Source organism: Enterobacter sp. 302C9 (assembly GCF_034106085.1).
Taxonomy (GTDB): domain Bacteria; phylum Pseudomonadota; class Gammaproteobacteria; order Enterobacterales; family Enterobacteriaceae; genus Enterobacter; species Enterobacter asburiae_B.
On the sequence record NZ_JAWNBW010000001.1, the window covers coordinates 1 to 461,373 of the forward strand.

A 461,373-nucleotide genomic window follows, 5' to 3' on the forward strand; every position below is an offset into this window, starting at 1 on the left:
TTAGCGCGGTGGTCCCACCTGACCCCATGCCGAACTCAGAAGTGAAACGCCGTAGCGCCGATGGTAGTGTGGGGTCTCCCCATGTGAGAGTAGGGAACTGCCAGGCATCAAATTAAGTAGTAAGCCGGTGCATAAATCCGGTGGTTACAGCAGTCTTCGGTGGAGCGGTAGTTCAGTCGGTTAGAATACCTGCCTGTCACGCAGGGGGTCGCGGGTTCGAGTCCCGTCCGTTCCGCCACTTATTAAAAGCCCTGAGCTCACGCTCAGGGCTTTTTTCTTATCTGACGTTTAATTATTGCGAAATTAGCAAAAATCCTCTGCGTTTTGCGATCTTTTTCTCTATAACAACGCCAGCGATAATCTTCCTCAGTTTACGAACATAATGATTGAGGAATAGTATGACTCTCCCTGCATTTGGTCTGGGCACTTTCCGCCTGAAAGACGACGTTGTTATCGCATCGGTTAAAACCGCACTCAAACTGGGTTATCGTGCAGTTGATACGGCACAGATCTATGAAAACGAAGCTGCCGTTGGACAAGCTCTCGAAGAGAGTGGTGTACCGCGTAAAGAACTGTTTATCACCACGAAAATCTGGATTGAGAATCTCAGCAAAGATAAGCTGATCCCTAGCCTGAAAGAGAGTCTGAAAAAACTGCGTACTGACTACGTAGATCTGACCCTTATCCACTGGCCTTCACCGAATGATGCCGTCTCAGTAGAAGAATTCATGCAGGCGCTGCTGGAGGCGAAAGAGCAGGGCTTAACCCGCGAAATTGGGATCTCCAACTTCACCATTCCGCTGATGGAAAAAGCCATTGCTGCTGTTGGTGCAGAAAATATTGCGACTAACCAGATTGAGCTGTCGCCATACCTGCAAAACCGTAAAGTCGTGGACTGGGCAAAACAGAACGGGATCCACATCACTTCATACATGACGCTGGCCTACGGTAAAGCTCTGAAAGATGAAGTAATTACGCGTATTGCAGAGAAACATAACGCCACTGCTGCGCAGGTGATTCTGGCATGGGCAATGGGTGAAGGTTATGCAGTGATCCCATCATCAACTAAGCGTGAAAACCTGGCCAGCAACCTGTTAGCAATGGATCTTCATCTGGATGCTGACGATAAAAAAGCGATCGCAGCGCTGGAGTGCAACGATCGCCTGGTAAGCCCGGAAGGTTTAGCTCCTGACTGGGATTAAGTTTGACCCACCCTCTGTAACCTGAACCCTCACACAGCTCCTCCGGGAGCTGTTTTTATATGTTCACTCAGGAAGTCAATAAAGGCACGAATGCGCGTACTCACCGCTCTGTCACTGTAATACACTGCGCTAAAAGGCATTTCTACCGGCAGACGTTTATCGGCCATTAGCTCCACCAGTTCACCCCGGGCTATCTCCTTATCAATCATATAGTCTGACAAGCAGGCGATACCATTTCCTTCGAGACACAGCTGCTTCAGCGTTTCCCCGCTGTTTGACGATAATCCGCAGGTAATTTCATGAAGTTGACCATCATGACAGGCGACAGGCCAGGTGTTCAGCGACACCGGCTCCGTAAAGCCAAGGCACAGATGCTGCTTCAATTCTTCAACCGTCTCCGGTTTACCATGTTCGGCAATATACTCTGGCGATGCGATAATTTTGCGGTAGCTGGCAAACAGAGGGCGGGCACGCAAGCTTGAATCTGTCAGGGTTCCCGCCCGGATAGCCACATCCACTTTCCGTTCGATGAGGTTGATAAACGTCTCTGAGGAGACCAGCGATAGCGTCATCTCCGGATAGCGTTCGCGGAAAGGTTTGATCAGCGGCATCAGAAAATGGAGCACAACCGGCGTGGCCGCATCAATGCGCAGCAACCCACGCGGCGTGCTGCGGGTCTCCATAATCTCCGTCTCCGCTGCAGCCATCTCCTGCAATACCGACTGCACGCGGCGGAAGTAACGCTCTCCCTCTTCCGTCAGGCTCAGCTGCCGCGTCGTTCGGTTAAGCAGACTCACTCCAAGCTTCATCTCCAGTTTTTTTACCGAACGGCTGATGGCTGAGTTAGCCTGACCCAGCTGTTCGGCCGCGCGGCTAAAGCTGCCGCTTTCAACGACGGCGACAAAGATTGTCAGCTCTTCCGATGTTGCTTTCATTTTTGCACCACCTGCAAAATTCTATTGAGATTTTGACCATTTTTGTTATTTAAGCACTGGCGCATACTGCCTGTCATCTTAATCCTGATGATACGGAGTATTTTATGCCACTGGCGCTACTTGCCCTGACGATCAGTGCCTTCGCAATTGGCACGACCGAATTTGTTATCGTGGGTCTGGTTCCCACTATTGCTAACCAGCTTGCGATCTCGTTGCCTTCCGCCGGATTGCTGGTGTCTATCTACGCCCTGGGCGTCGCCGTCGGTGCGCCAGTGCTGACGGCCCTGACCGGACGTTTTCCGCGTAAGCAGCTGTTAGTCGCGCTGATGGTGCTGTTCACCGCTGGCAACATTCTGGCCTGGCAGGCGCCGGACTACACCACGCTAGTGATTGCGCGTCTGTTAACCGGCCTTGCACACGGCGTGTTCTTCTCGATTGGTTCCACCATTGCAACCAGCCTGGTGCCCAAAGAGAAAGCGGCTTCAGCGATTGCGATCATGTTTGGTGGACTGACCGTCGCACTCGTTACGGGCGTACCGCTGGGAACGTTTATCGGACAACACTTCGGCTGGCGTGAAACGTTCCTGGCCGTCTCCTTACTGGGTGCCATCGCCCTGGTGACCAGCCTGCTGCTGGTACCGTCGAATATCCCAGGCCGGGCGAGCGCCAGCCTGCGCGATCAGCTGAAGGTGCTCACGCATCCGCGTTTGCTGATTATCTACGCGGTAACTGCATTGGGCTATGGCGGCGTATTCACGGCTTTCACCTTCCTGGCGCCGATGATGCAGGACCTGGCAGGCTTTTCACCCAATGCCGTGAGCTGGATTTTGCTGGGATACGGTATTTCCGTTGCTATTGGCAATATCTGGGGCGGCAAGCTTGCGGATAAGCATGGTGCGGTACCGGCGCTGAAATTCATCTTCGCCGCCCTGGTGGTTCTGCTGATGATTTTCCAGTTCACGGCTTCGGTACACTACGCCGCGCTGGTCACTGTGCTGGTCATGGGGATCTTTGCCTTTGGTAATGTCCCCGGGCTTCAGGTTTACGTTGTCCAGAAAGCCGAGCTCTATACGCCAAATGCGGTGGATGTGGCGTCCGGTCTGAACATTGCCGCATTTAATATCGGCATTGCGCTGGGCTCCATCATTGGCGGACAAACCGTAGCGCATATTGGATTAGCCCAGACCCCGTGGATTGGCGCGGTGATTGTCCTGGTCGCCTTCCTGCTGATTGGCCTGAGTGGACGTCTCGATAAGCCAGCCCGGGTCGCGCTGGGGTAACATCAGTAAGTGCTTGCTTACAAAACTGGAAAGCGGTTTCTCAGAAATTGCGTTGAAAGTATGACCTAAAGTCCCTATAACATTAGAACCAGTCCGTTTTCCGGGCTGGTTCATGTTACAGAGGCTGTTTCCAAAAGTGCGAAAAAATACCTATGCCATGCGTTATGTTGCCGGAATGCCCGCGGAGAGGATCTTGCCTCCGGGGTCATTTGCGAGCATAAGCCAGGCATTACCCGCCGGCACACCGTTAAGCAGCGATGAGAAAATCCGTGTACTGGTGTGGAATATCTTTAAGCAGCAGCGTGCCGAATGGTTATCGGTACTCAAGAATTTTGGAAAAGATGCCCACCTGGTTCTGCTCCAGGAGGCGCAAACTACTCCTGAGCTGGTACGGTTTGCCACCACGAACTATCTTGCCGCCGACCAGGTGCCTGCATTTGTCCTGCCGCAACACCCCTCAGGTGTGATGACGCTTTCAGCAGCACATCCGGTCTATTGCTGCCCGCTGCGCGAACGTGAACCTATCCTGCGTCTGGCAAAATCGGCGCTGGTGACGGTCTATCCGCTGCCGGATACCCGAATGCTGATGGTCGTGAATATCCACGCGGTAAACTTCAGCCTGGGCGTGGATGTCTACAGTAAGCAGTTACTTCCGATCGGCGATCAGATTGCCCATCACAGCGGGCCCATCATTATGGCCGGCGATTTCAATGCCTGGAGCCGTCCGCGCATGAATGCGCTGTATCGCTTTGCGCGCGAAATGTCGCTGCGTGAAGTTCGTTTTAGCGATGACCAGCGCAAAAAAGCCTTTGGTCGTCCTCTCGATTTTGTCTTCTATCGTGGTTTGAGCGTGCACGACGCCTCGGTTCTGGTGACGCGCGCCTCGGATCATAACCCTCTACTAGTCGAATTCAGTCCCGGCAAACCTGATAAATAATGGTGTGTCAGGTCTGCCGTGGGGCAGGCCTGTGCGGGTGCTGCCCTTTATTTTTCACTCACAAAGGACAGTACGATGACAACAACACGCTCCCATCATGACAACGTAGAAAAACAGTTTGGTTCTCAGGCAAGTGCCTATCTGAGCAGTGCCGTGCATGCTTCTGGCCGCGATCTGGTGCGTCTCGGCGAACGTCTGGCGGCGTTCCCGCAGGCGCACGTGCTGGATTTAGGCTGCGGGGCAGGGCATGCCAGCTTTACGGCTGCGCAGCAGGTCGCGCATGTTACCGCGTATGACTTATCGAGCCAGATGCTGGACGTCGTTGCCGGGGCGGCAAAAGCGAAAGGGCTGAACAACATCGATACGCGCCAGGGCTATGCCGAATCCTTACCGTTCGATGATGCATCGTTTGAGGTGGTGATCAGCCGTTATTCCGCGCACCACTGGCACGATGTCGGCCAGGCATTGCGCGAGGTCAAACGTGTTCTGAAGCCGGGCGGCACCTTCATCATTATGGATGTGATGTCTCCCGGACACCCGGTGCGCAATATCTGGCTGCAGACGGTAGAAGCGCTGCGCGATACCTCGCACGTGCAAAATTACGCCAGCGGAGAGTGGTTGTCGCTTATCACTGAAGCGGGGCTGATCGCGCGCGCGTTGATTACCGATCGTTTACCGCTGGAGTTCAGCTCCTGGATCGCGCGTATGCGCACCCCGGAAGCATTGAGCCAGGCGATCAGACTGTATCAGGAGAGTGCGTCCGCGGAGGTAAAGGCGTACTTTGAACTGCAGGACGATGGCTCGTTTACCAGCGATACCATCATGGCTGAAGCGCAAAAAGCGGAATAAACAAAAAAGGCACCGAGGGGAATCGGTGCCTTTTTATCTTTCGATCGTGCTATCAGGAGTCTGGCGTCGCGCTGTTCTTCACAAACAGCGTCAGCTGGTCGCCAGGTTTCAGATTGTCAGTATCATTGTTCCAGCGCATCACATCCTTGATGTTCACGCCGTGCCGTTTTGCGATACTGGACAGTGAATCGCCCTTGCGCACGCGATAGGTAATGCTATCGCTGTTGCTGGCGAGACGCTGTGCGCTGCTACCTGCACCTACCGTCAGAGTCTGACCCACTTTCAGGCCGGAACTGCGCAGATTATTCCACTGCTGCAGATCTTTCGCATTCACGCCAAGACGTGACGCAATGCCCGAAAGCGTATCACCTGAACGAACTTTATAGCTGCGGCTGTTAACTGATGATGCATCCGCGATCAGCGTTGACTGAACGGCGGCGATTTCACCAGAAGCTAAAGACTCGCGTAACTGCTCAGCATGTTTCTGCGGAACCATTACATACTGCGGGCCACTTGCCCCCAGGGTTGAGCCTTTAACGCCAGCATTAAAGGTTTTCAATTTACTTACCGACATACCCGTCATATCAGCAACCTGTTGAATATCAACCGGATTACTGAGGCGAACACGCGCCAGTGCACGACTTTCGTCTGGTGTTGGCAGTTGTACACCGTAACGCTTGCTGTTCTTGAGTATATCGCTCAATGCCAGCATTTTCGGTACGTAAATCTTTGTTTCCTGTGGCAGTGAGAGCGACCAAAAATCGGTGGATTTACCCCGTGCTTTATTCGCTTTCATTGCCTTCAGTACACGACCTTCGCCACTATTATACGCTGCGACCGTTAACAGCCAGTCGCCGTCAAACATCTTGTTCAGACGTTGCATCATGTCGAGAGCGGCTGTCGTTGAAGCGACAACATCGCGACGCGCATCATAGTTGCGGGTCTGTTTCAGACCATAGTTTCGCCCGGTGCTCGGAATGATCTGCCAAATGCCTGCGGCATTGGCGCCAGACGTCGCGTGTGGGTCAAAAGCGCTCTCCACTATGGGTAGGAGTACCAGCTCCATAGGCATGTTACGTTTCTTAACTTGCCCGGCTATCCAGTACATATACGGCTCTGCCCGTAACGTTACATCGTGGAGATAGCTCTTATTACTTAAATACTTCTGTTTCTGTTCGCGAATCCGGGGATTTTCCGGAATTCCCATCTTTAGCTCGTCGCCAATAGAGGTCCACAAGTCTTGATCCTGCGCGTAAGATGTTCCATCGTCCATCCAGCGCGCCGAACTTGCAAACTTCCCTGCTTCCCCTTGACCAGCTGCAGAAAGGCTCTGTGCGTGCTGTTGTACGTTGCTGCCGTTTTGCGACTGGCAACCTACAAGCAGGACAGAGGCGAGTAATATCGCTTTTGCCTTCATGTGTGTGTCAATAGTTGCTTAAAAGACGAGCGATGATAACGGCGAAATTTTGAAAAGGCAACCCGCAATTATCTGAAGTTATCTTTCTTTGACCTTAACCATGCAAATCGTTGTTCTGGTTGTTGCAAATTTGTTTCTTGGTTAATTTTGTTAATTAAATCAATATCATCTGTGCGTAAAAATAAATTAATTTGGCGCTCATTTTTCAGAATTACGGGGAGTGTTTTTTGGTTTTTTGCACGTAACTCCTTCACTTTGTGATAATAATCCTGAATCGCTCGATCCTCGGGTAAGAGGCTCACTGCAAACTTCATATTTCCTAATGTATACTCATGGGCGCAACAAATGACCGTCTCATCGGGTAGCGCGTTAATCTTTTGTAAAGACTGATACATTTGAGATGACGTGCCTTCAAACAGTCTTCCGCAGCCTCCGGAGAAGAGCGTATCGCCGCAAAAAAGATAAGGCTTACTGTAGAAACACAGATGTCCCAAAGTGTGACCCGGTGTGGCAAATACGGAAAACTCCCACTCGCGTATGAGGATATTTTCGCCTTCTTCGACTACATGCGTGATTCCCTTATCTTGTGCCTCTGCCGGTCCGTAAACCACAAGATGCGTAAAATGAGCGCGCAGTTCAGGCACGCCGCCAGTGTGATCGTTATGATGATGCGTCAACAGAATGGCTTCTGGCTGCCAGCCGTTCTCTTTTATGGCGTGCAGTACAGGGGCGGATTCTCCGGGATCGACAATGACGCAGCGGCGATCGTCGTCAACCAAAACCCAGATGTAATTGTCCTGAAACGCTGGAATACTGATAAGATTCATACATTACCTCTTAGAGCGTGGCGGGTGTTTTGATGAAACCGGCAAGGATACCTCAGACTGTCGCAGCACCGGAACGTTGGGCGGAATTGCCCTGGGGTGAATACTATCGCGAAGCGTTAGAACAGCAGCTGAAGCCCTGGCTCGCGAAAATGTATGGCTTTCACCTGCTTAAGATTGGCAATCTCAGCGCGGAAATCAATACCGAAAGCTGCGCTATCTCGCATCAGGTTAACGTCTCTCTCGGCGGATCGCCGGTTCAGGTGAAAGCAGACCCGTTGCATCTGCCGTTTGCGGAAAAATCCGTCGATGCGTGTTTGCTCGCACATACGCTACCCTGGTGCAGCGATCCGCATCGTCTGCTTCGCGAAGCCGATCGCGTGCTGATTGATGACGGCTGGCTGGTACTTAGCGGATTCAATCCGCTAAGCCTGATGGGCCTGCGTAAGCTGGTACCGGTGCTACGCCGGACTCCACCTTACAACAGCCGAATGTTCACGATGATGCGTCAGCTCGACTGGCTTTCACTGCTGAATTTTGAAGTGCTCTGCTACGGTGGTTTTCAGGTGCTGCCCTGGGCGCGGCAGGGGGGCGTGGTACTGAGCACCCACCTCCCCGCGTTGGGCTGTTTGCAGTTTATCGTTGCGCGTAAGCGAACCATTCCCCTTACGCTTAACCCCATGAAGCAGAGCAAGTCGAAAACGCCCATCCGCCAGACCGTGGGCGCCACGCGGCAGTACAAAAAAACCGATTAGACGTCGGGCTGATAGCCCGCATCTTCATGTGCGGGATTGGATGCCGCAGCACGCGCCAGTTCGTCGCAGCGTTCGTTTTCCGGGTGGCCTGCGTGGCCTTTAACCCACTCCCACTTAATCTGGTGCTGGCCCAGCGCAGCATCAAGACGTTTCCAGAGATCGACGTTCTTGACCGGCTTCTTATCGGCGGTTTTCCAGCCGCGTTTTTTCCAGTTATGGATCCACTGGGTGATCCCCTGACGCACGTACTGACTGTCGGTGCTTAGCACCACGTCACAATGTTCTTTTAACGCCTCCAGCGCCACGATGGCCGCCATCAATTCCATTCGGTTGTTGGTGGTCAGAAAATAGCCTTCGCTAAAGGTTTTTTCGTGCTGGCGATAGCGCATAATCGCGCCGTAGCCGCCGGGTCCTGGGTTACCGAGACAAGATCCATCGGTGAAAATTTCTACCTGTTTACGCATCTCTGGTAGACTTCCTGTATTCGAAACGTTCAGTTAAACGATAAGTCTGACATAAATGACCGCTATGAGCACTGCAATTACTCGCCAGATTGTCCTCGATACCGAAACCACCGGTATGAACCAGATCGGCGCGCACTACGAGGGGCATAAGATCATCGAGATCGGTGCCGTTGAAGTGGTGAACCGTCGTCTTACGGGGAACAACTTCCACGTCTACCTCAAACCCGATCGGCTGGTGGATCCGGAAGCATTCGGCGTTCACGGGATTGCCGATGAGTTCTTGCTGGATAAGCCGACTTTTGCGGATGTCGCTGACGAGTTCCTGGAATACATCAAGGGCGCCGAGCTTGTCATCCATAACGCATCGTTCGATATCGGCTTTATGGATTATGAATTCAGCAAGCTTAATCGTGATATTCCGAAGACGAACACCTTCTGTAAGGTGACGGACAGCCTGGCGCTGGCAAGGAAGATGTTCCCCGGCAAGCGTAACAGCCTGGATGCACTCTGCTCGCGCTACGAGATAGACAATACCAAGCGAACGCTCCACGGGGCGTTGCTCGATGCCCAGATCCTGGCCGATGTCTATCTGACGATGACCGGCGGGCAGACGTCAATGAAGTTCAGTATGGAAAATGAATCCCAGCAGACGCAAGGCGAAGCGGGCATTCAGCGTGTTGTCCGTCAGGCCAGTCGGTTGCGGGTTATTTTAGCCAGTGACGAAGAGCTTCTTAACCACGAATCCCGGCTTGATCTGGTCCAGAAGAAGGGCGGCAGCTGTTTGTGGCGCGCCTGAAAAAACGCCTTAATGCCTGTAAAATCATCGTTTGGGCGATTTTTGCAGCAAACGATTCAAAACGTGAGAAAAAGCGTTGACGAGATCGGAGGCGCACCGTAATATGCGCCTCGTTCCCCAAACGGGAACAGTGGAGCGGTAGTTCAGTCGGTTAGAATACCTGCCTGTCACGCAGGGGGTCGCGGGTTCGAGTCCCGTCCGTTCCGCCACTATTCAGGAGGCCTGAATCAGAAATGATTCAGGCCTTCGTCGTTTCAGCCTTCAGTAATCTCATTCTCTCCCTTATCGTTAACAAAAAGTTAATACTCATAGTGCAATTTATTAACAATTGCACGGATATAGTGCATAATTTGCACTGTAATTGTGCATTTCTCCATCACTCCTCTCTTCGCACCTCATTCAGAATGTTTCTTTCTGTTAAAATAATTCACGCAGAATCATCTGGTTATCTCCTGCTTTCCAAAAATATACCGAACCAATTGCGTATTGGTTTGGTTATTGCTTAATCATTAGCACGATAAGCTTCATTCCATATCAATAACTTATCGTTAATAAAAATAAAGTCATGATGAAAGCGAGCGAACCAATATGGAAAAACCGTCACGGTTTCTGGCCAATTCCAGCACCGCGCTTGAGCAGTTGCGCGGGCTTATCAACCAGCATGAGTCAACACCAGGCATACCGCTGCCCACGGAACGTGAGCTGTCGGACACTCTCGGCGTAGGACGACGTGAAGTGCGTCGTGCGCTGGATGTGCTGGAAGAAGAGGGGCGCATCTGGCGTAAGCAGGGCAAAGGGACCTTTATTGGCCCGGCGGCACCTGTTGAACCGCTGGCCCTTCAGGGATTGGTTCAGCAGACCAACCTTCTGGAAGTGATGGAAGCTCGTCTACAGCTCGAACCCGGCTTAGCCCGGCTTGCGGCACTGCGTGCCACCAGGGAAAACCTCGCGCTTATGCAGCGCATGCTGGAACGCATCGACAAGGTCAGCCCGGACGACCGCGATCTCAACGAACTCTGGGACAGCGCCTTTCACCGGGCGATTGCCGAGGCGGCGGGCAACCGTCTGATGCTCGGCCTGTTTGATGCCATTGATGCCGTTCGGCGCGAACCGGGCTGGCAGCATCTGCGCGAATTAGCCCGCACGCCCGAACGTGTCGACAGCTATAACGACCACCACCATAAGATCATGTCTGCGATTATCCATCGCCAGCCTAATGAAGCCGCGGCCGCCATGCGCGAACACCTGCTCAGCCTGCAAACCGCCCTGATTCAGGCGATCCACCTTGAGGACGACTTCACGCCATGACGACAATACCCTTTAAGGACGCCACACCCGTATTGCGGGTGCAAAACCTCAACGTTACGTTTGCTGGCTCGCCGGTTAGCGTGCTTGATGGTATCTCGCTGACCGTCAGGGCGGGCGAAACGCTGGCGCTGGTGGGGGAGTCCGGCTGCGGGAAAAGTATTACCTCACTGGCGCTGATGGGGTTACTGCCCGCCAGCGCGCAGATTGTCAGCGGTGAGATGCAGTTTCGCCGCCACGACCTTCGAAAGCTCTCACCGCGCGAGTATGCCGATCTGCGCGGCAGCGAGCTGGCGATGATTTTTCAGGAGCCAATGACCTCGCTCAATCCGGCGTTCACGCTGGGGGATCAGCTGAGCGAAGCGGTCATGCGGCACCAGAACGTCTCGCGCGCAGAGGCGATGAAGGTCGCGCTGCAGATCCTCGAGAAGGTGCAGATCCCGGCGGCAGAGATGCGCCTGAAAGCATATCCCCACCAGCTTTCCGGCGGCATGCGCCAGCGCGTGATGATTGCGATGGCGCTGATTAACCACCCTAAACTGCTGATTGCCGACGAGCCGACCACAGCGCTCGACGTCACCATCCAGGCGCAAATCCTCGCCTTGCTCAACGCCTTAAAAGAGGAAACCGGCACGGCGGTGCTGATGATCACCCACGATTTGGGCGTGGTGGCAGAAGTCGCCCAGCAGGTCGCGGTGATGTATGCCGGGCAGGTGGTGGAGCAGGGGAGCGTGGAGGCAATATTCGCCGATCCGCAGCACCCGTACACCATCGGCCTGATGGGGTCGATCCCCTCGCTGGGCGCACGCAAGGGCCAGCTCTCCACCATTCCCGGCGCGGTCCCGCTCCCGGAATCCATGCCGAAAGGCTGCCGTTTTGCCACCCGCTGTCCGTTTGCGCAGTCGCGTTGCCATGATGAAAAACCGCAGCTCACCGCGCTCGGCGCGGGCCATCAGGTCGCCTGCTTCCGCGTGCCGCTCGAACAGCACATTGCCCTGGGAGAAATCGCATGACCACGCCCATTCTTGAAGCCCGTGACCTCAGCAAGCTTTTCCCCGGCCCCAAAAAACTCTTTACTCCGGCACGCTTTGTCACGGCGGTCGATCGCGTTTCGCTTGCCGTGATGCCGGGCGAAACGCTGGCGATTGTCGGCGAGTCCGGCTCCGGGAAATCTACCCTCGGCCGCCTGCTGCTGCGCCTGCTGGCCGCCAGCGAAGGGCGCGTGTTTTACCAGGGTGAAGAGTTCACCGACGCCTCCGGTGCCCGCCTGAACCAGCTCCGGCGCGAGCTGCAGATTATTTTTCAGGATCCCTTCGCCTCGCTCAACCCGCGCATGACGGTGGAGCAGATCGTCGGTGAGCCGCTGTGGCTGCACCAGAACATGAAAAAAGCGGACCGTCAGTATCGCGTTGCCGAGCTGCTTAAAACCGTGGGCCTGCCTGCCGCCTGGGCCGGGCGCTATCCGCACGAGTTTTCCGGCGGGCAGCGCCAGCGTATCGGCATTGCGCGCGCGCTGGCCTCGGGACCGAAGCTGCTGCTGGGCGATGAGCCGGTATCCGCGCTGGATGTGTCCGTTCAGGCGCAGGTGGTTAACCTGCTGGAGAGCCTGAAGCACCAGCTGGGGCTGACGATGGTGATTGTCGCCCACGGCCTGGCGGTGATCCGCCATATGAGCGACCGCGTGGCGGTCATGTATCTCGGGCAAATCGTCGAGCTTGCCAACGTCGACGAGATTTTTGACGCGCCGCTGCATCCCTATACTCAGGCGCTGATCGCCTCGGCACCGCAGATGCAGCCGGGCGTTGAGCGCGACGCGCTGCTGCTGCAGGGGGATCTGCCCAACCCGGCCAGCCCGCCGTCCGGCTGCCGTTTCCACACCCGCTGCCCGTACGTCACCGATGAATGCCGCCAGGTTGAGCCGATCAATCAGGTGCTCGACGGCGGGCGTCAGGTTGCCTGTCATCGCTGGCAGGAGATCAACCGCGATCGCAGCGTTATTCAGATCGCACCGCCATCCGCCGCCTTTCTGCGCCGCCGCGCGCTGTTTGAACACGCGGCCACTCACTCGTCCCTTCCTTCAAGGAACTCATGATAATGACAATGCGTAATTCTCTTTTGACCGTACTGGGAAGTGTTATGTTGCTTGGCGCGGCGCTGCCCGCCCATTCTGAAAGCGTGCTGCGAATCGGCCTGGGCGCTGACCCGGACATGCTCGACCCGCATCTGGCGCGCACCTACTATGGCCGCTTCGTCTTTGCCTCCCTGTGCGACAGGCTGGTGGACGTGGATGAAAATCTGAAGGTCGTCCCCGGCCTGGCTAAAGACTGGGCGTGGGGTGACGACGGTAAAACCCTGACGCTCAATCTGCGCGAAGGCGTCACCTTCCACGACGGTGAGAAATTCGATGCCGCCGCGGCAAAATACAACCTCGACCGCGCCCTGACCCTGAAAGGATCCCTGCGTAAGAGCGAGATCTCCTCCGTTGAATCGGTCGAGGTCACCGGCCCGATGCAGATTGCGCTGCACCTGAAGACCCCCGATGCCGCGCTGCTGATGCAGCTCACCGACCGCGCCGGGGCAATGATGGCCCCGGAGGCGGCGAAAAAGCCGGACTTTGCCGCCCACCCGGTCTGCTCCGGCCCGTATAAATTCGACAGCCGCGTGTCCCAGGACCGCATCGTTCTGACCCGCTTCGACAACTACTGGAACAAAGACGCCTACCACTTCGACAAAATCATCTATCTGCCGATCCCGGATGCCTCCGTGCGCCTCGCGAACCTGCGGGCGGGCGATCTTGACCTGACCGAAGGCATCGCCGCCAGCGACGTTAAAACGGTCGAAGCCGACAGCAAGCTGGCGCTGGCGAAGGTAACCGGTCTCGGCTATCAGGGCATTACCTTCAACATCAACAACGGCAAGGTGCCGGCCAACGATCCGTTCAAGGACGCCCGCGTGCGCGAGGCGTTTTCTCAGGCCATCGACCGCGATGCGTTAAACCAGGTGGTCTTCGAAGGGCTTTACACCCCGGCAAACCAGGCGTTTTCCCCGGTCAGCCCGTATCACGTTAACCTGCCGGTCCCGCCGCGTGACGTTGACAAAGCCAAAGCGCTGCTGAAGGCGGCAGGCGTCGCCGCGCCGCTGACCGTCAACCTGCTGGTGCCGAACAACCCAACCTCGCAGCAGGTGGGCCAGGTGCTGCAGGCGATGGTCGCCGAGGCCGGATTTAACCTGAACCTGCAGATGACCGAATTCGCCACGCTGCTCGACCGCCAGCAGAGCGGCGACTATCAGCTGAGCTTCTCCGGCTGGTCGGGACGCCCGGATCCGGACGGCAGCATCTACGGCTTTATCAACAGCAAAGGCACGCTCAACGACGGCCGCTACAGCAACGCGCAGGTCGATGAGTGGCTGACCCAGGCGCGCCAGAGCACCGACCAGGCCGCACGCCAGCCGCTGTACGACAAGGTGGTGAAGCAGCTGCAAACCGACATGCCGATTGCCTACCTCTACTTCGAGCCGCGCATTTTCGGGCTGAACAAAAGCGTGCAGGGCTTTAAGCCGTACCCGGACGGCATCGTGCGTCTGGCGGGTTTAACGCTGGCGAAATAAAGGTCCTGAGGAGAACCCATGCTGGAAATGATTTGCAAACGTCTGCTGCTGGCCGTCCCGACGCTATTGCTGGTAAGCATGATGGTGTTCGGGCTGCAAAAGCTGCTGCCCGGCGACCCGCTAATCGCCATGGCCGGGGAGGAGCGCGACCCGGCGGTCATCGCCCAGCTGCGCGCGGAGCTTAACCTCGATGCGCCGATCCCCGTGCAGTATTTCCACTGGCTGACGCGGGCGCTGCAGGGCGATCTGGGCGTCTCCTTACGCACGCACGAACCGGTGACGCAGCTGATCGCCAGCAAGCTGCCGGTCACGCTGGAGCTGTCGCTGCTGGCGATGATTATCGCGCTGGTGTTTGGCATCAGCATGGGGATCCTCGCGGCGGTGAACAAAAACAGCTGGGTCGATCACGGGGCGAACTTCGTGGCGATCTCGGGGATCTCGATCCCGCACTTCTGGCTGGGGATCCTGCTGATTCTGGTCTTTTCGGTGAACCTGCAGTGGCTGCCCGCGTCCGGCTACGTGCCGTTCAGTGAAGATCCGCTCCAGAACCTGCGCACGCTGCTGCTGCCCGCGTCCGTGCTCGGAACGGGCCTTGCGGCGACGCTGATGCGCCATACCCGCGCCTCGATGATTGCGGTCCTGAAGGCGGATTACATCCGCACCGCGCGCGCTAAGGGGCTGCTGCCAAAGGCGGTGATCCTGAAGCACGCGTTTCGCAACGCGCTGGTGCCGGTCATCACCCTCACCACGCTGCTGTTTGGCGAGCTGCTGGGCGGCGCGGTGCTGACCGAGCAGGTCTTCACCATTCCGGGCTTCGGCAAGATGATCGTCGACTCGGTATTTAACCGTGACTACGCGGTGGTGCAGGGCGTGATGCTGATCGTGGCGATCGGCTTCCTGATGCTCAACCTGCTGGCCGACGTGCTCTACGTCCTTATCAACCCGAAAATGCGAGGTTAACCATGGCGGAACTGACGACGCAAACCGTTACGCCCGCGCTGCCGCGCGCGCAGAACCGGGTGCTGAAGAAATTCCTCGCCAACAAAAGCGCGGTGATTGGCGCGGTGGTGGTGGGATTCTTTGTGCTGGTGGCGCTGCTGGCGCCGTGGATCGCCCCGTTTGACCCGGTCAAAGCCAACTTCCTGGCGGTGCGCAAAGCGCCGTCGGCGATGTACTGGTTCGGCACCGACGAGCTGGGGCGCGACATTTTATCCCGCATTATCTGGGGTGCGCGCACCTCGCTGATGGCAGGCTGTATGTCGGTCGTTATCGCGGTGGTCATCGGCGTGCCGCTGGGGCTGGTGGCGGGTTACTTCCAGAAGATGTGGGACGGCGTGATCTCGCGGTTTATCGAGGCGCTGCTGGCCTGTCCGTTCCTGATCATGGCGATCGCGCTGGGGGCGTTTTTGGGCCCGAGCCTGACGAACGCCATGATCGCCATCGGTCTTTCGGCGATGCCGATCTTCGCCCGCCTGACGCGCGGCCAGGTGATCGCCATTCGCAACGAAGAGTATATCGACGGCGCGCGGGCGATTGGCCTGCCGGATCGCTGGATCATCATTAAATACGTCCTGCCGAACGTGATGTCGCCGATCCTGGTGCAGGCCACGCTGGCGATTGCCTCGGCGATTATCGCCGAAGCCAGCCTGTCGTTTTTGGGGCTGGGGCAGCAGCCGCCCAATCCGTCCTGGGGCTCCATGCTCAACACCGCGAAAGGGTTTCTGGAGCAGGCGCCGTGGATGTCCGTTTTCCCCGGCGTGGCGATTTTCCTTGCCGTGCAGGGCTTTAATTTACTCGGTGACGGGCTGCGCGATGCGCTCGATCCGCGCCACGACTAAGGAGTCATGATGACCAAAGCGCTTGATTTTACATCCGGTTACGCTTCACGCCGCCCGCCAATGATGGGCCGTAACGCCGTCGCCACGTCGCAACCGCTGGCGGCGCAGGCGGGAATGAAAATGCTGCAGCTGGGCGGCAACGCCGTTGATGCGGCGATTGCCACCGCGATGGCGCTGACGGTGGTTGAGCCGACCGGCAACGGGATCGGCAGCGACGCCTTTGCCATCGTCTGGGACGGCGAAAAGCTGCACGGCCTCAACGCGTCCGGTCGTTCGCCTGCAAGCTGGCATGCGGATCTGTTTGCCGGTAAAAACGCGGTGCCGGAAATTGGCTGGGACGCGGTGACCGTGCCGGGTGCGGTATCCGGCTGGGTCGCGCTGGCGGAACGCTTCGGCACGCTGCCGCTGACCACGCTGGCGCAGCCAGCCATTGACTACGCGCGCAACGGTTTCCCTGTCTCCCCGCTGATTGGCCATCTCTGGCAGCGCGGCTATAGCAAGCTGAAAGATCAGCCGGGCTTCAGCGCCTGCTTCGCGCCGGAAGGCCGCGCCCCGCGCGTGGGGGAAATCTTCCGTAACCCGGCGCAGGCGAACTCGCTGGAGCTGATTGCCCGCACCAACGGTGAAGCCTTTTACCGCGGCGAGCTGGCGCAGAAAATTGCCGCTTTTGCCAAAGAACACGGCGCGCACCTGACGGCTGAAGATCTGGCAAACCACCGCGTGGACTGGGTAGAGCTGCTGTCGCGCGACTTTGCGGGCGGTTCGGTGCAGGAATTGCCGCCAAACGGCCAGGGGATCGCCACGCTGATTGCGCTCGGCATTCTGGAGCAGTGCGGCATTGAGAAGCATCACCCGGATTCCGTGCAGTCCCTGCACCTGTCCATTGAGGCGATGAAGCTGGCGCTGGCGGATCTCGACCGCTACGTGGCGGATGAAGACCATATGGCGTTCGCGGCGAAAGAGCTGCTGAGCGACCATTATCTGAAGTCGCGCGCGGCGCTTATCAATCACGAGCACGCCTCTGATTTCGTTTACGGTTCCCCGACGCAGAGCGGCACGGTCTACATCAGCACCGCCGACGCCAGCGGGATGATGGTTTCGTTTATTCAGTCCAACTACATGGGCTTTGGTTCAGGCATTGTGGTGCCGGATACGGGGATCAGCCTGCAAAACCGGGGCTGCGGGTTTGTGCTGGATCCCAATCACCCGAACGCGCTGGCGGGCAGCAAGCGACCGTTCCACACCATCATTCCGGGCTTTGCGATGGACGGCAGCGGCCAGCCGCTGATGTCTTTCGGCGTGATGGGTGGCCCGATGCAGGCGCAGGGGCACATGCAGATGGCGCTGCGCATTATGCTGCACGGGCAAAACCCACAGGCGGCAATCGATGCCCCGCGCTGGCGCGTGGTGCAGGGCAGGGAGGTGATCGTTGAATCGACATTCGATCGCAATACTATCGCCGCGCTGCGAGAGCGGGGGCATCAGATCGTGGTGGAAGATCCGCTTCAGGATTACAACTTCGGCGGGGCGCAGGTGATTTATCGCCTGCCGGAAGGACACTACGTGGCCGCGACGGAAAGCCGCAAAGACGGGCAGGCGCTGGTGAGTTAATGTTTTATCCTCCCTCTCCCGTTGGGAGAGGGGCGGGGTGAGGGGAAAATTTCAGCCAATGCTAAACGGATCTGCATCCTGCCAGGCCGGAAACTTCTCGCGATACTCCTGCAGCGCCGTCAACGACAGCTCGGCATCAATGCGCGTCGCCTGATGCGGCTCGGCGGTGGCAATGATCTCGCCCTGCGGGTTCACCACCCGGCTGTCGCCGCGGTAGTGATGCCCGTTGCCGTCGGTTCCCACGCGGTTACAGCCCACCACGTACGCCTGGTTCTCAATCGCGCGCGCTACCAGCAGCGACTGCCAGTGGAGGGAGCGCGGTGCAGGCCAGTTGGCAACATACAGCGCCAGGTCGTAATCGTTGCGGTTGCGCGACCACACCGGGAAGCGCAGGTCGTAGCAGACCAGCGGCAAAATACGCCAGCCGCGCCACTCGAACACCACGCGCTCGTGACCCGCTTCATAGTGATGATGCTCATCCGCCATGCGGAACAGGTGGCGTTTATCGTAAAAATGCACTTTCCCTTCCGGCTCCACCAGCAGGAAGCGGTTCACCGGCCCGCGATCCGTTTGCAGGGCAGCGCTCCCGGCGATCAGCGCGTTGGTCTGCTGCGCTTTGGCATGCATCCAGGCGACAACCTCATCATGAGGCATTGACTGTTGTGCCGCTTCCATGGCGAATCCGGTGGTGAACATTTCCGGCAGGACAATCACATCACGCCCGGTAATCTCTTCCAGTTGACGATCAAAGTGGCGCAGGTTGGCGGGGCCATCCATCCACACTAAAGGTTGCTGCAAAATAGAAATCTTCAAACCAGGCACGATACAGACTCCTCAAAAGACCGCTTTTTGACACTGTAGCACGTCATTACGAGAAAATGTGGCAATAAAAAACCCCGCGCGAGGCGGGGTTTGTATAAGCGAAACGCGTTACGCCGCTTCAGGTTTGCGGTGCTTCTCCGGCAGCTTTACCGGCTGCGTCGCCAGCTCGTCCGGCTCGAAATCATCCACGTTAATGCTGCGCAGACGGCTCTCTTCGGCTTTCACCAGCAGCGCGGCTTCATCTTTATTGATAATGCCGCCGGCCAGCGCCTGTTTTGCCAGTTCGTCCAGACGGGTAAACGGCAGGTTTTTGCCCAGCTGTTTACAGATTTTCTGATGAATCGGATCGGCAGCCATCACGTCCAGCAGCGCCTCTTCCAGCAGACCCACCGGGTTATGCGGCGTCGGCGTCAGATACTGACCACGACCGATACGGGAGCGGGTTGCGCTCGGTACCTGCAGGATCTTCGCTACCTTGTGGTCCAGCTTGTCGGACGGCGCAAGGTGGTGACGTCCGGTCGGGAAGATCACCGCGCGCAGGGCTCCCGCCACGAAGCGGTTCGGGAAGTTCGCCAGCAGGTCGTCAATCGCCTGTTCAGCCTGATACATCGCATCCTGAACGCCCCAGTGCACCAGCGGCAGATCCGCTTTCTGACGGCCTTCGTCGTCGTAGCGCTTCAGGACCGCAGAGGCCAGGAAGATCTGGCTCAGCACATCCCCCAGACGGGCAGAGATACGCTCGCGACGCTTCAGGCTACCGCCCAACACCGCCATGGAGACGTCAGACAGCAGAGCCAGGTTGGCGCTCAGACGGTTCAGATGCTGATAGTAACGTTTGGTCGCATCGCCGGTCGGCGTCGCGCTGGTAAGACCGCGCGTCAGGCCCAGCCAGAAGCTGCGTACCTTGTTGCTGCCCACGTGACCGATATGTTTGAACAGCAGCTTATCGAAGGCATCCACGTCGTTGTTCTGCGCGGCAGCCATCTCTTCCAGCACGTACGGATGGCAACGGATTGCGCCCTGACCAAAGATCATCATGCTGCGGGTCAGGATGTTTGCCCCTTCCACGGTGATGGCAATCGGTGCGCCCTGGTAGCCGCGCGCCAGGAAGTTGCCTTCGCCGAGCATAATGCCTTTACCGCCTGCGATATCCATCGCGTCAATGATCGACTGCTGCGCGCGGTGGGTACAGTGGTACTTCACAATCGCGGACAGCACGGCCGGTTTTTCGCCCAGCATAATGCCGTAGGTAATCAGAGAAGCCGCGGCATCCATTACGTAGGCGTTGCCCGCGATACGCGCCAGCGGCTCTTCGATACCTTCCATCTTGCCGATGGAGATTTTGAACTGACGGCGGATGTGGGCGTAAGCGCCAATCCCCATCGCGACCGACTTCAGACCGCCGGTTGAGTTCGACGGCAGGGTAATGCCGCGGCCCACAGACAGACATTCCACCAGCATGCGCCAGCCCTGACCGGCCATTTTCGGGCCACCGATGATGTAGTCAATCGGCACAAAGATGTCCTGACCGCGGGTTGGACCGTTCTGGAACGGCACGTTCAGCGGGAAGTGACGGCGACCAATTTCAACGCCTGGAGTAGAGGTTGGGATCAGCGCACAGGTAATGCCCAGATCTTCTTCACCGCCCAGCAGTTTTTCCGGGTCAGAGAGCTTAAAGGCCAGACCCAGCACGGTGGCGATTGGCGCCAGGGTGATATAACGCTTGTTCCAGGTCAGGCGCATGCCCAGCACCTGCTCGCCCTGCCACTCGCCCATGCAGACCACGCCGGTATCCGGGATCGCGCCTGCATCGGAACCCGCTTCCGGGCTGGTCAGCGCGAAGCAAGGGATTTCCTGACCGCGTGCCAGACGCGGCAGGTAGTGATCTTTCTGCTCTTCCGTACCGTAATGCTGCAGCAGTTCGCCCGGGCCTAAGGAGTTAGGCACGCCAACGGTAATCGCCAGGATCCCGGAGACGCCAGCCAGCTTTTGCAGGACGCGAGCCTGAGCGTAAGCGGAGAATTCCAGGCCGCCATACTCTTTCTTGATGATCATCGCGAAGAAGCGATGTTCTTTCAGATACGCCCACAGCTCCGGCGGCAGATCGGCCATTTCATGGGTGATGGCAAAGTCGTTTGCCATACGGCACGCTTCTTCCACCGGGCCGTCAATAAAGGCCTGCTCTTCAGCGGTCAGACGCGGCTGCGGATAGTTATGCAGCTTTTTCCAGTCCGGGTTGCCCTGGAACAGATCGCCTTCCCACCAGGTGGTGCCCGCGTCAATCGCTTCTTTTTCAGTACGCGACATGGGCGGCATCACTTTGCGAAAGCCCTTGAACACCGGCGCAGAGATCATTGATTTACGCATCGGGGCCAGGTTAAACGGCAGAAGAATGATGGCAAGAGGGACTAAAAGCCAAATATTCCAGAGACCTGCGACGCCAAGCGCAGCCGTCCAGGCCAGAAGAATCAGGCTGCTCAGGAATAAACTTACGCGGTGATAGAACAACACACCGAGCAGAACAACGGTTGCGAGAATGCTCAAAATCATCATAAAGAAAAGCTCCCTTGCTTGTAGGAGGTCTGACCACTTGTGATGATATGGTTGTAGTTGATGTTATTTCCTTTAGCAATGTGTTTACAAAATAATTACAACCTGGTTCACATTGTTCGCGTTTTAGCCGGCACAAAAAATCAAAACGCCGGACGATTCGCATGGCTTTAGCTTCTCGCTTTTCCCGCTATCCGGTACACTCCACTGTGTTATTTCATCAATACTGAAGGATTATCCTCATGTACCAGGATCTTATTCGTAACGAACTGAACGAAGCGGCGGAAACGCTGGCGAACTTTCTGAAAGATGATGCCAATATTCACGCTATTCAGCGCGCAGCGGTCCTGCTGGCCGACAGCTTCAAAGCCGGTGGCAAAGTGCTTTCCTGCGGTAACGGCGGCTCCCACTGTGACGCTATGCACTTCGCAGAAGAGCTGACCGGACGCTATCGCGAAAACCGCCCGGGCTACCCGGCGATTGCGATTTCAGACGTAAGCCACATCTCCTGCGTAGGCAACGACTTCGGTTACGACCACATCTTCTCCCGCTACGTTGAAGCGGTAGGCCGTGAAGGCGACGTGCTGCTGGGGATCTCTACCTCTGGTAACTCCGGCAACGTGATCAAAGCGATCGCCGCCGCGCGTGAAAAAGGGATGAAGGTCATCACCCTGACCGGTAAAGATGGCGGTAAGATGGACGGTACAGCGGATGTCGAAATTCGCGTTCCGCACTTCGGTTATGCTGACCGTATTCAGGAAATTCACATCAAAGTGATCCACATCCTGATCCAGCTGATCGAAAAAGAGATGGTTAAGTAAGACTTCGCTGGGGGGCTCCGGTGCCCCCCGCTGTTGTGGAGGTGTTGTTATGTGCGAACTGCTCGGGATGAGCGCCAATGTGCCAACCGATATCTGTTTTAGCTTCACCGGGCTGGTTCAGCGCGGTGGAGGAACCGGGCCGCATAAAGACGGCTGGGGCATCACCTTTTACGAAGGCAAAGGGTGTCGCACGTTCAAAGATCCACAGCCCAGCTTTAACTCACCGATTGCCAAACTGGTGCAGGACTATCCCATCAAGTCCCGCTCGGTGATCGCCCACATCCGTCAGGCTAACCGTGGCGAAGTAGCGCTGGAAAATACCCATCCGTTTACCCGCGAGCTGTGGGGCCGTAACTGGACCTATGCACACAACGGGCAGCTCACGGGCTATAAGTCGCTGGAGACGGGCAATTTCCGCCCGGTCGGCGAGACGGACAGCGAAAAAGCCTTCTGCTGGCTGCTGCACAAGCTGACGGAGCGCTATCCCCGCACGCCCGGCAACATGACTGCCGTGTTCAAATACATCGCGACGCTGGCATCTGAACTGCGTGAAAAAGGCGTGTTCAACATGCTGCTCTCTGATGGCCGCTATGTGATGGCGTTCTGCTCGACGAATCTGTTCTGGATCACCCGCCGTGCGCCGTTTGGCGTTGCGACGCTGCTCGATCAGGATGTGGAGATAGACTTTCAGAAGGAGACCACACCGAACGATGTGGTCACTGTTATCGCAACGCAGCCGCTGACGGGCAACGAAACCTGGCAAAAGATTATGCCAGGCGAGTGGGTGCTATTTTGTCTCGGGGACCGTGTAATTTGATGCCAGCTGTGGATGGACGACTTCGTGGCTCAGCGGTTTGCTGACCACGTAACGGCCATCGACGATAGAGACCACGGGTGGCTTGTGGGTCTGCTCAAAGTAGTCGTAACCCGGCTTCAGCTGTTTCCAGAAATCCGCGTAGTATGAGTACTTGTGACGCGTCATGTTGGCGTCCGTCATGCGGAACGGATAGATGCTGACCTGTACGTTAGGCTGCCCAAAGACCAGCGCGCCCGTCACGAACTGGAAAATCTCATCAATGCCGGAGTCGGTCATCGCATAACAGCCGATAGACACGCAGGCGCCGTGGATCATCAGATATTTACCTTCATAACCGTGTGCACGGTCATAGGCATTCGGGAAGCCGATGTTAATGGCTTTATAGAAGCGGCTGTCAGGCTTGAGCTGGCTGCGCTGAACGTTGTAGAACCCTTCCGGACTTTTGAAGTCGCCCTGACGCTGTTTTGGCCCCAGTCCGCCGGAGTAGTTACAAATTTTGTAACTATCAAGCAGCTGATATGTCTCGCCCATTTTGACAAACAGATCGAGAGTGCGCTCTTCCTTGAAGATCTGAATATAAACCGGCGATCCCATTAACTGCTGTTTATATTCCTTGCTGACCGGCGTCGTTGAGCTATTACTGCTGAGCAGTCCGGCAAACGACATGCACGGCATCAGAAGCATCGCAATGAACAATGCGATTTTACGCATACTACTAGTTCCTTGATAAAACCATGACCAACTTGCCAGGACGGCAAAAGAGACCCGAAATCAGATTATTCTGTTAGGAGCGCTCACATTAGCACCGCTATAGATTTTCGCAAGAGCCGGGCGGTGAGTTTACAAATTAGTTTTACTTTATAAACCATCAAAATTGCGATGGCTCCAGGAACTTTGCGCATTAGCTCGCAATTTGGCGCGCGTGACGGCGGATTCCCTGCCCGCGTGAAGGGGAAAATGTTACACTTTGCGCCCACTGGATTGTTGTTCATGGAAACCTGCTAACCACATGTTTAAAATTAAAAAAGGACTTGATCTGCCGATTGCAGGCGTGCCAGCGCAGCACGTTTCGACAGGCGCAAGTGTCCGTCATGTCGCCATTTTGGGCGAAGACTACCTGGGTATGCGTCCTTCAATGCTGGTACAGGAGGGCGATCGCGTTATCAAAGGACAGCCGCTCTTTGAGGACAAAAAAAATCCCGGCGTGATGTTCACGGCCCCCGCGAGCGGCACCGTTGTGGCCATCAACCGTGGCGAACGGCGCGTTCTGCAGTCGGTGGTTATCCGCATTGAGGGCGATGAAAAGCGTGAGTTTGCCCATTACGACACCGCAGAACTCGCGTCGCTGAACCGTGACGCCGTTCAGGATCAGCTCCTGGCATCCGGTTTATGGACCGCGCTTCGTACGCGTCCCTTCAGCAAAACCCCTGTTCCGGGCACGGAGCCTGCCGCGATTTTCGTCACGGCCATCGACACCAACCCTCTCAGCGTGGACCCGGAACCGATTATCCTGGCGCAGCGAAAAGCTTTTGATGCTGGTCTAACCGTTTTAACCCGCCTCACATCCGGAAAAGTGCACGTTTGCCAGGCCGGCGGCGGCAAGCCTGGCGGGCATCCGCTGGGGCAGGTCACGTTTAATGAATTTTCTGGCCCGCATCCGGCGGGGCTGGTCGGGACGCACATCCATTTCCTTGAGCCAGTCAGCCTGACGAAACAGGTCTGGCACCTTAATTATCAGGACGTCATCGCCATCGGTAAGCTCTTTACTACGGGTGAACTCTGCGCTGAACGGATAATCGCCATCGGCGGACCGCAGGCTGCAAATCCGCGCCTGGTGAAGACGCTGCTGGGTGCTGACATCAATGAACTGCTGGTGGGGGAAACGAAAGAGGGCGAAAACCGCCTGATTTCCGGCTCGGTCCTCAGCGGCCGCCATGCGGCGAATGCGCACGCGTACCTGGGACGCTTCCATTTGCAGGTCAGCATTGTGCAGGAAGGGCGTGAAAAAGAGCTGTTTGGCTGGGTTCTTCCAGGCGCGGAAAAATACTCCGTCACCCGAACCACGCTGGGCCACTTCCTGCGTAATAAGCTGTTTAGCTTCTCAACCAGCACGCACGGCGGCGAGCGCGCCATGGTCCCGATTGGCAACTACGAGCGCGTCATGCCGCTGGATATTCTGCCCACCGTGCTGCTGCGCGATCTGCTTGCTGGCGATACCGACGGCGCGCAGGCTCTGGGCTGTCTGGAGCTTGACGAGGAAGATCTGGCGCTCTGTACCTATGTCTGTCCGGGCAAATATGAGTATGGACCGGTATTGCGCGAGGTGTTAACCCGCATTGAGCAGGAAGGATAACCGATGGGCTTAAAACACCTCTTTGAAAAAATTGAGCCGCACTTTACCGAAGGAAAGCTCAAAAAGTACTACCCGCTGTATGAAGCAACGACGACCATTTTCTACACGCCGGGGCTGGTGACGAAAGGGGCGGCGCACGTTCGCGATGCCATCGACCTGAAACGCATGATGATCCTGGTGTGGTTTGCGGTCTTCCCCGCGATGTTCTGGGGAATGTACAACGTCGGCCTGCAGACCATTCCGGCGCTGCACCACATGTACGATGCACAGCAGCTGGCGCAGGTGATCCAGTCCGACTGGCACTACCGTCTGGCCCAGTCGTTAGGGGTAAGCTTCGCTGCAGACGCGGGCTGGCTGAGCATGATGACGCTGGGCGCGGTGTTCTTCCTGCCGATTTACATCACGGTATTTATCGTGGGCGGCTTCTGGGAAGTGCTGTTTGCCATCATCCGTAAACATGAGATCAACGAAGGCTTCTTCGTGACCTCTATTCTGTTTGCCCTGATTGTTCCCCCAACGCTACCGCTCTGGCAGGCGGCGCTTGGCATCAGCTTCGGCGTGGTGATTGCCAAAGAGATCTTCGGCGGCACCGGGCGGAACTTCCTCAACCCGGCGCTGGCGGGACGCGCGTTTCTGTTCTTTGCTTATCCGGCGCAAATATCGGGCGACCTGGTGTGGACGGCGGCAGACGGTTTTTCCGGCGCGACGCCGCTTTCACAGTGGGCGGCACACGGCGGCGAAACGCTGGTTAACAACGCGACAGGTCAGCCAGTCACCTGGTTTGATGCCTTTATTGGCAACATTCCGGGCTCCATCGGAGAAGTCTCTACGCTGATGATTTTGCTTGGCGGCGCGATCATTCTTTTTGGTCGCGTGGCCTCCTGGCGGATCGTTGCGGGCGTGATGATCGGCATGGTGCTGACCGCCACCCTGTTCAACGTTATCGGTTCGACCACCAATCCGATGTTCTCCATGCCCTGGTACTGGCATCTGGTGCTGGGTGGCTTCGCGTTCGGCATGATGTTCATGGCGACGGACCCCGTATCTGCCTCGTTTACAGACAAAGGTAAATGGAGCTATGGCGTGCTCATTGGCGCGATGTGTGTCCTGATCCGCGTGGTCAACCCGGCGTACCCGGAAGGGATGATGTTGGCCATTCTGTTTGCCAACCTGTTTGCGCCGCTCTTCGATTACCTGGTGGTGCGGGCCAATATCAAGCGGAGGAAGGCGCGTGGCTGAGGTTAAAAATAACGACAGCATCAGCAAAACGCTGCTGGTGGTGCTGGTGCTCTGTCTGGTCTGTTCTATTGTCGTGGCCGGCTCTGCCGTGGGGTTAAAACCCCTGCAGCAGGAGCAACGTGCGCTGGATAAACAGCGCAACATCCTGGCCGTCGCCGGGCTGATGCAGGAAGGAATGAGCGCGGACGAGGTTTCGGCCGTCTTTGCTGAACGTATTTCGGCGCGTCTGGTGGATTTAAAAACGGGTGAACTGCTGGATAAAGACCCGGCAAAATTCAACCAGGCGCTGGCGCTGAAAGATCCGCAGATGAGCCTGACGCTGGAGGCATCGCAAGATCCCGCCGGGATTAAGCGTCGCAGCAACCTGGCCGAAATCTATCTGGTTCGCGACCCCCAAAAACGTATTCAGGAAGTGGTACTGCCTATTTACGGTAACGGTCTGTGGTCAATGATGTATGCCTTTGTGGCCCTTGATACCGATGGGCGCACCGTAAAAGGCATTACGTATTACGACCAGGGCGAAACGCCGGGGCTGGGTGGCGAAGTTGAGAACCCTAACTGGCGGGCACAGTTTGTCGGCAAGAAAGTGCTCGACGATAACGGCCAGCCTGCGCTGAAGGTGATGAAAGGGGCGGCACGTCCCGGTGACGACTACGCCGTTGACGGGCTTTCCGGCGCCACGCTCACCTCAAAAGGCGTGCAGCACAGTTTTGATTTCTGGATGGGCGAGCTGGGCTTTGGTCTTTTCCTGAAAAACGTACGTGAAGGAGCGCTGAACAATGGCTGATACCGGTGAACTGAAAGAAGTTAAAAAGGTGCTCGTTGGCCCACTGTTAGCCAATAACCCGATCACGCTCCAGGTGCTGGGTGTCTGTTCTGCTCTGGCGGTGACGACCAAGCTGGAAACGGCAGTCGTGATGACGCTGGCGGTCACGCTGGTCACGGCGTTCTCCAGCATGTTTATCTCGATGATCCGCCACCACATCCCCAACAGCGTGAGGATCATCGTGCAGATGGCGATCATCGCCTCGCTGGTGATCGTGGTCGATCAGCTGCTGCGCGCCTTTGCCTATGAAACCTCCAAACAGCTCTCGGTGTTTGTCGGGCTGATTATAACCAACTGTATCGTCATGGGGCGTGCGGAAGCCTACGCCATGAAAATGCCGCCGCTGGCGAGCTTTATGGACGGCATCGGCAACGGCCTGGGCTACGGCGTGATCCTGCTGACCGTGGGGTTCCTGCGCGAGCTGATTGGCAGCGGCAAGCTGTTTGGCATCACGGTGCTGGACACGGTGCAGAACGGCGGCTGGTATCTGCCAAACGGCCTGTTCCTGCTGGCCCCTAGCGCATTTTTCATTATCGGTTTGTTGATCTGGCTGATTCGTACGCTGAAGCCAGAACAGCAGGAAAAGGAGTAACCGACGATGGCTCATTACCTGAGTTTGTTTGTGCGGGCGGTGTTTGTTGAAAACATGGCGCTCGCGTTTTTCCTCGGCATGTGTACGTTCCTTGCGGTTTCCAAAAAAGTGTCGACGGCATTTGGTCTCGGTATCGCGGTCACCGTGGTGCTCGGCTTATCTGTACCGATCAACAATCTGGTGTACAACTTTGTGCTGCGGGACGGCGCGCTGGTGGAAGGGGTTGATCTCAGCTTCCTGAACTTCATCACCTTTATCGGGGTGATCGCGGCGCTGGTGCAAATCCTCGAGATGATCCTCGATAAGTATTTCCCGTCGCTCTACAACGCGCTGGGGATCTTCCTGCCGCTGATCGCGGTGAACTGCGCCATCTTCGGTGGCGTCTCGTTTATGGTGCAGCGTGATTACAACTTCAGCGAATCCGTGGTGTACGGTTTTGGTTCCGGCATCGGCTGGATGCTGGCGATTGTCACCATGGCGGGGATCCGCGAGAAAATGAAATATGCCAACGTGCCTGCGGGTCTGCGTGGCCTGGGGATCACCTTTATCACCACCGGGCTGATGGCGCTGGGCTTTATGTCCTTCTCCGGTGTGCAGCTATAAGGGCAAACAGATGGAAATTATCCTTGGCGTGGTGATGTTCACGCTGATTGTACTGGTGCTGTCAGGGCTTATTCTGGCGGCGCGCGCGAAGCTGGTAAATTCCGGCGACGTGGTCATTGATATTAACGACGAGCCGCAGAATCAGATCCGCACGCCGGCGGGAGACAAGCTGCTCAACACGCTCTCCGGTAACGGCATTTTTGTCTCCTCAGCCTGCGGCGGCGGCGGTTCCTGCGGACAGTGCCGCGTGACGGTAAAAGAGGGCGGTGGCGATATTCTGCCAACCGAACTGGCGCATATCACAAAGCGTGAGGCAAAAGAGGGCTGTCGTCTGGCCTGCCAGGTCGCGGTGCGCCAGAACATGAAGATTGAGCTGCCGGAAGAGATCTTCGGCGTCAAAAAATGGGAGTGCGAGGTTATCTCTAATGATAACAAAGCCACCTTTATAAAAGAGCTGAAGCTGCGGGTGCCGGAAGGCGAGCATGTCCCGTTCCGCGCCGGAGGCTACATTCAGATCGAGTGCCCGGAGCACGCTGTGGCCTATGCGGACTTTGACGTGCCGCATGAGTACCGCGCCGACTGGGACAAATTCAATCTCTTCCGCTTTGTATCTGAGGTGAAAGAGCCGACGCTGCGCGCCTACTCGATGGCCAACTATCCGGAAGAGAAGGGCATCATCATGCTCAACGTGCGTATCGCCACGCCGCCACCGAATGTGCCGGATGCACCGCCGGGCGTCATGTCGTCATACATCTGGTCGCTGAAGCCTGGCGATAAGGTGACGATCTCCGGCCCGTTCGGGGAGTTCTTCGCGAAAGATACCGATGCGGAAATGGTCTTTATCGGCGGCGGTGCCGGTATGGCCCCGATGCGCTCGCACATCTTTGACCAGCTCAAGCGGCTGGGGAGCCAGCGTAAGATCAGCTTCTGGTACGGGGCGCGCTCGCTGCGCGAGATGTTCTATGAAGATGAGTTTGAACAGCTGGCGCGTGAAAACCCGAACTTTACCTTCCATGTGGCGCTTTCCGATCCGCAGCCGGAAGATAACTGGACGGGCTATACGGGGTTCATCCACAACGTGCTGTATGAAAACTACCTCAAACAGCACCCGGCGCCTGAGGACTGCGAGTTCTATATGTGTGGTCCGCCGATGATGAACGCCGCCGTGATTAAGATGCTGAAAGATCTCGGTGTCGAAGATGAGAACATCATGCTCGATGACTTTGGAGGCTGATGATGCTGACGTTTCTGGCAACCTTTGTGGTGTTTGTGCTTGTCGTCTTCGGCATGTCGTTAGGCTGGATCGTTAAGAGGAAAAGCATTCAGGGTAGCTGCGGCGGTATTTCATCTATTGGGATGGAAAAGGTTTGCGACTGTCCGGAACCGTGCGATGCGCGGAAGAAAAGGATGGCCCGCGAACAGCAGCGCATTATTTAATTTTTTGCAGGCCGGGTAAGGCAAAGCCGCCACCCGGCGTTCTCACATCTGCTTCTCAACCCTCATTTGTTTACTGTATACTTATCCAGTGATGAGTGAGGGCTTACTATGCGCAAAATAATCCATGTCGATATGGACTGCTTTTTTGCCGCAGTGGAGATGCGTGACAACCCGGCGCTGCGGGATATTCCCATCGCCATTGGCGGCAGCCGCGTTCAGCGTGGTGTCATCAGCACCGCCAACTATCCTGCGCGCAAATTTGGCGTGCGCAGCGCGATGCCAACGGCGATGGCCTTAAAGCTTTGCCCTCATCTCACGCTTCTGCCCGGCCGGTTTGAAGCCTATAAAGAGGCTTCCCTCCATATTCGGGAAATCTTCTCCCGCTATACCTCTCTGATAGAGCCGCTGTCGCTGGACGAAGCCTATCTGGATGTGACCGACAGCGTGCACTGCCACGGCTCCGCCACGCTGATGGCGCAGGAGATCCGCCAGACGATTTTCAACGAGCTGAATCTGACGGCGTCTGCGGGCGTCGCGCCCGTTAAATTCCTCGCCAAAATTGCCTCGGATTTAAATAAGCCCAACGGCCAGTACGTCATCACGCCGGAAGAGGTGCCTGCGTTTTTGAAAACGCTGCCGCTCGGCAAAATCCCCGGAGTAGGAAAAGTTTCCGCCGCAAAGCTGGAAAGCATGGGGCTACGGACCTGCGAAGACGTGCAGCGAAGCGATCTCGCTATGCTGCTCAAGCGCTTCGGGAAGTTTGGCCGCGTACTGTGGGAGCGCAGCCAGGGAATTGACGATCGCGATGTGAACAGCGAGCGGCTGCGGAAATCCGTCGGCGTTGAGCGCACCCTCATTGAAGATATTCATGACTGGTCCGAATGCGAAACCATTATCACGGAACAGCTTTACCCGGAGCTGGAACGACGCTTAAGCAAGGTGAAGCCGGATCTGCTCATTGCCCGTCAGGGCATCAAGCTTAAATTCAACGACTTCCAGCAGACCACGCAGGAACACGTCTGGCCGCGTCTGAATAAAGACGATCTTATCGCGACGGCGAAAAAGGCATGGGAAGAGCGCCGGGGCGGGCGAGGGGTGAGGCTGGTGGGGTTGCACGTTACGCTGCTGGATCCGCAGCTAGAGCGCCAGCTGGTTCTGGGGTTGTAAAAAAGCCCGGTGGCGCTACGCTTACCGGGCCTACGTTTTTCACCCTCTCCCTGTGGGAGAGGGCTGGGGTGAGGGTATTACTTAACTGGGATCGCTTTCAGCAGCTCAGTCAGCAGCGTCCAGTAGTGACCGACGCTTTCGATATGAACCTGCTCATCCGGCGAGTGCGGACCGGTAATGGTTGGCCCGATGGATACCATGTCCATGTCCGGATACGGTTTCTTGAACAGACCACATTCCAGACCGGCGTGGATCACCTGAATGTTCGGCGTGCTGTTGAACAGACGCTGATAGGTTTCACGCACCAGCGCCATCACCGGAGAACTTGCATCCGGCTGCCAGCCCGGGTAGCTGCCTTTGGCAGACGTTTTTGCGCCCGCCAGCGTGCCCAGAGATTCCAGCATGCTCACCACGTACTCTTTACCGCTGTCGATAAGGGAGCGGATCAGGCAGATGATTTCCGCGCTGTCGTCGCTCATGGTCACCACGCCCACGTTCAGTGAGGTTTCCACCACGCCTTTCGCCACGTCAGAGTTGCGGATCACGCCGTTTGGCGTCGCGTTCAGCAGCTGAACGAAGGTGTCACGAGACTGCGCGGTCAGCGCGGCTTTATCTGTAGAAACAGATTCCAGCACCACGGTCAGGTTTTTCTCTTTCGCCGACAGTTCGTTTTTCAGGATATCCAGATATACGGTGGAGAGTTTTTTCAGCTCGTCCGCTTTTGCCGCTGGAACCGCTACGGTGGCGAACGCTTCGCGCGGAATCGCGTTACGCAGTGTACCGCCGTTGAAGTCTACCAGACGCAGATCCAGCTCGGCCGCATGGCCTGCCAGGAAGCGCGCCAGCAGCTTGTTGGCGTTACCCAGACCCAGGTGAATATCACCGCCGGAGTGGCCGCCTTTCAGCCCTTTCAGCGTCAGCTTGAAGGTCTGGAAGCCAGCAGGAATCGCTTCGCGCTTCAGCGGCAGGGTAGAGATGAAATCAATCCCGCCCGCGCAGCCCATGTAGATCTCGCCTTCTTCTTCAGAGTCGGTGTTGATCAGGATGTCCGCCTGCAGCCAGTTCGCCTGCAGACCAAACGCGCCGTCCATGCCCGCTTCTTCGGTCATGGTCAGCAGCACTTCCAGCGGACCGTGTTCAACGCTGTCGTCGGCCAGCACGGCCAGCGCAGAGGCCATACCGATGCCGTTATCCGCGCCCAGCGTGGTGCCGCGTGCTTTCACCCAGTCGCCGTCGATGTACGGTTGAATCGGGTCTTTGGTGAAGTCGTGAACGGTGTCGTTGTTCTTCTGTGGCACCATGTCCAGGTGCGCCTGCAGCACAACCGGTTTGCGGTTTTCCATGCCTGCGGTAGCCGGTTTGCGGATCAGAATGTTGCCAACCTGGTCACGTTCAGCATGCAGACCTTTTTCCTTCGCCCAGCCCATAATATGTTCGGCAAGCTGTTCTTCGTGGTAGGAAGGGTGTGGAATGGAGCAGATTTTCGCAAAAATATCCCACAGCGGCTGCGGAGATAATTGAGACAGTTCAGACACGATAAGTCTCCTTGTCGAGGCGCTGCAAACAGGGTTGCAGGTCACAGGGTTAGCAGGTTAATAGTTACCACAAGTCAGGCTTGCGAGATGAAACTGAGAATACCACTTTCTCTGCTGGCTGGTAGCATAAAGCATGTAAAAACTCAGGCAGAGGGCGCTAAACACTGGTTTTTAGTGCGTCAGATCTCTATAATCTCGCGCAACCTATTTCCCCCTCGAACACTTTTTAAGCCGTATAAAAACAGGCTGGGACACTTCACATGAGCGAAAAATACGTCGTCACCTGGGACATGTTGCAGATTCACGCACGCAAACTGGCTGCGCGTCTGATGCCTTCCGAACAGTGGAAAGGCATTATTGCCGTCAGCCGTGGCGGTCTGGTACCGGGGGCGCTGCTGGCACGTGAGCTGGGTATTCGTCATGTCGATACCGTTTGCATCTCCAGCTATGACCATGACAACCAGCGCGAGCTGACCGTGCTGAAACGTGCGGAAGGCGACGGTGAAGGCTTCATCGTTATTGATGACCTGGTAGATACCGGTGGTACTGCGGTCGCTATCCGCGAAATGTATCCGAAAGCACATTTCGTCACTATCTTCGCGAAGCCTGCTGGCCGCCCGCTGGTTGACGATTACGTGATTGATATCCCGCAGGACACCTGGATTGAACAGCCATGGGATATGGGCGTGGTCTTCGTACCGCCTATTTCAGGCCGTTAATACCAGTACGTAACATTACACGCCCGAATATGTCGGGCGTTGTTCTTTTTGGCCTGCCACGCGTTACAATAGTCTCTATACGACGTATTCATGGAGGCAACGCAATGACGCAGGCGAATCTCACCGAGACTCTCTTCAAACCCCGTTTCAAACACCCTGAAACGTCGACGCTGGTGCGTCGCTTCAATCCGGGTACCCAGCCTGCCGTCCAGTCCGCGTTAGACGGAAAAAACGTGCCTCACTGGTATCGCATGATTAACCGCCTGATGTGGATCTGGCGCGGTATCGACCCCCGTGAAATCCTCGATGTGCAGGCACGTATCGTGATGAGTGAAGCCGAACGTACCGACAGCGAACTCTACGATACGGTGGTGGGCTACCGTGGCGGAAACTGGATCTACGAGTGGTCTAAACAGGCGATGCTCTGGCAGCAAAAAGCCAGCCAGGAAGAGGATGCCACGCGCAGCGGCAAGCACTGGCTGCACGCCGCTAATCTTTACGGCATTGCCGCTTACCCCCATTTAAAAGGGGATGAACTGGCGGAGCAGGCTCAGGCGCTGGCGAATCGCGCCTATCAGGAGGCGGCTCAACGTCTGCCGGGCCGGATGCGTGAACTTGAATTCACCATTTCAGGGGGCGCGTCCGTTACCGGATTCCTGCATATGCCTGAAGGTGAAGGTCCGTTCCCGACCGTCCTCATGTGCGGCGGGCTGGATTCGCTGCAAATTGATTATTACAGCCTGTATGAGCGTTACTTCGCACCAAAAGGGATCGCGATGCTGACGCTGGATATGCCTTCAATCGGTTTCTCATCCAAATGGAAACTGACTCAGGATTCGAGCCTGCTGCACCAGCATGCGCTCAAAGCGCTGGAAAACATTCCGTGGGTTGACCACACGCGCGTGGCGGCATTCGGCTTCCGTTTCGGCGCGAACGTCGCGGTGCGTCTGGCTTATCTTGAATCTTCTCGCCTGAAAGCCGTCGCCTGCCTCGGCCCGGTCGTACACGCTCTGCTCAGCGATCCTGCACGCCAGGGGAGCGTACCTGAAATGTACCTTGATGTGTTGGCCAGCCGCCTTGGCATGCATGATGCATCAGACGAAGCGCTGCGCGTTGAGCTCAATCGTTACTCGTTAAAAACGCAGGGGTTGCTGGGACGTCGCTGCCCAACGCCGATGCTGTCAGGGTTCTGGAAAAACGATCCGTTCAGCCCGGAAGAAGAGTCGCGATTAATCACTTCGTCATCTGCGGATGGCAAATTGCTTGAAGTGCCGTTCAGCCCGGTCTATCAGAATTTCGACAAATCGCTGAAAGAGATTACGCGCTGGATCGCTCAGAGATTGTGTTAATAGATTGCTAAATTTCGCTGGTTTGGTAAAACAGTGGCTTCACAAAAGGAGATCGCAATGACGTTACCGAGTGGACACCCGAAAAGTAGACTGATTAAGAAGTTTATGGCTCTCGGCCCGTATATTCGAGAAGAGCAGTGTGAAGAGAATCGCTTTTTTTTCGACTGCCTGGCTGTATGCGTCAACGTGAAGCCTGCACCCGAAAAACGTGAATTCTGGGGCTGGTGGATGGAAATGGAAGCAGAGGAAAAACGCTTTACGTATAGCTACCAGTTTGGCCTGTTTAATAAAGACGGCAACTGGCAGGCGACCACGATTAAAGATCAGGAAGTTATTGACCGCCTGGAATATACGCTAAAAGAGTTTCACGATAAGGCACGCGCACTGCTGGCTACCCTGGATCTCAAGTTCGAACCGGCGGATGACTTTTCCAGCGAAGCGGTGAAGCTGACTGCCTGATGGTGTCACAGCGCCGGGTGGCGGCTTCGCCTTACCCGGCCTACAAATTCTGCCTCTCCCTGTGGGAGAGGGGCGGGGTGAGGGCACCAGACCGCATTAATCCCGACAATAAAAAAACCGGCATCAAGCCGGTTTTTTTTATTTCACATCATCAGAACTGGTAGGTCATACCTACAGCAACGATGTCATCGCTGCTCACGCCCAGTTTATTTTTGTCGTCAATCTGGTTGATTTTATAATCAACAAAGGTGGACATATTTTTGTTGAAGTAATAGGTCGCGCCAACGTCAATATATTTCACCAGATCTTCGTCGCCAATACCTTCGATATCTTTGCCTTTAGACTGGACATAGCCCAGGGACGGGCGCAGACCAAAGTCGAACTGATATTGTGCGACAACTTCAAAGTTCTGCGCTTTATTTGCAAAGCCGCCGGAAATTGGCGTCATATTGCGGGTTTCAGAATACATTGCAGCCAGATAAATATCGTTCGCATCATATTTCAGACCGGTTGCCCAGGCTTCTGCTTTCTGACCCTGGCCACGTGCCAGCAGGTTCTGAGCATTGGTGCGGTCAGAGTTGGTGTAGGCGCCGCTGACGGCGAAGTCGCTGCCGCCGAAGTCATAGGTCAGAGAGGTACCAAAACCGTCACCGTTCTGTTTTTTGGCGTCACGGTTTTCGTTTTTGCCCTGGTACTGCAGCGTCATGTCCAGACCGTCAACCGCGCCGAAGAAATCGGTGTTACGGTAGGTGGCCAGGCCGGTAGCACGCTTGGTCATGAAGTTATCGGTCTGCGCGGAAGAGTCGCCTCCGAACTCAGGGAACATATCGGTCCATGCTTCGACGTCATACAGGGCACCCAGGTTACGACCGTAATCCAGTGAACCAAAGTTTTTCAGCTTCAGGCCCGCAAACGCCAGACGCGTTTTCTGAGTAGAGTCGCTCTCGGCTTTGTTACCTGCAAATTCAGATTCCCAACGGCCATAGCCCGTCAGCTGATCGTTAATCTGCGTCTCGCCTTTAAAACCGAAACGAACGTAAGTCTGATCGCCATCTTTGGTGGCATCATCACTGATGTAGTGCATGGCTTTCACTTTGCCGTACACGTCCAGTTTATTACCATCTTTATTATAAACTTCAGCTGCGTGAACGGATGCAGAAGCCACTACGCCCATAACCATTAATGCCAGAGTGCTCTTTTTCATTTTCGATCCTGTCTTATAAACGCGCTAAAAAATTCGCTGGACGATAAGCTCATGCTTAAGTCCCGTGAAAAAACAGGAAGGGTTTTATCGTTCTGGAATGAAACTTTTATGACAAACTAAGAATAATTTTAAAAAACTGTGATTTATTATTTCGGTAATAAAATTGTCAAAATTTCCCGCTAGGCTTCCTGATCCCGCGCAACAAAGTGTTTCGCGATGTGCTAAGGCAGTTGGCAACGGGGCTGACTCCTGTTAAAACGTTCGTTCGACATTACTTTCCCTTATCGTTGAACGGCAGAGAATCATGAGTGACAGCCAGACGCTGGTGGTAAAACTCGGTACCAGTGTTTTAACAGGCGGATCGCGCCGCCTAAATCGCGCCCACATTGTTGAGCTTGTACGTCAGTGCGCTCAGCTACATGCCGCAGGGCATCGTATTGTGATTGTGACCTCCGGGGCGATTGCCGCCGGGCGTGAACACCTGGGTTACCCCGAACTCCCCGCGACGATCGCTTCCAAGCAGCTGCTGGCCGCCGTGGGGCAAAGCCGACTCATTCAACTCTGGGAACAGTTGTTCTCCATCTATGGCATTCACGTCGGCCAGATGCTGCTGACGCGTGCGGATATGGAAGACAGAGAGCGCTTCCTGAACGCCCGCGATACCCTGCGCGCGCTGCTGGACAACAACATTGTTCCGGTCATTAACGAGAACGATGCCGTTGCTACCGCTGAAATCAAAGTGGGTGATAACGATAACCTCTCGGCGCTGGCCGCGATTCTGGCCGGTGCCGATAAATTACTGCTTCTGACCGATCAGCAGGGGCTGTTCACCGCCGACCCGCGCTCGAATCCGGAAGCCGAGCTGATTACCGACGTTCAAGGCATCGACGATGCGCTGCGCGCTATCGCCGGTGACAGCGTTTCAGGCCTGGGAACGGGCGGTATGGGGACCAAGCTGCAGGCCGCTGACGTCGCATGCCGCGCCGGTATCGACACCATCATTGCGGCGGGCAGCCGCCCCGGCGTGATTGGCGACGTGATGGAAGGCATCTCCGTCGGCACACGCTTCCACGCCCAGGAATCCCCGCTGGAAAACCGCAAACGCTGGATATTTGGCGCGCCTCCTGCTGGTGAACTCGTCGTCGATGAAGGGGCAACCGCCGCGATTCTGGAACGAGGAAGTTCATTACTTCCTAAAGGAATTAAAAGCGTGACAGGCAACTTCTCCCGTGGTGAAGTGATCCGTATCCGTAACCTCGAAGGCCGCGACATCGCCCACGGCGTAAGCCGTTACAACAGCGACGCGCTGCGCCGCATCGCGGGTCACCACTCGCAGCAGATCGACGCCATTCTGGGCTATGAATATGGCCCGGTTGCCGTGCATCGCGATGACATGATTATTCGTTAAGGAGCCAGAACATGCTGGAACAAATGGGCGCAGCCGCGAAGGCTGCCTCTTACAAACTGGCGCTCCTTTCCAGCCGCGAGAAAAACCGCGTGCTGGAAAAAATCGCTGATTATCTGGAATCCCAGTCTCAGGAAATTTTGCTTGCCAACGAGCAGGATCTGCTGGAAGCGCGTCGTAACGGCTTGAGCGAAGCGATGCTCGACCGTCTGGCGCTGAATCCGGCACGCCTGAAAGGCATCGCCGACGATGTGCGTCAGGTCTGCAATCTGGCCGACCCGGTAGGGCAGGTGATCGACGGCGGGCTGCTCGACAGCGGTTTACGCCTGGAGCGCCGTCGCGTGCCGCTCGGCGTCATTGGCGTTATTTATGAAGCCCGTCCAAACGTGACGGTGGATGTCGCCTCCCTGTGCCTGAAAACCGGTAACGCCGCTATTCTGCGCGGTGGGAAAGAGACCTGGCGCACCAACGCCGCGACGGTGAAAGTCATTCAGCAGGCGCTGGAGGAGTGTGGCTTACCGGCGGGGGCCGTACAGGCGATCGAGAGCCCGGACCGCGCGCTGGTCAACGAAATGCTGCGCATGGACAAATATATCGACATGCTGATCCCACGCGGTGGCGCGGGCCTGCACAAGCTGTGCCGCGAGCAGTCGACGATCCCGGTGATCACCGGCGGTATCGGCGTGTGCCATATCGTGGTGGACGACAGCGCTGAGATTGAACCGGCGCTGAAGATAATCGTTAACGCGAAAACCCAGCGTCCAAGCACCTGTAACACCGTTGAAACGCTGCTGGTGCATCAGGATATTGCAAACACCTTCCTGCCGGCCCTGAGCAAACAGATGGCAGAGAGCAGCGTGACGCTGCATGCTGACGCCAATGCGCTCGCACTGCTTCAGGATGGCCCGGCTAACGTTGTTCCCGTAAAAGCGGAGCAGTATGACGACGAGTTCCTGTCACTGGATCTAAACGTGAAAATCGTTGCCGATCTCGACGACGCCATTGCGCACATTCGTGAACACGGCACGCAGCATTCTGACGCGATCCTGACGCGTACCCTGCGCAATGCCGATCGCTTCGTGAACGAAGTGGATTCTTCAGCGGTATATGTGAATGCCTCCACCCGCTTCACCGACGGCGGCCAGTTCGGCCTCGGCGCTGAGGTGGCGGTCAGCACGCAGAAACTTCACGCGCGCGGCCCGATGGGGCTGGAAGCGCTGACCACGTACAAGTGGATCGGCTTCGGCGACGATACGATTCGTGCGTAAATAATCACGGGTGATGCAAAAATAGCCGTTTGATTCAAAAGGGCATTGACGCATCACCCGGATAGATCTAACCTTTTGCCCCGTGGTTACGCTCGTAACCGGCCTCTCAGGGCCGATATAGCTCAGTTGGTAGAGCAGCGCATTCGTAATGCGAAGGTCGTAGGTTCGACTCCTATTATCGGCACCATCCTCAATTCACACACGATTAATCCCACGCTTTGCGCGGCCAGAGACGGATTAAAGAGCTTATGGATGCTCTGCCACCGGACGAGCGACAAAAAGCATTAGAACTTCTACTGGCAGCCAAAGAGAGCCAGTGAACGGTTCGCCGGGAGTAACTAAAATTTTCCTGGTTTCGGTTCATTAAATTTCAGCTGCTTAAGAAAAAATGTATATAAGAATCAGTTTGTTAACTTTTAAGTGTACCGTTAGTTATCATGAAAAATCTCACTTAAAATTTTATATCTATTTACTATCAATGGTTTAACTAAATTGATGACGATGTTGAAGTAAAGCAAAACTGAAAAACCTGAAATTCCTTTCACTCTTTTCACCCTGCTCGCTGTATATCCCCTGTTGTGGCGCGGTCTGGCGCTATCATTTGTAAAAAATCCCAACTGAAAAATTTTTGCGATCTGAAAACCGCAGGCGAGTGCGGTGTAGTGCGATTTTGGTCATAAAGAGAAATTTTGGGCATGATTTTCTTGAGTGCCGGATGTAAGCTATTAAAAGTTATACTCACTTAGCAACAAGTCGAAGCGCTTATAAAAAATAATCTAGTTTTCCAAAAAATGTTTGGAAGGGAATAAATGAACATACAGCAAAAAGAACAAGTTTTAGGGCTTTTAGATGCTTTTGATGCTATTAACTTTAATGACAAAGTGGCTGAGTCATTTAAAGATAGCGGAGATATATCGCAAATTAATATTGGTGATATTAGTTTAAATGATTACGTTACTCTCGTGAATAAAGTTAGACATCATTTTAGGCAGGAATTTGATGGCTTAAATTATGTAACATTGCCATTCTCTTATAATTTTGGTAGTGAAATTGGTTCGGGAAATCTACAATCTGATCTTTCCAATATGAATGCATATATATCAGGTGCAAATTATATTAATTCACTCTCATATGTATATAGATTGGCAAACTATCAGAGGGTTAACGGTTTCTGGGAGTTGAATACTAGAAGGTCTTTTAAGAAGACTGAAAGGAAACTTCAAGAAGAATATGAACTTCTCGAAATGAAGAAGTCACTAATTGAACAAAGGATATTAGAGTTAGATGACTTTGTTGGTAAGGTAAGGGATGCTGAAGTTCGTGTGAATACATTTCTTGAGGAAAGTCACTCTCAAATTAAAACGTATGAGGCTTTGCTTCAAAATTTAGTATCGCAAAACGATTCTATTAATAATATGTTCAACTCCTCAACAGGTGTTGTTGAAAAGATAAACTCACAATTAGCTCTCGCTGAGAATAAAAATAGTAGCATTGATAAGATCTTTGATGATTCAGAAAAAGCATTGGATGCAATTAAGTTAAATATTTCGCAGTACAAAGAAGAATATGGTGAAATTAGTAAGAAGCTGAACGCACTAAATAGCTCATTTGATGAGAAATTAGCTTTTGTTGTTGGCAAGGAAGAGTACTTTAAAGAACGAAATGATTATCTAGATGCTCTGATTGGAAGAGAAGTTGGTGCATCACTTTTTGAAACGTTCAAACAACGGAAAAATGAACTTGCACCTTCTGTCAATTTTTGGAAGATCACGGTGCCTGTTCTTGCAATTGCAACGGTGCTCTGGATATTTTTCTTGTTCCATTTATCCGAAGGGCAGACTATGGATTATAAACTGATAATAATAAATTCTATCAAGGCATTACCTGCAATAGGCTTGCTGCTCTTTGGTATTTCGCAATATAGCAAGGAACGAAATTTTCAAGAGGAATATGCTTTCAAATCGGCTGTGGCATTGACATTAAAAGCATATTCTGAACAACTGATAAGTGAAGAGAATAAAGATGCTTTAATTCTATCGTCTGTTTCGTCGATATATAAATCACCAATATATCATTCTAAATTAAAAGTTGAGGATGGTAAAAATGCTATAGATTCAGTTTCAGATTTACTAGGCAAATTTAAAGATATTAATTTAACAAAAAAATAGGCGCTATAAAATAATTGTCTTTTTTTAATATTGTGAGTAGGGTGGGTTATGATTGATGAACTAAAAATATTAAATAAATTCAACTCCTTAACTGAGGATGAAAGAGAGTCTATAAATTTAAAGTATGCTGAGAAAAGCCATCGGCAGTTTAATGAATTTAAAAGTGCATATGTTAACGATGAATGTTACCTTTGTGGGAAATCGTTTAAAACGATTAGTAAAGAAACGCCATGTCTTCATTGGCTTTTAAGACGTTGCAAATTCAAGACGAAAGATTTCCCACTGCTCTATAATAAATTTGGATATGTAAATATTGCCGCTTTTTTACGATGGTGCGCTAATATGGAAAAACCATTGGTCAATATAAATGATCTTCCATTGGAAATGCCGAAAGGTAAAGTTTTATCTAGCACCATCAAATGGAAGAATATTGAATGGACTTTTGATTGTTCTGAATCGGATTTTAGAGGCCATGCAGGAACAGCAGTAGAATATCCGCATTATCATTTCCAAATGAGAATTGATGGTATGCAGTTTATAAACTTTAATACGTTTCACTTACCTTTCAGCAATGATGATTTATTTGCACTAACTATGGGACGTAACCATCCCGATAAATTCACTCATAACTTCGGTCAATTCGGAATGGGTATGGAAGCTGCTATGGCGTTTGTGGAAGACGATCCCGAATGGGCTTTAGAAAGTATGAGCCGTTCAGATGATGAGGCAGACTCAACCTACCACATATCTACACTAGCTATTGCTGGAGAGGGAGAAAAGATATCAGGAGATCTAATTGCAGATTTGATCGAAGAGTCACGTGCAACAGGAGTCCCATTAAGTAAATTAATGCAGGAGCGTTTACCGGAAAAAACGAATGTTCGCACCTTGATATCTCCTAGTGAGGCAGTACCAGAGATTGCGAAAAGAACAGAGCATAAAAAATAAGCTATGGTTAAGTGCCCTTATTCAAATGGGGGCACTTTAGGGGGCACTTTATCATTTGTTATTTAATAAATGTTTATAAGAAAGGTGATTGCGTTTGTTTTTTGTTCCTATTATCGCACCATATTTTAAAGCAGTCTTCCGACAATCAAATAAACAACATTTGTCCCTTGTGCATCAGCCATTACATTCCTCCGACAGCTCCGGCAAACCATCACACATCTCCTGCAGCTCATTAAACATCCTTGCCACATGGAAACCATCACACACCGAGTGATGGACCTGCACCGCGAGCGGTAACAACACTTTTCCATCCTGTTCGTAGTATTTTCCAAACGTGAACATAGGGGAAAAGAAGTTCTTCATGTGCGCAATGTTCATCGTAAAGTTCGTAAACGTTACCCAAGGAATAGACGATACGAAAAAGACATTTTCCCGGGACTCTTCTTTCGGCCAGTAAGAAAGGTTATTTCCATAGCGGGAGACGTCTTCTGCATAGGTGTTCTGGAAGTGATGAATATTGCCGTCGAAATGGCTCCACAATGACGAAAAGGTCTCTGTTTCAGGGTGGAAAATGGTATAGCTCGGATGAATTTCATTCCATATGACAAGCTCATTATCCTTCATGGCCATACGGAATTCCGGATGCCGGTTCATGATTTTAGAGAGGAGGAAAATAATCGTCGGGTAAAACTTCCAGCCGACCTCTTTGATATGTTTTCGCAGCGCGGTGATGTCGATCAGAACCGTTTGGTTAATTGTACACTCAGCAAATGACTGGAATACTTCAAAATGTTCCTTCCTGGCCCAACGAGATAAATCAACAGGCGTATATTCCGGGGCTGTTTTTTTCATTGTTTAACCTTTGATTATCAATCGCCTAAAGGGTTTTGGGCCAGAAAAAACCGCGCAACCATTTCAACCGTATCTAATCTTCCTGTCAATCTCAGCCTGTGGTTTTCCGAACAGATATCCCTGCACGAGATCGCAGCCAAGCGCCTGAAGACGTTCGAGCTGCGCTTCGGTTTCAACACCTTCTGCAATAACCCTCATATTGAGGCTCTTCGCCATGCCGGTTATCAATTTAACGATATTAAGGGCATCATCCTGCGTGGATATCGGGTTCACAAAGGATTTGTCGATTTTAATTTTATCAAAATTCAGTTCACTCAGCCGTGAGAGCGACGAATAACCCGTCCCGAAATCATCGATTGAAATTCTTACACCCAGCGTTCTCAGCTTTTTGAGAATAGTGATCGGCGTGTTGCTGTCGCTGAAGAGCGATGACTCCGTAACCTCTAATTCAAGACGGTTCGCCGGAAGTCCTGTCTCCTTCAGGATGGACTGTACCATTGCCGTAAAGGATTTCGTGCCCAGCTGAACGGGTGAGACGTTCACAGAGATCCTTGCCGGAACCGCCCAGGAAACCGCTTCCCGGCAGGCAAGCTCCAGCACGGTTTTGCCGATCTGGTTGATCATCCCCGTTTTTTCAGCGACGGAAATAAAGTAATCGGGTGACAGTATCCCCTTCACCGGGTGTATCCAGCGAATAAGCGCTTCATAGCCGTAAATTTCATTGCTGAATGAATCGACAATAGGCTGGTAATAAACAACGAATTCATGGTTATCGATCGCCAGTGCCATATCATGTTCAAGGGTTCTGCTTTCCTGCAACTTTTGCAGCATCCACTGACGGAAGACTTTTATCTGCTGTGAGCCCTCTTTTTTGGCTTCGTAGAGCGCCAGATCGGCAAATTTATAAAGGTAGTCAGAGCGCCGTTCATTATCAGATAAAACGATACCCACACAGGTGGCGATTTTTATCAGCTGGTTATTAATCGTATAGGGCTGGCTGATATGTTCGCTGATTTCTTTGGCACGCGAAACGGCGGCAGCTTCAGTGAGGCCACTGGACAAAAGGGCGAACTCGTCTCCGCCCAAACGGTAAAACGTATCAGTGGCGCTGCTCATTGAGGTGAGGCGTCTGGATACCTGATTCAACAGCAAATCTCCGGCATCATGGCCATAGGTATCGTTGACCTCTTTGAAGCGGTCTAAATCAAATAACATCACCGTGACGGGGATATGGTTTTTATCTGCCTGAAGATTAATTTTGTTGAGATCGTCCCAGAAGAAAAGACGGTTTTTCATGCCGGTGAGGGAGTCATGATAAACATCATATTCCAGCTTCGAGTTCTGAATTTGCAGCGTTTCTTTTGATATTTGCAGTTCGTCAGCAAGGCTTTTAACCTGCATGTGCGCTTTGAGAATGTTTTTATTCTGGTAGATCATTAAGAAACCCAGAATAAAGCTTAATATCACCAGTAATAATGAAAGTACCGAATAAATATAATACAGGATTTGTATTTTATGGTTGGATTCATTAACCGTGTTAATATCTTTCGTCAATGCCGTTGCAGAAAGTTGGCTCAGCGGTGCGTCGAGATCATGCATATTTGTCAGGTATGCCTGTAGCTCTGGATGGGTCATTTTTTCAAGATGGCTATCCAGATAGCTCAGTATTTTCTCTAAGCGCAAAGCGAGCTCCTGATGCGCTTTATCACTGTCAATATAGCGACCTAAATCTCCCCCTTTCATTAAATCGCTCTGGCTTAGCATAATTTCAAGACGCATGCGGACCTGGTCTATCGTAACGTCATCGGTATCGGTTGCGTATAGACCAAGCCATGATTCAAAACGGTAATACTCTGATACCAGTTGTGCCACGGACCAGGACTCAGTGTATTGAGTCAGTTTTTGCAATTCCTGCTGTCGATCGTAAACAAGGAATGCAATATATCCTGTCGTGATAAAAAGAGAAAAAATGATACCAACCAGTATCCTGTTCATTATGTTCTCCTGAACGACTACTCAATCTTCATTTTGCTAACCTGCCATGCTGATCGTGAGTAATAAATCTGATTATTCAACTCAGGAAGACTGTCATAGGGGTATACAATGAACGATGGGCCTTTATCGCGGATGCGCATATATTCGCCATTGACCTTTAAGGCAAGTATGGCGTTGTATTTTTTAAAGTCGCTGAGAGGGATCACGGTAGAGTAATCATTGAGCGCAATAACATTAACGTTAGTTCCCTTCGCACCCACATACTCCATGAGTTTGTTCATTGGAACACCCTCAAACTTCGTACGACCATTATACCAGGGAGATGTCGTCTCGAAACTCACTACTCCGAGTTTTTCAAGGCTGGCGAGATCAAACACTGCTTTTCCATTTTCATTGGTATTTTCTATATTACCGTAAATCGTTAAAATGGGTTTACCAACTGGTTTTGGCAGGTCGCCAGCCCAGGTTACACTTTGTACGAGACAGCATAACAGCAGTAGGGTTAATCGCATTTTGACCTCCACCTTTTGAACATAAGTATAAGAATTATAATTTAGATATCACACGAGTTTATATATTTTGTTGAGTACTAATGGTTTTTAGAATTTTTATTGGTTTTATTTCAATAAAATCAATAAGTTATTGATATGCGTTGAGCGGGTGTAAGACAGTGTGATGACGCTTAACTTTTTGAAAAAAGCTAAAGTTGCTTGCATAAGCTCTCTTGTGTTTAAAAAATGATCGCTTTAATTGATTGTAATCATCTTACACCATTGATTTTACCTGTGTTGAAACGGCGAGCGTGCAACCGCTCAGCATCTGTCCTTCGCGGGTATCGCCCCCCTGAAAGTGGTGCGGCCTGCGCTGTGCACAATTCGTCCACCTCACGTGAAAAGCCACTGGTTACGTAGCTCCGACGGGATGAATACTATCCTGCCGGTTTGCGCGGGTAACACGCCCGCTAAAAATGCTAACGCCTGCAGAATGAGTTTTTTCTTATGCCATGGCAGAAAATGTAAATAATGAAGAGAAGAGGGTATGAGATATTATCGATGAGATCGTCAGTTTACGGTTTCAATCTGTGTCTGAATAATTGCCTGATTTTTGGACGCTTCTTCCACTGGGAAGCGTCCACTTTTTTCTGCCAGCAAAAAGATATATATCCGGCATGTTAAAAATAGCGGTTATTCACTTTTTTGACGTAGGAGTCCTCTGTGCTATATGTAAACCGACTAAAATAGCGATCATCGTACCCATATAGAATTGACCCATCACCGCTTCAAGCATCGCCAGATTACGTGCAAAAGGATGTATTGCCAGAATATCTCCATAGCCAAGGGTGGTTAGCGTGGTCAGGCTGAAGTAAAGCATCGTTTCAATTGAGTTATCGTCCGATATTCCTGTATATGCATCTGGAATGAATCCCACCAGTAAACAGTCCAGCAGCGCAAACAAAAGTGAGATATTCAGATAGATAACCATGGCGCCGCGGATGCGATGAAGCGTTACAACACCCTCATCGAAAACCTGTTTTGCCACAATCCAGCTAACGTTGAGACAGAAAAAAATCCCTGACAGGAGAACCAGTATCCCTGTGGTTTTGAGCGTGGTCGCTGTTGACCCGACGGCCAACCCGACCAGACAAAAAGAAAAACTGAGGATAGCCAGATACCTTTTTATATCCTTAGAAACAATGAATACCGAAATCAAGGCCATCGCTGAGAACAATGCATTGTTTAGCCAGTGATAGTTTTTATGTTCGCTCTCCGTCACAGGGGAAATGATAAAAATAGTTAAAACCTGCAGTATTAGAAGAATGGTGAGACAAACATCCTTATAATCGCTATTCTTTTCAATAAGACATTGAAAGTCACTCATTTTCATGATGTTAACCTGAATTTAGCGTTTTTATATATGTCACATCCGGAATGTTAATCGGCCGGGAAACGGCTTATTACGTTGCTTGCCCGATGGTTTCAAAGCAGAAAGCCCGTCAGCCATGTTCTGTCAGGATGGTTCTCAGGTAATTGTTCAAGGATATGAATTAACGTATTCTGGTTGTCCTGCCCGCTGTTGATAAACCTAAAGAAATTGCTGTCACATTTGCTTTTGTGATATTGCATTTTATAGAACTCTTTTTTCCTTAAAAAAGTACGTTCTAGCCAGTTGAACTTTTTTATTTCCCTTTCAAGATATTTCATTTCGGAAATTGAAAGGAATATTTTCTTGTACAAAATATCCCGACTGCCCGGCATATATGATTTACTATCCATCAGATTTTCTCTGTTTTTTTGATACTCACGTCCTTGTGCTGAATAAATATCAGTGTCCTACAGACGCGGCATCCACCACGCGCGAAGGTTTAGGCGCTAATGCAATTGCGAATGCAGCGATAAAAAATATCACGCCGATCGACATCATCAGATTATTGGTCGACAGCATCATGCTCTGGCTGTTTACCATCTTGTCAAAAAGCTCACGCACAAATTGTCCACCTTGCTGAGGAGCCGAACTAATGTAGTGCGAAAGATCGCCAGTAGGGTCGACGACGGACGCCAGTTTGTCATGCGCAATATAGCGCTGGTCTTGCCATGACGTCGTTACGAGCGATGTGGCAAATGCACCCGATAACGTTCGAACAAAATTCATTAGCCCCGCGGCTGAAGCCATTTCCGTTTCATCTACAGAGCCCATTGCAAGCCCCGTAATAGGGACATAGTACAGCGGCATTCCAACGCCCATGAATAACAAAGGTACGCAGATGGACCAGTAGTCCATATCGGTCGTCGCATAGGATCGCCAGAAGGTGTCGAGACCCAGCCAGGCGCAGCCAAAGAAGATAAGAATGCGCGGATCGATTTTGTTGGAGAGGTTAGCGGCAACCGGAGAAAATACCACCTGCAAAAGTCCGCCCCAGGCCACCACAATCCCTGCCCATGTTGTTGTATACCCTAAGTTATATTGTAGCCACAAAGGCGTGAGGACATTCAGACCAAAAAAACATCCAAACGCAAGTGCGAGCACAAACATGCTGGCCGAAAAACCGCGATGGCGAAACACTCTGATATCGACGATCGGATGCTCAGCGGTTAGCTCCCAGATACAGAAACTTAAAAAGCCGATACAGGCAATAATCGCCAGAACGCAAATTTCTTCTGAGGCAAACCAGTCAAGGTCTTTCCCTTCATCGAGCATGATCTGCAGGGCACCAACCCAGATCACCAATAAAATAAACCCAACGATATCAATAGAGTTATTAACCAGCGTATCTTCGAAGATTTTCAGTACTGACCACGCCACGACTGAAAAAGCGATTGCCATCGGAACGTTGATGATAAACACCCACGACCAGCTGTAATGATCGCAAATCCATCCGCCAAGAACCGGGCCTATCACGGGCGCGAGCAATGTTGTCATCGCCCATAATCCCGTCGCCTGCATGGATTTTTCTTTCGGGAAAATACGCAGCAGTAAGGTTTGTGATAAGGCCATCAGGGGGCCTCCCGCCATGCCCTGAAAAACCCTCATCAGCAGCAGCATTCCCAGCGAAGTGGAAAGGCCGCAAAGCAAAGAGAAAATACCGAACATGAACACGGAAACGGAGAAAACGCGCACGCCGCCGAACCGTGTGGTTAACCATCCTGATAGTGGTACCGTAATGGCTTCAGCCACGGCATAGGCCGTGATGATCCACGTGCCCTGGCTGGTTCCTGCGCCCAGGGCACCAGCCATGTTGGGTTGAGTGACGTTTGCAATGGTCATGTTGAGCACGGCTAAAAAGTTAGCCATTGCAAGTACCAGGGCACCAATCCATAACATACCGCCTTTCAGCGATGGCGGCTCATTATCGATAACTAATGTAGACATGGCCTGGTTTCCGTTATTCACTTTTTAAGTTAACTGTCGCTTTCATGGACAGACCAACCCGCAGCGGATGTGCAGCAAGCTCATCAGCATTGAGTTTGATGCGCACCGGCAAACGCTGAACAACCTTGATCCAGTTACCCGTTGCGTTTTGCGCAGGAATAATTGAAAACGCTGCGCCGGTGCCGCCATCAAAGCCTTCGACCGTTCCATGGAAAGGCACGCTATCGCCATACAGATCGCTTACCAGTTCTACCTTCTGTCCCACTTTCACATGCTGGAGCTGAACTTCCTTGAAGTTGGCATTGACGTGAATTTGCTGCACCGGCACCACGGACAATAACGGTGTGGAAGGCTGGACGCGTTGTCCAAGCTCGACCTGGCGACGAGCAACCACGCCATCGACAGGCGAACGGATCACGGTTCTTTCCAGATCCAGTCTGGCCTGATCGCGCTTGGCTCTGGCGAGAGCAACTTCCGGGTTGGTTTCGGTATTTGCATCCTCAATCATCACGGCATTCGCCTGTCTTGCGCCCACAGCCGCCTGTCTTGCTGCATCTGCTTGCGCCACGGCCGCTTTAGCGGCATTCAGGTTTGCCAGTGCGGAAGCGTAAACGTTTTGAATTCGCGTCAGTTCGTCGCCTGAAATCGCACCCGTCTGCATTAACGCTTCGCGTCGCTTGAGGTCAACCGTCGCGCGCTGGAAGTCAGCGTTTGCAGCATCAACCTGGGCCAGCAGGCGTTTTTGCTCTTTTTCATTCGCCACAACTTCTGCGCCGAGTTTTGTGTCGGTGGCCTTGTATCCATTTACCCGCCGTATGGCCAGGTTCAGGTTTGCTTCCGCCTGATTAAGCGCTAACTCTGCGTCAGTGGGATCCAGCTGGATCAGAACATCGCCTTTTTTTACCACCTGAGAATCCGTGACCAGGATGGCACTGACCGTACCGGTGATCGCAGAAGAGAGCTGCGCGGACTCGACATCGGTATAGGCGTTATCGGTTTCAACATATCGGGAACCCACTAATTCCCAATAGGCGAACGAGCCTGCGCCTGCCAGCGCGATGCTTAATGCGAGATAAGAGAATAAACGTTTTCTTTTTTTCTTTTTGATATCGGATGATTCAATATTTTGATTTTCAATAGCTGCAGAATGACTCATTTTATTTCCTTTCTTTCCACTATTTAGTAATTAACCTGGTGTTAAAAAATCACTGTTTGCTCGAGGTATATCCGCCGCCCAATGCACGCGCTAATGCGACGTCAATCGTAAAAGCGCGAGAATTTACGTCGGCTAATTTTCGGCGGGCCGCGACCAGCTCATCTTCCGAGGACAACACGTCCAGATAATCAGCAACCTTTCCTTCATACCTTTGTCTGGTGAGGGAATACGCCTTTTCTGCCGACGTGACTGCGCCCTGAGAATAAAGCATCTCGTCTTTAAGAGAGGCTCTGCTGGTGAGCGCATCGCTCACTTCCCGAAGTGCATTCGTTAACGTGTCGTTATAAACCTGCACGGCAATGTCATATTCACCGCTGGCGTATTTCAAATCACCCTGGAGCTTCTGCGTATTAAATATTGGCAACGATATGGCCGGGCCAAAGCTGCCAATTGCTGAGCCACTCCGGGTAAGGTTGTTAATACCCAATGACTGGAACCCGGCAAAGGCAACCAGATTAACGCTGGGGTAAAAACCGGCTTTTTTCTGTTTGATTTGCTCTGCTGCCGCCTCGGCGCGTAAACGTGCCGCGACAATATCAGGACGGCGACCAATCAGATCCAGCGCAATATTGGGAGGAAGTTCCTCATGCGCTAAAAGCGTTGCCTTAGGCGCGGTTATTGCCAGCGATCTATCAGGCCCATCGCCGATCAGGGCAGCGAGCTCATGTTTTTTGATCGCAATAGCTTCATCTATTGCCACCAGGTTTGCTTTTGCGTTGAGTTGACGCGTCTCAACCTGTTGCAGGCTGGATAAATCTTCAAGCCCCGCGTCATGCCGTTGCTGGAACAACGCGAGCGTACTGGTTCGTATAGTGAGGGTGTCGTTAAGCGTTTCGCGAACGGTGTATAAATGCGCCAGCTCCGCGTAAACGGTAACAATAGAAGAAGAGAGCACCAGCCTTGTTTGTGCTTCTTCCGCTACCGCCGCCATTTCACCAGACGTCGCAGCCGCGAGCGCTGCGCGGTTTTTACCCCAAAAATCAATTTCCCAGCTCATATCAAGCGTGGTGCGCCCATAGCTGTTCCAGTTTTGAGGCGTTGCGCTTTCAGGCGTCACATAGTTGTAACTCATTTTGTCCCGCATAAAGCTGGCGTTTGCGGTGACCTCAGGGAAAAGCGAACCGCTCGCACTTTGCGTCATCGCCTGCGCCTGTTTCACGCGAGCTTCGGCGATGTTAAGCGTGGGGGAATTTTTAAGCGCGTCATCAATCAGCCCGTTGAGCTGCTCGTCACCGTATTTCTTCCACCAGTAATCTTTCGGCCACTGGCCGTTCTGGTGCGGGAAACTTTGATCGCTTTTAAGTTGTGTGACCGTCTTCATAGGCGGTGGGGTGCCAAGATCGGGGATCATGGCGCATCCGCTCATACTGATGGCGGAAATGACAACACAGCTCATCACTATCCTGGACCGGGTTAAACCGGAAATACGACACCTCGGAAGTGTCTCCTGAAAACCTTTCATCAGTACGCTCGTCATGCTGGTCATAGGGAAGTCCAAATACAGTACCGTACAGTACGGTACACTTTATATCTTGACTTCTGAGCGCCGTCAAATGAAAATGTACTCGTCAGTACGATTACGAACCCTACTATCTGACGTGATTCCGAAATCAGAGAACAAAAAGTGTTGGCCCCGGCCAGACACCTAAACTAACGAGGAAACATATGGATAAAAGAGCGCTTAAACGGCAACAGATCCTGGAGGTCGCATCCGGACTGTTTCGACAAAAGGGATTTGATGCCACGTCTATCTCGGAGATTAACGCGATTGTTGGTGGCTCAAAATCGACAATTTACAGTCACTTTTCTTCGAAAGAAGAGCTATTTGTAGAATGCATGTCTTCAGAAACTGAACAGTATATAAAGAGCATGACTATTGAAACTGCGGGGCAGGTGCGCCTTTTCAGAAAATCACCACAGCTGGTCATCGAGCAATTTGCCGTTGCCTTTTTACGCTATATTTGCTCTCCGGATATTGTGGATTTGCAAAGATTAATGATTTCCGAGGCCGGAAGATCGGGTATCGGAGAATTATATTATGCGCGAATGCAAAAACTGCGTTCAAATGTTTCGGCGCTTTTTACCGATTTAATGAATCAAAATATTTTAAGAAAAGATGATCCTGTGCTGGCGGCCGAGTATTTTCGTTCTCTTCTCCAGGCCGACATACTGGAACCCTTGCTTTTAAAAGCAAGAAAGGATCAGCCTGACGAAAGTGAAATCGTCATGAAAGCGCAGGCCTCCGTTAATGCGTTTATGAAACTGTATGGTCCTGAAAAAATTGAGGATGTAGCAAAGACATCTTTATAAAATACAGTAAGCGTTCTTTCACCCTATTATTAGGGTGATTTTTCTTTTAGGAATATTTATTTTCAATTGTCATTGGATGACTTTGCCAACGGCCTTCTTGTAAATAAAATTTCGTGGATACTTATGTGTATAAAGTTTACTCTCTTAAAAGATCGTGAAGCTGTAATTAAGTCTCTTACTCACTGGATTGACTCGAATTTATACAGACCCATTACCGTTTTAGATGTGGCGCGGAAATCCGGTTATTCATTGGCTTACATTCAGCGGAACTTTCGCCAGGAGTGTGGCATAAGTATAGGTCTTTATATCCGAAGCCGGAAACTTGAAAAGGCCGCGCATATGCTCAGACATACGCAGCTCTCTGTTTCAGATATATTCACGATGTTAGGGTACGAGGAGCCGTCAACGTTCAGCAGAGCCTTCTCGAATCAATATGGACTCTCCCCGACCAAATACCGCGAGCTGGCAAAAAAAAGTCATTACATGAATGGATTGTCGATGTTGATTACTGAGGTAACGCGCGAGTAAAGCGATAATCCGCTAACCCGCCTCCAGCATCCCAAAGCTCACAATCCGCGCGCGGCCCAGCTCTTTCGCCCGGTACAAGGCCACATCCGCGGCGCGCAGCAGGTTGTCAGTCTGGGCATGTTGTGGGTAGCTGGCAATGCCAATCGACACATCCACCGGCCCAATCTCGGTCAGCCCGTAGCGAAGCGACAGCTCATGCACGCTATTGTAAATCTTCTGCGCGCAGGCGTGCGCCTCTGGTTCATCGGCACCGGGAAGCAGGACCAGAAACTCCTCGCCCCCGTAGCGGAATGCGAGTCCGTTGTCATGTGCGGCCCGCTGAACAATTGACGCCACGCTTTTAATCACCTGATCGCCCGCTTCATGGCCGAAGCGGTCATTGATGCTCTTGAAGTGATCGATGTCGATCATCATGCAGCTTAACGGTTCGCCGGTGCGCAACGCCTGTGCCGTTTGGGTTTGCAGGGTATCTTCCAGATGATGACGATTACGCAGGCCGGTGAGCGGGTCGAACAAGGCTTTTTCCAGCAACGCGTCGCGCAGACGCTGGTTGGCCAGCGCCAGCCCGAGCGCTTCGGCCATCAGCTCCAGATAGGCGCGGGAAGGGGCGTTGTCCGCCGTAATATTCTGGAAGGAGAGCAGGCCAATGGCCTCGCCCTGGGCGATAAGCGGCACGCACAGCGAGCTTTCAGCTTGCGATGCCGGAAGATGGTAGCAGGCGATATCCGGCTCACCGTTTACCGGCGGGTGGCTCTGCCCGCGGCGCACGGCCCAGCACTCGTCCGGGTGGAAGCTCGTCTCTTCCCCAACCGGTGAAAGCCAGTGTGCGACGCAGCGCATCTGCCATGGCTCCCGGTCAAGGACGTAAAGTCGCCCCGCGATCCCCGGCGCGATATTAGGCGCAAACAGCTCCGCCACGTTAATCACATCGTTAAAGTTCTCACACCCCTGCAGCCGCTGGGTCATGCGCGCCAGCAGCTCGCGGATGGCCCAGTCGGCATCGCGTTCTCTTTCCAGACGCTGTCGCGCCAGGCCGTTTTCGCGGAAGATGCGGATGGCCTGAGCCATGTCGCCAATCTCATCAATCTGGTTGAAATTGGGCGTTTCAACTGCGTAATCCTGGGATGCCAGGCGGTGCACCACGTCGCTCAGGCGCACCACGGGGCGCAGCACGCGGCGCTTTAATATAAAGCCGAGAACAAACAGGAACAGCAGGGCGGTCAGGCCGACCATCAGCTCAGAGGCCGTACGCAGCGCTTTCGATGTTTTTGTCGCGTCCTGAACGGAGGCGATGACGCGTTTGTCGAGTATCTGGCGGAAGTGATCGAGCTGGCTCTGCGCGCGCTCCAGCTCCTGCTCATAGGGCGCACCGTAGAGTAGCGCAACGGCCTGCGCGTCTTCTCCTCGCTCAAGGCTGGAAAGGGCGGTTTGCTGTTCGTCCTGCAGCTCATCGACGATCTTTATTCCTTCATGCAGCAGGGCCAGTTCTTCATCCGATGCGCCGTTATCCTGCAACTTTTCCAGCCGAAGCTCGATGCTCTTCAGGCTGTTTTCCGCCTGGTCATATTCCTTGAGAACCTGAGGATCTTTTTTAATGACGTACAGCCGTGCTAAATCAGACTGGGCCCAGATATCGGTTTCGATATCTTCCGTGAGCTGATCAAATTTCTGCCGTTGTTCAACGGCCTGACGCTCGAGGGTATCAGCACTGGACGCCATCAGCATGATGATGCCGGAGGCGATGGTCAGGCAGACCGTGGCACCGTAGGCCCAGTTTGTTATCGTTGCGATTCGCACCTGATGATCCTTTTACGACATGAGTAGGATGGCGTTCTTTCAAATTATAGAAAACGTTTGATTTAAGGCGAAAAAAAAGGCGGCACAGCGCCGCCTGGTGTGGTCTATATCGTCACATCCTCACAATTCTGGAGGATTTTTTCCTTCTTCGATGAAGTCGGGGTCCAGCTCTTCGGCGTTACCTTCGTGATCGCGCCCTGAGAAGAGGTTCCAGCAGGCGATAAACAGCGCGGCAATGAGCGGCCCAATCACAAAGCCGTTAATGCCGTACAGCTCCATGCCGCCGAGGGTGGAGATCAGAATCAGGTAGTCCGGCATTTTGGTGTCTTTTCCCACCAGCAGCGGGCGCAGGATATTGTCCACCAGCCCGACGATAATCACAAAGAAGCCGACAATAAACAGCCCTTGCCAAAGCTGATGGGTGGCGAACAGGAAGATGGCGGCGGGCACCCAGACAATCGCCGAGCCGATGGCGGGCACCAGCGAGAGGAAGGCCATCAGCGCCCCCCAGAGCACGCTGCCGTCAATACCGGCAATAGCAAACGCAATCCCGCCGAGGATGCCCTGAACCACCGCTACCGCCGCCGTTCCTTTTACCGTGGCACGCGACACGCCGACGAATTTGGCGAACAGGTGTTGCTTGGCGAAATCAGACAGCGGCAGGGAGTCAAGGATCTGGCGCACCAGATACGGGCCGTCTTTCAGCAGGAAGAACAGCAGATAAAGCATGATGCCGAAGCTAATCGCAAAGCCAAACGTGCCCTTGCCAATCAGGAACGCGCTGCCGGCGAGATATTGCCCGCCCTGCAGGGCGACATCAGAGAGTTTTTTCTGGATCTGCGCCGCGTTGGTCAGGTTGTGATCCGCCAGGAAGCCGCTGGCCCAGTCAGGCAGATGGTTAAATATGCTCGCCACCACTTCCGGGAACTGGGTGTTGTTCTCCTGAAGCTTCGTGTAAACCACGTTCAGCTCAATGGCAAGCGAGGAGAGGATCACCATCAACGGGATAAAGACGATCAGGCAGATAATGCCAATGGTCAACAGCGAGGCGAGCCCGTTGCGATCCCCCAGCGCGGCGCGCAGCCTGTTTTTTACCGGGTTAAAGATGACGGTCAGAATGGCGGCCCACAGTATCGCGGAGAAGTAGGGCGACAGTATGTCGAAGAAGGCCCAGGTGACGAGGGCGAGAATAAAAATGAAGAAACCTTTGGTCAGTCCATTAAAGCGCATAGTGATTCCTGGTAACGAATAAGCAGAGTCGACTATAGAACTGATTTGAGGATTTACCAATAATTCTGCCGCTGGCGTGCCGGGCGATGGCTTCGCGTCTGACCCGGCATACAGACCTCAATAATGTGTTATGTTTTGATGAGATTTTAAACAGCTCAGGACGACAGCATGGAAAAGGTCTTTTCAGGTGGGTGCTTATGCGGCTCGGTTCGCTTTACCGCTGCGAATGGGGGCAATGTGCACACCTGCTCGTGCGATATCTGTCAGAAACACACCGGCGCACAAACCGTCGTATGGATTGAGTTTCCGGCGGAAAACGTGCAGTGGATCGGTCCGGGCGGACGTCCGGCGACATGGCGATCGTCGGACTACTCCAGCCGGGCGTTTTGCCCCACCTGCGGCAGTTCAATTGGCGCGATTGATGATTCACCCACCGTTGCCTTATTTACTGGCGTGTTTGACGATCCGGACCAGCCGGAGTTTGCCCCGGAAAATCACTCCTTCGACGACATGATGCCTGCCTGGTGGCGACATACCATGAGGGAAGCGTAAAAGTATGATCCGAGGGTTCATCGTTACCACTTTCGACTGACCGAAGATCGCCGCTTCCCGCACCATGCTGTAAGTATCTGCTTGCGGAGGTGCTTATGGCCTGGCGTCCGATTCTCTATGTGATCCTCACGACCCACCCCAGACTCAGCGCGAGGCGTGCCCGTTTGCGTCTGGTCATCTAGCTTTTTATTAACAATCGCGGTATAACACACCTTCTTTGGATGTTTAGATGTCCATACGTATAGAAGGTAATATGCAAACACAACAAGAAAATGGGCAGCTTAAGCGCACCATGAAAACACGCCACCTGATTATGCTCTCGCTGGGTGGCGTGATTGGGACAGGGTTATTCTTCAATACTGGATACATCATTTCAACGACCGGGGCGGCGGGCACGCTGCTGGCGTACCTGATAGGCGCGCTGGTGGTCTGGCTGGTGATGCAGTGTCTGGGCGAGCTTTCCGTGGCGATGCCGGAAACCGGCGCGTTCCACGTCTATGCTGCCCGCTATCTTGGCCCGGCGACGGGCTACACCGTGGCGTGGCTCTACTGGCTCACCTGGACGGTGGCGCTCGGCTCCAGCTTCACCGCCGCGGGGTTCTGCATGCAGTACTGGTTCCCGCAGGTGCCCGTCTGGGCCTGGTGCGTGGTCTTCTGCGTGGTGATTTTTGGCCTGAACGTCATCTCTACGCGCTTTTTTGCGGAAGGCGAATTCTGGTTCTCCCTGGTGAAAGTCATCACCATCATCGCCTTTATTATCCTTGGCGGGGCGGCGGTCTTTGGCTTTATCCCGATGCAGGACGGTTCCCCCGCGCCGGGCTTAAGCAACATCACCGCCGAAGGCTGGTTCCCGCACGGCGGCCTGCCGATCCTGATGACCATGGTGGCGGTGAACTTTGCCTTCTCCGGGACGGAACTCATCGGCATCGCGGCGGGCGAAACGGAAAATCCGCACAAGGTGATTCCGGTTGCGATCCGCACCACCATTGCGCGCCTGATTATCTTCTTTATCGGCACCGTGTTTGTGCTGGCGGCGCTGATCCCGATGCAGCAGGCGGGCGTGGAAAAGAGCCCGTTCGTGCTGGTGTTTGAAAAGGTCGGTATTCCTTACGCGGCTGACATCGTTAACTTCGTGATCCTGACGGCGATCCTCTCGGCGGCGAACTCGGGCCTGTACGCTTCCGGGCGCATGCTGTGGTCGCTGTCGAATGAGAAAACGCTGCCGCGCTGCTTTGCCCGCGTGAACAAAAACGGCGTGCCGCTGACGGCGCTCTCGGTCTCTATGCTCGGCGGCGTGCTGGCGCTGTTCTCCAGCGTCGTGGCCCCGGACACGGTGTTTGTCGCGCTCTCGGCGATTTCTGGCTTTGCAGTGGTGGCGGTGTGGATCAGCATCTGCGCGTCGCACTTCGTTTTCCGTCGCTGTCATCTGCAGTCCGGCCAGCCGCTCTCTGCGCTGCAGTACCGCGCGCCGTGGTATCCGCTGGTGCCGGTGCTCGGTTTTATCCTCTGCGTGGTGGCCTGTGTCGGCCTGTGGTTTGACCCGAGCCAGCGCATTGCCCTTTATTGCGGGCTTCCGTTTGTCGCCATGTGTTATGGTGCGTACTACCTGACCCGAAATATGACATCGCAGGAGCCTGAACATGTCGCAGAATAACCCGCTTACCGCCATCCTTGAAAAACAGCCGTTTGTGGTGCTGGATGGCGCGATGGCGACGGAGTTGGAAGCGCGCGGCTGTAACCTGGCAGACAGCCTCTGGTCAGCCAAAGTGCTGGTGGAAAACCCGGAACTCATCCGTGAAGTGCATCTCGATTACTACCGGGCTGGGGCACAGGTGGCGATCACCGCCAGCTATCAGGCCACGCCTGCGGGGTTTGCGGCGCGCGGTCTGGACGAAGCGCAGTCCCGCGCGCTGATCGGTAAAAGCGTGGAGCTGGCGCGTAAGGCGCGCGAAGCGTACCTGGCCGAAAACCCGCACGCGGGCACGCTGCTGGTGGCGGGATCTGTTGGGCCGTATGGCGCGTATCTGGCGGATGGCTCAGAATATCGCGGCGACTACGTGCGCAGCGCCGGGGAGTTTACTGCCTTCCACCGCCCGCGCGTGGAAGCGCTGCTGGATGCGGGCGCTGACCTGCTGGCCTGCGAAACGCTGCCTTCGTTTGTGGAGATCAAGGCGCTGGCGGCGCTTCTGGCCGGGTACCCCCGCGCCCGGGCGTGGTTCTCCTTTACCCTGCGCGACAGCGAACACCTGAGCGACGGCACGCCGCTGCGCGAGGTGGTCAGCGCGCTGGCAAACTCTCCGCAGATTGTCGCGCTGGGCATTAACTGCATCGCCCTGGAAAACACTACGGCGGCGCTGAAGCATCTGCAAAGCCTGACGTCGCTGCCGCTGGTGGTCTATCCGAACTCGGGTGAGCATTATGACGCGGTAACCAAAACCTGGCACCACCACGGTGAAGCGTGCGAGACGCTGGCGGGGTATCTGCCGCAGTGGCTGGAAGCCGGCGCGAAGCTGATTGGCGGATGCTGTCGCACCACGCCGAAGGATATTGCTGAACTGAACGCGCAGCGCTGATGCCCTCACCCTGACCCTCTCCCACGGGGAGAGGGGAAAAAAACAACCGCACAAAATCAACTATCCTTTCCCGCTTTTTATCTAAAAACGAATCGTTATGAGCGATTCATTTTTATTCCTTTATCAAAATTCCCGCGCCGGAAATACTGCCCTCATAACAACAAGGGGAGCAGACATTATGGCAATTTCATCGCGAATCACACTTCTCGGCGCACTGGCGCTGTGGGCATTTCAGGCGCAGGCGGTGGACGTCACCGTCGCGTATCAAACCTCTGCGGAACCGGCGAAAGTCGCGCAGGCGGACAACACCTTTGCGAAAGAGAGCGGCGCGAAAGTCGACTGGCGCAAGTTCGACAGCGGGGCGTCCGTCGTGCGTGCGTTAGCCTCCGGCGACGTGCAGATCGGCAATATCGGCTCCAGCCCGCTGGCGGTTGCGGCCAGCCAGCAGGTGCCGATCGAGGTTTTCCTGCTCGCCTCGCAGCTCGGTAACTCTGAAGCGCTGGTGGTGAAGAAAAACATCACCAAACCGGAAGATCTGATCGGCAAACGCATTGCCGTGCCGTTCATCTCCACCACCCACTACAGCCTGCTGGCGGCCCTCAAACACTGGGGCATCAAGCCGGGTCAGGTACAAATCATCAACCTGCAGCCGCCGGCGATTATCGCCGCCTGGCAGCGCGGGGATATTGACGGGGCTTACGTCTGGGCTCCGGCAGTGAACGAACTGGAAAAAGACGGCACCGTGCTGACCGACTCTGAAAAAGTGGGCCAGTGGGGCGCGCCAACCCTCGACGTGTGGGTCGTGCGCAAAGACTTTGCCGAGAAACATCCTGAGGTGGTGAAAGCCTTCGCCAAAAGCGCGATTGACGCCCAGCAGCCGTATATCAGCAACCCGGATGAATGGCTGAAGCAGGCCGCCAACCTGGAAAAACTCTCCCGCCTGAGCGGCGTGCCGGAAGCGGACGTGCCGGGGCTGGTGAAAGGCAATACCTATCTGACCCCCGCGCAGCAGGTGCAGCAGCTGACCGGGCCGGTGAACAAAGCGATTGTGGATACCGCCACCTTCCTGAAAGAGCAGGGCAAAGTGCCTGCGGTGGCGGCGGATTACAGCCAGTACGTGACCGATCGTTTTGTGAAATAAGGAGTCCGCCATGCTGAATATTACGAACCTGTACGCCGATTACGGCGGGAAACCCGCGCTGGAGGACATCAACCTGACGCTGGACAGCGGTGAACTGCTGGTGGTGCTGGGCCCGTCCGGGTGCGGAAAAACCACGCTGCTGAATCTGATCGCCGGGTTTGTCCCTTATCAGCATGGCACCATTCAACTGGAAGGCAAAAAGGTGGAAGGCCCGGGCGCCGAGCGCGGCGTGGTCTTCCAGAACGAAGGGTTGCTGCCCTGGCGCAACGTGCAGGAAAACGTGGCGTTTGGGCTACAGCTTGCGGGCATCAACCGCGAACAGCGGCTGGAAACGGCGCGGGCGATGCTGAAAAAAGTGGGGCTGGAAGGGGCGGAAAAACGCTTTATCTGGCAGCTTTCCGGCGGCCAGCGGCAGCGCGTCGGTATTGCCCGCGCGCTGGCAGCGAATCCGCAGCTGTTGCTGCTGGACGAGCCGTTCGGGGCGCTGGATGCCTTCACCCGCGAGCAGATGCAAACCCTGCTGCTGCGCCTGTGGCACGAGACGGGCAAGCAGGTGCTGTTGATTACCCACGATATCGAAGAGGCGGTGTTTATGGCGACGGAGCTGGTGCTGCTCTCGCCGGGGCCGGGCCGCGTGCTGGAGCGCTTGCCGCTGGATTTCGCCCGCCGCTACGTCGCGGGAGAGCCCGTGCGCAGCATCAAATCCGATCCGCTGTTTATCGAACAGCGTGAATACGTTTTAAGCCGCGTGTTTGAACAACGGGAGGCTTTCTCATGAGCATCGTCTTCAGTGAAAAAACGCGCCGCACGCGTCTGGCGCTGCGCTGGCCTTTCTCGCGCCAAATCACGTTGAGCGTCGGTACGCTGCTGGTGCTTCTGGCGGTGTGGTGGGCGGTTGCTGCCCAGCAGTGGGTCAGCCCGCTGTTTCTGCCGCCGCCGGGCCAGGTGCTGGCCAAACTCATTACCATCGCCGGGCCGCAGGGCTTTATGGATGCCACGCTCTGGCAGCATCTTGGAGCCAGTCTGGCGCGTATTCTGGTGGCGCTGCTGGCTGCCGTCATCATCGGCATTCCCGTGGGCATTGCGATGGGGCTGAGCCCGACGGTGCGCGGTATCCTCGATCCGCTGATTGAGCTTTACCGTCCGGTGCCGCCGCTGGCCTATCTGCCGCTGATGGTGATCTGGTTTGGCATCGGTGAAACGTCAAAAATCCTGCTGATTTATCTGGCCATTTTCGCTCCGGTTGCCATGTCGGCGCTGGCTGGCGTGAAGAGCGCCCAGCAGGTGCGGATCCGTGCGGCGCAGTCGCTGGGGGCCAGCCGCACGCAGGTGCTGCTGTTCGTGATTTTACCGGGCGCGCTGCCGGAGATTTTAACCGGGCTGCGCATCGGCCTTGGCGTGGGCTGGTCCACGCTGGTGGCGGCAGAGCTGATTGCGGCCACGCGCGGCCTTGGGTTTATGGTGCAGTCGGCGGGAGAGTTCCTGGCGACTGACGTGGTGCTGGCAGGGATCGCGGTGATCGCCGCGATCGCCTTCGGATTAGAACTGGGGCTGCGCGCGTTACAGCGTCGCCTTACGCCCTGGCATGGAGAAATACAATGAGTGAACGTCTGACCATTACCCCGCTGGGGCCGTACATTGGCGCGCAGGTGTCGGGCCTGGATGTGACCCGTCCGCTGAGCGATAACCAGTTCGAGCAGCTGTACCACGCGGTGTTGCGCCATCAGGTCGTTTTCCTGCGCGAACAGGCGATCACCCCGCAGCAGCAGCGCGCGCTGGCCCTGCGCTTTGGCGATCTGCATATCCACCCTGTCTATCCGCATGCGGAGGGGGTGGAGGAGATTATCGTTCTGGATACCCACAACGATAACCCGCCGGACAACGACAACTGGCATACCGACGTGACCTTTATCGAGACGCCGCCCGCCGGGGCCATTCTGGCGGCGAAGCTGCTGCCGGAAACCGGGGGGGATACGCTGTGGACCAGCGGGATTGCGGCGTATGAGGCGCTCTCCGCGCCGTTCCGGACGCTGCTGAGCGGGCTGCGGGCGGAGCACGACTTCAAAAAATCATTCCAGGAGTACAAGTACCGCAAAACGGAAGAGGAGCATCAGCGCTGGCAGGAGGCGGTTGCGAAACATCCTCCGTTGCTGCACCCGGTGGTGCGGACCCATCCGGTCACCGGCAAGCAGGCGCTGTTCGTGAACGAAGGGTTCACGACGCGCATTGTGGACGTGTCCGAGAAAGAGAGCGAGGCGCTGTTAAGCTTCCTGTTCGCGCATATCACCAGGCCGGAGTTTCAGGTGCGCTGGCGCTGGCAGGAGAACGACCTGGCGATCTGGGATAACCGCGTGACGCAGCACTATGCCAATGCGGACTATCTTCCGCAGCGCCGGATTATGCAGCGGGCGACGATCCTGGGGGATAAGCCGTTCTACCGTGCGCCTTGATCCCCTCACCCTAACCCTCTCCCCAAAGGGGCGAGGGGACTGCCCGGTGCGGTTTTCACCCTCTCCCTGTTAGGGAGAGGGCTGGGGTGAGGGTATTAAATGCGCCTCTATATACCGCTGATACCGGTTCGCCTTCAGGTAACACAAATCCACCAGCACCAGTCCGTCGACGCAGTCGTTAAATGCCGGGTCGCTGCCAAAATCAATAAACTGCACGCCGCCGGGTTCACACAGCTCGGAATATTGTTTGTAGAGCGGCGGAATGCCGCAGCCCAGATTGCCGAGCAGGGATTTGAGCTTTGTCAGATCGTCCACGTAATCCACGCCGCCAAACTGCGCGAGCACGTCCGGCAGCGATGCGGGATACGGCTGACGTGACGCGGCGAGCGGATGCGTTGCCGGGAACCACAGGCGGTAAAAGGCCACCAGCAGATCCCGCGCGGCAGGCGGTAAGCCGCCGGAAATGGAGACCGGGCCAAACAGGTAGCGGTAGTTCGGATAACGCGCCAGGTAGGCCCCAATGCCGGACCATAAATAGTCCAGGCCACGGCGTCCCCAGTAGCGCGGCTGAATAAAGCTGCGTCCCAGCTCAATGCCGTGCTCCAGCACGTCCTGCATTTTGTCGTCGTAGTGGAACAGGCTATAGCTATACAACCCTTCCAGACCGCGACGTTCAACCTGTCTGGCGGTCGGCATAAAGCGATACGCGCCGACGATCTCCAGATCCTCATCATCCCACAGGATCAGGTGCAGATAATCATCATCGTAGCAGTCGGTGTCACGGCGTTTGCCGCTCCCTTCCTCGACCGCGCGAAAGGCAATCTCGCGCAGGCGGCCCAGCTCGCGCAGCAGCGGGGCGTCTTCCTGACCGTTGCGCTGCCAAAGATAGATGGTTTTACCGTCGCTGGTATTGCCCAGACATTCGGCCTGCGCCAGCGCGCGTTTCAGGGTGGCCCGGTCTTCCGGACGGGCAATGGCGCACTGGGTTTTAAAGACGCCAGGCAATCCCTTGCCAAGACGCATCACGTGCTGACGGCACTGTTCGGCCATCTCACGCGACGAAAGGGTGGCGCTGTGCCAGTGATGCCAGGCAATCTGCTGGCCGATTTTAATCGGCAGCTGGCTGTGGCGGCGGCGGAACATCTGCTGCATCAGCAACAGCATCGACAGCGTCGGGGAGACCAGCGTGCTGGCATAGAAGAGCAGGCTGTTATGCGCCTGAATATGCACCGGCAGCAGCGGGGCGCGCAGCTTGCTGGCGAGTTTGATAAAGCCAGAGTGCCATTTTTTATCGCGAATGCCCTTGCGCGTGGGGCGGGAAACTTCTCCGGCCGGGAAGAAGATCAGCACGCCTGCGTTTTGCAGATGCTGTTCCATCTGCACCAGGGACGATTTCGCCGTCCTGCCGCCCATATTGTCCACCGGAATAAACAGCGAGCTGAGGGGCTCAAGGTGGGTCAGCATCCGGTTGGTCACGACTTTAACGTCGCGTCGCACGCGGGAGACGGCGTACATCAGCGCCAGGCCGTCCAGCGTACCCGTCGGGTGGTTGGCAATAATGACCAGCGGGCCATGTTCGGGGATTTGTTCAAGATCGCGGGCGGAAACGGTGCAGAGAATATCAAGGTGTTCCAGAACTTGCTCCACCATATCCAGTCCTTTCAGGTGGCGGTGTGCTGCGGCAAATTGCTGAAATTCGTCTTCGTAAAACAGTCTTTTTAACAGACTTTTTTGCCAGGGTGCAGGCCTCGCCTGAGGCCAAAGATCGTCGAGAACGCTATCGAGGCTAAACATGGTTACTCCTCCTGCCGTCTTGCGAAGACAGTAGAAGGAGCAGATGTCGGTTGTATTGCAGTTTGGTGAAGATTAGAGCAGGCCGGGTAAGGTGAAGCCGCTACCCGGCGCTAGAGCGGATTAACGCAGGATTTTCTTCTCGGCCAGATCCAGCGCGAAGTAGCTGAAGATCAGATCCGCGCCTGCGCGTTTGATGGCGCCGAGGCTTTCGAGGACCACTTTCTCTTCGTCAATCGCACCGGCCAGCGCGGCGAATTTGATCATCGCGTACTCGCCGCTGACCTGGTAAGCGCCCAATGGCAGCTCGGTGCGCTCGCGGATGTCGCGCAGGATATCGAGATACGCGCCCGCTGGTTTCACCATCAGGCAGTCTGCGCCCTGGGCTTCGTCGAGCAGGGATTCGCGAATCGCTTCCCGACGGTTCAGCGGGTTCATCTGATAGGTTTTACGATCGCCCTTCAGCGCCGTACCGGCCGCTTCGCGGAACGGGCCGTAGAATGAGGAGGCAAATTTGGTGGAGTAAGACATGATTGCGGTGTCGGTAAAGCCCGCCGCGTCCAGCGCCTGACGGATCGCCTGAACCTGTCCGTCCATTGCGGCAGAGGGCGCGATGAAGTCCGCACCCGCAGCGGCAGCCACGACCGCCTGTTTGCCGAGGTTCAGCAGGGTGGCATCGTTATCGACACCGTGATCGCACAGCACGCCGCAGTGGCCGTGAGAGGTATATTCGCAGAAGCAGGTGTCTGACATTACCACCATTTCCGGCACGGTCTCTTTGCAGATGCGCGACATGCGGGCAACGAGGCCATCTTCTTTCCACGCGTCGCTGCCGGTGGCATCGGTATGGTGAGAGATGCCGAAGGTCATCACCGAGCGGATCCCCGCGTTGGCGATGCGTTCAATCTCACGCGCCAGATATTTCTCCGGAATGCGCATTACGCCCGGCATGGCTTCGATGGCTTTGTAGTCATCGATCTCTTCTTCGACAAAAATCGGCAACACCAGATCGTTTAAGGTCAGGGTTGTCTCTTCAAACATAGCGCGCAGTGCAGGTGACTTGCGCAGGCGGCGGGGACGTGCAATTAAATCGGTCATGGTATGCCTGATGTTTGTGGAACAAAGAAGGCTAGTGTACCTCAAAGTGAAGACAGGTGTTTTGGTAAAAGTGGGCATTTTATTTTTGTAAAATGTGATGGGTCTGGCTTTCTGGCATCAATATATAATGCAGGGCAGTATAACGCCGAAATGGAGATGAGTTATTCATATTGTTTTTATATTAAATAGAAAACATCATTGAAAATGATTCATTATATATTTTTATATGTGTCTTATTGTTGTGTCTGTATTTTAATGCTTTGTTTTTATAATATTTATCTGTAGTGACAGATGCTTTCTCGGTTTTGATGTGTTATTAGTCTGGATACGGACTTAATGGAAACATTCATTGAACCTTTTCGAAATGAAAATGCATAATTCCCTCCGCAATTAAACATTGCAAAATCATTGATGGACAAACTTGCTTACGTCCCTGAGGAGGGATGACCCAATGCAAACATGGAAAAAGAAACTCGTTGTATCTCAACTTGCATTAGCCTGCACCCTGGCTATCGCTTCTCAGGCAAATGCGAAGGATATTTCCGGTACGACATATAATACATTCGGATACGATAATACCGCTTCCACCCCCTGGTATTATGGCTATGCCGACTGGGATTACTCAGGCGCTACCCATGACGGTGATATTTATCCGGTGATTAATAAAAGCACCGTGAATGGTGTTATTTCAACATACTATCTGGATGATGGCATCAATGGGCGGGCGAATGCGTTAAGCATTTCCAACAGTACCATTAATGGCATGATTACCTCTAAGTGTATGACCCCCTCGTGTGCTGACGGCCTGGATACCGATGGCACCAACCATTCTCAATACGATCGTTTTAGCCTGACCGTAGATAATTCCACCATTAACGATACCTATGAGCATTATGCGTATGATGTCGTGAATGGGGAAAATACGGAAAGACACTATCTGGACACGTATAATCTGGGTAATGCGATTACCCTGGATGTAGAGTCCGATATTGTTATCCAGAATAATTCCCACATTGCCGGTATTACCCTGACGCAGGGTTATCAGGAGTCGGATAACACTCCTTACGACGGTGTTGAAGGCGTAGCCAACAGCAGCAAAGTATTTACCGACACGCTGGTGGTGAAAGACTCCGTTCTGACCTCAGGCGCGTACAGCGATCTGGGAACCAGCGGGTTCTACGGTCAAACCGCGAAACCGAGCGACTACGGTGAAACGAATGCCACGCCAGCAGATGATGCGGCGCTGATCGTTGCCGCTAGCGCGTCTGATAACGCGATGCAGACCACTGCCACGTTCGATCATTCCACCGTTACTGGCGATATTCTGTTCTCCAGCACCTTCGACAACAACTTCTATCCGAACGGCGATCCGGCAACGGATACGACTGCAGACGGTGTCTATAACCCAACCACCAACGGCTGGGATGGCACCGATAAGCTGGATGTCACCCTGATCAACGGCAGCAAATGGGTCGGTGCAGCACAGTCCAGCGTCGAGGCTATTGGCCCAGCGCAGATGTATGGCCTGGGCTACAGCAACGTAGACTGGAGTAGCTTATCCCCTAACAGCATTTGGCCGGATTCCATTTATGACAGCAACGGACACGTAGCGGGTGAAGCGGTGTATCAGAGCGGGCTGTTTAACATCGCGCTGGATAACGGCTCTGAGTGGGATACCCGCAAGCTTTCTAATATCGACACGCTGACGGTAAACAACCAGTCTCAGGTTAACGTTGAAGACTCTGATCTGCTGGCGGACTCCATCACCCTGACCAATGCTTCATCAATGAATATTGGAGACAGCGGTGCTGTGGCGACCGACCATCTGTATCTGGACAGCTATAGCCGTGCGGCACTGACGGAAGAAACGGCCCAACTGTATGCCAACACCATCACCGTGGATAACGGTGCTGAGCTGGCGCTGGGGCTGGGTCAGGTTGATACGCACAATATGGAACTGACCGATGGCGGGGTGCTGAACGTTGCCAGCCGTGATTACGTCCTGAACAGCGATCTGAACAACGCACGCTATATCACTAACGATAAGTACAATGCCGATTACGACTACGGTGTTGTGGCAATTAACTCTGATGGCCATCTGTCAGTAAACGGTGACGTTGCAGGTAACTACCAGGTGCGCATCGACGATGCGACCGGTGCCGGTTCCGTTGCCGATTACAAAAACAAAGAGATTATTCGCGTCTATGACAATAACGCGGATACCACAGCCAGCTTTACTGCCGCAAACAAAGCCGATTTAGGTGCTTACACCTATCAGGCGCAGCAGCAGGGTGACGCCGTTGTCCTTCAGCAGAAAGAGCTGACCGACTCTGCCAATATGGCGCTGAGCATCCCATCTGCCAATACCAATATCTGGAATCTGCAGCAGGATACCGTCGGCACGCGTCTGACCAACAGCCGTCACGGCCTGGCGGATAACGGCGGGGCGTGGGTGAGCTACTTCGGTGGCAACTTCGACGGTGACAATGGCGTTATCAGCTACGATCAGGACGTGAGCGGCATTATGGTGGGTCTGGACACCCAGATTGACGGTAATAACGCGAAGTGGATCGTCGGTGGTGCGGCAGGTTTCGCGAAGGGTGATATCAGCGATCGTACCGGTCAGGTCGATCAGGATAGCCAGACAGCGATGATCTATGCGTCAGCGAAGTTCATGAACGATCTGTTCCTCGACAGCTCCCTGAGCTACACCCGCTTCAACAGCGATCTCTCTGCCAACATGAGCAACGGTAAGTATGTTGACGGCAATACCACGAATGATGCTGTTGGTTTTGGGCTGAAGCTGGGCTATGACTGGAAACCAAACCTCTCTGGCTACGTTACGCCATATGCAGCCGTATCTGGCCTGTTCCAGTCTGGCGATGATTATCGTCTGAGCAATGACATGCGCGTAGATGGACAATCATACGATAGCCTGCGTTATGAACTCGGTGTTGATACGGGTTACACCTTCAACTACGGCGGCGAACAGGCTCTGACGCCTTACTTCAAACTGGCCTACGTCTATGACGATGCCGATAACAATGCCGATATTAACGGTGACAGCATTGATAACGGCGTGAAAGGCTCCGCTGTGCGGGTAGGGCTGGGCACCCAGTTTAGCTTCACGAAGAACTTCAGTGCGTACACCGATGCCACTTATCTGGGCGGCGGCGACGTTGATCAGAACTGGGGCGCAAATCTGGGCGTGAAATATACCTGGTAATGAATAAAAGCGGGGGAGTGGTTATCTCCCCCGCTTTTTATAGAAGCAATAAAAATAATATTGGACCGACAAATACGGATGACTTGAGGTCTGCATGAACGTTAATGCGAAACCGCTTTCTGAATTACGCCGGCTCGAACAGTATTTAACAGCGGCCAGTACCCCTTTTACATGTGCGCCCCAGCAATTAATTACGTCAGGCGAATGGAATGAGCCTTGTACGATCGTATTACAAACCGGCGTTATTGAGGTTTATCGAACTTCTGATGAATTGCTGGTGGGGATTGCGACTGCCCCTTTTATATTCGGGCTGTCTACGGTGGTGATTAATCACTCTCACGAATACAGGGTTATTGCTAAAACGGCCTGTACCGGTTTTTATTTGCCCACGGAAACCACCCGTCAACTCATCCAGCAGTATTCACTCTGGAAAGAGGCCTTCTGCTGGTTATCCTGGATAACTTACATTCTCGAGAAACGCGATAAGCAGCTGGTGGGAAATAACTCCTATCACCAGATCCGCTCGATGCTGCTGAATATGGCGGAATGGGATGAAACGCTGCGTTCAAAAATCGGTGTGATGAATCATATTCAACAGAGCACACGAATTTCACGCTCCGTTGTTGCCGAGGTGCTTGCCGCCCTGAGGCAGGGAAACTATATCAACATGAGCCGGGGCAAGCTGGTCAGCATCAACCGCTTGCCCACGGAATATTAAAATTAGTTAGACGCGGTGAGAACCTGGGCTTTATTGGCGCTCAGTTCAGCCACTAAGTTATTAATCCCGTCACTCATATTGACGAAACGCGTATGCGGGGAGCGGGTGACCACCACAAATGCGCCCACGTTTGACTGCGGGATCATGGCCATATAGGTGATGAATCCGCCGCCGCCGCCGGTTTTCTGAATAATACCCGGACGGCCATTTTTCGGAGCCATATAGACCCAGCCCATACCGAGCGCGTCGGCTTTACCCGGCACGTCCATCCCGATGACGCGTTGCAGCTGAGTGCGCTGATAAATCAGGGTCTGCATGCGATCGGCCTGGCTGCTGCGTGCGTAGAAATCTGAGGAAAGGAACTGTTGCATCCAGCGCATCATGTCGCCAGGTGTGGAATAGACCCCGCCGCTGCCCACGGCCGCGAGCGTATTATTACAGGGGCTAGCACCTTTCTCAGCCACCATCAGGCGACGACACTGATCCGGAGACGGGGTAAAGGTGGTGTCTTTCATACCCAGCGGACGGGTTATCTGCTCTTCAAAAAGCTGCGTGTAGGGTTTGCCAGCCGCCGTTGAAAGGGCGTCCGCCAGCAGGTCAAAGGCCAGGTTTGAATAAGAGGCCTGCGAACCCGGCGCCGCCTTCAGCGTGGCGGTACTCAGGTAGCTCCAGCGCTGGTCGCGCGTTGGCCAGACAAATACGTCACGGTGCGCCGCCCCGCCTGGCTGCTCACGCGGCAGGGCGCTGGTGTGGGTGGCAAGGTTCACAAGCCGAATCGGCGTACCCTGATAGGTTGGAACCCGGGCGCCTGGAGGCGCGTATTTGCTGAGCGGGTCGTCGAGTTTTACCACGCCCTGATCGAGCAATTTCACCAGCATTTCGCTGGTCATCAGCTTGGTTAAGGACGCGATGCGGATAACGGAATCCAGCTGCGGGTGAACGTTATTTCCTGGGCGCGTCTCGCCAAAGCTGCGGAATACACGCTGGTTACCGTCGATGACGACCATCGCCATCCCGGTCGCACCGCTGCCGTAATAGATAAGGTTCGCGTAGCGGTCGGCAATATCTGAAGCTAAAACGGGCGCCGTCAGCGGTTGGGCTGCCTGGGCGGTAGAAAAGCTCACCGCACACAGCGCGGCAAAAGAGAGCAGACAACGTTTCAACGAAAAGCATCCATGAAGTGAATGAAGAAAGTAATGGGTATTTATACTACTAATCGGTACCGCGCAATGCCCCGAATTGCATAACGATAGCGAGAAAAACGTAACCATGGGTAAATATGAACAATTTACTTACGAGCCATCTCCCATTTTGTGACATCGGGCTTATGATAGGCACCAGTGTCACTCAATCTTACGGAGAACGGTATGTCTGAGAAGCGTGTGGTTATGGTTGTCGATATGCAGAACGGGGTATTTGAAACCCCTCGTCATCAGCGCGAAAAATGTGTCTCTCTGATCAACCAGCTTACGCAGGCAGCCGACAAGGTCATTTTTATTCAGCATACCGAGGCAGGGGGCCTGGAAGAGGGAAGTGAAGGGTTTGCGCTACTGCCTGAACTCCATCAGCCAGCTGACGCGCTATATGTGACCAAAACCGCCTGTGATGCCTTCTATAACACCGTGCTTGAGGCGCTGCTGCGTGAGCAGGGCATTCGCGAGTTTGTCATCTGCGGCTGCGCCACCGATTACTGCGTCGATGCGACGATCAAGAACGGCGTCAGCCGGGGTTATCACATCACCGTGGCGGAAGATGCCCATACTACCGCCAATCGCCCGGCGGCAGATGCGCAGATCCTGATTAACCACCACAACGACGTCTGGCGTAACTTCATCGCGCCGGCGAATCCTCTCGCGGTGAAACGCACCGAAACAATTCTCGAAAACTGGAAAGCGAACTAATAATCAACCCTCGGGTCTGACCTTTTTGCCTGAGTCGGGAGGCTGGCCTGGGCAGGTTTTTCGTGTGGTAACGTGTTGTGCACAGCAACAGCCATAACAACAAGAAGGAAGCATTATGTTTAAGTCTTTTTTCCCAAAGCCGGGGCCTTTTTTCCTGTCGGCATTTATTTGGGCACTCATCGCTGTCATTTTCTGGCAGGCGGGCGGCGGCGCATGGCTGACGCGCATCACGGGAGCAACGGGCGAGGTGCCGATTAGCGCGGCGCGCTTCTGGTCGCTCAGCTATCTACTGTTTTACGCCTACTACACGGTGTGCGTAGGGCTGTTTGCCCTGTTCTGGTTTATGTATTCTCCGCACCGCTGGCAGTACTGGTCTATCCTCGGCACATCGCTAATTATCTTTGTCACCTGGTTCCTCGTGGAGGTGGGCGTGGCGGTTAACGCCTGGTATGCGCCGTTCTACGATCTGATCCAGACCGCGCTGAGCTCGCCGCATAAGGTGGCCATCAACCAGTTCTATCATGAAGTCGGCGTCTTCCTCGGTATCGCCCTTATTGCGGTGATTATCGGCGTGATGAACAACTTCTTCGTCAGCCACTACGTTTTCCGCTGGCGTACCGCGATGAACGAACATTATATGGCGCACTGGCAGCACCTGCGCCATATCGAAGGTGCCGCACAGCGTGTGCAGGAAGACACCATGCGTTTTGCCTCCACCCTTGAAGACATGGGCGTCAGCTTTATCAACGCCATCATGACGCTAATCGCCTTCCTGCCGGTGCTGGTGACGCTCTCGGCGCACGTGCCGGATCTGCCGATTGTCGGCCATATTCCTTATGGTCTGGTGATTGCCGCGATCGTCTGGTCGCTGATGGGCACGGGCCTGCTGGCGGTGGTGGGGATCAAACTGCCGGGCCTGGAGTTTAAAAATCAACGCGTGGAAGCCGCTTACCGTAAAGAACTGGTTTACGGCGAAGATGACGCCAACCGCGCCTCGCCGCCAACCGTCCGCGAGCTGTTTGGCGCCGTGCGTCGTAACTACTTCCGACTCTACTTCCACTATATGTATTTCAACATTGCCCGTATTTTATATCTGCAGGTAGATAACGTTTTCGGTTTGTTCCTGCTGTTCCCGTCGATTGTTGCGGGTACGATTACGCTCGGTCTGATGACGCAGATCACCAACGTTTTCGGTCAGGTTCGCGGGTCGTTCCAGTACCTGATCAGCTCCTGGACCACCCTGGTAGAACTGATGTCCATCTACAAACGTCTGCGCAGTTTTGAACGTGAGCTGGACGATCGTGACCTGCAGGAAGTCACCAACACATTTAGCTAATACAGGAAGTTGCTATGTCTTTTGCCGTACCGCGCGCGTTACCGTTGTCCTTGCTGGCCGCTCTTGTGCTGGCAGGCTGTGCCGAAAAAGGGGCCGCTCCGCTCAAAAAGGGGGAGAAGCCCGTCGATGTGGCGAGCGTTGTGCGGCAGAAAATGCCCGCCAGCGTGAAGGATCGCAACGCGTGGGCAGATGCGCTGGCAAAAACCTTTGAAAGCCAAAAGATCGCGCCGACCGAGGAGAATATCTGCTCGGTGCTGGCGGTGGCGCAGCAGGAGTCGATGTATCAGTCAGACCCGGTGGTGCCGGGCCTGAACAAAATTGCCTGGAAAGAGATCGACCGCCGCGCGGAGTCCATGCATATCCCGGTTTTCCTCGTGCATACCGCGCTTAAAATCACCTCGCCGAACGGAAAAAGCTACAGCGAACGGCTGGATGCGGTGAAAACCGAAAAACAGCTTAGCGCCATCTTTGATGATTTCATCAGTATGGTCCCGATGGGGCAGAAGCTGTTTGGCTCGCTGAACCCGGTACATACCGGTGGCCCGATGCAGGTGAGCATTGCGTTCGCGGAGAAGCATACCGACGGCTACCCGTGGAAAATCGACGGTACGGTACGTCAGGAGGTCTTCTCCCTGCGCGGTGGGCTGTGGTTCGGCACGTATCATCTGCTGAACTATCCGGCGAACTACAATGAGCCGCTGTACCGCTTTGCCGACTTTAACGCGGGCTGGTATGCCAGCCGTAATGCGGCATTCCAGAGTGCGGTCAGCCGCGCAAGCGGCGTCAAGCTCGCACTGGACGGCGATCTCATCGCTTACGGCAGCAGCGAGGCGGGAAGCACCGAGCTGGCAGTACGGAAATTATCCACCACGCTTGGCTTGAGCAATAGCGACATTCGCCGTCAGCTTGAGAAAGGCGACAGCCTGGCCTTTGAGAAAACGGATCTGTACAACAAGGTGTTTGCGCTTGCGGAGCAGAAAAGCGGGAAAACGTTACCGAGGGCGATCCTGCCGGGGATCCAACTGGAAAGCCCGAAGATCACCCGTAACCTGACCACCGCATGGTTCGCAAAACGCGTGGACGATCGCCGGGCTCGCTGTATGGGGCTTTAACGGCGACGGCGAAAGCGCAACACTAACGCCACAACGCCCAGAATCATGCATCCCGCGAGGAAGGGGATCAGGCCGAACAGGGTGCTGACGCCAAAGCCAATCTCAACTCGCGGGCGTCCGTTATCCTGCACCTGCATCAGGTGTTCATAAACGCCCGGCGCATGGACCAGCATATTGAGCAGCTGGGAACCGGCCCAGAAGCAGAACAGGACAAACAGGGCATAAGCGATATTACCCGCCGTGGAGGTTTTTGGTTTGCCGCCAAAAATCGGTTTCGACAATGTAAAGTCAGCCATGTTGACCTCCCGTGGTATCACTCTGTTTTAATACGCGTCTTACGGGGTGAGTTTGACAGGTCATCGCATTTGTCAATATCAGAATCGTGGTAATTTGCGCTCAGGAATTCTCCTGGATTGTCGATTTCTGCAGCACATCACAATTTCATCACTTAAGTGAAATTGCGTCGCGTTTCAGAATTTCCGTATCTGCCACAGACCTGGCCGTAAAACTGTGAGAGGATGTCTTTTTTTCCTGCCGGAGTTGTTATGAAGCTCACGTCCAAACTACGCCGTGACTGGCACTACTACGCCTTTGCCATCGGGCTGATCTTTATTCTTAACGGTGTCGTGGGCCTGTTGGGTTTTGAAGCTAAAGGATGGCAAACCTATGCCGTCGGGCTGGTGACCTGGGTGATAAGTTTCTGGCTGGCGGGGCTGATTATCCGCCGTCGTCCTGAAGAGACGACAGCGGATGAGGCGAAGAGCGCCGATTAACCGTTTACGGAACTTTTAAGCGCGCTGTCGGCGGCGTGACGCTCCAGCGCCAGTTCGATCAGGCGGGTGATCAGTTCAGGGTAGCTCAGGCCGCTGGCCTGCCACAGTTTTGGATACATGCTGATGTTAGTGAACCCCGGCAGCGTGTTGATTTCATTGATCACCACTTCGTTTTCCGGCGTCAGGAACACATCCACGCGCGCCATGCCGCAGCAGCCGAGCGTCTGATAAGCGCGAATGGCGATCGCCCGGATCTTATCGTTAATCGCCGGATCGATATCCGCAGGAACGACAACCTGCGCGCCTTTGTCATCAATGTATTTGGTGTCGTACGAGTAGAAGTCGCTGTTTAACACCACTTCGCCGCAGGTGCTCGCCTGTGGAAAATCATTGCCCAGCACGGCGCACTCAATTTCACGGCCTTTGATGCCCTGCTCAACCACCACTTTATGGTCGAACTCAAACGCCAGACGGACAGCCTGCGTGAACTCTGCTTCGCTGGTGACTTTGCTGACGCCCACGGAGGAGCCCTGGTTTGCAGGCTTCACAAACAGCGGCAGACCCAGCTCTCCGCTAATTTGCGCGAAGCTGTGCTTGTCGCGGTTGGCGCGGGTGAGGGTCACAAATGGCGCAATATTCAGCCCGGCATCGCGCAGCAGGCGTTTGGTGACGTCTTTGTCCATGCACGCGGCAGAGCCGAGGACGTCCGAGCCGACGAACGGCAGGTTGGCCATGCGCAGCATTCCCTGCAGGGAACCATCTTCGCCCAGGGTGCCGTGAACGATAGGGAAGACAACGTCGATCTGGGCGAGAGCCTGTGCGTTGCCGGCGTCGATGAGCTGCCCCTTCGCGACGCCGGGTACGGTGGCGACGCTCACTTCCGAAGGATTAAGGGCGATATGCGCCGGATCGTGAGCATTCAGCAGATACTGGCTGGCATCGTTAACGTGCCACTGCCCCTGTTTATCAATGCCCAGCAGCACCACGTCGAAACGGCTTTTATCGATCGCATCGACGATATTTTTGGCCGATTGCAATGACACTTCGTGCTCCGCTGATTTTCCCCCAAAGACAATACCTACGCGCTGCTTAGCCATCTCACTCTCTTCCAGTCTGACGAAAAGCCAATAACATACCACGATGCCCGGCGGGTTTCGCGGCCTTCTGCCATAATGTTTTGGGGAATGTTGAGGGGGGAGAGTGAAAGGAAAAACGCTGCTGACCATTTTCATCATTGTGGCCGTTGCAACGGTGGGTTACCGCTGGTTGCCGCCTTACTACAACCCTTTCATACCGCTGACGCTTGACGACCCGCCGGGCCGAATCGCCCAGTATAAGCTCCGGCGCTTAACTCCCGAGGCGTGCGCGAGCCTGCTTTCGCAGGCTAACCAAAGAGATCTCATCCGCACCCAGCCGGTGGCCGACAGCGGTGGCGCGTGTCCGCTTAACAACGTCGTGCGCGTGCGTGATTTTGGCCCGGTCGGCCTGAACAGCAGCTTTCTTGCCAGCTGTCCGCTGGCGCTCAGCTCTGCACTGTTTATCAGCCAGCAGGCCCGGCCGCTGACAAAACGCTATACAGGCAGCGACCTGGCGCGTATCGACCACCTCGGCAGCTATGCCTGCCGCAATATTTATCACCGCCCTGACGCGCGACGCAGTGAGCATGCCACGGCGGAGGCGCTGGATATCGCCGCCTTTCGGCTGGCGAACGGGGAGCGCGTCACGGTGCTGAACGGCTGGAAGGCGGCAACAACGCAGCCATGGCTGAAGGCCATGCTGGCGGCAAGCTGCGGCTACTACGGAAACGGCCTCGGGCCGGAGTATAACGCGGCGCATGCCAACCATTTTCATCTGGGAATGCGCGGTTTCGGACTCTGTCGGTGAAGCATAATATTCCGCCAGAAAATGGATGAATTGTGACTTGTTTCACAAATATGATGACTGGGAAGATAAAACACCAAAGTCAGTCAGGCCGCATCTCTGGTGCGACGTCAAAACGCGTAACTTGCTAATCTGTAGGCGAATTCGCCTAAAAATGAAGACTATTTCTTTATGGAATCCTGGAAAGTTAATCTCATCTCGGTCTGGTTCGGCTGCTTCTTTACCGGGCTGGCCATTAGCCAGATCCTGCCGTTCCTGCCGCTGTACGTCTCGCAGCTGGGGGTGACCTCGCATGAAGCGCTCTCCATGTGGTCCGGCCTGACGTTCAGCGTCACGTTTCTGGTCTCCGCCATTGTGTCACCGATGTGGGGCAGCCTGGCGGATCGTAAAGGCCGAAAACTGATGCTGCTGCGCGCCTCGCTCGGGATGGCGATTGCCATTCTGCTCCAGGCCTTCGCCACCAACGTCTGGCAGCTGTTTTTCCTGCGTGCGGTGATGGGGCTGACGTCCGGGTACATTCCAAACGCCATGGCGCTGGTCGCCTCTCAGGTGCCGCGCGAGCGTAGCGGCTGGGCGCTGAGTACGCTCTCCACGGCCCAAATAAGCGGCGTCATCGGCGGTCCGCTGCTGGGCGGTTTTCTGGCGGATCACGTCGGGCTGCGGGCGGTATTTATCATCACCGCGATCCTGTTGGTGGTCAGTTTTCTGGTCACGTTCTTTCTTATCAAAGAGGGAGGCCGCCCGGTTATCAGTAAATCTGAACGCCTGAGCGGCAAGGCCGTCTTCGCCTCGCTGCCCTATCCTGGACTGATGATCAGCCTGTTTGTGACCACTATGGTTATCCAGCTTTGTAACGGTTCGGTCGGTCCGATTCTGGCGCTGTTTATCAAGTCGATGGAGCCGGAAAGTACAAATATCGCTTTTCTGAGCGGCATGATTGCCGCCGTGCCGGGCGTATCCGCCCTGATTTCCGCGCCGCGTCTGGGAAAACTGGGTGACAGGATCGGCACGGCGCGCATCCTGATGGCGACGCTGATCTTTGCGGTCGTGCTCTTCTTCGCGATGTCGTTTGTCACCTCTCCGCTTCAGCTTGGCGTATTGCGATTCCTGCTCGGGTTTGCTGATGGTGCAATGTTGCCTGCGGTACAGACCCTGCTGGTTAAATATTCCAGCGACCAGGTGACGGGGCGTATTTTTGGATATAACCAGTCATTTATGTATCTGGGGAATGTTGCCGGTCCGCTTATAGGCGCATCCGTTTCCGCGATGGCCGGTTTTCGTTGGGTATTCGCCGCCACGGCGATTGTCGTTTTAATCAATATTATCCAGCTGGCTATTGCGCTGCGTCGCCGCAGACAAATGGCGGAAGCGAAATCGTCGAGATAATCGTTTCGTTGATGTATTATATATTCTTATGGTAGCCGCATTTTTATATAACAAAATGCGGCGCTTTTTTATAGAAAAACGTTTCGCTCACCGCGGCGGTCCTTTATTTTCATTCCTGCATCACTTTTGCATACCATAATAAATTTCTTCTCTTTGCATTATGGATTCAGAATGCTAACTTCAGACAAAACTGAAAAAGGAACTGGCACGATGAAAAATCTCATTGCTGAATTGCTGGTCAAGCTGGCACAAAAGGAAGAGGAGTCAAAAGAGCTGGTTGCTCAGGTCGAAGCGCTGGAAATTGTGGTCACCGCGCTGCTGCGACAAATGGCGAAAACCGATCAACAGGCGTTGATTGAGAGCGTGGAAGGCGCGCTGGACAGCGTCAGGCCTGAATCGCAGGTTCCGGTTGAGGATGCCGAGATGCTCCACCAGTACGTAAAGAAGCTGTTAAGGCATCCGCGCACCTAAACCGTCACAGGACGTAACGACGTGTCATAGAATTGTCATGCAGGATGCCTATAGTCGCTCTGTTTTTATTTTTTATGTATTTGTACATGGAGAAAATAAATTGAAACAGAGCGCACTTTTCATCGCATTACTTCCCCTGTTAATTACCCCTGCCGTTTATGCCGATACTGCCCAAACCAGCGTGCTGGATAATCGCGCGGCAAAAGGGGATATCACCCAGCCTGGCGGCGCACGCCGTTTATCAGAAGATCAAACTGCCGCTATTCGCGCTTCGCTGAATGATAAGCCGGCGAAAAATATTATTCTGCTTATTGGCGATGGAATGGGGGATTCCGAAATCACGGCGGCGCGAAATTATGCCGAGGGTGCGGGCGGCTTTTTTAAAGGCATCGACGCATTACCGCTGACCGGACAATATACCCATTACGCGCTGGATAAAAAAACCGGTAAACCGGATTACGTCACGGACTCCGCGGCCTCTGCTACGGCGTGGTCCACCGGCGTGAAAACCTATAATGGCGCGCTGGGTGTGGATATTCACGAAAAAGATCATCAAACCCTTCTGGAGATGGCAAAAGCGGCGGGCCTGGCGACCGGCAACGTCTCCACCGCTGAACTTCAGGATGCAACGCCTGCGGCGCTGGTGGCGCACGTGACCTCGCGTAAATGCTACGGTCCGTCAGTGACCAGCGAAAAATGCCCGACGAACGCGCTGGAAAAAGGCGGCAAAGGCTCGATTACGGAACAGCTGCTGAACGCGCGTCCTGACGTGACCCTCGGCGGCGGCGCGAAAACCTTTGCAGAAACCGCAACGGCGGGCGAGTGGCAGGGCAAAACGCTGCGCGAGCAGGCGCAGGCCCGCGGCTATCAGCTGGTGAGTGATGCAAATTCGCTGGCAGCCATCACCGAGGCGAACCAGGACAAGCCGCTGCTGGGGCTATTCTCTGACGGCAACATGCCCGTGCGCTGGGAAGGACCAAAAGCCTCTTATCACGGCAATATCGATAAACCTGCCGTGACCTGTACGCCTAACCCGAAACGCACGGACAGCGTACCGACGCTGGCGGCGATGACCGATAAAGCCATCTCTCTGCTGAGCAAGAGCGAAAAAGGGTTCTTCCTGCAGGTTGAGGGCGCGTCGATCGATAAGCAGGATCATGCGGCGAATCCGTGCGGCCAGATTGGCGAAACCGTCGATCTGGACGAAGCGGTGCAGAAGGCGCTTGAGTTCGCGAAAAAAGACGGCAACACCCTGGTGATCGTCACCGCGGACCATGCGCACGCCAGCCAGATCATCCCGGCAGATACCAAAGCCCCGGGCCTGACGCAGGCGCTGAATACCAAAGATGGCGCCGTTATGGTGTTGAGCTACGGCAACTCTGAGGAAGAGTCCATGGAGCACACCGGCACCCAGCTGCGCATTGCAGCCTACGGTCCGCACGCGGCAAATGTGGTAGGCCTGACCGATCAAACGGATCTGTTCTACACCATGAAGGCGGCGCTGGGTTTTAAATGATAAAATCCCGGCGGAAATCACATCTGTCGGCTGGTTTTTTTCCTGTCACGAACCAGACTTACAGGGAATGTTCACAAAAGGATGGTGCAATGAAAACAACATTACTGGTTACTCTGCTCTCCGGCCTGTTCCTGGTCGCATCGGCGAACGCGGAAGAGAAGACGCTAACGCCGCAACAACAGCGTATGACCACCTGTAATCAACAGGCGACGTCGCAGAGTCTGAAGGGAGATGCCCGCAAGACCTACATGAGCGACTGCCTTAAAAATGGCGCCGCGAAACCGGCTGAAAAAAGCCTGACGCCGCAGCAGCAAAAAATGCGCGAGTGTAATGCGAAAGCGACCGAGCAGTCCCTGAAGGGGGACGACCGCAGCAAGTTCATGAGCGCGTGCCTGAAGAAAAAAGTGTAGTTCAAACGGGTGAGCGGCTCCGGCGGCTCACCCGAAATTTCATACTTTCCCCGCAGACCCCCTCTCTATAATTTGGGAAAATGTTTCAGAATATTCCCAAAAATGATGAATGATGAAACGTATTACAACAAAAAGCGCATTCGGGAAGAGTGGAATTTAACCCTTTCTCAGGATGACCCTCACCGCGCCGGCATTCAGTTTGCCCGGAGAGTTCGGCTGGCGCGCGCCGTCGGGCTGGCGGCGATGTTTTTCCCCGTTGCGGGGATGCTGGTCACCCATTTTTTACCCGGTGGCTGGTGGCTTTTACTGGTGGGGTGGGCGTTCGTCTGGCCCCATTTTGCCTGGCAGCTGTCCTGCCGCGCCGCTTCACCTCATCAGCAGGAAATTTTCAATCTTAAAATCGATGCCATTATCGCCGGGCTCTGGATAGGCGTGATGGGGATGAATGCATTACCCACCGCAGCGCTGGTGATGATGGTGGGGATGAATATGATGGGTTCCGGGGGCTGTCGCCTGTTTCTCCCGGGGATCGCGTTGACGCTGCTCTCCGCGCTGGTGACCCTGCCACTCGTCGGGAAAGTGGCCGTCTTCAACCCCGACCTCGTGGAGTGGGGCTTAACGTTACCCGTGCTGGTGCTGTATCCCATGCTGTTTGCCTGGCTCAGCCACCGAACCGCCGTCAGGCTTGCGGAACATAAGCAGCGGCTGGAAATGATGAGCACCCGCGACGGGATGACCGGGGTCTTTAACCGTCGGCACTGGGAAATGCTGCTGCGAAATGAATTTGAGCATTGTCGGCGCGACCACAGCACCGCCACGATATTGCTGATTGATATCGACCACTTTAAAAACATCAACGACACCTGGGGGCACGACGTGGGCGACGAGGCGATCATCGCCATTACGCGTCAGCTCCAGCGGTCGGTACGGTCAGGCGATGCGATCGGTCGGTTTGGCGGGGATGAGTTTGCGGTGATTATGTCGCAGACCGCGGCGGAAAGCGCCATCGCCGTGATGTCGCGACTGCATGAGCGGCTGGAAAAACTGACGTTACCGTGCGCGCCAAAAGAAGCGCTGCGCATCAGCGTAGGCGTTGCCCCCTGGGGGCCGCAGTTTGGAAATTATCGGGAATGGCTGAAGGCGGCCGACGTGGCGCTGTACAGGGCGAAAAATGCCGGGCGCGGCCGCACCGAAGTGGCCGCCTGACGCCCGGTCAGAAATCAGGATTTACTCAGCTTCTCTGATTTTTCCATGCATTTTGCCATCGCTTCAATGACGGCCGAGCGGAATCCGCGCTCTTCCAGCACCCGCACCGCTTCGATGGTGGTACCGCCCGGGGAGCAGACCATATCTTTCAGTTCACCCGGGTGTTTGCCGGTTTCCAGCACCATTTTGGCGGAGCCCATGACGGCCTGCGCGGCGAACTTATACGCCTGCGCGCGCGGCATTCCGCCAAGCACGGCGGCGTCGGCCATCGCTTCTAAAAACATGAACACATAGGCAGGGGCTGAGCCACTCACGCCGACCACCGGATGGATCATCGATTCGGCAATCACTTCTGCTTCACCGAAGCAGCGGAAAATATTCAGAACATCGGCCACTTCTTCTGTGGTCACCAGCGCGTTAGGCGTGACGGAGGTCATGCCGGCATTGACCAGCGAGGGGGTGTTGGGCATGGCGCGGACGATTTTACGATCGTGACCCAGCGCGCGCGCCAGCTGATCGAGCGTGACGCCTGCGGCAATCGACACGACCAGCGTCTCTTTATTCAGGCTGGAGGTGATATCGCTCAGCACTTTGATCATGATGTTCGGCTTGACGGCGCCAAAGACGATATCGGCGACCTGGGCGACTTCCTGCGCGCTTTCGGCGGCGTTGATCCCATATTGATCGCGCAACTCGGCGACTTTGTCCGGTGACGGGGTATAGACCCAAATCTGACCCGGCAGCACCTGCCCGCTGGCGATCAGACCGCCCAGGATGGCTTTGCCCATGTTACCGCAGCCGATAAACCCGATTTTCTTGTCCATCACGATTCTCCGTCATTATGCGTTGTTTTCTCTGATTGATAGCTTAACAACGAAATGCAGGCGACAATAGTCGGCAGACTCATTATGGGGAGACAATATGGCGATTTGGGTTGATGCGGACGCGTGTCCGAACGTGATTAAAGAGATTTTATTTCGCGCCGCCGAGCGCGTTCAGATGCCGCTGACGCTGGTGGCGAACCAGAATATTCGCGTACCGCCTTCGCGGTTCATCCGCTCCTTGCGCGTGCCGGCCGGGTTCGACGTGGCGGATAACGAAATTGTTCGCCTGTGCAGCGCGGAGGATCTGGTGATCACGGCGGATATTCCGCTGGCTGCCGAAGTGCTGGAGAAAGGGGCGGCGGCGCTCAATCCGCGCGGGGAGCGTTACTCGCCTTCGACCATTCGCGAGAAGCTCACCATGCGCGATTTTATGGATACGATGCGGGCCAGCGGCGTGCAGACCGGTGGACCGGACAGCCTGTCCCAGCGCGATCGCCAGCAGTTCGCTGCCGAGCTGGATAAATGGCTGCTGGAAGTGAAGCGCCGCACAGCGTAATGATAATTATTGTCAATTTGTGGTACAGTGTGGCCTCCACAGGGTTGTCATCCCGTACCGCTTTGCAGTAAAGTAATCGCAACATCTTCTGCAATTATTTCTTTACACTCTTCAGCCATTCGGCATCAAGGGGAACACCTGGCATGACCCAACCCATCTTTTTAGTTGGCCCCCGCGGCTGTGGGAAAACCACCGTTGGCCTGGAGCTGGCACGCGTGTGTCATCGCCAGTTTGTTGATACCGACCACTGGCTGCAAACCGAGGCCGGAAAAACCATCGCCGAGATTGTTGAGCAAGAGGGATGGGAGAGCTTTCGCGCGCGCGAAACCGCCGCGCTGAAAGCGGTCACGACCCCGTCTGCCGTGATCGCGACCGGCGGAGGCATCGTTCTGGCGGAGTGCAATCGCCACTTTATGCGCGAAAAGGGGATTGTGATTTATCTCAGCGCGCCGGTGTCGGCCCTGGTTGGGCGTCTGGAAGCCTTTCCGGAAGAGGGGCAACGTCCCGCGCTGACCTCCAGGCCGCTCAGCGAAGAGGTGAGCGAAGTGCTGGCCGAACGCGATGCGCTATACCGCGAAGCGGCTCACCACGTGGTGGATGCGTCAGCCTCTCCCGAAGAGGTTGTGATTCAGATTATTACCGCCCTGCGTTTGGCTTGTGCCAGCTAACCGGCGTCTATACTTATAGCTCAGACATAAAAAAAGGATGAGCTATGCCAACCAGACCTCCCTATCCGCGTGAAGCACGCATTGTTACCGTTGAAAAAGGCCAGACGGGTCATACCGTGACCTGGTATCAACTGCGTGCCGATCACCCCAAGCCGGACTCGCTGATCAGTGAACACGAGACTGAACAGGAAGCGCTGGACGCGAAACGGCGCTATGAAGATCCCGATAAAACCTGACCCTTTTCCTAAACGTTCCAGTATCGTGCCTGAATCACACTTTTTACTCATCGGGAAAGTTAAGCAGGAGTTAATATTTAGTTATTACAAGTAACTCCGGTATCGGCAGGCGATCTTTACATTTCGATGTCGGGATCACCTGCTACGCTTGGTGCTGTTTTGTTGAAAAAATGAACTGTGCAGCGTAGTGAGCCTGTACCTGTGTGCACGATGTTGGAGTAATGGAAGGCGATCAAGATGAAGGCAACGTTGGCGATCCTCACCATTGGTGTGGTCCCTGTAAGCGAAGTGTTACCGCTCTTAACCGAGCATGTATCTGAACAACAGATAACGCATCTTAGCCTGCTGGGGAAGATGAGTCGGGAAGAGGTCATGGAAGACTACGCTGTCGAGGCGGGGGAGGATCCCCTGGCGACGTTATTAAGCGACGGTAAACTGGCTCACGTTTCGCGTCAGAAAATCGAGCGCTCGCTGCAGGGCGTAATAGAAGTGCTCGATAATCAAGGTTATGACGTTATTTTGCTGATGAGCACCGCGCCCATTAAGGGGCTTACGGCGCGTAATGCGATTTTGCTTGAGCCGATGCGGATCATTCCACCGCTGGTGGCCTCCATCGTGGATGGTCATCAGGTGGGGGTGATTGTGCCCATTGAGGAGCTCATGGATAACCAGGAAGCAAAATGGCACGTGCTGGAAAAAGTGCCCTTGTATGCGCTGGGAAATCCGTTCTGGGACAGTGAGGCAAAACTTATTGCTGCCGGGAAGGAACTGCTTGAGAGAGGAGCAGATGTCTTGATTCTGGACTGCCTCGGTTTCCATCAGCACCATCGTGATCTGCTGCAAAAAGCGCTGGATGTGCCCGTGCTGTTATCCAACGTTCTGATGGCTCGCCTTGCCTCGGAACTTCTCATGTAATGATTTTGCGTGACAGGTGATGAGCATGGCCCCTATAGTGAATTTTTATCTATAAATATAAGGGCCAGTTCATGCTTCAAAGTAACGAATACTTTTCCGGTAAAGTGAAATCCATTGGTTTTACCAGCAGCAGCACTGGCCGCGCCAGTGTCGGCGTTATGGCGGAAGGGGAATACACCTTTGGCACGGCGGAAGCTGAAGAAATGACGGTCGTCAGCGGTGCGCTGAACGTCTTACTGCCGGGTGAAACGGAATGGAAAGTTTACGCTGCCGGGCAAGTTTTCAACGTCCCTGGCCACAGCGAGTTCCATTTGCAGGTCGCTGAACCTACCTCTTATCTGTGCCGCTACCTGAAATAAAAAAAAAAGCCGGGTGGCGCTAACGCTTACCCGGCCTGCGTTTTGCCTGTTATCTCTGCGCTTCGCCGCCGAGACCTTCCACCAGATTCTGAATCAACGCGGCCAGCTCGCCGGTCATCAGGATGAAGTCCGCGTCAAAGCGCTGGGCGTAATCTTCCCTGTCGATATCTTCGTTCTGATCGCGCAGCTCGTCGCAGAACTTCAGACGCTTCACGGAGCCGTCGTCGCACATCACGAACTGAATGCGCTGCTGCCAGTCGAGCGCCAATTTAGTGACCACTTTACCCGCTTCAATGTGTACGGCGATCTCGTCGCTCACCAGATCCTGCTTCTTCGCGCGGATCACGCCGCCATCTTCCAGCAGGGCTTTCAGCTCGGCTTCATCAAGGATCTGGAAACCCTGAGCCGCAGCGCCGCTGCGTACCCATTCGGTCAGCGTCAGCTCGATCGGCGTTTCCAGCGCCAGCGGAACGACCGGTAAAGATCCGATGCTTTTACGCAGCAGGGCCAGCGTATCTTCTGCTTTCTTGGCGCTGGCGCAGTCCACCATGATCAGCCCGTTGACGGTGTCGATCCACATCATGGTCTGGCTGAAGCGGCTGAAGGCACGCGGCAGCAGGGAGTGCAGCACTTCGTCTTTCAGCGAATCTTTTTCGGTCTTTTTCAGCTTGCGGCCCTGTTCGGCTTCCAGCTTGAAAATTTTCGCTTCGAGCGCCTGCTTAACCACCGGCGTCGGCAGGATTTTCTCTTCTTTACGGGCGCAGACGATGATTTGACCCGTGCTGCTGGCGTGGGTCAGTGCATCGCTTTGTGAACCCATTGGCGGAACCCAGCCGGTTTTCGCCATATCCTGGCTACCGCAAGGGGAAAAGGTATAGGCGGCTAACTGTTTTTCCATCTCTTCTGCACGCAGCGAAACGTCGCGGCTGAGACGGTAAACCATCAAATTTTTGAACCACAGCATGATAATTTCCACGGCCTTGTCGTTAAATCAGCGGGCATGATAACGAATTGTCGCATCGCTTGCATTGCTAATCGGGAAGCGTGCTTCTACTCTGTTGATAATCAAAATAATGAGGAGAGTCTTGTGCGTATTGGGATCGATTTGGGCGGCACCAAAACAGAAGTTATCGCACTGAGCGAGCAGGGGAAGCAGCTGTTTCGCCACCGTCTGCCGACGCCGCGCGATGATTATCACCAGACTATCGAGACGATTGCCAGCCTGGTTGAGATGGCAGAGCAGGCGACAGGGCAAACCGGCAGCGTCGGGATGGGGATCCCGGGGTCGATCTCGCCGTATACCGGGGTGGTTAAAAATGCCAACTCCACCTGGCTCAACGGTCAGCCGTTTGATAAAGATTTGAGCCAACGTCTGAACCGGGAAGTGCGTCTGGCCAACGACGCTAACTGTCTGGCGGTCTCTGAGGCCATCGACGGCGCGGCGGCCGGTGCCCAGACCGTGTTTGCCGTGATCGTCGGTACCGGCTGCGGCGCGGGCGTGGCGTTCGGCGGACGCGCCCATATCGGCGGTAACGGCACCGCGGGCGAGTGGGGACACAACTCGCTGCCGTGGATGGATGAAGACGAGCTTAAATACCGCGCTGAGGTGCCGTGCTACTGCGGAAAGCAGGGCTGTATTGAGACGTTTATCTCCGGCACCGGTTTTGCGACCGACTACCACCGCTTAAGCGGCCAGCCGCTTAAGGGCAACGAAATCATGCGTCTGGTCGAAGAACAGGATCCGGTCGCCGAGCTGGCCCTTAGCCGCTACGAAATGCGGCTGGCGAAATCCCTGGCGCACGTGGTGAATATTCTCGATCCGGACGTGATTGTGCTCGGCGGCGGCATGAGCAACGTCGACCGGCTGTACGCCACGGTACCGAATCTGGTGAAACAGTGGGTGTTTGGCGGCGAGTGTGAAACCCCGATCCGCAAAGCTGTCCACGGTGACTCCAGCGGCGTGCGCGGCGCGGCGTGGCTGTGGCCGGAATAAAAGCAAATAATGTTTATTCCCTCTCCCTGTGGGAGAGGGCCTGGGTGGGGCAAGGTAAAAGCAAAACAGCAACGCAAGTTGCTGTTTTTGGTGTTTTTACCCTCTCCCTGTGGGAGAGGGCTAGGGTGAGGGCATCAGACCGCACCGACCTACCATTCAGCCCACCGCAAATTCCTTATCCAGCCTGCTGTACCCCAGCCCGTTAATTTTCTTCACCTTGATCTGCACCGGAATGCGCTCTTTCATTGCCTCTACGTGGCTGATCACGCCGATGGTTTTCCCGGTGGCGTTCAGCGCGTCGAGCGCATCCAGCGCGGTATCCAGCGTTTCACTGTCGAGCGTGCCGAACCCCTCATCCAGGAACAGGGAATCGATCCGCGTCTTATGGCTCACCAGATCGGAAAGAGCCAGCGCCAGCGCCAGGCTGACCAGGAAGCTCTCGCCGCCCGAGAGCGTTCGGGTATCGCGAACCGCATCCGCCTGCCAGGTATCGACCACTTCCAGCTCCAGCGCGTCGCTGGCCTTGCGCTGCAGCAGATAACGCCCGTGCAGACGGTTAAGCTGCTGGTTAGCAAGCCAGACGAGATTATCCAGCGTCAGCCCCTGCGCGAACTTGCGGAACTTGTCGCCGGTGCTGGAGCCGATCAGCGCGTTCAGATAACCCCAGTCATCCGCCTGGCGCGCGGCCTCTTCAATTTGCTGCATCAACGCCAGCTGGTGCTGACGGTTATCGCTGTCCTGCTTAAGCTGCTGGCGGATCTCGCCCTGATGCGTGGTGTTCTCGCGAAGCCTTTCCGCCAGCTGCTGCAGCTGGCTTTGCAGCGTGGGGGCATCGGCGTTGAGCCCTTCCGGCCGCAGCGCCAGATGAGCCTGCAGCTGCTGGTTAGCCTGGCCGGAAAGGGCCGCGGCCTGCTGTATCTGGCTTTCCAGCGACTGCTTCAGCTGTTCGAGGTGGCGAATAGCGTCGTCATCCAGCAGCGCGGCAAGGAAGGCGTCCCGATCGGCAAAGCAGCTTGCTGCGAGCGCCGCGGTGAACTGCGTCTGCGACTGCTGCAGGCGCTCTTGCTCCAGCTTTTCCTGCTGCTGCTGCGCGCTGAGCTGGCTTTGTAGCGACACGCATTCGTCATGCACGTCGCGCCAGCCGTCAGGAATGGCCGGTTCGGCCTCTTCGCCGTTCGTTTCCGGAAGCGTGTCGAGCAGCGGCTTCAGCGCGTTTATGCGTTCCAGAAGCACGCCGTGCTGCGTTTGTTTCTCCTGCCACTGCGCGAATTCCGCTTCGCGGGCGTGCAGCCAGGCGGCTTCATTGCCGTCTTCAGGTACGTTAAGCGATAGCGAGAGCAGGGTGATTTCCAGCGCCTGGCGCGCGGCCGTCAGCTGCTGCTGATACTGTCGCTCCTGCACTTCCTGATCGTTTAGCTGGTTTTGCAGGGTCAGACGCTGGCTCAACTGATAAAGCTGGCGCTCGTACTGTTCCTGCTCGTTCATCCATGGCGTGATATCTTCCTGAATATTCAACGCGATGTTCAGGGAAGTGCAGGCCTCCATCCACTCTTTAGTGAGCGCTTGCTCTTCCTGAGAGAGAGTCTGCGCTTCGTCTGACTCGCGCTGGATCTGCTGCGTCAGGGCATTAACCTGTCCCAGCACCAGCAGGCCTTCCTCTTTAAGCGCGGCGACCTCTTTTTCCAGGTCATCGCGGCGGCGCTGGTTATCCGTCAGCTCAAGCGACTGGTATTGCGCAACGGCGGGGTGCTCGCTGGAGCCGCACAGCGGACAGGGTTTGCCTGCCTCAAGACGGGAACGATAGCTTTCCAGGTCTTTAATCGTCGCTTCGCGTTCGCAGAGGGCTTTAAGATCCAGAAAGTGCTGGTGTTTCTCTTTGTACTGCTGGCGACGCAGCGTCAGCGTTTCATTGAGTTTGTTTTGATCGGCCTGGGCCTTCTGCATGCTTTCACCGCTCTGGCGCAGGCGCTTTTGCAGCGGCTGATAGCGGGCATGCAGCGACGTCAGCCGCTGGCGCAGCGTGCGTGACCGGGACTGCTGCTCCATGGCCGCGCTGACCTCATCCGCCGTCAGCGTCAGCGCATTTTCCGGCATCTCAGCCAGCCTGTTGCGTAGTTCCCCCATCCGCGCAGCAAGTGAGGCTAACTGCGTTTTGTCGCGGTTAAGCTGTGAGAACTGGGCACGCCAGCCGGCAATCTCCTGCCCCAGCAGGCGATAGCGCTCGTGCTCCGACAGCCACTGCGCCAGTGCCGTCAGTTCGGTCTGAAGCTGCTCATGATTCCGCTGGGCGGTATGACGGATCCGCGCGCGCAGTGCGGTTTTGGCTTGTAAGCGAGTATTTACTTCAATAATTCGCTGCTGGGTTTGCGTCAGGCGCGCGGTTTGCTCCTGCTGGTGCGCCCAAAGCGGTCGAAGCTGGGCGGCGGGCAGAGCAAGCTGGAGCTTTGCCAGCTCTGGCGCAGCGTTCGTCAGCGCCTGTTGCGCCTGCTGCTGCATCGCGGTGACGCGCTGTTGCTCAAGTACGAGCTCATCATGGCGCGTAAGCCACTGAAAATCTTTCTGCTGGCTTTGCTGCTGAACCAGCAGGGTTTTCTCTTCATCAGTAAGCGCCTGCAAACTTTGCTGCAACTGCTGCTGTTGCTCTTCGCTCAACAGCACGACGCCTGCCGCCTGCGCCTCGCACTTTTCAAGCACGCTGCGGGCGGCTTTGTGTTTCTCAAACACCATGGCGGAAATCTGTCCGTAGATCTCGGTGCCGGTCAGCTCTTCCAGCAGCTCGGCGCGATCGCTCGGCCTGGCATTAAGGAAGGCGGCAAACTGCCCCTGTGAGAGCAGCATCGAGCGGGTGAAGCGGCCATAGTCCAGCCCGGTGAGCGCGGCGGTTTGCTCCAGTTTATCCGTCACTTTGTCGGCCAGGATTTTGCCATCTTCGCAGCGCGCCAGCTCCACGCGCGGCGCCTGCAGGTTGCCGTCCGGCTGGTTGCGCGCGCGGTTCTGGCTCCAGAATGCGCGATAGGCGGTGCCTTTTACCTCGAACTCCACTTCCGCCAGGCACTCGGCGGTGTCGCGCGTCATCAGGTCGTTTTGCGCCTGAGAGACCTTCTGTAGTCGCGGCGTTTCGTGATAAAGCGCCAGGCAGATGGCGTCGAGCAGGGTGGTTTTACCTGCCCCGGTCGCGCCGGTAATGGCAAACAGCCCGTTGCTGGCAAACGGCTCCGCGGTAAAGTCAATTTTCCACTCGCCCTTGAGGGAGTTGAGATTTTTCAGGCGCAGGCTCAAAATTTTCATGCGTTTTCTTCCTCATCATTGAGCGCATGCAGGGTATGGCTGAACAGTTCGCTGAGTCTTGCGCGCTTCGCGTCGTCAATTTCCTCCTGCGAGAGCCTGCGTTCAAACACCTCTTCAACCCGCAGTTCACTGAGCGTTTCACGTTGAGCGCTTAACAGAATTTTCTCGCGCTGCTCGCGGCTGCGGCGTACCAGTAAGACTTCGACGGGCAAATCTTCCGTCAGCGCCTGAATTTTACGCTGCATATCGTGCAGGTAGTCGTCGGTGGTGATTTCGATATCCAGCCAGACGGGCGGGTTAAGCGCTGTTCCGCGCCACTGCTCAAGCTGGGCGGTAATGGCGTCAAGATCGCCCTTCAGCACCGCCAGCGGCTGGGTGACCGGTACTTCCAGCGTCTCGACGGCGTGAAGTTTTCCCTCGGAGAAGCTCACCAGATGGACGGACTTGGCTTTGCCCGTTTCGTCAAAGCTGAGCGAAAGAGGCGAGCCGCAGTAGCGGATGTGCTCGCTGCCACCGACGATCTGCGCCCGGTGAATATGTCCGAGCGCAATGTAGTCGGCTGGCGGGAAGTTCTGCGCCGGAAAGGCATCCAGCGTGCCGATATAGATGTCACGTACGGCGTCACTTTTACTGGCTCCGACGGTGGTGAGATGGCCGGTCGCAATCACCGGAATCGGCTGGTCGCCGCGCAGGGCGCAGGCATCGACGTGCTGCTGGTGATAATAGTCGGTGATGGCCTGCAGGAGATGCTGCTGTTTTTCCGCGCCCGACAGCCCCGCCTGACTTTGCACGATGTCCCGCGGACGCAAAAAGGGAATGGGGCACAGCACCGCCCCCGGCGTGCCGTCGCGTTTTTTCAGGATCTGCGGGGCGTGCCCGGCGCTGGCGACGACGGTGGTATTGAGAAATGCCAGGATGTCACGAGATTCATTGAGCGTCGCGACGGAATCATGGTTGCCGGCGACAATCACCAGATGACAGCCGGTTTGCTGCAAATTCACCACGAAGCGGTTGTACAGTTCACGCGCATAGCTGGGGGGCGAGCCGGTATCAAAGATGTCACCCGCCACAATAATCGCGTCCACCTCGTGCGTCCGGGCCGTTTTCAGCAGCCAGTTCAGGAACGCTTCATGTTCAGCCGCACGGCTTTTGCTGTAAAAATTTTGACCCAGATGCCAGTCCGAAGTGTGAAGTATGCGCATAGCTGATCCGTGGCAAAAAAGAGAAAGCAGGATTATAAACGTTCAGAGACGGGAAAATAACCGCTGTAATAAAACAACGGTTTGCCCGTTATCGTGGTACTGTTTTTCATAAATCTGTCATAAATCTGACGCATAATGGCGCCGAATTACAAACTTGTAACTTAAATAAGATAAGACAGGGCAAAGTATGGCGAGACGTATTCTGGTCGTAGAAGATGAAGCTCCAATTCGTGAAATGGTGTGCTTCGTGCTCGAGCAAAACGGCTTCCAGCCGGTTGAAGCGGAAGATTATGACAGCGCAGTGAACCAGCTGAATGAACCCTGGCCCGATCTGATTCTGCTGGACTGGATGTTGCCCGGCGGCTCCGGACTGCAGTTTATCAAACACCTGAAGCGTGAAGCGCTGACCCGCGACATCCCGGTTGTGATGCTCACGGCGCGCGGAGAAGAAGAGGATCGCGTTCGCGGTCTGGAGACCGGCGCGGACGATTACATTACTAAACCGTTCTCTCCAAAAGAGCTGGTTGCCCGCATTAAAGCCGTGATGCGCCGAATTTCGCCGATGGCGGTGGAAGAGGTGATAGAGATGCAGGGGCTGAGCCTTGACCCCACCTCACACCGCGTGATGACCGGTGAAAATCCCCTCGACATGGGGCCTACCGAATTTAAACTCCTGCACTTCTTTATGACCCACCCGGAACGCGTTTACAGCCGCGAGCAGTTGCTGAATAACGTCTGGGGAACTAACGTGTATGTCGAAGACCGGACGGTTGACGTACATATTCGCCGCCTGCGAAAAGCACTGGAACTGAGCGGCCACGATCGCATGGTGCAGACGGTCCGCGGCACGGGTTATCGTTTTTCTACCCGTTTCTGAACAATGACAGGAGTGTGACGCGTGCTGGAACGTCTGTCATGGAAAAGGCTCGTCTTTGAACTGATCTTATGCTGTATTCCGGCCTTCCTTCTGGGGGCCTTTCTTGGACACCTGCCGTGGTTTCTGCTGGCGTCGGTCACCGGGCTGCTGATCTGGCATTTCTGGAACCTGCTGCGCCTCTCCTGGTGGCTGTGGGTTGACCGAAGTATGACGCCGCCGCCGGGAAGCGGCAGCTGGGAGCCGCTGCTGTACGGTCTGCATCAGATGCAGATGCGTAATAAAAAGCGTCGCCGCGAGCTGGGAAGCCTGATTAAGCGTTTTCGCAGCGGTGCAGAGTCGCTGCCGGATGCCGTTATTCTGACGACCGAAGAAGGGACGATCTTCTGGTGTAACGGCCTTGCGCAACAGCTGCTGGGCCTGCGCTGGCCCGACGACAATGGCCAGAATATCCTCAACCTTCTGCGATATCCCGAGTTCACGCTGTATCTGAAAAAGCGTGATTTTACCCGCCCGCATAATCTGAAGCTCAATAATGGTCGCCATCTGGAAATCCGCGTGATGCCCTACAGCGATAAACAGTGGCTGATGGTGGCGCGCGATGTCACCCAGATGCACCAGCTGGAAGGGGCGCGTCGCAACTTCTTCGCCAACGTCAGTCACGAACTGCGTACACCGCTGACCGTGCTTCAGGGATACCTGGAGATGATGCAGGAGCAAACGCTTGAAGGCGCGCCGCGTGAAAAAGCGCTGCACACCATGCGCGAGCAAACGCACCGGATGGAAGGGCTGGTGAAGCAGCTGCTGACGCTCTCGAAGATTGAAGCGGCGCCGTCGCTCGCGCTAAATGACACCATTGATGTCCCGATGATGCTGCGGGTCGTTGAGCGTGAAGCGCAGACGCTAAGCCACAAAAAGCATCACCTGACCTTTGAGGTCGACAATACGCTGAAGGTGCTGGGCAGCGAAGATGAACTGCGGAGCGCCATTTCCAACCTGGTGTATAACGCGGTGAATCATACGCCGGAGGGGACGAATATCGTGGTGCGCTGGCACCATGCCCCAACGGGGGCTGAGTTTAGCGTGGAAGACAACGGGCCGGGGATTGCGCCTGAGCATATTCCGCGTCTGACCGAGCGCTTTTACCGTGTGGATAAAGCGCGATCCCGGCAAACAGGCGGAAGCGGCCTGGGGCTGGCAATTGTGAAACACGCGGTGAATCACCATGAAAGCCGTCTCGATATTCAGAGTACGCTGGGTAAAGGAACCCGCTTCAGTTTCGTTATTCCGGAACGATTAATTGCCAAAAAGATCGCCTGACGGCAGGCGTGTCATTTTACCTTTCCACGGGTCAGCGTCTGCTGGCCCGTTTGCTTTGCAGTCAAGCGAAACGCGGATGAATTTTATACGGCTGACTGTTTTTTGTTCGCATGATTAGCCATGGGTTTTTCTTATAAATAGCGTATTGTTCTGACATGTATTTTCATGCTGGCATATTGTTCTGGTTTTACGATCCCACCTTGCCTTTAAACGTTATAAGCGTTTAAATTGCGCCCCAGATACTGTCAGACCGACTGTATTTGCGTGGTAAATCGAAAAACTATTCTTCTCCACGCCAGGACGGGAGCATTTCCCGCTGAAATTGAGCAAATTTTCGGCTGTATCGTCCCGTCAGGGATATCGAAAATCTCAATGTTTTCAACACCACATCCACAGGCAGTAAGGTTTTATGACCCATCACTTAAAATCGCGTGACATCATCGCGCTGGGCTTTATGACATTTGCGCTGTTCGTTGGCGCAGGCAACATCATTTTCCCTCCAATGGTTGGCTTACAGGCGGGTGAACACGTCTGGACCGCCGCGTTTGGTTTCCTGATTACTGCCGTGGGTCTGCCGGTTCTGACCGTCGTCGCGCTGGCGAAAGTCGGCGGCGGTGTGGATAGCCTCAGCACCCCGATTGGCAAAGTGGCGGGCGTTCTGCTGGCAACCGTCTGCTATCTCGCCGTTGGCCCGCTGTTTGCGACCCCGCGTACGGCGACCGTGTCTTTCGAAGTGGGTATTGCTCCCCTGACCGGTGACGGTGCGATGCCGCTGTTTATCTACAGCCTGATCTACTTCGCGATCGTGATTCTGGTTTCCCTCTATCCGGGCAAGCTGCTGGATACCGTGGGTAACTTCCTGGCTCCGCTGAAAATTGTGGCGCTGATTGTTCTGGCGGTTGCGGCCATCGTCTGGCCAGCGGGCCCGATTAGCGACGCGATGGACGCCTATAAAAACGCCGCGTTCTCTAACGGCTTTGTGAACGGCTACCTGACGATGGATACGCTGGGCGCCATGGTGTTTGGTATCGTTATCGTTAACGCCGCGCGTTCCCGCGGTGTGACCGAAGCGCGTCTGCTGACCCGCTATACCATCTGGGCTGGCCTGATGGCCGGCGTGGGGCTGACGCTGCTGTATCTGGCGCTGTTCCGTCTGGGTTCCGATAGCGCCATGCTGGTTGAGCAGAACGCCAACGGTGCGGCTATCCTGCACGCCTACGTTCAGCACACCTTTGGCGGTGCGGGCAGTATGCTGCTGGCAGCGCTGATTTTCCTGGCGTGTCTGGTGACGGCGGTTGGCCTGACCTGCGCCTGCGCAGAGTTCTTTGCACAGTATCTGCCGCTCTCTTACCGCACCCTGGTGTTTATCCTCGGTATCTTCTCCATGGCGGTGTCCAACCTCGGTCTGAGCCACCTGATTCAGGTCTCTATTCCGGTACTGACGGCGATTTACCCGCCGTGTATTGTGCTGGTCGTGCTGAGCTTTACTCGCCCGTGGTGGAACAACTCTTCACGAATTATTGCGCCAGCCATGTTTATCAGCCTGATTTTTGGTATCCTTGACGGGATTAAAGCATCAGCTTTCGCGCACATACTGCCGGCATGGACACAGCGTCTGCCGCTGTCCGAGCAGGGTCTGGCCTGGCTGATGCCTACCGTTGTTGCACTGGTTCTGGCGATTATCTGGGACCGTGCTGCAGGGCGTCAGGTCGCATCGAACGCTCATTAATCAACGGCAACAAACTGTTTAACCACGGGGCTTAAGGCCCCGTGGTTTTTTGTTTTTTTCGTGTTGAATGGCAAGATTTAAATGGAAAGCACTAACAAACTTAAACGTGGATTGAGCACGCGCCACATCCGCTTTATGGCGCTGGGCTCTGCTATCGGCACCGGTCTTTTTTATGGCTCGGCAGATGCCATCAAAATGGCCGGTCCCAGCGTTCTGCTGGCGTACATCATCGGCGGCGTGGCGGCGTATATCATCATGCGCGCCCTCGGCGAAATGTCGGTTCACAACCCGTCCGCCAGCTCCTTCTCCCGCTACGCGCAGGAAAACCTCGGCCCGCTGGCCGGGTTTATCACCGGCTGGACCTACTGCTTTGAAATCCTGATTGTGGCGATTGCCGACGTGACGGCGTTTGGCATCTATATGGGCGTCTGGTTCCCGGCGGTGCCGCACTGGATTTGGGTGCTGAGCGTGGTGCTGATCATTTGCGCCGTCAACCTGATGAGCGTGAAGGTGTTCGGCGAGCTCGAATTCTGGTTCTCCTTCTTCAAGGTCGCCACCATCATCATCATGATCGTGGCCGGTTTCGGCATCATCATCTGGGGAATCGGCAACGGCGGGCAGCCGACCGGTATTCACAACCTCTGGAGCAACGGTGGCTTCTTCAGCAACGGCTGGCTCGGGATGGTCATGTCGCTGCAGATGGTGATGTTCGCCTACGGCGGCATCGAGATTATCGGTATTACCGCCGGTGAAGCGAAAGATCCGGAGAAATCAATTCCGCGCGCCATCAACTCGGTGCCGATGCGTATTCTGGTGTTCTACGTGGGCACGCTGTTCGTGATTATGTCCATCTACCCGTGGAATCAGGTCGGCACCAACGGTAGCCCGTTTGTTCTGACCTTCCAGCATATGGGAATTGCCTTTGCGGCCAGCATTCTGAACTTTGTGGTGCTCACCGCGTCACTCTCCGCGATCAACAGTGACGTCTTTGGCGTGGGCCGTATGCTGCACGGCATGGCGGAGCAGGGCAGTGCGCCGAAGGTGTTCGCCAAAACCTCACGCCGCGGCACGCCGTGGGTAACCGTTGTGGTGATGACCGTAGCGCTGCTGTTCTCGGTTTACCTGAACTACATCATGCCGGAGAACGTCTTCCTGGTGATCGCATCGCTGGCGACCTTCGCGACGGTGTGGGTGTGGATTATGATCCTGCTGTCGCAGATTGCGTTCCGCCGTCGTCTGTCGCCGGATGAGGCGAAAGCGCTGAAGTTCAAAGTACCGGGCGGCGTTGCGACGACCGTCGTCGGGCTGATCTTCCTGGTGTTTATCATTGCCCTGATTGGCTACCATCCGGATACCCGCATTTCCCTGTACGTGGGCTGCGCGTGGATCGTCCTGCTGCTGGTGGGCTGGATGTTTAAATGCCGCCGTGACCGTCAGCTGGCGGAAGCGCAGTAATATCCTTTTCCCCTCTCCCCTTGGGAGAGGGAATTTTGCCTCATCCTCCTTTCTCCTCCCCCAATAATCCCGAACGTGATGAGCTATCCTTAACCACCCTGTGGCAAGGTGACGTCAATTTCATCAGAGGGGATTCGTGATGTTAAACGCCTGGCACCTTCCGGTTGCCCCATTTGTTAAGCAAAACAAAGACAACCTTGTGATTACGCTCTGGCTGGCGGGGGAAAATCAGCCTGAACGCGTGACGCTCCGCGCCGAAATAGATAACGAAGAGACCGGCCTGAAAATGCACAAGCTGCGCAGCCAGCCGCAGCCGGGGATCACGGCGTGGCGGGCGAATATCGACCTGAATAGCGGGCAGCCGCGCCGCCGTTACAGTTTTAAGCTTTTGTGGAATAACCGCCAGCTGTGGTTTACCCCGCAGGGGGTTAGCCGTTTCCCGCCCGCACGGCTGGAGCAGTTTGCGGTCGATTACCCGGATAACGGCCCGCAGTGGGTTAACGATCAGGTGTTTTACCAGATTTTCCCGGACCGTTTTGCGCGCAGCGAAAAACGCACCGCCGACCAGGATAAGATCTATCACCACCATGCGGCGGGCCACGACATTATCCTGAAAGCGTGGGACGAGCCGTTAACCGCGCAGGCGGGTGGATCCACTTTTTACGGCGGCGATCTCGACGGCATCAGCGAAAAGCTGCCGTACCTGAAAAAGCTCGGCGTGACGGCGCTGTATCTCAACCCGGTGTTTAAAGCCCCGAGCGTGCACAAATACGATACCGAAGATTATCGCCACGTTGACGAACAGTTTGGCGGTGACGAGGCGCTGCTGCGCCTGCGAAAGAACACTCAAAACGAAGGCATGCGCCTGATTCTGGATGGCGTGTTCAACCACAGTGGAGATTCGCACGCCTGGTTTGACCGCCATAACCAGTCGATGGGCGGGGCGTGTCATAACCCGGAATCGCCGCAGCGCGACTGGTACAGCTTTAACGAGGAGGGCCGCGCGCTGGACTGGCTGGGCTACGCGAGCCTGCCGAAGCTGGATTTCCAGTCGCCAACGCTCGTGAATGAAATCTACGGCGGCGAAGACAGCATCGTCCGTCACTGGCTGAAGGCGCCGTGGAATATGGACGGCTGGCGGCTGGACGTGGTGCATATGCTCGGTGAAGCCGGCGGGGCGCGGAATAACCTTCAGCACGTCGCCGGGATTACGCGCTCGGCGAAAGCGGCCCAGCCGGAGGCGTTCGTCTTTGGCGAGCACTTTGGCGACGCGCGCCAGTGGCTGCAGAACGATGCGGAAGATGCGGCGATGAACTATCGCGGCTTTACCTTACCGCTGTGGGGATTCCTCGCTAACACCGACATCTCCTACGATCCGAATCATATCGACGCTGAAACCTGCATGGCGTGGATGGAGAACTATCGCGCCGGTCTGTCCCATCAGCAGCAGCTGCGGATGTTCAACCAGCTCGATAGCCACGATACCGCCCGCTTTAAATCCCTGCTTGGCAAGGATGTGGCGCGTCTGCCGCTGGCGGTGACCTGGCTCTTCACCTGGCCGGGCGTGCCGTGCATCTATTATGGAGACGAAGTGGGGCTGGACGGCAACAACGATCCGTTCTGCCGTAAAACCTTCCCGTGGGAGCCAGAGAAGCAGGACAAGGTGCTGTTCAGCCTGTATCAGCGGCTGGCGAAGCTGCGTAAGCAGAGTCTCGCCCTGCGCTACGGCGGCTGCCAGGTGGTATACGCCCACGATAACGTGGTGGTGTTTGCTCGCGTCTATAACCAGCAGCGCGTGCTGGTGGCGATTAACCGGGGCGAGGCCTGCGAAGTGGTGCTGGATGATTCACCGCTGCTAAAGGTGGCTGCGTGGAAGAATAAAGAGGGCAAGGCGACGATACAGGACGGCGTGCTGGCGCTGCCTGCGGTATCCGCGACGATCTGGTTCGGCAGTTAAGACCTGTTAATGTTTCCACCTTTTAAGATGGCGCAAATGCAACTATTTGTGTCAATCTTAACGGATCGTTTACGGTGAAGGTGGAAACATGGACGAGCTTTACATCCTTGGCTGTTTGTTCCTGGTTTTTGCGCTGGTGGTTGCGCCCGTGCTTGCGGTTATCGGCTTTAACCGAAGTACGGCGGCGCGACAGGAGATCGCCCGGCTACGCCAGCGCATTGAGGCGCTTGAGCAGCGCGACGTACCTGAAAGCGCGCCGGAGCCCGTGCAGCCTACCGCGCCAGTGGTTGAAGATGCTCCCGCGCCTGTCGACCCCTGGCGTTCCGATACTCCCGCAGCCGTGGCAGAACCCGCTCCGGCCCCGACGCCTGCGGCAAAACAGCCTTCTGCCTTTGGCGGCATCCTGACGTCGCTGGTGCGCTGGTTTATGCAGGGTAATCCGCTGGCGAAGCTTGGGATCCTGCTGCTCTTCCTCGGTCTTTCATTCCTGCTGCGCTATACCGTGGAACATTCCCTGTTCCCGCTTGAGCTACGCCTCGTGGCAACGGCGCTCTTTGCCATCGTGCTTCTGGCGGTCGGGTGGCGGCTGCGGCATAAGCAGCGTGTCTATGCGCTGATCCTCCAGGGCGGGGCGACCGGCGTGCTCTACCTGACGGTGTTTGGCGCATTCCGGCTCTGGCAAATGCTGCCGATGACGCTGGCCTTTGCGCTGCTGGTGGTGATTTGCGCGGCGAGCGTTGGGCTGGCGGTGCTGCAGAAGGCGCTGAGCCTGGCCATGCTGGCGAGCCTCGGCGGGTATCTTGCGCCGCTGCTGTTGTCCACCGGGGGCGGCAGCTTTGTGGCGCTGTTCTCATTCTATCTCCTGCTTTCCATCGGGATTCTCGCTATCAGCATCTGGCAGCACTGGCGCGAGCTGAACCTGCTCGGGCTGCTGTTTACGTTCGGCGTGGGCGGCCTGTGGGGGCTGAATGACTACCAGCCTGAAGACTATTGGATCTGCCAACTGTTCCTGATTGCCAATACGCTGATATTTGGCGTCCTGAGCGTGGCGCTGTCGCTGCGGGCGCAGGAGAAAGGGAAGCAGATTATCGACGGCGTGCTGCTGTTTGCCCCGCCGCTGATCGGTTTCGGGATGCAGTACGGCATGACCCGGCACTGGGAGTATGGCCCGGCCCTGAGCGCGCTGGGATACGGCGCATTTTATCTTACCCTCGCGTTCCTTGCGCTGCGGCGCTATCCCTCCATCGGACGACCGCTGGTCATGGCGGCGCTGGCCATCGGCGGCGGATTTGCCACGCTCGCCATTCCGCTGGCGCTGTCGGCGCGCTGGACGGCGATGGCCTGGGCGCTGGAAGGGCTGGGTATCCTCTGGCTGGGCGTACAGCAGCACCAGCGTCGCATGTGCTATAGCGGGACGGCGCTGCTGGTGCTGGCGCTCGGCAGCGCGCTGTGGGCGCAGACGAACGGCGTTACGTCCCTCAGCCTGCTGCTGATCTTCACCATCCTCAGCCTTTGCTGGCTGGCTGCGGCCTGGCTGTGGCGGACTCTCTTTCTGCCGGTCAGCCGGGCGCTGCTGGCAGGTGGGCTGCTGTTCTGGCTCGTGGCGCTATTGGGCGCGTCACAGCTGGCACTGACGAAGGAATTACCGATTCTGGCGGGCGTGCTGGCGCTGACGGCGGCGTCGGTCTGGGGCTGGCGGCAGGTGGCTGCTCGTCTGGCGTGGCGGGAGCTGGATGCCAGCAAATGGCTGCTGTGGCCGGTTATGCTGCTGATGGTGGGTTATCAGCTCTGGCACCAGCAGATCGTTGCCGCCGGCTGGTCAAATCTCGCCTGGTGCGTTGCGCTTCCTGCCGCGCTGATGCTGCTGCGGCGCGACGGTGAAAGACTCCTGCCGCGCATCGCGATGGGGCTGCATTTGTCGCTGTTCTGGATGATTTTGCTGGCGCTGGCCGCGGAGCTTTACTGGTTTGCCCGTTCATTGCCGTGGGGCATGGCGGCCTGGGGCAGCGGACTGGCGATGGCAGCAGGCGGCGGGGTGATTATGGGGCTCTCTGCAGCCGTACGGCGTCGGGGGTGGCCGTTCCGGGAGTGGCCTGCGCTCTACGCCTGCCTGGCACCTATCCCCGCGGTTGTGGCGCTGCTGGTACTGCTGGTGGTGACCAATTTCCAGGACGGCGTGGTCTATCGTCAGACCTGGCTGCCGCTGATAAACCCGCTTGAGGAAGGCGCAGCGTTCGCATTGCTGGGGCTGGTGGTCTTTTATCGGGCGGTGGATCGCTACTACCCGGCGTGGCTCTTGCAGGCCCGCCCGTGGCCTGCCGTCGCGATGATGGCGTTTGGCTTCTGGTGGCTTAACGGTGCGCTGATGCGCGCCCTGGCCTGGTACGGCGACGTGGCCTGGAATATGGCATCGCTGTGGGATTCGCGGCTTATCCAGACCAGTTTTGCCCTGTTCTGGATGCTGAGCGCGCTGGTGGTCATGATCCATGCCACCCGTCGGGCTTCCCGGCAGGAGTGGCTCTGCGGTGCCGCGCTGCTGGGCGTGGTGATGGTTAAACTGATGCTGGTGGACAGCGCGGGCGGAGGCGGTTTGTCGCGCGCGGTGGCGTTTATCGGCGTGGCGATACTGGTTCTGATCGTGGGGTATTTCTCCCCGCTGCCGCCCAAAACAGGAGATGAAAAATGAAATGGATGAAAGCGGTAGCCTGTACCGCGCTGCTGGCGTTTTCCGGCCCGGCGTTCTGCGACGAGGGACAAACGGAATCGCCCCGGGACTATGCTTTTGGTCTTTCACTGGATACGTCTGTTCCTTCCCAGTGGTATCGGGTGATGCTGCCGCTCGCCGTCTATGAGCAAAGCACGTCGCCGGATCTGCATGATGTCCGCGTCTTTAACCAGTCGGGCGAGGCGGTTCCCTTCAGCCTGGTCAGCGCGACGCGTCCGCAGGTGCCAGCGCAATCCACCGCACTGCGCCTCTTCCCGCTGGACGCCTCGCCGCTTGCGGCTTCTCGAGGATCCGGTGATAGCGATAAGATCCTGCTTCGTTCCGGAAGCGGCGTTGAGATTGTGCTGGAGGGGCAAAAAGCCGCCGCAGCCGGGCAACATTATCTGCTGACCCTGCCGGAACAGGCGACGGGCGAGATCGCTATATCCCAGCTGCAGCTGCTCTGGAATACCCCGCAGACGCCGTGGCAGGGAACGGCGTCGGTCTATTACAGCGAGGATCTTAAGCGCTGGTATACCCTGCGCGAGGATATGCCATTGCTGGACGTCGTCAGCGGTCAGGATCGTCTTAAGCTCGATCGGATCGATACCGATACCGTTTTATCTCCCGATGCGAATCGCTATCTCATGGTGGTGCTGAATGCGCAGAGCCAGGGGCTAACCTTGACCGGCGTAAACGCAATCAGCGCACCTGCGCAGGCAGCCCCGGAAGCGGTCGACCTTGAGGGCGAAGTGGAGCAGCTATCGACAAGCGAAGCGCAGTGGCACTGGGCGCGCCCGCAGCCGCTGAGTGCTGTCAGCCTCTCACTGAATGGCGATGGCGTCCTTCCCGTGGAGATCGCGTGGCGGAGTACGGAAAAAGACGCATGGCACCCGCTTAAAAAAGAGGTTCTTTACCGTCTTGAGGGAAAAACGTCGCCACCGGTTTCGCTTAACGGGGGCCTGGTGCAGGCTGTGAAAATCACGACGCTGAATGCGCGTCTGCCAGAATATCTGCCGGGCGTCACGGGACATCGCGACCGCTATGACCTGGTGTTCAACGCGCAGGGGAAAGCGCCGTACGTGCTCGCCTGGGGCAACGGCGCCGCGAAGCCTGCCAGCGTGGAGCCCGGCATGCTGATCCCGGCCGACCTGCGCAAGACCTATGATATGGCGAACCTGCCGCAGGCCGACATTCTGGATGATGTCGCGTTAGGCGGCCAGGAGCGTCTGACCGCTACCTCTGCGGCAGAGCGGGAGAGCAGGATGAACACGCTGCTGGTATGGGGCGTGCTGATTGCGGGGGTGATTCTGCTGGCGGGCATGGCCTGGCGTATCTGGCGAGAGACGCAGCGTAAGGCATAAAAAAAGGCCCGCATAAGCGGGCCTTTTTCGTAAACCGTGCCGATTACAGGCTGGATACGTTCTCAGACAGGTATTTAGCCACGCCGTCTGGAGACGCGTTCATGCCTTCTTTACCTTTTTCCCACTGAGCCGGGCACACTTCGCCGTGCTCTTCGTGGAACTGCAGCGCGTCAACCATGCGCAGCATTTCGTCGATGTTACGACCCAGCGGCAGATCGTTCACAACCTGGTGACGAACGATGCCGTTTGCGTCGATCAGGAAGGAACCACGCAGCGCAACGCCAGCGTCCGGATGTTCGATACCGTAAGCCTGCTGGATTTCGCGTTTGATGTCCGCAACCATTGCGTATTTCACCGCACCGATGCCGCCTTTGTCGACAGGGGTGTTACGCCATGCGTTGTGTACAAATTCAGAGTCGAAGGAGACGCCAACAACTTCCACGCCACGCTTCTGGAATTCTTCATAACGTTTGTCGAAGGCAATCAGCTCAGACGGGCAAACGAAAGTGAAGTCCATTGGCCAGAAGAACAGAACGGTCGCTTTACCGTTGGTGTGCTGTTTGAAGTTGAAGTTTTCAACGATTTCACCGTTGCCCAGAACTGCTGCAGCTGTAAAATCCGGAGCCGGACGAGTTACCAGAACCATATGATTCTCCTGTAGATACTAAGGTTATTTGGAACGCAACGCGAGCCAGTATAGAGAGTGTTCATGGATAAGACAAAGAGGTGGTGACAATCGTTCCGCCAGCTTTTACCTATCAATGTGAATTCTGTCAGAGCTGTTTGTTTTTCGCCTGCACCATCATCCGCGGGTAAAACTGCCAGAAACGCGCTTCCAGGGCATCGTAATGTTCATCCAGGTCATACCAGGAATCCCGCAGCGCATCCAGTCGCGGGCGGCGGCTCGCCATCCCGTTCAGCACGTTCTGGATGAAATCCATCTCGCGATAGCGCTCCAGCCAGCGTTCCGACCATAAATAGTTATTCAGATTCACAAAGCGCGGCGGCGAGTCGGGCAGAATGATCGACACCTGCTGGTGGGCATAGCGCACAAACGCCGGCAAGGGCATCTCCGGCGACAGCTGTTCCCAGTGGCGCGACAGAAAGTGATCCCACATCACGTCGAGCGTGATCGGCGCAACGCGGCGCGTTTCAGGGCGAAACCACGCTTTGGCTTCCGTCACTTCCGGCAGCTTATCCGTCAGCACGTCGATGCGGCGGTGCATGAAAATCCCGTCGACAACCTCCGGGGAATAGTCCTCAGCGGGGTTGCCGCGTACGAAATCGGCCAGCAAATTGCCGGACAGGGAGCTGTCAGCGAGGTGAGCGAGATGCAGGTGAGCGAGAAAATTCATGCGTTTTATTTGTCCGGGGGCGGCTAGTTGTTGCAGCAAAAGGGTGTGAGCACTAGACTATGCCGCCTGTTTTTAAGTCACGAGTATACGTCATGCGCGTCGCCGATTTCTCCTTTGAACTACCTGAATCCCTGATTGCTCACTATCCCATGCCTGAGCGCAGCAGCTGTCGCTTACTGTCACTGGATGGGCCAACGGGCGAGCTGACGCACGGTACTTTCACCGATTTGCTCGACAAGCTCAACCCTGGCGATCTGCTGGTCTTTAACAATACCCGCGTGATCCCGGCGCGCCTGTTTGGCCGTAAAGCCAGCGGCGGCAAGATTGAAGTGCTGGTCGAACGTATGCTCGATGATAAACGTATTCTGGCACATATTCGCGCGTCTAAGGCGCCGAAGCCGGGCGCTGAACTGCTGCTGGGCGATGATGAGAGCATCAAAGCGACCATGACCGCGCGCCACGATGCGCTGTTTGAGGTGGCGTTCGATGACGAACGCACGGTGCTCGATATCCTGAACGCCATCGGCCACATGCCGCTGCCGCCGTATATTGAGCGTCCGGACGAAGAGGCCGACCGCGAGCTGTACCAGACCGTCTACAGCCAGAAGCCTGGCGCCGTCGCTGCGCCGACCGCGGGCCTGCATTTTGATGAGCCGCTGCTGGAGAAACTGCGCGCGAAGGGCGTGGAGATGGCGTTCGTGACGCTGCACGTCGGCGCGGGAACCTTCCAGCCGGTGCGCGTGGACAGCATTGAAGATCACATCATGCACTCTGAGTATGCCGAAGTGCCTCAGGATGTGGTGGACGCGGTGCTGGCGGCGAAAGCGCGCGGTAGCCGCGTCGTGGCGGTCGGTACAACGTCCGTGCGCTCACTCGAGAGCGCCGCGCAGGCGGCGAAGCGCAATCTTATCGAGCCGTTCTTTGGCGACACACAGATCTTTATCTATCCGGGCTATCAGTACAAAGTGATTGACGCGCTGGTGACCAACTTCCATCTGCCTGAATCAACGCTGATTATGCTGGTGTCGGCATTTGCCGGTTATCAGAACACGATGGCGGCCTACAAGTCTGCGGTAGAACAAAAATATCGCTTTTTTAGCTACGGGGACGCGATGTTTATCACGTACAATCCGCTGGCTTTGAATGAGCGTGTCGGGGAATAAGTCCGCGGCACCGTTTTACAACGTTGGACTGTTTTTCTGACGTCGGAGAAAAAATGAAATTTGAACTCGATACCACCGATGGCCGAGCGCGTCGCGGTCGCCTGGTGTTTGATCGCGGCGTGGTGGAAACCCCCGCGTTTATGCCTGTGGGCACGTACGGCACCGTCAAAGGGATGACGCCGGAAGAAGTAGAAGCCACTGGCGCACAGATTATCCTCGGCAACACCTTCCACCTGTGGCTGCGTCCGGGTCAGGAGATCATGAAGCTCCACGGCGACCTGCACGATTTCATGCAGTGGAAGGGCCCAATCCTGACCGACTCCGGCGGCTTCCAGGTCTTCAGCCTGGGCGATATCCGCAAGATCACCGAGCAGGGCGTACACTTCCGTAACCCGATCAACGGCGATCCGATTTTCCTCGATCCCGAAAAATCGATGGAGATTCAGTACGATCTCGGCTCTGACATCGTGATGATCTTCGACGAATGTACGCCGTATCCGGCCGACTGGGATTACGCAAAACGCTCCATGGAGATGTCTCTGCGCTGGGCGAAGCGTAGCCGTGACCGTTTTGACTCCCTGCAGAACAAAAATGCGCTGTTCGGCATTATCCAGGGCAGCGTTTACGAAGATTTACGCGATATCTCTGTTAAAGGTCTGGTAGAGATAGGTTTTGATGGCTACGCTGTCGGCGGTTTGGCTGTGGGTGAGCCGAAGGAAGACATGCACCGCATTCTGGAGCATGTCTGCCCGCAAATCCCGGCGGATAAACCACGATACCTGATGGGCGTGGGTAAACCAGAAGATCTGGTTGAAGGCGTACGCCGCGGCATTGATATGTTCGACTGCGTCATGCCAACCCGCAACGCGCGTAACGGCCATTTGTTCGTTACCGATGGCGTGGTGAAAATCCGTAACGCGAAGCATAAGAGTGACACCAGCCCGCTCGATTCCGAGTGCGATTGCTATACCTGTCGCAATTATTCTCGCGCGTATCTGCATCATCTCGATCGTTGCAACGAGATTTTGGGCGCGCGTCTCAATACCATTCATAATCTTCGTTATTATCAGCGCTTAATGGCTGGTTTACGTAAGGCTATCGAAGAGGGTAAATTAGAGAGCTTCGTGACCGATTTCTACCAACGTCAGGGGCGGGATGTTCCACCGTTGAACGTTGATTAATTTTAATAATGAGGGAATTTGAATGAGCTTTTTTATTTCTGATGCGGTAGCGGCAACAGGTGCTCCAGCGCAGGGCAGCCCGATGTCTCTGATTCTGATGCTGGTTGTGTTCGGTCTGATCTTCTACTTCATGATCCTGCGTCCACAGCAGAAGCGCACCAAAGAGCACAAAAACCTGATGAACTCCATTGCCAAAGGCGATGAAGTACTGACTAACGGTGGTCTGGTGGGTCGCGTAACCAAAGTGGCTGAAAACGGCTACATTGCTATCGCCCTGAACGACACCACTGAAGTGGTCATCAAACGTGACTTCGTAGCTGCCGTTCTGCCGAAAGGCACCATGAAGGCGCTGTAATCCCAACTTTTCCCAAAGGGAACTGCCGTGTTAAACCGTTATCCTTTGTGGAAGTACATCATGCTGGTCGTCGTGATTCTCGTCGGCCTGCTGTACGCGCTTCCCAACCTGTATGGTGAGGATCCGGCTGTTCAAATCACTGGCGCGCGCGGTGTCGCCGCCAGTGAGCAAACGCTGATCCAGGTCCAGAAAACGTTACAAGAAGAAAAAATTACCGCTAAGTCTGTGGCTCTGGAAGAGGGGGCAATTCTTGCTCGCTTCGACACCACCGACACGCAGCTCCGCGCTCGCGAAGCGCTGATGGGCGTGCTGGGTGACAAATACGTCGTGGCGCTTAACCTTGCCCCTGCAACCCCGCGTTGGCTGGCTGCGATGAAAGCAGAGCCAATGAAACTCGGTCTTGACCTGCGTGGCGGCGTTCACTTCCTGATGGAAGTGGATATGGATACCGCGCTCGGCAAGCTGCAGGAACAGAATATCGACAGCCTGCGCAGCGATCTGCGTGATAAAGGCATCGCTTACACCACCGTGCGTAAAGAAGATAACTACGGCATGAGCATCACGTTCCGCGACAGTGCGGCGCGCGATCAGGCTGTAGATTACCTGACCCAACGTCACCGTGACCTGGTAATCACCTCTCAGGGCAGCAACCAGCTGCGCGCGGTGATGACCGATGCGCGTCTGAAAGAAGCGCGTGAATATGCCGTTCAGCAGAACATCAACATTCTGCGTAACCGTGTAAACCAGCTGGGCGTGGCTGAGCCGCTGGTACAGCGTCAGGGTGCTGACCGTATCGTGGTTGAATTGCCGGGTATCCAGGATACCGCGCGTGCGAAAGAGATTCTGGGTGCGACCGCAACCCTGGAATTCCGTCTGGTGAACTCCAACGTCGATCAGTCCGCTGCTGCCGCAGGGCGTATTCCGGGTGACTCCGAAGTGAAACAGACTCGCGAAGGTCAGCCAGTTGTGCTGTACAAACGCGTGATTCTGACCGGTGACCACATCACCGACTCCACGTCGAGCCAGGACGAATACAACCAGCCGCAGGTTAACATCTCGCTGGATAGCGCGGGTGGTAACATCATGTCTAACTTCACCAAGGACAACATCGGCAAACCGATGGCGACCCTGTTCGTGGAGTACAAAGACAGCGGCAAGAAAGATGCAAACGGTCGTGCGGTACTGGTGAAAGAGGAAGAGGTGATTAACATCGCCAACATCCAGTCTCGTCTGGGTAACAGCTTCCGTATTACCGGTATCAACAACCCGAACGAAGCGCGTCAGCTCTCCCTGCTGCTGCGTGCCGGTGCGCTGATTGCGCCAATTCAGATTGTTGAAGAACGTACCATTGGTCCAACTCTGGGTATGCAAAACATCCAGCAGGGTCTGGAAGCGTGTCTGGCCGGTCTGGTGGTCTCAATCCTCTTCATGATCTTCTTCTACAAGAAGTTTGGTCTGATTGCGACCTCCGCGCTGATCGCCAACCTGGTGCTGATCATCGGCATTATGTCCCTGCTGCCGGGGGCGACGCTGACCATGCCGGGCATTGCGGGTATCGTTCTTACCCTTGCGGTGGCGGTCGACGCCAACGTACTGATTAACGAACGTATCAAAGAAGAGTTGAGCAACGGTCGCTCTGTTCAGCAGGCGATTGACGAAGGCTATAAAGGCGCGTTCAGCTCCATCTTCGATGCGAACGTAACAACACTGATTAAGGTTCTTATCCTGTATGCAGTGGGTACTGGCGCGATCAAAGGCTTTGCGATTACAACCGGTATCGGTGTCGCAACGTCAATGTTTACCGCTATTGTCGGCACCCGTGCCATCGTGAACCTGCTGTACGGCGGCAAGCGCGTCAAAAAGCTGTCTATCTGAGGAGTGCGTTGTGGCACAGGAATATACTGTTGAACAATTGAACCACGGCCGTAAAGTCTGGGACTTTATGCGCTGGGACTACTGGGCCTTCGGCATTTCAGGTTTCCTGCTGATTCTGTCCATCGGCATTATGAGCGTGAAAGGCTTTAACTGGGGTCTGGATTTCACCGGCGGTACGGTCATCGAGATCTCCCTGGAAAAGCCGGTCGATATGGACCAGATGCGTTTGTCTCTGCAGAAAGCGGGCTTTGAAGAGCCGCTGCTGCAGAACTTCGGCAGCAGCCGCGACATCATGGTGCGTATGCCGCCGGTGCACGATGCCAACGGCAGCCAGGAGCTGGGCAGCAAGGTTGTTACCGTGATTAACGAAACAACCAGCCAGAACGCGGCGGTCAAGCGTATTGAGTTCGTCGGCCCAAGCGTGGGTGCTGACCTGGCGCAGACCGGTGCGATGGCGCTGCTGGTAGCGCTGATCTCCATCCTGGTGTACGTCGGTTTCCGCTTTGAGTGGCGACTGGCGGCCGGTGTGGTTATCGCTCTGGCGCACGACGTGGTGATCACCATGGGCATACTGTCGTTGTTCCACATTGAGATTGACCTGACGATTGTGGCATCCCTGATGTCCGTTATCGGTTACTCACTGAACGACAGTATCGTGGTATCTGACCGTATCCGTGAAAACTTCCGTAAGATCCGTCGCGGTACGCCGTACGAAATCTTTAACGTGTCGTTGACCCAGACGCTGCACCGTACCTTGATCACATCCGGTACCACTTTGATGGTGATCCTGATGCTGTTCCTCTTCGGTGGTCCGGTACTGGAAGGCTTCTCGCTGACCATGCTGATTGGTGTCACCATCGGTACGGCGTCGTCTATCTACGTCGCATCCGCTCTGGCACTGAAACTCGGCATGAAGCGCGAGCACCTGCTCCAGCAGAAAGTCGAGAAAGAAGGGGCGGATCAGCCGTCCATTCTGCCGTAAGGCGACGTTTAGCGCGTTATCGAAATCCCGGTCTGTTGACCGGGATTTTTTTTATCTGCTCCTGACAAACACTCCTGACAGTATGCTGTCAGGAGCCCTGTCGTAGACTCCTTCTGAACCCAAACAACAGGCAGGAGGATGTATGAAAAGCGTCATTAACTGGTTTGAAATTCCGGTCGCGGATATGGATCGCGCCATCAAATTTTATGAGCCGGTGATGCAGCTCGCGCTGCGTCGCGAGAAAATGGACTGTGCGGAGCTGGCCGTTTTCCCGCATGAGGATCCGTATACCGGCGGGGCGCTGGCAAAATTTGACGGCGTTACACCGTCTTTGCAGGGCGCTATTATCTACCTGCATACTGACAATCTGGCGGCCACGCTCGATCGCATCGCCTCTGCGGGCGGCGAGTGCGTGTTTGGCCCGCTGGAACTGCCGCATGGCATTGGCACTATCGCATTGTTTACCGACAGCGAGGGTAACCGCGTCGGCCTCCATCAACCTGCCTGAGAGCGGAATAAGATATGACCCGACGCGCTGACCGTTTGTTTCAGATTGTGCAGATCCTGCGGGGCAGGCGTCTGACAACGGCAGCGCATCTGGCGGACCGGCTTGGCGTGTCCGAGCGCACGGTCTACCGCGATATCCGCGATCTGTCGCTTTCCGGCGTGCCGGTGGAAGGTGAGGCGGGGAGCGGATATCGGCTGATGTCGGGTTTTGACCTGCCGCCGCTGATGCTGACAAATAAGGAGTCAGAGGCGTTGATCGTCGCGATTCGCCTGCTCAAAACCTGGGGAGGGGAATCGCTTTCGCGCGAGCTGGAGTCGGCTCAGGAGAAGGTGCTGGCTATCCTGCCCGAGGAGAGTCGTCGAAAGGCGGAGCAGACGCGGATCTACGCCCCGGATTTTTGCATGCAAAGCCACTCCCGCAGCGATTTTGACAGGATCCATCAGGCGATTTCCGCCCAGCGCGTGCTGGCGCTGCATTACCGTGATGAGGCCGGGCAGCTCTCTAAACGCGAGGTCCAGCCGCTGGGCTTGTTCTTCTGGGGGGAGCGCTGGCTGCTGGCGGCGTGGTGCGAACGGCGCGACGACTATCGCTGTTTCCGGCTCGACCGCTGTCTCAATATTGTGCAGACGGAGAGGCGGTTTAGCGAGAGTGCGGACAGGTCTCTGGCGGATTTTTTGCGGAAGGTTAAGCAGTAAAAAGCCAGCTCTTGAGCTGGTTTTTTTTACCCGGCGGCGAGGTAAAAGCAAAACGGCAACGTATGTTGCCGTTTTTTGTGTTTGTTCCCTCTCCCGTGGCAGAGGGTCAGGATGAGGGCATCAGCCCGCACAGTCCCGAACAGGTTAGAAGTTATAACCTACAACCAGGTAGCCACCCCAACCGGTAGAACGGACGTTTTCGTTCATCCATACCAGTTTCGCATCGTCGTTCCACTGACCGCCGTTGTGCCAGTAACGCGCAACAACAGAGTAGTGCCAGTGATCGTAGTTCAGCGCCAGGATGTGGCTGGAGGCGATGGAATTGTTGGTACGCTGCTTGATACCGTTCTCTGCGTAACCGCTCTTATCGCCCAGCTCTGAACCCCAGTCGAAGTTGGTGAAGCCGATATAGCTCAGGTTACCGCCCCACAGCTGAGTGATTGGCACAAAGTATTTCACTTTGAAACGGTAGCCATCCCACTCATTCTGGTTTTCGGCACCGTAGTTCTGCCACTGGTATTTCGCGTACACGTTCAGGGACAGGCTCATTGGCAGGCCGGTGTCAACGTCGGTACCCAGACCCATATACCAGGTGCTCTGACGACCGGACTCGTTGCGGCCCATGTCGTAGATATAGTTGTTCGCGAAGTACCACTCTTTGAACGGGCCGAAGCTCAGGTCTGTGCCGGTCAGCTTGTCGATGGAGAAGCGCGGTTCGATCTCCATGAACAGTGGAGAACCGTGGTTCCAGATACCTTTAGCCTGCGAGTTACCGCCGAAGAAGACCGGTGCATCCATATAGCCGTAGAAATCAAACCAGTCTTTCTTGGCGAATGCTTCGTACTCCAGGTAGGTATCGTTGCGGATCTGAGGTCCGAAACGCGTGTGGTAGCTGCCGACCACGTTAACGCTCTGGTGCCACCAGTCGGAGAGGTATTGTGGTTTATCGTTTTCCGCTGCGTTAACAGTGAAAGAGGAAGAAAGTGCCAGCACGGCGCCGGCTGCGAGTAATGTTTTTTTCATAATCATGCCACTGATTGAAATTCCCTTCCGGGAGTGAAAAATGCGCGAATTGCGTTTCTAAATATTTCGTGTTTCTGCGGTGCCTATTATAGGAATCCCTGCTCACAAAAATATGTGTTGTTTCACATATCTCTCACACGCGTAATCGATTGCGTTCACGTTTGCGTACTTTAAACGGGCGGGATTGTAGCGGCAATCATTTATGTTGCCAATCCATACGAAATGTAAATGTTAGCGGAGTGACATTTCACTCCGCTAAAGGGAGGGTTATTGCGCGGCGGGCTGGATATCGTGAATGCGGATGAAACCTAACCGATCCGGAGTCAGTCCGTTAAGCTGCAGCGGAATGTCAACATCGCTCGGAGCCAGCACGCTGGCCGGTGCGGTGAACAGCTGACTGTTAACATTCACCTCCTGGTAGCTCTCAGTGGTGCCCTGGATCTGTCCCCATTCGACGGTACCACTGAAGGCAGGCAACGGATCGTTGGACTCGCCCTGAATGCGTAATGTTGCGCGAGTACCATTTGCATTCGCCGCCACATTCACCAGAGACATTTTTAGCGTGCCAATCTGACTATTGAGACGCGCAGGCGTATTCGCTCCCGGCAGCAGATAAACCCCGCTGCTGGATTTGGCGTTTAGCGCGTTTTGCTGGGTGATCTTCACCGTTTCTTTGTTCAGTTTGTCCATCGCCGCATTGAGCGTGTTCACGCTCTGTTTCATCTGACGGACTTCGGTTTGCTGTGCACAGGCGCTAAGGGTGAAGAGGCTCCCCACCAGCAAAATTTTAAGGTAACGTCTTGTCATTGCGTTTATTTCCTTGAAATAACGGATCGCCTTAATGGTAGCCAGACTCGACGTGTCAGACATAGATCCTTTGTCTCAAAAAGCTCTTCCTTTGTTGTCAGGCCAGATCAGGGTAAAATGAAAATTAGTTAACCACATAACAGGGATACCGTATGCATTGCCCATTCTGCTCCGCTGTGGATACCAAAGTCATCGACTCTCGTCTTGTGGGCGAAGGGTCCTCCGTACGCCGTCGTCGGCAGTGTCTGGTGTGCAACGAGCGTTTCACGACCTTTGAGGTTGCAGAGCTGGTAATGCCGCGCGTGGTGAAAAGCAACGACGTGCGCGAGCCGTTTAACGAAGAGAAACTGCGCAGCGGGATGCTGAAGGCCCTGGAAAAACGTCCCGTCAGCGCGGATGACGTTGAGATGGCGTTAAACCACATAAAATCTTACCTTCGTGGTTTGGGTGAGCGTGAAGTGCCGAGCAAAATGATCGGTAACCTGGTGATGGAGCAGCTGAAAAAGCTCGATAAGGTTGCCTATATCCGCTTCGCCTCGGTCTACCGCAGCTTCGAAGACATCAAAGAGTTTGGCGAAGAGATCGCCCGCTTACAGGATTAAGCTCATGCAGGATGAGATTTACATGGCGCGAGCCATGAAGCTGGCGCAGCGCGGTCGTTTTACCACCCATCCCAACCCGAACGTCGGGTGCGTTATCGTTAAAGATGGCGAGATCGTAGGGGAGGGGTTTCACTATCGTGCCGGCGAGCCGCATGCCGAGGTTCATGCGCTGCGCATGGCCGGTGAGAAGGCGCGCGGCGCCACAGCCTACGTCACGCTGGAGCCCTGCAGCCATCACGGGCGTACGCCGCCGTGCTGCGAAGCGCTGATCGCGGCAGGCGTTTCACGCGTGGTCGCATCGATGCAGGACCCGAATCCGCAGGTGGCCGGACGCGGCCTGTATCGCCTGCAGCAGGAAGGCATCGACGTCAGCCATGGGCTGATGATGCAGGACGCGGAAGCGATCAACAAAGGCTTTCTGAAGCGCATGCGCACGGGGTTCCCGTATATTCAGCTCAAGCTGGGCGCCTCGCTGGACGGTCGTACGGCGATGGCAAACGGCGAAAGCCAGTGGATTACCTCTCCACAGGCAAGGCGCGATGTGCAACGTCTGCGCGCGCAAAGCCATGCTATTCTCACCAGCAGTGAAACCGTTCTGGCTGACGATCCGGCCATGACCGTGCGCTGGGACGAACTGAATGCCGATACCCAGGCGCTGTACCCGCAGGAGAACCTGCGCCAGCCGCTGCGTATTATCATTGATAGCCAGAACCGCGTGACGCCGGAGCACCGCATCGTGCAGCAGCCGGGTGAAACCTGGATTGCCCGCACTAAAGAAGATGCGCGCGAATGGCCGGAAGGCGTGCGCAGCATTATGGTGCCGGACCATAACGGTCATCTGGATCTGGTGGTGCTGATGATGCTGCTCGGCAAGCAGCAGGTGAACAGCATCTGGGTGGAAGCGGGGCCAACGCTCGCCGGTGCGCTTTTACAGGCCGGACTGGTGGATGAACTGATTGTTTACGTTGCGCCTAAACTGTTAGGTCACGACGCGCGCGGCCTGTTTGTGCTGCCCGGCCTTGAAAAACTGGCCGACGCACCGCAACTCAAATTTAGCGAGATTCGTCCGGTAGGCCCGGATGTCTGCCTCCACTTAACGACAGCGTAATTGCTCCTGAAATAGGGAAGCAGTGCGCAAAGTATTATGATAAAATCCGCCCCCCTGCGGGGCCAAATGAACCCGTAAAGGAAGAGTATGAACATTATTGAAGCTGCTGTAGCTACCCCGGACGCTCGCGTCGCCATCACCATTGCGCGTTTCAACAACTTCATCAACGACAGCCTGCTGGAAGGTGCGATTGACGCACTGAAACGTATCGGCCAGGTTAAAGATGACAACATTACCGTTGTTTGGGTTCCAGGCGCTTACGAACTGCCACTGGCGGCGGGCGCGCTGGCGAAAACCGGTAAATACGACGCGGTGATTGCGCTGGGTACCGTTATTCGTGGCGGCACTGCGCACTTCGAATACGTTGCGGGCGGTGCAAGCAACGGTCTGGCACACGTTGCGCAGGATGCTGAAATTCCTGTCGCGTTCGGCGTGCTGACCACCGAAAGTATTGAACAAGCCATCGAACGTGCTGGCACCAAAGCCGGTAACAAAGGTGCAGAAGCTGCACTGACCGCGCTTGAAATGATCAATGTATTGAAAGCCATCAAGGCCTGATTTTTTTGTAAGGGGAATTCCGTGAAACCTGCTGCTCGTCGCCGCGCCCGTGAATGTGCCGTCCAGGCACTTTACTCCTGGCAGTTGTCCCAGAACGACATCACTGATGTCGAATACCAGTTCCTGTCAGAACAGGACGTAAAAGACGTTGACGTTCTGTACTTCCGCGAACTGCTGTCGGGAGTGGCGACTAATAGCGCGTATCTCGATGGCCTGATGAAGCCATACCTGTCCCGTCTGCTCGAAGAGCTGGGCCAGGTGGAAAAAGCAGTGTTGCGTATCGCGCTGTTTGAGCTGTCTAAACGTGATGATGTGCCGTATAAAGTGGCCATCAACGAAGCGATCGAGCTGGCGAAAACCTTCGGCGCTGAAGACAGCCACAAGTTTGTAAACGGCGTACTTGATAAAGCTGCACCTGCGATCCGTCCCCACAAAAAGTGATCCGCAAACCGGAGTCCTGCATTGCCTGACGGGCAGTGCGGCTCCGGTTTTTTCTTTTATTTGCTGAGGCATAACGTATGGCATGCGGCGAATTCTCCCTGATTGCCCGTTATTTCGACCGTGTCAGAACCTCTCGTCTTGATGTTGAAACCGGCATTGGCGATGACTGTGCACTTCTCAATATTCCCGAAAAACAGACGCTGGCAATCAGCACCGACACCCTGGTGTGCGGCCGTCATTTCTTACCGGATATCGATCCTGCCGATCTGGCGTATAAAGCCCTGGCGGTTAACGTCAGCGATCTGGCGGCGATGGGTGCCGATCCCGCGTGGCTGACGCTGGCTCTGACGCTGCCTGAGGTAGATGAAGCCTGGCTGGAAGCCTTTAGCGATGCGCTGTTTGAGCAGCTTAGCTATTACGATATGCAGCTGATTGGCGGCGATACGACTGCCGGTCCGCTGTCGATGACGCTGGCGATCCACGGCTACGTGCCGCTCGGCCGCGCGCTGAAGCGCTCAGGCGCAAAACCGGGCGACTGGATCTACGTGACCGGTACGCCGGGCGACAGCGCGGCAGGGCTGGCGATCCTGCAGAACCGTTTAACGGTTGAAGATGCTGACGACGCGGCGTATCTGGTGAAACGCCATCTGCGGCCAACGCCGCGTATTTTGCACGGCCAGGCGCTGCGCGAACGGGCAAGCTCGGCTATCGATCTCTCTGACGGGCTGATCTCGGATCTCGGGCATATCCTGAAGGCCAGTGGCGTAGGCGCGCGCGTTGACCTGGATCTCTTCCCGCTGTCGGAGCAACTGCTTCGCCATGTAGAGCCTGAGCAGGCCCTGCGCTGGGCGCTGTCCGGTGGTGAAGACTATGAGCTGTGCTTCACGGTGCCAGAGCTCAACCGTGGAACGCTGGACGTGGCGTTAGCGCATCTCGGCGCGAAGTTTACCTGCATCGGTCAGATCATGCCGGAGAGCGAAGGGCTGAAGTTTGTGAAAGACGGTGCGCCCGTTACGCTGGACTGGAAAGGATACGATCACTTCGCGTGAGTTTGTGCGCGCTGTACTGCCGGGTGGCGGCTTCGCCTTACCCGGCCTACAAAAGATGTGCTTACTTAAACCCCACCACCGGGTGGGGCTGATACGGTGTTTCCAGCTCGGCAACCTGCTCCGGCGTCAGCGTGATATCCACCGCATTCAGCAGCTCATCAAGTTGTTCTTCCCGCGACGTTCCAATAATCGGCGACGCGACCCCACGCTTGCCCAGCAGCCACGCCAGCGCTACCTGCGCGCGGGTGGCACCGGTATCGTCGGCAATTCCGGCTAAGCGTTCGGCAATCAGCGCATCGCTGGCTTCTGTACCGGAATAAAGATTTTTTCCCACTTCATCCGATACCAGGCGAGCCGTGGTTTCCCCCCACGGGCGGGTCAGGCGGCCGCGCGCCAGCGGGCTCCACGGGATCACCGCCACGCCCTCCTGATGGCACAGCGGCAGCATCTCGCGTTCTTCTTCACGATAGATCAGATTGTAGTGATCCTGCATGGTGACAAAGCGCGCCCAGCCGTGCTGCGCCTGGAGATCCAGCGCCTGGGCAAACTGCGACGCGTGCATAGACGACGCGCCGATGTAGCGAGCTTTCCCGGCTTTCACCACGTCGTTCAGCGCTTCAAGCGTCTCCTCGACTGGCGTGTTGTAATCCCAGCGGTGAATTTGCAGCAGATCGACGTAATCCATGTTCAGGCGTCTGAGGCTGTCATCAATGGAGCGCAGGATCTGCGCGCGAGAAAGGCCCTCAGCCAGATCGCCCACCGGATAGTAGACCTTGGTAGCGACGACGATGTCATCACGACGGGCAAAATCGCGCAGGGCGCGGCCGACAATCTCCTCGCTGCTGCCGTCGGAGTAGCTGTTGGCGGTGTCAAAGAAGTTAATGCCGCCCTCGATGGCGCGTTTGATAATCGGACGGCTGCTCTCTTCCGGCAGCGTCCAGGCGTGATTACCCCGATCGGGCTCGCCAAAGGTCATGCAGCCCAGGCAAAGTCGGGAAACCTTAAGGTCAGTTTTTCCTAATGTTGTGTATTGCACGGTTCCGCTCCCGCTGTTTAAACACCAGGTTTAAGCATAGCAGGAGCGGAAAAGGGGAAGGGGTCAGTCCAGCCAGGCGCGGATTTTGGCTTCGATACCGGCGGCGTCCAGGCCTATCGCCGCACGGGCTTCGTCCTGAGTACCTTGCGGAATGAAGCGATCCGGCAGGCCGAGGTTCAGCACCGGCACGGCTTTACGGTTCGCCATCAGCACCTCATTCACGCCGCTGCCCGCGCCGCCCATGATGGCGTTTTCTTCCAGCGTGACCAGCACGTCGTGGGTCTCAGCCATACTCAGGATCAGAGATTCATCGAGGGGCTTCACAAAGCGCATATCTACCAGGGTGGCATTCAGCGCTTCAGCCGCTTTCGCGGCCTCGGGCATCAGCGTGCCGAAGTTCATGATCGCCACTTTTTCACCGCGACGCTTAACCAGACCTTTACCGATCGGCAGTTTTTCCAGCGGCTGAAGCTCAACGCCTACCGCATTGCCGCGCGGGTAGCGAACGGCGCTTGGGCCATCCTGATAGTGGTAGCCGGTAAATAGCATCTGACGACATTCGTTCTCGTCGCTTGGCGTCATGACAACCATATCCGGAATACAGCGCAGGAACGACAGATCAAACGCGCCCTGGTGCGTCTGGCCGTCGGCACCGACGATGCCCGCACGATCGATAGCAAACAGTACCGGCAGCTTCTGAATCGCCACGTCATGGATCACCTGATCGTAGGCGCGCTGCAGGAAGGTGGAATAGATCGCGACAACGGGCTTGTAGCCGCCAATCGCCAGGCCCGCTGCAAACGTCACCGCATGCTGCTCGGCAATGGCGACGTCAAAATACTGGTCAGGGTATTTTCTGGAGAACTCCACCATCCCGGAACCTTCACGCATGGCCGGGGTGATCGCCATCAGCTTGTTGTCTTTGGCTGCGGTTTCGCACAGCCAGTCGCCGAAGATTTTGGAATAGCTCGGCATGCCGCCGCTGCTTTTTGGCAGACAGCCGCTGGACGGGTCAAATTTCGGTACCGCGTGGAAGGTGATCGGATCTTTTTCCGCCGGTTCGTAGCCACGCCCTTTTTTGGTCATGATGTGCAGGAACTGCGGGCCTTTCAGGTCGCGCATGTTCTTGAGCGTGGTCACCAGGCCCAGCACGTCGTGACCGTCAACCGGGCCAATATAGTTAAAGCCCAGCTCTTCAAACAGGGTGCCCGGCACCACCATGCCTTTGATGTGTTCTTCGGTACGCTTGAGCAGCTCTTTAATCGGCGGTACGCCGGAGAAGACTTTCTTGCCGCCTTCGCGCAGCGAGGAGTAAAGCTTGCCGGAGAGCAGCTGGGCCAGATGGTTGTTAAGCGCGCCGACGTTCTCGGAGATCGACATTTCGTTATCGTTGAGGATAACCAGCATGTCCGGCTTGATGTCGCCCGCGTGGTTCATGGCTTCGAAGGCCATACCGGCGGTAATGGCGCCGTCGCCAATCACGCAGACGGTGCGGCGCTGCTTGTTCTCTTTCTCGGCGGCAACGGCAATACCGATGCCCGCAGAAATGGAGGTGGAGGAGTGGCCGACGCTCAGCACGTCATACTCGCTCTCACCGCGCCACGGGAACGGGTGCAGGCCGCCTTTCTGACGAATGGTGCCAATTTTATCGCGACGTCCGGTCAGAATTTTGTGCGGATAGGCCTGGTGTCCCACGTCCCAGATGAGCTGATCGAACGGCGTGTTATAGACGTAGTGCAGCGCCACGGTCAGCTCTACCGTGCCAAGCCCGGAGGCGAAATGGCCGCTGGAGCGGCTTACGCTGTCGAGCAGGTAGCGACGCAGCTCGTCGCACAGCTTCGGCAGGCTCTCTTTCGGCAACAGACGTAACTCCTGGGTGGAGTCAACTAACGCCAGTGTCGGGTATTTGGCAATATCAAAACTCATCAAAGGCTCATCGAGATATATAGTTTATTTATCACGCTGGATTATATAGTCCGCTAGCGCTTCCAGTGCCGAGGTATCCAGCGATTGCGCGGCCAGTTCATTTAGCGACTGGCGGGCATCGTCAATCAGATCCCGGGCTTTACGTTGGGCTTGCTCAAGACCCAGCAGGGCGGGGTAGGTACTTTTGCCAAGCTGCTGGTCCGCACCCTGACGTTTACCCAATGTTGCAGTATCGCCCACCACATCCAGAATGTCATCCTGAACCTGGAATGCCAGACCGATACTTTCTGCGTATCTGTCCAGAATTGGCAGGGCTTTGCGCCCTTGTTCACCTGCGCTCAGCGCGCCCAGGCGAACGGCGGAACGAATCAACGCCCCGGTTTTATGGCGGTGAATACGCTCCAGCTGTTCCAGATTAACCTGACGTCCTTCCGCTTCAAGATCCAGCGCCTGTCCGCCGCACATGCCGGCCACGCCGCTGGCCATTGCCAGTTCGGAGATCATCGCCAGGCGGTCGCGGTCGGCCACTTCCGCCATCGGCGCGTCGCTCAGAATCGAGAACGCCAGCGTTTGCAGGGCATCACCCGCCAGAATGGCATTCGCCTCGCCAAACTTGATATGGCAGGTGGGTTGACCCCGACGCAAATCGTCGTCGTCCATGGCCGGGAGATCGTCGTGGATCAGCGAGTAGGCGTGGATGCACTCAACGGCGGCTGCCGGGGCGTCCAGCGTGTTATCGCTGATGCCAAACATATTGCCTGTGGCGTACACCAGGAACGGGCGCAGGCGCTTTCCACCCAAGAGTGCGCCATAGTGCATGGCTTCAACCAGTGGAGTGTTCTGAAAAGGCTGTGGCGCAATAAAACGGCGCAGGGCGTCGTTGGCGCGTACGACACGCGCCTGAAGCTCGTTGGCAAAATCCATTTACTCGGCGTCCGGTGTGAAAGGCGTGGTTTTCGCGTCTTCGCTGTCGGAAAGCAGGATCTGCACGCGCTGCTCGGCCTGTTGCAGTTTGACCTGCCCTTGGCGCGCCAGCTGCACGCCACGCTCGAATTCATTGAGCGCCTCTTCCAGCGGGAGATCGCCGCTCTCAAGACGGGTAACGATTTGCTCCAGTTCACTCAGCGCAGTTTCGAAACTGGCCGGTGCGTCGTTCTTCTTCGGCATAGTGAATTGACTCTTATATTCTCAGCCCCGACATGGTAACGGACTCAGGGCAATTATCAAATAACGCGCAATGTGCACAGGAGCGGCGCGATGGTGGTATACTTGCGCGCCTGGATGCAGCCACGGGTGTGGGCTGCTGTACTCTTTTCCATTACAAGCCTTAATACGCTTGCCTAAGAAACATTGCCGCCATGAAGTTTATCATTAAATTGTTCCCTGAAATCACCATCAAAAGCCAATCTGTGCGTTTGCGCTTTATTAAAATTCTCACCGGGAACATTCGTAACGTATTAAAGCACTACGACGAAACCCTCGCCGTGGTGCGCCACTGGGACCACGTTGAAGTGCGCGCCAAAGACGAAAACAAACGTCAGGATATTCGCGACGCGCTGACCCGTATTCCGGGGATCCACCATATCCTGGAAGTGGAAGATGTTCCGTTCAGCGATATGCACGACATCTTCGAGAAAGCGCTGGTCCAGTACCGCGACCAGATCGAAGGCAAAACCTTCTGCGTGCGCGTGAAGCGTCGCGGCAAGCACGAGTTCAGCTCTATTGAAGTGGAACGTTACGTCGGCGGCGGTTTGAACCAGCACGTTGAAACGGCGCGCGTTCGTCTGACCAACCCGGACGTAACCGTGAACCTGGAGATCGAAAACGATCGCCTGCTGCTGGTGAAAGGGCGCTATGAAGGTATCGGTGGCTTCCCGATTGGCACCCAGGAAGACGTATTGTCCCTGATCTCCGGCGGCTTCGACTCCGGCGTCTCCAGCTATATGCTGATGCGTCGCGGTTGCCGTGTGCACTACTGCTTCTTCAACCTGGGCGGCGCGGCACACGAAATCGGCGTTCGTCAGGTCGCGCATTACCTGTGGAACCGCTTCGGCAGCTCCCACCGCGTGCGTTTCGTGGCGATCAACTTCGAACCTGTGGTCGGCGAAATCCTCGAAAAAGTGGACGACGGCCAGATGGGCGTGGTGCTGAAGCGCATGATGGTGCGTGCGGCGTCCAAAGTTGCCGAGCGCTACGGCGTACAAGCGCTGGTCACCGGTGAAGCGCTGGGCCAGGTGTCCAGCCAGACGCTGACCAACCTGCGTCTGATCGACAACGTGTCTGATACGCTGATCCTGCGCCCGCTGATCTCCCACGATAAAGAGCACATCATCGATCTGGCGCGTGAGATCGGCACCGAAGATTTTGCCCGCACCATGCCGGAATACTGCGGCGTGATCTCAAAAAGCCCAACGGTGAAAGCGGTGAAGGCGAAGATCGAAGCGGAAGAAGAGAACTTCGATTTCAGCATTCTGGAAAAAGTGGTGGAGGAAGCCTCCAACATCGACATCCGCGAGATTGCCCAGCAGACCGAGCAGGAAGTCGTTGAAGTTGAAACCGTGAGCGGTTTTGGCGCTAACGATGCGATTCTGGATATCCGCTCCATTGACGAGCAGGATGACAAGCCGCTGCAGGTTGAAGGCGTCGACGTGGTTTCTCTGCCGTTCTATAAGCTGAGCACCAAGTTTGGCGATCTCGACCAGAGCAAAACGTATCTGCTGTGGTGCGAGCGCGGGGTGATGAGTCGCCTGCAGGCGCTGTATCTGCGCGAACAGGGCTTTGCGAACGTGAAGGTGTATCGCCCGTAGTTTTTTGCCGGGGAGTGCGGCCTGAAGCCCTCACCCCGGCCCTCTCCCACAGGGAGAGGGAGAACACCTATTCGTAATAATTATAAATCCCCGCCGGCATCACCAGCGATGACGCCACTTCGTACGCTTTCTCGCGCCCGACCAGCAGGTCAATAATCTTTAAGCCAAAATCAATCGCGGTGCCTGGCCCCTGGCTGGTCAGCAGGTTGACGCGCGGGTCCCAGACGACGCGTTTATCCACCCAGTGCTCTTCCGGGATCGTATCCTTCAGCCCCGGGAAGCCTGTCATATTGCCGATGGGGAAGATATCGTGCGGAACCAGAACCGTTCCTGCTGCGGCACAGATTGCCGCGACGATGCGGCCGGATAAATGAAACTGACGCACGGTCTCGACCAGCAGCGGGCTGTCGCGAAAACATTCCGCGCCTTTTAAGCCGCCGGGCAGCACGATGATGTCGTAATCGCCGTCAGCGACCTGAACGAGGGGGGCATCCGCGAGGATTTTCACCCCGCGCGAGCAGGTGATTGCCAGATTACCGTCGCTGGCGACGCTGGCGGTGGTGACCTTAATGCCGCCGCGCACCATCAAATCAATGGTGGTGACCGCTTCCATCTCTTCGCTACCAGGGGCGAGGCAGATCAGTGCTGACGCGCTCATATTCACTCTCCTTACGTTTAACCAGGTCATACAGACGGGCGTTTTCCGGCACGGAAATGCCGTGCGCGCGGGCGCGTTTTAGCAGATAGCCGGTAATGTAGTCGATCTCCGTGTGGCGTAAAGCCCGAACATCCTGCAGCATCGAGGAGATGTTTTCTGCCGTGCTCTCAATGACCTGTTCGACATAGCAGCGCAAATCGTCGGCCGAGGTATGCAGGCCTTCTCGCTCAACGACCGCCGCGACTTCCGCACACAAAATCGCAACGTCCTGCGGATGATTTTTCAGCTCCCCGTTCGGGCAATTCCACAGCGCCGTCAGCGGATTGATCACGCAATTTACCGCCAGCTTGCGCCACAGCTGAGGGCGGATGTTGTTGTGCCAGGCGACGTCCGGCAGCACCTTCTGCAGCACATCGGCAAGATAGCTGTAATCTCCATCCTGAGTTCTGGCGGGCCCGATGTGCGTCACGCCGCTGGCGACATGCACGATGATGTTGCCGTCGCGACGCGCAGCGTGCGTGGTCGTCGCCATCAGCAGGGGCTGCGGGACGCTTTTCAGCTCATCAAGGGTTCCCATGCCGTTATGCAGCAACAGTATGGGCGAAGTGGGGGGGAGCTGCGCGGCCAGTGTCTTTACCGCGTCTGAGACCTGCCACGCTTTGAGCGTCACCAGTAAAAGATCGCTTTGCGCCAGGAAATCAGGATCGTTCGCGGTGAGGGATTCGTTAAAGATGCTTCCGTCTTCACCAATCAGGTTTACACTGCAATAGGGCTGGGGCACGCGCAGCCAGCCCTGAACCTCATGTCCGTGCTTGCACAGCGCGGTCAGCCACAGCTGACCAAGCGCTCCGCATCCGAGCACCGTAATTTTCATTGTTCCTCCTCACCTGCAACTGCGCCAGGTGTTACAGCTTAATTATACAGCTAAGCTTCTGTTGAGTTATGCCTCGTAGCGGGTATTATGCAACGCAACAAAAGTGAAGGGAGAAGAAAAGATGCCATCTTTCGATATTGTTTCCGAAGTTGATATCCAGGAAGTTCGCAACGGCGTTGAGAATGCAACCCGCGAAGTTGAGTCACGTTTCGATTTTCGTAGCGTTGAGGCGTCGTTTGAGCTGAACGACGCAAATAAAACTATTAAGGTGCTGAGCGAGTCTGATTTCCAGGTGAATCAGCTGCTCGACATTCTGCGCGCCAAGCTGTTAAAGCGCGGCATCGAAGGGACGTCTCTGGACGTGCCGGAAGAGTTTGTGCACAGCGGTAAAAACTGGTTTGTTGAAGCGAGGCTGAAGCAGGGCATCGAGAGCGCGGTGCAGAAGAAGATCGTTAAGCTTATTAAAGACAGCAAGCTGAAGGTGCAGGCGCAGATCCAGGGCGAAGAAATTCGCGTGACCGGTAAGTCCCGCGATGACCTCCAGTCCGTAATGGCGCTGGTGCGCGGCGGCGATCTGGGGCAACCGTTCCAGTTTAAAAACTTCCGCGATTAATATAAAAAGCCCGGTTTAACCGGGCTTTTTTTCACGCTTTGAGCGCCTGCTCGACTTCGAAGCGGTTGGTCATTTTACTGTCTATTTTGACGTAAGCGCTGCGCTCTTCCGGGACGATGAGTACCTCTGTCACACCCTCTTTGGCTTCCAGACGCTGTTTCAGCGTATCGCTAATCTCAACATCATCCGGGATTTCCACGCGCAGGCTGCTCACGTAGCGCGGCTCTTTCATGGTGCTGGCGACCAGCAGCCAGACTGTCGCCAATAGCGCACCGGCGAGGAACACGGTTTGTGAATCAAACAGGCCGTCCACCCAGCCGCCGAGCGAGCCGCCGATCGCCACGCCGAGAAACTGGCTGGTGGAGTAGATGCCCATCGCCGTGCCTTTGTAGCCGGCGGGGGACTCTTTGCTGATCAGCGACGGCAGCAGCGCTTCCATCAGATTAAAGGCCAGGAAGAACAGCTGCACGCCGGCAATCAGCTCCCAGAAGTGCGGGCCGGCACCCCAGAGCACAATTTCGGCAATCAGCAGGACCGCCACGCAGCCCACGAAGACGCGCTTCATTTTGCGCTTCACTTCGGCGTAGATGATGAACGGCACGACGGAGACAAACGAAATCAGCATCGTGACCAGATAGATTTTCCAGTGCTCAGCCGCCGGGAAACCCGCTGCGGCAAGCTGGCCGGGCAGGGCGACAAAGGTCGACATCAGCAGGATGTGCAGACACATAATGCCAAAGTTCAGCTTGAGCAGGCGCGGCTCGACAATCACTTTGCTGAAGCAGCCTTTTACCATCCCTGATTCGCGGTTCAGGACATGGTTTTTGCTGTCCGGCACGACCCACAGGGTTAAGGCAATACCGATGGTCGCCAGCACCGCAATCATCCAGAACAGGGCGTGCAGACCCAACGTGTGCGTAATGATGGGGCCCAGCACCATCGCAATTGCAAAGGTCACGCCAAAGCTCACGCCGATGAACGCCATCGCTTTAGTGCGGTTTTGCTCGCGGGTTAAGTCGGACAGCAGCGCCATCACCGCGGCGGCAATCGCGCCGGAACCCTGCAGGGCGCGGCCGAGAATAATCCCCCAGATGGAGTGGGAGAGGGCGGCAATCACGCTTCCGAGCACAAAGACCAGCAGCCCGCCGACGATCAGCGGCTTTCGGCCCACCCGATCAGAGAGCAGGCCAAACGGGATCTGGAAAACCGCCTGCGCCAGGCCGTAGATGCCGATCGCGAGGCCAATCAGCGCCTCGCTGGCCCCCTGCAGCGCCATACCGTACGTGGTCAGAACAGGCAGGACCATAAACATGCCAAGCATCCGTAGCGAGAAGACAGTCCCTAAGCCCCAGGTCGCGCGTAGCTCGCCTGGCGTCATTTTATAATCGTTCATTACCACCTCAGTTCAAAAGCAGGCCATAGTGTAGTGCGGGGAAGGGGCGGGGTAAATAAAGGGTTATTTAACAAATATTACATGCGTTATTAGTAGATTCAGTGAATAAAAAAGGGTGCCGAAGCACCCTTTTATTGACCTGTTTGGCTTACCAGACGTAAGTCAGCAGGTTGTGTGAATCTGGCACCATGAAGTCCACGGACATCATCACGGACAGCGAGGTGATGGCCACAATCGAGAACACAAACAGTTTGCGCGCCCAGACCTTGTCATCTTCCACTTTGTAACCACGCAGCGCCATACCGAGCCACCAGACGCTCACCGCAGCCGCTACCGCCAGATATTTATACCCGGCGTAACCACCCAGAGAGAGCATCAGCGTTGCCACGGCAAAGGCGATGATGTACAACGTGATGTGGTTCTTGGCAACAGAAATGCCCTTCACGACCGGCAAAACCGGGATGTTCGCTGCCTGATAATCCTTAAAGCGGAAAATCGCGATGGCATAGGAGTGCGGCATCTGCCACAGGCTAAAGATAGCCAGCAGGATCAGCGCACCGCTGTCGAACTCGTTCGTGACCGCGCAGTAGCCAATCACCGGCGGCGCAGCGCCGGAGAGAGAACCAATCAGCGTGCCGTAGACGGAGTGGCGTTTCATATACAGGCTGTAGACGCCCACATACACCACGAACCCCATCACCCCCAGCCAGCAGGCCAGCGGGTTAGCACCAAACCACAGCAGCATAAAGCCAGCAATACCCAGCAAGGTGGCGTACACCAGCGAGACGGAAGGGGCGATCAGGCCTTTCACCAGCACCCGATTTTTGGTCCTTTCCATCTTCTTGTCGATATCCATGTCGATGTAGTTGTTAAATACACAACCGGACGCAACAACCAGTGACACACCGACCAGCGTGTAGATAAAGAGGGTGTAATCAATGCTGCCCTTAGAGGCCAGCAGGAACCCTCCGATCACGGAGATCAGGTTGCCAAAGATGATGCCTGGTTTCGTTACTTGCAGGTATTGCTTAAACATACTCGCCGCTCTTAGTGAACCATCATGTTGTAGTTGAGGTTCCACATAATCCAGATGGAACCGACTACCAGGATAGCGATGATAATCACGGTAAAGATAAAGGCGGTCATATTCCAGCCTTCATCGGACTTGGTGTTCATGTGCAGGAAGCAAACCAGATGCACCAGAATCTGAATCACCGCGGTCACCAGGATTGCACCCAGAATAACCGGTTTAGACGCAGAACCGCTCATCACCATCCAGAACGGGATCACCGTCAGGATGATCGACAGGATGAAACCTGTCATGTAGGTTTTTACGCTACCGTGGGAAGCGCCATGATCGTTTGAATGACTCATTACATCGCCCCCATCAGATATACAACAGAGAACACACAGATCCACACCACGTCCAGGAAGTGCCAGAACAGGCTCAGGCACATGATACGGGTACGGTTAGTGCTGGTCAGGCCGCGACGGGATACCTGGAACATCAGTACCGCCATCCAGATCAGACCAGAGGTCACGTGCAGACCGTGGGTACCGACCAGCGCGAAGAACGCGGACAGGAAGCCACTGCGATCCGGACCGAAACCTTCCAGAATCAGGTGATGGAATTCATAGATTTCCATCCCGATAAATCCAGCACCAAACAGCCAGGTCAACGCCAGCCAGGACACAACCTGGCTCTTGTTGTTTTTGTACATGGCGATAGCCGCCATGCCGTAGGTGATGGAGCTGAATAACAGCAATGCGGTTTCAACCAGAACGAACGGCAGTTCAAAGATGTCCTTGCCAGCCGGGCCGCCCGCCGTGCCGTTCACCAGAACGGCGTAGGTCGCGAACAGACAGCAGAACAGAATGCAGTCGCTCATCAAGTAGATCCAGAAACCGAAGACTTTGGTCGGTCCTGTATCGTGGTGCGCATGTTCATGCGCGTGGGCAGTTGAGTGCGCCAGAGTATCAGTTGCCATTTTTCAGCCCCGCTTTAGAAATCTCGTCGAAATGCTGATTTTCCAGCTTCTCAACTTCACGGACTGGTACGTAGTAGTCCACGTCCTCGTCAAAGCTCTTCACAATCCAGCTGATTACGATGCCGGCGAAGCCAACAATCGCCATCCACCAGATGTGCCAGATCATTGCGAAACCAAATACCGTTGCGAAGGCGGCAATCACAATGCCCGCACCGCTGTTTTTCGGCATGTGGATTTCTTCGTAATGAGCAGGTTGCTTGTATGCTTCACCTTTTTCTTTCATTTCCCAGAATGCGTCGCGTTCATGAACCTGCGGCACGATGGCAAAGTTATAGAAAGGAGGTGGAGAAGAGGTCGCCCACTCCAGCGTACGGCCACCCCATGGGTCACCGGTCAGGTCACGGTTCTGGTCGCGGTCGCGAATAGACACGTAGAACTGAATCAGCTGAGACGCGATACCGCAGGCAATCAGCACGGCGCCGCCCGCTGCAACCATCAGCATTGGGTGGAACTGAGGATCGATCTGCTGGCTCAGACGACGGGTCATACCCATGAAGCCCAGCACGTACAGCGGCATAAATGCTACGAAGAAGCCGATGATCCAGAACCAGAACGCGCGTTTACCCCATTTTTCGTTCAGCGTGAAGCCGAACGCTTTTGGCCACCAGTAGGTTACGCCAGCGAAGCAGCCGAAGACCACGCCACCGATGATAACGTTATGGAAGTGCGCAATCAGGAACAGGCTGTTGTGCAGAACGAAGTCAGCACCTGGTACCGCCAGCAGTACGCCGGTCATCCCACCTACGGAGAAGGTCACGATGAAGCCGATGGTCCACAGCATCGCTGAGTGGAACACGATACGGCCCTGGTACATGGTGAACAGCCAGTTGAAGATCTTCACCCCGGTAGGGATGGCGATAATCATGGTGGTAATACCGAAGAAGGCGTTTACGTTCGCGCCCGCACCCATGGTGAAGAAGTGGTGCAGCCAAACAATGAACGACAGAACGGTAATACACACGGTTGCCCACACCAGAGAGGTGTAACCAAACAGACGTTTACGCGAGAAGGTTGCCGCGATTTCGGAGAACACACCGAACACAGGCAGAACCAGAATGTACACTTCCGGGTGACCCCAGGCCCAAATCAGGTTGATGTACATCATCATGTTGCCACCCATATCATTCGTGAAGAAATGGGTGCCCAGGTAGCGGTCCAGGGTCAGCAGCGCGATGGTGACGGTCAGAATTGGGAAGGAGGCAATAATCAGGATGTTGGCGCACAGAGATGCCCAGGTAAATACCGGCATCTTGAACATGGTCATGCCTGGGGCACGCATCTTGATAATGGTCACGAAGAAGTTGATACCGGTCAGGGTAGTACCGACACCGGAGAGCTGAAGCGCCCAAATCCAGTAGTCGACGCCAACGCCCGGACTGTACTCAATTCCTGACAGCGGCGGGTAAGCCAGCCAGCCGGTCTGCGCGAATTCGCCCACACCCAGTGACAGGTTAACCAGGATAACGCCGACAACCGTGAACCAGAAGCTCAGGTTGTTCAGGAACGGGAACGCCACGTCGCGCGCGCCGATTTGCAGCGGAACGACAACGTTCATCAGACCGATAACCAGCGGCATCGCCACGAAGAAGATCATGATAACGCCGTGGGCGGTAAAGATCTGATCGTAGTGGTGCGGTGGCAGGAAGCCGGCTTCGCCCGCAGAAGCGAGTGCCTGCTGGCTACGCATCATGATCGCATCCGCAAAGCCACGAATTAACATGACGATACCGACGATGCAGTACATGATACCGAGTTTTTTGTGGTCAACCGAAGTCAGCCACTCGTTCCACAGGTAGCTCCACTTACCGAAGTAAGTGATCAGGGCCAGTAAGGCCGCACCACCAATGATAATTGCAGCCACCGTAACCACGATAATCGGTTCATGGTAGGGCACTGCATCCAGTGTCAATTTTCCGAACATTTTCTTCCTCGGCCCCTTAGTGAGCGGTTTCCGCGTGGCTCATGTCCATGCCTTCCATACCTTCGTGCGCGCTGTGCTCGCCTTCAGGCTGGGTCATGTCCATGCTCTTGCCGTGATCCATAAATTTGCCAATAACGTCTTTGAACAAATCAGGTTTCACATTAGAGAAGTACTCCACCTTGTTGTATTCGCTTGGTGCAGCCACTTTTTCGAACGCCGCCATGTCAGACATGGTGTTTGGAGACTGCTTCGCTTTTTCAACCCACTGGTCGAAAGCGGCACGGTCTGGCGTCGCAATAGCTTTGAACTTCATACCTGAGAAGCCCGGGCCGCTATAGCTGGCGGAGATACCATCATAGGTGCCTGCTTCATTCGCGATCAGGTGCAGGTTGGTCTGCATACCGGCCATCGCGTAAATCTGGCTACCCAGACGTGGGATGAAGAAGGAGTTCATTACGGAGTTGGAGGTCACTTTGAACTGAACCGGAGTGTTCGCCGGGAAGGCGATTTCATTCACGGTAGCAATACCCTGCTCTGGATAGATGAAGAACCATTTCCAGTCCATGGAGACCACTTCAATGGTAATAGGTTTCTCATCGTGAACCAGCGGTTTGCTTGGCTCAAGTGCGTGAGTGGTTTTCCAGGTCAGTACGGCAAGGAACAGGATGATCAGAATAGGTACCGTCCAGACCACAGCTTCCACCTTATTGGAGTGTGACCAGTTAGGGCTATACTTCGCATCTTTATTGCTCGCACGATACTTCCAGGCGAAACCAACAGCCATCAAAATGGCAGGAATAACCACAATCAACATCAGGCCAAAAGCCGTCAATATCAGTGAACGTTGTTCCAGTCCAATCTGTCCTTTGGGGTCTAGTAGTGCAGAATCGCAGCCACTGAGTAATACAGTGCCCGCGAATAATGACAACCATCCCAAACTTTTATTGTATTTCCCGAGTCTCATTTAACGACCTCAATTCCACGGAGTCTGGTGGCGTTTAAAGTGTGCGGGCATTTTACGGGAAGGTTACATTACTGTAAACATCATTAGGCCTGTGTCAGGAAGGTGTTACCGGGTTCTGCCGCACGTGTCACAAGTGTTGCAAATTATGTCGGTTTTTATGACCGAAGCCGCATGGCATGGGCTTTATAACGAAAGGACCCCCAAGCATACCCTAAAAGGGGCAATTGGTATAACCATTGTTGAAAATAAACAAAAAATTAACAATTAATTATCAATAAAAAGACATCTGAAAAACGAAAAATCAAACTCTCGTATGCTGAATCGTTTAATGAAAAATAGCGTTTTGGAATGGGAGCCAATAATTTCCAAATCCTATCCCGCACAAAACAACAAATATTTTTTTTGCGCCTGGCGGCTATTTCGCCGTTATAATTTCGGTTAGTGATTACAACGGGAAATAACCTTTCGCATTTTTCTTCAGGTCATCTGCGTTTTACGCAACGCCATGAAATCAAGCAGACCTCCGGTCAGGATCCCGGCGATAGCCAGCAGGGCGCCTGCGTCCAGCAGAAGGGCTTCGAAAGGGAGTACCAGAGAGGTGCTGGCATTGATAATAAGCACCACAAGCCAGAGCGCCAGAGCAATGCAACCCGCCATTAACAGACGCAGCGCAAAACGGTAGGCGCGGCGATATTCGGTGCGCGGCATAAAATGTTCTGTCCGCTGGGTATATTCCAGCGTCTGACGGCAGACCAGCAGCAATAAAATCCCCGGCACGGCAGCCACGACCGAGAAGAGATAAAATGTTGGCCAGCCGTGGGCTTCCACGAACCAGCCGGCAATCGGGCCAACGTACACGCGGCCAACTGCGGAAAGCGCCGAGAGCAGAGCGAACTGGGTAGCGGAAAACGACTTATTGCACAGGGTCATCAGCAGGGCGACAAACGCCGCTGTTCCCATGCCGCCGCAGAGGTTTTCCAAGAACACCGCCGCGGCCATGCTGATCGTATGTTTGTCGGTAATCGACAGCAGCCAGTAGCCTGCGTTAGAGGCGCCCTGAAGGATGCCGAAAATCAGCAGCGCGCGAAACAGCGTCAGGCGTTGCATCAGCACGCCGCCATAAAGCGCGCCGACAATCGTCGCAAACAGCCCCAGCGTTTTATTCACCACACCCACTTCACCGGCGTCAAAACCGACGCCCCGGATCAGGAAGGTGGTGGTTAAACTCATGGCAAAGGCATCGCCCAGCTTATAAAGGACGATGAGCAGCAGGATCAGCCAGGCGTTGTTGCGGCCAAAGAAGTCACGAAGCGGTTCGGCGACGGCCTGCTCCAGCGAGCGGGGAACCGGAATAACGTCACTCGGTTCGGGCGCGAACAGCGTCGCGATAATGCAGGGGATCAGCAGGGCGGCCATCAGCCAGTACATGCCCTGCCAGCCGAGGTAACGGTCGGCCAGCCACAGCGCCAGCCCGCCGGAGACCAGCATCCCGAGGCGATAGCCCAGCACGCTGATTGCTGCACCAGCGCCGCGCTCTTCAGCAGGTAACACGTCCGTCTTCCAGGCGTCGAACACAATATCCTGAGAGGCGGAACAGAAGGCAATCACCACCGCAAGCGCTGCCATCCAGCGAAGCTGGGTGGTGGGTTCAAGAAATCCCATCGCCGCAATAGCCAGCAGCAGCAGGATCTGCGTCATCACTAGCCAGCCGCGTCGACGTCCGAGGAAAGGCGGCGTGTAGCGATCCATGACCGGAGACCACAGGAATTTAAAGACATAGGCCTGGCCGACAAGCGAGAAGAAACCAATGGTTTTAAGATCGATGTTCTCAACCGTCATCCACGCCTGAAGCGTGCCGGAAGTGAGCGCGAGGGGTAAACCCGAGGCGAAGCCGAGGATCAGCAGGATCGCTGATTTCGGTTGCTGGAAAATGCGTAAGTAATGGCTGGACATGTTCTTATAAAACTGACCCGGTGATACACCGGGTCAGCGAGCGGGATTAACGCGCGTTCTGCTTGATGAAGTCGTGAATGCTGGTGTCCTGCGCCATATCGGCGATGGTATCGGTCAGCACGCTGTTCACGGCGTTAGCAATGTTCTGGTTAGAAGCCTGGAAGGCACCTTCAACAGAGTAGCTGGCGCGGTAGTTTTTGGTCATCTTGTTGCCATTCTTCGCGGTGGCAATGATGGCGATATCCGCTTTGGTCGCAATGTTGTAGCGCACGTTGCCCTGAGACACGTCAGCGTACAGGTTATTCACGATGATCTGCAGATCAACCGCGCCGCTTGGGCCAATCATGTAGCCGCGAGCGGTCATCTGTTTCTCCAGCACTTCCTGGAGCAGGAAGCGCAGGTCGCGGGACGCGGTGAGAGTAACCTGCTGGTTATCGCGGGTCACTTTAGCCAGCGCCTGATCCTGACGCTGATCGGCACCGTTAATGCTCACGGTGACGCCCATCAGGCTTGGATCCTGCTGAGGCAGGGTGATTTTTGGTGAGACATCAATGGTGGTAGGTGGGGTAGCACAGCCTGCCAGCATAAAAAGGGCTACCAACGGAAAGAAGAGTTTTTTTAACATTTTCGGGTTCTCAACGAATCGTAAGCATATAAAGAGAAAAATTGCCGCCATCATAACATCGCCAACGGCGAGGGGAAGTGGTCAACGCATGTAAATTCATCGCCTTGTCCGAAAACTGACCAGATCACCCTTTTTCCCAATCCGTGTATGACAAAACGTATGAGTCTCACAGTGAACTTCATTCGTTTGAATGAGAAAATCAGACGAAAGCTAAATATTTGTTGTCAAGGTGTAATGGAAACGGTAAAAGCGGCTAACATTTAAAGGGATGGGTGACATCCTGGCGTTGTCGGAGGAGTAATTTCATGATGATACGTGAGCATATAGAAGATAAATTAAGGGCAGCGTTCAACCCTGTGTTCCTCGAAGTCGTCGACGAAAGCTATCGTCATAACGTGCCGGCAGGTTCTGAAAGCCACTTTAAAGTGGTTCTGGTTAGCGATCGCTTCACGGGAGAACGTTTCCTGAATCGACACCGCTTGATCTACAGCACCTTGACGGAAGAACTCTCCACGACCGTGCATGCGCTGGCACTGCATACCTACACCATTAAGGAATGGGAAGGCCTGCAGGATACGGTTTTCGCATCGCCGCCCTGTCGCGGTGCAGGCACTATCGCCTGATAAATCGGATTTGCAACGGCTGGAGCTTTTCCAGTATGTTGCTTACAGATTTCCTCAAAACGGCCTCCGGGCCGTTTTGTTTTGTCTGAGTTTTGAGCGAATGGAGCGATTTTAAGACTAAAAATAGCCTTAAAGTGTGAAAAAAGCCGCAGCAACATGCCCCAACCGTTCTCGACTCACCTAAGTGATGCCGCTATAATGCCGCGTCTTATTGAATGTCTTCGGGATGATTCTGGCGACAGGGAATGTGAATCTGCACTAAGAGAGCATCCCGGTATAACAGACAGATTCAGAGTTGACCGAGCACTGTGATTTTTTTGAGGTAACAAGATGCAAGTTTCAGTTGAAACCACTCAAGGCCTTGGCCGCCGTGTAACGATTACTATCGCTGCTGACAGCATCGAAACTGCTGTGAAAAGCGAGCTGGTCAACGTAGCAAAAAAAGTACGTATTGACGGCTTCCGCAAGGGCAAAGTACCAATGAATGTTGTTGCTCAGCGTTATGGCGCTTCCGTGCGTCAGGATGTGCTGGGTGAACTGATGAGCCGTAACTTTATTGATGCGATCATCAAAGAAAAAATCAATCCGGCCGGCGCGCCGAACTACGTTCCAGGCGAATACAAACTGGGCGAAGACTTCACCTACTCCGTTGAGTTCGAAGTGTACCCGGAAGTTGAGCTGAAAGGTCTGGAATCTATCGAAGTTGAAAAACCAGTTGTTTCCGTGACTGACGAAGACGTTGACGGCATGCTGGATACCCTGCGCAAACAGCAGGCGAACTGGAAAGAGAAAGAAGGCGCTGTTGACGCTGAAGACCGTGTCACCATCGACTTCACCGGTTCTGTAGACGGCGAAGAGTTCGAAGGCGGTAAAGCGTCTGACTTCGTACTGGCGATGGGCCAGGGTCGTATGATCCCAGGCTTCGAAGACGGTATCAAAGGCCACAAGGCTGGCGAAGAGTTCACCATCGACGTGACCTTCCCGGAAGAATACCACGCTGAAAACCTGAAAGGGAAAGCAGCGAAGTTCGCTATCAACCTGAAAAAAGTTGAAGAGCGCGAACTGCCAGAACTGACTGAAGAATTCATCAAGCGTTTCGGCGTGGAAGATGGTTCCGTAGCGGGTCTGCGTACCGAAGTGCGTAAGAACATGGAACGCGAACTGAACGGCGCGGTGCGTAACCGCGTGAAATCTCAGGCGATCGAAGGTCTGGTGAAAGCCAACGAAATCGACGTTCCAGCTGCCCTGATCGACAGCGAAATCGACGTTCTGCGCCGTCAGGCTGCACAGCGTTTCGGTGGCAACCAGCAGCAAGCGATGGAACTGCCACGCGAGCTGTTCGAAGAGCAAGCGAAACGCCGCGTTGTTGTTGGCCTGCTGCTGGGCGAAGTAATTCGTACCCACGAGCTGAAAGCTGACGAAGAGCGTGTGAAAGGCCTGATCGAAGAGATGGCTTCTGCATACGAAGATCCATCAGAAGTGATCGAGTTCTACGGTAAGAACAAAGAGCTGATGGACAACATGCGCAACGTTGCCCTGGAAGAGCAGGCTGTTGAAGCGGTACTGGCGAAAGCGAAAGTGACCGAAAAAGCGACCTCTTTCAACGAACTGATGAACCAGCAGGCGTAATTTCGCCCCAACGGTTTAAAGTTTGAACAGAAAACCCGTTGCCTTGCGGCAGCGGGTTTTTTTTATCGCAGCGATAGCCCAGGAAGAGTGCTAAAACGCCCTTTCGGTGTTAGCGTAACAACAAAAGGTTGTTATGCTTGAAATAGGGCACTGTGAACCCCATAAGTACGTAATCATGATGAATGAGACTGGCTGATAATCCGTCCGTAAGGTTACAATCAGTACAGCAGGTGTTTTCAATTTTGATCCAGGAGACGGAAATGTCATACAGTGGCGAACGAGATAACTTTGCACCCCATATGGCTCTGGTGCCAATGGTTATTGAACAGACCTCACGTGGTGAGCGTTCTTTTGATATCTATTCCCGTCTGCTCAAGGAACGCGTTATCTTTCTGACCGGCCAGGTGGAAGACCACATGGCTAACCTGATCGTGGCGCAGATGCTGTTTCTGGAAGCGGAAAACCCGGAAAAAGACATTTACCTGTACATTAACTCCCCGGGTGGCGTGATTACAGCAGGAATGTCCATTTATGACACCATGCAATTCATCAAGCCTGATGTAAGCACTATCTGTATGGGTCAGGCTGCATCTATGGGCGCATTCCTGTTAACAGCAGGGGCGAAAGGTAAGCGTTTCTGCTTGCCAAATTCCCGCGTGATGATTCACCAGCCGCTGGGCGGTTACCAGGGGCAGGCGACGGATATCGAAATCCACGCCCGCGAAATTCTGAAAGTAAAAGCGCGCATGAATGAACTTATGGCGCAGCATACGGGTCAACCACTCGAGCAGATCGAGCGCGATACCGAGCGCGATCGCTTCCTCTCTGCTCCAGAGGCAGTTGAGTACGGCTTAGTCGACTCCGTGTTGACCCATCGTAATTGATGCCCGCGACGCGAGTGTGCCGCTATACTAAGGTAGGGCGGCACGCTGCTGATTGCAGCTTGCGTCTTAGAATGGCATTTGCGTCGTCATGTGCGGCACAAAGAACTTAAAAAGAGGTTTGGACTCATGACAGATAAACGCAAAGATGGTTCGGGCAAACTGCTGTACTGCTCTTTTTGCGGCAAAAGCCAGCATGAAGTGCGTAAACTGATTGCCGGGCCGTCCGTGTATATCTGCGACGAATGTGTCGATTTATGTAACGACATCATTCGCGAAGAGATTAAAGAAGTCGCACCGCACCGTGAGCGCAGCGCGCTGCCAACGCCGCATGAAATTCGTCATCACCTTGACGACTACGTCATCGGACAGGAGCAGGCCAAGAAAGTGCTGGCGGTAGCGGTCTATAACCACTACAAACGTCTGCGTAACGGCGACACCAGCAATGGCGTAGAACTGGGTAAAAGTAACATTCTGCTGATCGGCCCAACCGGTTCCGGTAAAACGCTGCTGGCTGAAACCCTGGCGCGCCTGCTTGATGTTCCGTTCACGATGGCGGATGCCACCACCCTGACCGAGGCCGGTTATGTGGGTGAGGACGTCGAAAACATCATTCAGAAACTGCTGCAGAAGTGCGATTACGACGTACAGAAAGCCCAGCGCGGGATTGTTTACATCGATGAGATCGACAAGATCTCCCGTAAATCTGACAACCCGTCCATTACCCGTGACGTATCGGGTGAAGGCGTACAGCAGGCACTGCTGAAGCTGATTGAAGGTACGGTTGCTGCCGTTCCGCCACAGGGTGGTCGTAAACATCCGCAGCAGGAGTTCCTGCAGGTTGATACCTCCAAGATCCTGTTCATCTGTGGTGGCGCGTTTGCTGGTCTGGACAAAGTCATCTCCCACCGTGTTGAAACCGGCTCCGGCATTGGTTTTGGCGCAACGGTGAAATCGACGTCCGAAAAACCAAACGAAGGCGAACTGCTGTCTCAGGTTGAACCGGAAGATCTGATCAAATTCGGTCTGATCCCTGAATTCATCGGCCGTCTGCCGGTTGTGGCAACGCTGAATGAGCTGAGCGAAGACGCGCTGATCCAGATCCTGAAAGAGCCGAAAAATGCGCTGACCAAGCAGTATCAGGCGCTGTTCAACCTGGAAGGCGTTGATCTGGAATTCCGCGACGAAGCGCTGGATGCTATTGCCAAGAAAGCGATGGTCCGTAAAACCGGTGCCCGTGGTCTGCGTTCAATTGTTGAAGCGGCACTGCTCGACACCATGTACGATCTTCCGTCGATGGAAGACGTTGAGAAAGTGGTGATTGACGAGTCCGTCATTAGCGGTCAAACCAAGCCGCTGCTGATTTACGGCAAACCGGAAGCGCAGCAGGCATCTGGCGAATAATTAACCAAATCATACAAGCAGTTAATCAAAAAGGGGGGATTTTATCTCCCCTTTACTTTTTCCGTATTCATAGCGTTGAATGTGTGGGAAACATCCCCATATACTGGATACATGTTAATGGTTATGTGAAGCACAGTGACATGACCAGCTTACCTGGCGGACACTAACTAAGAGAGAGCTCTATGAATCCTGAGCGTTCTGAACGCATTGAAATCCCCGTATTGCCGTTGCGCGATGTGGTGGTTTATCCGCACATGGTCATACCCTTATTTGTAGGGCGGGAAAAATCTATCCGTTGCCTCGAAGCCGCCATGGATCATGATAAAAAAATCATGCTGGTGGCGCAGAAAGAAGCATCAACGGATGAGCCGGGTGTAAACGATCTTTTCACCGTCGGGACCGTGGCCTCTATTTTGCAGATGCTGAAGTTGCCTGACGGCACCGTAAAGGTGCTGGTAGAAGGCCTGCAGCGTGCGCGTATTACCACTCTGTCAGACGACGGCGAGCACTTCTCTGCAAAGGCAGAGTACCTTGATTCGCCTGAGCTTGATGAGCGTGAACAGGAAGTGCTGGTTCGCACCGCGATTAGCCAGTTTGAAGGCTATATCAAGCTGAACAAGAAAATTCCACCAGAAGTGCTGACGTCGCTGAACAGCATCGACGATCCTGCGCGTCTGGCGGACACCATCGCTGCACATATGCCGCTGAAGCTGGCTGACAAGCAGTCCGTGCTGGAAATGTCCGACGTTAACGAACGTCTGGAATACCTGATGGCGATGATGGAGTCTGAAATCGATCTGCTGCAGGTTGAGAAGCGCATTCGTAACCGCGTGAAAAAGCAGATGGAGAAATCTCAGCGTGAGTACTATCTGAACGAGCAAATGAAGGCCATTCAGAAAGAACTGGGCGAGATGGACGACGCGCCGGACGAAAACGAAGCGCTGAAGCGTAAGATCGACGCGGCGAAGATGCCGAAAGAGGCGAAAGAGAAGGCTGAAGCAGAACTGCAGAAGCTGAAAATGATGTCTCCAATGTCGGCTGAAGCGACCGTTGTACGCGGCTACATTGAGTGGATGGTGCAGGTTCCGTGGAACGCCCGCAGCAAGGTCAAAAAAGACCTGCGTCAGGCGCAGGAAATCCTGGATACCGACCACTACGGTCTGGAACGCGTGAAAGACCGCATTCTTGAGTACCTCGCGGTACAAAGCCGTGTAAACAAAATTAAAGGCCCAATTCTGTGCCTGGTTGGACCGCCGGGGGTGGGTAAAACCTCTCTGGGTCAGTCCATCGCCAAAGCGACCGGACGTAAGTATATCCGTATGGCGCTGGGTGGCGTACGTGATGAAGCGGAAATCCGCGGTCACCGCCGTACCTACATCGGTTCTATGCCGGGTAAACTGATCCAGAAGATGGCGAAAGTGGGGGTTAAAAACCCGCTGTTCCTGCTCGATGAGATCGACAAGATGTCGTCGGACATGCGTGGCGACCCTGCGTCTGCACTGCTGGAAGTGCTTGATCCAGAACAGAACGTAGCGTTCAGCGATCACTACCTGGAAGTGGACTACGACCTGAGCGATGTGATGTTCGTGGCGACCTCCAACTCCATGAACATTCCGGCCCCGCTGCTGGACCGTATGGAAGTGATCCGTCTCTCCGGTTATACCGAAGATGAGAAGCTGAACATCGCTAAGCAGCACCTGCTGCCGAAACAGATTGAGCGTAACGCGCTGAAAGCCAACGAGCTGACCGTCGAGGACAGCGCGATTATCGGCATCATTCGCTATTACACCCGTGAAGCGGGCGTGCGTAGCCTTGAGCGTGAAATCTCTAAACTGTGTCGTAAAGCGGTGAAACAGCTGCTGCTGGATAAGAGCCTAAAACACATTGTGATTAACGGCGACAATCTGCATGCCTATCTCGGCGTTCAGCGCTTCGACTACGGTCGAGCGGACAACGAAAACCGCGTTGGCCAGGTGACCGGCCTGGCATGGACGGAAGTGGGCGGCGATCTGCTGACCATCGAAACCGCCTGTGTCCCTGGCAAAGGCAAGCTGACCTACACCGGCTCGCTGGGTGAAGTGATGCAGGAATCCATCCAGGCGGCGCTGACCGTGGTGCGCGCGCGCGCGGAGAAACTGGGTATCAACCCTGATTTCTACGAAAAACGCGACATCCACGTGCACGTTCCGGAAGGGGCGACGCCGAAAGATGGCCCAAGTGCGGGTATTGCGATGTGTACCGCTCTGGTTTCCTGCCTGACAGGTAACCCGGTACGTGCCGATGTGGCAATGACCGGTGAAATTACGCTGCGTGGTCAGGTTCTGCCGATTGGTGGTTTAAAAGAAAAACTGCTGGCGGCACACCGCGGTGGGATCAAAACCGTATTGATCCCTTACGAAAACAAACGCGATCTGGAAGAGATTCCGGACAATGTGATTGCCGACCTGCAGATCCATCCTGTGAAGCGAATTGAGGAAGTTCTCAGTCTCGCACTGCAGAATGAACCCTCCGGAATGCAGGTTGTAACCGCAAAATAGTGACCTCGCGCAAAGAGCGTCAATAAAAACAAGGCTGGTAAGTCATTTCGCACTTGCCAGCCTTTTTTTGTATAGCTAATTTAGATTGCTGATTAGGTCCGTCATCAACAACGGGTGTTGTAAGGTCATGGCAGGCCTGATATAACTGCTGCGCGGTCGCGTTGTGAAGGATTCAGGCGCGATATAAATTATAAAGAGAGGAAGAGAACAGTGAATAAATCTCAACTGATTGACAAAATTGCTGCGGGTGCTGATATTTCTAAAGCTGCAGCTGGACGTGCGTTAGATGCCTTAATTGCTTCTGTTACTGAATCTCTGCAGGCTGGGGACGACGTTGCACTGGTAGGTTTCGGTACTTTTGCTGTTAAAGAGCGTGCTGCCCGTACTGGCCGCAACCCTCAGACCGGTAAAGAGATCACCATTGCTGCTGCTAAAGTGCCGGGTTTCCGTGCAGGTAAAGCGCTGAAAGACGCAGTAAACTGATTGCTTTCCCGTTTCAGGGAAGCCGGAAAGTACAAGGGCGCATCATTTGATGTGCCTTTTTTGTTTGTCCAGACCTGATTTGTGCGAGTTTATGCGAGTTGTGGGCTGACAATCGCCCCGTTTTCTTGTCACAATACGCCTTCACGCGCGACGGGCAGGATTTTCCGTCAGCGTCAGGTAACCAGTCACCTACAGCGGAGTGTTGTTACACCATGATGGACAGCTTACGCACGGCTGCTAACAGTCTCGTGCTCAAGATTATTTTCGGTATCATTATCGTGTCGTTCATATTGACCGGCGTGAGCAGTTACCTTATTGGCGGTGGCGCAAACTACGCCGCAAAAGTGAATGGCCAGGAAATCAGCCGTGGTCAGTTCGAGAATGCTTTTGCCGGTGAACGTAACCGTATGCAGCAACAGCTGGGCGACCAATTCTCTGAACTGGCGGCGAACGAAGGGTACATGAAGACCCTGCGCCAACAGACACTGAACCGTCTTATCGACGAAGCGCTGCTTGATCAGTATGCCAAAAAACTCGGCCTTGGCATCAGTGATGAGCAGGTGAAAAAAGCCATCTTCTCCACCCAGGCCTTCCAGTCTAACGGTAAATTCGACAACGCGCGTTACAACAGCATCGTCAATCAGATGGGGATGACGGCCGATCAGTACGCCCAGGCGCTGCGTAACCAGCTGACCACCCAGCAGCTCATCAATGCCGTCGTGGGCACCGATTTCATGCTCAAAGGTGAAACGGACGAACTGGCCGCGCTGGTGGCGCAGCAGCGTGTTGTACGCGAAGCGACCATTGATGTGAACGCCCTGGCGGCGAAACAGCAGGTGAGCGACGCTGACGTCAACGCTTACTACGAGCAGAACAAGAATTCCTTTGTTTCTCCAGAGCAGTTCCGCGTGAGCTACATCAAGCTGGATGCGGCCGCGCTGCAGGAAACCGCGTCTGATGCTGAAATCCAGTCTTACTACGATCAGCATCAGGATCAGTTCACTCAGCCGCAGCGTAACCGCTACAGCGTGATTCAGACGAAAACCGAGGCTGATGCTAAAGCGGCGCTGGATGAGCTGAACAAAGGCGCTGATTTCGCGACCGTTGCGAAAGCGAAATCCACCGACATTATCTCTGCGAAAAACGGGGGTGATATGGGCTGGCTGGAAGACGCGACCACCCCTGACGAGCTGAAAAATGCCGGTCTGAAAGAGAAAGGTCAGCTTTCAGGCGTCATTAAGTCTTCCGTTGGTTTCCTGGTCGTGCGTCTGGACGACATCACCGCGGCGAAAACCAAGCCGCTGGCTGACGTTCGTGATGATATCGCGGCGAAAGTGAAACAGGAAAAAGCGCTGGATGCCTACTACGCGCTGCAGCAGAAGGTAAGCGATGCTGCCAGCAACGACAACGAATCTCTGGCAGGCGCAGAGCAGGCGGCTGGCGTGAAGGCGGTTGAGACAGGCTGGTTTGGTCGTGACAACCTTCCGGAAGAGCTGAATTTCAAACCGGTTTCCGATGCCATCTTCAACGGTGGTCTGGTGGGCGAAAACGGCACGCCGGGCAGTAACTCTGACATCATTACCGTCGACGGCGATCGTGCGTTTGTGTTGCGCGTCAGCGAGCACAAGCCAGAAGCGGTCAAACCGCTGGCGGAAGTGAAGGATCAGGTCGTCGCTCAGGTTAAGCACAACAAAGCGGAACAGCAGGCGAAACTGGATGCTGAGAAGATTCTGTCCGATCTGAAAGCGGGTAAAGAAGATGCGCTGAAAGCGGCTGGCCTGAGCTTCGGTGAAGCGAAAACGCTGAGCCGTACCGGCCAGGACCCAATCAGCCAGGCCGCGTTTGGTCTGACTCTGCCTGCGAAGGACAAGCCAAGCTTTGGTACCACCACCGATACGCAGGGTAACGTTGTTCTGCTGGCGCTGGATGAAGTGAAAGCCGGTACCCTGCCAGAAGCGCAGAAGAAAGCGATGGTTCAGGGGATTACCCAGAACAATGCTCAGATTGCCTTCGAAGCCATGATGAGCAACCTGCGTAAAGAAGCCAAAATCAAGCTGGGTGATGTAATGACTCAGCAGCAGTAATTACGTGTCTGCTCGCAGATTTTCGTAACGCTCTGCAAAAACTAAAGGCCGCTTTCGCGGCCTTTTCCATTTCTGCAATCTGCTGTTTGTGCCGGTTTTAACTGGCGGCTATCGTGACGTGGCTGTCAACAAACAAGGAGATAACAGCATGAAATGTGGAATCAAAGCACTGTTAATTACGCTGGCTATTGCCACCACCGGGATGAGCGCGGGCGCGCTGGCGGCGACGCCTGCTGCCAAAGCACAGGCTACGCAGAGCAAGGCCGATGCGGCAGCGCCGGTGCAAGGGCAAACCAAAGCGACAGATGCCGGTAAAAATGCGGATGATGACGGTACGCGGGTCAGTATCAATTCGGCCTCAGCGGAAGATCTCGCCCGTGCCTTGAACGGCGTGGGCCTGAAAAAAGCGCAGGCCATCGTCAGCTACCGCGAAGAGTATGGTCCTTTCAAAACGGTCGACGATCTCAAGCAGGTGCCGGGCATGGGCAGCGCGCTGGTTGAGCGCAACCTCTCACACCTGACGCTGTAATTACGCAATTTCTTGCACTGCGGCAAATTTTTGCCAGGATAAAGAGGTCATACCAGTTATGACCTCTCTTCCTACAATAACAGTAAAGGCTATTGCGCTATGCAGACAAAAATCAAAGTACGCGGTTTTCATCTCGACGTTTATCAGCATGTGAACAATGCTCGCTATCTTGAGTTTCTTGAAGAAGCGCGCTGGGACGGGCTGGAAAACAGCGAAAGCTTTCAGTGGCTGACCGCGCACAACATCGCGTTTGTGGTTGTCAATATCAACATCAACTACCGCCGTCCAGCCGTGCTGGGTGATGTGCTCACGGTCACCAGCCAGGTGCAACAGATCAATGGCAAAAGCGGGGTCTTAAGCCAGGTGGTGACGCTCGATCCAGAAGGGCAGGTAGTCGCAGATGCGTTGATCACGTTTGTCTGTATCGATCTGAAAACGCAGAAAGCGCTGCCGCTGGAAGGGGAATTGCGGGAGAAGCTGGAGTTGATGATCGCTTAGAAAGGTTGTCTCTTATAAAAGACAAAAGGATTTTTCAGGGATAGAATAATGGACAGGGACTATGTCGTTGAACGCTACCGGACCCGTGACGGGAAAGTACCGTTTGAGGAGTGGGTAGCCAGAATGAATCGAAGGGATCCGGATATGGTTTTCCGGATCCTTATGCGGATTAACCGCGCGATAAAACGTAATTTTGGCGATTACAGGTATCTCAGGGAAGGTGTTTGGGAGATGCGAGTCGACAGTGGCCCCGGCTACAGAATCTATTTTTCAGTAGAGAATCGGCAGGTTTTATTGTTACTGATCGGTGGTGACAAAAAGAGCCAAAAAGCGGATATCAAACTGGCAATAGATTACTGGATAGATCATCAAACAAAAGGACATTCCTATGAGCGCCACTGAACGAAAATATTCGAGTTCCGTTAGCCACCATGATGCTGTTGTGAAAATGCTGCGAGAGAATCCTTCCTACGCTCAGCGTTATTTGCAAACAGCCCTGGAAGAGATCTATGAAGACCAGGGGATCCCCGCCTATCTCATTGCACTCCGTCAGGTCATTGAAGCGCGAGGCGGTATTGGAGAAATTTCTGCCAAAGCAGGTCTGTCCCGTCAGCAGCTATACCGAACCCTATCAGATAACGGCAACCCAACGCTGACAACGCTGATGAAAGTCACCCGTGCTGCCGGTGTGAAACTGTTCGACAGCACGGTCAAGTAGCCCTATTTAAGACCAGTCTTTTTCTGCATCGCGGCCATCACGCCGGATTTATCGGCAAGATAGTGGTTCAGCCCGTTAGCGCGCAGATTACAGGCCGCGCACTGGCCGCAACCGTCGCCTTTGATACCGTTATAGCAGGTAAGCGTTTCGCTGCGAACAAGGTCCAGCTTGCCCCAGTAGTCCGCCAGCGCCCAGGTTTCGGCTTTATCCAGCCACATGAGCGGAGTTTCAAAGCGCGTCTCTTTCGCCATCCCCAGATTGACGGCGTGGTTTAACGCTTTTACGAACTCATCACGACAGTCCGGGTAGCCGGAGAAGTCGGTCTCGCACACGCCCGTGATCACCGCTTCGGCTTTTACCTGGTAGGCGTAGATCGCCGTCAGGGTCAGGAACAGGATATTACGGCCCGGCACGAAGGTATTTGGAATGCCGCTGGCATCGGGTTCATAGTCTGGCACAGGAATACTGTCGCGGGTGAGGCTGCTCACGGCCAGTTCATTTAACAGCGTAACGTCCAGCACCTTGTGCGCGCGTGCGCCCAGTTTCAGGGCAAGTTCACGGGCAACGTCGATTTCAGCGCGATGACGCTGACCATAATCGAAAGTGACACAGTGAACTTCATCGTACTGATGAAGGGCCTGGACCAGGCAGGTAGTAGAGTCTTGTCCTCCGCTGAACACGACGACGGCACGTTTCATAAATCATCTCGACTGTTACGGTAAAAACGTTATGTTACCGTCTGACCACGACGGCGACCAGCTACTTCACTATTTGGGCGCGGGCAGCCAGGCTTCGGTAAAGTCAAACCAGCCGCGGGTGTTGAGGCGTATACCATTCACGCCAGGCGGAGCACTGATTTGGTATTGATAATTAAAGAGTGGCGTCAGCACCGCTCTCTCCATTAGCCGGTTAAAGATGGTTTGCAGTCCCGCGTGTCTATCCCGAGCCTCGGCCTGAGTCTGTACCGCATCCAGCGTGGCTTGCAGATGGGCGTAAGCCGGTGCGCTAAGAACGTGCGGCCAGAGGGCATCGCAGCGCAGCCACTGTTCAAGCGTATATTCCGGCGCTTCGCCAATCAGCCTGTCCCCCATCATGATGTCTGCATCGGCAAGCTCCAGGCATCCGTCCCACGTCTTGGCGTCGTGAAAGATGACGGTCAGTTCACACCCCTGTAGCGCCAGGTATGCCTTCAACTGGCTGGCCATGGTGTGAAGCTCAACAGGGAGATGGTAAACCAGCGTCAACGCTTCAGGGAGGGTGACGTCCGATAAATCAGGCCATTCGGGGATGGTCCAGCCGGGAAGCAGTTCCTGGGTGGGCGTGATGAGCCCTTCGTTTAGCGGAAGTGTGTGAAGAAGCCTGGAGAGATGAATGATATTGATAAGCCGCTTTGCCTGAATCTCACTCAGGCGCGCGCTCTGTTTTAGCGTGAGGTAACAGAACCCCAGGCTGGTGCTGCTGCTTACCAGCTGCAGACTTTCCAGCTCGTCGGCCTCGCCGATCGCGATTTGCACCGGGTGACGACAGCTGGTGCCCAGGCTGTAATCAAAAAGCTGGGGAGTGATCCAGTATTCGATGGCTTTGAGCAGCGGATGGCTCAGGTGATACTGCTCATGGCTTTCCAGACGAACCAGGTCGGGCTCAAAGGCGGCCAGCCGAAACGGGCCACTGCCAACCGCAGGATGGTCGGGATGCGCCAGACGGCTACAGTAGGTTGCCAGCCTGTGCGGCAGCCAGTAGTCCGGTTGATGCAGCGTAAACGTCAGACACTGTGGATGCGTTGTTTCAATACATAAGACGCTCTGAAACAGAGTGCGCAGGGCGGGAAGCGTCAACAGCGCTGTCAGACTTCGCTGGAGTTGCGCCGTTTCTATTTTATCGCCGTTATGCCAGTGCAGGGTGGAGCGAATGTAGAAATGCCAGCGCAGGCCGTCAGCAGAGACATCCCAGTGATGCGCCAGATCGCCCGTAGGTTCACTGCTGTTACCGTTAAAACGCGTCAGGCCTGAGAACACTTCTCCCGCCAGATGCTGCTCTGCCCGGCCCGGTAAAAAACCCGGCTGAAGCGGTTCCAGCGAGCGATAGTAGGGGATGCGCAGCGTCGGCGTGTCGTTTTGCCACTGCCCGCCCAAAAAAGGATGCAGTAATGACCGCAGCGCTTCAGGGGCAAGCTGCGCCAGTTCCAGCGCGTTATGCTGCTGCCCGCTTTTCAGCGCTTCTTCCATCATCGCATTGCGCAGTGACTCCGGGGCGACATGGAACGTGAGCTCACCGCGCTTACCGCGGCCAGACTGCGCTCGCCAGCTGAGCCAGCCCGCCTCCTGGGCCTGGCGCAGCAGGGTTCGGACATGCCGCTCGCTACAAAAACAGCGGGCGGCCAGCTCGCTGATGGTGACCTGTTGCGTTGCACCCTGCGAAGGCTGCCAGAGGCGGTGATACTGGTTGAGTCGATTGAGCTGGCGCATAAGAAACCCGGAACAATAATTTTCATCTATTCACTATTACTTCCGTATATCTCACACGATACTGTTGCACAAGTTAACCGCATCACATTTCGGGAGTAATCATGGCTCGGCTCGCTGCATTTGATATGGACGGTACGCTGTTAATGCCGGATCACCGTTTAGGGGAAAAAACCCTGAACACGCTGAAGCGCCTGCGCGAGCGTGATGTCACCCTGACGTTTGCCACTGGCCGCCATGTGCTGGAGATGCGCCATTTGCTGGGCGCGTTTTCCCTCGACGCCTTTCTGATCACCGGCAACGGGACGCGAATTCACTCCGTAGAAGGCGATGTGCTGCACCGGCAGGATCTCAACCCGGAAGTGGCGGACATCGTGCTGCACAGCACCTGGGACACGCAGGCCAGTATCCACGTCTTTAACGATCGGGGCTGGTTTACCGGACGTGAAATTCCTGAACTGCTGCACGCGCATGTATACAGCGGTTTCAAATATCAGCTTATCGATCTGCGTCGGATCCCCGCTCATGCGGTAACCAAGATCTGCTTCTGCGGCGATCATGACGATCTGTGTCGCTTACGGATTCAGCTGAATGAGGCGCTGGGTGACCGGGCGCACCTTACTTTCTCGGCGGTGGATTGTCTGGAAGTGCTGCCGGTGGGTTGTAACAAAGGCTCCGCTCTGGCGGTGCTGAGCGACCACCTGGGCTTAACGCTGAAGGAGTGTATGGCGTTTGGTGACGCCATGAACGACCGCGAAATGCTGGGTAGCGTAGGTCGCGGTCTGATCATGGGGAATGCGATGGCGCAGCTGAAAGCAGAACTTCCCCATCTGCCGGTTATTGGCCACTGCCGCAATGAAGCAGTGTCCCATTTTTTGACGCATTGGCTGGACAACAACAATCTCCCGTATTCCCCCGAATAGTGAGACCCTTCCAGCAAGCCAGACTTCGGTCTGGCTTTTTTTATTTCACCAGTTCTGCAATCTGCGCTTTCCACGGAGCGATATCGCCGATGTTGGCCTGCACCCACTCCGCGTTGTAGTAAGTTTCAAGGTAGCGTTCGCCGCTGTCGCACAGCAGCGTGACGATGGAACCGGTACGGCCCTCTTCGCGCATACGGGCGGCAAGCTGCAGTGCGCCCCACATATTTGTGCCCGTCGATGCGCCCACTTTGCGCCCCAGCTGCGTTTCCAGCCAGTGCGCCGTTGCCACGCTTGCGGCATCCGGCACGCGCATCATCTCATCCACGACGTCGGGGATGAAAGAGGGCTCCACGCGCGGGCGGCCAATCCCTTCAATTTTACTGCCCACCGGGCTGCGCAGCTGCGCATTGCGGTTTTGCCAGTAGTCGAGGAAGACGGAGTTCTGCGGGTCAACCACCATCAGTTGGGTATCGTATCCCTGACAGCGGATGTAGCGTCCAATCGTGGCTGACGTGCCGCCGGTACCGGCGCTCATGACGATACAGGACGGAACCGGATGCGGTTCGTGGGTCATCTGGCGGAAAATACTGTCGGCAATGTTGTTATTGCCGCGCCAGTCGGTCGCGCGCTCGGCGAAGGTGAACTGGTCCATATAGTGACCGTTCAGCTCACGGGCCAGCATTTCGGAGGCGGCGTAGATTTCGCAGGCGCTTTCCACAAAGTGGCAGCGTCCGCCGTAAAATTCGATCTGTTCGATTTTACGTTTTGCGGTGCAGGACGGCATTACCGCGATAAACGGCAGGCCCAGCAGGCGGGCGAAATAGGCTTCGGACACCGCCGTTGAACCGGACGAAGATTCAATAATAGTGGTGCCTTCTTTAATCCAGCCGTTACATAAACCGTATAAAAACAGAGAGCGCGCCAGGCGATGCTTCAGGCTACCGGTGGGATGGGTGCTTTCATCTTTCAGATAGAGCTGAATGCCGTCAAATCCCGGCAGGGAAAGGCGAATCAGGTGCGTATCCGCCGAGCGCTGATAGTCGGCATTGATTTCGCTGATCGCATGTTTAACCCAGGTACTATTCATCATCGTTATCCGTTTGTCATTTTGTGCCTAGGATAGCGAAAAGCACAGAAAAAATTGTTGCTATCTGGCCTTTAAAATAGAATGAAGAGAGAAAAATTTTCTCTGTGAGGTGGGTATGCTAGATAAAATTGACCGCAAGCTCCTTTCATTGCTGCAAAATGACTGTACCCTCTCTTTGCAGGCGCTGGCAGATGCCGTTAATCTGACCACCACTCCGTGCTGGAAGCGGCTTAAGAAGCTGGAAGATGACGGCATTCTTCTGGGGCGCGTCGCGTTGTTAGATCCCGAAAAACTGGGGCTTGGGCTGACGGCATTTGTGCTGATAAAAACCCAGCATCACAGCAGCGAGTGGTATTGCCGCTTCGTTACTCAGGTGTCTGAGATGCCCGAGGTGCTCGGTTTCTGGCGTATGGCCGGAGAGTATGATTACCTGATGCGCGTCCAGGTGGCCGACATGAAGCGCTATGATGATTTCTACAAGCGGCTGGTGAACAGCGTCCCGGGTTTGTCGGACGTCACCTCTAGCTTCGCCATGGAACAGATTAAATACACCACAGCATTACCCATTGAATAACTAAGTAAAATACCTTCAGGAACAAACCGCGTGCGATTATTTGCCCAACTAAGCTGGTACTTTCGTCGGGAGTGGCAACGCTACCTCGGTGCAGTCGCCCTGCTTATTATTATTGCCATCCTGCAGCTGATCCCGCCGAAAGTGGTGGGGTACGTCGTGGATGGCGTCACCGAGCAGCATTACACCACCGCACGGGTGTTGATGTGGGTCGGCACGCTGGTGCTGACGGCGGTCATTGTTTATCTGCTGCGCTACGTCTGGCGCGTGCTGCTGTTTGGTGCGTCCTATCAGCTGGCCGTTGAGCTGCGTGAAGATTTTTACCGCCAGCTGAGCCGACAGCATCCCGAATTTTATCTTCGTCATCGCACCGGGGATCTCATCGCCCGCGCGACGAACGACGTCGATCGCGTGGTCTTTGCCGCCGGGGAAGGAGTGCTGACGCTGGTGGACTCGCTGGTGATGGGCTGCGCGGTGCTGATCGTGATGTCCACGCAGATCAGCTGGCAGCTGACCCTGCTCGCCCTGCTGCCGATGCCGATCATGGCGCTGGCGATCAATCGCTATGGCGAACAGCTGCACGAGCGCTTCAAGCTGGCGCAGGCGGCGTTTTCGTCTCTGAACGATCGCACCCAGGAGAGCATGACCAGCATCCGCATGATCAAAGCGTTTGGCCTGGAAGACCGTCAGTCTGCGCTGTTTGCCGCCGATGCGGCAGACACGGGGGCGAAAAACATGCGCGTCGCGCGTATCGACGCCCGTTTTGACCCGACGATTTATATCGCAATCGGCATGGCAAATATGCTGGCGATTGGCGGCGGAAGCTGGATGGTGGTGCAGGGCACGCTTACCCTGGGGCAATTGACCAGCTTTGCGATGTATCTGGGGCTCATGATCTGGCCGATGCTGGCGCTGGCCTGGATGTTTAACATCGTGGAGCGCGGCAGCGCTGCCTACAGCCGCATTCGCGCCATGCTGGCCGAAGCGCCGGTGGTCATCGACGGTAGCGAGGCCGTACCGGAAGGGCGCGGCGTCATGACCGTCGACGTCCGCAAGTTTGTCTATCCGCATACGGAGCATCCGGTGCTGGAGAACGTTAGCTTTACGCTTCAGCCAGGGCAAATGCTGGGCATCTGCGGCCCGACGGGATCCGGCAAAAGTACCGTACTCTCTCTGCTTCAGCGCCACTTTGACGTCACCGAGGGCGATATCCGCTTCCACGATATTCCCCTGACCAGACTGCTGCTGGACGAGTGGCGCGGTCGCCTGGCGGTCGTCAGCCAGACGCCGTTTTTATTTTCGGACACCGTGGCGAACAACATTGCCCTGGGACGCCCTGGTGCGACGCAGGAAGAGATTGAACATGTGGCGCGTCTGGCCAGCGTTCATGATGATATTTTGCGTCTGCCGCAGGGGTACGAAACGGAAGTCGGGGAACGCGGCGTCATGCTGTCCGGCGGGCAAAAGCAGCGTATCTCGATTGCCCGCGCGCTGCTGCTGAATGCTGAAATTCTGATCCTGGATGATGCGCTTTCCGCCGTGGACGGCCGTACCGAGCATCAAATTCTGCATAACCTGCGCCAGTGGGGCGACGGGCGCACGGTGATAATCAGCGCCCATCGTTTGTCGGCGCTCACCGAAGCCAGCGAAATTGTGGTCTTACAGCACGGGCACATTGCCCAGCGCGGGCAGCATGAAACGCTTGCCGAGCAGCCGGGCTGGTATCGCGATATGTACCGCTATCAACAGCTTGAGGCGGCGCTGGATGATGCGCCGGAGCAGGATGAGGAGGCCGCTAATGCGTAAGCTCGGAACGATGTGGCCGACGCTCAAACGTCTGCTGGCCTACGGCTCGCCGTGGCGTAAACCGCTCTCCGTGGCCGTGCTTCTACTCTGGATTGCGGCGATTGCTGAGGTGAGCGGTCCGCTGCTCATCAGCTATTTTATCGACAACATGGTCGCCAAAAGCTACCTTCCGCTGGGGCTGGTGGCGGGCTTAGGCGTGGCCTACGTTGGCCTGCAGCTGGCGGCGGCAGGGCTGCACTATGCGCAGTCGCTGCTGTTTAACCGCGCAGCCGTGGGCGTTGTTCAGCAGCTACGTACGGATGTGATGGACGCGGCGCTTCGCCAGCCGCTCAGCGAGTTTGATATCCAGCCGGTCGGGCAGGTGATTTCGCGCGTGACCAACGATACCGAGGTGATCCGCGATCTGTACGTTACCGTGGTCGCGACGGTGTTACGTAGCGCGGCGCTGATTGGCGCGATGCTGGTGGCGATGTTCAGCCTCGACTGGCGCATGGCGCTGGTGGCGATCACCATCTTCCCGGCGGTGCTGATTGTCATGGTCATTTACCAGCGCTACAGCACGCCGATCGTGCGTCGGGTGCGCGCGTATCTGGCCGACATTAACGATGGCTTCAACGAAGTGATCAACGGCATGAGCGTCATCCAGCAGTTCCGCCAGCAGGCGCGCTTTGGCGAACGCATGGGGGAAGCCAGCCGTTCGCACTACATGGCGCGTATGCAGACGCTGCGGCTTGATGGTTTCCTGCTGCGTCCGCTGCTGAGCCTTTTCTCGGCGCTGGTGCTTTGCGGGCTGCTGATGCTCTTCGGGCTGAGCTCAAACGGTACGATTGAAGTGGGCGTGCTGTACGCCTTTATCAGCTATCTCGGGCGTCTTAACGAGCCGTTGATCGAGCTTACCACCCAGCAATCGATGCTGCAGCAGGCGGTGGTCGCCGGTGAGCGCGTGTTTGAGCTGATGGACAGGCCGCGCCAGGCCTACGGCAATGACGAGCGACCTCTGCAAAGCGGGACTATCGCCTTTGATAACGTCTCGTTTGCCTATCGCGAAGACCGGCTGGTGCTGCAGGACATCACGCTTGACGTTCCGTCGCGCGGTTTCGTGGCGCTGGTAGGGCATACCGGCAGCGGTAAGAGCACGCTTGCCAGCCTGTTGATGGGCTATTACCCGGTCACGCACGGCGAAATCCGCCTCGATGGGCGCCCGCTCGCGTCTCTCAGCCACACCGTGTTGCGTAAAGGCGTCGCGATGGTGCAGCAGGATCCGGTCGTGCTGGCCGATACCTTCTACGCCAACGTGACCCTGGGGCGAGACTACTCCCAGGAGCAGGTCTGGGACGTGCTGGAAAAAGTGCAGCTGGCAGAGCTGGCGCGCGGGTTTAGCGATGGGATCAATACCAAACTGGGCGAGCAGGGGAACAATCTCTCCGTCGGGCAAAAGCAGCTCCTGGCGCTGGCGCGGGTGCTGATTGAAACGCCGCAGATACTGATTCTGGATGAAGCCACGGCCAGTATTGACTCCGGCACCGAACAGGCCATTCAGCAGGCGCTGGCCGCCGTACGCGACCATACGACGCTGGTGGTGATTGCCCACCGTCTTTCCACCATCGTCGATGCCGATACCATTCTGGTGCTACATCGCGGACAGGCCGTTGAACGCGGTACGCACCGTGAACTGCTGGAAGCCAAAGGGCGCTACTGGCAGATGTACCAGCTGCAGCTGGCGGGCGAAGAGCTGGCGGCCAGCGTGCGTGATGAAGAGTCGCTTAGCGCCTGATGCACCAAAATGAGGCGACGCGCTAACAGTCATTCCTGTTGGTGCAAAACTGAAACGCATCGTGCACCGGCATGGTGCGTTTTTTTTCGCCTGTTCGTTTATTACGGCCGCGTAATGCTCTGTGCGCCGCCGTTCCCCCTCGTTTTCATTTCTGGCACACCCCTTGCAACACCTTCTGCGTAAGCTGCGGCCATTACCGAATTCTGACTGGAGGGGATCTATGAAGCTGGTTACGGTTGTAATCAAACCATTCAAACTCGAAGACGTGCGTGAAGCGTTGTCTTCAATGGGTATTCAGGGACTGACTGTCACCGAAGTGAAAGGCTTTGGTCGTCAGAAGGGTCATGCCGAGCTTTATCGCGGGGCGGAATACAGCGTTAACTTTCTGCCAAAAGTAAAAATTGATGTCGCGATTGCTGACGATCAGCTTGATGAAGTCATTGATGTCATTAGCAAAGCGGCCTATACCGGCAAAATTGGCGACGGCAAAATTTTCGTTGCCGAACTGCAGCGCGTCATTCGCATCCGTACCGGCGAATCTGACGAAGCGGCATTGTAAATAACGCCTGGCACACAGTGATAGGGATCGAGAAAATGAAGATAGCAACACTTAAAACGGGTCTGGGTTCGCTGGCGCTGCTGCCGGGCCTGGCGCTGGCTGCTACCCCTGCGGTGGTCGACAAAGCCGATAACGCCTTTATGATGATCAGCACCGCGCTGGTGCTGTTCATGTCAATTCCAGGCATTGCGCTGTTCTACGGCGGTCTGATCCGTGGCAAAAACGTTCTCTCCATGCTGACGCAGGTTGCTGTGACGTTCGCACTGGTCTGCGTGCTGTGGGTGGTTTACGGTTACTCGCTGGCGTTCGGTACGGGCAACGCGTTCTTTGGTAACTTCGACTGGGTGATGCTGAAAAATATTGAGCTGACCGCGCTGATGGGCAGTTTCTATCAGTACATCCACGTTGCGTTCCAGGGCTCCTTCGCCTGTATTACCGTCGGGCTGATTGTGGGCGCGCTCGCCGAGCGTATTCGTTTCTCTGCCGTGCTGATCTTCGTGGTGGTCTGGATGACGCTCTCCTATGTGCCGATTGCGCACATGGTCTGGGGTGGCGGTCTGCTGGCAACGCACGGCGCGCTGGACTTCGCGGGCGGTACCGTTGTACACATCAACGCCGCGGTAGCGGGTCTGGTGGGTGCCTACCTGATTGGCAAACGCGTGGGCTTCGGTAAAGAAGCGTTTAAACCGCACAACCTGCCGATGGTGTTTACCGGTACGGCTATCCTCTACTTTGGCTGGTTTGGCTTCAACGCCGGCTCGGCAAGTGCAGCAAACGAAATCGCCGCGCTGGCCTTCGTGAACACCGTTGTGGCCACGGCGGGTGCAATCCTCTCCTGGGTGTTTGGCGAGTGGGCGGTACGCGGTAAACCGTCACTGCTGGGTGCCTGCTCGGGTGCCATTGCCGGTCTGGTTGGCATTACGCCAGCATGCGGTTATGTCGGCGTGGGTGGCGCGCTGCTGGTCGGCCTGGTGTCCGGTCTGGCGGGTCTATGGGGCGTGACCGCACTGAAACGTGTGCTGCGCGTTGACGACCCATGCGATGTGTTTGGTGTTCACGGCGTGTGCGGTATCGTGGGTTGTATCATGACCGGTATCTTCGCCGCGAAATCGCTCGGTGGCGTGGGCTACGCAGAAGGCGTGACCATGGTTCATCAGGTGCTGGTGCAGCTGGAAAGTATTGCTATCACCGTTGTCTGGTCTGCCGTTGTGGCCTTCATTGGCTATAAGCTGGCGGATATGACGGTGGGTCTGCGCGTACCGGAAGAGCAGGAGCGCGAAGGTCTGGACGTCAACAGCCACGGCGAGAATGCGTATAACGCCTGATAAACAGCAAAACGGCAACCTTTGGTTGCCGTTTTTAATGTGTATCCCCTCTCCCCTTGGGAGAGAGGGTCAGGGTGAGGGCATCAGGCCGCACACAATCACCCGCGATTACGCATTACTCCTTCCTGCACCGTAGACGCGACCAGCACGCCATCCTGAGTATAAAACTCCCCGCGCACAAACCCGCGCGCGCTCGACGCTGACGTACTCTCCACGCTGTAAAGCAGCCACTCATTCATGTTGAACGGACGGTGGAACCACATGGAGTGATCGATCGTCGCGACCTGCATCCCTTTTTCCAGGAAACCAACCCCGTGCGGCTGCAGCGCCACCGGCAGGAAGTTGAAATCTGACGCATAGCCTAGCAGATACTGATGCACGCGGAAATCTTCCGGCACGGTCCCGTTGGCACGGATCCAGACCTGGCGCTTCGGTTCGGCGGTATGGCCTTTCATCGGGTTGTGGAACTCAACCGGGCGGATCTCCAGAGGCTTATCGCAGAGAAATTTCTCTTTGACCTGCGGCGGAAGCAGATGCGCCAGCGCGCGGGCGATATCCGTCTCTGATTTTAAAGAGTCGGGCGACGGAGCCGGGGGCATCACTTTTTGATGCTCGTAGCCGGATTCCGGCGCCTGGAAAGAGGCGGTCATGTAAAAGATCGGCTTGCCGTTCTGAATAGCTGCTACGCGGCGCGCGCTGAAGCTGTTGCCGTCTCGCAGGACTTCAACGTCATACACAATCGGTTTTGCGCTATCGCCAGGGCGTAAGAAGTAGCTGTGGAACGAATGCACCAGACGGTCTGCCGGGACAGTCTCCTTTGCTGCGTACAGAGCTTGTCCAACGACTTGCCCCCCGAAGACCTGGCGTAAGCCGAGATCTTCGCTCTGTCCGCGAAAGAGTCCTTCCTCAATTTTTTCCAGATTCAGTAATGTCAGCAGATTGTTCAGTGCCTGACTCATAGTTGTCCTCAATAAACGCCGTAGCGAAAGATAGGCAGAGTATAACGCAGAAATGAAAGTGGTCCGATGGGTAGAATAATCTGAATATCGGCACGTTTTCAGGCATAAATCGGTGATCTGTGCCACACTTGAATACGTTATGTGATTGAAACGACATCGGATGGGATCGATCCCGCTGGTGCATTGATAAGGAGACTTCAATGAAACTCGTGCCCATGCTAAGTGGTGTAGCTATTGCGGTGGCGTTGTCCGCCTGTGCCGGTAAAAGCGCCCAAGTGCCAGTACCAGCAGCCGACCCGAACGGGATTAATACCCTTTCACAGCAATCCATTCAGCAGCCTAATGTTTCCGGTACCATCTGGATTAAACAGAAAGTGGCGTTGCCGCCGGATGCGGTATTAACCGTAACGCTGTCTGATGCTTCTCTGGCCGACGCGCCGTCGAAAGTCGTGGCCCAGCGCGCCGTTCGTACTGAAGGCAAGCAGGCGCCGTTTAGCTTCGTATTGCCGTATAACCCGTCGGACGTGCAGCCTAACGCCCGTATCCTGCTGAGCGCAGCGGTTACCATCAACGGCAAACTGGTGTTTATCACCGATACGGTCCAGGAAGCGATCAACAACGGTGGGACAAAAATCGACCTGAACCTGGTGCCGGTGCAGCAGACCGAAGTGCCGGTCGCACCGCAGACCAATCAGCCGTCTCTGCCAACTCCACCGACTCAGATGTAATTTCTGCATTTCCCCTCTCCTCCGGGAGAGGGGTCAATACACCCAGCGAAACTTCTGCAAATCGATCTGACCCGACCCTGACACCTGCACACCCTCTGAAAGTAACGCCTGACGCTGGCGCTGGAGATCCGGCCCGGTGAGCGAAATGGCGCCATGACGGTTCACCACCCGATGCCAGGGCAGCGTACTGCCTTCCGGCAGCCGTTTCAGGACGCCTCCAACCTGTCGCGCCGCGCGCGGGGAACCGGCCAGACGCGCGACATCACCATAGGTGGTGACGTAGCCTTCCGGGATTGAGGCCACGATTTGCCATACGCGCTGTGGAAAGGAGTCGTGTTCGTCCATACCTTTACCTGTGGGAGTTTCTGGAAAGCTATGGTAAACGAAGATCTTCATGATTGCTGCGCCTGTTTGCGCAAGAAACCAGCATCCGGTTGCTGGTCGCTTGCAATTGGGCTTTAGCACAGGGATAATGCGCCAGCGCGTTGGTTATCAACGCTCTCAATGGGGGCTCTGTTGGTTCTCCCGCAACGCTACTCTGTTCACCAGGTCAGGTCCGGAAGGAAGCAGCCAGGGCAGACGACGTGTGTGCCGGGATGTAGCTGGCAGGGCCCCCACCCATTTGTGACCTCCTAAGATTCTTCTGCTTCACCTCTCCCTTACATCATTACTCCACAATAAAACTACGCCTGTATCGTGTAATATATATTTCATTACACTGAAATATTATTGTCATAAACCTGTAATAATAGACTGTCATTTTATAATCGGACGGTTATTTTCTTCCATAACTCAAAAAAATATATATCTGGATAACATTGTTAAGTTCGTGTATTAAATAAAGTACTTATTCCGAAGGGAAGTGACAAACATGGCTACAGCGGTATTAAACGTTAAGATTGATGACGCGCTAAAAGAAAGGCTTCGGCACTATGCGGAAGTCAATAACGAGAATTTAAGCGTGACGACAGAGAAACTGCTGCTGCTGGCGTTCGAAGCAGTAGAAGAGGCGGGAGTATCGGAAGAGGATATTGATAATCAGCATACGGAAGAAGAGAGTGTTTCTCCTTTTACTCCTAAAGAAATCAAGGCTCTACGTAAACTTCTGAAGAAGAGAAAATGAAACAACAACTGTCAACCGCCAGTGACTACAACGAGGCCTGCGATCTGTTGCGTTCAGGCTACGTGAAGCATGTACGTCTTGGCTGGAATGTTGGAAGCGATGAGTTCTTTCGAATTGCGTCTGACTGGTGTGATACCGGTGCAAAAATTAAGAAAGACGGTGATAACTTCGTTATTTCACTAAAAGGCTTTCCTATTCCTCCTCAGCATTAAACCCTGACCAGTGAAAACTGCTGACTGCATATGTTACAGTCAGCAGTTTTTATTTTATGATCTGCTTCTAATATTTTAATATTAGATCACGCTGCGTTTTAACGATGGCACGTTTTTATTCAAGGCGAGCCATAACGGTTTGATCCTCAGCAACGCCTGCTCAAGCTCTGTCGATTCCAGCGAGAAGGGCATCCGTAAATAGCGGTCAAACGCCCCCGATAAACCAAATCGCGTCCCGGTTCCCAGGTTAATCCCGATTATTTCTGCCCGCGCGGCAAGCTGTGTCGCCAGCATGCCCGGAAGCTCTATCCAGTAAGAGAGTCCGCCTTCCGCCTCGTGGAATTTCCACTCCGGGAAATGCTCGCGCAGCAGGTCACCACATCGATCGCGCCGTTCCGCCAGCATCTTCCGGCGTGCGGGCAGAAACGTCTCGCTGTTGTTAATGAGCCACTGCATTGCCAGCTGTTCGAGCAGCGGCGAGCCTAAATCCAGAGTATCCCGCGTCTGGGCAAGGGTGGCGATGATGCGCGATGAGGCGCGGATCCAGCCGAGACGCAGCCCGCCCCAGAAGCTTTTTCCGGCAGAGCCTAAGGTGATGACGGTGGCCTGCGGGTTAAAGGCGGCCAGCGGTGGCGGGGGAGGCGCATCAAACCAGAGATCCACCATCGTTTCATCCACCACCAGCGCCGTGCGGGTTTGGGCTGCAATATCCGTGATGGCCTGACGGGTGGCGATATCCATACAGCGCCCGGTCGGATTATGAAAATCTGGCATCAGATAGGCCAGACGCGGCGCCGTCTGGGCAAGCGTTGCGGCAAAGCCATCCGTATCCCAGCCGGTTTCCGGCAGCGACACCCCGACTGGCCGACATTGCGCCCCCTGAATGGCGGCAATCGCCAGCGGATAGGTGGGGTGATCGACCACGACGCGGTCCCCCGGCCCTGTCATCATCCGTAGTATCAGCGCAAAGCCGCTGACGGCGCCATTGACCACCATCACTTCGTCTGCGCGGGTGGGAAGGCCCCGCGCGGTATAGCGCGCAGCGATGGCCTCCCGCAGCGTCGGTAGCCCCAGCTGATCGTAGCCCGTCAGCGAGAGATGCGGGGTAATGGCCGTGAGCGCATGGGCATAAGCCTGATGGATCTCCGGACCGGCATTCAGGGCGGCAGTAGAGAGATCCAGTGCGGCGCTCGCCGCGGAAAGGGTGGGAACGGCGCGCGTGTCCGGGAGAATGACCCGCGACCCGCTGCCGTGGCGGCTTTCAAGGTACCCCTCTTCACGCAGGTGGGCGAGCGCGCTGCTGATGGTGGTTCGGCTCACGTCCAGCGCCGTGGCCAGCTCACGCTCGCCCGGCAGCCGCGTATTCAGTGCCAGACGCCCATCAAGAATTAACAAACGCAGCGCGTCGGCCAGCTGTCGCCAGAGCGGGGTGCGGGATGAGGCTTGCTGCCAGTGGCCTAAAAGGCGTACCAGAGACAGGCTTCCGAAGCGACGTGATGACATATGCAGTCCACTATTTGAAAACTGGACATTAATCATAGTGCCATTTTAGGTCAGGATGAAAGCATGGTTCACTGGAGAAAATAAAAATGGTACGTCGTCTGCTACAACTCTATGTCGGTTTAGGACTGTATGGCCTTTCCACCGCAATGTTTATTCGTTCCGATTTGGGTGTCGATCCCTGGGATGTGTTCCACCTCGGGGTGGGGATGCAGCTGGGGATGACTATCGGGACGGTGATCATTGTGACCGGCGCGGCGGTGCTGCTGCTGTGGATCCCGCTGCGCCAGATGCCGGGCCTCGGCACGATCAGCAACGTGATTTGTATCGGCCTGGCGGCGGACGCCAGCATGGCGCTTATCCCGGAGCTGGATTCGTTACCCGTTCGAATTGCTTTCCTGGTGTCGGGCATCGTGATGAACGCGATTGCGACCAGCATGTACATCGGGGCCGGTTTCGGGCCAGGCCCGCGCGACGGCCTGATGACCGGCATTCACGCCCGGCTGGGGTGGTCCATTCGCAGCGTGCGTACCTCAATTGAGGTATCCGTTCTGCTGATTGGGTGCGTGCTTGGCGGCACGTTTGGGGTGGGAACCGTACTGTATGCACTGACCATTGGCCCGCTTATCCAGCTCTGCCTGCCCTGGTTCCGCCAGAAGCCACGCATTGCGGAAATACCCCAGCCGGAGCGGGTTGTTTAATTTTGCGAAGCGCTCACATGTTTTAACGGCGTCGCTGTGCCAGAATAGACGCTTCGAAAATCGCGATGCCAGAAAGCATGAAAGCAATCACTCTCTATGATGTCGCCCTCCTTGCGGGGGTTTCTTATCAGACCGTTTCCCGCGTCATTAACGACGCGGAACATGTGTCTGCCCGCACGCGAGAAAAGGTGCAGCAGGCGATGGCGGAGCTGCACTACGTTCCTAACCTTCGGGCGCAGCAGCTGGCGGGGAAACGCACCCGTACGCTGGGCCTCATCACCACCGATCTGGCCCTGCACGCGCCTTCGCAAATTGTGTCGGCGGTCAAATCGCGTGCGGCGGAACAGGGGGCGAGCGTCCTTATCTCCATGGTGGAGCAACCCCAGCAGTGTCAGGCCGCGCTTCAGGCGCTGCTGGCACAGCGGGTGGACGCGCTGCTGGTGAATGTGCCGCTTGACGATCCGCACGCCGAAGAGCTCGGGGCGCTGGCGTCGCCCGTCCCGGTGCTGTTCCTCGATGTGGCGCCCTCAGCGCGGGTAAACAGCCTCGTGTTTAACGCGGAGCAGGGGGCGCGTCTGGGCGTTGAGCATCTGCTTTCTCTGGGGCATCAGCGCATTGCCCTGCTGAGCGGGCCGGAAAGCTCGGTCTCTGCGCGGGCGCGCCTGGCGGGCTGGAAAGCGACGCTGGCGCTGGCGGGTCTTAACGCGACGGCTGTGGCCTACGGTGACTGGAGCGCGGCCAGCGGTTATGAGAAGGGACACGTGCTGCTGTCGGGTGCGGCATTACCGGACGCGATTCTGGTGGCGAACGATCAGATGGCGCTCGGGGTGATGCGCGCCTGCGCGGAAAAAGGGATCGCGATACCTGGCCAGCTTTCGGTGGTTGGGTTTGACGATACCGCTGACAGCGCCTGGTTTTCCCCGCCGCTGACAACCATTCGTCAGGCGTTTCGCGAGGCGGGCGAACGCAGCGTGGAGTGGCTGCTGGCACCTTCCGGGGGCGAAGCGTGCCGGCAGGTTCAGCTGCCGGTGACGCTGGTTACCCGTCATTCCAGCGCGCGCCGCAATCCTAAGCAGGCCGAGCGCGAGGATCTGGCGCAGCAGCTCAGAAGCCTGGCACTGCTTGCCGAGCAGATTGCCCGCAAATAAAACTTTGTGATCGGACTCGCTACCCCGCGATTGAACGCTTTACCGTTGCCCGGTGCCAGGGCATGTTAACCAAAATTGTGAGCGCTTCGCAAAGAGGTTACTATGTCCACCACTTCACCGCTGACCCTCAGCGCCATTCTGGCCTGTCGGGACTGGGAAAATCCTGGCGTCACCCAGTGGAACCGTCTGGCCGCACACGCGCCGTTACACAGCTGGCGCAATGAGCCCTCTGCCAGAGAGGACGCTGGATCGACCAGCAGGCACTCTCTGAACGGAGTGTGGCAGTTTAGCTTCTTTACCGCGCCGGAACGGGTTCCTCAGGCATGGGTAACCGAAGATTGCGCGGATGCCGTTGCGATGCCCGTGCCGTCTAACTGGCAGATGCAGGGTTTCGACACGCCCATCTATACCAATGTCACCTATCCCATTCCCGTTAACCCGCCTTTCGTGCCGCAGGAAAATCCGACCGGTTGTTACTCGCTCACATTTGAGGTGGATGACGCCTGGCTTCAGAGCGGGCAGACCCGCATCATCTTCGACGGCGTGAACTCCGCGTTCCATCTCTGGTGCAACGGACAGTGGATGGGCTATTCCCAGGACAGCCGGTTGCCCGCTGAATTTGACCTCTCTGCGGCATTACGCCCCGGGCAGAACCGCCTGGCGGTCATGGTATTGCGCTGGTGCGACGGCAGCTATCTGGAAGATCAGGACATGTGGCGCATGAGTGGCATCTTCCGCGATGTGGCGCTGCTGCATAAACCCGAGACGCAGATTGCCGATTATCACGTGGTGACGGACCTGAATGCGGAGCTGGATCGCGCGGTGCTGAAGGTGGATGTCGCGCTGGCAGGCGCTGGCTTTGCAGACTGCGAGGTGGTCATGACCCTGTGGCGCACGGGTGAAAAATGCGCCAGCGTTTCTCGGCGGCCAGGATCTGCCATCGTCGACGAGCGCGGCAGCTGGGCCGAGCGGCTAACGGCAGCGATCCCCGTCGACCAGCCCGCGCTCTGGAGCGCTGAAACGCCAGAACTGTATCGCCTGACGATTGCGCTTCTTAACCCGCAGGGTGAGGTGCTGGAGGTTGAGGCGTGCGACGTGGGCTTCCGCCGCGTTGAGATCGGCAATGGCCTGCTGAAGCTTAACGGTAAACCGCTGCTGATCCGCGGGGTTAACCGGCACGAGCATCACCCGGAAAACGGCCAGGTGATGGACGAAGCGACCATGCGCCGCGATATCGAAATCATGAAGCAGCACAACTTCAACGCCGTGCGCTGCTCGCACTATCCGAACCATCCGCTGTGGTACCGGCTTTGCGACCGCTACGGGCTGTACGTCGTTGACGAAGCCAATATCGAAACGCACGGCATGGTGCCGATGAGCCGCCTTGCTGACGATCCGCGCTGGCTGCCCGCCATGAGCGAACGCGTGACCCGCATGGTGCAGCGCGATCGTAATCATCCCTCGGTTATCATCTGGTCCCTGGGCAATGAGTCGGGCCACGGCGCGAATCACGATGCGCTGTACCGCTGGCTGAAAACCACCGATCCTACGCGTCCGGTGCAGTATGAAGGCGGCGGCGCGAACACGGCGGCGACCGATATTGTCTGTCCGATGTACGCCCGGGTCGATCGGGATCAGCCCTTCCCGGCAGTGCCTAAATGGTCAATCAAGAAATGGGTCGGTATGCCGGACGAAACGCGCCCGCTGATCCTCTGTGAATACGCCCACGCGATGGGAAATAGCTTTGGCGGGTTTGCGAAATACTGGGAAGCGTTTCGCAGCCATCCTCGCCTGCAGGGTGGATTTGTCTGGGACTGGGTCGATCAGGCCCTGACGAAACGGGACGAAAAGGGCAACGCGTTCTGGGCCTACGGCGGAGACTTCGGCGATAAGCCGAACGATCGGCAGTTCTGTCTAAACGGGCTGGTGTTCCCCGATCGCTCGCCGCACCCGGCGCTGTACGAGGCGCAGCGCGCCCAGCAGTTCTTTACCTTTACGCGGGTCAGCACCTCTCCGCTGGTGATTGAGGTGCAAAGCGGCTACCTGTTCCGCCACACCGATAACGAAGTGCTGAACTGGACGGTTGCCCGGGACGGGGACGTGCTGGCCGCGGGCGAGGTGACGCTCTCGATGGCGCCTGAAGGCACCCAGCGTCTGGAGATTGACCTGCCGGAGCTGGAAGCCGGGCCGGGAGAGGTCTGGCTGAACGTTGAAGTACGCCAGCCGCGGGCAACGCCGTGGTCTCCGGCTGACCATCGCTGCGCGTGGGAGCAGTGGCCGCTTCCGGCTCCCCTCTTTATTGCTCCGCCAGTCCCGGCGGGCGAGCCGCCGGTGTTAACGCAAAGCGAGCTCATCCTGGAGATCGCCCATCGTCAACAGCGCTGGCAGTTCGATCGCGCAACCGGAAACCTGTCCCAATGGTGGCGAAACGGCGTTGAAACGCTGCTTTCATCTCTGACGGATAACGTCAGCCGCGCGCCGCTGGATAACGACATTGGCGTGAGTGAAGCGACGCAGATCGATCCGAACGCCTGGGTTGAACGCTGGAAAGCGGCGGGCATGTACGAACTCACCTCGCGCGTTCTGCACTGTGAGGCACGGCAGCACGCAGACGACGTGGTGGTCACAACCCAGCACGTGCTTGAGTATCGCGGCAAAGCCCTGTTCATGAGCCGTAAAGTCTGGCGGGTGGACGATCGGGGCGTTCTGCATGGCGATATTCAGATTGATGTTGCGTCTGATATCCCTGAACCCGCGCGCGTTGGCCTGAGCGTTCATCTTGCCGAAACGCCGGAAAACGTTCACTGGCTGGGGCTGGGGCCGCATGAAAACTACCCGGACAGAAAGCTGGCGGCGCAGCAGGGTCGCTGGACATTACCTCTCGAGGCCATGCACACGCCGTATATCTTCCCGACGGAAAATGGTTTGCGCTGCGATACCCGGGAGCTTGTGGTAGGAACGCATCAGCTGAACGGCCGGTTCCATTTCTCGGTGAGCCGCTACGGCCAGCAGCAGCTGCGTGAGACAACCCATCATCATCTGCTGCGCGAAGAGCCGGGATGCTGGCTCAATCTCGATGCGTTCCATATGGGCGTGGGCGGCGACGACTCCTGGAGCCCCAGCGTCTCTCCGGAATTCCTCCTGCAGACACGCCAGCTTCGCTATACCTTCAGCTGGCAGCAGAACCCTTAACTGACCAAGAGATGCGGCCACAGAGCGTGGCCGCAGTCTTACGCCAGAATGCCGCTCAGGCCATGCAGGCTCATGTAAATCCCTACTACGGTAATCAGCGCAGCGGAGATCCACGGCGCTTTACGGGATAATTCGCTAAACCCGGGCCAGCGTTTGGTCGCGTGCTTGAGGCTTAAGGCGGCAATCGCGCCGGAAGCGACCAGCGTTAACGCCAGACCAATACTGAAGCTGAACACCAGCGTCGCGCCGAGGGCGAAATGCTTCAGCTGCAGGCAGATCAGCAGCACGGTGATGGACGCCGGACAGGGGATAAGCCCGCCGGTCAGGCCAAACATCACGATCTGTCCGGTAGTGACGTTTTGACCGCTGAAGCGCCGGTTAATATCCTGCGCGTGAGCGCGCTGGTGGGCGTCCTGCCACTCTTCTTCAACCAGCGAGTGTTCGTGGTGATGGTGATGATGATCATGATGGTGGTCATGGTCATGGTCATGGTCATTGTGGTGGTGATCATGGTCGTGATGATGATGATCGTGCGGCTGGCTCTCTTTCCAGGTTCGCCAGGCCATCCACAGGGCGATCGCAACGATCAGCACTCCGGAGATCAGCTGGAACCAGGGTTCGGACGTGTGCGCATCCCAGCCCCGACCAAACCATAATCCCGCCATCGCAACGAGCCAGACCACCGCCGTATGGGAGAGCGTGGCCGCCAGGCCGAGCAGCACCGCCTGTTTCAGCGTGCCTCGGATGGCAACAATAAAGGCGGCCATCATTGTTTTTGAATGGCCCGGTTCCAGGCCATGTAGCGCACCGAGCAGGATAGCGCTGGGAACAAACAGCCAGGCGTTGCCCTGCTGAAGGAGTGAAGCAAAATCGGTCATGGGAAATTCCGGAGTGGAAAGCGTGCGGAGATACTACTCCCCCCCAGTAGCGTAATACTACCCCCTAGTAGAAAAATACTCAGGGGGAGTAGAGCGTGATATGCTTTAAAAGCCAAAAAATAAAGGATACAGAGATGTCACATACCGTTCGAGACAAGAAGATGTTACTGACTCGCCTGAAGAAAATTCAGGGGCAGAGCACCGCGCTGGAAAAAATGCTCAACAGCGATCACGAATGCGCCGAGGTGTTACAGCAGCTGGCGGCGATCCGCGGGGCGGTGAATGGCATGATGATGCAGGTGATCGAAGGGCATTTAACCGATCATGTGGTGAAAGAGCCTGAAGAAGCGCAGCGTGAAGCCGATCTTGGCGTGGTGTTGCGGGTGATGAAATCCTATCTCAAGTAGCGTGCGTGCCGAGGTTATTTTCTGCCCAGAGAATAAATTCCGTTTTTGGCAGCGCTTTGCTGTAGTACCATCCCTGCCCGTACTGCACGCCGTGGCGGTGTAGCCAGGCGAGCTGCCCTGCGGTTTCGACGCCCTCCGCCACCATCGCCAGCTTCAGCGACTTCGCTATTTCAATGATGTGCGGTGTCACGTTTTTATACTCCAGCGCATCCACGAACGATTTATCAATTTTTAGCGTGTCGACGTCCAGATCCTGCAGATAGCTCAGGCTAGAATAGCCCGTGCCAAAATCATCAATATAAACAGGGTGGCCTGAACGGCGAAATGCGGCGATAGCCGGTGCGCTAATTTTGGGATCGGCAAAGCCGCGCTCGGTGAGCTCCAGGGCGATTTGCCGGGGGTGGATCTGCCACTTGTTCAGGAGCTGGCTCAACAGAGGCGGCAGGATGCCGGAGGTTAAATCGGCAGGGGCGAGGTTAATGGAGATATGCTGATCCGGATAGCGTTGCAGCCAGTGGCCCATATCTTCAAACACCTTTTCGATGACTAACTGCGTCAGCTTCGAGATGAGCGCCGTTTGCTCGGCAAGGGGGACAAAAATATCCGGCGAGAGGCAGCTTCCGTCTGGCTGCGGCCAGCGCGTTAGCGCCTCAGCGCCCACAATTTTTCCGCTACAGAGCGCCACGATGGGCTGATAGTGCACCACAAAATCCCGGCTGTTAATGGCGTCAAGCAGGCGATTGCGCGGCGACTGGATACGCCGCAGGATCCGCAGGACAAACAGTGCGGCGAGCAGGCTTATCAACATGCCGAACGGTAACCAGAAAAGAAGCTGCCGGTGCCAGGTTTCAGCCAGCGGTTTGAGCGTTGCCCATGCGACGACGGTAAATCCAAGCTCAGGTACAGACTTCATGACGTACATTGAACCGTTGTACTGCACGCTTTTCACACCCCGCTCCTGAACCATGTCGCGGATGTGAGAGTCGAGCTTGCTGCTGCTGGCAAATATGCGGTGCGTTGCGCTTCCTACCAGGGCGGCATCAATCGCTATCTCGCCGAAAGGGATCACGTCCACCAGCGAGGCAGGATCGATCATGACAAGGTAGTGGCCTTTTCCCAGCACCGTCATGTAGCGGTTAAACCCAAGATCGTTTTGCGTGGTCAGCCACGCGCTGTAACCATCTTCGGTAATGCGCATTGGAGGAGGGAAAGGGGACGCATGGCTGGTTTGCTCCAGGGAGGAGCAGAGCGGTCGAAGGTTGTCGATATAAATCACTTCCTGGACATATCGCCACGAGAAAGCGACCCGGCGCATTTCCCGCAATTGCAAGGGGCTACACGGCACGCCCTCAAAGGCCTGCAGGTGATCGAGCGCTTCTTTTGCCTGATCCACAACCCTGTCGGTGCGTACCAGCACGCGGGAGGCATAGTTATCCAGCGCATCGGCGAATTTATCTTCCGCCTGGCGATGGGCCAGCCAGATGCTCAGGCAAATGGGGACCAGCACAGAAAAGATAAGTACGCCAGTCACCAGACTGACCAGATGTCGGGTTTTCATGCTGTCGTGTCCTTCCTCGTATACCCGTTCCTGGGCATTGAGTTCCCTGCCTGAAGAGAAAGATTTTACCGCGAAATGATATAGTTATAGCACGTGGTTGGCATGGTTTTCATTTTATCTCAGGCATACGAGAAATTATCGTCAGAAGAGAGGGGTTGTTTTTTCAACCTCGCCTGGATATTATTTTGTTATGTTATAACAAAACATAAAGGATTTACGATGAAACCCGATATCCACCCAGCCTATCGCACCGTGGTATTCCACGACACCAGCGCTAATGAATACTTTAAAGTTGGCTCAACCATTAGGACCGACCGCGAAATTGAACTCGACGGTGAAACGTATCCGTACATCACCATCGAGGTTTCTTCAAAATCGCACCCGTTTTATACCGGTAAGCAAAAAACGTTCTCCACGGACGGCAGCGCAGCGCGCTTCCGCAAGCGTTTTGGCGGTTTTCTCAATGCGAAGCGGGGCTAATCATGCAGGTACTTAACTCATTACGCAGTGCAAAGCAGCGCCACCCGGATTGCCAGATTGTCAAACGCAAGGGACGCTTATACGTGATTTGCAAATCTAATCCGCGCTTTAAGGCGGTTCAGGGACGTAAAAAAAGACGCTAAACGCGCGTTTCTCGCCAGCTTTCCAGGGATCTAATCTGTTTGCCATCGGCGGTAAAATTGTCGGTGGCAAGCCAGCTTTCAAAGGCGCTCGCCAGCGCCGGCCACTCTTTGTCGAGAATCGAAAACCAGTCGGTATCCCGGTTACGGCCTTTTATGACCAGCGCCTGACGAAAGCGCCCCTCAAACTGAAAGCCCAGACGCAGCGCCGCTTTACGGGAAGGCTCGTTCAGGCTATTGCACTTCCATTCATAACGCCGGTACCCCAGGGTATCGAACACGTATCGCATCAGCAGATACTGCGCTTCTGTCGACTCTGGCGTGCGGCTTAACAGAGGAGAGAAGTGAACGTGCCCCACTTCCACGACCCCGTTTTTAGGATCGATCCGCATCAGGGACAGCGTCCCGACAGGAGACTGGGTCCGGTTATCCATAACGGTAAAGTGGATGGGATCGGATAACTCACTTACGCTCGCCACCCATTCGGCAAACTCCTCTGCGGTGGCATCGGGTTCACGCAGCAGCCACGTCCAGCTGCGGGTATCTTCGGCCAGTGAATAGGCGGAGAACAACGCGTGGGCATGCTCCACGCGCAGCGGCTCAAGCCGGCAATAGTGACCCTGAAGGACCAACCGGGACGGGGGCTGAGGAGGCTGCCAGTCGATAAGGGCTTCGCCTACAGGCTGTCCAAACTCGTTGAATGTATTCATCTTTATTTCCATGACGTTGAAAAGATCTCCAGATTAGTGAATTGCTGGTTCCTTAAAAAGAACCACCAGGCTATGTTTTTCTGGTACCACAAGGAGGGAAGATGAATATACCGGGTGATGAGCTTTACACTTTGCTCCATGCTGCGCTGAAAAAGCGTGGGCAGGAGACGCTTCAGCGCGCGCTCTATCTCGCTTTGCGGGAGGCCATACTGAGCGGAAGGCTTCGGTCCGGCAGCCAGCTGCCCGGTTCGCGAACGCTGGCGCAGCAGATCTCGGTTTCCCGAAACACGGTCAATGCGGCGCTGGACCAGCTCACGCTCGAAGGTTATTTACTGCGTAACCGTCAGGGAACGCGGGTGGGGCAATTCGCTCATCGTACGATTGCCCGGGCATTGCCGGATCCTGACATCAGGCTGACAAAACGGGTCGCCCTGCTGCCCGCGCCCGTGCCGCGCGACACCCCGGTGATGGCGTTTACGCCGGGAACGCCAGCCATTAACTATTTCCCCTTGCCGCTGTGGCGGCGATTGTACGATCGTGTCCTGCGCGAGGAGGGAAGCGTCCTGTTAGGCTATGGCGACCCGGCCGGCGAGCCGTCGCTGCGCGCCGCGATTGCCCGGCATCTCGCCCTGTCCCGCGGTATCGACTGCGACGCCAGCCAGATTGTGATAACCGAAGGGGCGCTTGAAGGCGTCAACCTCTGCACGATGCTGTTAAGCGAGCCTGGCGATGTCGCCTGGGTAGAAAACCCCGGCTATAGCGGGGCAAAGAGTGCGTTTGTTAAAACTGGCCTGGCAATGACGGGAATACCGGTTGATGACGAGGGAATGTGCTGGGAAGGGCTGGATGCGCCTGCGCCCTCAATGATTTTTACCTCACCTTCGCATCAGTTCCCTTACGGAAGTGTGCTCAGCGCGCGGCGGCGGCTGGCGCTGCTGGAGCTGGCCCGGCAGCACAACGCGTGGATCATTGAAGACGATTACGACAGCGAGTTCCGCTATGCCGGTGAGCCCGTACCGGCGATGCTGGGAATGGTCAACAATGCGCCCGTTGTGTATCTGGGGACGTTCAGTAAAACGCTGTTTCCCTCGCTCAGAATGGGGTTCATGGTGCTACCGCCAGCGCTGGCGAAAGCGGCTCGCCCGGCCACCGGCTCGCTGTTGCGCGGAGGGCATCGTGCGGAGCAGCGTACCCTGGCGCTGTTTATTGAAGAAGGTTATTACGCCCGTCATCTTGCCGCCATGCGTCGGCTCTACCGTAAACGCTACCGCCAGCTGCGTGAGGTGCTGGGCGCAGAGCTTTATTCTCCGCACCGCATTCTGGCAGGCGAAGGGGGAATGCATCTGACGCTGGCGATAGACGGTATTGACGACCAGAAGCTGGTGGAGCAGGCGAGGGCGTTTCAGCTGGCACCCGCTGCGCTGAGCGGGTACTACCTGGAGGCGAAGCAGGGGCAAACCGGTCTGGTTTTAGGTTACGGCAATACCTCTGCTTCTCAGTTTGCGCCGGGGATCCGACGTCTGCAGGCGTTAATTACGCAGCAGCAGGGCGGGAAAGGGTAAAGACATCATAGAAAGAGAGCTGACCTTTGGTGGAGACCATTTTCTGCAGCTTCTCTTTTTGCCCGGCTTCAACCGCCGGAGAGTGCATGATGTTTTCGATCAGCTCCTCTGGCACGTAACGCGTGTTGTACCATTCGCCGTTATAGCAAACCCGGAAATCGAGCACGTCGATATCTTCGTAACGGTAGCGCGGATTCACGTCGAAAAAGAAAAAGGCGTTAAAGACGACAAACAGTACAACCAGCAGCCAGACGGAGTCCACCAGCGTTTCGGACTTCAGCATCACAATAAGCGTCGCCAGCCAGGCGGCATACATGGCGACAAACAGTCCAGGATGTTTGCGAATAAAGCTAATGCTAAAGCGCGGGCGATTGTCGCGCTTTTCGCGGAGGTTAAGATCGTCGATGGTGGCGGTAAGCATGCGCTGTATCTCGGTCATTTTTTGCCTTCATAAGAGTTGACAATACAGGGGGTCTGCCAATTTTAGGGGAGCCATCTGGCTGAAAAAAGTAACAGTCTGGCGCTAAAAGACTATAACAGTTGACTCCCCGCAACCTCACAGCGTTTTGATGATTTTTGCCGGATTGCCGCCAACGACGACGTTAGCCGGGACGTCTTTCGTCACGACGGCGCCGGAGGCCACCACCACATTATCACCAATGGTGACGCCAGGGTTAATGACAGCCCGGCCGCCAATCCAGACGTTATTGCCAATATTGACGGGTTTTCCAAACTCCACGCCGCTGTTTCGTTCTTCCGCGTCCAGGGGATGGGTAGCCGTATAAATATGAACACCCGGTGCGAGCATACAGTTATCGCCAATATGAACAGGGCAGACATCCAGCATCACGCAGTCGAAGTTAGCGTAAAAGTTTTTGCCCAGATAAATGTTATATCCATAGTCGCAGCGGAAGCTCGGCTCAATATAAGCACCTGCGCTTTGTCCCAGAAGTTCCGCCAGAATGTTCTGGCGTTCTGTTTTTTCATCAGGCGCGGTGTGGTTATAGCGGTAAACCAGATGGCGGGCCCGCAGTCGGTCAGCCCGTAACGTCTCAGCGCCGGGGCGGTAATGTTCACCGGCAATCATTTTCTGTTTTTCTAAGCTCATTGGAAACCTCTCTGGATGTTATTACCGAAGGGTAATGGGAACAGGCCAGAAGGGGAACGTTCCCGAAAAGCCGATGTGACTGACGTCACAACATTGCTGCTGATGAACACGTTTTACACGGAGACCTGGCTTACGCACAGGGAGCATAACGGGACAGGTAAATACTCAGAACGAGGCGTAGAACTCTACAGACACCCTTCAAAGATTAACGGACAAATTTCCACACAGAAGTAGGGATTTTGTCATACAGTTTATTCATTGTCAGTTCAGCAAGACGATGGTCAGCGGCTGAATAAAATACCGCCAGTTCATTATCAGAAAGCTCGTATTTATTCTTTTCAATGACGCGCTCAAGCGTATCAATTGACTGACAACGTCGTAAGCGCATCAAATAATCGATTTTTGTGAGTGGTTTATCAGACATAAATTCACCTTAGTAATTGTAATAATTTTAACAGGAAAGACTCACCGGGTTAGCTCTGCTCACGTTGACGAAACAGCGGAATAGCCGATTTCCCGATTTACGCCATTTTTGCAAATCCTGCGCGTTAATGCCGTAACTGCTGAACAACATAAAGGTGTCGTCCAAGTATTCATCAATTTGCTCAATGAGCTTATTATCTTCATTGTACTTAATTTTATAATTAAGTGCGAAGGTTGCGATATGCTCTATCAGCTCATTCAACTGTAAATTGATGGCAGATGTTGGGTCGTTTACCCAGCCATGGTTACTTTCATCAAGATTGGCAAGGCAGTCATGGTACAAGGATTCGCAGAGAAATTTCAACTGCGCGATATCATGCCTTTTTGGCGAGTACTCGTCCATAGCGCATCCCCTTCTGAGTGATTTCTTACTCACCGAACATCATTGTCGGGATGGATACAACTGACTTAGCTACATGAGTGCTGTGTTCTTGATAACCTAACTATAAGCCACTCCTTCCTGGATTTCACCGCGCTATTACGAAAAATTACAAATAAAAACCGCAGGCTGGGAGCGTGTACGCAAATGGTCACCCTGGACTCAACGTTTTTATCCAAATTAACGACGGGGTTTTATCGCTTCCTTACGTTTCATCGGCTTAGCAAAAATGATGAGAAAAGTTCAGATTCAGACTTATCTTTGTAAGAACTTCTTATTAGGAATATTCCTAATAGCTTAAGCGGGGAAATGAAATTAAAAAAATCCTGAATTCACCGATTAAGGTATCAGTTAATTATGATATGTCTATTTAAGATGGCAGAAAATAAATAGAGCCACAATAAGCGTAATTTATGATTTTTTCTGAAAATGAAAAAGGCCGCTAATGCGGCCTTTTTATCATGTGGAACCGGTATCAGTGAGGTTCTACCGAATGACTGTGTTCAACATCTTCATTCTTGCGGCTAAAGCGGCGGCGAACCACCACGAAGAACACCGGTACGAAGAAGATAGCCAGTACGGTCGCGGTAACCATACCGCCCATCACGCCTGTACCTACCGCGTTCTGCGCGCCGGAGCCCGCACCGGAGCTGATAACCAGCGGCAGTACGCCGAGGATGAACGCCAGCGACGTCATCAGGATTGGGCGCAGACGCATACGAACCGCTTCAAGCGTCGCCTCAATAAGACCTTTGCCTTCTTTCTCCATCAGATCTTTGGCGAATTCAACGATAAGTATCGCGTTCTTCGCCGACAAGCCAATGGTTGTCAGCAGGCCTACCTGGAAGTAAACGTCGTTGGTCAGTCCACGGAACGTTGCCGCAAGCAGCGCACCGATAACCCCGAGCGGAACCACCAGCATAACGGAGAACGGAATCGACCAGCTCTCGTACAGTGCCGCCAGACACAGGAAGACCACAATCAGTGAAATGGCGTACAGGGCAGGGGCCTGGTTACCGGACAGACGTTCCTGATAGGACATACCGGTCCAGTCGTAGCCGATACCCGCAGGCAGTTTGCTTGCCAGCTCTTCCATCAGGTTCATGGCTTCACCGGTGCTTCGGCCCGGAGCAGCCTGACCCAGGATCTCCATCGATGGCAGACCGTTATAGCGTTCCAGACGCGGCGAACCGTATTCCCAGCGTGAGGTTGAGAACGCCGAGAACGGTACCATCTGACCATTGCTGCCGCGCACGAACCAACTGTTGATATCGTTAGGCAACATACGGTACTGCGCCTCTGACATCACGTACACTTTCTTCACACGACCGCGGTCGATGAAGTCGTTAACGTAGCTACCGCCCCAGGCTGCGCCCAGCGTGGTATTGATGTCACTGATGGATACGCCCAGCGCCTGGGCTTTCTCCTGGTCGATATCGATCTTGTACTGCGGCGTATCTTCCAGGCCGTTTGGACGCACGCCGACCAGCAGGTCAGGGTGTTTAGCGACTTCACCAAACAGCTGGTTACGCGCCTGCGTCAGTTTTTCGTGGCCCAGACCGCCCTGGTCAATCAGCTGGAAGTCGAAACCGGTCGCCGTACCCAGTTCAACAATCGCTGGCAGGTTAAAGGCAAAGACCATCGCATCTTTAATCTGCGAGAAGGTTCCCATTGCACGGCCGGTGATGGCTTCAACCTTGTTCTTTTCGCCCGGACGTTCAGACCAGTCTTTCAGAGAAACGAAGGCAATACCGGTGTTCTGACCACGACCCGCAAAGCCAAAGCCGTTAACCGCAAACACGGACTCAACGTTGTCTTTCTCTTTGGTGAGATAGTAGTCCGTCACTTCATCCAACACTTTCTGGGTACGCTCTTGCGAGGCACCCGCCGGAAGCTGTGCCATCGTCAGGAACACGCCCTGGTCTTCATCTGGCAGGAACGAGCTTGGCAGACGAACGAACAGGAAGGCCATGCCCACCACGATGATGATATAGAGCAGCAGGTAACGACCGGTGCTGCGCAGGATGTTGCCCACGCTGTCGGTGTAGTGATGCGTGCTCTTATCGAACATGCGGTTAAACCAGCCGAAGAACCCTTTGTGCTCGCCGTGACCGCCTTTCTGAATTGGCTTCAGCATGGTGGCACACAGGGCAGGGGTCAGGATCAACGCGACCAGTACCGACAGCGCCATCGCGGAAACGATGGTAATGGAGAACTGGCGGTAAATCGCACCGGTAGAGCCTCCGAAGAAGGCCATCGGGATAAATACCGCAGACAGCACCATCGCGATACCGACCAGCGCGCCCTGGATCTGGCCCATTGATTTACGGGTCGCTTCCTTCGGCGGCAAACCTTCTTCCGCCATCACGCGTTCGACGTTCTCGACCACGACGATGGCGTCATCCACCAGCAGGCCGATGGCGAGCACCATCCCGAACATCGTCAGGGTGTTTATCGAGTAGCCGAATATCGACAGGATCGCAAAGGTCCCGAGCAATACCACCGGCACGGCAATCGTTGGGATAAGCGTCGCGCGGAAGTTTTGCAGGAACAGGTACATCACCAGGAATACCAGGATGATCGCCTCAACCAGCGTCTTAACCACTTCATGAATCGAGATTTTGACGAACGGCGTGGTGTCGTACGGATAAACGATTTTCAGACCTGACGGGAAGAACGGTTCCATCTTCTTCAGCTCTGCGCGGATCGCCGTGGCGGTGTCCAGGGCGTTAGCGCCGGTCGCCAGTTTGATACCCAGACCGGAAGCCGGTTTACCGTTGAACTTCGCGATGATGTCGTAGTTCTCACCGCCCAGCTCAACTTTCGCCACGTCGCGCAGGCGAACCTGCGAACCGTCCTGATTCACCTTCAGCAGAATTTTGCTGAATTCATCGGCAGAGGTCAGACGGGTCTGCGCGATGATCGAGGCGTTAAGCTGCTGGCCTTTCACCGGCGGCGTACCGCCTAACTGACCGGCCGCTACCTGGGCGTTCTGCGCTTTAATCGCGCTGATCACGTCAACCGGCGTCAGCTGGAAGTTGTTCAGCTTGTTCGGATCCATCCAGATACGCATCGCGTACTGGGAACCGAACAGCTGCACGTCACCCACACCGGAAGTACGGCTGATGGCGTCCTTCATGTTGGCGCCCACGTAGTCGGAAATATCCTCCTGCGTCATGGTGCCGTTGGTGTTGATAACGCCGACAACCATCAGGAAGCTACTGGACGATTTCTCGACGCTCACACCCTGCTGTTGTACTTCCTGCGGCAGCAAAGGCATTGCCAGCTGCAGTTTGTTCTGCACCTGAACCTGCGCAATGTCAGCATCCGTACCTGACTGGAAGGTCAGGGTGATCTGCACCGTACCGGTGGAGTCACTGTTTGAGGACATGTACATCAGGTTATCGATACCGTTCATGTTCTGTTCGATAACCTGGGTGACGGTGTCCTGCACCGTTTTCGCATCAGCCCCCGGGTAGGTTGCGGAAATTGTCACCGCCGGTGGCGCAATCGTTGGATATTGCGCGACAGGCAGCTTCAGGATCGCAAGTCCCCCGGCCAGCATGATGATTATGGCGATCACCCACGCAAATATGGGGCGATCGATAAAGAAATTAGGCATGTCTTAACGGCTCCTGTTTAAGTTAAGACTTGGTTTGTTCTGACTGGCCAGCGGCCGAAGCTTGTTGTTTATCGTCAGATTTCACTTCCTGTGCTTTAACCTGCGCGCCAGGACGAACTTTTTGCAAACCAGTAACAATCACGCGATCGCCATCTTTCAGACCTTCCGTCACCAGCCATTTATCGCCAATCGCCTGAGTGGCGGTGATATTGCGCGTTTCGACTTTGTCATCAGCCCCAACAACCAGCGCGCTCGCATCGCCGCGTGGCGTACGGGTCACACCCTGCTGTGGAACCAGAAGTGCGGTTGGATTCGTTCCTTCTTCCAGACGCGCGCGAACGAACATACCTGGCAGCAGATTTTTGTCAGGGTTCGGGAAAATCGCACGTAAGGTGATGGAACCGGTAGTCTGGTCGACCGTCACGTCAGAGAATTCCAGGGTTCCTTCCTGCGGGAACTTGATACCGTCATTGGTAATCAGCTCCACTTTGGCTTTGCCGTTTTCCTGTTTCAGGGTGCCGTTAGCCAGCTCCTGTTTCAGGCGCAGGAAATCGTTGCTGGACTGCGTCACGTCAACGTAGATCGGATCAAGCTGCTGCACGGTTGCCAGCGCATTGGTCTGACCGTTCTGCACCAGCGCCCCTTCCGTGACGGAAGATTTACCAATACGACCGCTGATAGGGGAGGTCACTTTGGTATAGGCCAGGTTAATGCGCGCGGTTTCGACGGCCGCTTTGGCTGCCACCACGGCCGCGTTAGCCTGCTGTGCATCGGCCAGAGCGGTATCGTAATCCTGTTGGCTGATGTACTTGGTACCGAGCAGCTTTTGGTAGCGGTTCAACGTCAGCTGAGCAATTTTGGCCGCGGCTTGTGCTTTCGCCAGGTCGCCTTTCGCACTTTCATAAGAGGCCTGATAGGTTGCTGGATCAATCTGATACAGAGACTCACCGGCTTTCACATCACCACCTTCGGTGAAGTTACGCTTCAGGATAATGCCGCTGACCTGAGGACGCACTTCCGCAATGCGGTAAGCATTGGTACGGCCTGGTAATTCGGTGGTGATTTGTAGAGGTTCAGATTTGAGCGTCACGACGCCTACTTCTGGCGCCTGCTGAGCTCCTTGTTGAGCTGGTTTGTCGTCACATCCTGTTAGCGCTAAGCTGCCTGAGAGCATCAGAACGACCGCCAGAGGCGTTAACCCTCTGTTTTTGTTCATATGTAAACCTCGAGTGTCCGATTTCAAATTGATCAAGGGTCCTGAGTCTAAAAACCCATTGCTGCGTTTATATTATCGTCATGCTATGGTACATACATTCACAAATGTATGTAAATCTGACTCCTGTAAATTCACCCACCTATGGCACGAAAAACTAAACAACAAGCGCTGGAAACCCGACAACACATTCTGGATGTGGCAATACGTTTGTTCTCGCAGCAGGGTGTTTCATCCACCTCGCTGGCGCAGATTGCTCAGGCTGCCGGTGTGACGCGAGGAGCGATTTACTGGCATTTTAAAGATAAGTCAGATCTGTTCAGTGAAATCTGGGAGCTTTCAGAGTCCAGCATTAGCGATCTCGAGAGTGAGTATCGGGCAAAATTCCCTGACGATCCACTCTCAGTATTGAGAGAAATATTAGTATATATCCTTGAAGCAACGGTAGTTGAAGAACGTCGCAGATTAATGATGGAGATTATTTTTCATAAATGCGAGTTCGTGGGCGAGATGGCGGTGGTGCAGCAGGCGCAACGCAGCCTTAGCCTGGAGAGCTATGATCGTATCGAACAGAATCTGAACCTGTGTATGCAGGCAAAGCTATTACCGGCCAATCTCTTGACCCGACGGGCGGCAATCCTGATGCGCAGCTACATTTCAGGTCTGATGGAAAACTGGCTTTTCTCGCCGCAATCCTTTGACCTCAAAGAGGAAGCCCGCAGCTACGTGGCGATTTTACTGGAAATGCTACAGCTCTGCCCCACGCTGCGCAGCGACGCGCCTTCGCTAACGGCCTGATCCCTTTCCAGGATTTATCTCAGAGGATAACGTTCGCGCTATTCTGCTTTCAGCGAGCGTGATATTCTTCACGCCGGACTATTTTCGGTCATCTTCTGACATCATTCACAACTATGCTGCCCATCAATCGCTCGCAACATCCTGTTTTTGCATTGCTCTTTGCGATGCTGTTTTTCTTCGCCACGGCGCCGCTGACCTGGGCCCGCGCCGATAACAGCAATGATATTCCCTCGCGCGGCGATGTTCAGTCGCAGCTCGACACGCTGAACAAACAAAAAGATCTCTCCCCTCAGGAGAAACTCGTCCAGCAGGATCTGACGGAAACGCTGGAAACGCTGGATAAAATTGAACGCATCAAAGCGGAAACCGTCCAGCTTCGTCAGAAGGTGGCGCAGGCGCCTGAAAACATGCGTAAGGCCACCGACGCGCTGAATGCCCTCAGCGATGTGGATAACGACGACGAGACGCGCAAGACGCTCTCGACGCTCTCTTTACGCCAGCTGGAGTCCCGCGTCGCGCAACTGCTCGACGACCTGCAAACCGCGCAGTCGGATCTCGCAACCTATAACAGCCAGCTTGTCTCGCTGCAGACCCAGCCCGAGCGCGTGCAAAACGCGATGTACGCCGCGTCTCAGCAGCTGCAGCAGATCCGCAACCGTCTGAACGGCACGACGGTCGGCGAAGGCACGCTGCGCCCGACGCAGCAAACCCTGCTGCTGGTTCAGCAGGCCTTGCTCAATGCACAGATTGAACAGCAGCGTAAAAGCCTGGAAGGGAATACGGTGCTGCAGGACACGCTTCAGAAACAGCGTGATTACGTCACCGCGAATATTAACCGCCTGGAACACCAGCTTCAGCTGTTGCAGGAGGCGGTCAACAGCAAACGCCTGACCCTGACGGAAAAAACCGCCCAGGAGGCCGTATCGCCTGACGAAACCGCCCGCATTCAGGCGAATCCGCTGGTGAAACAGGAGCTCGAGGCCAACCACCAGCTTAGCCAGCGCCTGATACTGGCGACGGAAAACGGCAACTCGCTGGTTCAGCAAAATATCAAAGTGAAGAACTGGCTGGATCGCGCGCTGCAGGCTGAGCGCAACATCAAAGAGCAGATTGCGGTCCTGAAGGGCAGCCTCCTGCTGTCGCGTATTCTCTACCAGCAGCAGCAGACGCTCCCGTCCGCCGATGAGCTGGAGGACATGACCAACCGCATTGCGGATTTACGTCTGGAACAGTTTGACGTCAACCAGCAGCGCGATGCCCTTTTCCAGAGCGATGCCTTTGTCGCCAAAATTGAAGAGGGGCATTCCAGCGACGTGAACCCGGAAGTGCACGACGCGCTGCTCCAGGTCGTCGATATGCGTCGCGAGCTGCTGGACCAGCTCAACAAACAGCTGGGCAACCAGCTGATGATGGCCATTAACCTGCAAATCAACCAGCAGCAGCTGGTGAGCGTCTCGAAAAGTCTGCAGGAGATCCTGACCCAGCAGATTTTCTGGGTGAACAGCAACAAACCGATGGACTGGGACTGGGTCAAATCCTTCCCGGAGACGCTGAAAACGCAGATTAAGAGCATGAAGATCACCGTAAACTGGGAGAAAGCCTGGCCTGCGGTGACGATTGCCTTGCTGGCGGGATTACCGCTGCTGCTGATTGCCGGCCTGATCCGCTGGCGTCTGGGCTGGCTGAAAAAATACCAGGCGAAGCTGGCCTCTGAAGTGGGTCAGCTGCGCAACGATAGCCAGCTCCATACGCCAAAAGCGATTCTCATCGATCTCATCCGCGCCCTGCCGGTGTGTCTGATTATTCTGGCTGTGGGCCTGATTCTGCTCACCATGCAGCTCAACGTCAGCGACCTGCTGTGGGCGTTCAGTAAAAAACTGGCGCTGTTCTGGCTGGTGTTTGGCGTGTGCTGGAAGGTGCTGGAAAAAGACGGCGTGGCGGTGCGTCATTTCAACATGCCTGCGCAGCTGACCAGCCACTGGCGTCGTCAGATTGTGCGCATCAGCCTGGCGCTCCTGCCGCTGCACTTCTGGTCGGTTGTCTCTGAGCTTTCTCCGCTGCACCTGATGGATGACGTGCTGGGCCAGCTGGTCATTCTGCTGAACCTGCTGCTGATTGCGATCCTGATGTGGCCGATGTGCCGCGACAGCTGGCGTGATAAAGAGTCCCACAATATTCGCCTGGCCACCGTGACGGTGCTGGCGATCATTCCGCTGGCGCTAATGGTGCTGACGGCAACGGGCTACTTCTATACCACGCTGCGCCTGTCCGGGCGCTGGATTGAAACGGTCTATCTGGTGATCGTCTGGAACCTGCTCTATCAGACCGTGCTGCGTGGCCTGAGCGTGGCGGCTCGCCGCATCGCCTATCGCCGTGCCATCGCGCGTCGTCAGCATCAGGTGAAAGAGGGGGCCGAGGGCGCGGAGCCGCAGGAAGAGCCGACCATCGCCCTGGAGCAGGTTAACCAGCAGACGCTGCGCATCACCATGCTGGTGATGATCGCCCTGTTTGCGGTGATGTTCTGGGCTATCTGGTCCGATCTTATTACCGTTTTCGCCTATCTCGACAGTATTACCCTCTGGCAATACAACGGTACTGAAGCGGGCGCGGCGGTCATGAAAAGCGTGACCATGGGCAGCCTGCTGTTTGCGCTGGTGTCGTCGGTGGTGGCCTGGGCGCTGATTCGCAACCTGCCAGGCCTGCTTGAAGTGTTGCTCCTGTCACGTCTGAATCTCCGCCAGGGGGCGTCCTACGCCATTACCACGATCCTCAACTACGTGATCATTATTGTCGGGGCGATGACGGTCTTTGGCTCGCTTGGCGTCTCGTGGGATAAACTGCAGTGGCTGGCGGCCGCCCTCTCGGTCGGTCTTGGTTTTGGCCTGCAGGAGATCTTCGGTAACTTCGTGTCCGGCCTGATCATCCTGTTCGAACGTCCGGTACGAATCGGCGATACCGTCACCATCGGCACCTTCTCCGGTACGGTCAGCAAGATCCGTATTCGTGCCACCACCATCACCGACTTCGATCGCAAAGAGGTGATCATCCCGAACAAAGCGTTCGTGACCGAGCGCCTGATCAACTGGTCGCTCTCCGATACGGTGACGCGCGTGGTGATCCGCCTGGGCGTAGCCTATGGATCGGATCTGGAGAAGGTGAAAGAGGTGCTGCTCAAGGCGGCGTCAGAACACCCGAAAGTGATGCACGATCCGGCTCCGGCGGTCTTCTTCACCACCTTTGGGCCGAGCACGCTGGATCACGAGCTGCGTTTATACGTGCGCGAGCTGCGTGACCGCAGCTACACGGTGGATGAACTCAACCGCTCTATCGATCGTCTGTGTCGTGAAAACGATATTAATATCGCCTTCAACCAGCTTGAGGTTCACCTGCGCAACGAGAAGGGTGATGAGCATACGGAAGTGAAGCGCGACATTAAGGGTGACGATCCTACGCCTGCTTAATCTATTTTCTCTCAGCCCTCAGGGGCGAGGGAACGATTTTCCCCCTCTCCCTCAGGGAGAGGGCTGGGGTGAGGGTAATTTTCCTTCAAAATCTCGCCGCACAATCTCCAGTGCCTTAAGCACCGTTTCGGCGGGGATCTCATGATTCTCCAGCAGCATAATCAAATCGACGGCCAGCTTGACCTCATCGGGTGCATTTTCCAGTGACATGGGTGTGGCTCCTGTTAACGGGTCAAACGTTCAATGACGCGCTCAATTTCATCCCGCGCCTGACGGCAGCGGACGATGCGTCCTTCCAGCGCGCTAATCTCGCGCATCAATAGCTGCTGCTCTTCCAGCGTTTCGCTGTTGTTCAGCCGCACTTCACGTTCGCGCTTCATCTCAAAGAGCCTGCGCTCAAACTCCTGGTTCTCCAGCCGCTTGCGCTGCCATTTACCGAGCCCCGGCGAGGCGCTGTCCCAGGCGCGCAGCGGCCAGGCGGCGATTTCGCGATGCAGAGCGGTGATCTGCTCTGTGAGATGCTCTGCGAGCCACGCCACCTGTTCCTGCTGTTCACTCTCAACCGCATGGCGAAGCTCGTCGAGGTTGGTCTGCGCTTCCGCCAGGTAATCCTGAATGACGGTGCTGCGGGTACGAAAAAGCTGCCGGTCAAAGCGCGGTTTCAGCGTGGCGTGGCCCATCAGCGGTGTAGCCTGCTCCCGCAGAGCAATAAGCTGATTTTGCAGCCTCTCAAGAAGCAGTGCTGTTTTCAAGGCGCTCTCCAGTGGTAAAGTAGCCGTTCAGTTTGATAACGATTCGCATTATGAAGCGTACTATTTTAATCATCATTGGCTGGCTCGCGGTAGTGCTTGGCACGCTGGGTGTGTTTTTACCCTTGCTGCCGACCACCCCGTTTATCCTGCTCGCGGCCTGGTGCTTCGCCCGCTCGTCGCCGCGTTTTCACCACTGGCTGCTCTATCGCTCGTGGTTTGGCGGCTATCTGCGGCACTGGCAAAAACACCGGGCCATGCCGCCCGGCGCGAAGCCGCGCGCGATCGCGGTGATCCTCATCACCTTCGCTATTTCATTATGGCTGGTGAAAATGATGTGGGTACGTATTCTGCTGCTGGCGATCCTCTCCTGCCTGCTTTTCTTCATGTGGCGGATCCCCGTGGTTGATGAAAAGCAACAAAAGCACTGAAGCCTCATCATGGCTGTTGCAATTATCACGCGCAGCCAGTAAATTCGACCGTTTTCGAGCACAGGTGCGCCTGGTCAAAGGTTAATCAATTGTTGCCTTGGCCGACTCGTTGCGCGCTGTGAGTAACACTGTTTCATTTAGGCAAAACCGATGACCGCAACTGCACAGCAGCTTGAATATCTGAAAAACAGCATCAAAAGCATCCAGGACTATCCAAAGCCTGGCATTCTTTTCCGTGATGTCACCAGCTTGCTGGAAGACCCGAAAGCGTACGCGCTCAGCATTGAACTGCTGGTCGAGCGTTATAAAAACGCCGGGATCACCAAAGTAGTAGGTACCGAAGCCCGTGGCTTCCTGTTTGGCGCACCGGTTGCGCTGGCAATGGGCGTGGGTTTTGTGCCGGTGCGTAAGCCGCGCAAACTGCCGCGTGAAACCATTGCTGAGAGCTATGAGCTGGAGTACGGCACCGATCAGCTGGAGATCCACGTTGATGCGATCAAGCCTGGCGACAAAGTGCTGGTGGTGGACGATCTGCTGGCAACCGGCGGTACCATTGAAGCGACCGTGAAATTGATCCGTCGTCTGGGTGGTGAAGTGACCGACGCGGCATTCATCATCAACCTGTTCGATCTCGGCGGTGAACAGCGCCTGGAAAAACAGGGCATCACCAGCTACAGCCTGGTGCCTTTCCCGGGTCATTAATCCCGGTTTTCACAACCTCGCTCAATGGGTGAGGTTGTGATAGCATTCCCCTCCATAAATTCACCTTCCAGCGTTGCAGAGCCTGCCCATGAGTTATCAGGTGTTAGCCCGTAAATGGCGACCACAAACCTTTGCTGACGTTGTCGGTCAGGAACATGTGCTGACGGCCCTGGCGAACGGCTTGTCGCTAGGTCGCATCCATCACGCCTATCTTTTCTCCGGCACCCGCGGCGTCGGTAAGACCTCTATTGCCCGTTTGCTGGCAAAAGGTCTCAACTGCGAAACCGGGATCACCGCCACGCCGTGCGGCGTGTGCGATAACTGCCGGGAGATCGAGCAGGGGCGTTTTGTCGATCTGATCGAGATCGACGCCGCCTCGCGTACCAAAGTGGAAGATACCCGCGATCTGCTCGATAACGTGCAGTACGCCCCGGCGCGCGGCCGCTTCAAGGTCTACCTGATCGATGAAGTGCACATGCTGTCGCGCCACAGCTTCAACGCCCTGCTGAAAACGCTGGAAGAGCCGCCCGCGCACGTGAAGTTCCTGCTGGCGACCACCGATCCGCAAAAGCTGCCGGTCACGATTTTGTCGCGCTGCCTGCAGTTCCACCTGAAGGCGCTGGACGTTGAGCAGATCCGCACGCAGCTTGAGCACATTCTTGATGAAGAGAAGATTGTTCACGAGCCGCGAGCCCTGCAGCTGCTGGCCCGGGCGGCGGACGGCAGCCTGCGTGATGCGCTCAGCCTGACCGACCAGGCGATTGCCAGCGGTGACGGCAAGCTCTCCACCGAGGCGGTCAGCACCATGCTCGGCACGCTGGATGACGATCAGGCGCTGTCGCTTATCGAGGCGATGATCGCCGCCAACGGCGAACGCGTGATGTCGCAGGTGAACGCGGCCGCTGCCCGGGGTATCGAATGGGAAGGACTGCTGGTTGAGATGCTCAGCCTGCTGCACCGCGTGGCGATGCTGCAGCTTTCTCCGTCCGCCATCGGTGCGGATATGGCCGCCATTGAACAGCGGATGCGTGAACTTGCCCGCACCGTGCCGCCTGCCGACGTGCAGCTGTACTACCAGACGCTACTGATTGGCCGCAAAGAGTTACCGTTTGCGCCGGATCCACGAATGGGCGTTGAAATGACGCTGCTGCGCGCGCTGGCGTTCCACCCGCGCATGCCATTGCCGGAGCCGGAAGCGCCGCGGCAGTCTTTCGCGCCGGTCGCCCCTACGGCGGTGATGTCGCCGCAGCAGATGCCACCGCAGCCGACACCGCCGCCGCCGCAAAACGTGCCGCTGTCGGATGCCACCAGTTCGGTGCTTGCCGCACGCAGCCAGCTGCAGCGTGCGCAGGGAGTAACCAAACCAAAAAAGAGTGAACCGGCAGCGCCAGGAAGAGCGCGGCCGGTGAACAACGCCGCGCTTGAACGACTGGCCTCGGTAACGGAGCGCGTACAGTCGCGTCCGGCACCGTCCGCGCTCGAGCAGAAAGCCCCGGTGAAAGAAGAGGCTTACCGCTGGAAGGCAACCACCATCACCGAAGAGGTGAAGGAAGAGGTCGCCACGCCGAAAGCGCTGAAAAAGGCGCTGGAGCATGAGAAAACGCCGGAGCTTTCCGCGAAGCTTGCTGAAGAGTCCATTGCGCGCGACGCCTGGGCCGCCGAGGTCAGCAAACTCCAGCTGCCGAAGCTGGTCGAGCAGGTCGCGCTGAATGCCTGGAAAGAGCAGGACGGTAATCAGGTGCGTTTACACCTGCGTCCGGGCCAGCGGCACCTCAATTCCCCTGGCGCGCAAAAGGCGCTGGCCGAGGCGCTCACCGCATTACAGGGTGCGCCGGTTGAATTGACTATCATTGAAGATGATAATCCGGCAGTGAAAACGCCGCTCGAGTGGCGCCAGGCCATTTATGAAGAAAAGCTCGCGCAGGCGCGCGAGGCGATTATTGCGGATAACAACATTCAGACCCTGCGCCGGTTCTTCGACGCCGATCTGGATGAAGAGAGTATTCGCCCCATTTGATCGTGAGTCTGACTTACGGTTGTAATCCTTAAACGTGAAAGAAGAGAGAAGCCTATGTTTGGTGGAAAAGGCGGTCTGGGTGGCCTGATGAAGCAGGCTCAGCAGATGCAGGAAAAAATGCAGAAGATGCAGGAAGAGATCGCTCAGCTGGAAGTCACGGGTGAGTCCGGTGCCGGTCTGGTCAAAGTGACCATCAACGGTGCGCACAACTGCCGTCGCGTGGAAATCGACCCGAGCCTGCTCGAAGACGACAAAGAGATGCTGGAAGATCTGGTTGCAGCCGCGTTTAACGATGCCGCTCGCCGTATCGACGAAACTCAGAAAGAGAAAATGGCCTCTGTTTCCAGCGGTATGCAGCTGCCGCCTGGCTTCAAGATGCCATTCTGATGCAAACCAGTCCGCTGCTCACGCAGTTAATGGAAGCACTGCGCTGCCTGCCTGGCGTTGGCCCGAAGTCGGCGCAGCGCATGGCGTTTACGCTATTGCAGCGCGACCGCAGCGGCGGGATGCGCCTGGCGCAGGCTTTAACCCGCGCCATGTCAGAAATTGGTCACTGTGCGGATTGCCGCACCTTTACCGAGCAGGACGTGTGTAACATCTGTACGAACCCGCGTCGTCAGGAAAACGGTCAGATTTGCGTGGTGGAGAGTCCGGCGGACATCTACGCCATCGAACAAACCGGGCAGTTTTCCGGTCGCTACTTCGTGCTGATGGGGCATCTCTCCCCGCTGGACGGTATTGGCCCGGATGATATCGGTCTTGACCGCCTTGAACAGCGTCTTGAGTCCGAAACCATCAAAGAGGTGATCCTCGCCACCAACCCAACGGTGGAAGGGGAGGCAACCGCCAACTACATCGCCGAACTGTGCTCGCAGTACGGCGTTGACGCCAGCCGCATCGCCCACGGCGTGCCGGTGGGCGGCGAGCTGGAAATGGTCGACGGCACCACGCTGTCGCACTCTCTGGCAGGGCGTCACAAGATTATTTTCTGACCAAACGGAGGCTGCGCGCGCGGCCTCCGCTTGAAAATTTCCCCCCTTATCCCCATCTCTCACTCAACGTTTTAAAACCCCATTAAATGGCATTGTTGAGGTCGACATAGATGAAAGGACAAGAAACCCGTGGTTTCCAGTCAGAAGTAAAACAGCTTCTGCACCTGATGATCCATTCCCTGTATTCCAACAAAGAAATTTTCCTGCGTGAGCTGATTTCCAACGCCTCGGACGCGGCGGACAAGCTGCGCTTCCGCGCGCTGTCCAACCCGGACCTGTATGAAGGCGACGGCGAGCTGCGCGTGCGCGTCTCGTTCAATAAAGAGAACCGCACCCTGACCATCGCCGATAACGGCATCGGGATGAACCGCGACGAGGTGATCGACCACCTCGGCACCATCGCCAAATCCGGCACCAAAGCGTTCCTTGAGTCCATGGGCTCTGACCAGGCGAAAGACAGCCAGCTGATCGGCCAGTTCGGCGTCGGTTTTTACTCGGCGTTTATCGTGGCCGACAAAGTTACCGTCCGTACCCGTGCGGCAGGCGACAGCGCTGAGAACGGCGTCCTGTGGGAATCCAAAGGGGAAGGCGAATATACCGTTGATGACATCACCAAAGCGGATCGCGGCACCGAAATCACCCTGCACCTGCGTGAAGGGGAAGATGATTTCCTGAACGACTGGCGCGTGCGCTCCATCATCAGCAAATATTCCGATCACATCGCCCTGCCGGTAGAGATTGAAAAACAGGAAGAGAAAGACGGTGAAACCGTGGTTTCCTGGGAGAAGATCAACAAGGCGCAGGCGCTGTGGACGCGCAACAAGTCTGAAATTAAAGACGACGAATACAACGAGTTCTATAAGCACATCGCCCACGACTTTACCGACCCGCTGACCTGGAGCCACAACCGCGTGGAAGGTAAGCAGGAGTACACCAGCCTGCTGTACATCCCGGCACAGGCGCCGTGGGACATGTGGAACCGCGATCACAAGCACGGCCTGAAGCTGTACGTGCAGCGCGTGTTCATCATGGACGACGCCGAGCAGTTCATGCCGAACTACCTGCGCTTCGTGCGCGGTCTGATAGATTCTAACGATCTGCCGCTGAACGTCTCCCGTGAGATCCTTCAGGACAGCACCGTCACCCGTAACCTGCGCAACGCCCTGACCAAACGTGCGCTGCAGATGCTGGAAAAACTGGCGAAAGACGATGCGGAAAAATATCAGACCTTCTGGAAACAGTTTGGCCTGGTGCTGAAAGAAGGCCCGGCAGAAGACACCGCGAACGTTGAAACGATCGCCAGGCTGCTGCGTTTCGCCTCTACGCACACCGACTCCTCCGCGCAGACCGTGTCGCTGGAAGAGTACGTCTCCCGCATGAAAGAAGGGCAGGAGAAGATCTACTACATCACCGCCGACAGCTACGCGGCGGCGAAGAGCAGCCCGCACCTGGAGCTGCTGCGTAAGAAAGGCATCGAAGTGCTGCTGCTTTCTGACCGCATCGACGAGTGGATGATGAACTACCTGACCGAGTTCGACGGTAAGGCGTTCCAGTCCGTAGCCAAGGCCGACGAGTCCATCGACAAGCTGGCGGATGAAGTGGACGAAAGCGCGAAAGAAGCCGAGAAGGCGCTGGAGCCGTTCGTTGAGCGCGTGAAAACCCTGCTGGGCGATCGCGTGAAAGAGGTGCGCTTCACGCACCGTCTGACCGATACTCCGGCGATTGTCACCACCGATGCGGACGAAATGAGCACCCAGATGGCGAAACTGTTCGCGGCGGCGGGCCAGGCGATGCCGGAAGTGAAATATATCTTTGAGCTTAATCCGGATCATCCTCTGGTGAAACGCGCGGCGGATACCCAGGACGACGCCCGCTTTGCCGAGTGGGTTGAGCTGCTGTTGGATCAGTCCCTGCTGGCCGAGCGCGGCACGCTGGAAGATCCTAACCTGTTCATTAAACGTGTGAATGCGCTGCTGCTGGCGTAATTGAGCACGCCTCCCCTGGTCTTCTCCCTCTCACGTGGGAGAGGGCCGGGGTGAGGGCTCCAGACCTCACTAACCCAAATAATCTCCCCCCGTTAACCGTTTCAGCCTTCCCGCCTTCCTTGAGCGATGCCCGTTCTGGTGGTATTGTTTAGCGCTTTTGAAAAATTGAAACGACTTTTGAGGGGATTTTCGCAATGCGTATTATTCTGCTTGGCGCTCCGGGCGCGGGTAAAGGAACTCAGGCTCAGTTCATCATGGAGAAATACGGTATTCCGCAAATCTCCACCGGTGACATGCTGCGCGCCGCTGTTAAATCTGGCTCCGAGCTGGGTAAACAAGCGAAAGACATCATGGACGCAGGCAAGCTGGTGACCGACGAGCTGGTTATTGCTCTGGTCAAAGAGCGCATTGCGCAGGAAGACTGCCGTAACGGTTTCCTGCTGGACGGCTTCCCACGCACCATTCCTCAGGCTGACGCCATGAAAGAAGCGGGCATCAACGTGGACTACGTTCTGGAGTTCGACGTACCGGACGAGCTGATCGTTGACCGTATCGTTGGCCGTCGCGTACACGCTGCTTCTGGCCGCGTTTACCACATCAAATTCAACCCGCCTAAGGTTGAAGGCAAAGACGACGTGACCGGCGAAGAGCTGACCACCCGTAAAGACGATCAGGAAGAGACCGTGCGTAAACGCCTGGTGGAATACCATCAGATGACCGCGCCTCTGATCGGCTACTACACCAAAGAAGCGCAGGCGGGTAACACCAAATACGCCAAAGTTGACGGCACCAAAGCCGTGGCTGACGTACGTGCAGAGCTGGAAAAAATCCTCGGCTAATCGCGCGCCTCTCACCCGGGCTCCCGGGTGAGAAATATTCTCATCTTACCTATTACAGCAATGGGTTTCGTTTAAACGCATTTCCGCTACAATTGACAACCTATCAAATGGTTAAGAGGCGTGAATGAGTCAGGCGAAAACCGGCATCCTGCTTGCCAATCTGGGCACTCCAGAAGCACCTACATCAGACGCGGTAAAACGCTACCTGCGACAATTTTTAAGCGACACGCGCGTCGTGGATTTCCCGAGACTGCTGTGGTGGCCGCTGCTGCGTGGCGTCATTCTGCCGATTCGTTCTCCGCGCGTTGCCAAACTCTATCAGTCCGTCTGGATGGAAGAGGGCTCGCCGCTGATGGTTTACAGCCGTCGCCAGGAAAAAGCGCTGGCCGCCCGACTGCCGGATATGCCCGTCGCGCTCGGCATGAGCTACGGAAAACCGTCCCTGCAAAGCGCGGTGGAATCACTGCTGGCGCAGGGCGTGGACCATATCGTCGTACTGGCGCTCTACCCGCAGTACTCCTGCTCGACGGTGGCCGCCGTCTGGGACGAGCTGGCCCGCATTCTGGCGACCCGCCGCCGCATTCCGGGCGTGACCTTTATTCGAGACTACGCGGATAACGATCTCTACATCCAGGCGCTTGCCAACAGCGCGCGCGCGTCGTTTGAAAAGCACGGCGAGCCGGATCTGCTGCTGCTCTCCTATCACGGGATCCCGCAGCGTTTCGCCAATGAAGGGGATGATTATCCGCAGCGCTGCCGCGATACCACGCGCGAGCTGGTTTCCGCCCTTGGCCTGCCGCCGGAGAAGGTGATGATGACCTTCCAGTCGCGCTTCGGTCGCGAGCCGTGGCTGACGCCTTATACCGATGAAACCCTCAAAATGCTGGGTGAGAAGGGCGTGAAGCACATTCAGGTGATGTCGCCGGGCTTCTCGGCAGACTGTCTGGAAACGCTGGAGGAGATCGCGGTGCAAAACCGGGAATTTTTCCTTGAGGCTGGCGGCGAAAAGTATGAGTACATTCCGGCGCTTAACGACTCGCCTGAGCATATCGACATGATGGTCTCGCTGGTAACGAACAGCCGCTGATCGCACTCCGGGCCGGGTTTGTGCTACCATTCCCGGCCCATATTCTTCGTACAGTTCAGACCATGAAATTTCCCGGTAAACGCAAATCCAAACACTACTTCCCCGTCGATGCCCGCGATCCGCTCCTGCAGCAAATCCAGCCAGAAAACGAAACCAGCGCGGCATGGGTCGTCGGTATCGATCAGACGCTGGTGGACATTGAAGCGAAAGTGGATGATGCGTTTGTCGCCCGTTACGGTCTGAGCGCCGGTCACTCGCTGGTGATTGAGGACGACGTTGCCGAAGCGCTGTATCAGGAGCTGGTGCGCGAAAACCTGATTACCCATCAGTTCGCCGGTGGCACCATCGGCAATACCATGCATAACTACTCCGTGCTGGCCGACGACCGCTCGGTGCTGCTCGGCGTGATGTGCAGCAATATCGAAATCGGTGGCTATGCCTACCGCTATCTCTGCAACACCTCCAGCCGTACCGATCTGAACTACCTTCAGGGCGTCGACGGGCCTATTGGCCGCTGCTTTACGCTGATTAGCGATTCCGGCGAGCGTACTTTTGCCATCAGCCCGGGTCATATGAACAAGCTGCGCGCCGAGAGTATTCCGGAAGAGGTGATCGCGGGCGCCTCGGCGCTGGTGCTGACCTCCTACCTGGTGCGCTGTAAGCCGGGCGAGCCGATGCCGGAAGCGACCATGAAAGCGATCGAGTACGCGAAGAAATACAACGTGCCTGTCGTTCTGACGCTGGGCACGAAATTTGTTATCGCCGATAACCCGGAGTGGTGGCAGGCGTTCCTGAAAGAGCACGTCTCGATTCTGGCAATGAACGAAGAAGAGGCCGAAGCGCTGACCGGCGAAAGCGATCCGCTGCTGGCGTCTGACAAAGCGCTGGACTGGGTAGATCTGGTGCTCTGCACCGCCGGCCCGGTTGGGCTGTACATGGCGGGCTTCACGGAAGAAGAGAGCAAGCGCAAAACCCAGCACCCGCTGCTGCCCGGTGCGATTGCCGAGTTCAACCAGTACGAGTTCAGCCGCGGCATGCGCTACAAAGATTGCGTGAATCCGCTGCGAATCTACTCTCATATCGCGCCGTATATGGGCGGGCCGGAGAAGATTATGAACACCAACGGTGCGGGCGACGGCGCGCTGGCCGCACTGCTGCACGACATCACCGCTAACGCCTACCATAAAACCAACGTGCCGAACTCCAGCAAGCACAAGTTCAGCTGGCTGACCTATTCCTCGCTGGCGCAGGTGTGTAAATATGCCAACCGCGTGAGCTATCAGGTGCTGAACCAGCATTCTCCGCGCTTAACGCGCGGTCTGCCTGAAAGAGAAGACAGCCTCGAAGAGGCCTACTGGGACAGATAAAAGCAAAACGGCAACCTGTGGTTGCCGTTTTTAGTGTTTGTTCCCTCTCCCTGTGGGAGAGGGTCAGGGTGAGGGCATCAGGCCGCACAAACCTACCCCGTCACCCCTTCTTCAACCGGCGGTTTCTCCAGCAGCGTCAGCATCGTATTCGCAATCTCGCGCTCGCCCATCACCACCTTATTCGCACCGCGCTCGGTAATGTACTCCACCTCGTCGTCATAGTGCGCCCGGGCGATAATCTCAATCGTTGGGCACTTCTCGCGTGCGGAGGCCACAATCTCGCCCGCTTCATAGCCGTTAGGTATGGTCAGCAGCAGCCAGCGCGCGCAGTCCAGGTGCGCCAGATTCATGATCTCTTCGTTTGCCGCATTGCCCAGTACCGCACGAATGCCGCGCTCGCGCAGCTCGTCGACGCGGGTGCGTGAGGTCTCAATCACCACCAGCGGAATGCCCTGCGCCATCAGCTTCTCACCGAGCAGGCTGCCCACGCGGCCAAAGCCTACCAGCAGGGCGTGGTTGCAAATATCGACCGGGATCTGCTTCTCTTCTTCGATGGCCTCTTCGAGCGTCTGTTCTTCCAGCGTTTCGGTTTTATCGAGGTATTTTTCCAGCAGGGCAAACAGCACCGGGTTCAGCATAATCGACAGGATCGCCCCCGCCAGCACCAGGTTTTGCCCCGCCTGCGGCAGCAGGTTCAGGGCCATGCCCAGACCGGCCAGAATAAAGGCGAACTCACCGATCTGCGCCAGGCTGGCGGCGATGGTCAACGCCGTCCGCGGCGAGTGGCCAAACATCCGCACCAGGAAGAAGGCGGCGAGCGACTTACCAAAGATGATGATCGCCAGCGTGCCCAGCACGGCCAGCGGCTGGTGAATCAGGACCATCGGGTCAAACAGCATCCCGACGGAGACGAAGAACAGCACGGCGAAGGCATCGCGCAGCGGCAGAGTGTCATGCGCCGCGCGGTGGCTCAGCTCGGACTCGTTCAGCACCATCCCGGCGAAGAACGCGCCCAGGGCAAAGGAGACGTCAAACAGCTCTACGGCACCAAAAGCGATACCCAGCGCCAGCGCCAGCACAGAGAGGGTGAACAGCTCGCGGGAGCCGGTTGCCGCGCTGCGGGACATGATCCACGGCACCAGACGGCGTCCCACCAGCATCATGATGGCGATAAATGCCACCACCTTACCGATGGTGATACTCATATCCAGCGCCAGCGAGGCAAAGCCGACGTTGTCTTTTTCCATCATCCCGGCGACGGCTGGCAGCAGCACCAGCGTCAGGACCATCACCAGGTCTTCAACAATCAGCCAGCCTATCGCGATTTGCCCGCGCTGGCTGTCTATCAGCTGTCTCTCTTCAAGCGCGCGCAGCAGCACCACGGTACTGGCGGTTGAGAGACACAGCCCAAATACGATACCGGTCATTAACGACCAGCCCAGCACCGCCGAAAGCGCCATCCCCAGCAGCGTCGCCACCCCAATCTGGGCGATCGCTCCCGGTATGGCGATCGACTTTACCGCCATCAGATCCTTCAGGGAGAAGTGCAGGCCGACGCCAAACATCAGCAGAATCACGCCCAATTCCGCCAGCTCAGGGGCCAGCTTGGTATCCGCCACGAAGCCTGGCGTAAAGGGTCCCGCCAGTACACCCGCTAACAGATAGCCGACAAGAGGAGAAATACGCAGCTTATTGGCAATCATGCCGAGGATAAAAGCGAGCACAAGTCCACCAACAATGGTGGTGATAAGCGGTGTGGCGTGGTGCATTCCGTCTCCTTTCGTTGTGGGTGTTCCTTTTTGGCGAAAACCAAAAAACCGAGTAATAGTTTATGACAATTTTTACCCTTGTGTTTATGAATTATTGTTGAAGTTTGAATAAAACAGCAATATGCACGTAAAAAAGCGCGTTTTGATAAATTCAGCGAGGGTAAGAAGAAGAAACCCTTATGGCATCAGGGTATCAGGTAGCCAAAGTAAAACTTTGGCTACCCGTAATTTACGCTTTATGACGGTTATCAGGCAGGAATATGGTCAACATCCCAAGAAGTGGCAGGAAAGCGCAGATTTTATAGACCAGGAAGATGCTGGTGTGATCCGCCACCATCCCCAACACCGCCGCGCCAAGCCCGCCCATGCCGAAGGCGAAACCGAAAAAGAGCCCGGAAACCATACCGATACGGCCAGGCAGCAGCTCCTGGGCATAGACCAGAATGGCGGAAAACGCGGATGCGAGAATAAAACCAATGATCACGGTTAAAATCCCCGTCCATTCAAGGCTCGCGTACGGCAAAATAAGGGTAAACGGCGCCACGCCGAGGATAGAGCCCCAAATGACGTATTTACGCCCAATCTTATCACCCACAGGCCCGCCAATGACCGTGCCGGCCGCAACGGCGAACAGGAAGGCAAACAGGTGGAACTGCGCATTCTGTACCGATAATCCGAATTTTTGCATCAGATAAAAGGTGTAATAGCTGCTGATGCTCGCCATATAGAAGTATTTCGAAAAAATCAGTACCAGCAGCACGGAAACCGCCAGGATAACCTTATTGCGCGGAAGGGGATTGATAACCTTCGCTTTAGGTTTACCTTTATTCACGCGATGCTGAGCGGCATACCAGCGGCTGATCTGCGCCAGCACGATGATCGCCAGCAGCGCGGCCAGTACAAACCAGGCCACGTTGCCTTTACCGTAAGGGGCAATAATCACCGCGGCCAGCAGCGGGCCGAGAGAGCTACCAAAGTTACCGCCCACCTGGAAGAGAGACTGCGCCAGACCGTGACGGCCCCCTGAAGCCATACGCGCCACGCGCGAGGACTCCGGATGGAAGACGGACGATCCGGTGCCCACCAGCGCGGCGGCGACCAACACCGCTTCAAAACTCCCCGCCATGGCCAGCAGCACCAGCCCGCTTAAGGTAAAGCACATGCCGATCGGCAGCGACCACGGCATCGGGTATTTATCCGTCCAGTAGCCCACCACCGGCTGCAGCAGTGAGGAAGCCAGCTGGAAGGTCAGGGTGATCATCCCGATCTGCACGAACGTTAACGAAAACTCGGACTGCAGCAGCGGATAAATGGCCAGAATCAACGACTGGATCATGTCGTTGAGCAGGTGCGAGAGACTGATTGCGCCTAAGACTTTAAAGGAGGTGCGCGACGCCGGCGCGCCCGGAACGGGCTGGGTTGATTCACTGATTGCCATAGAGAGAAGTACCACGTTTTTCGTTATTAGAGATGCAGGGTGTAATTATTATCCGACTAACATACCCGTCCGGGACATTTGAAGAAAGTCGCAATTCTGAAAACTTATTTGTCTATTCTTGTTAGTCACTGTAATTTTTGCCTTTGTCTATTGGTCAGGGAGAGAGAAGATGAAGTTTATGAAGCGGGGCGTCGCGCTGGCGCTCATCGCCGCGTGGGGCCTGGTAAGCTTGCCCGCGCAGGCGTATGAAAAAGACAAAACCTATAAAATCACCATTCTGCATACCAACGATCACCACGGTCATTTCTGGCGCAGCGAATACGGCGAATATGGCCTGTCGGCACAGAAAACGCTGGTGGACGGCATTCGCAAAGAGGTGGCTGCCCAGGGCGGCAGCGTGCTGCTGCTGTCGGGTGGCGATATCAATACCGGCGTGCCGGAATCCGATTTACAGGACGCGGAACCTGATTTTCGCGGCATGAACCTGATTGGCTACGACGCGATGGCCGTGGGTAACCACGAGTTCGATAATCCGCTGACCGTGCTGCGTCAGCAGGAAAAATGGGCCAAATTCCCCTTCCTCTCCGCCAATATTTACCAGAAAAGCACCGGCGAACGCCTGTTTAAGCCGTGGGCGCTGTTTAAGCGCCAGGATTTGAAGATTGCGGTCATCGGCTTAACCACTGACGACACGGCGAAAATTGGCAACCCCGAGTTCTTTACCGATATCGAATTCCGCAAACCGGCAGACGAAGCGAAGCTGGTGATTCAGGAGCTGCAGCAAAACGAAAAGCCGGACGTGATTATCGCCACCACGCACATGGGGCACTACGACAACGGCGAGCACGGCTCTAACGCGCCCGGCGACGTGGAAATGGCGCGCAGCCTGCCCGCGGGCTCGCTGGCAATGATTGTGGGCGGTCACTCACAGGATCCGGTGTGTATGGCCTCGGAGAACAAAAAGCAGGTGGACTACGTGCCGGGCACGCCGTGCGCGCCGGACCGTCAGAACGGTATCTGGATTGTTCAGGCGCACGAGTGGGGCAAATACGTCGGCCGGGCGGATTTCGAGTTCCGTAACGGCGAGATGAAGCTGGTCCATTATCAGCTCATCCCGGTCAACCTGAAGAAGAAAGTCACCTACCCGGACGGGAAAAGCGAGCGCGTACTTTACACGCCAGAGATTCCAGAAAACCAGCAGATGCTCTCCCTGCTGACGCCGTTCCAGAACAAAGGCAAGGCGCAGCTGGACGTGAAGATCGGCACGCTGAACGGTCGTCTGGAGGGGGACCGCAGTAAAGTTCGCTTCGTGCAGACCAACATGGGCCACCTGGTGCTGGCGGCGCAAATGGCGCGCACCGGCGCTGACTTCGGCGTGATGAGCGGCGGCGGTATTCGTGATTCCATCGAAGGTGGAAACATTACCTATAAGGACGTCCTGAAGGTGCAGCCTTTCGGCAACGTGGTGGTTTATGCCGATATGAGCGGGAAAGAGGTGATTGACTACCTGACCGCCGTGGCGCAGATGAAGCCGGATTCCGGGGCCTATCCGCAGTTTGCCAACGTCAGCTTTGTGGCGAAAGACGGCAAGCTTAACGACCTGAAGATCAAAGGCGAACCGGTTGACCCGGCCAAAACGTACCGTCTGGCGACGTTAAGCTTTAACGCCACCGGCGGCGACGGCTATCCGCATATCGATAATAAACCGGGATACGTGAATACCGGCTTTATAGATGCGGAAGTGCTGAAGCAGTTCATCGAGCAGAATTCACCGATTGACGTGAATGCGTACGAGCCGAAGGGTGAGGTGAGCTGGCAGTAGTGGTGTGCGGCCTGATGCCCTCACCCCAACCCTCTCCCACCGGGAGAGGGCGCGAACACAAAAAACGGTAACGCCTGTTACCGTTTTGCTTTTACCTCGCAGCCGCCACCGGGCAATTTTCTCAATCCCGGCGCGCAATATCCGCAAACTTCGCGTCCAGCATTTTCGCCAGGTCGCCCGCCGCCAGCTCGATATCCAGCCCGCGTTTGCCGCCGGATATAAAGATGGTTTCAAACTCCTGCGAAGGGGCATCAATCAGCGTCGGCAGGCGTTTTTTCTGCCCGAGCGGACTGATCCCGCCCACCAGATAGCCCGTGGTGCGTTGCGCCACCATCGGATCCGCCATATCCACCTTCTTCGCCCCCAGGGCTTTGGCGACTTTCTTCAGATCCAGCTGTCCCGCCACCGGAGTAACCGCGACGGCGAGGTGTTTCATATCGCCATTCACCGCCACCAGCAGCGTTTTATAAACCTGGTCAGCATTCAGCCCCAGCTTGCGCACCACTTCATCACCAAAGTTAGTTTCATTCGGATCGTGATCGTAGGTGTGGATCCGGAAAGAAATGTTGTTTTTTTCGAGTAATTTAACGGCGGGAGTCATAGCTATCCTTCTTACGACAGACAAATCATGCCATCAGCATACGCCTGACGTTTGTCTAAAAAATAGCACCATCTTGCGCAATAGTATTGGCAGTGATGGTCACTTTGAGCGACAATCGGCTCAACCGAAGGTCTCCTTCGGCATAATAAAAACGATGAAATTCCTCTTTGACGGGCCAATAGAAATATTGGCCATTTTTTTATTTCAACAGTGACGGCAAATTCCCTTCTCCGTACAAATGTAACGCCCCAACCGCCACCACGTAATGCCCCGCGGGCAAAGCATGCAGCGTCTGCCGCCAGGCTTTGTTGCGCGCATTCATCAGCACATCATACAGCGATTCGCTGAACGTCGACGGTAACGCCAGCTTACCGTCCTCAGGCGGCGCGTCCAGCCACCAGCCAATCATGGTCTGCAGCAGGCGCGCGTTGGTGTGCCAGTGGGTCAACGTATCATCCAGCAGCATCAGGCCGTCGTCGGGAAGCTGGCGCAGAAGCGCAATCTGGCTGTCCGTCCCTTCCAGCTCGATGACGGGCAGGCTGCGGGCCCTTGCCGCGTTCAGCAACTGGTAATCAATGCCGTAGTCACCGCGCAGTCCCAGACGCTGCGCCTGCGTAGCCTGCAGCACCATCGCAATTTGCCAGAGCGGCAGGGTGTCAATCATGGAGAGCGACACGCCGGTTTCATCCGCGACGCGCGTCAGTTCCGCAAGCCGGGTATCATCCAGACGTTCCGCCAGGCTGAGATCGCTTTCCAGCCCGGCAAACGGCGACTCCTGACCCGAAATGTCCGCCTCAACGACCAGCGCGTCGGCGCGTTTTAGCAGTTTAATCAGGCCGGGTGGCAGGGGAGACATATCCTGCGTACCCATATGAATACTGCCGACCAGATGCAGGTGCTGCCCGCCGGGGAGAGAGATATCCAGACCGGGCCAGGCATAACGGCGAGGAAAGAGGGCGCGAAACGATGCTTTTATACGATTAAACAGACCCATACGCGCTCCATGAATGGAAAGGTTCATGCTAGCGCGTACGGGTACAAGGTTCAATCCTTCGGTTTAAAGCGCAGTAGGCGGTTGGCGTTGCTCACCACGGTAATGGAGGAGAGCGCCATCGCCGCGCCCGCGACCACCGGGTTAAGCAGCGTGCCGGTCAGTGGCCACAGAATACCGGCCGCGATTGGGATACCGAGGGTGTTATAGACGAACGCGCCCAGCAGGTTCTGCTTCATGTTGCGCAGCGTGGCTTTTGAAATGGCCAGCGCGTCGGCAACGCCCATCAGGCTATGGCGCATCAGCGTAATGGCAGCGGTTTCGATGGCGACATCGCTCCCGCCGCCCATGGCAATCCCCACGTCCGCCTGGGCCAGCCCCGGGGCATCGTTGATGCCGTCGCCGACCATCGCCACCTGACGGCCCTGACTTTGCAGTTTCTTGATGGCGTCCGCTTTCCCGTCCGGCAGTACGCCTGCAATGACCTCATCAATTCCGGCTTCTTTCGCGATGGCGTTGGCCGTTGTCGGATTGTCCCCGGTCAGCATCACCAGACGATAGCCCGCACGGTGCAGACGCTGCAGGGCGTCCACGCTGTCCTGGCGAAGCGGATCGCGCACGGCCAGCAGCGCGGCGGCTTTGCCATCCACCGCCAGCAGAACCGGCGTAGCGCCCTGAGACGCCTGCGCCTTCAGCTCGCTTTCCAGCGCGGCGGTATCAATACCATTTTCATTGAGCAATGCCTGGTTGCCCAGCAGCAGCGCGTGGCCTTCTGCTTCACCGCTGACGCCGAGCCCGCGCAGGGTGCGGAAATTGCTGACCTGCGGCAGGGCAGAAGCATTCGCTTTATCGAGAATGGCGCGCGCCAGCGGATGGCTGGATCCTTGCTCCAGTGCGGCGGCGAGGCGCAGCGCGTCCTCTTGCGCAATGCCTGCGGTAGTGACGGCCACTACCTGGGGTTTGCCTTCGGTCAGCGTCCCGGTTTTATCAAACACCAGCGTGTCGAGGGTGCTGGCCCGCTGCAGCGCGTCCGCATCCCGTACCAGTACGCCAAATTCGGCCGCGCGGCCTACGCCGGAGATAATCGACATTGGGGTCGCCAGGCCAAGGGCGCAAGGACAGGCGATGATCAGCACCGTGGTGGCAATCACCAGGGTGTAAACAATCTGCGGTGCCGGGCCGAAGAAATACCAGATAGCCGCGCTCAGCAGGGCAATGCCGACCACCACCGGCACAAAAATGGCCGAGATTCTGTCAGCAAGCTGGCCAATTTCCGGCTTGCTGCTCTGCGCCTGGCGCACCATGCGGATGATACGCGACAGCGTCGTGTGGCTGCCGACGGCGCTGGCGGTAAACAGCACGCTGCCGTCCTGCACCACCGTGCCGGCATGAACGGCGTCGCCGTCTGATTTCTGCTGAGGGATAGGCTCGCCGGTCAGCATCGCTTCATCCAGCCAGGCTTCGCCCTGGGTTATCTTGCCGTCAACGGGAACGCGATCGCCCGTCGTCAGGCGCAGCGTCATGCCGGGCTGAACTTCCGCCAGCGGGACGCTTTTCTCCCCCTCGTCCGTGACCACGCGGGCCGTCGGCGGGGTTAAATCAAGCAATCTTTCCAGCGCTTTCGAGGAGCGCTGGCGGGCGCGGGCTTCCAGCATGTGGCCCAGGTTAATCAGGCCGATAATCATCGCGCTGGCTTCATAGTAGAGATGGCGCGCCTCCATCGGGAACCACTGCGGCCAGACGTTCACGCTCATCGAATAGAGCCACGCCGCGCCGGTTCCGAGCGCCACCAGCGTATCCATCGTCGCGGTGCGGTTTTTCAGGCTCTTCCAGGCGCTGGTGTAAAAATGCCCGCCTGCAAACACCATCACCGCAAGGGTAATCAGACCAATCACCAGCCACAGCGTGCGGTTGTCAGCGGTGACCATCATGTTGTCACCCATCATGCCCCACACCATCACCGGAATACCCACCAGCAGGGCGACAATCGCCTGCCAGCGGAAGCGCTTCATGGTGGCGATAGCCGTTTCCTGCTGGCGCTCGCGGCGTTCGGCATCATCTTCGATGGCCTCCGCCCCGTAGCCCGCTTTCTCAACGGCCTGCACTAAATCTGCGGCGGAGGCGCTGCCCATCACCAGCGCAGTGCGCTCCGCGAGGTTTACCCGTGCCTGCGCGACGCCCGGTACGGCCTGCAAGGCGTTTTGTACCCGGGAGACGCAGCTGGCACAGCTCATGCCGTTGATCAGCAGCTGTTGGCTGTCGTCAATATCATCAGCTGCCGGAAGCTCAGGAGTGGCCGCTGTCAGTGCTTCCGACGGGGATGATGACTCTGCCAGCGGTTTAGCCTTTGGGTGGCTTAACTCCGCCCCGTAACCGGCCTGCTTGATGGTATCGATCAGCGCATCCGCGCTGGCGCTGCCGGTGACGGCGGCATGATCGATAGTCACGTCAGCGCTTTCAACGTCAGGGCGCTGTTCCAGGCTTTCTTTAACGCGTTTGACGCAGTGGCCGCAGGAGAGGCCGTCCAGCGTCAGGTCGATAGTGTGAGACATAGTAAAACTCCCGTATAATGATCTGGTCAGTTGTTGACCGATACAGTGCTTTTCACTGACTGCTATAAAGGTTAAACCTTCCATCAAGGGGAAGGTCAAGGGGGAAATGTGAATATCAGTGACGTGGCAAAAAAAACTGGCTTAACCAGCAAGGCAATCCGCTTTTATGAAGAGAAGGGGCTGGTAACGCCACCGCTGCGCAGTGAAAACGGCTACCGCAGCTATACGAAACTGCATATTGATGAGCTGACGCTACTGCGCCAGGCAAGACAGGTGGGGTTTAATCTGGAAGAGTGCGGCGAGCTGGTGAACCTGTTTAACGATCCGAAGCGTCACAGCGCCGACGTGAAAAAACGCACGCTGGAAAAAGTGGCCGAAATTGAACGCCACATCATCGAGCTGCAGGCGATGCGCGAACAGCTGCTACAGCTCGCGGAATCCTGTCCGGGGGATGACAGCGCCGACTGCCCGATTATCGATAATCTTGCCGGCTGCTGTCATCGTAAGGCCTCTGTCTAACAGGCCTTCACCCGCAGGGTAATGCCTTCCACCGCAATGACCTCAACCCGCGTGCCGGCGCTGAGGTCGTCGTCGGCGACCACCGGCCACGAGCTGTCGCCCACGCGCATATGCCCGCGCCCGTTCACCAGCGAGGTGTCGAGCGTAAAACGCTTGCCGACAATCTGCTGTCCGCGCTGGTTGAGGTGCGCGTCCAGCGGTTTTTGCTCGTTAACCCGCCGGTTTAGCCAGCGCCACCACAGCCACGCGGCCACCAGCGTCAGCACGGCAAATAGCGCACCCTGCCACGCCCAGTCCAGGGGAAGGATCCAGACCAGAAGGCCCGTAATGACGGCGGCAACACCGCTCCAGAGCAGGTAGCCGTTGCCGCCCAGCATCTCCGCCGCCAGCAATAAGCCACCGAGGCTTAGCCAGAAGGCATGAGGATGTGCAGCGATCAGCTCAATCATTTTTTACGCTCGTTTCCGCTGTCTTTAATCAGTTCGGCAATACCGGCGATAGAGCCCATCAGGCTGCTGGCCTCCAGCGGCATCATCACCACTTTGCTGTTGTTCGCCGAGCCGATCTGTTTCAGCGCGTCGGTATATTTTTGCGCGACAAAGTAGTTCACGGCCTGGATATCACCGGCGGCAATCGCCTCGGACACCATCTGGGTGGCGCGGGCTTCCGCCTCGGCTGAACGTTCACGCGCTTCCGCCTGTAAGAAAGCGGACTGACGATCGCCTTCCGCTTTCAGGATCTGCGACTGTTTTTCCCCTTCCGCTTTGAGGATCTCCGCCTGGCGTACCCCTTCGGCTTCCAGAATGTAGGCACGCTTGGTTCGCTCGGCCTTCATCTGGGCGTTCATGGAGGCGATCAGCTCAGCCGGCGGACGCACGTCGCGGATCTCAATACGGGTGACTTTGATCCCCCACGGGTTCGTTGCCTCATCGACAATGTGCAGCAGGCGGGTGTTGATGCTGTCGCGCTGGGAAAGCATTTCGTCCAGCTCCATCGAGCCGAGCACGGTACGGATGTTGGTCATCGTCAGGTTGACGATCGCCAGCTCCAGGTTGCTGACCTCATAGGCCGCTTTCGGCGCATCAATCACCTGAATAAAGCAGACGGCGTCGATGGTGACGTTGGCGTTATCCTTGGAGATGATCTCCTGAGACGGAATGTCCAGTACCTGCTCCATCATGTTGATCTTGCGACCAATCCGGTCCATGAACGGAACAATCAGGCTTAAGCCTGGCTGGAGGGTATTGGTATATCGACCGAAACGCTCGACGGTCCACTGATAGCCCTGAGGGACAATTTTGACGCCTGCGCCCACAATAACCAGCGCAACGAAAATAAGGACAGGAACAACGATAAGCATAAAAACCTCCTGTTTTGCATGCTGTGATGAGTGAAAGTGTGTGTTTATTGCTCGTAAGTATAGGTAAAGTCAGAGATGAATCCATCACCCGCTTCGGCAATGGCTTTGGATAATCCCTGGTAGTACTTCTCCAGCCCCAGCGCTTCGATACGCTGGATCTGTTCGCGAATGGGGGCGCAGAACAGAACGGCATTCCCCGCTTCAACGCGCTTGTTATTAGGGGGAAGGTCGCCCGCGATGGCCTTGAACCACGTTCTGATACCCTGCTTTAAATTATGCGGCGCTTTAGTCAGGTTATCCATGCCCGTCAGAACCTGCAGGGTGGGAAACTCATCGGCCAGCACGGCGGTTTTCATGCGCGCAAAGAACTGGCTGAACAATTCAAACGATCCCAGATCGGTGACGCGCGGTTTGGTCGTTTTACCGTTTTTATTGCCGATTTTCCCTGCGGCTGACGCTGGGGCCGGAACCGCATTCACCTTTTCCAGCTCCAGCCCGAATAACAAATTACAGTGCGCACGGCGCTCTTTCAGCGGGTAGGACATCAGCACGTCAATGAATTGGGTGGCCTTTACATCCGCAAGATCGTGGTTGATAAGCCACTGGGTACGAGAAAATTCAGCCGGAGAGACGAACCAGTCGGGTACTTCATTGAAGCGTTTGGATTTTCCCTTGCCGTCAAATTCCAGGAAGTGTGTCCCGTTGTCGAAGGCGAAATAGCAATTTTTGAAACTGCCGATCGTGGTGTTCACGATAAGCGCCTTCTTAACAAAATCCACCACCTCTGCACCGATGACAAAACGCGTGAGTTCCGACGATTTGATGACTTCCATTAATGTTTCGACATCAGGAACACCAGGCTTCAGGGAAGGAAACTCATAAAAGATATGTGCCATGCTGCTTACTTCCTGTAGTGATGGTGGAGACAAATAACAAACAAAAAGTTTAACACTTGCTTTAGCGTGAGGCTATTCGCTCTGTGCGCACGAAAGGATTATGCTACAGGCGGTTATTACACGAAGCGGTTAACGGAAGCGTAATGAACGATAAAAAAGAACTATTACATCTCAGGGATATCGGATTTCGTGTTGGAGAAAATATTATTCTTCAGCACGTCGGGTTTAGCCTGTCGCCGGGCGAGTTTAAATTAATCACGGGACCTTCGGGCTGCGGTAAAAGCACGCTGCTGAAAATTGTGGCCTCACTCCTCAGCCCGACGGAGGGCACCATTCTGTTTGAAGGACAGGATATCTCAACCCTGTCCCCGGAAAACTATCGCCAGCAGGTCTCCTACTGCGTGCAAACCCCCGCGCTGTTTGGCGATACGGTTTATGACAACCTGATTTTCCCGTGGCAAATCCGCAATAAAACGCCGGAGCCGGAAAAGTTTATCAGCGATCTGGCCCACTTTGGCCTGGCGCAGGAGACGTTAACCAAATCCATCACCGCGCTGTCGGGCGGAGAAAAGCAGCGCGTCTCGCTGATCCGCAACCTGCAGTTTTTACCGAAGGTGCTTTTGCTGGACGAAATTACCAGCGCGCTCGATGACGTCAACAAGCGCAACGTTAACGAGATTATCCATCGCTACGCCCGGGAGCAGAACATTGCCGTGCTGTGGGTGACGCACGACGCTAATGAAATAACCCATGCTGATGACGTGATTACGCTTCAGCCGCACGGCGGGAAAATGCAGGAGGCTAACCGTGGGTGAGCATAACATTACCAATGAATCACTGGCGTTTTCGATGGTGCTGGTGCTGATTGCGATTGTGGTCAGCTACCGGGAAAAGCTGGGGCTGGAAAAAGATATTGTGTGGAGTATCTGCCGCGCGGTGGTTCAGCTCATCATCGTCGGCTATGTGCTGAAGTATATTTTCAACGTCAACCACGCGGTGCTGACGCTGCTGATGGTGCTCTTTATCTGTTTCAACGCGGCGTGGAATGCGAAAAAACGCAGTAAATATATAGATAAGGCGTTTATCTCGTCGTTTATCGCCATTACCACCGGGACGGCGCTCACGCTGGCGGTGCTGGTGCTCTCCGGCTCGATTGCCTTTACGCCTATGCAGGTTATCCCTATCTCCGGGATGATTGCGGGAAACGCCATGGTGGCCGTTGGGCTCTGTTATAATAATCTCGGCCAGCGCTTTAGCAGTGAACAGCAGCAGCTGCAGGAGAAATTAAGCCTGGGAGCGACGCCTAAAGTGGCCTCGGCGCGGCTGATCCGTGAGAGCATTCGCTCATCGCTGATCCCAACGGTCGATTCAGCCAAAACGGTGGGGCTGGTGAGCCTGCCTGGCATGATGTCGGGGCTGATTTTTGCCGGTATCGATCCGGTCAAAGCGATTAAGTATCAGATCATGGTGACGTTTATGCTGCTTTCCACGGCAAGTCTGTCAACCATCATTGCCTGCTACCTGACCTATCGGAAGTTCTACAACACGCGCCACCAGCTGGTGGTGACGCAATTAAAGAAAACGGGTTAAGCCTGTTTTCCAGGCCCGGTAAGCGTTAGCGCCACCGGGCATTTTTTTGTTAGTAGAGCAACGCGTACAGCTGACGACGATACTTCGACGCCAGCGCATCTCCGGTGCCCAGCGCGGCCAGAATTTCCTGGAACATCTTACGCGCCTGACCGTCTGCGGCTGCCAGGTCTTTTTGCAGGTGGCTGAACAGCAGTTCCAGCGCCTCTTCGTTACGCCCCACCTGGTGCAGCTGCAGCGCCAGCTGGCTTGCCAGCGCGGCGTCGGCCGGGTTGTCGGCAACCTGCTGCTGCAGCTGCTGAATTTCCGGGGTGTCCGCCGCCTGTTTCAGCAGCTCAATCTGCGCGACAAGACCCTGATAGCGGGTGTCCTGATCCTGCAGCGGAACCGTCTTGAGTACGGCTTCCGCGTCTTCTGAACGGTGCAGGGCGATCTGCGTTTCCGCCAGCAGCAGGCCAATCTGGCTGTTCTGATTCGACAGCTGCCACGCCTCTTTGAGCAGCGGCAGCGCCTCGTCGTATTTACCTTCCTGCATCAGCGCCATGCCTTCCTGCGCCTTCAGCTCTTCTTCGCGCGGCAGCACTTTATCCAGCAGGGCGCGGATAGCCTCTTCCGGCTGCGGCCCCTGGAAGCCGTCAACGGGCTGGCCGTTCTGGAACAGATAGACGGTTGGGATGGCGCGCAGACCAAACTGAGACGCCACCATCGGCTCGGCGTCGCAGTCCAGCTTAGCGAGAATGAACTGACCGTTGTACTGCGCGGCAAGGCTTTCCAGCACCGGCGTCAGCTGCAGGCAGTGTTGGCTGCGTTCAGACCAGAAGTAGAACAGGACCGGTTTGGTCATCGACTGTTCAAGGGTCTGTTGCAGGTTAGCTTCTGTAATATTGACGATATTCTGTACGGACATGCGGCTTTCTCTTTTGTCGGTTTGTTCTTTACATGGGGATGAGCGTCGTCGCTTCAACTCAACCGTGCAAAATTTTGTCCATCATCCGGCCCGGCAGCAGGCGTTTTAACCAGCCTACGGCATGGGTGACCAGCGTCACCGGATAGCGCATTTTAGGATGTTCGCTCTCAAAAGCATGGCGCACTTTGGCTACCACCGCCTCTGGCCCGAGGGTAAAACGTGCGGCAATGCCGGGGTTCTCGACCGGCTTATCCGCCTGGGTCTGGTTCACGTTTTCGGTAAAGCGGGTGCGGATCGGGCCGGGCTCAATCAGGCTGACCTTGATGCCGCTGTGGCGCAGCTCCATGCGCAGGGCGTCGGACCAGGCCTCCAGCGCATATTTGCTGGCGGCGTAGGCGCCGCGGCCCGGGGTGGAAATCAGCCCCATCACTGACGATGTCATCACGATGCGCCCTTCACCGTGCGGCAGCATCGCGGGGAGCAGGCGCATGGTGAGCTGATGCACGCCGAAGAAGTTGGTCGAAAACTGTTTCTCCAGCGTTTCGCGCGAGAGCGTATCCAGCGGACCATACACGCCGTAGCCGGCATTGTTAAAGAGTCCGTACAGACGATTGTCGGTCAGCGCGATCACTTCATCGGCGGCGCGTTCAACGCTCTCCGGCGAGTCCATATCCAGCAGCACGCCGGTAAAGCCCAGCCCGTTCATGCGTTCGACATCGTCGGGTTTGCGACACGCCGCCAGCACCCGAAACCCCTGGCGCTTCAGTTCGAGCGCGCTTTCCAGGCCGATTCCACTGGAACATCCTGTAATTAAGACCGATTTTTGCATAACTTTACCTGTCAGGATCTCCGCTTAATCAGGAGTCATGTTTAACTAAAGGAGCCAGCCGCGTTGCCATCCAGTCGGCAATAAACGGCTGAGCATCGCGATTGGGGTGGATCCCGTCGTCTTGCATCCACTGGGGTTTGAGATAGACCTCTTCCATGAAAAATGGCAGCAGCGGAATATCAAACTCTTTGGCAAGCTTAGGGTAGATCGCGCTAAAGGCTTCATTATACCGACGACCGTAGTTGGCGGGCAGGCGAATTTGCATCAGCAGCGGCTGGGCGTTTGCCGCTTTAATATCCTGCAAAATGGTACGCAGCGTTTGCTCGGTTTGCTGAGGCTGAAAACCGCGCAATCCATCGTTACCGCCAAGCTCCACCAGCACCCAGCGCGGCTGATGCTGTTTGAGCAGTGCAGGCAGGCGCGACAGGCCCTGCTGCGAGGTATCGCCGCTGATGCTGGCGTTAATTACCGACGTCTTGCTCTGCCATTTGTCGTTGAGCAGCGCGGGCCAGGCCGCGCTGGCCGCCATGCGATAGCCTGCGCTCAGGCTGTCGCCGAGAACCAGTAACGTGTCCGCTGCCGCCGCGCGGAAGGTCATCAGAATCAAAAACAGGAAGGGCAAATGCCAGCGGAAAACAGTGTTGAAGTTCATCATCTTAAGAAGTCCGTCGGTCAGGGGGAACACGAGCTTTCCATCCTTACTGGAGTTGAACTCGTTGTCAAACGCGCTGAAACCATCGCGCTGATTGGCGAATCCGGCTCCGGCAAGTCCACGCTGCTGGCGATTTTGGCCGGTCTGGACGACGGCAGCAGCGGCGAGGTCCATCTTGTCGGGCAACCGCTGCATCAGCTTGATGAAGAGGCGCGGGCCGCGCTGCGCGCGCGTCACGTTGGTTTTGTCTTCCAGTCCTTCATGCTGATCCCAACCCTGAACGCGCTGGAAAACGTCGAACTCCCGGCGCTGTTGCGCGGTGAAAACAGCCGTGAAAGCCGGGCGCACGCGAAGGCGCTGCTGGAGCAGCTCGGTCTGGGCAAGCGTCTCGACCACCTTCCCGCACAGCTTTCCGGCGGTGAGCAGCAGCGCGTGGCGCTGGCGCGGGCGTTTAATGGTCGTCCCGAAGTCCTGTTTGCCGATGAGCCCACCGGTAACCTTGACCGTAAAACCGGTGACCGGATTGCCGACCTGCTGTTTTCGCTCAACCGCGAGCACGGCACCACGCTGATCCTCGTCACCCACGATCCGCAGCTCGCCGCCCGCTGCGACCGCCGCCTGCGGCTGGTGAACGGTATTCTTCAGGAGGAGGCATGATTACCCGCTGGTTCTGGCGCGAGTGGCGCTCGCCCTCGCTGCTTATCGTCTGGCTGGCGCTAAGCCTGGCGGTGGCCTGCGTGCTGGCGCTCGGCAGCGTCAGCGACCGCATGGAAAAAGGGCTTAGCCAACAAAGCCGGGAGTTTATGGCGGGTGACCGGGCGCTGCAAAGCTCCCGCCCGGTGCCATCGGGCTGGATTGCAGAGGCGCGTAAACAAGGGCTGAAGGTGGGGGAGCAGATAAGCTTCCAGACCATGACCTTTGCGGGCGACACGCCGCAGCTCGCCAGCGTTAAAGCCGTCGATGATATCTACCCGATGTACGGCGAACTGCAGACCAACCCGCCAGGGCTGAAGCCAAAGCCCGGCACGGTGCTGCTGGCATCACGTCTGATGGCGCTTCTGAACCTGAAACCCGGCGATAGCATCGACGTCGGCGACGCCACCCTCAACATTGCCGGGGAAGTGGTGCAGGAGCCCGATTCCGGCTTTAACCCCTTCCAGCTCGCGCCGCGCCTGCTGATGAACACCGCGGATGTCGCGGCAACCCATGCGGTACAGCCGGGCAGTCGCGTCACCTGGCGCTATAAGTTTGGCGGCACGCCTGCCCAGCTTGAGGCGTATGAAAAATGGCTTCTGCCGCAGCTCAAGCCAGAGCACCGCTGGTACGGGCTGGAGCAGGACGAAGGGGCGCTCGGTAAATCACTTGAACGTTCTCAGCAGTTCCTGCTGCTTTCGGCACTGTTGACCCTGCTGCTGGCGGTGGCGGCGGTTGCCGTGGCGATGGGGCACTACTGCCGCAGCCGTTACGACCTGGTGGCGATCCTCAAAACCCTGGGGGCGGGCAGGGCGCAGCTGCGCAAGCTGATCGTCGGCCAGTGGCTGATGCTGCTGGTCCTCTCCGCGCTGACCGGCGGAATAATGGGGCTGCTGTTTGAAAAACTGCTGATGGTGATGCTGAAACCGGTGCTCCCGGCCGCCTTGCCGCCAGCCAGCCTCTGGCCGTGGCTGTGGGCGATGGGCGCAATGACGGTGATTTCGCTGCTGGTGGGGCTACGCCCCTACCGCCTGCTGCTCGCGACGCAGCCGCTGCGCGTGCTTCGCAACGATGTGGTGGCGAACGTCTGGCCGCTGAAGTTCTACCTTCCGGTGATTATTGCCGTAGCGGTGGGGCTGCTGGCGTGGCTGATGGGGGGCAGCACGCTGCTGTGGGCGGTACTGGCCGGGGCGTTTGTGCTGGCGCTGCTGTGCGGCGTGCTGGGCTGGATACTGCTCAACGTCCTGAAGCGGCTCACGGTGAAATCGCTGCCCGTGCGCCTGGCGGTCAACCGTCTGCTGCATCAGCCGTGGTCAACGCTCAGCCAGCTGTCGGCGTTTTCGCTGTCGTTTATGCTGCTGGCGCTGCTGTTAGTGCTGCGCGGCGATCTGCTGGATCGCTGGCAGCAGCAGCTTCCCCCGGAAAGCCCGAACTATTTCCTGATCAACATTTCCCCTGAGCAGGTCACGCCGCTGAAGGGCTTCCTGTCGGAGCATCACATTATCCCTGAGTCGTTCTATCCCATCGTGCGCGCGCGTCTGACGCAGATCAACGGCCAGCCAGCGGACGGAAACAAGGACGAGTCGCTGAACCGCGAGCTGAACCTGACCTGGCAGGAGAAACGCCCTGACCACAACCCGCTAACCGCGGGCACCTGGCCGCCGAAAGCGGGTGAGGTGTCGATGGAAGAGGGGCTGGCGACGCGGCTGAACGTGAAGCTCGGGGACAGCGTGACCTTTACCGGCGATACCCAGGATTTTACCGCGAAAGTCACCAGCCTGCGTAAAGTGGACTGGGAAAGCCTGCGGCCAAACTTCTTCTTTATTTTCCCGCCGGGCGCGCTGGACGGGCAGCCGCAGAGCTGGCTGACCAGTTTCCGCTGGGAAAATGGCAACGGCATGCTGACCCAGCTCAACCGGGAGTTTCCGACGGTCAGCCTGCTGGATATTGGGGCGATCCTGAAGCAGGTGGGGCAGGTGCTGGAGCAGGTGAGCCGCGCGCTGGAGGTCATGGTGGTGCTGGTGACCCTCTGCGGCGTGCTGTTGCTGCTGGCCCAGGTGCAGGTGGGCATGCGCCAGCGCCATCAGGAGCTGGTGGTCTACCGCACGCTGGGTGCCGGAAAGCGGCTGCTGCGGATGACGCTCTGGAGCGAGTTTGCGCTGCTGGGGCTGGTGGCGGGTCTGGTAGCGGCCATTGGCGCGGAAACGGCGCTGGCGGTGCTGCAGACAAAGGTCTTCGACTTCCCGTGGGAGCCTGACTGGCGTCTCTGGTTGATCCTGCCTCTCAGCGGCGCGGTGCTGCTTTCTCTCTGCGGAGGCTGGCTCGGCACGCGGCTGTTAAAGGGCAAAGCCCTGTTCCGTCAGTTTGCGAGTTGATTTAGCACGGTGATAGTTGCGCACCGGGTTTTAATGCCGGTGCGCAGCGTTTAAATAGCACAAACTGATAATACCCACTCATTTAGTAGCACAAAACATTAAAAACCCGACCACACGGCCCGATTATTTCCAGTTAATATTCACCCGCTAAATATTTAGCAGCGTGTCTATTAAGGAAAAATAATGACTATAAAAAAATCAGCGCTGGCGGCAACGATCGGCGCGGCAGTGGCATTGACTACCTTCGCTTCTCAGGCGGAAATCACCGTTCTTAAGCAGGATCCTCAGGCGGGTAACCCGCTGAGCCGCCTGAACTTTACCGTTGGCGGCAGTATTCGTCCTCAGTTCCAGAACATGACCGGCGACGACGGTAAAAACAGCTACAAGCGTAACGGCTTTGACGGCGGCACCCGTTTCCGTTTCGCGGCTGATTACTACCTGTTTGATGACATCAGCTGGATCAGCTACTACGAGCTGGGTGTCAATATTCCTGCGCAGTTTAACTGGGATCACCACTACGCCGACGGCGCACACGACACCACGCGTCGTATGCTCTACACCGGTCTGAAGAGCGATACCTGGGGTACGCTGACCTTCGGTCAACAGAACAGCGTTTACTATGATGTGGTGGGCGCGAAAACCGATATCTGGGACTACGACATGATTGGTCAGGCTCCGGGTAACGGGATCAACGGCGATTACGACGGTTCTTACCGTTCACGCCAGATGCTGAAATATAAGAAAACCGTGGGCGATGCCGACATCTACGCATCTTACCTGTTTGAAGACAGCGAATACCTGCCGGGCAACGGCCTGCGCTACAAGCGTAAAGGCGGCGGCTCGCTGGGTCTGGATTACCACCTGACTACCGACCTGACCTGGGGCGCGGCGTGGAACTACACCCGCGCGGACATGCGTAACCCGGACAACGGCGACAGCAAAACCTACGACCAGAACATTCTCGGTACCGCGCTGAGCTGGACCCCGGACAACTGGACCTTCTCCGCAGGCGGCGGCTGGTACCAGAACTTCATGACCACCAAAAAAGTGTCGGTTAACGACTACTTTGCGGGTGATGCATGGGGTATTGAATACTTTGCGGGCTACAAGTTCCCAGTCGGTCAGTACGCGGTTAAATCTATTCAGCCTTACTTCATGGGCGACCGTATTGAGTACGTGAACGGCCGTAACTACCAGCGCATCGACAACGGCGTGGGTATCAGCTTCCAGCTGGATTACGGTTTCCGCGTGGATTACGAACACGTGTTCACCTCCAGCACCGACAACCTGGGCGACATGAACCTGGTGCGTCTGCGTTACGACTTCTAGGTCGTCTTGTAGGGTGCGGCCTGATGCCCTCACCCTGACCCTCTCCCACTGGGAGAGGGAACAAACATTAAAAACGGCAACCCAGGTTGCCGTTTTGCTTTTACCTCGCCACCCGGCTTTATTTTTCAGCGATCAAGCCACTCAGCAATCTCTTCGTACGTCCCGCGATACACAATCTTCTCCGCCTTTTTCTCCAGCTGATAGCCGTACATCGGGTCGTAATAATCCTTCAGCAGCGGCGCAAGCCAGCTGAAGTGCGCGTCAGTGCTGCCGGAGCGTTGCTGTTCCAGCAGCGCGGAATCTAACAGCGCGGTGAATTCTGCATACCGCTGCAGCCCCAGACGGCGGCGAATGGCAAACAGGCCGTGGTGCAGATACTCGCTGTATTCTTTCCAGCCCGCTTCCTCGCCGTATGCGGCAGAAAAGTCTGCCCACATATGGTCGAAATACTCTTCGCGCAGGCGCTCAAGGCGGACGTCAAACGGGTCTTCGACGACAACGATAGGGGCTTCAGCCATGCGGTCGCGCAGGCACTCCGGCAGGTGGTTGGAGCCAATCATCCGGCCCTCGTCTTCCAGCACCCAGCGCGCGGCGTCTTTTTTCAGGAGCTCAACCGCAAGGTGGTTTTCAAAGCTGGCCTGGGAAAGCTGCGGCGTGAGCGTGCGGCCAAACGACGAACCTCGGTGGTGCGCCAGCCCTTCCAGATCGATACCCTGCGCGTGCTGCTTCACCAGCAGGGTTTTACCGTTTCCGGTACAGCCGCCAATCAGCACCATCGGCTTTTGCGACTGCTCGATGGTCACCTGAATCGCCGTCTGACGCAGGGCTTTGTAGCCGCCGCGGATCAGCGGGTAGTCAACGCCCGCCTCTTTCAGCCAGGCCTGCGAGATATGCGAGCGCTGGCCGCCGCGCGCGCAGCAGAGAAAGCCCTCAGGATGGGTAAGGCTGGCTTCCCGCCAGGCGTTAATGCGTGCCTCACGCGTCTCGCCGCTCACCAGCTGATGGCCGAGCGCCAGCGCGGCCTCGGGGCCCTGGCGTTTATAGCAGGTACCGACGGCGGCGCGCTCGTCGTCGTTCATTAAGGGCAGGTTGATCGCCGCAGGCATCGCGCCCTGGGCAAATTCGATCGGCGCGCGAACGTCGATTAAAGGGGTATCAGACGCGAGGATCGCGCGATAGTCCGTTCCATCGTTCATGGTTGTTCCAGAAGAAAACTCAGCAGCAATGGGCGGGGATTGTACGCCGGGGAAGGGGAAGATCAACTCCCCGGCGCAGATGTCTTACTTGAGCTTAGACTGTGCCCAGACAATACCGCTCGCATATTCCGGCGGCAGGAGCGGGATCATCGCTTCCAGGGTGGCGCTCAGGCGGCCCGTGTCGCTGTCGTTCAGGTTCAGGTGACCGACCTTACGACCCGCGCGTACCTCTTTGTCATACCAGTGCAGATGCACGAGCGGCAGCTTCAGCCAGTCGTAGTTCAGATCGGTGCCGATCAGGTTGATCATCACCGACGGGCTGTTCACCACCGGCTGCGGCAGCGGCAGGTCCGTAATCGCGCGCAGGTGCAGCTCGAACTGGCTGATGGACGCGCCGTTTTGCGTCCAGTGGCCGCTGTTGTGCACGCGCGGCGCAAGTTCGTTGATCAGCAGACCGGACGGGGTGATAAAGCACTCCATCGCCATGACGCCCACATACCCGAGTTCGTGCATGATGGCAGAGAGCATATCTTCCGCCTGCGCCTGCTGGTCAGCATTGGCGTGCGGGAAGGCGACGCTGGTGCGCAGAATGCCGTCCTGATGCAGGTTATGCGTCAGCGGATAAAAGACGGTATGCCCGTCTTGCCCGCGCGCGCCAACCAGCGACACTTCACCGCTGAAGTTGATGCCCTGCTCAACGATGCACTCGCCGTAGCAATCGTCCGGCAGTTCTGCCGTTTCATCTGCACGCAGGCGCCACTGGCCGCGGCCGTCATAGCCGCCCACGCGGCGCTTCACGATTGCCAGCTCGCCCAGCATCGCGAAAACGTCATTCCACTCGCTTTTATCGGACAGGAGCTGCCACGGCGCGGTCGGCAGACCGAGCTTGTCGAACAGCTGCTTTTGCGTCAGACGGTCGGCGATGATCGGGAACACGTCGCGGTTAACGAAGGCGTTATGACGCGCCAGCTCGCGGGTCAGAGCCGTTTCCGGCCAGCGTTCGATCTCGGCGGTGATCACGCTCTGGTGGAACGGTACGGCTTCCGGTTCGGCGTCCAGCCCGACAGGCCAGACGGCAATACCCAGCGGCTCACCGGCCTGACGCAGCATGCGGCCTAGCTGGCCGTTACCGAGGACGCAAACCTGCTTCATGCCGCACCCCGCGGGTCCGGATTGTCCAGCACCTCGTCGGTCTGGGCTTTACGCCACTCCGCCAGACGCTGGTGTAATGCTTTATCGTGCGTCGCAAGAATTTGCGCCGCCAGCAGGGCGGCATTCGCAGCTCCCGCTTTACCAATCGCCAGCGTGCCGACAGGAATACCGCGCGGCATCTGGACGATGGAGTAGAGGCTATCCACACCGCTTAACGCGGCGCTTTGGACCGGAACGCCCAGTACCGGCACCAGGGTTTTGGCGGCAATCATGCCTGGCAGATGTGCTGCGCCGCCCGCGCCGGCAACGATCACCTCATAACCGTTCTCTTCGGCGCTTTCGGCGAAGCTGAACAGTTTGTCCGGTGTACGGTGCGCGGAGACCACTTCAACGTGGTGCGGAACATTCAGGATTTCAAAGATTTCGGCGGCGAACTGCATGGTAGCCCAGTCGCTTTTGGACCCCATCACGATGGCGACACGCGCCGGATTATTGCGGGAAGACATGCGTCTTAAAACTCCTGTGGTGCGAAACACACTGCTTTCGAGGGCACAGAGAATAGCATGTTATACGGGCAAGGAAAACGGTTGCGCGGTTAAAAGGCGAGCAGTTATGGCGAGAAAGCGATAACAAAAAAGACCGCACGATGGCGGTCTTTTATGTGATGTTACTGAAGATCCCCCGCGGACAGGTTCTCGTTGTCGAACGCGCGGCTGACATCGATATGATTCACCATGCTGGTGTCGGCATTCGAGCCCGATTTTGGCACGGAGAAGCGATTCTCCGCGGCCTGTGCGCCAGTGGACACCACGACTGCCAGCAGCAGGGTACTTACGATGCTGATGTTTTTCATTCTATGTTCCTTCCTCATCGTATTGTCGCTGTCGCACGTCTTCGCTGGCGGCACGGCAATCAGGGTTTTTATTTAGTCAGTTCTGCGGTCATGTACACGCGGTTGTTGACCTTCGCGCTCGTGATTTTATAAGAGGCATTCTGCTCGGCGGCCTGCGCGGCAATTTTCGCTTCTGCGCGGTCAAGGGTAGAGGCGGTTGCGCTCACGCTTTGAGCGAAAGAACCGAAAGAAACCAGGGAAAGAGCGGCAGCTGCAACGAAAGTTTTGATAGATTTCATGGTCGTATTCCTTAAGTGTTTTATCTGGGATAGGGCGTGTTGCCCTGATGTGATAAATAATAGGCCGACCACGGGCTGATTAAAATCGAAACAATTTGCCGATATTGTTCAAAAAAATAGAATGATGGTGTGAAGGGTTAAAACGGAAACGCGATCAGCTCCACGCCCTCTGGCGTGACTTTGACCATGGAGCCTTCGGTGTGCCAGGCACCCAACACCACGCGATGGGCCGGTTCGCCGTTGGCGATAAGGGAATGGACGTCAGGACGGTGCGTATGACCGTGGATCAACCACTGAACGCCATGCTTTTCCATCACGCTCACCACGGCCTGCGGGTTCACGTCCATGATGGTCATGGATTTGCTGCTGTTGGCGGCTTTACTGCCCGCGCGCATTCTGGCGGCGATACGGTTGCGGATAAACAGCGGCAGCGCAAGGAACACCTTTTGGATCCACGGGGTGTGGACTTTGGCGCGAAACGCCAGGTAGCCGGTATCGTCGGTGCAGAGCGTGTCGCCGTGCATGATCAGGACCCTGCGGCCATAAAGATCGAGCACCTGCTCTTCCGGCAGCAGCGTCATGCCGCTTTCGCGGGCGTAGCGCTTGCCGATCAGGAAATCACGGTTGCCGTGAATGAAGTAGCAGGGAACGCCGGAATCCACGAGCGCGTGAATGGCTGCGGCCATTTCACGGTGCAGCGGGTTAGGGTCGTCGTCGCCAATCCAGGCTTCAAAGAGGTCGCCCAGGATGTACAGCGCATCGGCGCTTTTCGCTTCACCGCGTAAAAAACGCAGAAAACCGGCGGTTATCGCCGGTTCTTCTGTTTGCAGATGCAGATCCGCAATAAAGAGTGTCGCCACGAATTACTCGCTGACGGTCACGCTTGTAATCACAACGTCTTCTTTAGGAACGTCCTGGTGCATACCGCTGCGGCCAGTAGCGACGGCTTTGATCTTGTCAACCACGTCCATACCTTCAACCACTTCTGCGAATACGCAGTAGCCCCAACCCTGCAGGCTTTCGCCGGAGAAGTTCAGGAAGTCGTTATCAGCCACGTTGATGAAGAACTGCGCGGTGGCAGAGTGCGGAGCCTGAGTACGGGCCATTGCCAGCGTACCGCGGGTGTTTTTCAGACCGTTGTTCGCTTCGTTTTTGATCGCTTCTTTGGTCTCTTTCTGGTTCATGCCAGGTTCGAAACCGCCGCCCTGGATCATAAAGCCGTTGATCACGCGGTGGAAAATGGTGTTGTTGTAGAAACCTTCGCGGCAGTAGTCCAGGAAGTTTTTAACTGTTTCAGGCGCTTTGTCATCAAAGGTTTTGATTACGATATCGCCATGATTAGTGTGGAAAGTAACCATTTTTGCATCCTGTTCCGTTATTGTGGTACGTCGACCCGCGTTCGGGTCATCTATAGGGGCTTGTTATAGCATAACCACAGGATGCGATCACCTTGCATTGTGTGCTGCTTCGGGTTTGAATTACGGGTAGAATAGCCGGTTTTCAACCACACACGTGTTTACATGGAATCTTCGATGTTAAAAATCTTTAATACAATGACGCGCCAGAAAGAGGAATTTAAACCTATCCATGCCGGGGAAGTCGGCATGTACGTGTGTGGTATTACGGTTTACGATCTCTGTCACATTGGCCATGGCCGTACCTTTGTCGCTTTTGACGTAGTGTCACGCTACCTGCGTTTTCTGGGCTACACCCTGAAATACGTGCGTAATATCACCGACATCGACGACAAAATCATCAAGCGCGCTAATGAAAACGGCGAAAGCTTTGTTGCGCTGGTCGATCGCATGATTGTCGAAATGCACAAAGATTTCGACGCCCTGAATATTCAGCGCCCGGACAGCGAGCCGCGCGCGACCCACCATATTCACGAAATCATCGAGATCACCGAAAAGCTGATCGCTCGCGGTCATGCCTACGTTGCGGACAACGGTGACGTGATGTTCTCGGTGCCGACGGACCCAACCTACGGTTCGCTTTCCCGTCAGGATCTGGACCAGCTTCAGGCCGGCGCGCGCGTTGACGTGGTTGACGTGAAGCGTAACCCGATGGACTTCGTGCTGTGGAAAATGTCCAAAGAGGGCGAGCCAAGCTGGCCATCACCGTGGGGCGAAGGCCGTCCGGGCTGGCACATCGAATGTTCCGCGATGAACTGCAAGCAGCTGGGCAAGCACTTCGATATCCACGGCGGCGGTTCAGACCTGATGTTCCCGCACCACGAAAACGAAATCGCGCAGTCCACCTGCGCCCACGGCGGCGAGTACGTGAACTACTGGATGCACTCCGGCATGGTAATGGTTGACCGCGAGAAGATGTCTAAATCGCTGGGTAACTTCTTCACCGTGCGCGACGTGCTGAAGTATTACGACGCGGAAACCGTGCGCTACTTCCTGATGTCCGGCCACTATCGCAGCCAGCTGAACTACAGCGAAGAGAACCTGAAACAGGCGCGCTCTGCGCTGGAGCGTCTGTATACCGCGCTGCGCGGTACCGACAGGTCTGTTCCTGCTGCAGGCGGCGAAGCGTTCGAAGCCCGCTTTGTTGAGGTGATGAACGACGACTTCAACACCCCGGAAGCGTACTCCGTGCTGTTCGACATGGCGCGCGAAGTGAACCGCCTGAAGTCAGAAGATATGGCCGCGGCGAATGCGCTGGCATCCCATCTGCGTAAGCTCTCCTCCGTGCTCGGCCTGCTGGAGCAGGAGCCGGACGCGTTCCTGCAGAGCGGTGCGCAGGCGGACGACGGTGAAGTGGCTGAAATTGAAGCGTTGATCAAAGCGCGTCTGGAAGCGCGTCAGGCAAAAGACTGGGCGGCGGCAGATGCGGCGCGCAACCGTCTGACCGAGATGGGTATCATTCTGGAAGATGGCCCGCAGGGCACCACCTGGCGCCGTAAGTAATTTTCCCCTCACCCTAACCCTCTCCCGCAGGGAGAGGGAATTGTTAGGTTTTCTCCCTCTCCCCGAGGGAGAGGGCCGGGGTGAGGGCATCAGCGCGCACGTTTCCTCCACCACAGCAACCCCATCAGCACGACTCCCGGCAGCCACACCCACAGCAGTTCTGACACGATCACCTGATGCCCGTACGGCGTGGTATAGCGCGATAGCGCAAACGGCGCGACCTTAATGACCTGCCACGGCGCAAAGAAGCGTTCATCTGACCACGGCCACAGCCAGCCGACGCCTTTCCCGCCCGTGGTAATCGAATCCAGCAGGCTGTGCGACAGCAAAGACACGGTTAAAAACAGCCAGCACCGCGTCAGGCTGGCCCGGAACCATCGTCGGCCGATCAGCACGCAGAGTATCGGCACCACAAAGGCGAACAGCAGGGAGTGGGTAAAGCCGCGATGGCCGAAAACATTGCCGTACGCGACGCCGAACTTGAACGCCAGCACGTCGGCATCCGGCAGCATGGCGAGGACAATCCCGGCAAACAGCAGGCGGGGAGGAATCACTTTGGTTCCCAGGCCTAAGCCCAGACAAAGCGGAACAGCAGCGTGTGTAATAACGGTAGGCATTGCGATTATCCATGGCAAATCATGGAAATATAGCAGCAATCCCGCGCCGGCAGACCCGCGTCAAATTCTTATTTTTACGCCGACTCGCGCGCGATAAGCTGTCCGGAAAGCGTAATGCGCTGGGTTTGCAGCGTCGGCTCCTTCAGCGTGCGAATAATCAGCCCGGCAGCCTGACGCCCCGTCTCTTCGCTGGCGGACGACACGTAGGTAAAGGACGGCGAGGTGAGGTTAACGTGGAGCATATCTTCGAAACCGACCAGCGCGACCTGCTGCGTCAAAAACACATCTTTACCCACCGTTCGTCCAACCTGATGAATACCGGAGATGGAGCCGATCATGGCATCCGGCGAGTGGCAGAGCAGGGCGGTGATGGTGTTGTTTTTGTCCAGCAGCTGGCGGGTGGCGAAACCCGCTGCCAGGGTGTCATCGCTGCAGGCCGGAGAGTATTCATCGCGCCAGACCAGCCCGTTCTGCGTCATCGCGCTGCGAAAACCGAGCAGGCGCTGCTCGCGGATGAGGCAGCCTTCACGCCCGCCAATGTAGGCAATATTGCGATGGCCGCGCTCGATAAGATAACGCACCGCCAGGTTTGCCGCCTGACGGTTATCGCGCATCACCAGATTGCATTTTTCATCCAGCAGCGACTGAGAAACCACCACCAGCGGCAGCGGGCAGCGGCGAATTTGCTCCGGCAGGGTGGAGGTGCGGGTATCCGAGGCCAGATAGATAACCCCGGCGACGCCCTGCTGCTTAAACGACAGCAGGCAGCGCTCAAGATGGTCATGGTCGTTCTGGGGCTGGCCGAGAAAAACCATATACCCCTGTTTTTCAAGATCCTGGACGATGCTCGCCATCACCTTGATGGAGAAACTGTCGCTAAAGTCGCGGAGGATCAGGCCAATCAGATTGGACGTATTGGCGCGGAGGTTGGCAGCGGCGACGTTATGAACATAGCCCAGCGTATTGATGGCAGCGTTGACCTTCTCGATCGTTGCCTCTGAGATTTTCCCTTTCTGGCGCAAAACCAGCGAGACGGTTGAGACCGACACGCCCGCGTGCTTTGCGACATCAATAATGCTGACTTTCTTCAAAACCGCTCCCTGAAATTCACCGATTATCAGTCAGATACGACAATGCGTCTCCCAGACTACAGGAGACGCGTCGTTCAGGCATCTTATTATTTGCCGATCATGGTGGACATGGTCTGGGCGATAAACTGTGCTCTGGCACCGAATATCACCTGAATACCGTTGTCGCCGACGAAGACCACGCCGCGCGCACCCAGTCCGTTCAGGCCGTCCTTATCGACCACCTCGCTTTTTGCCACTTCCAGGCGAAGGCGGGTGATACAGGCGCCGACGGAGTCGATGTTGTGCACCCCGCCCAGCAGGGTGATGATCTCGGTCGCGAGTTCTGAATCAGACTTATCATCCGCGTTGGCGGTCACTTCAGTGCGGCCCGGCGTTTTCACGTCGAAACGACGGATCACAAAGCGGAACGTGAAGTAATAAATCAGACCCATTGGAATGCCGATGATAATCGCATTCAGGAAGTTGGTCTTGTAGCCGTTAAAGGACGGCAGGATCCCGAATGACAGATAGTCGATAAAGCCTGCGGAGAACGACTTGGCGATATGCGCATGCAGTAGATACATGGTCATGTAGGCCAGGCCCGCCATGATGGCGTTAAAGACGTACAGAATCGGCGCCACGAAGATAAAGGTAAACTCGACCGGTTCGGTGATCCCCGTCAGGAAGCAGGTCAGCGCCGCAGAGAACAGAATACCGGCCGCGATTTTCTTATTCTTCGTATGGGCTTCGTGATACATCGCCAGGCACGCGGCGGGCAGCGCGAACAGCATCAGCGGGAATTCGCCCTGCATGAATTTACCGGCATTCTGGTAGGTGTCGCTGCTGAAGGACTTCACTCCTTCTTCCAGCATCTTGAACCAGATGGTCTGGTCGCCGTGGATCACCTGTCCTGCCTGGGTGGTGTAATCCCCGAACGAGTACCAGAAGGACGGATACCAGATGTGGTGCAGGCCGAGCGGGATCAGCGCGCGCTCTACCAGACCGAAGATAAAGGTCGACGCCGCCTGATTATCGCCGTTAACCACCACGGAGAGCGCGTCGATACCGGCCTGGATATGCTGCCATACGTACGGCAGCAGCAGCCCCATCAGGAACGACAGAAACGCCGTTGCAATGGCCACGAAGCGCTTGCCGGAGAAGAAGCCCAGGAACTCCGGCAGCTGCATGGTGTGGAAGCGGTTATAGCACCAGGCCGCGAGAATACCGCAGATCAGGCCGCCGAAGACGCCCATCTGCAGCGTCGGGATGCCGACCACCATGGCGTATTTCCCACCCTGGGAGGCCATTTCCGGCGTGATGCTCAGCACGGTGCTGATGGTGATATTCGTGACAAACACCGACACCGCCGCAGACAGCGCCGCGATGCCGGATTCTGACGCCAGACCCACGGCGGAGCCAATGGCAAACAGCATCGGCAGGTTATCAAAGATAACCCCGCCCGCGTTCATCATCAGCGGCAGATGGAACTTATCGCCGAAGGCCAGCAGCAGGCCCGCAGCGGGAAGCAGTGAAATTGGCAGCATCAAGGCGCGACCAATCATCGATAACTTAGACAGCGATTTAACAAACCCTGATATCAGACTCATGCTGATTTCCCCCGAGTAGCGCTTTTCTGGCGCTGTTATTGTAAGTATAACGTTTTAGTAGAACGTTCTACTTATCGTGGGCAAAGAGTGAAAAACGCGCAACAGAATTTTCATGTTTCAACAGATGAAATAGTGATTATTTGAAGTTGATCGATAAATAACCGCGATGGGTGTGAGGGGATTTTATATCCCCTCTCCCTGTGGGAGAGGGTTAGGGTAAGGGCATAAAACGGCTCAGGCCGTAACGGTTACGCTCTGCCCTTCAAAGCTCACGGTCTGACCCGCGACAATCTTGCAGCGCTTGCGCGTTTCTACCACGCCGTCGACTTTTACCAGCCCGTCGGCGATAACGATTTTCGCCTGCGCGCCGCTTTCGCTCCAGCCTTCCAGCTTCAGCAGATCGCACAGCTCAACGTGCGGGTGTTTACCTAATGAAAAAGTCGCCATCTTACGCGTCCTCTACGTCGTGATATTCTTCGCACGCCTGCAGCGTATTCTGAATCAGCGTTGCTACGGTCATCGGGCCTACGCCGCCCGGTACGGGGGTAATGTAAGACGCGCGCGCGGCGGCATCTTCGTACACCACGTCGCCGACCACTTTGCCGTTTTCCAGACGGTTAATCCCGACGTCCACGACAATCGCGCCCTCTTTAATCCACTCGCCAGGAATAAAGCCCGGCTTGCCGACCGCGACGATCAGCAGATCGGCGTTCTCGACGTGGTGACGCAGGTTTTTGGTGAAGCGGTGGGTCACGGTGGTGGTGCAGCCCGCCAGAAGCAGCTCCATGCTCATCGGGCGGCCAACGATGTTGGACGCACCGATAACCACGGCGTTCAGACCGTAGGTGTCGATGTTATAGCGCTCCAGCAGCGTCACAATACCGCGCGGCGTGCACGGGCGCAGACGCGGCGCACGCTGGCACAGGCGGCCAACGTTGTACGGATGGAAACCGTCCACGTCTTTATCCGGCGCGATACGCTCCAGCACCTTCACGTTGTCGATGCCAGCCGGCAGCGGCAGCTGAACCAGAATACCGTCGATCTCTTTATCGGCATTCAGGGTGTCAATAAGTTCCAGCAGTTCTGCTTCGCTGGTGGTTTCCGGCAAATCGTAAGAGCGGGAGACGAAGCCCACCTCTTCACACGCTTTGCGCTTGCTGCCGACATAAATCTGCGATGCCGGGTTGCTGCCAACCAGCACAACGGCCAGCCCGGGGGCGCGTTTTCCGGCAGCTTTACGCGCCTTCACTTTTTCCGCGGCCTCAGAGCGCACCTGCTGCGCAATCGTTTTACCGTCAATAATCTTTGCTGCCATCAGAGAGAAGATTCCGTCTGTAACGTTTGAAAGGGGGGATGGCGTGTATTTTGTCAGAAGCGAGCGTCGCTGTCAGTCACCCTTTACGCGTTTTTATCAGTGAGACGCAAAAACCCTTCTTAGGGGATGGTCAATTTCTTAGGCGGGATTAGGATGTGACCTGGCGAAATGGCAGCTTTTTGACATATTTAAAAAACGCGTCCTGAGCTACTTTGTCTCCTCCGAAATAAGCTTTCAATTAATCAATTGAACGTATTTCTTATTCCCGATTATTCGCGGGAAGGGTTATTTACATTTTAAAGGAATAGACATGAAACTCAGCAACATTGCTTCTACTGTTATTGCTACTTTGGCCCTGGTTGCAGGTGCCGCAAATGCAGCAGATCCTGCTGCGCCGGTTTCCGTAAATGGCGGTACCGTACATTTTAAAGGTGAGCTGGTTAATGCGGCTTGTTCAGTAAATACTGATTCTTCCGAGCAGACCGTTAATCTGGGTCAGTATCGCACCGCGAAATTTACCAAAGTGGGCGACACCACCTCTAATATTCCATTCAACATTGAACTGAATGATTGCGATCCGCTGGTTGCCAAAACTGCCGCTGTTGCGTTCACCGGTCAGATCGACCCAACCGACAAAACCCTGCTGGCCGTGACCTCCGGTAACAACGACAACACCGCGAAAGGCGTGGGTATCGAAATCCTCGACAGCAAATCCAGCGTTCTGACCCCAGACGGCGCGACCTTCTCTGCTGCGCAGACGCTGATCGAAGGGACCAACACCCTGAAGTTCACCGCACGTTACAAATCAACGGCTGCCACCACTGAGCCAGGCCAGGCAAACGCTGACGCCACCTTCGTAATGAAATACGAGTAATTCCTCCGCACAGGGATGTTCAGGCCTCACGGACGAGGCCCGTCATACGCTAATGCCAGGAACGAAGGATGACAAGGACTGGAACACTACTGCTGTTAACCCTTGCGATGGCTTGCCCGGCATCGGCGCATACCGTGGTGATCGAAGGTGGCAAGGTTCATCTCAGAGGTGAACTGGTAAACGGCGGCTGCGCCGTGGCGCCCGACAGCCAGAATATGCGCATCGACATGGGGCAGTACCGAACCAATTCATTTTCCGGTGTGGGCAGTTTTTCCACGGTTAACGTGCCTTTTACCGTGCGGCTGCTGGACTGCAGCGTTGATGTTTCGCGCACCGTGGGGATCCAGTTTCAGGGCGTGACGCCCGCAGAAGATCCGCAGGTCTTTCTGGCGACCTCGCGGCCGGGTGAAACGCCCGTCAGCAGCGGCGTGGGGCTGGCGCTTTTTGACGAACAGCAGCGTCAGATTATCCCAAATGCCACGGCCGTCAGCTGGCTGCCGATCGATACCCGCGAGCTCGCGTTCCATTTTAGCGCCCGCTATCGGGCTATTTCCGAACACCTCGAGCCAGGCAAAATTCAGTCGGATGTCTGGTTTACGTTGATTTATCCATAACACCTGCGAACACATTATTAAAGGTACGGTTGTGATGAATACCCTAATTAAACCAGGACTTTTTTTATCGTTTATTTTGATGATGGTTTCTGCCTGCGCAAATGCTTCCGGCGGTATTGCGCTGGGGGCCACGCGCGTTATTTATCCCGCAGAGGCGAAGCAAACGTCGCTGGCGATCACTAACAGCAACAAACAGGAACGCTATTTAATTAACGCGTGGATCGAAAATGCGAGCGGGCAAAAAGAAAAAACCTTTGCCGTCACTCCGCCCCTGTTTGTCAGCGAGCCGAACAGTGAAAACACGCTGCGTATTATTTACGCCGGGCCAGCGCTGCCTGCCGATCGCGAATCGCTCTTTTACATGAACGTGAAGGCGATCCCGTCGGTGAATAAAGCGAAAACGGAAAACAATAACGTGCTGCAGCTGGCGATCCTCTCACGCATCAAGCTGTTTGTGCGCCCGAACAACCTGGCGATGCAGCCGGAAGAGGCGCTTTCCCAGCTGCGGTTTGAGCGCGCGGGCAGCCATCTCAAAGTCAGCAACGCTTCCCCGTATTACATCACCCTCGTCAACCTGAAGCTGGGCGGGCAGCAGCTGGATAACCTGATGGTTGCGCCGAAAAGCTCGGCACAGCAGGTGCTGCCAGCCGGTGCTGGCGGTACGCTTTCCTGGCAGAGCGTGAATGACTACGGTGCCATCACTCCGGCGCGTAGCGTCAACCTGTGAGCAGAGTCAGGGCGATGAAAAAGCACCAGAGACGTTACTGCCCGGTTGCACTGGCGCTGATGGCTGCGCTCTGGCCGCAGGCTGGCTGGAGCGAAAGTTATTTCAACCCGGCCTTCTTGTCGGACGACACCGCCAGCGTGGCGGATTTGTCGCGTTTTGAACAAGGACACCAGCAGGCACCCGGCGTTTATCGCGTGGATATCTGGCGTAACGATGAGTTTATCGGTACCCAGGACGTGCGTTTCGAGCAGGCCGAGAACACGCCGCCGGTGGCGGGCGGTTTGTCGGCGTGCATTACGCGCGCGATGCTCGATCGCTTTGGCGTCAACGTCGCGGCGTTTCCCGAGCTGGCTAAGGTGCAGGGCGACACCTGCGTTCCGTTGACCACGGCCATACCCGACAGCGAAACGGTATTCAATTTTGCCTCTCAGCGTCTGGACGTCAGCCTGCCGCAGGTGGCGTTGCAAAACAGCGCCCGGGGCTACATTCCGCCTGAACAGTGGGATGAAGGCATTCCCGCCGCGCTGGTGAACTACAGCTTCACCGGTAACCGGGGAAGCGAAGACGACAGCTATTATCTGAACCTGCAGAGCGGATTGAACTATGGCGCCTGGCGTTTACGTAACAACGGCGCATGGCGGTACACGGAGAATAACGGGCAGCGGCACAGCGAGTGGCAGAATATTGGCACCTGGGCGCAGCGCACCGTCATCCCGCTCAAAAGCGAACTGGTGCTGGGCGACAGCAATACCGGGAATGACGTCTTCGACAGCATGGGTTTTCGCGGCGGGCGGCTCTTCTCGTCTGACAGCATGTACCCGGACAGCCTGCAGGGCTACGCGCCGACCGTGCGCGGGATCGCCCGTACGCCTGCCAAAGTGGTGGTTCGCCAGAACGGCTACGTTATCTATCAAAGCTATGTCCAGCCGGGCGCATTTGCGATTACCGATCTTAACCCGACCTCCTCAAGCGGTGACCTGGAAGTCACGGTCGAAGAGAAAGACGGCACCCAGCAGCGCTATACCGTGCCGTACTCCACCGTGCCGCTTCTGCAGCGTGAAGGGCGCTGGAAGTATGACCTCGTTGCCGGGGATTACCGCAGCGGTAACAGCGATCAGGATACGCCGTTCTTCACTCAGGGCACCCTGATTACCGGTCTTGCCAACGGTTACACGCTCTACGGCGGTACGCAGCTGGCGTCACGCTATACCGCGGTAGCCGTCGGGGCCGGGAAAAACCTGGGCGACTGGGGCGCGGTCTCGCTCGATATCACCCACGCCCGCAGCCAGCTCGCGGACGACAGCAGGCATGAAGGGCAGTCTCTGCGCTTCCTCTACGCGAAATCCCTTAACGGCTTCGGCACCAACTTCCAGCTGCTGGGCTACCGCTACTCCACAAAAGGGTTTTACACCCTCGACGATGTCGCCTGGCGCTCAATGGAGGGCTATCAGTATGCCGATAGCCAGAACGATAACGATGTGCCGGACGTGCAGAGCTATCACAACCTGACGTGGAATAAAAAAGGCCGCTTTCAGCTCAACGTCTCTCAGTCGCTGGGGGACTACGGCTCGGTCTATATCTCCGGTAGCGAGCAGACCTACTGGGGAACAGACGAGACGAACCTCTGGTACCAGCTGGGCTACGCGGGGGGCGTGAAGGGGATCAACTACTCCGTCTCGTGGTCGTGGAACAAATCCGTTGGGATAGACGGCACCGATCGGATCGCGTCGTTTAACGTCTCCGTACCGTTCAGCCTCTTTACCCGTCAGGGCTATCGCCGGGACAGCGCGATTGACCGCGCCTACGCTACGGCATCCGCCAGTCGAAACAGCGACGGCGACACAAGCTGGCAAACCGGCGTCAGCGGAACGCTGCTGGAGGATCGCAACCTGAACTACAGCGTGACCCAGGGACACGCCAGCACCAACGGCGCAAGCGGAAGCGCCAGCGCCAACTGGCAGGCGACCTACGGCACGCTGGGCGTTGGCTACAACTATTCCCGCGACCAGCACGATCTCAACTGGCAGCTCTCCGGCGGGGTGGTCGGCCACGCCGACGGCGTGACCTTCAGCCAGCCGCTGGGCGACACCAACGTGCTGATCAAAGCGCCGGGAGCATCGGGCGTCAGTATTGAAAACCAGACCGGCGTGAAAACCGACTGGCGAGGCTACGCGGTGATGCCGTATGCCACCGTCTATCGCTACAACCGCGTGGCGCTGGATACCAACACCATGAGCAATAACACCGATATCGAAAACAACGTGAGCAGCGTGGTGCCGACCAAAGGCGCGCTGGTGCGCGCCAGCTTTGATACCCGCATTGGCGTGCGCGCCCTGCTGACGGTAACGCGCGGCAACCAGCCGGTGCCGTTCGGCGCGGTGGTGCGTGAGACCAAAAGCGGCGTGACGAGCATGGTGGGGGATGACGGGCAAATTTACCTGAGTGGGCTGCCGCTGGAGGGCGAACTGCTGATCCAGTGGGGCGACGGGGCGCAGTCCCAGTGTCGCGCACCTTACAGCTTGTCTGAACAGAGCCTGCAACAGGCAATCACACTTAAGGGGATCGGCTGTGATTAAAACTCAACTCTTTGCCTTGTCGCTGCTGGCGCTACTGCCCGCGACAAACGCATTAGCGACCGTGTGCGTCAATGAAAAAGGCGTGCCGACGGAAGTGCATTACGACCTGACGGATAAATTCAACAGCTCGAATAACCAGATTGGGCAGGTCGTGACGCTCAGCGAGAAATCGCAGTGGGTAGGGGTGAATGCCGTCTGCCCGAAGGGCACGACCGGGAATACCACCAAGCGCAGCTATGTGACCGATTATCCGGTAACGGGGACCAGCGATGGCTATCAGTATCTGAAGCTTAACGACTATCTGGACGGGGCGATGAAAATTACGGACAGCTATGCTGGCGTGTTTTACCCGCCAAAAAGCTATATCCAGATGGGGAGCCATCCTAACGTCTCCAAAAACAAACCGTTTGGCGTTCAGGACTCCAGCCTGGTCTTCCGTCTTAAGGTGACCCGGCGTTTTATCAACATGGTGGTGATCCCGCGTGCCACCATGTTCCGCGTTTACGTCACCACTACCTCTTCCGATCCGTTAACCACGCCGGTCTATACCATCAGCTACAGCGGAACCATTCAGGTGCCGCAAAGCTGCGCCATCAATGCCGGTAACGTGGTGGAGTTTGATTTCGGCGACATTGGCGCCTCCTTGTTCAGCAAGGCGGGCGTGGGTAACAAGCCGGAGGGGGTCTCATCGCAAAGCAAAACCATCGCCATCAAATGCACCAACGTGGAGGCGAACGCCATGCTGACGATGCGGGTCGAGGCGGAAAAAGTCTCTGATAATGTGCTGGTGTCGGATAACCCGGATGTGGGGTTCATCATCGCCAACGAGAGCGGGGCGCCGCTGACGCCCAACAACCTGACGAGCAAAATTCCGTTCCGCCTCGACGACAGCGCGCAGGCGCAGGTCGGGATCCGAGTCTGGCCGGTGAGCGTGACGGGCAATAAGCCAGCGGAAGGGCGTTTCACCTCGCGCGGGTATTTGCGCGTGGATTACGACTAAGGAGCCGATATGCGAAACAGGATCCGTTTTCTCACCGTAGCGCTCTTTGCGCTTTGCACGCAGGCTCAGGCGGACACCGCGTTGGGCGAGATTAACATTCGGCTCTACGGCAATATCGTCGATTTTACCTGCGTTGCCGAGGGCAGCGACAGCGACAAGGCCGTCCCGCTGGGCACCTGGCCCACGAAACAGCTCAGCACCACCGGGAGCCGCACGCAGCCGATGCCGTTTACGCTGAAGCTGACCGGCTGCCCGCCGGGCGCGGCGTCCATTACGTTTTCGGGTAAAGCCGACGGAAGCAATAGCGGCCTGCTGGCGCTGAATGACGCCAGTACTGCAAGCCATGTCGCCGTTGAGATCAGGGATGCGGATAAAACGCGGCTGGCGCTTCAGCAGGCCAGCCAGCCGGTCTCGGTTGATGCGCAGGGAAATGCGATTCTGTCATTTTATGCCAATTATATTGCCACTGCCGATAACCCTCAGCCCGGACGGGCTGATGCGGATGCCACCTTCATGATTAATTATAATTAGCACTGACCGCACTCCCTGCAGCTCAGATAAGCTGCAGGGAGTGAATTCAGGTTATAGCAGCTCGTGGGCTTTAGCGTAATCAATTAATTCCACGATGCTTTGCACACCCAGCTTGGAATAAATATTGGATTTGTGCGCGCTAATGGTCTTGTTGCTTAATAGTAGCTGTTCAGCAATTTCCTTGTTGGATAATCCATTCGCCAGATACCGTAATACCGTGACCTCGCGATTCGATAATGGCATATCTACTGCCATCCCTTTCCCGGAACCCAAATGGTTTATAAAGTTCAGCGTTTCCGACGGGAAAAAGGAATAGCCCATCAGGATCATTTCTACGGCGTTGTAGATCTCCCCTAAATCTTTTCGTTTACTGACGAAGCCATTTGCCCCGGCGCGAATGGCGCGACCCGCGTAAAATAACTCTGATTTAGACGAGAGGAACAGAACCTTAATGTTCTTGTTTAAGTTTCTGATTCTTTTAAGTAAAGCGAAAGCATCCGTGCCCGTGAGTTCAATGTCAAGGATCACCAGATCGATAGGGTGATTGCGGATACAGTCAAGGACTTCATGGCTATCGCCAGACTTGAGCTTGACTGTGATATTCTTATTTTTCTGTAGCAGGACTTCTATCGACATTCTGACGATAGGATGTTCGTCCATAATGATAACGGATGCCGGTTTCATTTTTAATGCCTCAGATTGTTAAAAGCGTTATGCAGAGTTTGGTAAAACTCTCGAAATGCCGGAAGGATATAATGTGCAGATCCCTATACCGTAGTATTTCCCTGGAAAGAGCGAAAGCATCCTTGTTTACGTAATGAAAAGAACTATGCCTCAGCGCGGTCATCTCATTAGGCTGGTGTTGGCAAAAAGGTTTTTCTTATTCATATTTGATACGCATCTTATTATACAGGGTAAGTTTTTTCCGAAAACCCTGTAAATTAATATGAGGGTATTGGTTTGTATTATCTTCTGGATCTTAATCGCTATTTTTTTAAATTTAGCGGAAATATCCTGTTATCTCATTTACCGCATATTTTCATCTTTATGTAATAACAAAAAATAACAGATATCTCTGTATGTTGATTAATTGTTAACAATAATACGCCTCTTTGAAAGGGACGAACCCGCAAAAGTGAGGTTAAAAATTGCCCTCGCAGGCCGTCTGACCTTCATCTGAAAGTGCTTACGCCGATCCGGATAACGGCGTCTGGTGCACAGGAGAACGTGCTGCCCGCTTTGCTTTTTACTCCTGGCAGTTGTCGCTAAGCTGCTTGTTTTTACATCATTATCATCTTGTTAACGCCTTCTGCATTCGCTTAACGGATGGAGGAAAGTGCTGCCGTTCCGCTAATCTGTGGCATTTCACAAGGTTCGCGCCCATAAATTAGGAATAGTTATAAATTCGATTATATTGTTAAAAATTAACATTTTCGCAACGCAAGTGGTAAGTAAATTCTTAAACCGCTTTAGGAAATAAGGGGTTAGGAGGTGAGTGAAAACGTGCAGTCTGAGAGGTTATTAAGAAGATGCAGCAATTCCTGGCGATGGCTTAGCCCCAGCTTTAGGAGGATGCAGCTGAGACGATAGATAATGCGGCTATAAGGGCGATTCTGCATAAGGGCAATCTGACGCAATGTCTTGCCCCGGGAAAGCTCCTGCAGAATGGGCCATTCGTTGCGCGAGAACCAGTCTTTCTCGGTACCCGGCGGAGGGAGGGGATCCTGCAGGCTGTGCTGGAGCGCGGCGGCGTTCAGCTGACGTTCGAGTACATGAAAGGGACCTGCCGCTTTGCAGAAGAGGCGGGTGTCGTAATTATCGGCCCGGACCAACAGCCAGGGCGTCAGGAACGGAGGAAACAGGCTATGCCGTCTCAACTGATCCAGTTTCTCCAGAAGCCCCGTGGATCGGCTTTCAATATCCACGACCAGACGGGCTGAGGGCCACTGCGTCTGAGCGATAAGGGCGTCGTCCAGCGTGGCGTAGTCGCAGCAGCTGCTCAGGGGAAACTGCCCGTGGAGAAAACCGGTGCGCAGGTAGTGATCCTCCGTCACCAGAAGGATAAACGGGGCGTCGGTTTTGCGGGGCTGGCTGATGGACTGGCTCAAAAATTCGAGCCGGTCGAAAAAGGGGGGAGCAAAAGGTGAGCGCGTAAATCCCAGTGCATCACTTCCTGTACGCCGCCGCCGGTAACGGCGCACTGTCATTCGCATGGTCTCCCTCCTGGAAATGGCTTTTTAATCCTCCGGCCATGTCCAGGACGGCCAGTAATATCCCTGGCCGAGGTCTGCGCCTGCCTGCAGTGCCCAGGTACGATCGCGTTCAGTCTCAATACCTTCAATAAGCACTTTCCCGGCAAGCTGAAAGCAAAGGGAAACCAGTTGCCTCAGCGCAGGGGTGTCGCGTAAACGCCAGAATGCTTCCTTATCTATTTTGATGCCGCTTAACGGGAGTCGGCAGGATAAAAACGACTGCACTGTGACGTCATCCACGTCATCAAGCCAGATAGCGTGTCCCTGTTTGCAAAGTTGCCGCAAATTTTGAACGACATGCTGCTTCTCTACGAGGGAAAGCGCCAAAAAGGACGCGAGGTCGACAATCTCAATATTGAGCGGCATGCCTGGCAACCGGATAAGTCGCTGAAAAGACGCGGGCTCTGTCAGGACGGTTATCGGCAGATTAATAAAAAGATTATGACCGTGCGGCGTATTTTTTAACGCGGCAAGCTGCGCTTCAAGCAGCGTTATCGACCACTCTGCGGAGCGATCGCAAAAAAAGTTCTCGCTGTCCCGCGTGTCGGACAGAACGCTAAGGACCTCCACGCCAACCTGGCGCAAGGAGGAAAGGGCGACGATGGGCTCAAGCTTAATGCCGACGATGTCCTGAGAAATGTACTGTAACCGGGGGGGCGTATCGATCAGGTTTTGCGCTGTCACTCCATTGTCCTGTTGTCTGTCAGCCTCCAGGCGGCCGGGATACCTGACTCTAGTGTGACGAGCTGACGGTCAGGAAAACAGCAGGCGTTACTTAAATGCAACTAAGCCTTTTCGCAGCGCTAAATTTTACGGTGAAACAGGGCGGAATGTTGAGAAAATAGCCGTATTTACAATCGGCTAGCGGTAATTGGCCCTGAAAACGGAAAAGGCATTGACTCACTTGCCATTGACCGTATAATTCTTCGCGTTTCACCACCGCGAAGTACACGCATATCAGTGCGCCCTTAGCTCAGTTGGATAGAGCAACGGCCTTCTAAGCCGTAGGTCGTAGGTTCGAATCCTACAGGGCGTGCCATTTCATTTCATAGAGTTACGCCTCCTTCACATCCTCCTGATTTTCGTTGTGGGACATATTTGGGACATCGCCCCTAAAATTTACCGGTCAAGAAGGACATTTATGTGGTATCTACTCGCAACTTCGCTTGCCGCACTCTCCCTTAATAAAAGCCTGGCTTACCTGATGCTGGGATTAACGGCATTTCTCGGCTGGAAACAGAGTATTCTTGACGCCCCGGCGCTGCTGGTTATTGCATCAATCGTTGTTGGCTGGTCTGCTGTTGAATGGCTACGTAATAAAAATAATAAATATACATATTTGGTCGAAGGCTTGTGCGTGGTCATCGCCGCTGCCCTGGTTTTGCATGTGATCCCGGGCTTCCATAACCCCAAAGTGCTGGATGCTGTCGTCGTTGGTCCACAAAGCATACCGTTCAGTATGTACTTTAATATGGACAAGGCAGTGGTGCCGTTCTTTTTAATTACGTGCATGCCAACGTTATTCGTAGCAAAACCCCTCTATAAAACTGGCAAGGTCGGCTGGGGAATATTGGTTCTTGCGATACCCGCGCTGTTACTTCTGGCTGTTGCGTTGGGCGGACTTAGAATTGAGCCGCATGCGCCAGAATGGTTCGCTCAATTTGCCCTTGCGAATATTTTCTTCGTCTCTTTGGCCGAGGAAGCCTTGTTCAGAGGCTACCTGCAGCAACGCTTGTCCCGGATTATTCATCCTGTTGTCGCGCTGTTGATTGCCTCAGTCATCTTTGGGCTGATGCATTATAGCGGCGGTTTACTACTGATTATTTTTGCCAGCCTCTCCGGCATTATTTACGGCCTGGCGTGGATGTGGAGCGGTAAGCTCTGGGTTGCAACGTTATTCCATTTTGGCCTGAACTGCGTGCATTTATTGTTCTTCACCTATCCGATGTATGCCCCTCATGCGGCGATGTGATGCTTTTTAAATGAGTAGTCTTATAAACTTAGCTACCTCCAGATAAGCATAAAAAGCCCCGCAATATCGGGGCTTTTATATCTGGCGGGCGCATGAATAACAGATTTACCTTTGCGTCATAATGAATAGAAGGCTAATGAATTTCACTGTAGGCAGGCTTAAGGTTTTCTTAATCTAAAAATTATCTCTCATTAAAATTTGGATTTTTATCATTCTAAAATCTGCTAAAAAGAAATTTTACACTTTTACGCCTAAACTGGATTGATACTAATTATCATTAGTGTTGTTGTATGCTTTAATCCTGTCCCACAAAGCTATGAGTCGTTAATCCCGTTGGTCTATAAAGGATATGTTCATGAATTCTCGCCTGCTGTCCTGCTTCTCGCTTGCCTTGTTGTCTTCATCCCTTTTCCTTTCCACACAAGCGGTTGCCGCCGATAACAACGAAGGTATCGTTGTTTATAACGCGCAGCACGAAAACCTGGTGAAGTCGTGGGTTGACGGTTTTACCAAAGAAACCGGCATTAAAGTCACTCTGCGTAATGGCGATGACAGCGAGCTGGGTAACCAGCTGGTTCAGGAAGGCAGCGCGTCACCGGCAGACGTGTTCCTGACGGAGAACTCGCCTTCTATGGTGCTGGTGGATAATGCCAACCTGTTTGCGCCATTGAATGCAGACACCCTGAAGCAGGTACCGGCAGAATATCGTCCGGCGCACGGCCGCTGGATTGGCATCGCGGCCCGCAGCACGGTGTTTGTGTATAACCCGGAAAAGCTGAACGAAAAGCAGCTGCCTGAATCGCTGATGGATCTGGCAAAACCCGAGTGGAAAGGGCGCTGGGCGGCATCACCGTCAGGCGCGGATTTCCAGGCCATCGTGAGCGCGATGCTGGCGCTGAAAGGCGAAAAGGCCACGCTGGAATGGCTCAAGGCGATGAAAGCCAATTTCGTTGCCTATAAAGGCAACAGCACCGTGATGAAAGCGGTCAATGCCGGTCAGATTGATGGCGGCGTGATTTATCACTACTACCGTTTTGTCGATCAGTCCAAAACCGGTGAAAACAGCAAAAACACCCAGCTTTACTACTTCAAACACCAGGATCCGGGCGCGTTCGTGAGCCTCTCTGGCGGCGGCATGCTGGCGTCCAGCAAACACAAAGCGCAGGCGCAGGCCTTCATCAAATACATTACCGGTAAAGAAGGCCAGGAAAGCCTGCGGACCAACAACGCCTTTGAATATGCCGTGGGCGTGAACGCGGCCTCAAACCCGAAACTGGTCCCGCTGAAAGATCTTGATGCACCGAAAGTTGAACCTTCAACGCTCAACAGTAAAAAAGTTATCGAGCTGATGACGCAAGCCGGCCTGCTGTGATCCTGAGAGTGAAGTGAACGTCTTATGTCTGGTCTGAGTCTCGACATCGGAAAAAACAGAGTGCAGGAGCCTGCCCGCAGGCGTCCTGCACTGCCGATGGTTGCGTTAGCTGTGTTGTTTTCATTAATGGCGCTTCTGCCTTTGGGTTTTATCATTGCCATTGGCATTGAGACTGGCTGGGAAACCATTAAGGCGCTGGTGTTTCGCCCGCGTGTTGCTGAGCTGCTCAGCAACACGCTGTGGCTGACGGCTTTAGCGGTTCCGCTGTGTATCGTGACGGGCGTGGCAATCGCCTGGCTCACGGAGCGCACGCAGCTTGCCGGGCGAGGGATCTGGTCCGCACTGGCGGTCGCCCCGCTGGCGATCCCCGCGTTTGTGCAAAGCTACGCCTGGGTGAGCGCTGTCCCTTCCATGTACGGGCTCTCCGCGGGCGTGTTCCTCTCGGTTCTTGCCTACTATCCGTTTATCTATATGCCGGTTGCGGCGGTGCTGCGTCGCCTGGACCCGACGCTGGAAGATGTCGCCGCTTCGCTGGGTACGTCGCCTTGGCGGGTCTTTTTCCGCGTGGTGCTTCCCCAGCTCAAGCTCGCTATCTGCGGCGGCGCGCTGCTGGTGGCGCTGCACCTGCTGGCGGAATATGGCCTGTACGTGATGATCCGCTTTGATACCTTCACCACGGCAATTTATGACCAGTTCCAGTCTACCTTCAGCGGCCCGGCGGCGAACATGCTGGCGGGCGTGCTGGCCTTGTGCTGTCTGGCTATATTAATGCTGGAAGGCGTGACGCGCGGAAAAGCACGCTACGCGCGCATTGGCGCCGGGGCCGCGCGCGAGCAGAAATGCTGGCCGCTGAAGCCTGCGGCCGCCGCGCTGGGCCAGCTGTTTTTCATCGTGCTGATCGTGCTGGCGCTGGGCGTGCCGCTAATTGTCCTGTGTCGCTGGATTTGGCTCGGCGGCGTGCAAAACTGGATGAGTGCCGATCTCTGGCACTCCCTGCGCCAGACGCTGATGCTCGGCGTGGGCGGCGCGCTTCTGACGACGGCGTGCGTGATCCCCATCGCGTGGCTGGGTATTCGCTATCCGCACCGCATCTTCCGGATGCTGGAAGGGTGCATCTATATCACCAGCTCGCTGCCGGGCATCGTCACGGCGCTGGCGCTGGTCACCGTCACCATTCACTACGCCCGTCCCATTTACCAGACGGAAATTACCCTGTTCCTTGCCTACCTGCTGATGTTTATGCCCCGTGCGCTCATCAACCTGCGGGCGGGGATTGCGCAGGCGCCGGTCGAACTGGAGAACGTGGCGCGCAGCCTGGGCAGCACGCCCGCGAAGGCGCTCTGGAGCGTCACGATGCGGCTGGCCGCGCCGGGTGCGGCGGCGGGGGCCGCGCTGGTTTTCCTCGGCGTCAGCAACGAGTTGACCGCCACGCTGCTGCTCTCTCCGCTGGGCACGCGCACGCTCTCCACCGGATTCTGGGCGCTGACCAGTGAAATTGACTATGTTGCCGCCGCGCCTTACGCGATGCTGATGATCCTGATTTCACTCCCGCTGACTGCCATTCTCTATATGCAGTCGAAAAAAATTGCAGGGCTATGACATGCTTGAATTAACCGCCATTTCTAAATCGTTTTCTGATGTGCAGGTGCTCGACAGCTTAAACCTGAGCGTGGCGCCGGGGAGCAGGACGGCGATTGTCGGGCCGTCCGGGTCGGGGAAAACCACGCTGCTGCGTATTCTGGCCGGGTTCGAAACGCCTGACACCGGGCGCATTGTCATGCAGGGGAGAACGCTGTTCGATGAAAACAGTTTTGTTCCCGCCCACCTGCGCCGGATCGGTTTTGTGCCTCAGGAGGGTGCGCTGTTCCCGCACCTCAATGTGGCAGACAACATCGCCTGGGGGCTGGACGGCACTCGCCACGAAAAGCGCCAGCGCGTTGAGGCGCTGATGGAGATGGTTTCTCTGGACAGGCAGCTCGCAACGCACTGGCCCCACGAGATTTCCGGCGGACAGCAGCAGCGCGTGGCGCTTGCCCGTGCGCTGGCCCAGCGACCTTCACTGATGCTGCTGGATGAACCGTTCTCGGCTCTGGATACCGGCCTGCGCGCGATGACGCGTAAGGCAACGGCCGATCTGCTGGCCGAAGCGGGCGTGGCCTCGATTCTGGTCACCCACGATCAGAACGAAGCGTTGTCCTTTGCCACGCAGGTTGCCGTCATGCGCTCCGGGCGCTTCACGCAGGTCGGTACGCCTTATGACGTTTACACCCGTCCCGTTGACGAAGAGACGGCGCTGTTTCTTGGCGATGCCGTGATCCTCCCTGCTCAGCTCGCTGCCGGGTATGCCGTGTGCGCGCTGGGTGAAGTGCCGACGGACAACGCGCAGGCGACAGGGCAGGGCAGGGTAATGATGCGCCCTGAACAATTACGCGTGACGGCATGTGCAGCGCATGAAAGCCCGATCTCGATTCTCGACGTGGACTTCACCGGCCAGCTGTCGACGCTCACCCTGGGATTGGCCGGACAGCAGCAGCCGGTGATTCTGAAGACCGTAAGCCAGCCAGGATGGAACCCGGGCACGGCGGTACGCGTTGATATTGCTGGCACCGCGCGGGTATTCGAATATTCTTAATATTCGTTAGTAATTTCATGCAACGGGTTGTTATAAAAGATTTTTCCCGAACGCATAGCAATTCCTGAGATTCTCTACCATGCTCATAAAACCTCACCACACTGCGTGAGGTTTTTCGTAGTTGCTGATTAATCTCAAGGAAAAAGGTTATGAAAAAGACGACTGCTATTTTGTTGGGAACGGCGTTACTGTTTACGACCAATGCTTTTGCTGCCCAGCTACTCACTAAAAGCGAGTTCAAGAAAGTTGCATCTCAATATAAAAAAATCGGTACGGTAAACACCTCGAATGAAGTATCGGTGGATGATGCGAAAAAAGAACTGATTGAGAAAGCCGATAAGCAAGGCGCGGATGTCCTGGTGCTCACTTCAGGGAACACCAACAATAAAATTCACGGTACGGCCAATATCTACAAGAAAAAATAATGTTATTGCAGCCATCCCCGAAACGGGGTGGCTGTTCCCCTCTTTTCTCGCCAAATCTCCTTATGAACGCGGTTACGCTTGCTAACGCATGGATAATGCGTATAGTTCTCATTTGCATTGCATTCAATACATTCTAAGGCCCGACAACGGGTCATTTTTGCGCGCACTTTAAAATGAGTTAACGATGAACAACACCATCATGCACAAAACGCTGCTGGCGCTCGCCGTTGGCGCGGCGACACATTCCGCCTTCGCGGCGGACAATCAAAAAGAGGACACCCTTGTTGTCCAGGCTGCTCCAGCCAGCGATTTCAAACCCGGTGGCGACCAGTTGGTACCGGCCTTCCTTGACGGACAGGTGGCGAACGGCGGGCGCATGGGGATGCTGGGCCAGCAGAACGCCATGGACGTGCCGTTCAACATCATCAGCTACACCTCGAAGCTGGTGGAAGATCAGCAGGCGAAAACCATTGCCGATGTCGTCGCGAACGACGCGGGCGTGCAGTTCGTTCAGGGGTACGGCAACAGCGCGGAGACCTACCGCATCCGTGGCCTGAAGTTCGACGGCGACGACATGACCTTTGGCGGCCTGTCCGGCGTGCTGCCGCGCCAGGTGGTGGATACCCAGATGGTTGACCGCATCGAGATCTTCAAAGGGGCCAACTCGCTGATGAACGGCGCGGCAAGCTCCGGCGTGGGCGGGATGATTAACCTTGAGCCAAAACACGCGGGCGAACTCCCGCAGGCGAAAGTCGGCGTGGACTACACCTCGGATTCCCAGATTGGCACCACGCTGGATGCGGGCCGTCGCTACGGTGACAGCGACCAGTTCGGCGCGCGGGTGAACCTGGTCCATCGCGAAGGGGAAACCGGCATACCGAATGACCGCCGCCGCACCACGCTGCTCTCTACGGGCCTGGATTACACCGGCGACCGCTTCCGCACCTCGCTGGATCTGGGCTATCAGAAGAAAACCTTCCACGGCAGCCCGACCAGCGTCAATATTTCCGCGGTGGATTTCGTTCCGGAGCCGCCGAAGAACGATCGCAACTTCTCGCAGAAGTGGGCCTACAGCAATATCGAAAACGAATTTGGGATGTGGCGCAGCGAGTACGACATCACCGACGGCTGGACCGCCTATACCGGTCTTGGCGCGCAGCACGCGCACGAGGAAGGCATCTACAGCGCGCCGAAGCTGGTGGATAAAAGCGGCAAGGCAACGGTCAGCCGTCTCGACACCAACCGCATCAGCGATTCCGTCAGCGGCATGGCGGGCGTTCGCGGTAATTTCAATACAGGCTTCGTCTCGCACAAGGTCAACATTGGCTATTCGGCGATGACCAAAAACGAAAAAATCGCGTGGAAAATGTCGGCGGCGAAAGATAACCCGACCACCAACATCTACCACAACACCGGCGTCGATATGCCGGACAGCACCAACTTCAATGGTTCCGGCGGAAAGTACAGCGATCCGCTGACCAGCGGGCGCACCCGTACCCAGGGCTGGCTGCTGAGCGATACGCTGGGCGTGCTGGACGACAAGCTGCTGTTCACCGCAGGTGCCCGCCATCAGAAAGTCGTCATTCGCGGGTATAACAAAGTCACCGGTGCGGAAAACGCGGCGGACGGTTTCGACGGTAGCCGCTGGATGCCCACCTACGGCGTGGTCTACAAGCCGTGGGAGGAAATTTCCCTTTATGCAAACCACACCGAAGCGCTGCAGCCGGGCAAAACCGCACCTAACACCGCCACCAACTACGGCCAGAGCACCGGTATCGTTCACTCTAAGCAGAACGAAGTGGGCGTGAAGGCGGACTTCGGCCGCGTGGGCGGATCGCTTGCGCTGTTCGAAATCAAAATGCCGTCGGCGATCCTCGACGACAGCGGCCACTACGGCCTGGACGCCGAGCAGCGTAACCGTGGCGTGGAGCTGAACGTCTTCGGCGAGCCAATGCTGGGGATGCGTCTGAACGCCAGCGCCACCTGGCTGCAGGCCGAACTGACCAAAACCAAAAATGGCGTGAATCAGGGCAACGATGCGATCGGGATCCCGAACTTTTACGCCGTGCTGGGCGCTGAGTACGACATCAAGCCGATTGACGGCCTGACCGCCACCGCCCGCGTGAACCACTCCGGCGCGCAGTACGCTGACCTGGCAAACACCAAAAAGCTGGACAGCTACACCACGCTGGATCTGGGGATGCGTTATCGCTTCGCGGTGAACCACAATGAAAACCAGATGACGGTTCGTGCGGGCATCGACAACGTGACCAATGAAAACTACTGGGCCAGCGTGGATGATTCCGGTACCTATATTACGCAGGGCGAACCGCGCACCTTTAAGGTTTCGGTTGGCTACGCGTTTTAAGCGTTCCATCTCGTTATCCGGGGCAGGGATGCCCCAATCCCTTGCTACCTCCAGCATGAAGTGTTAAAACGTGCCCCTTCTAAAAAAGAGACAGGGGTAGGACGTGAAAGACGCGTCATCCGCTTCAGGCCATGGTAGCGCTGAAGCCTCGTCGGATCAGAATCCGACGCTGCAACGTGGTTTGCAAAATCGACATATTCAGTTAATTGCCCTTGGCGGCGCGATCGGTACCGGGCTGTTTCTCGGCATCGGCCCCGCTATTCAGATGGCTGGCCCGGCGGTGCTGCTGGGTTACGGTATCGCCGGGATTATCGCCTTCCTGATCATGCGCCAGCTTGGCGAAATGGTCGTTGAAGAGCCGGTTTCAGGCTCCTTCGCGCACTTTGCTTATAAATACTGGGGCCCGTTTGCAGGCTTCCTGTCCGGCTGGAACTACTGGGTAATGTTCGTGCTGGTGGGGATGGCGGAGCTGACCGCCGCGGGCATTTACATGCAGTACTGGCTGCCGGACGTGCCGACGTGGATCTGGGCGGCGGCCTTCTTCATCATTATTAACGCCGTTAACCTCGTCAACGTGCGCCTGTATGGCGAAACCGAGTTCTGGTTTGCGCTGATCAAGGTGCTGGCGATTATCGGGATGATCGGCTTTGGCCTGTGGCTGCTCTTTTCCGGCCACGGCGGCGAGCGCGCCACGATCGACAACCTGTGGCAGCACGGCGGCTTCCTGGCGACCGGCTGGAAAGGGCTGATCCTCTCCCTGGCAGTGATCATGTTCTCCTTCGGTGGACTAGAGCTGATCGGTATTACCGCCGCGGAAGCGCGCGACCCGCATAAAAGCATTCCCAAAGCGGTCAACCAGGTGGTGTACCGGATTCTGCTGTTCTACATCGGCTCGCTGGTGGTGCTGCTGGCGCTCTATCCGTGGGTGGAAGTGAAGTCCGACAGCAGCCCGTTCGTGATGATTTTCCACGATCTGAACAGCAACGTGGTGGCCTCGGCGCTGAACTTCGTCATTCTGGTGGCGTCTCTGTCGGTCTATAACAGCGGCGTTTACTCCAACAGCCGCATGCTGTTCGGCCTCTCCGTGCAGGGCAACGCGCCGAAGTTCCTCACCCGCGTCAGCCGTCGCGGCGTGCCGGTGAATTCCTTGTTACTTTCCGGCGCCATTACGTCGCTGGTGGTGCTGATCAACTATCTCCTGCCGAAAGAAGCCTTTGGCCTGCTGATGGCGCTGGTTGTTGCCACGCTGCTGCTGAACTGGATCATGATCTGCCTTGCGCACCTGCGCTTTCGCGCCGCGATGCGCCGCAAGGGACGCGAGACGCAGTTCAAAGCGCTGCTTTACCCGGCGGGGAACTATATCTGTATCGCTTTCCTCGGGCTGATTCTGGTGCTGATGTGCACCATGGATGAGATGCGTCTTTCGGCGATGCTGCTGCCGGTGTGGGTTATCTTCCTGTTTGTGGCGTTTAAGCTTTCCCGCAAAAAGTGATCTGCTTTTCTCCCTCTCCCCGTGGGAGAGGGCCGGGGTGAGGGCACCAGACTGCACCTGCCTTCACGCCCGGCAACCCACCTCACCGATGCTGTAGGGTCAACGAGCGAATATCGTTCCCGGTCGGGGACTGGTGAATACGCAGCCCAAATTCATCCACCACTGCGAAAATATGGTCGAAGATGTCGGCCTGAATCTCCTCATATTCTGCCCAGACCACCGTGTTGGTGAAGGCATATATTTCAATCGGCAAACCATTCGCATCAGGCGCTAGCTGGCGCACCATCAGCGTCATATCTTTGCGAATACGCGGATGGTTGCGCAGATATTCATTCAGGTAGGCGCGGAAGGTCCCAATATTGGTCATCTTACGCAGATTTAATACCGACTCCCCTTCACCGTTCTTCTGATTCCACAGGCTAATTTCCTCATGTCGCGCGGCCAGATAGGGCTTCAGCAGCTTCGCCTGAATGAGTTTTTGCTGCTCCTGCTCGTCGAGAAAATGAATGCTGGTGGTATCAATATTCAGGCTGCGCTTAATGCGTCGCCCGCCGGAGGCTGACATGCCGCTCCAGTTGATAAAGGCGTCGGAGACCAGCGCCCACGTCGGAATGGTGGTGATGGTGTTATCAAAATTGCGCACTTTAACGGTGGTCAGACCGATGTCCGTTACCGTGCCGTTGGCACCGTATTTGGGCATCTCCAGCCAGTCGCCGAGCTTGAGCATGTCGTTGGCGGAAAGCTGGATCCCCGCCACAAGTCCGAGTATCGGGTCCTTAAACACCAGCATCAGTACGGCGGCCATGGCGCCCAGACCGCTGATCAGAATCGCGGGAGACTGGCCGATCAGCAGGGAGATAATCAATATCCCCACCAGGATGGCGCTCACCAGCTTGATGCCCTGGAAGATCCCCTTCAGCGGCAGCTGTGAGGCGGTGGCCATTTTCTGCGACAGATTAAAAATCACGTCCAGCAGCGAGAAGAAGGAGAGCAGGGCATACACCATGACCCACAGCTTTGCGCAGGTAGTGAGAATTTCCGCCGCTTCGCTGCCTTTTTGCAGCCACAGTACCGCCTGAACGTTGACGATTATCCCCTGAAGGGTGAAGGCCAGACGGTGAAATAATTTATTCTGGGTAATGATCTGCAGCCATAAATGGCTGCTGGCCTGCGCGCGCTTTTCGAAAGCGCGAAGCACCACTTTGTGCAGAATAAAATGAACGATGATGGCGGTAAGAAAAATAATACCAAAGATAATCACTAAAGAGGTGGTGTGATTAATTTCAATGCCTAACTCTTCAACCTGAGCAATTAATTCCTGCATAACGTCTCCTGTATTGATGCAGCCCCATAATGGCGGCTGCGGATCTATTATGCAAATTCCCGGGCTTATTTGGTGGCCTGGCAGACCTTCACCACCGGCAGGCACAGGCTATGGCGGATGCGCAGCGTCGCCAGGGCAAGCGCCACCATCATCGCCGTTTCCACCATCAGGAAGACGTTCACCGCCTGGGTGTAATCCCCGTGATGGTTTTGCAGCGCGTGCAGCAAAATCGCGCCAAAAATGGCCGGGCCAAGCCCCAGCGCGGCCTGCTGCAGCGTGCTGAGAATGGCGCTCGCGGCCCCCGCGTCGTCAGGCTGAATATCGCGCATCCCGATGCGGTAGAAGCTGTTCACGATCAGCGCCTGCCCGTAGCCGACCAGCCCGGTCGCGGGCGCCAGCGTCAGGGCGGTATTCTCCATTCCCCAGACGCGGAACGTGGCGATCAGCGCCAGCAGGCCGGCAATCTGGATCGCCAGACCCGTCAGCAGAATGGTACTGGTGCTGTAGCGAGCAATCAGCCTCGGCGCGAACCACGCCGAAATAAAGTAAGTTACGCCCAGCGCGATAAAACTGTTTCCGGACTGCCACGGTGCCATCCCCAGACCGGTTTGCATGGTCAGCGCCATACAGAACATAAACCCGGACCAGACGCTGAAAAAGAGCATCGCAATCAGAATGCCAAAGCGAACGCTGCGAAGCTGCAGCAGGCGCGGCGGGATCAGCGGGTGGGCATTCTCTCGCTCCTTTTTGCGCGCATTCAGCGCCGTCAGCCAGCCCAGAGGAATAATGGCAAGAAGCATAACCTTCAGCGGCCACGACCAGTGCCACTGGGGGCCGAGCGCCATCGGGAACAGCAGGCAGCAAAGAATGATCGCCAGCAGCACGGTTCCGGTCCAGTCGATCCGTGACGGCGTCTCGCGACGGGTTTCGGGTACGAAATGGCGGCTCAGCCCCAGCACCACCAGACAGATCGGCACGTTGATGAAGAAGGCGTTACGCCAGCCCAGCCCGGCGATATCCGCCGACACCAGCCAGCCGCCGCCCATCTGGCCGACGATAAACGCAATCCCACCGATGCCGCCAAACAGGCTGATGGCCTTAGCGTGCGCCGTACCTTTCAGCGTCACGTGCAGCGTGGCAAGAATTTGCGGCACGATCAGCGCGGCTCCCGCCCCCTGGACGATGCGCGCGGCCAGCAGCTGTTCAATGTTCCCCGCCATCCCGCACAGCAGCGAGGCCAGGCCAAAGCTCGCGACGCCCCACATGAACAGACGCCGACGGCCAAAGTTATCCCCCAGCTTGCTGCCGAGCGCGAGGCAGACGGCGAAGGCCACGCCGTAGAGGGCGACTATCAGCTCCAGCTCGGTGGCGGTGGCGTTCAGCGAGTGGGTGATGGCGTCCAGCGCGACGTTGGTGATTGAGGTATCAATCATCGGCAGCATCTGGCCGGTTAGCAGCAATATCAGGCCAGCGCGGCCCGGTGAAACAACTGACGTATTCATGGTAACTCCATTGCGTCATTCAACAGATGGTCGTAGCATCAACCATCTGATAAACGGGTACCAGTTCTTGCTTATACTGGTACTGGCACTACCATGCAGGGGGATTTATGGCCTTGATGTCTGAACCCGTCGTCTCACTTCAGGATGACACCCGAAAACAGCTGGGGGCATTTTTACGCGCGCGACGCGAAAGCCTCGATCCGCAGCGTCTCGGCCTGCCGCGCAGCGGTCGCCGCCGCACGCCGGGTCTGCGCCGTGAAGAGGTGGCGATGCTCGCGGACGTGGGCGTGACCTGGTACACCTGGCTTGAGCAGGGCAGGGACGTCAATCCGTCCAGCGCGGTGATGGCGGCTGTGGCAAAAGCGCTGCAATGCACTCCGACCGAGGCCCGACACCTGTTCGTGTTAGCCGGGCTGCCGCCGGGTGAAGCCCCGCAGGCGGTCTGCTGCGAGGGTATCAGCGAGGGCACGCGCCGCCTGCTGGATACGCTGATGCCTAAACCCGCCAGCATTCAGAAACCGAATTTCGACATCGTGGCGTGGAACGACAGCTTCGGGCACCTTATGGGCGTCGATTTCAATGAAATTCCGCCGGAAGACCGTAACTGTATTTACCTGTTCCTCACCCATCCGGCGTGGCGCGCGCGTCTCGGCAGACGTGACGATGTGCTGCCCATATTTGTCTCCTATTTCCGGGCGGCGATGGCCGAGCACCGGGGCGATCCGCTGTGGGAGGCCAAACTGGCGCGCTTCTTTGCGGTGTCGGAAGAGTTTAAAACCCTGTGGCACCAGCGCAACGACGTGCGCGGCGTGGAGAACCAGCTCAAGCTGTTTACCCATCCCGAGCTGGGGGATTTTACGCTGCAGCAGATGTACTGGTACTCCGCGCCGCGAAACGGATCGCGGCTGCTGGTGTATCTGCCCGTGGATGAGGCGGGGGAAAGAGCAATGGCATGGTTGGCGGTGCAGAACAAATAAACCTGGTTTCCCGGGTCAGTAGTTATCCGGAAGCCTGTTTATTGCCATTAAGAGCCCACGTTCAATTTTAATATAGTTGCCTGTTTTCAAATCGCTCAGGATCTTCATAATTCGACTGCGCGAAAGATGAGTCTTTTCCTGTATGTAGTCACAGGCATTAACAGACAGACGAAGGTCTTCCTTCTCTGTCATCAGTGACACAAGATTAAGGCGAATTAACTCATAAGTAGACAACCCAACCGAAGTTTCATGAGCTTCCAGTAACCGTTTAATGGCGTACATATACGAATAGGCGGCCTCCTGCCAAAGATTGCGATTGTTAATAATTGCAAATGTAGATTTTAGCGGTTTGATTTCATATCTAATTTCACCGCAGGCCTGCATATAAAATCCCGCATTGGTATCAATAAGATTATTCATACCAACGATCATCGGGGCTTCGATAAACTTCAGCAGAAGCCGGTCTCTCGTGCGGTAGACGGCGACGATGCCGGAATGGAGTATGAATGTCATTGGTTTTTCATGCTGATCCAATGAAATGATTTGCCGTTGGTGTCCTACCCTGACGCGCTCCGGTTCAGAGAGTTCATGTATAAGTTTTATAATATAATTTTCAGGTTTCATAGCGTACAACATACCCTGAGAAATATCGCTAAGAGTATTTCAGAGGTTGATAAAAGTAGTGGAAGTGAGAACAAGGTTATAAATGACACCATGGGCACACGCAATATATAACACGTTATCTTAATAGAGGCTGAGAGGATGAAGGATGTTTAACGTACAGGCGATGAGGAAACCGCGTTGAATGCAGCCAGCAAAGACGCAAAGCGAGAGAAAATCATGATATCCCTTTCAGCACCCTACAATGAAAAAAAGACCGGAAACGACCATCCTTGAGCCGTATCCGGGAGAAAAACCCGTTTGTTAGTTATACGTGAATGACATCGTGATAACGGAGCTGATTTTTCCCGGTGTCGCGCCACCGTCTTTACTGAAAGCGCGAGTATGCATCTTAAAGGTGGGTGTCGTGCCTGCGGAGGCAATATCAATAGTCGCCGTTTTGCCATTGCCGTAAGCTTCATTAGCCAAACCTTCAAGCTGAACAGCGATATTTTTAGCCGCTTTGTCTTCTCCCGCATCTACCGCCGTGTTGCTGTACAGCGTGTTAGGATCGCCAGCATCGGCTGTGCCATGGAATGTTGCGGTTATCGTTGACGTACCCGCCGGACAGCTTTTGAAAACGACGTTAATTGGTACCCATGCAGAACTGCTTCCTGCTGCGTTCAGATCGGCGCTTTGCAACTGGTCGCCTAGAGAAATATTTAACGACTCACTTCCCGTATCGATTACGCAAGGTGAGGCGACAATATTGCCCGTTACGGTAATTTGTACTGGGTCTGCGGCAAACGCGGAGTGAGCCGAGCCGACAGTAAGAAAAATACAGGCTGTTGATGATAAAAAGAATTTTTTTACATTGAACATAGTAATGGCCATTTAAGCAGATTTTGAGTGCATCTTGCCCACAGCGCCGAAGTCGCTAATGACGCTGAATTGAATATTTCCGGAATTAACTCCCGCAGGGAGCGTAAACGATGTTGTTTTGCCCGGTGATGCATAGGAGACATTCGTAAGTTTTTTTCCGGCAACACTTATTTCATTGAAATTAATGTAGCAGGGCGTCGGATTGTTGATATCCAGTTGGTTGCCAGAGATATGCCAGCTGAGTTTGTCGCTTTCTTTCTCTACGTCCAGGTTTTTCAGCGAGTCCGGGCGATAAATCAGTTTAATGCTGGTTGATACCGCAATCTGTAGCGTATTTTTTTCACGTGGCGCAGATGGGATTGCCTTAACACGTAGCCAGAACATGGACTCTTTATCTTGTGGAAGATTGCCTGACTGGATAACGCGCATTAGGTTTTCTTTCCCTCCATCAAGGCGATAAAGCGGAGGGGTGATAATGAAGGGCGGTTTTTGCTGACTACTATCAAGATTATCGATAACCGTCTGAATAAGATAAGGACTACTGTCTGGATTACGAACGCTGAGTGACACTTCTTTTTTTGCACCTGCATAGACGAGGCGTGTTCCGCCAATATTGACCGTTGCGTGAGCCATCTGGCAGGTGGCGGCGACAGTGCAGCCAAGCAGTAAAATAGTAATAATTTTCACGGTAAAACTCCGAGAGATAATATATGTCTCCTTAATGGGAAAGACAGTTTTCCATGCTGATGCTGTAATTCTAAGTGCCGCTAAGGGTATTGTCCTTCTAAACAATATCCTATTTAGGATCCAAGAAAGGATCGTATTTCATTTTGACTAAAAAGTTAATATTGTAAAAATACCCTTGTAAATAAATTATTGTTACAACATGCTGAGTTTTTTTTTGCTGAAAAATAATGTTTTATTTGTGAGAACAGGATTTTTCTTTTTTATTATAGGTATCTGGAGTTTTAAATGAAGAAGCATATGTTAGCTGTAGTTATGGCATCTATTATGGCAAGCGCTACCTGTGCACAGGCGGCAAGCACTACGACCGTTAACGGTGGTAATATTAAGTTTATGGGTTCTGTGGTAGACGCACCGTGCGCTGTTGCCCTGGAATCTGAAGACCAGGTTGTCCATATTGATCAAATTACGTTGAAAAGCCTCGGCGCTAAAGATGCCGTTTCTGGCCAGTCTAAGCCGTTCTACGTGACCCTGACTAACTGCGATGTCAGCACTTATACGAATGCCGCTATCAGTTTCAGCGGTCAGTCTGACGCTGTAACTGCAGGTGCTTTGGCTAACACCGCAGGTTCTGGCGGAGCAACTGGCGTGGCTTTGCGCCTGTTTGGGCCAGATGGTAAGGCGATGGATGTTAACTCTGGTACCGCATCTGACACCATTCCGCTGTCAAAAGGCGACAACACCATTCCTATGAGTGTTGATTATCTGACAACTGGCGATAAACCAACTGCGGGTGCTGTTGAAGCTGTTGCAACATTCCAGATCATCTATTCCTGATTGCTTTATTTATCCCCCTCTGGAATTCCGGGGGGGATATTTCTGGCGCTTCATCATTATTTTTTTATTGAGATAAACATGTTTCGTCTGATAGCACTGATAATTTTCATTCAACTGCTATTGATTCAGCCAGGTATTAGTAGCGATATATCAACCGTGGGAAAAGTGCATTTCTATGGTGCTGTGGTTAATAGCTCATGTTCAATTGATACGCAGAGTTTTGACCAGAGTGTCATGATGGGTCAAGTCCGCACCGGTTCATTTTTAGGGCCAGGAAGTTGGGCTGAACCGGTCACCTTCTGGATTAAGCTTGAAAATTGTGCCACTTCAACCAGCGAGTCGGCAAGCGTCACCTTCAACGGACTGGCTGATCTTAAGGATCCACAGGTCTTTCAGGCAGGTTTTGGCTCTGGTGCTGCAAAGGGCGTCGGAATTGGTATTTTTGATATGAGAGGCAACCAGGTGATCCCTGATAGCCAACCTCTCGCAAAAATGCCGCTGATTGCGGGAGAAAACACATTACTGTTTACCGCCCGATATCGCTCTGTATCGATGCCCGTTACGGCGGGGGATGCCAGTGCGGCCGTCACTTTCTCGGTGATTTATCAGTAAGTAAAAATGGATAAGTACTCACCAGGATGTTTTTTATTTTTTTGGATTTTTAAAATGAAAACCTTTATTTCAACGTTGCTCTTATTAATGATCTGCTTGGGAAATAGTCATTTAGTTTATGCAGAAGGGATCGCGCTGGGGGCCACCCGAATCATTTATCCGCTGGGTGAAAAACAAACCAGCATCAATGTTGTTAACACCAATAAGAAAGAGACGTTTTTGGTGCAATCTTGGGTATCCGATCCGCAGGGTAATAAATCCACACAGTTTACCGTGACGCCGCCATTGTTTGTGATGAAGCCTGAAAAAGCGAACGTTCTGCGCATCATGTACGTAGGCCCAAAACTTCCGGAAGATCGCGAGTCAGTATTTTACTTCAATAACAAAGCAATACCTTCACTCGATAAAAAACAACTCCAGGGTAATACCTTACAGATCGCTACGCAAAGTGTGATCAAATTATTTGTTCGCCCTGCGCATTTAAAAATGAAATCAATGGATGCACCTGCAACGCTGCGTTGCCAGCGTAGTGGAAAAAGCATCACCATTACAAACCCTTCTCCCTATTTTGTTTCGCTGGTGAAATTCAGCGTTGGAGGGAAAGCATTGCCGAACAACATGGTTCCCCCAATGGGTAACCTTCAGGTAACGGCGCCGGATAATGCCCAGGGCAGTATATCTTTCCAGACCATGAATGACTATGGCGCAGTAACCCCAGCATTAACATGCAATGCGTAATGCAGACAGGTCATAAGTTGTTATGAAACTTCGAAAACAAGCTCGAATGATTAATGCAGTCCGCTGGCGGTTATCTCCATTAGCGTTAGTTATTGGATCGGGTTTATTTTCCGGTGTTTTGCATGCAGAGAACTATTTTAATCCGGCTTTTTTGGCGGATGGTGAAAATCAGGTTGCCGATCTATCCCGCTTTGAAAACGACGGCAGCCAGGCCCCTGGGATATATCGCGTAGACATCTATCTCAATAATGATTTTATCACCAGTCATGATGTCGAGTTTCAGGCCCGGCAAACGCAGAATTCCAGCGCCCCGTCATCCTCCGATGATACAGGTTTAACCGCCTGTTTATCCGGAAAAGTATTGGATGGTCTGGGTATCGATCTAAGTATTCCGCAAGACCGAAAACAGTCTGTAGACGGACAGTGTATCGACATCGCGACTTTGATTGAGGGGGCTAAAGCCAGTTTTGATTTTAGCAAGCAGCGCCTGGATCTCAGTGTGCCACAGGTTGCGCTTAAAAATAGCGCACGGGGCTACATTCCTCCGGAAAAATGGGATCAGGGGATCAACGCCCTGCTTCTGAACTACAACCTGAATGGCTCGAGACGAAAAGACAGCAGCGGCGAAGGTAGCAGCAATTTTCTGGGGCTAAACGGCGGCGTTAACCTGGGAGCATGGCGTTATCGTGACTATTCTACATTTAACCGTAGCACCAGTAGTAATGGAGAGACAACCAGCCAGTGGCAACATATTAGTGGTTTTCTGGAACGCACGATCATCTCGCTGAAAAGTGAACTGACGGTGGGTGACAGTTATACCAGTGGTGACGTGTTTGACAGCGTTAGCTTCCGTGGTGTTCAGCTAGCCTCAGACGACAATATGTTGCCGGACAGCCTGAAAGGCTTCGCCCCAACGGTGCGCGGTATTGCAAAAAGCAACGCTCAGGTGACGATCAAACAAAACGGATACGTTATTTATCAGACTTATGTAGCGCCTGGCGCCTTTGCAATAGACGATCTCTTTCCGACATCCTCAAGCGGGGATTTGACGGTAGAAGTAAAAGAGCAGGATGGTGCTATTACCTCCTATTCTGTCCCTTATTCCGCCGTCCCGTTACTACAGCGCGAAGGTCGTCTGAAATATTCTGCCACAGCCGCGAAGTACCGCACCAGCAACGAACAGCAAGATCAAGTCTCTTTCGCACAAGGAACATTAAGCTGTGGCTTGCCGCATGGTTTTACGCTGTATGGCGGCGCACAGCTGTCTGACAATTACAAGGCAATGGCGATCGGGACGGGGGTCAATATGGGCCACTGGGGCGCGCTGTCTGCGGATGTCACTCACGCCCAAAGTACGCTTATTGATGAGACCGAGCATAGCGGTCAGTCATTGCGTTTGCTTTATGCAAAATCGTTAAACGAAATAGGAACTAACTTCCAGTTATTGGGCTATCGCTATTCAACGTCAGGCTATTACACCTTTACGGATACTACGTACAAGCACATGGATGGCTATAACAGCAATCCGCTGAACGAGGATGATGATGATAACAACGATGTGCCGCACTGGTTCGACTACTACAACCTCTATTACACCAAGCGCGGAAAGTTGCAGGTCAATATTTCTCAACAACTGGGTGGTTTTGGCTCCATTTATCTCAGCGGAAGCCAGCAAAGTTACTGGCATAACGATGATAAAGATACGCTGGTGCAGTTTGGTTATAACACCACCTGGAAGGATATTAATATCGGTTTGAGCTACAACTACAGCCAGATGTCCGGCCAACCCGTAGCCGACAAAATGATTGCATTTAACCTGTCGTTACCGATCGGTAAATGGCTCTCAGCGCAGGGAGCCTCGTCGTCAAATAACGCATTTGCGACGTACAGCATGAACCACGATAACCACGGTAGCGTCACCCAGAACGCCGGGATCAGCGGTACTCTGCTGGAAGGCAATAACCTGAGCTACAGCGTTCAGCAGGGCTACGGTAATCAGGGTACAGGTAATAGCGGTAATGCCAGCCTTGCTTATCAGGGCGGATATGGTAATGCCAACGTAGGTTACAGCTACGACAGCAGTAATTCTCAGCAGGTGACCTACGGCGTCGCGGGCGGCATCGTGGCGCATCGACACGGCATTACTCTGAGCCAGCCGCTAGGGGAAACGAATGTCCTGGTTGAAGCGCCGGGTGCGGATAACGTTAAGGTTGAAAACTCCACCGGCGTGAAAACGGACTGGCGTGGATATGCTGTTGTGCCTTTCGCAACGACCTACCGTAAAAACCGTATAGGCCTGGACACCACAACACTGGGTGACAAAGTTGATCTTGAAAACGCGGTAGTAGACGTTATACCCACGCGAGGTGCACTGGTTCGTGCAACATTCCAGGCGCATGTCGGAAGCCGGGCATTATTTACGTTGATGCACAATAACAAACTAGTTCCCTTTGGGGCGACGGTAACACGAAATGATAATGGTATGGGTAGTATTGTAGGAGATGACGGACAGGCGTATTTGTCCGGGTTGGCACCGAAAGGTGAGTTGCAGGTGCAGTGGGGAGAAGGGGCTGAGCAAACGTGCCGGGCGAACTACCAGCTCCCTGCTGATGCAGAGAATTCCGCCATTACCCAGATGAAAGTCATTTGCCATTAAAAAGGATGCAAACGGTGGAATTGAATTTGAAATGCTTTTTTGTCGTGACTCTGACGCTGCTGGGGGGGATTTTTTGTGTTCCCTTTGCATCGACAGCAGATTCGACGTTAACGATAGCGGGCAATATTATTGCCAGTGGTTGTACTGTTCGATATCCGACCCCGACGGTGATGATTGGTGTATTTTCTGGGAAAGATTTTCCTACGGTAGGAAGCACCACAGCATTCAAAGCTATGAATATTGATTTAAAAGATTGCTATTCAAAATTAAAAAATGTTCAGGTGAGTTTTTCAGGTGTTACGGATAAAGATAATCCTGCTTTGTTGGCGATAACCGATATTGGGAAAGACAAGGTGTTAGCGACGGGGGTGGGAGTTGAATTGCTCGATAATAATTTTAAAACATTGCCATTTAATAGCGAAAAGCCATTGGTATATGAGCTCGACGGGGAAGAAAATACGCTATCATTTCTAATGCGTTACAAGTCGACAAAAGCACAGGTGACGCCAGGAGATGCCTCTGCTGTGATGTATTTTGATTTAATATATCAGTGAGTTTTTATAATGAAAAACACAAGGCGTTTTTTTATAATGTGCTTGCTTTTAAACGTATTCATATTTGATGTTGAAGCACATGATGGTACTGTAACTATATCTGGCACAATACAAGATAATACATGTGAGCTGGCTACAGACTCGCAAAATAAGACCGTTGAAATGGGTGTGCTGGCAGTCAATCAGTTTACAAGGAAGGGTAATCAAACGCCAGAAAAGGCCTTCTCAATTAATCTTATTAACTGTGGGCCTGCGGCAAGTGAAGCTTCTGTTACCTTTTCAGGTACACCCGACCCACAAGTCAATACACTCTATTCTCTCGACCACAGTTCCGATGCGGCCACAGGTATTGCGCTGGGAATTTATGATAGTAATGCCCAACCGATCGCTCCGGGTGCTCAAAGCTTGGGTGTTGCGTTGGAACCAGGCCAGACATCAGTTGAGTTGGCGTTTACAGCGCGCTATGTATCTGTTGACGATAACGTTGAGATGGGGAGTGCGAATGTATATGTTACGTTTATAGTCAACTACGCATAATAAAATGCTGGAAAGGACAGAGAAATAGTAGATTTTTTTGATTATGCTAATAATATAACCGCGTCCACAAATTTTTAGGTGTTCTATGTTCTCTTTTTTACGTTATTTATGTTTATCTGCACTGTTTTTTTCAACTCATTTACTTGCTTGCAGTGCAGATGCTTATTTTGGTCCAACAGATGACGTTCATTTTAATGATATAATAGTGCAGCGAGATACCCCTGTTGGGACTGTTATTGCATCAGTGGCCGGTGAAATGAGTGGTGGTGAGTATTATTACGGGATTACTGACTGTGATATATATGTTGCAATGAATTATCAAGGGGCTGTTCCAGCACCAATAGAGCATGTTTATAATACAAATGTTCCAGGGGTAGGCATTCGTTTTTATTTCTCTACGTGGTCGCATGGCGGCGTTTACGCTTCACCTACACCAGGCACTTTTTTGGATCATTTTTCAACAGCCATGAGCTATGGAATTAATCCCCCTGTTGTGGATTTAATTAAAACAGGAAATATTACGTCAGGATCTCTGGCAACTGGGAGTGTAGCTCATGTATATGCTTTGAATAATGAGAATACAAACGGGGATGTGACATGGAGCATAAATTCGCCTGCGGTTATTACACAAGTCGCCTGTGCCATAAATTCAGGTCCGTTGTCATTTCCAATTGGCAATGTTTTATCGGCCCAGTTTATATCTACTGGAACCGTATCTCAGGAAGTAAAAACTGTTGATTTAAAACTAGACTGTGATCCTGAAGCGAATATCAATTTCACATTGACTGGTGTACAAAACCCCGACTCATCAGACAGTAGTATTTTGGCATTAACGGGGCATGGCCAGGACGATGCTAAAATTGCGGATGGTATTGGTGTCCAGCTTCTTTATAATGATAAACCGCTGAAATTAAACGAAAGGCTGGAAATTAAACATTCCGCTGGCGGAAACGAAATTTTCCCTATTACTGCTCGATACATTCAAACTAAAGATAAGATTAAAGCTGGCATTGCAAATACCACCGCAACGTTGAATCTGACCTACCAATGACCTTCAATATGACAAACCGGGCAGGATGCCCGGCCTCACGTTTTACCCGCGCTTCATATCAATACGCTGCATAAACCGTTTCAGATCGCGCGCTTTCCTTAATGCCAGTTTCGATACGACTTCAGCGGGTACCGGTTTTTCGGGTTTAGGCAGCGCCATTACCACCGTTCTTCCCTCTTCAACCACAATTTCCACCGGCGCACTTCCGTACCGCGCTCATCACTGGATTTAATTACAGGTGTGATAATAACCAGAAGGAAGGGAAAGTCTGTTTAAAAATACTTAAACCTGCATTTATGACTTGCCTGAATATATAAAAACCGCGTTAATCAACGCGGTTGAAATAGATTTCGATCCCCTATGATTTAAATCTAACGTCCCACGGCATTAGCCGATGTGCCCGCTGTTTTAATTTTTCTGCATCATCCTGACGATGTGAAAATAATAAAATATTAACCTGATCGTTCCAGGCGTCCTCTTCCATATGCAATTTTATCCATTCACCATTTTCTTTGGCGTATCGTTCCAGCTCATCAATATCGCCCGTCTGGTTGAAATGCCACAAATGAAGCTGGCTAAGGTCACGCTGATAGCGCATCTGCATGAGTCCCGGCACGTGTAAACCGGTAATGCTCTCAGGGAAAGCAAGTCTGCCCGTCTCAAAATTTCCCAGCACAATGCTGGCAAAAAAAAGCTGTGCAGAAAGCACTAAGCCATACAGTGCGATGAACACCAGCGGCCAACGTAACCGCGAACTGCGAACCTGAAATGTGCGGAGTTCTCCGTCTGCCGAGGCCATTAAAATCAGAATGGCAAAATAGTGCGCCACGGAATAATAGAGTGGAAACTCCACCTGAGTGTGCAGCAGAATCGGCAAGGTGGTGAGCAGTGCCGCCCACTGCCACAGGCTTTTTCGCCTCAGGAAAAGAACTATCCAGCCCCACAGGAGACACAGCCCGCCCGCCAGCGCAATCACGCCGCCCTCCGCCCAGATAAACAGCGTCTCATTGTGCGGGTGTTGCATCATTTCCCGGCTTGGATTATCGAACGGCAGCGCGGCCATAAAATTCTGGAAGGCGGGTTCAAACATTCCTAACCCCCAGCCCCGCCAAGGATGAACGCCGATCATACGTAGCGTGTACTCCAGGGTTAACATCCGCTGATTGCTGGAGCTTTCGTGCGCGAGGGATGCGTCCAGAGGCTGATTCAGCATCAGCATGCCTAAAAGCCCACCCGCGAACGGCAAAAGGACCACCAGCAGGCGGCGGCGACTTGTCGTTCGAACGCGAAAACGCGGGTGGCTGAACATCACCGATACGCACAGAATGCCGATTAACCCGCCGAGCCAGCCGGTGCGTGAGTGAAACACAACCAGCGTGGCCGATATCACTATGATGCTGACACAAATAAACAGCAGGCGATACGATTCTGCGCGAACCCGGTAACAGACGCATCGAGCATCGGCAAGAACAAACAGCAGGGCGACCAGCCCCGTCGCCAGAAATGAAGCGGTGACATTCAGTTGCTGAAATATACCCGGTGCGTAGCCAGAATAATTTTCAGCCAGGTTATTGAGCGGGAAGGGGAGATACGCCGGGCAGTAAAGCCCCGCCAGCGAAATCAGACATTCCACAACGGCAGCGATAGCCAGCAGATAAAAAATCCCTGTGGTTTCTTTCTCCTGAAGAGGAACCTGAAGCAGAGTCACGTAACACAACACTCCGCCCCAGATCCCGACCAGCCGGGGTAGGGCAGTCGGTAAGCCTTCAGAAGGAGACCAGAGGATCGGCAGCGTAAACAGAACCGCGCTCGCCAGCATGAGTATGCTGGTGCGTGTAATACGCACGGTTGCCGTACGCAAAAAAAGCCATACCAGCAGCGACAGCATGGACATCACGCCCCAGCACAGCAGGTTCATCGGCAGGTTCATGCCGTAATCGCCGTTGTTAGGCCAGGGGATATGGAGTAGTACCAGCCAGTAAAGGCTGAAAGTGGACAGTATCAGCACGCGTATCGTGCGGGCGTTTAGCAATATATTTGCCAGCGTAATCAAAGAGGATGTCAGCGTGTTCATTAGAGCCTGAAGAGGGTAAATCATGATTGTATTTACCCCCTCCGACAGGGGCTAACGCTCCTGCGTCCGTTCTGAGACTTTCAGTGTCAGTACTGCCATTGCACCGAAAACCCAAGCGTGACGGGACTGGTATGCATCTCATCCGGTTTTGCCAGTGGTACACCCGCAAAAAGGTCATACCCCAGATGGCCTTTTACCCCGCGCACACCAGCGACCGCACCGGCAATGTGCGCCCCGCTCCAGTAATCATTTTCTGAGCCGCTGACTTCGCCATAGTCTGCGCCAATGTACGGCTGCATTCCCCATACCGGCAGATTCAGGTTGATATCGTTGCGCAGATACCAGCCTTTGTCGGCATACAATGAGGACTCTCCGTCAAAGCCTCGCACCGTCCAGCGGTTGCCGATGGTGAACTTATCGGGCTGGGTCAGCCTGTCCGGAGAGGTCTGTTGCTTGAAGTGCGGTTCATAGCTGAGGGCAAACTTGCCCAGTTTGAACGGGAAAGTACCGTCTGCACTCAGCGTAATAATGCGCGCCTGCGCGTCGGCACTGCCCACCATCTCTTCAGCATCGGGTTCTTCACCAAACCACGGTGCGGCATGTTGATAACCGAGGCTTGCCGTAAGCTGACCGAAGGGAAGATAGGCTAAATGTTCCAGGCTGAGCTGCCAGCTGCTGGTGTCCCGGTGCTGAACCTCCACTTCCACGTCGTTAAGATCGTAGCGGGAATCCCGCTTGATCCCTTTAAAGCCCAGCGTGGTTTTCTGGCTCGCGCTGCGGTAAACCACGCGGTTAAGCGCGGCGGTCATTAACTTTTCATCGCTACTGTACCGGTAGTTAAAATCACCGCTATGGAGAGTCTGCGTCGTTCTGTACTGGCTGGCATAAAGTTCCAGCGCCCAGTATCCCCAGGGAACGGAGTAAAACACCGAGGTATTATCGTTACGCTTGCCGTTTTCATTCTTGAAACCACCGCCATACGCGGCATAAAACATATCGTTGAGCGAGGTGGGGTTATCCAGATACAGCGCCAGGCCCCCCTGGTACCGTCCGGTGTATTTACTACCGGAATCATCAAACCAGCTGCCCAGTCGCCAGGCTTTACGCTGGTCGCGCTTGATCTCAACGCGCGTATCGCCAGGATTTTCCCCCGGCACCAGACGAATACTGGCCTGCGAACCGGGAATACGCTGCAGGTTTTCCAGCCCCTGTTCCAGACCGCGTAAATCGAGGAGATCGTCCGGCCCTTGTGGGACGTTATTCCAGCGATGAACGGAGAGGCCGCTTTGATCCTGAATAATGACATCACTGACGCGTCCAGGCAGAATTCGCAGGGTTAACGTTCCATTGTGCAAATTTTGCTCCGGTATTAATACGCGGGTGGTAATAAATCCGTGGGATATTAATCGATTCTGCACGGCCGTATGTATGGCTTTAATTCCCTTCACGCCAATACAGTTATTCTCAGCCTGACGAATGATATCGCGAAAAGTGAGCCAGTGAGGAAGCGACTGCGTATTGTCGATGTTCAGATGCTGAATGTCGTAGCACACTGTCTCATGTGGCAGTGCAAGCGCATCAGTTGCGAGCATGCTTTCTGATGAAAGGACTGACTTCCCAGGCGGTGCAAGCTGTTCGTGCCTCGCCTGATCCTGCTGCTGAGTGGTGGCCGGTTCAGCATGTACAGTGTCGGGAAGTGATGCGAGCAGTGATAGCAGAACGAGGCCAGATCGATAATTAGTCATGTAAATAACTTTATGGACCGCGAAGGATCCTGAATATAACGAAAAAATAGATAGCCCCATTCCAGGAATGGGGCTTTGGTTTATGTCAAACGATTACGCGGTATAAATGGAGTAGCCGCCTGGGTAATAAACGATATCCTGAATGGGATACCCGTAATACAGATCGCCCGGATAATAGACAACGCCGTTTTCCCAAACGCCATTACCTTCAGGTGTACCGTTTGGCTTAACGGTGGTATTTCCACTATTATTCGCCGTGGTATCTGAATCTGGGTTGGTATTATTGTTATCAGCAGTGTTACTACCGTTGTCTTGATTTGCTGTACCGGTCTCGTTAATCACACCCATGTTATTGACGTAACCCATGGTGTACACGCGATCGCCGGTAATATTACCGCTGGCTTCGTTGTTAATGCCGTTAGCCGTGTTCAACGTAATACCGCTTGCACTGGTGATGTTACCGCTGTTGGTCAGGTAGTTGCTGACCAGGGTAATACCGTTATCAGCAGACAGCGTACCGCCGTTGATGAGGGTTACGCGGTCCATCTGTGCGTTCAGGGTATTACCCGCCACAATCGTGCCGAAGTTATACGCGGTGCTTTGAGACCAGCCGTAGCTGCCCATTACGTCGAGATTAATGTCATGCGCCGCGCGGATGTCACCGCTGTTGTCCAGATTGTTCATGACAAACAGCATGGCATCAGAACCCGCGTTGATCTGGCTGCCTGCATCGGTCATCAGATAAGAGGCGGTAATGTTGATGTTATGGTCTGCGACGAGCGTACCGTTGCCCCGGTTTTCCAGGCTAGTGGTGTTCAGGTTGATATCATTCTTGCTGACGATCGAGCCGCTGTTGGACAGGTCTGCCAGCTGAAGATCCATCTGATTAGCGGTAATGTCGCCGCTGTTATCGAACTGACTGCTGTTCATCTGCAGCGCCAGGCGACCGCCAGCCGCGATGGAACCGCTGTTCTGCGCCGGGCCGCCATAGTTATTCCAGCCATTAGAACCGATGGTTAACATCATATCCTGACCCGCTTTAAGGCTTCCGGCGTTCTGGAACGTACCGGTCACGGTCATGTCGATATTGCCGCCTGCTTCCATCTTACTGGCAAGGTCAGAATAGTAGGACGTGCCGTACATAAAGAGGTCTTTTTCGGCTGCGATGGTGCCGGACATATTATCCAGCGCGCCATTGATTGAAACAGAGCCGTCGCTGTGGATTGATCCATTGCGGTTAGAGAGCATGTTGTTGCCGCTCACCTGAAGCTGGCTGTCAGAACCCAGAGACTGAATCACACCGTTGTCGTTATTCAGCATGGAGGCGTTGATCATGTTCCAGCCGTTCCCGGCGGAAATGAGACCGTTGTCGTTCGTCAGCGTGTCGACATTGACGCTCATCGCACCGTTGGTTTCTACGCGGCCAGCGGAGTTGTTCAGGCTGGCAGCGTCAACGCTGAGGGCACCCTTAGCATCAATGCGGCCATGGGTATTATTCACGCCCTGCGCGTTGTAATTCCTGGAGGCGCGGCCGATCGTCAAATCGCCATTGCTGAGAATTTCACCGTCGCTGTTGTCCAGCGAGTCAGCGGTAATAAAGGTATTCTGGCTGCCCTGAATGGAACCATGGCTGTTAACGGTATTTTTGCCGGAAACGTTCACCATCGCAGCTTTAATGACGCCGTTAGTGTTGTCCAGCGTGTTGTCTGCGGTAACGGACACCATACCCTCAGAGGTAATCTGACCGTTATGGTTCAGGACATCACTACCCATCACGGTAGCTGCATTTTTACCGCTGATACGTCCGCCGTTGTTTTCGACCACACCATCAACGTTGATTGACAGCGTGTCGGATGCCGTCAGGTCAGCACGATCGATATGCACGCCAACGCCGGCGTCAGTGCCTTCCATATAGATTTTATTCGCGTACATGGAGCCCAGCGCAGACACATCCAGCGCTACGTCCGGGGCATTGCTGCTGTCATACTTCTTCTGCACGCGGCCATATTTATCAATGTGGTTATTACCCGTGACGATATTCAGTTCGTTAGCCTGAAGTTTCGCATTGACCTTCACTGAACGGGCAATAATGTCGGTGTACTGCGTAGAACGAGTATCCATCCCTTTACCGGTGATGGTCACCTGGCCTTTGCTCACATCCAGACCGCTAACATTACCCTTGTTGTCGTAGGTGGCGGTACCGGTGGTCAGCGTAGCGTGGTTGGTATTGATAAAGCCGCAGCCGTCACAGGTAATGCCTGATGGGTTGGCGATAATCACCTGTGCGGACTGGCCTGCCACTTCGACCATGCCGTTCAGCTGGCTCGGATCGGATGAACGCACTTCGTTCAGGATCACTTTAGCGCTGCCGCCAGCCATATTAGCGTTGCCATTGATCTGGCCTGCTAATTGGGTGTTGGTTGCTGTGCCGCTGTTATTCAGGATCACGCCGTTGCTGTCGACGTTAAATTCGGAATAAACGTTATGGGAAACCCCACCTGCGCTCGCCTTGTTGATATCAACGATGGTTGCGCCACTTGCATCCGTATGAATGGCCGGTTTGTCGGTATTACCTGCCACGATGGCAGCCTGAGCTGGCATAATCATGCCCAGCGCAAGCATGGTCGCGAAACAGGTCGGCGCCAGTTTGGCGTGCAATACCTTTGAATTAGCCTTTGTGCTCACTGCACTTTTATTTTTCATATATCTATCCTTGTAATTCCTTGAAAAAGTGTTCCCATTTCTCTTCATGCGAAATGGAGGCACATAAAAACATGCAGAACCTCGATTCCAAAAATAGACATGTAACAATTCATACAAAATGTGCATTAATTAATGCGGTACCAGAAGGGAATAATTAACGTGAACGTGACAAAAAATAAATGGATATATTTTTGAAGGTTATTGATTGGGATGGTGAGAGGCTATAACTGGTTGATATCACATAGAAGAACGTAATTATTAATTATAAAATTGTATGCGAAATTTCCGATATAGGTATTTCTGTACTGTTACAAATAATTTGCCTGCTAACGGATGTATTTATACACAACGGGAGTATGCGGTATTGAAAACAGGCACGCCGGAACCCAGCGTGCCAGAGGAGATCAGCACTCAGTTACAATCGTGCTCAGCGGCAGGCGAGACTTCGGCAGCGTGGCGTTGAAATCTTCCACGCTGTGGTGCCCAACCGGTACTACCACCAGGCTGGTAAAGCCTTTTTCTTTCAGGCCAAACTCTTCGTCGAGAATAGCGGCGTCGAAACCTTCAATCGGTACCGCGTCCAGGCCCATCGCGCCTACGCCCAGCAGGAAGTTGCCGACGTTCAGGTAAACCTGCTTCGCCATCCACTGGTCGTCATCTTTCAGATCCACGCGGTGCATGTCGGCGAAGAAGGTGCGGCCCTTGTGGTTTGCGGCTTTGGCTTCCGGCGTGTTGAAACGGCCATCGGCCTCTTCCTGATCCACGACGCGCTCCAGCCAGGCGTCATCCAGCGCGGTTTTCGCGCAGAACACCACCACGTGAGAAGCATCCAGCATTTTGCGTTCGTTGAACACATAGGTGCCCGCGGCGGATTTCGCCACGCGCGCTTTTCCTTCCTCGGTGCTGGCCACAATGAAGTGCCACGGCTGGGAGTTGGTGCTGGACGGGCTGAACTGCAGCAGGGTTTTGATTTTTTCCGCTTCTTCCGCGGTCAGTTTTTTGCTTGGGTCGAACGCCTTGGTCGAGTGGCGTTTCAGGGCGACAGAAATGATATCCATAACAACTCCTGGTGATGAAATTCGCCCGCTCGCGGGCGCGAAAGGAAAGCAGATTACAGCGGGATGCGGAAAAAGATAAGTGCAATTCGAGCGCTTAATCTGTTCGTCTCAGACGAACAATCAGACCGGACGGATCCACTTCTGGTCTTTTTTCGGCAGCTTATCCACCACCAGATTCCAGGAATCACGGATGAGGTCGGTAACCAGTTCCGGCGTCACGTCGTCGGTGCCGTAAAGGGAGATCCAGTGCTTTTTACTCAGATGGTAGCCCGGCTCTATCCCGCGATAGATCTGCTGATTTAACAGCGATTTCTCCGGGTCTGACTTCAGGCTGACGTGCGGTCGCCCGTGCGCGACCGCGGCGATCATGAAAATCTTTCCGCCCACTTTAAACACGTCAAACTCCGGCCCAAACGGCCAGCAGTGCTCGGTGAAGGGCAACTCAAGGGCCACGCGCATTGCGTGCTCCTGCAAGGATTTACTGTCCATCGCTCTCTTCCTGGGCCAGCCCGCGCCACATCACTTCAAAACCGAGCGCTTTAAAATCAACGGCGCGGGAAGGGTCGCGAGTGGCAAATTCCATCGTGGATTCGGCCAGCGATAAGAAAAGCGCATCGCCAAAGGTTTTAAATTCATCTGACATAAACACCTGACGCACAGAGCGGCGGCACAGCTCATGGAGTTCCGGGAACATCTCTTTCACCGCCTGTTCGGTTTCGGCGCTCAGCTTTTCACTGACGCCAATCTGGCGGATAGCCGCATGAGAAACGGGGTTACGAATACCCCAGTCCACGTAGCTGTTCCAGATATTGCGGGTATGTTCTTTGGGCAGCGTGATGGTGCGATCGAGGTTTGCCAGCATGGCCTGGCAGAGATCCTGCTTCAGGTGCAGATAGAGGGCATTCAGCAGATCGTCTTTAGTGGGAAAGTAGCGAAACAGGGTCCCTTCGGCGACGCCCGCGTTACGGGCGATTAACGACGTTGAGGCAGCAATACCTGACTGTGCAAACGCCACCGTTGCGGCTTCCAGTAAGGCCTGTTTTTTATCTTCACTCTTCGGACGTGCCACTAAATTTTTCCCCCTGTCAATTATAAAAACCCTGATTGAAACACGTGCTTTGACACGCTGCAACGCGGAATGTCAAAGATCGAAAACGTCTTGACGACTTTATCATCATATCTATAATGAGTGCTTACTCACTCATAATCAAGTTTACCCCGCGCAAACTATCGGATGGGGCGCGTTTTCGGGTCTGGATATGAAAAAACCTCTCTTCATCTGCGTGGTGTTAATCATGATTATTGCTTCAGCTGCGAGTTTACCGTTTGTACTGAATGCCGGATTCGGCCAGCCGCCGCAGGGTGAGCAGCTCACTGAAGTGGAGGCCTCTCCCCAGTATCGCGACGGGAAATTCCACAATACGCTGCCGACGCCGGGCTATAACGGCGACAAAAACATGCTGGTCGCGACGTGGGATTTTCTGACCAAAAAAACCGAAAACGCGCGCCCGGCCCAGCCGCTGCCGCTGGTGAAAACCGATCTTGCGAGCCTGCCGCTGGAGCAGGACACCCTGGTGTGGCTCGGCCACTCCTCGTGGTACCTGCAGCTCGCGGGCAAACGCATCCTGATTGACCCGGTGCTCGGCAACTACGCCGCGCCGTTCTCGTTCCTGAATAAAGCCTTTGCTGGGGAGTATCCGTGGCGCGCTGAAAGCATGCCGGAAATCGACCTGCTGATTATCTCGCACGATCACTACGATCATCTGGATTACGCCACCATCCGGGCGCTACTGCCGAAGGTGAAGCGCGTGGTGACGCCGCTGGGCGTGGGATCCCACCTGCGCTACTGGGGGATGAAGCCTGAGATTATTGACGAACGCGACTGGAACCAGTCGGTACGCATCAGCGATGAACTGACGGTGCATGTTCTGCCGGCGCGTCACTTCTCCGGGCGCGGCATCAAGCGCGATCGAACCCTGTGGGGCAGCTTTATGTTCGTCACGCCAGATCGGAAAGTTTATTACAGCGGGGATTCCGGCTACGGCCCGCACTTTAAGGCCATCGGCGAGCAGTTTGATGGTGTGGATGTCGCCATCATGGAAAACGGCCAGTACGACCAGGACTGGAAGTACATCCACATGCTGCCGGAGGAAACGGCGCAGGCCTCGGTGGATCTGAACGCGAAAGCCGTGGTGCCCGGGCATAACGGGCGCTTCGTGCTGGCGAAACATACGTGGAACGATCCGCTGATCCAGCTGGCTAAAGCCAGCAAGGATAAAAACTATCGGCTACTGACACCGGCGCTGGGCGAGCCCGTCCGGGTGAATGACGCCACGCAAACCTTTCGCGCGTGGTGGGAATAATGTTTAAGCGAGAAGCAGAGGGGGACAGCAGCATGACCATTTCCGCTCAAGTCATCGACACTATCGTCGAATGGATCGACGACAATCTGCACCAGCCATTACGTATAGAAGAGATTGCCCGCCACGCGGGCTACTCGAAGTGGCACCTGCAGCGGTTGTTTATGCAGTACAAAGGGGAGAGCCTGGGGCGTTATATCCGTGAGCGCAAGCTGCTGCTGGCGGCGCGCGATCTGCGTGAATCCGACGCTCGGGTGTACGACATCTGCCTGCGTTACGGGTTTGACTCGCAGCAGACGTTTACCCGTATCTTCACCCGCACGTTCAACCAGCCGCCTGGTGCGTACCGCAAGGAGAACCACAGTCAGGCGCATTGAGCTGTTTTCCGCCCTGGCGGGTCTGGAAAATTGCCATCACAGGCCGGGTAAGGCGAAGTCGCCACCCGGCTTTTTTATTGGCTTACGACGCCAGTGAAAACCAGCGGCGCCAGACGAAACGCAGCACGAAGAATTCGATGGCACCCAGCAGTAAAAACCACACGCAGAACAGAATGGTGTAAAGCTGGTTCAGATCGACCATGTGAAAGGTCTGAACCAGCTTCTGCGCCAGCACCAGACCCAGCGATGGCGCGGGCAACAGCAGGCAGGAGAGCAGGGCCAGCAATAAAATGCCGCCTGCCGTAAGCAGCGATTCTAACGGGTGTTTCATCGTAATGTTAATCGTCAGTTAAAAATGTCATTGTCCGGCATCCTGTAACGTAAAGCAATATCAGCGACTAAGACGTTATTGAATAAAACGAAGATATTATTTGGGGAATAAATAACAAAATACGACCCGGCATTTATATTAATATCGCGTTATGTAAATAAATGTCTTTGTCAGGAAAATAATTTTACAAATGTATAGGTGCTATAACCAATTAACGTGGCAATAACAATGGCCGCGATAACGTATAACACCAGTCGGCGTCCGCGATAAATACCCCACATGGTTCCCCCTCGTTTAGTGTTGGTTTAGAAATATTTTGTAAAAATCAGGCCATCTAAATAGTTTTAATCAGTTTTGAATAACCGAGAAGTCATTATATTGCGGTAGATCAATTTTACCCGCAAGACTTAAAAATGAATTTATTTAGCCAGAAAGGAATTCAGGCTTCTGTTCACCGGATATTGAAGGAAAAATACGATGACCGAAAAAAAAGTGTCCCCAAACGTGCCGCCTTCCGGCGGGCTGGCATACCAGCAGACCGTAGAGCAGGTGCTTACCCACACGCAGAGCCAGGCCAGCGGCCTGGATCGTGCAGAGGCGCAGGCGCGTCTGCAAAAAACAGGGCCGAACGCGCTGCCGGAGAAAAAAGGCAAACCCGCCTGGCTGCGTTTCCTGGCCCATTTTAATGATGTGCTGATTTATGTCCTGCTGGCCGCCGCCGTATTAACAGCAATAATGGGCCACTGGGTTGATACGCTGGTAATTCTGGGCGTGGCGGTAATCAATGCTTTAATTGGCCATATTCAGGAAAGCAACGCGGAAAAATCCCTGAAGAGTATTCGCAATATGCTCTCCAGCGAGGCGCGCGTTATTCGTAACGGCAATCACGAAACTCTACCCACAACTGAAATAGTCCCGGGCGATATTATTGTATTACGCGCGGGAGATCGTATTCCGGCGGATATGCGTTTAATCGAAGCGCATAATTTACGCGTGGAAGAGGCGATTCTGACTGGTGAATCCACCGTGGTGGATAAACATATTAATCCGCTGAGCGGCGAACTGCCGCTGGGCGATCGCACCAATATGGTCTTCTCCGGGACGACCGTAAGCGCGGGCGGCGGCGTCGGCGTGGTCACCGCGACCGGTAAGGATACGGAGCTTGGCCACATCAACCAGATGATGGCGGGTATCGAAAAGCACCGCACGCCGCTGCTGGTGCAGATGGACAAGCTGGGTAAAGCGATCTTCGCCATTATTCTGGCGATGATGGCCGCGCTGTTTGTCTTCAGCCTGGTGTTCCGCGAGATCCCGATGGGCGAGCTGCTGCTCTCCCTGATTAGCCTGGCGGTGGCCTCCGTGCCGGAAGGTCTGCCGGCGATTATCTCCATCATCCTCTCGCTGGGCGTGCAGGCGATGGCGCGCAAGCGGGCGATTATCCGCAAGCTGCCGACGGTTGAAACCCTGGGCGCGATGACCGTGGTCTGCTCGGATAAAACCGGCACCCTGACCATGAACGAGATGACGGTCAAAGCCATTATCACCGCTGACGCCTGCTACCGCGTGGACGGCAACAGCTACGAGCCGGTGGGCAACATCTACCTGGAAGGCAGCGACGAGCCGGTCCACATCCAGCCGGGCACCGTGCTGGAGCACTACCTGCGCACCATCGACCTGTGTAACGACAGCCAGCTGATTCAGGACGAGCGCGGCCTGTGGGGCATCACCGGTGGGCCGACCGAGGGCGCGCTGAAGGTGCTGGCGGCGAAGGCCAGCCTTGAGCCGGTCATGACCACGCTGGTTAACAAAATCCCGTTCGACTCGCAGTACAAGTACATGAGCACCCACTACCAGATTGGCGGTGAGGAGCAGATCCTGATCACCGGCGCGCCGGACGTCATTTTCGCCCTGTGCGCGCAGCAGCAGACCCGCAACGGTGCGGAAGCCTTCAACCGCGCGTACTGGGAAAGCGAGATGGAGCGCTATGCGCGTCAGGGGCTGCGCATGGTCGCCGCGGCGTTCAAGCCGGCGAACGGCGAGCAGGAACTGACGCACGATGACCTGAGCCACGGCCTGATCTTCCTCGGCATCGCCGGGATGATGGATCCGCCGCGTCCGGAAGCCATTGATGCGATTAACGCCTGCCAGCAGGCGGGGATCCGCGTGAAGATGATCACCGGGGATCACCCGCAGACGGCGATGAGCATCGGCCAGATGCTGGGGATCGCCAACAGCGAGCAGGCGGTCACCGGCTATGAGCTGGAGAAGATGGACGACGCCGCGCTGGCGGAAGCGGCGGTGAAGTATGACATCTTCGCCCGTACCAGCCCGGAGCATAAGCTGCGCCTGGTGAAAGCGCTGCAGGACAAGGGTGAAATCGTCGGCATGACCGGCGACGGCGTGAACGACGCCCCGGCGCTGCGTCAGGCTGACGTCGGCATCGCGATGGGCATCAAGGGCACGGAAGTGACCAAAGAGGCGGCGGACATGGTCCTGACGGACGACAACTTCGCCACCATCGCCAGCGCGGTGAAAGAGGGGCGTCGCGTTTACGACAACCTGAAGAAGACGATTCTGTTCATCATGCCGACCAACCTCGCGCAGGGGCTGCTGATTGTAATTGCGCTGCTGGCGGGGAACATCATTCCGCTGACGCCGGTGCTGATCCTGTGGATGAACATGGCCACTTCCGCCACGCTCTCCTTCGGCCTGGCCTTTGAGGCCGCCGAGCGCAACATCATGCGTCGTCCGCCGCGCCAGACCGGGCAGCACGTGATGGACGCCTACGCCGTCTGGCGCGTGGCCTTCGTCGGCACCATGATTGCCATCGCCGCCTTTGCGCTGGAAGCCTGGCTGGCCCCGCGCGGCCACAGCGCGGAGTTCATCCGCACCGTGCTGCTGCAGATGCTGGTCTGCGCCCAGTGGGTGTACATGATTAACTGCCGCAACACCGAAGGATTCTCCCTGAACCGCGGCCTGCTGGCGAACAAAGGGATCTGGCTGGTGACGGGCGTGCTGTTCCTGCTCCAGGCGGCGATTATCTACCTGCCGTTGATGCAGATGCTGTTCGGCACCGAAGCGCTGCCGCTGCGCTACTGGTTTGTGACCCTGGCGGTAGCGGGCGTGATGTTCTTCGTCGTCGAAATCGAGAAGCGACTGACCCGCAGGTTCCGTAAGGCTGCATAACCAAAACCTTACCCCTCACCCTATCCCTCTCCCCTAAGGGGAGAGGGGACCGCCCGGTTTTCTCCCTCTGCTCTGAGGTGAAGGGGCGGCTCGGTTTTCTCCCTCGCCCCTTTGGGGAGAGGGCCGGGGTGAGGGGAACACATCTGAGGTACCTCTTAATGAAACTCCCACTCCTGTTCGCACTTTTCGCCTGCACCCTGCAACCCGCATTCGCCGCCGCCATCCCCGTCCGCGTCGCCACCGTGGAGCAGACCGCCCACGCCGCCGAGCGCCAGATCCCGGGCCGCATCGAAGCCATCCACACCGTTGAGCTGCGCGCGCGTACCGAAGGCGCGATCGCCAAAATCCACTTCCGCGACGGGCAGTACGTGAAAAAAGGCGACCTGCTGTTCGAACTGGACGACGCCGAGCCGCGCGCCGCCCTGCGTCTGGCGCAGGCTGAGGTGAGAAGCGCCGAAGCCACGCTGCGCCAGGCGCAGCAGCAGCTGTTCCGCTTTGAAAGCCTGGGCAGCAGCAACGCCATTAGCCGTCACGACGTGGACAACGCCCGCATGCAGCGCGACGTCGCCAGCGCGGCGCTGGAGCAGGCCAAAGCCCGGCTCGAAACCCGTAATGTCACCCTGAACTACACCCGCATCACCTCGCCGATTGACGGTCGCGTGGGGCACAGCCGGTTCCACGTCGGCAGCCTGGTCAACCCTGCCAGCGGCGTGCTGGTGGAGGTGGTGCAGCTCGATCCCATCCGCATCGCCTTTGCGCTGGAAGAGGGCGCGTTTGCCACCAAAGCCGGACAGCATGCGGATATCAGCGCCATGAAGCAGGCCTGGCAGGCGTTCATAGACAGCAACGGCCAGCGCGTCAGCGGCGAGCTGACGTCCGTGGACAACCGCATCGATCCGCGCACCGCCAGCGTGATGCTGCGCGCCGAGTTTGCCAACCCGCGCCATCAGCTGCTGCCCGGCGGCAGCGTGAACGTGACGCTGCGCCCGGCCAGCGAGCAGCCGGTTCTGACCCTGCCCGCCGCGGCGGTCCAGCAGAACGGCGACGGGTTCTTTGCCTGGGTGGTTAACGCCGACGGCAAAGCCGAAATGCGCCCGCTGAAGGTCGCCGGACAGATCGGCCAGCATTTCCGGATTTCATCCGGCGTGAAGTCCGGTGAGCGAGCGATTACTGACGGCGCGCAGCGCGTACAGCCCGGCGCGGCCGTCCAGATACTCAATTAAGGAGCCATCATGCTGACGTTTTTCATCAAACGCCCGCGCTTCGCGATGGTGATTGCGCTGGTCATCACCCTGCTGGGGGCCATTGCGCTGAGAATTATCCCGGTGGAGCAGTACCCGCAGATCGCGCCGCCGGTGGTGAATGTGTCTGCCAGCTGGCCGGGCGCCAGCTCGGCTGACGTGGCGGAGGCTATCGCCACGCCGCTGGAGACCCAGCTGAACGGCGTGGATCACATGCTCTACATGGAGTCCACCAGCTCGGACGAAGGCTCGTACAGCCTGAACATCACCTTCGCGGCGGGCACCGATCCGGACCTCGCCGCCATCGACGTGCAGAACCGCGTCTCGCAGGCCGTGGCGCAGCTCCCGACCGAAGCGCAGCAAAACGGCGTGCAGGTGCGCAAGCGTGCCACCAACCTGATGATGGGGGTAAGTCTTTACTCACCGGAAAACACCCACACGCCGCTGTTTGTGAGTAACTACGCCAGCACCCAGGTGCGCGAGGCGCTGTCGCGTCTGCCGGGCGTCGGGCAGGTGCAGATGTTTGGCGCGCGCGACTACAGCATGCGCATCTGGCTGCGTCCGGACCGCATGAACGCCCTGAACGTCACCACCGACGACGTGGCGCAGGCGCTGCGCGAACAGAACGTGCAGGGGGCGGCAGGCCAGGTCGGCACGCCGCCGGTGTTTAACGGCCAGCAGCAGACCCTGACCATCAACGGCCTGGGGCGCTTAAGCCAGGCCGAAGACTTTGCCGACATCATCATCCGCGCGGGCGAGATGGGCCAGCTGGTGCGCCTGAAGGACGTCGCCACCATCGAGCTCGGCTCGCGCAGCTACAGCTCCGGCGCGCAGCTGAACGGGCACGATTCCGCCTACCTCGGCATCTACCCGACGCCGTCCGCCAACGCCCTGCGCGTGGCCGACGCGGTGCGCGCGGAGCTGGAACGGTTGTCCACACGCTTCCCGGACGATCTGGTCTACGAGGTGAAATTCGACACCACCTCATTTGTTGCGGCCACGATTAAAGAGATCGGCGTCTCGCTGGCGCTGACGATGCTGGCGGTGGTGGTCGTGGTGTCCCTGTTCCTGCAAAGCTGGCGCGCGACGCTGATTGTCGCGCTCGCCATTCCGGTATCGCTGGTGGGCACCTTCGCGGTGCTCTACACGCTCGGCTACTCCGCCAACACGCTCAGCCTGTTCGCCATTATTCTGGCGCTGACCATGGTGGTGGATGACGCCATCGTGGTGGTGGAGAGCGTCGAAACGCTGATGGCGGAAGGGCAGAGCCGCACGGCGGCGACCGCGCTGGCGCTGCGCCAGATCGCCGGGCCGGTCATCGCGACGACGCTGGTGCTGCTGGCGGTGTTTGTGCCGGTGGCGCTGCTGCCGGGGATTGTCGGCGAGCTGTACCGCCAGTTTGCGGTGACGCTCTCCACCGCCGTCACGCTCTCAAGCCTCGTGGCGCTGACCCTGACGCCCGCCCTGTGCGCGATGCTCCTGCGTCCGCGCCCGGTGCAGCCCGCGGCGATTTTCCGTGGGTTCAACCGGGGGCTGGAGGCCACGCGTGGCGTCTACACCCGCATCGTGACTGTCTTCAACCTTCGCCCGTGGCTGGCGCTGCTGGCCACCGCAGGCGCGGCGGCCGTGGTGGCGTTCAGCTTTACGTCGATGCCTAAAGGCTTCCTGCCGCAGGAGGATCAGGGCTACTTCTTTGCCAGCGTCCAGCTGCCGGAGGCGGCCTCGCTGGAGCGCACCGAAGCGGTGATGACCACGGCACGCGAACTCATCGCAAAAAATCCGGCGGTGGAGGACGTGATTCAGGTCTCCGGATTTAACATTCTCAACGGCACCAGCGCCTCCAACGGCGGGTTTATCTCCATCATGCTGAAGGACTGGAGCGAGCGCCCGCCGCTGGACGAGGTGATGGGTACCCTGCAGCGCCAGCTGCTGGCCCTGCCGGAAGCGACCATCATGACCTTCGCCCCGCCGACGCTGCCGGGGCTGGGCAACGCCTCCGGCTTCGACCTGCGCATCCAGGCGCAGGCGGGGCAGAGCCCGGCGGAGCTGGAGCGCGTGACGCGTGAGGTGCTGGCGAAAGCCAACCAGCACCCGCAGCTGAGCCGCGTGTTCACCACCTGGAGCAGCAACGTGCCGCAGCTGACGCTGACCGTTGACCGCGAGAGCGCCGCGCGTCTCGACGTGCCGGTGTCGCGCATCTTCAGCAGCCTGCAAACCGCCTTTGGCGGCACGCGCGCCGGGGATTTCAGCGTCAACAACCGCGTCTACCACGTGGTGATGCAGAACGAGATGCAGTGGCGCGAGCGCGCCGGGCAGATCGGCGAGCTGTTCGTGCGTAGCAACAGCGGCGAGCGGGTGCGCCTGAGCAACCTCGTCACCATCACGCCGACCGTCGGGGCGCCGTTCCTGCAGCAGTACAACCAGTTCCCGTCGGTGTCGGTGAGCGGCTCGGCGGCGGACGGGGTGAGCAGCAGCACCGCGATGGCGGCGATGGGCGAGCTTCTGGTGCAGAATCTGCCAGCGGGATACGACTACGCCTGGAGCGGCATGTCGTATCAGGAGCAGCAGACCGGCAACCAGGCGATGTGGATCGTGCTGGCGGCGGTAGTGATGGCGTGGCTGTTCCTCGTCGCCCAGTACGAGAGCTGGACGCTCCCGGCGAGCGTGATGCTCTCGGTGCTGTTCGCCATCGGCGGGGCGCTGGTCTGGCTGTGGCTGGCGGGCTATGCCAACGACGTGTACGTGCAGATTGGTCTGGTGCTATTGATAGCCCTCGCCGCCAAGAACGCAATTCTTATCGTGGAGTTCGCCCGCGCGCGGCGCATGGACGGGATGGCGATTGTCGATGCCGCGCGGGAAGGGGCCTCGCGCCGCTTCCGCGCGGTGATGATGACCGCCGTGTCGTTCATTATCGGCGTCCTGCCGATGATGCTGGCGACCGGGGCGGGGGCCCAGAGCCGCCGCATCATCGGCACCACGGTGTTCAGCGGCATGCTGGTAGCGACCGTGGTGGGGATTGTGTTTATCCCCGCGCTGTTCGTGCTGTTCCAGCGCCTGCGCGAGTGGGGCCACGGCCTTACGGACTCGTCGCCCACAGCTCGCAGTGCTTCTGAACCAGAGAAATCAGCGAGCCACCGTCGGCGATAAACTCCCGCATGCGCTGCGCCTCGCTCTTGCCCTGCTTTAACAGCAGGGCAATTTCATTGATTGCGCTCGTCGCGCCGAGCTTCTCGGCCGACGGCGCAACCTGCTCCAGCAGCCACGCAATGTCTTCCGCCACGGTTTTGTGCTCGCCGGTATGCACGTCCGTCAGGATCCCTTCCAGCCCGTAGCGACAGGCCCGAAAACGGTTAAAGCGGTACAGCAGAAAATCTTTTTCCTGATGCTTATAGGGCCGCGCGGTCAGCAGCCAGTGCGACGTCGCCTGAATAAGCCCGGCGATGTTAATCGCGTGGCCGAGCGTCAGTGGCGTATCCATCACCCGCACCTCGACGGTGCCGAAGTGCGGGCTGGGGCGAATATCCCAGTGCAGATCCTTAATGCTGTCGATCATGCTGGTGGAACTCAGGCGGCGGAACAGCCCCTCGAACTCTTGCCAGCTGTTGACCCACGGCATCTGGCCGTTATCCGGGAACCCCGAGAAGATGTTGAGCCGCGACGAGGAGAACTTCGTGTCCGTGCCCTGCATATACGGCGAGGCGGCCGCCAGGGCGATAAAGTGCGGTACGAATCGCGACAGGCCGTGCAGCAGGTAAATCGCGTCGTCCCCGGTCCGGCAGCCGACGTGCACGTGCTGGCCGAACACCGTCGCCTGCAAAATCAGGTAGCCAAAGCGCTCCAGCGTGACGTTATAGCGCTCGTCGTCGCACACCTCCTGCCGCTGCCACTTCTGGAACGGGTGCGTCCCGCCGCCGCAGATCTGGATATGCTGCTCCGCCGCCGCGCGCAGGATGCTCTGCTGCATCACCGAGAACTGCGCCGCCGCCTGGTCGATGTTCTGGCACACGCCGGTGGCGATTTCGAGCATGCTTTCGGTGATATCGTGTTTGACCTCGCCGCCTTTGATGTCGTCTTTGACGGCGGCGATGAGCGCGGAGGAGTCCTGGCTCAGATCGTAGCCCGGCGGGTTAACCACCTGCAGCTCGAGTTCGATGCCGAGGGTGAAAGGTTCAGAGGACTTAAAATCGGGTAAAGGCATGGCGCACTCCGTTGTCTGTAGTGTGTTGAGTATAGACAACGACGTGGCGCTCACTTTTCAGGGTGGTATAACTGTTAGCAGGCTTAGCGAAAAGGGGAGATAACCATGTCTGACAATCCAGTGATTGCGCTGATTGGGCCTGGCGCAATTGGTACCACCATCGCCGCGGTGCTGCATGACGTTGGCCGCACGCCGCTGCTGTGCGGGCGCACCGCGCACGCGGAATTACGCCTGCGCCACGACGAGGGTGAAACCGTGGTGCCCGGTCCGGTATTAACCGATCCGGCCGTCATCAGGCAGCCAGTGGATCTGGTTTTCATCGCAGTGAAAACTACCCAGAACGCCGACAGCGCCGGGTGGCTGCGCGCCCTGTGCGATGAAAACACCGTGGTCTGTGCGCTGCAAAATGGCGTAGAGCAAAAAGCCCAGCTTGAGCCGTGGGTTAACGGCGCGACGGTGCTGCCGTCGGTGGTCTGGTTCCCGGCCCAGCGCGAGCCGGATGCCTCCGTCTGGCTGCGCGCCAAACCGCGCCTGACCCTGCCGGACGTGCCGCAGGCGCAGCGGGTGGTGGAGGCGCTTCGCGGTACGCGCTGCGCGGTTGAGCTCTCGACAGATTTCGCCTCCGTCGCCTGGCGCAAGCTGCTGCAAAACGCGGTCGCCGGGCTGATGGTGCTTTCTAACCGCCGCGCCGGGATGTTCAGGCGCGAAGATATCAGCGAGCTTGCGCTGGCCTACCTGCGCGAGGGGCTTACCGTCGCCCGCGCCGAAGGGGCGAAGCTGGACGATGACGTGGCGCAGGAGATCCTGGCGAACTTCCAGCGTGCGCCAGTAGATCTGGGCACGTCGATCCTGGCCGACCGCCAGGCCGATCGCCCGATGGAGTGGGATATCCGCAACGGCGTGATCCAGCGCTACGGCCGCAAGCACGGGATTGCGGTGCCCATCAGCGACGTGGTGGTGCCGCTGCTGGCGGCGGGGAGCGAGGGGCCGGGCTAACGGCCGCTGTTTTTCCGTTCGGCAAAGTAGTGGGCGGGCGTGCTGCCCATCGCTTTTCTGAACATGGTGATAAATGCATTCACCGATTCATACCCGAGCGTTGCCGCCACGTTCTGGACGGGCACGCCGCTGGCCAGCTCCCGCAGGGCAATAATCAAATGCAGCTGCTGGCGCCAGCGCCCGAAGCTCAGCCCGGTCTCGCGCTGCATCAGGCGGGCAAACGAGCGCTCGCTGAGGGCGAGCCGTTTCGCCCAGTCCTTCAGGGTGCTTCTGTCCTCAGGACGGCTGACCAGCGCGTCCGCCATGGCGCGAATTTTCGGATCGGTTGAGACCGGCAGGCTTAGCTTCTGCTGCGGCATGCTGGCGAGCTCGTCAAGCGTGACCCGGGTCAATCTGGCGACGTGGCCGTCGGGGGGATAATCCACGCCTTCGCGCGTCAGACGATCGACCAGCTCCTTAATCAGCGGCGAGATCGCCAGCGTGCAGCATCTCTCCGGCAGCGCCGCCGCGCCGGGCTCAATAAACAGATAGTTAAGATGCGCGTTCCAGGTCGCCCTGGCACTGTGCGGAATACCGCCGGGGATCCAGACGGCGCAGTCCGGCGGCACGATCCAGATATCATTTTCCGCGTAACAGCTGACCGCGCCGTATCGGGCAATAATCAGCTGGCCCTTGCGGTGGGTATGCACCGGCACTTCCGCGGCGTAGTCCACGAAGTCCAGATGACGCGCCACCGCCGGGCTGGCGGTAGAGTCGGGGTCATACAGCGTAGTAGCGGGTTGAGGCTTCACGATTCTGGCAACATTTAGATATTTTTTGACAGAATAGAGTATTTCAGCGGTTCTGCAAGCCGGTAATAATCCCGGCATGAAAAACATTTTCTCTCATCCCGTGCACATCCCTGCCGCGCTGCGAAACGATGCGGGCGCGCTGATCTACTCTGCGAAGAGCTTTGCCGCGGCGATGCTGGCTTATTACATTGCGCTGTCGATCGGCCTCGAACGCCCCTCGTGGGCCATTATTACGGTTTACATCGTGTCGCAGACGTCGGTCGGCGCATCGCTGAGCAGAAGCCTCTACCGGCTGGCCGGTACCGTGGCGGGTGCCAGCGCGACCGTTGTGATTGTGCCTGCCTTCGCAAATACGCCAGTCCTGTGCAGCGTGGTGCTGACGGGCTGGATCGTATTCTGCCTGTGGCTCTCCCTGCTGGAACGCACGCCCCGGGCTTACGCCTTTGTGCTGGCAGGCTACACCGCGAGCCTGATTGGTTTTCCTGCGGTGTCCGATCCCGGCGGCATTTTTAACGTCGCCATCGTCCGCGTGCAGGAGATCGCGATTGGGATTTCCTGCGCGGCGCTGATCCACCGCTACGTGCTGCCCGCGCGCGTATCAGGCCAGTTCAACGCTAAATTATCCCAGACGCTACAGGCCGCGCGCGGGCGGGTGGCGGACACCCTATCAGGCAAACCTGACGCGGCTTCCGGCCCTCTGCATCTGGCCCTGGCGCTGCAGTTCCTGCAGGGCATCAGCCACCATATTCCGTACGATTTTGCCCTTTCAGCCCCGGTGCGACAGGCCAGAAAAGCGATCCACGACCGGCTGGCGCGGCTGGTTATCGTCAACTGTGAACTGCACGATCGCCTGCCAGCGAGCGGAACCCTGCCCGCCGACGTGCAGGCGTTGATGGGCGACGTTCAGGCCTGGCTTACCGCTGAAGGCGCTGATGCCGGCAGTACGGCAGAGTCGCTGCGGCTCCGCTGTGCGCTTCTCATCGATCGGTATGCCGCGCAGGCGCAGACGTTTGACGACGCGCTGCAGGTCAGTTTTATCCGCTACCTCTCGGAGGCGATCGTGCTTCTGCAGCAGTGCGAACGTCTTTCCGGGGCCATCCACCGTGCAAAACCCGTGTTTGGTGAGGTGCAAACCCGCGCGGCGAAAGGCTACGTTTTCCACCGCGATCCCCTAACAGCCGCCCGCACGGCGCTGGGGGCTTTCGCTATCATCCTGAGCGGCTGTCTGGTCTGGATCTTCTCAGCGTGGGCGGATGGCGGTACGGCGGTTTCGATACTCGGCGTCTGCTGCACGCTGTTTGGCAGCTTCGACACCCCGGCGCCGCACATCGTGAAATACATCATTGGCTCATTCTGGGGCGTGGTCATTAGCCTGTTCTACAGCTTTGCGCTGCTGCCGCAGGTGAGCGATTTCCCGGTACTGGTGGCGGTGCTTGCCCCGGCGTATCTGCTGGCCGGGTCGCTTCAGGCGCGCCCGCCCACCACATTTATGGCGATGGGCATCACCCTGACCCTGCCCATTCTGTGCGAGCTGGGGGCGCACTACAGCGGAGACTTCGCCGTCGCGGCCAACACCGCCATCGCGCTCTTTGCCGCGACCGGCTTTGCCGTCGTCAGCATGAGCCTGCTGCAAACCGTGCAGGCGGACGGCGCCATCGCGCGTCTGCTGAACCTCTGCCAGCGCGACATTCGCCGCAGCGTGAAGGGCACGCTGCGGGTTGATGAAACGCACTGGATCAACCTGATGATGGACCGAACCGCCCTGTTGCTGCCGCGCCTGCAGCGCAGCGCGCGCGCGCCGGAGCAGGCGCTGGATCGACTGTTACACGCGCTGCGTCTGGGGCTGGCGGTCATGCATTTACGCCGCAGTGACGCACCGCCCGGCAGGGAGGTTGACGCGCTTTTTTATCGGTTAAACGCCGCGGACCGCCACGCCTTGCGCGAACGCATCGCTGCCCTTATCGCGCGCCATCTGCCTGCGGCAGATGAACACGCGCGCCAGTTGGTCTTCAGGCTGGTGGATCTGCACTGTGCATTACGGGGGCCAGACCATGGTTAACGATCTCAATATCGGCGGCGTTTTTATTCCGGGGCTGCTGATGGTCGCCCTCGCGGCGCTGGTCTGCACGCTGGGCCTCGTCGCGCTTTTCTCGCTCAGCAGGCTCTACCGGCGCTTGCCGTTTCGCCCGCTGATGGATGTTTCAACCTGGATCGTCACCTTTTTCCTGCTGATGCAGGGTCTGACCGCGTTGGGGTTATTGTCATGAAATCACTGCTCTCTTTACTGGCTCGCTATGCGCTGACCTTAAGCGCGGCCGCGGTGGCCTCGCTTCTGGCCTTTATGATGTGGAAACACTACGCGCAAACGCCGTGGACCCGCGACGGCCGCGTGCGGGCGGACGTGGTGCAGATTGCGCCGGACGTCTCCGGGCCGGTCATCAGCGTGGCCGTGCGGGACAATCAGTGGGTGAACCGGGGCGATGTGCTTTACACCATCGATCCGCGCTGGCTTAAGCTGGCGGTGGTCAGCGCGCAGGCGGACGTCGAGTCGAAACGCCATGAGATGCTGATGCGCCAGGACGCGGCCCACCGACGCACGCTGATTAAAAACGCCATCTCGAGCGAGGATTTACAGCAAACCGGCAGCGCGGCAAACGTCGCGGCGGCCAATTATCACGGCGCGCTGGCCGCGCTGGATCTGGCAGAGCTGAATCTGGCGCACGCCACCGTGCGCGCGCCGGTCTCGGGGTACGTCACGCACCTGCGGCTTCGCCCCGGAGACTATGCGACGGCGGGGGAGACGAAGGTCGCCATCGTTGATGCCCACAGCTTCTGGGTGGTGGGGTACTTTGAGGAGACTAAGCTGCGCCATATTCGCGTCGGGGATGCCGCGCAGGTGGTGCTGATGGGTTACGAGCCGGTCATCACGGGCCATGTGGAGAGCATCGGGCATGGGATCGGGGACAGCAACGATGAGGCGGGCGGGCTGGGCCTGCCCGACGTCGAGCCCACCTTTAGCTGGGTGCGCCTGGCGCAGCGCGTGCCGGTGCGCATTCATATCGACAGGTTGCCGGAGGGGGTTGAGCTGGTGGCGGGGCTGTCGGCGAGCGTAGCGGTGGGGCGGTAGATAAGGATTGAAGCGACTATTCCTTTTCTACAAACTTATCGGCTTCAGGAGAGTAATGCTGATAAACGCATGCGAGCTTATGCCCGTCAGGATCGCGCAGATAGGCAACATAAAAGTCGGGGCCGTACGCGCTTCGCGTACCAGGCTCGCCTTCATCCGTTCCTCCCGCAAGGAGGCCAGCTGCATGGAACCGTCTGACAAGATCCGCGTTATCTGCACTGAATGCGAACATTGTCCCGTTTCCCGCCGTCGCGGGCTGCTGGTCAAAAGGAGGACAAAGACAGAAGCTGAAGCCCTCGCCGGGATTATTTTCATCTCCCCACATTGCCCAGCTTTCAGTCCATGCCGGCAGACGTGAATAGCCCAGAACGTTAAAAACTGCGTCATAAAAATTCACGGAGCGCTGAAAGTTGTTTGTACCTATTGTGATATAAGCCAGCATCTTATGACTCCCGTCCTTCAATATTCGATTTAACAGCCTTCAGCGTCCTTTTACGGATCCAGCCGCTTCCCGCCCGTATTATCAGCCAGTAAGCCGACATTTTTAGTCGAGTGCGTCTGTCCGGACAATAGATGAATGTTTCCGTAGAGAGCTCATGTTTGCCGGGCGCCAGCTCCGTTACCTTGTAGCGCAGCAACAGTTTCGCGCTGCCCGGCTCGGCTGGAGTCTGAAAAGCACTGGCATCCGGCACGTTTTCCAGACCGAAATCGGTACGCCAGAATTGCCCTCTTAAGCCATAGCAGAGCTCAGATGCAGAGTTCTTCAAAAGGGTAAAACTGTGCAAACCAAAGTTGCCGATCGACTGTGGCTTCTGGTTGCGCAGAAATTTTTGCGGTATTTGACGCAATGACATTAACCGCCGAATCACGGCATCTTGCCGGACGTCAAAGCTGGCAATCATCGGCAGAATATTTTCAGGGCGGCTAGTGTGAATGACCGTTAGGTGTTTTTCATGAAACTGGAACTGGGGGAGAAAAGCGGGAACATCCTTCCACTGAGCAAGCGCTTTGCGGGTAACGAATCCAGGGTTTAGCATCTCTCTTCCTTGTCATCCCTTGCGTTCTGCCAGAGTAACAGATGGTGTGTTGCAGGCAATTACCAGGAAAAGAGAGGGCAACAGGGAAGTAAATGTAACGAGCCGGTTGGGTTAACCACGTTCGCTTCTTTGCGAATGGAGGAGCTCAGTGATTTCTTTGCGCTTTCTTGTTGCCCATTCAGGTTTGATAGAGAGCATTAAACTGTATTGTCTTCTGAAATAAACCTCTCTAAATTCTCGTTCAGATGAATGGCTGGCTGCAAACGTTGAGGCGAGCCCCGCCACGGCACTCTCCACGAACCAATACAGAATTTCATCGTCACTGAGCGTTACTTTTCGCTGTATTTCAAGGCCTCTTTCACTGACGATAAAATGATATTCTTTGCCATGAATTTCAAGATAGGGAGTTGCAACCCCATCGGGTTGGTCAGGGATAAAGAAGTAATGATTAGGCCTTGTGCCTCCGCCTAGTTGCTCACCTATTTTTAGAAGCTCGTTTCGTAGTTCTTCAATTGTTTTCATTAACAGCTCTTTGTTCTTGTATGTAAACGACGCATTATCGCGGATTGGGTACAAAGCGCCTGCTCTCGATCACTTCCCCACAAACGCACTCACCGGCAAATTAAAACGCTTCGCCAGCGCACGCATATGATCCAGCGTTAACGTGCGCTGTCCATTAAGGATTCGACTCACCAGAGACTTCTTGCCAATTTCGTTCTCGAAGTCGCTCTGAGTGAGTTGGTATTGATCCATCAGCGTTCGCAATAACGCAACGCCTGACGGAATGCGGGCAACACGCGCGTTAAATTCCGCAAACTCCGGAGACTCGTTTTCGTACTTATCGATTTTTGCGGTGAGCATATCTACCAGCGGGCTATCGGGTTCGTGTTCGACCAGATACTCCACCAACGCCAGCGCATCCTCGTAATCATGCCGCGACGGGCTTGAGCCCAGGAAAGGGAGCGCGTTTGTCAGATCGTTTGCCGCTTTGATGGCTGTTGCATAATTCATTCTTTCGTTCTCCGGTAGAGGTCCGTGAGCTTGTCATATTCTGCGTGTGTGCTGATGTGTTTGATGAAAATCTTTCCTCGCTCAAAATCAGCAAAAAACATCACTCTTAAATGCCCGCCACCCACATCAATGACCCACCATTTCTCCCGGTACTTCATCCTGTCCAGGCTGGGGAAGCGTTTTCGCATATCGTCCGGTGACGGGTAATGCTCCTTTTTTAGTACCCGGTAAAGATCGTCCAGGGCTTGTGCTTGATTAGGAAATTGTCTGGTAGCCGCGTCGAAAGGCGCTCTTGAGACGACGTGCATCCTTGCCCCTTGTTTCCAGGATGGAAACATTATAGATGGTAGGTGGTGAGTTGACAATGTGGAAACTCCAATGGGCTGCAGTTTCAACATGCTCGTGATTACGGCGCTCATGTATTGAGTACGAACACTTTAAGAGGTGGTGGTGAGAGATTAAAGTGGATGGTATGGATCGGCTTTGGGTATTTGTTTGATTTGCGTAGCGTATTCAGGAATTGTTTGGTGAGAAGGATTTCTGCGGGTGATGGTTTTTCTTATAGCAGTGTATGGACGTGTGTGGAAGATGCGCCCGCTTTGTGCCAGAAGCAGACGCTTTATTATTGATGAAAAGATTATCTGACATAGATCTTATGTTGTTAGGATAATATATTTACTGCTGGCTTATTACCTCCTTTGATTAATTTTTTCGGAAGTAATTTAAATCACCTTTAAGCCAGCGTTTGTCAATAATGTTATTTCTAATTCTTTCAATATAATCACATTCAAATTTTGATAGTCTGAGTGAAATATTATCACTTACAACACCATCAACAATAGTAACATAGCAGCACTCATATAAATAATCGCACCCGTATTTACATAAAGGCATAACAATATGAGGATCCACTCGCTCATTGAAAGAACAAATCGATCTTGGTTTCTTGTGTGCGGCGACCAGAGAATTCACTGAAAATACATTCGAGCAAATAGCGCAAGTTTCACTTTCTTTATTTTCAAAAAGCCAACTTCTCAATAATCGCTGCTCTTTTCGCGATATGCTTGTAGTTTCAGTATCCGTTCCCTCGGCACATGCTGCTAATAATTTGCATTTATACTCCTCATATCTATCCAGGGCGATTTCACTTGCAAAATATTCATTTTGCAACAAGGTGTATGTGTAACTTTTCCGAATGGATTTATCAGCAAAAATAAGTGGTGAATTTAGTATTGCTTTATCTATGTTGGGTTTGCTATAACCCCTCCGCTCAAGAAAAGACTTGACCTCTACGAAACTAATGGCCTCTTTATTTTGCATGTAATTAATAATATCGATTTCTATATCTCTTAAGTTAGCAGCTGCTAATGTTAACTTTACAGCATAGCCATCAAACTCAGTGAACCGAGACGATTCAATATATTTTTTTAAAACATTTGCGGGAGGATATATAGCACCTTTAGGTGGGGTTCTTCGTTTAAAAGCATTCAATAGTACAATAGAAAGCGTGTCAATATTAACAACATCAGCGATGTTTTTAATTTTCCCTAAATTGTTAATTAGAGTGTTTTCTCTTTCTTCTACGATATACCAATAGTCGCCATTAATATTCGATAACCAAATGTCATCCCGAGAACGAATTATATCTAATAATATTTCTTTGTAAGTCACGCACTCTTCATTATTTTTAAGGAAAGTTGAAAAGTTTGATATGCCAACCAGCCCTGGGGAAGTTCTTATTTTACGTGTGGCTTTTTTTATATAAGGGAGTTCTGATGATTTTAATATATAAAGGTTTGTTTCAGAATCAATTGATTGCCTGCTTGAAGGAAGAAGTTTGTTAGTGTATATATTATATTCTTCACAGACGTTCAGGTGATGCAGTAAATTTAATATTCCCTTTATGCTAAATGAGGTTGGGACTAAATTTCTCTCCCTTAGTTTTATTGTTGTATCTTCTACAGTGGAACATCTGTTTGACTCAATTATTGTATAAACCTCATGCGTTATAGGTAGGTCAGATATAGTTACTTTACTTGTGAATTTTTCTTTGATTATTTGCCTTGGTCTTTCCGAACGACGTTTGTCAGAGTCGCCAACATTAAATCTGATTGCAGCATCATCTAATGTTGGCCACATTTCCTCTCGGAAACCAAAATAAAATAAAATTAACTCAATATCTCTATATTTAGTGTCATTGTCACGCATCGTCCGGTGTAAAAAATTCACCAATTCATCTTCAATGTTCATGGTTTATTACTATAATGTGTTGAAAATATAACTTTATCAAATATTTAGCCTGTGTCAACTCTAATGCTTTTATCGTGTAATGTTATCGACATTGTTAAAAAATGAACTATATAATTATCTGCGATAATACTTAAAATGTTTTTGCAGTCCATTCTTTGCTCTTAACGGAAATCCAACAAACAACATTGTATTTTGCACAAGGCCAAAATCCTGCTCTTTACGCAGCAGAACCCCGGCCTCCCATCACCCGCCTCAGTGCGCTGTGATATACGGCTCCTTCACAAACTCCGCCAACAGCCAGACCATATCATGCAGCAGTCCGGTGAGTTCTTTCGCCACGCTCACAGGCAACGTCCCGCCCATAACCGCCAACGTTAACGCTACGGCATAGTCCACCTGTAGCGTTGTCTCTTGCCAGCAGTCCGGCACGCAGGAGGCAATCTTTTCTCCCGCAATCAGTTGTTCAACCAGATGCGAAGGCAGTTCGACATTGCAGCACTCCCGCAGCCGCTTAAGCGCAGCCAGTAATCGCTTACAGAGTGTGGCAAACGTCACCGCGTCGTCAGTTTCCACCAGCACGCTGACATACGCAGTGCAGGCGTCAGCCAGTTCGAAGAGATTCGCAGAATCGGGAAGTTGCAGGTGGATAAGGTGATAAACAGCGCTTTCTTCAGTGAGCGCGTAAGAAAATCCAGGGATAGTAGCCATAAGGCATCCTCTTTATGCAAAAAAATATTAACCGCCCGATGAGTTCCTACGCTCAGAGGGGGTAGCGCTGACGGAGGTAGGAATACCGTGCATAAAGAAAAACGGCCAGCCTTTCGGCTGCTCCGTCAGCGCCACCGTGATTCTAACGGGATATGCGCTGTCGCGACAAAAAATATCGCTTTATGCTAACGGGTTCCTACGCCCGGTTACGGATGTGCCGCAACGCAGGCACTTTACGACCACGGGGAAGGGATGAAAAGGGATAACCCTGAATTACATAAGGTTTCTTGAAAGTTTGCGAGGCGGCTTCCAGAAGGGCATTGCCGGGTGGTGGCTACGCCTTACCCGGCCTACAAAACCGTCAACCAACCCGCGACACGAACCGTAGGCCCGCGCAAGCGCAGCGCCACCGGGCACGGTTTGAACTACAGTTACTCCTTCACGCAGACCTTTTCATTTTGAGCAATCCTTCTAATAACGCCTGCGTCGCGCGGGAGGATTTGCCAGCCTGCGAACAAACCAGCCCAAACTCCCGGCACAGCGAAGGCGTCACGGGCACGACGCACAGGCCGCGTAATTCATCCGGCAGGGCGGATTCAGGTATCAGCGCGACGCCCATGCCTTCGCGCACCAGCAGGCAGGCGCTGATCCAGTCGCGGACGGTCACCCGCACGTCAGACAGCTGCAAGCCCGCCTGTTCCATCAGGCTTTTTCCATTAACGGCACAACCGCCGGTTGCGAGCACGAAGGGCTGGTCTGCCAGTTCCTCAAGGGTGATGCCGCGCGTACGTGCATAACGAGCCTGACGGTGACTGGCTGGCAGCACCGCGACCCACGCATCTTGTCCCAGGAGCGCTTCAGCACGCCCGGGGATAGGGTTCATGACCACGCCAAGATCAATCGTATCTGCCGCCAGCCACTCTTCGACTTCCTGGTCCGTTCCTTCCAGTACGACCACCTCGATTTCAGGATGCAGGCGCTTAAAATCCCGCAGCAGCCCGGGCAAAAACGTGGATGTCACCGAAGGAAAACTGGCAAGACGAATGCGCCCGCCGCTCAGCCCCCGGCTCTCATCCGCCAGTGTACGGATGGCATCCAGCCGCGCCAGCATACTCCTTGCTTCTTTGACAACCCGCTCGCCCAGGGCAGTCACGCCGATGTGGCGCCGCTCTCGCGTGAATACCGCAAATCCTAATGAGGCCTCTAACTGAGCGATCGCCTGGCTGGCGCCCGACTGCGTCATACCGACCTCTTCAGCGGCACGGGAAATATTACTTGCATCGGCCACTGCAACCAGCAAGCGCCAGTGTAAAAGATTCATCATGGATATCAGTAGCTCAGCTAATAGCTATTTTATGAGTCATTAATTTTACAGTGAGAATGGCTTTAAGCACAGTGTATGTAAATCACACAACCGCTTTAACGGAGAGATTATGAAACTCTATTACGCCCCGGACACCTGTTCACTCTCACCCCATATCGTGCTTCGCGAACTGGCGATTGAGTTTGAACTGGTTAAAGTGGACAACAGGAGCAAGCTTACCGCTGACGGGCGCGACTTCCTGACCATCAACCCCAAAGGTTATGTCGCTGCGCTTGAGCTGGATGACGGGAAAATCCTGACCGAGGGGCCAGCCATTTTGCAGTACCTGGCAGACCTCAAGCCAGAAAGTGGGCTGGCACCGCGAGCAGACGGCTGGGAGCGGGTGCGGCTTCAGGAATGGCTAAACTTTATCACCAGCGAAATACATGCGGGATCGGCACCTCTTTTCAACCGCGTGCTGCCCGAAGAGGCCAAATCGATTTTTCGTGAGAAGCTGTTCAGGCGGTTCGATTTTCTTCAGGAAACGCTCTCCGCAAGCGCTTATCTGACGGGAGCATCTTTCAGCGTGGCGGATGCCTATCTTTTCACCGTGCTGGGATGGTGCACGTTCTTCTCAATTGAACTCAACGACTGGCCCGCGCTACTGGCGTACAGGGAAAAAATCAGTACCCGACCCGCGGTGCAGGCCGCATTACGTGCGGAGGCGAAAGTCTAGTTCTGCGTATTCCGGCGCATATATTAATGCCTGAAGCAGGAGGCAAGTGAGGATGTGGAACCAGGATGCGTTAACATACTGTCACTCTGCATCTGATTGCCTGGCGCTTTTCACGGCATCCTGCTTCCCCGGATTGCACTGCTGTTTTGTTCCTGGAAGATAAAATTTTCCCGACGCGTCCGGATTTGTTCCGCCCGGACAACCCGCACGGCCCGGAGCTGAGACGGTGCCATCCGAACCGTTTCCTCCATCAGAACCGTTTCCGCCATCCCCACCATTACCGCCATCGGCAGCATTTACAGCGAATGCGCCGAGTATAAGCAAAAATGCAATAACTCGTGTAGTCATCAAAACCTCCATTGTTCAGGGTATTTCAAGGCATCTTGCCAGCCTGGATTCAGCATCTCTCTGCCTTGTCATCCCTTGAGTGCAGCCAGAGTAACAGAGGGTTTGCGGCAGACAATTACCAGGAAAACGTAGTACCTAAGCGTGCATCAACATGACCTTTACCGTTCCAGGAACCGACAGAGGCTGGCATTGCCGGGTGGCGTCTGCGCCTTACCCGGCCTACAAAAACCAAAACCCCTCTATTGCCGTCACCCCTCGCTCATCATCATCAAAAACCGCTTCACCGTCCGCGAGCGTTCAAAGCGCCGCCAGCAGAGCGCGATATCGGTATAAAGCTCCGGCGAGCTCAGCGCGTGATAGGTGACATTCGGCGGTGAAATGGCCGCCATGGATTTCGGCACCAGCGCGAACCCGCCGCCCGCGGAAACCATGCTCAGGGAGGAGGAAAGCTGCGACGACTGCAGCGCGTGCTGCACGTCAATTCCGGCCCGCTCGCAGCAGCCGTGAACCCGTTCGTACAGCCCCGGCGCGACCTCCTGCGGGAACAGCACCACCGGCGTATCCCGAAGCTGCTCTAACGCCAGCGAATCGCACGCCGCCAGCGGATGATCGCGATGCAGCGCCACCACCATCGGCTCCCGGTCGAGGATTTTTAACTCGAACGCCTTGCTGCTCTCGCACGGCAGGCGCACGAAGGCGATATCCAGCTCACCCTCCGCCAGCATCGTCGTCAGCGACGACATGTTGGCTTCCACCTGGTGAACCTGCACCGCCATGTTCTGCACCTGAAACTGGCGGATCAGCGCGAAAATTTTGGGATGAAAAGCGTCGGAGCTGGTGATGCCAATCGACAGGTTGCCGTTCAGCCCGCGCGCGATGCCGCGGGCTTTTTCCAGCGCGGCATCGCTCAGCGCCAGAATTTTGCAGGCATCCTCGTAGAAGGCTTCTCCCGCCTCGGTCAGCTCCACGCCCCGCGTCAGGCGTCTGAACAGCGGCGTGCCCACTTCCTCTTCGAGCCGTTTGATCTGCTGACTCAGAGGAGGCTGTGAAATACCCAGCGCTTCGGCTGCCCTGGTGAAGTGTCGCTCGCGTGCAACCGCGACAAAATACCGCAGATAACGAAGTTCCATATCTAAAACGTCTCAAACCAGCATGGTTTCTATATTGGAACTCTCTGCTGAATCGGGTCAACATTTATTTAACCTTTCTAAATAAAGTTGAAGAGGACGAGCACGATGATGCATTCATCTGCCTGCGACTGTGAGGCCAGCCTGTGCGAGACCCTGCGGGGGTTCTCCGCCCAGCATCCTGACAGCGTGATCTATCAGACATCGCTAATGAGCGCCCTGCTAAGCGGCGTGTACGAAGGAGAGACCACCATCGCCGATTTGCTGGCACACGGTGATTTTGGTCTGGGCACCTTCAACGAGCTGGACGGTGAAATGATTGCCTTCAGCAGCCAGGTGTACCAGCTGCGCGCCGACGGCAGCGCCCGGGCCGCGAAGCCGGAGCAGAAAACGCCGTTCGCGGTGATGACCTGGTTCCAGCCGCAGTACCGCAAAACCTTCGATGCACCGGTCAGCCGTCAGCAGATCCACGACGTCATCGACCAGCAGATCCCCTCCGACAACCTGTTCTGCGCGCTGCGCATTGACGGCAACTTCCGCCACGCCCACACCCGCACGGTACCGCGCCAGAAGCCGCCGTACCGCGCGATGACCGACGTGCTGGACGACCAGCCGGTGTTCCGCTTTAACCAGCGCGAAGGGGTGCTGGTCGGGTTCCGCACGCCGCAGCACATGCAGGGCATCAACGTGGCGGGCTATCACGAGCATTTCATCACCGACGACCGTCAGGGCGGGGGCCATCTGCTCGACTACCAGCTGGAGAGCGGCGTGCTCACCTTCGGTGAAATTCACAAGCTGATGATTGATCTGCCCGCTGACAGCGCGTTCTTACAGGCCAACCTTCACCCCAGCAATCTTGATGCAGCGATCCGTTCCGTCGAAAACTAACAGGAGAACTACCGTGAACAGTGAGAAACAGTCACGTCAGTGGGCGCACGGCGCCGATATGGTTGTCGGCCAGCTGGAAGCGCAGGGCGTGAAGCAGGTGTTCGGGATCCCGGGTGCGAAAATCGACAAGGTCTTTGACTCCCTGCTGGACTCCTCCATTGAGATCATCCCGGTACGCCACGAGGCCAACGCGGCGTTTATGGCGGCGGCGGTCGGGCGGCTGACCGGCAAGGCCGGGGTGGCGCTGGTCACCTCCGGGCCGGGCTGTTCTAACCTGATCACCGGCATCGCCACCGCCAACAGCGAAGGCGACCCGGTGGTGGCGTTGGGCGGGGCGGTGAAGCGGGCGGATAAAGCCAAGCTGGTGCACCAGAGCATGGACACCGTCGCCATGTTCAGCCCTGTCACTAAATACGCCGTGGAGGTCAGCTCGCCGGACGCGATTGCCGAGGTGGTATCGAACGCGTTTCGCGCTGCCGAGCACGGCAGGCCGGGGGGCGCGTTCGTCAGCCTGCCGCAGGATATCGTCGACCAGCCCGCCACGGGGGCGATTTTACCCGCCAGCGGCCCGGCGCTGATGGGCCCGGCACCGGAGTCAGCGATTAACGACGTGGCGAAGCTTATCGAAAACGCCAAAAATCCGGTCATTTTACTCGGCCTGATGGCCAGCCAGCCCGCGAACAGCGCCGCGCTGCGCAAGCTGCTGGAGAAAAGCCGCATTCCGGTGACCAGCACCTATCAGGCCGCCGGGGCGGTAAACCAGGAGCACTTCACCCGCTTTGCCGGCCGCGTCGGCCTGTTCAATAACCAGGCGGGCGACCGGCTGCTGCATCTGGCGGACCTGATTATCTGCATCGGCTACAGCCCGGTGGAGTACGAGCCGTCCATGTGGAACAGCGGCGACGCGACGCTGGTGCATATCGACGTGCTGCCCGCTTATGAAGAGCGTAACTACGTCCCGGATCTGGAGCTGGTGGGGGACATCGCCGAAACGCTGAACCTGCTTGCTAACCGGATCGATCGTAAGCTCGAGCTGAGCCAGCGTGCCTCCGAAATTCTGGTCGATCGCCAGCATCAGCGCGATCTCCTCGACCGCCGCGGCGCCTCGCTCAACCAGTTTGCCCTTCACCCGCTGCGCATCGTGCGCGCCATGCAGGACATCGTGAATAACGACGTGACGCTCACCGTCGACATGGGCAGCTTCCACATCTGGATCGCCCGCTATCTCTACAGCTTCCGGGCGCGTCAGGTGATGATCTCCAACGGTCAGCAGACCATGGGCGTTGCCCTGCCGTGGGCGATTGGCGCGTGGCTGGTGAACCCGGGCCGCAAGGTGGTTTCAGTCTCCGGTGACGGCGGCTTCCTGCAGTCGAGCATGGAGCTGGAAACCGCGGTGCGCCTCAACGCCAACGTGCTGCATATCATCTGGGTGGATAACGCCTACAACATGGTGGCGATTCAGGAAGAGAAAAAATACCAGCGGCTATCCGGCGTCGAGTTCGGCCCGGTCGATTTCAAAGCGTATGCCGACGCCTTCGGCGCGAAAGGCTTTGCCGTGGAGAGCGCCGAGGCGCTTGAGCCGACGCTGCGTGCGGCGATGGATGTGGATGGCCCGGCCGTGGTGGCCATTCCCGTCGACTACAGCGATAACCCGCTGCTGATGGGCCAGCTCCATCTCAGCCAGATTTTGTGACTCAATATAAGGACAGAGAAATGCAAAAAGTTGCTCTCGTAACAGGCTCAGGCCAGGGGATTGGTAAAGCGATCGCGCTTCGCCTGGTGAAAGACGGCTTTGCCGTCGCCATCGCCGACTATAACGTCGAGACGGCAAGAGCCGTCGCCGATGAAATCATCCGTAACGGCGGCAACGCCGTCGCCGTGAAGGTCGATGTCTCTGACCGCGAACAGGTATTTGCTGCGGTGGAGAAAGCGCGCACCGCGCTGGGCGGCTTTAACGTTATCGTGAATAACGCCGGGATTGCGCCGTCTACCCCTATCGAATCCATCACGCCGGACATTGTCGACAAGGTCTACAACATCAACGTGAAAGGGGTGATCTGGGGGATCCAGGCCGCGATTGACGCCTTCCGCAAAGAGGGGCACGGCGGCAAGATCATCAACGCCTGCTCCCAGGCGGGCCACACCGGCAACCCGGAACTGGCGGTCTACAGTTCCAGCAAGTTCGCGGTGCGCGGCTTAACCCAGACCGCGGCACGGGATCTCGCGCCGCTGGGGATCACCGTTAACGCCTACTGTCCGGGAATCGTCAAAACGCCGATGTGGGCGGAAATCGACCGTCAGGTCTCCGAGGCGGCGGGTAAACCGCTCGGCTACGGGACCGAAACCTTTGCCAAACGCATTACGCTTGGCCGTTTGTCCGAGCCGGAAGATGTCGCCGCCTGCGTCTCATACCTGGCAGGCCCGGATTCCGACTACATGACCGGCCAGTCGCTCTTAATCGATGGAGGGATGGTGTTCAACTAAATACTAATATACCCGTCATACTTCAAGTTGCCTGTGCGTTGGCTTTCCTCGCTCACCCCAGTCACGTACTGATGTACGCTCCCGGGGATTCGCTGCGTCGCCGCCTTCATGCAACTCGAATTATTTAGGGTAAAAGCTCTGACATGAGTTTTCCCCTGCACCCGTGCAGGGGCTTTTTTTTTGTCTCCTCCGTCATTGTGCATTACACTGCGCGCTGCAAAACTTTAGTCATTACGATCTGACAGGCGGTAACAGCGATGAACGGTACAATCACAACGTGGTTTAAAGATAAAGGCTTTGGATTTATCAAAGATGAAAACGGCGACAACCGCTATTTTCATGTGATTAAGGTCGCGAACCCCGATCTGATTAAGAAAGATGCCGCGGTGACCTTTGAGCCAACCACCAACAACAAAGGCCTTTCCGCCTACGCGGTGAAGGTGATCCCCGAAAGCAAACATCTCTTTATTGCCGGCGAGCGCGTGAAGCTCTCCTCCATCAAATCCTTCGTGGTGTTTAACGAAGAAGAGCCGGCTGATACCAAAATCGACAAAGAGAACGCGGTGCTGTCGGTGGGGCTGCTGATGAACAGCATCAAGCCTAAATCCGAGAAAAAGCCGGGCGAAATGCGCACGGTGAAGAAGCTGGCGATCACCACCTTCCAGAATACGACGCTGATCTTCACCGAAGATGAGATCGACATCGACGCCACGGTGAAGCTGCTGAAGTGATTTTTTTGCCGGGTGGCGGCGACGCCTTACCCGGCCTACGAAAAACCATCAACGCGGCACGAAACGTAGGCCCGGTAAGCGCAGCGCCACCGGGCACCGCCGCGCGCATTTACCCCATCCTGTGCTCACCCCGCAACATCGCTTCACGGTCAAACACTTTCTGGATCTCCCCGTGCGCCATAAACGCCGCCCGGTCGGACATATGGGCAATCACTCCCGCGTCGTGGCTCACCAGCAGGTAGGTCATGCCGTGCTCGGCCTTCAGGCGGTTGAGCAGGTTCAGAATTTCCGCCTGCACGGACATATCCAGCGCCGAAGTCGGCTCGTCCAGCAGCAGAAGCTGCGGGCGCAGCAGCAGCGCGCGGGCAATGGCCACGCGCTGACGCTGCCCGCCGGAAAGCTGGTGCGGATAACGCCTGCCCGCGTCGGCGGAAAGCCCCACCTGCTGCAGCGCATCCGCCACCTTTTCGGCAATCCGCGTTTCGCCGTGGATGTTTAACGGCTCCGACAGGGTGCGCGCAACGGTGTGGTTTGGATGCAGAGACGCCCACGGATCCTGAAACACCATTTGCACGTTGCGGCGAAGCTCGCCTTCAAAACGCCGTCCTGGCCGTAGCGCGTCTCCCAGGATCGAAATATGGCCGTTCCACTCGCGCTGCAGCCCCGCCAGCACGCGCAGAATAGTTGATTTCCCGCAGCCGGATTCGCCTATCAGGCTGAAGGTTTCGCCTTTTTCAATGGCAAAGCTGGCGGCGGACACCGCCGTTTTCTCCCCGAATCTCACCTGGAGATCCTTAACCTCAACGAGCGCCATTATCGGCCTCCTTCCACGGCTGCGTGCGGTCCAGCGTCGGCAGCATCTGGCCGAACGTTTGCGCATTGGGTCGGCAGGTCCACAGGGTTCGCGTATACGGGTGCGTCGCCTGCGGAAGTCGGCTTGCCGCCATCTCATCGACCTTCTCGCCCTGATACATCACCAGCACGCGGTCGCAGTGCTCCGCCACCAGCGGCAGATCGTGGCTGATTAACAGCATCGCCATCTGGCGCTCTTCGCTCTGCTGCACCAGCAGTTCGAGGATCTGGTTGCGCAGGCGGGCGTCCAGCGCGGAGGTGGGTTCGTCGGCAATCAGCACCTGCGGGTTGTTGATCAGCGCAATGGCGATCATCACCCGCTGGCCCATGCCGCCGGAGAGTTCGCCGGGGTAGCGCGTGAGGACGTGTTCGTTGAGCCCGACGGCGCGGATGATGTCGTGAATGCGCGCCAGGCGCTCGGCGCGGGGCAGGCGCTGGTGCAGGGTCAGCGCTTCATCGAGCTGAGCGGCGACGTTTTGCGCCGGATTCAGCGCGTAGCGCGGGTCCTGCAGGACCATCGCAATCCCGTTGCCGCGCAGCGCCTGCCAGCGGCGGGTGCTCAGGGTCAGCAGGTCGTTGCCGAGCACGTTAAGCCGGTTCGCGCTCACGATGCCGGGCTTACGCACCAGCCCCATCAGGGCGCGGGCGGACATTGATTTGCCCGAGCCGGATTCCCCCACCAGCGCCAGCCGCTCGTTGCCCAGCGTGAAGCTGAGGTTGTTGACCACGCGCGCGGCGGGATAGTCGATGTTCAGCGCATCGACGATGACGCGTTGTTCAGTCATGCTGTGGCTCCAGTACGTCGCGCAGGCCGTCGCCCAGCAGGTTAAAGGCGAGGCTGGCAAACAGAATCGCTCCGCCCGGAATGGCGGCAATCCACCACTGGTCGAAAATCACCTGCATGCCGTCGGCGATCATCGCGCCCCATTCGGCCATCGGCGGACGCGCGCCAAGGCCGAGGAAGCCCAGACCGGCAGCCGCCAGAATAATCCCCGCCAGATCCAGCGCCAGCCGCACAATCGCGGACGGCAGGCACAGGGGCAGGATATGGCCGACCAGCAGGCGCGGGCCGCGAATGCCCATCATCTCGGCGGCGGCCAGATAATCGCTGTGGCGCAGCCGCTGGATCTCGCTCCGCGCCTGACGCGCGTAGGCCGGCCAGGTGGTTAAGGCCAGCGCCAGCGCGCCGTTGACCAGCCCCGGGCCAAGCATCGCCACAAACGCGAAGGCGAGGATCAGGCGCGGCATCGACATTACCACGTCGGTAAAACGCATCAGGATGCGCTCCAGCCAGCCGCCGTAGTAGCCGGACAAAATCCCCACCAGCAGCCCGGCGGGCAGGGTGATTACGGTGACTAATGCCACCAGCCCTAGCGCCGGACGGGTGCCGTAAATCAGGCGTGAAAGCAGATCGCGCCCGTAGCTGTCGGTGCCCAGCCAGTGCTGGCTGTTCGGTGCCTGCAGGCGCGCGGCGGCGTCCTGCCAGTTCGGGTCAAGCGGCGCGAGCCACGGCGCGAACAGGGCGATAACCACCAGCAGCGCGATGGCAGCCAGCCCGCAAAACGCGGCGGGGGAGCGGCGCAGGCGGCGTAAGAAAAGACAAAACGGCATCAGCGCACCCTGGGATCGGTCGCCCGCACAAGCAGGTCGGTAAGGTTATTGATCAGCACAAAGCAGACGCCAATCAGCAGCGTGCCGCCCATGACGGCGGTGGTGTCTCCGGCGAACAGGGCGGTGGTGAGGTAGCGCCCGATCCCCGGCCAGGAGAAGACGGTTTCGGTCAGTACCGCGCCTTCCAGCATGCTGGTGTAGGCGAGGGCGATCACCGTCAGCAGGGTGCCGCGAATGTTCGGCAGCACGTGGCGCAGCAGGATGGTCATCTCCCCGGCGCCCTTGGCGCGGGCAAGCAGGATGTACTCTTTGTTCATTTCGCTCAGGCAGGCGGAACGCGTCAGGCGCGTGATGCTCGCCAGCGAGTAATAGGCCAGCAGCAGCACCGGCAGCACCAGGTGGCTGAGGGCGTTGCGGAACGCCTCGCGATCGCCGGAAAGCCAGGTATCCACCAGCGCAAAGCCGGTACGCGGCTCGACGGTGAACTGCCAGATATCATCCAGCCTGCCGGGACCCGCGCTCCACTGCAGCTTCGCGTAGAACAGGGCCAGCATCAGCAGGCCGAGCCAGAAAATCGGTACCGAGTTGCCGAGCAGGGTGAGCGTTCTGATGGCTAAATCGAGCGGCGAACCGGCGTAGCGGGCGCACAGCACCCCGGCAATCACGCCGAGCACGGCGCCGATGATTAACGCCAAAGTCGCCAGCTCGAGCGTGGCGGGAAACGCGTGCAGCAGATCCTGCAGCACCGGCTGCCCGGTGGCGCTGGCGGTGCCTAAATCCCCGTGGGCAAGGTTTTGCAGGTAGTGCCAGAACTGCACGGGCAGAGGCCGATCCAGCCCAAGCTGGTGGCGAACCTGATCGTAGGTTGACTGGCTGGCGTGATCGCCGACGATCTGCAGCACGCGATCGACCGGTGAAAACGCCGAGAGCGCAAACGTGACGAGCAGCAGCCCGAGGAGCGTGAGCAGCAGGGTCAGCAGACCCTGGAGCACGCGGGTGGAAAGATGTGGCATGGGTAAATCGTTATCCTGAAAATATGCACGGACGACCCCCTCTCCCTGTGGGAGAGGGCGGGGGTGAGGGGGAACAGGCGGCTCTGTTGCACGATGTTGCCCTCACCCCAACCCTCTCCCACGGGAGAGGGAGAAGGAGAAGGGCTACTTCGTGACGCGATCGTACCAGACCATATCCGCGTTCAGCCCCTGCTGATACCCCTTCACGTTATCGCGCACCACGATCTGGGTTTTCCCCTGATCGACGAACACGTACGGCGAATTCTGCTGCAGCTGTTCCTGCATCTTTTTGTAGAGACCTAGACGCTTCGCCGGATCCGGCTCGGCTACCGCCGCCAGCGTGGCTTTGTTCAGCTCGGGAATTTTCCAGCCGTTAAGCCCGGCCACGGTGCTGGATTTGCCGTCGTTCCACGCGAAGGCGCTGGCGTTTGAGTGCGCGTCGAAGTAGTCCGGGATCCACAGACGAATCGCCGCCTGATGCTGCTTTGCGCGCACGCGGGCATAGACCTGGCTCCCGGCGGCAGGCAGCAAATCGACCTTCACGCCGCCCTGAGCAAAGCTCGCCTGCATCGACTGGGCGATGGTGATAAACGGCGGCTTGTTCTCCACGTCCAGCGTGAAGTGCGCGTCTTTAATGCCCGCTTTGGCGAGAATGGCTTTCGCTTTTGCCGGGTCAAATTTAAACGGGTTGTCTTCCAGCGCGCCCGGCAGGCCGACCGGCAGGAAGCTCTGATGAACAAAGTACTGGCCTTTCAGCAGATTTTTGGTGATGCCTTCATAATCGACCAGCCAGCGCGAGGCTTCCCAGAACGCCGGGTTGTTCAGCAGCGGGTTGGCGCTGTTGCCGGTGTTAAACACCAGGTAATTTTGCTCGGCGGACGGAATGCTCAGCACCTTCACGCCCGGCTTGCCGTCCAGGGCGCTTATCTGATCTGCACCGAGATCGCGCGCCACGTCCGCATCACCCTGCTGGATCAGCAGGCGGCGTGAAGCCGGATCGGGGACGTTTTTAATGATGATGCTTTTGAGCTTCGGCGCGCCGCCGGGCGCTGATTCGTTAGCTTCCAGCACGATGGCCTGATGCGGCTGATAGACGCGCATTTTGAACGCGCCGCTGCCCGCCGAGTGCATTTTCAGCCAGGCGTTGCCGAAGTCATTATCCTTCACGTTTGCCGCGACCTGCTTTTCATCGACGATGGAGGCAATCGGCGTGGAGAGAATATTCAGCGCCACCGACGGGCTAACGTCCGCCGTCCAGTGAAGCTGGAGGGTATGGTCGTCCACCTTTTTCAGCTGGCTGGCGATGTTGCTCGCGTCCCAGCCCAGCACGTTGAGGATAAAGGCCGGGGATTTGTTCAGCGTCACGGCGCGGGTGTAAGAGAAAATCACGTCTTCCGGGCGCAGCGGGTTGCCGGAGGCGAATTTGGCATCGGGCTTGAGCTTAATCGTCAGGGTTTTGGCTGCCGCGTCCGCTTCCCAGCTGTCTGCCAGAATCGGGGTGATTTTTTCCGGGTTATCGCGGTCCGGCTGTACCAGACGCTGATACAGGCTCGGCACGGTCTGGATGCTGGAAAGCTCGTTGGCTTCGGCCGGGTCGAGGCTCACGATGTCATCCAGCCCCTGGGCAACAACCAGCGTGGTGGGCGGTGTAGCGGCGTGGACAGCGCCTGAGAGCGCAGCCAGCACCAGTAACGGCAACAGTTTTTTCGTCATAGCGATCCCTGAGAAGAATATATTGTGATTGTTTTATGCTCCGCTACGTTAGGGCGACTCTTAAATTCCGCAAAGTCGAAATTCAGCTTTGCTTATGCCTTTCGGGAATATCGCATGCGTTCGGGCTATTAAAATACGCTGCTTTTCGCCCGCTTTTTAACCTGCTATAACAAACTCCTTACCTTTCAGGGAGTCACCGCCGTGCCCGAAATCAATCAACATGGTCAAACCGTTAACGATATCGTTCCCGACTGGAGAGGCGCGCGCGTATTAACCCGCACGCCGCTGTTCGGCCAGTATTGCCGCCTGGAGCCGCTGGATGCCGATCGCCACGCGGCCGATCTCTACGAGGCCTATGCGCTGGGCGACGACAGCGACTGGACGTGGCTTGCCAGCACGCAGCCAGCGAGCGTGGAAGCCACCGTGCACTGGATCGTGGGTAAGGTGATGGACGATGAGCTGGTGCCGTTTGCCGTCATTGATTTACGCACCGAACGCGCGGTGGGGCTGGTGAGCTATATGGCTAACGAGCGGCTGCTGGGGTCGGTGGAGATCGGGCACGTGACCTGGTCGCGCAGGATGAAAGGAACCCGGATGGGCACCGAAACGGTGTGGCTGCTGCTGAAAAATGCGTTTGAGCACGGCTACCGGCGCGTCGAGTGGAAGTGCGATTCCATGAACGTTGCGTCACGAAATGCGGCGGAGCGGCTGGGGTTTGTCTGGGAAGGACGCCTGCGCCAGAAGCTGGTGCGCAAAGGGCGCAACCGCGACAGCGATATGCTTTCTATTATTGACGGCGAGTGGCCGCAGCGCGATGCCGAACTGCGCGCCTGGCTGGCGGCGGAGAATTTTGACGGAGAAGGGCGGCAGATTAAGCGGCTTGAGGCGTTTCGGTTATAAGTGTTTTATGTAGGGTACATCTGAAACGGTCGATCAATCTGCGGAAATGGCAATTTCAATCAAATTGGTTTTTCCGGACTGTAGCCCTTGCGTCACCGCCGTGGCGATATCCGCGGCCTGGGTCACCCGGCAGCAGCGGATACCCATCGCGGCGCCCAGCGACTGGAAATCAATTCGCGGGTTAATCAGATCCATCCCGATAAAGCGACCCAGCTTTGTCGAACTGTAGCCTGGCTGTCCTTTCATGAAGTTTTTCAGGATGTTGTACTCCAGGTTATTCATCACGATAAAGGTGACGGGCAGATTTTCGTGCGCCGCCGTCCAGAGCGCCTGCGGCGAGTACAGGGAGGCGCCGTCGCCAACCAGACACACTACCGGCTCGCGTCCCAGCCCCAGCGAGTGCCCTACTGCTGCAGGCATTCCCCAGCCCAGACCGCCGCCGCGCATAAAGTAGTAGCGCGGGTGCTGCTGGTCGGAAATAAACCGGCGAACGTGTCTGGCCGTTGCAATCGCTTCGTCGACAATCGTGGTGCCCGGCGGAACGGACTTTATCACCTCGTAGGCCGCGACCATCGGCGAAATCGCCGGGCGCAGCCGCTCGGCTGCCAGACGCTCTTCCTGCAGTTGCCACTCTTTTTCTCGTTCAGCGCGTGCCGCTTTGAGCAGCCGCTGATGCGTCAATTTGCTTGCCACCCGGCGCTGCTCAAGCTTCGGCAACAGTTCCTTCAGGGAGAGTTTTATATCCCCCATCACCGAGAGGCGCGTGGCGTAGGTGCGGCCAAGTTCGTTCATATCCGCCGAGAGCTGATACACCGCGCAGGTTTCCGGAATGGCCTCGCCCTCGCTATACAAAATGGTAATCAGGCTTCTGCCGCCGATGATAAACACCGCATCGTAGGCATTAACGACGCTGGCGATTTCCTTTGCGGTGGTGGGCATATTCCCTCGCCATAGCGCGTGCTGCGTGGGAAAGGGCAAATTCAACGGCCAGGAGGAGCCGTAGACGTGGGCACCCAGGGCTTCAGCAAGCTGGACAATCTCCTGCGTCGAGCCGCTGGAGTGAACTTCATCCCCCGCCACAATCATGATCCTGCCGGGGGTGACTTCGCTTAGCGCCTGCGCCAGCTCGTCCAGCGAGCCCGCCACGGTGTGGTAGTTCACTTTAGAGGCCGTTTGTATCCCGGCGTCGCTGAGCTCTTCCATCACGTTCATCGGAAGCGAAAGCAGAACCGGGCCGGCCGGAGGGTAGCTGGCGGCATGAAACGCCCGACGCACCAGCACCGGAAGCTGGTCGGCGCTGGTGACCTCCTGCGCCCATTTCACCACCGGCGATCCAATGGAGACTATGTCATCATACAGGAGCGGGTCGCGCACGTAGTGCCGGGTATCCTGCTGCCCGACGGTGACAACCAGCGGCGTTTTCATGATCCGCGAATTAATGAGATTCCCCATGCCGTGCCCAAGACCGCTGGCGGTATGCAAATTGATAAAACCGGTCTTGCCGGAGGCTTTCGCGTAGCCGTCGGCAATGGCGACCACGCTGCTCTCCTGGAGTGCCAGAATATAGTGAATATTTTCATGGCGAAGAAGGGCATCAATGAGCGGGAGTTCGGTGGTGCCGGGGTTGCCAAAAATATATTCCACACCTTCACTCTCCAGCACTTCAAGGAGAATATCGGCACCCGATCGCATATTTAAATCTGACAGGGACGTTAATGATTTAATCATAATGACACCTCATTCAGCGTTATTTAACTCATGCTAAAATTCTTCCTGCGTAGGACGGACAATTATTTCATTTACATCAACGTCGCCAGGCTGTTCGATAGCAAATAATACGGCCCTGGCAATCGACTCTGCCGGAATAGCCTGCTTATAAAATTCATGCAGGAACTGTTTGCTCGGGGCATCAGAGCTGCCAAACTGCAGCTCGCTTTCAACGGCGCCGGGGGAAATAAGGGTCGTCCGAACGGTTTTCCCCGCTTCCTGACGTAAGCCTTCACTCAGGGCGCGGACGGCGAATTTCGTGGCGCTGTACACCACGCCGCCGGGGGCAAGGACCTTGATACCCGCCACGGAGGCCACGTTAATAAAGTGTCCGCTCCCCTGACGCTGGAATACCGGGTATGCCGCTGCGATACCGTACAGCACGCCTTTGATATTGGTATCGATCATCCGGTCCCACTCGTCGGTTTTCAACTCGCTGAGGGGGGCAATCGCCATAAAGCCCGCGTTGTTGATCAGCACGTCGACGCGCTGGTATGCGGCAACGGCAGCGTCAATCGCGCGCTGAACCTCCTCCTGTCGGGTCACGTCCGCCTTCACGGCAATCGCCCGGCCGCCCTGCTGAATAATGCGATCCACCAGGGCGTTAATTCTCTCCAGACGACGGGCAACCAGCACCAGAGAGAAAGTTTTATTTGCCAGATGAAGGGCAATGGCCTCACCAATACCGCTGCTGGCACCGGTGATAACAACAACTTTGTTTGCACTATTATTCATGATCTTATCCCACTGTTGTGTGATTAAAATAAATAAAAATAAGGGAGCGGTTTAAGAATTATGAAAAATTCTTAAACGCTCGTTTTTGATATATTCTGTATCTGGAATGAAATAATGCTCGCTTAAAACTTAATGGAGTGCGGAAGAAAATGTCAATGACGTTTTTTAATAATTAAATTAATTGCAAGCTTAATATTTAATTCTTATATGTAACAATCATATGAACAGAATAAAATTTAGTGACCCCCGCGGCCCTGCGAACAAGGCCGGAGGATTAAATCTTGCCGCTGTACAGCACGGGGCCGGTGGGTTGACCGGTGGGTGATCCCCCTTTAGGTTCAAGGCTTATGGCTATCATCGCGTCAGGGGTAAGGGTGTTGTTCCTGAGGGCAACATCAGTCGGTATATCACTTTGCAGCAGCCCAAGGGATATCGGGGCCTTCCCGGCAGGAATAAGCCAAAGCTGCAGGCTGTTTCGCGCCGCAATAGCGTTCGGTCTGAGCGGGGTTATGCTCAGATACTGGCGGCGGCTGTCCGCACTGACGATCCATTGCCCGTGCTGTTGGGCATCGTTGAGCACCATCAGCGGTGCGAGTTCCGGCGTGCGGGTGGAGTACCAGGTCATGACGGTAACGGCGGCAAGGCCGGCCGCGACCATCCAGCCGAGATAATGCCGGCTTTGGCGCAAAGGCTTTTTCGGCGGCAGATCGAGGGCGATCCTCTTCCACACCGTCTCGGGTGGGTGAACGGGCGCGAGATGACTGTCGAGCGTGCTGAACATTTCCTGCCAGTACGCCACGCGGGCAGCCAGACCGGGCTCAGCGGCAAGCCTTTTCTGGAACTGAAGCCGCGCCCCTCCGCGCAGGGTGCCGAGGGCATATTCTGCAGCCAGCATGTCATCGCGTTTTTCGCTGTCATTCATAGGCCCACGCACTCCCGAAGATGATCCATCGCGCGGCGGATCCAGCTTTTTACCGAGCCCACGGGCTGCTGGAGCCAGTCGGCAATGTCGCTGTGGGACATGCCCTGATAGTAGGCGAGCGTAATGCTCTGGCGCTGTTCCTGACTCAGATGATCCAGACAATGCCTGAGCCGTGCTGCCTGCGCGTCGTCGTACCAGTTGTTTTGCTCATCGTTTTCGCTCAGCAGACTCTCTTCGGAATACGACTCCTCGCGGGCGGCAGCCCGGGTTTGCCCGCTGCGCAGCCAGTCAATGCAGCGGTTGCGAACAATATGCGTAAGCCAGGTCATCGGAGAGCTCAGGGCGGCGTTATAGGTGTCGGCTTTACTCCAGACGGTGACAAAACAGTCGTGAAGGATCTCTTCTGCCCAGGCGCGATGGCGCAGCATGCGCAGCGCGACGGCAAACAGGTGAGGCGATGTGAGTCGGTAAAGCTGTTCAAATGCGCGGCGATCGCCGTTTGCGACCGCCTGCATTAATTTCAACTGCTGTTCAGCCAACGCGTTATCCATGTTTTTCCCGGAAGGCAACGTCACACTTCCGAAGTATAGACAACTACTTAGGCATCAGGACGGTATCGATCACATCGATCACGCCATTTTTCTGATGGACGTCATAGGTGCTGATGTTCGCCACGTTGCCTTTACCATCCTTGAGCTGAATATTGTGCGGGCCGTTACTCATGATCCACAGCGGTTGACCGTTAACGGTTTTCAGCTCCGCGTGGCCGCCGCCCTGTTTAATTTTCTGCTCCAGCGCTTTCATATCGTAATTACCCGCAACCACGTGATAGGTCAGGATACTGGTGAGCAGCGCTTTATTTTCCGGCTTCACCAGATTGTCGACCGTACCCGCAGGCAATTTTGCAAACGCCGCATCGGTGGGCGCAAAAACGGTGAAGGGCCCTTTGCTCTGCAGCGTATCCACCAGCCCGGCCGCTTTGACCGCCGCCACCAGCGTGGTGTGATCTTTAGAGTTCACAGCGTTTTCAACAATGTTTTTGCTCGGGAACATTTCCGCTCCGCCCACCATCACGGAGCCTGACGTCATGGCTGCTGATGCGCCTGCACAGAAGAGTAAAGCGCTGGATACGAATGCAACACTGAGTAGCTTTTTCATCATTTATCCTCGGATTAGGGAGCAAAGGCGTTGCTCACATACTCACATACGAGGACAGGGGGGAAACTGGATGCAGGAGGATGAAAATATTTTGGGAAGGGAGTGGCAAAGTGAATTTGAAAGTTGATTTTGGTTAAGTTCTGTTCGCGGATTTTATGCGCTAATGCCCTTCTGGATCTACAATATCAGGAACTTAACTCATGGATGACTCTGAAAATCGTGCTTATCATCGGCCCATCTGGGACGACAATGGACGGTTTCATTATGAATTGACCTCCCAGCCAAAAGAAAATAATTACGTGGCGGTTTGCCTTATGCCGCCGCACAAAATCATTCCGGTTATTTTCATTCCAGGAGTGATGGGATCTAATTTAAAGAACAAAGAGAACAAAGTCTGGGAGTACAGCTTTGAATCACTAAAAAAATGGCCGTTGGCAGGCCCGGAGAAAAGAAAACAGCTTCTTGACCCAAAAACAACATTTGTTGATGACAGCGGGAATATCTTCAATGAGGGGGCTGACGGTAAAAAGTTCCCATCCCGGTGTGTGCGGGGCTGGGGGAGTGCATTTTACAAGAGCTACGGCGAGGCGCTTGACCGGTTACAGTACCTGCTCAGTGACGACGATATCCTGTTAGATAATTATTTCCGTGAAGCGCAATTACAAACGGCGCGGCAGCGTTTTACCGGTGTCAGGATCAGTGACGAACCTGCAGAGCAGGTGCTGACGGAAGAAGAAGCGGCGCACGGGCACCACTTTTTATACCCGCTTCACGTTTTTGGCTATAACTGGCTACAGTCGAATGCTGATTCGGCGGCGTTGCTTGGCCAATATATCAGCAAGGTTCTGGGGTTATATCACGGTCGTCTGGCGGTGGACAAAGTCATTCTGGTCACCCATTCGATGGGAGGCCTAGTTGCCCGACATTATTCAGAAAACATGAACGGTCAGAGCAAGATTCTGGGGATTGTCCACGGGGTGATGCCGGACCTTGGCTCGCCAGCAGCTTATCGACGGATGAAAATCGGCGAACGGGGAATTACCGGGATAATTATCGGGGACAGTGCCGAGAAGCTGATGCCGGTGTTGGCCCAGTCTCCCGGCCCGTTACAACTGCTGCCGGGCAAGGCTTACGGTCCTGGCTGGCTGAAAATCGAGAGCGGCGATACGCAACAGTCTCTACCAAAGAGCGATCCGTACACGGAAATATACCTGAACAAAACGGACTGGTGGCGGCTATGTGATAAGGATTTGCTGCTGGGGGATACGAATAGTGAGTGGCAAGATTTTGTTTACCGGATAAAGAATCCAGTTAAAGAATTCATTGAGAAACTGAATGGCAAATACCACCCGCAGACCTGGCTGTTTTATGGTGCGAGTGCAGACAATAAGTCTGATGCTTTTCTGACGTGGAAAGAACGGCCTGTTCTGCGGCCTGTGCCGGTGATGGGCTATCCAGAGCCATCGTCACCGACATATCGGTATGATGCAGGAACAACCTTTGAGTTGATTTCCGCAGGCACGCCCGGCGATGGCACGGTGCCAGTAAAGGCGATCCGGACCAGGTCCCCCAGAATTTTTGGGGTGCTGGCGACCAATGTTGACCATGAAGGGGCCTATGCCGTTGATCCTGTGGATCGCTCCCGTTCAGTTTACAGCGACCTGTCCGACGCCCTGATGTTCACGGTCCGCTCGGTGGTAAAAATCGTGCAGCAGGTGCCGGCACCATGAAAAAATTCCCGTTTCCCCTGCTTATTCCGCTGGCGATGCTGTTGCTGGCGGCAGGATTCTATATTCACAACTTTGTGACGTTTGTTCATACGCCACCAGAATTGACCGCTAAGGAAAAACGTATGGTTGATACCCTGTTTGCCTACACTAAAGCCCAGTGCGTGGGGCGCTATGTGTTTGAGGTTCCGACCTCTTTTGAAAACACCCGGACCGAAGATGCCAAAATCAATGAGATCAGCATCAGCAGCAAGCGACTTTATCGCCCGGCATTTGAACAACGTATCCGGCTACGAGAGCAGGAGTTGCTGAACGGGCATACAGTGAGGAAAGTGGATCAGCCTTTCTTAAAGCAGGTGTACCGGATCAATGAGAATGCGGTGATCTTTGACCGGAATAGAAATGGGAGTGAAGGAGGATATGGCCGCACTCTGGAAGGGCACCTGTATATAGATGGGGTAGCGTTTATCCTCAGTCAGGATATTATCGATTTATCAGATCCTAAATATCAACAAGATAAGGAGGATTTTATCAATGCTGGTGTCAGTCCTGGCCATATTAATAACAAACCTCAGAAACTAGCAGAGCTACAGGACTTAATGTCCCGTCTGAGCGGGCGAAAAAATGATGAAATCCCGACACAGCCGGGCACCTGTATTTCAGAAGGGTTTATCCGCGACGGGAACGGTAAACCAAAGGAAGACATCACCTTTATTTATCCGCACAGTTCGGTATTTTCTTTTATCGTCTGGAGCAATAATGCTCTGAAAGAAAGCACCACCATGCTGGAGCGAACCGGGGAAATTCAGTCTTATATCAACAGCATTAATGGACGCACATTACGTAAGGGGGAAGCGCAGATTGCCGGTTTCACGGGCAATGAATGGCTGATTACCGCCCCACCAAAAAGATCATCCGATAATCCCTCAGCGCAGCTCATGTTTACAGCCGTAGCGAATGAGACAAATGCAGACTTCATGCATCCCAGTCTTGATCTGACACTCAGCAACGAAATCCCACCCGAAGGAAGCGACACTGCTCCCCCATCAGCCTATAGCGAAGCTGAGCTTGTGGCGATCTGGGATCGCATTACCCGTTCATTTCGTCTCAGGGACAATGCGTTCTGACTGGTACAAATCCCCGGCGGCGACGTCCGGGGATTTTTGTCTATGAAACTGAGGTTTTAATCATCGTTTAAACGTAGGCGGGCGAAACTTAGCGTCTTACCGGCGCCCCGTTCGCCACGTAATACGCCGCCGTGCTCTTCGCCAGCGGCTCGCGCCCGCGGATGGCGTCGGCAATCTTCTCGCCAATCATGATGGTGGTGGCGTTCAGGTTGCCGGTGATGATCTGCGGCATGATCGACGCATCCACGACGCGCAGCCCTTCCAGCCCGTGAACGCGGCCTTCGCCGTCGACCACCGCCATCTCGTCGTAACCCATCTTGCAGGTGCCGCACGGGTGGAAGGCGGTTTCGGCGTGGTTACGCACGAATTCGTCCAGCTGCTCGTCGGTCTGGCATTCGATACCCGGGCTGATTTCGCGACCGCGATATTTGTCCAGCGCGGGCTGGTGCATGATCTCGCGGGTGATGCGGATTGCGTCGCGGAACTCCTGCCAGTCCTGCTCGTGTGACATATAGTTGAACAGGATCGCCGGATGCTGGTGCGGATCGCGCGACTTGATGCGCACGTGGCCGCGGCTCGGGGAGCGCATGGAGCCGACGTGGCACTGGAAGCCGTGCTCTTTAACCGCGTTCGAGCCGTTGTAGTTAATCGCTACCGGCAGGAAGTGGTACTGAATGTTCGGCCACTCGAACTCTTCGCGGCTGCGGATAAAACCGCCCGCTTCGAAGTGGTTGCTCGCGCCCACGCCGGTGCCGCCAAACAGCCACTCGGCGCCAATCTTCGGTTGGTTCCACCACTGCAGGGCAGGGTAGAGAGAGACGGGCTCTTTGCATTCGTACTGGAGGTACATCTCCAGGTGATCCTGCAGGTTTTCGCCCACGCCGGGCAGGTCGTGCACCAGCGGAATATCGAACTGCTTCAGCAGCTCCGCGTTGCCCACGCCGGAGCGCTGGAGGATCTGCGGGGAGGCAATCGCGCCTGCGCACAGCAGCACCTCTCTATTTGCCGTCGCTCTGGACGGGATGGTGCTTTCGCCCTCCAGCCACTCGACGCCCGCCGCGCGCTTGCCGTCAAAAATAATATGGTCGGTCATGGCGTGAGTGCGGATGGTCAGGTTCGGGCGCTTTTTGGCCTGGTCCAGATAGCCGCGCGCGGTGCTGGCGCGTCTGCCCTGCGGCGTGACCGTGCGGTCCATCGGGCCGAAGCCTTCCTGCTGATAGCCGTTGAGATCGTCGGTGCGCGGGTAGCCCGCCTGCACGCCCGCTTCCACCATCGCCTCAAACAGCGGGTTCACGCCCGGCTTAGAGGTGGTGACGCTCACCGGACCGTCGCCGCCGTGGTAGTCGTTCGGCCCCACGTCGCGCGTCTCCGCCTTGCGGTAGTAGGGCAGGCAGTTGAGGTAGCTCCAGTGCTCAAGGCCAGATTCTTTCGCCCAGTAGTCCAGATCCATGGCGTTACCGCGCACGTAGCACATACCGTTGATCAGCGACGAGCCGCCCAGCCCTTTGCCGCGTCCGCACTCCATGCGGCGGTTGTTCATGTACGGCTCTGGCTCGGTTTCATACGCCCAGTTGTAGCGCTTGCCCTGCAGCGGGAACGCCAGCGCGGCGGGCATCTGGGTGCGGAAGTCAAAGCGGTAGTCCGGCCCGCCCGCCTCAAGCAGCAGGACGGTGGTATTCGGATCTTCAGTCAGTCGCGTTGCCAGTACGTTGCCGGCAGAGCCGGCCCCGATAATGATGTAGTCAAATTGCAAATAAACCTCCCGGTTAAAATATGGACTGGAATTTACCCATCTCAACCTGGATGGACTTCACCTGGGTGTAGCTCTGCAGCGTCATCACGCCGTTCTCGCGGCCAATGCCGGAGTGTTTGTAGCCGCCGACCGGCATCTCTGCGGCGGATTCACCCCAGGTGTTGATCCAGCAGATGCCCGCTTCTAGCTGATGAATGGCGCCGTGCGCGCGGTTCAGGTCGGCAGTGACGATGCCCGCCGCGAGACCGTAGTCGGTATCGTTGGCGCGGCGAATGGCTTCTTCTTCGCTTTCATAGGTGAGGATGGACATCACCGGGCCGAAGATCTCTTCGCGTACGATGGTCATCTCATCGGTGCAGTCGGTGAACACGGTCGGGGCGACCCACGCGCCGTTGTCGAAGCCTTCGCCCTTCAGCGCGTCACCGCCGCACAGCACGCGCGCGCCTTCCTCTTTGCCTTTGGCGATGTAGCGCAGCACGCTGTCGCGGTGCGGGAAGCTGACCATCGGGCCAAAGTTGGTGCGTTCATCGAACAGATCGCCCGCGCGGATGCGGCCCACGCGCTCGACGATTTTCTGCTCAAACGCGGCCTTGAATTTCGCGGGTACGAACACGCGGGTGCCGTTGGTGCACACCTGGCCGGAGCTGAAGAAGTTCGCCATCATGGCGATGTCCGCCGCGAGATTGAGATCCGCGTCGTCGAAAATAATCAGCGGGGATTTGCCGCCCAGCTCCATCGTCACCTCTTTCAGGGAGGAGGCAGCCGAGTTGGCCATCACCTTTTTGCCGCTGGCGACGCCGCCGGTGAAGGAGACTTTGGCGATGCCCGGATGCTCGGTCAGGTACTGGCCGGTCTCCGCGCCCACGCCCGGCAGGACGTTAAACACGCCGTCCGGAACGCCCGCTTCGGTGTAGATTTCGGCAAGCTTCAGAGCGGTAAGCGGGGTGACCTCGCTCGGCTTGAAGATCATCGCGTTGCCCGCCGCCAGCGCCGGGGCCGATTTCCACAGGGCGATCTGGATCGGGTAGTTCCACGCCCCGATGCCCGCCACCACGCCCAGCGGCTCGCGGCGGGTGTAGACGAACGAGGTCTCACGCAGCGGGATCTGGCTGCCTTCCAGCGCCGGGATCAGCCCGGCGTAGTACTCCAGCACGTCCGCGCCGGTGACGATGTCGACGGTGGAGGTTTCAGAATACGCTTTACCGGTGTCGAGGGTTTCCAGCTTCGCCAGTTCGTCGTTGCGCTCGCGCAGAATATCGACGGCGCGACGCAGAACGCGCGAGCGCTCCATGGCGGTCATCGCCGCCCAGATTTTTTGCCCGCGTTTTGCGCTTTCCACGGCGCGGTCGACGTCTTCGCGCCCGGCGGCCTGTACGCTCGCCAGAACTTCACCGTTGGCCGGGTTGATGGTCTCGAAGGTGCGACCGCTGGTGGCGGAGGTATAACCACCATTGATATAAAGCTGCTGTTCTGCCATTCGGGACATAAATTCTCCTCGGTTATTCGGTCGGTAAATGCTGGCTGATAAAGTGGCTGGTGAGCGACTGCGCCAGGGTCTTATCCAGCGGCTTGCCGCTCAGCGCGGCGCGCAGCCACAGCCCGTCGATCAGGGCCGCCAGGCCGTAGCCCGCCTCTTCGGCCTGTTCGCGCGGCAGCTCACGGCGGAACTCGTACACCAGGTTTGACAACAAACGACGGCTGCTCACCTGCTGCAGACGGTAGAGCATCGGCTGGTGCATGCTGCTCGCCCAGAAGGCCAGCCAGGCCTTCATTGCCGCGCCGCTGGTCTGGGTTTCATCAAAATTGCCGCCGACAATGGCCTGCAGGCGTTGCTCCGCGCTGCCGTCCGGCAGGGTGCGTAAGCGGCTCAAAACCGCGTCGCGCAGCTGGCCGGTAATGTCGCGCATGGTCGCTTCCAGCAGACCGTTTTTGTCTTTGAAGTAGTGACTGATGATCCCCGTGGAAACGCCCGCCCGACGGGCGATCTGCGCGATCGTCGCGTCGTGCATTCCCACTTCATTTATTGCTTCCAGCGTGGCGTCGATAAGCTGCCTGCGCCGGATCGGCTGCATCCCCACTTTGGGCATTTTTGCCACTCCATTCATCAGCGTTGGTAATGCATTAAAGCGGTTTTTGATTGGACGTTCAATATAAAATGTGTCTTAATTGTTGCGGATTTGGATTTCAATAGTTACAAAAACAGTGGGGATACTGGATGACAGACCTTTCACAAGACAGAGAAAAAGACAAAATCAACCCGGTCGTTTTTTATACGTCCGCCGGGCTGATTTTGTTGTTTTCCCTGACGACCATCTTCTTTCGTGATTTTTCTGCCGAGTGGATTGGGCGCACCCTGAACTGGGTGTCGAAGACCTTCGGCTGGTACTATCTGCTGGCCGCGACGCTCTATATCGTCTTCGTGGTCTGCATTGCCTGCTCGCGCTTTGGTTCCGTGAAGCTCGGGCCTGAGCAGTCCAAGCCCGAATTCAGCCTGCTGAGCTGGGCCGCGATGCTGTTTGCCGCGGGCATCGGCATTGACCTGATGTTCTTCTCCGTGGCGGAACCGGTCACGCAGTATATGCAGCCGCCGGAAGGGGCGGGGCAGACGATGGAGGCCGCGCGCCAGGCGATGGTCTGGACGCTGTTCCACTACGGCCTGACGGGCTGGTCGATGTACGCCCTGATGGGCATGGCGCTCGGATACTTTAGCTATCGTTATAATTTGCCTCTCACCATCCGCTCCGCGCTGTACCCGATCTTCGGTAAAAAGATTAACGGGCCGATTGGCCACAGCGTCGATATCGCGGCGGTGATCGGCACCATCTTTGGTATTGCGACGACGCTCGGGATTGGCGTGGTGCAGCTCAACTACGGGCTGAGCGTGCTGTTTGATATCCCGGATTCGATGGCGGCCAAAGCGGCGCTGATAGCGCTGTCGGTGATTATCGCCACCATTTCGGTGACGTCGGGCGTGGATAAGGGCATCCGCGTGCTCTCCGAGCTGAACGTGGCGCTGGCGCTGGGGCTGATCCTGTTCGTGCTGTTTATGGGCGATACCTCGTTCCTGCTCAATGCCCTAGTGCTCAACGTGGGCGACTACGTAAACCGCTTTATGGGCATGACGCTGAACAGCTTCGCTTTCGACCGCCCGGTAGAGTGGATGAACAACTGGACGCTGTTCTTCTGGGCGTGGTGGGTGGCGTGGTCGCCGTTTGTCGGCCTGTTCCTGGCGCGTATTTCGCGTGGCCGCACCATCCGCCAGTTCGTGATGGGCACGCTGATAATCCCGTTCACCTTTACCCTGCTGTGGCTGTCGATTTTCGGCAACAGCGCGCTGCATGAGATCATCCACGGCAATGCCACCTTCGCGCAGGAAGCGATGGCGCACCCGGAGCGCGGCTTCTACAGCCTGCTGGCGCAGTACCCGGCGTTTACCTTTAGCGCCTCCGTGGCGACCATCACCGGCCTGCTGTTCTACGTCACCTCGGCGGATTCCGGCGCGCTGGTGCTGGGTAACTTCACCTCGAAGCTCAAAGATATCAACAGCGATGCGCCGAACTGGCTGCGCATCTTCTGGTCCGTCGCCATCGGCCTGCTGACGCTCGGCATGCTGATGACCAACGGCATTTCGGCGTTGCAGAACACCACGGTGATCATGGGCCTGCCGTTCAGCTTCGTCATCTTCTTCGTGATGGCCGGGCTGTATAAATCGCTCAAGGTGGAAGACTATCGCCGCGTCAGCGCCAGCCGCGACACCGCGCCGCGTCCGATGGGCGCGCAGGACCGGCTGAGCTGGAAAAAACGTCTCTCGCGCCTGATGAATTACCCGGGCACGCGCTACACCAAACAGATGATGGAGACGGTCTGCTTCCCGGCGATGGAAGAGGTCGCGCAGGAGCTGAAGCTGCGTGGAGCCTACGTGGAGCTGAAAAACCTGCCGCCGGAGGAGGGCGAGACCCTGGGGCACCTGGATCTGCTGGTGCACATGGGCGACGAGCAGAACTTTGTTTATCAGATCTGGCCGCAGCAGTATTCAGTACCCGGGTTTACCTACCGGGCGCGCAGCGGGAAATCGACCTACTACCGGCTGGAAACCTTCCTGCTGGAAGGGAGCCAGGGGAATGATTTGATGGACTACAGCAAGGAGCAGGTGATTACGGACATTCTGGACCAGTATGAACGGCACCTGAACTTTATCCATCTGCACAGGGAAGCGCCGGGGAATAGCGTGATGTTCCCGGATGTCTAAACGGATTCTTAAAAAACAACACACCTGTATATAAGTACAGTTATTCAGTGCGATATTACTCATGGAAGAGTCATATTGCAGCAAGAGTCTGATGCTGACGCATTGAGGCTTTTGCTGCATCAGGGAAGGAATCATGCATGAGCCACGCGATAGAATTTATCGAAACATCACTTTTTACCCGGCAATTCAAAAGCATTGCTACGGATGATGAATTAAGGGATCTCCAAAAGGAACTCATTGCCTGGCCTCATAAAGGCGATTTGATCCAGCATACAGGCGGGCTACGTAAAATAAGAATGGCTGTTGGCTCAAAGGGAAAAAGCGGCGGGGCCAGAGTCATCTACTTTCTGGCTACTGAAGAGGTGATTTTTTTCCTCATGGCCTATCCAAAAAGCATTAAGGACAGCCTGACCGATGTACAGAAAGCCGAACTCAAAAAACTCACGTCTGTTCTCATCAATAGTTCTTCCAGTTCCATCAATTAAAGGTGTACTATGTACTCCATTTCAGGCAAGAAGGGGCAGACAATGAGTATCTTTGATGAACTTAAGGCTTCGCTTGAAGAGGCTGCCGAGATCCAACGTGGTAAGAAAACGCCATCACGAGTCACTCGCTATGAGGTCGCGGACGTTCGGGCGATAAGAGAGCAGTTAAATGTCACTCAAAGCGAAATGGCGAAGGCTCTGGGTACAAGTGTTGATACGATTAAAAGCTGGGAGTCGAAACGGCGAAACCCAACGGGATTAGCGGCGAAAGTGCTAAATGTGATTAGAGATAATCCCGCGTTTTTCAGAGCACTTGCGGGGCAGTGAGCTGATATCTATCTGTACAATTTATGCCGGGTGGCGGCGATGCCTTACCTGGCCTACAACACCGCTTTACCGAAGACCTGATAAGCGTAGCGCCATCAGGCTTTTAGCAGCGTAAACACGCTCGTATCATTATTCTGCCAGATGAGGATGAAGCGTTTACCCTCAGGATAGCCTCCAGCCGGGTTCGAAAGCGCCAGCGTGATTGTTTTTTCCGTTAACTCTGTGACTCTCGCCCACTCAAACCCCATGTAAGTATTTGCCTTTGGAAAGAGCGCCTTAAACAAACTCTCTTTGGCGCTAAATGCCAGCGTCAGCGCCAGCGCAAAAGGGTAGCCCGAGTGCGTCAGGTACATCGCTTCCTGCGCATCAACGATGCCGTCCTGGATTTCGCGGGCTTCCCGGTCTGGAAGAATGGCTTCGCAATCAATACCTACGAGCGCATCTTGATGACGGACGACAACCGCCATCGCCTGCGTGCCGCTATGAGTAATGCTTCCCGAAACCCCTTCCGGCCAGAGCGGTTCGCCGCTGGGGCCGATGCCGGGGATCGCGCGTTCATTTATCGCACCGAGCGCATGCGCGGCGGCGATGCGGCCTGCCAGATGCTCGGCTTTGCGTTTGCGTCCGGCGTTTAAAAGCTCAGCGTAGTGGGGGAGCCAGAGAAGGTCGGCGTCGGTGAAGGTGGTGGGGTCGAAGGTGACGTTGTGGACGGTGTGGCCGGCAATAATGAACGTGGTGTGGGTTGTGTGCATGTTTTTCCCTTCAGAATTGTGCGGCCTGATGCCCTCACCCCGGCCCTCTCCCACGGGGAGAGGGGGGAGTTACTGCCTGAATCAGAAGCGCGTATTCACGCTCATGTACCAGGTACGACCCGGCTCATTATACGTATACGCTCCCGCACCGTACATATACGCACCGGTGGTGGCGTTGCCCGTGGTCTGGGCATTACCCGCGCGCCACTGGCGTTTGTCGAAGACGTTATCCACGCCGCCGGTCAGGCTGACGTTTTTGGTCATGTCCCAGGTCGCGCTCAGGCCAACGATGCTGTACGGACTGATTTCGTCTTTCTCAGACCCGGTCACCGGCTGACCTTTGTAGTTGTACTTCTTCGGCTGCTGCTTGCCGTACCAGGTAAAGGTCGACTGGAGCGACACGTCCTGATGAACCTGCCAGCTCAGGGTCGAGTTCAGCGTGTACTCCGGAATGATCGACAGACGGTCACCGGTCTCCTTGTTCTTGCTCTGCAGCATCCAGGTGATGTTGTTGGTCCAGTTGATTGTGTCGCTGACCGGCACGTTCAGGGAGCCTTCCAGCCCTTCGACGACCGCTTTCGGAACGTTTTCCCACTGGTAGATATCCGTCTGCACTTTACCGGAAGAGGTGTGACCGATCGGCGCGTAGCCCGCTTCAATCTTGTCACGATAGTCGTTGCGGAACCAGGTCACGCCCGCCAGCCAGCCGTCGCGTTTCCACTCCAGACCAATCTCTTTGTTGATGCTGGTTTCCGCTTTCAGATCGTCGTTGCCCATCATGTAGCAGCCCACGCCGTCCGAGCTGGCGTAGCAGCCCTGGCCTTTGCTGTAGAGCAGGTAGTTCGGGTTGGTCTGGTACAGGCTCGGCGCTTTATAGGCGCGCGCGATCCCCATCTTCAGCGTGAAGTCATCGCCCAGACCTTGCGACAGGTTCAGGGACGGGCTCCAGTTGTTGCCGACGATGGTGTGGTGATCGAAGCGCAGGGCAGGGGTCAGCATGGTGCTGTCGGTCAGCTCCATGTTGTTTTCGGCGAACAGGGAGAAAATCTCCGCCGAGGTGTACGGGCTGCGGTCGTTGCTCATGCCCGGAACGGTGCCGCCCTGCAGGGTTTGCGTAAAGGAGGTGGAGTCCTTCATGCGCTGCTGGTTCCACTCGGTGCCCAACGTTAGGTTCTGGTTGACGAGGAAATCAATCGGCAGGTTGATTTCGCTGTGCAGCATCACGTCGGCCAGGTCGGTGTCGGTGAATTTATTGCTGCTGAACAAGCCTTCCGTCCCGCCCGCCAGACCTTCGCCCAGGCGGGAGTTGCGGGTGTGTTCGTACTGCGCCCAGCTGCTGGTGGTGATGCCGTTATCCCAGCCGCCGTTCCAGGTCACCGCGAAGTTCTGGCGGTAGATACGGTTAGTCTCTTTGCCGTAATTCTTCTTCACCAGCGCGCTGTCGTTGTTGGTGTTCTGCGTGTCGCCCGCGTAGAGGTTGTTCTGGCGGCTGTAGCCCGCTTCGAACTCCAGGGACTGCATGGGCGCGAAGTCCCAGCGCACCACGCCGTTGATGTCTTTGTTTTCCACGCCCTCGCGGCCAGCCGGCAGGGTGTTGGCGTAGGCACCGGTACGATCGGACTGATGACCCTGGTTGATGTCCCACGCGTCGGCCTGGGTTTTATCGAGGTTACCGAACATGCGGAAGCTGAAGTCGCCGCCCAGGGGGCCGCTCAGGCTGAAGTTGGTGCGCCTGGTGGAACCTTCGTCCTTATGTTCTGGCGCGTTCAGGTAGGTGTTCCAGGAGCCGTGCCACTGGTCGTCGAATTTTTTGGTGATGATGTTTACCACGCCGCCTGCCGCGCCGTTGCCGTAGCGCGCGGCTGCCGGACCGCGGATCACTTCGATACGCTCGATCATCTCCGGCGGCACCCAGCCAGTATCGCCGCGGGTGTCACGCTCGCCGCGCCAGCCCAGACGAATAGAGTTGCGGCTGGTGACCGGCTTGCCGTCGATCAGGATCAGGGTGTTTTCCGGGCCCATGCCGCGAATGTCAATCTGACGGTTGTTTCCGCGCTGGCCGCTGGTGGAGTTCCCGGTGAGGTTAACGCCCGGCATGGTGCGGATGATTTCCGCCACGTCGCGCGCGGGCGGGTTTTTGCGGATCTCGTCGGCGGTGATGGTCGACACGCCCGGCGCCTGTAAATTCTGCTCGGCGGCGGTGATCACCATCGTATCTTCGTGCTGCGCAGAGGCGGTGTTGTCGTCTGCCATGGCGGGCAGCGCGACACCATAAATCCCTAAATTGACCAGCAAGGCCAGAGAGTGAATCTTCTTATTCATTGTACGTCCCGCTTTTATGGTTATTTAATGAGCGCGCTTCCCACAGCGCGGGCATTACGCTATTGCAAATGCAAATAGTTATCAATAATATTATCAATAAAATTTGCTCTGAAACAAAAAAGACTGTGAAACATGGGGTTATAAGGGTGACGACGTTAACAACCGGAAGTGAAGCGTGGTGGCAGCCGAAAAACGGACCTGAATGGGAACGTCAGAAGGAGAAGTGTCGCGTCACCTTCTGGTGGCGGGATCCGGCAGGAACGCAGAAAACCTCATTGGTCAAACGCGTCTGGCTCTACGTTACCGGCGTGACCGATCACCATCAAAATGCCCGCCCGCAGTCCCTCGAGCGCATCCCGGATACCGACGTCTGGCAGTGGCAGGGCGAATTCAGCCCCGAGTGGCGCGGGAGCTACTGTTTTATCCCTTCTGTAAATGAAAACGATTTTGCCGATACCGTGTTTGAAGGCGAGCTGCCGGACCGCCTGGCGCTGCGCGAAGGCTGGCGCAGGCTGCTGCCGCACGCGGTTTCCGACCCGCTGAATCGGCAGAGCTGGCGCGGCGGGCGCGGTCATGCCGTTTCGGCGCTGGAGATGCCGGACGCGCCCGTTCAGCCCGGCTGGGATCGTCCCGATACGCAGTATCACCAGCCGGTCTGCATTGAGTGGAACAGCGAGCGTCTCAACAACCGTCGCCGCGTGTGGATTTTTACCACCGGGGACGACGGCACCGAGCGCCCGCTGGCGGTGCTGCTCGACGGGCAGTTCTGGGCCGAAAGCATGCCCGTCTGGCCTGCGCTGACGTCGCTCACCACCGGGCGCCAACTGCCCCCTGCGGTCTACGTATTAATCGATGCGATCGATATGGAACACCGCAACCGCGAATTGCCCTGTAACCCCGATTTCTGGCTGGCGGTACAGGAAGAACTTCTCCCTCTTGTAAAACATCTCGCCCCCTTCAGCGACCTCGCCGACCGTACCGTGGTGGCGGGCCAGAGCTATGGCGGACTCTCTTCGCTTTATGCTGGCCTCAGCTGGCCGCAGCGGTTTGGCTGCGTGCTGAGCCAGTCCGGCTCGTACTGGTGGCCGCACCGCGGCGGGCAGCAGGAAGGGCGCCTCATCGAACAGCTCAGAACCGGTGAGCTGACCGCGAGCGGGCTGCGTATCGTCCTCGAAGCCGGGCGCAACGAGCCGCTGATTTTCAATGCCAATCAGGCGATTTACGCCGAACTACACGCGCAGCAGGTTACCTGGCGTCAGGTTGACGGCGGACACGATGCGCTTTGCTGGCGCGGTGGGCTGACGCAGGGGCTGATGACCCTCTGGCAGCCGCTCATTCAATAACGGAGTCTGTATGGAATTCAGCAATCCTTTCGATAATCCGCAGGGACAGTTCGCCATTTTGCAAAACGACCAGGGGCAGTACAGCCTGTGGCCGCAGCAGTGCGAACTGCCGGCGGGGTGGCGCGTGGTGTGCGAGGCGCAGTCCCAGGAGGCTTGCCAGCAGTGGCTGGCCGGGCACTGGCGCACGCTTGAACCGTCCCATTTTGCGGAGGGGAGCGCATGAACCGTCTTCCTCTCGTTGCCGCCCAGCCGGGTATCTGGATGGCGGAGCAGCTGTCCACGCTGCCAAACGCCTGGAGCGTGGCGCACTACACCGAGCTGAAAGGCGATATCGACGCGTCATTGCTGGCAAAAGCGATTGCTGAAGGCATGATGCAGGCCGATACCCTGCGGATGCGTTTTGCCGAGGATAACGGCGAGGTGTGGCAGTGGGTGGATGACACTCTCATTCTGCCGGAGCCGTCCATCGTTCGCGTTGCCTCTCACGAAGATGCCGTGGCGCTGATGGAGGCCGATCTCCACCAGAACCTGCGCGTCGATAGCGGTCAGCCGCTGGCGTTTCACCAGCTGATTCAGGTGGGAGAAAGCCACTGGTACTGGTATCAGCGCTATCACCATCTGGTGGTGGATGGCTTCAGCTTCCCGGCCATTACCCGCCAGATCGCCGCGATTTACGCCGCGTGGAAAAAGGATGAACCGACTCCTGACTCCCCCTTTACGCCATTTGCCGAAGTGGTGGAAGAGTATCAGCGCTATCGCGACAGCGAGGCGTATCAGCGCGACGGCGCCTTCTGGGCGGAGCAGCGCAGGCAGCTTCCTTCTCCGGTCTCGCTCTCTTCCGCGCCGCTGCCGGGACGCGCCGCTACTACCGATATTCTGCGCCTCAAAATCGCCGCCGACGGTCGCGCCTTTAGCCAGCTTGCACAGGCGGCAGGGCAGGCGCAGCGTACCGATCTGGCCCTTGCGCTGGTGGCGCTGTGGCTGGGCCGCCTGACCGGAAGGCTGGACTACGCCGCCGGGTTTATCTTTATGCGACGCATGGGCTCCGCCGCGCTGACCGCGACCGGGCCGGTGCTCAACGTCCTGCCGCTGGCGGTGAATATCAATCCGCAGGAGAGCCTGCCGGAGCTGGCGCTGCGCCTGGCCAACCAGCTGAAAAAAATGCGCCGCCACCAGCGCTACGACGCCGAGCAGATCGTGCGCGACAGCGGGCGTGCCGCAGGCGAAGAAGCCCTGTTTGGCCCGGTGCTGAACGTGAAGGTGTTTGATTATCAGCTGGATATCGACGGCGTGGAGGCCATCACCCACACGCTGGCCACCGGCCCGGTGAACGACCTTGAGCTGGCGCTGTTCCCGGACGAACAGGGCGGATTGAGCATTGAGATCCTCGCCAGTAAGCAGCGTTACGATGAGGCGACGCTTTCCCGTCACGTCGCGCGCCTGAACGCGATGCTGATGCAGTTTGCGGCCAACCCGGACCTGCGCTGCGGCGAAGTGGAAACCGTTTTAGAGCAGGAATACCAGAGGCTTGCGCGCATCAACGATACCGGACTGGCGCTGCCGGCCACCACGCTGGCGGATCTGGTGGCGGAGCAGGCGAGCAAAACGCCGGACGCCCCCGCGCTGGCGGACGCGCATATTGAGCTCAGCTATCGTCAGATGCGTGAGCAGGTGGTGGCGCTGGCAAACCTGCTGCGCGCGCGCGGCGTGAAGCCGGGCGACAGCGTGGCGGTGGCCCTGCCGCGCTCGGTGTTCCTGACGCTGGCGCTGCACGGCATCGTCGAGGCCGGCGCCGCGTGGCTGCCGCTCGACACCGGCTACCCGGATGACCGCCTGCGGATGATGCTGGAAGACGCGAAGCCATCCCTGCTCATTACCACCGACGAGCAGCTTCCGCGCTTTAGCGATCTGCCGATTACTGCCTTTAGTTACAACACCCTTTTACCGGCTGCGGATGCAAAACCGCTGCGACTGGCGAAGCCGGAGCAGACGGCGTACATCATCTTTACTTCCGGTTCGACGGGGCGTCCGAAAGGGGTGATGGTCGGCCATACCGCCATCGTCAACCGCCTGAAGTGGATGCAGGACCACTACCCGCTGGATGCGACTGACGTGGTGGCGCAGAAAACGCCGTGCAGCTTTGACGTGTCGGTGTGGGAGTTCTGGTGGCCGTTTATCGCCGGGGCGAAGCTGGTGATGGCCGAGCCGGACGCGCACCGCGACCCGCAGGCGATGCAGAGCTTCTTCGCGCAGTACGGCGTGACTACTACCCACTTCGTGCCGTCGATGCTGGCGGCGTTTGTCGCCTCGCTGACGCCGGAAAACGTCGACTGCTGCAGAACGCTTAAGCAGGTGTTCTGCAGCGGCGAAGCGCTGCCGACCGAGCTGTGCCGCGAGTGGGAGCAGCTCACCCGTGCGCCGCTGCACAACCTGTATGGCCCAACCGAAGCGGCGGTTGACGTCAGCTGGTATCCGGCGTTTGGCCCCGAGCTGGCGGCGGTGCAAGGCAACAGCGTGCCGATCGGCTTCCCGGTGTGGAACACGGGGCTGCGCATTCTGGATGCGATGATGCGCCCGGTGCCGTTTGGCGTGGCGGGGGACCTTTATCTCACCGGGATTCAGCTGGCGCAGGGGTATCTGGGCCGTCCGGACCTCACCGCCAGCCGCTTTATTGCCGACCCGTTCGCCCCGGGCGAGCGGATGTACCGTACCGGCGACGTTGCCCGCTGGCTGGACAACGGCGCGGTGGAATATCTCGGCCGCAGCGATGACCAGTTAAAAATCCGCGGACAGCGCATCGAGCTGGGCGAAATCGACCGGGCGATGCTGTCGCTGCCGGACGTGGCCCAGGCCGTGGCGCACGCCTGCGTGTTCAACCAGGCGGCAGCCACCGGCGGCGATGCCCGCCAGCTGGTGGGGTATGTGGTTTCCGAATCCGGCTTACCGCTGGATCGCGACGCGCTGATGGAAGCACTAAAAGCACAGCTGCCGCCGCATATGGTGCCGGTGGTGCTGCTGCAAATCAGCGCGCTGCCGCTCAGTGCGAACGGCAAGCTGGACCGCAAGGCGCTGCCGCTGCCGGAGCTGACGAGTAAATCCTTCGGGCGCGCGCCGGAGACGGAAACCGAAATTGCCGTCGCGCAGGCGTTTTCAGCCCTGCTGGGCTGCGAGATCAACGACATTGAGGCCGACTTCTTTGCCCTCGGCGGACACTCGCTGCTGGCGATGCGCCTGGCGGCACAGCTTAGCCGCGAGTTCGAGCGCAAGGTTACGCCGGGGCAGATAATGGTCGCCTCAACGGTGAGCAAGCTCAGCGCGCTGCTGGACTCGCAGATGAGCGACGAGCAGGCGCAGCGTCTGGGGTATGAAACCCTTCTTCCGCTGCGCGAAAGCGACGGTCCGACGCTGTTCTGCTTCCATCCGGCGTCCGGCTTTGCCTGGCAGTTTAGCGTCCTGGCACGCTACCTCAGCCCGCGCTGGTCCATCGTCGGCATTCAGTCGCCGCGTCCGGACGGTCCAATGCAGCAGCGTGCGGATCTGGATGGGGTGATTGAGCATCACCTGGCTACGCTGCGTAAGCAGCAGCCGCAGGGGCCGTATTACCTGTTCGGCTATTCCCTCGGCGGCACGCTGGCGCAGGGTATTGCCGCCCGTCTGCGCGAGCAGGGTGAAGCGGTGGCCTTCCTCGGCCTGCTGGACACCTGGCCGCCGGAAACCCAGAACTGGTCGGAGAAAGAGGCCAACGGCCTCGACCCCGAGGTGCTGGCGGAAATCGAGCGCGAGCGTCAGGCGTTTATCGCCGCCCAGCAGGGTCAGGGCTCCAGCGAGCTGTTTAACGCTATCGAGGGCAACTACGCCGACGCGGTGCGGCTGCTCACCACGGCGCGCAGCGCGCGCTTTGACGGCAAAGCGACGCTGTTTGTCGCCGAGCGCACGCGAACGATGGATCCGCAGGTCGCCTGGGCGCCGTGGGTGGCGGAGCTTGAGGTGTACAGCCAGGACTGCGCCCACGTGGATATCATTTCACCGCAGGCGTTTGAGAAGATAGGGCCGGTGTTGAGGGAGATATTGGGGTAACGTCAAAAGCGCCGGGTGGCGGCTACGCCTTACCCGGCCTACGCATCCGTGGTTGATGTTTGTTGGGTTTGCTCCCTCTCCCTGTGGGAGAGGGCCGGGGTGAGGGCATCAGACCGCACGCTTGCCCAGCGGCACCACCAGCGGCGTACCCGCCACCGGATCGTCAATAATCATGCAGCGCATGCCGTAGATCCGCTCGATCAGCTCCGGCGTTACAATCTCTTTCGGCGCGCCCTGCGCCACGATCTCACCGTCGCGAAGCGCAATCAGATGCGTCGCATAGCGGCACGCCTGGTTTAAGTCGTGCAGCACCGCCGCCAGGGTATACCCCTGCGTGCGGTTCAGCTCGCTCAGCAGCTCCAGCAGGTCAATCTGATGGCTGATGTCGAGCCAGGTTGTCGGCTCGTCCAGCAGCATGATCGACGTTTCCTGCGCCAGCACCATGGCGATCCACGCCCGCTGACGCTGTCCGCCGGAGAGGGTGTCCACGCTCTGCTGGGCGAGATCGGTGATGCCCGTCGCCAGCATCGCGCGGTTCACCGCCTCGTCATCCTCTTTACGCCAGCGGGTAAACAGCGGCTGATGCGGGTAGCGCCCGCGCGAGACCAGCTCCTGCACCGTGATGTCTCCCGGCGTGGTGGCGTTTTGCGCCAGCAGACCGATGCGTCTGGCCACCTCTTTGCTGGCGAAGCGCTGGATCTGCTCCCCGTCGAGGAACACGCTGCCCTCAGCCGGCGTCATCAGGCGGCTCAGGGTGCGCAGCAGGGTCGATTTGCCGCAGCCGTTCGGGCCGATAATCGCGGTGAAATGGCCGTCCGGAATGGCGACGGATAAGTCACGGGCAATGATTTTTTTGCCGTAGCAGAGGGTTAAGTTTTCGCCGCGCAAGCGGGGGGTTGAATCAGTCATTTCCTGCGTGACTCCTGAACGAGCAAGACGATGAGGTAAATCCCGCCGAGGCTGACGGTCACCACGCCCACCGGCAGTTGATAAGGCATAAACAGCCGCTGGGCGCAGAGATCGGCGGCCAGTAGCAGGAGCGCGCCGCACAGCGCCGCCTGGGTTAATCCCCAGCGCGCCGTGCCGCTAAGTCGCCGGGCGATGTGCGGTGCCACGAGGGCGATAAACGAGATTGGCCCGGCAATCGCGGTGGAGGCGGCGGTCAGCAGTACGGCGACCAGCATCAGCATCAGGCGCGAGCGCTCGACGCCCACGCCCAGCGCGCAGGCGCTGTCGTCGCCCATCTCCAGCAGACGCATGCGCCGCACCAGCAGCAGCGCGCCGATAAACATCAGCAAAATCAGCGGCGCGGCGGGCCAGGTTTTGCCCCACGTCAGGCCGTTGAGCGATCCGGCGTACCACAGCCCGGCGGAGAGCGCGGTTTCCAGCGAGGCCTGCAGTAAAAGCCAGGTGTTAAAGGCCATCAGCATGGCGCGGATGCCGATCCCGATGATGATCAGGCGAAAGGTGTCGATACCGTTGCGCCAGGCCAGCGCCCAGATCAGTAATGACGTCAGAATGCCGCCCGCCATCGCCGTAAAGGTAATGGCCGTCAGGTGCTGACCAAACAGCACCATCGCCACCAGCACGCCGCTCCAGGCCCCGGTGTTAAGGCCCATCACGTCCGGGCTGCCGAGCGGGTTGCGCATCAGCGACTGGAATATCGCACCGCTCACGCCGAGCGCCGCGCCGACCAGAATCGCCATCGCCACGCGCGGGAGGCGCCACTCCGTCACCACCATGGTGATGTTGCGCGGCGCGCTGCCGAGCAGGGCGTTGAAGACCTGAGCAAAGTCGAGCGTCACCGCGCCGCTGCGCAGGCTCCAGACCGCCAGCAGCAGAATGGCAATACTCAGCAGGCAGATGCTGGTGAGTAAACGACGGGACGGGGCCATCATGCGCCACCTCCGCGTTTACGGCGTACCAGGAAAATCAGCACCGGCGCGCCGATAAAGGCGCTGACCACCGAGACGCGCAGCTCGCCGGGCACCAGCAGGCGGCCCAGCACGTCGGCAAACAGCAGCAGGGCAGGGGTCGCCAGCAGGGTCACCGGCAGCGACCAGCGGTGATCCGCCCCCACCAGCCAGCGCGCCATGTGCTGCATCATCAGGCCGATAAAGGCGATCGGACCGACCACGGCGGTCGCGCTGCCGCACAGAATCGTGATGGCCAGAAGTCCAGTCAGCTGCGTGCGCGCCACGCGGTTGCCGAGGGCGGTCGCGGTGTCGCTGCCGAGGCTCAGGCTGTTGAGCGACCGGCTTAAAAACAGCGCCACGGCGGCGGCGATAATGACCGGGATCGCCACCACTTTTAGGGTTTCGAGGGTGCGGATATCCAGCGAGCCGGCCTGCCAGAAGCGCAGCTGGTCGTAGACGTCCGGGTTGAGCAGGGCGATGCCGTTGGACAAGCCCTCCAGCACCGCCGCGAGCGCCACGCCCGCAAGCGTCAGGCGTACCGGGCTCAGCTGCCCGCCGCCCTGGCTGCCGGTAAAGGCGACCACCAGCGAGGCGGCCAGCGCGCCGCAGAAGGCCATCACCAGCTGTTCGGAGGGCGAGGTCAACCCGAACAGCGCCGCGCCGAGCACGATGGCAAAGCTGGCGCCGGAGTTAACGCCGAGAATACCGGGATCCGCCAGCGGGTTACGGGTAAGGGTTTGCATCAGGGCACCGGCAAGGCCGAGCGCGCCACCGGCCAGCAGTCCGGCAAGCGTGCGGGGCAGACGGGCGTCGAGCACGATGACGCAGTCGGCGCTCTGGCAGGTGCCGGAGAGCGCATCAACGATAACGGACGCGGGCAGCGGCTTCGCGCCGACCAGCAGGCTGAGTGCAGCCGCAAGGATCAACAGCAGCAATAAAACGGGCACGGCAACGGCGCGCACCGAAGAAGAGGAAAACGACATAGCAACATCCATGATTTGATAATGATAGTGATTATCGTTATCTATCTTATTTGGCTATGTTAGCATGTGCGCCCATGGAATGGGTAGAAATAGACTCAAGGCTTTGTCATGAATCAAAAATCCTGGCTGCTCAACCTCAGCCTGCTGAAAACGCACCCGGCGTATCGCGCCGTTTTTATCGCTCGCTTTATCTCCATTTTGTCCCTCGGCCTGCTTGGCGTCGCCGTGCCGGTCCAGATCCAGACCATGACGCACTCCAGCTGGCTAGTGGGGTTATCCGTCACCTTAACCGGCGGGGCGATGTTCATCGGCCTGATGGTCGGCGGCGTGCTGGCGGACCGCTACGAGCGTAAAAAGCTGATCCTGCTGGCGCGCGGCACCTGCGGCGTGGGCTTTATTGGGCTGTGTCTGAACGCGATGCTGCCGGAGCCGTCGCTGATCGCGATTTATGCCCTGGGGCTGTGGGACGGTTTCTTCGCCTCGCTGGGCGTGACGGCGCTGCTGGCGGCGACGCCCGCGCTGGTCGGGCGCGAGAACCTGATGCAGGCGGGGGCGATTACCATGCTCACCGTGCGTCTGGGCTCGGTGATTTCGCCGATGGTGGGCGGCCTGCTGCTGGCGTCCGGCAACGTGGCGTGGAACTACGGGCTGGCGGCGGCGGGAACCTTCATTACCACGCTGACGCTGCTGCGCCTGCCGCTGCTGCCGCCTCCGCCGCAGCCGCGCGAGCATCCGCTGAAATCGCTGATGGCCGCGATTCGTTTCCTGTTCAGCAACCCGCTGATTGGCGGGATTGCGCTGCTCGGCGGCCTGCTGACCATGGCGAGCGCCGTGCGCGTGCTCTACCCGGCATTAGCGGGAGAGTGGCAGATGAGCGCCTCGGAGATTGGCATTCTCTACGCCGCCATTCCGCTCGGCGCGGCGTGCGGGGCGCTGACCAGCGGCAACCTGGCACAGGGCGCGCGTCCGGGGCTGATTATGCTGCTTGCCACGCTGGCCTCGTTTATCGCCATCGGCTTCTTCAGCCTGATGCCGGTGTGGGCGCTCGGGGTGCTGTGTCTGGTGATTTTCGGCTGGCTGAGCGCCATCAGCTCGCTTTTGCAGTACACCCTGATCCAGACCCAGACGCCGGAAGGGATGCTCGGGCGCATTAACGGCCTGTGGACGGCGCAGAACGTCACGGGGGATGCGATTGGTGCGGCGATCCTCGGCGGGCTGGGGGCGATGATGACTCCGGTGGCCTCGGCGAGCTGTGGCGGGTTTGTACTGGCAATTATTGGCGTGATTTTGTTAGTGGCGCTGGTGGAATTGCGGCGGTTCAGGCAGGAGAGTGCTCCGGTGTGATTTGCCGGGTGGCGGCTGCGCCTTACCCGGCCTACATTTTGCACTCGTAGGCCCGGTAAGCGAAGCGCCACCGGGCGCAGCTGTTACCCAAAGATTGCTTCTAAACGCTGCAACACCAACACCGCGCTGTAATAATCCAGGCGGAACGTCTCCGTTCCCAATGCCCAGACCCGTTTGTTTTTCACCGACGGCAAATGCGCCAGCAGCGGGTTGGCGTAAATCGCATCCACGTCTTTCCGATCGCCGGCAAACACAAACAGCCCTTCGCCGTTCAGCCCCGTCGCCAGGTTTTCACCGCCCAGCTGGATGATGTCGTGGCGTTTGCCCTGGCTTTTTGAGGTGTGCAGCCCGGCGGGTAGATCCGCTAGCGTAAAGCCCAGCTGTTGCAGCAGCTTGCCTTGCGCCGATTCCGCAGTCCACAGGTTGGCGCTGTGCGCGGCGGCGGTGTAGACGATGGCGTTCACCGGCTGCGGCGGCAGCTTCATCTGCTGTTTTACCTGCGCGAGCTGTTTATCAAACGCGGCAATGCGCTCTGCGGCCTGTTTTTCCTGCCCGGTGAGGGTGCCCAGCTGCGTCAGCAGTTCCTGCCAGCTCTTGTCGTCGTAGTTGATGATAAGCGTTGGGGCGATGGCGGAGAGCTGATCGTACAGCGCCAGCGCGGAATCCCCGCCGGTAGCGCTGATCAAAATCAGATCCGGCATTTGCGCGGCGACCGCTTCGGCGCTTGGCTCGCCAATGTACAGCCGCGCAACCTTGCGCTGTTTCGCAATATCGCCCCACTGACGCAAAAAGCCCTGCGCATCCGCCACGCGGTTGTTCGGCGTGGTCGCGCCGCTGGCAACGACCGGCGCGTCAATCGCCAGCAGGGAGCCAGTTAAGGTCACGCTGGTGGAGACAATGCGCGTCGGTTTGCTCTCAAGCGTGTGAACGCCTCGGCTGTCGGTCACCTGACGCGGCCAGTCGGCGGCAGCGGCTGAGGCAAGTCCTAAAACTAAAAGTCCAGATAAAAGCAGGGTATTACGGAATAGGGCAGGGAATTTCACAGCGCGACATCCTGTTTTCGTTGAAGATAATGCTTCTCATTTTCATGGTTGATGCGAAGGGATGCAAGCTTTTGTCGCATAAGTTATTTGTCCGACGGTTGACAGCGAAGCGATGTGGGATTAGGTTAGCCGACGAAAATATAAATGATAATCATTATTGCTTCTTTTATCATTTTGAGGAGGATGATATGGACACGTCCCTGGCTGAGGAAGTTCAGCACACCGCGACCACGCTGCAATCAGACAGCTTTTTCTTTATGTCGCCTTACCGCAGTTTTACTACCTCAGGCTGTCTTGCCCGCTTCTCTGAACCCGCCGTCGGCGGTGACGATCCGGCCGGGCAATTCCAGCAAAAATTAGCCCAGGCCTTCCGGAATGCGAAAGCTAACGGTATCGCTCATCCGGTGATGGTGGGGGCTATTCCGTTCGATACCCGCAAGCCATCTTCTCTGTTTATTCCGCAGCGCTGGCAGACCTTTTCCCGTCCGGCGCGTCAGCAGTCCGCACGCTATTTTTCCGGCTCGCAGGCGCTGAAGGTGGAACAACGCACCGAGATCCCGCCGCAGCCCGTGTTTGAAGAGATGGTCGCTCGCGCCGCGTCGCTCACCGCCACGCCGCAGGTGAACAAGGTCGTGCTGTCGCGTCTGATTGATATCGCGACCGACAAACACATTGATAGCGGTGCGCTGATGGAGCGCCTGATCGCCCAGAACCCGGCGAGCTTTAACTTCCACGTGCCGCTGGAAGACGGCGGCGTGCTGCTCGGCGCCAGCCCCGAACTGCTGCTGCGTAAAGAGGGCGCGCACTTTAGCTCGCTGCCGCTGGCAGGCTCCGCGCGCCGTCAGCCGGACGACGTGCTGGATCGCGAAGCGGGCAATAAGCTGCTGGCCTCCGAAAAAGACCGTCACGAGCACGACCTGGTGACTCAGGCGATGAAGGCCATTCTGGCACCGCGCAGCCACCACCTGAGCATGCCGTCTTCCCCGCAACTCATCACCACGCCGACGCTGTGGCATCTGGCGACGCCGGTTGAGGGTGACGCGCGCGAGAACGAAAACGCCCTGACTCTGGCCTGCCTGCTGCACCCGACCCCGGCGCTGAGCGGCTTCCCGCATGAGGCGGCAAAAGAGCTGATCGCCGAGCTGGAGCCGTTCGACCGCGAGCTGTTCGGCGGCATCGTCGGCTGGTGCGACAGCGAAGGCAACGGCGAGTGGGTGGTGACCATCCGCTGCGCGCGTCTTCGCGAAAATAGCGTTCGCCTGTTTGCCGGCGCGGGCATTGTCCCTGCCTCTTCGCCGGTGGGCGAATGGCGCGAAACGGGCGTGAAGCTCTCCACCATGCTCAACGTGTTTGGCTTGCACTAAGGATCGCTCATGACCATTCCTTTTACCCGCTGGCCTGAGGAATTCGCCCGCCGCTACCGTGAAAAAGGCTACTGGCAGGATCTGCCGCTGACCCACATCCTGACGGATCGCGCGGACAGCGATGCCGTGGCGATTATCGACGGCGAGCGGCACATCACCTACCGCGCGTTTAATCAGGCGGTAAACAATCTGGCGTCCGCTCTTCAGGCGCGCGGGCTGCAGCGCGGCGAGACGGCGCTGGTGCAGCTCGGAAACGTGGCCGAGTTCTACATCACTTTCTTCGCGCTGCTGCAAATCGGCGTCGCGCCGGTGAACGCGCTCTTTAGCCATCAGCGCAGCGAGCTGAACGCCTACGCGGAGCAGATCAAACCCGCCGTGCTGATTGCCGATCGCGACCACGCGCTGTTTGCGGGCGATGATTTTCTTAACACCTTTGTGAATGCGCACCGCTCGGTTCGCGTCGTGCTGCTGCGCGGCGATAAGGACGAACACGCCCTGGAAGCGGCGATTGCGCGTCCGGCGGACAATTTCATCCCGAACCCGACGCCCGCCGACGAAGTGGCGTTTTTCCAGCTTTCCGGCGGCAGCACCGGCACGCCGAAGCTGATCCCGCGCACGCACAACGATTACGACTACAGCATCCGCCGCAGCAACGAGATTTGCGGCATCACCGCCGAAACGCGTTACCTGAACGCGCTGCCCGCGGCGCATAACTACGCCATGAGCTCGCCGGGATCGTTAGGCGTCTTCACCGCGGGCGGCTGCGTGGTGCTGGCGAGCGATCCGAGCGCCACGCTCTGCTTCCCGCTGATTGAACGGCATCAGATTAACGTCACCTCGCTGGTTCCTCCGGCGGTGAGCCTCTGGCTGCAGGCGATTGCCGACGGCGCGGGGAACGCGCAGCTCAAATCCCTCAGGCTGCTGCAGGTGGGGGGCGCACGTCTCTCCGCCACGCTCGCGGCGCGCATTCCGGCGGAAATCGGCTGCCAGCTTCAGCAGGTGTTCGGCATGGCGGAAGGACTGGTGAACTATACCGCGCTCGACGACGCGCCGGAGCGCATCATCAACACCCAGGGCCGCCCGATGTGCCCGGACGACGAAGTTTGGGTGGCGGACGAGCACGGTAACCCGCTGCCGCGCGGTGAGGTCGGGCGTCTGATGACGCGCGGGCCGTATACCTTCCGCGGCTATTTCAACAGCCCGGAACACAACGCCAGCGCCTTTGACGCCGACGGCTTTTACTGCTCCGGCGATCTCATCGCCATCGACGAGCAGGGCTACATCACCGTGCAGGGGCGTGAGAAGGATCAGATCAACCGCGGCGGCGAGAAGATCGCCGCCGAAGAGATTGAAAACCTGCTGCTGCGCCACGAGGCGGTGATCCACGCCGCGCTGGTGAGTATGGAGGACAGCCTGCTGGGCGAAAAAAGCTGCGCGTATCTGGTGGTGAAACAGCCCCTGCGCGCGGTCGAGGTGCGCCGCTTCCTGCGCGAGCAGGGCGTTGCCGAATTCAAGCTGCCGGACCGCGTGGAGAGCGTGGATGCGCTCCCGCTGACGCCGGTCGGCAAAGTCGATAAGAAACAGTTGCGCCTGTGGCTTGCTGAACGCGCCCGGGGCTGAGGAACAGAGTATGGCCATTCCAAAATTAACCGCTTACGCGCTGCCGACCGCCGCAGAGCTGCCGACCAGTAAAGTGAACTGGGCGTTTGAGCCTGAACGCGCCGCGCTGTTGATCCACGATATGCAGGAGTATTTCCTGAACTTCTGGGGCGAAAACAGCGCGATGATGCAGCAGGTGGTGGCGAATATCGCCAGACTGCGCGCTTACTGCAAAGCGCACAATATTCCCGTGTACTACACCGCTCAGCCGAAAGAGCAGAGCGACGAAGACCGCGCCCTGCTGAACGACATGTGGGGGCCGGGCCTGACCCGCTCGCCGGAGCAGCAGCGCATTGTCCGCGAACTGACCCCGGACGAAGCGGACACGGTGCTGGTGAAGTGGCGCTACAGCGCGTTTCACCGCTCGCCGCTGGAGCAGATGCTGAAAGAAACCGGCCGCAACCAGCTGCTGATTACCGGCGTTTACGCCCATATCGGCTGTATGACCACCGCCACCGATGCCTTTATGCGCGACATCAAACCGTTCTTTATCGCCGACGCGCTGGCGGATTTCACCCGCGACGAGCACCTGATGTCGCTCAACTACGTGGCCGGACGCTCGGGCCGCGTGGTGATGACCGACGAGCTGCTGCCTTCCGTTCCGGCGACCAAAGCCGCGCTGCGTGAGCTGATCCTGCCGCTGCTGGACGAGTCCGACGAGCCGATGGATGACGAAAACCTGATCGACTACGGCCTGGACTCGGTGCGCATGATGGCGCTGGCCGCCCGCTGGCGCAAAGTGCACGGCGATATCGACTTCGTGATGCTGGCAAAAAATCCCACCATCGACGCCTGGTGGGCGCTGCTTTCCCGCGAGGTGAAGTGATGGGTCTGGATTTCACCGGTAAAACCGTCTGGGTGACGGGCGCGGGTAAGGGGATTGGCTACGCGACGGCGCTGGCGTTTGTGGAGGCGGGCGCACGGGTGACCGGGTTCGATCTGGCGTTTCCGCTGGGGGATTATCCGTTCGCCACTGAAACCCTGGACGTGGCGGATGCCGCGCAGGTGCATGAAGTGTGCGAGCGGGCGCTGGCGTCGCTTGAACGGCTGGACGTGCTGGTCAACGCGGCGGGCATTCTGCGCATGGGGGCGACGGACCAGCTTTCGCAGGAGGACTGGCAGCAGACCTTCGCGGTCAACGTCGGCGGCGCGTTCAACCTGTTCCAGCAGACGATGGGCCAGTTCCGCCGTCAGCAGGGCGGGGCGATAGTCACCGTGGCGTCCGACGCGGCGCACGCGCCGCGCATCGGCATGAGCGCCTACGGCGCGTCGAAGGCGGCGCTGAAAAGCCTGGCCCTGACCGTCGGGCTGGAGCTGGCGGGCAGCGGCGTGCGCTGTAACCTGGTGTCGCCGGGCTCAACGGATACCGATATGCAGCGCACCCTGTGGAAAAGCAACGACGCGGAGCAGCAGCGTATTCGCGGCTTTGGCGAGCAGTTCAAGCTCGGCATTCCGCTGGGCAAAATCGCTCGTCCGCAGGAGATTGCCAGCACGGTGCTGTTCCTTGCTTCCGATGCCGCCAGCCATATCACCCTGCAGGATATCGTGGTGGACGGCGGCTCCACGCTGGGGGCGTAAGATGATCTGGAAACGTCATTTACCGCTCGAGGAGCTGAACGCGACCAGCCTGAACACCCTGGTGGCGCATCTCGGTATCGTCTATACCCGCCTCGGCGACGACACGCTGGAAGCGGAGATGCCGGTGGATGCGCGTACCCATCAGCCGTTTGGCCTGCTGCACGGCGGCGCGTCGGCGGCGCTGGCGGAAACGCTGGGGTCGATGGCCGGCTTTCTGATGACCCGCGACGGGCAGAGCGTGGTGGGGACGGAGCTTAACGCCACGCACCATCGTGCGGTCTCTCACGGCAAAGTGCGCGGGGTATGCCAGCCGTTGCATCTGGGGCGTTCGAGCCAGAGCTGGGAGATTGTGGTATTCGACGAGCAGGGGCGGCTGTGCTGCACCTGTCGGTTGAGTACGATGGTGTTGGGCTAAGCCAGGCAGATCAAAGTGATCGGCTTAACACTGTGGTGTAAATCTCTGGTTTGACCACGCATTATTGCGTTTCAAAGTTGTTAAATTTTTCCGGTTGTTCTAGAAACAAAATGTAACATCTCACTGTTTCACAACAACGGACAACAACTATGAACAACTCAGGGAAATACCTTATATGGGCAGGGCTCTCCGTTGTGGGAGCCTTTGCCCTGGGCTATATCGCCCTCAACCGGGGGGAACAGATCAATGCGCTCTGGATCGTCGTCGCCTCCGTCTGCATTTATCTGATCGCGTACCGTTTTTATGGCCGCTATATTGCGAAGAACGTTCTGGGCGTTGATGCGACGCGCATGACGCCTGCCGTCCGCCATAACGACGGGCTGGACTACGTGCCGACCGACAAAAAAGTGCTGTTCGGTCACCATTTTGCGGCGATTGCCGGAGCGGGCCCGCTGGTAGGGCCGGTGCTGGCGGCGCAGATGGGCTACCTGCCGGGGATGATCTGGATCCTCGCGGGCGTGGTGCTGGCGGGCGCGGTGCAGGACTTTATGGTGCTGTTCGTCTCGACCCGCCGCGACGGGCGTTCGCTGGGTGAGCTGGTGAAAGAGGAGATGGGGGCAACCGCCGGGGTGATTGCGCTGGTGGCGACCTTTATGATCATGGTGATCATCCTCGCGGTGCTGGCGATGATCGTGGTGAAAGCGCTGACCCACAGCCCGTGGGGGACCTATACCGTTGCCTTCACCATTCCGCTGGCGCTGTTTATGGGGATTTATATTCGCTACCTGCGCCCGGGCCGCATTGGTGAGGTGTCGGTAATTGGCCTGGTATTCCTGGTGTTCGCCATTATCTCCGGCGGCTGGGTGGCGGAAAGCCCGACCTGGGCGCCGTTCTTCGACTTTACCGGCGTCCAGCTGACCTGGATGCTGGTGAGCTACGGCTTTGTGGCGGCGGTGCTGCCGGTATGGCTGCTGCTGGCTCCGCGTGACTATCTCTCTACGTTCCTGAAAATCGGCACCATCGTCGGGCTGGCGATCGGCATTCTGATTATGCGTCCGACCCTGACCATGCCTGCGTTAACCAAATTCATCGACGGTACCGGCCCGGTCTGGACCGGTAACCTGTTCCCGTTCCTGTTTATCACCATCGCCTGCGGCGCGGTGTCGGGCTTCCACGCGCTGATCGCATCCGGAACCACGCCGAAGATGCTGGCGAATGAAAATCAGGCCTGCCTGATCGGCTACGGCGGCATGCTGATGGAATCCTTTGTCGCCATCATGGCGCTGGTCTCTGCCTGCATCATCGACCCGGGCGTGTATTTCGCGATGAACAGCCCGATGGCGGTACTGGCACCGGCTGGCACCGTTGACGTGGTGGCGTCCGCCGCGCAGGTGGTGAGCGGCTGGGGCTTTGCGATTACCCCTGATACGTTGACGAGCATCGCCAGTGAGGTGGGCGAGCAGTCGATTATCTCCCGTGCGGGCGGGGCGCCGACGCTGGCGGTCGGCATGGCGTATATTCTTCACGGCGCGCTGGGCGGGCTGATGGACGTGTCGTTCTGGTATCACTTCGCCATCCTGTTCGAGGCGCTGTTTATCCTGACGGCGGTGGATGCGGGAACCCGTGCGGCGCGCTTTATGCTGCAGGACCTGCTGGGGGTGATCTCCCCGAACCTGAAGCGTACCGATTCGCTCCCGGCTAACCTGCTGGCGACGGCGCTGTGCGTGCTGGCGTGGGGCTACTTCCTGCACCAGGGCGTGGTCGATCCGCTCGGCGGGATTAACACCCTGTGGCCGCTGTTTGGTATCGCCAACCAGATGCTGGCAGGCATGGCGCTGATGCTCTGCGCGGTGGTGTTGTTCAAGATGAAGCGCCAGCGTTACGCGTGGGTGGCACTGGTGCCAACCGCGTGGCTGCTGATCTGTACCCTGACGGCGGGCTGGCAGAAAGCCTTCAGCCCGGACAACAAGGTGGGCTTCCTGGCGATCGCCAACAAGTTCCAGGCGATGATCGACAGCGGCAAGATCCCGGCGCAGTACACCGAGTCGCAGCTGTCCCAGCTGGTGTTTAACAACCGTCTGGATGCCGGGCTGACTATCTTCTTTATGGTGGTGGTCGTGGTGCTGGCGTTGTATTCTCTCAAGACCGCGCTGGCGGCGTTGAAAAACGATCAGCCAACGGCGAAAGAGACGCCGTACGAGCCGATGCCTGAAAACCTGGAAGAGATTGTGACCCAGGCGAAAGGGGCGCACTAACCTTTGTGCCGGGTGGCGGCTTCGCCTTACCCGGCCTACATTTCTTCTCCGCCCTCTCCCTCCGGGAGAGGGCAGGAAACAAACGAGAAACTGATTATGTTCGACACCCTTTCCAAAGCAGGTAAATACCTGGGCCAGGCCGCCAAAATGATGATTGGCGTGCCGGATTACGACAACTACGTCGAGCATATGCGCGTCAACCATCCGGACCAGACGCCCATGACCTACGAAGAATTTTTCCGCGACCGCCAGGATGCCCGCTACGGCGGCAAGGGCGGGGCGAAGTGCTGTTAACCCTCTTTCGGTAGATAGAGGCTGATCTGCTCCTGCTTGCAGCCGTAGATAGCAGCCAGCTTTTCGCGGGTGCGCTTTTGCGGACGGGAGTCGAGGGCCTCAAGCTGTGATACGGCGGACTGGGTGATGCCGAGTTTCTCAGCCACCTCCTGCTGGGACATGCCACGCAGGATACGCCACGCGGCCTGCAGGCTGACGTTCTCGTTATGCATGACGTCGCACACTTCACCAGGTAATCCTACGTCATCATAACAATCGTGTTCGACTTCAATATCCTCTAGATCATCATCGGTTTCGTCGTCGATTTCTGCCATCTGTAAGCACATACGAAAGTATTCATCATAGGGAATTACGGCGTACTGCGCTTTTCCGTCATTGTCCTTAATTAGCTGAACAGCCATAGGGGGCTTTCTCCTCGTGAAGGTATGTCGTTGAAGTTCTGCGCTTGACGGCCAAAACATAACAATGGTTATCGGGATCGTCCCGAAGTGTAATCAGAATGCGGTAATCGCCAACGCGTAGCCGGAAATGATTTTCTGTTGCCGATATTTTTTTGATATCGGGCCGGGGAGCTGAGCGATCGTCCAGCTCAGCAAGTTTTGCTTTGATTCTTCGCTGATATCGGCCATCGATTTTGGAAAACTCTTTCTTTGCATTCTTTGACCAGACAATCTTCATCCGTACCTCCACTGTACGCCCACACAAAGTATAAGGAAATAATAAGGCTATTAGATAAATTCCGAATTTCTAATGGGGTACTGTAGAGCGAGGAAATAACCGGAGAAAGCGGCAAAACGCAAACCGTCGAGGGCGCTCGGAAACGCCTCTGCCGGACGACAGAGGCTTGCAGTGAGATTGCGATCAGGCGTTCAAACCGCCGTCCACGTCCAGGCCGGTACCGGAGATCTGCCCGGCCGCCGGACTGGCAAGAAACGTGACCGCCGCCGCGACGTCTTCCGGCTGACCGTAATGACCCAAAGCAATAAGCTGACGCTGAGAGTCAGCCTGTTCCCCGTCTTCCGGGTTCATATCGCTGTTGGTGGGCCCGGGATGTACCAGGTTAACGGTAATGCCGCGAGGCCCTAAATCACGAGCCAGCCCGCGGGTGAGGGAATTCAGCGCCGATTTGGTCATCGAGTAAACGGCAATGCCCGGCTGCGCCACGCGGTTTGCCAGACAGCTGCCGATGTTGATAATGCGCCCGCCGTCTGACATGTGCACCAGCGCTTCCTGAATGGCGATCACCACGCCGCGAATGTTGACGTTGATAAGGGCGTCAATGTCCGCCAGCGTCATGGACTCCAGCGGGCCGCCGCGCGCGATCCCGGCGTTGTTGACCAGAATGTCCAGCCCGCCAAGAGAACGCGCCGCATGGGTGACGGCATCCTGAATCGCCTGCGCGCTGGCGCTGTCGGCCTGCACGGCTTCGCTGTGTCGTCCCAGCGCCTTAATCTCATCGGCGACCGCCTGGGCTTTATCGGCAGATTTTTCATACGTAATAATCACATCCGCACCGGCGCGCGCCAGCGACAGGGCAATCGCACGACCCAACCCGCGGCTGGCACCGGTAACCAGCGCCTTTTTACCTGTTAAATCGATCTGCATGATGACCTCGTTACGAGAGTGGTAAGAATCATCATTAGGTATAGCCTGTCGGCGCGATCAACGGCTGAAGGATTCCACTTTCTCAAACGCGGCGCGCAGAACGTCAGGCGTTAACGTAACAGGTAAATAGTGAATCGACTCCACCGGGCGCAGGGTGTGGGCGATGACCCGATCCAGCTCGTCGCGGTTAGTGATGTCGACGTCCAGCTCGCGAAGCGTGGTCGGCAGGTTAAAACGCTGGTAAGCCGTCACCAGCTGCGCCAGCACGTCGTCCTGGCCGAGCAGGGCGCTCTGCACCAGAATACCGTAGGCCACCTTGGTGCCGTGCAGGTATTTTTCCGTCTGCGGCAGCACGGTTAAGCCGTTGTGTACCGCATGCGCCGCCGCCACGCGCGTATAGCGTTCGCCCAGGCCGCCGACCATCCCGCCGCCGGCGATGATTGCATCGACCACGTCCCGGAACGCCTGCGTCTGTTCGCCGCGCTGCTGGTCGGCCAGCGCCTCTTCGCTGCGCGCCAGCAGCACGTCGCGGATCGCCAGCGCGCCGTTAATGCCCAGCCGCACGGTCAGCGGCAGGTTCTCCGGCTCTGGTGCCAATACCACCGCTTCGTACCACTTCGCCAGCGTATCGCCGATGCCCGCCAGCAGGTACTCCGCCGGGGCGTTGAGGACGATCTGCGGCTCCACCAGCACCAGGAAGTTGGCGTCGTCGAAGATCTCAAAATGCAGCGCCTGTCCGGCATCGTTGTACCAGACGGAAAGCGGGGTCCACGCCGCACAGGTGGCGGCAATGGTGGGGATACCCACGAACGGCACCCCTAAGCTGCGCGCCACGGCCTTGACGGTATCCAGTACCGCGCCGCCGCCGACGCCAATCACCACGCTGGCGTCGCTGCCGGATTCATTCACCAGATGGGTGACGTCGCGCTCGCTGCAGTGGCCTTTAAACAGCAGGCGTTTCGCTCCCGGCGCGTTAAAGCTCTCGGGCAGGAAAGGGCGCGCGCCTTCGATAGCGCGTTCGCCGTAAATCCACACCGCGCGGGAAAGCTGTTCCGGGGTAAAGAAGTTATCCAGCCTCGCAAGGCTTCCGGGATGAGAGAAGTAGTTCGCCGGGCCAGGCACGACGCGGATATCGGTGTTGCTCATGATGGTGTCCTTTTTGCGGAAGCGCTAACCCGATGTTATGTCTGGACATCCGGATGGCTAATAATATTTCGCTTTAACTTATGCCTTTTCCGTCGTTGTCAGTCAACCGGAGCTGTGAAAAATTCGATAAATCAGAAGAGTAATGAAGGATTTACGCGGATGGTTTCCAGTCGCCTTGAGATGCGCGGTATCAGCCTGGCCTTTTCCGGCTTTCAGGCGCTGTCGCGCGTGAATTTCACCTTAACCGGCGGATCCGTACACGCGCTGACCGGTGCCAACGGCGCGGGAAAATCGACCCTGATGGCGGTGCTGTGCGGGACGCACGACCACTATGAGGGCGAGATCAGCATCAACAACCAGCCGGTGAGCATCCGCGAACCGCTCGATGCCAAACGGCTGGGGATCCACCTTGTGCAGCAGGAAGTGGACGTAGCGCTGATCCCGGGGTTAAGCATTGCCGAAAACATCATGCTCGACCAGCTGGCGCTGCCGGGGCATCGCTTCAGCTGGCGCGCGATCCGCCAGCAGGCGAGACAGGCGCTGGCGCAGCTCGACGTGACGCTGGACGTTCGCCGTTCCATCGACGGCTGTTCGCTGGCCGAAAAGCAGCAGATTTTGCTGGCGCGGGCGCTGTCCCATCACTGCCGTTTTTTGATTCTTGATGAACCCACCGCGCCGCTGGACGCGCACGAGAGCGAGCGCCTGTTTGCGGTAGTGAGACGCTTAAAGCAGCAGGGCATCGGCGTGGTGTTTATCTCTCACCGCATTCACGAGCTGAAGGCCATCTGCGACACCCTGACGGTGCTGCGCGACGGCAAGCAGATCGAGTCCGGCCCGATGGCCGATCTTAGCGGCGAAGCGATCGTCGAGAAGATGCTCGGCCACGTGCTGAGCGATATCTATCCGCCCGCGCGTCCGCCTCACGGCGAAGAGACGCTGCTGCGGGTGGAAGGTCTGCATGACGACGCGCTGCTGAAAGATATCTCCCTGCACCTGCGCAAAGGCGAAATTCTCGGGATTGCCGGGCTGGCGGGGGCGGGGAAAACCGAACTCTGCAAGGCGCTTTTTGGCGCCACCAAGAGCCGCGTGGCGCGCGGTGAGCTGAATCATCAATCCTGGCAGCCGCGCGACCCGGCCGACTCCGTGCTGCGCGGTCTGGCGCTGGTGCCGGAGGAGAGGCGGAAAGAGGGTATTTTTATCGACGAGCCGGTGAGCATGAACCTTGCCGTGTGCGCCGATAACAGCTTTTCGCGCTGGAGCCTGTTTGGCCATCGTCAGGCGTGGCGCTGGGCGGAAGAGGTCATCACCCGCGTCGGCGTGCGCGCGCGTGGGCCGGGGCAGGTGCTGCGCCGTCTCTCCGGCGGCAACCAGCAGAAGGTCGCCATCGGTAAATGGCTGCGCAATGACGCCAGCGTGCTGATATTCGACGAGCCGACCAAAGGCGTGGACGTGAAGGCCAAAACCGATCTGTTCCAGCTGATTGACGGCCTGGCGCGCGAGGGCAAAGGGGTGATTTACGCCTCGGGCGAATTTGCCGAACTGGTCGGGCTGTGCGACCGCATCTGCGTGCTATGGGACGGGCGCATCGTGGCGGAAATCGCCGGGGCCGAGGCCCGCGAAGAGACACTACTTTATTATTCAACCGGAGGAACGGCGTCGTGAGCAAGGCCCTTTCAGTGAACGCGGCGGCGTCTGGCCGCCAGCAGATTTTCGATTTTCTCTACAGGTGGGGCATGCTGTTAACCGTCGTCGCGCTGGTGGCCGTCTTTGGCCTGGCGTCGGACAGCTTCCTCGATCCGAACAACATCATCAATATCCTGCGCTCGATTGCCATCGTGACGGTGATTGCCATTGGCGTGTCGATCTCGTTGACCATCGGCGGGTTCGATCTCTCCGTGGGATCCACCGCCTCGCTGGCGAACGCGCTGGTGATTTCGCTTTTCGTCTGGCACGGTTTTGGCACCACCGAGTCGATTTTGATCACCCTCGCGCTCTGCACGCTGGTGGGGCTGTTTAACGCCTTTCTGATCGTCATCCTGCGCATTCCGGACATGCTCGCGACGCTTGCCAGCCTGTTTGTGATCCAGGGCGTGGCGATGACCTACAGCTACGGCGGGTCGATTACCGAGAACATGGTGCTGCCGAGCGGCGACATGGCGGAAGGGATCATTCCGGCGGCGTTCAGCCTGCTGGGGCAGGTGCCGACCATCGTGATCGTCATGCTGGTGGTGACCGTGCTGGCGCAGCTGGGCCTGTCGCTCACTACGCATGGCCGACGCATGTACGCCATCGGCGGCAACCCCGAAGCGGCGCGCCTCTCCGGCATTCGCACCACGCGCTACAAGGTGGCGGCCTACGTGATTGCCTCGCTGCTGGCGGGTCTGGGCGGGATTTTGCTGGCTTCACGCATCGGCTCGTCGCAGGTGAATGCGGGCGGCGGATACCTGATGGATGCGGTGGCGGCGGCGTGGATTGGCTTCTCGCTGGCCGGATCCGGCAAGCCGAACGCGCTGGGAACCCTGGTTGGGGCGGTCATTCTCGGCGTGCTGTCGAACGGGCTGGTGATGCTCTCCGTGCCGTATTACGCCATGGACATTATAAAAGGGCTGGTGCTCGCGGTAGCGCTGGCGATTACCTACATACAAAAACGCTGACAACACAACGGGATAAAAAAATGAAAAAGATTGCACTCTCTTTGGTGGCACTTGGGTTGCTCACGGCTCTGCCAGGCTTCGCGGCCACGCCCGCGCCGCTTCCGGCAGCCATTGCGAACCATGACGGCCCGATCCGCATCGCGGTGATCCGTAACCTCGGCTCAGATGACAACACCACGCAGTTTATTGCTGGCGCAATTCAGGAAGGGAAAAAGCTCGGCTTTAAGGTCAGCACCTTTTTAAGCAACGGGGACGACGCCAAATTCCAGGACTTTGTGAACCAGGCCATCAGCCAGAAGTACGACGGGATTATTCTCTCTCAGGGGCGCGATCCGTACTCCACCGCGCTGGTGAAGAAAGCGGTGGATGCCGGGATCAAAGTCTCCGTCTTTGATACGGCGGTTAACGGCGAGATCCCTGGCGTGACCGTCACCCAGCAGGACGATGCCTCCCTGACGAACCTCTCCTTCGGCCAGCTGGCGAAAGATTTCAACGGCAAGGCCAATATCGTCAAGCTGTGGGTGGCGGGCTTCCCGCCGATGGAGCGTCGTCAGGCGGCCTATAAAGAGCTGCAAAAGCAGTATCCGGACATCAAAGAGCTGGAGTCTATCGGCGCCGTGTCCTCTGACGTGCAGGGCGATACCGCCAACAAGGTGGGTGCGATCCTGGCGAAATACCCGAAAGGCAAAATCGACGCCATCTGGGGAACCTGGGACGCCTTCAGCCAGGGCGCGTATAAGGCGCTGAAAGAGAACGGCCGCACCGAGATTAAGCTCTACAGCATCGACATCTCTAACCAGGATCTGCAGCTGATGCGCGAGCCGGGCAGCGCGTGGAAGGTGAGCGTGGCGGTGGATCCGAAGCTGATTGGCGCGACTAACGTGCGTCTGGTGGCGAACAAGATTGCCGGGGAAGCGACGCCTGCGACCTACGATTTCAAAGCGGCGGCCATTCCTCAGGCGCTGCTGACCGCCCAGCCGGGCCCGGTGAACGTGGCGTCGCTGGGGAAAATCATTCCGGGCTGGGGCCAGACGGAAGATTTTATCGCGCCGTGGTTTGCGACGCTGGAAGCGAAAAATAAATAAAACCAGGCCGGGTGGCGTCAGGTGCGGCCTGATGCCCTCACCCCGGCCCTCTCCCGCAGGGAGAGGGGGAAAACCCAAAGGAGCTAACGGTGACGCAAGTACCCCTTCCAGAATACAGCCGCAATATGCGGCTGATTGGCCATAGCGATCAGGGCGGTCGCCCGGACGGCGTGCAGCTGATGGTCCATCGCGGTTTCGCCTATATCGGCCATATGGTGTCGCAGGGCTTTTCGATTGTCGACGTGCGCGACCCGAAAAACCCGAAAGCGGCGGGCTACGTGCCCGCGCCGCCCGGCACCTGGAACGTGCATCTGCAGGCGTATGACGACCTGCTGCTGGTGATTAACGCCCGGGATCTGTTTGCCGATGCCCGCTTTGCCGACGAGAAGGTCTACTACACACGCCAGGTGGGGGAGACCGTCAGCGATGTGCAGGACAAAGGCTGGAGCGCCGGGCTGCGGGTGTTTGATATCTCCACGCCCGACAGGCCGCGCGAAATCGGCTTTCTGTCGCTGAGCGGCATCGGCATCCACCGCATCTGGTACGTCGGCGGCCGCTGGGCGTATGTGTCAGCGCTGATCGACGGCTTTACCGACTACATTTTCCTGACCATCGATCTGGCCGATCCGCGTAAGCCTGAAGTGGCGGGGCGCTGGTGGCTGCCGGGGATGAACCAGGCCGAAGGGGAGAAGCCGAACTGGCCGGAAGGGAAACGCTACGCGCTGCATCACGCGATTATCGCGGGCGATACCGCCTACGGCAGCTGGCGCGACGGCGGCCTGACGCTGCTGGACGTGAAGGACCGCACCCGGCCGAAGCTGATTAGCCACCGCAACTGGAGTCCGCCGTTTGGCGGCGGGACGCACACCGCGCTGCCGCTGCCGGACCGCGATTTGCTGGTGGTGCTGGACGAAGCGGTGCTGGATAACCAGGAGGACGGCGAAAAGCTGATCTGGCTGTTTGATATCCGCGAGCCGTCGAACCCGGTCAGCATCTCGACCTTCCCGCAGCCGGATGAAACCGACTACGTGGCGAAAGGGGCGCATTTTGGCCCGCATAACCTGCACGAGAACCGGCCGGGGAGCTTTGTCAGCTCGACGCTGATTTTTGCGACCTATCAGAACGCGGGGGTGCGGGCGTATGACATTTCCAATCCGTATCGACCGGTGGAAACCGGTGCGCTGGTGCCCGCCGCGCCGGAGAGAATGATGGACACGCGGCCAAATCGCCCGCAGGTGATCCAGTCGTGCGACGTGTTTGTGGATGCGCAGGGGATAATTTACAGCACGGATTATAACGGCGGGCTGTCGGTGATTGAGTATCTGGGATGAGTGCGGTTTGATGCCCTCACCCCGGCCCTCTCCCACAGGGATAGGGAGAAAACCAAATGTAATCAGCTGTACTGACGCACCCGTGCCACCAGATCTTCGGCGCTGTCGATGCGGTCGGCAATGACTATCAGCGCTTTACCGAGCGTTATCGCGTGGCGCAGGCACTCGTGGCGCATCGCCTCGTCCTGGATGGTGTCGATATCCGCGACGTGGGAAAGCCCGACGCTGCGGCGAATGAGCTCGGTGCCGCAGAAGCCGATGGCGTCATGCCAGACCTTTTTCAGGAACGCGGAGGCATAGCCCGGCGCGCCGAGCGCGGCGTCGCGCGTTTTCTCGTTTGCCAGCGCCTGGAAGCGTTCCGCGAAGGTGTTCCACAGCTCCTGGATATCGGTCAGGCGCTGCTCGCGCGCGGCGGCGGCATCGCGAATGCCCAGGTGCCCCGGCAGGCCGCAGAAGTTCAGCAGCAGGTTGCCGATGGCGGTACCGACGTCAAAGCCAATCGGGCCAAAGTAGCCGAACTCGGCGTCGATGGCCTTCAGGCTGCCGTCGGCCACAAAAATCGAGCCGCTGTGAATATCGCCGTGCAGGAGCGCTTCGGCGTGCGAGAAGAAGCGGTGCTTCAGGGAAGCTACGGCAATTTTAAGCTGAGCGTCGTCGCGCAGGGCCGCTACGTCATTTTCCAGCTCGGCCGGGTAGCTGTTGCGTTCGTGGATCTGGTACGGATCGTTGAAGAACAGATCTTCGGTGATCTCGCACATCTCCGGGTTGATGAATTTCGCTACCTGCGCTTTTTTCGCGTGCGGGTGCAGGTAGAAATCGCTGGTGTGGAACAGCGCGTGGGCGAGGTATTCGCCCAGCTGACGGGCCGCCTGCGGGTAGTAAATGTTTTTAATCAGCTCGCCGCGCCAGATGCGATGGCTGGAGAGGTCTTCCATCACCATCACCGCCAGCTCCGGGTCAAAGTGGTGGATTTTCACGGTGTGCTGCGGGCTGTGCTGGTAGTGCTCGACCAGCGTTTGCGCTTCAAGGCGGGCGCGGTCCAGCGTCAGCGGCCAGGATTCGCCGACGCAGCGCACGTAGGGCAGCGCCTGCTTAACGACGATTCGGCTCACGCCCGCGCCGTCGAAAATTTTGAATACCAGATTGAGGTTGCCGTCGCCTACTTCCTGCGCCTCTACCAGCGATGAAGGATCGTCAAGTCCGCCAAACTGCCTGGCATACTCCACGGCGTCCTGAGCGGTAAAGGTACGGTATTGCGACATGGCCTGCTCCTCACGAGTTTTCTAATTAAGACATGTAGACGTCTATACATCTGGATTTCATCCTGACACAATGTGCTACAACAACGCAACAGGGAATTAACGACATGCAGACATTACAGACGACCAGCCTGCGGGTGGCGGATAATCAGCTCTTTATTCTCGATCAGCAGGCGCTTCCGCAGGAGAAACGCTGGCTGGATGCCTCGACGGTAGAGGCGCTGGTCGGACATATCCACGCCCTGCGCGTGCGCGGCGCGCCGCTGATTGGTCTCTCTGCAAGCCTGCTGCTGGCGCTGCTGGCGGAAAACGGCAAAAGCCGAGACGAGCTGGCGGCGGCGCTGGAAACCCTGCGCGCATCCCGCCCGACGGCGGTGAACCTGATGAACAATCTTGACCGCATGAAGCTCGCCCTGTGGCAGGAGGATTTTGTACCGGCGCTGGTGGCCGAAGCGCTGCGCCTGATTGACGAAGACAAACGTCTTTGCGACGCGATTGCCAAAGCCGGCAGCGCGCTGGTGAAGCCCGGCAGCCGTCTGCTGACCCACTGCAACACCGGCGGGCTGGCAACGGCGGGCGTTGGCACCGCATTGGGCGTGATTGCCCGCGCGCATCAGGAGGGTAACGTCAGCAACGTCTGGGTGGATGAAACCCGTCCGCTGCTGCAGGGCGGCAGATTGACCGCGTGGGAGCTAGGCGAGCTGGGCGTGCCGTATCGGCTGATTACCGACTCCATGGCCGCCAGCCTGATGGCAAAAGGGGAAGTGGACGCCGTGTGGGTGGGCGCAGACCGCATTGCCGCCAACGGCGACGTGGCGAACAAGATCGGTACCTATTCCCTGGCGGTGCTGGCGAAGTTCCACGGCGTTCCGTTCTACGTGGCCGCCCCGCAAACGACCCTCGATCCGGACTGCCCGAACGGGGATGCGATCCCCATTGAGCAGCGCGCCGCCAGCGAGGTGACGGGCGTGGCCGGAAGCTTTGGCGCGGTGCAGTGGGCGCCGGAAAACGCGCAGGTCTATAACCCGGCGTTTGACGTTACCCCTGCCTCGCTGATCAGCGGCTGGGTGCTGGATACGGGCGTAGTCACGCCGGAAGCGGTGGCAAACGGGAAATTCGCCTGAGTCCGGCTATCCTTTAAGGGATTCCCCTGAGAGGACAATATCGTGACGCTCGATCCTGAAACTGACTTAAAACTGGAGCGCGTGGTGGACGCACCGCGCGACCTGCTGTGGCTCTGCTGGACCACGCCGGAACACATCAAAAACTTCTTCATTCCTGCTCCCCATAAGGTGACCGAATGCGACCTCGACCTGCGCGTGGGCGGGAGGTTCAACACCGTGTTTGAGGTGGACGGGCAGCGGATGGATAACCGGGGCGTCTTTCTGGAAATCGATCCCGGTCAAAAGCTGGTCTTTACCGACGGCTATACCGAAGGCTGGAAACCGGCCGAGAAGCCGTTTATGACGGCGATCCTGCTGCTGGAAGATGTGGGCGAGGGCAAGACCCGCTACACGGCGATTGCGCGTCATCCGACGAAGGAAATCCGCGAGCAGCATGAGCAGATGGGCTTCCACGAAGGGTGGGGGATTGTGCTGGATCAGCTGGTGGGGTATGTGAAAGGACTGGAGCGTTGAAGCTCGAGCGGCCTGATGCCCTCACCCCGACCCTCTCCCACAGGGAGAGGGAGCAAACACTAAAAACGGCAGCTCTAGCTGCCGTTTTGCTTTTACCTATGCGAGGCGTGGATACGCATCCGCGATGGCATCGCCCGTAAACTGCGCCACCCAGCCTTCCGGGTTATCGAAAATACGAATCGCCGTAAAGTTCGGCTCGGAGCCCATATCAAACCAGTGCGGCGTGCCCGCGGGAACGGAAATCAGGTCGTTTTTTTCGCACAGCACCTGATATACCTCATCGCCAATGTGCAGGCAGAACAGCCCCGCGCCTTCCACGAAGAAGCGCACTTCGTCTTCGCCGTGGGTGTGTTCGTTCAGGAACTTCGCGCGCAGCGCCTCTTTCTGCGGGTTGTCGGCGCGCAGGCTGATCACGTCCCAGCTCTGATAGCCTTTCTCCGCCACCAGCTTGTCGATCGCATGCTGATACGCCTCGATCACGGCTTCGGGCGCGGGATCGTGTCCTAAATCGCGATCCGCCGCCCAGCGTTCAAACCGCACGCCTTTGGCATTGAGCTGCTGGGCGATCTCGGCGGTGTCGGTGCTGTGCCACTGGTGTTGACTGGCGTCTTTATCGGAATAAATGGTCAATGCGCTCATGAAGGGATCTGCTCCGGATTAATCTCGTCAAACTGGTGGACCTGATGGTGATGGCTTGCGCCGTCATCATCACCGCGAATCAGCTGCAGTGTGCGAAAACCTGCCTGTTCAGCCGCGTCCAGCTCCTGATGAATATCGGACAGGAACAGGATCTGCGACGGGGCGATGCCCGTTTGTGCCGCAATGTTCTGATAGGACTGCACCTCGCGCTTGGCGCCGATGTGGGTATCAAAATAGCCGCTGAACAGATGAGTAATATCACCTTCGTCGCTGTAGCCAAATAACAGTTTCTGCGCGGCGACGGAGCCAGAGGAATAAACATAGAGATCAATCCCTTGCGCTTTCCACTTTTCCAGCGCAGGCAGTACGTCCGGGTAGAGGTGGCCGGTAAAGTCGCCGTTCACGTAGCCGTCATGCCAGATGATCCCCTGCAGGGCTTTGAGCGCCGTGGATTTGCGGTCCTCATCCATAAAGGCAAAAAGGGCGTCGATAAGCTCGCTGACGCTGGCGTGCGGGTTACCGATTTCATCACGCAGGTTGTCCAGAATGGATTTGACCGGCTCGGCGTACTGCTGCGCGGTCACGAAGGCCGCCAGCCGCTCACGCGCGTAGGGGAACAAAACGTCATGGACAAAACGGATATCGCTGGTGGTCCCTTCAATATCCGTCACAATCGCGCGAATCATACTCTCTCCAGTTGTCGTAAACGCATTTCGCATTCAAATAAGAATTCTAGTCCTTCCAGATGACGGCGGGCCTCGGCCACGTCGCGTCCCCAGCAGGTTAAGCCATGACCGCGCAGAAGAAAACCATAATTAAGCGGGCGTTCCTGTGCGTAATGGGCGATTCGGGAGGCGAGGGCGTCAATATCCTGGTCGTTATCAAAGACCGGGATAGCCACCGTATCCAGATGCGTGGTCTGCCCGGTGAGGGATTTTTGCATCTCAAAGCCGCTGATGTTGAGCTCGGCTTCTTTGACCAGACGCGACAGCACCGTGGCGTTGACGGTATGAACGTGCAGGACGGCGTTGGCTTCCGGGAACAGGCGATAAATCAGCGTGTGAAGACCGGTTTCCGCCGACGGCCTGCGGCCAGACGGCGCGCGGTTGGTGGCGATTTCAACCTGTAGAAAATCCGCCGTTGTCAGGCTGCCTTTGTCTTTGCCGGATTCACTGAGCCAGCAGAGGCGCTCGTCCTGACGCACCGACATGTTGCCGCCGGTGGCGGGTGCCCAGCCTTTGGCGCCAATCCAGCGGCAGGCGTCAACAAGATGTGTGAGTTGCAGGTTGTCTGTCATTTCCTTTTACCCTCGCGGCCAGGAATATTCATATGGTTTAGACGTCTAAGCGTCTTGATTGCCAAAGACTAACATCGTGTTATAGTGGCAGCAACATAAGTATTACAAGCAGGCACGACACAATGAGCAATAACGCATTGATTCCTCAGAGTAAACTTCCCAATCTCGGTACTACCATCTTTACGCAGATGAGCGCTCTGGCGCAGCAGCACAACGCCATTAACCTTTCTCAGGGATTCCCGGATTTCGACGGCCCGACCTATCTGCAGGAGCGCCTGGCGTACCACGTGGCGCAGGGGGCGAATCAGTATGCGCCGATGACGGGCGTGCAGGCGCTGCGGGAAGCCATTGCGGATAAAACGGCGGAGCTGTACGGCCATAAGCCCGATGCGAACAGCGATATTACGGTGACGGCAGGGGCGACCGAAGCGCTCTATGCGGCCATCACCGCGCTGGTGCGTACGGGCGATGAAGTTATCTGCTTTGATCCGAGCTACGACAGCTATGCGCCTGCGGTTGAACTCTCCGGCGGCGTGGTGAAACGCGTGGCGCTCCAGCCGCCGCATTTTCGCCCTGACTGGCAGGCGTTTGCTGCGCTGCTGAGCGACAAAACCCGCCTGGTGATCCTGAATACCCCGCACAACCCGTCGGCGACGGTGTGGCAAAAGGCCGATTTCGCCGCGCTGTGGCAGGCGATTGCGGAACGTGAAATTTACGTGCTGAGCGATGAAGTCTACGAGCACATCTGCTTTGCAGAAGAAGGACACGCCAGCGTGCTGGCCCATCCGCAGCTTCGCGAGCGTGCTATCGCCGTCTCGTCATTCGGTAAGACTTACCATATGACCGGCTGGAAAGTGGGCTACTGCGTCGCACCGGCGGCTATTAGCGCCGAGCTGCGCAAGGTGCACCAGTACCTGACCTTTGCCGTGAACACGCCGGCTCAGCTGGCGCTGGCGGATATGCTGCGCGCCGAGCCGGAGCACTATCGCGAGCTGCCGCACTTCTATCGTGAACGTCGGGATCTGTTTGTGACGGCGCTCAGCAAAAGTCGTCTGGAAATTTTGCCCTCAGAAGGGACCTATTTCCTGCTCGCCGACTACAGCGCGATATCGGATCTGGACGACGTGAGTTTCTGCCAGTGGCTGACGAAAGAGGTGGGCGTAGCCGCCATTCCGCTGTCTGTATTCTGCGCCGATCCCTTCCCGCATAAGCTGATTCGTCTTTGCTTTGCGAAGCAGGAATCGACGCTGCTGGCGGCGGCAGAGCGTCTTAACACGCTCTGATTATTTCACCGTCCAGGCTTCTGAATAACGACGGTCTGCAAACAGCTCCAGCAGACCGTTGATTTGCTTGAGGCGCAAGACTTCATCGCTGTCCATTCCCAGCTCCTTGCTTATTCTCTCGTCATTCCAGCCAAGCTGCACCAGTTCGCGAACGATCTCCGACATAGCGTTAATCTGGTGTCGACCCCGCGCCCGGTTGTGACGAATAGTGGCAGCCATACGGTCATGTTTATCCTGTCGGTCCTGGCGCAGGAAGGTGACAGGAAGATAACCCTTGAGCTGGTGCTTCAGTGCCGCCCGATTTTTACCGATTTCATGGCGATGAAAACCATCCACAATTTCGTAATGTTGCGGTTCACTTTCTGTCACAACGATAGGTTGGGTGAATCCATCGAGTTCCAGCGACTTACTGAGCAGCCGTTTTTCTGGCGGGGCAACGTTATTGGGGTTGTAGTCGTTAGCGGTAATAGCGTCCTGTCTGATCCAGAGGACGCAGTCTATCGGTTGCGCACGAAACGGACTGTGTTTATGGATCGCTTCACGAAAAGCATTTATGGCGTTAATGCGTTCCTCTTCGGGAAGTGACTGAAGGTACGTTTCCATCTCGTTGATTAGTTTTTGTCGCATAATATGCCCCACTCCTTGCGTTTCGCCTTCACTCTGTCGCTGTAGCGCTGATAATGTTTGGGTTTATTTGGGCTGAATGATAGCGCCCTGCACCAGTAGTCGTTATTCAGGAGAACCTTACAAATACGGCGCCATGAGGGAACATCTTTGGCACCGATATCACCGTCCTGCGTATCGGGAATCTCCTCTGTGCCTCTCTTCTGATACCAGTGCAGATAAATGGCGATTTTATTGCGGTAATGCTCAGCCGTATTTTGCGGCATGCTGTCGAGGAGCAGCATGGCATATTCGCGCCAGCACAGGTGTTCGGGTTTCAGAATTTTTCGGTGACCATAAAAATGGTTATCGTGTCCGGCGTACATCCCCCCGCTGCGCGCACCGCTCACGCGCTCACACATGGCCGCCCAGCGATCGGGCTCAACAACGTGGTAGAGCCATAATCCCTGGCGCTGTTCCGGACCAAAGGGTTCACAAATCCGCATGTAGCGTAGCGGCACGCCGGCCTGAAACATCAGGTCATAGAGTGGGTTATAGCAACACCCTGATTTGGCGAACCAGGTCCATATATCGGCGGTTTTCCAGTCGTAGAGAGGGTAGATATACCAGGCATGTCCTCCCGGTGCGACGGTTGTCCAGGGTTTATCGTCGGCAAATCGCTGTTTACGCGCCGACGCGACAGCCAGAAAACGGTTGTATGACTCATCGGCGCGGATGCCAATCAGTACCGCCGCCGGGCGATTGCGAGAGAACCAGTCGGAGAAACCGCGGACAAAGGTTTCAAACGTCATGCCTGGCTGGTAGAAGGGAAAAAAAGCGGGATCGGTTATCGCATCGTCAGGAGGCTGGCGGACCCATTGTGTGCCGGGTTCCCAGCATTGCCATTCCGGCTGGAATTGCGACAGTGAATTTTGCGTTGTCAGGGGGAGCGCGACCCACCAGAAATGGTCGATGACATCGCTGTACAACTCGCGCATATGTTCCACATGGATAATGGTATGGGAAAACTGCGCTTCCCAGTCGATAAAGAGCACATCTATTTTGATGTTCATCAGTCGCGCCTGCTGGGCAACCAGATGCAGCATGACGGTGGAGTCTTTACCTCCTGAAAAAGAAACACAGATTCTGGGTAAGTTTTCGAGCGTCCATTTTATTCGCTCCCGAGCAGCGGTAAGAACATCCTGGTTTAAAGGGTATTTATAAATTGACATGCTTATTCTCATCCTGAGGAATAAATACCTGACTGTAGCGTCAATACTAATAAGAGGATTATATCAGTCAATAATTAATTGGATATGTAACGGTTATGCCGCGTAATTCTATAACGGTGGTGTATGTTTTAACGGTGTGGTTCCCATTTTGTGCGAGAACCACAGCAATATCTCACGGTAAGGATATTTCTTCAATAAAACTCGCGAATGCCGAGCTATTGAGCGCGGAACGATTGTACATCATGTAAATATCAATGCTGGGGAATTGAATGTCAGTTTCCACTTTTCGCAGGTTGAGGGCTGGCCCATATTGTTCGAAGGCCGGTGCGGGCACTAATCCTATGAGGTCGGACGAACCAATCACCGACAGAAGGGATATAAAAGAGTCGCTGCGATAGACGATATTTCTTTCGGTTAACAGGTTTTCGGCCTTTTCCTGATAGTCTTTGAAGCTGTTTTCATCGTTCAGGTAGGCGGTGAAGTTTTCATTCAGAATCTCTTCACGCGTGGGATTTTCACTGAGACGGGGATGGCCCTCCCGACAAACGAGGACGAAAGGAAGTTTATGGTAGAGGCTACAGGCGACAGAATGATTGTTAGAAGAAGAAAACGAAAATATCAGGTCGGCTCTTCTGTAGGCTAAGAGATCTTCCGCTGAATCAGATGATAGAAAAACATCATGTAATTCAATTGAATAGTTATGGTTTTCCATCAGCAGCTTTATAGGATCAAGCGTTGCTTTCGTACTCATAAAATGCGGGCAATAAATGACAAAGTTCTTCTTCAACCCGCTGCTGTGCATGATATTGATAGTCTGCTCCAGCTGGTTCAGGTTCTGTTCCAGATGATGATGCAGATTGACGCCGACGGTCGTGGGCGTGATCCCTTTACCGGAACGGATAAACAGAGGATCGTTGAGTTGTCCTCTCAGACGCTGCAGTGACTGGCTCACGGCTGAGGGTGTGATATACAGCGTCTCGGCGGCTTTACTGATACTAAGGTGCTGATAAATGCACTCGAAAATGACTAACAGATTAAGATCGAATTTTTTAAGGTCATACAGGTTTGCCATGTTTCGTCCTGAGGGTACTGCGTTTGCTGTGGTTATCATATAACTGATAACAATAGTTTAAGGCTAACCATTTATAACTCTTTCGGTTAGCTCTCTTAGTTTTAAATTAAATCATCTTAATATATCACGGTGGCAGATTATTGAAATAGCGCTTCAAAAGCGATTGAGATAATTTTATCTTAGGAAAGGGAATAATCATTTTAAATGACAACTGTCATTTATATATTGCGATAGTTTTATAATAAAAATAAATTTATAACGCACCGGAATGATGTTCGACACAACCTATCACAGCCATAGGCAGGAATGTATCTTTTATGGATTGCTCAATCCCTGCGCGGGTGATGTAATCAAACGGCTGTTACCGCCTTGATATAAAGGGTTGTAGAGCGCAACGCAACGCCAGTTTCGGCTGGCACTGAATGTACCTGCGGGGAATTCAGGTATCAGGGCCGCCCGTTGAGGCGGCCTTTTTACTTTCAGGCTTTCCTGTAAAAGGTTCACCTTGTTGTCTTGTCGACGTTGTAAGGTTTGGCTGATTGATTTGATAAAGCATACGCATTAGCCCCGATGAATAAAGTTGGTTACCTTACACCTCAACGAAAACACGGAGGAAGTACAGATGTCTTTGATTAACACCAAAATTAAACCTTTCAAAAACCAGGCGTTCAAAAACGGTGAGTTCATCGAAGTTACCGAGAAAGATACCGAAGGCCGCTGGAGCGTCTTCTTCTTCTATCCGGCTGACTTTACCTTCGTTTGCCCGACTGAACTGGGTGACGTTGCAGACCATTACGATGAACTGCAGAAGCTGGGCGTAGACGTTTACTCCGTCTCTACCGATACCCACTTCACCCACAAAGCATGGCACAGCAGCTCCGAAACCATCGCGAAAATCAAATACGCGATGATCGGCGACCCGACTGGCGCCCTGACCCGTAACTTCGACAACATGCGTGAAGATGAAGGCCTGGCTGACCGCGCCACCTTCGTTGTTGACCCGCAGGGCATTATCCAGGCTATCGAAGTTACCGCTGAAGGTATCGGCCGTGATGCTTCTGACCTGCTGCGTAAAGTGAAAGCCGCTCAGTACGTGGCTTCTCACCCAGGCGAAGTATGCCCGGCGAAATGGAAAGAAGGCGAAGCGACGCTGGCTCCATCCTTAGATCTGGTTGGTAAAATCTAAGTTTTGCCCATTCGGTAATTAATGGGCGCACCCGCGCCCATTTCATTCCAGCACCATGATGCAAGTTGCATTCAGGCCGCCCGTATAAGGCAGCTTGCATGATGACGTCTTAAGAGAGGGAAGAACAATGCTCGACACTAACATGAAAACCCAGCTCAAGGCCTACCTTGAGAAACTGACCAAACCCGTTGAGCTGATTGCCACGCTGGACGACAGCGCCAAATCGGCAGAGATCAAGGAACTGCTGGCGGAGATCGCCGAGCTGTCGCCGAAAGTGACCTTCAAAGAAGACAACGCGCTGCCGGTCCGTAAGCCCTCTTTCCTGATTACCAACCCAGGATCCGACCAGGGACCGCGCTTTGCCGGCTCGCCGCTGGGTCACGAATTTACCTCACTGGTGCTGGCGCTGCTGTGGACCGGTGGTCATCCGTCAAAAGAAGCGCAGGCGCTGCTGGAGCAGATCCGCGATATCGACGGTGATTTCGAATTTGAAACCTATTACTCGCTCTCCTGCCACAACTGCCCGGACGTGGTGCAGGCGCTGAACCTGATGTCGGTTCTGAACCCGCGCATCAAGCACACGGCGATTGACGGCGGTACCTTCCAGAATGAAATCACCGATCGCAACGTGATGGGCGTTCCGGCGGTCTACATGAACGGCAAAGAGTTCGGCCAGGGCCGTATGACGCTGACCGAAATCGTAGCCAAAGTGGATACCGGTGCTGAAAAACGTGCGGCGGAAGAGCTGAACAAACGCGATGCTTACGACGTGCTTATCGTCGGTTCCGGCCCTGCGGGCGCGGCGGCAGCGGTGTACTCCGCGCGTAAAGGTATTCGTACCGGCCTGATGGGTGAACGCTTTGGCGGCCAGGTGCTCGATACCGTGGACATCGAAAACTACATTTCCGTGCCGAAGACCGAAGGCCAGAAGCTTGCGGGGGCGCTGAAGGCGCACGTCAGCGACTACGACGTGGACGTGATTGACAGCCAGAGCGCCAGCAAGCTGGTTCCGGCAGCGGTCGAGGGTGGTTTACACCAGATTGAAACCGCATCCGGCGCGGTGCTGAAAGCGCGCAGCATTATCATTGCCACCGGCGCGAAATGGCGCAACATGAACGTTCCGGGCGAAGATCAGTACCGTACCAAAGGCGTGACCTACTGTCCGCACTGCGACGGCCCGCTGTTTAAAGGTAAACGCGTGGCGGTGATCGGCGGCGGTAACTCCGGCGTGGAAGCGGCTATCGACCTGGCGGGGATTGTTGAGCACGTTACCCTTCTGGAGTTCGCTCCAGAGATGAAGGCCGACCAGGTTCTGCAGGATAAAGTTCGCAGCCTGAAAAACGTCGACATCGTACTGAACGCGCAGACCACGGAAGTGAAGGGCGACGGCAGCAAAGTGACCGGCCTGGAATACCGCGACCGCGTGAGCGGCGACGTGCACAGCGTTCAGCTGTCAGGGATCTTCGTGCAGATTGGTCTGCTGCCAAATACCACCTGGCTGGAAGGCGCGATTGAGCGCAACCGCATGGGCGAAATCATCATCGATGCGAAATGTGAAACCAGCGTGAAAGGCGTGTTTGCGGCGGGCGACTGCACCACCGTGCCGTACAAACAGATCATTATCGCCACGGGCGAAGGGGCGAAGGCGTCTCTGAGTTCCTTTGACTACCTGATTCGCACCAAAACCGCATAACAGAAGAAAGTAAGGCTACACCTGCAATAGCGAGAGGCCACCGAAAGGTGGCCTCTTTTTTTATCTTACGACCATCACCGGTATATGGGTGTGGCGGATCACGCTGGAGGCGTTAGAGCCCAGCAGATGCGTGGTAATGGAAGGGTTGCGCGAACCGATGACCACCACGTCTGCTTTCAGCTCGTTCGCCAGTTCGTTTACCGCATCGCGAACGCTGCCGAATCTGACGTGCGTTTTGATGCGCGAAGGGTCGATGCTGAAGTGGCTGACCATGGTTTGCAGGCGAGTTTCCGCTTCATGCTGCAAATGCTCCTCGAAGCGACGCACGTCGGCGGCAAAGCGGTGCAGGCTCAGGCTGGCGGAGCCCGGCAGTACGTGTAAAAGATGGATAACACCGTCCTGCTGCGCCAGGAACTCCGCATGGCGTACGGCCTTGTCGCTCAGCTCCATCTCAAAAACATCAACCGGCATAATGATTCTCTGATACATACCCGTTTCTCCTTGTTTATAAACGCTGAACTCATTCAACCATAAAATAAAAATGGTTTCTGTAAGCGCCCCGTCAGTTTTCTTAAGTTGCCAGGATAAATCTCAAAAGGCCCGTATTCCGGGGCAGACCTTCAGGGGTAGCTACCCTTATACACTTACCTGGAACCTTTCGGAGGTCGCATGAAAGCACTTACGTATCACGGTCCGCACCATGTACGCGTCGAGAATGTCCCCGATCCCATTATCGAACAGCCCGACGATATCATTCTGCGCGTCACGGCCACGGCTATCTGCGGCTCCGATTTGCATCTCTATCGCGGAAAGATCCCGAAGGTGCAGCACGGCGACATTTTTGGCCATGAGTTTATGGGGGAAATCGTCGAGTGCGGCGCAGAGGTGAAAAATTTGCAAAAAGGCGATCGCGTGGTGATCCCCTTTGTCATTGCCTGCGGAGACTGTTTCTTCTGCCGTCTGCAGCAATACGCGGCCTGTGAGAATACCAATGCCGGGCAGGGCGCCGCGCTGAACAAAAAGCAAATCCCCGCGCCGGCCGCGCTGTTTGGCTACAGCCATCTCTACGGCGGCGTGCCGGGGGGACAGGCGGAATATGTCCGCGTGCCAAAAGGCAACGTCGGGCCGTTTAAGGTCCCGCAACTCCTCTCCGATGATAAGGCGCTGTTCCTTTCCGATATTTTGCCCACGGCCTGGCAGGCGGCAAAAAATGCGCAGATTGAAAAAGGCTCAAGCGTTGCGGTTTTCGGCGCCGGGCCGGTGGGGCTCCTGACCATTGCCTGCGCGCGGCTGTTAGGGGCCGAGCAGATCTTTGTTATCGATCACCACCCGTACCGTTTGCGATTTGCCGAGGCGCGTTACGGCGCAATCCCCATCAACTTTGATGACGATAACGACGCAGCGGAAAAAATCATCGAGCAGACCGCTGGCCAGCGCGGCGTTGACGCCGTGATTGATGCGGTAGGGTTCGAAGCGAAAGGCAGCACCACGGAAACGATCCTCAGCAATCTTAAAATTGAAGGCAGCAGCGGCAAAGCGCTGCGGCAGTGCATTGCTGCCGTTCGACGCGGTGGCGTAGTTAGCGTACCCGGCGTGTACGCTGGGTTTATTCATGGTTTCCTGTTTGGCGATGCCTTTGATAAGGGGCTGACGTTCAAGATGGGCCAGACCCACGTCCATGCCTGGCTGGGTGAGCTGCTGCCGCTGATCGAAAAAGGGCTGCTTACTCCGGAAGAGATCGTGACCCATTATCTCCCCCTTGCCGATGCGGAACGCGCCTATAAGGTATTCGAAAAACGGGAGGAGGAGTGCCGGAAGGTGATTCTGGTCCCTGGCGCAGAAACGCCCGAGGCCGCAGAGCAAAAAGTTAAGGGCCTGGTGAACGCTTTCCCGGGTGGGGTTGCATAAGTGCTCGCCTAGCTGTGGCGTTCAAGATAAAGCACGGCCATGACGATAATCGCCGCAATAATCAGAAAAATAAGTGTGATAACCAGTATCTCACTCATGACCGTCCCCACGGCACCAAAACAGATTAAGCGTGGATTAAGGGCTTTTTGCGCGATATAAGAAAATGGGGTGAATTTACGGAAAGAGGATGCGGCTGCATCCTCTGTGCAAAGCGGGTGGGCGCTTGTTCAGAAGTGGTTAACGCAGGTAATCGCCCGCGGCTTCTGGCTGGTAGAGCAACGCCAGCACTTCAAGATGGGCAGAGGCGCCGCCCGGCAATTCCCAGTGGATGGTATCGCCCGTGCGCAGGCCCAGCAGTGCCGCACCCACAGGCGCAAGAACAGAAAGCTGTGCGCTGCTGTCGGTCATCTGAGCCGGGTAAACCAGCGTGCGGGTCAGCTCTTCACCGGTGGTCAGGTTGCGGAATTTTACCTGGCTGTTCATGGTGACCACGTCATGCGGCATCGTCTCAGGCGTGCACATCTGCGCCCGGTCGAGCTCCTCATTCAGGGCGTCGGCCACGGGAAGTGAGGCAAACTCCGCTTTTTCCAGCAGCCTGTCGATACGTTCTGCGTCGAGCTCGTTGATGATAATTGTAGGTCTGGACATTTTTACTCCATGTCGTTAATGCTGCGCGTAACGCAGAAACCAATCCAAAAGAAAACCCTCGCCGTCTGGCAGCGAGGGTTTAACTCTCCCGATGATACTGGCTGAGCGCGCAAGTTTGAAGTGATGAAGGTCACATTCATGGTCCATATGAATTTTCGCTGAAATTTATTCAGTCTTCATTCCGGGCGGAATACGTTACGCTGAGTGTCCTGAACCCGGGCGTTGCGCGAAGCGCAATTCGCGTCCGCCCACCAACGAGAGAGAACTATGTACTTCTACCAACCGTCTCAGGGGCACGGCCTGCCGCACGATCCGCTGAACGCCATTATTGGTCCACGTCCGATCGGCTGGATCTCCTCATGCGACAAGGCCGGTCAGCTCAACCTCGCACCGTATAGCTTCTTTAACTGCTTTAACTATCGCCCGCCGATCATCGGCTTTTCCAGCAACGGCTGGAAGGACAGCGTGCGTAATATTACCGAAACAAAGGAATTTGTCTGGAACCTTGCGACGCGCGATCTCGCGCAGGCGATGAACCAAACCTCTGCGATGCTTCCGCACGATCGGGATGAATTCAGCTTTGCCGGGCTAACACCAGCGGCGAGCCAGCTGGTTAACGCGCCCCGCGTCGCAGAAAGCCCGGTGAACTTTGAGTGCCGCCTGTCGCAGTGCATTCAGCTTACCGGTGCCGACGGCACACCGGTCGATACCTGGCTGGTGCTGGGGGAGGTGGTCGGTATCCATATTGCCGAAACGCTGCTGGAAGAGGGGATTTACCAGACGGCGAAAGCGCAGCCCATCCTGCGTGCGGGTGGGCCGACGGCGTATTATGGCATCAGTGACGAAAACCGGTTTGATATGGTGCGCCCGGGCGCGGATCAGTAGCCGGCTTTATCAATCACGAACTGTTTTCCGCAGTTACCCGGATGTGGCTGCGGGGCCAATGACGCCGCAGAAAGCGGGTTGTTAATGGTGTCCGCCTTCAGCGAAACCTGCATCTCGGTCAGATACGCCGGATTGCCGTTGCAGGTCAGCTTGATCGCTTTGATGTTTTCTTTTCCCCAGCTTTTGGCAACGGCACCGTCAAAGTCGCTGCGATTGACGGTTTTCCCGTAATTATCGGCGAGGAATTTACCGACCGCGCTGTTTTTAACTTCCTGATTCATCCGCACCATCGTGCCGAAATAGGCATCTGGATCGAAACCAAAGCAGACGCCATGTTTGGCATATTCATAACGTTCCAGGCAGGAATTACCGCCCGCGCCCGGCATCACGTCGTTGAGCTTTGCGGCTGCGGAAAGCGACAGTCCGGTTTCGGCGGCATCGCATTTGCGGCTAGCCTTTACTTCCGGCATGTTCGGAATGGGGCGCGTGGCGCAGCCAAAACGCATCCACCGACGTTCATCCACGCCGCGAGCGGCAATGGATTTTGGCAGGCCAGGCCATAGCCCGTGGACGGTCAGAAAATCGGCTTTATTATCGCGCTCTTTTTGCAGGCGACATTCGTCAGGTTCGTTGCGGTTGCGTTCGACCATGCTCTGGCAAAACCCGGTTTGCCAGGACAGAGCCAGCACATAGCGATCGAAATCGCCATACTGTGTTGCCTTCAGCGGTTCCGCCTGTGCGGAGAAGAGACAGAGAGCAAGCGCGATTGCGCCAGACGGGATGACGATATCCTTCCTGAACATATGATTTCCTGATCGAATGAGCGCGATTAATTTCTGGAAGTTATTAAAGCACAAAAAGCGCCTACAGGCGCTTTTTGGATATCCCTAATTTAGCTTAGGCTGCGCCGGGTACCAGCACTTCCGTGGCGATAATCACGATAATCAGACCAACTATAACGGGCACTGAGGTGCGTTTGACGACTTCGAATGGCGAGATTTTCGCCATCCCGGCAACGGCGACGACCACACCCGACACCGGCGAAATGGTACGGCCCAGGTTTGACGCCTGCAGCATGGGAATGGAAAGGTAGGCCGGGTTAATACCGGAGGAGTGAGCCAGTTTCGGGATCATCTCAACGAAAGCGTAGAAAGGCGCATTACCGGAACCGGTGGTCATCGCCGCCAGCATGGTGAGCACCACCAGAACCAGCATCAGGATAATACTGGCGGAGCCGAACGAGGTGGCGATAGAAATCAGGCTCTGGATAAAGCCGATCGTGCTCAGACCCTGGGCAAAAACGCCCGCTGCAACCAGCAGGATCACCACGCCAGCGAAGGCATCCGCCATACCGCGATACGCAACTTCCAGACCCGAGAAGACTTTTTGCGTGTTAAAACCGCGCACAAACTCCAGCACGGCGGCCAGCAGCATACAGATGACCAGAATGGTGATGATGTGCAGCTGTGGACCCCATTTTCCGTCAAAAATCAGCACTCCGACGATCGGGGTGAACGGCAGAATGGCATAGAACGCGGGAGCGGTCGTGGTGATTTCACTCACGTCCATCATTTCATGGCTGATGTTTTCTTTCTTATCGAGATAGCGCTGCCAGAAGAAATGCGCGATCCCCATGCCCACGATGGCAACAATTGAGATCGGTAACGTGGTTTTAAAGGCGAAGTCGATGAGTGACATCTCCGCCGCCTTTGCCGCCAGCACAACGTCGCCGGAGGTCGGGGAGAGAATAATCGCTGCCGGAGACGCGCAAATTGCCGCGGCCGCGCCACGGCTGATACCGACGTTCACCATGACCGGGAACAGCGTCGCCATGAGCAGTACGCCAAGCCCGGTAGCCGACGAAACGGCCAGTGACATGAGGCAGGCGAGGAAATAGGCTGCGACCATTAGCAGATACGGCGAGTTGATGTATTGCAGGGGTTTAGAGGCAAGCTTAACGACCATGTCGTTGGCGCCGATATGGGTCATATAGGCTGCAAAACCGCACAGCATCATGATCATCATACCCAGATCGCCGCCGCGGCTCATGAGCAATATTTTAATGTATTCAACAATATCTGTAGCCGTGTAACCGGTGCTGGTCGCGCTGGCAGGTAACACCTGGTGCCCCATTATTGCGCTGATAATCAGCAGCGTTAGACCGCCGACAAATAATACGCCCGTGGCCGAGTAGCCTTTAATGATGTAGCGTGCGACGCCGACAATGACGACGACTCCAATAAGGAGTTCGAATAACGTAAGCATGATTTCCCCTGTATCTCTGCTGCAATGGAGCACAAAAAATCAAAAAAAAGAAGGATGAAAATGTGCCGAATAATTGGCCTGTTCTTGCTGATTAAAATCAATAAACAGACGACTAAAGAACAGAACAACCGTCTTTTTGCCATGGCCCATACATTTATGTCATGAGGGCCTTGACCGTCAGAAATAGCGCAATATGTCCTAATAATGATAACAAATTGTTAATGTTTTGTGTGGTTTTACATGTCACTGATTCAGAACATTAAATGGGTAAAGTCACACCCCTTGTGGGTTTATTTTGAACGCATTGCCGCCTTTCCTTAAGAATATTCCCGAAAAGAAGCTGAATAATTAGGAATAACGCCGATGTCGTTAAGCTTTGATTCAACTACTTTATGGTAAACTTTGCCTCGAATACTAAGAATGGTAATTGCATTGTGATTGTACGTAATACATTTTTCTCTATTTTGTTGTTTATTTTTGGGCAGTTAACGTTTTGTTCTGTTGCACAGGCAGAAGGCAACGCGACGGATAAAGGCTGGTTCTCAACCTTTACGGATAATGTTTCCCAGACATGGACGGCACCTGAACATTATGATCTCTATGTCCCGGCAATAACGTGGCATGCGCGTTTTGCTTATGACAAAGAGAAAACCGATAAATACAACGAGCGTCCGTGGGGCGCGGGTTTTGGCCAGTCGCGCTGGGATGAAAAGGGAAACTGGCATGGCATCTATTTGATGGCCTTCAAAGACTCGTTTAATAAATGGGAGCCGATTGGGGGGTATGGTTGGGAAAAAACCTGGCGCCCGCTAGCGGACGAGAACTTCCACGTCGGTTTGGGCTATACCGCCGGGGTTACTGCACGTGACAACTGGAAATACATTCCAATCCCGGTGCTGCTGCCTTTGGCCTCTATCGGCTATGGCCCCGCAACGTTCCAGATGACCTACATTCCGGGTACGTACAACAACGGTAACGTTTACTTCGCCTGGATGCGTTTTCAGTTTTAACTGACAAAACGTTACATGCTGGTGATAAAACGCGCAGTTGTTGATTCATAAGCGATAAAAATCTGTCAGTGAAAATTAACGCGACTTTAGTCACTTTTTATCAAAGATCCGCTGGACAAAAGGTCCCACAATTGATGTACTGATAACCGACACAGCATTTGTGTCGTTTTTTAATGTAAAGGTAATTTTGATGTCTAAGATTAAAGGTAACGTTAAGTGGTTTAATGAGTCCAAAGGATTCGGTTTCATTACTCCTGAAGATGGCAGCAAAGACGTGTTCGTACACTTCTCTGCAATCCAGTCTAATGGTTTCAAAACTCTGGCTGAAGGTCAGCGTGTAGAGTTCGAAATCACTAACGGTGCCAAAGGCCCTTCTGCTGCTAACGTAATCGCTCTGTAATTCAGACGCGTCAGCAAGAATTTCAAAACCCGCTCACTGAGCGGGTTTTTTTCGTTTTGAATCAGCCAAGCAGATACATTTTCAGGAAGCTGGCAACGATCAGCACGCTCAACAACACCATTCCTGCGCTCATCAGACTCTGTTTCATTCTGTCACCCTCGTTCAGTATTACATTCAGAGTGACAGAGAAAAATTAAGCCAACATTAACGGTTCGGCTGTTAATGCGCGCTTGCGGAAGAAAATAGCCAAAATGCGATCCCCGTCATCGCAAAGGAGCCGAGCATATTGATCGCCATATTCATCAGCGCCCAGCCGATACGGCCTTCCTGAAAGAGAAAAACCGTCTCCGCAGAAAAGGTTGAGAAGGTGGTCAAACCGCCGCAGAATCCGGTGGTAATCAAAACCTTCCACATTGGGTCGATGTGCGTCATTCGGTTAAACCAGGCCAGCCCCATACCAATGATAAAGGCACCAATCAGGTTTGCGGCAAGTGTTCCCATAGGAATCGCCTGATGCAGGGGGTTAAACCGCATACTTAGAAACCATCGCGCAACGCTACCCGTTCCCCCACCAATAAAAACGGCTAAAAGTAGTTGTAACACGCTAAATACCTGCTATTTGATGTGTAAGAGTAGCGAGTTTAACGCCGTTTATGATGAGGGGACAAATATGTATGTAGCGGTAGGGCAGTTTGCCGTCACGCCTGACTGGCATGAGAATGCGAGAACATGCGTCAACCTGATGATGCAGGCCCGGCAGAAAGGCGCGTCGCTGTTGGTTCTCCCTGAGGCGCTGCTGGCCAGAGATGATAACGACCCGGATTTATCCGTGAAGTCCGCGCAGCCGCTGGATGGCGAATTCTTACAGCAATTACTCGGCCAAAGCGCAGGCAATACGATGACGACGATCTTAACGATCCATGTTCCTTCCACGCCGGGTCGCGCGGTGAATACACTCGTGGCGATTCGTGACGGGGCCATCGTGGCACATTACGCCAAGCTTCACCTCTATGATGCGTTCAGCATCCAGGAGTCGCGACGCGTTGACCCCGGAGACAATATCCCTCCGCTGCTGGAGATTGACGGATTTAAGATCGGACTGATGACCTGCTATGACCTGCGTTTTCCCGAGCTGGCGCTCCATCTGGCGCTGCAGGGGGCTGACGTGCTGGTACTGCCTGCCGCGTGGGTCAAAGGGCCGTTAAAAGAGCATCACTGGGCAACGCTGCTTGCGGCACGCGCGCTGGATACAACCTGCTATGTCGTTGCCGCAGGGGAATGTGGCACGAAAAATATCGGGCAAAGCAGGGTGGTTGATCCGCTGGGGGTGACGATCGCCGCCGCCGCTGAAGCCCCGCATGTGCTGGTGGCGGAGATAAACTTAGAGAGAATTGCGCTTGCGCGTCAGCAATTACCCGTTCTTCGCAATCGTCGGTTTGCGCCACCGCAATTATTGTGATGTTTTTTTCAACAATGCTTGATTCACCTTGTTACAGATTGCTATTGTGTGCACGCGCAAAATGACCGTTAATACAGTCAGGTTTTGGCGCTGAATGCAGCCTGTTTTAAGTAAAGAAGGTATCTATGGGTGAGATTAGTATTACCAAACTGCTGGTGGTTGCCGCACTGGTCGTCCTGCTGTTTGGTACCAAGAAGTTACGCACGCTGGGTGGTGACCTGGGGGCTGCCATCAAAGGCTTTAAGAAAGCGATGAACGATGATGATGCAGCGGCGAAGAAAAGCGCCGAGGATAACGTCCCGGCAGACAAGCTTTCTCACAAAGAGTGACAGCAACGCCTGAGGGCTTGCGAAAAAAAACCGGCTCATGAGGCCGGTTTTTTTGTATTACTGTAAATGAATATTACAGCATTATTTAACTTCTTCGCCTTTAGCCTGCATATCGGCATGGTATGAGGAGCGAACGAATGGGCCGCAGGCAGCGTGGGTGAAGCCCATCGCCATCGCTTCGGCTTTCATTTCATCGAACTCGTCCGGGCTCACGTAGCGCTGCACCGGCAGGTGGTGACGGCTTGGCTGCAGATACTGTCCCAGGGTCAGCATGGTCACACCGTGGCGGCGAAGATCGCGCATCACCTCGATGATTTCATCATTGGTTTCACCCAGACCCACCATCAGACCAGACTTGGTCGGAATATGCGGATGCGCTTCTTTGAAACGCTCCAGCAGTTTCAGGGACCAGTTATAGTCAGCGCCCGGGCGGACCTGACGGTAAAGACGCGGCACGTTCTCCAGGTTGTGGTTAAACACATCTGGCGGCGTCGCGGTCAGGATATCCAGCGCGCGGTCCATACGGCCGCGGAAGTCAGGCACCAGCGTCTCGATTTTGATGTTAGGGCTTTTCTCGCGAATGGCCGTAATACAGTCGGCGAAGTGCTGAGCACCACCATCACGCAGGTCGTCACGGTCAACGGATGTGATAACCACATAACGCAGCGCCATGTCAGCGATGGTCTGCGCTAGTTTCTGGGGTTCGTTAGCATCAGGCGCGACTGGACGGCCATGAGCAACATCGCAGAACGGGCAGCGGCGGGTACAGATAGCACCCAGAATCATAAACGTCGCGGTACCGTGATTGAAACATTCAGCAAGGTTCGGACAAGAGGCTTCTTCACACACGGAGTGAAGACCATTCTTGCGCATCGCCGCTTTGATCCCCTGGATACGCGAAGAGTCGGCCGGAAGTTTGATTTTCATCCATTCCGGTTTTCTTAACAGCGCCTCGCGCTCTGTAGCCACGTTTTTAACCGGGATAAGGGCCATTTTATCGGCATCGCGGTATTTAACACCGCGTTCCATCACAATGGGTTTACTCATAGCGTGCGTGTTCCAGTTGCGAATATCGAAGGAAAGCGTTTCAATTCAAGGGAATGTTGTATTTATCAACTATTTTTGAACGAACGACAGGCAGTATATCATTGAAACGGTCGTTAAAGCAGCCTGCCAGATCGCCAATTTGTAAAATAGTTGTTGTTTTGTGCCTTTTGCCCTGCGGGTTGCAGGGGCTTGTGCTGGCAAAACCTGTCAGAAGGCCTGACGGATGATGCGGATGACGTTTTCCAGGACCGGATCGCGCATACTCAGCTTGTTGTAATGCAGTGAAATCTCGATAGATTCCGCATTAAGCTGGCTGAGCGGGATGCTTTCCAGAGGCCAGCATTTTTGTAGCAGGCTGTACAGGCGTGATGGCATAACGCACAGCATATCGCTGCTGCCGATCAGGGATGCGGTGGTAAACATATTGTAACTGCTGAAGCTGATCTGACGTTCCGGGAAAATTTCATCAATACGCTGACGAAGCGCATGATTAGATTGCCCTTCGGTTATGAAAGACGAGTGGTCGTAGTTGCGCAGGTTTTCGATGGTTAACGGCTCGCTAAGAGCAGGATGCTGCTGGCGGCAAACCAGCACCAGGTTATCCGCATAAAGCACATTTTGCCCCAGCGCTCTGGCACTGAAGCTGCCGCTTTCAATAATCAGGTCCGTCTGGAACTGGGCAAGCTGAATGTCAGGTTCATTGAGAGGCACATTGCGAAGCAGGAGCTGCGGAGCATGCTCTTTTACGGCCTGGAAAATCGCCGGCATCACCAGCACCCCGACAGAAGGGGAACAGCCGATGGTGATGGTTCGCTGCTTATCATAGCTCCCGGTTAAATCCAGTGCGCCCAGAATCGACTCTAGCCCCTGGCTGATGTACTCGTGGAGATGCGTGGCATAAGCCGTCGGCGTTACCCCCTGGCCCTTACGGATAAATAACGGGTCGGGAAATATAGCGCGTAGCTTTTGGATTGACTGGCTTATTGCTGATGGCGTGAGATTAAGAATTTTCGCAGCGTTAACGATACCCTTATGGACATATACCGCCTCAAAAATAGTCAGTAAATTGAGATCAATATTACGTAAAGTCCGAAAAATTTGCGGCTTGTCTTCGCCACCGGGTTCATTCAGTCGTTTGGCTGGTAAATTATTATACTCCACGCTTTCACTCCGTATACATTCACAATATGAATGATAGTTGAATTTATTTATTATGCTTGTAGAGATTCGTAAAGTGTTGGTTTTGTTTCACTTGTTTATCAAGGGCAAACGGTTGTGTGATAATTGCTCACCTTACTTATGCCGTGTTTGCCATGCTTGCTGGAGGCTAAATAATATGTGACGGTAATATTCGGGCGCTTCGAAAATATAGAATCTGTGGATTATTGTAAAGTGCAAAAGCTGTAAATAAACAGTGGCCCGCCAAATTATCGAGCCATGTTGTATGATGTATTAAGCAGGGATATATTCGTATGGGGGATTGTTAAGTAGCGCTAACATCTGCTTTAAAAGCACGGGACGAATATGTTCTGGCGTAGCGGTTTCAACCCACTGACGCATTTGCGTCATTTCCATGCCGGCGTAGCCGCAGGGGTTAATGCGCTGGAAAGGCGCAAGGTCCATATTAATATTCAAGGCCAGGCCATGGAATGAGCAACCTTTACGAATACGCAGCCCCAGTGAGCAGATCTTCATTTCCCCAACGTAGACTCCCGGCGCATCGGCGCGTGGATGTGCGTCAATACCATATTCCGCCAGCGTGTTGACGACAGTTTGTTCCAGTAAGGTAACCAGTTCACGCACGCCCAGCTTTCTGCGCTTCAGATTGAGCAGGACGTACATCACCTGCTGACCGGGCCCATGATAAGTGACCTGACCGCCGCGATCGCTCTGAATAACCGGGATATCTCCCGTCATTAACAAATGCTCTGCTTTACCCGCCTGGCCTTGCGTAAATACCGGCAGGTGTTCGACCAGCCAGATCTCATCTGGGGTGCTGTCATCGCGTGAATCGGTGAAGTCATGCATAGCCTGGGAGACAGGCTCATAAGGTTGCAGCCCGAGGTGACGGACCAGAATTTTATCCTGATACAAAACTGCGTCTCCGAAGACGAGGGACAAAAGGTGTGGGGGAGTATATCACAGCGGGGGAGAGGGGTTACCCGGCAAAACCGGGTAACCGCAAAGGGACTACAGCACCATACGAACAATTTCGATATTGCCGAGCTCTTCGTACAGCGTTTCCACCTGCTCAATGTGTGTCGCAGTGATGGTAATAGAAACCGAGTGGTAGTTGCCCTTGCTGCTTGGTTTTACTGACGGAGAGTAGTCACCCGGCGCATGGCGCTGTACCACTTCAACCACCTGATCAACCAGCTCAGGTTTCGCCAGACCCATTACTTTGTAGGTAAATGAGGTTGGGAATTCAAGCAGTTCGTTAAGTTTGGTTTTCATGTCAGCTCCGGCGTAACGTCAAAAAATAATAACTCCCACGTCAGGTGGGAGTTATCAGGATACTTAGTATATGGGGATCAAAATCACACTTTCAAGTGTTCAATTTTTAACCAAACCAGTGGTGGAACATCAATTTAATGTAATCAATGATTTTGCCGAAGAAATTGCCTTCAGGAATTTCTTGCAGGACAACCAGCGGACGCTGATCGATCGTTTTTCCATCCAGCTGGAAGTTGATCGTACCCACAACCTGGTTTTTCTGTAGCGGGGCATGCAGCTCGGTGCTGTTCAGCACGTAGCTGGCTTTCAGATCCTTCATGCGACCGCGCGGAATGGTTAGGTAGAGGTCTTTATCAACGCCGAGAGAAGCACGGTCGTTGTCGCCGAACCAGACGGGTTCAGACGCAAACTCTTTCCCTGCTTTCAGTGGGTTCACGGTTTCGAAGAAGCGGAAGCCCCAGGTCAGCAGTTTCTTGCTTTCTGTTTCACGACCTTTAAAGGTACGGCCGCCCATCACGGCAGAGATCAGACGCATCTGACCTTCAGTGGCAGAGGCCACCAGGTTGTAGCCCGCTTTATCGGTGTGGCCAGTTTTGATGCCGTCAACGTTCAGGCTGTTATCCCACAGCAGGCCGTTACGGTTGGTCTGACGAATACCGTTGAAGGTGAACTCTTTTTCTTTATAGATAGAGTATTCATTCGGTACATCGCGGATCAGCGCCTGACCAATCAGGGCCATGTCACGTGCGGAGCTGTACTGACCGTCTGCGTCCAGTCCGTGTACGGTCTGGAAATGGCTGTTTTTCAGACCCAGTGCGTTAACGTAGCTGTTCATCAGGCCCACGAAGGCATCCTGGCTACCGGCGGCGAAGTCGGCCATCGCCACGCAGGCATCGTTACCAGACTGCAGGTTGATACCGCGAATCAGCTGGGAAACAGGAACCTGCATACCCGGCTTCAGGAACATCAGAGAGGAACCTTTGAAAACAGGGTTCCCGGTTGCCCACGCATCGTTACCGATGGTGACCAGATCCGATTCTTTGAATTTACCTGCTTTCATCGCCTGGCCGATAACGTAGCTGGTCATCATTTTGGTCAGACTGGCCGGGTCACGGCGGGCATCGGCATTCTGTTCTGCCAGCACTTTGCCAGAGTTGTAATCGATCAGGATGTAGGATTCCGCGTCGATTTGCGGAACGCCAGGGATCATGGTCTTGATATTCAGGTCATCGGCGTGAGCTGCAGAGAGCGCAGCAGCGCAAAGGGCCGTGGTCAGCGCCATGCGCTGCACAAAACGAGCAGAAAAAGTGGTCTTCATGGTCAGAACTACGACATCCGTGATGGAATTAAAAAAAGTGCCTTACTATAGCAAATGCTATTCAGGCAGGCATCCGACTTTAAGCATGAGTTTGTGAATGTGTTTTACACTAACTGACAATTCGGATACCGCCGGTTAATTATTTCGCAACAGCGATAAATGACTGAAGTTGAGCTTCATTCTGCAGACGCTGCTGCAGGGACGCGGCCTGCGATTTGCTGGCAAACGGTCCCATCTGAATGCGCCAGACCGCGCCGTTCTGCTCAACGCGTCCCGGTACGCCAAACTGCTGGCTCAGACGCTGTTGATACTGCCTGGCCCGGGCCTGATCGCTCACTGCGCCTACCTGAACCACATAGCTGCCGCTTGCCGCTGCTGGAGCCGCTACCACCGCGCTTTGCGTGGCTGCCGGCGCCGTTACGGGAGCCGGCTGGGTTGCTGGTGCCGCAACGGGAGCAGGGGCTGGAGTCGGCTCACTGCCTTCCAGCACGCCCGAGGCTAAGGTCGTCGGTGCGCCAAGAAAGCCGCTACTCTTTACCGGCGCGCCGGTAGAATCCTCGCTTTGCAGCGTGTCATTGCTGATCGGGCGTATTTCTCCCCCCGGCTGAGCAGGCTCTGCCGGAGACGAGACGCTTCCCATTCCGCCGTCAAGATTTGGGCGGTCAGGAAGGGCATAGGTCTGTTTTGCCACCGTCGTACACGCGGTACCCGGCCCGGAGAGCGAACCATCCTGTGCGACGATAATCGGGTCAATACGGACTTTGGTGTTGTTTGAGGTGTTCAGGCGATCGGCAGACGCGCGCGAGAGGGAAATCACCCGGTCATTCCCGTAAGGACCACGGTCGTTGATACGCACGACGATCATACGGCCATTCGCCAGGTTGGTGATACGAGCGTAGCTCGGGATCGGCAGCGTCGGGTGTGCTGCCGTCAGCTGCATTGGGTCGAACGCTTCCCCGGAAGCCGTCAGGTTACTGCCCGGCTCGGCATCATAAATGGCGGCAAAGCCTGCCTGACTGAAACGGGAAGGGTCCTGAACAATTTTATAGCTTTTGCCGTCGCGCTGGTAATCCTGATTGGCACTGGCATTCAGCGGTTCATAAACGGGATCGGCACCGCTGATTTCAACGATCGGGCCATTACACACCGCAGGCTGCGGCGGCGCGACGGTTGCCTGTTGCTGACCATCATCACTTGTGCAGGCCGCAAGTAAACTTGCCGCGATGCAGATCCCCAGCCACTGCTTACGCATTCCGATCCCCTTATTTTTATACGCTTTTTGACAACATTTTTCTGTGGGTATGGATCGACATCACGATACCAAACCCGGCCATCAACACGATCAGTGCCGAGCCTCCGTAACTCACCAGCGGCAGCGGTACGCCTACCACCGGCAGAATACCACTCACCATACCAATATTTACGAAGACATAAACGAATAAAATCAGCATCAACCCGCCAGCCATGACGCGACCAAAAGTGGTTTGCGCGCGTGCTGCAATCCACAATCCCCGCATGATCAGCAGTACGTACAGCGCCAGCAATATTAAGATGCCAACCAGCCCCAGCTCTTCCGCCAGTACGGCGAAGATAAAGTCGGTGTGGCGTTCCGGTAAAAATTCCAGCTGTGACTGCGTGCCGTGCAGCCAGCCTTTACCGCGCAGGCCGCCGGAGCCAATCGCAATCTTGGACTGAATAATATGATAGCCCGCGCCCAGCGGATCGGTTTCCGGATCGAGCAGCATCATGACGCGCTGGCGCTGGTAGTCATGCATCAGGAAGAACCAGAGGATAGGAATGAACGCTGCAATCAGCACCACCGCGATACCAATCAGGCGCCAGCTCAGTCCCGACAGGAAAAGGACAAACAGGCCGGAAAGGGCGATAAGAATTGAGGTGCCAAGGTCAGGCTGCGCTGCAACCAGCAGCGTCGGCAGGAAAATCAGCACCAGCGCGATGGCGGTGTTTTTCAGCGACGGCGGACAGACGTCGCGGTTGATAAAGCGTGCCACCATCAATGGAACGGCGATTTTGGCAATTTCCGAGGGCTGGAAGCGGACAACGCCCAGATCCAGCCAGCGCTGCGCCCCTTTTGAAATGGCGCCAAACGCATCTACCGCAACCAGCAAAATAATACAGAAGATGTAGAGATAGGGCGCCCAGCCTTCGTAGACGCGCGGCGGGATTTGCGCCATCACCACCATGATGATCAGACCCATGGCGATCTGGCCGATTTTGCGCTCCATCATGCCGATGTCCTGGCCGCTGGCGCTCCAGATAACCAGGGCGCTGTATACCAGCAGAGCCAGCAGGATCAGCAACATGGCTGGGTCGATGTGGATTTTATCCCACAGCGATTTTTTATTTGGATTATCCGTCATGATTATTGGTCCTCCGCCGCAGCGGCGGCCGGGTTTTCAGCCGGCAGTTCGGTGTTGTTATCACCCAGCATAATGTGGTCAAGGATCTGGCGCATGATGGTACCTACTGCTGGCCCGGCACCGCCGTTCTCCAGAATCATCGCCACCGCGACCTGCGGGTTATCATAAGGGGCAAACGCCGTCATCAGCTTATGGTCACGAAGACGTTCAGCAATGCGGTGCGCGTTATAGGTTTCGTTGGCTTTCAGACCAAATACCTGCGCAGTACCGGATTTCGCGGCTACTTTGTACGGCGTACCGGTGAAGTACTTATGCGCGGTACCGTTCGGGCGGTTTGCCACGCCGTACATACCGTCTTTCGCAATTTCCCAGAAGCCGGAATGGATGTCACCCACCGGGGCCTCGTGCGGCTGATTCCACGGCACTTTTTTGCCGTCTTCAACCGTACTCTGTAGCAGATGCGGCACTTTTACCACGCCGTCATTGATGAGGATCATCATGGCTTTGTTCATCTGAATCGGCGTTGCCGTCCAGTAGCCCTGACCGATACCCACAGGAATGGTGTCACCCTGATACCACGGTTTTTTAAAGCGCTTCAGCTTCCATTCACGCGTTGGCATGTTGCCAGAACGTTCTTCTGAAAGGTCCACGCCGGTGTAATGCCCGTAGCCGAATTTGCTCATCCACTCTGACAGGCGGTCGATACCCATGTCATACGCCACCTGATAGAAGAAGGTATCCGCAGATTCTTCCAGCGATTTGGTGACGTTGAGATGACCGTGGCCCCATTTTTTCCAGTCACGATAGCGCTTATCTGAACCCGGCAGCTGCCACCAGCCCGGGTCAAACAGGCTGGTATTACGGTTGATGACGCCGGCACTCAGCGCAGAGACCGCCACGTACGGTTTAACCGTGGATGCCGGCGGGTAAACCCCTTGCGTCGCGCGGTTGACCAGCGGCGTGTTCGGGTCATTCAGCAGACCGGAATAGTCTTTACTCGAAATCCCATCAACAAAGAGGTTCGGGTCATAGCTAGGCATGGAGACCATTGCCAGGATGCCGCCGGTACGAGGATCGGTGACCACAACGGCTGCACGGCTGCCCGCCAGCAGGGTTTCGATATACTGCTGAAGCTTAAGGTCGAGCGTCAGATAGACGTCATGCCCCGCCTGAGGCGGCACTTCTTTTAGCTGGCGGATCACGCGGCCGCGGTTGTTAACCTCAACCTCTTCATAGCCGGTTTGCCCGTGCAGAACGTCTTCGTAGTAACGTTCGATCCCCAGCTTACCGATATCGTGCGTTGCAGCGTAGTTGGCCAGCTTGCCGTCTTTATCAAGGCGGTCGACGTCTTTGTCGTTAATCTTGGAAACGTAGCCAATCACATGCGTCAGCGCGGAGCCGTAAGGATAGTAGCGACGCTTATATCCCTTCACTTCCACGCCGGGGAAACGGTACTGATTCACCGCAAAGCGGGCCACCTGGACTTCCGTAAGATTGGTTTTAACCGGAATCGAGGTGAAGCGGTGAGAGCGGGCGCGCTCTTTTTTAAACGCCGCGATATCGTCATCGTTAAGGTCGACAACGCTTTTCAGCGCTTCCAGCGTATCCTGAACATTATCGACTTTTTCCGGCATCATCTCGATTTGATAGATGGTGCGGTTCAACGCCAGCGGGGTGCCGTTACGATCGTAAATAATGCCGCGGCTGGGTGCGATAGGCACCAGCTTAATGCGGTTTTCGTTTGAACGCGTCTGGTAGTCGGTAAAGCGGACAATTTGCAGATTATAGAGGTTGGCGATCAGCACGCCGGTAAGCAGCAAAATCCCGGTAAAGGCGACCAGCGCCCGGCGCACAAACAGCGCGGACTCAGCCGTATAGTCGCGAAAAGAATTCTGTAGTTTCATCCGCTGCTTATTCTACCCTGGTCAGTCATTACTCGCGGTGATAGGGGTGGTTGGTAGTAATGCTCCACGCGCGATACAGGCTTTCTGCCACCAGTACCCGAACGAGCGGGTGGGGAAGCGTCAGCGCGGAGAGGGACCAACTTTGTTCAGCCGCTGCTTTGCAGGCAGGGGATAACCCTTCTGGTCCGCCAATCAACAGACTGACGTCACGGCCATCCTGCTTCCAGCGCTCCAGTTCTTGCGCCAGCTGCGGCGTATCCCAGGGTTTACCTGGAATATCGAGGGTGACGATGCGGTTTTTGCCAGCGGCAGCCAGCATCAGTTCGCCCTCTTTATCGAGAATACGTTTGATATCCGCGTTCTTGCCGCGCTTCCCGGCGGGAATTTCCACCAGCTCGAACGGCATGTCTTTTGGAAAACGACGCAGATATTCAGTAAAACCGGTTTGTACCCAGTCCGGCATTTTGGTGCCGACGGCGACCAGCTGTAACTTCACGCATTAACCCCAGAGTTTTTCCAGCTCATACAGGCGACGGCTCTCGTCCTGCATGACGTGGACAATCACATCGCCGAGGTCGACTACCACCCAGTCAGCCGTCGCTTCACCTTCAACACCCAGCGGCAACAGCCCTGCTGCACGCGATTCCTGAACCACGTGATCGGCAATTGAAACAACATGACGCGTCGATGTACCGGTGCAGATGATCATGCAGTCGGTAATACTGGATTTACCCTTAACGTCGATAGCGATGATGTCCTGACCTTTCAGGTCATCAATTTTGTCAATAACAAAATCCTGGAGTGCTTTACCCTGCAAGTTTTCCCCCTGGGGTGAATGAGATTGTAAAACTTTGAATTCGTAGCCAGACAGTATACCTGAACTCACGCCTGCGTCGGGACAAATGTCTCCGGCCGGGCTTTTGAAGGCGGGTATCATCCCACCCTCCGCCTGAGATTGCATTGCCATTTTTGTAAAACAATTTCTGTAAAGCAATGATCGGCGGGAAAGTCTGGCAGCGGAGAATAACAGTATGGCTTACCCTGTCAAGGCAGGATAAACAATAAGCCGCTTTTTATGCTCTCCGGCTATTCATCTGCGCTTTTCTGATACAAACCGTGCGCATGGATATAGGCCAGCACCGGGGTCGGCAGCAGATCGTCACACGCTAAACCCTGCTGTAAACGCTCGCGAATGAGGGTTGCAGAGATATCAAACCACGGCGTTTCCGCCAGATAGATCTTCCCGGCAGGCTGGTTGTGAAGATCTTCAACATTATCGGTGAGGTGGTCTTCCAGCCACTGCTGGTACTGCTCTTCGCGCATGGTCAGCGGATAGCCGGGACGGCGGCAGACGAGCAGGTGGCTGTTCTCCAGGATGGTTTCATACTGATGCCACGTAGGGAAATTCAGCAGAGAATCCTGGCCGATGATAAAGGCAAGCGGCTGGTCTGGCCCTTGTTCGGCGCGCCACTCCTGAAGCGTCTGAGACGTCCAGGAGGGCGTGTCGCGACGCAGCTCACGCTCGTCAAGTCGGAATAGCGGTTTATCTGCGATGGCAAGGGCAAGCATCTCTTTTCGCTGCTCGCTGGTCGCCTCGGGTTGTGGACGATGGGGCGGGACATTGTTGGGCATGATGGTGACGCGCTGAAGGCCGATCAGATTTGCCAGAATTTCAACCGGCTTCAGGTGCCCGTAATGTACCGGGTCGAAGGTGCCGCCATATAAGGCCTGTAAAGAATGCATGCTATCCATCAATAAAAACGTCTGCCAGCGCCTTGTGGCAGAGCAGGAGAGAAAGACTTTCCAGCTCCGCCCAGACCGACTGGCCATAATCTTGCTTTAACGTGAGCTCAGCGCGCATCAGAAGCTGTACTGCCTGACGAAGCTGTTCATGACTCAGGCGGTTGACGGCCTCGGTGATCAAAGCCCGGCGATTTTGCCACACGCGGTGTTTATCAAACAGCGAACGCAGCGGCGTATGGGCAGACTGACGCTTGAGCGTAATCAGCAGCAGCAATTCGCGTTGCAGCGTACGCAGCAGAATAACCGGTTCGCTCCCTTCGAGACGCAGCTGTTGCAGAATATGCAGGGCGCGTTTGCTTTTCGCCGACAGCAGCGCGTCCACCCAGTGGAACGGCGTGAAGTGCGCCGCGTCGTTAACGGCCTGCTCGACGCGCGGCAAGGTCAGCTTGCCATCCGGCCAGAGCAGGGAGAGTCTGTCCAGCGCCTGCGCCAGGGCCAGCAGGTTACCTTCATAGCAGTAGCAGAGCAGTTGGTTCGCCGCATCATCCAGCTGAAGGTTGTTCTGCTTCGCTCTCGCTGCCACCCATTTGGGCAGATGCGCCTGTTCAGGCGTCTGACAGGTGACCTGCACCGCGTGGGCTGCGAGTTGGGTGAACCACGCCGCATTTTCCTGCGCTTTGGTGAGCTTGTTGCCGCGCACAATCAGTAGCAGATCGCTGTGAAGCAGGCTGACCAGCGTGGCCAGCTGTTCATTGATGGCCGCGTTAGGGCCGTTCTCCGGCAGCAGGATCTGAATTGTCTGGCGCGACGCAAAAAGGCTCATCGCCTGACAGAGTGAGAAGAGGGCATTCCAGTCGGTGTTGTTATCCAGCTGGACGGTGTGGTGTTCATCGAAGCCCTGAGAGGCGGCTTCATGCCGCACGGCATCCAGACTTTCCTGAAGCAATAACGGATCGTTTCCAAGAAGCAGATACGCCGCGCGCAGCCCTTCTTTGAGCTGCGCGCGGAGTTGTTCAGGATACAGCCTGATCATCATTTACCCAGAGAGTTAGCAGCAGGAAGCGTGCCGGCAACCGGTTTTTCAACAATGTCAGAGCCTTGTCGGGTAGACGCTGCAATACCTGGCAGTTTACGGATCAGCTGTTCCGCCGCCTTGTCGTACATTTCGTTGATGATAATCTGCTGTTCGGCATCTTTTGCCAATGCCGTCTGCGGGTTATCGAAGAACGAACGGAACACTTTCGTGCTGATCGGATAGATGTCTTTACCCGGGATCAGGACCGCTGCGTTGACCGTCAGCACCATCTGATATTCAGCTGTACGACCGTCCTGGAAGATAGAGGCCGTATCTCTCGACAGACCTCCTCCGATGATACGCAGAGACGGTACATCCTGGCGCAGCGTTTGTTTCTCAACAAGCTCAACGCCGTTCAGACGCAGCTGATTACGAACTGCCCGGCTGAGTGGACCATTCGGATCCGATGAGTCGAAAATCATCGTTTTCATCTCAGCAGGCACCGCCGTGGTATTGCGCAGGTGCCAGCCACAGCCAGCGGTGACAAGCACCGCCAGTGATAAGAGTATTGTTGCCAGTTGTCGCACGTTTCCTCCCGCGCTTAGCCAACGACCAGATTGAGCAGTTTACCCGGTACGTAGATCACTTTACGTACGGTAACGCCCTCAAGATATTTTGCGACCAGAGGTTCCTGGCCCGCGCGCTCGCGAACCTGTTCTTCGGTTGCATCGACCGCCACGGTAATTTTACCGCGGACTTTGCCGTTTACCTGGACCACAACCAGCGTCGTGTTTTCCACCATCGCGGCTTCGTCAGCCTGCGGCCACGGCGCGTTGTCAATATCGCCTTCGCCTTTCAGCTCCTGCCACAGGGTGAAGCTGACGTGTGGAGTGAACGGGTTCAGCATGCGAACGACGGCCAGCAGCGCTTCACGCATTAAGGCACGATCCTGCTCACCGTCCTGCGGGGCTTTCGCCAGCTTGTTCATCAGTTCCATAATAGCCGCAATTGCGGTATTGAAGGTCTGACGACGACCAATATCATCGGTCACTTTCGCAATCGTTTTATGAACATCGCGACGCAGCGCCTGCTGATCTTCAGTCAGTGCGGCGGCGTTCAGCGCCGGGGCATCGCCCAGTGCAGTGTGTTCGTAAACCAGTTTCCAGACGCGTTTCAGGAAGCGGTTCGCCCCTTCCACGCCAGACTCCTGCCATTCCAGGGTCATGTCGGCCGGAGAGGCAAACATCATGAACAGACGCACGGTGTCCGCACCGTAACGCTCAACCATCACCTGCGGATCGATGCCGTTGTTTTTCGACTTGGACATCTTGCTCATGCCGGTGTAGACCAGTTCATGACCTTCGGCGTCTTTCGCCTTAACGATACGGCCTTTCTCGTCGCGCTCGACGATCGCATCAACCGGAGAAACCCAGTTACGCTCGCCGTTAGCACCGACGTAATAGAACGCATCTGCCAGTACCATGCCCTGACACAGCAGCTGTTTTGCTGGTTCGTCAGAGTTCACCATGCCTGCATCGCGCATCAGTTTGTGGAAGAAGCGGAAGTAGAGCAGGTGCATGATGGCGTGTTCGATGCCGCCGATATAGATATCAACCGGCAGCCAGTAGTTTGCCGCATCGGAATCGAGCATACCGTCCTGATACTGCGGGCAGGTGTAGCGCGCATAGTACCAGGATGACTCCATAAAGGTGTCAAAGGTGTCGGTTTCACGCAGCGCGGGCTGACCGTTGACGGTGGTTTTTGCCCACTCAGGATCGGCTTTGATCGGGCTGGTGATACCGTCCATGACCACGTCTTCCGGCAGGAGCACCGGGAGCTGATCTTCCGGCGTTGGCATCACGGTGCCATCTTCCAGCGTCACCATTGGGATTGGCGCGCCCCAGTAACGCTGACGGGACACGCCCCAGTCGCGCAGACGGAAGTTAACTTTACGCTCGCCCACGCCCAGAGAGGCCAGCTTATCGGCGATGGCATTGAAGCCCTCTTCGAAGCTCAGGCCGCTGAATTCACCGGAGTTGAACAGGGTGCCTTTTTCGGTCAGCGCTTGTTCGGACAGGTCGGGTTCAGAACCATCGGCGGCCAGAATAACGGCTTTAATCGGCAGGCTGTATTTGGTGGCAAACTCGTAGTCGCGCTGATCGTGGCCCGGAACGGCCATTACCGCGCCTGTACCGTACTCCATCAGCACGAAGTTCGCTGCCCAGACAGGGATCGCTTCGCCAGTCAGTGGATGCTTCGCATAGAAGCCTGTCGCGACGCCTTTTTTCTCCATCGTCGCCATGTCGGCTTCGGCCACTTTGGTGTTGCGGCACTCGTCGATGAAGGTGGCCAGCTCCGGGTTGTTCTCTGCCGCTTTCTGCGCCAGCGGGTGACCTGCGGCTACGGCCAGGTAGGTCGCGCCCATGAAGGTGTCCGGGCGGGTGGTGTAGACAGTCAGGGTCTGGTCATAGTTCTCAACGTTGAAGGTAATCTCCACGCCTTCAGAACGGCCGATCCAGTTGCGCTGCATGGTCTTAACAGTATCTGGCCAGTGGTCGAGGTTATCCAGATCGTTCAGCAGCTCATCAGCGTAAGCGGTGATTTTGATAAACCACTGTGGGATCTCTTTACGCTCAACTTTGGTGTCGCAGCGCCAGCAGCAGCCGTCGATAACCTGTTCGTTCGCGAGAACGGTCTGGTCATTCGGACACCAGTTAACGGCAGAGGTCTTCTTATACACCAGGCCTTTTTTATACAGCTCGGTGAAGAACTTCTGCTCCCAGCGATAGTATTCCGGGGTACAGGTTGCCAGCTCGCGGTTCCAGTCATAGCCAAAGCCCAGCATTTTGAGCTGGTTTTTCATGTACGCGATATTGTCGTACGTCCACGGCGCCGGTGCGGTGTTGTTTTTGACCGCCGCGCCTTCCGCAGGCAGACCGAACGCATCCCAGCCGATAGGCTGCAGAACGTTTTTGCCCAGCATGCGCTGGTAGCGTGCAATCACATCGCCGATGGTGTAGTTACGCACATGGCCCATGTGTAGTCGACCAGAAGGATAGGGAAGCATCGACAGGCAGTAATACTTCTCTTTGCTCTCGTCTTCGGTTACTTCAAAGGTGCGCTTCTCGTCCCAGTGTTGCTGGACTTTTGATTCTATCTCTTCCGGGCGGTATTGCTCTTGCATGGCAGCCAGTGGTCCTGTTTTCAATACAGCTACAAATGTAGCCAATGGATGTGGTAATTCAGATCCGCATAGCATAGCCCAAACGCCCGCGTCAAAACAGCCTTTCGCACAAATGCGCTTTGCACGAATTTACCGGGTCTGTGCTTCACCTGACAAAGCGGCGATGAAATAAGGTCTATTATTAGAAATAGTTACTTACCCGGGAGGCAAAATGATGAACAAGGTTGCTCAATTTTACCGCGAACTGGTGGCGACACTGACGGAACGGCTGCGTAACGGCGAGCGAGATATCGACGCGCTGGTGGAGCAAGCGCGTGCCCGCGTGACGCAAACGGGTGAGTTAACGCGAACCGAAGTGGAAGAGGTGACGCGCGCCGTGCGTCGCGATCTGGAAGAGTTCGCGCGCAGCTACCAGGAGAGTCAGGAGGAGGTCACGGACAGCGTTTTTATGCGGGTGATTAAAGAGAGCCTGTGGCAAGAGTTGGCCGACATCACGGATAAAACGCAGCTGGAGTGGCGCGAGGTCTTTCAGGATTTGAACCATCACGGTGTGTATCACAGTGGTGAGGTGGTCGGCTTGGGAAATCTGGTATGTGAGAATTGCCACCACCATATTGCGGTATATACGCCGGATGTCCTGCCTCTGTGTCCGAAATGCGGCCACGATCAGTTCCAGCGTCGGCCGTTTGAGCCCTAAATAAAAGCAAAACTCTCTGCTCCCTCTCCCAGTGGGATAGGGATGGGGTGAGGGCATCAGGCTGCACATGGTAAAAGCAAAACGGCAACCCCGTTGCCGTTTTTAGTGTTTGCCCCCTCTCCCCGTGGGAGAGGGTTGGGGTGAGGGCATCAGGCCGCACTAAAGTAAGCCAGTCTCTCCGCCAGCAAATCCACAAACGCCTCGCGATCGATGTCCACCATCACCGTGGTATTCGGTTTATTCCCCGTCAGCGAGTAGTAATCCACCACCGTCATTCCCTGGGTGTATTTTCCCTGCGTCTCAACACCAACCCATCTGTCCACCGTGGTGAACATCTCCGGCTTCAGTAGCCAGGCAATGGTGCACGGGTCGTGCAGCGGTGCGCCGTGGAAGCCCCATTTCTCTGCTTTGTGATATTCCATAAAGAAGTCGAGCAGCTCGGCTACGGTTGTCGCGACCGTATTACCCACGGAGCGGAATCGCTCAATATCGTCCGCCATAATCTGCGCGCGGTGGGTAACGTCCAGTCCCGCCATTACAATTGGTAAGCCGGACCGGAAGACGATTTCCGCGGCTTCCGGGTCGACAAAGATGTTGAACTCCGCCGCAGGCGTCCAGTTCCCCAGCCCCATGGCCCCGCCCATAATCACAATTCGGGCAATTTTATTATGCAGCTCAGGATGGCTGTTCAGCAGCAGCGCAACGTTGGTTTGCGGTCCGGTTGCCACCAGCGTTACCGGTTCCGCGCTTTCGCGCAGCACCTTCGCCATCAGCTCCACGGCGGTACAGTTTTGCGGCGTGAAACCCGGCTCCGGCAGTGCCGGACCGTCCAGCCCGCTTTCACCATGAACGTTGTCGGCAATAATCAGCTCGCGCATCAGCGGCTTCACGGCCCCGCCGGCGACAGGAATGTCGGTGCGTTTGAGCAGCGTGAGCATGCGCAGCACGTTGCGCAGGGTTTTGTCCGGCGTCTGGTTTCCGGCGGACGAGGTGACGGCTTTTACCTCGAGTTCAGGGGAGGCAAGAGCGAGGACGAGCGCGATCGCGTCGTCATGACCCGGATCGCAGTCGAGAATAATAGGCTGTGCCATAGCGTTCTCCATAAGTAGCGTTATTTTGTGACAAGGTTAACGCTGCAATGTGACGCCGACGAGAGGAACTGAGTGAAAGCGTGAAGCGGTGCGCAATCCGCAGATTGCGCACCGGGAAGATTAATGCAGGATTTTCGCGAGGAAATCCTTCGCACGTTCGGATTTCGGGTTAGCGAAGAACTCTTCTTTCGGTGAGTCTTCGACAATTTTCCCTTCGTCCATAAAGATTACGCGGTTGGCCACTTTACGGGCAAAGCCCATTTCGTGGGTCACCACCATCATGGTCATCCCTTCGTGCGCCAGCTCGACCATTACGTCCAGCACTTCATTGATCATCTCTGGATCGAGCGCCGACGTTGGCTCATCAAACAGCATTGCCACCGGATCCATGCACAGCGCGCGGGCGATCGCCACACGCTGCTGTTGGCCGCCAGAAAGCTGTGCCGGGAACTTATCGGCATGCGCCGAAAGCCCAACGCGTTCCAGGAGCTTCAGACCTTTCTCGCGCGACGCTTTTTTATCACGCTTCAGCACTTTTACCTGCGCCAGCGTCAGGTTCTCAATAATGGAGAGGTGAGGGAACAGCTCAAAGTGCTGGAACACCATGCCAACGTGAGAGCGAAGCTGGGCGAGGTTGGTTTTCTTATCGTTGACTTTGGTGCCGTTGACAACGATCTCACCCTGCTGCACCGGCTCCAGTCCGTTGACGGTTTTAATCAGCGTTGATTTACCGGAGCCGGACGGCCCGCATACCACCACCACGTCGCCTTTTTTGACTTCGGTGGAGCAGTCGGTCAGCACCTGAAAGTGCCCATACCATTTAGAAACATTTTTCAGGGAAATCATTATACCGTCCTTTTCTTCAGCCAGCTGACCAACAGCGACGCGCTTAAACTAATCACAAAATAGACCGCACCCGCAAAGAGCACCATCTCGACCTGCGTACCATCACGTTCACCGATGGTTGACGCGGTACGGAAGAAGTCTGCCAGACTCAGAACGTAGACCAGCGAGGTATCCTGGAACAGCACGATGCCCTGGGTCAGCAGGAGCGGAACCATGGCGCGAAACGCCTGCGGCAGAATAATGAGCTGCATGGACTGCCAGTGCGTCATTCCCAGCGCCAGCGCGGCGCTGGATTGCCCGCGGGAGATACTCTGAATGCCCGCTCGGATAATCTCCGAGTAGTAAGCGGCCTCGAACATTGAGAACGCCACCATGGCGGAGATCAGACGGATATCGGTTTTCGGCGACAGCCCCAGCACGTTCTGCAGGAAGCCGGGCACAATCAGGTAAAACCACAGCAGCACCATCACCAGCGGGATGGAGCGGAACACGTTAACGTAGGCGGTCGCAAACCAGGCGAGCGGCTTAAAGCTCGACAGGCGCATGACGGCCAGCAGGGTGCCCCAGACGATACCAATGATGATGGCAATAACGGTGATTTTTAAGGTAATCACCAGGCCATCAAGCAGGTAAGGCATGGATGGAACGATAGAACTCCAGTCAAATTCGTACATTATTTGCCCCCCAGATTACCCGGCAGGCGGATTTTGCGTTCAACCAGGTTCATCACCAGCATGATGAAAGCGTTAATCAGAACATACGCGAGCGTGATCGCGGTGAAGGATTCCCACGCGTGAGCGGAATAATCCAGCAGCTTGCCCGCCTGCGCGGCCATATCCACCAGGCCGATGGTTGAGGCGATGGCCGAGTTTTTCACCAGGTTCATCATCTCGGAGGTCATCGGTGGAACGATAACCCGGTAGGCGTTAGGCAGCAGCACGTAGCGGTAGGTTTGGGGCAGCGTCAGGCCCATCGCCAGGCCCGCGTTTTTTTGTCCGCGCGGCAATGACTGAATGGCGGCACGCACCTGCTCGCAAACGCGCGCAGCGGTAAACAGCCCCAGACACATCATGGAGGAGACAAAGAACTGCACGTTCGGATCCAGCTCCGACTTGAACCACATGCCAATATTTTCCGGCAGCAGTTCCGGGATGACCAGATACCAGGTAAAGAATTGCACGATCAGCGGAACGTTACGGAACAGTTCCACATACAGGGTGCCAAGCGTTGAAAGAAAACGGTTAGGGACGGTGCGCAGAATACCGAACAGAGAACCGACAAGAAACGCGATAATCCACGCCGTTATCGATAGTGCCACGGTGACCTGAAAGCCGCTCCACAGCCAGCCAAGATAGGTGGTGTTGCCGAACGGGGCTTGTTGCAGGAATATGCCCCAGTTCCAGTCTATTGACATAATAAACTCCAGAAAAAAAGGGTAGCAGCGCTACCCTCGAAGATTGGTGAGAAGCTCATTTTTCGCGCTGAGTGGGGAACGACCACTCAACGTATAGTCTGTCCATGCTTCCCGACAATCGAGAGGGCAGGAGATCCCGCCCCTGTAGTTCTAATTAGTTAAGAGCCTTGTCATTTGGAGATTTGAACAGCGCCTTCATGTCGTCAGACAGTTCAAAATTCATGTTCAGGTTTTTTGGTGGAATCGGGTTCTTGAACCATTTGTCGAACCATTTTTCCGCTTCGCCGGAGGTCTGCACCTGAGCGATGGTGTCATCGATCAGCTTTTTGAACTGCGGATCGTCTTTACGCAGCATACAGCCGTAGGCTTCTTTGGACTGCGCGGTACCGACGATATCCCAGTTGTCTGGTTTCTTCGCTTTCGCACGTTCGCCCGCCAGCAGGGCGTCATCCATCATAAACGCAACGGCACGACCGCTTTCCAGGGTACGGAAGGAGTCGCCATGGTCTTTCGCGCTGATGATGCGCATATCCATTTTCTTCTCGTCGTTCAGCTTGTGCAGCAGCACTTCTGACGTGGTACCGGAGGTCACAACAACCGCTTTGCCTTTCAGGTCAGCGAAGTCTTTGATCTCACCGCCTTTCTTCGTCAGCAGACGGGTGCCCACGACAAAGATGGTGTCAGAGAAGGCAGCTTGTTTCTGACGCTCGAGGTTGTTGGTGGTGGAGCCACACTCGAAGTCAAAGGTGCCGTTTTGCAGCAGTGGAATACGGTTCTGTGAAGTGATTGGGATCAGCTTCACCTGCAGGTCAGGTTTGTTCAGCTTTTTCTTCACAGCTTCAACGATGGCGTTGGAATAATCCTGTGAATAGCCCACGACTTTTTGCGTGTTGTCGTAGTAAGAGAACGGGACTGAAGATTCACGGTGGCCGACCACGATGACGCCGTTTTTGGCAATCTTGTCGAGAGTGCTGCCTGCTGCAGGCGCATCTTCAGCGTGAACCACGCCTGCAGACATTCCCATAACCAGCATTGCTGTGGCCAGTTTACGTAATTGCATACCCAACTCCTTTTTTATCAGCGCCAGCGACGCATTGATACCCATTGTGATGTTGTTATATCTCGCGCAGTGCGAGTGCAGTGTTATGCAAGCTTGTTAACATTTAGTCTGGCTTAATGTAAAGATTTTGCTGCGTTATTGTTTATTTTTGCGAAGCGCGCCGCACCATTCAGAGGCAAATATCTCCCGTTGCACCGTTTCGGTGCTACCGATGATCTATGCTGGTGCGACAAAGTTGCACGTTAAGCCAAACTGCGTTTACCTGAATAAACAAAGCAATAGGCGTGCCAGAATGGGAGTCTGGAGAAAATTGTCGGGTGGCGGCTACGCCCCCCCACAACAGAAGGGAAGGTTATTTCCGACGCTGACGCAGGCTCATCAGCACCGCGCCAAAGCCGAACAGCACGGTCAGTATCCACAGCGGCCAGTTGCCGGTGCGCGCGTATGGCGTCAGCCCGGTGGTTGGCGTGACTTTAGTGGTCAGTACCTCGCGTGTAAACTGCGGGATCATCGCCTGAATTTCACCCTGCGGACCAATCACAGCTGTGATGCCGTTGTTGGTGCTGCGCAGCAGCGGACGCGCCAGCTCCAGAGAGCGCATACGTGCCATCTGGAAGTGCTGCCACGGGCCGATTGACTTACCAAACCAGGCGTCGTTGGAGATGGTCAGCAGATAGTCAGTATCCGGGCGGAAGTTATCGCGTACCTGCTCGCCGAGAATGATTTCGTAGCAGATGGCCGCCGTCAGGGCCAGGCCGTGCGCGTGCAGCTGAGGCTGTACGTACGGGCCGCGGCTGAAAGAGGACATCGGCAGGTCAAAAAACGGGGCCAGCGGGCGCAGAATCGACTCCAGCGGGACAAATTCACCAAACGGCACCAGGTGGTTCTTGTTGTACCGGTCAGTGGAGTGGTAGCTGTACTCGCTATCTTTCCCGAGCGTAATGATGCTGTTGTAGGTATCGTAGCGGTTCTGCTGATTCAGACGCGCATCGACAATCCCGGTGATCAGCGTGCTGCCGCGCGCCAGCAGCAGGTCGTTCATCATGTTGAGGAACGGCTGCTGGTTAATTTCCAGATCGGGGATCGCAGATTCCGGCCAGATAATCAGCTGTGATTTACCCATCACCTCTTCGGTGGCGTTGGCGTAGATCTTCAGCGTATTCAGCAGCTCTTTCTCATCCCACTTCATAGACTGCGGAATATTCCCCTGCACCATGGAAACCTGCATGGCGCGCTCTGGCTCGGGCGTGAACCACTGGATATAACGCAGCGGGAAGGGCAGGGCAAACAGCACCAGCGCCACAGCCAGCGGTTTCCAGCAGCGCTGGACCAGCGCCAGGACCAGCAGGCCGCTGACCACCATCAGCAGGAAGTTGATGGCCTCAACGCCCATTACCGGCGCCAGACCCTTCAGGGGGCCGTCAATCTGGCTGTAGCCGAACTGCAGCCACGGGAAGCCCGTCAGCACCCAGCCGCGCAGGAACTCGGTTATCTGCCAGACCACCGGCGCGGCAATGGCGACGCGCAGCCAGGTGGTTTTTGGCCACAGGCGAGAAAGGATACCGGCGAACAGACCGGTATAGAGCGAGAGATACGCGGCGAGCAATACCACCAGAAAGACGTTAACCGGGCCAGGCATACCGCCAAACTGGGCGATGCTGACATAAACCCAGTTGATGCCTGAGCCAAACAGCCCCAGTCCCCAGAAGTAACCGATAGCCGCAGCCTGTACCGGACGACGATTCAGGGTCAGGCCCTGAAGCCCCATCAGGGAGAGAATGGCGGCGGGCCAGATATCGTAAGGAGAAAAAGCCAGCGTACCGCTGGCTCCGAGTAACAGCGCCAGCAGCAAACGGATGCGCTGGCGTTCAAGCAGTGGGGCAAATGCCATTTACATTAATCTTCCAGTTTTGGCACCGGTGAGTCGTCCGGCGTTCTGACGTGAACCTGTATAATACGTCGGCTGTCGGCCATTGCCACTTTGAACTGGTAACCGTCAATGTCAACGGTCTCACCGCGCGCCGGGAGGTGGCCAAAGGCCTGCATCACCAGCCCGCCAATGGTATCGACCTCTTCATCGCTGAAGTGGGTACCGAAGGCGTCGTTAAAGTCCTCAATAGAGGCCAGCGCGCGCACGGTCCAGGTGTGGCGGCTAAGCTGACGGAAGTCGATATCTTCTTCTTCGTCGTACTCGTCTTCGATTTCGCCCACGATCAGCTCAAGAATATCCTCGATCGTGACCAGACCGGAAACGCCACCAAACTCATCAATAACAATCGCCATGTGGTAACGCTGAGAGCGAAACTCTTTCAGCATCCGATCCACACGTTTACTTTCCGGCACAACCACGGCCTGGCGTAACACTTTTTCCATGCTGAAGGCTTCGGCATCGCTGCGCATAAACGGCAGCAGATCTTTGGCCATCAAAATCCCTTCGATGTGATCTTTGTCTTCGCTGATGACCGGGAAACGCGAGTGGGCGGATTCGATGATCACATCGAGGCACTCGTCCAGGGTCTGGTTACGTTTCAGGGTGATCATCTGCGAGCGGGGGATCATGATATCGCGAACGCGCTGGTCGGCGATGTCCATAACCCCTTCGAGCATTTCGCGCGTATCTTCGTCGATAAGGTCGTTCTGCCCGGAATCACGAATCAGCTCCAGCAGTTCATCACGGTTTTTGGGTTCGCCGTGGAAAAGCTGGTTCAGAATGAGGGAGAAAAATCCCTTTTTACTGGTTGTCGTGTCGCTACTGTGTGAATTGTCGTCGCTCATGGCGTTTGTTAAGGGTTCTCTTGTTAGTTCAACGTTTACCGCCACGCGATATCCTTTCGTGGCGGCATGTGAGTCCGTCAGGTGACGGACTATTCTTTCTCGGCAATGTACGGATCCTCATAGCCCAGAGCAAGCATTATCTCTGTCTCGAGGGACTCCATCTCTTCCGCTTCGTCATCTTCAATGTGATCGTAGCCGAGCAGGTGCAGGCTGCCGTGTACCACCATATGCGCCCAGTGGGCCTCAAGCGGCTTTTGCTGCTCTTTGGCTTCCTGTTCAACCACCTGACGGCAGATGATCAGATCGCCCAACAGCGGCATCTCAATGCCCGGCGGCGCTTCGAACGGGAATGAGAGCACGTTGGTCGGCTTATCTTTCCCGCGATAGGTCAGGTTAAGCTCATGGCTTTCCGCTTCATCAACCAGGCGAATCGTCACTTCTGATTCTTCCTGGAACTGAGGAATAACGGCATCCAGCCATTTCTGAAACTGTGCCTCATCTGGCATGCCGGAATTGTCTTCACAGGCCAGCTGTAAATCGAGGATCACCTGACTCATTTCTGTTCTTGCTCCTGCGCTTCGCGCTTACGTTCTGCGGCCAGTTCGGCCTTACGCTTCTGATCCGCCTCTTCCCAGGCTTCATAGGCGTTAACGATACGCGCGACCACCGGGTGGCGTACCACGTCTTCACTGTGGAAGAAGTTAAAGCTGATTTCGTCGACCTCGGCCAGCACCTCAATGGCGTGGCGCAGGCCGGATTTGGTGCTGCGCGGCAGGTCGATCTGGGTGACGTCACCGGTAATGACCGCTTTCGAGTTAAAGCCGATACGCGTCAGGAACATCTTCATCTGTTCGATGGTGGTGTTCTGGCTCTCATCGAGAATGATGAACGCATCGTTCAGCGTACGACCGCGCATGTAGGCGAGAGGGGCCACTTCGATAACGTTACGCTCAATGAGCTTCTCAACCTTCTCAAAGCCGAGCATCTCGAACAGCGCATCGTATAACGGGCGCAGATACGGGTCGACCTTCTGGCTCAGATCGCCCGGCAGGAAGCCCAGCTTTTCGCCCGCTTCAACGGCCGGACGGGTCAGCAGAATACGACGGATCTCCTGGCGTTCCAGCGCATCTACCGCAGCGGCAACGGCCAGATAGGTTTTACCCGTACCCGCAGGGCCCACCCCGAAGGTGATGTCGTGGTCGAGGATATTGGCGATGTACTGCGCCTGGTTTGGCGTACGCGGCTTAATAACGCCACGTTTGGTCTTGATGTTAATGGCCTTGCCGTAGTCCGGCACGCTTTCCGCGCTTTGCTCAAGCACGCGCGCCTCTTTAATGGCGAGGTGAATTTGTTCCGGTTCGATATCCTGAATTTCGCCGCGCATGGGTGATGTATCCACATACAGGCTACGCAGAATGTCCGCAGCGGCGTTGACGCAGATAGGGCGTCCGGTAAGTTTGAAATGATTATCGCGACGATTGATTTCGATACCCAGACGTCGCTCCAGTTGTTTGATGTTGTCATCAAACGGCCCGCACAGGCTCAGCAGGCGAGCGTTGTCTGCTGGCTCAAGGCTAATTTCACGCGTATCTATATTCAAACTGTTCCTCTTTAATTGGTTAACTGACCCATTGCGATAGGACGTAATAAAACGGTCATTACCGAAATTATTCACGCCACAGAATAAAGGCGCAAGCGTTGCGGAAGATATTGGGGACGATGAGAGGAAATACAAGGCCTGCCGGAAAGGCAGGCCAGGAGGATTAAGGCTGGTAAATCCCCACGCCAGAATCGTTTTCTTTACGGGTACGAGAGATCACGGATTCCGGTGACTCGGCAATACGCAGGCCCATTTCGTCCTCGGTGCGTACCAGCTTCGCGCGCAGCGAGTTGGTCAGCACTTCGACAATCTCGACGTCCACGAATTTACCGATCATATCCGGGGTGCCCTCAAAGTTCACCACGCGGTTGTTTTCGGTACGACCGGAGAGTTCCATAATGCTCTTGCGGGAGGTGCCTTCCACCAGAATGCGCTGAACGGTGCCGAGCATACGGCGGCTCCACGCGTTGGCCTGCTGGTTAATACGCTCCTGCAGAATATACAGACGCTGCTTTTTCTCTTCTTCCGGCACATCGTCAACCATATCGGCCGCAGGTGTTCCAGGACGCGCAGAGAAGATGAAGCTGTAGCTGACGTCAAAATTCACTTCACCGATGAGCTTCATGGTGCGCTCGAAGTCATCAGCGGTTTCGCCAGGGAAGCCGACGATAAAGTCGGAGCTGATCTGGATATCCGGACGCGCTTCACGCAGCTTGCGAATGGTGGACTTGTACTCCAGCACCGTATGCGGGCGGCCCATCAGGTTCAACACGCGGTCAGATCCACACTGAATCGGCAGGTGCAGGAAGCTCACCAGCTCTGGCGTATCGCGATACACGTCAATGATGTCGTCGGTAAACTCCATCGGATGGCTGGTGGTAAAGCGAATGCGGTCGATACCGTCAATCGCGGCCACCAGACGCAGCAGTTCGGCAAAGCTGCCGGTGGTGCCGTCGTAGTTTTCCCCGCGCCAGGCGTTCACGTTCTGGCCCAGCAAGTTCACTTCGCGAACGCCCTGTGCGGCAAGCTGCGCAATTTCAAACAGAATATCGTCTGCCGGACGGCTGACTTCTTCACCACGGGTGTAAGGCACCACGCAGTAAGTGCAATATTTGTTGCAGCCTTCCATGATGGAGACGAAGGCGGTCGGGCCATCGGCGCGCGGCTCCGGCAGACGGTCAAACTTTTCGATTTCCGGGAAGCTGACGTCAACGACCGGGCTACGGTTGCCGCGAACCTGATTGATCATCTCCGGCAGGCGGTGCAGGGTCTGAGGGCCAAAGACGATATCCACATACGGGGCTCTCTGGCGGATCAGCTTACCTTCCTGCGACGCGACGCAGCCACCCACCCCGATGATCAGGTCCGGATTTTTTCGTTTGAGAAGCTTCCAGCGGCCTAACACGTGAAAGACTTTTTCCTGCGCTTTTTCACGAATCGAACAGGTGTTCAGCAGCAGCACGTCCGCTTCTTTCGCATTTTCAGTCAGCTGGTATCCGTGGGTTGAATCCAGCAGATCGGCCATCTTGGATGAATCGTATTCGTTCATCTGACAGCCCCAGGTTTTTATATGGAGTTTTTTAGTCATCGACTTGCTCAGCTCAGGATTGCAAGCCGCGTATTGTAATGCTTTGGTGGGGTTGTGACCAGTATGAAGGTTATGTGTCTCAGGACCGCAAAAATCCGGTAAACTTAAGGGATTCTCCAATAAGGAAAATTGACCATGACACTCCTACACACCGAAGTTGCCGTTGTCGGCGGCGGTATGGTCGGCGGCGCGCTGGCGCTGGGGCTGGCGCAGCAGGGATTTGAGGTAACGGTAATCGAACAGGCTGCTCCGCCGGCATTCGATCCCGCGAGCAAACCGGATGTGCGCATATCCGCGATCAGCGCGGCGTCCGTCGATCTGCTGCGCGGGCTGGGCGTCTGGGAGGCGGTGCTGGCGATGCGCGCCCATCCTTACAGCCGTCTTGAAACCTGGGAGTGGGAAAATGCCCACGTCGAGTTTGATGCCGCTGAGCTGAAGCTGCCGCGCCTGGGTTATATGGTGGAAAACAATGTGCTCCAGCAGGCGCTCTGGCTGGCGCTGGAGGCGCATCCGAAGGTGACGCTGCGCGTTCCGGCGTCGATTAAGGCACTGCATCCTCACGAGAGCGGGTATTTGCTGACGCTCGACAGCGGCGATGAACTGGCCGTGAAGCTCGTCGTCGGAGCGGACGGCGCTAACTCGCAGGTCAGACAGATGGCGGGAATTGGCGTTCATGCCTGGCAGTATGAGCAGTCCTGCATGCTGATTACCGTCGAGTGCGAGCATGCGCCGGGTGAAAGCACGTGGCAGCACTTTACGCCGAATGGCCCGCATGCCTTTTTACCGCTGTTTGATAACTGGGCATCGCTGGTCTGGTACGACAAACCGGCACGCATTCGCCAGCTGCAGGGGCTTACAATGGAACAATTGCAGCGGGAAATCCGCCTGCATTTCCCGAGCCGTCTGGGCAACGTGACGCCGGTCGCTGCAGGTGCATTTCCGCTCACGCGCCGCCATGCTTTGCAGTATGCCCGTGAAGGGCTGGCGCTGGTGGGCGATGCGGCACACACCATTCATCCGCTGGCCGGGCAGGGCGTGAACCTGGGGTACCGTGATGTCGATGCGTTACTGGATGTGCTGGGCAGCGCCCGCGGGCACGCGGAAAACTGGGCCAGCCATCAGATTCTGAAGCGTTACCAGACGCGACGCATGGCGGATAACTTTATTATGCAGTCGGGGATGGATCTGTTCTATGCCGGGTTCAGCAATGACTTAGCCCCGGTGCGCATTCTGCGTAATATTGGATTGATGGCAGCGGAACGTGCCGGTGGTCTGAAGCGTCAGGCGCTGAAATACGCGCTGGGACTCTAATCTTTTTCCCCTCTCCCAGTGGGAGAGGGTCAGGGTAAGGGCATCAGGCCGCACCATCCTGAACAACAAAAACAAAAAAACCCGCAGAGCGGGCTTTTTTGTTACTTAAGTGGCTGGGGTGCAGGGATTCGAACCCCGGAATGCTGGTATCAGAAACCAGAGCCTTACCGCTTGGCGACACCCCAATTGCGTTAAACAAACTGCTTAACGACTTTTTAAATTGGCTGGGGTACGAGGATTCGAACCTCGGAATGCCGGAATCAGAATCCGGTGCCTTACCGCTTGGCGATACCCCAACAATTTGTCTTGATTACCGAAAAATCGACAATCTTAATTTGGTGGCTACGACGGGATTCGAACCTGTGACCCCATCATTATGAGTGATGTGCTCTAACCAACTGAGCTACGTAGCCAGTACTGCAATCTTCGATGGCTGGGGTACCTGGATTCGAACCAGGGAATGCCGGTATCAAAAACCGGTGCCTTACCGCTTGGCGATACCCCAATACCGCGGAGAACCGCAAAATCGAAGAAATATGGCTGGGGTACCTGGATTCGAACCAGGGAATGCCGGTATCAAAAACCGGTGCCTTACCGCTTGGCGATACCCCATCCGTGCAACGCTTACCCGGGAATGGTGCGGGAGGCGAGACTTGAACTCGCACACCTTGCGGCGCCAGAACCTAAATCTGGTGCGTCTACCAATTTCGCCACTCCCGCAAAAAAGATGGTGGCTACGACGGGATTCGAACCTGTGACCCCATCATTATGAGTGATGTGCTCTAACCAACTGAGCTACGTAGCCATCTTTTTTCGCGTTACCTTATCGGCGTTGCGGGGCGCATTATGCGTATAGACCCTTGCAGCGTCAACACCTTTTTCAACGAAAATAGCCGGAATGTGACTGTTTGGTTAGGTTGCGAACAGCGTGGCCGAATATTCGGCAATTATTGGTTATTAATCAGATTTAGACGGTGAAATGTGAGGCAAAAAAATCAGGCCCCTGAGGGGCCTGATTGCGATCTGAGTGATTATTTGTAGGCTGACTGGTGAACGCCTACCGCGCGTCCTGACGGATCGTTCATGGATTTGAAAGATTCATCCCATTCAATCGCTTTGGCAGAAGAGCAGGCGACGGACGGGCCACCCGGTACGCACTCCGCGGCACTCGGTACCGGGAACAGCTCTTCAAAAATTTCACGATACAGATAGGCTTCTTTCGAGCCCGGCGTGTTGTACGGGAAGCGGAAGCTCGCGGTTTCCAGCTGTTGGTCAGAAACCTGTTTCGCCGCGACCTCTTTCAGGGTGTCGATCCAGCTATAACCTACGCCATCAGAGAACTGCTCTTTCTGACGCCATGCCACGCTCGCCGGCAGGTAGGATTCAAAACACTCACGCAGGATATGTTTTTCCATTTTGCCGTTGCCGCACATCTTGTCCTGCGGGTTGATGCGCATCGCCACGTCGAGGAATTTCTTATCCAGGAACGGCACGCGCGCTTCCACGCCCCAGGCCGACATCGCTTTGTTGGCACGCGCACAGTCGAACATGTGCAGCGCCTGCAGCTTACGCACGGTCTCTTCGTGCAGCTCTTTGGCGTTCGGCGCTTTGTGGAAGTACAGGTAGCCGCCAAACACTTCGTCAGAACCTTCACCGGAGAGCACCATCTTGATGCCCATCGCTTTGATCTTGCGCGACATCAGGTACATCGGCGTTGAGGCGCGGATGGTAGTCACGTCATAGGTTTCAATGTGATAGATCACATCGCGGATCGCATCCAGACCTTCCTGCACGGTGAAGTGAATCTCATGGTGCACGGTGCCGAGGTGGTTCGCCACTTCCTGCGCGGCTTTCAGGTCAGGAGCCCCTTCCAGGCCAACGGCAAAAGAGTGCAGCTGTGGCCACCAGGCTTCTGAGCGCTCCTGATCTTCCACGCGACGCGCGGCGAATTTCTTGGTGATCGCGGAGATCACGGAGGAGTCCAGACCGCCGGAGAGCAGCACGCCGTAGGGCACGTCGGACATCAGGTGGCTTTTGACGGAATCTTCCAGGGCCTGACGCAGCTCGGCTTTGTCCGTGACGTTGTCTTTTACCGCATCATAGTCGAACCAGTCACGCTGGTAATAGGAGCGGATCTCGCCGTCTTTGCTCCACAGATAGCTGCCCGCCGGGAACTCTTTAATGGTGCGGCATACCGGCACCAGAGCTTTCATTTCAGAGGCAACGTAGAAGTTGCCGTGCTCATCGTGGCCCATGTACAGCGGGATAATGCCGATGTGGTCACGGCCAATCAGGTAAGCGTCTTTTTCGCTGTCGTACAGGGCGAAGGCGAACATGCCCTGCAGGTCGTCCAGGAACTCGGGCCCTTTCTCCTGATACAGCGCCAGGATCACTTCACAGTCAGAACCGGTCTGGAAAGCGTAGCGGTCGCCGTATTCGGCGCGCAGCGCCTGGTGGTTGTAGATTTCACCGTTGACAGCCAGCGCGTGCGTTTTTTTCTCGTTATACAGCGGCTGTGCACCGGCGTTGACGTCAACAATGGACAGACGTTCGTGAGCCAGAATCGCTTTATCACTGGCGTAAACGCCTGACCAGTCTGGTCCGCGATGGCGCATCAGGCGGGACAGTTCGAGTGCCTTTTTACGCAGTTCGCCCGCGTCAGTTTTAATATCCAGTACGCCAAAAATTGAACACATAACCTTCTCCGTTAACCCTGTTGCTTTGTAATGTTGCTTGCTTATGAAAATGCCGCAAAGGGGCAGGGCGCGCAAGCGTTTTACGGGTGAAAACGGAAATAGTGCAACAGTGATTGCGGAATAGTGAAAAAAGAGCACGCCAGAAATTCTTTTATTGATGATTATGCAATGAAACGTGCTTTTTGTTAGATGAGACTTTATTTTTGTAGGCCATAAATGAAAAACCACGCCCTGAGGCGTGGTTCGGTATCAGATGATGTCGATTTCATCGACGGAGGGGTAAATCCAGCTTGGCCGGAACGGCATCGAATCAATGTCATCAAGTTGAGAGACGCCGGAGAGGACCAGAATCGTCTCCAGACCCGCCTGGAATCCGGCCAGAATATCGGTGCGCAGGTTGTCGCCGACAATAACGGTTTCTTCAGAGTGGGCCTGCATCTTGTTGAGCGCGGCACGAATGATCCACGGGCTCGGTTTACCGACTACAAACGGCTGACGACCTGAGATTTTTTCGATACCGGCGCACAGCGCGCCGCAGGCCGGATAAAAACCACGGCCGTGCGTATCCGGGTTGGTCGCGATAAAGCGCGCGCCGCTGGCGACAAAGTATGCTGCCTTATGCATCATCTCCCAGTTAAAGGAGCGCGTTTCGCCGACAATCACGAAGTCCGGGTTCACGTCAGTGATGGTAAAGCCAGCTTTGTACAACTCGTGTATCAGCGCACCTTCACCCACCACGTAGGCTTTTTTCCCTTCCTGACGCTTCAGAAAATCTGCCGTGGCCATTGCCGAGGTATAAAACACGCTGTCCGGAACGTCGACGCCCGCTGTGGCAAAGCGGTTAGCCAGGTCCTGACCGGTTTGGGAAGGGTAGTTCGTGAGCAGAACCAGAGGCATTCCTTTGTCGATGATGCGGTGAAGAAACTCCGCAGCACCCGGCACGGCAACGTTGTCGTGCATCAGCACGCCGTCGATATCACAAATTACATTCTTAATGGTCATGGACAGTCCGACATCAAAAAAAGAAGGCGTTACTATAAGGTCCGATCAACTTTCCAGCAAATGCTGCAGCAGAATTCCGTTGAGCATGGCGCGTTTGACCAGCGCGAACGCGCCAATCGCCGAGCGATGGTCAAGCTTTGAACGAACCACCGGGAGGTTCTGGCGGAATGCTTTCAGCGCCTGGGTGTTAATACAGCCTTCAATGGCGGGGAGCAGCACCTTTTCCGCCTCCACAATTTCACCGGCGATCACCACTTTCTGGGGGTTAAACAGGTTAATGGCGATGGCGATGGTTTTCCCCAGATGGCGGCCTACCTGCTCGATCACTTCACAGGCCAGCGCGTCGCCTTTATTGGCGGCTTTGCAGATGGTGCCTATCTTGCAATCGTCCAGCGTGACGCGGCTTTGGTAACCCTGTTCAAGGAGATGGCGAACGCGCTGCTCAATGGCCGTGTTGGCGGCAATCGTTTCAAGGCAGCCGAAGTTGCCGCAGTGGCAGCGCTCCCCGAGGGGTTCAACCTGGATGTGGCCGATCTCGCCGACGTTACCGTTGCGACCAATAAAAATACGGCCGTTAGAGATAATACCGGCGCCCGTTCCGCGGTGAACGCGCACCAGAATAGAGTCTTCACAGTCCTGGCTCGCACCAAAGTAGTGCTCTGCCAGCGCCAGAGAGCGAATGTCGTGGCCCACAAAGCAGGTCACCTTAAAACGCTTTTCCAGCGCGTCGACCAGCCCCCAGTTTTCAACCTGAATGTGCGGCATATAGCGGATCACGCCGCTTTCCGGGTCGACCAGTCCGGGCAGAATCACGGAGATGGCAATGAGTTCACGGATCTTGCGCTGACAGCTTTCAATAAACTGCGCAATGGTATTCAGCAGCGCATGCTCCAGCGTCTCCTGGGTGCGCTCCGGAAGAGGGTAGTGCTCTTCCGCAATGGCTTTACTGCTCAGATCGTACAGCGTGAGCGTGGTGTCATGGCGGCCCAGACGGACGCCAATGGCCTGAAAATTGCGGGTTTCGGTAATAATGGAGATGGCGCGGCGGCCCCCGGTAGAGGCCTGCTGATCGACTTCTTTGATCAGACCGCGCTCAATGAGCTGGCGGGTAATTTTTGTCACGCTGGCGGGAGCAAGCTGGCTCTGTTCGGCTATCTGAATTCGCGAGATTGGTCCGTGCTGGTCAATCAGGCGGTATACCGCCGCACTGTTAAGTTGTTTAACGAGATCGACATTACCGATTTGAGCTTGTCCGCCAGGTGTCATACTTTTACTTACTCAGTGACGACCTCGTTACCATTAACGATGGTCTTAATAATTTTATAATCGTGTGTGAATGCCGTCAGGTTTGCAACCATACCTGGTGCAATTTCGCCGAGCTGTTTATCCACGCCCATTGCGCGCGCCGGATAAAGGGTGGCCATACGCAGGACTTCATCAAGCGCAATCCCGCAATGTTCAACCAGGTTACGCACCCCTTCAATCATGGTTAAAGAGGAACCGCTCAGCGTACCGTTTTCATCCACACACAGTCCATTGCGGTAGTATATTGTTTTACCGGCAAAAATGAACTGCTCAATATTTGCACCTGCCGGTGCGGTGGCATCCGTCACCAGACAAAGCTTGTCACCTTTCAGCCGCTTAGCGTTGCGGATGTTGGTGTAATCGACATGTAAGCCGTCAGCAATAATGCCGCAGTAAACGTCTGGCTCATCCAGAATCGCCCCGACCAGACCCGGTTCACGGCCTGTGATATACGGCATTGCGTTGTAAAGGTGCGTTGCGAAAGTAATGCCCGCGCGGAAACCGGCTTTCGCTTCTTTCAGCGTCGCGTTTGAGTGGCCAGCTGAAACGATAATCCCGGCACCAGCCAGTTTGCTGATGACATCCGTACCCGTCATTTCAGGCGCCAGCGTCACTTTGGCGATCACATCGGCGTTCGCACACATGTAGTCAACCAGCTCCGCATCAGGTTTACGCACGTAATTCGGGTTATGCGTTCCTTTCTTGACCATATTCAGCCATGGCCCTTCAAGGTGCAGACCCAGCGCCTGGTTAGGGTGTTTGGCCAGGTATTCGCGCATCACGCGGATACCCTGCTTCATGAGATCATCACTGCTGGTGATGAGCGTTGGCAAATAGCTGGTGCAGCCCGATTTCTCGTTGGCTTTCTGCATGATCTCCAGCGTTTCGACCGTCACCGCATCCGCGGTGTCATTGAATTGCACACCGCCGCAGCCGTTGAGCTGTACGTCGATGAAACCGGGGGAGATTACTGCTCCATTGAGTGAGCGCTGTTCAATCTCCGGCGGCAGTTCTGCCAGCGGGCAAACACGTTCAATCAGGCCATCAGCGATAACAATCGCATGGTCATCCAGAATTTCATGGCCGGTATAAATCCGACCGTGGGTTAAAGCGTACATAACGACCCCCGGTTAAAAAAAGCGGCCGCCTCTTGATGAAGAGGCGGTTATTCAATTACAGACCTTTGATGTTCTCAGCTTCTAACTCGTTGAAGTATTTCAGCGTTTTTACCTTCAGCTCCATCGTGGACGGTTCGTCGCAGACGATGACGGATTTAGGATGCAGCTGCAGGCAGCTGATGGTCCACATATGGTTAACGTTGCCTTCAACGGCAGCCTGGAGCGCTTGCGCTTTCACGCCGCCCAGCACCAGAATCATCACTTCTTCGGCATCCAGCAGGGTGCCTACGCCTACGGTCAGGGCGTATTTTGGAACCTGGTTAACATCGCCGTCAAAGAAGCGGGAGTTTGCCACGCGCGTGTCATGGGTCAGCGTTTTAATACGGGTGCGGGAAGCCAGAGATGACGCCGGTTCGTTAAACGCGATATGACCATCATTACCTACACCACCCATGAACAGGTGGATCTTACCGTAAGAACGGATTTTTTCTTCATACTGACGGCATTCTGCGTCAATATCAGGCGCGTTTCCATTCAGCAGGTTAATATTTTCAGATGGAATATCAACGTGATCAAAGAAATTGCGGTGCATAAAGCTATGGTAGCTTTCCGGGTGGTCTTTCGGTAAGCCAACGTATTCATCCATATTGAAGGTCACAACATGTTTAAAGCTAACCTGGCCTGCTTTATGCATCTCAACCAGCGCCTTATAGGCGGTTAGCGGCGTGCCGCCTGTCGGAAGTCCAAGAACGAAAGGACGATCGGCGGTCGGTTTAAAGGCGTTAATACGGTTAACGATATGGCGAGCGGCCCATTTACCGACTTGTTCAGCAGTTGCCAGGGGAATCAGTCTCATTGTTCACCTCAAGAGTTAAAGTAGAAGAGTGGGCGGATGGCTATCGGAACCTGATACTTAAGCGTAACCTGGAAACTTTCAGGCCGGATCAATCCGTCTTGATTTTTTGAATGATAAAATAAGTTTTCGCTGTTAGCCAGTGTAAGGGAGGGTGAATAACGATATTTGGTGACAAAAATCACAAAAAGTACGCGTTTAATTTGCGATACGAATTAATTTTTCACACACTCACAATGCCAGTGAAGCATCAACTGTATCTATAGTTCGTGACACAATAAAAAACAGAGCTGAGAACATGCCTTAAACGGGGTCTCATAGGGGGAAGAAAGTGAGTATTCTAGGTTATTTACAAAAGGTTGGCCGCGCGCTTATGGTGCCGGTCGCCACGCTGCCTGCCGCAGCCATCCTGATGGGTGTCGGCTACTGGATCGACCCCAACGGCTGGGGTAATACCAGCGCGCTGGCGGCGTTCTTTATCAAGTCAGGTTCCGCCATTATCGACAACATGTCCGTGTTGTTCGCGATTGGTGTGGCTTACGGTATGTCCAAAGACAAAGACGGTGCCGCTGCGCTGACCGGTTTTGTCGGTTTCCTCGTGTTAACCACCCTCTGCTCGCCTGCAGCGGTGGCCATGATCCAAAAAATTCCGGCGGACCAGGTTCCGGCGGCATTCGGTAAGATCAGCAACCAGTTTGTCGGTATCCTTGTGGGTATCATCTCCGCCGAACTGTATAACCGCTTCAGCAGCGTAGAGCTGCCAAAAGCGCTCTCCTTCTTTAGCGGTCGCCGCCTGGTTCCTATCCTGACCTCGTTTGTGATGATCGTTGTCGCGTTCATCATGATGTACGTCTGGCCGATGATCTTCGACGGTCTGGTGAACTTCGGTGAGCACATCCAGAAACTGGGTTCTGTCGGCGCGGGCGTGTACGCGTTCTTCAACCGTCTGCTTATCCCGGTCGGTCTGCACCACGCGCTGAACTCCGTATTCTGGTTCGACGTTGCCGGTATTAATGATATCCCTAACTTCCTGGGTGGCGCACAGTCCATCGAAGCAGGTAAAGCGGTTGTCGGTATCACCGGTCGTTACCAGGCGGGCTTCTTCCCGATCATGATGTTTGGTCTGCCGGGTGCTGCGCTGGCTATCTACCACTGCGCGCGTCCAGAGAACAAAGCGAAAGTGCTGGGTATCATGATGGCGGGGGCGTTCGCGGCCTTCTTCACTGGTATCACCGAGCCGCTGGAGTTCTCCTTCATGTTCGTGGCGCCGGTTCTGTATGTGATCCACGCCGTGCTGACCGGTATCTCCGTGTTCATCGCTGCCAGCATGCACTGGATTGCCGGTTTCGGCTTCAGCGCCGGTCTGGTGGATATGGTGCTGTCGTCCCGTAACCCGCTGGCGACCCACTGGTGGATGCTGATCCCGCAAGGTCTGGTGTTCTTCGCGATCTACTACATGGTGTTCCGTTTCACTATCACCAAATTCAACCTGATGACCCCGGGTCGTGAACTGGCCGTGGCCGGTAGCGAAGCGGATGGTCAGGATGTGAACGTGAGCGGTGCTGAGGATCAGGACGTTTCAGGCCTGGCGCGTCAGTACATCGCCGCTGTCGGCGGTTCTGACAACCTGACCGGTATCGACGCCTGTATCACTCGTCTGCGTCTGAACGTCAAAGACTCTTCCCTGGTGAACGAAGCGCTGGCTAAACGTCTGGGTGCTTCCGGCGTTATCCGCCTGAACAAAACCAGCGTGCAGATTATCGTTGGCTTCGTGGCAGAGAAAATTGCTAACGCCATGAAAACCACTGGTCCGGTAGCCGCAGCAGACGCTTCTGCCGCACCTGCCGCCGCGCCAGCGGCCGCAAAACCGCAGGCGGTACCGAACGCCAAAACGGTAGCCGCGCTGGTTTCGCCGGTAACCGGTGAAGTCGTTGCGATTGAGCAGGTGCCTGACGAAGCCTTCGCCAGCAAAGCGGTTGGTGACGGTGTGGCGGTGAAACCAACGGACAAAACCGTTGTGTCTCCGGCGGCCGGTACCATTGTGAAAATCTTCAACACCAACCACGCGTTCTGCCTCGAAACCGAAAATGGCGCGGAGATCGTTGTCCATATGGGTATCGATACCGTTGCGCTGAACGGTCAGGGCTTTACTCGCCTGGTGGAAGAGGGCGCTGAAGTGGTGGCCGGGCAGCCGATTCTGGAAATGGATCTGGACTTCCTGAACGCCAACGCGCGCTCAATGATAAGCCCGGTCGTTTGCAGCAACATCGATGACTTCAGTGGCCTGGTCATTCAGGCGAAAGGTCAGGTTGTTGCGGGTCAAACACCGCTGTATGAGATTAAAGGCAAGTAATCGCTCCTGAGTAGAGTCATGCCTTAAGCGGCGGGGGATATCCTCCGCCGCTTTTTTTTGCAGCAAAAGCCCCCATTATTTTCTTCAGAGACGTTTTAAGGGTTGTCACTACGTCCGGCTTATAAGATCATATGCCGTTATACGTTGTTTACGCTTTGAGGAATCCACGATGAGTGAGGCAGAAGCCCGCCCGAGTAACTTTATTCGTCAGATCATCGATGAAGATCTGGCCAGTGGTAAGCACACCACAGTTCATACCCGCTTCCCGCCGGAGCCGAACGGCTACCTGCATATCGGGCATGCGAAGTCCATCTGCCTGAACTTTGGCATTGCACAAGACTACCAGGGACAGTGCAACCTGCGTTTCGATGACACCAACCCAGTAAAAGAAGACATCGAATACGTTGAGTCCATCAAGAATGACGTGCAATGGCTGGGCTTCAACTGGTCTGGCGATATCTGCTACTCCTCTGACTATTTCGATCAGCTGTACGCCTACGCGGTTGAACTGATCAACAAGGGTCTGGCGTACGTTGACGAACTGTCTGCTGATGAAATCCGTGAATATCGCGGTACGCTGACCGCCCCGGGCAAAAACAGCCCGTTCCGCGATCGCAGCGTGGAAGAGAACCTTGCGCTGTTTGAAAAAATGCGTGCCGGTGGCTTCGAAGAAGGCAAAGCGTGCCTGCGTGCCAAAATCGACATGGCGTCTCCGTTCATCGTGATGCGCGATCCGGTGCTGTACCGCATCAAGTTCGCGGAACACCATCAGACCGGCAACAAGTGGTGCATCTACCCGATGTACGACTTTACCCACTGCATCAGCGATGCGCTGGAAGGCATTACGCACTCCCTGTGTACGCTGGAGTTCCAGGACAACCGTCGTCTGTACGACTGGGTTCTGGATAACATCACCATTCCTGTGCATCCGCGCCAGTACGAGTTCTCTCGTCTGAATCTGGAATACACCGTGATGTCCAAGCGTAAGCTGAACCTGCTGGTGACCGACAAGCACGTTGAAGGCTGGGATGACCCGCGTATGCCGACCATCTCTGGTCTGCGCCGTCGTGGTTACACTGCAGCCTCTATTCGTGAGTTCTGCAAGCGCATCGGCGTGACCAAGCAGGACAACACCATCGAGATGGCCTCCCTTGAATCCTGCATTCGCGAAGATCTCAACGAAAACGCCCCGCGCGCGATGGCCGTTATCGACCCGGTGAAGCTGGTTATCGAAAACTATCCGCAGGGTGAAAGCGAGCTGGTCTCCATGCCTAACCATCCGAACAAACCGGAAATGGGTAGCCGTGACGTACCGTTCAGCGGTGACATCTGGATTGACCGCGCTGACTTCCGCGAAGAAGCCAACAAGCAGTACAAGCGTCTGGTGCTGGGTAAAGAAGTGCGTCTGCGTAATGCCTACGTCATCAAAGCCGAGCGCGTAGAGAAAGATGCGGAAGGGAATATCACCACCATCTTCTGTTCTTATGACGCTGAAACGCTGAGCAAAGATCCGGCGGATGGCCGCAAGGTGAAAGGCGTGATTCACTGGGTGAGCGCTTCCCACGCGCTGCCGGTAGAAATCCGTCTGTACGATCGTCTGTTCAGCGTGCCTAACCCAGGTGCAGCGGAAGATTTCCTGGCGACCATCAACCCGGAATCTCTGGTAATCAAGCAGGGTTATGCGGAGCCTTCTCTGAAAGCCGCTGAAGCGGGCAAAGCGTTCCAGTTCGAACGTGAAGGTTACTTCTGCCTGGACAGCCGTTACAGCACGGCGGAAAAACCGGTATTTAACCGTACCGTAGGCCTGCGTGATACCTGGACGAAGATCGGCGAATAATATTGCTGGTCTGGTCAATGAGAGACAAACGCCGCACTATGCGGCGTTTTTTTATTTAACGATCAGGGTATTAAGACAGGGCCTAAAAAGGCGTCATAAAAATATCAGGTCAATGAGGTGCTACTTATTTTTCAAAAAAAAGTTTGTATCACTGCGGAAATTAAAAAGGTTATAAAAAAGGAAAGAATTCTCACGTCTAGCTACTGAAATACCTGATAATTCGCCGCCATTCCTCGCCTCCTCACAAATGTTACAAAGCGCTACCAATTATGTGCACTTCGTCATAGTCCTGACTTTTGTCCGCTAAAAAGCATTGATAATTCGCGTCGCGAAAAATAACCTAAAGACGGTAGTTAATTCGAGGGTATTTAAAGCTACCCCTGACCATTTGGTCTTTTTTATTTACGCCGCTTCAGGCGTTTTAATTCGTCAAAGAGGAATAATCTATGCGTACGTTCAGTGGCAAACGTGGTGCGCTGGCGCTGGCTATTGCCGGTGTGACAGCAATGTCGGGTCTGGTGGTGACACCAGAGGCGAAAGCGGCGGGCTTCATCGATGATTCTACCCTCACGGGCGGTATTTATTACTGGCAGCGTGAACGTGACCGTAAAGACGTCACCGAAGACAAATACAAAACCAACCTTTCTCACTCGACCTGGAACGCCAACCTGGACTTCCAGTCAGGCTATGCCGCGGATATGTTCGGTCTGGATATTGCTGCGTTTACCGCGATTGAAATGGCGGAAAACGGCGACAGCGCCCACCCGAACGAAATTGCCTTCTCCTCCAGCAACAAAGCCTATAAAGAAGACTGGTCCGGGGATAAGAGCGGCATCAGCCTTTACAAAGCTGCTGCAAAATTTAAATACGGTCCGGTCTGGGCGCGCGGTGGTTATATTCAGCCAACTGGCCAGACTCTGTTAGCACCGCACTGGAGCTTTATGCCGGGTACCTATCAGGGTGCCGAAGCCGGGGCGAACTTTGACTACGGTGATGCGGGTGCGTTGAGCTTCTCCTATATGTGGACCAACGAGTACAAAGCACCGTGGCACATCGAGATGGACAAGTTCTACCAGAACGATAAAAAAACCAAAGTCGATTACCTGCACTCGTTGGGCGCGAAGTACGACTTCAAAAACGATCTGGTGCTGGAAGCGGCATTCGGTCAGGCACAGGGCTATGTCGATCAGTACTTTGCTAAGGCCAGCTATAAATTCGATGTCGCGGGTAGCGCGCTGAGCACCAGCTACCAGTTCTACGGTACGCGCGATAAAGTCAGCAACGGTGGCGTCAACGACATTTATGACGGCACCGCGTGGCTACAGGCGTTAACCTTCGGCTACAAGGTCGGTCAGGTTGATTTGCGTCTGGAAGGCACATGGGTGAAGGCGGAAGGGCAGCAGGGCTACTTCCTGCAGCGTATGACCCCGACCTACGCCTCCTCCAACGGTCGTCTTGATATCTGGTGGGATAACCGCTCAGACTTCAACGCCGACGGCGAGAAAGCGGTCTTCTTCGGCGCAATGTATGACCTGAAAAACTGGAACCTGCCTGGCTGGGCGGTGGGCGCTTCTTACGCTTACGCCTGGGACGCAAAACCTGCCGATATGGCCACGCCGGACGCATACTACGATCCCAACTATCGCCTGAAAGAGTCTTCCTACAGCTTAGATGCTATCTACACCCTGCAGGATGGCCGTGCGAAAGGCACGATGTTCAAACTGCACTTCACCCAGTATGACAACCACTCCGATATCCCGAGCTATGCGGGCGGTTACGGCAACATCTTCCAGGATGAGCGTGACGTGAAATTCATGGTTATTGCCCCATTCACCATCTTCTGATGAACGCACCGGCGGGCTGAGTCCCGCCGGCATGGAGACTGCACATGATGAAAAAAATTGTAATCGTCGCGTTGCTGGCATCAGGGCTGGTGGCGTGTGCTCAGAATCAGGCGCCGAAAGAGGACTCCCGTCTGAAGGAGGCGTATAGCGCCTGCATAAATACTGCGGAAGGATCGCCGGAGAAAATTCAAGCCTGTCAGAGCGTGCTGAACGTGCTGAAGAAAGAGAAAGCGCATGAGCAGTTCGCGACGCAGGAAAACGTCCGCGTGATGGATTATCAGGCCTGCATCCAGGCGCGTAAAACCGGTAACGATCAGGAAGTGGCGAAGCGTTGCGATAAGATCTGGAACGAGATACGCAATAACAATAAATAAGTGCTTTACGCCCGGTGGCGCTGCGCTTACCGGGCCTACAAAGGTGTCATAGCCCGTAGGCCCGGTAAGCGCAGTGCCACCGGGCTTTTTCCAGGCAAAAAAAAAGCCAACCTTGCGGCTGGCTCAGAGTATGAATCTTATTATTTCGCGTCGTGCGCGTGATCGTCTTCGCGGCAATCGCCTTCAGCGCAGTGACCGTAAAGGTACAGGCTGTGGTTCGTCAGGCGGATGCCATGACGCGCCGCGATTTCACGCTGGCGCGCTTCGATGGAATCATCGCTGAATTCAATGACCTTGCCGCAATCGAGGCAGATCAGGTGATCGTGGTGCTGCTGCTGGGTCAGTTCGAAAACGGATTTACCGCCTTCGAAATTATGACGGGTAACAATGCCCGCGTCATCAAACTGGTTCAGCACGCGATAGACGGTAGCCAGCCCAATCTCTTCACCCATGTCGATAAGACGTTTATAAAGGTCTTCCGCACTGACATGGTGATTGTCTGGACCCTGAAGCACTTCAAGGATTTTTAACCGAGGAAGCGTAACTTTCAGGCCAGCCTTCTTTAATGCGGTATTGTTGTCAGTCATGCGGAATCTGTCCTGTTGCTAAACGATTCACTTCTGTAGGAAGTGACAGAAAATGCACCCGGGATAATGCGTCTCATTATAGAACTGCCATGGCTAAATGAAAACTGCAAGTCTCAGGCAAAATATGCTTATAAAAACGTGGTATCACCAACAAACTTGCTCAATGGAAAACCACGTTTTATCAGGGAGACATTGTACAGGTCTGGGCGAAAAAGTTAAAAGATTGTAGCGATTAATTTAATCGGTTTGACCTGGAGCATGGGCGCAACCGCAGTTGCGCCGCGATAAAATCAGGCGTTCAGAATATCATCCAGGCGCAGTTCTTCGCGGATCTGCTTCACCCACTTCTCAACGCGCTCTGCGGTCAGTTCTGGCTGACGGTCTTCGTCGATGGCCAGGCCTACGAAATGATCGTCATCGGCCAGGCCTTTAGACGCTTCGAAGTGGTAACCGGCGGTCGGCCAGTGGCCTACGATAACCGCGCCGTTCGGCTCAATGATATCGCGGATGGTGCCCAGCGCGTCACAGAAGTATTCGGCGTAGTCTTCCTGATCGCCACAGCCAAACAGGGCGACCAGCTTACCGTTGAAGTCCACTTCTTCCAGCGTCGGGAAGAAATCATCCCAGTCGCACTGGGCTTCACCGTAGTACCAGGTTGGGATACCCAGCAGCAGAATGTCATAGCCTTCCAGATCTTCTTTGCTGCTCTTGGCGATGTCATGCACATCAGCAACGTCTTTACCGAGCTGTTTTTGAATGTTTTTTGCGATATTTTCGGTATTGCCGGTATCACTGCCAAAGAAAATGCCGATGATTGCCATGAGTAAAATAACCTCTTGAAACTTAATAGTATGGTGGCGCAATTCGGCCACGGATAAGGGCAATAATAGCAGAACTGGCAACCCTGCGGAAACAGCTATCGCGCAGGACTGCACTCTGTGCTACATGAAAAGGGTGAGAAAGGGGATTTTCAGACTTATGCCTGGCTGCGTAACGTCTCAAGCTGGACGAGCAACATCTCTTCAATGAGCTCGCTGCGGCTGATATTTCGCGCGTCAGCCAGCTCGTTCAGCGCGTCGACGGCGTCGGCGTTAAGCTTCAGTTCGACACGCTTAAGCCCACGATTTTTATCGCGTTTAAGCTGGTTGCGTTTATTGATACGCAGCTGTTCATCGCGCGAAAGCGGATTCGTCTTGGGTCGTCCCGGGCGACGCTCATTCGCGAACAGATCTAGTGTCGTACGGTCCGTTTGTTCTTTGGCCATGATTCTGAGACTTCGGGGGAAACACGCCGCCCTGCTAATGCCCGGGCGATAAGCGCGCCATCATACATCACCAAAAACGGCACGCCAACGACTGGAAGCCCGCAGCCTTCCAGTCGCTTTCTTTTTAATCAATTTGCAGTATCAGTGAGATAGCGGCGAATGGCGCGCAGTACAGCATCCGGTTTTTCCGCATGCACCCAGTGCCCGGCACCGGCAATCACGTGGGCGCGAGCCTGCGGGAATTGGGCCAGCAGCGTGTCGCGGTACGCGTCGGTAACGTAAGGCGAGTTTCCACCGCGAATAAAGAGGGTAGGGTGTGGCCAGGCCGGGACGGTTTCCCAGCCCACGATGTTATTGTACTGCTCCCAGAGTACCGGCACGTTAAAACGCCATTGGCCGTCAACAAACGACTTCAGCAGGAACTGCACGACGCCTTCTTCATCAAGATGCTCACGCATGACGGCAGCCGCCTGTTGGCGCGTCGCGACACCCGCTTCTGTGACCGCATTGATGGCGGCAAAAATCTCGTCGTGACGGCGGACGTCATAATCCACGGGCGCGACGTCAATCACCACCAGGCCGCTAATACGGTCCGGGGCCAGTGCCGTCAGGGCCATCACCGCTTTGCCACCCATTGAATGCCCGATGAGGGTCACCTTTTGCAGGTCGTTGGCATCCAGCGTATCCAGCAGATCCTGCGCCATCGCCTTGTAGGTCATCTCGTCGGAACGCCCGGAAAGACCGTGATTGCGCATATCGACCTGTAAAATATCGTGGTCGGTAACCAGATCGCGCGCCAGCACGCCCAGGTTATCCAGACTGCCAAAAAGCCCGTGAACCAGTACGATGGGAGAATTATTGTTCGGCGATTGTGCAGTTTGCGCTCGGGTATTCAATTTCATGGCAAAGTTCTTTTTTTACGTATGTCAGGTTAGGGTATCATGTTGACCATTCTGCCGCCCGGCTGCAAGGTTCCAGTTTAATCTGACTTTTGCTGCCAACCTGGTTTGACGCTATCCGCTGTTGGGATTTGACCTTATAATCCCAATGACTTGTATTCAGATAAGATATCGCACTGGATTAAGATGAAAACAATCGAAGTTGATGACGAACTCTATCAGTATATTGCCAGCCAGACGCGGCATATCGGGGAGAGCGCGTCCGACATTTTACGGCGCATGCTTAAAATTTCCGCCGCTTCACAGCCTGCTACCCCAGTCACCAAAGATGTCGTGTCTCAGCCGAGCGTTGTTGCACAAGCAAAACCTGCCGTGACGCCGGCAAAAGATAAAGTGCGCGCGATGCGCGAGCTGCTGCTCTCCGATGAATACGCGGAGCAGAAAAAGGCGGTTAACCGCTTTATGCTGGTGCTGTCTACACTTTACTCACTGGATAACAAAGCGTTTGCTGAAGCGACCGAGTCGCTTCACGGCCGTACTCGCGTCTACTTCGCGGGCGACGAGCAGACGCTGCTGCAAAATGGCAATCAAACCAAACCTAAACATGTTCCTGGCACCCCGTACTGGGTGATCACCAATACCAATACGGGCCGCAAGTGCAGCATGATTGAACACATCATGCAGTCCATGCAGTTCCCGGCGGAATTGATTGAAAAGGTTTGCGGTACAATTTAACCCTTGCATCAGAAGGACCCGGTAATGGCAAATCACAGCCGTGCAGGCCAACCTGCACAACAAAGCGATTTGATTAACGTCGCTCAGCTGACCGCGCAGTATTACGTGCTGAAACCGGTCGTGGGCAACGCAGAACACGCAGTGAAGTTTGGTACATCTGGTCACCGCGGCAGCGCGGCGCGCCACAGCTTTAACGAACCGCACATTCTGGCCATTGCTCAGGCCATTGCGGAAGAGCGCGCTAAAAACGGCGTTACCGGTCCGTGCTATGTGGGGAAAGATACCCATGCCCTGTCTGAACCGGCGTTCATCTCTGTTGTGGAAGTGCTGGCGGCAAACGGCGTCGATGTGATTGTTCAGGAGAACAATGGCTTCACCCCGACGCCTGCGGTCTCTAACGCCATCCTGGTGCACAACAAAAAAGGTGGCGCGCTGGCGGACGGTATCGTTATCACGCCATCCCACAATCCGCCGGAAGACGGTGGTATCAAATACAACCCGCCTAACGGTGGCCCGGCCGACACTAACGTCACCAAAGTGGTGGAAGATCGTGCGAACGCGCTGCTGGCTGACGGTCTGAAAGGCGTGAAGCGTATTTCTCTGGATGCTGCCATGGCGTCCGGTCACGTGAAAGAGCAGGATCTGGTTCAGCCGTTCGTGGAAGGGCTGGCGGATATCGTCGATATGGCGGCCATCCAGAAAGCCGGCCTGAAGCTGGGCGTGGATCCGCTGGGCGGCTCCGGTATCGAATACTGGAAACGTATCGCCGAGCACTACAAGCTGGATCTGACCATCGTGAACGATCACGTCGATCAGACCTTCCGCTTTATGCACCTGGATAAAGACGGCGCGATCCGTATGGACTGCTCATCCGAGTGCGCGATGGCGGGCCTGCTGGCGCTGCGTGATAAATTCGATCTGGCGTTTGCTAACGATCCGGATTATGACCGTCACGGTATCGTCACGCCTGCCGGGCTGATGAACCCGAACCACTATCTGGCTGTTGCAATTAACTATCTGTTCCAGCACCGCCCGCAGTGGAGCAAAGAGGTGGCCGTCGGTAAAACGCTGGTTTCCTCCGCGATGATCGACCGCGTGGTCGAGGCGCTGGGCCGCAAGCTGGTGGAAGTGCCGGTCGGCTTCAAATGGTTCGTTGACGGTCTGCACGACGGCAGCTTCGGTTTTGGTGGTGAAGAGAGCGCAGGCGCATCTTTCCTGCGTTTCGACGGCACGCCATGGTCAACCGATAAAGACGGCATCATCATGTGCCTGCTGGCGGCGGAAATTACCGCGGTCACCGGTAAGAATCCGCAGGAACACTACAACGACCTGGCGGCACGCTTTGGTGCACCAAGCTATAACCGTATTCAGGCTAGCGCGACGTCAGCCCAGAAAGCGGCCCTGTCCAAACTCTCTCCGGAGATGGTCAGCGCAAGCACCCTGGCAGGCGATCCGATCACCGCGCGTCTGACGGCGGCACCGGGCAACGGCGCATCCATTGGTGGTCTGAAAGTGATGACTGAGAACGGCTGGTTCGCCGCGCGTCCGTCCGGTACGGAAGATGCGTATAAAATCTATTGCGAAAGCTTCCTCGGCGCTGAGCACCGTCAGCAGATTGAGAAAGAAGCGGTAGAGATTGTCAGCGAAGTGCTGAAAAACGCGTAAGTGCGGTATGGGTGCGGGCTGATGCCCTCACCCCGGCCCTCTCCCACAGGGAGAGGGAGAAAACACTAAAAACGGCAACCCCTGGGTTGCCGTTTTGCTTTTACCTAACTATGTTTGTTCTTCAATTCAAACCGTGGTGACACCAGACCGTACAGCGTCCAGCCCATAAAGGTCACCATTGCCCCGTAGAGCATCGCTTCCTGGCCGGATGAGTAGAGCGCATAGAAGCTGTAGATTGCACCGATCAGCGCCACGATATTGGCCGCACGCGCTTTGCGTGGATCCACCTTCGCTACCTTCTGAATGATCACCAGCGCTGCCATCGACAGAATATACGGAATGATGTTCGTCACCACCGCCAGGTTGACCAGCACGTTGAACTGGCTGTTCAGCGACGGGCTAATGGTCATCAGCGACAATCCGCTCTGGAAGATGACAATCGCCAGCATCCCCTGCACCGGCGCATCCGCTTTGGTCACGCGGGAGAAGATTTTTGGGAAGTAACCTTCATCAGCCGAGGATTTAAACACCTGTGCGATGGTGAACTGCCAGCCGAGGAGTGAACCGCAGCAGGACATCACCATCAGCCCCATGATCACTTTCCCGACCTCAGGCGTGAACATCTGCGCGAAGGCCAGACCGAACGGCGCCGTAGAGTTTGCCAGATCCATGTTTGGCACAATCCCGGCAATCACGTTAGTCGAGACGATATAGATCACCGCCGCGCCCAGCGTGCCGCCGAGGACCGCAATCGGCACGTTCTTCTCCGGATTCTCTACCACTTCCGCGTTCGCGCAGGCGGATTCCAGACCCAGGAAGGCCCAGAGCGTCATGGCGATAGAAGAGCCGACCGCGGTAAAGAACGGCACATGGTGCGGGTTCCAGGAGTTGGCGTAGAGCGTCGGGCTAAACCAGAACCAGCCGATGATGCACAGGCCAACAACCGGGATAATCACGCCCCAGACGGTGATGCTGGAGAGCTGTCCGGTGATACGCGCGCCGCCAAAGTTAGCCACGGTACAGATCCACAGAACCCCGATGGTCGCCAGCCCAATTTGCACCGGGCTGAGTGTCGCGCCAAACAGCTCCGTACCGTAACCCACGGCGGAGATGGCAATCGCCACGTTGGCGATCAGCAGCGACACCCCGTAGGTATAGTTGGCCATAAAGTTGCCCGACTTGCCAAAAGCGTATTCGGCATAGCCGCCCATGCCGCCTGACTTACGGCTGAACATTCCGCACTTGGCAAACGCCCAAGCCAGCGCCATTGAACCGACTGCCGTCACCAGCCAGGAGATGATAGAGATGGTGCCCACCTCTGCCAGTTTGGTGGGCAGCATGATAATCCCGGAGCCCATCATGTTCACCATGGTGAGGATAGTCAGCTGCACCACGCCCATCTTATTGGACTTACTCATAATTTCTCTCCTTTCAGCAGCGCGGGCTGAGCGGCGGGTTGTTTGATGACGTTACAGCGAACCTGCTTGCGACCCTCACACTCCTCGACGTACACACCCTGCAGCTCCGGCGCGAAGCCCGGCAGCAGATTGATGCCTTCTTCCAGCGCGGCAAAGTAGCGCAGCACGGAACCGCCCCAGACTTCCCCTGGGACAACGCACAGCACCCCTGGCGGATAAGGGAGCGCGCCTTCGGCGGCGATGCGGCCTTCCGCGTCGCGCAGGGAGACCAGTTCAACCTCACCGCGCAGATAGGCGTAGTTCGCGTCCTGCGGGTTCATCATCACGCGTGGGAAGTGAGACTTGCGGAACATCTCTTTCTGCAGCTGTTTCACGTTGTGGCGGGCGTACAGGTCATGCATTTCCTGGCAGATCTGGCGCAGGGTGTAATCCGCGTAACGTTCCGGATGTTGTTTGTAGAGAGAAGGCAGGACGTCTTTCAGCGGAACATCGCTCTCGAGCAGTTTTTCGAAGCGCAGCAGCTGCGCCACCAGCTGCTGCAGTTTGCCCATATCTTCCGCAGGCGTGAGCAGGAACAGGATCGAGTTGAGATCGCATTTTTCCGGCACGATGCCGTTTTCACGCAGGAAGTTGGCGAGGATAGTGGCGGGCACGCCGAAGTCGTCATACTCCCCGGTGCGGGCGTTAATACCCGGCGTGGTCAGCAGGAGCTTGCACGGGTCGATAAAATACTGATGCTCAGCGTAGCCTTCAAAAGCGTGCCAGTTTTCACCCGGTACGAAGTGGAAGAAGCGCAGATCGGTCGCAATTTCCGCCGTGTCCCAGCTTTCCCATGGACGGCCATCCACCGTTTCCGGCACGAAGGGGCGCAGATACCGGCAGTTCTCCAGGATCAGCTTGCGCGCTTCGATACCGTTCACCACGCAGTCCATCCACATGTTGCGGCCGCTCTGGCCTTCGTGCATACGGGCGTTGATGTCCAGCGCAGCGAACAGCGGATAAAACGGGCTGGTGGAGGCGTGCATCATAAAGGCATTATTCAGGCGCTTATGCGGGACATAGCGCTGTTGCCCTTTTATGTGGCTGTCTTTCTTATGGATTTGCGAGGTCTGCGAGAAGCCGGCCTGCTGTTTATGCACGGACTGGGTGACCAGGATCCCCGGATCGTTTTCGTTCAGCTCCAGCAGCAGCGGAGAGCAGTCGGCCATCATCGGAATAAACTGCTCGTAACCCACCCAGGCGGAGTCAAACAGGATGTAATCACACAGGTGTCCAATCTTATCCACCACCTGACGGGCGTTATAGATGGTGCCATCGTAGGTACCCAGCTGGATCACCGCCAGACGGAACGGACGTGCATCGCGTGCACGGCCAGGCGCCACCTCAGCCACCAGCTCGCGCAGATAACTTTCTTCAAAGCAGTGGGCGTCAATGCCGCCAATAAAGCCGTACGGGTTGCGCGCGGTTTCCAGATAGACCGGCGTTGCGCCAGCCTGGAGGAGGGCACCGTGATGGTTGGATTTGTGGTTGTTACGGTCGAACAGTACCAGGTCGCCCGGGGTGAGCAGGGCGTTAAGCACCACTTTGTTGGATGACGAGGTGCCATTCAGCACGAAGTAGGTCTTATCAGCATTAAAGACTTTTGCCGCATGCTGCTGGGCGATGCACGGTGCGCCTTCGTGGATCAGCAGATCGCCCATCGCCACGTCGGCGTTACACAGGTCGGAGCGGAAAAGCGTCTCACCAAAGAAATCGACAAACTGATTACCGGCAGGATGACGGCGGAAGAACTGACCACCCTGATGTCCCGGGCAGTCAAACGCGCTGTTGCCCTGCTTTACATAATCGACAAGCGCGCGGAAAAACGGCGGGCGCTGCTGGGTTTCATACTTCAGCGCTGCCGCTTCCAGCTGGCGTCCATAAAAGTCGTTGCTGGTGTCTGAATACTCAAATACGCCGTGAATGCGCGATAAATAGTCTGCCGGGATGAACTCTTCTTTGTGCGTCGCGACAAAAACAGGAATGCCAAAACCGGTGGCTTCTATTTCGTCCAGGATACCGCTGGCAATATCCGTGACCGCCAGAACAATGGCGGCAACGTCAATATAATCAGAGGCGCGGACATCTACCAGTTCACGCTGGGTAGTAAAGCAATCCGGACATGCACGGCTGGCTGCGATTTTTAAACTTTTCATCTTTCTCTCTTTATTTTAGGTAATAAGCGTCCCTCGATTTCTTGCAAGAAAGAAATCGATAATTTACCGGAAAAAAAGCAAAGGGTGGCCGCTGATTAAAATCAGTGAATTGCTTTTTTGATGATTGAAATTCAGTCCGCCCGGTGCGGATGAGTCTGAATTAAAATGAATGAGCGCACGAGTTCACAGGCAATGGCCTGTAAAATAAGGTGTTTCAGGACAACCTGTAAGCGAGTGCGCCAGAAGTCGAAGGACTACCGGGCATTAAAGAGATGAAAGTCAAAGCAGTTTCGGTGGGCAAACATCATGATATGTGTTGTCCGCCTTATATGGGGCATTAAGCGATTGTTGTTTTCCATGTTTCATTTTCCTTTCAGTAATTGAAAGCATGGTCATTTTATCCAGGGAAAGACGATTAACCGTGAGGTAGATCACCGTTAACCGATCAAATCAGAAATAAATATTCGTTTTAGATGAATATCGCAGATCAAAATTCTGATTTGTTGATGATGCGTTAACAGGTTGTGTTGTCAATGTTTTAAATGAGCGAAAATAGCCCGTAAAAATAATTTATGGGTTATTTGTGAAATATTGTCTGAGGGATTTCGTTTTTATTTAAAAATAAAATGAATAGTTATTCAAAGCATAAACCGATAACCGATACCGGTTTCAGTTAATAAATGGCGGGGGCGAGCGGGGTCAACTTCGAGTTTCTGACGAAGGTGTCCCATATATATGCGTAAATAATGACTATGTTCCACCGCGTTGGGCCCCCACACCTGACTTAACAGCTGGCGTTGGGTGAGTACCTTGCCGTGGTTGTTGAGCAGTACGGCGAGCAGGCGAAATTCTATTGGCGTCAGATGGATTTCTTCTTCACCGCGCACAATACGCCGCGCGGCCAGGTCAACCCGGATATCCCCAAACGTGTAGGTTGGGTCAGCTGGCGTGGTTGCGCTGTGGCGACGCAGCGCCACGCGAAGGCGAGCCTGAAGCTCGCCGATACCAAAAGGTTTAATCAGATAGTCATCTGCACCGGCATCCAGCGCCGCGATTTTATCCGTCTCTTCAGTACGCGCGGAGAGCACGAGGATCGGCATCTGGCTCCACTGACGCACTTCCCGGATAAAATCGATGCCGTCGCCGTCCGGCAGACCAAGATCGAGGATCACCAGGTCCGGCTTGCGGGTGGCGGCTTCAATTAAACCCCGTTGAAGCGTGCCCGCATCATGAACGCGCAGACCGTCCCCTTCCAGCGCAGCGCGCAGAAAACGGCTAATGGCGATCTCATCTTCAACAATCAGAACGTTGATCACAAATCCTCTGGTAATTCATTAAGTTCTGGCGGGGTTTCCAGAGGAAGTGTAACACAAAACCGCGCGCCGCCTTCGGGGCGATTCTCTGCGGAGATGGACCCGCCATGGACGTCAATGATCGCCTGGCAAATTGCCAGCCCCAGCCCCACGCCCGGAATGGCCGACTCCTTATTGCCGCGAGCGAATTTTTCGAAAATAGCCAGCTCCTGCCCGCTGGGAATGCCGGGTCCGGTATCCCAGACGTCAAGGTGAAGCGTGCCGTCGTCCACTGTCGCATCCGCGCCAATTTGCGCGCTGGCGCCCGCATATTTGCCGGCATTTTCCAGCAGGTTGATCAGCACCCGTTCAAACAGCGGACCATCAACGTGAATTAAGGTCAGGGGCTCGGGCATGTTCAGCGCAATATGCCGCCCGCCCAGGCCGGGTTCGAGCATTTTCAGGGCGCTGCCCACCACCTCTTCAAGCGTGAGCCACTCTTTTTTGAGGTTAAAACCGCCTGACTGGATACGCGCCATATCGAGCAGGTTATTCACCAGACGCGTGGTATTCAGCACATGCTGGCGGATCTCGCTGGCCTGAAGGGCGTGTTTAGAGCCTTCCGCCGCCAGGTCCAGCGTCAGGATTTCTGACTGACCAAACAGGACGGTGAGCGGGGTTCGCAGATCGTGAGAGAGCGCCGCCAGCAGCGAGTTACGAATGCTTTCACGCTCGCTCGCCAGCCGGGCCTGTTCTTCGCTGGCGGTGAGGGCCAGCCGCTCCAGCGCGCTGGCAACCAGCAGCGTAAAGGTCTCCAGCAGCCGCTGCTGTTCGGGGATCATCAGCTGGCGCAGGTTTGAGGGCTCAACAATCACCAGCCCCTGATTTTTATCGGCGCTGCGCAGCGGCAGAATTTGGTAGGGCACGCCGGGCAGGGTGTCGGTCCCTGCGCCCGCCGGTAGCCCTTTATCAAAGCTCCAGCGCGCGATGGCTTCGTCCCAGGGCGTCATGCCTGAGGCCGACGTCAGCGGGCGCAGCTTGCCGTGTTCGTCCGGGAGCAAAATCAGGTTGCTGGCATGAAACGTCGAGCGAATGAACTGCTCGCTGGTCTGCACGATATCCAGCGGCGTGCGGCCCACCGCCAGCGATTTCGACATCTCATAGAGATGCCGCGTGCGCTGTTCGCGATAGCGAGCAATACGCGCCTGGTAGCGCACGCCCGCCGTCAGATTCCCGATCACCAGCCCGACGGTGAGCATCACCGCGAAGGTGAGAATGTACTGCACGTCCGACACGGCGAGCGTCCCGCGGGGGGCAATAAAGAACAGATCGAAGCTGATGACGTTGATCACCGTCGCCAGTACCGACGGCCAGCGCCCGTAAAAGAGCGCCACCACCACCACGCCAAGCAGGTAGATCATCACCAGGTTGGCGGCATCAAACGCGATCAGCCACTGGCTGGCAATCACGGTAATCAGGGCGCAGAGCACGACGGCGACAAGACAGCCGCGCAGCTGAATGCGCCATTTATCGCTGAAGGCACGGCTGTCCGGCGCGCGGCTGGGTAACGGCGTGGGCTTATCATCCAGCGCCACGATCACCAGGTCCAGATCCGGTGCGCGGCGGGCCAGCTTGTCGGCAAACGATTCGCGGCTAAACCAGCGGCGATGCTGGCGACGGCCAATCACGATTTTCCCCAGATTGTGCTCACGGGCGTAGCGCAGGATGGCTTTATCTTCCTGAGGGTCGGAAAGGGTGGCGGTTTCGGCACCGAGCTCCTGCGCCAGGCGAAGCGAACTCAATATCGCGCGGCGCTGGTTCTCGGGGAGCGCGTGCAGCTGCGGCGTTTCGACATACACCGCATGCCAGACGCTGCCAAATTTAGCCGCCAGGCGGGCAGCGGTGCGGACAAGCTTTTCATTGCCGCTGCCGTGCCCTACGCACAGCAGGATGGCATCTCGCGTATGCCAGACGCGCTCCTGGCCCTGCAGATCGCGCCAGGCGCGCATCTGATCGTCGACGCGATCGGCAGTACGACGCAGGGCCAGCTCGCGCAGGGCAATCAGGTTGCCTTTACGGAAGAAATGTTCGATGGCGCGCTCGGCCTGGCCGGCGATATAAACCTTGCCTTCGTGCAGGCGCTGGCGCAAATCGTCGGGGGGCAGGTCGACCAGCACCACTTCATCGGCGGAATCAAAGAAGGGGTCGGGCACCGTCTCGCGCACCTGAATGCCGGTCACGCCGCTGACCACGTCGTTCAGGCTCTCCAGATGCTGAACGTTAACCGTCGTGAAAACATCGATGCCGGCTTCGAGCAGCTCTTCTACATCCTGCCAGCGTTTTGGATGGCGTGAGCCTGGCGCATTGCTGTGCGCCAGTTCGTCCATCAGGATAAGGGCGGGGCGGCGGGCGAGGGCGGCATCGAGATCGAATTCGGTGACTAGCCGACCGCGGTGGCTGATGCGGCGGGGCGGCTGGGTGGCCAGCCCCTTCAGCAGCGATGCGGTCTCTTTGCGTCCGTGGGTTTCTACCACGCCTATCAATATATCGAGCCCCTGCGCCCGAAGCCGCTGGGCTTCCGTCAGCATGGCGAAGGTTTTCCCGACGCCTGCGCAGGCGCCAAAGAAAATTTTCAGTTTGCCGCGATGGGCTTCGGCCGTCTGTTCAAGCAGCCTGTCCGGATCCGGGCGCATGGGCTCGTCGGTCATTTAGTTTTTCCTTAGCGCGTCCAGCGCCAGATTCAGCTCAACAATATTCACCACGGGCATGCCGATAAAGCTGACCAGCGGCTTTTGCGTGTGCTCTGCAACCAGCTGGCTAACCTGTTCGACGGTCAGCTGACGGGCCGCGGCGACGCGCGGGATTTGCCATGCCGCGGCTGCCGGCGTCAGGCTGTAGTCCAGCCCGCTGGCCGAGGCGGTCACCAGCTCTACGGGCACCTCACGGCTGGCCTGCGGATTAGCGGCGCGCAGGGCTGCCACGCGCTCAGCAACGGCTTTGTCCAGCTCGGGGTTGCTGCCCGCCAGGTTACTGCCGCCGGATGCCATCGGATTATACGGGCTTTCGGCAGTAGCGGAAGGGCGCCCCTGGAAGTAACGGGCATCCGTAAAGTTCTGACCAATCAGGCGTGAACCGCGGCTTTCACCGTTTTGCATAATCAGCGAGCCGTTGGCCCGATCCTTAAACCACCACTGTCCCAGCGCGGTGGTCACCAGCGGGTACAGCCCGCCGGTAATGAGAGACAGCAGAATAAACAGAAGTATAGCGGGGCGTAACATCGTCATTTGATTCACCTTTTAAACCAGGCCGAACAGCGTTAACAGCAGGTCGATAACCTTGATACCGATGAAAGGCACCACCAGCCCGCCCAGACCGTAAATCCACAGGTTGCGGCGCAGCATGGCGGCGGCGGTGAGCGGCTTATAGCTCACGCCTTTCAGCGCCAGCGGGATCAGGAAGACAATAATCAGGGCGTTAAAGATCACTGCGCTCAGAATGGCCGATGCCGGAGAGTGCAGGTGCATCACGTTCAACGCGTTTAATTGCGGATAGGTCGCAGCAAACGCGGCCGGAATGATGGCGAAATATTTCGCCACATCGTTGGCGATACTGAACGTAGTCAGCGACCCCCGCGTCATCAGCATCTGCTTGCCGATGTGCACCACTTCAATCAGCTTGGTCGGGTTTGAGTCGAGGTCGACCATGTTGCCCGCCTCTTTTGCCGCCTGGGTACCGGAGTTCATCGCCACCGCCACGTCGGCCTGCGCCAGGGCAGGGGCGTCGTTGGTGCCGTCGCCCGTCATCGCCACCAGACGGCCTTCCGCCTGATACTGACGAATCAATGCCAGTTTCGCTTCCGGTGTGGCTTCAGAAAGAAAATCATCCACGCCCGCTTCGGCGGCAATCGCCGCGGCGGTAAGACGGTTATCCCCGGTGATCATCACCGTTTTGATCCCCATTTTACGCAGCTGGGCAAAGCGCTCCTTGATGCCGCCTTTGACGATATCCTTCAGGGCAATCACTCCCAGCACGTGTGCCCCTTCGGCCACCACCAGCGGCGTCGCCCCCTGACGGGCCACGCTTTCGACCAGGCTGTCCACTTCCGGTGGGAAGTGGCCGTTGTTGGCCTCAATGTGGCGACGGATGGCGTCAACAGAGCCTTTACGGATCATGCGATCCTGAATGTTAATGCCGCTCATGCGGGTTTGCGCCGTGAAGGGCACGAAAGTGGCGTGCAGGCTCTGAACGTCGCGCTGGCGCAGGTTAAAGCGCTGCTTGGCGAGGATCACGATACTGCGGCCTTCCGGGGTTTCATCGGCAAGCGAAGAGAGCTGCGCGGCATCTGCCAGCGTTTTTTCATCCACGCCCGGGGCGGGCAGGAAATCTGACGCCTGGCGGTTACCGAGGGTAATGGTCCCGGTTTTATCCAGCAGTAAGACGTCCACGTCACCGGCGGCTTCCACCGCGCGCCCGCTGGTGGCGATGACGTTGGCACCGAGCATACGGCTCATGCCGGCTACGCCGATGGCTGACAGCAGGCCACCAATGGTGGTGGGGATCAGGCAGACCAGCAGCGCCACCAGCACCGTGATGGTGACCGCGGTGCCGCCATAGGCGGAGAACGGCCACAGCGTCGCGGTTGCCAGCAGGAAGACGATGGTTAAGGCCACCAGCAGGATGGTCAGGGCAATTTCGTTCGGCGTTTTACGGCGCTGCGCGCCTTCCACCATGGCGATCATCCGGTCGAGGAAGGTTTCTCCCGGGTTAACGCTACACTGGATCACCAGCCAGTCGGAGAGAATGCGCGTCCCGCCCGTCACGGAGGCGAAATCGCCGCCGGATTCACGGATAACCGGCGCGGACTCCCCGGTAATGGCGCTTTCATCCACCGAGGCGCCCCCTTCGATGACTTCACCGTCGCAAGGGATAATGTCACCGGCTTCCACCAGCACCACATCGCCTTTACGCAGTTCATCCGCCGGAACGTGGTCCATCTGCGCGCCGTATTTCGGTTCACGCAGCTTGCGCGCGAAGGCGGTTTTCTTCACCCCTTTCAGGCTGTTGGCCTGGGCTTTACTCCGGCCTTCCGCCAGCGCTTCCGCAAAGTTGGCGAACAGCACGGTAAACCACAGCCACAGGCTGATGGCGCCGGTAAACGTTGCATTTCCCGGCATGTGGCCCGTTCCCATGGCAATCGCCAGGGCGGTGGTCAGCACGCTTCCCGCCCAGACAATAAACATCACCGGGTTGTGCCACTGCACGCGCGGGCTCAGCTTTTTCACCGCATCCATGAGCGCCTGGCGAACTAATGACGGTTCGAACAGGGCCAGTTGTTTACGACTCATGACAATTTCTCCGCAAAATCAGCGTAAAGAGAGGTATTCCGCGACCGGGCCTAACGCGAGGGCGGGGATAAAGGTCAGGGCGCCGACCAGTAACACGGTACCCGTCAGCAGGCCGATAAACAGCGCGCCGTGGGTCGGTAATGTCCCGGTGGTGGTCGGTTGGATTTTTTTATTCACCAGCGATCCGGCAATCGCCAACACCGGCACAATGATCCCAAAGCGACCCACAAACATGCAGAACGCCAGCAGGCAGTTCCAGAACGGTGAGTTGGCGCTTAAGCCCGCAAAGGCGCTGCCGTTGTTGTTGGCGGCAGAGGAGACGGCATACAGCACTTCGCTAAAACCGTGAATGCCGGGGTTAAAGATGCCGCTGCGTCCGGCCTCGGTCATCAGCGCCAGCGCGGTGCCGAGCAGCACAAGCGCAGGGGTGACCAGAATCGCCAGCGCGGTTAATTTCATCTCGCGGACGTCGATTTTTTTACCGAGGTATTCCGGAGTGCGGCCAATCATCAAACCGGCAATAAATACCGCCAGCAGCACGAACAGCAGCATGCCGTAAAGACCCGAGCCCACGCCGCCAAAGACGACTTCGCCAATCTGCATCAGCCACATCGGGATCATGCCACCCAGCGCCGTAAAGGAATCATGCATGGCGTTGACTGCCCCGCACGAGGCCGCCGTGGTGACTACCGCATACAGGCTGCTGGCGAGAATGCCAAAGCGGCTCTCTTTACCTTCCATATTGATATTGCTGTTGGCCCCAAGCTGCATGAAATGGCCGTTGCCGCTCCATTCAGCCCACATCACCAGCGCCACGCAGACCACAAAGATCAGCGACATCGTCCAGAGCAGGGTGCGGCCCTGACGTCGATCGTTAACCACGTCACCAAAGGCGAAGCAGAGCGCGGCGGGGATCAGGAAAATCGCCAGCATCTGCACAAAATTGGTTAGTGCGGTAGGGTTTTCAAACGGATGCGACGAGTTGGCGTTGAAGAAGCCACCCCCGTTCGTCCCGAGCATTTTGATGGCTTCCTGTGACGCTACTGGCCCCATCGGCAGGAGCTGTTTTGCACCTTCCAGCGAGGTATAGGGCGCGTAAGGCATCAGGTTTTGCAGGGTGCCCTGCTGGATAAAGAACAGCGCGATCAGCAGCGCAATTGGCAGCAGGATCCACAGCGTAATGCGCGTCAAATCCACCCACGCGTTACCCAGGGTATTGATTTTCTGACGCGCAAACGCACGCGTCAGCGCGAAGATCACGGCGATACCGCTGGCGGCCGAGAGGAAGTTTTGCACGGTTAACCCGACCATCTGGCTGAAATAGCTCAGCGTTGTTTCACCGGCGTAGGACTGCCAGTTGGTGTTAGTGACAAAGCTCACCGCCGTGTTCAGCGCAAGATGCCAGGACAGGCCCGGTAACTGTTGCGGATTCAGCGGCAGGATGCCCTGCAACATCAGCATGGCAAAAAGCGCAATGAGCCCAACGATATTCAGCAGCAAAATGGCGATCAGATACTGACGCCAGTTCATCTCCCGATCGTCTATTCCCAGCACGCGCCAGATCCCTTTTTCAACGCTTCCCGTGCCGGGCAGAGGAACGTTGTTGATCAATCGTGCCAGTCCCGATCCCAGTGGCCTTGCCAGAATGAACAGTACCACTAAGAAGCTGGCAATAAGCAGAAACGCCTGAGCAGCCATCAGAAGGCCTCCGCATTAATCAGGGCATAGACCAGATAACCCAATAACAGGAACACCAGCACGATGCCGGCAATAAGACCTGCACTCACAATCCACCTCCGGGTGACTTTCGTTGTTGTACTAACGGTAGGATTTCCGGCGCAAAGATTTCGCAAAAATGGGGAGGGCGGGTGTAAAAAAAGTATAAAAATGACAAAGCCCACAATTTAACTATTGATAAGTAAACTGTTAACTTTTTTGTAACTTAATTACGGCGTGAATGTAAATATTCACTAAATGGGCAAAAATAAGTGGTCGGATGAGTAGTAAAATTACAAACAAAGCGATATTATTTTAGCCAGGTCACAGATTTTGAATTTTCCGGATGACGTTTCCGGCCAACTATAGGGGAGAAAATATGGATCTTTATAAAGAGTATCCGGCTCATATCGTGTTCTTGCGCCGCGCTTTCGCCGTAGTGGCTGGCGTGCTGGCTCTGCCGGTGATGCTGTTCTGGAAAGATCGTGCACGTTTTTACAGCTATCTGCATCGCGTCTGGGCGAAAACCAGCGAGAAGCCGGTGTGGATGGATCAGGCCGAGAAAGCGACCTGCGATTTCTACTGATACTAAGACTACACATAGCAATAAAAAAACCGCCACATTACTGTTGGCGGTTTTTTTGTCCCTCGGGATTCGCGGTCCGTTGGGTGGTCTTGCAGCCCCTACCCGGGATTTTTATCATACCCTCCTGTAAGCAGATGGCAATCCCTCGAAGCCTTTATAAATTCCTAATTTTATTCGAGTATATTACCTTCGCAGCGGATGTTAATTATGATGCTGCGTCCCTTTCCGCCATCTCGCAAATGGGCATCGGTCCTGGGAAAGGTGTACTTACAGCCGTAAAGCAACCCGCCTACCCGGGCTTGTGTCCACCGACTTATCACCGGTGGTGAACGGTGGAGCGGTTAGCAGCAGGGACCGCATAATGAAACGCTATTTTTGCATCGCGTTCATTGTCGCCAGCGTACTCGTTGTAAAGAGCGATGAACCTAATGGGTTTGTCGCGTTAACCACGATAGCGCAGGACAAGTAGCGCTAAGGCCGCTTCGGGCGGCCTTTTTTATTTCATCCCGTCTACACTTCATGGCAAAGTAGTTCAATGCATGCTTTTTCCTTTTACGGCATGCCCTTACGGACATAATGGATAATTGCCTGGAGTTTTATGCCCACCCATCTGGTTTGGTTTCGCGCGGACCTGCGCGTACATGACAACATCGCCCTTGCGGCAGCCTGCCGCGCCAAAGACGCTAACGTACTGGCCCTGTTTATGGCCACGCCCGAGCAGTGGCGGCAGCACGATATGGCCCCCCGGCAGGCGGCCTTGCTCCGGGCGTATCTGAACGATCTGCAGCACTCGCTCGCTGGAAAAGGCATACCGCTTCTCTATAAAGAGGTGAGTGATTTTGCCGCACAGCTTCAGACGGTGCAGGAGATATGTAAGCAGCACAACGTCACGCATCTTTTTTACAACTATCAGTACGAATTCAACGAGCAGCAGCGCGACCGTCAGCTGGAGAAAATGCTGGAAGGGATGGTCTGCGAAGGGTTTGATGACAGCGTGATGCTGGCACCGGGCAGCGTGATGACCGGCAACCACGAGATGTATAAAGTTTTTACGCCGTTTAAAAATGCCTTTATCAAACGTCTGAAAGAGGCGCTGCCGGAGTGCGTTGCCGCGCCTGCCGTGCGAGGCGAAGCCATAAAGGATCTGCCTGAGCTGACGTTTGATTACCCTCAGCAGCCGTTTGATGAAACGCTGTTCCCCGCCGATGAGAAAGCGGCAATCGCTCAACTGCGCCAGTTCTGCAAGCAGGACGCGGGATATTACGACGCGCGTCGGGATTTTCCCGCCATCGAGGGCACCAGCCGCCTGTCGGCCTGTCTGGCGCTTGGCGCGATCTCACCGCGCCAGTGTTTGCATCGTCTGCTGGCGGAGCAGCCGCAGGCGTTGGAGGGCGGCGCAGGGTCCGTCTGGCTGAATGAACTTATCTGGCGCGAGTTTTATCGCCATTTGATGACCTTTCATCCTGGTTTGTGTAAGCATCGGCCCTTCATTGGCTGGACCGATAATGTAAAGTGGCAATCGAATGATAAGCAGCTTAAAGCCTGGCAAAGCGGGCAGACGGGTTACCCGATAGTCGATGCCGCCATGCGTCAGCTTAATGAGACGGGGTGGATGCACAACCGCCTGCGGATGATTACCGCCAGCTTTCTGGTGAAGGATCTGCTTATCGACTGGCGTATCGGAGAGCGCTATTTTATCTCTCAGCTGATCGATGGCGATCTCGCGGCGAATAACGGCGGCTGGCAGTGGGCAGCCTCTACCGGCACCGATGCCGCGCCCTATTTCCGGATTTTCAATCCGACCACGCAGGGGCAAAAATTTGATGCGGACGGCGAGTTTATCCGCCGCTGGGTTCCTGAACTTAACGCTATACCTGCTAAAGCGATCCACGAACCGTGGGCATGGGCGGATAAACAGCGTGTAAAGCTGGATTACCCTCGTCCGATTGTCGACCATAAACAGGCGCGTGTCGCCACGCTGGCGGCGTACGAAGCTGCCCGCAAAGCATAAGAGAGTGATGATGAAAAACAGCGAACTGGAAAGCCTGATTAACGAAAAACTGAACAGTACCTCTTTCAGCGATTACGGCCCGAACGGGCTCCAGGTTGAAGGTCGTGAGACGGTGCAAAAAATTATCACCGGCGTGACGGCAAGCCAGGCGCTGCTGGACGAGGCCGTTCGTCAGAACGCCGACGCGGTGATTGTTCATCACGGTTACTTCTGGAAAAACGAATCGCCGATTATTCGCGGGATGAAGCGCAATCGTCTGAAAACGCTGCTGGCTAATGACATCAACCTGTACGGCTACCATCTGCCGCTGGATGCGCACCCGGAGCTCGGCAACAACGTCCAGCTGGCGCAGCTACTGGGGATTACCGTGATGGGGGAAATTGAACCGCTGGTGCCGTGGGGCGAGCTGGCGATGCCGGTTCCGGGGCTGGAGCTGGCATCGTGGATTGAAGCGCGCCTGGGCCGTCGTCCGCTGTGGAGCGGTGATACCGGTCCGGATACGGTGAAGCGTGTCGCATGGTGTACCGGCGGTGGTCAGGGCTTTATCGACAGCGCCGCGCGTTTCGGCGTCGATGCTTTTATCACCGGCGAGGTTTCCGAGCAGACCATTCATTCGGCGCGTGAACAGGGGCTGCATTTTTATGCGGCTGGCCATCATGCCACCGAGCGCGGCGGCATTCGCGCCCTCAGCGAGTGGCTGACGGAAAATACCGATCTGGATGTGACCTTTATTGATATCCCTAACCCAGCCTGACGAGAGGTAGTTAAGTGCAGCGAGCGCGTTGTTATCTTCTGGGTGAAACCGCCGTGGTTCTGGAGCTTGAACCACCGGTGACGCTTGCCACGCAAAAGCGTATCTGGCGGCTGACCCAGCGTCTGGCCGAACTACCGGAGGTGGTTGAAGCCATTCCGGGGATGAATAACATCACCGTGGTGCTGCGTAGCCCGCATACCCTGGCGCTGGATGCCATTGAGCGTTTGCAGCGCTGGTGGGAAGAGAGCGAGGCGCTGGAGCCGGAATCGCGCGCCATTGAGATCCCGGTCGTTTATGGCGGTACGGGTGGGCCGGATCTTGGCGTGGTGGCAGACCACTGCGGATTAACCGAAAAGCAGGTTGTTGAGCTGCACAGCTCGGTTGACTACGTGGTCTGGTTCCTGGGGTTTCAGCCCGGATTCCCGTATCTGGGCGGGTTATCTCCCCGGCTGCATACGCCACGCCGTGCCGAGCCGCGCCTGAGCGTCCCGGCGGGAACGGTGGCTATCGGCGGCGAGCAGACCGGCGTTTATCCGCTGACATCGCCCGGCGGCTGGCAGCTTATTGGGCATACCGCTACACCGTTATTTGAACCCGGGCTGGAGACGCCAATACTCCTGCGTCCCGGCGATACCCTTCGCTTTATCCCGCAGAAGGAGGGGGTATGTTAACGCTTATTCGCGCCGGGCTTTACACCTCCGTACAGGATGCCGGGCGTTTTGGTCTGCGCCAGTCGGGCGTGAGCTACTGCGGTGCGCTTGACCGTCCTTCGCTGGAGATTGCCAACCTGCTTGTAGGCAACCCAGGCAGCACGGCGGCGCTAGAAATTACGCTGGGTCAGTGTGTGATTGAGTTTGGTCAGGAGACCTGGTTTGCCTTAACCGGCGCAGGGTGTGATGCGACGCTGGATGGCAAAGCGGTGTGGACCGGCTGGCGGCTGCGGGCGAAAGCCGGGCAGCGCCTGACGCTCAAACGTCCGCTGCACGGCGTGCGTAGCTATCTCGCGGTGGCTGGCGGCATCGACGTGCCGGAGGTATTGGGTTCATCCAGTACCGATCAAAAAGCCGGGATCGGCGGTCATGAAGGACGTTTGTTGCGCGACGGCGATCGGCTGGCAATCAAAGCCTCCGCGCGCCATTTCTCGACCACGCAGGGCGTAAAACAGCTGCTGTGGGGAAACCAGATCCGTGCCTTACCGGGGCCGGAATATCATGAGTTTGACGAGGCTTCTAAAGAGTCCTTCTGGCGCGCGCCGTGGAAGATCAGCCCGCAGAGTAACCGCATGGGCTACCGCCTGCAGGGTCAGCCGCTGACCCGCACGACGGACCGGGAACTGCTCTCCCACGGTTTATTGCCTGGGGTTATTCAGGTGCCGGGGAACGGTCAGCCCATCGTGTTAATGAACGACGCGCAAACTACCGGCGGTTACCCGCGCATTGCCTGCATTATTGAAGCGGATCGCTACCATCTGGCGCAAATTCCTCTCGGCCAGCCGATTCACTTCGTGCAGTGTTCGCTGGAGGAGGCGCTGAAAGCGCGGCAGGATCAGCAGCGTTATCTCGAACAGCTGGCGTGGAGGCTTGATGGTAAAGATTGATTTGAACGCCGATCTGGGGGAGGGAAGCCGCGCTGATGCGAAACTGATGACCCTGGTCACCTCGGTCAATATCGCCTGCGGCTTTCACGCGGGCGATGCGCAAACCATGCTGGAGAGCGTGCGTAATGCCATTAAAAACGGCGTCGCGATTGGGGCTCACCCCAGCTTTCCCGATCGGGAAAACTTTGGCCGTACGGCGATGGATCTGCCCCCTGAGACGGTCTACGCGCAGGTGCTCTACCAGATCGGCGCGCTGGAGGCGATGGTGCGCGCCCAGAACGGCATGATGCGCCACGTGAAGCCGCACGGCATGCTTTACAACCAGGCGGCGAAAGATGCGGATCTGGCGGACGCCATTGCCCGCGCGGTGCGGGACGGCAGCCCGCAGCTGATCCTTGTGGGTCTGGCGGGAAGCGAGCTGATTCGCGCCGGACAACGGCTGGGGCTGACCACTCGTCAGGAAGTGTTTGCCGATCGTGGATACCTGCCGGACGGCAGCCTGGTTCCGCGGACGCAGGCCGGGGCGCTGATTACCGATGAAGGCAAAGCGTTGGCGCAGACGCTGGAGATGGTGCGCGCCGGGCGAGTGATCGCCGTGGATGGAACACCGGCAAACGTTCAGGCCGATACGGTATGTTTACACGGCGACGGCGAGCATGCGCTCCAGTTCGCGCGCCGCTTGCGGGCAGCGTTCTCTGAAGAGGGCATCCTCGTCAGCGCCGAATAATGACGATAAGGACACAAAAATGCCAGAAGGTCCGGAGATCCGCCGCGCGGCGGATAGCCTGGAGGCGGCGATAAAGGGCAAACCCCTGACGGATGTCTGGTTTGCTTTTCCTCAACTGAAACCGTTTGAATCACAGCTGGTGGGCCAGACGGTGACCCATATTGAAACGCGCGGCAAGGCCTTGCTCACGCACTTTTCCCATAACCTGACGTTATATAGCCATAACCAGCTTTACGGCGTCTGGCGGGTTGTGGAGGCGGACGAGCAGCCGCAAACCACCCGCGTGCTGCGCGTCAGGCTGCAAACGGCGGATAAGGCGATCCTGCTCTATAGCGCGTCGGATATCGAAATGTTAACGCCGGAGCAGCTGCTGACGCACCCGTTCCTGCAGCGGGTCGGGCCGGACGTGCTGGACATGCGCCTGACGGCAAGCGACGTGAAGGCCCGGCTGTTATCACCTAAATTCCGTAACCGACAGTTTTCCGGTCTGTTCCTCGACCAGGCCTTTCTGGCCGGGCTGGGTAACTACCTGCGGGTAGAGATCCTCTGGGAAGTCGAGCTGGCGCCGCAGCATAAAGCGTCTCAGCTGAGCGATGAACAGCTGGAGGCGTTATCCCACGCGCTGCTGGATATTCCGCGGCTGTCGTACAACACGCGCGGCGTGGTGAATGAGAACACGCATCACGGGGCGCTGTTCCGGTTCAAGGTGTTTCATCGGGCGGGGAAAAAGTGCGAGCGATGTGGCGGGATTATCGACAGGATTATGCTCTCTTCCAGACCTTTTTACTGGTGTCCACACTGTCAAAAATAAAAAAGCCGGGTGGCGGCTACGCCTTACCCGGCCTACATTTTTGCCAGAAATAAAAGCAAAACGGTAACCCAAGGGTTACCGTTTTTAAGGTTTTCACCCTCTCCCTGTGGGAGAGGGCCGGGGTGAGGGCATCAGGCCGCACACAACTTCTGTTAGCGCTTAATATCAGACTTAAAATCACGCTGCTCGTAGCCGGTGTACAGCTGACGAGGACGGGCGATTTTCATGCCTTCGCTGTGCATTTCGTTCCAGTGCGCAATCCAGCCTACGGTACGGGCCATGGCGAAGATCACGGTGAACATGGAAGACGGAATGCCCATCGCTTTCAGAATAATGCCAGAGTAGAAATCGACGTTCGGGTAGAGTTTCTTCTCGATGAAGTACGGGTCGTTCAGCGCGATGTGTTCCAGCTCCATCGCCACTTCCAGCAGGTCATCTTTGGTACCCAGCTCTTTCAGCACTTCGTGGCAGGTCTCACGCATGACGGTAGCGCGCGGGTCGTAGTTTTTGTAAACACGATGACCGAAGCCCATCAGGCGGAAGGAGTCATTCTTGTCTTTCGCACGACGCACGAACTCAGGAATGTGCTCAACGGTGCTGATCTCTTCCAGCATCTTCAGTGCCGCTTCGTTCGCGCCGCCGTGCGCCGGTCCCCACAGGGAGGCGATGCCCGCAGCGATACAGGCGAACGGGTTCGCGCCTGAAGAGCCCGCGGTACGGACGGTAGAGGTAGAGGCGTTCTGTTCGTGGTCAGCGTGCAGGATCAGAATACGGTCCATCGCGCGTTCCAGAACCGGGTTCACTTCGTACTCTTCGCACGGCGTGGAGAACATCATGCGCAGGAAGTTACCCGCGTAGGAGAGGTCGTTGCGCGGATACACAAACGGCTGGCCGATGGAGTATTTGTAGCACATCGCCGCCATGGTAGGCATTTTGGACAGCAGGCGGAACGCCGCGATATCACGGTGACGTGGGTTATTCACGTCAAGGGAGTCGTGGTAGAACGCCGCCAGCGCACCGGTAATCCCGCACATCACCGCCATCGGGTGAGAGTCACGGCGGAACGCATGGAACAGACGGGTAATCTGCTCATGGATCATGGTGTGACGGGTCACGGTGGTTTTGAATTCATCGTACTGTGCCTGCGTCGGTTTTTCGCCGTTCAGCAGGATGTAGCACACTTCCAGATAGTTGGATTCGGTGGCTAACTGATCGATGGGGAAGCCGCGATGGAGCAGGATACCTTCGTCACCGTCAATGTAGGTGATTTTGGATTCGCAAGATGCGGTAGAGGTAAATCCAGGGTCAAAGGTGAATACACCTTTAGAGCCCAGCGTACGGATATCAATAACATCCTGACCGAGCGTGCCTTTTAGCACATCCAGTTCAATAGCAGTGTCACCATTTAGGGTGAGCGTTGCCTTTGTATCAGCCATTTACGGTCTCCTTAGCGCCTTATGCTTAAGACTGCGCTTTACCGGATTTGCTTTCAGCTGTTAATCACCGTTACCAGATTGTTATTTGGCTTACCGCTCAGCTCACGAGGACAAACCAGGGTACAGAGCTATGGCGCCTTGCAGGTAAACGAATGAAATATCAGTGAAACAACAGCAAATCAGCGTTTTTGCAGTCCGAATTATTCAAACCTGTATATCACTAATAACTGTCCTGATAACTTCGGTCAATACCATCACACTGTTACATAACTATTTGTCAGGTGAAAGAGAGACCTCATAACTTTTGCGCATTATATGCCTTTTCTGATGACGTTTGTAACAATATTGTTTAACATTTGTCAAATCAGATGATTAAAAATTAAAAAGATGTTGTTATCGTGACCCTGATCACTGTTCCAGAGAAAACCCGACAAACTGTATGTAGGTTAATTGTAATGATTTTGTGAACGGCCTATACTGCCGCCAGGTCTCCGGAACACCCTGCAATCCCGAGCCACCCAGCGTTGTAACGTGTCGTTTAAGCATCTGGAAGCAGTGTTTTGCATGACGCGCAGTTATAGAAAAGGAACGCTGCTTGACCCGCATCGCAGTCCGGAGGAAGGAAACAATAAGAACAGCATGTGGGCGTTATTCATGATAAGAAATGTGAAAAAACAAAGACCTGTCAATCTGGATCTCAAAACGATCCGGTTCCCTGTAACAGCAATAGCGTCCATTCTGCACCGTGTTTCTGGTGTGATTACGTTTGTGGCGGTCGGTATTTTGCTGTGGTTACTGGGCACCAGCCTCTCTTCCCCTGAAGGATTCCTCCAGGCCTCCGCCATCATGAACAGCTTCTTCGTGAAATTTATCATGTGGGGCATTCTGACCGCGCTGGCGTACCACGTCGTCGTGGGTGTTCGCCATATGCTGATGGACTTTGGCTACCTGGAAGAGACTTTCGAAGCCGGGAAACGCTCCGCTAACATTTCATTTGTGATTACTGTCGTGCTTTCACTTCTCGCAGGAGTTCTCGTATGGTAAGCAACGCCTCCGCATTAGGACGCAACGGCGTACATGACTTCATTCTGGTCCGTGCTACCGCCATCGTTCTCACTCTTTACATCATCTATATGATCGGTTTCTTCGCGACCAGCGGCACGCTGACGTGGGAAATCTGGAGTGGGTTCTTCGGATCCGCCTTCACCAAAGTGTTCACCCTGCTGGCTCTGTTCTCCATCCTTATTCATGCGTGGATTGGAATGTGGCAGGTGTTGACCGATTACGTTAAACCGCTGGCGATTCGCCTCCCACTGCAGCTGGCCATTGTTGTTGCACTGGTGGTTTACGTTATTTATGGATTCGTTGTGGTGTGGGGTGTGTAATGAAACTGCCAGTCAGAGAATTTGATGCTGTTGTAATTGGTGCCGGTGGCGCAGGTATGCGTGCCGCACTGCAAATTTCCCAGAGCGGCCAGACCTGTGCGCTGCTCTCTAAAGTTTTCCCGACCCGTTCCCACACTGTGTCTGCGCAGGGTGGTATCACCGTTGCGCTGGGCAACTCCCATGAAGATAACTGGGAATGGCACATGTACGACACGGTAAAAGGTTCCGACTACATCGGCGACCAGGATGCCATCGAATATATGTGTAAAACCGGCCCGGAAGCGATTCTGGAGCTGGACCACATGGGTCTGCCGTTCTCCCGTCTGGAAAATGGCACCATCTATCAGCGTCCGTTTGGCGGCCAGTCGAAAAACTTCGGCGGCGAGCAGGCGGCACGCACCGCGGCGGCGGCTGACCGTACCGGTCACGCACTGCTGCACACCCTGTATCAGCAGAACCTGAAAAACCACACCACCATCTTCTCCGAGTGGTACGCGCTGGATCTGGTGAAAAACGCCGATGGCGCAATCGTCGGCTGTACCGCGCTGTGCATCGAAACCGGTGAAGTGGTTTACTTCAAAGCCCGCGCTACCGTGCTGGCTACCGGCGGCGCAGGCCGTATCTATCAGTCCACCACCAACGCCCACATCAACACCGGTGACGGTGTCGGCATGGCTATCCGCGCGGGCGTGCCGGTGCAGGATATGGAGATGTGGCAGTTCCACCCAACCGGTATCGCCGGTGCGGGCGTTCTGGTAACAGAAGGCTGCCGCGGTGAAGGTGGCTACCTGCTGAACAAACACGGCGAGCGCTTCATGGAGCGTTATGCCCCGAATGCGAAAGACCTGGCGGGTCGTGACGTGGTGGCGCGTTCCATCATGATCGAAATCCGTGAAGGCCGCGGCTGTGACGGCCCATGGGGTCCACACGCGAAGCTGAAGCTCGACCACCTGGGTAAAGAAGTTCTGGAGTCCCGTCTGCCGGGCATCCTGGAACTGTCCCGCACCTTCGCACACGTCGACCCGGTGAAAGAGCCGATTCCGGTTATCCCAACCTGCCACTATATGATGGGCGGTATTCCGACCAAAGTGACCGGTCAGGCGCTCACCGTAAACGAGCAGGGCGAAGACGTGGTCATTCCTGGCCTGTTCGCGGTAGGCGAAATTGCCTGCGTATCCGTACACGGTGCAAACCGTCTGGGCGGTAACTCTCTGCTGGACCTGGTGGTGTTTGGTCGTGCAGTCGGTCTGCATCTGCAGGAATCCATTGCCGAGCAGGGCGCGCTGCGTGACGCAACCGACGACGAAATTGATGCCTCTCTTGAGCGCCTCAACCGCTGGAACGGTAACCGTAACGGCGAAGATCCGGTGGAAATCCGTAAAGCGCTGCAGGAATGCATGCAGCACAACTTCTCGGTATTCCGCGAAGGCGACGCGATGGCCAAAGGTCTTGAGCAGCTGAAAGCGATCCGCGAGCGTCTGAAAAATGCCCGTCTGGACGACACCTCCAGCGAATTCAACACCCAGCGCGTTGAGTGCCTGGAGCTGGATAACCTGATGGAAACCGCGTTCGCGACGGCGATGTCGGCAAACTTCCGTACCGAAAGCCGTGGCGCGCATAGCCGCTTCGACTTCCCGGATCGTGATGACGAAAACTGGCTGTGCCATTCCCTGTATCTGCCAGAGTCGGAATCCATGACGCGTCGTAGCGTCAATATGGAACCGAAACTGCGTCCGGCGTTCCCGCCGAAGATTCGTACTTACTAATGCGGAGACAGGATAATGAAACTCGAATTCTCAGTTTATCGTTATAACCCGGATGTTGATGATGCTCCGCGTATGCAGGACTACACCCTGGAAGCGGAAGAAGGTCGCGACATGATGCTGCTGGATGCGTTAATCCAGCTGAAAGAAAAAGATCCTACGCTGTCGTTCCGCCGCTCCTGCCGTGAAGGGGTTTGTGGCTCTGACGGTGTGAACATGAACGGCAAAAATGGCCTGGCCTGCATCACGCCAATTTCAGCGCTGCAGCGTCCTGGTCAGAAAATTGTTATCCGTCCTCTGCCAGGCCTGCCGGTCGTGCGTGATTTGGTGGTAGACATGGGGCAATTCTATGCACAATATGAGAAGATTAAGCCTTACTTATTGAATAATGGGCAAAATCCACCCGCTCGCGAGCACTTACAGTCTCCTGAGCAGCGTGAAAAACTCGATGGGTTGTACGAGTGTATTCTCTGCGCATGCTGTTCAACGTCCTGCCCGTCGTTCTGGTGGAACCCGGACAAGTTTATCGGCCCGGCCGGTCTGCTGGCTGCCTATCGCTTCCTGATCGATAGCCGCGACACCGAAACCGATAGCCGTCTGGAAGGGCTGAGTGACGCTTTCAGCGTATTCCGCTGCCATAGCATCATGAACTGCGTCAGTGTGTGTCCGAAGGGGCTGAACCCGACGCGCGCCATCGGCCATATTAAGTCGATGCTGTTGCAGCGCAGTGCGTAAGTAGTGAGAGGGGAGCGCTGTTCCCCTCACCCTAACCCTCTCCCTAAGGGAGAGGGGACAGATTGCAGGAAATCTTTAAAAACTGCCGACGGCATTCCCCCTCTCCCTTAGGGAGAGGGTAGGGGTGAGGGTAAAGACCCTTAGACAGTTTCTAAAGGTTCCTTCGCGGGCCAAAGTAAAAGAGCTCGCAGGTGAACCCCGGCACGTACACGTGGTGTGCGTGGTAGTTTCTACGGCGAAAGTAAGCATAAAAATGCTTAAGGGATCACGATGCAGAACGGCGCAATGAAAGCCTGGCTGGACTCTTCTTTCCTTTCTGGTGCGAACCAGAGCTGGATTGAACAGCTCTATGAAGACTTCTTAACCGATCCTGACTCAGTGGACGCAAACTGGCGTTCCATGTTCCAGCAGTTGCCTGGCACAGGGGTCAAACCGGATCAATTCCATTCCAAAACACGTGATTATTTCCGTCGTCTGGCGAAGGATGCCTCACGTTACTCTTCTGCGATTTCCGACCCTGACACTAATGCGAAGCAGGTTAAAGTCCTGCAGCTTATCAACGCTTATCGCTTCCGCGGTCACCAGCATGCGAATCTCGATCCGCTGGGACTGTGGCAGCAAGACCGTGTGGCCGATCTCGATCCGGCGTATCACGATCTGACCGAGGCCGATTTCCAGGAAAGCTTTAACGTAGGTTCCTTTGCCATCGGCAAAGACACGATGAAGCTGGGCGATCTGATTGACGCGCTCAAGCAAACCTACTGCGGCTCCATCGGCGCGGAATACATGCACATTACCTCTACCGAAGAGAAACGCTGGATCCAGCAGCGCATCGAATCCGTAGCGGGCCACGCGACCTTCTCGGCTGACGAGAAAAAACGCTTCCTGAACGAACTGACCGCAGCGGAAGGGCTTGAGCGCTATCTGGGCGCGAAATTCCCGGGCGCAAAACGCTTCTCGCTGGAAGGCGGCGACGCGCTGGTGCCGATGCTGAAAGAGCTGATTCGTCACGCCGGCAAGAGCGGCACCCGTGAAGTGGTACTGGGCATGGCGCACCGTGGTCGTCTGAACGTGCTGGTCAACGTGCTGGGTAAAAAACCTCAGGACCTGTTCGACGAGTTCGCGGGCAAACATAAAGAACACCTCGGCACCGGCGACGTGAAGTACCACATGGGCTTCTCGTCGGATATCGAAACCGAAGGCGGTCTGGTTCACCTGGCGCTGGCGTTTAACCCGTCACACCTGGAAATCGTTAGCCCGGTGGTTATCGGTTCCGTGCGTGCGCGTCTGGATCGTCTGGACGAGCCGAGCAGCAATAAAGTTCTGCCAATTACCATCCACGGCGATGCGGCGGTAACAGGGCAGGGCGTGGTTCAGGAAACCCTGAACATGTCGAAAGCGCGTGGTTATGAAGTGGGCGGTACCGTTCGCATCGTGATCAACAACCAGGTGGGCTTCACCACCTCTAACCCGCTGGACGCGCGTTCTACCCCATACTGCACCGACATCGGTAAGATGGTGCAGGCGCCAATCTTCCACGTTAACGCGGATGACCCGGAAGCCGTTGCTTTCGTTACCCGTCTGGCGCTGGACTTCCGTAATACCTTTAAACGCGATGTGTTCATTGATCTCTTCTGCTACCGCCGTCACGGCCACAACGAAGCGGACGAGCCAAGTGCAACCCAGCCGTTGATGTATCAGAAAATCAAAAAACACCCGACCCCGCGCAAAATCTATGCTGACAAGCTGGAGAGCGACAAAGTGACGACGCTGGAAGATGCGACCGAAATGGTCAACCTCTACCGCGACGCGCTGGATGCGGGTGAATGCGTGGTCAAAGAGCTGCGCCCGATGAACATGCACTCCTTTACCTGGTCGCCGTACCTCAACCACGAGTGGGATGAGAGCTACCCGAACAAGGTTGAGATGAAGCGCCTGCAGGAGCTGGCTAAACGCATCAGCACCGTACCGGACGCTATCGAGATGCAGTCTCGCGTGCAGAAAATCTACGCTGACCGTCAGTCCATGGCGGCAGGCGAGAAGCTGTTCGACTGGGGCGGCGCGGAAACGCTGGCCTACGCAACGCTGGTTGACGAAGGCATTCCTGTTCGTCTGTCCGGTGAAGATGCGGGCCGTGGGACCTTCTTCCACCGTCACGCGGTTGTTCACAACCAGTCCAACGGTTCAACCTATACCCCGCTGCAGCACGTGCACAACGGTCAGGGCCAGTTCAAGGTCTGGGACTCCGTGCTGTCTGAAGAAGCGGTTCTGGCCTTCGAATACGGTTATGCCACCGCTGAACCACGCACCCTGACCATCTGGGAAGCGCAGTTCGGTGACTTCGCCAACGGCGCGCAGGTGGTTATCGACCAGTTCATCTCCTCCGGCGAGCAGAAGTGGGGCCGCATGTGTGGCCTGGTGATGCTGCTGCCGCACGGTTATGAAGGTCAGGGTCCGGAGCACTCCTCCGCGCGTCTGGAACGTTATCTGCAGCTCTGCGCCGAGCAGAACATGCAGGTCTGCGTGCCGTCCACCCCGGCTCAGGTCTACCACATGCTGCGTCGTCAGGCGCTGCGCGGTATGCGCCGTCCGCTGGTGGTGATGTCGCCGAAATCCCTGCTGCGTCACCCGCTGGCGGTGTCGAGCCTGGAAGAACTGGCGAACGGAACCTTCCTGCCAGCCATCGGTGAAATTGACGAGCTGGATCCGCAGGGCGTGAAGCGCGTGGTGATGTGTTCTGGTAAGGTTTATTACGACCTGCTGGAACAGCGCCGCAAGAACGATCAGAAAGATGTCGCCATCGTGCGTATCGAACAGCTTTATCCGTTCCCGCATCAGGCGATGCAGGAAGTGCTGAAACAATATGCTCACGTACATGATTTTGTCTGGTGCCAGGAAGAGCCGCTTAACCAGGGCGCATGGTACTGCAGCCAGCATCATTTCCGTGAAGTGATTCCATTTGGGTCAGCCCTGCGCTATGCAGGTCGCCCGGCCTCCGCCTCTCCGGCGGTAGGGTATATGTCCGTTCACCAGAAGCAGCAACAAGATCTGGTCAATGACGCGCTGAACGTCGATTAATTAAAGGATACAAAATGAGTAGCGTAGATATTCTTGTTCCCGACCTGCCTGAATCCGTAGCAGATGCGACCGTCGCTACCTGGCACAAAAAACCAGGCGATGCCGTTAAGCGCGATGAAGTGCTGGTAGAAATCGAAACTGACAAAGTGGTACTGGAAGTACCGGCTTCGGCGGATGGCGTTCTGGACGCGGTGCTGGAAGATGAAGGTACCACCGTAACCTCTCGTCAGATCCTGGGTCGCCTGCGTGAAGGCAACAGCGCGGGCAAAGAGTCCAGCGCGAAATCTGAAGAGAAAGCCTCTACGCCGGCTCAGCGCCAGCAGGCTTCTCTGGAAGAACAGTCTAACGACGCTCTCAGCCCGGCGATCCGTCGCCTGCTGGCTGAACACAGCCTTGACCCGGCGGCCATCAAAGGCACCGGTGTGGGCGGTCGTCTGACCCGCGAAGACATCGACAAACACCTGGCGAAAGCGCCTGCTCAGGCAGAAGCGAAAGCCCCTGCGGCAGCACCAGCAGCACAGCCTGCTCTGGGTGCCCGCAGCGAAAAACGCGTGCCGATGACTCGCCTGCGCAAGCGCGTGGCCGAGCGTCTGCTGGAAGCGAAAAACTCCACCGCGATGCTGACCACCTTCAACGAAGTGAACATGAAGCCAATCATGGACCTGCGTAAGCAGTACGGTGACGCGTTTGAAAAACGTCACGGTATCCGTCTGGGCTTTATGTCCTTCTATGTAAAAGCGGTAGTTGAAGCGCTGAAACGCTACCCGGAAGTGAACGCGTCTATCGATGGCGATGACGTGGTTTACCACAACTATTTCGACGTCAGCATGGCGGTTTCTACCCCACGCGGCCTGGTAACGCCGGTTCTGCGTGATGTGGATACCCTGGGTATGGCTGACATCGAGAAAAACATTAAAGAGCTGGCTGTAAAAGGCCGCGACGGCAAGCTGACCGTAGACGACCTGACCGGCGGTAACTTCACCATTACCAACGGCGGCGTATTCGGCTCGCTGATGTCTACCCCGATCATTAACCCGCCGCAGAGCGCGATCCTGGGTATGCATGCCATTAAAGATCGCCCGATGGCGGTAGACGGTAAAGTTGAGATCCTGCCGATGATGTACCTGGCGCTCTCTTACGATCACCGCCTGATCGACGGCCGCGAGTCCGTGGGCTTCCTGGTCGCGATTAAAGAGCTGCTGGAAGATCCAACCCGTCTGCTGCTGGACGTCTAGTTTTGCAGTCTTGCCCGGCGTCGTATGGCTGCCGGGCCAATAAAAGCACGACCTAACGATTACCTGAAGGATGGATAGAACACATGAACTTACATGAATATCAGGCCAAACAGCTGTTTGCCCGGTATGGCTTACCGGCTCCGGTGGGTTATGCCTGTACTACCCCGCGTGAAGCAGAAGAAGCCGCATCTAAAATCGGTTCCGGCCCTTGGGTAGTTAAGTGTCAGGTTCACGCTGGTGGCCGTGGTAAAGCGGGCGGTGTGAAGGTTGTTAAGAGCAAAGAAGAGATTCGTGCGTTTGCTGAACATTGGCTCGGCAAGCGTCTGGTAACGTACCAGACAGATGCGAACGGCCAGCCGGTTAACCAGATCCTGGTTGAAGCGGCGACCGATATCGCGAAAGAACTGTACCTGGGCGCGGTTGTTGACCGTAGCTCCCGTCGCGTGGTGTTCATGGCGTCTACCGAAGGCGGCGTGGAAATCGAAAAAGTGGCGGAAGAGACCCCGCACCTGATCCACAAAGTGGCAATCGATCCGCTGGCAGGTCCAATGCCTTACCAGGGTCGCGAGCTGGCGTTCAAACTGGGCCTGGAAGGCAAGCTGGTTCAGCAGTTCACCAAGATCTTCATGGGTCTGGCGAACATCTTCCTGGAGCGCGACCTGGCGCTGATCGAGATCAACCCGCTGGTGATCACCACCCAGGGCGACCTGATCTGCCTCGACGGCAAGCTGGGCGCTGACGGCAACGCGCTGTTCCGCCAGTCCGATCTGCGCGAAATGCGCGATCAGTCTCAGGAAGATCCGCGTGAAGCGCAGGCTGCACAGTGGGAGCTGAACTACGTAGCGCTGGACGGCAACATCGGCTGCATGGTTAACGGTGCGGGCCTGGCAATGGGCACCATGGACATCGTTAAGCTGCACGGCGGTGAGCCAGCAAACTTCCTCGACGTAGGCGGTGGCGCAACCAAAGAGCGCGTAACCGAAGCGTTCAAAATCATCCTCTCTGACGACAACGTGAAGGCCGTTCTGGTTAACATCTTCGGCGGCATCGTTCGTTGCGACCTGATCGCCGACGGTATCATCGGTGCGGTAGAAGAAGTGGGTGTTAACGTTCCGGTGGTTGTGCGTCTGGAAGGTAACAACGCTGAACTCGGCGCGAAAAAACTGGCTGACAGCGGCCTGAATATTATTGCAGCGAAAAGTCTGACGGATGCAGCTCAGCAGGTTGTTGCCGCAGTGGAGGGGAAATAATGTCAGTTTTAATTAATAAAGATACCAAGGTTATCTGCCAGGGCTTCACCGGTAGCCAGGGGACTTTCCACTCCGAACAGGCGATTGCCTACGGCACGCAGATGGTTGGCGGCGTAACGCCAGGTAAAGGCGGCACCACGCATCTGGGCCTGCCGGTATTCAACACCGTGCGTGAAGCCGTAGAAGCGACGGGCGCAACCGCGACCGTGATCTACGTTCCGGCACCGTTCTGCAAAGACTCCATTCTGGAAGCGATCGACGCAGGCATCAAGCTGATCATCACCATCACTGAAGGCATCCCGACGCTGGATATGCTGACCGTGAAGGTGAAGCTGGATGAAGCAGGCGTGCGCATGATCGGCCCGAACTGCCCTGGCGTTATCACCCCGGGCGAGTGCAAAATCGGCATCATGCCTGGCCACATTCACAAGCCGGGTAAAGTGGGCATCGTGTCTCGTTCCGGTACGCTGACCTATGAAGCCGTTAAGCAGACCACCGATTACGGCTTCGGCCAGTCCACCTGCGTGGGCATCGGCGGTGACCCGATCCCGGGCTCTAACTTCATCGACATCCTGAAGCTGTTCCAGGAAGATCCACAGACCGAAGCGATCGTGATGATCGGTGAGATCGGCGGTAGCGCGGAAGAAGAAGCCGCTGCTTACATCAAAGAACACGTGACCAAGCCAGTTGTCGGTTACATTGCGGGTGTGACCGCGCCGAAAGGCAAGCGTATGGGTCACGCAGGCGCGATCATTGCCGGTGGTAAAGGTACGGCTGATGAGAAATTCGCAGCGCTGGAAGCCGCAGGCGTGAAAACCGTTCGCAGCCTGGCGGATATCGGCGAAGCACTGAAATCCATCATTAAGTAAGTCCTCTCTGCTCCCCGAAAGGGGGGCGTTGAAGTATAAAAATGTCCGTTTCGACATGGTTGGCCGCTGTAAAGCGGCCTTTTTTATTGCCTGCCGGGCGTCATGCAATAGTCACTAAATGGTGTTAATTAGAGAGGGGGGTAAAAGTAAAATAATTGTTATTTATTTACCTTAAAGAGGGCGGATGGAAAAAAACGAAAAACGCACTAAAATTTATGTCCTGAATAAATTAGGCATTCGGGCTTCTGAGTTAATAAAAATCACTTCTGTTTATATTCATCAATCGACTTGATAACCTTAATTGTATTTTATATACATATCTTTAACATGGTTTTTACTATGTTCACCACATCAAAACACATTTAACACAACGGATTGTTTTTGATTTAAATCAATGTTTAATCCTTGGAAAAACCCATCAAAAGGCGGTAAATTGTCCCCGATCAAAATGGCCGAAAAGTGGTAATTTTGCTATAAATTGATCGCCGTCGAAAAACGTAAATGTGATTCAATAAAAACCTGTTTATTGTAAGGGTTTTGCAGCGTATTATATTTGCGGGATCAATTTGAGTTTTTTATTAACGTATTTGTAACCTCACGTCATCGTTTTTATCCTCCTTCAGGGTAATAACGACGACAAGGATGCGAATAATTTGTATTGGGGCATGCGTGTGGATCTCTCTCTGACGGGGTTCACTCTCGGAGTCTTCATGCGATGAGCAAGGAGTCATGATGTTAGATATAGTCGAACTGTCGCGCTTACAGTTTGCCTTGACCGCGATGTACCACTTCCTGTTTGTGCCACTGACGCTCGGTATGGCGTTCCTGCTGGCCATTATGGAAACGGTATACGTTCTCTCCGGCAAACAGATTTATAAAGATATGACCAAGTTCTGGGGCAAGTTGTTTGGTATCAACTTCGCGCTGGGCGTGGCAACCGGTTTGACCATGGAGTTCCAGTTCGGGACTAACTGGTCTTACTATTCCCACTATGTAGGGGATATCTTCGGTGCGCCGCTGGCCATTGAAGGTCTGATGGCATTCTTCCTCGAATCCACCTTTGTAGGTCTGTTCTTCTTCGGCTGGGACCGTCTGGGTAAAGTCCAGCATATGGCGGTGACCTGGCTGGTGGCATTAGGTTCGAACCTGTCCGCGCTGTGGATTCTGGTGGCGAACGGCTGGATGCAGAACCCTATCGCGTCTGATTTCAACTTCGAAACCATGCGTATGGAGATGGTCAGCTTTGCCGAGCTGGTCCTCAACCCGGTTGCGCAGGTTAAATTCGTTCACACCGTGGCTTCTGGCTATGTGTGCGGCGCGATGTTTGTACTGGGCATCAGCTCTTACTACATGCTGCGCGGTCGTGACTTCGCCTTTGCTAAGCGCTCCTTTGCTATCGCTGCAAGCTTCGGTATGGCTGCAATCCTCTCTGTTATCGTTCTGGGTGATGAATCCGGTTACGAAATGGGTGACGTGCAGAAAACCAAACTGGCCGCCATCGAAGCCGAATGGGAAACCCAACCGGCGCCTGCTGCCTTTACGCTGTTCGGTATTCCGGATCAGGACGCGCAGGAAAACCGCTTCGCCATTCAGATCCCTTATGCGCTGGGTATCATCGCCACCCGTTCTGTTGATAAGCAGGTGACCGGTCTGAAAGAGCTGATGGTTCAGCACGAAGAGCGTATCCGTAACGGTATGAAAGCCTACTCGCTGCTGGAACAGCTGCGTGCCGGTTCTACCGACCAGGCCGTTCGCGACCAGTTCAACAACGTGAAGAAAGATCTGGGTTACGGTTTGCTGCTGAAGCGTTATACCCCGAACGTTTCTGATGCGACAGAAGCGCAGATCCAGATGGCAACCAAAGATTCTATTCCACGCGTTGCGCCACTGTACTTCGCATTCCGTATCATGGTGGGCTGCGGCATCATCATGCTGCTGATCATTGCGGCGTCCTTCTGGTCCGTGATTCGTAACCGCATCGGCGAGAAAAAATGGCTGCTGCGCACCGCGCTGTACGGTATTCCACTGCCGTGGATCGCGATTGAATCCGGCTGGTTTGTTGCGGAGTACGGCCGTCAGCCATGGGCGATTGGTGAGGTACTGCCAACGGCGGTAGCGAACTCGTCCCTGACAGCGGGCGACCTGATCTTCTCCATGCTGCTGATTTGTGGTCTGTACACCCTGTTCCTGGTGGCTGAACTGTTCCTGATGTTCAAGTTCGCGCGCCTTGGCCCAAGCAGCCTGAAAACCGGTCGCTATCACTACGAGCAGTCCACTGCGACTACTCAGCCGGCACGCTAAGACAGGAGTCATCAAATGATCGATTATGAAGTATTGCGTTTTATCTGGTGGCTGCTGGTTGGCGTTCTGCTGATCGGTTTTGCCGTCACGGATGGTTTCGACATGGGGGTGGGGATGCTCACCCGTTTCCTCGGTCGTAATGACACCGAGCGTCGAATCATGATCAACTCCATCGCCCCTCACTGGGACGGTAACCAGGTGTGGCTGATCACCGCTGGCGGCGCGCTGTTCGCTGCCTGGCCGATGGTCTACGCGGCTGCGTTCTCCGGCTTCTACGTGGCGATGATTCTGGTGCTGGCCTCTTTATTCTTCCGTCCGGTTGGTTTCGACTACCGTTCCAAGATTGAAGACACCCGCTGGCGCAACATGTGGGACTGGGGCATCTTCATCGGTAGCTTCGTTCCACCGCTGGTGATCGGCGTGGCGTTCGGTAACCTGCTGCAGGGCGTACCGTTCCACCTGGACGAATACATGCGTCTTTACTACACCGGTAACTTCTTCCAGCTGCTGAATCCGTTTGGTCTGCTGGCCGGCGTGGTGAGCGTGGCGATGATCATCACTCAGGGCGCAACCTATCTGCAGATGCGTACGGTTGGTGAACTGCACCTGCGTTCTCGCGCGACGGCTCAGGTCGCTGCGCTGGTGACGCTGGTCTGCTTCGCACTGGCCGGTGTGTGGGTGGTGTACGGTATCGATGGCTACGTGGTGACGTCTGCAATCAACCATACTGCGCCGTCTAATCCGCTGACCAAAGAAGTGGCGCGTCAGGCTGGCGCCTGGCTGGTGAACTTCAATAACACCCCTGCGCTGTGGGCGATCCCGGCTCTGGGCGTATTGCTGCCGCTGCTGACCGTGTTGACGTCTCGTCTGGAGAAAGGCGCGCTGGCGTTCGTGTTCTCTTCGCTGACCCTGGCGTGCATCATCCTGACGGCGGGTATTGCGATGTTCCCATTCGTCATGCCATCCAGCACCATGCTGAATGCTAGCCTGACCATGTGGGACGCAACGTCCAGCCAGCTGACGCTGAACCTGATGACGTATGTTGCTTGCGTGTTCGTACCGATTATCCTGCTCTACACCACCTGGTGTTACTGGAAAATGTTCGGTCGCATCACTAAAGAACATATCGAAAGCAACACCCACTCTATGTACTAAGTAAGGAGCTGAATATGTGGTATTTCGCATGGATTTTAGGGACGCTTCTTGCCTGTGCATTTGGTGTCATCACTGCCCTGGCGCTTGAGCACGTCGAAGCGACCAAAGCGGGTGAAGAAAAACACTGATGAATATTATCGCGACGCTTTACGCGGTAATGGATAAGCGCCCGCTACGGGCGCTTTCTTTAGTGATGGCATTACTGCTGGCAGGTTGTATCTTCTGGGACCCTTCGCGCTTTGCAGCGAAAACCAGCGAGCTTGAAATCTGGCACGGCTTTCTCATTATGTGGGCGGTGTGCGCAGGTGTGATCCACGGCGTGGGCTTTCGTCCGAAAGCCGTTCACTGGCAGGGAATTTTTTGCCCGCTGATTGCCGATCTGGTGCTTCTCGCCGGTTTGATTTTCTTCTTCTTCTGAATAAGAAATGTCCGTTAACGTTATGGGCTTACCCGAGCCCATAAAAATTTACTCTCCGTTTACTTTCTCCCATTCCCAACCCTCTTTCCCGCGCGTATAGTAGCGAAGTTTAAAAGCATTAACTTTTGTTGCATTACCGGGATGTAAAGTGAATACAACGCTGTTTCGATGGCCGGTTCGTGTCTATTACGAAGATACCGATGCCGGTGGTGTGGTTTACCACGCCAGCTACGTTGCTTTTTATGAACGGGCACGCACAGAGATGCTGCGCCATCATCACTTTAGTCAACAGGTGCTGTTGGCTGAGCGAGTTGCCTTCGTGGTACGCAAGATGACGCTTGAGTATTTTGCGCCTGCCAGACTCGACGATATGCTCGAAGTCCAAACTGAAATTACATCAATGCGCGGGACCTCACTGGTTTTCACGCAGCGGATAGTCAACGCAGAGAATACCGTACTGAACTCAGCTGAAGTGCTGATTGTTTGTGTTGATCCAACCATAATGAAGCCTCGTGCGCTTCCTAAGTCTATTGTCGCGGAGTTTAAGCAGTGACTGACATGAATATCCTTGATTTGTTCCTGAAGGCAAGCCTTCTGGTTAAACTTATCATGTTGATTTTGATTGGTTTTTCAATCGCATCCTGGGCCATCATCATCCAGAGAACGCGTATCCTCAATGCCGCTGGCCGTGAAGCTGAAGCGTTTGAAGATAAGTTCTGGTCGGGTATTGAGCTTTCTCGTCTTTATCAGGAAAGCCAGGGACGCCGTGAAAACCTTACAGGCTCCGAGCAAATTTTTTATAGCGGTTTCAAAGAGTTTGCTCGTCTGCATCGTGCAAACAATCATGCGCCGGAAGCGGTTGTAGAAGGTGCCTCGCGTGCGATGCGTATCTCTATGAACCGTGAGCTGGAAAATCTCGAAACGCATATTCCATTCCTCGGCACTGTCGGTTCCATCAGCCCGTATATCGGCCTGTTTGGTACCGTGTGGGGGATCATGCACGCCTTTATCGCGCTGGGCGCGGTGAAGCAGGCGACGTTGCAGATGGTTGCACCGGGTATCGCTGAAGCACTGATTGCGACCGCTATCGGTCTGTTTGCGGCAATTCCTGCGGTTATGGCTTACAACCGTCTGAACCAGCGCGTGAACAAACTGGAACTGAACTACGACAACTTTATGGAAGAGTTCACTGCGATTCTGCACCGTCAGGCGTTTACCAGCACCGAGAGCAACAAGGGGTAAACCATGGCCAGATCGCGTGGACGAGGTCGTCGCGAGCTCAAGTCCGAAATCAATATCGTTCCACTGCTGGACGTCCTGCTGGTACTGCTGCTGATCTTCATGGCGACAGCGCCAATCATTACCCAGAGCGTGGAAGTGGATCTGCCGGATGCGACAGAATCACAGGCGGTGAGCACCAATGACGATCCTCCGGTTATCATTGAGGTTTCCGGCGTAGGGCAATACAGCGTCGTGGTAGAGAAAGATCGTATGGATCAGCTGCCGCCTGAGCAGGTTATTGCTGAAGCGCAGCGTCGTCTGGAGTCAAATCCGAAAACGGTCTTCTTAATCGGTGGCGCGAAAGACGTACCCTACGATGAAATTATTAAAGCGCTGAACTTGCTACATAGTGCGGGTGTTAAGTCAGTTGGCTTAATGACCCAACCTATTTGATCATCCGCGTAGTTTTTGGGAACCGATAGTGTCAAAGGCAACCGAACAGAACGACAAGCTTAAGCGAGCGATAATCGTCTCCGCAGTGCTGCACGTGATTCTCTTTGCAGCGCTGATCTGGAGTTCGTTCGACGAGCATATTGATGCATCAGCCGGTGGCGGTGGAGGGTCTTCCATTGACGCCGTGATGGTGGATCCCGGTGCGGTAGTACAGAACTATAATCGCGAACAGCAGCAGAAGGCGAGTGCCAAACGGGCTGAAGAGCAGCGTGAAAAACAGTCGCAACAGCAGGCGGAAGAACTGCGTGAAAAGCAGGCCGCAGAGCAGGAGCGTCTGAAGCAGCTTGAGAAAGAGCGTTTGCAGGCGCAGGAAGCTGCGAAAGAGCAGGCGGAACAGCAGAAGCAAGCCGAAGAGGCCGCGAAGAAAGCACAGGAACAGCAAAAGCAGGCGGAAGAGGCGGCAGCAAAAGCCGCAGCGGACGCGAAAGCACAGGCTGATGCCCAGGCAAAATTAGCGGCAGAAGCAGCGAAGAAAGCCGCTGCTGATGCTCAGAAGAAAGCTGAAGCGGAAGCGGCGAAGAAAGCCGCTGCCGATGCTCAGAAGAAAGCTGAAGCGGAAGCGGCGAAGAAAGCCGCTGCTGATGCTCAGAAGAAAGCCGAAGCGGAAGCCGCGAAAAAAGCCGCTCAGGAAGCAGAGAAGAAAGCTGCTGCCGAGGCCGCGAAGAAAGCGGCTGCTGCTGAGAAAGCGGCTGCAGAAAAAGCTGCCGCCGCTGAAAAAGCCGCTGCCGATAAAAAAGCTGCAGCTGAGAAGGCTGCCGCCGATAAGAAAGCTGCAGCTGAGAAGGCCGCTGCCGATAAGAAAGCTGCTGCTGATAAAGCGGCGGCCAAAAAGGCCGCGGCTGCTGAAAAAGCCGCTGCTGCCGCAGGGGTTGACGATCTGCTGGGCGATTTAAGCTCCGGTAAGAATGCACCGAAAACGGGCGGTGGGGCGAAAGGAAACAACGCAGCGCCGACGGGAAGTGGTAACACTAAGAGTAACGGTGCGACAGGGGCTGAAATCAACGGTTATGCCGCGCAGATTAAATCCGCTATTGAAAGCCGATTCTATGATGCGTCTTCCTATACCGGTAAAACGTGTACGTTGCGTATAAAACTGGCTCCGGACGGCATGCTGCTGGATATTAAGTCTGAAGGTGGCGACCCGGCTTTATGTACTGCGGCCCTAGCTGCAGCGCGTCAGGCGAAGATGCCTAAACCGCCGTCTCAGGCAGTTTACGAAGTCTTCAAAAATGCGCCGCTGGACTTCAAACCTTAAGTTACATTTTCCCCGTGCAAACGGGGAAAAATAGACCAGGTTTAGTCACAGGGTTCTGGTAGTTTTGTCTATTTGAGTTTGTTAACATTCTGCTAAATTATCGTGGGTAAGGTTACCCGGATAAGGGAGATATGATGAAGCAGGCATTACGTGTAGCATTTAGTTTTTTAATGCTGTGGGCAGCAGTACTGCACGCAGAAGTACGTATCGAGATCACCCAGGGGGTGGACTCGGCACGCCCAATCGGTGTTGTTCCGTTCCAGTGGGCCGGTCCTGGCGCTGCACCTGAAGATGCCGGTGGCATCGTGGCGGCTGACCTGCGTAACAGCGGTAAATTCAACCCGTTAGATCGTTCTCGTCTGCCTCAGCAGCCGGGCAGCGCGCAGGAAGTACAGCCTGCAGCATGGTCTGCACTGGGTATTGATGCCGTGGTTGTGGGTCAGGTTACGCCTAACCCGGACGGCTCTTACAACGTGGCCTGGCAGCTGGTGGATACCGGCGGTGCACCGGGTACCGTTTTGGCACAGAACTCTTACAAGGTCACTAAGCAGTACCTGCGCTACGCGGCACACGCTGCCAGCGATGCGGTATTTGAAAAACTGACCGGCATTAAAGGGGCGTTCCGTACCCGTATTGCTTATGTGGTGCAGACCAACGGTGGTCAGTTCCCGTATGAGCTGCGCGTATCTGACTACGACGGCTACAACCAGTTCCTGGTGAAACGTTCTTCTCAGCCGCTGATGTCTCCAGCCTGGTCTCCGGACGGTTCTAAACTGGCCTATGTAACCTTCGAAAGTGGCCGTTCAGCGCTGGTTATCCAGACGCTGGCAAACGGTGCTGTTCGTCAGGTGGCGTCTTTCCCACGTCACAACGGTGCGCCTTCCTTCTCTCCGGACGGGTCTAAACTGGCGTTTGCGCTGTCAAAAACCGGTAGCCTGAACCTGTACGTGATGGACATTGGCTCTGGCCAGATCCGTCAGGTGACCGACGGTCGCAGCAACAACACTGAACCTTCATGGTTCCCGGATAGTCAAAACCTGGCGTTTACTTCTGACCAGGCTGGCCGTCCACAAATCTATAAAGTCAACATCAACGGCGGTGCTCCGCAGCGTATTACCTGGGAAGGTTCGCAGAACCAGAACTCAGACGTGAGCAGCGACGGTAAATTTATGGTAATGGTGAGCTCCAACGGTGGGCAGCAGCACATTGCCAAACAGGATCTGGTAGCGGGTGGCGTTCAAGTTCTGTCGTCAACGTTCCTGGATGAAACGCCAAGTCTGGCACCTAACGGCACGATGGTAATCTACAGCTCTTCTCAGGGGATGGGATCTGTGCTGAATCTGGTTTCTACAGATGGGCGTTTCAAAGCGCGTATTCCGGCAACTGATGGACAGGTAAAATCACCTGCCTGGTCGCCGTATCTGTAAATAATAATTAATTGATTACTAAAGGAATCATAGAAATGCAACTGAACAAAGTGCTGAAGGGGCTGATGATCGCTCTGCCTGTAATGGCAATCGCAGCGTGTTCTTCTAACAAGAACGCCAGCAATGACCAGAGCGGCGAAGGCATGATGGGTGCCGGCACCGGTATGGACGCGAACGGCAATGGCAACATGTCTTCTGAAGAGCAGGCGCGTCTTCAGATGCAGCAGCTGCAGCAGAACAACATCGTTTACTTCGATCTGGATAAATACGACATCCGTTCTGACTTCGCTGCGATGCTGGATGCTCACGCTAACTTCCTGCGTAGCAACCCATCTTACAAAGTCACCGTAGAAGGTCACGCGGACGAACGTGGTACTCCAGAGTACAACATCTCCCTGGGTGAACGTCGTGCTAACGCTGTTAAAATGTACCTGCAGGGTAAAGGCGTTTCTGCTGACCAGATCTCCATCGTTTCTTACGGTAAAGAAAAACCTGCAGTACTGGGTCACGACGAAGCGGCTTACTCCAAAAACCGTCGTGCCGTACTGGTTTACTAAGAGAATTGCATGAGCAGTAACTTCAGACATCATCTGTTGAGTCTGTCGTTACTGGTTGGAATAGCGGCCCCCTGGGCCGCTTTTGCTCAGGCACCAATCAGTAGTGTCGGCTCAGGCTCGGTAGAAGACCGGGTCACTCAACTCGAGCGTATTTCTAACGCTCACAGCCAGCTTTTAACCCAACTCCAGCAACAACTTTCTGATAACCAAAACGATATTGACTCTCTCCGCGGCCAGATTCAGGAAAGCCAGTATCAGTTGAACCAGGTTGTGGAACGTCAGAAGCAGATTTTGCTGCAGATAGATAGCCTGAGCAGCGGTGGTGCAGCAGCACAAGCACAGCCAGCCGCGGGCGATCAGACCGGTGCGGCGACATCAGCTCCGGCTGCGGATGCTTCTGCTGCAACAGGTGCGCCTGTACAGAGCGGTGACGCGAATACGGACTACAACGCGGCCATTGCCCTGGTGCAGGATCAATCTCGTCAGGATGACGCGCTTGCTGCGTTTCAGAACTTTGTTAAGAAATACCCTGATTCCACTTATCAGCCAAATGCGAATTACTGGCTTGGTCAGCTGAATTACAACAAGGGTAAAAAGGACGATGCGGCGTTTTATTTTGCCTCTGTGGTGAAAAATTACCCGAAATCGCCAAAAGCGCCTGATGCGATGTATAAAGTGGGCGTCATCATGCAGGACAAAGGCGACACTGCGAAAGCCAAAGCGGTTTACCAGCAGGTGGTCTCCAAATTCCCGGGTACCGAAGGTGCTAAGCAGGCGCAAAAACGTCTGAATTCGATGGGATGATTATCGCATGACCAGAAATCGCGTTATTTCTGGTCGTGCAGCATGATTCGTAAGCAGTTAAGTGATCTTCATCGAAATTTTTGTTGCGCTGAATTCTTAAATCAGTAATATATGCCGCCGTTGCCACGGGATATCAAACAACGTGAAAACAGCGTAAAAGTGGGTCGTTAGCTCAGTTGGTAGAGCAGTTGACTTTTAATCAATTGGTCGCAGGTTCGAATCCTGCACGACCCACCACTAAGTCAGGTGGAAGTAGTAAAACGTGAAGGATAACGTTGCGTCAGCAACGGCCCGTAGGGCGAGGCGAAGCCGAGTCATCCTGCACGACCCACCACTTAACGCACACCAGCAGTACAGAGTGGGTGATTAGCTCAGTTGGTAGAGCATCTCCTTTACACGGAGGGGGTCGGCGGTTCGAGCCCGTCATCACCCACCACTCGGGTCGTTAGCTCAGTTGGTAGAGCAGTTGACTTTTAATCAATTGGTCGCAGGTTCGAATCCTGCACGACCCACCAATTTTATTGGTTCCGAGTGATAATTCAGGCAACACCCAAAAGGGTCGTTAGCTCAGTTGGTAGAGCAGTTGACTTTTAATCAATTGGTCGCAGGTTCGAATCCTGCACGACCCACCAGCCTGAATAAATTTGAAGTACATCCCGCAAGGGGTCGTTAGCTCAGTTGGTAGAGCAGTTGACTTTTAATCAATTGGTCGCAGGTTCGAATCCTGCACGACCCACCAGTGTAGAAAGGCGCCCTAAAGGCGCCTTTTTGCTATCTGCCGTCTGTGCAGGTCGGGCAAGGCGAAGCCGCCAGCCGACAAATGCTATCCGCACCTATTTCCGGTGACTTTTCCTCTCATATTCGCTATCTTGTTTAGTATACAAAACACAATTGCCATGCGTTTTGCTATGTCATGCAAAAGAAAGGCAATATTGTTAAGCCCGTAAAACGAGAAGCCATAATGAGTGTGATGTTTGATCCTGAAGCCGCAATCTATCCGTTTCCGCCAAAGCCTGTCCCGCTGAGCCAGGACGAAAAGCAATTCTACCGTGAGAAGATCAAACGTCTTCTCAAAGAACGAGATGCGGTGATGGTAGCCCATTACTACACCGACCCGGAAATTCAGCAGCTGGCGGAAGAGACCGGCGGCTGTATTTCCGACTCACTGGAGATGGCACGCTTCGGTGCAAAACATCCTGCTTCCACGCTGCTGGTTGCTGGCGTGCGTTTTATGGGCGAAACGGCAAAGATCCTGAGCCCTGAAAAAACCATTCTGATGCCGACGCTTAACGCGGAGTGTTCACTGGATCTCGGCTGCCCGATTGACGAATTCACGGCCTTCTGTGACGCCCACCCTGACCGGACCGTGGTGGTTTACGCCAACACCTCTGCGGCGGTAAAAGCACGGGCAGACTGGGTTGTCACCTCCAGCATCGCCGTTGAGCTGATTGAACATCTGGATAGCCTGGGCGAGAAAATTATCTGGGCGCCTGACCGCCACCTTGGAAATTATGTCCAGAAGCAGACGGGGGCTGACGTTCTCTGCTGGCAGGGTGCCTGCATTGTGCACGACGAATTCAAAACCCAGGCGCTGGCGCGCATGAAGGCACTTTATCCTGACGCCGCGATTCTTGTTCACCCTGAATCACCGCAGTCTATTGTCGAGATGGCGGACGCCGTGGGCTCAACCAGCCAGCTTATCAACGCGGCCAGAACGCTGCCTAACAGACAGCTCATCGTGGCAACCGATCGCGGTATCTTCTACAAGATGCAGCAGGCCGTGCCGGAGAAAGAGCTCCTTGAAGCGCCAACGGCAGGTGAGGGCGCAACGTGCCGCAGCTGTGCGCATTGCCCGTGGATGGCGATGAACGGCCTGAAGGCCATTGCCGAAGGGCTAGAGACGAGCGGGGCAGCACATGAAATCCATGTGGATGCCGCCCTGCGTGAAGGTGCGTTAATTCCGCTTAACCGCATGCTGGATTTTGCGGCTACACTACGTACTTAATTCAAAACGCCCCGGGGAAAAGATGGATTTTTTTAGCACGCAGAACATTCTGGTTCATATACCGATTGGTGCAGGTGGCTATGACCTGTCATGGATTGAGGCCATTGGCACGCTGGCGGGATTACTCTGTATCTGGCTGGCAAGCCTGGAGAAGATCAGCAACTACGCGTTCGGGCTGATTAACGTTACGCTGTTTGCAATTATCTTCTTCCAGATCCAGCTGTACGCCAGCCTGCTTTTGCAGCTGTTCTTCTTCGCCGCCAATATTTACGGCTGGTACGCGTGGTCGCGTCAGAACAGCCAGCAGGAGGCAGAGTTGCAGATCCGCTGGCTTCCATTGCCGAAAGCCATCGCCTGGTTTGTCGCCTGCGTGGTCGCCATTGGTTTAATGACCGTCTATATCAACCCGGTGTTTGCGTTCCTGACCCGCGTTGCCGTTTCGGTCATGTCCGGTTTCGGCCTGAACGTGACGATGCCCGAGCTCCAGCCGGATGCCTTCCCGTTCTGGGATTCCTGCATGATGGTGCTGTCGATTGCGGCGATGATCCTGATGACCCGTAAATACGTTGAGAACTGGCTGCTGTGGGTGATCATCAACGTGATCAGCGTGGCGATCTTCGCCCTGCAGGGCGTCTATGCGATGTCGCTGGAATATCTGCTGCTGACCTTCATTGCGCTGAACGGCAGCCGGATGTGGATTAAGAGCGCGCGTGAGCGAGGTTCTCACGCGCTTTCCAGCTAGTGGTGATGCTGATGTGAATGTCCGGACTGCGCCTCGTTAAGGTGGCAGTCCGGCCCGTTACAGGGCTGATACTCCATCTGGATGGTGGCGTGGCCAATTTCGTAGTGATGTTCAAGAAAATGCTGGATGCGCTCAAGCAGCGCATCGTGGTCGTGAGGCGGGATCACCTGGACGTGCAGCGTCATGACCGGTTTTTCCCCCACCAGCCAGACGTGAACGTGATGAACGTTGCGCACTTCCGGGACTGAACGGCGCAGGTTGCGCTTTAGCTCGTCAATATCCATCGATGCCGGTGCCCCTTCAAGCAGTTCATTCACGCTCTCCTTCAGCAGCCGCCAGGCGCTGCGCAAGACCAGACACGACACCAGCACGGACAGAATAGGATCGACAGGCGTCCAGCCGGTGTAGAGGATCACCAGCGCGGCGACAATCGCCCCGACTGAGCCGAGTAAATCACCCAGAACATGCAGAGCCGCAGCGCGCACGTTGAGGTTCTTTTCCCCGCTGCCGCGGTGCAAAATCCAGAAGGCGAGGATATTCGCCAGCAGCCCCGCCACGGCAATCACCATCATGGTCGCCCCGGCGATCGGCTGCGGGTGTCTGAAGCGCTGTACGGCCTCCCAGACGATAAGAACGGTAATGACCACCAGCGCAATAGCGTTAACAAACGCGGCGAGGGTTGTCAGCCTCAGCCAGCCGAAGGTATGGCGCGCATTGGGAGGACGACGCGCAAACTGCACCGCCAGCAGGGCGAAGAGCAGCGCTGCGGCATCGGTCAGCATGTGTCCGGCATCGGCCAGTAGCGCCAGAGAGCCGGAAATCAGGCCGCCAATGACCTCGATAATCATAAACGTTGCGGTAACGCCAAAGGCCAGCATCAGTCGTTTAGCGTTGTCGTTGCCGGGAGAGGGTGAATGGGAATGGGAGTGAGCCATGTCTGCTTTCCTGATGTGTTATTGTTTTTAGTGTAGCGTTTTTAATAGGTTACTCCAAAAAGAAAGGAGAGCCAGAGCTCTCCTTTTTATTACCGAACACCCCCGTTACTGGGTGGTGCCATCGGTTTTGGTATTCGCATCGTTCCCTACTTTGTCATTAGGGTCAGGGCATTTGCCGTCCTTGCACATTGAGTTCTTATGAACCTCGTCCGAGCTCATATTGTCATGATTCATGGTGCCGGAACCGCTGCCGTTGGGATGCAGCATGGTGCCTCCGGTGTTAGTGTTGCCGGTATTAATCTGGCTGTTGTCGACATTATTCGGGGCGATATTCTGTTTCGCATCAGGTGCGGGCTGGCCTGCTGCCGCAGCGGCATTCGCATCACCGTTGCTGTCTGATGTGCCCGTTTCCGCGGCCAGGACGCTGCCGCTTGCCAGAGTAAGTGTGGCGGTCAGGAAGAGGGTTGCCAGTTTTGTCATTTTCATCATGGTGCTCCTGTTCTTGTCGTTACGCTGGATAACATTCTCCAACAGTGCATCTTTTTCTGAGGCGAAAGATTCCGCCTTACGGACTTACGTCAGTAGGGAATCGCGTTTAAGCGTGTAAAATTGGTTGTTACAGTTAAAAAGCTTAGGTTAGATCTCGTTTTTCGCTATTTTGTGGCGATTTTTAGGCGAATTCCAGGAATTATCTGCGTGAAGTGTAAAACCGTGTTTACACTTCCTGGTCGACAAGATAGATTGAAAGGATTGCTTTCATTACTAAAGATATGGCAGAGCTGGAAAGAAAATGAATTATCAGAACGACGATTTACGCATTAAAGAGATCAACGAGTTATTACCTCCTGTAGCGCTCCTTGAGAAATTCCCCGCCACTGAAAATGCCGCAAACACGGTTTCTCATGCTCGTAAAGCGATCCATAAGATCCTGAAAGGTAATGACGATCGTCTTCTGGTGGTGATTGGTCCGTGCTCTATTCACGATCCTGCAGCTGCGAAAGAGTACGCAGCCCGTCTGCTCACCCTCCGTGAAGAGCTGAAGGACGAGCTGGAAATCGTGATGCGCGTTTATTTTGAAAAACCGCGCACCACCGTGGGCTGGAAAGGGCTGATTAACGATCCGCATATGGATAACAGCTTCCAGATCAACGACGGCCTGCGCATTGCGCGCAAGCTGCTGCTGGAGATCAACGACAGCGGCCTGCCTGCGGCCGGTGAATTCCTCGACATGATTACGCCACAATATCTGGCAGACCTGATGAGCTGGGGCGCAATTGGTGCCCGCACAACCGAATCTCAGGTTCACCGTGAGCTGGCGTCCGGTCTTTCTTGCCCGGTGGGTTTCAAAAACGGCACTGACGGCACCATTAAGGTGGCTATCGACGCCATCAACGCAGCGGGTGCGCCGCACTGCTTCCTGTCCGTGACCAAATGGGGCCATTCCGCCATCGTTAACACCAGCGGTAACGGTGACTGCCATATCATTCTGCGCGGCGGCAAAGAGCCGAACTACAGCGCGAAACACGTGGCGGAAGTGAAGGTCGGGCTGGAAAAAGCCGGGCTGCCACCGCAGGTGATGATCGATTTCAGCCATGCTAACTCCAGCAAGCAGTTTAAAAAGCAGATGGAAGTGGGTGCAGACGTCTGCCAGCAGGTTGCCGGCGGTGAGAAGGCGGTGATTGGGGTAATGATCGAAAGTCATCTGGTTGAAGGTAACCAGAACCTGGAAGGCAGCGAGCCGCTGGTGTATGGCAAAAGCGTCACCGATGCCTGCATTGGCTGGGACGATACCGATACCATCCTGCGTCAGCTGGCGAATGCGGTAAAAGCGCGCCGCGGCTGAATTCTCAGGCACAAATAAAAAAGCGCGGAAGGCTCCGCGCTTTTTTTATGCCTTGCGAAAGTTACTTCGCTTTACCCTGGTTCGCGACAGCCGCTGCTTTCGCCGCGATCTCTTCTGCGTTACCCAGATAGTAGTGTTTGATTGGCTTGAAGTTTTCGTCGAACTCATACACCAGCGGTACGCCAGTTGGGATGTTCAGTTCGAGGATTTCGTCTTCACCCATGTTGTCCAGGTATTTCACCAGCGCACGCAGGGAGTTACCGTGAGCAGCGATGATCACGCGCTCGCCACTTTTCAGGCGTGGCAGAATGGTTTCGTTCCAGTAAGGCACAACGCGGTCGATGGTCAGCGCCAGGCTTTCGGTGGTTGGCAGCTCAGCGTCAGTCAGTTTCGCGTAACGTGGGTCGTGGCCCGGGTAGCGCTCGTCATCTTTAGTCAGCTCTGGTGGGGTGATTGCAAAGCCGCGACGCCACTGTTTAACCTGCTCGTCGCCATATTTCTCAGCGGTTTCCGCTTTGTTCAGGCCCTGCAGCGCACCGTAGTGGCGTTCGTTCAGTTTCCAGGACTTCTCAACCGGCAGCCAGGCCTGATCCAGTTCGTCCAGCACGTTCCACAGAGTGTGGATGGCACGTTTCAGCACAGAGGTGTAAGCAAAATCAAAGCTGAAGCCTTCTTCCTTCAGCAGTTTACCCGCTGCTTTTGCTTCGCTTACGCCTTTCTCAGACAGATCAACGTCGTACCAACCGGTAAAGCGGTTTTCGTTGTTCCACTGGCTTTCGCCGTGACGCACCAGGACCAGCTTAGTTATAGCCATCTCTTACTCCTCAAGCATTTTTAGAATGATAACAATTCTCATTATATTGCCGTGGCCGTGCCACCAGCAACGCTTAACCCTAACCATAGCGAAAATAGTCTCTGAGTGTAAGATGCTTGTGAATCCAGGGTTATGATTTTGTCTGCGATCGGCGCTATTTTCAGCAAGGCGTGCAGAAAAAAGCCCTCCGGAGGGAGGGCTGGATATTAATGTGGAATAAAATGATATTCCGTCACGCTCACGTACTCTTTACCCGGGCGCAGCACGCAGTCCGGCTGCGGCCATTCCGGATGGTTCGGGCTGTCCGGCAGGAACTCGCTCTCCAGCGCCAGGCCTTGCCAGTCGCTGTACTCATCATGTTCGCGCGCCGTCGTGCCGCCGAGGTAGTTGCCTGAGTAAAACTGCAGGGCAGGGGCAGTGGTATAAACCGTCATCTGCAGTTTCTCATCCGCAGACCAGACCTGCGCGGCAGGCTGTTTCACATCGCCTTTGGCCTGCAGCAGGAAAGCGTGGTCGTAGCCTTTTACCTTACGCTGATCGTCATCGCTCATGAAATCCTGGGCGATGGACTTCGCGCTGCGGAAGTCAAAGCTGGTGCCGCTCACGTCTTTGAGGCCCTGATACGGAATGCCCATCTCGTCAACCGGGAGATACGCATCCGCCAGGATCTGCAGCTTGTGGTTACGCACGTCGCACTGGCTACCGTCCAGGTTGAAATACGCGTGATTGGTCAGGTTGACCGGACACGGCTTATCGACCGTCGCACGGTATTCGATGGCGATACGGTTGTCGTCGGTCAGCGTAAAGCGCGCGGACGCGACAAGGTTCCCCGGGAAGCCCTGGTCGCCATCAGGCGAATCCAGCGAGAACAGCACTTCGCCATCGTTTTGACGAACAATCTTCCAGCGGCGTTTATCAAACCCGTCCGGTCCGCCGTGCAGCTGGTTCTCACCCTGGCTTGGAAGCAGGGTGTACTGCACGCCGTCGAGTTCAAAACGGCTCTTCGCGATGCGGTTAGCATAGCGCCCGACGGACGCGCCCAGATAGGCGGACTGATTGACGTACTGCTCAGGCGAGGCGCAGCCGAGCAGGGTCTCGCGCACGCTGCCGTCCGGCATCGGTACGCGGGCAGAAAGAAGGGTTGCCCCCCAGTCCATCACCGTAACGACCATCCCCGCGCTATTGCGCAGGGTTAACAGGCGATACGGCAGACCATCCGGTGCAAGGGTAGGTGTTTCGTTTAGCACTGTCCGGCTCCTTGTGATGCTTTACAAACATAGAAGGTTTCTTTGATACCCGTTTTTGCTTCGTACTGCTTCGCCACGGCATCCTGTACGGCAGGGACCAGCTCTTCTGGCACCAGCGCAACGATGCAGCCGCCAAAACCGCCGCCCGTCATGCGCACGCCGCCTTTGTCGCCAATGGTGGCTTTAACGATGTCCACCAGGGTGTCGATCTGCGGAACGGTGATTTCAAAATCATCGCGCATGGAGGCGTGAGATTCCGCCATCAGCTCACCCATGCGTTTCAGGTCACCTTTCGCCAGCGCGGACGCGGCTTCAACGGTACGGGCATTTTCCGTCAGCACGTGACGAACGCGTTTGGCGACAATCGGATCCAGCTCGTGCGCCACTTTGTTAAATTCATTGAGCGTCACGTCGCGCAGGGCAGGCTGCTGGAAGAAGCGGGCGCCGGTTTCGCACTGCTGGCGGCGGGTGTTGTATTCGCTGCCCACCAGCGTGCGCTTAAAGTTGCTGTTGACGATCACCACAGCCGCGCCTTTCGGCAGGGGAACGGCTTTGGTACCCAGCGAGCGGCAATCAATTAACAGGGCATGCTCTTTTTTGCCCAGCGCGGAGATCAGCTGGTCCATAATGCCGCAGTTGCAGCCCACGAACTGGTTTTCTGCTTCCTGACCGTTCAGGGCGATTTGCGCGCCATCCAGCGGCAGATGATAAAGCTGCTGGAACACGGTGCCCACGGCGACTTCCAGGGACGCAGAGGAGCTTAAGCCCGCACCCTGCGGCACGTTGCCGCTGATAACTAAATCGGCGCCGCCAAAGTTCTTGTTGCGCTTCTGAAGGTGTTTCACCACGCCGCGCACGTAGTTAGACCACTGCCGGCTGTCGTGCGTCACAATCGGGGCATCGAGGGAAAACTCGTCCGTCTCATTACCGTAATCCGCCGCAATCACGCGAACTTTACGGTCGTCGCGCTTCGCGCAGCTGATGACGGTCTGGTAATCGATAGCGCACGGCAGCACGAAACCGTCGTTATAGTCGGTGTGTTCACCGATCAGGTTAACGCGGCCTGGCGCCTGGATAACGTGGGTGGCAGGGTAGCCAAATTTCTCAGCAAACAGGGATTGTGTTTTATCTTTCAGACTCATTTTTTTAGACTCCTGATTCGCGATAGTGGACGTCGCTAACGGCACGCAGACGTTCTGCCGCCTGTTCCGCCGTCAGGTCACGCTGGGTTTCCGCCAGCATTTCATAGCCCACCATGAATTTACGCACCGTCGCAGAGCGCAGCAGCGGCGGATAGAAATGGGCGTGCAGCTGCCAGTGTTGATTCTCTTCGTCGTTAAACGGGGCGCCGTGCCAGCCCATGGAGTACGGGAAAGAGCACTGGAAGAGGTTGTCGTAACGGCTCGTGAGCTTTTTCAGCGCCAGGGCAAGGTCGTCGCGCTGCGCGTCGCTAAGATCGGTGATGCGCTGCACGTGCGCTTTCGGCAGCAGCAGCGTTTCAAACGGCCAGGCGGCCCAGTAGGGGACGACGGCCAGCCAGTGTTCGGTTTCCACCACGGTGCGGCTGCCGTCGGCCAGCTCGCGCTGGGTGTAGTCCACCAGCATCGGCGAACCGTTTTCCGCGAAATACGCTTTCTGCAGACGGTCTTCACGCTCGGCTTCGTTAGGCAGGAAGCTGTTCGCCCAGATCTGGCCGTGCGGGTGCGGGTTAGAGCAGCCCATGGCCGCGCCTTTGTTTTCGAACACCTGCACCCACGGATAGCTCTGCCCCAGCTCTGCGGTTTGCGCCTGCCAGGTGCTGACGACCTCTTTCAGCGCGTCCACGCTCAGCTCCGGCAGCGTTTTGCTGTGATCCGGCGAGAAGCAGATCACGCGGCTGGTTCCGCGCGCGCTTTCGCAGCGCATCAGCGGATCGTGGCTTTGCGGCGCGTCCGGCGTGTCGGTCATCAGCGCGGCAAAATCGTTGGTGAACACGAAGGTGCCTTTGTAGTCCGGGTTTTTATCCCCGGTGACGCGCGTGTTGCCCGGACAGAGGAAGCAGTCCGGGTCGTGCTGTGGCAGCGTCTGTTTTGCAGGCGTCTCCTGCGCGCCCTGCCAGGGGCGCTTGGCGCGATGCGGAGAAACCAAAATCCATTGCCCGCTTAACGGGTTAAAACGACGATGCGGATGATCGACGGGATTAAATTGCGTCATGACGGATCCTTAGTCCGGATAGCCTTGCGGGTGGCGTGACTGCCAGTGCCAGGTATCCTGTGCCATTTCATCAAGCGTGCGCGTCACACGCCATTTAAGCTCTTTGTCGGCTTTGGTGGCATCGGCCCAGTAAGCAGGCAGGTCGCCATCACGACGCGGAGCGAAGTGATAGTTCACCGGCTTGCCGCAGGCTTTGCTGAAGGCGTTAACCACGTCCAGCACGCTGCTGCCGACCCCGGCGCCGAGGTTGTAAATATGCACGCCCGGTTTGTTGGCCAGCTGCTGCATGGCCGCAACGTGACCGTCGGCCAGATCCATCACGTGGATGTAGTCGCGCACGCCGGTACCGTCTTCGGTCGGATAGTCATTGCCAAAAATCGCCAGCGAGTCGCGGCGACCCACGGCAACCTGGGCGATATACGGCATCAGGTTGTTCGGGATGCCCTGCGGATCTTCCCCCATATCGCCTGACGGATGCGCGCCGACCGGGTTGAAGTAGCGCAGTAAGGCGATGCTCCACTCCGGCTGTGCTTTTTGCAGGTCGGTCAGGATCTGCTCCACCATCAGCTTGCTTTTGCCGTACGGGCTTTGCGGCGTACCGGTCGGGAAGCTTTCAACGTAAGGGATTTTGGGCTGATCGCCGTAGACGGTGGCGGAGGAGCTAAAGATGAAGTTTTTGACGTTCGCCGCGCGCATGGCGGAGATTAGACGCAGAGTACCGTTGACGTTGTTGTCGTAATACTCGAGCGGCTTCGCAACGGATTCACCGACCGCTTTCAGACCCGCGAAGTGGATCACCGCTTCGATGGCGTGGTCGTGAAGGATCTCGGTCATCAGCGCTTCGTTGCGGATGTCGCCTTCCACGAAAGTCGGTTGTTTACCGCCAAGGCGTTCAATCACCGGCAGCACGCTGCGCTTACTGTTGCACAGGTTGTCGAGGATGATGACGTCGTGACCGTTTTGCAGCAGTTGCACGCAGGTATGACTACCTATGTAACCGCTACCACCTGTTACCAGAACTCGCATATTTCGCTCCATTGGGCTTATGGTATGTAATAACCATAGCATAACAGAGACGCGAAAAGTGTGACATGGGATAAAATAGTGGAATCGTTTACACTCGTTTTCACACTCGCTTTTTCAATGACTGAGTGCATTCTAGATCAAAGAGATAGCCATGTATTGATGCAAGTTATCTGAAAAAGAGGAGGGCAGAGCCCTCCACGGTTAATCGACGTTGCTGAGAAGGTAGCGATAACCCTCACCGTCCGGCACAAACTCCAGACGATGCGTGATGCAGGCGGGGGCATCTTCGGCATGATGTGAAACGAACAGCAGCTGCGTTTCACCTTCGCTAATCAGCATGTCCACAAAGCGGCGGATAAGCTGGCGATTCAGCGGATCGAGTCCCTGCAGCGGTTCGTCGAGGATCAGAAGCGTAGGGTGTTTCACCAGCGCGCGAACGATCAGGGCCAGACGCTGCTGCCCCCACGACAGACTATGAAACGGCGCGTCAGCGACCCGGTTGTCCATGCCCAGGATATCCAGCCACTGCTGGGCGAGCTTGTGCTGTTTGTCAGACACCGCCTGATAAATACCGATGGAATCAAAATACCCGGAAAGGATCGCGTTGCGTACCGTGGTACTGACCCGGTAATCCAGATGCAGGCTGCTGCTGACGTAGCCGATATGTTTTTTAATATCCCAGATGGTTTCGCCGCTGCCGCGACGCCGACCAAACAGCGTCAGATCGTTGCTATAGCCCTGCGGGTGATCGCCGGTGATAAGGCTCAGCAGCGTGGATTTTCCCGCGCCGTTAGGTCCGACGATCTGCCAGTGCTCGCCGGGATTGACCGTCCAGCTAAGACGGTTAAGGATCGGGCGATCGTCATAAGAGACCATCCCATCCCGCAGCACGATGCGCGGCTGGTGGGGATCGAGCGCATGGCGGGCCGAAGGGGCGTCAGGTTCCGGAAGCGTAATTCCGTCGAGTTGTTCACTGTGCGCGAGCTGGGCGATGAGCGCCTGCTTAAGCAGCGCGGTTTTTTCACCGGTCTCGGTCAGGTTACAGTCGGCCAGTACGCCCGCGTGCTGAATAAAGTCCGGAATTTCATCGAAGCGGTTAAGCACCAAAACCAGGGTATAGCCCTGCTGATTAAGCGACTCCAGCAGGGCCGCCAGCTGCGCACGGGACTGCACGTCAAGGCCGTCAAAGGGTTCGTCGAGGATAAGCAGCTCGGGCTCGCTCATCAGCGCCTGGCAAAGCAGCGTTTTTCGCGTCTCGCCGGTTGAAAGGTATTTAAAGCGCCGGTTGAGCAGGGCGGTGATGCCGAACCGTTCTGCCAGGCGCTGACAGCGGGCGGGATCTTTCACCTCATCCTGAATAATTTCCGCCGTCGTACGGCCGGTATCTTCTTCGCCAGGGCTGAGTAAATCAGTGTTATTGCGCTGCCACTCGTCGCTTACCAGCTTTTGCAGTTGTTCAAATGACAGGCGCGTCAGGCGCGTAAAGTCGCCCTGGCATTCGCCCTTGAGGAGGGGGAGCTCGCCGGCCAGCGCGCGGGCCAGCGCGGATTTACCGCTGCCGTTAGTGCCGACAAACGCCCAGCTTTCACCCGCGCGTATCGTCAAATCAGCAATCGTCAGCGTTCGGGTATCGCTAAGACGAAACGTGCCTTGCGAAATATGCAATGATAACATGGTTTATCCCTGTTTTTGCAGCAACAGATATCAGGGATACGCACTGTCGGCGCGATTGTCAATGCGCTCAGCACAATGTGGCGATAATCACCCGATCTGCGTTGAACCAGGCGGTAACGACAGTACCTTCTTCTAAACCGTCCGCTTCGCTAAGCGGTATCGTCGCGCAAAGCGGTTGCCCGTCTGCGAGGGTCATCAGCACTTCGCACTGCGCCTGGCCGCGTTCGATATGGCTAATAGCGCCATGGAGCTGGTTATCGGCCGCCTTTGCGGCGTCGGGATCGCGCGTGATATTGACCCACGGCGCTTTCAGCAGCACCAGCACCTCTTTACCTTCATCGAGCTCAAGGCGCTCTGCGCTCTGCGCCGTTATTGCGGCTTTCAGACGGGTGGTGCCATCGGCAAGCAGGATCTCAATATGCTGCTGTACCTGCAGATTGTCGCGCGCCGTCACCGTTCCAAACCACTGGTTGCGGGCGCTGGTTTGTAACGAGAAGCGGGAAATGGCGGCCAGCAAGCTGTCCAGCGGAACGTTATCGTCGTCGCTCAACACATCGAACGCCTTTTGCTGGATCTGGGCCAGCAGATCGTAAAGCTGAATAAGGCGCTGGCCATAGCGCGTCACGATCGCACCGCCGCCGCCTTTGCCGCCTGTGGCTCTGTCCACCAGCGGGTGTTCGCTCAGGGTGTTCATTTCGTTGATGGCGTCCCAGGCACTTTTGTAGCTGATGCCCGCGTTTTTCGCCCCCTGGCTAATTGAGCCCGTTTGTTCTATTTGTTTAAGCAGGGCGATACGTCGCGGATCGGCGAAAAGCTTTTGCTGAAGTCGTAGAGTGAGAAGAATTTCGGCCTGCATAACAGTGTCCTGGCAAAAAGAGTATTGTGGCCTAAATGGTGCAGGGCGCAAAGGGTACCGCACAAAAGGGGATGTTTTTCTCACTTGAAAGGGTAGAATGAGCCGTTCACAATATCTGGAGAAAACCATGTTAGAGTTGTTGAAAAGTCTGGTATTCGCCG

At 56.0% G+C, this 461,373-nt stretch carries 430 protein-coding genes, 16 tRNA genes, 1 rRNA gene, 1 other RNA gene, 2 pseudogenes and 1 other annotated feature (1 of these 451 only partly in view); of the genes and pseudogenes, 240 read left to right on the forward strand and 210 right to left on the reverse strand.

The genetic code is table 11. The features are described from left to right. The 3 genes from rrf to dkgB all read left to right on the forward strand — a co-directional run. Positions 1 to 106: ribosomal RNA gene (gene rrf / locus UR289_RS00005) — 5S ribosomal RNA — on the forward strand; the annotation flags it as partial. A 55-nt stretch (positions 107 to 161) separates the two neighbouring features. Then, positions 162 to 238, forward strand: a tRNA-Asp gene (locus UR289_RS00010). A 160-nt stretch (positions 239 to 398) separates the two neighbouring features. Then, entirely contained in the window at positions 399 to 1,202 is an 804-nt protein-coding gene (gene dkgB, locus UR289_RS00015) for a 2,5-didehydrogluconate reductase DkgB (RefSeq protein WP_320708935.1), read from the forward strand. A gap of 29 nt (positions 1,203 to 1,231) precedes the next feature. Here dkgB and yafC read toward each other — a convergent pair whose 3' ends face one another. Next, positions 1,232 to 2,137, reverse strand: a complete 906-nt coding sequence (yafC, locus tag UR289_RS00020) for a DNA-binding transcriptional regulator YafC (RefSeq protein WP_033144685.1) — start codon at positions 2,135 to 2,137, stop codon at positions 1,232 to 1,234. A gap of 104 nt (positions 2,138 to 2,241) precedes the next feature. Here yafC and UR289_RS00025 point away from each other — a divergent pair, with 104 nt between their 5' ends. The 3 genes from UR289_RS00025 to UR289_RS00035 all read left to right on the forward strand — a co-directional run bounded on the left by UR289_RS00025 (position 2,242) and on the right by UR289_RS00035 (position 5,203). Further along, on the forward strand, positions 2,242 to 3,417 hold the full coding sequence (locus tag UR289_RS00025) for an MFS transporter (protein WP_211437652.1): 1,176 nt from the start codon (positions 2,242 to 2,244) through the stop codon (positions 3,415 to 3,417). Between the two features lie 136 nt (positions 3,418 to 3,553). Beyond that, a complete protein-coding gene (locus tag UR289_RS00030) occupies positions 3,554 to 4,354 on the forward strand; it encodes an endonuclease/exonuclease/phosphatase family protein (RefSeq protein ID WP_024909448.1) in 801 nt (266 codons plus the stop codon). A 75-nt stretch (positions 4,355 to 4,429) separates the two neighbouring features. Next, positions 4,430 to 5,203, forward strand: a complete 774-nt coding sequence (locus UR289_RS00035) for a class I SAM-dependent methyltransferase (RefSeq protein ID WP_320708936.1) — start codon at positions 4,430 to 4,432, stop codon at positions 5,201 to 5,203. Between the two features lie 52 nt (positions 5,204 to 5,255). On the opposite strand, the gene mltD is transcribed toward UR289_RS00035, so the two are convergent. Then, positions 5,256 to 6,620 carry a murein transglycosylase D gene (gene mltD, locus UR289_RS00040; RefSeq protein WP_032661729.1) on the reverse strand — a complete coding sequence of 455 codons (1,365 nt, stop codon included), beginning with the start codon at positions 6,618 to 6,620 and terminating at the stop codon, positions 5,256 to 5,258. 68 nt (positions 6,621 to 6,688) lie between these two features. Further along, positions 6,689 to 7,447 (reverse strand): hydroxyacylglutathione hydrolase, encoded by a 759-nt coding sequence (gene gloB, locus UR289_RS00045; protein ID WP_320708937.1) that lies wholly within the window; start codon positions 7,445 to 7,447, stop codon positions 6,689 to 6,691. Between the two features lie 32 nt (positions 7,448 to 7,479). On the opposite strand from gloB, the gene UR289_RS00050 reads away from it, so the two are divergent. After that, a complete protein-coding gene (locus UR289_RS00050; protein ID WP_023310484.1) occupies positions 7,480 to 8,199 on the forward strand; it encodes a class I SAM-dependent methyltransferase in 720 nt (239 codons plus the stop codon). Here the strand turns inward: UR289_RS00050 and rnhA are convergent. Further along, a complete protein-coding gene (gene rnhA, locus UR289_RS00055) occupies positions 8,196 to 8,663 on the reverse strand; it encodes a ribonuclease HI (protein WP_023334599.1) in 468 nt (155 codons plus the stop codon). The two genes, UR289_RS00050 and rnhA, sit on opposite strands and share 4 nt — an antisense overlap. A gap of 64 nt (positions 8,664 to 8,727) precedes the next feature. On the opposite strand from rnhA, the gene dnaQ reads away from it, so the two are divergent. From dnaQ to UR289_RS00100, 9 genes are all read left to right on the forward strand, one after another. Continuing rightward, entirely contained in the window at positions 8,728 to 9,459 is a 732-nt protein-coding gene (gene dnaQ, locus UR289_RS00060; RefSeq protein ID WP_055703371.1) for a DNA polymerase III subunit epsilon, read from the forward strand. Between the two features lie 132 nt (positions 9,460 to 9,591). Continuing rightward, positions 9,592 to 9,668 (forward strand) — tRNA-Asp (locus tag UR289_RS00065). Positions 9,669 to 10,047: 379 nt separating this feature from the next. Beyond that, positions 10,048 to 10,767, forward strand: a complete 720-nt coding sequence (locus UR289_RS00070; RefSeq protein ID WP_023334601.1) for a FadR/GntR family transcriptional regulator — start codon at positions 10,048 to 10,050, stop codon at positions 10,765 to 10,767. After that, positions 10,764 to 11,777 (forward strand): ABC transporter ATP-binding protein, encoded by a 1,014-nt coding sequence (locus UR289_RS00075; protein WP_320708938.1) that lies wholly within the window; start codon positions 10,764 to 10,766, stop codon positions 11,775 to 11,777. The genes UR289_RS00070 and UR289_RS00075 overlap by 4 nt, the downstream gene beginning before the upstream one ends. Continuing rightward, positions 11,774 to 12,856, forward strand: coding sequence for an oligopeptide/dipeptide ABC transporter ATP-binding protein (locus UR289_RS00080; RefSeq protein ID WP_320708939.1), 1,083 nt, complete (start codon positions 11,774 to 11,776; stop codon positions 12,854 to 12,856). The genes UR289_RS00075 and UR289_RS00080 overlap by 4 nt, the downstream gene beginning before the upstream one ends. Positions 12,857 to 12,858: 2 nt before the next feature. Then, entirely contained in the window at positions 12,859 to 14,373 is a 1,515-nt protein-coding gene (locus UR289_RS00085) for an ABC transporter substrate-binding protein (RefSeq protein ID WP_320708940.1), read from the forward strand. A gap of 18 nt (positions 14,374 to 14,391) precedes the next feature. Beyond that, positions 14,392 to 15,333, forward strand: a complete 942-nt coding sequence (locus UR289_RS00090) for an ABC transporter permease (protein WP_320708941.1) — start codon at positions 14,392 to 14,394, stop codon at positions 15,331 to 15,333. 2 nt (positions 15,334 to 15,335) lie between these two features. After that, the gene (locus UR289_RS00095) at positions 15,336 to 16,211 is read left to right on the forward strand and encodes an ABC transporter permease (RefSeq protein WP_029739694.1); all 876 of its coding nucleotides are present in this window, start codon (positions 15,336 to 15,338) and stop codon (positions 16,209 to 16,211) included. Between the two features lie 9 nt (positions 16,212 to 16,220). Then, positions 16,221 to 17,822, forward strand: a complete 1,602-nt coding sequence (locus tag UR289_RS00100; protein WP_196354813.1) for a gamma-glutamyltransferase family protein — start codon at positions 16,221 to 16,223, stop codon at positions 17,820 to 17,822. A gap of 51 nt (positions 17,823 to 17,873) precedes the next feature. On the opposite strand, the gene UR289_RS00105 is transcribed toward UR289_RS00100, so the two are convergent. After that, positions 17,874 to 18,644 (reverse strand): amidohydrolase, encoded by a 771-nt coding sequence (locus UR289_RS00105; RefSeq protein WP_320708942.1) that lies wholly within the window; start codon positions 18,642 to 18,644, stop codon positions 17,874 to 17,876. A gap of 108 nt (positions 18,645 to 18,752) precedes the next feature. Beyond that, the gene (gene fadE, locus UR289_RS00110; RefSeq protein ID WP_320708943.1) at positions 18,753 to 21,197 is read right to left on the reverse strand and encodes an acyl-CoA dehydrogenase FadE; all 2,445 of its coding nucleotides are present in this window, start codon (positions 21,195 to 21,197) and stop codon (positions 18,753 to 18,755) included. Positions 21,198 to 21,436: 239 nt separating this feature from the next. On the opposite strand from fadE, the gene lpcA reads away from it, so the two are divergent. Together lpcA and UR289_RS00120 are read left to right on the forward strand one after the other, a co-directional pair. Further along, entirely contained in the window at positions 21,437 to 22,015 is a 579-nt protein-coding gene (gene lpcA / locus UR289_RS00115) for a D-sedoheptulose 7-phosphate isomerase (RefSeq protein WP_010427884.1), read from the forward strand. A gap of 49 nt (positions 22,016 to 22,064) precedes the next feature. Further along, the gene (locus tag UR289_RS00120; protein WP_023310496.1) at positions 22,065 to 22,832 is read left to right on the forward strand and encodes a class II glutamine amidotransferase; all 768 of its coding nucleotides are present in this window, start codon (positions 22,065 to 22,067) and stop codon (positions 22,830 to 22,832) included. Here UR289_RS00120 and dpaA read toward each other — a convergent pair. After that, a complete protein-coding gene (gene dpaA / locus UR289_RS00125; protein ID WP_033144698.1) occupies positions 22,803 to 23,543 on the reverse strand; it encodes a peptidoglycan meso-diaminopimelic acid protein amidase in 741 nt (246 codons plus the stop codon). The two genes, UR289_RS00120 and dpaA, sit on opposite strands and share 30 nt — an antisense overlap. 298 nt (positions 23,544 to 23,841) lie before the next feature. Between dpaA and UR289_RS00130 the strand changes: the two genes are divergently transcribed. From UR289_RS00130 to dinB, 8 genes are all read left to right on the forward strand, one after another. Next, the gene (locus tag UR289_RS00130; protein WP_320708944.1) at positions 23,842 to 25,185 is read left to right on the forward strand and encodes a Na(+)-translocating NADH-quinone reductase subunit A; all 1,344 of its coding nucleotides are present in this window, start codon (positions 23,842 to 23,844) and stop codon (positions 25,183 to 25,185) included. A 3-nt stretch (positions 25,186 to 25,188) separates the two neighbouring features. Beyond that, positions 25,189 to 26,424, forward strand: coding sequence for an NADH:ubiquinone reductase (Na(+)-transporting) subunit B (locus UR289_RS00135; RefSeq protein ID WP_047653269.1), 1,236 nt, complete (start codon positions 25,189 to 25,191; stop codon positions 26,422 to 26,424). Further along, a complete protein-coding gene (locus UR289_RS00140) occupies positions 26,417 to 27,211 on the forward strand; it encodes a Na(+)-translocating NADH-quinone reductase subunit C (RefSeq protein ID WP_320708945.1) in 795 nt (264 codons plus the stop codon). The genes UR289_RS00135 and UR289_RS00140 overlap by 8 nt, the downstream gene beginning before the upstream one ends. Next, positions 27,204 to 27,842, forward strand: a complete 639-nt coding sequence (locus tag UR289_RS00145; RefSeq protein WP_033144701.1) for an NADH:ubiquinone reductase (Na(+)-transporting) subunit D — start codon at positions 27,204 to 27,206, stop codon at positions 27,840 to 27,842. Before UR289_RS00140 ends, UR289_RS00145 begins: the two co-directional genes overlap by 8 nt. 6 nt (positions 27,843 to 27,848) lie before the next feature. After that, positions 27,849 to 28,445, forward strand: coding sequence for an NADH:ubiquinone reductase (Na(+)-transporting) subunit E (gene nqrE, locus UR289_RS00150; protein WP_008500255.1), 597 nt, complete (start codon positions 27,849 to 27,851; stop codon positions 28,443 to 28,445). 10 nt (positions 28,446 to 28,455) lie between these two features. Further along, a complete protein-coding gene (nqrF, locus tag UR289_RS00155; RefSeq protein ID WP_048979301.1) occupies positions 28,456 to 29,679 on the forward strand; it encodes an NADH:ubiquinone reductase (Na(+)-transporting) subunit F in 1,224 nt (407 codons plus the stop codon). After that, positions 29,679 to 29,882 (forward strand): (Na+)-NQR maturation NqrM, encoded by a 204-nt coding sequence (gene nqrM / locus UR289_RS00160; RefSeq protein ID WP_058842155.1) that lies wholly within the window; start codon positions 29,679 to 29,681, stop codon positions 29,880 to 29,882. Before nqrF ends, nqrM begins: the two co-directional genes overlap by 1 nt. A 108-nt stretch (positions 29,883 to 29,990) precedes the next feature. Then, positions 29,991 to 31,049 carry a DNA polymerase IV gene (gene dinB / locus UR289_RS00165; protein WP_159515570.1) on the forward strand — a complete coding sequence of 353 codons (1,059 nt, stop codon included), beginning with the start codon at positions 29,991 to 29,993 and terminating at the stop codon, positions 31,047 to 31,049. A gap of 77 nt (positions 31,050 to 31,126) precedes the next feature. Here the strand turns inward: dinB and pepD are convergent, their stop codons facing one another. Then, entirely contained in the window at positions 31,127 to 32,584 is a 1,458-nt protein-coding gene (gene pepD, locus UR289_RS00170) for a cytosol nonspecific dipeptidase (RefSeq protein WP_048976531.1), read from the reverse strand. Positions 32,585 to 32,844: 260 nt separating this feature from the next. On the opposite strand from pepD, the gene gpt reads away from it, so the two are divergent. The 3 genes from gpt to crl all read left to right on the forward strand — a co-directional run bounded on the left by gpt (position 32,845) and on the right by crl (position 35,111). Then, positions 32,845 to 33,303 (forward strand): xanthine phosphoribosyltransferase, encoded by a 459-nt coding sequence (gene gpt / locus UR289_RS00175; RefSeq protein ID WP_010427903.1) that lies wholly within the window; start codon positions 32,845 to 32,847, stop codon positions 33,301 to 33,303. Positions 33,304 to 33,407: 104 nt separating this feature from the next. Beyond that, on the forward strand, positions 33,408 to 34,652 hold the full coding sequence (gene frsA, locus UR289_RS00180; RefSeq protein WP_039263866.1) for an esterase FrsA: 1,245 nt from the start codon (positions 33,408 to 33,410) through the stop codon (positions 34,650 to 34,652). 57 nt (positions 34,653 to 34,709) lie between these two features. Then, positions 34,710 to 35,111 carry a sigma factor-binding protein Crl gene (crl, locus tag UR289_RS00185; protein WP_023310506.1) on the forward strand — a complete coding sequence of 134 codons (402 nt, stop codon included), beginning with the start codon at positions 34,710 to 34,712 and terminating at the stop codon, positions 35,109 to 35,111. Between the two features lie 151 nt (positions 35,112 to 35,262). Here the strand turns inward: crl and phoE are convergent, their stop codons facing one another. After that, entirely contained in the window at positions 35,263 to 36,315 is a 1,053-nt protein-coding gene (phoE, locus tag UR289_RS00190; RefSeq protein ID WP_033144705.1) for a phosphoporin PhoE, read from the reverse strand. A gap of 304 nt (positions 36,316 to 36,619) precedes the next feature. On the opposite strand from phoE, the gene proB reads away from it, so the two are divergent. From proB to UR289_RS00215, 5 genes are all read left to right on the forward strand, one after another. Continuing rightward, a complete protein-coding gene (gene proB / locus UR289_RS00195; protein WP_023310508.1) occupies positions 36,620 to 37,723 on the forward strand; it encodes a glutamate 5-kinase in 1,104 nt (367 codons plus the stop codon). 11 nt (positions 37,724 to 37,734) lie between these two features. Then, positions 37,735 to 38,988 carry a glutamate-5-semialdehyde dehydrogenase gene (gene proA / locus UR289_RS00200; protein WP_320708946.1) on the forward strand — a complete coding sequence of 418 codons (1,254 nt, stop codon included), beginning with the start codon at positions 37,735 to 37,737 and terminating at the stop codon, positions 38,986 to 38,988. 111 nt (positions 38,989 to 39,099) lie between these two features. After that, a tRNA-Thr gene (locus tag UR289_RS00205) sits at positions 39,100 to 39,175 on the forward strand. A 622-nt stretch (positions 39,176 to 39,797) separates the two neighbouring features. Then, the gene (locus UR289_RS00210; RefSeq protein WP_320708947.1) at positions 39,798 to 41,156 is read left to right on the forward strand and encodes a hypothetical protein; all 1,359 of its coding nucleotides are present in this window, start codon (positions 39,798 to 39,800) and stop codon (positions 41,154 to 41,156) included. A 48-nt stretch (positions 41,157 to 41,204) separates the two neighbouring features. Further along, positions 41,205 to 42,104 carry a hypothetical protein gene (locus tag UR289_RS00215; RefSeq protein ID WP_320708948.1) on the forward strand — a complete coding sequence of 300 codons (900 nt, stop codon included), beginning with the start codon at positions 41,205 to 41,207 and terminating at the stop codon, positions 42,102 to 42,104. A gap of 174 nt (positions 42,105 to 42,278) precedes the next feature. On the opposite strand, the gene catA is transcribed toward UR289_RS00215, so the two are convergent. From catA to UR289_RS00255, 8 genes are all read right to left on the reverse strand, one after another. Continuing rightward, positions 42,279 to 42,956: a type A chloramphenicol O-acetyltransferase gene (catA, locus tag UR289_RS00220; protein ID WP_320708949.1), complete on the reverse strand. Its 678-nt coding sequence runs from the start codon at positions 42,954 to 42,956 to the stop codon at positions 42,279 to 42,281. A gap of 63 nt (positions 42,957 to 43,019) precedes the next feature. Then, on the reverse strand, positions 43,020 to 44,951 hold the full coding sequence (locus UR289_RS00225; RefSeq protein WP_320708950.1) for a bifunctional diguanylate cyclase/phosphodiesterase: 1,932 nt from the start codon (positions 44,949 to 44,951) through the stop codon (positions 43,020 to 43,022). Positions 44,952 to 44,968: 17 nt separating this feature from the next. Beyond that, complete coding sequence (locus UR289_RS00230) at positions 44,969 to 45,463, reverse strand: molybdopterin-dependent oxidoreductase (RefSeq protein ID WP_039263874.1); 495 nt, start codon at positions 45,461 to 45,463, stop codon at positions 44,969 to 44,971. Between the two features lie 676 nt (positions 45,464 to 46,139). Further along, the gene (locus tag UR289_RS00235; protein ID WP_320708951.1) at positions 46,140 to 46,835 is read right to left on the reverse strand and encodes a potassium channel family protein; all 696 of its coding nucleotides are present in this window, start codon (positions 46,833 to 46,835) and stop codon (positions 46,140 to 46,142) included. A gap of 92 nt (positions 46,836 to 46,927) precedes the next feature. Next, positions 46,928 to 47,224: a hypothetical protein gene (locus UR289_RS00240; protein WP_320708952.1), complete on the reverse strand. Its 297-nt coding sequence runs from the start codon at positions 47,222 to 47,224 to the stop codon at positions 46,928 to 46,930. A gap of 49 nt (positions 47,225 to 47,273) precedes the next feature. Continuing rightward, positions 47,274 to 48,818 carry a DHA2 family efflux MFS transporter permease subunit gene (locus UR289_RS00245; RefSeq protein WP_320708953.1) on the reverse strand — a complete coding sequence of 515 codons (1,545 nt, stop codon included), beginning with the start codon at positions 48,816 to 48,818 and terminating at the stop codon, positions 47,274 to 47,276. 13 nt (positions 48,819 to 48,831) lie between these two features. Further along, the gene (locus UR289_RS00250) at positions 48,832 to 49,974 is read right to left on the reverse strand and encodes an HlyD family efflux transporter periplasmic adaptor subunit (protein WP_047648609.1); all 1,143 of its coding nucleotides are present in this window, start codon (positions 49,972 to 49,974) and stop codon (positions 48,832 to 48,834) included. Between the two features lie 49 nt (positions 49,975 to 50,023). Further along, complete coding sequence (locus UR289_RS00255; RefSeq protein WP_320708954.1) at positions 50,024 to 51,520, reverse strand: efflux transporter outer membrane subunit; 1,497 nt, start codon at positions 51,518 to 51,520, stop codon at positions 50,024 to 50,026. A gap of 179 nt (positions 51,521 to 51,699) precedes the next feature. On the opposite strand from UR289_RS00255, the gene UR289_RS00260 reads away from it, so the two are divergent. Next, positions 51,700 to 52,344 (forward strand): TetR/AcrR family transcriptional regulator, encoded by a 645-nt coding sequence (locus UR289_RS00260; RefSeq protein WP_048975098.1) that lies wholly within the window; start codon positions 51,700 to 51,702, stop codon positions 52,342 to 52,344. A gap of 123 nt (positions 52,345 to 52,467) precedes the next feature. Beyond that, a complete protein-coding gene (locus tag UR289_RS00265; RefSeq protein WP_000334957.1) occupies positions 52,468 to 52,872 on the forward strand; it encodes a helix-turn-helix domain-containing protein in 405 nt (134 codons plus the stop codon). Between the two features lie 12 nt (positions 52,873 to 52,884). Here the strand turns inward: UR289_RS00265 and UR289_RS00270 are convergent, their stop codons facing one another. Both UR289_RS00270 and UR289_RS00275 read right to left on the reverse strand, forming a co-directional pair. Continuing rightward, a complete protein-coding gene (locus UR289_RS00270) occupies positions 52,885 to 54,669 on the reverse strand; it encodes a diguanylate cyclase (protein ID WP_320708955.1) in 1,785 nt (594 codons plus the stop codon). A gap of 120 nt (positions 54,670 to 54,789) precedes the next feature. Further along, a complete protein-coding gene (locus tag UR289_RS00275; RefSeq protein WP_033144729.1) occupies positions 54,790 to 55,899 on the reverse strand; it encodes an AI-2E family transporter in 1,110 nt (369 codons plus the stop codon). Positions 55,900 to 56,067: 168 nt separating this feature from the next. Here UR289_RS00275 and UR289_RS00280 point away from each other — a divergent pair, with 168 nt between their 5' ends. From UR289_RS00280 to tauD, 7 genes are all read left to right on the forward strand, one after another. After that, positions 56,068 to 56,451: a GFA family protein gene (locus tag UR289_RS00280; protein WP_047061215.1), complete on the forward strand. Its 384-nt coding sequence runs from the start codon at positions 56,068 to 56,070 to the stop codon at positions 56,449 to 56,451. 253 nt (positions 56,452 to 56,704) lie between these two features. Continuing rightward, positions 56,705 to 58,105 (forward strand): S-methylmethionine permease, encoded by a 1,401-nt coding sequence (gene mmuP, locus UR289_RS00285; RefSeq protein WP_320708956.1) that lies wholly within the window; start codon positions 56,705 to 56,707, stop codon positions 58,103 to 58,105. Beyond that, a complete protein-coding gene (gene mmuM, locus UR289_RS00290; protein ID WP_069303716.1) occupies positions 58,092 to 59,024 on the forward strand; it encodes a homocysteine S-methyltransferase in 933 nt (310 codons plus the stop codon). The genes mmuP and mmuM overlap by 14 nt, the downstream gene beginning before the upstream one ends. A gap of 178 nt (positions 59,025 to 59,202) precedes the next feature. Then, positions 59,203 to 60,165, forward strand: coding sequence for a taurine ABC transporter substrate-binding protein (tauA, locus tag UR289_RS00295; protein WP_320708957.1), 963 nt, complete (start codon positions 59,203 to 59,205; stop codon positions 60,163 to 60,165). Between the two features lie 10 nt (positions 60,166 to 60,175). Next, positions 60,176 to 60,943 carry a taurine ABC transporter ATP-binding subunit gene (gene tauB / locus UR289_RS00300; protein ID WP_023334655.1) on the forward strand — a complete coding sequence of 256 codons (768 nt, stop codon included), beginning with the start codon at positions 60,176 to 60,178 and terminating at the stop codon, positions 60,941 to 60,943. Continuing rightward, positions 60,940 to 61,767 carry a taurine ABC transporter permease TauC gene (gene tauC, locus UR289_RS00305; RefSeq protein WP_010427972.1) on the forward strand — a complete coding sequence of 276 codons (828 nt, stop codon included), beginning with the start codon at positions 60,940 to 60,942 and terminating at the stop codon, positions 61,765 to 61,767. Before tauB ends, tauC begins: the two co-directional genes overlap by 4 nt. Further along, positions 61,764 to 62,615, forward strand: a complete 852-nt coding sequence (gene tauD, locus UR289_RS00310; RefSeq protein ID WP_045887905.1) for a taurine dioxygenase — start codon at positions 61,764 to 61,766, stop codon at positions 62,613 to 62,615. Before tauC ends, tauD begins: the two co-directional genes overlap by 4 nt. 69 nt (positions 62,616 to 62,684) lie before the next feature. Here the strand turns inward: tauD and UR289_RS00315 are convergent, their stop codons facing one another. Beyond that, complete coding sequence (locus tag UR289_RS00315; protein WP_033144733.1) at positions 62,685 to 64,409, reverse strand: lysophospholipid acyltransferase family protein; 1,725 nt, start codon at positions 64,407 to 64,409, stop codon at positions 62,685 to 62,687. A 120-nt stretch (positions 64,410 to 64,529) separates the two neighbouring features. Then, complete coding sequence (gene hemB, locus UR289_RS00320) at positions 64,530 to 65,504, reverse strand: porphobilinogen synthase (protein ID WP_028017695.1); 975 nt, start codon at positions 65,502 to 65,504, stop codon at positions 64,530 to 64,532. 451 nt (positions 65,505 to 65,955) lie between these two features. Between hemB and UR289_RS00325 the strand changes: the two genes are divergently transcribed. Both UR289_RS00325 and UR289_RS00330 read left to right on the forward strand, forming a co-directional pair. After that, the gene (locus tag UR289_RS00325) at positions 65,956 to 68,730 is read left to right on the forward strand and encodes an autotransporter outer membrane beta-barrel domain-containing protein (RefSeq protein ID WP_320708958.1); all 2,775 of its coding nucleotides are present in this window, start codon (positions 65,956 to 65,958) and stop codon (positions 68,728 to 68,730) included. Positions 68,731 to 68,824: 94 nt separating this feature from the next. Continuing rightward, positions 68,825 to 69,448 (forward strand): helix-turn-helix domain-containing protein, encoded by a 624-nt coding sequence (locus UR289_RS00330; protein WP_033144736.1) that lies wholly within the window; start codon positions 68,825 to 68,827, stop codon positions 69,446 to 69,448. Between the two features lie 2 nt (positions 69,449 to 69,450). Here UR289_RS00330 and ampH read toward each other — a convergent pair whose 3' ends face one another. Then, on the reverse strand, positions 69,451 to 70,611 hold the full coding sequence (gene ampH / locus UR289_RS00335) for a D-alanyl-D-alanine-carboxypeptidase/endopeptidase AmpH (protein WP_023310524.1): 1,161 nt from the start codon (positions 70,609 to 70,611) through the stop codon (positions 69,451 to 69,453). A gap of 204 nt (positions 70,612 to 70,815) precedes the next feature. On the opposite strand from ampH, the gene UR289_RS00340 reads away from it, so the two are divergent. The 3 genes from UR289_RS00340 (at position 70,816) to UR289_RS00350 (ending at position 73,797) form a co-directional block, all read left to right on the forward strand. Further along, a complete protein-coding gene (locus UR289_RS00340) occupies positions 70,816 to 71,349 on the forward strand; it encodes an isochorismatase family protein (RefSeq protein WP_039263886.1) in 534 nt (177 codons plus the stop codon). 115 nt (positions 71,350 to 71,464) lie between these two features. Beyond that, a complete protein-coding gene (gene sbmA / locus UR289_RS00345; protein ID WP_320708959.1) occupies positions 71,465 to 72,685 on the forward strand; it encodes a peptide antibiotic transporter SbmA in 1,221 nt (406 codons plus the stop codon). Between the two features lie 14 nt (positions 72,686 to 72,699). Further along, entirely contained in the window at positions 72,700 to 73,797 is a 1,098-nt protein-coding gene (locus UR289_RS00350; protein ID WP_045400611.1) for a DUF1615 domain-containing protein, read from the forward strand. On the opposite strand, the gene UR289_RS00355 is transcribed toward UR289_RS00350, so the two are convergent. Next, complete coding sequence (locus UR289_RS00355) at positions 73,794 to 74,093, reverse strand: DUF2755 family protein (protein ID WP_008503287.1); 300 nt, start codon at positions 74,091 to 74,093, stop codon at positions 73,794 to 73,796. The genes UR289_RS00350 and UR289_RS00355 overlap by 4 nt on opposite strands. A gap of 249 nt (positions 74,094 to 74,342) precedes the next feature. On the opposite strand from UR289_RS00355, the gene UR289_RS00360 reads away from it, so the two are divergent. Beyond that, positions 74,343 to 74,570, forward strand: a complete 228-nt coding sequence (locus UR289_RS00360; protein WP_023310528.1) for a DUF2754 domain-containing protein — start codon at positions 74,343 to 74,345, stop codon at positions 74,568 to 74,570. On the opposite strand, the gene ddlA is transcribed toward UR289_RS00360, so the two are convergent. Then, positions 74,567 to 75,667 (reverse strand): D-alanine--D-alanine ligase, encoded by a 1,101-nt coding sequence (gene ddlA, locus UR289_RS00365; protein WP_033144742.1) that lies wholly within the window; start codon positions 75,665 to 75,667, stop codon positions 74,567 to 74,569. The genes UR289_RS00360 and ddlA overlap by 4 nt on opposite strands. A gap of 103 nt (positions 75,668 to 75,770) precedes the next feature. Here ddlA and UR289_RS00370 point away from each other — a divergent pair, with 103 nt between their 5' ends. From UR289_RS00370 to adrA, 6 genes are all read left to right on the forward strand, one after another. Further along, entirely contained in the window at positions 75,771 to 76,454 is a 684-nt protein-coding gene (locus UR289_RS00370; RefSeq protein WP_320708960.1) for an extensin family protein, read from the forward strand. 168 nt (positions 76,455 to 76,622) lie between these two features. Further along, positions 76,623 to 77,837, forward strand: a complete 1,215-nt coding sequence (locus tag UR289_RS00375) for a multidrug efflux MFS transporter (RefSeq protein ID WP_087822084.1) — start codon at positions 76,623 to 76,625, stop codon at positions 77,835 to 77,837. A 210-nt stretch (positions 77,838 to 78,047) separates the two neighbouring features. After that, positions 78,048 to 78,308, forward strand: a complete 261-nt coding sequence (gene iraP, locus UR289_RS00380) for an anti-adapter protein IraP (RefSeq protein WP_023310532.1) — start codon at positions 78,048 to 78,050, stop codon at positions 78,306 to 78,308. Between the two features lie 100 nt (positions 78,309 to 78,408). Continuing rightward, the gene (phoA, locus tag UR289_RS00385; RefSeq protein ID WP_045887909.1) at positions 78,409 to 79,824 is read left to right on the forward strand and encodes an alkaline phosphatase; all 1,416 of its coding nucleotides are present in this window, start codon (positions 78,409 to 78,411) and stop codon (positions 79,822 to 79,824) included. Between the two features lie 89 nt (positions 79,825 to 79,913). Further along, complete coding sequence (psiF, locus tag UR289_RS00390) at positions 79,914 to 80,234, forward strand: phosphate starvation-inducible protein PsiF (RefSeq protein ID WP_023334671.1); 321 nt, start codon at positions 79,914 to 79,916, stop codon at positions 80,232 to 80,234. Positions 80,235 to 80,336: 102 nt separating this feature from the next. Next, complete coding sequence (adrA, locus tag UR289_RS00395; RefSeq protein WP_320708961.1) at positions 80,337 to 81,440, forward strand: diguanylate cyclase AdrA; 1,104 nt, start codon at positions 80,337 to 80,339, stop codon at positions 81,438 to 81,440. Positions 81,441 to 81,454: 14 nt separating this feature from the next. On the opposite strand, the gene proC is transcribed toward adrA, so the two are convergent. Continuing rightward, positions 81,455 to 82,264: a pyrroline-5-carboxylate reductase gene (gene proC / locus UR289_RS00400; RefSeq protein ID WP_023310536.1), complete on the reverse strand. Its 810-nt coding sequence runs from the start codon at positions 82,262 to 82,264 to the stop codon at positions 81,455 to 81,457. A 97-nt stretch (positions 82,265 to 82,361) separates the two neighbouring features. Between proC and UR289_RS00405 the strand changes: the two genes are divergently transcribed. The 5 genes from UR289_RS00405 (at position 82,362) to ppnP (ending at position 84,998) form a co-directional block, all read left to right on the forward strand. After that, positions 82,362 to 82,820 (forward strand): YaiI/YqxD family protein, encoded by a 459-nt coding sequence (locus UR289_RS00405; RefSeq protein ID WP_010428006.1) that lies wholly within the window; start codon positions 82,362 to 82,364, stop codon positions 82,818 to 82,820. A gap of 143 nt (positions 82,821 to 82,963) precedes the next feature. Continuing rightward, on the forward strand, positions 82,964 to 83,488 hold the full coding sequence (gene aroL / locus UR289_RS00410; protein ID WP_023310537.1) for a shikimate kinase AroL: 525 nt from the start codon (positions 82,964 to 82,966) through the stop codon (positions 83,486 to 83,488). A gap of 44 nt (positions 83,489 to 83,532) precedes the next feature. Further along, positions 83,533 to 83,724: a protein YaiA gene (gene yaiA / locus UR289_RS00415; RefSeq protein WP_032638425.1), complete on the forward strand. Its 192-nt coding sequence runs from the start codon at positions 83,533 to 83,535 to the stop codon at positions 83,722 to 83,724. Between the two features lie 237 nt (positions 83,725 to 83,961). Continuing rightward, positions 83,962 to 84,639: an AroM family protein gene (locus UR289_RS00420; RefSeq protein ID WP_320708962.1), complete on the forward strand. Its 678-nt coding sequence runs from the start codon at positions 83,962 to 83,964 to the stop codon at positions 84,637 to 84,639. 71 nt (positions 84,640 to 84,710) lie between these two features. Continuing rightward, a complete protein-coding gene (ppnP, locus tag UR289_RS00425) occupies positions 84,711 to 84,998 on the forward strand; it encodes a pyrimidine/purine nucleoside phosphorylase (RefSeq protein WP_008503270.1) in 288 nt (95 codons plus the stop codon). Positions 84,999 to 85,047: 49 nt separating this feature from the next. Here ppnP and rdgC read toward each other — a convergent pair whose 3' ends face one another. Then, entirely contained in the window at positions 85,048 to 85,962 is a 915-nt protein-coding gene (gene rdgC / locus UR289_RS00430; RefSeq protein ID WP_023310540.1) for a recombination-associated protein RdgC, read from the reverse strand. A gap of 123 nt (positions 85,963 to 86,085) precedes the next feature. Here rdgC and mak point away from each other — a divergent pair, with 123 nt between their 5' ends. Continuing rightward, positions 86,086 to 86,991 carry a fructokinase gene (mak, locus tag UR289_RS00435; protein ID WP_320708963.1) on the forward strand — a complete coding sequence of 302 codons (906 nt, stop codon included), beginning with the start codon at positions 86,086 to 86,088 and terminating at the stop codon, positions 86,989 to 86,991. Between the two features lie 156 nt (positions 86,992 to 87,147). Here the strand turns inward: mak and sbcC are convergent, their stop codons facing one another. Both sbcC and sbcD read right to left on the reverse strand, forming a co-directional pair. After that, complete coding sequence (gene sbcC / locus UR289_RS00440) at positions 87,148 to 90,279, reverse strand: exonuclease subunit SbcC (protein ID WP_320708964.1); 3,132 nt, start codon at positions 90,277 to 90,279, stop codon at positions 87,148 to 87,150. Continuing rightward, entirely contained in the window at positions 90,276 to 91,481 is a 1,206-nt protein-coding gene (sbcD, locus tag UR289_RS00445; RefSeq protein ID WP_320708965.1) for an exonuclease subunit SbcD, read from the reverse strand. The genes sbcC and sbcD overlap by 4 nt, the downstream gene beginning before the upstream one ends. A gap of 187 nt (positions 91,482 to 91,668) precedes the next feature. On the opposite strand from sbcD, the gene phoB reads away from it, so the two are divergent. From phoB to UR289_RS00480, 7 genes are all read left to right on the forward strand, one after another. Beyond that, positions 91,669 to 92,358, forward strand: a complete 690-nt coding sequence (gene phoB / locus UR289_RS00450; RefSeq protein ID WP_008503265.1) for a phosphate response regulator transcription factor PhoB — start codon at positions 91,669 to 91,671, stop codon at positions 92,356 to 92,358. Between the two features lie 21 nt (positions 92,359 to 92,379). Continuing rightward, positions 92,380 to 93,675 carry a phosphate regulon sensor histidine kinase PhoR gene (gene phoR / locus UR289_RS00455; protein WP_058841165.1) on the forward strand — a complete coding sequence of 432 codons (1,296 nt, stop codon included), beginning with the start codon at positions 92,380 to 92,382 and terminating at the stop codon, positions 93,673 to 93,675. 409 nt (positions 93,676 to 94,084) lie between these two features. Beyond that, positions 94,085 to 95,404, forward strand: coding sequence for a branched-chain amino acid transporter carrier protein BrnQ (gene brnQ, locus UR289_RS00460; RefSeq protein ID WP_023310545.1), 1,320 nt, complete (start codon positions 94,085 to 94,087; stop codon positions 95,402 to 95,404). An 81-nt stretch (positions 95,405 to 95,485) separates the two neighbouring features. After that, positions 95,486 to 96,859, forward strand: a complete 1,374-nt coding sequence (gene proY / locus UR289_RS00465; RefSeq protein ID WP_033144753.1) for a proline-specific permease ProY — start codon at positions 95,486 to 95,488, stop codon at positions 96,857 to 96,859. 139 nt (positions 96,860 to 96,998) lie between these two features. Continuing rightward, positions 96,999 to 98,816 carry a maltodextrin glucosidase gene (malZ, locus tag UR289_RS00470; RefSeq protein ID WP_033144754.1) on the forward strand — a complete coding sequence of 606 codons (1,818 nt, stop codon included), beginning with the start codon at positions 96,999 to 97,001 and terminating at the stop codon, positions 98,814 to 98,816. Between the two features lie 88 nt (positions 98,817 to 98,904). Then, entirely contained in the window at positions 98,905 to 101,502 is a 2,598-nt protein-coding gene (locus UR289_RS00475; RefSeq protein ID WP_320708966.1) for a DUF2339 domain-containing protein, read from the forward strand. Beyond that, on the forward strand, positions 101,499 to 102,884 hold the full coding sequence (locus UR289_RS00480) for a DUF3999 domain-containing protein (RefSeq protein WP_320708967.1): 1,386 nt from the start codon (positions 101,499 to 101,501) through the stop codon (positions 102,882 to 102,884). The genes UR289_RS00475 and UR289_RS00480 overlap by 4 nt, the downstream gene beginning before the upstream one ends. Before the next feature lie 43 nt (positions 102,885 to 102,927). Here the strand turns inward: UR289_RS00480 and UR289_RS00485 are convergent, their stop codons facing one another. Further along, a complete protein-coding gene (locus UR289_RS00485) occupies positions 102,928 to 103,530 on the reverse strand; it encodes a peroxiredoxin (RefSeq protein ID WP_014168840.1) in 603 nt (200 codons plus the stop codon). Between the two features lie 127 nt (positions 103,531 to 103,657). Further along, a complete protein-coding gene (gene acpH, locus UR289_RS00490; RefSeq protein WP_029741678.1) occupies positions 103,658 to 104,239 on the reverse strand; it encodes an ACP phosphodiesterase in 582 nt (193 codons plus the stop codon). Positions 104,240 to 104,331: 92 nt separating this feature from the next. Here acpH and queA point away from each other — a divergent pair, with 92 nt between their 5' ends. The 7 genes from queA (at position 104,332) to UR289_RS00525 (ending at position 110,998) form a co-directional block, all read left to right on the forward strand. After that, on the forward strand, positions 104,332 to 105,402 hold the full coding sequence (gene queA / locus UR289_RS00495) for a tRNA preQ1(34) S-adenosylmethionine ribosyltransferase-isomerase QueA (RefSeq protein WP_039263914.1): 1,071 nt from the start codon (positions 104,332 to 104,334) through the stop codon (positions 105,400 to 105,402). Between the two features lie 53 nt (positions 105,403 to 105,455). Further along, a complete protein-coding gene (tgt, locus tag UR289_RS00500) occupies positions 105,456 to 106,583 on the forward strand; it encodes a tRNA guanosine(34) transglycosylase Tgt (protein ID WP_003859110.1) in 1,128 nt (375 codons plus the stop codon). A gap of 22 nt (positions 106,584 to 106,605) precedes the next feature. Next, on the forward strand, positions 106,606 to 106,938 hold the full coding sequence (gene yajC, locus UR289_RS00505) for a preprotein translocase subunit YajC (protein ID WP_003859109.1): 333 nt from the start codon (positions 106,606 to 106,608) through the stop codon (positions 106,936 to 106,938). A gap of 27 nt (positions 106,939 to 106,965) precedes the next feature. Beyond that, on the forward strand, positions 106,966 to 108,813 hold the full coding sequence (gene secD / locus UR289_RS00510; protein WP_071884810.1) for a protein translocase subunit SecD: 1,848 nt from the start codon (positions 106,966 to 106,968) through the stop codon (positions 108,811 to 108,813). A 10-nt stretch (positions 108,814 to 108,823) separates the two neighbouring features. Beyond that, positions 108,824 to 109,795, forward strand: coding sequence for a protein translocase subunit SecF (gene secF, locus UR289_RS00515; RefSeq protein WP_320708968.1), 972 nt, complete (start codon positions 108,824 to 108,826; stop codon positions 109,793 to 109,795). Between the two features lie 142 nt (positions 109,796 to 109,937). Continuing rightward, positions 109,938 to 110,303: a VOC family protein gene (locus UR289_RS00520; RefSeq protein WP_033144761.1), complete on the forward strand. Its 366-nt coding sequence runs from the start codon at positions 109,938 to 109,940 to the stop codon at positions 110,301 to 110,303. 14 nt (positions 110,304 to 110,317) lie between these two features. Then, a complete protein-coding gene (locus UR289_RS00525) occupies positions 110,318 to 110,998 on the forward strand; it encodes a helix-turn-helix transcriptional regulator (protein WP_039263922.1) in 681 nt (226 codons plus the stop codon). A 144-nt stretch (positions 110,999 to 111,142) separates the two neighbouring features. Here the strand turns inward: UR289_RS00525 and UR289_RS00530 are convergent, their stop codons facing one another. Continuing rightward, positions 111,143 to 112,021 carry a nucleoside-specific channel-forming protein Tsx gene (locus UR289_RS00530; RefSeq protein ID WP_039264090.1) on the reverse strand — a complete coding sequence of 293 codons (879 nt, stop codon included), beginning with the start codon at positions 112,019 to 112,021 and terminating at the stop codon, positions 111,143 to 111,145. A gap of 267 nt (positions 112,022 to 112,288) precedes the next feature. Then, positions 112,289 to 112,828, reverse strand: coding sequence for a DUF3251 domain-containing protein (locus UR289_RS00535; RefSeq protein ID WP_033146491.1), 540 nt, complete (start codon positions 112,826 to 112,828; stop codon positions 112,289 to 112,291). 152 nt (positions 112,829 to 112,980) lie between these two features. Here UR289_RS00535 and nrdR point away from each other — a divergent pair, with 152 nt between their 5' ends. The 5 genes from nrdR to thiL all read left to right on the forward strand — a co-directional run bounded on the left by nrdR (position 112,981) and on the right by thiL (position 116,586). Continuing rightward, complete coding sequence (gene nrdR / locus UR289_RS00540; protein ID WP_008503337.1) at positions 112,981 to 113,430, forward strand: transcriptional regulator NrdR; 450 nt, start codon at positions 112,981 to 112,983, stop codon at positions 113,428 to 113,430. Positions 113,431 to 113,434: 4 nt separating this feature from the next. Then, positions 113,435 to 114,538 carry a bifunctional diaminohydroxyphosphoribosylaminopyrimidine deaminase/5-amino-6-(5-phosphoribosylamino)uracil reductase RibD gene (gene ribD / locus UR289_RS00545; protein WP_320708969.1) on the forward strand — a complete coding sequence of 368 codons (1,104 nt, stop codon included), beginning with the start codon at positions 113,435 to 113,437 and terminating at the stop codon, positions 114,536 to 114,538. Between the two features lie 87 nt (positions 114,539 to 114,625). Continuing rightward, positions 114,626 to 115,096 carry a 6,7-dimethyl-8-ribityllumazine synthase gene (gene ribE / locus UR289_RS00550; protein WP_006176874.1) on the forward strand — a complete coding sequence of 157 codons (471 nt, stop codon included), beginning with the start codon at positions 114,626 to 114,628 and terminating at the stop codon, positions 115,094 to 115,096. Between the two features lie 21 nt (positions 115,097 to 115,117). Beyond that, positions 115,118 to 115,537, forward strand: a complete 420-nt coding sequence (nusB, locus tag UR289_RS00555) for a transcription antitermination factor NusB (protein ID WP_217072245.1) — start codon at positions 115,118 to 115,120, stop codon at positions 115,535 to 115,537. Between the two features lie 77 nt (positions 115,538 to 115,614). Then, a complete protein-coding gene (gene thiL / locus UR289_RS00560) occupies positions 115,615 to 116,586 on the forward strand; it encodes a thiamine-phosphate kinase (RefSeq protein ID WP_033144764.1) in 972 nt (323 codons plus the stop codon). Positions 116,587 to 116,647: 61 nt separating this feature from the next. Here thiL and UR289_RS00565 read toward each other — a convergent pair whose 3' ends face one another. The 4 genes from UR289_RS00565 to xseB form a co-directional block, all read right to left on the reverse strand. Continuing rightward, positions 116,648 to 117,622 (reverse strand): aldo/keto reductase, encoded by a 975-nt coding sequence (locus UR289_RS00565; RefSeq protein ID WP_320708970.1) that lies wholly within the window; start codon positions 117,620 to 117,622, stop codon positions 116,648 to 116,650. A 63-nt stretch (positions 117,623 to 117,685) separates the two neighbouring features. Continuing rightward, complete coding sequence (dxs, locus tag UR289_RS00570) at positions 117,686 to 119,548, reverse strand: 1-deoxy-D-xylulose-5-phosphate synthase (protein WP_320708971.1); 1,863 nt, start codon at positions 119,546 to 119,548, stop codon at positions 117,686 to 117,688. Positions 119,549 to 119,572: 24 nt separating this feature from the next. Continuing rightward, positions 119,573 to 120,472, reverse strand: a complete 900-nt coding sequence (gene ispA, locus UR289_RS00575; protein ID WP_008503332.1) for a (2E,6E)-farnesyl diphosphate synthase — start codon at positions 120,470 to 120,472, stop codon at positions 119,573 to 119,575. Beyond that, positions 120,473 to 120,715 (reverse strand): exodeoxyribonuclease VII small subunit, encoded by a 243-nt coding sequence (xseB, locus tag UR289_RS00580; protein WP_008503331.1) that lies wholly within the window; start codon positions 120,713 to 120,715, stop codon positions 120,473 to 120,475. It abuts the gene before it with no gap. 191 nt (positions 120,716 to 120,906) lie between these two features. On the opposite strand from xseB, the gene thiI reads away from it, so the two are divergent. After that, entirely contained in the window at positions 120,907 to 122,355 is a 1,449-nt protein-coding gene (gene thiI / locus UR289_RS00585) for a tRNA uracil 4-sulfurtransferase ThiI (RefSeq protein WP_048978945.1), read from the forward strand. 67 nt (positions 122,356 to 122,422) lie between these two features. Here the strand turns inward: thiI and yajL are convergent, their stop codons facing one another. Together yajL and panE are read right to left on the reverse strand one after the other, a co-directional pair. Beyond that, positions 122,423 to 123,013, reverse strand: coding sequence for a protein deglycase YajL (gene yajL / locus UR289_RS00590; RefSeq protein ID WP_033144768.1), 591 nt, complete (start codon positions 123,011 to 123,013; stop codon positions 122,423 to 122,425). Next, positions 122,976 to 123,887, reverse strand: coding sequence for a 2-dehydropantoate 2-reductase (gene panE, locus UR289_RS00595; protein WP_045887930.1), 912 nt, complete (start codon positions 123,885 to 123,887; stop codon positions 122,976 to 122,978). The genes yajL and panE overlap by 38 nt, the downstream gene beginning before the upstream one ends. A 121-nt stretch (positions 123,888 to 124,008) precedes the next feature. Here panE and UR289_RS00600 point away from each other — a divergent pair, with 121 nt between their 5' ends. Next, a complete protein-coding gene (locus tag UR289_RS00600) occupies positions 124,009 to 124,500 on the forward strand; it encodes a YajQ family cyclic di-GMP-binding protein (protein ID WP_320708972.1) in 492 nt (163 codons plus the stop codon). A gap of 31 nt (positions 124,501 to 124,531) precedes the next feature. On the opposite strand, the gene UR289_RS00605 is transcribed toward UR289_RS00600, so the two are convergent. The 8 genes from UR289_RS00605 to UR289_RS00640 all read right to left on the reverse strand — a co-directional run bounded on the left by UR289_RS00605 (position 124,532) and on the right by UR289_RS00640 (position 133,404). Then, positions 124,532 to 125,893, reverse strand: coding sequence for an MFS transporter (locus tag UR289_RS00605; RefSeq protein ID WP_064673451.1), 1,362 nt, complete (start codon positions 125,891 to 125,893; stop codon positions 124,532 to 124,534). A 148-nt stretch (positions 125,894 to 126,041) separates the two neighbouring features. Next, on the reverse strand, positions 126,042 to 126,929 hold the full coding sequence (gene cyoE, locus UR289_RS00610; RefSeq protein WP_013095848.1) for a heme o synthase: 888 nt from the start codon (positions 126,927 to 126,929) through the stop codon (positions 126,042 to 126,044). A gap of 11 nt (positions 126,930 to 126,940) precedes the next feature. Beyond that, positions 126,941 to 127,267, reverse strand: coding sequence for a cytochrome o ubiquinol oxidase subunit IV (locus tag UR289_RS00615; protein ID WP_006176899.1), 327 nt, complete (start codon positions 127,265 to 127,267; stop codon positions 126,941 to 126,943). Beyond that, the gene (locus UR289_RS00620) at positions 127,267 to 127,881 is read right to left on the reverse strand and encodes a cytochrome o ubiquinol oxidase subunit III (protein ID WP_023334703.1); all 615 of its coding nucleotides are present in this window, start codon (positions 127,879 to 127,881) and stop codon (positions 127,267 to 127,269) included. The genes UR289_RS00615 and UR289_RS00620 overlap by 1 nt, the downstream gene beginning before the upstream one ends. After that, positions 127,871 to 129,862 carry a cytochrome o ubiquinol oxidase subunit I gene (gene cyoB / locus UR289_RS00625; RefSeq protein ID WP_014168864.1) on the reverse strand — a complete coding sequence of 664 codons (1,992 nt, stop codon included), beginning with the start codon at positions 129,860 to 129,862 and terminating at the stop codon, positions 127,871 to 127,873. Before cyoB ends, UR289_RS00620 begins: the two co-directional genes overlap by 11 nt. 16 nt (positions 129,863 to 129,878) lie before the next feature. After that, on the reverse strand, positions 129,879 to 130,826 hold the full coding sequence (cyoA, locus tag UR289_RS00630) for a cytochrome o ubiquinol oxidase subunit II (RefSeq protein ID WP_014882770.1): 948 nt from the start codon (positions 130,824 to 130,826) through the stop codon (positions 129,879 to 129,881). Between the two features lie 477 nt (positions 130,827 to 131,303). Further along, positions 131,304 to 132,779 carry a muropeptide MFS transporter AmpG gene (gene ampG, locus UR289_RS00635; RefSeq protein WP_320708973.1) on the reverse strand — a complete coding sequence of 492 codons (1,476 nt, stop codon included), beginning with the start codon at positions 132,777 to 132,779 and terminating at the stop codon, positions 131,304 to 131,306. A gap of 46 nt (positions 132,780 to 132,825) precedes the next feature. Beyond that, a complete protein-coding gene (locus tag UR289_RS00640) occupies positions 132,826 to 133,404 on the reverse strand; it encodes a lipoprotein (protein ID WP_023310568.1) in 579 nt (192 codons plus the stop codon). Positions 133,405 to 133,709: 305 nt separating this feature from the next. Here UR289_RS00640 and bolA point away from each other — a divergent pair, with 305 nt between their 5' ends. From bolA to UR289_RS00695, 11 genes are all read left to right on the forward strand, one after another. Continuing rightward, complete coding sequence (bolA, locus tag UR289_RS00645) at positions 133,710 to 134,027, forward strand: transcriptional regulator BolA (protein WP_021241655.1); 318 nt, start codon at positions 133,710 to 133,712, stop codon at positions 134,025 to 134,027. 330 nt (positions 134,028 to 134,357) lie between these two features. After that, positions 134,358 to 135,656, forward strand: coding sequence for a trigger factor (tig, locus tag UR289_RS00650; RefSeq protein ID WP_023310569.1), 1,299 nt, complete (start codon positions 134,358 to 134,360; stop codon positions 135,654 to 135,656). A gap of 260 nt (positions 135,657 to 135,916) precedes the next feature. Continuing rightward, the gene (gene clpP, locus UR289_RS00655; protein ID WP_010428105.1) at positions 135,917 to 136,540 is read left to right on the forward strand and encodes an ATP-dependent Clp endopeptidase proteolytic subunit ClpP; all 624 of its coding nucleotides are present in this window, start codon (positions 135,917 to 135,919) and stop codon (positions 136,538 to 136,540) included. 126 nt (positions 136,541 to 136,666) lie between these two features. Then, entirely contained in the window at positions 136,667 to 137,941 is a 1,275-nt protein-coding gene (gene clpX / locus UR289_RS00660; protein ID WP_023310570.1) for an ATP-dependent protease ATP-binding subunit ClpX, read from the forward strand. Between the two features lie 182 nt (positions 137,942 to 138,123). Further along, a complete protein-coding gene (gene lon / locus UR289_RS00665; RefSeq protein ID WP_023334706.1) occupies positions 138,124 to 140,478 on the forward strand; it encodes an endopeptidase La in 2,355 nt (784 codons plus the stop codon). 210 nt (positions 140,479 to 140,688) lie between these two features. Beyond that, complete coding sequence (gene hupB / locus UR289_RS00670; protein ID WP_002444653.1) at positions 140,689 to 140,961, forward strand: nucleoid-associated protein HU-beta; 273 nt, start codon at positions 140,689 to 140,691, stop codon at positions 140,959 to 140,961. 212 nt (positions 140,962 to 141,173) lie between these two features. Then, the gene (gene ppiD / locus UR289_RS00675; protein ID WP_033144773.1) at positions 141,174 to 143,045 is read left to right on the forward strand and encodes a peptidylprolyl isomerase; all 1,872 of its coding nucleotides are present in this window, start codon (positions 141,174 to 141,176) and stop codon (positions 143,043 to 143,045) included. A 148-nt stretch (positions 143,046 to 143,193) separates the two neighbouring features. Further along, on the forward strand, positions 143,194 to 143,574 hold the full coding sequence (locus UR289_RS00680) for a helix-hairpin-helix domain-containing protein (RefSeq protein WP_064673450.1): 381 nt from the start codon (positions 143,194 to 143,196) through the stop codon (positions 143,572 to 143,574). A 99-nt stretch (positions 143,575 to 143,673) separates the two neighbouring features. Next, entirely contained in the window at positions 143,674 to 144,072 is a 399-nt protein-coding gene (locus UR289_RS00685; RefSeq protein ID WP_024906822.1) for a YbgC/FadM family acyl-CoA thioesterase, read from the forward strand. 48 nt (positions 144,073 to 144,120) lie between these two features. Next, positions 144,121 to 144,474 (forward strand): type II toxin-antitoxin system RelE/ParE family toxin, encoded by a 354-nt coding sequence (locus tag UR289_RS00690; protein WP_143347468.1) that lies wholly within the window; start codon positions 144,121 to 144,123, stop codon positions 144,472 to 144,474. Continuing rightward, positions 144,461 to 144,790: an addiction module antidote protein gene (locus tag UR289_RS00695; protein WP_047061240.1), complete on the forward strand. Its 330-nt coding sequence runs from the start codon at positions 144,461 to 144,463 to the stop codon at positions 144,788 to 144,790. The genes UR289_RS00690 and UR289_RS00695 overlap by 14 nt, the downstream gene beginning before the upstream one ends. A gap of 2 nt (positions 144,791 to 144,792) precedes the next feature. On the opposite strand, the gene queC is transcribed toward UR289_RS00695, so the two are convergent. Continuing rightward, positions 144,793 to 145,488 (reverse strand): 7-cyano-7-deazaguanine synthase QueC, encoded by a 696-nt coding sequence (gene queC, locus UR289_RS00700; protein ID WP_023310577.1) that lies wholly within the window; start codon positions 145,486 to 145,488, stop codon positions 144,793 to 144,795. 69 nt (positions 145,489 to 145,557) lie between these two features. Then, positions 145,558 to 147,255, reverse strand: coding sequence for an SgrR family transcriptional regulator (locus UR289_RS00705; protein WP_320708974.1), 1,698 nt, complete (start codon positions 147,253 to 147,255; stop codon positions 145,558 to 145,560). Positions 147,256 to 147,356: 101 nt separating this feature from the next. Here UR289_RS00705 and cof point away from each other — a divergent pair, with 101 nt between their 5' ends. Beyond that, the gene (gene cof / locus UR289_RS00710) at positions 147,357 to 148,175 is read left to right on the forward strand and encodes an HMP-PP phosphatase (RefSeq protein ID WP_047061242.1); all 819 of its coding nucleotides are present in this window, start codon (positions 147,357 to 147,359) and stop codon (positions 148,173 to 148,175) included. A gap of 40 nt (positions 148,176 to 148,215) precedes the next feature. Here cof and UR289_RS00715 read toward each other — a convergent pair whose 3' ends face one another. Then, positions 148,216 to 149,265, reverse strand: a complete 1,050-nt coding sequence (locus UR289_RS00715; protein ID WP_231926980.1) for a PLP-dependent cysteine synthase family protein — start codon at positions 149,263 to 149,265, stop codon at positions 148,216 to 148,218. A 112-nt stretch (positions 149,266 to 149,377) separates the two neighbouring features. Between UR289_RS00715 and UR289_RS00720 the strand changes: the two genes are divergently transcribed. The 5 genes from UR289_RS00720 (at position 149,378) to amtB (ending at position 155,297) form a co-directional block, all read left to right on the forward strand. Beyond that, positions 149,378 to 149,836: an Lrp/AsnC family transcriptional regulator gene (locus tag UR289_RS00720; RefSeq protein ID WP_023310581.1), complete on the forward strand. Its 459-nt coding sequence runs from the start codon at positions 149,378 to 149,380 to the stop codon at positions 149,834 to 149,836. A 30-nt stretch (positions 149,837 to 149,866) separates the two neighbouring features. Continuing rightward, positions 149,867 to 151,639, forward strand: a complete 1,773-nt coding sequence (locus tag UR289_RS00725) for a SmdA family multidrug ABC transporter permease/ATP-binding protein (RefSeq protein WP_033144778.1) — start codon at positions 149,867 to 149,869, stop codon at positions 151,637 to 151,639. Further along, the gene (locus tag UR289_RS00730) at positions 151,632 to 153,413 is read left to right on the forward strand and encodes a SmdB family multidrug efflux ABC transporter permease/ATP-binding protein (RefSeq protein WP_039263947.1); all 1,782 of its coding nucleotides are present in this window, start codon (positions 151,632 to 151,634) and stop codon (positions 153,411 to 153,413) included. The genes UR289_RS00725 and UR289_RS00730 overlap by 8 nt, the downstream gene beginning before the upstream one ends. Before the next feature lie 220 nt (positions 153,414 to 153,633). Continuing rightward, a complete protein-coding gene (gene glnK, locus UR289_RS00735) occupies positions 153,634 to 153,972 on the forward strand; it encodes a P-II family nitrogen regulator (RefSeq protein WP_008503304.1) in 339 nt (112 codons plus the stop codon). A gap of 35 nt (positions 153,973 to 154,007) precedes the next feature. Beyond that, positions 154,008 to 155,297, forward strand: coding sequence for an ammonium transporter AmtB (amtB, locus tag UR289_RS00740; RefSeq protein WP_023310584.1), 1,290 nt, complete (start codon positions 154,008 to 154,010; stop codon positions 155,295 to 155,297). Positions 155,298 to 155,395: 98 nt separating this feature from the next. On the opposite strand, the gene tesB is transcribed toward amtB, so the two are convergent. Beyond that, positions 155,396 to 156,256, reverse strand: coding sequence for an acyl-CoA thioesterase II (gene tesB, locus UR289_RS00745; RefSeq protein ID WP_033144780.1), 861 nt, complete (start codon positions 156,254 to 156,256; stop codon positions 155,396 to 155,398). 200 nt (positions 156,257 to 156,456) lie between these two features. Here tesB and UR289_RS00750 point away from each other — a divergent pair, with 200 nt between their 5' ends. Next, the gene (locus UR289_RS00750; RefSeq protein ID WP_008503301.1) at positions 156,457 to 156,984 is read left to right on the forward strand and encodes a YbaY family lipoprotein; all 528 of its coding nucleotides are present in this window, start codon (positions 156,457 to 156,459) and stop codon (positions 156,982 to 156,984) included. Positions 156,985 to 157,017: 33 nt separating this feature from the next. On the opposite strand, the pseudogene UR289_RS00755 reads toward UR289_RS00750, so the two are convergent. Beyond that, positions 157,018 to 157,414 (reverse strand): annotated as a pseudogene (locus UR289_RS00755) (MGMT family protein). Between the two features lie 84 nt (positions 157,415 to 157,498). Here UR289_RS00755 and ffs point away from each other — a divergent pair. The 3 genes from ffs (at position 157,499) to UR289_RS00770 (ending at position 158,319) form a co-directional block, all read left to right on the forward strand. After that, positions 157,499 to 157,595: signal recognition particle sRNA small type (gene ffs, locus UR289_RS00760), an RNA gene on the forward strand. Between the two features lie 260 nt (positions 157,596 to 157,855). Next, positions 157,856 to 158,107: a hypothetical protein gene (locus UR289_RS00765; RefSeq protein ID WP_023310587.1), complete on the forward strand. Its 252-nt coding sequence runs from the start codon at positions 157,856 to 157,858 to the stop codon at positions 158,105 to 158,107. Further along, the gene (locus tag UR289_RS00770) at positions 158,104 to 158,319 is read left to right on the forward strand and encodes a hypothetical protein (protein WP_023310588.1); all 216 of its coding nucleotides are present in this window, start codon (positions 158,104 to 158,106) and stop codon (positions 158,317 to 158,319) included. Before UR289_RS00765 ends, UR289_RS00770 begins: the two co-directional genes overlap by 4 nt. Positions 158,320 to 158,400: 81 nt before the next feature. Here UR289_RS00770 and UR289_RS00775 read toward each other — a convergent pair whose 3' ends face one another. Next, the gene (locus UR289_RS00775) at positions 158,401 to 159,822 is read right to left on the reverse strand and encodes a PLP-dependent aminotransferase family protein (protein ID WP_320708975.1); all 1,422 of its coding nucleotides are present in this window, start codon (positions 159,820 to 159,822) and stop codon (positions 158,401 to 158,403) included. 86 nt (positions 159,823 to 159,908) lie between these two features. Here UR289_RS00775 and UR289_RS00780 point away from each other — a divergent pair, with 86 nt between their 5' ends. From UR289_RS00780 to UR289_RS00790, 3 genes are all read left to right on the forward strand, one after another. Beyond that, on the forward strand, positions 159,909 to 160,520 hold the full coding sequence (locus UR289_RS00780; protein ID WP_023310590.1) for a YczE/YyaS/YitT family protein: 612 nt from the start codon (positions 159,909 to 159,911) through the stop codon (positions 160,518 to 160,520). Positions 160,521 to 160,597: 77 nt separating this feature from the next. Continuing rightward, positions 160,598 to 161,668 (forward strand): LacI family DNA-binding transcriptional regulator, encoded by a 1,071-nt coding sequence (locus UR289_RS00785; protein WP_096149986.1) that lies wholly within the window; start codon positions 160,598 to 160,600, stop codon positions 161,666 to 161,668. Positions 161,669 to 161,770: 102 nt separating this feature from the next. Next, complete coding sequence (locus UR289_RS00790) at positions 161,771 to 164,860, forward strand: beta-galactosidase (RefSeq protein ID WP_320708976.1); 3,090 nt, start codon at positions 161,771 to 161,773, stop codon at positions 164,858 to 164,860. Positions 164,861 to 164,898: 38 nt separating this feature from the next. Here the strand turns inward: UR289_RS00790 and UR289_RS00795 are convergent, their stop codons facing one another. Then, the gene (locus UR289_RS00795; protein ID WP_320708977.1) at positions 164,899 to 165,738 is read right to left on the reverse strand and encodes a nickel/cobalt efflux protein RcnA; all 840 of its coding nucleotides are present in this window, start codon (positions 165,736 to 165,738) and stop codon (positions 164,899 to 164,901) included. A gap of 134 nt (positions 165,739 to 165,872) precedes the next feature. Between UR289_RS00795 and UR289_RS00800 the strand changes: the two genes are divergently transcribed. Then, entirely contained in the window at positions 165,873 to 166,145 is a 273-nt protein-coding gene (locus tag UR289_RS00800; protein WP_023310594.1) for a metal-sensing transcriptional repressor, read from the forward strand. Here the strand turns inward: UR289_RS00800 and UR289_RS00805 are convergent. Next, positions 166,138 to 167,703 carry an EAL domain-containing protein gene (locus tag UR289_RS00805; protein ID WP_320708978.1) on the reverse strand — a complete coding sequence of 522 codons (1,566 nt, stop codon included), beginning with the start codon at positions 167,701 to 167,703 and terminating at the stop codon, positions 166,138 to 166,140. The two genes, UR289_RS00800 and UR289_RS00805, sit on opposite strands and share 8 nt — an antisense overlap. A gap of 219 nt (positions 167,704 to 167,922) precedes the next feature. Here UR289_RS00805 and UR289_RS00810 point away from each other — a divergent pair, with 219 nt between their 5' ends. Both UR289_RS00810 and ykgO read left to right on the forward strand, forming a co-directional pair. Next, positions 167,923 to 168,183 (forward strand): type B 50S ribosomal protein L31, encoded by a 261-nt coding sequence (locus UR289_RS00810; RefSeq protein ID WP_045356432.1) that lies wholly within the window; start codon positions 167,923 to 167,925, stop codon positions 168,181 to 168,183. 2 nt (positions 168,184 to 168,185) lie between these two features. Next, positions 168,186 to 168,326 carry a type B 50S ribosomal protein L36 gene (gene ykgO, locus UR289_RS00815; protein ID WP_003859006.1) on the forward strand — a complete coding sequence of 47 codons (141 nt, stop codon included), beginning with the start codon at positions 168,186 to 168,188 and terminating at the stop codon, positions 168,324 to 168,326. Here the strand turns inward: ykgO and UR289_RS00820 are convergent. Then, the gene (locus UR289_RS00820; protein ID WP_320708979.1) at positions 168,323 to 169,033 is read right to left on the reverse strand and encodes a GNAT family protein; all 711 of its coding nucleotides are present in this window, start codon (positions 169,031 to 169,033) and stop codon (positions 168,323 to 168,325) included. The genes ykgO and UR289_RS00820 overlap by 4 nt on opposite strands. A gap of 101 nt (positions 169,034 to 169,134) precedes the next feature. Here UR289_RS00820 and UR289_RS00825 point away from each other — a divergent pair, with 101 nt between their 5' ends. Further along, entirely contained in the window at positions 169,135 to 170,595 is a 1,461-nt protein-coding gene (locus UR289_RS00825) for a PLP-dependent aminotransferase family protein (RefSeq protein WP_320708980.1), read from the forward strand. Here UR289_RS00825 and UR289_RS00830 read toward each other — a convergent pair. The 6 genes from UR289_RS00830 to acrA all read right to left on the reverse strand — a co-directional run bounded on the left by UR289_RS00830 (position 170,567) and on the right by acrA (position 177,403). Beyond that, complete coding sequence (locus UR289_RS00830; protein WP_320708981.1) at positions 170,567 to 171,034, reverse strand: YlaC family protein; 468 nt, start codon at positions 171,032 to 171,034, stop codon at positions 170,567 to 170,569. The two genes, UR289_RS00825 and UR289_RS00830, sit on opposite strands and share 29 nt — an antisense overlap. A 117-nt stretch (positions 171,035 to 171,151) precedes the next feature. Then, positions 171,152 to 171,703, reverse strand: coding sequence for a maltose O-acetyltransferase (gene maa, locus UR289_RS00835; RefSeq protein WP_320708982.1), 552 nt, complete (start codon positions 171,701 to 171,703; stop codon positions 171,152 to 171,154). A gap of 205 nt (positions 171,704 to 171,908) precedes the next feature. Continuing rightward, positions 171,909 to 172,127: an HHA domain-containing protein gene (locus UR289_RS00840; protein WP_008499287.1), complete on the reverse strand. Its 219-nt coding sequence runs from the start codon at positions 172,125 to 172,127 to the stop codon at positions 171,909 to 171,911. A gap of 27 nt (positions 172,128 to 172,154) precedes the next feature. Continuing rightward, on the reverse strand, positions 172,155 to 172,529 hold the full coding sequence (gene tomB / locus UR289_RS00845) for an Hha toxicity modulator TomB (protein WP_008499288.1): 375 nt from the start codon (positions 172,527 to 172,529) through the stop codon (positions 172,155 to 172,157). 511 nt (positions 172,530 to 173,040) lie between these two features. After that, entirely contained in the window at positions 173,041 to 176,187 is a 3,147-nt protein-coding gene (gene acrB / locus UR289_RS00850; RefSeq protein ID WP_029741964.1) for a multidrug efflux RND transporter permease subunit AcrB, read from the reverse strand. Between the two features lie 22 nt (positions 176,188 to 176,209). After that, positions 176,210 to 177,403 (reverse strand): multidrug efflux RND transporter periplasmic adaptor subunit AcrA, encoded by a 1,194-nt coding sequence (gene acrA, locus UR289_RS00855; RefSeq protein ID WP_029741963.1) that lies wholly within the window; start codon positions 177,401 to 177,403, stop codon positions 176,210 to 176,212. 141 nt (positions 177,404 to 177,544) lie between these two features. Between acrA and acrR the strand changes: the two genes are divergently transcribed. Continuing rightward, positions 177,545 to 178,198: a multidrug efflux transporter transcriptional repressor AcrR gene (gene acrR, locus UR289_RS00860; RefSeq protein WP_033144791.1), complete on the forward strand. Its 654-nt coding sequence runs from the start codon at positions 177,545 to 177,547 to the stop codon at positions 178,196 to 178,198. A gap of 113 nt (positions 178,199 to 178,311) precedes the next feature. Beyond that, on the forward strand, positions 178,312 to 181,659 hold the full coding sequence (gene mscK / locus UR289_RS00865; protein ID WP_033144792.1) for a mechanosensitive channel MscK: 3,348 nt from the start codon (positions 178,312 to 178,314) through the stop codon (positions 181,657 to 181,659). A gap of 11 nt (positions 181,660 to 181,670) precedes the next feature. Here the strand turns inward: mscK and rsmS are convergent. Further along, positions 181,671 to 181,869: pseudogene (rsmS, locus tag UR289_RS00870) on the reverse strand (pleiotropic regulatory protein RsmS). Positions 181,870 to 181,883: 14 nt separating this feature from the next. Then, positions 181,884 to 182,411 carry a primosomal replication protein N'' gene (gene priC, locus UR289_RS00875; protein WP_047648533.1) on the reverse strand — a complete coding sequence of 176 codons (528 nt, stop codon included), beginning with the start codon at positions 182,409 to 182,411 and terminating at the stop codon, positions 181,884 to 181,886. A gap of 50 nt (positions 182,412 to 182,461) precedes the next feature. Here priC and UR289_RS00880 point away from each other — a divergent pair, with 50 nt between their 5' ends. The 9 genes from UR289_RS00880 to UR289_RS00920 all read left to right on the forward strand — a co-directional run bounded on the left by UR289_RS00880 (position 182,462) and on the right by UR289_RS00920 (position 191,828). Further along, positions 182,462 to 182,839 (forward strand): DUF454 family protein, encoded by a 378-nt coding sequence (locus UR289_RS00880; protein ID WP_033144794.1) that lies wholly within the window; start codon positions 182,462 to 182,464, stop codon positions 182,837 to 182,839. 150 nt (positions 182,840 to 182,989) lie between these two features. Then, complete coding sequence (gene apt / locus UR289_RS00885) at positions 182,990 to 183,541, forward strand: adenine phosphoribosyltransferase (protein WP_000127359.1); 552 nt, start codon at positions 182,990 to 182,992, stop codon at positions 183,539 to 183,541. An 88-nt stretch (positions 183,542 to 183,629) separates the two neighbouring features. Next, a complete protein-coding gene (dnaX, locus tag UR289_RS00890; RefSeq protein ID WP_320708983.1) occupies positions 183,630 to 185,558 on the forward strand; it encodes a DNA polymerase III subunit gamma/tau in 1,929 nt (642 codons plus the stop codon). Then, positions 184,888 to 184,952 (forward strand) — a sequence feature (DnaX frameshifting element). Its footprint overlaps the gene before it by 65 nt. A gap of 54 nt (positions 185,559 to 185,612) precedes the next feature. Continuing rightward, positions 185,613 to 185,945 (forward strand): YbaB/EbfC family nucleoid-associated protein, encoded by a 333-nt coding sequence (locus UR289_RS00895; RefSeq protein ID WP_003858972.1) that lies wholly within the window; start codon positions 185,613 to 185,615, stop codon positions 185,943 to 185,945. After that, complete coding sequence (gene recR / locus UR289_RS00900; protein WP_008499298.1) at positions 185,945 to 186,550, forward strand: recombination mediator RecR; 606 nt, start codon at positions 185,945 to 185,947, stop codon at positions 186,548 to 186,550. Before UR289_RS00895 ends, recR begins: the two co-directional genes overlap by 1 nt. 110 nt (positions 186,551 to 186,660) lie before the next feature. Further along, on the forward strand, positions 186,661 to 188,535 hold the full coding sequence (gene htpG / locus UR289_RS00905; protein WP_320708984.1) for a molecular chaperone HtpG: 1,875 nt from the start codon (positions 186,661 to 186,663) through the stop codon (positions 188,533 to 188,535). Between the two features lie 194 nt (positions 188,536 to 188,729). After that, positions 188,730 to 189,374: an adenylate kinase gene (gene adk, locus UR289_RS00910; RefSeq protein ID WP_006809841.1), complete on the forward strand. Its 645-nt coding sequence runs from the start codon at positions 188,730 to 188,732 to the stop codon at positions 189,372 to 189,374. A 124-nt stretch (positions 189,375 to 189,498) separates the two neighbouring features. After that, on the forward strand, positions 189,499 to 190,461 hold the full coding sequence (hemH, locus tag UR289_RS00915; RefSeq protein ID WP_033144798.1) for a ferrochelatase: 963 nt from the start codon (positions 189,499 to 189,501) through the stop codon (positions 190,459 to 190,461). A 62-nt stretch (positions 190,462 to 190,523) separates the two neighbouring features. Beyond that, positions 190,524 to 191,828, forward strand: a complete 1,305-nt coding sequence (locus tag UR289_RS00920; RefSeq protein WP_029741032.1) for an inosine/guanosine kinase — start codon at positions 190,524 to 190,526, stop codon at positions 191,826 to 191,828. A 92-nt stretch (positions 191,829 to 191,920) separates the two neighbouring features. Here UR289_RS00920 and ybaL read toward each other — a convergent pair whose 3' ends face one another. After that, positions 191,921 to 193,597, reverse strand: a complete 1,677-nt coding sequence (ybaL, locus tag UR289_RS00925; protein WP_047061258.1) for a YbaL family putative K(+) efflux transporter — start codon at positions 193,595 to 193,597, stop codon at positions 191,921 to 191,923. 229 nt (positions 193,598 to 193,826) lie between these two features. Then, positions 193,827 to 195,035 (reverse strand): MFS transporter, encoded by a 1,209-nt coding sequence (locus UR289_RS00930; RefSeq protein WP_039263970.1) that lies wholly within the window; start codon positions 195,033 to 195,035, stop codon positions 193,827 to 193,829. Between the two features lie 169 nt (positions 195,036 to 195,204). On the opposite strand from UR289_RS00930, the gene ushA reads away from it, so the two are divergent. Then, on the forward strand, positions 195,205 to 196,857 hold the full coding sequence (ushA, locus tag UR289_RS00935) for a bifunctional UDP-sugar hydrolase/5'-nucleotidase UshA (RefSeq protein ID WP_213787623.1): 1,653 nt from the start codon (positions 195,205 to 195,207) through the stop codon (positions 196,855 to 196,857). Positions 196,858 to 196,978: 121 nt separating this feature from the next. On the opposite strand, the gene ybaK is transcribed toward ushA, so the two are convergent. The 3 genes from ybaK to copA form a co-directional block, all read right to left on the reverse strand. After that, entirely contained in the window at positions 196,979 to 197,458 is a 480-nt protein-coding gene (gene ybaK / locus UR289_RS00940) for a Cys-tRNA(Pro)/Cys-tRNA(Cys) deacylase YbaK (RefSeq protein ID WP_023310615.1), read from the reverse strand. 199 nt (positions 197,459 to 197,657) lie between these two features. Then, a complete protein-coding gene (locus UR289_RS00945; protein WP_205916236.1) occupies positions 197,658 to 198,452 on the reverse strand; it encodes a TraB/GumN family protein in 795 nt (264 codons plus the stop codon). Between the two features lie 50 nt (positions 198,453 to 198,502). After that, positions 198,503 to 201,001: a copper-exporting P-type ATPase CopA gene (gene copA / locus UR289_RS00950; protein WP_320708991.1), complete on the reverse strand. Its 2,499-nt coding sequence runs from the start codon at positions 200,999 to 201,001 to the stop codon at positions 198,503 to 198,505. Positions 201,002 to 201,109: 108 nt separating this feature from the next. On the opposite strand from copA, the gene cueR reads away from it, so the two are divergent. Beyond that, a complete protein-coding gene (cueR, locus tag UR289_RS00955; protein ID WP_058841195.1) occupies positions 201,110 to 201,520 on the forward strand; it encodes a Cu(I)-responsive transcriptional regulator in 411 nt (136 codons plus the stop codon). Here cueR and UR289_RS00960 read toward each other — a convergent pair. Genes UR289_RS00960 through UR289_RS00970 form a run of 3 tightly spaced genes read right to left on the reverse strand, consistent with a single transcriptional unit; the run spans position 201,517 to position 203,776 of the window. Further along, positions 201,517 to 201,969, reverse strand: a complete 453-nt coding sequence (locus tag UR289_RS00960; RefSeq protein WP_033144807.1) for an NfeD family protein — start codon at positions 201,967 to 201,969, stop codon at positions 201,517 to 201,519. The two genes, cueR and UR289_RS00960, sit on opposite strands and share 4 nt — an antisense overlap. Beyond that, positions 201,966 to 202,880: an SPFH domain-containing protein gene (locus UR289_RS00965; RefSeq protein WP_023310620.1), complete on the reverse strand. Its 915-nt coding sequence runs from the start codon at positions 202,878 to 202,880 to the stop codon at positions 201,966 to 201,968. Before UR289_RS00965 ends, UR289_RS00960 begins: the two co-directional genes overlap by 4 nt. A 44-nt stretch (positions 202,881 to 202,924) precedes the next feature. Then, on the reverse strand, positions 202,925 to 203,776 hold the full coding sequence (locus tag UR289_RS00970) for a hypothetical protein (protein WP_033144808.1): 852 nt from the start codon (positions 203,774 to 203,776) through the stop codon (positions 202,925 to 202,927). Positions 203,777 to 203,919: 143 nt separating this feature from the next. Between UR289_RS00970 and fetA the strand changes: the two genes are divergently transcribed. Next, positions 203,920 to 204,591: an iron efflux ABC transporter ATP-binding subunit FetA gene (gene fetA / locus UR289_RS00975; RefSeq protein ID WP_094934739.1), complete on the forward strand. Its 672-nt coding sequence runs from the start codon at positions 203,920 to 203,922 to the stop codon at positions 204,589 to 204,591. Further along, positions 204,584 to 205,366: an iron efflux ABC transporter permease subunit FetB gene (gene fetB, locus UR289_RS00980; RefSeq protein WP_039263980.1), complete on the forward strand. Its 783-nt coding sequence runs from the start codon at positions 204,584 to 204,586 to the stop codon at positions 205,364 to 205,366. The genes fetA and fetB overlap by 8 nt, the downstream gene beginning before the upstream one ends. Before the next feature lie 49 nt (positions 205,367 to 205,415). Here the strand turns inward: fetB and UR289_RS00985 are convergent, their stop codons facing one another. The 3 genes from UR289_RS00985 to tesA are packed head-to-tail and all read right to left on the reverse strand — an operon-like array spanning position 205,416 to position 207,751. Next, on the reverse strand, positions 205,416 to 206,270 hold the full coding sequence (locus tag UR289_RS00985) for a co-chaperone YbbN (protein WP_023310624.1): 855 nt from the start codon (positions 206,268 to 206,270) through the stop codon (positions 205,416 to 205,418). Positions 206,271 to 206,328: 58 nt separating this feature from the next. Beyond that, entirely contained in the window at positions 206,329 to 207,099 is a 771-nt protein-coding gene (locus tag UR289_RS00990) for an SDR family oxidoreductase (RefSeq protein WP_014882827.1), read from the reverse strand. A 28-nt stretch (positions 207,100 to 207,127) separates the two neighbouring features. Then, positions 207,128 to 207,751, reverse strand: a complete 624-nt coding sequence (gene tesA, locus UR289_RS00995) for a multifunctional acyl-CoA thioesterase I/protease I/lysophospholipase L1 (protein WP_032661743.1) — start codon at positions 207,749 to 207,751, stop codon at positions 207,128 to 207,130. Here tesA and ybbA point away from each other — a divergent pair. The 3 genes from ybbA to UR289_RS01010 all read left to right on the forward strand — a co-directional run bounded on the left by ybbA (position 207,722) and on the right by UR289_RS01010 (position 212,148). Next, positions 207,722 to 208,408, forward strand: a complete 687-nt coding sequence (gene ybbA / locus UR289_RS01000) for a putative ABC transporter ATP-binding protein YbbA (protein WP_023617272.1) — start codon at positions 207,722 to 207,724, stop codon at positions 208,406 to 208,408. The two genes, tesA and ybbA, sit on opposite strands and share 30 nt — an antisense overlap. Continuing rightward, positions 208,405 to 210,819 carry a putative ABC transporter permease subunit YbbP gene (gene ybbP / locus UR289_RS01005; RefSeq protein WP_320708996.1) on the forward strand — a complete coding sequence of 805 codons (2,415 nt, stop codon included), beginning with the start codon at positions 208,405 to 208,407 and terminating at the stop codon, positions 210,817 to 210,819. The genes ybbA and ybbP overlap by 4 nt, the downstream gene beginning before the upstream one ends. A 183-nt stretch (positions 210,820 to 211,002) precedes the next feature. Then, positions 211,003 to 212,148 carry a porin gene (locus UR289_RS01010; protein WP_096149974.1) on the forward strand — a complete coding sequence of 382 codons (1,146 nt, stop codon included), beginning with the start codon at positions 211,003 to 211,005 and terminating at the stop codon, positions 212,146 to 212,148. Between the two features lie 125 nt (positions 212,149 to 212,273). Here the strand turns inward: UR289_RS01010 and mnmH are convergent, their stop codons facing one another. From mnmH to ppiB, 7 genes are all read right to left on the reverse strand, one after another. Then, positions 212,274 to 213,344: a tRNA 2-selenouridine(34) synthase MnmH gene (gene mnmH / locus UR289_RS01015; RefSeq protein WP_320708998.1), complete on the reverse strand. Its 1,071-nt coding sequence runs from the start codon at positions 213,342 to 213,344 to the stop codon at positions 212,274 to 212,276. Positions 213,345 to 213,428: 84 nt separating this feature from the next. Further along, positions 213,429 to 214,496, reverse strand: coding sequence for a 5-(carboxyamino)imidazole ribonucleotide synthase (gene purK, locus UR289_RS01020; RefSeq protein ID WP_033144820.1), 1,068 nt, complete (start codon positions 214,494 to 214,496; stop codon positions 213,429 to 213,431). Then, a complete protein-coding gene (gene purE, locus UR289_RS01025) occupies positions 214,493 to 215,002 on the reverse strand; it encodes a 5-(carboxyamino)imidazole ribonucleotide mutase (protein WP_023310631.1) in 510 nt (169 codons plus the stop codon). The genes purK and purE overlap by 4 nt, the downstream gene beginning before the upstream one ends. A gap of 161 nt (positions 215,003 to 215,163) precedes the next feature. Next, positions 215,164 to 215,349, reverse strand: coding sequence for a hypothetical protein (locus UR289_RS01030; RefSeq protein WP_029741050.1), 186 nt, complete (start codon positions 215,347 to 215,349; stop codon positions 215,164 to 215,166). Positions 215,350 to 215,417: 68 nt separating this feature from the next. Continuing rightward, positions 215,418 to 215,627, reverse strand: coding sequence for a YdgH/BhsA/McbA-like domain containing protein (locus UR289_RS01035; protein ID WP_033144821.1), 210 nt, complete (start codon positions 215,625 to 215,627; stop codon positions 215,418 to 215,420). Between the two features lie 137 nt (positions 215,628 to 215,764). Further along, positions 215,765 to 216,487, reverse strand: a complete 723-nt coding sequence (gene lpxH, locus UR289_RS01040; protein WP_039263987.1) for a UDP-2,3-diacylglucosamine diphosphatase — start codon at positions 216,485 to 216,487, stop codon at positions 215,765 to 215,767. A 3-nt stretch (positions 216,488 to 216,490) separates the two neighbouring features. Beyond that, the gene (gene ppiB / locus UR289_RS01045) at positions 216,491 to 216,985 is read right to left on the reverse strand and encodes a peptidylprolyl isomerase B (protein WP_023310635.1); all 495 of its coding nucleotides are present in this window, start codon (positions 216,983 to 216,985) and stop codon (positions 216,491 to 216,493) included. A 174-nt stretch (positions 216,986 to 217,159) separates the two neighbouring features. On the opposite strand from ppiB, the gene cysS reads away from it, so the two are divergent. Continuing rightward, positions 217,160 to 218,545, forward strand: a complete 1,386-nt coding sequence (cysS, locus tag UR289_RS01050; protein ID WP_047648512.1) for a cysteine--tRNA ligase — start codon at positions 217,160 to 217,162, stop codon at positions 218,543 to 218,545. Between the two features lie 89 nt (positions 218,546 to 218,634). Here the strand turns inward: cysS and UR289_RS01055 are convergent, their stop codons facing one another. The 5 genes from UR289_RS01055 to folD form a co-directional block, all read right to left on the reverse strand. Further along, on the reverse strand, positions 218,635 to 219,162 hold the full coding sequence (locus UR289_RS01055; protein ID WP_029741053.1) for a metal-dependent hydrolase: 528 nt from the start codon (positions 219,160 to 219,162) through the stop codon (positions 218,635 to 218,637). Between the two features lie 74 nt (positions 219,163 to 219,236). Further along, complete coding sequence (gene malI, locus UR289_RS01060; protein WP_320709000.1) at positions 219,237 to 220,253, reverse strand: Mal regulon transcriptional regulator MalI; 1,017 nt, start codon at positions 220,251 to 220,253, stop codon at positions 219,237 to 219,239. 86 nt (positions 220,254 to 220,339) lie between these two features. Further along, positions 220,340 to 221,839, reverse strand: coding sequence for a PTS transporter subunit EIIC (locus tag UR289_RS01065; protein WP_087822124.1), 1,500 nt, complete (start codon positions 221,837 to 221,839; stop codon positions 220,340 to 220,342). A 234-nt stretch (positions 221,840 to 222,073) separates the two neighbouring features. Next, positions 222,074 to 222,286 (reverse strand): ribosome-associated protein YbcJ, encoded by a 213-nt coding sequence (ybcJ, locus tag UR289_RS01070; protein ID WP_023334767.1) that lies wholly within the window; start codon positions 222,284 to 222,286, stop codon positions 222,074 to 222,076. A gap of 1 nt (position 222,287) precedes the next feature. After that, positions 222,288 to 223,154, reverse strand: coding sequence for a bifunctional methylenetetrahydrofolate dehydrogenase/methenyltetrahydrofolate cyclohydrolase FolD (gene folD / locus UR289_RS01075; RefSeq protein WP_320709002.1), 867 nt, complete (start codon positions 223,152 to 223,154; stop codon positions 222,288 to 222,290). 310 nt (positions 223,155 to 223,464) lie between these two features. Here folD and fimA point away from each other — a divergent pair, with 310 nt between their 5' ends. From fimA to sfmF, 6 genes are all read left to right on the forward strand, one after another. Beyond that, on the forward strand, positions 223,465 to 224,028 hold the full coding sequence (gene fimA, locus UR289_RS01080) for a type 1 fimbrial major subunit FimA (RefSeq protein ID WP_023310641.1): 564 nt from the start codon (positions 223,465 to 223,467) through the stop codon (positions 224,026 to 224,028). 68 nt (positions 224,029 to 224,096) lie between these two features. Beyond that, positions 224,097 to 224,642 (forward strand): type 1 fimbrial protein subunit FimI, encoded by a 546-nt coding sequence (gene fimI / locus UR289_RS01085; RefSeq protein WP_023310642.1) that lies wholly within the window; start codon positions 224,097 to 224,099, stop codon positions 224,640 to 224,642. Positions 224,643 to 224,676: 34 nt separating this feature from the next. Beyond that, positions 224,677 to 225,369 carry a type 1 fimbria chaperone FimC gene (gene fimC, locus UR289_RS01090; RefSeq protein ID WP_032661434.1) on the forward strand — a complete coding sequence of 231 codons (693 nt, stop codon included), beginning with the start codon at positions 224,677 to 224,679 and terminating at the stop codon, positions 225,367 to 225,369. A gap of 14 nt (positions 225,370 to 225,383) precedes the next feature. Then, the gene (locus UR289_RS01095) at positions 225,384 to 227,945 is read left to right on the forward strand and encodes a fimbrial biogenesis usher protein (RefSeq protein WP_320709003.1); all 2,562 of its coding nucleotides are present in this window, start codon (positions 225,384 to 225,386) and stop codon (positions 227,943 to 227,945) included. After that, on the forward strand, positions 227,938 to 228,945 hold the full coding sequence (fimH, locus tag UR289_RS01100; RefSeq protein WP_033144826.1) for a type 1 fimbria D-mannose specific adhesin FimH: 1,008 nt from the start codon (positions 227,938 to 227,940) through the stop codon (positions 228,943 to 228,945). The genes UR289_RS01095 and fimH overlap by 8 nt, the downstream gene beginning before the upstream one ends. Before the next feature lie 9 nt (positions 228,946 to 228,954). Then, positions 228,955 to 229,476 carry a fimbria assembly protein gene (sfmF, locus tag UR289_RS01105; RefSeq protein WP_039263992.1) on the forward strand — a complete coding sequence of 174 codons (522 nt, stop codon included), beginning with the start codon at positions 228,955 to 228,957 and terminating at the stop codon, positions 229,474 to 229,476. Positions 229,477 to 229,527: 51 nt separating this feature from the next. On the opposite strand, the gene fimZ is transcribed toward sfmF, so the two are convergent. The 3 genes from fimZ to UR289_RS01120 form a co-directional block, all read right to left on the reverse strand. Next, positions 229,528 to 230,160, reverse strand: coding sequence for a fimbria biosynthesis transcriptional regulator FimZ (gene fimZ / locus UR289_RS01110; RefSeq protein WP_033144828.1), 633 nt, complete (start codon positions 230,158 to 230,160; stop codon positions 229,528 to 229,530). Between the two features lie 800 nt (positions 230,161 to 230,960). Beyond that, entirely contained in the window at positions 230,961 to 231,689 is a 729-nt protein-coding gene (locus tag UR289_RS01115) for a helix-turn-helix transcriptional regulator (protein ID WP_048975481.1), read from the reverse strand. Positions 231,690 to 231,713: 24 nt separating this feature from the next. Beyond that, on the reverse strand, positions 231,714 to 232,412 hold the full coding sequence (locus UR289_RS01120; RefSeq protein WP_069303766.1) for an EAL domain-containing protein: 699 nt from the start codon (positions 232,410 to 232,412) through the stop codon (positions 231,714 to 231,716). A 278-nt stretch (positions 232,413 to 232,690) separates the two neighbouring features. On the opposite strand from UR289_RS01120, the gene UR289_RS01125 reads away from it, so the two are divergent. The 8 genes from UR289_RS01125 to pheP all read left to right on the forward strand — a co-directional run bounded on the left by UR289_RS01125 (position 232,691) and on the right by pheP (position 241,989). Next, positions 232,691 to 232,767 (forward strand) — tRNA-Arg (locus UR289_RS01125). Between the two features lie 102 nt (positions 232,768 to 232,869). Beyond that, positions 232,870 to 233,700, forward strand: coding sequence for a CPBP family intramembrane glutamic endopeptidase (locus tag UR289_RS01130; protein ID WP_320709006.1), 831 nt, complete (start codon positions 232,870 to 232,872; stop codon positions 233,698 to 233,700). Between the two features lie 355 nt (positions 233,701 to 234,055). Next, positions 234,056 to 235,072 carry an iron ABC transporter substrate-binding protein gene (locus UR289_RS01135; RefSeq protein WP_320709008.1) on the forward strand — a complete coding sequence of 339 codons (1,017 nt, stop codon included), beginning with the start codon at positions 234,056 to 234,058 and terminating at the stop codon, positions 235,070 to 235,072. Positions 235,073 to 235,096: 24 nt separating this feature from the next. After that, positions 235,097 to 236,671 (forward strand): iron ABC transporter permease, encoded by a 1,575-nt coding sequence (locus tag UR289_RS01140; protein WP_320709010.1) that lies wholly within the window; start codon positions 235,097 to 235,099, stop codon positions 236,669 to 236,671. 1 nt (position 236,672) lies between these two features. Next, on the forward strand, positions 236,673 to 237,704 hold the full coding sequence (locus UR289_RS01145; RefSeq protein WP_047061277.1) for an ABC transporter ATP-binding protein: 1,032 nt from the start codon (positions 236,673 to 236,675) through the stop codon (positions 237,702 to 237,704). A 149-nt stretch (positions 237,705 to 237,853) separates the two neighbouring features. Further along, the gene (gene yahO, locus UR289_RS01150; protein WP_033144835.1) at positions 237,854 to 238,129 is read left to right on the forward strand and encodes a DUF1471 family periplasmic protein YahO; all 276 of its coding nucleotides are present in this window, start codon (positions 237,854 to 237,856) and stop codon (positions 238,127 to 238,129) included. 184 nt (positions 238,130 to 238,313) lie between these two features. Beyond that, entirely contained in the window at positions 238,314 to 240,497 is a 2,184-nt protein-coding gene (locus tag UR289_RS01155) for a TonB-dependent siderophore receptor (protein WP_320709012.1), read from the forward strand. A 103-nt stretch (positions 240,498 to 240,600) separates the two neighbouring features. Next, positions 240,601 to 241,989, forward strand: a complete 1,389-nt coding sequence (gene pheP, locus UR289_RS01160; RefSeq protein ID WP_047061279.1) for a phenylalanine transporter — start codon at positions 240,601 to 240,603, stop codon at positions 241,987 to 241,989. 82 nt (positions 241,990 to 242,071) lie between these two features. On the opposite strand, the gene UR289_RS01165 is transcribed toward pheP, so the two are convergent. After that, the gene (locus UR289_RS01165; protein WP_033144837.1) at positions 242,072 to 243,313 is read right to left on the reverse strand and encodes a mechanosensitive ion channel family protein; all 1,242 of its coding nucleotides are present in this window, start codon (positions 243,311 to 243,313) and stop codon (positions 242,072 to 242,074) included. A gap of 65 nt (positions 243,314 to 243,378) precedes the next feature. Beyond that, complete coding sequence (locus UR289_RS01170) at positions 243,379 to 244,815, reverse strand: MFS transporter (RefSeq protein WP_033144838.1); 1,437 nt, start codon at positions 244,813 to 244,815, stop codon at positions 243,379 to 243,381. 107 nt (positions 244,816 to 244,922) lie between these two features. Here UR289_RS01170 and UR289_RS01175 point away from each other — a divergent pair, with 107 nt between their 5' ends. Beyond that, the gene (locus UR289_RS01175; RefSeq protein ID WP_087822131.1) at positions 244,923 to 245,792 is read left to right on the forward strand and encodes a helix-turn-helix transcriptional regulator; all 870 of its coding nucleotides are present in this window, start codon (positions 244,923 to 244,925) and stop codon (positions 245,790 to 245,792) included. A 15-nt stretch (positions 245,793 to 245,807) separates the two neighbouring features. Here the strand turns inward: UR289_RS01175 and UR289_RS01180 are convergent, their stop codons facing one another. The 3 genes from UR289_RS01180 to UR289_RS01190 form a co-directional block, all read right to left on the reverse strand. Further along, entirely contained in the window at positions 245,808 to 246,416 is a 609-nt protein-coding gene (locus tag UR289_RS01180) for a helix-turn-helix domain-containing protein (protein WP_158002599.1), read from the reverse strand. A 300-nt stretch (positions 246,417 to 246,716) separates the two neighbouring features. Next, positions 246,717 to 247,274, reverse strand: a complete 558-nt coding sequence (locus tag UR289_RS01185) for a fimbrial protein (protein WP_166670500.1) — start codon at positions 247,272 to 247,274, stop codon at positions 246,717 to 246,719. A gap of 12 nt (positions 247,275 to 247,286) precedes the next feature. Continuing rightward, positions 247,287 to 247,961, reverse strand: a complete 675-nt coding sequence (locus UR289_RS01190) for a molecular chaperone (protein WP_259678406.1) — start codon at positions 247,959 to 247,961, stop codon at positions 247,287 to 247,289. Between the two features lie 285 nt (positions 247,962 to 248,246). Here UR289_RS01190 and UR289_RS01195 point away from each other — a divergent pair, with 285 nt between their 5' ends. The 7 genes from UR289_RS01195 (at position 248,247) to UR289_RS01225 (ending at position 254,943) form a co-directional block, all read left to right on the forward strand. Then, positions 248,247 to 248,795 carry a fimbrial protein gene (locus tag UR289_RS01195; protein ID WP_320709018.1) on the forward strand — a complete coding sequence of 183 codons (549 nt, stop codon included), beginning with the start codon at positions 248,247 to 248,249 and terminating at the stop codon, positions 248,793 to 248,795. A 78-nt stretch (positions 248,796 to 248,873) separates the two neighbouring features. Beyond that, positions 248,874 to 249,407: a fimbrial protein gene (locus UR289_RS01200; RefSeq protein WP_050595273.1), complete on the forward strand. Its 534-nt coding sequence runs from the start codon at positions 248,874 to 248,876 to the stop codon at positions 249,405 to 249,407. Between the two features lie 6 nt (positions 249,408 to 249,413). Further along, the gene (locus tag UR289_RS01205; RefSeq protein WP_223998124.1) at positions 249,414 to 250,145 is read left to right on the forward strand and encodes a fimbria/pilus periplasmic chaperone; all 732 of its coding nucleotides are present in this window, start codon (positions 249,414 to 249,416) and stop codon (positions 250,143 to 250,145) included. Between the two features lie 22 nt (positions 250,146 to 250,167). After that, complete coding sequence (locus UR289_RS01210; RefSeq protein ID WP_320709021.1) at positions 250,168 to 252,801, forward strand: fimbrial biogenesis usher protein; 2,634 nt, start codon at positions 250,168 to 250,170, stop codon at positions 252,799 to 252,801. 14 nt (positions 252,802 to 252,815) lie between these two features. Next, the gene (locus UR289_RS01215) at positions 252,816 to 253,355 is read left to right on the forward strand and encodes a fimbrial protein (protein ID WP_049015676.1); all 540 of its coding nucleotides are present in this window, start codon (positions 252,816 to 252,818) and stop codon (positions 253,353 to 253,355) included. 9 nt (positions 253,356 to 253,364) lie between these two features. Then, positions 253,365 to 253,892: a fimbrial protein gene (locus UR289_RS01220; protein WP_033144845.1), complete on the forward strand. Its 528-nt coding sequence runs from the start codon at positions 253,365 to 253,367 to the stop codon at positions 253,890 to 253,892. 85 nt (positions 253,893 to 253,977) lie between these two features. Continuing rightward, a complete protein-coding gene (locus tag UR289_RS01225; RefSeq protein ID WP_320709025.1) occupies positions 253,978 to 254,943 on the forward strand; it encodes a fimbrial protein in 966 nt (321 codons plus the stop codon). A 42-nt stretch (positions 254,944 to 254,985) separates the two neighbouring features. Here UR289_RS01225 and UR289_RS01230 read toward each other — a convergent pair whose 3' ends face one another. From UR289_RS01230 to UR289_RS01260, 7 genes are all read right to left on the reverse strand, one after another. Next, positions 254,986 to 255,138: a hypothetical protein gene (locus UR289_RS01230; RefSeq protein ID WP_214538193.1), complete on the reverse strand. Its 153-nt coding sequence runs from the start codon at positions 255,136 to 255,138 to the stop codon at positions 254,986 to 254,988. A 163-nt stretch (positions 255,139 to 255,301) separates the two neighbouring features. Next, positions 255,302 to 257,017 carry an O-antigen ligase family protein gene (locus UR289_RS01235; protein ID WP_320709028.1) on the reverse strand — a complete coding sequence of 572 codons (1,716 nt, stop codon included), beginning with the start codon at positions 257,015 to 257,017 and terminating at the stop codon, positions 255,302 to 255,304. An 86-nt stretch (positions 257,018 to 257,103) separates the two neighbouring features. Further along, positions 257,104 to 258,762, reverse strand: a complete 1,659-nt coding sequence (locus tag UR289_RS01240; RefSeq protein WP_320709030.1) for a ShlB/FhaC/HecB family hemolysin secretion/activation protein — start codon at positions 258,760 to 258,762, stop codon at positions 257,104 to 257,106. A gap of 93 nt (positions 258,763 to 258,855) precedes the next feature. Continuing rightward, entirely contained in the window at positions 258,856 to 261,465 is a 2,610-nt protein-coding gene (locus UR289_RS01245; RefSeq protein ID WP_320709031.1) for a filamentous hemagglutinin N-terminal domain-containing protein, read from the reverse strand. Between the two features lie 404 nt (positions 261,466 to 261,869). After that, positions 261,870 to 262,523: an oxygen-insensitive NAD(P)H nitroreductase gene (gene nfsB, locus UR289_RS01250; protein ID WP_320709033.1), complete on the reverse strand. Its 654-nt coding sequence runs from the start codon at positions 262,521 to 262,523 to the stop codon at positions 261,870 to 261,872. A 120-nt stretch (positions 262,524 to 262,643) separates the two neighbouring features. Continuing rightward, positions 262,644 to 263,012, reverse strand: coding sequence for an MmcQ/YjbR family DNA-binding protein (locus UR289_RS01255; RefSeq protein ID WP_064673593.1), 369 nt, complete (start codon positions 263,010 to 263,012; stop codon positions 262,644 to 262,646). Further along, on the reverse strand, positions 263,002 to 263,592 hold the full coding sequence (locus UR289_RS01260) for a TetR/AcrR family transcriptional regulator (RefSeq protein ID WP_039264021.1): 591 nt from the start codon (positions 263,590 to 263,592) through the stop codon (positions 263,002 to 263,004). The genes UR289_RS01255 and UR289_RS01260 overlap by 11 nt, the downstream gene beginning before the upstream one ends. Positions 263,593 to 263,782: 190 nt before the next feature. Between UR289_RS01260 and UR289_RS01265 the strand changes: the two genes are divergently transcribed. Both UR289_RS01265 and UR289_RS01270 read left to right on the forward strand, forming a co-directional pair. Beyond that, positions 263,783 to 264,886 (forward strand): MBL fold metallo-hydrolase, encoded by a 1,104-nt coding sequence (locus UR289_RS01265; protein WP_069303773.1) that lies wholly within the window; start codon positions 263,783 to 263,785, stop codon positions 264,884 to 264,886. 32 nt (positions 264,887 to 264,918) lie between these two features. Next, complete coding sequence (locus UR289_RS01270) at positions 264,919 to 265,260, forward strand: RamA family antibiotic efflux transcriptional regulator (RefSeq protein ID WP_029741711.1); 342 nt, start codon at positions 264,919 to 264,921, stop codon at positions 265,258 to 265,260. Positions 265,261 to 265,342: 82 nt separating this feature from the next. Here the strand turns inward: UR289_RS01270 and UR289_RS01275 are convergent, their stop codons facing one another. Then, positions 265,343 to 265,591, reverse strand: coding sequence for a DUF1158 domain-containing protein (locus UR289_RS01275; protein WP_013097677.1), 249 nt, complete (start codon positions 265,589 to 265,591; stop codon positions 265,343 to 265,345). A gap of 477 nt (positions 265,592 to 266,068) precedes the next feature. Here UR289_RS01275 and UR289_RS01280 point away from each other — a divergent pair, with 477 nt between their 5' ends. The 3 genes from UR289_RS01280 to UR289_RS01290 all read left to right on the forward strand — a co-directional run bounded on the left by UR289_RS01280 (position 266,069) and on the right by UR289_RS01290 (position 273,165). Continuing rightward, the gene (locus UR289_RS01280) at positions 266,069 to 268,777 is read left to right on the forward strand and encodes a cation-transporting P-type ATPase (RefSeq protein ID WP_320709037.1); all 2,709 of its coding nucleotides are present in this window, start codon (positions 266,069 to 266,071) and stop codon (positions 268,775 to 268,777) included. A gap of 158 nt (positions 268,778 to 268,935) precedes the next feature. Then, positions 268,936 to 270,000: an efflux RND transporter periplasmic adaptor subunit gene (locus tag UR289_RS01285; protein ID WP_320709038.1), complete on the forward strand. Its 1,065-nt coding sequence runs from the start codon at positions 268,936 to 268,938 to the stop codon at positions 269,998 to 270,000. Positions 270,001 to 270,009: 9 nt separating this feature from the next. Next, positions 270,010 to 273,165: an efflux RND transporter permease subunit gene (locus UR289_RS01290; protein ID WP_320709040.1), complete on the forward strand. Its 3,156-nt coding sequence runs from the start codon at positions 270,010 to 270,012 to the stop codon at positions 273,163 to 273,165. On the opposite strand, the gene UR289_RS01295 is transcribed toward UR289_RS01290, so the two are convergent. Further along, on the reverse strand, positions 273,095 to 274,216 hold the full coding sequence (locus UR289_RS01295; protein WP_320709042.1) for a YbdK family carboxylate-amine ligase: 1,122 nt from the start codon (positions 274,214 to 274,216) through the stop codon (positions 273,095 to 273,097). The genes UR289_RS01290 and UR289_RS01295 overlap by 71 nt on opposite strands. A 105-nt stretch (positions 274,217 to 274,321) precedes the next feature. Between UR289_RS01295 and UR289_RS01300 the strand changes: the two genes are divergently transcribed. Beyond that, positions 274,322 to 275,212, forward strand: coding sequence for an oxidoreductase (locus UR289_RS01300; protein WP_320709043.1), 891 nt, complete (start codon positions 274,322 to 274,324; stop codon positions 275,210 to 275,212). On the opposite strand, the gene UR289_RS01305 is transcribed toward UR289_RS01300, so the two are convergent. Beyond that, on the reverse strand, positions 275,209 to 276,003 hold the full coding sequence (locus UR289_RS01305; RefSeq protein ID WP_064673600.1) for an AraC family transcriptional regulator: 795 nt from the start codon (positions 276,001 to 276,003) through the stop codon (positions 275,209 to 275,211). The genes UR289_RS01300 and UR289_RS01305 overlap by 4 nt on opposite strands. 76 nt (positions 276,004 to 276,079) lie before the next feature. Here UR289_RS01305 and UR289_RS01310 point away from each other — a divergent pair, with 76 nt between their 5' ends. From UR289_RS01310 to UR289_RS01320, 3 genes are read left to right on the forward strand one after another with little or no spacing between them, the layout of a single operon-like run. Further along, positions 276,080 to 278,062: an FUSC family protein gene (locus UR289_RS01310; RefSeq protein WP_320709045.1), complete on the forward strand. Its 1,983-nt coding sequence runs from the start codon at positions 276,080 to 276,082 to the stop codon at positions 278,060 to 278,062. After that, complete coding sequence (locus UR289_RS01315; RefSeq protein ID WP_033144858.1) at positions 278,055 to 278,270, forward strand: DUF1656 domain-containing protein; 216 nt, start codon at positions 278,055 to 278,057, stop codon at positions 278,268 to 278,270. Before UR289_RS01310 ends, UR289_RS01315 begins: the two co-directional genes overlap by 8 nt. Further along, on the forward strand, positions 278,267 to 279,130 hold the full coding sequence (locus UR289_RS01320; RefSeq protein ID WP_320709047.1) for an HlyD family secretion protein: 864 nt from the start codon (positions 278,267 to 278,269) through the stop codon (positions 279,128 to 279,130). The genes UR289_RS01315 and UR289_RS01320 overlap by 4 nt, the downstream gene beginning before the upstream one ends. 16 nt (positions 279,131 to 279,146) lie before the next feature. Here the strand turns inward: UR289_RS01320 and UR289_RS01325 are convergent, their stop codons facing one another. The 9 genes from UR289_RS01325 to UR289_RS01360 form a co-directional block, all read right to left on the reverse strand. Next, on the reverse strand, positions 279,147 to 279,572 hold the full coding sequence (locus UR289_RS01325; RefSeq protein WP_039264037.1) for a VOC family protein: 426 nt from the start codon (positions 279,570 to 279,572) through the stop codon (positions 279,147 to 279,149). Between the two features lies 1 nt (position 279,573). Next, entirely contained in the window at positions 279,574 to 280,167 is a 594-nt protein-coding gene (locus UR289_RS01330; protein ID WP_064673604.1) for a hypothetical protein, read from the reverse strand. A gap of 111 nt (positions 280,168 to 280,278) precedes the next feature. Continuing rightward, complete coding sequence (locus UR289_RS01335) at positions 280,279 to 280,689, reverse strand: Imm63 family immunity protein (RefSeq protein ID WP_320709049.1); 411 nt, start codon at positions 280,687 to 280,689, stop codon at positions 280,279 to 280,281. A 69-nt stretch (positions 280,690 to 280,758) separates the two neighbouring features. After that, on the reverse strand, positions 280,759 to 281,178 hold the full coding sequence (locus tag UR289_RS01340; RefSeq protein ID WP_320709050.1) for a helix-turn-helix domain-containing protein: 420 nt from the start codon (positions 281,176 to 281,178) through the stop codon (positions 280,759 to 280,761). Continuing rightward, positions 281,175 to 281,486 (reverse strand): type II toxin-antitoxin system HigB family toxin, encoded by a 312-nt coding sequence (locus tag UR289_RS01345; RefSeq protein ID WP_039264040.1) that lies wholly within the window; start codon positions 281,484 to 281,486, stop codon positions 281,175 to 281,177. Before UR289_RS01345 ends, UR289_RS01340 begins: the two co-directional genes overlap by 4 nt. 394 nt (positions 281,487 to 281,880) lie before the next feature. Next, a complete protein-coding gene (locus tag UR289_RS01350) occupies positions 281,881 to 283,428 on the reverse strand; it encodes a hypothetical protein (RefSeq protein ID WP_071884814.1) in 1,548 nt (515 codons plus the stop codon). Between the two features lie 252 nt (positions 283,429 to 283,680). Then, the gene (locus UR289_RS01355) at positions 283,681 to 284,136 is read right to left on the reverse strand and encodes a hypothetical protein (protein ID WP_039264041.1); all 456 of its coding nucleotides are present in this window, start codon (positions 284,134 to 284,136) and stop codon (positions 283,681 to 283,683) included. A 27-nt stretch (positions 284,137 to 284,163) separates the two neighbouring features. After that, positions 284,164 to 284,271 (reverse strand): ash family protein, encoded by a 108-nt coding sequence (locus UR289_RS21850; protein ID WP_157843315.1) that lies wholly within the window; start codon positions 284,269 to 284,271, stop codon positions 284,164 to 284,166. A gap of 304 nt (positions 284,272 to 284,575) precedes the next feature. Beyond that, positions 284,576 to 285,460: a LysR family transcriptional regulator gene (locus UR289_RS01360; RefSeq protein ID WP_214538202.1), complete on the reverse strand. Its 885-nt coding sequence runs from the start codon at positions 285,458 to 285,460 to the stop codon at positions 284,576 to 284,578. Positions 285,461 to 285,569: 109 nt separating this feature from the next. Between UR289_RS01360 and gstA the strand changes: the two genes are divergently transcribed. Further along, positions 285,570 to 286,175: a glutathione transferase GstA gene (gstA, locus tag UR289_RS01365; RefSeq protein WP_214538203.1), complete on the forward strand. Its 606-nt coding sequence runs from the start codon at positions 285,570 to 285,572 to the stop codon at positions 286,173 to 286,175. A gap of 81 nt (positions 286,176 to 286,256) precedes the next feature. Here gstA and UR289_RS01370 read toward each other — a convergent pair whose 3' ends face one another. Then, positions 286,257 to 286,523, reverse strand: a complete 267-nt coding sequence (locus UR289_RS01370) for a hypothetical protein (RefSeq protein WP_072210807.1) — start codon at positions 286,521 to 286,523, stop codon at positions 286,257 to 286,259. A 248-nt stretch (positions 286,524 to 286,771) separates the two neighbouring features. After that, a complete protein-coding gene (locus UR289_RS01375; RefSeq protein WP_038417608.1) occupies positions 286,772 to 287,653 on the reverse strand; it encodes a LysR family transcriptional regulator in 882 nt (293 codons plus the stop codon). A 105-nt stretch (positions 287,654 to 287,758) separates the two neighbouring features. Between UR289_RS01375 and budA the strand changes: the two genes are divergently transcribed. The 4 genes from budA to UR289_RS01395 all read left to right on the forward strand — a co-directional run bounded on the left by budA (position 287,759) and on the right by UR289_RS01395 (position 291,753). Next, a complete protein-coding gene (budA, locus tag UR289_RS01380; protein ID WP_023310680.1) occupies positions 287,759 to 288,538 on the forward strand; it encodes an acetolactate decarboxylase in 780 nt (259 codons plus the stop codon). Beyond that, positions 288,510 to 290,231 (forward strand): acetolactate synthase AlsS, encoded by a 1,722-nt coding sequence (gene alsS / locus UR289_RS01385; protein ID WP_198922085.1) that lies wholly within the window; start codon positions 288,510 to 288,512, stop codon positions 290,229 to 290,231. The genes budA and alsS overlap by 29 nt, the downstream gene beginning before the upstream one ends. 20 nt (positions 290,232 to 290,251) lie before the next feature. Further along, complete coding sequence (locus UR289_RS01390; protein WP_024906954.1) at positions 290,252 to 291,022, forward strand: (S)-acetoin forming diacetyl reductase; 771 nt, start codon at positions 290,252 to 290,254, stop codon at positions 291,020 to 291,022. 257 nt (positions 291,023 to 291,279) lie between these two features. Beyond that, positions 291,280 to 291,753, forward strand: coding sequence for a cold-shock protein (locus UR289_RS01395; RefSeq protein ID WP_023310683.1), 474 nt, complete (start codon positions 291,280 to 291,282; stop codon positions 291,751 to 291,753). Between the two features lie 109 nt (positions 291,754 to 291,862). Here the strand turns inward: UR289_RS01395 and UR289_RS01400 are convergent, their stop codons facing one another. The 5 genes from UR289_RS01400 to UR289_RS01420 form a co-directional block, all read right to left on the reverse strand. Beyond that, positions 291,863 to 292,567 (reverse strand): ABC transporter ATP-binding protein, encoded by a 705-nt coding sequence (locus UR289_RS01400; protein WP_320709054.1) that lies wholly within the window; start codon positions 292,565 to 292,567, stop codon positions 291,863 to 291,865. Further along, positions 292,554 to 293,390, reverse strand: a complete 837-nt coding sequence (locus UR289_RS01405) for an ABC transporter ATP-binding protein (RefSeq protein ID WP_182383155.1) — start codon at positions 293,388 to 293,390, stop codon at positions 292,554 to 292,556. The genes UR289_RS01400 and UR289_RS01405 overlap by 14 nt, the downstream gene beginning before the upstream one ends. Then, a complete protein-coding gene (locus tag UR289_RS01410; protein WP_320709055.1) occupies positions 293,383 to 294,216 on the reverse strand; it encodes an ABC transporter permease in 834 nt (277 codons plus the stop codon). The genes UR289_RS01405 and UR289_RS01410 overlap by 8 nt, the downstream gene beginning before the upstream one ends. Continuing rightward, positions 294,216 to 295,229: an ABC transporter permease gene (locus tag UR289_RS01415; RefSeq protein WP_033144875.1), complete on the reverse strand. Its 1,014-nt coding sequence runs from the start codon at positions 295,227 to 295,229 to the stop codon at positions 294,216 to 294,218. The genes UR289_RS01410 and UR289_RS01415 overlap by 1 nt, the downstream gene beginning before the upstream one ends. 144 nt (positions 295,230 to 295,373) lie before the next feature. Further along, a complete protein-coding gene (locus UR289_RS01420) occupies positions 295,374 to 296,942 on the reverse strand; it encodes an ABC transporter substrate-binding protein (protein ID WP_320709056.1) in 1,569 nt (522 codons plus the stop codon). Between the two features lie 201 nt (positions 296,943 to 297,143). Between UR289_RS01420 and UR289_RS01425 the strand changes: the two genes are divergently transcribed. Beyond that, positions 297,144 to 297,842, forward strand: a complete 699-nt coding sequence (locus tag UR289_RS01425) for a GNAT family N-acetyltransferase (RefSeq protein WP_196354720.1) — start codon at positions 297,144 to 297,146, stop codon at positions 297,840 to 297,842. Positions 297,843 to 297,875: 33 nt separating this feature from the next. Here the strand turns inward: UR289_RS01425 and UR289_RS01430 are convergent, their stop codons facing one another. From UR289_RS01430 to UR289_RS01450, 5 genes are all read right to left on the reverse strand, one after another. Next, on the reverse strand, positions 297,876 to 299,570 hold the full coding sequence (locus tag UR289_RS01430) for a thiamine pyrophosphate-binding protein (protein ID WP_320709057.1): 1,695 nt from the start codon (positions 299,568 to 299,570) through the stop codon (positions 297,876 to 297,878). Between the two features lie 33 nt (positions 299,571 to 299,603). Further along, the gene (locus UR289_RS01435; RefSeq protein WP_320709058.1) at positions 299,604 to 300,344 is read right to left on the reverse strand and encodes an SDR family oxidoreductase; all 741 of its coding nucleotides are present in this window, start codon (positions 300,342 to 300,344) and stop codon (positions 299,604 to 299,606) included. A 274-nt stretch (positions 300,345 to 300,618) separates the two neighbouring features. Further along, positions 300,619 to 301,266, reverse strand: a complete 648-nt coding sequence (locus UR289_RS01440) for an anti-sigma factor domain-containing protein (RefSeq protein ID WP_320709350.1) — start codon at positions 301,264 to 301,266, stop codon at positions 300,619 to 300,621. Then, a complete protein-coding gene (locus UR289_RS01445; RefSeq protein WP_048979585.1) occupies positions 301,263 to 301,817 on the reverse strand; it encodes an RNA polymerase sigma factor in 555 nt (184 codons plus the stop codon). The genes UR289_RS01440 and UR289_RS01445 overlap by 4 nt, the downstream gene beginning before the upstream one ends. A 43-nt stretch (positions 301,818 to 301,860) precedes the next feature. Next, entirely contained in the window at positions 301,861 to 302,424 is a 564-nt protein-coding gene (locus UR289_RS01450; RefSeq protein WP_023334833.1) for a fasciclin domain-containing protein, read from the reverse strand. Between the two features lie 200 nt (positions 302,425 to 302,624). On the opposite strand from UR289_RS01450, the gene UR289_RS01455 reads away from it, so the two are divergent. Further along, on the forward strand, positions 302,625 to 304,154 hold the full coding sequence (locus UR289_RS01455) for a lipase/acyltransferase domain-containing protein (RefSeq protein ID WP_320709059.1): 1,530 nt from the start codon (positions 302,625 to 302,627) through the stop codon (positions 304,152 to 304,154). Beyond that, positions 304,151 to 305,278: a T6SS immunity protein Tli4 family protein gene (locus UR289_RS01460; protein ID WP_221702672.1), complete on the forward strand. Its 1,128-nt coding sequence runs from the start codon at positions 304,151 to 304,153 to the stop codon at positions 305,276 to 305,278. The genes UR289_RS01455 and UR289_RS01460 overlap by 4 nt, the downstream gene beginning before the upstream one ends. An 88-nt stretch (positions 305,279 to 305,366) precedes the next feature. Here the strand turns inward: UR289_RS01460 and betA are convergent, their stop codons facing one another. The 3 genes from betA to betI are packed head-to-tail and all read right to left on the reverse strand — an operon-like array spanning position 305,367 to position 309,118. After that, positions 305,367 to 307,031, reverse strand: coding sequence for a choline dehydrogenase (gene betA / locus UR289_RS01465; RefSeq protein ID WP_320709060.1), 1,665 nt, complete (start codon positions 307,029 to 307,031; stop codon positions 305,367 to 305,369). Positions 307,032 to 307,044: 13 nt separating this feature from the next. Continuing rightward, the gene (gene betB, locus UR289_RS01470) at positions 307,045 to 308,517 is read right to left on the reverse strand and encodes a betaine-aldehyde dehydrogenase (RefSeq protein WP_320709061.1); all 1,473 of its coding nucleotides are present in this window, start codon (positions 308,515 to 308,517) and stop codon (positions 307,045 to 307,047) included. Between the two features lie 13 nt (positions 308,518 to 308,530). Continuing rightward, on the reverse strand, positions 308,531 to 309,118 hold the full coding sequence (betI, locus tag UR289_RS01475) for a transcriptional regulator BetI (protein WP_320709352.1): 588 nt from the start codon (positions 309,116 to 309,118) through the stop codon (positions 308,531 to 308,533). A 128-nt stretch (positions 309,119 to 309,246) separates the two neighbouring features. Here betI and betT point away from each other — a divergent pair, with 128 nt between their 5' ends. The 3 genes from betT (at position 309,247) to nadS (ending at position 312,092) form a co-directional block, all read left to right on the forward strand. Beyond that, positions 309,247 to 311,280 (forward strand): choline BCCT transporter BetT, encoded by a 2,034-nt coding sequence (betT, locus tag UR289_RS01480; protein ID WP_029741651.1) that lies wholly within the window; start codon positions 309,247 to 309,249, stop codon positions 311,278 to 311,280. Between the two features lie 137 nt (positions 311,281 to 311,417). Next, a complete protein-coding gene (locus UR289_RS01485) occupies positions 311,418 to 311,765 on the forward strand; it encodes a type II toxin-antitoxin system RelE/ParE family toxin (RefSeq protein WP_320709062.1) in 348 nt (115 codons plus the stop codon). 42 nt (positions 311,766 to 311,807) lie between these two features. Then, the gene (gene nadS / locus UR289_RS01490; protein WP_033144885.1) at positions 311,808 to 312,092 is read left to right on the forward strand and encodes a NadS family protein; all 285 of its coding nucleotides are present in this window, start codon (positions 311,808 to 311,810) and stop codon (positions 312,090 to 312,092) included. 95 nt (positions 312,093 to 312,187) lie between these two features. On the opposite strand, the gene entD is transcribed toward nadS, so the two are convergent. Both entD and UR289_RS01500 read right to left on the reverse strand, forming a co-directional pair. Beyond that, positions 312,188 to 312,844 carry an enterobactin synthase subunit EntD gene (entD, locus tag UR289_RS01495; RefSeq protein WP_320709063.1) on the reverse strand — a complete coding sequence of 219 codons (657 nt, stop codon included), beginning with the start codon at positions 312,842 to 312,844 and terminating at the stop codon, positions 312,188 to 312,190. Between the two features lie 81 nt (positions 312,845 to 312,925). Further along, positions 312,926 to 315,166 (reverse strand): TonB-dependent siderophore receptor, encoded by a 2,241-nt coding sequence (locus tag UR289_RS01500; RefSeq protein WP_320709064.1) that lies wholly within the window; start codon positions 315,164 to 315,166, stop codon positions 312,926 to 312,928. Between the two features lie 146 nt (positions 315,167 to 315,312). Between UR289_RS01500 and fes the strand changes: the two genes are divergently transcribed. From fes to entF, 3 genes are read left to right on the forward strand one after another with little or no spacing between them, the layout of a single operon-like run. Continuing rightward, positions 315,313 to 316,509: an enterochelin esterase gene (gene fes, locus UR289_RS01505; protein WP_320709065.1), complete on the forward strand. Its 1,197-nt coding sequence runs from the start codon at positions 315,313 to 315,315 to the stop codon at positions 316,507 to 316,509. A gap of 10 nt (positions 316,510 to 316,519) precedes the next feature. Next, the gene (locus tag UR289_RS01510; RefSeq protein WP_032662857.1) at positions 316,520 to 316,732 is read left to right on the forward strand and encodes an MbtH family protein; all 213 of its coding nucleotides are present in this window, start codon (positions 316,520 to 316,522) and stop codon (positions 316,730 to 316,732) included. Next, positions 316,729 to 320,586 (forward strand): enterobactin non-ribosomal peptide synthetase EntF, encoded by a 3,858-nt coding sequence (gene entF / locus UR289_RS01515; RefSeq protein WP_320709066.1) that lies wholly within the window; start codon positions 316,729 to 316,731, stop codon positions 320,584 to 320,586. Before UR289_RS01510 ends, entF begins: the two co-directional genes overlap by 4 nt. A gap of 108 nt (positions 320,587 to 320,694) precedes the next feature. On the opposite strand, the gene fepC is transcribed toward entF, so the two are convergent. Genes fepC through fepD form a run of 3 tightly spaced genes read right to left on the reverse strand, consistent with a single transcriptional unit; the run spans position 320,695 to position 323,485 of the window. Continuing rightward, positions 320,695 to 321,495, reverse strand: coding sequence for an iron-enterobactin ABC transporter ATP-binding protein (gene fepC / locus UR289_RS01520; protein WP_232938439.1), 801 nt, complete (start codon positions 321,493 to 321,495; stop codon positions 320,695 to 320,697). Next, positions 321,492 to 322,481 carry an iron-enterobactin ABC transporter permease gene (gene fepG / locus UR289_RS01525; RefSeq protein ID WP_087822848.1) on the reverse strand — a complete coding sequence of 330 codons (990 nt, stop codon included), beginning with the start codon at positions 322,479 to 322,481 and terminating at the stop codon, positions 321,492 to 321,494. Before fepG ends, fepC begins: the two co-directional genes overlap by 4 nt. After that, a complete protein-coding gene (gene fepD / locus UR289_RS01530; protein WP_320709067.1) occupies positions 322,481 to 323,485 on the reverse strand; it encodes a Fe(3+)-siderophore ABC transporter permease in 1,005 nt (334 codons plus the stop codon). The genes fepG and fepD overlap by 1 nt, the downstream gene beginning before the upstream one ends. Before the next feature lie 108 nt (positions 323,486 to 323,593). On the opposite strand from fepD, the gene entS reads away from it, so the two are divergent. After that, positions 323,594 to 324,829 carry an enterobactin transporter EntS gene (gene entS / locus UR289_RS01535; protein WP_232938437.1) on the forward strand — a complete coding sequence of 412 codons (1,236 nt, stop codon included), beginning with the start codon at positions 323,594 to 323,596 and terminating at the stop codon, positions 324,827 to 324,829. Between the two features lie 83 nt (positions 324,830 to 324,912). Here entS and fepB read toward each other — a convergent pair whose 3' ends face one another. Continuing rightward, a complete protein-coding gene (gene fepB, locus UR289_RS01540; protein WP_320709068.1) occupies positions 324,913 to 325,872 on the reverse strand; it encodes a Fe2+-enterobactin ABC transporter substrate-binding protein in 960 nt (319 codons plus the stop codon). Between the two features lie 188 nt (positions 325,873 to 326,060). Here fepB and entC point away from each other — a divergent pair, with 188 nt between their 5' ends. From entC to UR289_RS01575, 7 genes are all read left to right on the forward strand, one after another. Then, the gene (gene entC / locus UR289_RS01545; RefSeq protein WP_320709069.1) at positions 326,061 to 327,236 is read left to right on the forward strand and encodes an isochorismate synthase EntC; all 1,176 of its coding nucleotides are present in this window, start codon (positions 326,061 to 326,063) and stop codon (positions 327,234 to 327,236) included. A 9-nt stretch (positions 327,237 to 327,245) separates the two neighbouring features. Continuing rightward, positions 327,246 to 328,856 carry a (2,3-dihydroxybenzoyl)adenylate synthase EntE gene (gene entE / locus UR289_RS01550; RefSeq protein ID WP_320709070.1) on the forward strand — a complete coding sequence of 537 codons (1,611 nt, stop codon included), beginning with the start codon at positions 327,246 to 327,248 and terminating at the stop codon, positions 328,854 to 328,856. Positions 328,857 to 328,866: 10 nt separating this feature from the next. After that, a complete protein-coding gene (locus tag UR289_RS01555) occupies positions 328,867 to 329,721 on the forward strand; it encodes an isochorismatase (protein ID WP_033144898.1) in 855 nt (284 codons plus the stop codon). Continuing rightward, complete coding sequence (gene entA, locus UR289_RS01560; RefSeq protein WP_320709071.1) at positions 329,718 to 330,473, forward strand: 2,3-dihydro-2,3-dihydroxybenzoate dehydrogenase EntA; 756 nt, start codon at positions 329,718 to 329,720, stop codon at positions 330,471 to 330,473. Before UR289_RS01555 ends, entA begins: the two co-directional genes overlap by 4 nt. A gap of 1 nt (position 330,474) precedes the next feature. Next, complete coding sequence (entH, locus tag UR289_RS01565) at positions 330,475 to 330,888, forward strand: proofreading thioesterase EntH (protein ID WP_320709072.1); 414 nt, start codon at positions 330,475 to 330,477, stop codon at positions 330,886 to 330,888. Between the two features lie 149 nt (positions 330,889 to 331,037). Next, positions 331,038 to 333,143 carry a pyruvate/proton symporter CstA gene (gene cstA, locus UR289_RS01570; protein WP_320709073.1) on the forward strand — a complete coding sequence of 702 codons (2,106 nt, stop codon included), beginning with the start codon at positions 331,038 to 331,040 and terminating at the stop codon, positions 333,141 to 333,143. A gap of 96 nt (positions 333,144 to 333,239) precedes the next feature. Then, positions 333,240 to 333,437: a YbdD/YjiX family protein gene (locus UR289_RS01575; protein ID WP_006809671.1), complete on the forward strand. Its 198-nt coding sequence runs from the start codon at positions 333,240 to 333,242 to the stop codon at positions 333,435 to 333,437. On the opposite strand, the gene UR289_RS01580 is transcribed toward UR289_RS01575, so the two are convergent. The 4 genes from UR289_RS01580 to UR289_RS01595 all read right to left on the reverse strand — a co-directional run bounded on the left by UR289_RS01580 (position 333,434) and on the right by UR289_RS01595 (position 336,188). After that, on the reverse strand, positions 333,434 to 333,838 hold the full coding sequence (locus UR289_RS01580) for a helix-turn-helix domain-containing protein (RefSeq protein WP_047061324.1): 405 nt from the start codon (positions 333,836 to 333,838) through the stop codon (positions 333,434 to 333,436). The two genes, UR289_RS01575 and UR289_RS01580, sit on opposite strands and share 4 nt — an antisense overlap. Next, entirely contained in the window at positions 333,819 to 334,115 is a 297-nt protein-coding gene (locus UR289_RS01585; protein ID WP_023303272.1) for a type II toxin-antitoxin system RelE family toxin, read from the reverse strand. The genes UR289_RS01580 and UR289_RS01585 overlap by 20 nt, the downstream gene beginning before the upstream one ends. Before the next feature lie 183 nt (positions 334,116 to 334,298). After that, positions 334,299 to 335,042 (reverse strand): SDR family NAD(P)-dependent oxidoreductase, encoded by a 744-nt coding sequence (locus UR289_RS01590; protein WP_032661029.1) that lies wholly within the window; start codon positions 335,040 to 335,042, stop codon positions 334,299 to 334,301. Positions 335,043 to 335,099: 57 nt separating this feature from the next. Then, complete coding sequence (locus tag UR289_RS01595; protein ID WP_320709074.1) at positions 335,100 to 336,188, reverse strand: oxidoreductase; 1,089 nt, start codon at positions 336,186 to 336,188, stop codon at positions 335,100 to 335,102. Between the two features lie 159 nt (positions 336,189 to 336,347). On the opposite strand from UR289_RS01595, the gene UR289_RS01600 reads away from it, so the two are divergent. The 4 genes from UR289_RS01600 (at position 336,348) to UR289_RS01615 (ending at position 341,258) form a co-directional block, all read left to right on the forward strand. After that, on the forward strand, positions 336,348 to 337,850 hold the full coding sequence (locus UR289_RS01600; protein WP_320709075.1) for a sugar ABC transporter ATP-binding protein: 1,503 nt from the start codon (positions 336,348 to 336,350) through the stop codon (positions 337,848 to 337,850). Next, positions 337,847 to 338,842, forward strand: a complete 996-nt coding sequence (locus UR289_RS01605) for an ABC transporter permease (protein ID WP_033144905.1) — start codon at positions 337,847 to 337,849, stop codon at positions 338,840 to 338,842. Before UR289_RS01600 ends, UR289_RS01605 begins: the two co-directional genes overlap by 4 nt. 20 nt (positions 338,843 to 338,862) lie before the next feature. Further along, entirely contained in the window at positions 338,863 to 339,927 is a 1,065-nt protein-coding gene (locus UR289_RS01610) for a sugar ABC transporter substrate-binding protein (protein ID WP_023310718.1), read from the forward strand. A gap of 89 nt (positions 339,928 to 340,016) precedes the next feature. After that, positions 340,017 to 341,258, forward strand: coding sequence for an LVIVD repeat-containing protein (locus tag UR289_RS01615; RefSeq protein ID WP_320709076.1), 1,242 nt, complete (start codon positions 340,017 to 340,019; stop codon positions 341,256 to 341,258). Positions 341,259 to 341,320: 62 nt separating this feature from the next. Here UR289_RS01615 and mtnK read toward each other — a convergent pair whose 3' ends face one another. Beyond that, positions 341,321 to 342,520, reverse strand: a complete 1,200-nt coding sequence (gene mtnK / locus UR289_RS01620) for an S-methyl-5-thioribose kinase (protein ID WP_033144908.1) — start codon at positions 342,518 to 342,520, stop codon at positions 341,321 to 341,323. A 104-nt stretch (positions 342,521 to 342,624) separates the two neighbouring features. Here mtnK and mtnA point away from each other — a divergent pair, with 104 nt between their 5' ends. Next, positions 342,625 to 343,641: an S-methyl-5-thioribose-1-phosphate isomerase gene (mtnA, locus tag UR289_RS01625; protein ID WP_320709077.1), complete on the forward strand. Its 1,017-nt coding sequence runs from the start codon at positions 342,625 to 342,627 to the stop codon at positions 343,639 to 343,641. A gap of 42 nt (positions 343,642 to 343,683) precedes the next feature. Then, complete coding sequence (locus UR289_RS01630) at positions 343,684 to 344,154, forward strand: SRPBCC family protein (RefSeq protein ID WP_033144910.1); 471 nt, start codon at positions 343,684 to 343,686, stop codon at positions 344,152 to 344,154. 96 nt (positions 344,155 to 344,250) lie between these two features. Here UR289_RS01630 and UR289_RS01635 read toward each other — a convergent pair whose 3' ends face one another. From UR289_RS01635 to UR289_RS01645, 3 genes are read right to left on the reverse strand one after another with little or no spacing between them, the layout of a single operon-like run. Continuing rightward, entirely contained in the window at positions 344,251 to 344,793 is a 543-nt protein-coding gene (locus tag UR289_RS01635) for an acireductone dioxygenase (protein ID WP_320709078.1), read from the reverse strand. Then, positions 344,790 to 345,479, reverse strand: a complete 690-nt coding sequence (gene mtnC / locus UR289_RS01640) for an acireductone synthase (RefSeq protein WP_033144912.1) — start codon at positions 345,477 to 345,479, stop codon at positions 344,790 to 344,792. Before mtnC ends, UR289_RS01635 begins: the two co-directional genes overlap by 4 nt. Then, positions 345,476 to 346,090 (reverse strand): methylthioribulose 1-phosphate dehydratase, encoded by a 615-nt coding sequence (locus tag UR289_RS01645; protein WP_033144913.1) that lies wholly within the window; start codon positions 346,088 to 346,090, stop codon positions 345,476 to 345,478. The genes mtnC and UR289_RS01645 overlap by 4 nt, the downstream gene beginning before the upstream one ends. A gap of 122 nt (positions 346,091 to 346,212) precedes the next feature. Between UR289_RS01645 and UR289_RS01650 the strand changes: the two genes are divergently transcribed. Next, positions 346,213 to 347,373, forward strand: coding sequence for a pyridoxal phosphate-dependent aminotransferase (locus tag UR289_RS01650; RefSeq protein ID WP_033144914.1), 1,161 nt, complete (start codon positions 346,213 to 346,215; stop codon positions 347,371 to 347,373). Here the strand turns inward: UR289_RS01650 and UR289_RS01655 are convergent, their stop codons facing one another. The 3 genes from UR289_RS01655 to citR form a co-directional block, all read right to left on the reverse strand. After that, entirely contained in the window at positions 347,374 to 348,000 is a 627-nt protein-coding gene (locus UR289_RS01655; RefSeq protein ID WP_048975886.1) for an IbrB-like domain-containing protein, read from the reverse strand. Then, positions 347,985 to 349,208 carry a phosphoadenosine phosphosulfate reductase gene (locus tag UR289_RS01660; protein WP_182072415.1) on the reverse strand — a complete coding sequence of 408 codons (1,224 nt, stop codon included), beginning with the start codon at positions 349,206 to 349,208 and terminating at the stop codon, positions 347,985 to 347,987. The genes UR289_RS01655 and UR289_RS01660 overlap by 16 nt, the downstream gene beginning before the upstream one ends. Positions 349,209 to 349,380: 172 nt before the next feature. Then, a complete protein-coding gene (citR, locus tag UR289_RS01665; protein ID WP_039261223.1) occupies positions 349,381 to 350,280 on the reverse strand; it encodes a DNA-binding transcriptional repressor CitR in 900 nt (299 codons plus the stop codon). A gap of 622 nt (positions 350,281 to 350,902) precedes the next feature. Between citR and ahpC the strand changes: the two genes are divergently transcribed. Together ahpC and ahpF are read left to right on the forward strand one after the other, a co-directional pair. Beyond that, positions 350,903 to 351,466: an alkyl hydroperoxide reductase subunit C gene (ahpC, locus tag UR289_RS01670; RefSeq protein ID WP_008501015.1), complete on the forward strand. Its 564-nt coding sequence runs from the start codon at positions 350,903 to 350,905 to the stop codon at positions 351,464 to 351,466. A gap of 127 nt (positions 351,467 to 351,593) precedes the next feature. After that, complete coding sequence (gene ahpF, locus UR289_RS01675) at positions 351,594 to 353,159, forward strand: alkyl hydroperoxide reductase subunit F (RefSeq protein ID WP_058841803.1); 1,566 nt, start codon at positions 351,594 to 351,596, stop codon at positions 353,157 to 353,159. 60 nt (positions 353,160 to 353,219) lie between these two features. Here ahpF and uspG read toward each other — a convergent pair whose 3' ends face one another. Beyond that, complete coding sequence (uspG, locus tag UR289_RS01680; protein WP_023310731.1) at positions 353,220 to 353,648, reverse strand: universal stress protein UspG; 429 nt, start codon at positions 353,646 to 353,648, stop codon at positions 353,220 to 353,222. A 180-nt stretch (positions 353,649 to 353,828) separates the two neighbouring features. Here uspG and UR289_RS01685 point away from each other — a divergent pair, with 180 nt between their 5' ends. After that, a complete protein-coding gene (locus UR289_RS01685; RefSeq protein ID WP_032661072.1) occupies positions 353,829 to 355,067 on the forward strand; it encodes a zinc-dependent alcohol dehydrogenase in 1,239 nt (412 codons plus the stop codon). 8 nt (positions 355,068 to 355,075) lie between these two features. On the opposite strand, the gene yldA is transcribed toward UR289_RS01685, so the two are convergent. Beyond that, positions 355,076 to 355,165: a small membrane protein YldA gene (gene yldA, locus UR289_RS01690; protein WP_272481390.1), complete on the reverse strand. Its 90-nt coding sequence runs from the start codon at positions 355,163 to 355,165 to the stop codon at positions 355,076 to 355,078. 139 nt (positions 355,166 to 355,304) lie between these two features. After that, entirely contained in the window at positions 355,305 to 355,715 is a 411-nt protein-coding gene (gene rnk / locus UR289_RS01695; RefSeq protein ID WP_023310734.1) for a nucleoside diphosphate kinase regulator, read from the reverse strand. A gap of 267 nt (positions 355,716 to 355,982) precedes the next feature. Between rnk and UR289_RS01700 the strand changes: the two genes are divergently transcribed. Beyond that, positions 355,983 to 356,600: a flavin reductase family protein gene (locus tag UR289_RS01700; RefSeq protein WP_023310735.1), complete on the forward strand. Its 618-nt coding sequence runs from the start codon at positions 355,983 to 355,985 to the stop codon at positions 356,598 to 356,600. On the opposite strand, the gene rna is transcribed toward UR289_RS01700, so the two are convergent. Together rna and dcuC are read right to left on the reverse strand one after the other, a co-directional pair. Further along, positions 356,594 to 357,403 carry a ribonuclease I gene (gene rna, locus UR289_RS01705; RefSeq protein ID WP_064673638.1) on the reverse strand — a complete coding sequence of 270 codons (810 nt, stop codon included), beginning with the start codon at positions 357,401 to 357,403 and terminating at the stop codon, positions 356,594 to 356,596. The genes UR289_RS01700 and rna overlap by 7 nt on opposite strands. 94 nt (positions 357,404 to 357,497) lie before the next feature. Then, entirely contained in the window at positions 357,498 to 358,865 is a 1,368-nt protein-coding gene (gene dcuC / locus UR289_RS01710) for an anaerobic C4-dicarboxylate transporter DcuC (RefSeq protein ID WP_023310737.1), read from the reverse strand. Between the two features lie 392 nt (positions 358,866 to 359,257). On the opposite strand from dcuC, the gene pagP reads away from it, so the two are divergent. After that, complete coding sequence (gene pagP, locus UR289_RS01715) at positions 359,258 to 359,875, forward strand: lipid IV(A) palmitoyltransferase PagP (protein WP_045142917.1); 618 nt, start codon at positions 359,258 to 359,260, stop codon at positions 359,873 to 359,875. A 190-nt stretch (positions 359,876 to 360,065) separates the two neighbouring features. Further along, positions 360,066 to 360,275, forward strand: coding sequence for a transcription antiterminator/RNA stability regulator CspE (gene cspE, locus UR289_RS01720; protein ID WP_002439184.1), 210 nt, complete (start codon positions 360,066 to 360,068; stop codon positions 360,273 to 360,275). A gap of 219 nt (positions 360,276 to 360,494) precedes the next feature. On the opposite strand, the gene crcB is transcribed toward cspE, so the two are convergent. Further along, the gene (gene crcB, locus UR289_RS01725; protein ID WP_008501029.1) at positions 360,495 to 360,878 is read right to left on the reverse strand and encodes a fluoride efflux transporter CrcB; all 384 of its coding nucleotides are present in this window, start codon (positions 360,876 to 360,878) and stop codon (positions 360,495 to 360,497) included. Between the two features lie 67 nt (positions 360,879 to 360,945). Between crcB and UR289_RS01730 the strand changes: the two genes are divergently transcribed. Together UR289_RS01730 and tatE are read left to right on the forward strand one after the other, a co-directional pair. Continuing rightward, positions 360,946 to 361,734: a deaminated glutathione amidase gene (locus UR289_RS01730; protein WP_048977191.1), complete on the forward strand. Its 789-nt coding sequence runs from the start codon at positions 360,946 to 360,948 to the stop codon at positions 361,732 to 361,734. A gap of 125 nt (positions 361,735 to 361,859) precedes the next feature. Then, the gene (gene tatE / locus UR289_RS01735) at positions 361,860 to 362,063 is read left to right on the forward strand and encodes a twin-arginine translocase subunit TatE (protein ID WP_058841807.1); all 204 of its coding nucleotides are present in this window, start codon (positions 361,860 to 361,862) and stop codon (positions 362,061 to 362,063) included. Positions 362,064 to 362,144: 81 nt separating this feature from the next. Here the strand turns inward: tatE and lipA are convergent, their stop codons facing one another. The 14 genes from lipA to leuS all read right to left on the reverse strand — a co-directional run bounded on the left by lipA (position 362,145) and on the right by leuS (position 377,109). Next, positions 362,145 to 363,110, reverse strand: coding sequence for a lipoyl synthase (lipA, locus tag UR289_RS01740; protein WP_013097595.1), 966 nt, complete (start codon positions 363,108 to 363,110; stop codon positions 362,145 to 362,147). A 207-nt stretch (positions 363,111 to 363,317) separates the two neighbouring features. Next, complete coding sequence (locus tag UR289_RS01745; protein ID WP_320709079.1) at positions 363,318 to 364,271, reverse strand: YbeF family transcriptional regulator; 954 nt, start codon at positions 364,269 to 364,271, stop codon at positions 363,318 to 363,320. Between the two features lie 291 nt (positions 364,272 to 364,562). Further along, on the reverse strand, positions 364,563 to 365,204 hold the full coding sequence (gene lipB / locus UR289_RS01750) for a lipoyl(octanoyl) transferase LipB (protein WP_033144925.1): 642 nt from the start codon (positions 365,202 to 365,204) through the stop codon (positions 364,563 to 364,565). 96 nt (positions 365,205 to 365,300) lie between these two features. Continuing rightward, positions 365,301 to 365,564 carry a DUF493 family protein YbeD gene (ybeD, locus tag UR289_RS01755; RefSeq protein WP_006177135.1) on the reverse strand — a complete coding sequence of 88 codons (264 nt, stop codon included), beginning with the start codon at positions 365,562 to 365,564 and terminating at the stop codon, positions 365,301 to 365,303. Positions 365,565 to 365,670: 106 nt separating this feature from the next. After that, entirely contained in the window at positions 365,671 to 366,882 is a 1,212-nt protein-coding gene (gene dacA / locus UR289_RS01760; protein ID WP_032638844.1) for a D-alanyl-D-alanine carboxypeptidase DacA, read from the reverse strand. Between the two features lie 139 nt (positions 366,883 to 367,021). Beyond that, complete coding sequence (gene rlpA / locus UR289_RS01765; RefSeq protein ID WP_167818341.1) at positions 367,022 to 368,134, reverse strand: endolytic peptidoglycan transglycosylase RlpA; 1,113 nt, start codon at positions 368,132 to 368,134, stop codon at positions 367,022 to 367,024. 16 nt (positions 368,135 to 368,150) lie between these two features. Next, complete coding sequence (mrdB, locus tag UR289_RS01770; RefSeq protein ID WP_023310746.1) at positions 368,151 to 369,263, reverse strand: peptidoglycan glycosyltransferase MrdB; 1,113 nt, start codon at positions 369,261 to 369,263, stop codon at positions 368,151 to 368,153. A 2-nt stretch (positions 369,264 to 369,265) separates the two neighbouring features. Then, a complete protein-coding gene (gene mrdA / locus UR289_RS01775; RefSeq protein ID WP_047061344.1) occupies positions 369,266 to 371,167 on the reverse strand; it encodes a peptidoglycan DD-transpeptidase MrdA in 1,902 nt (633 codons plus the stop codon). A 28-nt stretch (positions 371,168 to 371,195) separates the two neighbouring features. Further along, positions 371,196 to 371,663, reverse strand: a complete 468-nt coding sequence (rlmH, locus tag UR289_RS01780; RefSeq protein WP_023310748.1) for a 23S rRNA (pseudouridine(1915)-N(3))-methyltransferase RlmH — start codon at positions 371,661 to 371,663, stop codon at positions 371,196 to 371,198. Positions 371,664 to 371,666: 3 nt separating this feature from the next. Further along, complete coding sequence (gene rsfS, locus UR289_RS01785) at positions 371,667 to 371,984, reverse strand: ribosome silencing factor (RefSeq protein WP_023334893.1); 318 nt, start codon at positions 371,982 to 371,984, stop codon at positions 371,667 to 371,669. Between the two features lie 269 nt (positions 371,985 to 372,253). Then, positions 372,254 to 372,919 carry a nicotinate-nucleotide adenylyltransferase gene (nadD, locus tag UR289_RS01790; RefSeq protein WP_029740134.1) on the reverse strand — a complete coding sequence of 222 codons (666 nt, stop codon included), beginning with the start codon at positions 372,917 to 372,919 and terminating at the stop codon, positions 372,254 to 372,256. Then, a complete protein-coding gene (gene holA / locus UR289_RS01795) occupies positions 372,912 to 373,943 on the reverse strand; it encodes a DNA polymerase III subunit delta (RefSeq protein ID WP_064673642.1) in 1,032 nt (343 codons plus the stop codon). Before holA ends, nadD begins: the two co-directional genes overlap by 8 nt. Beyond that, positions 373,943 to 374,512, reverse strand: a complete 570-nt coding sequence (gene lptE, locus UR289_RS01800) for an LPS assembly lipoprotein LptE (RefSeq protein ID WP_039261260.1) — start codon at positions 374,510 to 374,512, stop codon at positions 373,943 to 373,945. The genes holA and lptE overlap by 1 nt, the downstream gene beginning before the upstream one ends. Positions 374,513 to 374,526: 14 nt before the next feature. Next, entirely contained in the window at positions 374,527 to 377,109 is a 2,583-nt protein-coding gene (gene leuS, locus UR289_RS01805; RefSeq protein ID WP_320709080.1) for a leucine--tRNA ligase, read from the reverse strand. A gap of 214 nt (positions 377,110 to 377,323) precedes the next feature. On the opposite strand from leuS, the gene UR289_RS01810 reads away from it, so the two are divergent. Then, positions 377,324 to 377,806 carry a zinc ribbon-containing protein gene (locus UR289_RS01810; RefSeq protein ID WP_032661386.1) on the forward strand — a complete coding sequence of 161 codons (483 nt, stop codon included), beginning with the start codon at positions 377,324 to 377,326 and terminating at the stop codon, positions 377,804 to 377,806. 149 nt (positions 377,807 to 377,955) lie between these two features. Here the strand turns inward: UR289_RS01810 and rihA are convergent, their stop codons facing one another. The 10 genes from rihA to miaB form a co-directional block, all read right to left on the reverse strand. Beyond that, positions 377,956 to 378,897, reverse strand: coding sequence for a pyrimidine-specific ribonucleoside hydrolase RihA (gene rihA / locus UR289_RS01815; protein WP_320709081.1), 942 nt, complete (start codon positions 378,895 to 378,897; stop codon positions 377,956 to 377,958). A gap of 120 nt (positions 378,898 to 379,017) precedes the next feature. After that, a complete protein-coding gene (locus tag UR289_RS01820; RefSeq protein ID WP_014883001.1) occupies positions 379,018 to 379,743 on the reverse strand; it encodes an amino acid ABC transporter ATP-binding protein in 726 nt (241 codons plus the stop codon). Further along, entirely contained in the window at positions 379,743 to 380,417 is a 675-nt protein-coding gene (gene gltK / locus UR289_RS01825) for a glutamate/aspartate ABC transporter permease GltK (protein ID WP_014883002.1), read from the reverse strand. Before gltK ends, UR289_RS01820 begins: the two co-directional genes overlap by 1 nt. Next, on the reverse strand, positions 380,417 to 381,157 hold the full coding sequence (locus tag UR289_RS01830) for an amino acid ABC transporter permease (RefSeq protein ID WP_023310756.1): 741 nt from the start codon (positions 381,155 to 381,157) through the stop codon (positions 380,417 to 380,419). The genes gltK and UR289_RS01830 overlap by 1 nt, the downstream gene beginning before the upstream one ends. Positions 381,158 to 381,311: 154 nt before the next feature. Beyond that, the gene (locus tag UR289_RS01835) at positions 381,312 to 382,217 is read right to left on the reverse strand and encodes an amino acid ABC transporter substrate-binding protein (RefSeq protein WP_008501049.1); all 906 of its coding nucleotides are present in this window, start codon (positions 382,215 to 382,217) and stop codon (positions 381,312 to 381,314) included. Positions 382,218 to 382,569: 352 nt separating this feature from the next. Further along, positions 382,570 to 384,108, reverse strand: a complete 1,539-nt coding sequence (gene lnt / locus UR289_RS01840; RefSeq protein WP_039261266.1) for an apolipoprotein N-acyltransferase — start codon at positions 384,106 to 384,108, stop codon at positions 382,570 to 382,572. Positions 384,109 to 384,113: 5 nt separating this feature from the next. Next, positions 384,114 to 384,992, reverse strand: coding sequence for a CNNM family magnesium/cobalt transport protein CorC (gene corC, locus UR289_RS01845; RefSeq protein ID WP_021242574.1), 879 nt, complete (start codon positions 384,990 to 384,992; stop codon positions 384,114 to 384,116). 89 nt (positions 384,993 to 385,081) lie between these two features. After that, positions 385,082 to 385,549: an rRNA maturation RNase YbeY gene (ybeY, locus tag UR289_RS01850; protein ID WP_008501052.1), complete on the reverse strand. Its 468-nt coding sequence runs from the start codon at positions 385,547 to 385,549 to the stop codon at positions 385,082 to 385,084. Beyond that, positions 385,546 to 386,592: a PhoH family protein gene (locus UR289_RS01855; RefSeq protein WP_008501053.1), complete on the reverse strand. Its 1,047-nt coding sequence runs from the start codon at positions 386,590 to 386,592 to the stop codon at positions 385,546 to 385,548. Before UR289_RS01855 ends, ybeY begins: the two co-directional genes overlap by 4 nt. A 163-nt stretch (positions 386,593 to 386,755) precedes the next feature. Then, positions 386,756 to 388,180, reverse strand: coding sequence for a tRNA (N6-isopentenyl adenosine(37)-C2)-methylthiotransferase MiaB (miaB, locus tag UR289_RS01860; RefSeq protein ID WP_033144935.1), 1,425 nt, complete (start codon positions 388,178 to 388,180; stop codon positions 386,756 to 386,758). A 135-nt stretch (positions 388,181 to 388,315) separates the two neighbouring features. On the opposite strand from miaB, the gene ubiF reads away from it, so the two are divergent. Then, complete coding sequence (gene ubiF, locus UR289_RS01865; protein ID WP_167818336.1) at positions 388,316 to 389,491, forward strand: 3-demethoxyubiquinol 3-hydroxylase; 1,176 nt, start codon at positions 388,316 to 388,318, stop codon at positions 389,489 to 389,491. A gap of 110 nt (positions 389,492 to 389,601) precedes the next feature. On the opposite strand, the gene UR289_RS01870 is transcribed toward ubiF, so the two are convergent. The 12 genes from UR289_RS01870 to nagB all read right to left on the reverse strand — a co-directional run bounded on the left by UR289_RS01870 (position 389,602) and on the right by nagB (position 396,468). Next, a tRNA-Gln gene (locus tag UR289_RS01870) sits at positions 389,602 to 389,676 on the reverse strand. Positions 389,677 to 389,712: 36 nt separating this feature from the next. Beyond that, a tRNA-Gln gene (locus UR289_RS01875) sits at positions 389,713 to 389,787 on the reverse strand. A 40-nt stretch (positions 389,788 to 389,827) separates the two neighbouring features. Further along, a tRNA-Met gene (locus UR289_RS01880) sits at positions 389,828 to 389,904 on the reverse strand. Between the two features lie 17 nt (positions 389,905 to 389,921). Continuing rightward, positions 389,922 to 389,996: transfer RNA gene (locus UR289_RS01885), tRNA-Gln, on the reverse strand. 32 nt (positions 389,997 to 390,028) lie between these two features. Next, positions 390,029 to 390,103: transfer RNA gene (locus UR289_RS01890), tRNA-Gln, on the reverse strand. A 23-nt stretch (positions 390,104 to 390,126) separates the two neighbouring features. Next, a tRNA-Leu gene (locus tag UR289_RS01895) sits at positions 390,127 to 390,211 on the reverse strand. Positions 390,212 to 390,219: 8 nt separating this feature from the next. Then, positions 390,220 to 390,296: transfer RNA gene (locus UR289_RS01900), tRNA-Met, on the reverse strand. A 226-nt stretch (positions 390,297 to 390,522) separates the two neighbouring features. Continuing rightward, positions 390,523 to 392,187, reverse strand: coding sequence for an asparagine synthase B (asnB, locus tag UR289_RS01905; RefSeq protein ID WP_023310762.1), 1,665 nt, complete (start codon positions 392,185 to 392,187; stop codon positions 390,523 to 390,525). A 249-nt stretch (positions 392,188 to 392,436) separates the two neighbouring features. Continuing rightward, a complete protein-coding gene (gene nagD / locus UR289_RS01910) occupies positions 392,437 to 393,189 on the reverse strand; it encodes a ribonucleotide monophosphatase NagD (protein WP_023310763.1) in 753 nt (250 codons plus the stop codon). A gap of 45 nt (positions 393,190 to 393,234) precedes the next feature. Continuing rightward, entirely contained in the window at positions 393,235 to 394,455 is a 1,221-nt protein-coding gene (gene nagC, locus UR289_RS01915; RefSeq protein ID WP_021242995.1) for a DNA-binding transcriptional regulator NagC, read from the reverse strand. An 8-nt stretch (positions 394,456 to 394,463) separates the two neighbouring features. After that, on the reverse strand, positions 394,464 to 395,612 hold the full coding sequence (gene nagA, locus UR289_RS01920; protein WP_193138915.1) for an N-acetylglucosamine-6-phosphate deacetylase: 1,149 nt from the start codon (positions 395,610 to 395,612) through the stop codon (positions 394,464 to 394,466). A gap of 55 nt (positions 395,613 to 395,667) precedes the next feature. Further along, complete coding sequence (gene nagB / locus UR289_RS01925; RefSeq protein ID WP_023310765.1) at positions 395,668 to 396,468, reverse strand: glucosamine-6-phosphate deaminase; 801 nt, start codon at positions 396,466 to 396,468, stop codon at positions 395,668 to 395,670. A 328-nt stretch (positions 396,469 to 396,796) separates the two neighbouring features. Here nagB and nagE point away from each other — a divergent pair, with 328 nt between their 5' ends. The 4 genes from nagE (at position 396,797) to chiQ (ending at position 402,873) form a co-directional block, all read left to right on the forward strand. Then, positions 396,797 to 398,818: an N-acetylglucosamine-specific PTS transporter subunit IIBC gene (gene nagE, locus UR289_RS01930; protein WP_072210859.1), complete on the forward strand. Its 2,022-nt coding sequence runs from the start codon at positions 396,797 to 396,799 to the stop codon at positions 398,816 to 398,818. 169 nt (positions 398,819 to 398,987) lie between these two features. Continuing rightward, a complete protein-coding gene (glnS, locus tag UR289_RS01935; RefSeq protein WP_029740147.1) occupies positions 398,988 to 400,655 on the forward strand; it encodes a glutamine--tRNA ligase in 1,668 nt (555 codons plus the stop codon). 446 nt (positions 400,656 to 401,101) lie between these two features. Further along, positions 401,102 to 402,499 carry a chitoporin ChiP gene (gene chiP / locus UR289_RS01940; RefSeq protein ID WP_320709082.1) on the forward strand — a complete coding sequence of 466 codons (1,398 nt, stop codon included), beginning with the start codon at positions 401,102 to 401,104 and terminating at the stop codon, positions 402,497 to 402,499. A gap of 47 nt (positions 402,500 to 402,546) precedes the next feature. Beyond that, positions 402,547 to 402,873: a ChiQ/YbfN family lipoprotein gene (gene chiQ, locus UR289_RS01945; protein WP_032668313.1), complete on the forward strand. Its 327-nt coding sequence runs from the start codon at positions 402,547 to 402,549 to the stop codon at positions 402,871 to 402,873. Positions 402,874 to 403,013: 140 nt separating this feature from the next. Here chiQ and fur read toward each other — a convergent pair whose 3' ends face one another. From fur to ybfF, 4 genes are all read right to left on the reverse strand, one after another. After that, positions 403,014 to 403,460: a ferric iron uptake transcriptional regulator gene (fur, locus tag UR289_RS01950; protein WP_014169146.1), complete on the reverse strand. Its 447-nt coding sequence runs from the start codon at positions 403,458 to 403,460 to the stop codon at positions 403,014 to 403,016. A 290-nt stretch (positions 403,461 to 403,750) separates the two neighbouring features. Then, on the reverse strand, positions 403,751 to 404,281 hold the full coding sequence (gene fldA, locus UR289_RS01955; protein ID WP_250670105.1) for a flavodoxin FldA: 531 nt from the start codon (positions 404,279 to 404,281) through the stop codon (positions 403,751 to 403,753). Positions 404,282 to 404,436: 155 nt separating this feature from the next. Beyond that, positions 404,437 to 404,724, reverse strand: a complete 288-nt coding sequence (gene ybfE / locus UR289_RS01960; RefSeq protein WP_028019455.1) for a LexA regulated protein — start codon at positions 404,722 to 404,724, stop codon at positions 404,437 to 404,439. Positions 404,725 to 404,852: 128 nt separating this feature from the next. After that, positions 404,853 to 405,626 carry an esterase gene (ybfF, locus tag UR289_RS01965; RefSeq protein ID WP_320709083.1) on the reverse strand — a complete coding sequence of 258 codons (774 nt, stop codon included), beginning with the start codon at positions 405,624 to 405,626 and terminating at the stop codon, positions 404,853 to 404,855. A 183-nt stretch (positions 405,627 to 405,809) separates the two neighbouring features. Here ybfF and seqA point away from each other — a divergent pair, with 183 nt between their 5' ends. Next, positions 405,810 to 406,358, forward strand: a complete 549-nt coding sequence (gene seqA, locus UR289_RS01970; RefSeq protein ID WP_008501070.1) for a replication initiation negative regulator SeqA — start codon at positions 405,810 to 405,812, stop codon at positions 406,356 to 406,358. Positions 406,359 to 406,382: 24 nt separating this feature from the next. Continuing rightward, positions 406,383 to 408,023: a phosphoglucomutase (alpha-D-glucose-1,6-bisphosphate-dependent) gene (gene pgm, locus UR289_RS01975; protein WP_320709084.1), complete on the forward strand. Its 1,641-nt coding sequence runs from the start codon at positions 406,383 to 406,385 to the stop codon at positions 408,021 to 408,023. 104 nt (positions 408,024 to 408,127) lie between these two features. On the opposite strand, the gene potE is transcribed toward pgm, so the two are convergent. The 9 genes from potE to kdpF form a co-directional block, all read right to left on the reverse strand. Next, complete coding sequence (gene potE, locus UR289_RS01980) at positions 408,128 to 409,441, reverse strand: putrescine-ornithine antiporter (RefSeq protein ID WP_014831099.1); 1,314 nt, start codon at positions 409,439 to 409,441, stop codon at positions 408,128 to 408,130. Then, complete coding sequence (gene speF / locus UR289_RS01985; RefSeq protein WP_320709085.1) at positions 409,438 to 411,636, reverse strand: ornithine decarboxylase SpeF; 2,199 nt, start codon at positions 411,634 to 411,636, stop codon at positions 409,438 to 409,440. The genes potE and speF overlap by 4 nt, the downstream gene beginning before the upstream one ends. A gap of 254 nt (positions 411,637 to 411,890) precedes the next feature. After that, on the reverse strand, positions 411,891 to 411,995 hold the full coding sequence (gene speFL, locus UR289_RS01990; RefSeq protein ID WP_003858645.1) for a leader peptide SpeFL: 105 nt from the start codon (positions 411,993 to 411,995) through the stop codon (positions 411,891 to 411,893). Positions 411,996 to 412,274: 279 nt separating this feature from the next. Continuing rightward, complete coding sequence (gene kdpE, locus UR289_RS01995; RefSeq protein WP_008501074.1) at positions 412,275 to 412,952, reverse strand: two-component system response regulator KdpE; 678 nt, start codon at positions 412,950 to 412,952, stop codon at positions 412,275 to 412,277. Beyond that, complete coding sequence (gene kdpD, locus UR289_RS02000; RefSeq protein WP_320709086.1) at positions 412,949 to 415,636, reverse strand: two-component system sensor histidine kinase KdpD; 2,688 nt, start codon at positions 415,634 to 415,636, stop codon at positions 412,949 to 412,951. Before kdpD ends, kdpE begins: the two co-directional genes overlap by 4 nt. Beyond that, positions 415,637 to 416,212 carry a potassium-transporting ATPase subunit KdpC gene (kdpC, locus tag UR289_RS02005; RefSeq protein WP_033144943.1) on the reverse strand — a complete coding sequence of 192 codons (576 nt, stop codon included), beginning with the start codon at positions 416,210 to 416,212 and terminating at the stop codon, positions 415,637 to 415,639. A gap of 12 nt (positions 416,213 to 416,224) precedes the next feature. Beyond that, positions 416,225 to 418,273, reverse strand: coding sequence for a potassium-transporting ATPase subunit KdpB (gene kdpB / locus UR289_RS02010; protein ID WP_039261299.1), 2,049 nt, complete (start codon positions 418,271 to 418,273; stop codon positions 416,225 to 416,227). An 18-nt stretch (positions 418,274 to 418,291) separates the two neighbouring features. Beyond that, positions 418,292 to 419,971: a potassium-transporting ATPase subunit KdpA gene (kdpA, locus tag UR289_RS02015; protein ID WP_048981056.1), complete on the reverse strand. Its 1,680-nt coding sequence runs from the start codon at positions 419,969 to 419,971 to the stop codon at positions 418,292 to 418,294. Continuing rightward, a complete protein-coding gene (kdpF, locus tag UR289_RS02020; protein ID WP_014069365.1) occupies positions 419,971 to 420,060 on the reverse strand; it encodes a K(+)-transporting ATPase subunit F in 90 nt (29 codons plus the stop codon). The genes kdpA and kdpF overlap by 1 nt, the downstream gene beginning before the upstream one ends. 308 nt (positions 420,061 to 420,368) lie before the next feature. On the opposite strand from kdpF, the gene UR289_RS02025 reads away from it, so the two are divergent. The 7 genes from UR289_RS02025 (at position 420,369) to nei (ending at position 426,475) form a co-directional block, all read left to right on the forward strand. After that, positions 420,369 to 420,575 carry a YbfA family protein gene (locus UR289_RS02025; RefSeq protein ID WP_023310781.1) on the forward strand — a complete coding sequence of 69 codons (207 nt, stop codon included), beginning with the start codon at positions 420,369 to 420,371 and terminating at the stop codon, positions 420,573 to 420,575. Positions 420,576 to 421,173: 598 nt separating this feature from the next. Further along, entirely contained in the window at positions 421,174 to 422,586 is a 1,413-nt protein-coding gene (gene phrB / locus UR289_RS02030) for a deoxyribodipyrimidine photo-lyase (RefSeq protein ID WP_320709087.1), read from the forward strand. Between the two features lie 10 nt (positions 422,587 to 422,596). Beyond that, positions 422,597 to 423,340, forward strand: a complete 744-nt coding sequence (locus UR289_RS02035; protein WP_023310783.1) for a type 2 GTP cyclohydrolase I — start codon at positions 422,597 to 422,599, stop codon at positions 423,338 to 423,340. Between the two features lie 14 nt (positions 423,341 to 423,354). Beyond that, on the forward strand, positions 423,355 to 424,011 hold the full coding sequence (gene pxpB, locus UR289_RS02040; RefSeq protein ID WP_045887708.1) for a 5-oxoprolinase subunit PxpB: 657 nt from the start codon (positions 423,355 to 423,357) through the stop codon (positions 424,009 to 424,011). Further along, positions 424,005 to 424,937 carry a 5-oxoprolinase subunit PxpC gene (gene pxpC, locus UR289_RS02045; RefSeq protein ID WP_033144949.1) on the forward strand — a complete coding sequence of 311 codons (933 nt, stop codon included), beginning with the start codon at positions 424,005 to 424,007 and terminating at the stop codon, positions 424,935 to 424,937. Before pxpB ends, pxpC begins: the two co-directional genes overlap by 7 nt. After that, positions 424,924 to 425,664 (forward strand): 5-oxoprolinase subunit PxpA, encoded by a 741-nt coding sequence (pxpA, locus tag UR289_RS02050; protein WP_320709088.1) that lies wholly within the window; start codon positions 424,924 to 424,926, stop codon positions 425,662 to 425,664. The genes pxpC and pxpA overlap by 14 nt, the downstream gene beginning before the upstream one ends. A 19-nt stretch (positions 425,665 to 425,683) precedes the next feature. Then, positions 425,684 to 426,475 carry an endonuclease VIII gene (nei, locus tag UR289_RS02055; protein ID WP_320709089.1) on the forward strand — a complete coding sequence of 264 codons (792 nt, stop codon included), beginning with the start codon at positions 425,684 to 425,686 and terminating at the stop codon, positions 426,473 to 426,475. Positions 426,476 to 426,627: 152 nt separating this feature from the next. Here nei and UR289_RS02060 read toward each other — a convergent pair whose 3' ends face one another. Then, on the reverse strand, positions 426,628 to 427,911 hold the full coding sequence (locus UR289_RS02060; protein ID WP_023334930.1) for a citrate synthase: 1,284 nt from the start codon (positions 427,909 to 427,911) through the stop codon (positions 426,628 to 426,630). A 639-nt stretch (positions 427,912 to 428,550) separates the two neighbouring features. On the opposite strand from UR289_RS02060, the gene sdhC reads away from it, so the two are divergent. The 26 genes from sdhC to pnuC all read left to right on the forward strand — a co-directional run bounded on the left by sdhC (position 428,551) and on the right by pnuC (position 450,624). After that, a complete protein-coding gene (gene sdhC / locus UR289_RS02065) occupies positions 428,551 to 428,955 on the forward strand; it encodes a succinate dehydrogenase cytochrome b556 subunit (protein WP_020684965.1) in 405 nt (134 codons plus the stop codon). Next, positions 428,949 to 429,296, forward strand: coding sequence for a succinate dehydrogenase membrane anchor subunit (sdhD, locus tag UR289_RS02070; protein ID WP_008501088.1), 348 nt, complete (start codon positions 428,949 to 428,951; stop codon positions 429,294 to 429,296). Before sdhC ends, sdhD begins: the two co-directional genes overlap by 7 nt. Then, positions 429,296 to 431,062 (forward strand): succinate dehydrogenase flavoprotein subunit, encoded by a 1,767-nt coding sequence (gene sdhA, locus UR289_RS02075; protein ID WP_023310789.1) that lies wholly within the window; start codon positions 429,296 to 429,298, stop codon positions 431,060 to 431,062. The genes sdhD and sdhA overlap by 1 nt, the downstream gene beginning before the upstream one ends. A gap of 15 nt (positions 431,063 to 431,077) precedes the next feature. Beyond that, positions 431,078 to 431,794: a succinate dehydrogenase iron-sulfur subunit SdhB gene (gene sdhB, locus UR289_RS02080; RefSeq protein WP_008501090.1), complete on the forward strand. Its 717-nt coding sequence runs from the start codon at positions 431,078 to 431,080 to the stop codon at positions 431,792 to 431,794. 270 nt (positions 431,795 to 432,064) lie between these two features. After that, positions 432,065 to 434,872, forward strand: coding sequence for a 2-oxoglutarate dehydrogenase E1 component (sucA, locus tag UR289_RS02085; protein WP_193138923.1), 2,808 nt, complete (start codon positions 432,065 to 432,067; stop codon positions 434,870 to 434,872). 14 nt (positions 434,873 to 434,886) lie between these two features. Continuing rightward, positions 434,887 to 436,107, forward strand: coding sequence for a 2-oxoglutarate dehydrogenase complex dihydrolipoyllysine-residue succinyltransferase (odhB, locus tag UR289_RS02090; RefSeq protein ID WP_008501093.1), 1,221 nt, complete (start codon positions 434,887 to 434,889; stop codon positions 436,105 to 436,107). Between the two features lie 83 nt (positions 436,108 to 436,190). After that, a complete protein-coding gene (gene sucC / locus UR289_RS02095) occupies positions 436,191 to 437,357 on the forward strand; it encodes an ADP-forming succinate--CoA ligase subunit beta (protein ID WP_023310791.1) in 1,167 nt (388 codons plus the stop codon). Then, a complete protein-coding gene (gene sucD, locus UR289_RS02100; protein WP_008501094.1) occupies positions 437,357 to 438,226 on the forward strand; it encodes a succinate--CoA ligase subunit alpha in 870 nt (289 codons plus the stop codon). The genes sucC and sucD overlap by 1 nt, the downstream gene beginning before the upstream one ends. A gap of 732 nt (positions 438,227 to 438,958) precedes the next feature. Next, positions 438,959 to 440,527 carry a cytochrome ubiquinol oxidase subunit I gene (gene cydA / locus UR289_RS02105; RefSeq protein ID WP_023310795.1) on the forward strand — a complete coding sequence of 523 codons (1,569 nt, stop codon included), beginning with the start codon at positions 438,959 to 438,961 and terminating at the stop codon, positions 440,525 to 440,527. A gap of 15 nt (positions 440,528 to 440,542) precedes the next feature. Beyond that, positions 440,543 to 441,682: a cytochrome d ubiquinol oxidase subunit II gene (cydB, locus tag UR289_RS02110; RefSeq protein ID WP_039261312.1), complete on the forward strand. Its 1,140-nt coding sequence runs from the start codon at positions 440,543 to 440,545 to the stop codon at positions 441,680 to 441,682. Between the two features lie 14 nt (positions 441,683 to 441,696). Next, positions 441,697 to 441,810, forward strand: a complete 114-nt coding sequence (cydX, locus tag UR289_RS02115; RefSeq protein ID WP_003858598.1) for a cytochrome bd-I oxidase subunit CydX — start codon at positions 441,697 to 441,699, stop codon at positions 441,808 to 441,810. Beyond that, a complete protein-coding gene (ybgE, locus tag UR289_RS02120; protein ID WP_010428735.1) occupies positions 441,810 to 442,100 on the forward strand; it encodes a cyd operon protein YbgE in 291 nt (96 codons plus the stop codon). Before cydX ends, ybgE begins: the two co-directional genes overlap by 1 nt. A 148-nt stretch (positions 442,101 to 442,248) precedes the next feature. Then, the gene (gene ybgC / locus UR289_RS02125; protein WP_003858593.1) at positions 442,249 to 442,653 is read left to right on the forward strand and encodes a tol-pal system-associated acyl-CoA thioesterase; all 405 of its coding nucleotides are present in this window, start codon (positions 442,249 to 442,251) and stop codon (positions 442,651 to 442,653) included. Next, complete coding sequence (gene tolQ, locus UR289_RS02130) at positions 442,650 to 443,342, forward strand: Tol-Pal system protein TolQ (protein WP_008501101.1); 693 nt, start codon at positions 442,650 to 442,652, stop codon at positions 443,340 to 443,342. The genes ybgC and tolQ overlap by 4 nt, the downstream gene beginning before the upstream one ends. A gap of 3 nt (positions 443,343 to 443,345) precedes the next feature. Next, positions 443,346 to 443,774, forward strand: coding sequence for a colicin uptake protein TolR (gene tolR / locus UR289_RS02135; protein WP_003858589.1), 429 nt, complete (start codon positions 443,346 to 443,348; stop codon positions 443,772 to 443,774). A 28-nt stretch (positions 443,775 to 443,802) separates the two neighbouring features. Then, positions 443,803 to 445,089, forward strand: coding sequence for a cell envelope integrity protein TolA (gene tolA, locus UR289_RS02140; protein WP_029740419.1), 1,287 nt, complete (start codon positions 443,803 to 443,805; stop codon positions 445,087 to 445,089). A 134-nt stretch (positions 445,090 to 445,223) separates the two neighbouring features. Then, entirely contained in the window at positions 445,224 to 446,516 is a 1,293-nt protein-coding gene (tolB, locus tag UR289_RS02145) for a Tol-Pal system beta propeller repeat protein TolB (protein ID WP_008501103.1), read from the forward strand. 35 nt (positions 446,517 to 446,551) lie between these two features. Further along, positions 446,552 to 447,073, forward strand: coding sequence for a peptidoglycan-associated lipoprotein Pal (gene pal, locus UR289_RS02150; RefSeq protein ID WP_003858578.1), 522 nt, complete (start codon positions 446,552 to 446,554; stop codon positions 447,071 to 447,073). A gap of 9 nt (positions 447,074 to 447,082) precedes the next feature. Beyond that, a complete protein-coding gene (gene cpoB / locus UR289_RS02155; RefSeq protein WP_048976319.1) occupies positions 447,083 to 447,877 on the forward strand; it encodes a cell division protein CpoB in 795 nt (264 codons plus the stop codon). A gap of 161 nt (positions 447,878 to 448,038) precedes the next feature. Continuing rightward, positions 448,039 to 448,114, forward strand: a tRNA-Lys gene (locus tag UR289_RS02160). A gap of 123 nt (positions 448,115 to 448,237) precedes the next feature. Then, positions 448,238 to 448,313 (forward strand) — tRNA-Val (locus UR289_RS02165). Positions 448,314 to 448,316: 3 nt separating this feature from the next. Further along, positions 448,317 to 448,392 (forward strand) — tRNA-Lys (locus tag UR289_RS02170). A 41-nt stretch (positions 448,393 to 448,433) separates the two neighbouring features. After that, positions 448,434 to 448,509 (forward strand) — tRNA-Lys (locus UR289_RS02175). 31 nt (positions 448,510 to 448,540) lie between these two features. Beyond that, positions 448,541 to 448,616: transfer RNA gene (locus tag UR289_RS02180), tRNA-Lys, on the forward strand. A 222-nt stretch (positions 448,617 to 448,838) separates the two neighbouring features. Beyond that, a complete protein-coding gene (gene nadA, locus UR289_RS02185; protein ID WP_167818321.1) occupies positions 448,839 to 449,882 on the forward strand; it encodes a quinolinate synthase NadA in 1,044 nt (347 codons plus the stop codon). A gap of 22 nt (positions 449,883 to 449,904) precedes the next feature. Continuing rightward, a complete protein-coding gene (gene pnuC, locus UR289_RS02190) occupies positions 449,905 to 450,624 on the forward strand; it encodes a nicotinamide riboside transporter PnuC (protein WP_094934374.1) in 720 nt (239 codons plus the stop codon). Here the strand turns inward: pnuC and zitB are convergent. Then, positions 450,621 to 451,559, reverse strand: coding sequence for a CDF family zinc transporter ZitB (gene zitB / locus UR289_RS02195; protein WP_033144958.1), 939 nt, complete (start codon positions 451,557 to 451,559; stop codon positions 450,621 to 450,623). The two genes, pnuC and zitB, sit on opposite strands and share 4 nt — an antisense overlap. 105 nt (positions 451,560 to 451,664) lie before the next feature. Beyond that, the gene (locus UR289_RS02200) at positions 451,665 to 452,045 is read right to left on the reverse strand and encodes a protein YbgS (RefSeq protein WP_032661161.1); all 381 of its coding nucleotides are present in this window, start codon (positions 452,043 to 452,045) and stop codon (positions 451,665 to 451,667) included. A gap of 304 nt (positions 452,046 to 452,349) precedes the next feature. Here UR289_RS02200 and aroG point away from each other — a divergent pair, with 304 nt between their 5' ends. Further along, positions 452,350 to 453,402 (forward strand): 3-deoxy-7-phosphoheptulonate synthase AroG, encoded by a 1,053-nt coding sequence (gene aroG / locus UR289_RS02205; RefSeq protein WP_058841707.1) that lies wholly within the window; start codon positions 452,350 to 452,352, stop codon positions 453,400 to 453,402. Positions 453,403 to 453,463: 61 nt separating this feature from the next. Here aroG and gpmA read toward each other — a convergent pair whose 3' ends face one another. From gpmA to modE, 7 genes are all read right to left on the reverse strand, one after another. Next, a complete protein-coding gene (gpmA, locus tag UR289_RS02210; protein WP_023310804.1) occupies positions 453,464 to 454,216 on the reverse strand; it encodes a 2,3-diphosphoglycerate-dependent phosphoglycerate mutase in 753 nt (250 codons plus the stop codon). Positions 454,217 to 454,422: 206 nt separating this feature from the next. Further along, positions 454,423 to 455,463, reverse strand: coding sequence for a galactose-1-epimerase (gene galM, locus UR289_RS02215; RefSeq protein WP_217072554.1), 1,041 nt, complete (start codon positions 455,461 to 455,463; stop codon positions 454,423 to 454,425). After that, positions 455,457 to 456,605 (reverse strand): galactokinase, encoded by a 1,149-nt coding sequence (gene galK / locus UR289_RS02220; protein ID WP_213787556.1) that lies wholly within the window; start codon positions 456,603 to 456,605, stop codon positions 455,457 to 455,459. Before galK ends, galM begins: the two co-directional genes overlap by 7 nt. Before the next feature lie 4 nt (positions 456,606 to 456,609). Then, a complete protein-coding gene (gene galT, locus UR289_RS02225) occupies positions 456,610 to 457,656 on the reverse strand; it encodes a galactose-1-phosphate uridylyltransferase (protein WP_033144962.1) in 1,047 nt (348 codons plus the stop codon). A gap of 9 nt (positions 457,657 to 457,665) precedes the next feature. Next, positions 457,666 to 458,682 (reverse strand): UDP-glucose 4-epimerase GalE, encoded by a 1,017-nt coding sequence (gene galE, locus UR289_RS02230; protein ID WP_320709090.1) that lies wholly within the window; start codon positions 458,680 to 458,682, stop codon positions 457,666 to 457,668. Between the two features lie 201 nt (positions 458,683 to 458,883). Further along, the gene (gene modF / locus UR289_RS02235; protein ID WP_320709091.1) at positions 458,884 to 460,356 is read right to left on the reverse strand and encodes a molybdate ABC transporter ATP-binding protein ModF; all 1,473 of its coding nucleotides are present in this window, start codon (positions 460,354 to 460,356) and stop codon (positions 458,884 to 458,886) included. A gap of 67 nt (positions 460,357 to 460,423) precedes the next feature. Next, positions 460,424 to 461,212 carry a molybdenum-dependent transcriptional regulator gene (gene modE, locus UR289_RS02240; protein ID WP_320709092.1) on the reverse strand — a complete coding sequence of 263 codons (789 nt, stop codon included), beginning with the start codon at positions 461,210 to 461,212 and terminating at the stop codon, positions 460,424 to 460,426. Between the two features lie 127 nt (positions 461,213 to 461,339). Between modE and UR289_RS02245 the strand changes: the two genes are divergently transcribed. After that, positions 461,340 to 461,373, forward strand: the 5' end (the start) of a protein-coding gene (locus UR289_RS02245; protein WP_023310811.1) for an AcrZ family multidrug efflux pump-associated protein. 116 nt of this gene lie beyond the right edge of the window; the window shows 34 of its 150 coding nt (coding positions 1–34); its start codon is at positions 461,340 to 461,342; its stop codon lies beyond the right edge, outside the window.

Coding starts and splice junctions, on each gene's coding strand:
- alsS (WP_198922085.1), top strand. CDS start 288,510: ATGCAGCGATCCGTTCCGTCGAAAACTAACAGGAGAACTACCGTGAAC.
- ppiD (WP_033144773.1), top strand. CDS start 141,174: ATGATGGACAGCTTACGCACGGCTGCTAACAGTCTCGTGCTCAAGATT.
- UR289_RS01175 (WP_087822131.1), top strand. CDS start 244,923: ATGGCCTTGATGTCTGAACCCGTCGTCTCACTTCAGGATGACACCCGA.
- catA (WP_320708949.1), bottom strand. CDS start 42,956: ATGAAAAAAACAGCCCCGGAATATACGCCTGTTGATTTATCTCGTTGG.
- UR289_RS01435 (WP_320709058.1), bottom strand. CDS start 300,344: ATGAATAATAGTGCAAACAAAGTTGTTGTTATCACCGGTGCCAGCAGC.
- UR289_RS01580 (WP_047061324.1), bottom strand. CDS start 333,838: ATGGCTGTTCAGCTAATTAAGGACAATGACGGAAAAGCGCAGTACGCC.
- thiI (WP_048978945.1), top strand. CDS start 120,907: ATGAAGTTTATCATTAAATTGTTCCCTGAAATCACCATCAAAAGCCAA.
- dcuC (WP_023310737.1), bottom strand. CDS start 358,865: ATGCTTACGTTATTCGAACTCCTTATTGGAGTCGTCGTCATTGTCGGC.
- cyoB (WP_014168864.1), bottom strand. CDS start 129,862: ATGTTCGGAAAATTGACACTGGATGCAGTGCCCTACCATGAACCGATT.
- tesA (WP_032661743.1), bottom strand. CDS start 207,751: ATGAACTTCAACACTGTTTTCCGCTGGCATTTGCCCTTCCTGTTTTTG.
- sbmA (WP_320708959.1), top strand. CDS start 71,465: ATGTTTAAGTCTTTTTTCCCAAAGCCGGGGCCTTTTTTCCTGTCGGCA.
- pxpA (WP_320709088.1), top strand. CDS start 424,924: ATGGTAAAGATTGATTTGAACGCCGATCTGGGGGAGGGAAGCCGCGCT.
- brnQ (WP_023310545.1), top strand. CDS start 94,085: ATGACCCATCACTTAAAATCGCGTGACATCATCGCGCTGGGCTTTATG.
- nadA (WP_167818321.1), top strand. CDS start 448,839: ATGAGTGTGATGTTTGATCCTGAAGCCGCAATCTATCCGTTTCCGCCA.
- hemB (WP_028017695.1), bottom strand. CDS start 65,504: ATGACCGATTTAATTGCACGTCCCCGCCGCCTGCGCAAGTCACCTGCA.
- UR289_RS01400 (WP_320709054.1), bottom strand. CDS start 292,567: ATGGCGCTCGTTGAGGTTAAGGATCTCCAGGTGAGATTCGGGGAGAAA.
- glnK (WP_008503304.1), top strand. CDS start 153,634: ATGAAGCTGGTTACGGTTGTAATCAAACCATTCAAACTCGAAGACGTG.
- UR289_RS01370 (WP_072210807.1), bottom strand. CDS start 286,523: ATGACTACACGAGTTATTGCATTTTTGCTTATACTCGGCGCATTCGCT.
- UR289_RS00130 (WP_320708944.1), top strand. CDS start 23,842: ATGTTTAAAATTAAAAAAGGACTTGATCTGCCGATTGCAGGCGTGCCA.
- miaB (WP_033144935.1), bottom strand. CDS start 388,180: ATGACTAAAAAACTCCATATAAAAACCTGGGGCTGTCAGATGAACGAA.
- UR289_RS01685 (WP_032661072.1), top strand. CDS start 353,829: ATGAAAGCACTTACGTATCACGGTCCGCACCATGTACGCGTCGAGAAT.
- UR289_RS01830 (WP_023310756.1), bottom strand. CDS start 381,157: ATGTCAATAGACTGGAACTGGGGCATATTCCTGCAACAAGCCCCGTTC.
- yldA (WP_272481390.1), bottom strand. CDS start 355,165: ATGAGTGAGATACTGGTTATCACACTTATTTTTCTGATTATTGCGGCG.
- UR289_RS01390 (WP_024906954.1), top strand. CDS start 290,252: ATGCAAAAAGTTGCTCTCGTAACAGGCTCAGGCCAGGGGATTGGTAAA.
- panE (WP_045887930.1), bottom strand. CDS start 123,887: ATGAAAATTACGGTGCTCGGATGCGGAGCGCTTGGTCAGCTGTGGCTG.
- gltK (WP_014883002.1), bottom strand. CDS start 380,417: ATGTACGAATTTGACTGGAGTTCTATCGTTCCATCCATGCCTTACCTG.
- pxpC (WP_033144949.1), top strand. CDS start 424,005: ATGTTAACGCTTATTCGCGCCGGGCTTTACACCTCCGTACAGGATGCC.
- citR (WP_039261223.1), bottom strand. CDS start 350,280: ATGGCAAACCTGTATGACCTTAAAAAATTCGATCTTAATCTGTTAGTC.
- nfsB (WP_320709033.1), bottom strand. CDS start 262,523: ATGGATATCATTTCTGTCGCCCTGAAACGCCACTCGACCAAGGCGTTC.
- psiF (WP_023334671.1), top strand. CDS start 79,914: ATGAAAACAACATTACTGGTTACTCTGCTCTCCGGCCTGTTCCTGGTC.
- acrA (WP_029741963.1), bottom strand. CDS start 177,403: ATGAACAAAAACAGAGGGTTAACGCCTCTGGCGGTCGTTCTGATGCTC.
- UR289_RS01405 (WP_182383155.1), bottom strand. CDS start 293,390: ATGACTGAACAACGCGTCATCGTCGATGCGCTGAACATCGACTATCCC.
- UR289_RS00840 (WP_008499287.1), bottom strand. CDS start 172,127: ATGTCTGATAAACCACTCACAAAAATCGATTATTTGATGCGCTTACGA.
- UR289_RS00265 (WP_000334957.1), top strand. CDS start 52,468: ATGTGTATAAAGTTTACTCTCTTAAAAGATCGTGAAGCTGTAATTAAG.
- UR289_RS01220 (WP_033144845.1), top strand. CDS start 253,365: ATGAAAAACACAAGGCGTTTTTTTATAATGTGCTTGCTTTTAAACGTA.
- UR289_RS00810 (WP_045356432.1), top strand. CDS start 167,923: ATGAAACCCGATATCCACCCAGCCTATCGCACCGTGGTATTCCACGAC.
- lon (WP_023334706.1), top strand. CDS start 138,124: ATGAATCCTGAGCGTTCTGAACGCATTGAAATCCCCGTATTGCCGTTG.
- UR289_RS01225 (WP_320709025.1), top strand. CDS start 253,978: ATGTTCTCTTTTTTACGTTATTTATGTTTATCTGCACTGTTTTTTTCA.
- UR289_RS00620 (WP_023334703.1), bottom strand. CDS start 127,881: ATGGCAACTGATACTCTGGCGCACTCAACTGCCCACGCGCATGAACAT.
- gstA (WP_214538203.1), top strand. CDS start 285,570: ATGAAACTCTATTACGCCCCGGACACCTGTTCACTCTCACCCCATATC.
- UR289_RS01145 (WP_047061277.1), top strand. CDS start 236,673: ATGCTTGAATTAACCGCCATTTCTAAATCGTTTTCTGATGTGCAGGTG.
- ppnP (WP_008503270.1), top strand. CDS start 84,711: ATGCTTCAAAGTAACGAATACTTTTCCGGTAAAGTGAAATCCATTGGT.
- mtnA (WP_320709077.1), top strand. CDS start 342,625: ATGCAGACATTACAGACGACCAGCCTGCGGGTGGCGGATAATCAGCTC.
- UR289_RS01510 (WP_032662857.1), top strand. CDS start 316,520: ATGGAATTCAGCAATCCTTTCGATAATCCGCAGGGACAGTTCGCCATT.
- holA (WP_064673642.1), bottom strand. CDS start 373,943: ATGATCAGGCTGTATCCTGAACAACTCCGCGCGCAGCTCAAAGAAGGG.
- UR289_RS01645 (WP_033144913.1), bottom strand. CDS start 346,090: ATGACAGACAACCTGCAACTCACACATCTTGTTGACGCCTGCCGCTGG.
- UR289_RS00090 (WP_320708941.1), top strand. CDS start 14,392: ATGCTGGAAATGATTTGCAAACGTCTGCTGCTGGCCGTCCCGACGCTA.
- UR289_RS01450 (WP_023334833.1), bottom strand. CDS start 302,424: ATGAAAAAGCTACTCAGTGTTGCATTCGTATCCAGCGCTTTACTCTTC.
- sdhB (WP_008501090.1), top strand. CDS start 431,078: ATGAAACTCGAATTCTCAGTTTATCGTTATAACCCGGATGTTGATGAT.
- pgm (WP_320709084.1), top strand. CDS start 406,383: ATGGCAAATCACAGCCGTGCAGGCCAACCTGCACAACAAAGCGATTTG.
- proB (WP_023310508.1), top strand. CDS start 36,620: ATGAGTGACAGCCAGACGCTGGTGGTAAAACTCGGTACCAGTGTTTTA.
- gpt (WP_010427903.1), top strand. CDS start 32,845: ATGAGCGAAAAATACGTCGTCACCTGGGACATGTTGCAGATTCACGCA.
- fadE (WP_320708943.1), bottom strand. CDS start 21,197: ATGATGATTTTGAGCATTCTCGCAACCGTTGTTCTGCTCGGTGTGTTG.
- UR289_RS00420 (WP_320708962.1), top strand. CDS start 83,962: ATGAAGGCAACGTTGGCGATCCTCACCATTGGTGTGGTCCCTGTAAGC.
- sdhD (WP_008501088.1), top strand. CDS start 428,949: ATGGTAAGCAACGCCTCCGCATTAGGACGCAACGGCGTACATGACTTC.
- UR289_RS00880 (WP_033144794.1), top strand. CDS start 182,462: ATGAAGCGTACTATTTTAATCATCATTGGCTGGCTCGCGGTAGTGCTT.
- UR289_RS01820 (WP_014883001.1), bottom strand. CDS start 379,743: ATGATTTCCCTGAAAAATGTTTCTAAATGGTATGGGCACTTTCAGGTG.
- ybcJ (WP_023334767.1), bottom strand. CDS start 222,286: ATGGCGACTTTTTCATTAGGTAAACACCCGCACGTTGAGCTGTGCGAT.
- entH (WP_320709072.1), top strand. CDS start 330,475: ATGATCTGGAAACGTCATTTACCGCTCGAGGAGCTGAACGCGACCAGC.
- fepC (WP_232938439.1), bottom strand. CDS start 321,495: ATGACTGATTCAACCCCCCGCTTGCGCGGCGAAAACTTAACCCTCTGC.
- UR289_RS01030 (WP_029741050.1), bottom strand. CDS start 215,349: ATGAAAAACATCAGCATCGTAAGTACCCTGCTGCTGGCAGTCGTGGTG.
- sbcD (WP_320708965.1), bottom strand. CDS start 91,481: ATGCGCATACTTCACACTTCGGACTGGCATCTGGGTCAAAATTTTTAC.
- nqrM (WP_058842155.1), top strand. CDS start 29,679: ATGATGCTGACGTTTCTGGCAACCTTTGTGGTGTTTGTGCTTGTCGTC.
- ampG (WP_320708973.1), bottom strand. CDS start 132,779: ATGTCCAGCCATTACTTACGCATTTTCCAGCAACCGAAATCAGCGATC.
- modE (WP_320709092.1), bottom strand. CDS start 461,212: ATGCAGGCCGAAATTCTTCTCACTCTACGACTTCAGCAAAAGCTTTTC.
- corC (WP_021242574.1), bottom strand. CDS start 384,992: ATGAGCGACGACAATTCACACAGTAGCGACACGACAACCAGTAAAAAG.
- UR289_RS00315 (WP_033144733.1), bottom strand. CDS start 64,409: ATGTTTAGCCTCGATAGCGTTCTCGACGATCTTTGGCCTCAGGCGAGG.
- nadS (WP_033144885.1), top strand. CDS start 311,808: ATGAGTATCTTTGATGAACTTAAGGCTTCGCTTGAAGAGGCTGCCGAG.
- UR289_RS01330 (WP_064673604.1), bottom strand. CDS start 280,167: ATGCTAAACCCTGGATTCGTTACCCGCAAAGCGCTTGCTCAGTGGAAG.
- UR289_RS01205 (WP_223998124.1), top strand. CDS start 249,414: ATGGATAAGTACTCACCAGGATGTTTTTTATTTTTTTGGATTTTTAAA.
- UR289_RS00805 (WP_320708978.1), bottom strand. CDS start 167,703: ATGAAAACCCGACATCTGGTCAGTCTGGTGACTGGCGTACTTATCTTT.
- UR289_RS00330 (WP_033144736.1), top strand. CDS start 68,825: ATGAACGTTAATGCGAAACCGCTTTCTGAATTACGCCGGCTCGAACAG.
- tomB (WP_008499288.1), bottom strand. CDS start 172,529: ATGGACGAGTACTCGCCAAAAAGGCATGATATCGCGCAGTTGAAATTT.
- maa (WP_320708982.1), bottom strand. CDS start 171,703: ATGAGCTTAGAAAAACAGAAAATGATTGCCGGTGAACATTACCGCCCC.
- UR289_RS01335 (WP_320709049.1), bottom strand. CDS start 280,689: ATGAAAACAATTGAAGAACTACGAAACGAGCTTCTAAAAATAGGTGAG.
- UR289_RS01345 (WP_039264040.1), bottom strand. CDS start 281,486: ATGCACGTCGTCTCAAGAGCGCCTTTCGACGCGGCTACCAGACAATTT.
- UR289_RS01575 (WP_006809671.1), top strand. CDS start 333,240: ATGTTCGACACCCTTTCCAAAGCAGGTAAATACCTGGGCCAGGCCGCC.
- cydA (WP_023310795.1), top strand. CDS start 438,959: ATGTTAGATATAGTCGAACTGTCGCGCTTACAGTTTGCCTTGACCGCG.
- ushA (WP_213787623.1), top strand. CDS start 195,205: ATGAAGTTTATGAAGCGGGGCGTCGCGCTGGCGCTCATCGCCGCGTGG.
- kdpB (WP_039261299.1), bottom strand. CDS start 418,273: ATGAGTCGTAAACAACTGGCCCTGTTCGAACCGTCATTAGTTCGCCAG.
- apt (WP_000127359.1), top strand. CDS start 182,990: ATGACCGCAACTGCACAGCAGCTTGAATATCTGAAAAACAGCATCAAA.
- UR289_RS01555 (WP_033144898.1), top strand. CDS start 328,867: ATGGCCATTCCAAAATTAACCGCTTACGCGCTGCCGACCGCCGCAGAG.
- UR289_RS01185 (WP_166670500.1), bottom strand. CDS start 247,274: ATGTTCAATGTAAAAAAATTCTTTTTATCATCAACAGCCTGTATTTTT.
- fur (WP_014169146.1), bottom strand. CDS start 403,460: ATGACTGACAACAATACCGCATTAAAGAAGGCTGGCCTGAAAGTTACG.
- UR289_RS01130 (WP_320709006.1), top strand. CDS start 232,870: ATGTGGTATCTACTCGCAACTTCGCTTGCCGCACTCTCCCTTAATAAA.
- UR289_RS00035 (WP_320708936.1), top strand. CDS start 4,430: ATGACAACAACACGCTCCCATCATGACAACGTAGAAAAACAGTTTGGT.
- phoE (WP_033144705.1), bottom strand. CDS start 36,315: ATGAAAAAGAGCACTCTGGCATTAATGGTTATGGGCGTAGTGGCTTCT.
- UR289_RS00530 (WP_039264090.1), bottom strand. CDS start 112,021: ATGAAAAAAACATTACTCGCAGCCGGCGCCGTGCTGGCACTTTCTTCC.
- nadD (WP_029740134.1), bottom strand. CDS start 372,919: ATGGATAGCATGCATTCTTTACAGGCCTTATATGGCGGCACCTTCGAC.
- UR289_RS00080 (WP_320708939.1), top strand. CDS start 11,774: ATGACCACGCCCATTCTTGAAGCCCGTGACCTCAGCAAGCTTTTCCCC.
- rnk (WP_023310734.1), bottom strand. CDS start 355,715: ATGTCCAGACCTACAATTATCATCAACGAGCTCGACGCAGAACGTATC.
- sucD (WP_008501094.1), top strand. CDS start 437,357: ATGTCAGTTTTAATTAATAAAGATACCAAGGTTATCTGCCAGGGCTTC.
- UR289_RS00525 (WP_039263922.1), top strand. CDS start 110,318: ATGACCCGACGCGCTGACCGTTTGTTTCAGATTGTGCAGATCCTGCGG.
- UR289_RS00730 (WP_039263947.1), top strand. CDS start 151,632: ATGCGTAAGCTCGGAACGATGTGGCCGACGCTCAAACGTCTGCTGGCC.
- mtnC (WP_033144912.1), bottom strand. CDS start 345,479: ATGATTCGCGCGATTGTGACGGATATTGAAGGGACCACCAGCGATATC.
- UR289_RS01200 (WP_050595273.1), top strand. CDS start 248,874: ATGTTTCGTCTGATAGCACTGATAATTTTCATTCAACTGCTATTGATT.
- fimZ (WP_033144828.1), bottom strand. CDS start 230,160: ATGAAACCGGCATCCGTTATCATTATGGACGAACATCCTATCGTCAGA.
- UR289_RS00695 (WP_047061240.1), top strand. CDS start 144,461: ATGAGCGCCACTGAACGAAAATATTCGAGTTCCGTTAGCCACCATGAT.
- lnt (WP_039261266.1), bottom strand. CDS start 384,108: ATGGCATTTGCCCCACTGCTTGAACGCCAGCGCATCCGTTTGCTGCTG.
- nqrE (WP_008500255.1), top strand. CDS start 27,849: ATGGCTCATTACCTGAGTTTGTTTGTGCGGGCGGTGTTTGTTGAAAAC.
- UR289_RS01835 (WP_008501049.1), bottom strand. CDS start 382,217: ATGCAATTACGTAAACTGGCCACAGCAATGCTGGTTATGGGAATGTCT.
- ybaK (WP_023310615.1), bottom strand. CDS start 197,458: ATGACTCCCGCCGTTAAATTACTCGAAAAAAACAACATTTCTTTCCGG.
- UR289_RS01010 (WP_096149974.1), top strand. CDS start 211,003: ATGACTATAAAAAAATCAGCGCTGGCGGCAACGATCGGCGCGGCAGTG.
- mnmH (WP_320708998.1), bottom strand. CDS start 213,344: ATGAACGATGGAACGGACTATCGCGCGATCCTCGCGTCTGATACCCCT.
- mrdA (WP_047061344.1), bottom strand. CDS start 371,167: ATGAAACTACAGAATTCTTTTCGCGACTATACGGCTGAGTCCGCGCTG.
- ybgE (WP_010428735.1), top strand. CDS start 441,810: ATGAATATTATCGCGACGCTTTACGCGGTAATGGATAAGCGCCCGCTA.
- UR289_RS02035 (WP_023310783.1), top strand. CDS start 422,597: ATGAAAAACAGCGAACTGGAAAGCCTGATTAACGAAAAACTGAACAGT.
- UR289_RS00795 (WP_320708977.1), bottom strand. CDS start 165,738: ATGACCGATTTTGCTTCACTCCTTCAGCAGGGCAACGCCTGGCTGTTT.
- sdhC (WP_020684965.1), top strand. CDS start 428,551: ATGTGGGCGTTATTCATGATAAGAAATGTGAAAAAACAAAGACCTGTC.
- sucC (WP_023310791.1), top strand. CDS start 436,191: ATGAACTTACATGAATATCAGGCCAAACAGCTGTTTGCCCGGTATGGC.
- ahpF (WP_058841803.1), top strand. CDS start 351,594: ATGCTCGACACTAACATGAAAACCCAGCTCAAGGCCTACCTTGAGAAA.
- betB (WP_320709061.1), bottom strand. CDS start 308,517: ATGTCCCGAATGGCAGAACAGCAGCTTTATATCAATGGTGGTTATACC.
- entF (WP_320709066.1), top strand. CDS start 316,729: ATGAACCGTCTTCCTCTCGTTGCCGCCCAGCCGGGTATCTGGATGGCG.
- speF (WP_320709085.1), bottom strand. CDS start 411,636: ATGAAAAGTTTAAAAATCGCAGCCAGCCGTGCATGTCCGGATTGCTTT.
- tauD (WP_045887905.1), top strand. CDS start 61,764: ATGAGTGAACGTCTGACCATTACCCCGCTGGGGCCGTACATTGGCGCG.
- UR289_RS01350 (WP_071884814.1), bottom strand. CDS start 283,428: ATGAACATTGAAGATGAATTGGTGAATTTTTTACACCGGACGATGCGT.
- rnhA (WP_023334599.1), bottom strand. CDS start 8,663: ATGCGTAAACAGGTAGAAATTTTCACCGATGGATCTTGTCTCGGTAAC.
- ribD (WP_320708969.1), top strand. CDS start 113,435: ATGCAGGATGAGATTTACATGGCGCGAGCCATGAAGCTGGCGCAGCGC.
- fepD (WP_320709067.1), bottom strand. CDS start 323,485: ATGTCGTTTTCCTCTTCTTCGGTGCGCGCCGTTGCCGTGCCCGTTTTA.
- nqrF (WP_048979301.1), top strand. CDS start 28,456: ATGGAAATTATCCTTGGCGTGGTGATGTTCACGCTGATTGTACTGGTG.
- UR289_RS01255 (WP_064673593.1), bottom strand. CDS start 263,012: ATGGACAGTAAATCCTTGCAGGAGCACGCAATGCGCGTGGCCCTTGAG.
- UR289_RS01445 (WP_048979585.1), bottom strand. CDS start 301,817: ATGGATAACGCGTTGGCTGAACAGCAGTTGAAATTAATGCAGGCGGTC.
- UR289_RS01170 (WP_033144838.1), bottom strand. CDS start 244,815: ATGAATACGTCAGTTGTTTCACCGGGCCGCGCTGGCCTGATATTGCTG.
- UR289_RS00355 (WP_008503287.1), bottom strand. CDS start 74,093: ATGGCTGACTTTACATTGTCGAAACCGATTTTTGGCGGCAAACCAAAA.
- UR289_RS00145 (WP_033144701.1), top strand. CDS start 27,204: ATGGCTGATACCGGTGAACTGAAAGAAGTTAAAAAGGTGCTCGTTGGC.
- UR289_RS01155 (WP_320709012.1), top strand. CDS start 238,314: ATGAACAACACCATCATGCACAAAACGCTGCTGGCGCTCGCCGTTGGC.
- tgt (WP_003859110.1), top strand. CDS start 105,456: ATGAAATTTGAACTCGATACCACCGATGGCCGAGCGCGTCGCGGTCGC.
- UR289_RS00095 (WP_029739694.1), top strand. CDS start 15,336: ATGGCGGAACTGACGACGCAAACCGTTACGCCCGCGCTGCCGCGCGCG.
- galE (WP_320709090.1), bottom strand. CDS start 458,682: ATGCGAGTTCTGGTAACAGGTGGTAGCGGTTACATAGGTAGTCATACC.
- UR289_RS01500 (WP_320709064.1), bottom strand. CDS start 315,166: ATGAATAAGAAGATTCACTCTCTGGCCTTGCTGGTCAATTTAGGGATT.
- acrR (WP_033144791.1), top strand. CDS start 177,545: ATGGCACGAAAAACTAAACAACAAGCGCTGGAAACCCGACAACACATT.
- acpH (WP_029741678.1), bottom strand. CDS start 104,239: ATGAATTTTCTCGCTCACCTGCATCTCGCTCACCTCGCTGACAGCTCC.
- budA (WP_023310680.1), top strand. CDS start 287,759: ATGATGCATTCATCTGCCTGCGACTGTGAGGCCAGCCTGTGCGAGACC.
- seqA (WP_008501070.1), top strand. CDS start 405,810: ATGAAAACAATCGAAGTTGATGACGAACTCTATCAGTATATTGCCAGC.
- cydX (WP_003858598.1), top strand. CDS start 441,697: ATGTGGTATTTCGCATGGATTTTAGGGACGCTTCTTGCCTGTGCATTT.
- ybeD (WP_006177135.1), bottom strand. CDS start 365,564: ATGAAAACCAAACTTAACGAACTGCTTGAATTCCCAACCTCATTTACC.
- dnaQ (WP_055703371.1), top strand. CDS start 8,728: ATGAGCACTGCAATTACTCGCCAGATTGTCCTCGATACCGAAACCACC.
- proC (WP_023310536.1), bottom strand. CDS start 82,264: ATGGACAAGAAAATCGGGTTTATCGGCTGCGGTAACATGGGCAAAGCC.
- pagP (WP_045142917.1), top strand. CDS start 359,258: ATGGTAAACTTTGCCTCGAATACTAAGAATGGTAATTGCATTGTGATT.
- amtB (WP_023310584.1), top strand. CDS start 154,008: ATGAAGATAGCAACACTTAAAACGGGTCTGGGTTCGCTGGCGCTGCTG.
- UR289_RS00615 (WP_006176899.1), bottom strand. CDS start 127,267: ATGAGTCATTCAAACGATCATGGCGCTTCCCACGGTAGCGTAAAAACC.
- UR289_RS01485 (WP_320709062.1), top strand. CDS start 311,418: ATGAGCCACGCGATAGAATTTATCGAAACATCACTTTTTACCCGGCAA.
- cstA (WP_320709073.1), top strand. CDS start 331,038: ATGAACAACTCAGGGAAATACCTTATATGGGCAGGGCTCTCCGTTGTG.
- UR289_RS01235 (WP_320709028.1), bottom strand. CDS start 257,017: ATGAACACGCTGACATCCTCTTTGATTACGCTGGCAAATATATTGCTA.
- UR289_RS00050 (WP_023310484.1), top strand. CDS start 7,480: ATGAAACCGGCAAGGATACCTCAGACTGTCGCAGCACCGGAACGTTGG.
- UR289_RS01140 (WP_320709010.1), top strand. CDS start 235,097: ATGTCTGGTCTGAGTCTCGACATCGGAAAAAACAGAGTGCAGGAGCCT.
- UR289_RS00535 (WP_033146491.1), bottom strand. CDS start 112,828: ATGACAAGACGTTACCTTAAAATTTTGCTGGTGGGGAGCCTCTTCACC.
- iraP (WP_023310532.1), top strand. CDS start 78,048: ATGAAAAATCTCATTGCTGAATTGCTGGTCAAGCTGGCACAAAAGGAA.
- UR289_RS00070 (WP_023334601.1), top strand. CDS start 10,048: ATGGAAAAACCGTCACGGTTTCTGGCCAATTCCAGCACCGCGCTTGAG.
- UR289_RS00830 (WP_320708981.1), bottom strand. CDS start 171,034: ATGACCGAGATACAGCGCATGCTTACCGCCACCATCGACGATCTTAAC.
- UR289_RS00240 (WP_320708952.1), bottom strand. CDS start 47,224: ATGGATAGTAAATCATATATGCCGGGCAGTCGGGATATTTTGTACAAG.
- entS (WP_232938437.1), top strand. CDS start 323,594: ATGAATCAAAAATCCTGGCTGCTCAACCTCAGCCTGCTGAAAACGCAC.
- UR289_RS01195 (WP_320709018.1), top strand. CDS start 248,247: ATGAAGAAGCATATGTTAGCTGTAGTTATGGCATCTATTATGGCAAGC.
- kdpD (WP_320709086.1), bottom strand. CDS start 415,636: ATGACCGACGAGCCCATGCGCCCGGATCCGGACAGGCTGCTTGAACAG.
- UR289_RS00775 (WP_320708975.1), bottom strand. CDS start 159,822: ATGTCATCACGTCGCTTCGGAAGCCTGTCTCTGGTACGCCTTTTAGGC.
- UR289_RS00475 (WP_320708966.1), top strand. CDS start 98,905: ATGGACGAGCTTTACATCCTTGGCTGTTTGTTCCTGGTTTTTGCGCTG.
- UR289_RS01455 (WP_320709059.1), top strand. CDS start 302,625: ATGGATGACTCTGAAAATCGTGCTTATCATCGGCCCATCTGGGACGAC.
- UR289_RS00780 (WP_023310590.1), top strand. CDS start 159,909: ATGGTACGTCGTCTGCTACAACTCTATGTCGGTTTAGGACTGTATGGC.
- UR289_RS01590 (WP_032661029.1), bottom strand. CDS start 335,042: ATGCAGATCGATTTAACAGGTAAAAAGGCGCTGGTTACCGGTGCCAGC.
- rna (WP_064673638.1), bottom strand. CDS start 357,403: ATGTTCAGGAAGGATATCGTCATCCCGTCTGGCGCAATCGCGCTTGCT.
- queA (WP_039263914.1), top strand. CDS start 104,332: ATGCGCGTCGCCGATTTCTCCTTTGAACTACCTGAATCCCTGATTGCT.
- speFL (WP_003858645.1), bottom strand. CDS start 411,995: ATGGAAAACAACAATCGCTTAATGCCCCATATAAGGCGGACAACACAT.
- UR289_RS00405 (WP_010428006.1), top strand. CDS start 82,362: ATGGCGATTTGGGTTGATGCGGACGCGTGTCCGAACGTGATTAAAGAG.
- UR289_RS00360 (WP_023310528.1), top strand. CDS start 74,343: ATGAAGCTCACGTCCAAACTACGCCGTGACTGGCACTACTACGCCTTT.
- aroL (WP_023310537.1), top strand. CDS start 82,964: ATGACCCAACCCATCTTTTTAGTTGGCCCCCGCGGCTGTGGGAAAACC.
- clpP (WP_010428105.1), top strand. CDS start 135,917: ATGTCATACAGTGGCGAACGAGATAACTTTGCACCCCATATGGCTCTG.
- UR289_RS01165 (WP_033144837.1), bottom strand. CDS start 243,313: ATGCAGGAATTAATTGCTCAGGTTGAAGAGTTAGGCATTGAAATTAAT.
- dnaX (WP_320708983.1), top strand. CDS start 183,630: ATGAGTTATCAGGTGTTAGCCCGTAAATGGCGACCACAAACCTTTGCT.
- copA (WP_320708991.1), bottom strand. CDS start 201,001: ATGTCTCACACTATCGACCTGACGCTGGACGGCCTCTCCTGCGGCCAC.
- rdgC (WP_023310540.1), bottom strand. CDS start 85,962: ATGCTGTGGTTCAAAAATTTGATGGTTTACCGTCTCAGCCGCGACGTT.
- UR289_RS00820 (WP_320708979.1), bottom strand. CDS start 169,033: ATGAATACATTCAACGAGTTTGGACAGCCTGTAGGCGAAGCCCTTATC.
- UR289_RS00770 (WP_023310588.1), top strand. CDS start 158,104: ATGAAACAACAACTGTCAACCGCCAGTGACTACAACGAGGCCTGCGAT.
- tesB (WP_033144780.1), bottom strand. CDS start 156,256: ATGAGTCAGGCACTGAACAATCTGCTGACATTACTGAATCTGGAAAAA.
- ybbA (WP_023617272.1), top strand. CDS start 207,722: ATGCCAGCGGAAAACAGTGTTGAAGTTCATCATCTTAAGAAGTCCGTC.
- UR289_RS00750 (WP_008503301.1), top strand. CDS start 156,457: ATGAAACTCGTGCCCATGCTAAGTGGTGTAGCTATTGCGGTGGCGTTG.
- UR289_RS01650 (WP_033144914.1), top strand. CDS start 346,213: ATGAGCAATAACGCATTGATTCCTCAGAGTAAACTTCCCAATCTCGGT.
- UR289_RS01340 (WP_320709050.1), bottom strand. CDS start 281,178: ATGAATTATGCAACAGCCATCAAAGCGGCAAACGATCTGACAAACGCG.
- UR289_RS00260 (WP_048975098.1), top strand. CDS start 51,700: ATGGATAAAAGAGCGCTTAAACGGCAACAGATCCTGGAGGTCGCATCC.
- UR289_RS00340 (WP_039263886.1), top strand. CDS start 70,816: ATGTCTGAGAAGCGTGTGGTTATGGTTGTCGATATGCAGAACGGGGTA.
- mmuP (WP_320708956.1), top strand. CDS start 56,705: ATGCAAACACAACAAGAAAATGGGCAGCTTAAGCGCACCATGAAAACA.
- acrB (WP_029741964.1), bottom strand. CDS start 176,187: ATGCCTAATTTCTTTATCGATCGCCCCATATTTGCGTGGGTGATCGCC.
- UR289_RS00930 (WP_039263970.1), bottom strand. CDS start 195,035: ATGGCAATCAGTGAATCAACCCAGCCCGTTCCGGGCGCGCCGGCGTCG.
- yajC (WP_003859109.1), top strand. CDS start 106,606: ATGAGCTTTTTTATTTCTGATGCGGTAGCGGCAACAGGTGCTCCAGCG.
- UR289_RS01660 (WP_182072415.1), bottom strand. CDS start 349,208: ATGTCAATTTATAAATACCCTTTAAACCAGGATGTTCTTACCGCTGCT.
- phrB (WP_320709087.1), top strand. CDS start 421,174: ATGCCCACCCATCTGGTTTGGTTTCGCGCGGACCTGCGCGTACATGAC.
- UR289_RS01355 (WP_039264041.1), bottom strand. CDS start 284,136: ATGGCTACTATCCCTGGATTTTCTTACGCGCTCACTGAAGAAAGCGCT.
- proA (WP_320708946.1), top strand. CDS start 37,735: ATGCTGGAACAAATGGGCGCAGCCGCGAAGGCTGCCTCTTACAAACTG.
- UR289_RS00230 (WP_039263874.1), bottom strand. CDS start 45,463: ATGCGATTAACCCTACTGCTGTTATGCTGTCTCGTACAAAGTGTAACC.
- UR289_RS00685 (WP_024906822.1), top strand. CDS start 143,674: ATGCAGACAAAAATCAAAGTACGCGGTTTTCATCTCGACGTTTATCAG.
- fimI (WP_023310642.1), top strand. CDS start 224,097: ATGACAAGGACTGGAACACTACTGCTGTTAACCCTTGCGATGGCTTGC.
- UR289_RS01600 (WP_320709075.1), top strand. CDS start 336,348: ATGGTTTCCAGTCGCCTTGAGATGCGCGGTATCAGCCTGGCCTTTTCC.
- chiQ (WP_032668313.1), top strand. CDS start 402,547: ATGAAAAAAATTGTAATCGTCGCGTTGCTGGCATCAGGGCTGGTGGCG.
- UR289_RS00600 (WP_320708972.1), top strand. CDS start 124,009: ATGCCATCTTTCGATATTGTTTCCGAAGTTGATATCCAGGAAGTTCGC.
- yaiA (WP_032638425.1), top strand. CDS start 83,533: ATGCCAACCAGACCTCCCTATCCGCGTGAAGCACGCATTGTTACCGTT.
- sbcC (WP_320708964.1), bottom strand. CDS start 90,279: ATGAAAATTTTGAGCCTGCGCCTGAAAAATCTCAACTCCCTCAAGGGC.
- UR289_RS00790 (WP_320708976.1), top strand. CDS start 161,771: ATGTCCACCACTTCACCGCTGACCCTCAGCGCCATTCTGGCCTGTCGG.
- mtnK (WP_033144908.1), bottom strand. CDS start 342,520: ATGTCGCAATACCGTACCTTTACCGCTCAGGACGCCGTGGAGTATGCC.
- mltD (WP_032661729.1), bottom strand. CDS start 6,620: ATGAAGGCAAAAGCGATATTACTCGCCTCTGTCCTGCTTGTAGGTTGC.
- UR289_RS00085 (WP_320708940.1), top strand. CDS start 12,859: ATGACAATGCGTAATTCTCTTTTGACCGTACTGGGAAGTGTTATGTTG.
- chiP (WP_320709082.1), top strand. CDS start 401,102: ATGCGTACGTTCAGTGGCAAACGTGGTGCGCTGGCGCTGGCTATTGCC.
- nagB (WP_023310765.1), bottom strand. CDS start 396,468: ATGAGACTGATTCCCCTGGCAACTGCTGAACAAGTCGGTAAATGGGCC.
- adrA (WP_320708961.1), top strand. CDS start 80,337: ATGATGAATGATGAAACGTATTACAACAAAAAGCGCATTCGGGAAGAG.
- UR289_RS01300 (WP_320709043.1), top strand. CDS start 274,322: ATGTCTGACAATCCAGTGATTGCGCTGATTGGGCCTGGCGCAATTGGT.
- tauB (WP_023334655.1), top strand. CDS start 60,176: ATGCTGAATATTACGAACCTGTACGCCGATTACGGCGGGAAACCCGCG.
- UR289_RS00965 (WP_023310620.1), bottom strand. CDS start 202,880: ATGCTTATCGTTGTTCCTGTCCTTATTTTCGTTGCGCTGGTTATTGTG.
- UR289_RS01395 (WP_023310683.1), top strand. CDS start 291,280: ATGAACGGTACAATCACAACGTGGTTTAAAGATAAAGGCTTTGGATTT.
- UR289_RS00350 (WP_045400611.1), top strand. CDS start 72,700: ATGTCTTTTGCCGTACCGCGCGCGTTACCGTTGTCCTTGCTGGCCGCT.
- htpG (WP_320708984.1), top strand. CDS start 186,661: ATGAAAGGACAAGAAACCCGTGGTTTCCAGTCAGAAGTAAAACAGCTT.
- leuS (WP_320709080.1), bottom strand. CDS start 377,109: ATGCAAGAGCAATACCGCCCGGAAGAGATAGAATCAAAAGTCCAGCAA.
- frsA (WP_039263866.1), top strand. CDS start 33,408: ATGACGCAGGCGAATCTCACCGAGACTCTCTTCAAACCCCGTTTCAAA.
- UR289_RS00895 (WP_003858972.1), top strand. CDS start 185,613: ATGTTTGGTGGAAAAGGCGGTCTGGGTGGCCTGATGAAGCAGGCTCAG.
- UR289_RS01360 (WP_214538202.1), bottom strand. CDS start 285,460: ATGATGAATCTTTTACACTGGCGCTTGCTGGTTGCAGTGGCCGATGCA.
- modF (WP_320709091.1), bottom strand. CDS start 460,356: ATGTTATCATTGCATATTTCGCAAGGCACGTTTCGTCTTAGCGATACC.
- UR289_RS01610 (WP_023310718.1), top strand. CDS start 338,863: ATGAAAAAGATTGCACTCTCTTTGGTGGCACTTGGGTTGCTCACGGCT.
- fimC (WP_032661434.1), top strand. CDS start 224,677: ATGAATACCCTAATTAAACCAGGACTTTTTTTATCGTTTATTTTGATG.
- nei (WP_320709089.1), top strand. CDS start 425,684: ATGCCAGAAGGTCCGGAGATCCGCCGCGCGGCGGATAGCCTGGAGGCG.
- gloB (WP_320708937.1), bottom strand. CDS start 7,447: ATGAATCTTATCAGTATTCCAGCGTTTCAGGACAATTACATCTGGGTT.
- yafC (WP_033144685.1), bottom strand. CDS start 2,137: ATGAAAGCAACATCGGAAGAGCTGACAATCTTTGTCGCCGTCGTTGAA.
- UR289_RS01035 (WP_033144821.1), bottom strand. CDS start 215,627: ATGAAATCTATCAAAACTTTCGTTGCAGCTGCCGCTCTTTCCCTGGTT.
- fepG (WP_087822848.1), bottom strand. CDS start 322,481: ATGGCCCCGTCCCGTCGTTTACTCACCAGCATCTGCCTGCTGAGTATT.
- folD (WP_320709002.1), bottom strand. CDS start 223,154: ATGGCAGCAAAGATTATTGACGGTAAAACGATTGCGCAGCAGGTGCGC.
- UR289_RS01655 (WP_048975886.1), bottom strand. CDS start 348,000: ATGCGACAAAAACTAATCAACGAGATGGAAACGTACCTTCAGTCACTT.
- asnB (WP_023310762.1), bottom strand. CDS start 392,187: ATGTGTTCAATTTTTGGCGTACTGGATATTAAAACTGACGCGGGCGAA.
- gpmA (WP_023310804.1), bottom strand. CDS start 454,216: ATGGCTATAACTAAGCTGGTCCTGGTGCGTCACGGCGAAAGCCAGTGG.
- uspG (WP_023310731.1), bottom strand. CDS start 353,648: ATGTATCAGAGAATCATTATGCCGGTTGATGTTTTTGAGATGGAGCTG.
- UR289_RS00250 (WP_047648609.1), bottom strand. CDS start 49,974: ATGAGTCATTCTGCAGCTATTGAAAATCAAAATATTGAATCATCCGAT.
- UR289_RS01315 (WP_033144858.1), top strand. CDS start 278,055: ATGGTTAACGATCTCAATATCGGCGGCGTTTTTATTCCGGGGCTGCTG.
- UR289_RS00215 (WP_320708948.1), top strand. CDS start 41,205: ATGATTGATGAACTAAAAATATTAAATAAATTCAACTCCTTAACTGAG.
- UR289_RS00280 (WP_047061215.1), top strand. CDS start 56,068: ATGGAAAAGGTCTTTTCAGGTGGGTGCTTATGCGGCTCGGTTCGCTTT.
- UR289_RS02025 (WP_023310781.1), top strand. CDS start 420,369: ATGGATCTTTATAAAGAGTATCCGGCTCATATCGTGTTCTTGCGCCGC.
- lpcA (WP_010427884.1), top strand. CDS start 21,437: ATGTACCAGGATCTTATTCGTAACGAACTGAACGAAGCGGCGGAAACG.
- queC (WP_023310577.1), bottom strand. CDS start 145,488: ATGAAACGTGCCGTCGTCGTGTTCAGCGGAGGACAAGACTCTACTACC.
- potE (WP_014831099.1), bottom strand. CDS start 409,441: ATGAGTAAGTCCAATAAGATGGGCGTGGTGCAGCTGACTATCCTCACC.
- crl (WP_023310506.1), top strand. CDS start 34,710: ATGACGTTACCGAGTGGACACCCGAAAAGTAGACTGATTAAGAAGTTT.
- ribE (WP_006176874.1), top strand. CDS start 114,626: ATGAACATTATTGAAGCTGCTGTAGCTACCCCGGACGCTCGCGTCGCC.
- UR289_RS01290 (WP_320709040.1), top strand. CDS start 270,010: ATGCTGACGTTTTTCATCAAACGCCCGCGCTTCGCGATGGTGATTGCG.
- purK (WP_033144820.1), bottom strand. CDS start 214,496: ATGAAGCAGGTTTGCGTCCTCGGTAACGGCCAGCTAGGCCGCATGCTG.
- UR289_RS02200 (WP_032661161.1), bottom strand. CDS start 452,045: ATGAAAATGACAAAACTGGCAACCCTCTTCCTGACCGCCACACTTACT.
- ddlA (WP_033144742.1), bottom strand. CDS start 75,667: ATGGCTAAGCAGCGCGTAGGTATTGTCTTTGGGGGAAAATCAGCGGAG.
- UR289_RS00800 (WP_023310594.1), top strand. CDS start 165,873: ATGTCACATACCGTTCGAGACAAGAAGATGTTACTGACTCGCCTGAAG.
- UR289_RS00960 (WP_033144807.1), bottom strand. CDS start 201,969: ATGATTGAGCTGATCGCTGCACATCCTCATGCCTTCTGGCTAAGCCTC.
- lipA (WP_013097595.1), bottom strand. CDS start 363,110: ATGAGTAAACCCATTGTGATGGAACGCGGTGTTAAATACCGCGATGCC.
- dkgB (WP_320708935.1), top strand. CDS start 399: ATGACTCTCCCTGCATTTGGTCTGGGCACTTTCCGCCTGAAAGACGAC.
- tauA (WP_320708957.1), top strand. CDS start 59,203: ATGGCAATTTCATCGCGAATCACACTTCTCGGCGCACTGGCGCTGTGG.
- sucA (WP_193138923.1), top strand. CDS start 432,065: ATGCAGAACGGCGCAATGAAAGCCTGGCTGGACTCTTCTTTCCTTTCT.
- UR289_RS01730 (WP_048977191.1), top strand. CDS start 360,946: ATGTATGTAGCGGTAGGGCAGTTTGCCGTCACGCCTGACTGGCATGAG.
- UR289_RS00785 (WP_096149986.1), top strand. CDS start 160,598: ATGAAAGCAATCACTCTCTATGATGTCGCCCTCCTTGCGGGGGTTTCT.
- UR289_RS02060 (WP_023334930.1), bottom strand. CDS start 427,911: ATGGCTGATACAAAGGCAACGCTCACCCTAAATGGTGACACTGCTATT.
- kdpA (WP_048981056.1), bottom strand. CDS start 419,971: ATGGCTGCTCAGGCGTTTCTGCTTATTGCCAGCTTCTTAGTGGTACTG.
- UR289_RS01095 (WP_320709003.1), top strand. CDS start 225,384: ATGAAAAAGCACCAGAGACGTTACTGCCCGGTTGCACTGGCGCTGATG.
- nrdR (WP_008503337.1), top strand. CDS start 112,981: ATGCATTGCCCATTCTGCTCCGCTGTGGATACCAAAGTCATCGACTCT.
- UR289_RS01415 (WP_033144875.1), bottom strand. CDS start 295,229: ATGCCACATCTTTCCACCCGCGTGCTCCAGGGTCTGCTGACCCTGCTG.
- sdhA (WP_023310789.1), top strand. CDS start 429,296: ATGAAACTGCCAGTCAGAGAATTTGATGCTGTTGTAATTGGTGCCGGT.
- UR289_RS01265 (WP_069303773.1), top strand. CDS start 263,783: ATGAAAAAACCTCTCTTCATCTGCGTGGTGTTAATCATGATTATTGCT.
- dacA (WP_032638844.1), bottom strand. CDS start 366,882: ATGAAGACCACTTTTTCTGCTCGTTTTGTGCAGCGCATGGCGCTGACC.
- ybfE (WP_028019455.1), bottom strand. CDS start 404,724: ATGGCCAAAGAACAAACGGACCGTACGACACTAGATCTGTTCGCGAAT.
- UR289_RS01320 (WP_320709047.1), top strand. CDS start 278,267: ATGAAATCACTGCTCTCTTTACTGGCTCGCTATGCGCTGACCTTAAGC.
- mrdB (WP_023310746.1), bottom strand. CDS start 369,263: ATGACGGATAATCCAAATAAAAAATCGCTGTGGGATAAAATCCACATC.
- mscK (WP_033144792.1), top strand. CDS start 178,312: ATGCTGCCCATCAATCGCTCGCAACATCCTGTTTTTGCATTGCTCTTT.
- fetA (WP_094934739.1), top strand. CDS start 203,920: ATGAACGATAAAAAAGAACTATTACATCTCAGGGATATCGGATTTCGT.
- tig (WP_023310569.1), top strand. CDS start 134,358: ATGCAAGTTTCAGTTGAAACCACTCAAGGCCTTGGCCGCCGTGTAACG.
- UR289_RS00690 (WP_143347468.1), top strand. CDS start 144,121: ATGGACAGGGACTATGTCGTTGAACGCTACCGGACCCGTGACGGGAAA.
- UR289_RS00715 (WP_231926980.1), bottom strand. CDS start 149,265: ATGATGAATAGTACCTGGGTTAAACATGCGATCAGCGAAATCAATGCC.
- ispA (WP_008503332.1), bottom strand. CDS start 120,472: ATGGATTTTGCCAACGAGCTTCAGGCGCGTGTCGTACGCGCCAACGAC.
- cyoA (WP_014882770.1), bottom strand. CDS start 130,826: ATGAGACTCGGGAAATACAATAAAAGTTTGGGATGGTTGTCATTATTC.
- UR289_RS00720 (WP_023310581.1), top strand. CDS start 149,378: ATGCTAGATAAAATTGACCGCAAGCTCCTTTCATTGCTGCAAAATGAC.
- glnS (WP_029740147.1), top strand. CDS start 398,988: ATGAGTGAGGCAGAAGCCCGCCCGAGTAACTTTATTCGTCAGATCATC.
- UR289_RS01180 (WP_158002599.1), bottom strand. CDS start 246,416: ATGAAACCTGAAAATTATATTATAAAACTTATACATGAACTCTCTGAA.
- UR289_RS00520 (WP_033144761.1), top strand. CDS start 109,938: ATGAAAAGCGTCATTAACTGGTTTGAAATTCCGGTCGCGGATATGGAT.
- UR289_RS01410 (WP_320709055.1), bottom strand. CDS start 294,216: ATGCCGTTTTGTCTTTTCTTACGCCGCCTGCGCCGCTCCCCCGCCGCG.
- UR289_RS01585 (WP_023303272.1), bottom strand. CDS start 334,115: ATGAAGATTGTCTGGTCAAAGAATGCAAAGAAAGAGTTTTCCAAAATC.
- tauC (WP_010427972.1), top strand. CDS start 60,940: ATGAGCATCGTCTTCAGTGAAAAAACGCGCCGCACGCGTCTGGCGCTG.
- cspE (WP_002439184.1), top strand. CDS start 360,066: ATGTCTAAGATTAAAGGTAACGTTAAGTGGTTTAATGAGTCCAAAGGA.
- UR289_RS01210 (WP_320709021.1), top strand. CDS start 250,168: ATGAAACTTCGAAAACAAGCTCGAATGATTAATGCAGTCCGCTGGCGG.
- UR289_RS00135 (WP_047653269.1), top strand. CDS start 25,189: ATGGGCTTAAAACACCTCTTTGAAAAAATTGAGCCGCACTTTACCGAA.
- UR289_RS01285 (WP_320709038.1), top strand. CDS start 268,936: ATGAAACTCCCACTCCTGTTCGCACTTTTCGCCTGCACCCTGCAACCC.
- UR289_RS01325 (WP_039264037.1), bottom strand. CDS start 279,572: ATGCTGGCTTATATCACAATAGGTACAAACAACTTTCAGCGCTCCGTG.
- kdpC (WP_033144943.1), bottom strand. CDS start 416,212: ATGACGATGTTACGCCCCGCTATACTTCTGTTTATTCTGCTGTCTCTC.
- odhB (WP_008501093.1), top strand. CDS start 434,887: ATGAGTAGCGTAGATATTCTTGTTCCCGACCTGCCTGAATCCGTAGCA.
- pal (WP_003858578.1), top strand. CDS start 446,552: ATGCAACTGAACAAAGTGCTGAAGGGGCTGATGATCGCTCTGCCTGTA.
- ykgO (WP_003859006.1), top strand. CDS start 168,186: ATGCAGGTACTTAACTCATTACGCAGTGCAAAGCAGCGCCACCCGGAT.
- dinB (WP_159515570.1), top strand. CDS start 29,991: ATGCGCAAAATAATCCATGTCGATATGGACTGCTTTTTTGCCGCAGTG.
- pnuC (WP_094934374.1), top strand. CDS start 449,905: ATGGATTTTTTTAGCACGCAGAACATTCTGGTTCATATACCGATTGGT.
- UR289_RS00100 (WP_196354813.1), top strand. CDS start 16,221: ATGACCAAAGCGCTTGATTTTACATCCGGTTACGCTTCACGCCGCCCG.
- UR289_RS00765 (WP_023310587.1), top strand. CDS start 157,856: ATGGCTACAGCGGTATTAAACGTTAAGATTGATGACGCGCTAAAAGAA.
- UR289_RS01375 (WP_038417608.1), bottom strand. CDS start 287,653: ATGGAACTTCGTTATCTGCGGTATTTTGTCGCGGTTGCACGCGAGCGA.
- UR289_RS00920 (WP_029741032.1), top strand. CDS start 190,524: ATGAAATTTCCCGGTAAACGCAAATCCAAACACTACTTCCCCGTCGAT.
- UR289_RS00990 (WP_014882827.1), bottom strand. CDS start 207,099: ATGCAAAAATCGGTCTTAATTACAGGATGTTCCAGTGGAATCGGCCTG.
- UR289_RS00325 (WP_320708958.1), top strand. CDS start 65,956: ATGCAAACATGGAAAAAGAAACTCGTTGTATCTCAACTTGCATTAGCC.
- UR289_RS00485 (WP_014168840.1), bottom strand. CDS start 103,530: ATGGTTCTGGTAACTCGTCCGGCTCCGGATTTTACAGCTGCAGCAGTT.
- UR289_RS00705 (WP_320708974.1), bottom strand. CDS start 147,255: ATGCGCCAGCTCAATCGACTCAACCAGTATCACCGCCTCTGGCAGCCT.
- purE (WP_023310631.1), bottom strand. CDS start 215,002: ATGTCTTCCCGCAATAATCCGGCGCGTGTCGCCATCGTGATGGGGTCC.
- UR289_RS00480 (WP_320708967.1), top strand. CDS start 101,499: ATGAAATGGATGAAAGCGGTAGCCTGTACCGCGCTGCTGGCGTTTTCC.
- ppiB (WP_023310635.1), bottom strand. CDS start 216,985: ATGGTTACTTTCCACACTAATCATGGCGATATCGTAATCAAAACCTTT.
- ybfF (WP_320709083.1), bottom strand. CDS start 405,626: ATGAAATTGAATACCCGAGCGCAAACTGCACAATCGCCGAACAATAAT.
- cysS (WP_047648512.1), top strand. CDS start 217,160: ATGTTAAAAATCTTTAATACAATGACGCGCCAGAAAGAGGAATTTAAA.
- galK (WP_213787556.1), bottom strand. CDS start 456,605: ATGAGTCTGAAAGATAAAACACAATCCCTGTTTGCTGAGAAATTTGGC.
- ybbP (WP_320708996.1), top strand. CDS start 208,405: ATGATTACCCGCTGGTTCTGGCGCGAGTGGCGCTCGCCCTCGCTGCTT.
- dxs (WP_320708971.1), bottom strand. CDS start 119,548: ATGAGTTTTGATATTGCCAAATACCCGACACTGGCGTTAGTTGACTCC.
- UR289_RS00245 (WP_320708953.1), bottom strand. CDS start 48,818: ATGTCTACATTAGTTATCGATAATGAGCCGCCATCGCTGAAAGGCGGT.
- sfmF (WP_039263992.1), top strand. CDS start 228,955: ATGCGAAACAGGATCCGTTTTCTCACCGTAGCGCTCTTTGCGCTTTGC.
- cydB (WP_039261312.1), top strand. CDS start 440,543: ATGATCGATTATGAAGTATTGCGTTTTATCTGGTGGCTGCTGGTTGGC.
- thiL (WP_033144764.1), top strand. CDS start 115,615: ATGGCATGCGGCGAATTCTCCCTGATTGCCCGTTATTTCGACCGTGTC.
- xseB (WP_008503331.1), bottom strand. CDS start 120,715: ATGCCGAAGAAGAACGACGCACCGGCCAGTTTCGAAACTGCGCTGAGT.
- cyoE (WP_013095848.1), bottom strand. CDS start 126,929: ATGTTTAAGCAATACCTGCAAGTAACGAAACCAGGCATCATCTTTGGC.
- entD (WP_320709063.1), bottom strand. CDS start 312,844: ATGCACACAACCCACACCACGTTCATTATTGCCGGCCACACCGTCCAC.
- aroG (WP_058841707.1), top strand. CDS start 452,350: ATGAATTATCAGAACGACGATTTACGCATTAAAGAGATCAACGAGTTA.
- cpoB (WP_048976319.1), top strand. CDS start 447,083: ATGAGCAGTAACTTCAGACATCATCTGTTGAGTCTGTCGTTACTGGTT.
- mmuM (WP_069303716.1), top strand. CDS start 58,092: ATGTCGCAGAATAACCCGCTTACCGCCATCCTTGAAAAACAGCCGTTT.
- ahpC (WP_008501015.1), top strand. CDS start 350,903: ATGTCTTTGATTAACACCAAAATTAAACCTTTCAAAAACCAGGCGTTC.
- tolB (WP_008501103.1), top strand. CDS start 445,224: ATGAAGCAGGCATTACGTGTAGCATTTAGTTTTTTAATGCTGTGGGCA.
- nagA (WP_193138915.1), bottom strand. CDS start 395,612: ATGTACGCTTTAACCCACGGTCGGATTTATACCGGCCATGAAATTCTG.
- UR289_RS00225 (WP_320708950.1), bottom strand. CDS start 44,951: ATGAACAGGATACTGGTTGGTATCATTTTTTCTCTTTTTATCACGACA.
- UR289_RS00680 (WP_064673450.1), top strand. CDS start 143,194: ATGAAATGTGGAATCAAAGCACTGTTAATTACGCTGGCTATTGCCACC.
- UR289_RS00375 (WP_087822084.1), top strand. CDS start 76,623: ATGGAATCCTGGAAAGTTAATCTCATCTCGGTCTGGTTCGGCTGCTTC.
- dpaA (WP_033144698.1), bottom strand. CDS start 23,543: ATGCGTAAAATCGCATTGTTCATTGCGATGCTTCTGATGCCGTGCATG.
- UR289_RS00120 (WP_023310496.1), top strand. CDS start 22,065: ATGTGCGAACTGCTCGGGATGAGCGCCAATGTGCCAACCGATATCTGT.
- UR289_RS01115 (WP_048975481.1), bottom strand. CDS start 231,689: ATGCGAATGACAGTGCGCCGTTACCGGCGGCGGCGTACAGGAAGTGAT.
- entC (WP_320709069.1), top strand. CDS start 326,061: ATGGACACGTCCCTGGCTGAGGAAGTTCAGCACACCGCGACCACGCTG.
- UR289_RS00025 (WP_211437652.1), top strand. CDS start 2,242: ATGCCACTGGCGCTACTTGCCCTGACGATCAGTGCCTTCGCAATTGGC.
- UR289_RS01700 (WP_023310735.1), top strand. CDS start 355,983: ATGTACTTCTACCAACCGTCTCAGGGGCACGGCCTGCCGCACGATCCG.
- galT (WP_033144962.1), bottom strand. CDS start 457,656: ATGACGCAATTTAATCCCGTCGATCATCCGCATCGTCGTTTTAACCCG.
- UR289_RS00605 (WP_064673451.1), bottom strand. CDS start 125,893: ATGAACGATTATAAAATGACGCCAGGCGAGCTACGCGCGACCTGGGGC.
- fimA (WP_023310641.1), top strand. CDS start 223,465: ATGAAACTCAGCAACATTGCTTCTACTGTTATTGCTACTTTGGCCCTG.
- UR289_RS00825 (WP_320708980.1), top strand. CDS start 169,135: ATGAATATACCGGGTGATGAGCTTTACACTTTGCTCCATGCTGCGCTG.
- tolR (WP_003858589.1), top strand. CDS start 443,346: ATGGCCAGATCGCGTGGACGAGGTCGTCGCGAGCTCAAGTCCGAAATC.
- UR289_RS00235 (WP_320708951.1), bottom strand. CDS start 46,835: ATGAAAATGAGTGACTTTCAATGTCTTATTGAAAAGAATAGCGATTAT.
- UR289_RS01460 (WP_221702672.1), top strand. CDS start 304,151: ATGAAAAAATTCCCGTTTCCCCTGCTTATTCCGCTGGCGATGCTGTTG.
- zitB (WP_033144958.1), bottom strand. CDS start 451,559: ATGGCTCACTCCCATTCCCATTCACCCTCTCCCGGCAACGACAACGCT.
- ybaL (WP_047061258.1), bottom strand. CDS start 193,597: ATGCACCACGCCACACCGCTTATCACCACCATTGTTGGTGGACTTGTG.
- yahO (WP_033144835.1), top strand. CDS start 237,854: ATGAAAAAGACGACTGCTATTTTGTTGGGAACGGCGTTACTGTTTACG.
- hemH (WP_033144798.1), top strand. CDS start 189,499: ATGAGTCAGGCGAAAACCGGCATCCTGCTTGCCAATCTGGGCACTCCA.
- UR289_RS01055 (WP_029741053.1), bottom strand. CDS start 219,162: ATGCCTACCGTTATTACACACGCTGCTGTTCCGCTTTGTCTGGGCTTA.
- ubiF (WP_167818336.1), top strand. CDS start 388,316: ATGACACTCCTACACACCGAAGTTGCCGTTGTCGGCGGCGGTATGGTC.
- UR289_RS00075 (WP_320708938.1), top strand. CDS start 10,764: ATGACGACAATACCCTTTAAGGACGCCACACCCGTATTGCGGGTGCAA.
- entE (WP_320709070.1), top strand. CDS start 327,246: ATGACCATTCCTTTTACCCGCTGGCCTGAGGAATTCGCCCGCCGCTAC.
- UR289_RS01275 (WP_013097677.1), bottom strand. CDS start 265,591: ATGAAACACCCGTTAGAATCGCTGCTTACGGCAGGCGGCATTTTATTG.
- UR289_RS01595 (WP_320709074.1), bottom strand. CDS start 336,188: ATGAGCAACACCGATATCCGCGTCGTGCCTGGCCCGGCGAACTACTTC.
- UR289_RS01135 (WP_320709008.1), top strand. CDS start 234,056: ATGAATTCTCGCCTGCTGTCCTGCTTCTCGCTTGCCTTGTTGTCTTCA.
- rihA (WP_320709081.1), bottom strand. CDS start 378,897: ATGGCACAGCCTATTATTCTCGACTGCGATCCGGGTCATGACGACGCG.
- UR289_RS01810 (WP_032661386.1), top strand. CDS start 377,324: ATGAACAAGGTTGCTCAATTTTACCGCGAACTGGTGGCGACACTGACG.
- UR289_RS01270 (WP_029741711.1), top strand. CDS start 264,919: ATGACCATTTCCGCTCAAGTCATCGACACTATCGTCGAATGGATCGAC.
- nagC (WP_021242995.1), bottom strand. CDS start 394,455: ATGACACCTGGCGGACAAGCTCAAATCGGTAATGTCGATCTCGTTAAA.
- phoB (WP_008503265.1), top strand. CDS start 91,669: ATGGCGAGACGTATTCTGGTCGTAGAAGATGAAGCTCCAATTCGTGAA.
- UR289_RS01430 (WP_320709057.1), bottom strand. CDS start 299,570: ATGATTAAATCATTAACGTCCCTGTCAGATTTAAATATGCGATCGGGT.
- UR289_RS01240 (WP_320709030.1), bottom strand. CDS start 258,762: ATGACTAATTATCGATCTGGCCTCGTTCTGCTATCACTGCTCGCATCA.
- UR289_RS01280 (WP_320709037.1), top strand. CDS start 266,069: ATGACCGAAAAAAAAGTGTCCCCAAACGTGCCGCCTTCCGGCGGGCTG.
- proY (WP_033144753.1), top strand. CDS start 95,486: ATGGAAAGCACTAACAAACTTAAACGTGGATTGAGCACGCGCCACATC.
- yajL (WP_033144768.1), bottom strand. CDS start 123,013: ATGAGCGCGTCAGCACTGATCTGCCTCGCCCCTGGTAGCGAAGAGATG.
- UR289_RS01635 (WP_320709078.1), bottom strand. CDS start 344,793: ATGAGCGCATTGACCATTTATTCCGATAAAGACGCCAGTCAACACCAG.
- bolA (WP_021241655.1), top strand. CDS start 133,710: ATGATGATACGTGAGCATATAGAAGATAAATTAAGGGCAGCGTTCAAC.
- malZ (WP_033144754.1), top strand. CDS start 96,999: ATGTTAAACGCCTGGCACCTTCCGGTTGCCCCATTTGTTAAGCAAAAC.
- rlpA (WP_167818341.1), bottom strand. CDS start 368,134: ATGCGTAAGCAGTGGCTGGGGATCTGCATCGCGGCAAGTTTACTTGCG.
- betT (WP_029741651.1), top strand. CDS start 309,247: ATGACAGACCTTTCACAAGACAGAGAAAAAGACAAAATCAACCCGGTC.
- cof (WP_047061242.1), top strand. CDS start 147,357: ATGGCTCGGCTCGCTGCATTTGATATGGACGGTACGCTGTTAATGCCG.
- UR289_RS00255 (WP_320708954.1), bottom strand. CDS start 51,520: ATGACCAGCATGACGAGCGTACTGATGAAAGGTTTTCAGGAGACACTT.
- UR289_RS01440 (WP_320709350.1), bottom strand. CDS start 301,266: ATGAATGACAGCGAAAAACGCGATGACATGCTGGCTGCAGAATATGCC.
- UR289_RS01310 (WP_320709045.1), top strand. CDS start 276,080: ATGAAAAACATTTTCTCTCATCCCGTGCACATCCCTGCCGCGCTGCGA.
- UR289_RS01065 (WP_087822124.1), bottom strand. CDS start 221,839: ATGAGTCTGATATCAGGGTTTGTTAAATCGCTGTCTAAGTTATCGATG.
- fldA (WP_250670105.1), bottom strand. CDS start 404,281: ATGGCAATCATCGGCATTTTCTTTGGCAGTGATACCGGCAATACCGAA.
- UR289_RS00945 (WP_205916236.1), bottom strand. CDS start 198,452: ATGGGTCTGTTTAATCGTATAAAAGCATCGTTTCGCGCCCTCTTTCCT.
- UR289_RS01295 (WP_320709042.1), bottom strand. CDS start 274,216: ATGCCTTTACCCGATTTTAAGTCCTCTGAACCTTTCACCCTCGGCATC.
- ybeY (WP_008501052.1), bottom strand. CDS start 385,549: ATGAGTCAGGTGATCCTCGATTTACAGCTGGCCTGTGAAGACAATTCC.
- UR289_RS00210 (WP_320708947.1), top strand. CDS start 39,798: ATGAACATACAGCAAAAAGAACAAGTTTTAGGGCTTTTAGATGCTTTT.
- clpX (WP_023310570.1), top strand. CDS start 136,667: ATGACAGATAAACGCAAAGATGGTTCGGGCAAACTGCTGTACTGCTCT.
- nagD (WP_023310763.1), bottom strand. CDS start 393,189: ATGACCATTAAGAATGTAATTTGTGATATCGACGGCGTGCTGATGCAC.
- betI (WP_320709352.1), bottom strand. CDS start 309,118: ATGCCCAAAGTGGGGATGCAGCCGATCCGGCGCAGGCAGCTTATCGAC.
- tatE (WP_058841807.1), top strand. CDS start 361,860: ATGGGTGAGATTAGTATTACCAAACTGCTGGTGGTTGCCGCACTGGTC.
- UR289_RS01420 (WP_320709056.1), bottom strand. CDS start 296,942: ATGACGAAAAAACTGTTGCCGTTACTGGTGCTGGCTGCGCTCTCAGGC.
- UR289_RS00970 (WP_033144808.1), bottom strand. CDS start 203,776: ATGGCACATATCTTTTATGAGTTTCCTTCCCTGAAGCCTGGTGTTCCT.
- recR (WP_008499298.1), top strand. CDS start 185,945: ATGCAAACCAGTCCGCTGCTCACGCAGTTAATGGAAGCACTGCGCTGC.
- UR289_RS00275 (WP_033144729.1), bottom strand. CDS start 55,899: ATGCGCTTTAATGGACTGACCAAAGGTTTCTTCATTTTTATTCTCGCC.
- UR289_RS00640 (WP_023310568.1), bottom strand. CDS start 133,404: ATGTTAAAAAAACTCTTCTTTCCGTTGGTAGCCCTTTTTATGCTGGCA.
- UR289_RS00985 (WP_023310624.1), bottom strand. CDS start 206,270: ATGTCCGTACAGAATATCGTCAATATTACAGAAGCTAACCTGCAACAG.
- UR289_RS01245 (WP_320709031.1), bottom strand. CDS start 261,465: ATGAAAAATAAAAGTGCAGTGAGCACAAAGGCTAATTCAAAGGTATTG.
- adk (WP_006809841.1), top strand. CDS start 188,730: ATGCGTATTATTCTGCTTGGCGCTCCGGGCGCGGGTAAAGGAACTCAG.